This is a genomic window from Streptomyces sp. R44 (assembly GCF_041053105.1).
Taxonomy (GTDB): domain Bacteria; phylum Actinomycetota; class Actinomycetes; order Streptomycetales; family Streptomycetaceae; genus Streptomyces.
In genome coordinates, this window is sequence record NZ_CP163444.1 from 6,514,779 (window position 1) to 6,971,540 (window position 456,762).

The window sequence follows — 456,762 nt, forward strand, 5'->3', positions numbered from 1 at the left end:
GTAGATCGACACTTCGGCGGTGTCTTCAACATACAGAGCGCTGGTCAGGTGCTCCACCAGGACGACGTCAAGGTCAGCAGTCTCCGGGAAACTGAGCATCGTGAAGGGTCCGCTGAGGCCCGGATGCGGAGCTGCGCCACGTGGGAGCACCTGTATCGAGATATGCGGGTAGTCCATGAGATCGAGGAGCCGCTGAAGCTGATCCCGCATGACGGTCGGCTGATCTTTCACCTGCATGTGTAGTGCAGCCTCGTGGATGATCGCCCACACGGGGAGGGGCTTGGGGCGGGACAACACGGCCTGTCGCGCCATGCGCACCTCGACGAGCCGATTGACGTGCTCAGCAGTCGACGTCATGTTGATCGCCGTGATCGTCGACCGGGCGTAGGCGGCAGTCTGGAGGAGGCCGGGGATGAGGACGGTCTGATACGACCGCATCGACGTAGCGTCGTCCTCCAGGCTGATGAGATCCGCGTATGACGGCGAAATGATGTCGCTGTACGTCTGCCACCATCCGCGGCGAGCTCCGTCCTTCGCCAGACCGTGAAGGACCTCCCGCTTGGGCGCGCCGGGTGCAACCTTGTAGACGTCGAGCAACGCGTCCAAGTCGCCAGGCTTGATCCCGATGCGGGCGGTCTCGATCCGGCTGGTCTTTGAGCCCTTCATGCCCGGGACTTTCGCCTCGACGTCGTCCAGGGTCAGCCCCGCCCCCTCCCGTAGCCGACGGAGCTCGGATCCGAGACGTCGCCGGCGCACTGTGGGCTCTCCCACGTGACCTCCCTCTCCATCACGCTGTGTCGCGCGCTGTGCACAGCCTTCCATAGGAGGATCCCTGAGGCGCAAGAGAATGCAATTTTGCATTTCTCTCCGCATGGGTTGCATTCCTGACGGGTCACCAGACACACTATGAGTGCAAGCCCGCACACGTGGGGTGATCTCACGGAAGGGCCAGGCATGTTCCATGCCTCCTTACGCGGGATCGCCCCGAAATTGCGGTGAGGGGATGAGATGGACGACGTCGAGTGGGCGCCGTTACCGACGCGCTACGCCGTCGACTCGCATGGGCGAATCGGCTGCATTCGAGAGCGGTACGCGGGTGTCGTCTACCTGCGCCCGCCGGGTGGCGGACGGGAATGGACGGTGCCGTCGCAATTCCTTCGTCAGCCGACGGAAGAGGAGATGGCGCAGGTGCGCGCTCTCGTGACTCCTGCGCCGGCGGTGGAGGCGTGAGCCCGGTGAAGTCGACGTTCCGATTCGTTGACCACACGATCACGCGTCACCCCGACGGAGAGCCGACATTCACAGCCAGATGCCTGCATCCGGACTGTGGATGGTCAGTCGCCCCTACAGCCGACGGGGCGCGGGCAGATCTGGACGTCATGGATCACACGGGCCGGACCGGGCACGGCATCTTCGCCCGCCGGTGTGAGGACGTCGCGGTCGTCGTCCGCAAGACATAGAGCTCCGCTCCTCCGGTGCCTGGGGAAGCTCTCCGGGGGAGCGGGTTAGGCCCGCACGGTGCGTCTCGCGAACGCCCGTGTCAGGGAACGGACGGGGCGCCGCCCGGTAGAGGTCGGAGTAGCGCCCCGTCCGTGCAACGCCCCTGTCCAGGCGGACAGGTCATGCACCACCCATCGAGAGAAGGGCACGGCACATGAACAAGGCACAGGACGTCGAGCGCTGGGCGGTCGTCGCCGGCAACGAGGAGAACTCGCAGGGGGAGACCGGCGACGGCTCCGACGGCGGGGAGGGCAACCCCCCGACCGGATGCGGCGACAACTAAGCACGTGAGCTAACTCGGCAGCCTCGCTCTGGCAGGATCAGGGCGGGGCTGTCGGGCATCGAGGGCAAGGAGCATGCACGTGGGCAACAAGATCATCTCTGATGTGGGGCGGGTAACTGTCTTCCCGCTACTGCACACCTGGCCCGATCGCTACGGCGTTGCAGCGTATGCCACCACCGGGCATTTCGGTATCACGGCCGTTATGGGTTACATCCCGATCCCGGCTGTCGCAGACATGAGCTTCCTCGACATCGCAGCCCGTCACAGTGGCGTCAGCGCCAGCCGGGAGGCCCACGCTGAATGGGCTCTCTGTACTGCCTGGAGCGCGCGGACGGTGGCCAAGCCTGGGTCTCTGGACCTCTACGAGGTCACGTGGGAGCTGGAAATTGAGGCCACGGCGTCACCGAAGGACGTCATCTACGGCCACCGTCAGTTGCACGTGGGCCGCTTCCGATTCCTGTCTGACGAGACCGTCACTGAGGCGAACGGCGCCGTGCGCATCCTCGACGACGAAGACCTCATGAAGCAGGCTCGCGCGGTGCTACCGGAGTTGCAAGGCGTCTGATCCGCTGACCGCCCCGGTCGTCCTTCTCCCCAGTGGAGGGCGGCCGGGGCTTTTGCGTGCGAGGATGAAGTAGTCGCAGGTCAGAGCCCATATACAAGGTAGGTAGCAACATGTACCCTTCTTCCGCTCCGACCACTACCTCAGCATGGGGTCCGGCGACGGGCTGCCCGGGCCGACGGACGCCTGGATCACCCTGGCGGGCCTGGCGCGGGAGACGAAGAGGATCCGGCTCGGCACGCTGATGACGGCCGGTACCTTCCGGCTCCCCGGGGTCCTGGCCATCCAGGTCGCCCAGGTGGATCGGATGTCCGGCGGCCGTGTCGAACTGGGCCTGGGCGCGGGCTGGTTCGAGGAGGAGCACACGGCGTACGGAATCCCCTTCCCGAGGGAGAGGTTCGGCCGCCTCGAAGAGCAGCTGGCGATCGTCACCGGCCTGTGGGAGACCGAGGTCGGGAAGACCTTCAGCTACGACGGGGAGTACTACCGGCTCACCGACTCGCCCGCGCTGCCCAAGCCGGCCCAGTCCAGGGTCCCGGTGCTGATCGGCGGGCACGGCGCGAGCCGTACGCCCCGCCTCGCCGCGCGGTACGCGGACGAGTTCAACATCCCGTTCGCCTCCGTCGAGGACAGCGAGCGGCAGTTCGGCCGGGTCCGGGCCGCCGCGGAGGCGGCCGGGCGGCCGGCGGGCGACCTGGTGTACTCGAACGCGCTGGTGGTCTGTGTCGGCAAGGACGACGCCGAGGTGGCCCGCCGGGCCGCCGCCATCGGCCGGGACGTGGACGAACTCAAGGCGAACGGGCTCGCGGGCTCGCCCGCGGAGGTCGTCGACAAGCTCGGACGGTACGCGGCGATCGGCTCCTCCCGGGCCTACCTCCAGGTCCTCGACCTGGCGGACCTGGACCATCTGGAGCTGATCTCCGACCAGGTCCAGTCGCAGCTGGGATGAGCGGGGGAGAACCGATGAGACCGGGCCGTATGTTCGCCGAAGCCCTCGGAGCGGGGGTGCTCGTCCTCGACGGCGGGCTGTCCAACCAGCTGGAGGCGCAGGGCTGCGACCTCTCGGACGCGCTCTGGTCCGCGCGGCTCCTCGCCGACGGGCCCGAGCAGATCGAAGCGGCCCACGCGGCCTATGTGCGGGCCGGCGCGCGGGTGCTGATCACCTCCAGCTACCAGGCCACGTTCGAGGGCTTCGCCCGGCGGGGCGCGGGCCGGGAGGAGGCGGCGGGGCTGCTCGCGCGGAGCGTGGAGCTGGCCCGGACGGCTGCGGAGGCGGTGCGGGAGGAGGTGTGGGTCGCCGCGTCCGTCGGGCCGTACGGGGCGATGCTGGCGGACGGCAGCGAGTACCGGGGACGGTACGGGCTGTCCGTCGGGGCCCTGGAGAGGTTCCACCGGCCGCGGATCGAGGTGCTCGCGGGGGCGGCGCCGGACGTCCTGGCCCTGGAGACCGTCCCGGACGCGGAGGAGGCCGAGGCGCTGCTGCGGGCGACCGCCGGATGCGGGGTGCCGGTGTGGCTCTCGTACACCGTCGAGGGCGGGCGGACCCGGGCCGGGCAGGACCTGGCGGAGGCCTTCGCGGTCGCCGCGGGGAACGAGCAGGTCGTGGCGGTCGGAGTGAACTGCTGCGACCCGGCCGAGGCGGGGGAGGCCGTCGAGCTCGCGGTGGCCGTGACCGGGAAGCCGGCCGTGGTCTACCCGAACAGCGGGGAGGAATGGGACGCCCGGGCGCGGGGCTGGCGCGGGGACATGGCCTTCGACCCGACGCGGGCCCTCGCATGGGCCGGAGCGGGGGCCCGGCTCGTCGGCGGCTGCTGCCGCGTCGGCCCGGCCACCATCGGGGCGCTCGCCGAGACCCTGGCGGCGAAGGGCGGTGACGCCACCGGCTGAGGTCCGAGGCCGAGGCCGGGGCCGGGGTCGGGGCTCGGGGGTCGGGGGTCGGGGGTCGGCTGAGCCTGCGTCCTCAAGGGCGGGCCGAGGCCGCGCCCGGGGTTCGGTGACGCTGTGCCCCGGGTCCGGCGACGCCGCGTCCCCGGGGTTCGGCGACGCCGTGCCCTCGGGTTCGGTGACGCCGCGCCCGGGTACGGCGACGCCGCGTTCCCGGGGTGGGGTGGAGTCGTGGCCGGTGGGGGCGGGGGAAAATGCCTGGTGGGGAGGGGAGGGGCGAACCATACTCGAAGGTGTGTTCCTGACGATCAGTACAACCGGCACCCCGGAGCGACCCGCGACCGATCTCGGCTTTCTGCTGCACAAGCATCCCGGGCGGGCGCAGGCGTTCTCTACCTCGCACGGCACGGCGCACGTCCTCTATCCCGAGGCGAGCGACGAGCGGTGCACCGCGGCACTCCTCCTGGAGGTGGACCCCGTGGCGCTGGTGCGCCGCGGCAAGGGCAAGGGCCGGGGCGGCGCCCCGGACTCGGCGCTCGCGCAGTACGTGAACGACCGGCCCTACGCGGCGTCCTCGCTGCTCGCGGTCGCGCTCGCCAAGGTCTTCAAGACCGCGCTGCACGGTGAGTGCAAGACGATGCCCGAGCGGGCCGCCGCGCCGCTGCCGCTGCGGGTCGAGGTCCCCGCGCTCCCCGCCCGGGGCGGCGCGGAGCTGGTGCGGGCGCTGTTCGGGCCGCTGGGCTGGGACACGGTGGAAGCCGAACCGGTGCCGCTCGACGGGGAGTTCCCCGAGTGGGGCGACTCGCGGTACGTGCGGCTGGTCCTGGAGGGCGAGCTGAGGCTCGCGGACGCCCTCAACCACCTGTACGTCCTGCTGCCCGTGCTCGACGACGCCAAGCACTACTGGGTCGCGCCCGACGAGGTCGACAAGCTGCTGCGCGCCGGTGACGGCTGGCTGGCCGGCCACCCCGAGCGGAAGCTGATCACCGCCCGCTACCTCTCGCGGCGCTGGGGTCTGGCCCGGGCGGCGACGGAGCGGCTCGAACTGGTCCGGCTCGCCGAGGCCGAAGGGCTGGACGTCGAGGACGTCGACAACGCCGTCGACGAGACCACCGACACGGAGGAGCGTCCGGTGCCGCTCGCCGAGCAGCGGCGCGAGGCGATCCTCGCCGCGCTGAACGGCGCCGGCGCGGCTCGCGTGCTCGACCTGGGCTGCGGGCAGGGGCAGTTGGTGCAGGCCCTGCTCAAGGACCCGCGCTTCACCGAGATCGTCGGTGTCGACGTGTCCGCGCGGGCCCTGGGCATCGCCGCGCGCAGGCTGCGTCTTGACAGGATGGGGGAGCGGCAGGCCGCCCGCGTGAAGCTGACGCAGGGCTCCCTCGCGTACACCGACAAGCGGCTGGCCGGCTACGACGCGGCCGTGCTCAGCGAGGTGATCGAGCACCTGGACCTGCCGAGGCTGCCGGCCCTGGAGTTCGCGGTGTTCGGCTCGGCACGGCCCCGTACGGTCGTCGTGACCACGCCGAACGTCGAGTACAACGTGCGCTGGGAGTCGCTCCCGGCCGGACACGTCCGGCACGGCGACCACCGCTTCGAATGGACCCGGGAGGAGTTCCGGGACTGGGCGGCCGGCGTGGCCGCGCAGTACGGGTACGGGGTCGGGTTCGCCCCCGTGGGACCGGACGACCCGGAGGTCGGCCCGCCGACCCAGATGGCCGTCTTCAGCCGTACCGACACCGAGAAGGAGGGACCGAGATGACCACCGAGACCCGCACCCTGCCCGTCACCGACCTGTCCCTCGTGGTGCTCGTCGGCGCCACCGGTTCCGGCAAGTCCACCTTCGCCCGGCGCCACTTCAAGCCGACCGAGATCGTCTCCTCCGACTTCTGCCGGGGGCTCGTCGCCGACGACGAGAACGACCAGTCCGCCAGCCGGGACGCCTTCGACGTGCTCCACTACATCGCGGGCAAGCGCCTCGCCGCAGGCCGGCTGACCGTCGTCGACGCCACCAACGTGCAGCAGGAGGCCCGGCGTCAGCTGGTCCAGCTGGCCAGGGCCCACGACGTGCTGCCGATCGCGATCGTCCTCGACCTGCCCGAGGAGGTCTGCCGCAGCCGGAACGCCGCCCGGCCCGACCGGGCGGACATGCCCGCGCACGTCATCCAGCGCCACCGGCGCGAGCTGCGCCGCTCGCTGCGCGGTCTGGAGCGCGAGGGCTTCCGCAAGGTGCACGTGCTGCGGTCCGTGGAGGAGGTCGAGGCGGCCGAGGTCGTCCTGGAGCGCCGCTTCAACGATCTGCGGCACCTCACCGGCCCCTTCGACATCATCGGCGACATCCACGGCTGCCGTTCCGAGCTGGAGTCCCTGCTCGCGAAGCTCGGCTACGTCGACGGCCACCACCCCGAGGGGCGGACGGCCGTCTTCGTCGGCGACCTCGTCGACCGGGGCCCCGACTCGCCGGGCGTCCTGCGCCGGGTCATGGCGATGGTCGCCGCTGGCGACGCCCTCTGCGTCTCCGGCAACCACGAGAACAAGCTGGGCCGGTGGCTCAAGGGACGCAAGGTTCAGGAGACGCACGGTCTGGCCGAGACCATCGAGCAGCTGGGGCGGGAGAGCGAGGAGTTCCGGGCGGAGGCCGGCCGGTTCATCGAGGGGCTCGTCAGCCACTACGTGCTGGACGGCGGGAAGCTCGTCGTCTGCCACGCCGGTCTGCCGGAGAAGTACCACGGCCGGACGTCCGGGCGGGTGCGTTCGCACGCGCTGTACGGGGACACCACGGGCGAGACCGACGAGTTCGGGCTGCCGGTGCGCTACCCGTGGGCGGAGGAGTACCGGGGGCGGGCCACCGTCGTGTACGGGCACACGCCCGTGCCGAACACCTCCTGGATCAACAACACCATCTGCCTCGACACCGGGGCCGTCTTCGGCGGGAAGATGACCGCGCTGCGCTGGCCGGAGCGCGAGCTCGTCGACGTACCGGCCGAGCGCGTCTGGTACGAGCCGGCACGGCCGCTCGCCACCGAGGCGCCCGGCGGGCACCAGGGACGGCCCCTGGACCTGGCCGATGTGCACGGGCGGCGGACCGTCGAGACCCGCCACGGGGGGAACGTCGCCGTGCGCGAGGAGAACGCCGCGGCGGCCCTGGAGGTCATGAGCCGGTTCGCGGTCGACCCGCGGCTGCTCACGTACCTGCCGCCGACGATGGCTCCGACCGCCACCTCGAAGGAGGAGGGCTACCTGGAGCACCCGGCCGAGGCCTTCGCCCAGTACCGGGCGGACGGCGTCGAGCGGGTGGTGTGCGAGGAGAAGCACATGGGCTCGCGCGCGGTGGCGCTGGTCTGCCGGGGCGCCGACGCGGCCCGCGAGCGCTTCGGCGTCAGCGGGGTGACCGGTGCGCTGCACACCCGTACCGGACGGCCCTTCTTCGACGATCCGGCCGTCACCGAGGAGGTCCTCGGCCGGCTGCGGACCGCGATCGGCGCCGCCGGGCTGTGGGACGAGCTCGACACGGACTGGCTGCTGCTCGACGGCGAGCTGATGCCGTGGTCGCTCAAGTCGGCCGGGCTGCTCCGCGCGCAGTACGCGGCGGTCGGCGCCGCCTCCGGTGCCGTCCTCCCCGACGCGGTCGCCGCCCTGGAGCGGGCGGTGGCGCGCGGGATCGAGGGGGTCGACGGGCTGCTCGCGAAGCAGCGGGAGCGGGCGACGGACGCGGCGGCGTTCACCGAGGCGTACCGCCGCTACTGCTGGCCGACCGAGGGTCTGGAAGGCGTGCGGTTCGCGCCCTTCCAGCTGCTCGCGGCGCGCGGGCGCTCGCTCGCGGCCGTGCCGCACGACGAGCAGCTCGCCCGGCTGGACCGGCTCGTCGAGCACGACCCGACCGGGCTGCTCCAGGTCACCCGCCGGCTCGTCGTCGACACCGGCGACGAGGCCTCGGTCCGCGCGGGCACCGACTGGTGGCTGGAGCTGACGGGCGCGGGCGGCGAGGGCATGGTCGTCAAGCCGCTGGCGGCGCTGGTGCGGGACGCGAACGGGCGCCTCGGGCAGCCGGGCGTGAAGGTGCGCGGCCGGGAGTACCTGCGGATCATCTACGGCCCCGAGTACACCCGCCCGGAGAACCTGGACCGCCTGCGGCAGCGCTTCCTCGGCCACAAGCGTTCGCTCGCCCTGCGCGAGTACGCGCTCGGCCTGGAGGCCCTCGACCGCCTCGCCGAAGGCGAACCGCTCTGGCGGGTCCACGAGGCCGTCTTCGCGGTCCTCGCGCTGGAGTCGGAGCCGGTCGACCCGAGACTCTGACCCGCAGGGCCGCCCGAACGCCGGCCGCGGACCCTGGCCGGCACCCGAGTGCCCGCCGCGAACCGTGGCCGGCGCCCGAGCGCCCGCGCGCCGCGGATCCTGGCCGGTGCGCGGTGCGCGGTGCGCGGTGCGCGGTGCGCGGTGCGCGCGTGCGGTGTGCCGTCCCCGGCCCGGGCCGGACCGCCGCGGCGAAGCGGCGATTCCGGTCGGTGTTCGCGAAGGCTTCACGAAGGCTTCGCGAACACCGCCGGGTCGCGCTCGCGGGGGGCGCAGGGGTGGCGTCGACGGCGCTCCCCTGCGCCCCCCGTGCTCGTTGACGCGTTTCTTCCGCACCCTCTAGCGTTCTTCACCCCATGACGTGACACAGCGTCAATAGTGTGGCGCAGTACGCCACATGAGGTGGGAACACACGCGCGAACACGCCGGTCGGCCACCGGCGGACGGTCTTCCCCGGAGGGCCCGCGGACGGTACGGGGGTGAGCGGTGATGAGTCTCTTCGGCCAGGACCGCTCCTTCCTCCACGCCCTCCCCGCGGCCGACCGGCGGTCGCTGCTCGCCGAAGGCGCCCGGCGCGTCTACGAACCCGGGGAGGTGATGATCCGCGAACGCGACACCAGCGCCTACGTCCTCGCACTCCTCTCCGGCTGGTCCGTCGTCTCCGTCGGCACCGAGCGCGGCTCCCGCCTCATCCTCGCCCTGCGCGGCGCGGGCGAGGTCGTCGGCGACCTCGCCGCCGTCGACCGCGGCCCGCGCAGCGCCAGCGTCACCGCCCTCGGCACGGTCGAGGCGGTGGCCGTCTCCGGCGACCGGTTCCGGCGCTTCCTCGCCGCCCGCCCGCACGCCACCGCGCTGATCATGCGCCAGCTCGCCACCCGGCTGCGCAGCGCCGACGTCGAACGCCGCGCGCTCGCCTCCGAGACCGTCCTCCAGCGCCTGGCCGCCCGCCTCGTCGAGCTGGCCGAGCGCGCCGGACGACGGGCCGACGGCGGCACCGTGCTCGACCTCCCGCTGCCCCAGCACGACCTGGCTGCGGCCATCGGAGCCACCCGGGAGGCCGTGGCCAAAGCCCTGCGCCTGCTGAGGGAGCAGGACGTCGTCCGCACCGCGAACCGCACCGTCGTCGTCATCGACATGCGGGTCCTGGTGCTGCTCGCGCAGGGGCGCGCACGCCCCGGCGGAAACCCGGCGGGCGAATCTCCGCCGGGTGTGTAAACGGCTACATCGCCGGCCGCGGAAGGCGGCCAGTCTGAACACGCGCACCACCACGGCACCACACACAGGGAGTCCGAGAGTGAGCAGTGCGGAAGTGAACGGGGTAGCGGGCGGGATCCACCGGTTCGTCGTCTTCGGCGACATCGTGGGCTCCGGGACCCTGGGCATGGCCGAGAAAGAGCTGCACCGGGCCGCGATGTACGCCGCCTTCGACGAGGCGTACGGCTCCGTCGGCGTCGAACCCGGCACCTTCCACCAGGAGGACCGGGGGGACGGCATCCTGGCCGCCCTGCGCCCCGACGTGCCGCCGACCCTCATGGTCGGGCGGTGGATCGACACCCTCTACGAGAGCCTGCGCGCCCACAACACGGGCCGCAGCCGGCGCCTGCGGCTGCGGATTGGCATGAACGCCGGGCTCGTCGCCCAGGACGCGCACGGGCTCGTCGGGCGGGCCGTGGACCTCGCCGCCCGGCTCTGCGACAGCGCCCCCGCCAAACAGATCATGACCGAGAGCGCCGAGGTCGACCTCCTGGTCGTCGTCTCCGACTGGCTGTACGGGAACGTGGTTGCCGAGGGCGGGCCCTACGTCGAACCGGCCCACTACCGGCCGGCCCGCGTCCGGTCCAAGGAGACCGATGAGACCGCGTGGTTCCACGTACCGCGCAGCACGGCCCCGCCGCTGACCGCGTCAGAGGCGGGCTCACGGACCGGCGTTGGGCCGTTGCGGGGGGACGGCCCAACGCCTCTGAATGGTGGCGGGAACCGTACGTACCACGTCGGGGGAGATCTGCTCGACGTCCACGGCAACACCATCCACGGGGACTTCACCGGCATCCGCAAGGGCCCGGCCGCGGGCGCGGGGGCGGGTGAACCGGAGTGAGCGACGAGGACGAGTCGGCGACCGGGAACGACAGCCCCGACTCCGGCCACGACCGGGACGACCGGGGCGACCGGGGCGACGCGCACGAACGGGGCGACCGTGGGGGCCGGGGCGGTGACCGCGGCGACCGGAGTGACCGGAGTGACCGGGGTGACCGCGAGCGCGGTGACCGGGACCGGGACCGGGGCGACCCCGCCGGTGAGCAGGCGCGTGAGCCGAGCGTCTTCGACGCCGCCGACCAGGGTCCCCTCGGCGGCGAGAGCGACACCGGCGGCGCCGCCACCGCGCACCGGGCCGTCCGCACCTGGACGAGCGGCGGAGCCGACCGGCTGACCACCATCCACGGCGACGGCACCGTCTTCGAGGGCAACCAGATCTTCGCCCTCTACGGCTCCGACCGCGCCCTCTTCGTCCAGGGCCCCGTCCCGCCCGAGACGCTCGACCACCTCGGCCGGGTGTACATCGCGACCTCCGGGTACGCCCGGATGCGGGCCCGGCTCGGCGACCACCGGGTCCTCGTCCTCTGCGGCGAACCCGGCAGCGGCCGCAAGGCCACCGCCCTCGCCCTCCTCGCCGAACTCACCGGCGGCAAGGTCTTCCGCCTCGACCCCCGGCACGGCGTCGACGAGATCACCGAGGACGTCCTCCAGGAGGGCGGCGGCCACCTCCTGGAACTGCTCACCGAGGACGTCCGCACCGAGAGCGAGCCGCGCCCCGCCCGCCCCGGCCGGGGCGAGCACGGCGCCGTCGCCCGCCGCCCCGCCACCCGCCTCTCCGAACTGCACCTCGACCGCTTCGGCGAACTGCTGCGCGGCCGGAACGCGTTCGGGGTCGTCCTCGTCGAGAACGGGGAGCTCGCCGACCGGCTCCTGCGCGGCCGGTACGGGATGTACTGCGCGCCCCCGCCCGCCGACGAGGTCCTCCACCGCCACCTCTGGCACCTGCTGCGCGCCGAGCCCGACGGGGCCCTCGGCGCCGCACGCGCGCGTGCCGGGCGGGCGGACGTCGTCCGGGCCCTCGGTCTGGAGGAGCTGCGGCCCCGCGAGGCCGCCCGGCTCGCCGACCACCTCGCCCGGCACTGGCGCGGGGAGATGACGGACGAGCAACTCCTCGCCGAGTGCGCCAGTTTCGTCCGCTCCCAGGCCCGTGAGTGGTTCGCGGGCGCCGACCGCCCCGGCGCGCTGCCGGAGGCGCTGCCCGTCCTGAACGCCGGCGCGTTCCGTATCGCCGTCGCCGTCTTCGACGGCTCCGCCTACAGCCTCGCCGCCGAGGCCGCCGAACTCCTCGCCTGGGAACTCGCCGTCACCCTCGACCCCGACCACGCCCCCGGGCGGCGGCTGTTCGGCACCCATGCCGAGCACCGGCCGGTGCAGGCCCGGGCCGTCCTGGAGGACGGCGAGCTGGACCTCGGCCCCGCCAAGGTGCCCGTGCGGGCCGTCCGCTTCCAGGGCGAGGCGCTCGCCGCCGCCGTCCTCGGCGAGATCTGGCACGGCTACCACAACGTCCGCGGCCCGGTGGCCCGCTGGCTGCGCGCCCTGTGCGACGACCCGCGCCCCGAGGTGTGGGTGCGCGCCTCCGTCGCCGCCGGCGTGCTCTGCTCCTGGGACTGGATCCACGGCTTCCGCGAGCTCGTGGTGCCGCTGGCGGTGACGGACGAGCCGCGGGCCCGGATGGCCGCCGCCACCGCGCTCGCCGAGGCCGCCCGCGATCCGCGCGTCCGGCCGGCGGTCGCCGCCGTCCTCAAGGACTGGGCCGCATCGGGCGAGGACACCCTCGTCCGGACGGCGCTGCTCGCCCACGGCTACGTCCTCGCCGCGGGCAGCGTCCCCGGCTCGCTCGACGCCCTCGCCCGGGTCGTCAGGACCCGCGAGGCGACCGACGTCGACGTGCTCGTGCCCGCCTCCTTCAGCGTGGCCCGGCTGCTCGCCTCCGGAGAGCCGGAGCCCGTGCTGCACCGGCTCCACCAGTGGCTCGGCGACGGCCGGCTCAACCTCGCCAACCTGGTCCACCTCGCCGTCATCCGCGCGCTGAGCACCCGGACCACCCACCTGTGGGGGCTGCGCGAGGTACCCGAACTCGACGAGCACGCGGCCCGCCCCCTGCTCGTCGCGCTGCTCGCGACCCGGCCCGAGCTCGCGCCCGAGCTCGCGCGGCTGCTGCGGCACACGCTCACCACGGCCCGCTCCGGAGAGGCGGCCCTCGAAGCCCTCGGCGGCATGCTCCGGCGCGCCGCGAAGGACCCCGAGGCGCTCGGGCACGTCCGCGCCTTCCTGCCGCGCCTCGCGGTGGACCGCCGCGACCGGGACCGGCTCAGGGGACTGCTGAACGAACTGGTCCGGGACCGTGACCGGCCCCTGGACAGAAGCGCGGCGCGCCGGATGTGGGACGCCGTGACGGAAGGAGCGAACCGATGACCGGGCCCGAGCAGAACAGGAACGCGCGGCCGGACGAGCGGGCGGGCCGGTACGAGCGGGACCGCGACGAGCGCGAGCGGTACGACGAACGGGACGGCCGGGAGCGGCAGCGGTACCAGGGACGCGACGGGCGCGAGCGGTACGAGGAGCGGGACCGGCGGGACCGGCAGCGGTACGAGGAGCGGTACGAGCCCCGGCCGTACGAGCGGCAGAACGGCGGCCAGCACTCCGGCGGCCGCGACGGGGACGAGGACCAGGACCTCGACCTCGACCGCGTACCGGACGAGGAGCCGGAGCAGTCGCGCGGCCCGGGGCGCCGGCACGCGGCGGCCTCGGGACGGCCGCGCGGCCCCCTCATCGGCGAGTACGCGCCCCCGTACCGCCGTCGCAGCGGCAAGGTCGCCGCCGTCCTCCTCTACCGCAACGGCGGCCACCGGGTGGTCTGGCCGGACCGCACCGAGGACGTCAACAAGCCGCTGTTCGGCTACCCGTACACGATCTTCGAGGTGCGGCTCGGCCGCAACGTCACCGAGTTCCGGCTCCAGCTGCCGGCCGCGGGGGACGGGGTCTTCTTCGACGCCGTCGCCAAGGTCCAGTGGGTGGTGACCGACCCGCACCTCGTCGTCCAGGAACAGGTCGAGGACGTCGCCGAACTGCTCCACGACGAACTGCTCGACGGCCTGCGCAGGCTGTCCCGGCGGTTCCGGATCACCGAGGCGCACCGCGCCGACGAGGCCGTGCGCGAGGAACTCGCCGCCGGACGCCTCAGCTTCGGCCGGGACATCGGGCTGCGGACCCGCGTCCTCGTCTTCATCGACCTCGACGACTCCGTCAAGGCGGAGGTCTCCCGCCGGGACATCGTCGGCGTCACCATGGAGGCCGACGAGCGCGAGGCCGAGGCCGAGCGGCGCAGGGAGGCGGCGGACCGCGCCCTGGTCGCCGAGCGCGCCCGCGAACTGGAGACCCTCTTCCGGCGCGGCGACCTGGCCCAGATCGCCCACCACATGGCGATGCACCCCGACAAGCAGTGGGAGATCCGCACCCAGCTCCAGCAGGAACGGCGCGAGGGCCAGGAGGACTACCTGCGGGTCTTCAGCCGGCTCCTGGACACCGGTGTCCTCGAACGGCACGACATCGGCGAGCAGATGTACCAGGTGCTCATGTACCTGCGGTCCCAGACCGGTGGTGTCCTCGGCGGCATCACCGACCGGGTCCTCAACCCCTCGGGCGACACGCCGCGGCGCCGCCGCGCCCTGGAGGAGGGCACCCCGGAGCCGAGCGAGCCGGACTGGGACGAGGAGAACCGGGACGCCCGACGCGGGCCACGGGACGAGGCGCGCCGGGACGGCCGGCGCGGGCCACGGGACGAGGCGCACCGGGACGCCCGGCGCGCGCCACGGGACGAGGAGCACGCGGAGGCCCCGCGCGACTCCCGGATCTACGAACCGACCCGCGTCGAGTCGGGCTCCGAGCGGGAGCGGGGAAGGTCCCGAACCCGTCGCGACGACCGGTTCGACGACGGCCGCGACCGCTACGAGCCGGACTCGTACGAACGGAACGACCGGTACGACCGCGACGACCCCTACGACCGCGAGAGCCGCGAGCTGCCGCGCCGGCCCACCGGGTCCACCCGGCCCAGCGCAGATTTCGACGACTGGGACGACGAATGAGCACCCCGGAACCCACTCCCGACCGGGCCCCCGTCCCCGCCCCCGTACCGCCCGCGGAGCTGCGGTTCATGGCCGAACGGCTCCTCGCCACCGTCCGGGAGGACATCGGCCGGGCCGACACCAAGGCCGCGATCCTGCTCTCCGGCGCCCTCGCGTTCCTCGCCGTCGTGTTCTCCGGGGACCGCGCCCCGCTGCCCACGGCCGGCACCGGACTCGCGTTCCTCCTCGCGGCGGGCGCGCTGTGGACGGCCGGGGTCCTGATGCTCGTCTCGGTCGTCCTGCCGCGCACCCGGATCGGCGCGGACCGCACGCTCCTGCGCGAGCTGACGGCCGGCCCGTCCGCGCCCGCGCTCCGGGAACGGCTCGGCGCGTCCGGCACGGACGCCACCGACTGGCTCCTCGAACAGGCCGGCGTGCACGGGCTCGTGCTCGCGGCGAAGTACCGGTGGCTGCGCCTGGGCGTGCTCGCGCTCGTGCTCGGCGCCCTCCTGGCCCTCTTCAGCGAACTGTGGTGAGAGAGAAGATGCAGTGGAACACCAAGGGGAGCGCCCTGCTCCTCGCCGGGGCGCTCCTCGCGCTCTCCGGCCCGCTCGGGGCGCCCGCCGCCGGGGCCCTCGACGCGCCCCGTACAGCCCTCACCACCGCCCGTACGGTCGCCGACCCCGCCGAGGGGCCCGACCCGATCGACTTCGCCGTCGTCGTCGACCAGTCGGCGAGCCTCGCCGAGAAGGACCTGGCGCGCGAGACCGAGGCCGCCGCGCTGCTCAGCCAGGGCGAGATATCGGAGCGCTCCCGGGCCACCGTCATCGGCTTCGGCAGCTCCGAGAAGCCCGGCCAGTCGCCCGTGAACGACGTCTGCCCGCTCACCGTCGCCGACGCGGCGGGCCGCGAGCAGCTCAGCACCTGCGTCCAGCGGCTGGGCCGCCGCGACGCCGCCCGCATGGGACCCGGCACCGACTTCCCCGCCGCCGTCCGGCAGGCCGTCACGCGCCTCACCGAGGGCGGGACCAGGACACCGGCCGTGCCCAAGGTCGTCTTCCTGCTCACCGACGGAAAACTGGACGTCGCCGACAGCCCGGAGTACGGCACCGACCGGGACACCCGCCAGTCCAACGGCGCGCGGCGGCTCACCGAGGAACTCGCCCGCGCCCGCGCCGCCGGCGTCCAGATCTGGCCGCTCGGCTTCGGCAGCGAGATCGACCGCTCCGCGCTCACCGCGATGGCCGAGGGCGGCTACCGGGGCGCCTGCTCCGACATCTCCGGGTCCGTCCCCCGTATGCGGGTCGTGGGCACCTCCGCCGAGATCGACAAGGCGCTCCAAGAGACCTTCGCCGCCGCCCGCTGCGCCCGGATCGCCGAGGGCACCGTCGGGAAACCGCCCGCCGACCTGACCGTGACCATCCCGCCGATCGCCACCGACGGCTCCCTCACGGTCGCCAAGCACGACCCGAAGGTGCGGGTCACCTACTTCGACCCCGCGGGCCGCAAGGTGCCCGTACGGGGCGAGTTCGACGGCTCGACCTTCGAGGTGAGCGGCCAGGACGGGCCCGTCGAGGCGCTGCGCGTGAAGGACCCGCTGCCCGGCCGCTGGCGCGTGCACATCGAGGCGCCGGAGGGCCACCGCGACCGGGAGGTCGCCGTCCGGGCCATCTGGCAGGGCCGCCTCCGCTCCGACGTCACCCTCGACCCGGCGTCCCCGCGCGCGGGGGAGAAGGTCACCGTGCAGGTGCGGATGCAGACCCGGCGCGGCGTCGTCATCACCGATCCGCAGCAGCTGGCCGGTCTCACGGCCTCGGCCGAGGTCGCCGGCGCGGGCTTCACCCCCTTCACCTTCAAGCTCGCCGACGACGGGCGGGCCCCCGACACGAAGGCCGGGGACGTCCGCTTCACCGGCACCTTCACCCTGCCCGCCGGGGCCACCGGCGACCTGGAGCTCGTCACGCGCATGGCCGCGCCCGGCATCACCTCCGACCGGCGCCCGGTGCACGCCCGGCGCGGCCCCGACGTACCGGTGCTGACCGCGGGGCTCACCGTCGAACGCGTCACCGTGCACCCGGGCGAGACCGTCCGCGGCACCCTCGACGTCACCAACAACGACTCCGCGCCGCACACCCTGAAGCTCGCCCTCCAGGACCAGACGCCGGGCGCCGAGCTCACCCTCGCCCCGACGCGGGTCACCGCCGTCGCGGGGCGCAGCACCCAGGTCCCCTTCACGGTGACCCTCGCGGCCGGCACGGCCCTCGGCGAACTCGGCGGCCGGGTCGCGGTCGTGGACACCGGCGACGGCGACACCGTCCTCGACACCGCCTTCCTCGACGTCCTCGTGGTGGCGCCGCCCACCTGGTGGGACCGCTGGTGGAAGGCCGTCGTCGGCGGCGCCGTCCTCGTCCTCGTCCTCGGTGTCCTCACCGGGATCCGGCTCGTCGCCCGGCGCCGCCGCCGCGACCTCACCGGGATCAAGCTCGAACTGTTCGACGGCGACCGTTCCCTGTTCGTCCTGATCATCCGCAAGGGGCAGAGCGAGAACGGAACCTTCTCCTTCACCGTCGACGAGCCGTACGGCGGGTCGCCGATGCTCCGCCACGTCCGGGGCGCCGCGGCCTCCACCGCCCACGTACTGCGCCGCACCGGCTCCGGCGAACTGCTGCTGCGGCCCCGGGGCGGCGGGCAGGTGCCGGTCAGGCCCGGCGAGCCGATCGGCCTCGGGGAGCACGAACTCGTCGTCCAGGGCGGCCGCGTGCCCACCCCGCGCAGGAGCCGGCCCCCGCGACGGCCCGACCCCGGCACGGGACGCGGCGGCGGCACGGGACCGGGCGCGGACCCCGGCGCCGGCACCGGCCCCGATACGGGATCGGGCGCCGGTCCCGGAACCGGTTCCTCCTCCGGGGCGACCGGAACCGGCGGGGCCGACACCTACGACGTGAACTTCTGAACGGGCACCGAGGAGAGACGACATGAAGATCTACCAGCCCATGCTCTTCGTCGGACTCGGCGGCACCGGCGGAAAGATCGGCACCGAGCTCGAACGTCAGCTCCGCCGGGAGCTGTGCGGACCCGACGGCACCGACCTCGTCGACGGCGGCCGCCGGCTCCCCTTCCAGCTGCCCGACTGCCTCCAGTTCGTCTACGCCGACTTCAGCGAGGGCGAGCTGCTGGGCTACCCCCAGTTCCGGGCCAAGGGCGCCGAGGGCGCCGCCTTCGCCCGTACCTCCCGCATGGTCCGCGACCTGCTGCCCACCGACTTCGACTCCTCGCCCGAGGTGACCCGCATGCTGCGCGTCTCCCTCCACGAGGAGACCCGGCTCTGGCTGCCGCCGCAGGCCCGCCAGCCGCGCGTCGCCCCCCTCAACAACGGGGCGGGACAGCTGCCGACCGTCGGGCGCTCCGCGCTCTTCGCGACCCTCCGCTCCGGACTCGAACCCGTCCTGCGGCAGCTCCGCGAGGCCATCGGCGCCATCGGGCAGGCGGCCGGCGACCTCAAGCGGGTCGGCGGCGGCCGCATCCGGGGCTGCGACGTCTTCGTCGCCTTCTCCGTCGCCGGCGGCACCGGCGCCGGCATCTTCTACGACTTCATCCACCTCATCGGGCACGAGTTCCGCAACGCCAAGGTGCCCGGCGTGAAGATCTACCCGCTCGTCGTCATGCCCTCCGCGTTCCCGCCCGAGGCGGGCGGCGGACGCGAGGCCGAACTCAACGCCGCCCGCGCCCTCGTGGACCTCTCGCGGCTCGTCGACGACCAGAACGTGCCCGACGCCCTCGACACCGTCGGCGACGTCGAGGAACGCGGCCGGCTCAGCGTCACCTACCCCGGCGACGGGGTCGTCGCCCTGCGCCCCGCCACCATGCAGACCGCCTTCCTCTTCTCCAAGCCGGCGGTCATCGGCAGCGAGGACCTGCGCCGCTCCATCACCGCCATGGTGATGTCGCTGATCGGCACCGAACTCGGCGAGGACACCGGGTCGGGGAACCGCTCCGACGACGACTACCAGTCCTTCGCCGCCAGCTTCATCAACAAGGCCGTGGAACGTTCGACCCCGGCCCGCTCCGGCATCGGCTACCGCGGCATGTCCACCAGCCTCGCCGCCTCCCTCACCGTGCCCGTCGACGACCTCGCCGAGATCGTCGCCGCCCGGCTCCTCGCCCAGGCCGTCCGCGGCATGGCCGAACGGGCCCGCCGACCCGCCCGGGACGGACAGGACATGGTCCGGGACCTCTTCACCCGCTCCGGCATCGGCCGGCTGTGGAGCCGCGAGGCGCCGGACGTCCCCCTGCCCGAGCAACTGCCCCGCGGCAGCCGGGACATCAGCCAGGAGCTCCGGCACCGGCTCAACGACATGGAGGACTCCCTCCAGCGCCTCGACGTCCAGCTCTCCCGCGAGATCCCCCGCCTCACCGAGGACTTCAGGCCCGGCTCGGGCGCCCGCGAACTCCTCGGTCTCGTCGGCCCGTTCCAGCTGCTGACCGTCCTCGCCGGCCTGCCCGGCCACCCCGACCGGGTGGCCAGGGAGGGCTTCACCGGCATGCTCGACAACCGGCGCAACGAGCCCGAGCGGCCCCCGAACGTCCAGGCCGCCGCCCCCAACATCCCCCACATCAAGCGCAGCGTCGGCGGAGTCGTACCGGCCCGGTGGACCGACCCCGACGTCCAGGACACCCTCGCCGCCCAGCAGGCCTGGTACCAGTGGCGCGCCCGCGTCCTGTGGCACCGCGGCTGGCAGGCCGGCGAGAACCAGTGGCGGCCCTCCCTCAACCGCGTCACCGCCGAGGTCGCCGAACTCGCCAAGGTGCTCCGCGCGCACGAGCAGGACGAGGCGAAGTCCTTCGCCGACAGCCGCCGCGAGCTCTACCGCGACGACCGCGCCGGCATCGCCTACCTGCTGCCCCCGCAGAACACCCTGCGCGCCTTCTACGACGACGTCATCGACCGCCTCGCCCAGAGCGAGGGCCTCCCGGAGACCACCGACGCCGCGACCCTCCTCGACCGGCTGGTCGCGCCCGACGACTGGCGGCGCGCCCTCGACGCCGTCCGCCGCTCGCCCGGGGCGGCCGTGAAGGAGATCAAGCAGGTCGTCGAGCGGCGGGTCAAGCGCCTCTTCGGCGAGGCAAACGAGGACGTCTTCGCCCGTCCCCTGCTGCCCTCCATGGAGCTGCTGCTCCGGGCCGCCGCGGGCGACGAGACCGCCGAGGCGAAGGTCGACCCGCGCTGGCTCGACCAGTTCCGCTCCCGGCTCGCCGGACTCCTCCCGGTCGGCTTCATCCCGGACGGCAGCGGCCCGCTCAAGATCCTCATCGTGCACCCGGCGAGCGAGTCCGACGGCCGCGCCGCCGGCTTCCTCGCGCAGGAACTCAACCTGCCCGCCCGGGTGTTCCCCGAGTGCCGGGCCGTCGACACCGACTCCATCACCGTCGTCTTCTTCCGCAGCGGCATGAACCTCACCGACATCTCCGAGGTCCGCAGCGTCCTCAGCGTCTGGTCCGAGGCCCGCGACTCCAGCGGCGAGGAGGACTTCCTGCACTGGCGCCAGCGGCTCGGCTACCAGGACGACTGGCTCGTCTCCACCGAACAGGACCGGCAGCGCATCCTCCACCGGCTGCTCTGCGCCATGTGGAACGGCCACATCGCCGCCGAGGGCCGGGCCGACTCCCCGGACCTCGTCCGGATCCGCCTCCAGGAGGGCGAGGGCGCGACCATGTCGCTGCGCCTGGAGGGCTTCGACGGCTCGCTCTCCAGCTGGGCGGGGCTGCTGCGCGCGTACGAGCGCTGGGCGCTGCTCGACGAGGGGCAGATCATCGAGCAGTTCTGCGAACGGCTCATGCGCGCCCTGCCCCAGGGCCTCGCCCAGGTCCCCGCGCCCCCGTCGCCGCTCTTCACCCACTTCGTGGAGAACGTCGCCCCGCGCCAGCTCGCCCTCATCGACGAGATCGCGGCCGAGTACGGCGAGGCGGACAGCGAATGGCTCGCGCCGCTCCGCCACTTCTGGTCGGTCACCTACCCGGGCGCGCTCGACATGCGCTTCCCGACCGCGGTCCGCCCGACCCGTGCGACCCTCCGCGCCCTCTACGAACGCCACGGGCCCCGCCGGGGCCAGGGCCAGGGGCGCGGCCAGGAGCCGAGGCGTCGGCGGGGGCAGGGGCAGGGGCAGGGGCAGGGGTACGTCCCCGAGGCCCGCCACGAGCCCCGCCCGCGTCCCCGGTACGAGTCCCCCTCCCGGTACGAGTCGGGCGCCGGGTACGCGCCCCGGCCCCGGTACTACGAGGACGACGAGTCGGGGCTCGGGCGCGACACCGATGCGGGGGAGTTGCGCGACGACGGGCGCGCGTACGAAGAGGGGCGCGCGTACGAGTCCCGGTCCAGGTACGACGACGGACGCGTGTACGAGTCCCGGTCGGGGTACGACGACGGCCCGGCGCACGACTCGCGGTCCGGGTACGACGACGGTGCCGGGCGTGGGAACCACGGTCGGCGCGATCCGCGTTCCGCGTACGCGAAGGGGCCCACGTCCCCACCGCCGCCGTCCGCCTACGAGGGCGACTGGGAGCTGGATCCCGAGCCGGCCTTCGGGCCCGACGACGAGGGCTACGAGACGGGTTACCAGACGGGTTTCGAGACGGACTACGAGACGGACTACGAGACGGATGACGAGAGGGGTTACGGGACGGGTCACGGCCCGGGGTCCGGGCCCGCCCACGACGAGCCGCACCGCCGCGACAGGGCCGGTGAGGAAGAGTGAGCCCCCACGTCCTTCCCGTCCTGCCCGAACGGCCGCTGCCGGGCCACGCCGTCTGCCTCGACCTGCGGATGCCGACGGACGGCGCGTACGGGCTCGAAGCCGTCGTACGTGCCGCTCTGGACGTCCCGCAGCCCGGCGGCGAGCGGCGCTTCCTCGTCGTCGACGAGGCCGACCGGCTCGTCGCCCACCAGCTGCTCTACGAACGCCTCTCCTCCTACGGCCCCGCGCACATCGTCTGCCTGGCGGTCGGCGGCCGGGGCGGGCGGACCCTGAGCCGTACCCTCACCCTCCGCCCGCCCGCCGCCGGCGTCCTGTGGGTCTTCGACTCCACGGAGGACGGCGTCCCGGGCGAGGCCGTGCTGCGCCCGCTCGTCGAGGTCCTGTCCACGCCCGAGGTCTTCGACGCCGTCCTGCGCGCCCTCGGCGGCGTGGTGCACGGCGTCGCCGTGCCGGCCGTGCGGGTCCTGGAGCACGACCTCACCGACGAGGCCCGGGCGCGCGCCTGGCGCCAGGCCGTGGAGGGTCTCACCGGACCCGAGGTCCCGGCGGTGAACGTCTCCGCCGACCAGGTGCCGGGCGCGCTCGCGCTGCTCCTGGACGAGGGCGTCCCGCGCTCCCTCTCCGGCCACCAGTGGCTGCCGCCTCAGGGCCGGGCGGGGGCGAGGCTCGCCGCCTGCGACGCGGCGGTCGGCGAGGCCGTCGAGGGCTACCAGCGGGTGCGGGGACCGGCCGGTCTGCTCACGCGGGCGGGCCGGTCCGTCGACCTGCCGGCGGACATCGAGCGGGTGACGGAGGAGCTGGACCGGTTCCGTACCGCCGTCGCGGACGCGTTCGGCGCGGCGGGCGGCACCCGGCTCACCGCCGAGCACCGGGGGGTGCTGCGGGACCGCGGGGTCGAACTGCCGGAGCTGCCGCGGGAGATCTCGCGGGCCGGGATCGTCCCGGCGCTGCGCGACCTCACCCACGACCTGATCGGCAAGGGGCTGCCGCTGCGGTCCGTGGCGGCCCGTCTCTCCGCGCTGTCCGCGCGCACCGCGCCCGTCGGAAGCGCGGCCCGGCTCGCCCGGCTGGACGCGATCTGCGGTCCCGAGCGGCTGCGGCGACTCGGCGCCCGGTACCCCTTCACGGCGGGCGGTTCGCGGCCCGCGGCCTTCGCCGTGACCGGGCTCCTGGCGCTGCTCGCCGGCGTCTGGCCGCTGCTCGGCTGGGTCCTCGGCCCCGCCGTCGGCGTCCTGGCCGCCGGACTCGCCCATCTGATGCTGCGCCGCAGACCGAACCGTTCGCCCGACGGCCGGATCGACGGCGGCGGTGCCACGGGCGCGGCGCCCCGGCTCTTCGGCGGCCTGCTCGGGGGCCTCGCCGGGGCGGGCCTCGGCCAGTTCCTGGGCCTCCCCGTGTGGGCCGGGGCGGTGGCGGCGACCGTGTCCGTGGCGGCCGTCGTCCTGCTCGCGCTGCGCGACTGGAGCCGGGCCGTGGACGACTGGTGGATGCGCGCCGACCCGGAGGAGGCCTGGCGGATCCTGCGGGAGATCCAGACCCTGGTGGTCACCACCGCCGTGCACGACTGGCTCTTCGCCGAGGTGCGGCACCACTGCTCGGCCGGGGCGGGAGCCGTGGCCGGGCTGCTCCGGGGCCTCGCGGAGACCGCCGACGCGCACGGGCAGCCGCACGCGGCACGGACGGCCGCCCGCCCGGAGGCGGAGCCGCCGCCGGTCCGGGACTCCGGTACGGCGTCCTGGAGCTGGGAGGACTGGAAGGACGACGCCGACGACTGGGGGGACGGGCCGGAGGCCTGGGGCGACGGAGCCGAGGCCTGGGGGGACGGGGCGGAGGCCTGGGGGGACCGGGCGGAGGCCCTGGGGGACCGGGTGGAGCACGACCGCCGGCCCGGCGGGGACGAGGAGCCGCCGGTGGCCGAGCCGGAGCCGGCTCCGTTCGCCCGCGCCGCGCACGTACCCCCGCCCGCGCACGTACCGCTCCCCGCGCCCGGATGGCTGGAGCGGCGGTACGGGGACGGGGGCCCCGCGCTCGTCGACACCCTCGTCGGCGACCTGATCGCCGGGACCGTCCTGATCCTGGACCGCTGCTGGGCGGGCATCGAGCGCGATCCCGGCGCCCTCGCGCGGGCCGGTCACGAGCAGCGGATCACGGAGCTCCTGGACGAGACCCGGCTCCGGCTGGAGCGGGACGTGGCGGCCTCGCCGCCGCCCCGGTACGAGGGCCTGCGCGACCCCGACGCGCTGACCTCCCTCGCGGCCTTCACCGACCGTTCCGACCGGCCCGACGCGGCCCGTCTCACCGGGGTCGCCGCCGACGCGGTGGCCCGGCTGCTCCTGGCCGAGGACGACCCCGGCCGCACGGTCGCGCTGTGCGGCCCCGAGCACCTGCGGCTGCTCTCCCACGATCCGCTCGCCGCACGGCAGGTCCGGTTCGTGCCCGAGGCGATGCGGCGCGGGGCCGCCGGGGACGACATCTGGCGGGGCGCCGCCGAGGACGTGGTGTGGACCGGCGCGGGACGGCACGCCGGCATCCTCCGTCTCGTACCGCTGCGCGCGGACGTCGTGCACACCGTCCGCGCCGAGGAGGCGGGAGAACCGTGACCGACCCGAACCACCCGAGCGACTCGACTCATCCGAGCGACTCGAACCATCCGAACTATCCGAGCGATCCGCGGTACTTGGACGACCCGAGCGACCCGAGCGGCCCGAGCGGCCCGCATCCTCCGCACCACCCGACGGACCCGGTCCATCCCGGCGATGCGAACCGTCCGATCGGCCCGGACCACCCCGATCACCTGAGGGAGCCGACCACGCCGACCCATCCGTACTACCAGGAGCTGGAGTTCCTCACCCACCGGGAGGACCCGGTCCGCTTCGCCGTGCGCTACGGCGAGGACCACCGGCCGCCCGGCCGTCCCGGCGTCCTGGCGCGCCGGGTGACCCTGGGCAAGGGCTCGCACGTCCTCCAGTACCGGCTGGCGTCCTCGGCACAGGGCGACCCCGAGGCGTACGGCCGACTGGAGCGGGAGGTGGCGGCCGCCGTCGCGCTCGAACGGCGGTACGGCGGGGCCAGGTTCGGCGCGGTCTTCGCGCGGATCGTCGGCTTCGACCTGACCGCCGCCGAGCCCTTCGTGCTGTACCGGCCGCCGACGGGCCGCCCGCTGTCCGAGTGGGCCGGGCGCCTCGGCGCCGAGGACCAGGAACGCATCACGGGCCAACTCGCCATGGCCGTACGGCTCCTGGGCGAGGTCTCGCTCGTGCACCGGGCCATCGCGCCCGACACCGTACGGTGGGACGGCGCCCGGGTACGGCTCGGCGAACCGTACGCGGCGCAGCGCGCGGGGGAGGCCCGCGAGCCCTTCGGCGGCGCCCCCTGGGCCTCGCCCGAACAGCGCGCGGGCCGGGGCGCCGCCGATCCGCGCGACGACCTGTGGTCCGTCGCCGAACTCGCCTACTACCTGCTCTCCGGCCGCCCCGACCGGGGCGAGGGACCCCCGGCGGACCTGGCCGACTACCGCCGTCTCGCGGCCCTCGGACAGAGCGGGCTCTTCGCCGCGCGCGCGGCGGACCGGCCCCACCCGGCCGAGCTCATGCGGCTGCTGCACGTCCCCGACCCGCTCGCCGGCAACGTCGGGGCGGCCGACCCGCTCGACCGGTGGCGTACCGAGTACGACCGCCAGATCGCCCGGAAACGCGAGGCCACCGCACCCCACCGGGACCCGGAGGAGCCGCCCCCGCCGAGCCCACGACCCGGGCGTCCCTCGCTGCGCGACCGGATCTTCGGCGGCGACTCCTACCGTCCCGCCGAGCCCGTCGCCCCGCCGGACCCGGCTCCGCTCCCGGCTTCGCGGAACCGGATGTGTCCGTACTGCCTGCTCCCCGTCGAGTACGACGAACGGCTGCTCGTCACCATCGACGCCAAGGGCAACCGGATCCGGCTGGACCTCAGCGCGGAACGCCGGCCCGGCCATGTCGCCGACGCCCTGCGCAAGGCCTACCACCTGTGCCCGCACACCGTGGACGGCGACGAGGAGCACGAACTCCCCGTCCCCTACCTCACCAACGGCGAGCCGCTGTCGATCGCCCTCGTCGGCAGCTCCTCCGTCGGCAAGACGCACCTCCTGGCCGCCATGCTCGGCGAGGTCGAGCTCGGCGGCCTCGAACCGTACGGACTCAAATGCCGGCCGCTCAACCCCGAGGCCCACAGGACCTTCGTGCACGACCGGGTCCAGCGGCTCAAGGAGGGGCGGCAGCTGGGCCGGACCGGACAGCAGACCTTCGCGCGCTTCGCCGACGGTCTCCTCGTCCAGGCGGGCGGCGCGACGCCCCGGCCCGTCGTCTTCTTCGACCTCGCGGGGGAGGACCTCGCGCAGGACGGGGAGGTCGGGCGCTTCCTCATGGGCGTCGACGCGTTCGTCTTCGTCCTGGACCCGCTGCGGGCCCTGCGGCTGCCCGGGCTCGACCCCGTGCGTGAACAGAGCGGGCTGCGGCGGCGGGACTTCGGCGACGAGGCCTTCACGACCGTGCTCAACCGCATTCCCCGGCAGGAGGGCGGACTCGTCGCCGCGCCCGCCGCGCTCGCCGTCAACAAGAGCGACCTCGTCCGCTTCGAACCGGTCGTCGACCGCTGGCTGGGCCGGGCGCTGCCCGGCCGCCACGACCCGGCGGCGGCCCGGGAGGAGAGCCGGGACGCGTACGCCTTCCTCGCCCATCACGCCGGCGCCGCCTGGCTGAAACCCTTCGACGACTGCGTCGACTGCACGCTGCACTTCGTCGCCGCGACCGGCGGGCAGGCGCGGGGTGACCGATTTCCGCACGGGGCCCGGCCGCGCCGGGTCCTCGCGCCGTTGCTGTCGCTGTTCGCCCTGTGCGGGCTGCTGCCCGGGGCGGAACCGATGGAGGGGATCGTCCGATGACACGGACGGAGCACGAGGCCGACCAGATCGTCTTCCGCTGGGACAGCGAGAACCTCACCGGCAACACGGGCTTCGGACCGGTCGCCTGGTCCGGGCCGCGCGACGACGCCGAGAACCTCTTCCGGGTCTCCGGGCCCGTGCTGCGGGCCAGCGGGGACGAGATCCGGCCGGCCCTGATACGGCTCCGGGAGCGCGGATACGTGATGCTGATCCGGCGCGTGCCGTTCACGGACGCCGACGGCCGGACGTCCGTGCTCTGCCACGCCCTCGTCGGCGCGCCGAGCCTCCTCAAACCCTTCGTGTGCCTCGGGCTCCACGGCTGGGAGTGGGAGGGCGCCGCGCACGCCGCCGGGGCGCGCGGCCGGCTGCCGGTGGTCCCGGCAGAGGCCCTCGCCCCCGGCGGGGGGCTGGCCGAGCTGGACCGGCGCCTGCCCTACGTGGCGGAGGAACTCGTCGGCGCCGTGGCGGAGTTCCTGCGGCACCCCGAGGGGCCGTTCACCATCCTCGACGAGCGGGGCGACACCGCGCCTCCCGTCCTCTGGGGCCTGCAGAGCATCGTCGGCGCGGTCACCCGGCACCCGTGGACCTTCGCCACCCACGACACGGTCGAACTGCCCTCGCTCCAGTTCGCGTTCGTCGGCCGCTGGTCCGGCGCGGCGAGCCGCAACACCGAACGGCGCCGCGTCGACCCGCGCGAGCGGTGCGGCGACCGGGCGGAGGAGATCGCGACCCGGCTGGTCCGCCACCACCTGGCGGAGATCGAGGAGCACGGCCGGGACCACGTGGTCGCGAGAGTCCTCGGCACGACGGCCTCCACCCACCGGGGCCCCCTCCTGGACACGGCGGCCAGAGCGGCGGACACCCTGGACACGCTGGACCACCGCGGAAGCGCCCCGCGCGGAAGAGGCCGCCCGCCCAGGGCCCCCCGCGACCAGCGCACGACGGGCTCCCGGGACCAGGCGGGCGCGGGCTCCGGGCAGCAGGGCACCCATGACGCCCGCGACCAGGCGGGCCGGGCCTCGCGGCACGAGGGGACTCCGGATCCCCGCCATCAGCCCGGCCCGGGCTCCGAGGGCGTACCGGATCCCCGGGACCGGTCCGGCGCAGGCCCCCGGTACGAGGACACGGCAGGCACCCGCGACCAGGGCGCCCCGGGCTCCCGGGACCAGGAGGGATCAGGCCCCCGGTACGGGGACACCCCGGGCTCTCGGGAGTGGGGCGGTTCGGGGCCGCGAGACCAGGGCGCCCCGGGTTCCCTGGACCAGTCCGGCCACGGCCCCCGGCACGGGGACGCCCCGGTTTCTCGGGAGCAGGGTGGTTCGGGGCTGCGGGACCGGTACACCCCCGGCTCCCGGACCCCGGCTTCGGCCGGGCGTCGGGACGAGCGGTCCGGCCCCGACCCCCGCGACGAGGACGCCCTCGGCTCCCGGGACCAGTCCGGGGCGGACCCCCGGGAGCAGCGCACGCCGGGCTCCCGGGACGCGTCCGGCGCCGACCCCCGGCACCGGTCCGGCCCGGACCCCCGGCGCCAGGGCGCCCCCACCCCCGCGTACCCCGACTCGCCGCCCGGCGGGAACCCCGAGCCGCCGGGCTCGTCGTACCCGGCCGCCCCTGATGCCCGGCCCCGCCCGGCCGGCCGTACGGCGCCCGCCCCGGACGGGGAGCCGCAGACCCCCGGCAGGCCCGGTGCCCCGGACGGAGGCGCGGCCGCCGTGCCCGCCTACCCCGCCGAGCCCCCGTCGGCACCCGAGGCACCCCGCCCGGCGCCCGGTGCCGTCGCCTACCCCCGTCCCGTACTGCCGCGCGTCCGGCCGGAGTGGACCGGGCCCGGGAAGGGGGCACGGCGGGGGCCGGGGAGGCGGGAGCGGGAGGCGGAGACCTCGCTCGTGCACAAGCTGCCGAACGTGCGCAGCCCGGAGGAGGCGCGGGAGCTTGTCGTGGCCGCCGGCCACCGCGAGCTGCTCGATGCGCTGCGCAAGCACCAGGCGTACATCGTCGTCACCGTCCTCCTGGAGGAGATCGCCCGGCGCCTGCCGTCCTGGGAGCATCCGCTGCGCCGGGAGCTCTGCGAGGTCGCCATCTCCAGGGCGCTGTGGGCCGTCGCCCCGCCCGCCGCGCGGGACGACCGCTCCGAGCCGGCGGAGGAGCAGCGCGCGGCGAACGCCGCCGAGCTGTACCGCTGGGCGGTCCGCCCGCTGCTCGCCGGCGGCGACGCCCCGGTCGGCACGGTCGCCGAGCTGCTCTCGCGGCTCCGGACGAGCCCGGAGCCGTCCGCCTGCGAGGCGTTCTGGCTGATCGTGGACGGGGAGCGCCCGGGGCTGCCGGACGCGGTCTGGCTCTCGCTCCTGAAGGAGGCGTACGGCCTGCCCCGCACTCCGCACGGCCCCGCGCCCGCGTTCTCCCCCGGCGAGGACCTCGGCAGCGGCTACACCCGGCGCTTCCTGCGCCGCGCCGCGCTGCTGATCGGCGGTCTGGTGGCCGCGATCCTCCTGATCGGCGTCGCCCAGTGGCTCACCTGAGCGTCGAAACGCGGGCCAGGGCCGCCCGGCTCCGTCAGGATGGTTGCATGGGATTCCATGTCGATTCCGAGACCGGGCGGCTGCGCCGCGTCATCCTGCACCGGCCCGATCTGGAGCTGAAGCGGCTCACCCCGACCAACAAGGACGCCCTCCTCTTCGACGACGTGCTGTGGGTGCGGCGGGCCCGGCAGGAGCACGACGGCTTCGCCGACGTGCTGCGCGACCGCGGGGTGGAGGTGCACCTCTTCGGGGACCTGCTGCGCGAGTCCCTGGAGGTCCCGGCGGCCCGCGCGCTGGTCCTCGACCGGGTCTTCGACGAGAAGGAGTACGGGCCGCTCGCCACCGACCACCTGCGCGCGGCCTTCGACTCGCTGGACGCCGCCGCGCTCGTCGAGGCCCTGGTCGGCGGCATGACGAAGCGGGAGTTCCTGGCGGCGCACCGGGAGCCGACCTCGGTCCGCTTCCACGCCCTGGACCTGGACGACTTCGTCCTCGGCCCGCTGCCGAACCACCTCTTCACCCGGGACACCTCGGCCTGGATCTACGACGGCGTCTCCATCAACGCGATGCGCTGGCCTGCCCGGCAGCGCGAGACGGTGCACTTCGAGGCGATCTACAAGCACCATCCGCTGTTCACGGGCCCGGAGGCGGGTTCCTTCCACCACTGGTCGGAGGGGCAGTCGGACTATCCGTCGACGATCGAGGGCGGGGACGTCCTCGTCATCGGCAACGGCGCCGTGCTGATCGGGATGAGCGAGCGGACGACCCCACAGGCGGTGGAGATGCTGGCCCGGGGGATGTTCGCGGCCGGATCGGCGCGCACCATCATCGCGCTGGACATGCCGAAGCGGCGGGCGTTCATGCACCTGGACACGGTGATGACGATGGTCGACCAGGACACGTTCACGCAGTACGCGGGGCTCGGCATGCTCCGCTCGTACACGATCGAACCGGGCGACGCGGGGCAGTCCCTGCGGGTCACCGACCATCCGCCGGAGCAGATGCACAGCGCCATCGCGGCGGCGCTCGGGCTCCAGGACATCCGGGTGCTCACGGCGACCCAGGACGTGCACGCGGCGGAGCGCGAGCAGTGGGACGACGGGTGCAACGTGCTGGCGGTGGAGCCGGGGGTGGTCGTCGCGTACGAGCGGAACGTCACGACGAACACGCATCTGCGCAAGCAGGGCATCGAGGTGATCGAGATCCCCGGCAGCGAACTGGGCCGGGGGAGGGGCGGTCCGCGCTGTATGAGCTGTCCGGTGGAGCGGGACGCGGACTGAGGAGCGAGCCGGGCGAGGGGGAGGGGGCTGTATATAAATGTTGAAGTGCGTATACACTTCCAGAGTCCCCGACCCGCCGTCCTCCCGACCGTACCCACAGGAGCGCGTCCCATGGCCACAGACCTCATCGGCCGCCACTTCCTCAAGGAGCTGGACTTCACCGCCGAGGAGTTCCGCGGCCTGATCGAGCTCGCCGCCGAGCTCAAGGCCGCCAAGAAGGCGGGCACCGAGGTGCAGCGGCTGCGCGGCCGGAACATCGCCCTGATCTTCGAGAAGACCTCGACCCGGACCCGCTGCGCCTTCGAGGTCGCCGCCGCCGACCAGGGCGCCTCCACCACCTACCTCGACCCCTCGGGCTCCCAGATCGGCCACAAGGAGTCGGTCAAGGACACCGCCCGCGTCCTCGGCCGGATGTTCGACGGCATCGAGTACCGCGGGGACAGCCAGGCGAACGTCGAGGAGCTCGCCGCCTTCGCGGGCGTGCCGGTCTTCAACGGCCTCACCGACGACTGGCACCCCACCCAGATGCTGGCCGACGTGCTCACCATGACCGAGCACGTGGACAAGCCGGTCGACGGGATCGCCTTCGCCTACCTCGGCGACGCCCGCTTCAACATGGGCAACTCCTACCTCGTCACCGGCGCCCTCCTCGGCATGGACGTGCGGATCGTCGCCCCGCAGGCCTACTGGCCGGCCGAGGACGTCGTCGCCGCGGCCCGCAAGCTCGCCGAGACCAGCGGCGCCACGATCACCCTCACCGAGGACGTGTCCGAGGGCGTCGCCGGCGCGGACTTCGTCGTCACCGACGTCTGGGTCTCCATGGGTGAGCCCAAGGAGGTCTGGGACGAGCGGATCGCCGCCCTCTCCCCGTACTCCGTGACGATGGACGTGCTGCGCGCCACCGGGAACCCGGATGTGAAGTTCCTGCACTGCCTGCCCGCCTTCCACGACCTGGGCACGGCCGTCGGGCGGGACATCCACGCCCGGCACGGTCTGACCGAGCTGGAGGTCTCGGACGAGGTCTTCGAGTCGGCGCACTCGGTCGTCTTCGACGAGGCCGAGAACCGGATGCACACCATCAAGGCGGTCCTGGTGGCGACGCTGGCCGGTCCGGCCGGGAAGTAGCCCTGCCGGGGACTTTCGTCGGGGAGCTCCGCCGGGGAGCTCCGCCGGGGATCGGTCCTACGGGCGGCGCCGCCGCTGGGCCGGTATCGCCGGGAGCGTGAACCACATCGCCTTGCCGTGCGCGGTGGGGCGGTGTCCGCAGTCGCTGCTGAGCGCGCGGATCAGGAGGAGGCCCCGGCCGTGCTCCTGCCAGGGGTCGACCTCGGTGTCCGGGCCCGGGTGGACGAGCTCGTCGGGGCCGGCGGGCTGGGAGTCGTGGACCTCGATCTGACAGCCGCCGGGCGCGGCGAGCAGTTCGACGACCAGCTCGATGGGGCCCTCGCCGGCGGTGTGCTCGACGGCGTTGGCGACGAGCTCCGCGGTGAGGAGCTCGGCCGTGTCGCTGTCGGGCCGGTCGGCGGCCACGGGGTCGATGTCGGTGAGCGCGGTACGGATCAGGGCGCGGGCGATCGGCACGGCGGCGGTGGTGTGGGGCAGCCGGATGCGCCAGGAGACGGCGGGTCCGGCGGTCTCGATCCCGGGCTCTGCGAGGGCGGGTCCGGCGGTCTCGATCCCGGGGCTCACGGCCGCGGGTCCGGTGGCTTCGGGCATGGGGGGCGGGCTCCCTTCGACCGAGGGGCGGGTGGGGCGAGTGGGGTGGGGCATCCCGAGACGTCCTGGTTTCAACCTTACGAGGCGCAAAATCCTCTTCCCAGGGCACCCCCTCCCTTCCGGTGGGGACTTGGGTCGGCCGCGGCGCGGGACCTTGTGGGCGCTCGCATATCGCGTACTCGTGACGACAGTCACAGTACGGTGATACCCTCCCTGCGGAGGAAGGAGGCCCCTCGGATGAGCCCCTTTACCGGCTCCGCGCCCCGCACGTCACGCTGGCAGCATCTGCGCCTGGACATCGACCAGGGCGTCGCCACCGTCACCCTGGCCCGCCCCGCGAAACTCAACGCCCTCACCTTCGGCGCCTACGCCGATCTGCGCGACCTCCTCGCCGAGCTCTCCCGCGAGCGCGCCGTCCGCGCCCTCGTCCTCGGCGGCGAGGGCCGCGGCTTCTGCTCGGGCGGGGACGTCGACGAGATCATCGGCGCCACCCTCGCCCTCGACACCGCCCGGCTGCTCGACTTCAACCGGATGACCGGCCAGGTCGTCCGCGCACTGCGCGAGTGCCCCTTCCCCGTCGTCGCCGCCCTGCACGGGGTCGCCGCCGGCGCCGGGGCCGTCCTCGCCCTCGCCGCCGACTTCCGGATCGCCGACCCCACCACCCGCTTCTCCTTCCTCTTCACCCGGGTCGGGCTCTCCGGCGGCGACATGGGCGCCGCCTATCTGCTGCCCCGGGTCGTCGGCCTCGGCCACGCCACCCGCCTCCTCATGCTGGGCGAGCCCGTCCACGCCGCCGAGGCCGAGCGGATCGGGCTGTTGAGCGAGCTCACCGAGGAGGGCGCGGCGGGGGAGCGGGCCGCCGCCCTCGCCCGCCGCCTCGCCGACGGCCCCGCCCTGGCCCTCGCCCAGACCAAGGCCCTGCTCACCGCCGAACTCGACATGCCGCTCGCCGCCGCGGTCGAACTGGACGCGGCCACCCAGGCGCTCCTGATGAACGGCGAGGACTACGCCGAGTTCCACGCGGCCTTCACCGAGAAGCGCGCCCCGAAATGGCAGGGCCGCTGATGACCCCGGGACCGGAGCACGGCGCCCGGGAAGGCCGGGAACCCGCAGGCCCGGGCCCTGGCCCCCGGACCGTCGCCGTCGTCGGTGGCGGACCCGGAGGCCTCTACGCCGCCGCGCTGCTGAAGCGGCAGGACCCGGCCCGCGAGATCACCGTCTGGGAGCGGAACGCGCCCTCCGACACCTTCGGCTTCGGCGTCGTCCTCTCCGACGAGACCCTCGGCGGCATCCGGGACGCCGACCCCGTCGTGTACGAGGCGCTCCGCCGCGAGCTGGTCCGCTGGGACGACATCGACGTCGTCCACCGGGGCCACCGCACCACCTCCACCGGCCACGGCTTCGCCGCCCTCGGCCGCCGCCGCCTCCTGGAGATCCTGCACGCCCGCTGCGCCGAGCTCGGCGTACGGCTCCGCTTCCGCACCGAGGCCCCGCCCGCCGCGGTCCTCGCCGCGGACCACGACCTGGTCATAGCGGCCGACGGCGTCCACAGCCGCACCCGCGAGACCCACGCCGCGCACTTCCGCCCCCGGATCACCACCCACCGCTGCCGCTACATCTGGCTCGCCGCCGACTTCCCCTTCGAGGCCTTCCGCTTCGAGATCGCCGAGACCGAGCACGGTGTGATGCAGCTGCACGCCTACCCCTTCTCCCCGGCCGACTCCACCGTCATCGTCGAGATGCGCGAGGAGGTCTGGCGGGCCGCCGGCTTCGACGAGCTCGACGAGGCCGAGTCCGCCGCCCGCTGCGCCAAGGTCTTCGCCGAGGCGCTCGGCGGCCGCGAGCTCCGCTCGAACAACTCCGCCTGGACCGCCTTCCGTACCGTCGCCAACGCGCGCTGGTCCCACGGCAACACCGTCCTCATCGGCGACGCCGCCCACACCGCGCACTTCTCCATCGGCTCCGGCACCAAGCTGGCCGTCGAGGACGCCGTCGCCCTCGCCGCCGCCGTCGGCGCCCACCCCACCCTCGACGAGGCCCTCACCGCGTACGAGACGGAGCGCCGTCCCGTCGTCGAGTCGACCCAGCGCGCGGCCGGCGCCAGCCTGCGCTGGTTCGAGGAGCTCGCCGGCCACGTCGACCGGCCGCCCCGCCGCTTCGCCTTCGACCTGCTCACCCGCAGCCGCCGCGTCACCCACGCCAACCTGAGGCTGCGCGACCCCGCCTTCACCGCCGCCGTCGAGGAGGACTTCGGCTGCCCGCCCGGCACCCCGCCGATGTTCACCCCCTTCCGGCTGCGCGGACTGACCCTCCGCAACAGGGTCGTCGTCTCTCCCATGGACCTGTACGTCGCCGAGGACGGCGTCCCCGGCGACTTCCACCTCGTCCACCTCGGCTCCAGGGCCCTCGGCGGCGCCGGACTCGTCATGACCGAGATGGTCTGCGTGAGCCCCGAGGGCCGCATCACCCCCGGCTGCACGGGCCTCTGGACCGACGCGCAGGCCCAGGCCTGGTCCCGGATCGCCGACTTCGTCCACGCCTCGGCGCCCGGCACCGCACTGGGCGTCCAGCTCGGCCACTCCGGCCGCAAGGGCTCCACCCGCCGCATGTGGGAGGGCATCGACCAGCCGCTCCCCGAGGGCAACTGGCCCCTCGTCGCCGCCTCGCCCCTCCCGTACCGGCCCGGCGTCAACCAGACCCCGGCCGCCCTCGACCGCGCCGGACTCACCGCCGTACGCGAGCAGTTCACCGCCGCCGCCCACCGCGCCGCCCGCAGCGGCTTCGACCTCCTCGAACTCCACTGCGCCCATGGCTACCTCCTCTCCGGCTTCCTCTCCCCGCTCACCAACCACCGCACCGACGCCTACGGCGGCGACCTCACGGCCCGGCTGCGCTACCCCCTCGAAGTCTTCGACGCGGTACGGGAGGCCTGGCCGGCCGACCGGCCCATGACCGTCCGCGTCTCCGCCACCGACTGGGCCGAGGGCGGCACGACCGCCGAGGACGCCGTCGCGATCGCCCGCGCCTTCACCGACCACGGCGCCGACGCGATCGACGTCTCCACCGGCCAGGTCGTCCCCGACGAGGAGCCCGCCTACGGCCGCTCGTACCAGACCCCGTACGCCGACCGCATCCGCAACGAGCTCGGCGTCCCCGTGATCGCGGTCGGCGCGATCTCCTCCTGGGACGACGTCAACTCCCTGCTCCTCGCGGGCCGCGCCGACCTCTGCGCCCTCGCCCGGCCGCACCTCTACGACCCGCACTGGACCCTGCACGCGGCGGCCGAGCAGGAGTACCGGGGCCCGGCCGCGCCCTGGCCGGCCCCGTACCGCGCGGGCAGCCGCCGCCCGCCCACCGGCCGCCGGGACTGAGGAACCTGGACGCTCGCGTATGCGGGTGCGACGCGGAACCATGTCCCCCGCAGGCGCTCCTCCCCTTGAATGAGGGCATGACAGAAAACAGGGGCGGGAAGGGTGCCGGGGTGGTCCTCGGCACGGCGACGGCGATGACGGGCCTCCTCGCGGGGGTGTGGTTCGCCTACGTGTGCTCGGTGATGCCGGCACTGGCGCGCAGCGACGACCGGGTCTACGTCGAGGTGATGCGGAACATCAACGACGTCATCCAGAACCCGGTGTTCTTCACCCCGTTCTTCGGGGTGCCGATCCTCACGGCGGTGGCCGCCTGGCAGCACCGCGCCGGCCGGGCCCGGCTCTGGACACTCGCCGGGTTCGTCCTCGCCCTGGCCGTCCTCGTGGTCACCTCGGCGGCGAACGTGCCCCTCAACGACGCCCTCGCGGCGACCCGGGACCCGGCCGCCGCCCGGGCGGCCTTCGAGAGCCCGTGGGTGACGTGGAACATCGTCCGCGCGGTACTGGGCGCGGCGGGGCTCGCCTGCCTGCTGCGGGCCCTGGCCGTACGGAAGCGCTAATCGCTCAGGAACGGGCCCACGTACTCCGCGCCCCGGTCCCGCAGCAGCTCGTGCAGGGCGGTGAAGACCTCCGCCGAGCGGCGGCCCGGCCAGTCGTCCGGCAGGAGCTCCGCCGGGAGCACCGGGTCCGCGTAGGGGAGCCGGCGCCACGAGTCCAGCGCGAGGAGGTAGTCCCGGTAGGCGTCCCCGGCGCCCGCCGGGGCCGTGCGCCAGGCCCGCAGGACCGGCTCGTGGGCCGCCAGGAACTCCTCGTGGAGCCCGGCGATCGCCGGCAGGTCCCACCAGCGGGCCACCGCCTCGGCCGTGGCCGTGTAGCCCAGGTGGTCGCCGCGGAAGAGGTCCACGTACGGGGAGAGCTCCAGGCGCTCCAGGGCGTTCCGGGTCTCCTCGTACAGCCGGGCGGGCGCGATCCAGACGCCCGGCGCCGCCGTGCCGAAGCCGAGCCGGGCGAGCCGGGACCGCAGCAGGTGCCGCTTGTGCCGTTCGGCCTCGGGCACCGAGAAGACGGCCAGGACCCAGCCCTCGGACAGCTTCGGCTCCGTACGGGCGTAGATCCGGCGGTCGCCGTCGTCCAGGAGCCGCCGGGCGTCCTCGGACAGGGCGTACCCGGCGGCGCCACCGGCCGTGCGGCCCGGCAGCAGCAGCCCGCGCCGCTTGAGCCGGGACACCGAGGAGCGCACCGAGGGCGCGTCCACGCCGAGTGCGCCGAGCAGCCGGATGAGCGCGGCCACGGGCACCGGCGACTCGTCGGGTCCACGGCCGTACGCGCCGTAGAACGAGACGATCAGGGATCGGGGGGTGTGCTGCTCGGCCACGTGATCACTTTAGGGGGTGGTGCACACGTCGTGCCGGTCACGCCGGGGCCCGCAGCAGGAAGCGCTGGAGCTTGCCCGTCGCGGTGCGCGGCAGTGCGTCGAGGAAGACGATCTCCCGGGGGGACTTGTACGGGGCGATGCGGGCGCGGACGAAGGCCCGCAGCGCGGCGGCGGTGCTCGCGTCGCGCGGTACTCCGTCCCGTACCACCGTGTACGCCACGACGACCTGGCCGCGCAGCTCGTCCGGGCGGCCCACGACCGCCGTCTCGACCACGTCGGGGTGGTCCAGGAGCACCTCCTCCACCTGGGGGCCCGCGATGTTGTACCCGGCCGAGATGATCATGTCGTCGGCCCGTGAGACATAGCGGAACCAGCCGTCGGGTTCGCGGACGTACGTGTCGCCCGTGACGTTCCAGCCGTTCCGCACGTACTCCTCCTGGCGGGGGTCGGCCAGATAGCGGCAGCCCACCGGGCCGCGCACCGCGAGCAGCCCCTCCTCGCCGTCCGGGACGGCGTTGCCCTCGCGGTCGACGATCCTGGCCTGCCAGCCGGGCACCGGGCGGCCCGTGGTGCCGGGGCGTATGTCGCCGTCGGCGGCGGAGATGAAGATGTGCAGGAGCTCGGTGGCCCCGATGCCGTTGATCAGACGCAGCCCGGTCCGCGCGTACCAGGCCGTCCAGGTCGCCTCCGGCAGGTTCTCGCCGGCCGAGACGCAGCGGCGCAGCGAGGCCACCTCGGGGGCGGTGCCCTGGGTCAGCTCGTCGAGCATGACGCGGTAGGCCGTCGGGGCGGTGAAGAGCACCGACACCTTGTGCCGCTCGATCGCCGCGAGCAGCTGTTTGGGCCCGGCCTGTTCGAGGAGGACCGCGCTCGCCCCGGCCCGCAGGGGGAAGACGACGAGCCCGCCGAGGCCGAAGGTGAAGGCGAGCGGCGGCGAACCGGCGAAGACGTCGTCGGGCAGCGGACGCAGGACGCGCGCGGAGAAGGTGTCGGCCACGGCCAGGACGTCCCGGTGGAAGTGGACGCAGCCCTTGGGCCGGCCGGTGGTGCCGGAGGTGAAGGCGATGAGGGCCACGTCGTCGGCGGCGGTGTCCACCGCCTCGTACGGGCCGGGCCGGCGCTCGGCGAGGGCGAGGAGGTCGTCCGGGCCGTCCCCGCCGAAGGGGGTGACCCGGAGCCCGGGTATCCGGGCCGCCAGGAGCTCGTCGAGCACCTGGGCGTCGCAGAGCGCGTGGGTGCAGCGGGCCGCCTCGGCCATCACGGCCAGCTCGGGGGCGCGCTGCTGGGCCAGCACGGTGACGGCGACGCCGCCGGCCTTCATCACGGCGAGCCAGCAGGCGGCGAGCCAGGGGGTGGTGGGGCCGCGCAGGAGGACCCGGTTGCCGGGCAGCACCCGCAGGTCGGTGGTGAGGACGTGGGCGATCCGGTCCACCCGGTCGCGGAGCTCCCCGTAGCTCCAGATCCCGCCCTCGCCGTCGTGGAAGGCGGGCCGGCCGGCACCGAACCGCTCCACCGTGCGGTCGAGGAGTTCCGTGCCGCAGTTGAGCCGGTCGGGGTAGTGGAGCTCGGGGAGGTCGAAGACGAGCCGCGGCCACCGGTCGGGCGGGGGCAGCCGGTCACGGGCGAAGGTGTCGAGGTGGCCCGAAGGCGTCAGCTCCATGAGTCCGTCCCCCTGTCGTGGTGGGGTCGTACGTCGCCCGACGAGCGTATCGTGTTGGTGACGACAGTCAACGGTTCGCGACAGAGGTGCCGGGAGGCGCCGGGACGAGCGCGCGGGAGGAGGCTGGGACGCAGGCGCGTGAGGGCGCCGGGACGAAGGCGTCGGAGACCGTCGCCGCACGGGCGCCGCCGGGCACCCCGGCCCGGACGCCGGGGAGCGCCGCCGTACAGGAGCCGGAGGGCGCCGGCGGCAGGGCGCCGGACGGCGTCGCCGCACGGGCGTCGCAGGGCGCCGGAAGCAGGGCGCCCGAGGGCGCCCGGACCAGAGCGCCGGAAGGCGTCGTGACGAAGACGCCCGGGGGCGTCAGAGAGGGCCCACATGCCCGCATTCTCGCTCGATCCGGCACAGACCACCTGGTGTGCGCGGCTCAGCGCGCTCGCCGCCGACCGCCTGAAGCCCCTCGCCGACCAGGGCGAACCCGGCAGGGTCAACCGTCCCCTCGTCGCCGCCCTCGGCGAGCTCGGCCTCCTCGCCCGCCTCTTCGAGGCCGGCGCCCTCGACCTCTGCCTGCTCCGCGAATCCCTCGCCCGGACCTGCACCGAGGCCGAGACCGCGCTCGCCCTCCAGGGCCTCGGCACCCACCCCGTCGCCGCCTTCGGCACCCCCGCCCAGCGCGCCCGCTGGCTCCCCGAGGCCACCGCGGGCCGCGCCGTCGCCGCCTTCGCCCTCTCCGAACCGGACGCCGGCTCCGACGCCGCGGCCCTCGCCCTCGACGCCGTCCCCGACGGACACGGCGGCTGGCGCCTGCACGGCGAGAAACGCTGGATCTCCAACGCCCCCGAGGCCGACTTCGCCACCGTCTTCGCCCGCACCACCCGGGGCGCCGGAGCCCGCGGCGTCACCGCCTTCCTCGTCCCCGCGGACCGCCCCGGCCTCGGCGGCGAACCGCTCGACATGCTCGCCCCGCACGCCCTCGGCACCCTCACCTTCGACGGCGTCCCCGTCGGCCCCGAGGACCTCCTCGGAGAACCCGACCGGGGATTCAGGGTCGCCATGAACACCCTCAACCTCTTCCGGCCCAGCGTCGGCGCCTTCGCCGTCGGCATGGCCCAGGCCGCCCTCGACGCGGCCCTCGCCCACACCGCCGCGCGCCCCGCCTTCGGCGGCGTCCTCGCCGACCTCCAGGCCGTCTCGCACCGCGTCGCCGAGATGGCCACCCGCACCGAGGCCGCCCGGCTCCTCGTGTACGCGGCGGCCGTCGCGTACGACGAGGGCGACCCGGACGTCCCGCGGCGCTCCGCGATGGCGAAGCTGCTCGCCACCGAGACCGCCCAGTACGTCGTCGACGCGGCCGTCCAGCTGCACGGCGCCCTCGCCCTCCAGCGCGGCCACCTCCTGGAACACCTCTACCGAGAGGTCCGGGCGCCCCGGATCTACGAGGGCGCGACGGAGGTGCAGCGCACGATCATCGCGAAGGAGCTGTACGCGAAGCTGCCGCCCGCGACGGAACCGCACGCGGAGGAGCTGCCGCACGCGAAGAAGCTGCCGCCCGCGACGGAACAGCACGCGAAGGACGAGACCACGGAGGAGCCGACCCCATGAGCCTGCACCGCCACAACCCCGCCGAACTCTCCCCGCCCACCGGCTTCTCCCACGCCGTCACCGCCACCGGGAGCCGGCTCGTCTTCCTCGCGGGACAGACGGCCCTCGACACGGAGGGCAAGGTCGTGGGGGAGGAGCTCACCGAGCAGTTCACCACCGCCCTCGGCAATCTGCTCACCGCCCTGCGGCACGCCGGCGGCACCCCCGCCGACCTCGCCCGGGTCACCGTCTACACCACCGACGTCGCCGGCTACCGCGAGCACGCCCACGAACTGGGCCGGATCTGGCGCCGGTTGGCGGGCCGCGACTACCCGGCGATGGCGGTCATCGGAGTCGTACGCCTCTGGGACGAACAGGCCCTGGTCGAGCTCGACGGCTTCGCGGTCCTGGACGAGCCCGCGCCCGCTTGATCAACTGGTCACCCGAGTGGACCAGGCTTAGTGTCGAAAGGTGGACTGACCGGCCCACGGACCCGTCAGGTGAGGGCGCGATGCGCCATGAACTGCCATGAGTAGCAGCACACCGAAGCCGACGACCCCGACGTCGACCGTTCCCCGCAAGGGCGGCGGAGACGGCAAGGGCATCGCCCTGTTCGTGATCGCCTCCTGTCAGCTGATGGTCGTCCTCGACATCACCATCGTGAACATCGCGCTCCCGCACATCCAGAGCGCGTTGGACTTCTCGACCACCAGCCTGTCCTGGGTCGTCAACGCGTACACGCTCACCTTCGGAGGCCTGCTCCTCCTCGGCGGGCGCACGGGCGACATCCTCGGCCGCCGCCGGGTCTTCATCTTCGGCGTGCTGCTCTTCGGACTCGCCTCCCTCTTCTGCGGACTCGCGCAGAGCGAGTGGCAGCTCCTCGCGGCCCGGTCGCTGCAGGGCGTGGGTGGCGCGATCGCCTCGCCGACCTCCCTCTCCCTCATCACCACGACGTTCGACGAAGGCCCGGAACGCAACCGGGCCTTCGGCGTGTTCGCGGGCGTCTCGGCCGGCGGCGGCGCGATCGGCCTGGTGGCCGGCGGCATGCTGGTCGAATGGCTCGACTGGCGCTGGATCTTCTTCGTCAACGTCCCGATCGCCATAGTGATCGCGCTCCTCACGCCGCGGCACGTCAAGGAGTCCGAGCGCCATCCCGGCCATTTCGACCTCGCCGGAGCGCTGACCTCGACGCTCGGCATGGTGGCGCTGGTGTACGGATTCATCCGGGCCGCGCAGGAGGGCTGGCGGGATCCCTACACGATCGGCTCGTTCGCCGCCGCGGTCGTCCTCCTGGCCACGTTCATCCTCATCGAGCGGCGCTCCCAGCAACCCATCACGCCCCTGCACATGTTCGCCGACCGCAACCGCTCGGGCACCTACATCATCATGCTCTGTCTGGCGGCGGCCATCTTCGGGATGTTCTTCTTCCTCACCCTGTTCGTGCAGCAGGTACTGGGCTTCAGCCCCCTGACGACGGGGCTCGCGTTCCTGCCGGTCAGCGCGATCATCGCGGTCGGCGCAGGCCTCACGTCCAACCTGCTGCCCCGGTACGGTCCGAAGCCCTTCATGGTGACGGGATCGGTGCTCGCCGCGGCCGGCCTGTCCTGGCTGACGCTCACCGATGTGAACTCCACCTACGCGGGCAGCATCCTCGGGCCGCTCCTCGTCTTCGGCATGGGCATGGGCCTGATGTTCGTCTCGCTGACCATCATGGCGCTGTCGAACGTCCCGCAGCAGGAGTCGGGCGCCGCGTCCGGGCTGCTCAACGCCATGCAGCAGGTCGGTGGTTCGCTCGGCCTCTCGATCCTGGTGACCGTCTTCGGCACGGCCAGCCGCAACGAGGCGGAGCAGCAGGTCCCGGCCTTCCTCTCGCAGGCCGGCCCGCTGGAGAAGGCCCAGTTCGCGAAGACCGGCCAACTCCCACCGCCCTACAGCGACCAGGTCCTCGCCAGCGGCGTCTCCGCGGGCTTCGTCACCGCGGCGATCTTCGCGGTCGTCGGCGCGCTCGTCGCCCTCTTCGTGATCCAGGTCCGCGCCTCCGACCTCGAACGCCTCAAGGGCGGCATGATGCCGGGCGCCTAGGGACGCAACGGGGCGTACGGCCGCTCGGGACAGGGCGCGTCGGGCGGTGCGAGCTTCAGATAGACAACCCCGAACTGTGGATTCTCGACGGTCCTGCCCGGCTCGGGATCCTGGAAGCAGACCTTCCACGGATCCACGACGCCGGGCAGATCCACATCGGAGTACGCACTCTCGGGCTCGACCTTCCGGAACGCGAGGGGCCCGAGCGCCTCACCGGCCCGCGCGAAGGTCATCCCGGTGACGGCGGGCATGACGGGCCAGGGAATCTCGCCGCCGTCGGCGGTGGGACAGGGCGCGTCACTGCGCACCACCCCGAGATCGAGCACGGGCCGCCCACCACCCCGCTGCCCCGCCGCCCCCTGAAAACACACCTTCCAGCCACCGATGTCCCACTGCCGGGCGTCCTGGTCGGAGGCATCGTGCGACACGACGTCGAACCCGGCGACGGAAGCCTGTTCCTTCGCCTCCTTGAGGCTCTTCCCCACGAGCGAGGGAGGCCCGGAAGGCTTGGAAGGCCCGGGACGCGCGGACATGGTGACCGTGACGCCCGCCCTGGGCGGCACGGCCTTCCGCTCCGGTTCCCCGCCGCCGAAGAACGAGAACACGACCCCGAGGCCGGCGAGCACCACGACCACGACAAGCACGGGATGCCGCCACCACGCCCGCGAAACCGGCCGGGGCGGAAGCGGGGGCGGCGGCGGGACGGCGACGTTCGGATCCACGCCGGGATCGTAGCGAGAACCCCCGTGCCCGGCACGGGGGTTCTCGCGTTCGGGCTCGAGGAGCTAGATGTCCCGGAAGATCTCGATCTGCGCGCCGATCGAGTTCAGGCGCTCCGCGAGGTCCTCGTAGCCGCGGTTGATGACGTACACGTTGCGCAGGACCGACGTGCCCTCCGCCGCCATCATCGCCAGGAGGACGACCACCGCCGGGCGCAGGGCCGGGGGGCACATCATTTCGGCGGCGCGCCAGCGGGTCGGGCCCTCGACCAGGACGCGGTGGGGGTCGAGGAGCTGGAGGCGGCCGCCGAGGCGGTTGAGGTCCGTGAGGTAGATGGCGCGGTTGTCGTAGACCCAGTCGTGGATGAGGGTCTTGCCCTGGGCCGTCGCCGCGATCGCCGCGAAGAAGGGGACGTTGTCGATGTTCAGGCCCGGGAACGGCATCGGGTGGATCTTGTCGATCGGCGCCTCCAGCTTGGAGGGGCGGACCGTGAGGTCGACGAGGCGGGTGCGGCCGTTGTCCGCCGCGTACTCGGCGGAGCGGTCGTGGTCGAGGCCCATCTCCTCCAGGACCGCGAGCTCGATCTCCATGAACTCGATCGGGACCCGGCGGATCGTCAGCTCGGACTCCGTGACCACCGCTGCGGCGACCAGGCTCATCGCCTCGACCGGGTCCTCCGAGGGGGAGTAGTCGACGTCCACGTCGATCTGCGGCACGCCGTGCACGGTCAGGGTGGTGGTGCCGATGCCGTCGACCCGGACGCCGAGGGCCTCCAGGAAGAAGCAGAGGTCCTGGACCATGTAGTTGGAGGAGGCGTTGCGGATGACGGTCACGCCGTCGTGGCGGGCGGCCGCCAGGAGGGCGTTCTCGGTCACCGTGTCGCCGCGCTCGGTCAGGACGATCGGGCGGTCGGGGGAGACGGAGCGCTCGACCTGGGCGTGGTACAGGTTGTCCGTCGCAGTGACCTCCAGGCCGAAGCGGCGCAGCGCGATCATGTGCGGCTCGATCGTGCGCGTACCGAGGTCGCAGCCGCCGGCGTACGGCAGCTTGAAGCGGTCCATGCGGTGCAGCAGCGGGCCGAGGAACATGATGATCGAGCGGGTGCGGATCGCGGCCTCGGCGTCGATGGACTCCATGTCGAGCTCGGCCGGCGGCACGATCTCCAGGTCCACGCCGTCGTTGACCCAGCGGGTGCGGACGCCGATGGAGTTGAGGACCTCCAGGAGCCGGAAGACCTCCTCGATGCGGGCGACGCGGCGCAGGACGGTGCGGCCCTTGTTGAGGAGGGAGGCGCAGAGCAGCGCGACACAGGCGTTCTTGCTCGTCTTGACGTCGATGGCGCCGGAGAGACGGCGGCGGCCGACGACCCGGAGGTGCATGGGGCCTGCGTAGCCGAGTGAGACGATCTCGCTGTCGAGGGCTTCGCCGATGCGGGCGATCATCTCAAGGCTGATGTTCTGGTTGCCGCGCTCGATCCGGTTGACGGCGCTCTGGCTCGTGGCCAGCGCTTCGGCGAGCTGCGTCTGCGTCCAGCCGCGGTGCTGCCGGGCGTCACGGATGAGCTTGCCGATGCGTACGAGGTAGTCATCTGCCATGGCGTCACGTTATCTCAGATATGAGATGGTGATCGACATCGGGTGGGCCGTCAGGGTGAATCGCCGTGCGCGGTCGGGTGACGCGGTTCGTACAGGGGGAGTTCGGTGCCGCTCGGCAGCCGCACGGCCGCGAGCAGGCCCCAGCCCTGGTCGGTGATGGCCCGTGAGATCTCGGCGCCCCGGTCCTCCAGGGTCGTCAGGGTCTGCGTGAGGTCCTCGCACATGAGGTACATCTCGTGCTTCGGCTCGCCGTCCGTCGGGTGCACCGCCACCTCGGCCGGCGGCAGCTTGAAGATGAGCCAGCCGCCTCCGGCGTCCACATGCTCGAAGCCGACGACGTTCTTGAGGAAGGCCCGGTCGGCCTCCGCGTCCCGGGTGTAGAGAATCACGTGCGCGCCGCTGAACATGGCTCGATCGTCGGCCGGGCGGTGTGCCGCGGCAATCGGACCGCGTCCGTTCGGGGCGGGGCGGGGCGGAGCCGGGCGGGGCGGGGTGGGGCGGTTCGGGGCGGTAGGGGGTGCTCGGGCGCGGGCCGGCCGTGGCTAGGATCTGCCGCCGATGCGTACGGATGATGGGGGAGACATGCGGGTGGACACACGGGGTGCGGCGGTCACCTTCGTCTACGAGCCGACCGAGGCCGACTACCGGGCGGCGGTCCGGCGTCTGAGGTTCGGGACCTGGCGGGGGCTCGGCGGACTGGCGGTCCTGCTCGTCGTGGCGGAGCTTCTCGCGTCGTACCGGGCCTGGCGCGGTGGTTTCTCGCCGGCGGGGGTGGCCGTCTGGGCCGCCTGCCTGCTGGTCGTTCTGGTGGCGGTCGTCCACTGGGGCACGGGACGCCTCGCGCGGCGGCAGTTCGACGGCATGGACGCGTACGGCACCTGCCGGACGGTCGTCGGCCCGCAGGGGATGACCACCACGGGCGGGGAGCTGAGCAGCGACCTCGACTGGCAGGCGTTCCCCTGGTACGTCGAGACCTCCGAGCTCTTCGTCCTCAGGACCCGGCGCACGGGCATCGTCTTCGTCCTGCCGAAGAGGGGGGCCCAGGACCCGGCCGATGTGGACCGGGTGCGGGAGGCTCTGGAGGGAAGTCTGCACCGGCTCCGCAGCATGCCAGGCATGACCAGGCGGCGGTGATGTACTAGAGTTATCTCGACATCGAGATATCTGCCGAGGCGCACCGCTGCCGCCACCCCGGTAAGGGATACCTAACTTAGCCTTACCTTAGCGGATCGACGACGTGTACGTGGCGGCAGGATGTGGTGAAACGCGCACATATATGAAGGAGACTGTCGTGTCGGCGAACAGCTTCGACGCCCGCAGCACGCTGCGCGTGGGCGACGAGTCGTACGAGATCTTCAAGCTGGACAAGGTCGAGGGCTCCGCGCGCCTCCCTTACAGCCTGAAGGTCCTCCTGGAGAACCTGCTCCGCACCGAGGACGGCGCGAACATCACCGCCGACCACATCCGGGCCCTCGGCAACTGGGACTCGCAGGCTCAGCCGAGCCAGGAGATCCAGTTCACGCCCGCCCGCGTGATCATGCAGGACTTCACCGGTGTGCCCTGCGTCGTCGACCTCGCCACCATGCGTGAGGCCGTCGCCGCCCTCGGCGGCGACCCGGCGAAGATCAACCCGCTGTCCCCGGCCGAGATGGTCATCGACCACTCCGTCATCGCCGACAAGTTCGGCACCAACGACGCCTTCGCGCAGAACGTCGAGCTGGAGTACGGCCGCAACAAGGAGCGCTACCAGTTCCTGCGCTGGGGCCAGACCGCCTTCGACGACTTCAAGGTCGTCCCGCCGGGCACCGGCATCGTCCACCAGGTGAACATCGAGCACCTGGCCCGCACCGTCATGGTCCGCAACGGCCAGGCGTACCCCGACACCCTCGTCGGCACCGACTCGCACACCACCATGGTCAACGGCCTCGGTGTGCTGGGCTGGGGCGTCGGCGGCATCGAGGCCGAGGCCGCGATGCTCGGCCAGCCGGTCTCCATGCTCATCCCGCGCGTCGTCGGCTTCAAGCTGACCGGCGAGCTGCCCACCGGCACCACCGCCACCGACCTGGTGCTGACCATCACCGAGATGCTGCGCAAGCACGGTGTCGTCGGCAAGTTCGTCGAGTTCTACGGTGAGGGCGTCGCCGCCACCTCCCTCGCGAACCGCGCCACCATCGGCAACATGTCGCCGGAGTTCGGCTCCACCGCCGCGGTCTTCCCGATCGACGACGAGACCCTGAACTACCTCAAGCTCACCGGCCGCTCCGAGCAGCAGGTCGCGCTCGTCGAGGCGTACGCCAAGGAGCAGGGCCTCTGGCTCGACCCGGCCGCCGAGCCCGACTTCTCCGAGAAGCTGGAGCTCGACCTCTCCACGGTCGTCCCGTCCATCGCCGGCCCGAAGCGCCCGCAGGACCGCATCGTCCTCGCGAACGCCGCCGCGCAGTTCGCCCAGGACGTCCGCAACTACGTCTCCACCGCCGACGAGGCGGGCGAGGAGTCCTTCCCGGCCTCCGACGCCCCGGCCGTCAGCAACGGCGTCCCGTCGAACCCGGTCCAGGTGACCGCCCCCGACGGCTCCACCTACACGATCGACCACGGCGCCGTCACCGTCGCCGCGATCACCTCCTGCACCAACACGTCGAACCCGTACGTGATGGTCGCCGCCGCGCTCGTCGCGAAGAAGGCCGTCGAGAAGGGCCTGACCCGCAAGCCGTGGGTCAAGACCACCCTCGCCCCGGGCTCGAAGGTCGTCACCGACTACTTCGACAAGGCGGGCCTCACCCCGTACCTCGACAAGGTCGGCTTCAACCTCGTCGGCTACGGCTGCACCACCTGCATCGGCAACTCCGGCCCGCTGCCGGAGGAGGTCTCCAAGGCCGTCAACGAGCACGACCTGGCCGTGACCTCGGTCCTCTCCGGCAACCGGAACTTCGAGGGCCGCATCAACCCCGACGTCAAGATGAACTACCTGGCCTCCCCGCCGCTGGTCGTCGCGTACGCCCTCGCCGGCTCCATGAAGGTGGACATCACCAAGGACGCCCTCGGCGTCGACCAGGACGGCAAGCCCGTCTACCTGGCCGACATCTGGCCCTCGGAGTCCGAGGTCAACGACGTCGTCGCCAACGCCATCGGCGAGGACATGTTCTCGAAGTCCTACCAGGACGTCTTCGCGGGCGACGCCCAGTGGCAGGCCCTGTCGATCCCGACCGGCTCCACCTTCGAGTGGGACGCCGAGTCCACCTACGTGCGGAAGCCCCCGTACTTCGAGGGCATGACGATGGAGACCACCCCGGTCACCGACATCGTCGGCGCCCGCGTCCTGGCCAAGCTGGGCGACTCGGTCACCACCGACCACATCTCCCCGGCCGGCGCCATCAAGGCCGACACCCCGGCCGGCAAGTACCTCACCGAGCACGGTGTGGAGCGTCGTGACTTCAACTCCTACGGCTCGCGCCGTGGCAACCACGAGGTCATGATCCGCGGCACCTTCGCCAACATCCGCCTGCGCAACCAGATCGCGCCGGGCACCGAGGGCGGCTACACCCGCGACTTCACCGTCGAGGGCGCGCCCGTGTCGTTCATCTACGACGCCTCGCAGAACTACCAGGCCGCCGGCACCCCGCTGGTCATCCTGGGCGGCAAGGAGTACGGCTCCGGCTCGTCCCGCGACTGGGCCGCCAAGGGCACCGCGCTCCTCGGCGTCAAGGCCGTCATCACCGAGTCGTACGAGCGCATCCACCGCTCGAACCTCATCGGCATGGGCGTCCTCCCGCTCCAGTTCCCGGCCGGCCAGTCGGCCGACTCGCTCGGCCTGACCGGTGAGGAGACCTTCTCCATCACGGGCGTCACGGAGCTGAACGAGGGCACCACGCCGAGCACGGTCAAGGTCACCACCGACACCGGTGTCGAGTTCGACGCGGTCGTCCGCATCGACACCCCCGGTGAGGCGGACTACTACCGCAACGGCGGCATCATGCAGTACGTGCTCCGGAACCTGATCCGCGGCTGACGCGTCGGGTGAACGGCAAGGGCCCCGCTCCTCGGAAGAGGAGCGGGGCCCTTTCGGTTTCCCGTGACCGCGCCCCGAGGGCGCGAGGCGTCAGGAGAAGAGCAGGCGGTACGTGTTCCAGCCGGTGCCGATCTTCGTACGCGGCCCCAGCGCCGGGGAGGCGATGCCCGAGCCCGGGTACAGCCACAGCACGCCGGACGAGTCGCGGGCGACGACGTCGGGGATGCCGTCGAAGTTGACGTCACCGGGGGACACGAACGCGGTCATGCCGTTCCACCCGCTGCCGGCCTTGACCCGGTTGCCGAACGGCTTGAGGTAGTTGCCCGTGCCCGGGTACAGCCAGAGGTAACCGGAGGTGTCACGGGCGATGACGTCGTCCTTGCCGTCACCGTTCATGTCACCCTTGCCGGTGATCTGGTTGAAGACGTTCCAGCTGCTGCCGACCTTCACGCGCGAGGCGAGCTTGCCGGTGCCGTACCCGAGGTACAGGTACAGGTTGCCCGCGGTGTCGCGCGCCAGCACGTCCGGAGCGGCGGCGCCGCCCAGGTTGCCGGTCGAGACGACCTTGTTGTAGATGCCCCAGCCGCCGCCGAGGGAGACGCCGTCCTGGCCCCAGGCGGTGTACGACAGGGTGCCGCCGGTGACGTCCCAGGCGCCGTCGGTCTCGCCGTCGCCGTTCTGGTCGGCCATGGTCAGCTGGTTGGTGTACTTCCAGCCGCTGCCGACGTACTGGCGGTCGGTGAAGCCACCGGTGCCGTTCGGCAGGTACGCGTACATGTAGCCGTAGCCGTCCACGCCGCGCAGCTCGCCGTCGGCGACGGTGGAGGCGGTGGAGGCGGAGTCGGCGGCGAGGGTGCTCGCCTTCGGCGCCGCCTTCTGGACGGCCGAGGCCGTCCGGGTGGGCTGCGGCGCGTCGGCCGCGACGGCGGCCGTGGTGGTGCCCACGAGGGCCGCGGTTATCGCCGCGACCGTGACACGGGACAGGACGCCCGTGCGGTTCAGGCCAGAAGAGTTGGCCACGTGTACTCCAGTTCCGTATGGAAGAAGACTGATCCCGACGTCGCGCCCGTGCCGGAGGCAGGGGACGGCGGGACCTCTATGATCCCGGATCCTCCTCACGCAATCTTCACCGGGCAACTGGTTTGTGACACAACTGTTTCGATGGCGTTCATATGTCCCAATTGCCCTCTCCCTCCCCGCAACCTGCCGTCCACTCGCGAGGCGGGGCCGGAAGGAAGGGGTGGCCCTGATGCGCTGTCAAGGGTGTTGCGTCGCGAATGCTTGGACGAAACGCCGCAGATCCAGCGTGCTTATCCCGGAGGTCTCAACTCGGGAAAGATGGTCGTGCAAACCTGGTTTCGATCTTGCTCCCGTGAAGGGAAGTGGACTATACCTGTCGGCGTCCAGCCAGTCGGAGCAATCCGACGACGGCCCGACGCGTGCACGACCCGGCTGCAATTGACCGCGGTGGCGGGGCCCTTCGCCTGTGGCGAGTGAGAAACGGGCGACCGGTACACCGCCTGAGTCCTGAATGAAGGCGAGGACTTGAGCATGGGATCCACCTCCGCACACAACGGTGAGGGCCTCGGCCGTCGCGATCTGATCAAGCGTTCCGCCGCGATCGGTCTGATCTCCGTACCGACGATGGGCTTCCTGTCCGCCTGCGCGAGCAGCGGCGACGGTGGTAACGAGAAGGTCGAAAAGGGCACGAAGTCCGATAAGAACCCGCTCGGGGTGAACGAGTCGGCGCCGCTGGAGTTCGTCCTCTTCGACGGCGGATTCGGGCAGCAGTACGCCAAGGACGCGATCAAGGTCTACGAGACGAATTACCCCAAGTCGCAGGTCAAGTTCACGCCGACCCAGAAGATCACCACCACGCTGCAGCCGCGCTTCAACGGCGGCACCCCGCCGGACCTCATCGACAACTCGGGCGCCGAGCAGATGGACATGGGCGTCCTCGTCGGCCAGAAGCAGCTGGCGGACCTCACCCCGCTCCTGGACGCGCCGTCCATCGACGACCCGAGCAAGAAGGTCCGCGACACCCTGCGGCCCGGCATCGTCGAGATGGGCCAGTTCGAGGGCGACCCGGTCTGGATCATGTACTACGCGTACACGGTCTACGGCGTCTGGTACTCGCAGAAGCTGCTCGACTCCCTCGACGCGAAGTACCCCGAGACCTGGGACGAGATGCTGGCCGTCTGCGAGAAGGCCAAGAAGAAGGGCATCGCGGGCTGGACGTACGCCGGAAAGTACCCGTACTACGTCCCCTTCTCGCTCTACCCGATGATCGGCAAGGTCGGCGGCCGCGAGGTCCTCGACGCCATCGACAACCTGGAGCCGAAGGCCTGGGAGCACCCCGCGGTCAAGGCCTGTTTCGAGGCGTACTACGAGCTGGTCAAGAAGGGGTACATCCTCCAGGGCACCCCCGGCCTCGACCACATCCAGTCGCAGACCGCCTGGACCGAGGGCAAGGCGCTGTTCATCCCGAACGGCTCCTGGGTCGAGAACGAGGCCGCGAAGACCATGCCGGCCGACTTCAACCTGGCCGTCTCCGCCCCGACGGGCATCGACTCCTCCGACAAGCTGCCCTTCGGCACGATCTGGGCCTCCGGCGGCGAGCCCTTCATCGTCCCCGCCAAGGCGAAGAACCAGGAGGGCGGCCTGGAGCAGCTGCGCATCATGCTCAGCGAGGCCTCCTCCAAGAACTTCACCAAGTCCGTGAAGTCCCTGACGGCCTTCAACGGCGGCACCGACGGCATCGAGCTGACCCCGGGCCTCAAGTCCGGTGTCGCCGCCCTGGAGAAGGCGGGCCAGAACGTCGTCAACCCGCGCCTCCAGGACTGGTACGTCGCCCTCCAGAAGGAGAAGATCGGTGTCGCCGGCCTCGGCGAGATGATGGCCGGCCGGGCGACCCCGGCCGAGACGATCAAGAAGATCCAGAAGTACGCCGACGAGGCGGCCAAGGACTCGAGCATCAAGCACTACAAGCACTGACGCACGGTGCCGGGGCCCCTTCCCGCCGACCGGGAGCGGGCCCCGGCTCCTTCGCGCGCGGCACCAGCGGCGCGCCCGGCGCGGGAAAGATCGGGGTCGGTTAGGAATGCAACACGGCAAGTACCGTTTCATCGTGGGGTTCCTGGCGGTCCCCCTCGCGCTCTACGCGCTGTTCGTGATCTGGCCGTTCATCCAGGCCATCTACTACTCGTTCACGGACTGGACCGGACTGAGTCCCGAATTCGGCATGGTCGGATTCGACAACTACAGCAGAATGCTGGACGACGAGGTCTTCTGGAAATCGGTCCAGCACAGTCTGACCTTCGCGGTGGTGCTGCCGCTCGTGACCGTGGGGCTCGCGCTTTTCTTCGCCTTCATGCTCAATGTCGGCGGTCGGCGCCGCAAGGGCGCGGCGATCGCGGGTGTGCGCGGTTCCTCGTTCTACAAGATCGTCTATTTCTTCCCGCAGGTGCTGTCGATCGCGATCGTCGCGCTGCTCTTCCAGTTCGCGTACAACCCGAACAGCGGAGCCATCAATTCCGTATTGAAGGGTGTCGGTCTCGGCAGCATCCAGCCGGACTGGCTCGGTGATCCGGACCTCGCCCTCATCTGCGTGATGGTGGTCCTCGTCTGGTCCACGGTCGGATTCTTCGTCGTCCTCTTCTCGGCCGGCATGGCGTCCATTCCGAGGGACTTCTACGAGGCGGCCCTGCTCGACGGCGCGAACCGCTTCACGACCTTCTTCAAGATCACCCTGCCGCTGCTCTGGGACACCGTGCAGTCGGGCTGGATCTACATGGGCATCCTCGCGCTCGGCGCGGAGTCCTTCGCCGTCGTGCAGATCATGACCGTCGGCCCCAACGGCGGCGGGCCGGACTTCTCCACCATCGTCCTACCGCTGTACGTGTACCAGAAGGCGTTCCGGGACGGTCAGGCCGCCTACGCCACGACCATCGGTGTCGCGCTCCTCCTCGTCACGCTCGCCTTCGCGGCCGTCGTGATGAAGCTGGGCCGGCGCGAGCGGCTGGAGTTCTGATGAAGATCACCGACACTGCCTCCACCGGCGTCGAGACCCCCGGTTCCCCGGCCGGACCGGGATCCACGGTCGTCAAGACGGCGCCGCCCGCCCCGCGCAGGACCGCCAAGGCCGAGGGCGCGGCCCTCAACGTCTTCTCGCACGGCGTCCTGATCATCTGGGCGATCATGGTCGTCATGCCGCTGCTCTGGGCGGTCATGACCTCCTTCAAGAGCGACAAGGCGATCTTCACCTCGCCGTGGGCGCTGCCCGACAAGCTGCACTTCGAGAACTGGTCGCGCGCCTGGACCGAGGCGCACATGAGCGACTACTTCCTGAACACCCTCCTGGTGGTCGGCGGCTCGCTCCTCGGCACGCTCCTCTTCGGCTCGATGGCGGCCTACGTGCTGGCCCGCTTCGACTTCCCGGGCAACCGCTTCATCTACTTCCTCTTCATCGGAGGGATGAGCTTCCCGATCATCCTGGCGCTCGTGCCGCTCTTCTACGTCATGCAGAACATGGCCCTGCTGAACACGCTGCACGGCCTGATCCTGGTCTACATCGCGTACTCGCTGCCGTTCACCGTCTTCTTCCTCACGGCCTTCTTCCGCACCCTGCCGACCTCGGTGGCGGAGGCGGCCTTCGTCGACGGCGCCTCGCACACCCGGACCTTCTTCCAGGTCATGCTGCCGATGGCCAAGCCCGGCCTGATCAGCGTCGGCATCTTCAACTTCCTCGGGCAGTGGAACCAGTACCTGCTGCCGACCGTGCTCAACACCGAGCCGGAGAACAAGGTGCTCTCGCAGGGCCTCGTCCAGCTGGCCGTCAGCCAGGGCTACAAGGGCGACTGGTCCGGCCTCTTCGCCGGCCTGGTGATGGCGATGCTCCCGGTCCTCGCCGCCTACATCATCTTCCAGCGGCAGGTGGTGGCCGGTCTGACCGCCGGCGCCGTGAAGTAGCCCCGCCACCGCCCTCCGCAGGCCCCCGGCGCACCCGCGCCGGGGGCCTCGGCGCGTCGTGTGACCCTCGCCGCCCGACACTCAAGGTCTTGACGGGGACCAAGGCGAAAGAGTCCCCTTAGAGTTCACATGTTGGAGAAAACGGTGGGAGTGAGTGAGTCGATGGAGACTCCGGGGTCGCAGACGTCTCTGCACAGGGCCAATCTCGAACGGGTCGTCCGGGCGGTGCGCATGGCCGGCTCGCTCACCCAGGCGGAGATCGCCCGGGCGACGGGCCTCTCCGCCGCCACGGTCTCCAACATCGTGCGGGAGTTGAAGGACGGCGGCACCGTCGAGGTGACGCCCACCTCCGCGGGCGGCCGCCGCGCCCGCAGCGTCTCGCTCTCCGGTGACGCCGGCATCGTGATCGGCGTGGACTTCGGCCACACCCACCTCCGGGTCGCCGTCGGCAACCTGGCCCACCAGGTGCTCGCCGAGGAGGCCGAGCCGCTCGACGTGGACGCCTCCGCGGCCGAGGGCTTCGACCGGGCGGAACAGCTGGTCAAGCGGCTGATCCGGGCCACCGGCATCGGCTACGACAAGGTGATCGGCGTCGGCCTCGGCGTACCGGGACCGATCGACGTCTCCTCCGGGACGCTCGGCTCGACCTCGATCCTGCCGGGCTGGAGCGGCATCAACCCGGCCGAGGAGCTCTCGGGCCGGCTCGGCGTCCCCGTGCACGTCGACAACGACGCCAACCTGGGCGCGCTCGGCGAGCTCGTCTGGGGCAGCGGCCGGGGCGTCAAGGACCTGGCGTACATCAAGGTGGCCAGCGGCGTCGGCGCCGGGCTCGTCATAGACGGCCGGGTCTACCGGGGGCCGGGCGGCACCGCCGGTGAGATCGGGCACATCACCCTGGACGAGTCGGGACCGGTCTGCCGCTGCGGCAACCGCGGCTGCCTGGAGACCTTCACCGCCGCGCGGTACGTGCTGCCGCTGCTCCAGCCGAGCCACGGCCCCGATCTGACCATGGAGCGGGTCGTCCAGCTGGCCCGGGAGGGCGACCCCGGCTGCCGCCGGGTGATCGCCGACGTCGGACGGCACATCGGCAGCGGCATCGCCAACCTCTGCAACCTCCTGAACCCCAGCCGGGTGGTGCTCGGCGGCGACCTCGCCGAGGCCGGTGAGCTGGTCCTGGCGCCCATCAGGGACTCCGTCTCGCGGTACGCGATCCCCAGCGCCGCCCGGCAGCTCTCGCTGGCCCAGGGGGCCCTCGGCGGGCGCGCCGAGGTGCTGGGCGCCCTCGCCCTCGTGCTGAGCGAAATGGGCGATTCGACCCTGTTGGAGAGTGCGTTGCCCGCGGCCGGTCCGGCCTCGCGTCTTGCCTTCACTTAGATAACGAACACCGTCGTTGTCATCTCGTTAAGAATTTACTTCTTGACGTCAACGTTGCAGCCGAGTTGACTTCGTGCCACCTCGGCCGCAACGTCGCGGCCTCGTCAGGGAGGCAAACCCCACATGAACGCAGTGACGCGTCGCGCCGTCATAGCCACGGCCGCGGTCTCGATGGCCCTCTCGCTCGCCGCCTGCGGCAAGGCCGGCGGCGACGACAGCGGTGACAAGGGCAGCTCGACCAAGATCGGTCTGCTCCTGCCGGAGAACAAGACCTCGCGCTACGAGGCCCTGGACAAGCCCCAGTTCGAGAAGGCCGTCAAGGCCGCCTGTTCCGACTGCGAGATCGTGTACAACAACGCGGTCTCCGACGTCGTGAAGCAGAAGCAGCAGTTCGACCAGCTGATCGCCGACGGCGTCAAGGTCATCGCGCTCGACCCGGTCGACGCCGCCAAGGCCGAGGGTTGGGTCAAGGACGCGAAGGCGAAGGGCGTGAAGGTCGTCGCGTACGACCGTGCCGTCCCCGGTGCCGACGCCTACGTCAGCCACGACAACAACAAGGTCGGCGAGCTCCAGGGCCAGGCCCTGCTGACCGCGCTCGGCGCGAAGGCCGCCACCGCCAACGTCGTGATGATCAACGGCGACGAGAAGGACCCGAACGCCGCGCTGTTCAAGAAGGGCGCCCACACCGCCCTCGACGGCAAGGTCGGCAAGATCGCCTACGAGGCCTCCGGCGAGTGGGACCCGAAGGTCGCGGGCGAGAAGATGTCCGCCGCGATCTCCTCGGTCGGCAAGGACAAGATCGGCGCCGTCTACTCCGCGAACGACGGCATGGCCGGCGGCATCGTCACCTCCCTCGAGAACGCCGGCGTCAAGGGCATCCCGGTGGGTGGCCAGGACGCCGAGGTCGCGGGCATCCAGCGCATCATCGCCGGCACCCAGACCTTCACCATCTACAAGTCGCCGCTCCAGCTGGCCCCCGAGGCCGCCAAGTTCGCGGTGAACCTGCTCAAGGGCAAGGACCTCGGCGCCCAGGGCGCGACCGACGGCGTGCCCTCCACGCTCTTCGCCCCGGTCGTGGTCGACAAGACCAACATCCAGTCCACGGTCGTCAAGGACGGCATCTACAAGGCCGCCGACCTCTGCACCGCGGACCTCGCCGCCAAGTGCACCGAGCTGGGCATCAAGTAACCCCGGCTCCACCCCGCCGGGCCCCGAAGGGTCCGGCGCCACGGATCCCGCACGTCCGCCGCCCCTCCGGGAGAGCGCCGCACCGCCCCGCGTACAGAGGGTGAAGACCCTCGGTAACAAGGCCGCTGTACGACGAACGGATCCGTCCCCCAGCCCGTCCGGCCCCCGGCCGACCCAGACCCCGCTGTCGGTCCGGGGGCCGGACGAGCCCAGCCCCCCTCGAAAACTTCGGCGCCGCACGACGGCGCGACATGCCGTCGCCCCCCTCGGGCGGCGAAGGAGATGGTTCACGTGTCCCAGACGCCCGTGCTGGCGTTGCGCGGGATCTTCAAGCGGTTCGGAGCGGTTCAGGTCCTCTCCGGTGTCGATCTCGAAGTCCACGCAGGAGAGGTCGTCGCGCTCGTCGGCGACAACGGAGCGGGAAAGTCCACGCTGGTCAAGACGATCGCCGGCGTGCACCCCATCGACGAGGGCGTCATCGAGTGGGAGGGCGAGCGCGTCGAGATCCAGCGGCCGCACGACTCCCAGAACCTCGGTGTCGCGACCGTCTACCAGGACCTCGCGCTCTGCGACAACCTCGACGTCGTCGCCAACCTGTTCCTCGGCCGCGAGATCAAGAAGGGCGGCGTCCTCGACGAGGTCGCCATGGAGAAGCGGGCCAAGGACCTGCTCTCCACGCTCTCCATCCGCATCCCCAGCGTCCGCATCCCCGTCGCCGCCCTCTCCGGCGGCCAGCGGCAGGTCGTGGCCATCGCCCGCGCCCTGGTCGGCAACCCCAAGATCGTGATCCTGGACGAGCCCACCGCCGCGCTCGGCGTCGAGCAGACCGCCCAGGTCCTCGACCTGGTCGAGCGGCTGCGCGAGCAGGGCCTCGGCGTCATCCTCATCAGCCACAACATGGCCGATGTGAAGGCCGTCGCCGACACCGTGGCCGTGCTCCGCCTGGGCCGCAACAACGGCACCTTCCCGGTGGCCACCACCACGCACGAAGAGATCATCGCCGCGATCACCGGTGCCACGGACAACGCCGTGACCCGCCGCCAGGCCCGCAACGCGGAGGTAGCCAAGTGAGCACCACCCCCAGCACCTCCGAGGACACCGTGCCCGAGCCCCGCACCGGCGAGGAGCCGGCCGCCGCCGCCGTACCCGCCGTCGACCCCCGCCTCCTCGTCCGCGAGCAGGGCTTCAAGGGGTACGTCGACGAGTTCAAGCGCAAGATCCGCTCGGGCGAGATCGGCTCGCTGCCCGTCGTGGTCGGCCTGATCGTCATCGGCATCGTCTTCCAGGCCCTCACCGGCAACTTCATCACCTCGTACAACCTCGACCAGATCACGCTGTACGCGGTCGGCCCCGGCATCATGGCCGTCGGCATCGTCTTCGTCCTGCTGCTCGGCGAGATCGACCTCGCCGTCGGCTCCGTGGCGGGCCTCGCCGGATCGGTCTGGGGCGTCCTCGGCACCGACATGCCCGACGGGCTCGCCATCCTCCTCGGCATCCTGTCCGGCACCCTGATCGGCGCCTTCCACGGCATGGTCTTCGCCAAGATCGGCGTGCCCGCCTTCGTCGTCACCCTCGCCGGCTTCCTCGGCTGGGCCGGTCTGCAGACCTGGGTGATGGGCGACCGGTCGACCATCCCCACCCCGATCGGCAGCTTCGTCGAGGACCTCACCAAGTACTACTTCTCCGACGTCGCCGCCGCGTACGGTCTCGCCGTGGCCGTCATCGCCGGCTTCTACCTCGCCCAGCTGCGCGACTCCCGCCGCCGCAAGGCCGCCGAGCTGCCGCACCGCCCGCAGAGCGAGATCATCCTGCGCACCGCCGTCCTCGCGGTCCTGGTCCTCGTCGCCGCGTACGGCTTCAACCAGGAGAAGGGCCTGCCGCTCTCCCTGGTCATCTTCCTGGTGATCCTGCTCGCCACCGACTTCGTCCTGCGCCGCACCACCTACGGCCGTCAGGTCTTCGCGGTCGGCGGCGGCATCGAGGCCGCCCGCCGCGCCGGCATCAGCGTGGACTGGATCCGGATCTCGGTCTTCATGATCTCCGGCACGCTGGGCGCCGTCGGCGGTCTCTTCCTCGCCTCCGCGACGGGCGGCGCCGACCGCTCCCTCGGCGGCGGCAACCAGCTGATGATGTGCATCGCCGCCGCGGTCATCGGCGGAACGTCCCTGTTCGGCGGACGCGGCAAGGTCTGGTCGGCGCTCCTCGGCATCCTGGTCATCCAGTCGATCGTCCAGGGCCTCAACCAGATGAACCTGTCCTCGAACGCGATCCAGTACATGATCACCGGAGCGGTCCTGCTCATCGCCGTGATCATCGACTCGGTCTCCCGCCGCACGCAGAAGACGGCGGGTCGCGCGTAACACCCGTCACAGCAGCCCGGCACCGGAAACCGGTGCCGGGCACTGCTGCGTCCGGAGCAGTGCACGCGCGCGTACAGAGCCGTACAGATCAGCGGCTTGTCGGCCGTGCGGGTGACGCCTCACCCCCCGGCCCGATGCCCACGATCCAAGACGGAACATTAGACTCGACAAATCGGCAAGCTCGACCAGCTCAAAGCAAGGAGGAACGGGTGGCTCTGCTGACCCGTATCAGGGGACCGCGAGATCTGGACCGGCTCTCCCCGGAACAGCTGGACCAGCTGGCCGACGAGATCAGGACGTTCCTCGTGGACGCCGTCTCCAAGACCGGCGGGCACCTCGGCCCCAACCTCGGTGTGGTCGAGCTGACCATCGCCCTGCACCGGGTGTTCGACTCCCCGAAGGACAAGGTCCTCTGGGACACCGGCCACCAGAGCTACGTCCACAAGCTCCTCACCGGACGCCAGGACTTCTCGAAGCTCAAGATGAAGGGCGGCCTCTCCGGCTACCCCTCGCAGGCCGAGTCCGAGCACGACGTCATCGAGAACTCGCACGCCTCCACCGTCCTCGGCTGGGCCGACGGCCTGGCCAAGGCGAACGAGGTCCTGAAGAAGGACGACCACGTCGTCGCCGTCATCGGCGACGGCGCGCTCACCGGCGGCATGGCCTGGGAGGCGCTGAACAACATCGCCGCCGCCAAGGACCGCCCGCTCGTCATCGTCGTCAACGACAACGAGCGCTCCTACGCGCCCACCATCGGCGGCCTCGCCAACCACCTGGCCACCCTGCGCACCACCGACGGCTACGAGCGCTTCCTCGCCCGCGGCAAGGACATCCTGGAGCGCACCCCGGTCGTCGGGAAGCCGCTCTACGAGACGCTGCACGGCGCCAAGAAGGGCCTCAAGGACTTCATCGCCCCGCAGGGCATGTTCGAGGACCTCGGCCTCAAGTACGTCGGCCCGATCGACGGCCACGACATCGAGGCCCTGGAGTCCGCCCTGACGCGCGCCAAGCGCTTCGGCGGCCCCGTGATCGTCCACTGCCTCACCGAGAAGGGCCGTGGCTACCAGCCCGCCCTCCAGGACGAGGCCGACCGCTTCCACGCCGTCGGCAAGATCCACCCCGACACCGGCCTCCCCATCGCCTCCTCCGGCGCCGACTGGACCGGCGTCTTCGCCGAGGAGATGGTCGCCCTCGGCAAGGAGCGCGCGGACATCGTCGCCATCACGGCGGCCATGCTCCAGCCCGTCGGCCTCGACAAGTTCGCGAAGGCCTTCCCCGAGCGGGTCTTCGACGTCGGCATCGCCGAGCAGCACGCCGCGGTCTCGGCCGCGGGCCTGGCCACCGGCGGTCTGCACCCGGTCTTCGCGGTCTACGCGACCTTCCTCAACCGGGCCTTCGACCAGGTCCTGATGGACGTGGCCCTGCACAAGTGCGGCGTCACCTTCGTCCTGGACCGGGCCGGTGTCACCGGCACCGACGGCGCCTCGCACAACGGCATGTGGGACATGTCGATCCTCCAGGTCGTGCCCGGCCTGCGGCTCGCCGCCCCGCGCGATGCCGACCAGGTCCGCGCCCAGCTCCGCGAGGCCGTCGAGGTCACCGACGCCCCCACCGTGGTCCGCTTCTCCAAGGGCGCGGTCGGCCCGGCCGTCCCGGCCCTGCGCCGCGTCGGCGGCATGGACGTGCTCCGCGAGGCCGACAGCGAGCGGCCGGACGTCCTCCTGGTCTCCGTGGGCGCCCTCGCGCCGATGTGCCTGGAGATCGCCGACCTGCTCGACAAGCAGGGCATCTCCACCACCGTCGTCGACCCCCGCTGGGTCAAGCCCGTCGACGAGGCCCTCGCCCCGCTGGCCGAGCGCCACCGGGTCGTCGTCACCGTCGAGGACAACAGCCGCGTCGGCGGCGTCGGCTCCGCCGTCGCCCAGGCGCTGCGCGACGCCGGCGTCGACGTCCCGCTGCGTGACTTCGGCATCCCGCCGCGCTTCCTCGACCACGCCTCCCGCGGCGAGGTGCTGGCCGAGATCGGTCTGACCGCCCCGGACATCGCCCGCCAGGTCACCGGCCTCGTGTCGCGGCTCGACGGGCGGTTCGAGAGCAGCAGCCAGGCCGTGGAGCCCGCCCGCGACTGACGGGCCTCCGTCACCCGGCGTCACCTTTGGGCCGGTCGGCTCACTCTTCGGAGTGCCGACCGGCCCTTTCGCGTGCATTCTGACCTGAGGGCGGGCAGCCCCATGGCAGGGAGGTGCGACGTGAGTACGGATCAGCAGCCACGCGCCAATACCGGATTGTTCCGGACGAAGTCGGTCGAACAGTCGATCCGCGACACGGAGGAGCCGGAGCATGCGCTCCGGAAATCCCTGTCGGCCTGGGATCTGACGGTGTTCGGCGTCGGTGTCATCATCGGCACCGGCATCTTCGTCCTCACCGGCAAGGTGGCCAAGGAGAACGCCGGGCCGGCCACCGCCCTCGCCTTCGTCGCCGCGGGCATCGTCTGCGCCCTGGCCGCCCTGTGCTACGCCGAGTTCGCCTCGACGGTGCCGGTGGCGGGATCGGCGTACACCTTCGCGTACGCCTCGATCGGCGAGCTGCCCGCGTGGATCATCGGCTGGGACCTGGTCCTGGAGTTCGCCCTGGGCACGGCGGTGGTGGCCGTCGGCTGGTCCGGATACGTCAGATCCCTGATGGACAACATCGGCTGGCACCTGCCGGCCTCGCTCGAAGGCCCGGACGTCGCGGGCGGCACCTTCGACATCCTGGCCTTCCTGCTCGTCCTCGTGCTGACCGTGGTCCTCGTCCTCGGCATGAAGCTCTCCGCCCGGATCACCGCGGTCGTCGTCGCGATCAAGGTGACCGTCGTGATGATCGTGATCGTCGCGGGCCTGTTCTTCATCGTCGGCGACAACTACAAGCCGTTCATCCCGCCGGCCGTCAGCCCGCCGGGCGGTACCTCCGGCTGGAACTCGCCGATGGTCCAGCTGATCTTCGGCTACGAGCCGACGAACTTCGGCGTCATGGGCATCTTCACCGCCGCCTCGGTCGTGTTCTTCGCCTTCATCGGCTTCGACGTGGTCGCCACGGCGGCCGAGGAGACCAAGCTGCCGCAGCGGGACATGCCCCGGGGCATCCTCGGCTCGCTGCTCATCTGCACCGTGCTGTACGTGGCGGTGGCCCTCGTCGTCACCGGCATGGAGAAGTACACCGAGCTGTCCACCAGCGCCCCGCTCGCCGACGCCTTCAAGGCGGCGGGACACCCCTGGTACGCGGGCGTGATCAGCTTCGGCGCCGCCGTCGGCCTCACCACGGTCTGTCTGATCCTGCTGCTCGGCCAGACCCGTGTCTTCTTCGCGATGAGCCGCGACGGCCTGCTGCCGCGCTTCTTCTCGGTCACGCACCCCCGGTTCAGGACGCCGTACCGGCCGACCATCCTGCTCGGTGTGATCATCGCCATCGTCGCCGGCTTCACCAGCATCAACGAGCTGGCGACCCTGGTGAACATCGGCACGCTCTTCGCCTTCGTCATGGTCGCCATCGGCGTCATCATCCTCCGCCGCACACGCCCCGACCTGCACCGGGCCTTCCGCACCCCCTGGGTGCCGGTCCTCCCGATCCTCTCCGTCGCGGCCTCGGTCTGGCTGATGCTCAACCTGCCCGGCGAGACCTGGTTCCGCTTCGCCGTCTGGATGGTGATCGGCTTCTTCGTGTACTTCCTGTACGGGCGCGGTCACAGCCGGCTCGGGCGGGAGGGCCGGGACGCCATGTACTGAGCGGCTGAGGCCGTAGGCGCGGGGGAGGCCGTCCGGGAGGGCGACTACAGTCGGCTCGTACCCGAACTGCTCCCGACGACCGGAGTGCTGGATCCCCCCATGGCGAATCGATCCCAGGCCACCGACGACCGCTCCCACGGCCCCGCCGCCCCCGTGCTCCAGGGCGGCTGGCTGACCAGAGGGGAGGAGGGCCGGTTCAGCGCCTACCTGCCCCGGGACGGCGAGGTGGTGCGCTGGACCGAGGAGCCCGGAGGCGGCTGGAGCGGCCCGGTGTCCCTCGGCGGCGACGGCCTGACGCAGTTCCTCGCCGTCGGCCAGGGCGCCGACCGGTACGTCCACCTGGTCGGCGTGCGGCCGACGGGCGGGGACGAGGGACACGTCGAGCTGGTGCACGCCGTCCAGTTCCAGACGGGCCGTCCGGCGGCCGCCTGGCGGCCCCTCGGGCACTCGAACGGCAAGTCCCCCTGGACGGGCCACCCGGCGGTCGCCGTGGACGCCCTGGGCCGCGTCTACGTCTTCGTAAGGAACGGGGGCGGCGGCCTCAGCGTGCGGGCGCAGAAGGACGCGGGCGGCTGGCACCCCTGGTGGGACCTGCTCGGCTCCAAGACCGACCCCTCGCCGGTCGCCGTCACCAACGGCTCGGGATTCGTCGAGCTGTACAGCTCGCACGCCAAGGGCCTGGTCCGCTACGTCCAGCGCGAGTCCGGGGCCAAGCCGATCCGCGAGGAGCTGCTGCCCGCCTCGGTGGCCATGGGCACCCTCGCGGCCGTCACCGGCCCCTCCGGGCACGTCACGCTCTTCTACCTCGACCAGGAGGGCCAGGTCATGGCCTGGTCGCCGGAGCGCGAGCTCGCGCCGACGCCGCTGGGCAAGGCGGTCGGCACCGGACGCCTCTCCGTCACCCGCTGTCTCGTCGGCGGCGTCGACCACACGGTCCTCGCCCAGCGGTCCGAGGACGGCCGGCTCGCCCTCGCCGGCTACCCCAGCGAGCAGGAGGCGGAGAGCCTGAGCTGGTCCGAGACCGGGGAGCGGCAGGGGAGCCTGGCAGCGGTCCTCGCCCAGGGCGTCGACGGCGGCCTGGTCGCGATGACGGTGGCCGACGGCCGCACACCGCTCACCGCCCGTCAGAAGGCGGGGGCCGAGGGCCTGCTGCTCGAAGGCTGGCGCTCCATAGGGTGACGCCGCCCGCGCGAACGGGAAACGGCCCCGGCACCTGTGCGAGGTGCCGGGGCCGTCGTCTTGACGCGTCCTGGTGCTAGGCCGGGACGCTCGCCACGCCCTGGGCCAGGAAACGCTTGCCGTTGACGCGCTCGGAGACGCCCTCACGGTCCAGGTACGGCGTGATGCCGCCCAGGTGGAAGGGCCAGCCCGCGCCCGTGATCAGGCAGAGGTCGATGTCCTGCGCCTCGGCGACGACACCCTCCTCCAGCATCAGGCCGATCTCCTGCGCCACCGCGTCCAGGACGCGGTCGCGGACCTGCTCCTCGGTCAGGACGACGTCGCCCTGCTTGAGGAGGGCGGCGACCTCCGGGTCGAGTTCCGGCTTGAAGCCGTTCTCGGCGTTGTAGACGTAGAAGCCGCGCTTGCCGGCCTCGACGACCGCCTTCAGGTTGGGGGAGACCTTGAAGCGCTCGGGGAAGGAGCGGTTCAGGGTCTCGGAGACGTGCAGGCCGATCGCCGGGCCGACGAGCTCCAGGAGCACCAGCGGGGACATCGGCAGGCCGAGCGGCTCGACGCCCTTCTCGGCGACGGCGACCGGGGTGCCCTCGTCGATGACGTTCTGGATCTCGCCCATGAAGCGGGTCAGGATGCGGTTCACGACGAACGCCGGGGCGTCCTTGGTGAGGACCGCGGTCTTCTTCAGCTTCTTGGCGACGCCGAAGGCGGTGGCCAGGGAGGCGTCGTCGGTCTTCTCGCCGCGGACGATCTCCAGGAGCGGGAGGATCGCGACCGGGTTGAAGAAGTGGAAGCCGACCACGCGCTCCGGGTGCTGGAGCTTGGAGGCCATCTCCGAGACGGACAGCGAGGAGGTGTTGGTGGCGAGGATCGCGTGCGCCGGGGCGACCGCCTCCACCTCCGCGAACACCTTCTGCTTGACGGACATCTCCTCGAACACGGCCTCGATGATGAAGTCCGCGTCCGCGAAGCCCTCGGCCTTGTCCAGGACACCGGAGACGAGGCCCTTGAGACGGTTGGCCTTGTCCTGGTTGATCCGGCTCTTGCCGAGCAGCTTCTCGATCTCGGCGTGGACGTAGCCCACACCCTTGTCGACGCGCTCCTGGTCGATGTCGGTCAGGACGACCGGCACCTCCAGGCGGCGCAGGAAGAGCAGGGCCAGCTGGGAGGCCATCAGACCGGCGCCGACGACACCGACCTTGGTGACCGGGCGGGCCAGCGACTTGTCCGGGGCACCGGCGGGGCGCTTGCCGCGCTTCTGCACCAGGTTGAAGGCGTAGATGCCGGAGCGCAGCTCGCCGCCCATGATCAGGTCCGCGAGGGCCTGGTCCTCGGCGTCGAAGCCCTTCTGCAGGTCGCCGTCCTTGGCGGCCTCGATGATGTCGAGGGCGCGGTAGGCGGCCGGGGCGGCGCCGTGCACCTTGGAGTCGGCGATGGCGCGGCCCTTGGCGACGGCCTGGTCCCAGGCCTCGCCGCGGTCGACCTCGGGGCGCTCGACGGTGACGGAGCCGTTGAGGACACCGGCCGTCCAGATGAGCGACTGCTCCAGGAAGTCGGCGCCCTCGAAGATCGCGTCGGCGATGCCGAGCTCGAAGACCTGCTTGCCCTTGAGCTGACGGTTCTGGTTCAGCGAGTTCTCGATGATGACCGTGACGGCCTTCTCGGCGCCGATCAGGTTCGGCAGGATGGCGCAGCCGCCCCAGCCGGGCACCAGGCCGAGGAAGACCTCGGGCAGCGAGAAGGCCGGGAGGGCCTTCGACACGGTGCGGTAGGAGCAGTGCAGGCCGACCTCGACGCCGCCGCCCATGGCCGCGCCGTTGTAGTACGCGAAGGTCGGGACGGCGAGCGCGGAGAGGCGCTTGAAGACGTCGTGGCCGCCCTTGCCGATGGCGAGCGCCTCGTCGTGCTTCTTGAGCAGCTCGACGCCCTTGAGGTCGGCGCCGACGGCGAAGATGAACGGCTTGCCGGTGATGCCGACGCCGACGATGTCACCGTTCGCGGCCTCGGCCTCGACCTGGTCGATCGCCGCGTTCAGGTTGGCGAGGGACTGCGGGCCGAAGGTGGTCGGCTTGGTGTGGTCGAAGCCGTTGTCCAGCGTGATCAGCGCGAACTTGCCGGCGTTCGCCGGGAGTTCGAAGTGCCGTACGTGGGCGCTGGTGACGACCTCGTCCGGGAAGAGCTCGGCGGCGCCCTTCAGAAGCTCGGCGGTGGTGCTCACTTGCCCTCCCAGTGGGGGTTCTCCCAGATGACCGTCGCGCCCATGCCGAAGCCGACGCACATGGTGTTGAGGCCGTAACGGACCTGCGGGTTCTCCTCGAACTGGCGGGCCAGCTGCGTCATGAGGCGGACGCCGGAGGAGGCGAGCGGGTGACCGTAGGCGATCGCGCCGCCGTACTGGTTCACGCGGGCGTCGTCGTCGGCGATGCCGTAGTGCTCCAGGAACGCGAGGACCTGCACGGCGAAGGCCTCGTTGATCTCGAACAGCTGGATGTCGTCGATCGTCAGGCCGGCCTTGGCCAGGGCCTTCTCGGTCGCCGGGATCGGGCCGTAGCCCATGACCTCGGGCTCGACGCCGGCGAAGGCGTACGAGACGAGGCGCATCTTCACGGGGAGGTTGTTCTCCCGGGCGAAGTCCTCGGAGGCGATGATCGAGGCGGTGGCGCCGTCGTTGAGGCCGGCCGCGTTGCCCGCGGTGACGTTGCCGTGGACGCGGAACGGCGTCTTCAGGTTGGCCAGCGACTCCAGGGTGGTGCCCGGGCGCATCGGCTCGTCGGCGGTGACCAGGCCCCAGCCGGTCTCGCCGCCCGCCGGGTCGGTGCGGCGCACCGAGATCGGCACCAGGTCCTGCTGGATCTTGCCGTCGGCGTACGCCTTGGCGGCCTTCTCCTGCGAGCGCACGGCGTACTCGTCGGCGCGCTGCTTGGTGATGCTCGGGTAGCGGTCGTGCAGGTTCTCGGCGGTCATGCCCATGAACAGGGCGGACTCGTCGACCAGCTTCTCGCTGACGAAGCGCGGGTTCGGGTCGACGCCCTCGCCCATGGGGTGGCGGCCCATGTGCTCCACGCCACCGGCGATGACGGCGTCGTACGCGCCGAAGGCGATCGAACCGGCGACGGAGGTGACGGCGGTCAGCGCACCGGCGCACATGCGGTCGATGGAGTAGCCCGGCACCGACTGCGGCAGCCCGGCGAGGATGCCCGCCGTACGGCCGAGGGTCAGGCCCTGGTCACCGATCTGCGTGGTCGCGGCGATGGCGACCTCGTCGATCTTCGCGGGGTCGAGGGCCGGGTTGCGGCGCAGCAGCTCCCGGATGGCCTTCACGACGAGGTCGTCGGCGCGGGTCTCGTGGTAGATGCCCTTCGGGCCCGCCTTGCCGAACGGGGTGCGGACGCCGTCGACGAAGACGACGTCCCTGACGGTACGAGGCACGATGGCTCTCCTCCAGGGTGCGGGATGGCACTGCTGCTGCGGCCCACGCCTAAGCGTGCGCTTGCTCCCCCCATGCTACTTGTGGGTAACCAAGCTGCCCAGTCCCTGAGGGCCAAGCGGTGAAGGTCACATCCGCGCGCCCCCTCCGCGCGCCCCTCCGTTGGGACGGTCCGGCAACCCGATGGGCCCAGGACGGCCGCTGTGCCGTGGCGACCCCTTCCCGGCGGACGGAGCCTGGCCGGGCTGGGGCACGAGGCCCCGGCCCGGCCCGCAGAAGGGATCCCCATGTCGATCGTCACCACCGACCACGAGGTCACCCATAAATCCACCGTCCCGGCGAACAAGGGCGAGACCGTCAAGCTCTTCGTACGGGAGCGCAACGGCACGCCCCCGGGACAGCCGCGCAAGCCGGTCCTGATGCTCCACGGCCGGAGCGTCCCGGTGCTCGCGGGCTTCGACCTCCAGTACAAGTCGTACAGCTGGGCCGAGGAGCTGGCGAAGGCCGGCTACGACGTCTTCCTGATGGACCTCCAGGGCTCGGGACTCTCACCGCGCCCCAAGATGGACGACCCCCACAACGTCAACCCCGCCCAGCAGCACCTGCTGACCCCGAGGCCGCCGGGATTCGTGCCGGGCCCGCCGAGCTACCCGTACCAGCTGACCAACTCGTACAGCGACCGGGACGAGCTGAACACCGTCGTGAACTTCGTCCTGAACCTGTGCGGGACGGCGAAGCTCGCCTTCATCGGCTGGTCCGCCGCCGCCTTCCACATGGGGCCGTACGCGATCAACAACCCCGACAAGGTCGAGAGCCTGTTCCTGCTGGCCCCGGTCTTCCCGGCCAACGGCTCCTCCACCCCGCCGTCCCCGCTGCCCCAGCCGGGCTTCCCGATGTTCATCGGGGGGAAGACGGGGTTCGTCAAGGCCCTGGACAACGAGACGCACTGCGTGGACCAGCGTGAACCCGGCATCACCGACGTGGCCTGGGACGCGGTCATGAAGTGCGACCCGATCGGCAGCGCCTGGGGGCCACCCACCGGGTTCAACAGGATCAGGAACTTCGTCCGGTGGGGATGGAACAAGACCACCGCGGGTCAGGGCGGAGTGCTCGGCGGAAGCGTGCCGGTGCTCATCGTGTACGGGGACAGCGACACCCAGGCGAACACCTCACCGCCCGGCCCCGACCCGGAACTCAACTTCTCGGTCCCCGAGCTCTACGACGCCATCCAGGGCCCCCACAAGCTCATGGTCAAGCTGGCCTGTGCGGGGCACTCGGTGGTGTGGGAGAACCAGCACAAGAACCTGCATCACCTCTCGAAGCACTGGCTGAAGCTGCTCAAGGTCGACGGCAAGAGCAACGGGGTCTTCGACATGGACACCGACGGCAACCTCAGCCCGGCGTAGCGCACGAAGGAGCCCCCGGCGCCTCTCCAGGCACCGGGGGCCCTCCCCGTCCGGTCACGCGCTCGCCGACAGCGCCTTCACGAGCAGCGGGGTCACCAGCTCCACCTGCCACGGACGGGCGCCGTAGCCGGACAGGGCCGCCGACACCGTCTCCGGGGTCGCCGGGGCCGGCGGCTCCCAGCAGACGCGGCGGACGGTGTCCGGGGTGATCAGGTTCTCCTGCGGGAGGTTCAGCTCCTCCGCGAGCGCCGAGACCGCCGTGCGCGCCGCCGCGAGGCGGGCCGCGGCGGCCGGGTCCTTGTCCGCCCAGGCGCGCGGCGGGGGCGGGCCCGCGACCTGCTGACCCGGCTGGGGCAGCTCGCTCTCCGGGAGGGCCCTGGCGCGGTCCACCGCGGCCTGCCACTGCTCCAGCTGGCGGCGGTTCATCCGGTTGCCGAAACCGGGCAGCGCCAGGAGCGCGCCCACGTTCACCGGCACCGCGAGCGCCGCCTCCACGATCGCGGCGTCGCTCAGCACCTTGCCGGGGGAGACGTCGCGCCGCTGGGCGACCTTGTCACGGGCCGTCCACAGCTCCCGTACGACCGCCATCTGACGCCGGCGGCGCACCTTGTGCATGCCGGAGGTCCGGCGCCACGGGTCCTTGCGCGGCGGGGCGGGCGGGGCCGAGGCGATCGCGTCGAACTCCTGGTGGGCCCACTCCAGCTTCCCCTGCCGGTCGAGCTCCTTCTCCAGCGCGTCGCGCAGGTCGACGAGGAGCTCGACGTCCAGGGCCGCGTACCGCAGCCACGGCTCGGGCAGCGGGCGGGTGGACCAGTCGACGGCGGAGTGGCCCTTCTCCAGGGCGTATCCGAGGACGGACTCGACCATCGCGCCGAGGCCGACCCGCGGGAAGCCCGCGAGGCGCCCGGCGAGCTCGGTGTCGAAGAGCGAGGTGGGGAGCATGCCTATGTCGCGCAGGCAGGGGAGGTCCTGGGTCGCGGCGTGCAGGATCCACTCGGTCCCGGCGAGCGCCTCGCCGAGCCCCGAGAGGTCGGGGCAGCCGACGGGGTCGATCAGCGCGGTGCCCGCGCCCTCGCGGCGGAGCTGGACGAGATAGGCGCGCTGGCCGTAGCGGTAGCCGGAGGCGCGCTCGGCGTCCACGGCCACGGGACCGCTTCCGGCGGCGAACGCGGCGATCACCTCGGCGAGGGCGTCCTCGGTCTCGACGACGGGAGGAATCCCCTCGCGTGGCTCCAGCAACGGGATCGGAAGCCCATTCGCAGGGACATCGTCGTCCGGGGGGCCGCCCCCGGTGGTGCGCAGTGCTGTGTCTGCTGCGGTCTCTTGGGCGTCGGTCACGTGTCAAGGGTATCGGTGAACGGCAAGCGCCTGTCGACGGAACGTTCCGTCGACAGGCGCGGGCCCGTGTCCACCGGCCGTCAGTGGATGATCCCCGTCCGCAGGGCGACCGCGACCATGCCGGCGCGGTCCCCGGTGCCCAGCTTGCGGGCGATGCGGGCGAGGTGGCTCTTGACGGTGAGGGCGGAGAGCCCCATGGAGACGCCGATCGCCTTGTTCGACTGGCCCTCCGCGACGAGCCGCAGCACCTCGACCTCACGGCCGGAGAGCTCGCGGTAGCCGCCCGGGTGGCTCGGGGCACCCGGGGGGCGGCGGTGGCCGAGGCGGGCCGCCGCGGCGCCGATGGGGGCGGCGCCGGGGCGGGTCGGGTGGCCGATGTTGGTGCGGGTTCCGGTGACGACATAGCCCTTCACGCCGCCCGCCAGGGCGTTGCGTACGGCGCCGATGTCATCGGCGGCCGAGAGGGCGAGGCCGTTGGGCCAGCCCGCGGCGCGGGTCTCGGACAGCAGGGTCAGGCCGCTGCCGTCGGGCAGGTGGACGTCGGCTACGCAGATGTCGCGCGGGTTGCCGACGCGGGGACGGGCCTCCGCGATGGACGACGCCTCGATCACGTCGCGCACTCCGAGGGCCCACAGGTGGCGGGTGACGGTGGAGCGGACGCGTGGGTCGGCCACGACGACCATGGCCGTCGGCTTGTTCGGGCGGTAGGCGACCAGGCTTGCGGGCTGCTCGAGGAGAACGGACACCAGGCCTCCTGGGGGGAAGGGTGCGGGACGGAGCCGGCTCGGGGAAGAAGCCGGGGGCGAACCCATGCTGTGAAGGGGTCACTGACTCCTTCGGCAGCTGGGCCGCCCGCCTTTAGGGAAAGATCACGATTTGGTGAGTAACAATTAGGGCAATTCGGACGCGTGATCGATCATCCTACGAGCGGGCCCCGCCCCGTCACCCCCACGAGGGACCCCCGGGGGAGGCGTTCTACGCCCCCTGCGGCCCCCGTCGCTGGGGCAGCGAGACGACCCCCGCGCCCGTCACGGTCCCCGCCCCCGGATCCGCCGCCGCGGGCGGCAGTCCCGCGATCTGGCAGAGCAGATCGCACCAGGCCGCCAGGTGCGCCCCCGTGTCCGGCACCCCGCCCCGGCCCTCGCGCGGGGTCCAGGACGCCCGGATCTCGATCTGGGTCGCCGGCCTGCGGTCCGCGAGCCCGCCGAAATAGTGCGAGCCCGCCATCGTGACGGTCCCGCTCGCCTCCCCGTACGCGAGCCCCCGCGCCTCCATGGCCCCGGTCAGCCAGGACCAGCACACCTCGGGCAGCAGCGGGTCCGCCGCCATCTCCGGCTCCAGCTCCGCCCGGATCAGGGTCACCAGACGGAACGTGCCCTTCCAGGCCTCGTGCCCGTCCGGATCGTGCAGCAGGACGAGCCGCCCGTCCGCCAGGTCCTCCTCGCCCTCCACGACGGCCGCCTCCACCGCGTACGCGTACGGGGCGAGCCGCTGCGGCGGCCTGGTCGGGTCGACTTCGATCTCGGGCCGCAGCCTCGCCGACCGCAAGGCCTCCACCGCCCGCCGGAACGCGGGCGGAACCGGGTTCGTCTCCTTGCTCTCCGCCGTTTCGTCCGTCCCTCGATCGCCGTCGGAATGATCGGAAAAATGTCCCTGAGCCGCAGCCATGCGGGGAAGAGTAGGCGGAACGGGGCCTCCGTGCAGGGAGGGACACCCGGCCCGGACGAGCGGCTTCACGCCACATGCGAAGATTTGGGCGTGAGTGCCAAGGACAGCCCGCAGGGCCAGCAGACGAAGCAGCAGTCGCGGACGTACGACTCCGCGTTCCTCAAGGCGTGCCGACGCGAGCCGGTGCCGCACACCCCCGTCTGGTTCATGCGACAGGCCGGGCGCTCCCTCCCCGAGTACCTGAAGGTCCGCGAGGGCATCCCCATGCTCGAGTCGTGCATGCGGCCCGAGCTGGTCACCGAGATCACGCTCCAGCCGGTCCGGCGCCACAAGGTCGACGCCGCGATCTACTTCAGCGACATCGTCGTCCCGCTCAAGGCCATCGGCCTCGACCTCGACATCAAGCCCGGCGTCGGCCCGGTCGTCGCCGACCCGATCCGCACCCGCGCCGACCTGGACCGGCTGCGCGACCTGACCCCCGAGGACGTCCACTACGTCACCGAGGCCATCGGGATGCTCACCGAGGAGCTGGGCGACACCCCGCTCATCGGTTTCGCGGGCGCGCCGTTCACCCTCGCGAGCTACCTCGTCGAGGGCGGCCCCTCGCGCAGCCACGAGCGCACCAAGGCGATGATGTACGGCGACCCGCAGCTCTGGGCCGACCTGCTCGACCGCCTCGCCGAGATCACCTCGGCCTTCCTCAAGGTGCAGATCGAGGCGGGCGCCTCCGCCGTGCAGCTCTTCGACTCCTGGGTCGGCGCGCTCGCCCCGGCCGACTACCGCCGCTCGGTGATGGCGGCCTCGACCAAGGTCTTCGACGCGGTCGCCGGCTACGGCGTCCCCCGCATCCACTTCGGTGTCGGTACGGGCGAGCTCCTCGGCCTGATGGGCGAGGCGGGCGCGGACGTCGTCGGCGTCGACTGGCGCGTCCCGCTCGACGAGGCCGCCCGCCGCGTCGGCCCCGGCAAGGCCCTCCAGGGCAACCTGGACCCCGCCGTGCTCTTCGCCTCGCGCGAGGTCGTGGAGGCCAAGGCCGACGAGGTCCTCGCCGCCGCGAAGGACCTGGAGGGGCACGTCTTCAACCTGGGCCACGGCGTCATGCCGTCGATGGACCCGGACGCCCTGACGCGTCTCGTCGAGTACGTGCACACGCGGACGGCCGTCTGACGGCCGCCCGCGTGGGGGTGGGGACTGCGGGGGCTGGTGAGCTCAGACCTCGCAGTTGACCGGCGGGTTGCCGGAGCTCACTCGGCAGTAGTCGACGCCGAGGCCGCCGTTGACGGCGCCCGCGTTCGGCCCGACGAGGATGTAGTCGCTGTCGTCCCCGCCCAGGACCTGGGCCATCGGTCCGACGGAACCGTCGACCCGGAGGTAGTCGCGGCCGGTGCCGCCCCTGACGACGGCGCCGCCGCCGATGTTGCCGCCGATGCGGATGTAGTCGGCGCCGCCCAGGCCGTCGACCACGTCACCGGGGGCGAGGGGGCCGCAGGTGATGTAGTCGGCACCCGCCGTACCGACGACGTTCGAGCTGTTGACGGCGATGCCGTTGACCCGGCACGAGGCCACCGCGTGGGCGGGGGTCGCCGTCAGGGCGACCGGGGCTATGACGAGAGTGGCGGCGCAGAGCGCACGCATCGTGTGTCTGATCATGTGATCAGTGACACATGGTGAGCGTGCGACCGCAATCCGTCACCACCGGTCACTCCGCCGCTCGGGTCATCCTGCCGCCCGAACGGCCGCCACCGCCTTGCGCGCCGCGACGAGCACCGGATCCCACACCGGCGAGAACGGCGGCGCGTACCCCAGGTCGAGCGCCGTCATCCCCTCCACCGTCATCCCCGCCGTGAGCGCCACCGCCGCGATGTCCACCCGCTTCGCCGCCCCCTCCCGGCCCACGATCTGCACCCCGAGCAGCCGGCCCGTGCGCTTCTCGGCCAGCATCTTCACCGTCATCGGCGCGGCCCCCGGGTAGTAGCCCGCGCGGCTCGTCGACTCGACCGTCACCGTCACGTACCGCAGGCCCACCTCCCGGGCGTCCTTCTCCCGCAGGCCCGTCCGCGCGATCTCCAGGTCGCACACCTTCGACACCGCCGTGCCCACCACGCCGGGGAAGGTCGCGTAGCCGCCGCCCACGTTGGAGCCGATGACCTGACCGTGCTTGTTCGCGTGCGTGCCGAGGGGCACGTGCCGCTCCCGGCCCGAGACCAGGTCCAGGACCTCCACGCAGTCACCGCCCGCCCAGATGTTCCCGTGGCCCCTGACCCGCATCGCCAGATCGGTGAGCAGCCCGCCGTACACCCCGAGGGGAAGCCCCGCCGCCCGCGCGAGCGAGGTCTCCGGCACCACGCCCGTACCGAGCACCACCACGTCCGCCGGGTACTCCTCCGCGTCCGTCGCCACCGCCCGCACCCGGCCGTCCGTGCCCGTCAGGATCTTCGTCACCGGCGCCGAGGCCACCGTCGTGATCCCCAGGCCGTCCATCGCCCGGTGCACGAGCCGCCCCATGTCCGGATCGAGCGTCGCCATCGGCTGCTCGCCCCGGGTCAGCACCGTCACCTCGTAGCCCCGGCTCAGCAGGGCCTCCGCCATCTCCACGCCGATGTACCCGGCACCGACGACGACCGCCCGCCGTCCCGGCGTGCCGGACAGCGAGTCGAGCAGCGCCTGGCCGTCGTCGAGGGTCTGCACCCCGTGCACCCCGGGCGCGTCGATCCCCGGCATCGGCGGGCGCAGCGGCCGGGCCCCGGTCGCGATCACCAGCTTGTCGAAGCCCGTCCACACCTCCGTACCCGCCTCCAGGTCCCGTGTGCGGACCCGCTGCCCCGGGACGTCGATCTCCGTCACCTCGGTCCGCGTGCGCAGGTCGATGTCACGGGCCCGGTGCTCCTCGGGGGAGCGCGCGATCAGCTCGCCGCGCGTCGCCACGTCCCCGCCGACCCAGTACGGGATGCCGCAGGCCGAGTACGAGGAGAAGTGCCCCCGCTCGAAGGCGACGATCTCCAGCTCCCCGGGATCCTTGAGCCTGCGCGCCTGCGACGCGGCGGACATGCCCGCCGCGTCGCCACCGATGACCACCAGTCGTTCGCTCATGGGGAGACGCTACTTCTCGGGGGCCTCCCGGGGCTGCGGGGTCCTCGGGTGCCCGGGTGCCGGCTCGGCGGCCGGCGCCACTCCGGCGGCGTTGCGCGGAGCGTCCGGCAGCACGGGGGCCGCGCCCGCCGGGCGGGGCCCGCGGGCCGCGAGACGCGGGCGGACCAGGCGCCGCCAGAGGACGAAGGCGATCAGGGCCACCGCGAGCCACGGCGCGAGCGCGGTCAGGACGATGCCGATCCAGGCCGCCGCGCCCACCAGCGCGTTCCAGCCGCCGCCCAGGGCGTCCGCGAAGCCGGGACGGTCCTCCTCCCCCTCCTCCGCCGACGCCTTCTCGGGTTCGAGGAGCCGCAGGGTGATCGTCGCCAGCGTCGTCCGGTCCTTCAGCGAGTCCCGCTGGGCGAGCAGCGCCTCCAGGTCCGCCTGACGGCGGCTCAGCTCGCCCTCCAGGGTCACCACGTCGGACAGCTTCTCCGCCCGGTCCATCAGCGTCCGCACCCGCGCCACGCTCGCCCGCTGGGTGGCGATCCGGCTCTCCACGTCCACCACCTGGTCGGTGACGTCCTTGGCGGACGCCTTGCGGTCGAGCAGCTTCCCGGCGCCCGCGAGCTCGGTGAGGACGGAGTCGTACCGCTCCTGCGGCACCCGCAGCACGATCAGCGAGGTGAGACGGGAGTCGTCCACCCGCTCCGTCGTCTCGTTCTCCACGTGCCCGCCCGCGTCCGTCGTCACCCGGCGGGCCGCGGCCAGCGCCTTCGCCGCGTCCTTCACCTCGACGGAGAGCTCGGCGGTACGGATGACGTGCTGCTGCGCGGGCACCGTCGACGCGGGCTTCCCGGCCGCGCCCGAGGCGCTGTCGGCCGCACCCTCCGCCGTACCGTCGGCGGGCTTCGCCGCCGCCATGCCGCCGCCCTTGCCGTCCGAGGCGGCGGTGTCCGTGGCGCCCGCGCCGCAGCCGGTCAGGACCAGTGAAGCCGTCAGCAGGACCGCGGCCGCCGTTCTCGTTCTTGCTGCCCGCACGAGATCCCCCCGGGGATGGTGGTGAGTGATGCCCGTTGGACGTGCGGGCCCCTCGTACGGGTTGCCCCCGGGCGGTAGCGATGTGGTCACGGTCCGGCCTCGGAACGGGACCGGGCGGGCGATTTGAGAGAGTGGTGCCATGAACGCGGACACCACGGGACAGCACGCCGGGCCTCATGTCGTCGTCGCCGGAGGCGGGATCGCCGGACTCGCGGCCGCCCACCGGCTGGCCCTCGCCGGCCACCGGGTGACCCTCCTCGAAGCGGACGCCCGGATCGGCGGCAAGCTCCTCGCCGGGGAGATCGCGGGCGCGCCCGTCGACCTCGGCGCCGAGTCGCTGCTCGCCCGCCGCCCCGAGGCCGTCGCCCTCGCCCGGACCGTCGGCCTCGGCGACCGGCTCCAGGCCCCCGCGACGACCACCGCGTCCGTCTGGTCCCGGGGCGAGCTCGTCCCCATGCCCAAGGGGCACGTCATGGGCGTCCCCGGCGACCCCGCCGCCGTCGGGGGCCTCCTCTCCGCCGAGGGCGTGCGCCGCATCGGCGGAGACCTGGAGCTGCCGCCCACCGAGATCGGCGAGGACATCGCCATCGGCGCGTACGTCGCCGCCCGCATGGGCCACGAGGTCGTCGACCGGCTCGTCGAACCCCTCCTCGGCGGGGTGTACGCCGGTGACGCCCACCGCATCTCGATGAAGGCCGCCGTCCCCGCCCTCTTCGAGGCCGCCCGCGTCCACCCCACGCTCACCGCCGCCGTGCACGCCGTCCAGCGCGCCGGCGCCGCCACCCCCGCCGACGCGGCGGGCGCCGCCACCGGCCTCGGCGGCTCCGCCTTCCTCGGCATCCGGGGCGGCATCGGCACCCTCCCCGGCGCGGTCGCCGAGGCGATCCGCGCCGCGGGCGGCGAGATCCGCACCGGAACGCCCGTGACCGCCCTCCTCCGCACCGGCCACACCGGCTGGCAGGTCGTGACCCCGGACCGGACCTTCGACGCCGACGCCGTCGTCCTCGCCACCCCCGCCGGAATCGCCGCCGGACTCCTCGGCGGCCACGCCCCGGACGCCGCCGCCGAGCTCGCCTCCGTCGACTACGCCTCCATGGCCCTGATCACCCTCGCCTTCCGCCGCTCCGACATGCCCGCCCTGCCGGGCTCGGGGTTCCTCGTTCCCCCCGTCGACGGCCACACCATCAAGGCCTCCACCTTCTCCGCCCAGAAGTGGCAGTGGGTCGCCGACTCCGCCCCCGACCTGTTCGTGCTGCGCACCTCCGTCGGCCGCCACGGCGAGGAGGAGCAGGTCCACCGCGAGGACTCCGACCTCGTCGCCGCCTCCCTCAAGGACCTCGCCGCCGCCACCGGCCTCGCCGCCCGCCCCGTCGCGACCACGGTCACCCGCTGGATCGGCGGCCTGCCCCAGTACCCCGTGGGCCACCTGGCCCGCGTCGCCCGGGTCCGCGCGGCCGTCGCCGGCCTCCCCGGACTGCGCCTCGCGGGCGCCGCGTACGACGGCGTCGGCATCCCCGCCTGCATCGCCTCCGCCCACCGCGCGGCCGACGAGATCATCGCCACGTCGAAAACGGCCGACCCCGGTGCGGGGCACTCCCGGTGACGGGCGAGAATAGGCGTATGAGTGCGCCCGAAAAGATCCCGAACGCCGGTAAGAAGGCGAAGGACCTCAACGAGGTCATCCGCTACACCCTGTGGTCCGTCTTCAAGCTGCGCGACGTTCTCCCCGAGGACCGCGGCGGTTACGCCGACGAGGTCCAGGAGCTGTTCGACCAGCTCGCGGCCAAGGACATCACGATCCGCGGCACGTACGACCTGTCCGGTCTGCGCGCCGACGCCGACGTCATGATCTGGTGGCACGCCGAGACGAGCGACGAGCTCCAGGAGGCGTACAACCTCTTCCGCCGCACCAAGCTGGGCCGCGCCCTGGAGCCGGTCTGGTCGAACATGGCGCTGCACCGCCCCGCCGAGTTCAACAAGTCGCACATCCCGGCCTTCCTGGCCGACGAGAACCCGCGCGACTACGTCTCGGTGTACCCCTTCGTGCGCTCCTACGACTGGTACCTGCTGCCCGACGAGGACCGCCGCCGCATGCTCGCCGACCACGGCAAGATGGCCCGCGGCTACCCCGACGTCCGCGCCAACACGGTCGCCTCCTTCTCGCTCGGCGACTACGAGTGGCTCCTCGCCTTCGAGGCCGACGAGCTGCACCGCATCGTCGACCTCATGCGCCACCTGCGCGCCTCCGAGGCGCGGATGCACGTCCGCGAGGAGGTCCCGTTCTTCACCGGCCGCCGCAAGAGCGTCGCCGACCTGGTGGCGGGCCTGGCCTGACGGCCGTACAGAACCTGGTGGCGCGCCCGGCTCCCGGCCGGGCGCGCCACCCCTTGACCCGGAAGATCAGACGGCGGGCGGCACCATGTGCCCGCCGCTCCAGCGACACCGGGTCCGGCTCCGGGTGCGGCGCGCGTCACGCGCGCCGCACCGGCGTCATTTCCAGGACTTTTCCGCGGGGCCTCAGGCGTGCAGGGCGGCCCGGAGCTCCGGCTCCAGGACGGCGGGACCGCGCGTCGCGAGAGCCGTCAGCGGATCGGTGAGCGGATCGGCCGGCGAGAGCCCGGAGAGCAGCCGCTGCCCGGCCGGGGACGCCCAGCGGGTGTACGGATACACCTCGATCCCCCCGATCAGCAGGCAGAGCCCCGACCCGACCAGCGGCAGCGCGAAACCGGCGACGACCGGAGCCCGTTCCCCGGCCGGCACCAGGAGCGCCGCGACCGTCCCCAGCAGCAGCGTCAGCAGGAACCCCGCCCGTACCGCCCGCACCCCGGCCGCCATCTCCCGGCGCGCCTCCTCGGACACGGCGAGCCCCCGGTCGACGAGCCCCTCCGCGAGGCGGCGTACGGACTCGGCGGCGGCGACCACCGGACGCACGGCGGGCACCGGCGACTGCCCGCCGGGCCCGATGGCACCGAGCACCGCGCGCTCCAGCTCGTCCCCGGCGCCCGAGGCGTCCAAGACCGTCGCCCAGCCGGTGTGCGCGAGCAGCAGCCGCCGCGCCCGGTGCATCGACACCAGGGTCAGATCGGTGACCCGGAACGGGCCCCCGGCGAGGTAGGCCGCCTCGCACACGGTGAGCTCCTCCGTACCGCCCGACGACCCGTGGGGCCGGGCGGCGGCGAGCGCGGCACGGCAGACCCGCACGCAGCCGACACCGGCCACGACGAAGGCCACCAGGAGGAGCGGAACCCAGATCATGTCCCGGTTGTACGGGAGGACGGCCGGGGCCGCCACCCGAATGGCCCCTCAGCTGCTGGAACTGGAGCTGGAGCACGAGCTGGAGCTGGAACTCGAACACGAGCTGGAGCTTGAGCCGCCGCAGCTGGAGCCGGAGCTTGAGCCACCGCAGCTGGACCCTCCGCCGCAGCTCGACCCGCCACCGGAGCAGGAGCCCGAGGAACAGGACCCGGACGAGCAGGACGAGCCGCCGCCCGAGCCGCCCGAGCAGGAGCCGCCCCCGCCACCCCCACAGGAGCTGTTGGTCGCGCACCACTCGGCGGCCACGCCGACGGCGGCCGCGTCCGAGGAGGAGAAGTGCGACGGCGAGGGCCGCCTGCCGCGCCCGTTCCGCCGCGGCGCGGAGATCCGGGCGGCGGCGGCGAGCTGCTCCCGGAGCACCGGGTCCGGCAGGGCCCGCAGCCCGTGCGCGGCCACGAGATGACCGGCGTCCGCGAGATGGCCGTGCTCCCTCCCGTACGCGAGGACCGCATGGCGGCCGGCCGGGGTGACCTGCCGGCCGGAGACCGAGCCGCAGACGATGCCGGTGATCACGGCGGCGAACAGCACCGGCGCCACCTTGAAGACGAACGGGAGCCGGAACTCGTGGTCGACGGAGAAGTCGATCACCGTGAGGACGATCGAGACCGGGAACAGGACGAAGGCCGTCAGGATCAGGGCGGTGCACCAGCGGGCGGTGGTCCGCCGCGTCGCCGGTTCGACGACGAGCCCGCGCGTCGCGAGACCGTCGCCGATCTCCTGGACCGCCGGGTGCCGCATGACGGCGAGCCGCAGGTGGTGCAGGGCCCCGTGCGGCGCGGCGGCGTGCTCCTGGAGCACGGCACGCTCCACCGGGTCGTGCGCGGTGGGGCGGACGACCGCGACGATGCCGGGGCCGCCGATCGCGAGCCTGCCGTCGGCCTGGAGGGCGGCGAGGGCGGTGTCGACGACGCGGGCCGGGCCGCCGTTGAGGAAGGCGACCTCGTACCGGTCGTGGACGGGCCCGCCGGGACCGCCGCGCGTGCGGACGACCCGGGTGATGACGAGGGCGATGCCGACGGCGCCCGCGAGGTAGATGAGGGTGAGCAGCAGGTCCATGGTCATCTCCGTACGAGGGCGTGACGGGCGGCCCGTACGAGCCGGGTGGCACGGCCCGGCGGCCGGCTGCCGGAACGGTCCTGCCACCACTCCGTGAGCCGCCGCCGTGCCGCCGGGTCCTCCGGGCGCTCGGCCAGCAGCAGGTGCTCGGCGAAGTCGAGGGCGTCCCGGCGGTAGCCGCCGGTCATGGGACGGGACCTGGCGTACGCGAGGAACGCGCGCCGGAAGTCCTTGCCGAGGATCTCCGGCAGCTCCGGCGCGACCTTCGCGACGACCCCGGCCCGCTTGGCGGCGAGGGCGCGGCTCTGGACCGCGATCCGCCGGGTGTCGAAGCCTTCGGGGACGGGGGTGCCGGCGACGAGGGCGGAGAGGAGGGCGGCCTGGGTCACGGCCAGGCGTTGGCGTGCCCCTCCGCGGGGTGCGGGCTCCTCGACGACGGCGACCGCGCCGGGCATGGGGCCTCCGGAGACGCGGGCGCCGGCACCGATGAGGAGCGAGGCCTGTCGGGGTGCGGGTACCAGCGAAAGGGCGCCGTGCGCGTGGGCTGTGCCCACCCGTTCCGCCCTTGCGGAACGCATGCCCACAGTGGTCCGGATGGCATCCAGCTCCGCCGCGAGCTCGGCCTCCGGCGGGAAGTCGTCGTCCCGTTCGAGGAGCACGCCCGGCGGGGACACCCGGGAAGCGAGGTCCGCGAGGATGTCGAGGACCGGCTGCGGCACCGGGTGGGCGTGGGTGTCGTGCCAGACCCCGTCCCGCTCGACGCCGCCCGCCACGTGCACGTACGCGATGGCCTCGACCGGCAGTTCGGACAGGGCCAGGGCCGGGTCCTCGCCCCGGTTGACGTGGTTGGTGTGCAGGTTGGCGACGTCGATGAGGAGCCGTACCCCCGTACGCTCCACCAGCTCCGCCAGGAACTGTCCCTCCGTCATCTCCTCGCCCGGCCAGGCGATCAGGGCCGCGATGTTCTCCAGGGCGAGCGGTACGGGCAGCGCGTCCTGTGCGATGCGCACGTTCTCGCAGAGCACGTCGAGCGCGTCCCGGGTCCGGGGTACGGGCAGCAGGTGGCCCGCTTCGAGCAGCGGGGTCGCGGTGAGCGGCCCTCCGGCCCGTACGAACGCGATGTGCTCCGTGACCAGCGGCGCCCCGAGGGCCACCGCCTTCTCCCCGAGCGCCGCGAGCCGCGCCGGGTCCGGGCGGTCCGCGCCGCCGAGCCCGAGCGAGACGCCGTGCGGGACGACCGTCACGCCGCGCTCGCGCAGCCGGGTCAGGGAGTCGGGCAGATGGTCGGCGCAGATGTTCTCCGCGACGACCTCCACCCAGTCGACGCCGTGCAGGGCCTCCACCGCCTCAGCGATCTCGGGACGCCAGCCGATGCCGATGCCGAGTTCCGTCATGTCCCCCTCCTTCGGTCCTCAGTCCCTCACCTGATGGCCCAGGCGGGCAGGTTCGAATCCCAGGAGGGGGACGTTCAGAGCTTCATTTGAGGTTCGGCCGTGCGGGAGCCCGAAAGCGTGCCGTACCGAATGGGCTCTCCTCAGGAGAAGACGTCGCCGGGCGTCCCGGCCGTCCAGACGTGCAGGGCGTCGCCGGACGCGGAGCGGGTCACCCACGTGCCGTCGCCCCGTGCGGTCGGCTGGCCGGAGGGCGGGGAGGGGTAGACGACGGGGTGGAGGCCGTGCGTGCGTGTGGTGTCCAGGAGCCAGTGCCGGGCCTGGCCCCATTCGTTGTCGCTCTCGTCGGTCGAGGCGACCAGGGTCGTCTCGGTCACGAAGCCGCCCGCCCAGTCCCAGTAGACGCATGTCTCGTCGGGATCGTCCGACGGCGCGTCGGGGTGCGGGGGAAGGACCGACTCGGCCTCCCATGCCAGGTCGTCCAGGACGTGCCCGTCGGAGTCGCGGACGGCGAGTTCGTCCTGGTCGTGGGAGACCGTCATGAGCCGGTCGCCCGAGGGGCTCACGCTCAGCAGGCAGAGGTCGCCCTCCACATAGGTGACCGCCAGCTCCTCGCCGTCCCAGCTGCCCAGGCGCAGGGGCGCGCCGTCCTGGCCCTCGCCGATGCTGAGGCCCATCCGGCGGGGGTCGGCCGGGTGGGAGACGTGGATGCTGCCGGCCGCCGCGGCCTGGGCGTCGGCCCGCGCGAGTACCCGACCGTCGAGGGCGTCGATGACCAGCCACTCGTCGACGGTGTCAGGGGTCAACTCGCCCTCGCCCAGCGGGCCGCGGACATGGGCCCAGACGAGGCTTCCGTCCGCCGAGAAGCCGACGGAGCCCTCCTCGGGGTAGCGGTGGTCCCCGTCCTCCGCGTACGCGTCGTACGAGTCGTGCATCTCCCGGCACGCCCCGTACCAGCAGCCGTGCCGGATCTCCCAGCGCGTCGCCCCCGACGGCTCGACGGCACGCACGGCGTGCACCCCGGCGAAGACGGCCAGGCTCGCGTCCGGCGACACCTCCCAGGTCCCGCGGTCGCGTGGCCAGGGCGCGGGGAAACGGACCTCCGCTCCCGGCCGAGCGGCGTAGGCGTCGTCCAGCGGCAGCGCCACGATCTCCTCGTCGCTCCGCTGGACGAGCAGCCGGCGCCCCGGCCCGCCGACGATCTCCGGCGGACCGGCCGCCGGCGAGGGCAGGGGAGCGGGAACGGTGGCGTGGAGCCGGGCGTGCACGGACATGTGGATCTCCCAGGGCGTAGGACGCGGCCGCACACTACGGCACGGGTCCGACACCGGGCCCGGCCGCGGTCAGGTCCGGGGGAGCCGCAGGTCGGGGGCGAACAGGGCGCTGCCCTCCGACACCACCGTGCACGAGCCCGGGGCGATCTCCGTGAAGCCCGCGTCGCGGACGACCGGGAGGCCGCCCGTCGTCAGGGCCGCCCAGTCCTCGGCCGGTGCCGTGCGCACCGCGAGCGGGAAGCCCGCCTCCTGCCACGCCTTGCGGTCGGCCTCCGCCATCGCCCACCACAGCAGCTGCGCCCCGTGGCCGGCCTGCGCCATCGCCTTGCCCGCCGACATGTCGAGCTCCGGGTTCAGCCACAGCACCGCCGCCCCCTCCGGTACGGGGCCGGGCGCCGCCGGGTCGTCGAGGTCGGTGCCCGACACCTGGAGCTTCGCGAGCTCCTTGGGCCAGCCGTCCAGCGGAACCGGCGGGAAGACCCGCACCTCCGCCTCCGCGCCCGTCACCGTGATGCCCGGCAGCGTGTTCGCACGGCGCCACTCCGCGCCGCGCGCCCGGCGCACCACCTTGCGGATCCGGGCGTCCTGCCAGTCGGTGATCGCCTGCGCCCACTCGCCCTCGCCGAGGGAGCGGTCGTCGGTGAGGATCTCCAGGACGGCCCGCGCCGCGGTCTCCAGGGCGTCGGTACGGGCCGGAGGCGCGTCGCGCTCGATCCTGACGACCAGGGGGAGGACGAACTGGGGCTTCTCATCGCGGAGATCGGTCTCGTTGCTGCTCACCCGGCAAGTCTGCCATCGCGGTGAGAAACGATTCTTGTGGGAATCAACCGTTCCGGGCCAGGATGCCCCTCATGAAGAGCGATCTTTTTGCCGGTGAACACCTCGCCGAGGCGGCGACCTTCCCGGGGATGACCCTCCAGAACGCCAAATCGGTCAAGTACACCGTGAACGGCGAGATGCACGCCCGCCAGGGTTCGATGATCGCCTTCCGCGGCGATCTCCAGTTCGAGCGCAAGGGCCAGGGCATCGGCGGCATGCTCAAGCGGGCCGTCACCGGCGAGGGCCTGGCGCTGATGGCCGTACGGGGCCAGGGCGAGGCCTGGTTCGCGCACGAGGCGCAGAACTGCTTCATCGTCGAGATCGAGCAGGGCGAGGCCTTCACCGTCAACGGCCGCAACGTCCTCTGCTTCGACGCCACCCTCCACTACGACATCAGGACGGTGAAGGGCGCGGGCATGACCGGCGGCGGCCTCTTCAACTCCGTCTTCTCCGGCTACGGCAAGATCGCTCTGATGTGCGAGGGCAACCCGATCGTCATCCCCGTCACCCCGCAGGCCCCGGTGTACGTCGACACCGACGCCGTCGTCGGCTGGAGCGAGCAGCTCCACACCTCCCTGCACCGCTCGCAGTCCCTCGGCTCCATGATCCGCGGCGGCTCGGGCGAAGCGGTCCAGCTCAAGCTGGAGGGCCAGGGCTTCGTCGTCGTCCGGCCCAGCGAGCTCACCCCGCAGAAGAACTCCTCGAATTGAGGCTGGAGCACGTCGGGCGGCGGCACGGCCTCCGCGGGCCGTGGGTGCTGCGGCAGGTCTCGCTCGACCTGCCCGCCGCCGCCCTCGTCCGGGTCGTCGGCACCAACGGCACCGGCAAGTCCACGCTGCTCCGGCTGCTCGCCGGCATCGACGCGCCCACCGAGGGCCGTGTCACCGGCCGCCCGTCCCGCACCGCGTACGTCCCCGAACGGTTCCCCGTCGCCCTGCCGTTCACGGCCCTCGACTACCTGGTCCACCTCGGCCGCGTCCAGGGCCTCGGGCGCCGGGCGGCGCGGTCCCGGGCGGGGGAGTGGCTGGAGTGCTTCGGGGCCGGCACGCACGCGCGAACCGCCCTGACGGAGCTCTCCAAGGGCACCAGTCAGAAGGTCGCCGTCGCCCAGGCCCTCCTCGCCGACCCCGCCCTGCTCGTTCTCGACGAGGCCTGGACCGGCCTCGACACCGGCGCCCGCGCCGCACTCGACACCGCCGTCCGCGAACGCCTCGCGGCGGGCGCCACGGTCGTCTTCGTCGACCACGACCCCCGCCGTCTGGAGGGGGAGGCGCTGGTCGTGTACGGGGTGGCGAACGGGCGGGTGCGGGAGGTGGCGGCTCCGCTCCCGGTGGCGGCCGTTGCCGCGCCTCCCGTTCGGATCACCGTCTCCGGCGGCCGGTCGCTTCCCGCCCGGCTGCCCGGCGACCCGCGGACCACCCCCGGCCCCGACGGCACCACCCTCCTCAGCGTGGACGCGGCTCACTCCGACGCCCTCCTGGGGGCGCTTCTCGCCGCGTCCTGGCACATCCACCACCTCGGCACCGAAGGCGTACGGGTATGACGGCGCTCCTGCGCTACCAGTCGGGTCTGCTCCTCCGCTCCCAGCGCTGGCTCGCACCGCTGCTGCTCTACGCGGCCTTCATCGGCGTCGGCGTCCAGGCCGGCGAACCGGTGCTCGGCGCGCTCGGCTTCACCGCCGCCGCCCTGCTCCCGGTGTCCGCCTGGACCGTACGGATCTGCCTCACCCAGGAACCGCCCGCCGCCCGCGGCGTGGTCGCGGCGGCGGCCGGCCGGGGCCGCGCGCACCTCGCGGCGCTGCTCACCGGTGCAGCCTGGCCGGTCCTCGTCGGCACGGTCGCCGTCCTCGCGGTGACGGCGATCGGCGACCGGCGCGGGGTCACCGCCCTCGCCGCCGCCACCGCCGGGCTGCTCGGGGCTCTGGCCTGCGCCCTGACGGGGGCCGCCGTCGGCGCGCTCGCCTCCCGCCCGTTCCTCAGGGCTCCCGGCTGGTCCCTCGCGGCCCTCGTGCTCGGTTCCCTCCTGGCGCTCGTGACGACAGGTTCGCCGGCGAAGCACGCCATGACGGCCCTGGTCACCGGAGCCCGTACCGCGACCGCCGATCCGCCCTGGCTCGCCTGCGGCGGCGCGCTGCTCCTCGCGGCGGCGACGGCGGCGCTCGCGTGCCGTTCCACGGCGCGCCTGGAGTGAGACCGGGTCAGCGGCTCATGAGCTCCGAGACCTTCACGAAGCGGTAGCCGCGGGCGCGGAGCTCCGGGACGATCCGGCGGATCGCCCGCTCGGTGACGGGGGCCGCGCTGCGCGTGCAGTGCATGACGACGAGCGAGCCGGGCTTCACCCCGTCGAGGACCTGGTCGGCGACGGCGTCCGCGTCCTTGGCGAAGGCGTCACCGCTGACCACGTCCCACTGGACGGCGGTGACCCCGACGGGGGCGAGGGCGCGCAGGGCCGCGTCGTCGTAGCAGCCGCCGGGGAAGCGGAAGTACGGGACGACGTTGAGGGCCCCGGCGTCCCGGAAGGAGTCGAAGGCCCGCTGCACGTCGGAGGCCATGTCGGGCCCGGGGACCGTCGGCAGGCCGTAGCAGGGGGTCGCGAAGGCGTAGTGGCTGTAGGAGTGGTTGGCGATCTCGAAGCGCGGGTCGCCGCCGATGGACTTGGCCTGGTCCGGGTACTCCTCGGCCCAGCGGCCGGTCATGAACACGGTCGCGTCCACCTTGAGCCGACGCAGGGTCGCGATGAGCTCCGGGTTGTCGAAGCGCTCGCCGCGCGCGGCGCGGGGCCCCTGGTCGGCCGTCATGTCGGCGTCGAAGGTGAGCGCGACGACCTTCTCGGTGCCTTGCGCGCGGCGCGTGTAGACGGGGGTGAGGCCGCCGGGCCCGGGGGCCATGGTGGGCGGGGCGGCGGGGACCCGCGCGGGCTTCGGGCCGGGGGCGGCGGCGCTGGTCCTGGGCGCCGGGCTCTCGACGACGGCCGCCTTCGGCTTCGGTGCCGGGGTGTCGGCCGCGCCGCTGTCGCAGCCGACGAGGGCGGCGCCCAGAAGACCGAGCGCCGCCATTTTCCGTACAGAAGTGTTCACGATCGGAAGTTATCTGATCAAAGTGCTTAACGCTCGCGACTCGACAGCAGCAGCACCCGAGTCCACGCGCTGAGCTGACGCACCATCGCGTGGGCGTGCGCGGCCCGCTCGCGGCGGAAGGGGAGGACGAGCAGGGCGGGGACGAAGGCGAGGGTCACGAGGAGCAGGGGCAGGGTGGCGACGAGAACGATCAGGGCGCGCTGGGCCCATCGGAGCGTACGCATGGGGTTCCTTCGGGGGAGTGGCCGGGACGGACCCCCACCGTGGGCGGCGTCCGGTACGTTGCGAAAGCCGCAACCGTTGCCGGTGTCGCGGCAACGCTCCGGGGGAGGGGTGCGATGACCGAAGTGGCCCGTACGCAGGGGAGCTCGGCGGAGGTCGAGCGGGGAGAGGTCCCGGAGGTCGCGGAGCTCGGCAACGTGTTGAAGGGCCTGTTCACCCGACTGGGCATCAGCCAGAGCCAGTACGCGTACCGCGTCCACCTCGACAAGTCCGCCGTCTCCCGCTACCTCGCCGGGCGCCGCGTCGCGCCGCAGGACTTCGTCGACCGCCTGGTGCGGGAGGTGGAGGAGCACGTGGCGCGCAGCAGGAACTCCTCCACCAGGTCGCCCAGCTCCGCCAGGACCTCCAGGACGCCGAACACCTCCGGGCGGAGGCGGAACGGTACGGCGAGGAACTGCGGGACACGGTGCTGCGGCTGGAGGAGGAGTTGTCCCGGGCCGCGCCCGGCGACCTCCCGCTGGAGGCGCTCAAGAGCCGGCTGCTGGCGCTGTGGGAGGAAGAGGACTTCCCAGGGGCGGCACGGGAGCTGACCGAGGCGGCGTGGTCGCGGCCGCTGGAGCAGGCCACCGAGCTGCTGTACTGGCTGTGCGAGGCGGGCGTACCCGTGGCGGCCGAGGCCTTCGTCGTGGATGTGGCGCGGCTGAGGCCGTTGGACGACGTCCTGGAGACCCACCCGGCCGTGAAGGAGTTCGGTGGGGCGTCGATGCAGGAGATGTGGATGTCCACCGTCGCGGGTCGGGTCACCCGGGGCAACGCGGCCGCCGTCTACGAGGGGCTGTGGCGCAGCGACGGCGACGACGTGCTGGCAGAGGCCGTGCGCCGGGTGGACAGCGATGACGACGCGGTCGCCCTGGTGCTCGCGGCCCTGTCAGGACAGCCCGACCCGGCGGGGCTGACCGAGCTGTCGAGGGTGCTGGCCTCCGGGCGCCCGAGTGACCGGCTGGGGCTGCGCGTCATCGTCGGCCTCGCGGAGGCCGGAAGGGCCGACGTGGCCACGCATGTGCTGGCCGTGGCCCTGAGGAGGGTTTCCTACACGGATGTCGCCCGGTGGATGACGGCCCTCCGGAGCGAGCAGATCGACATCCTGCTCGACCTCGTGCCACGGCTGGACGACGGGCTTCTGATGACCATGTTCACCTCGCACCTGTGGCGTGAGGAGGCCCTCTTCGACCGCCTGCTCACCGCGATGGCCCGGCAGGGCAGGCTCGACGCCCTCGACCCCACCATGACGAGAACCGTGGCGCAGGCCATCGCCCGCTGGCGCCGCTCACGAGGCCAGTAGCCGCGCCCGGCACTCCGCCACGTCGAAGTCCCCCGGCGGGTACGTCGGGTCCAGCGCCTCCAGGTGTTCGAGCAGCAGCTTGCTGATCGCCCAGTTGCGGTACCACTTGCGGTCCGCCGGGACCAGGTACCAGGGGGCCTCGGCCGTCGTGCAGCGTTCCAGGGCGATCTCGTACGCCCGCCGGTACTCCGGCCACAGCGCCCGCTCCTCGATGTCGCCCGGGTCGAACTTCCAGTGCTTGTCGGGGTTGTCCAGGCGCTGGAGGAGCCGGGCGCGCTGCTCCTCGTACGAGAGGTGGAGGAAGACCTTGACCACGGTCACCCCGTCCTCCGCGAGGGACTTCTCGAAGCGGTTGATCTGGCCGTAGCGGGGGCCGATCCGCCGCCGCGGGACCAGCTCGCGGACCCGGGCGATGAGGACGTCCTCGTAGTGCGAGCGGTCGAAGATGCCGATCTCGCCCGGCTGGGGGAGCGCCCTCATGATCCGCCAGAGGAAGGGGTGGTTCCGCTCCTCGCGCGTCGGCGCCTTGAAGGCCCGGATCCGGCAGCCGGACGGGTTGAGGGGGCCGATGACGTGTTTGACCGTGCCGCCCTTGCCGCTGGTGTCCATGCCCTGGAGCACGAGGAGCAGGCGCCGCCGGTCGCCGGCGGTGCTCGCCGCGTACAGGCGCTCCTGGAGTCCGGCGAGGCGCGGCCCGAGGTCGGCGGTGGCGGCGAGCCCCGCCGCCTTGTCGGTCGGGCCGGCGGGGGTCGCCCTGGCGTCGTACGCGGTGAGGTCGACCGGCTCGCCCGCGGGGATCCGCAGGACGTCACGCAGTGCGGGTTCGGGGGCCTTCCGTTCCTTCTTCCCGCCGTCCTTCTTCGTCACCTCGGGCCCCTTCCGCCGCACCGCTCGTCCTGTTCCGATCCTGCGACGGAACCCGGACTCCCGCTAGCTCAGCACCACGGACCCGTCACCGCGAACGTCGTGCCGGGCGTGTAGCAGTTGACGTACATCGTCGAGCGGTCCGGGGAGAACGTGACGCCCGCGAACTCGCCCCACTCCGGGGCCTCGGGGGTGCCGCCCGCTGCGGCAGCAGCTGATGTCAGAGCCTGGGCGTTCCGGGCCACCGCGTACACCTCGCCCTCCCCGCTCACCCCGAAGACGTGCTGCGCCCCGTCGCCGTCCTCGCAGACCATCAGGCCTCCGGTCGGCGCCAGACAGATGTTGTCCGGGGACTCGCCGGGGAGCTGGACGTCGGTGCTCGGGCCGAAGACCACGACGAGGGTGAGCCGGCGCTTGTGCGGTTCGTACTTCCACACCTGGCCGAAGTGCGTGGCCGCCGAGCCGTCCTTGGCCCGCGCGAAGGACGACACGAAGTAGACGGCACGCCCGCCCCAGTAGCAGCCCTCCAGCTTCTGGGCGTGGGTGATGCCCCTGGGCCCGAAGTCCTGGTGCCGGATGGAGGTCGACGTGGCCAGCGGGTCCGGTACGGGGACCCATTCGATGCCGTCGAAGCGGGCGCCGGTCTCCTGGACGACGGAGAGGTCGGGTACGCCGGGCACCCGCATGGCCTCCAGGGCGCCGCCCGCGCGCAGCGAGCCGGTGCCGCCGAGGGGCTTCTCCGGCAGGAAGCGGTAGAAGAGCCCGAAGGGCCGTTCGAAGGCGTCCTCCGTCTCGTACACGATGCCGCTCGACGGGTCGACGGCGATCGCCTCGTGCTGGAAGCGGCCCATCGCGGTGAGCGGGACGGCTCCCGTGCGGTGGGGGTCGGCTCCGTCGACCTCGAAGATGAAGCCGTGGTCCTTGGTGTAGCCGTTGGTGCCGGCCCGGTCCTCGGTCTCCTCGCAGGTCAGCCAGGTGTTCCAGGGGGTGGGCCCGCCCGCGCAGTTGACGGCGGTCCCGGCGATGCCGACCCGCTCGCCGAGGACGTTGTTGCGGCCGTCGAGTTCGAGGACCGTACAGCCGCCCTTGCCGGCCGGGTCGTAGGTGAGGCCGGGGACGGTGGGGACGGCGATCTTCCCGGTGACCCGGTTCTCGTGGTTGCGGACGAGGTGCACCCGGCCGCGGCGGCCGGCGAAGGCGCCCATGCCGTCGTGGTTGCTGGGGACGAGCCCCTCGCCGGAGCGGAGCGGATCGCCCTGCCGGGAGAGGACCTGGTAGCGGAAGCCCGCCGGGAGGTCGAGGAGGCCGGCCGGGTCGGGGACGAGGGGGCCGTAGCCGCCGTGAGAAGGCGCGGCGGCCGCGGCGGTTCCGGCGAAGAGCTCGGAGAGCGCGCCCGTGAAGGCGATCCCGGCGACGGACGCGCCGGTGCGGGACAGGATCTGACGTCGTGTTGCGGACATGAGGCAACAACCCACTTCCTGTTGGCGGACAGGACAGATGTGACGTGTGACCCGCATGTGTGTATCACGCACAGTGGTGACACGTGAACCATGCGGGCCGCAACGGCCTCATGTGGCGCGGAGACTGACCCTGTGTCAGGCCAGTTCGGCGGTGAGGGTGATCGTCGTGCCCGTGAGCGCCTGGCTGACCGGGCAGTTCTTCTTGGCGTCCTCGGCGAGCGCCTTGAACTCGTCCGCGTCCAGGCCGGAGACCGTGCCGCGAACGGTCAGGTGGATGCCCGTGATGCCCTCGCCCGGCTGGAAGGTGACGTCGGCCTTCGTCTCCAGGCGCTCGGGCGCGTGCCCCGCCTTGGCCAGACCGTTCGAGAAGGCCATGGAGAAGCAGGAGGAGTGCGCGGCGGCGATGAGCTCCTCGGGGCTCGTCTTGCCGTTGGGCTCCTCCGACCGGGCCGGCCAGGAGACGTCGTACGAGCCGAGACCGGAGGAGTCGAGGGTGACGACGCCGGAGCCCTTGAGCAGGTCGCCCTGCCAGACGGTGTGGGCGTGACGCACGGTGGCCATGGTGGATCCCTTTCGATCGGGTACGGCCACCAAGCTACTGCGCGACGAGCCCCTTCGCGTCGCGGGCGAGTGCGGTGAGGCGGGAGATCGCCCGGAAGTACTTCTTGCGGTATCCGCCGTTCAGCATCTCGTCGCTGAAGAGCTTGTCGAAGGGGAGTCCGGAGGCGAGCACGGGTATCTCGCGGTCGTACAGACGGTCGGCGAGGACGACGAGCCGCAGGGCCGTCGACTGGTCCGGGACCGGCTGGACGTCGGTGAGGCAGACCGCGCTGAGGTCGTCCGTGAGGGCGCCGTACCGGCTCGGGTGGACCCTGGCCAGGTGTTCGAGCAGGTGCGGGAAGTCGTCGAGGGAGGCGCCCGGCGTGGCGTACGCGGTCTCGGTGACCACCTGGTCGGAGTACGGGGACGGGGCCTCGGGCAGACCGCGGTGGCGGTAGTCCTCGCCGTCGATCCGCAGCGGCCGGAAGTGCGCCGAGAGGCCCTGGATCTCGCGGAGGAAGTCGGCGGCGGCGAAACGGCCCTCGCCGAGCTTGCCCGGAAGCGTGTTCGAGGTGGCGGCCAGGGCCACGCCCGACTCGACGAGCTTCCCGAGGAGGCTGGAGACGAGGACGGTGTCGCCCGGGTCGTCGAGCTCGAACTCGTCGATGCAGAGGAGACGGTGTCCGCTCAGCGTCTTCACGGTCTGCTGGAAGCCGAGCGCGCCGACCAGATTGGTCAGCTCGACGAAGGTGCCGAATGCTTTCAGCGCGGGCTCCGCGGGGGTCGCGTGCCACAGCGAGGCCAGCAGGTGGGTCTTGCCGACGCCGTACCCGCCGTCCAGGTAGACCCCGCGCGGGCCGCTCGGGGCGGCCGGCTTCTTCGCGAACCAGCGGCGCTTGCCCGCGCCGGTGGCGTGCGCCCCGCCGAGGCCCTCGGCGAAGGTGCTCAGGGCTTTGACGGCGTCCGTCTGGCTCGGCTGGTTCGGGTCGGGGAGGTACGTGTCGAAGCGCACGGAGTCGAAGCGCGGCGGCGGCACCATCTCCGCGACGAGACGGTCGGCGGGGACGTGGGGCTCTCGGGAGCAGAGCGAGAGCGGGGCCGCTTCGGGGGAAGCCGCTTCGGTGAGGGCACGGGTCGACACAGTTCCCCACTGTAAGCGCCGTGTCAGACTTCGATCATGCGCCAGCTCTTCCCTGTGACGGACATGACAGCCTCCGGTGACCAGGAGTGGTCGCTCGACGCCCTCGCGGACGCCTACACGTATCCGGAGGGAGACGATCCGTGGCTGCGGGCCAACATGGTCTCCTCGCTCGACGGGGCCGGCCAGCACGAGGGGCGCTCCCAGCCGCTCTCCTCGGAGACGGACATGCGGATCTTCGGCGTCCTGCGCGGGCTCGCGGACGTGGTCGTGGTGGGTGCGGAAACGGTCCGCCTGGAGGGCTACCGGCCGGCACGCGCGCGTGAGGCCTTCGCGGCCCGCCGGGCAGCCGCCGGACAGGGCCCGGCGCCCGTGATCGCCGTGGTCAGCGCCTCCCTGAACCTCGACTTCCAGCTGCCGCTCTTCACGGAGCCGCTCGTGCCGACCCTGGTCCTCACGGGGGCCGCCGCGCCCCCCGACCGGATCGAGGCCGCCCGGGCGGCGGGCGCCGTGGTGCTGACCGCGGGCGACGGGCCCGGGGTGGAGCCGGCCCGCGCGGTGGCGGCGCTCGCGGAGCGCGGGCTCCGCCGCCAGCTGACCGAGGGCGGGCCCCGGCTGCTGGGCCAGTTCGTGGCGGCGGGGGTCCTCGACGAGCTGTGTCTGACGGTCTCGCCGACGATGACGGCGGGTGGCGCCCAGCGGATCGCCGGGGGGCCTCCGGTGGCCGTCCCGACACGCTTCCAGGTGGCTTCCGTGCTGGAGCAGGACGGCTTCCTCTTCACCCGCTACCGTCGGATCTGACAATCGGCGGAATTTGTCGTTCCGCTTAGCGTCCGCTGGGCACACTTACTGTCGCAGACCCCGTGCCGGCACGGGGAAGGATGGTTTCCGCAGAAGGGCTCCTGAGGTGTTCACAAGCGTTCTGATGATCGAGAAGCCCCTCACGTCCGTCGACGTGGAATTCGTCACCACCCTGCACGGCGACGAGGGCATGTCCTTCATCGTTCTCATGCAGCCGCGTGGTGACCAGGCCGATGTACTGCTGCGTGCCATCGACGACGTCGCCATGGGCGAACTCAAGGAAGCCACCCGGGAGGGGGACGAACCGGAGGGCAAGGAGGCCCGGCCCCTGGCGGAGAAGGCCCTGGAGGTCTCGCTCCAGGCCCTGAGAAACGCGGGCTGCGAGGCGGTCGGCCAGGTCGTCGAGGACCACCCGCTCGACAAGATGAAGGCGGTGGTCGACGAGTCCGAGGCGGACGAGGTGATCGTGCTCACCGCCCCGCACTACGTGGAGGAGTTCTTCCACCGCGACTGGGCCTCCCGGGCCCGCCACAAGGTCGGCGTCCCCGTCCTGAAGCTCTTCGCCCACAGCGAGTAGCGCCAGGGCCGGGTCCGCGCCCCGTGCAGGGGGCGCGGACCCGGCACCCGCTCCGTAGCGCCCCGCCGGGCACCCGCGCGTGAGCCACTAGGCTGGGGGCTTCCAGAACCACACACCCCGGGGAGAGATCCGCATGGCACCCGCCATCCCTGCCGCCATGGAACGGCCGCACTTCATCGGCATCGGCGGTGCCGGAATGTCGGGCATCGCGAAGATCCTCGCCCAGCGGGGCGCCAAGGTCGCGGGAAGCGACGCCAAGGAGTCCGCGACCGCCGAGTCGCTGCGCGCCCTCGGTGCCACCGTGCACATCGGCCACGCCGCCGAGCACCTCGCCGACGACGCCTCCGCCGTCGTCGTCTCCAGCGCCATCCGCGCCGACAACCCCGAGCTGGCCCGCGCCGCCGAGCTCGGCATCCCCGTCGTCCACCGCTCCGACGCGCTCGCCTCCCTCATGGACGGCCTGCGCGCGATCGCCGTCGCCGGTACGCACGGCAAGACGACCACCACCTCCATGCTGGCCGTCGCCCTCACCGAGCTCGGCCTCGACCCCTCGTACGCCATCGGCGGCGACCTCGCGGGCCCCGGCACGAACGCCCGGCACGGCTCCGGCGAGGTCTTCGTCGCCGAGGCCGACGAGAGCGACCGCAGCTTCCAGAAGTACGACCCCGAGGTCGCGATCGTCCTCAACGTCGAGCTGGACCACCACGCGAACTACGCCTCCATGGACGAGATCTACGAGTCCTTCGAGGCCTTCACCGCCAAGATCCGCCCCGGCGGCACCCTGGTCGTCGGCGAGCACGCGGGCGCCCGCGAGCTGGCCCGCCGCGTCGCGGACCGCGACGGCCTGGAGATCGCCACCGTCGGCGAGTCCGAGGACTCCGACGCCCGCATCCTGAAGATCGTCCCCAACGGGATGAAGAGCGAGGTGACGGTCCTCCTCGACGGCGTCGAGCACACCTTCACCGTCTCCGTCCCCGGCCGCCACTACGCCCACAACGCCGCCGCGGCCCTCGCCGCCGGCGCCCGCGTCGGCATCGACCCGGCCGAGCTCGCCCAGGCGCTCACCGCCTACACCGGCGTCGGCCGCCGCCTCCAGCTCAAGGGCGAGGCCAAGGGCGTCCAGGTCATCGACTCGTACGCGCACCACCCCACCGAGATGACCGCCGACCTGGAGGCCATGCGCGGCGCCGCCGGGGCCTCCCGCCTCCTCGTCGTCTTCCAGCCGCACCTCTTCTCCCGCACCCAGGAGCTGGGCAAGGAGATGGGCGACGCGCTGGCCCTCGCGGACGCCTCCGTCGTCCTCGACATCTACCCGGCCCGCGAGGACCCGATCCCCGGGGTCACCAGCGAGCTGATCATCGCCGCGGCCGAGCGGGCCGGCGCCACCGTCACGGCCGTCCACGAGAAGGACGCCGTCCCCGACGTGATCGCGGGAATGGCCGGCCCCGGCGACCTCGTTCTCACCATGGGTGCGGGCGACGTCACGGACCTCGGTCCGCAGATCCTCGCCCGCCTGTCGAACTGAGGGAGTGGACGAACGATGGCCTACGAGGTCGAGAAGCCGGACGAGGAGTGGCAGGCCCAGCTGACCCCGTCGGAGTACCAGGTGCTCCGGCTGGCCGGCACGGAACCCGCCTTCCGCGGTGAGTACACCGACACGAAGACGAAGGGCGTCTACTCCTGCCGCGCCTGCGGGGCGGAGCTCTTCACGTCGAACGAGAAGTTCGAGTCGCACTGCGGCTGGCCGAGCTTCTACGACCCGAAGGACAGCGACGCCGTCGAGCTGGTCGCGGACACCTCCCACGGCATGATCCGCACCGAGGTCCGCTGCGCCCGCTGCGGCTCTCACCTGGGCCATGTCTTCGAGGGCGAGGGCTACCCGACCCCGACGGACCAGCGGTACTGCATCAACTCGATCTCGCTGCGGCTGGAGCCGCAGGAGTAACGGCCGCCACGACGCGTGCGAGGGGCTCAGCCCGGGTTCGGTTCCGGGGTGAGCTCCTCGCGGCCGATCCGGGACCCGGACTTGTAGATGGAGACGGTGCTCCCGCTGATCACGTACCGGTAGGGGCTGTTGTTCGCCTCGTACCCGTCGCCGGTCTTCTTCGCGGGCATCGCGATGCCCGCTTCGCGCTGGTCCCTGAACTCGCCGTAGTAGTACAGCTTTCCCGCCGCCGTGCGGCAGAGCGTGATCCGGTGGTCATCCGTCCGGAACGCCTCGACCAGGGTGGCGCCGTCACCGCTCGGCAGCGCGGAGGCGATACGGGACGGGCACGCGGTGCCGGTACCGCCGGCGCTAGACGTCGGCTTCGGGTCGTCCGCGCCGCCCGAGTCGAGGGAGCCGATGACCACGCTCTGCACGATCCCCAGCAGCACGAGCCCCCCGACGACACCGAGGCAGCTGTAGAGACAGCCCTTCGACTTCCTCGCCGGTGGCCGGTACGGCGGCGGGGTGTAGGGGGGCGGGGTGTACCGAGGGGGCGGGGTGTACGGGGGAGCGGTCGTCGCCCGGGGGGGCGGGGCGGTGTAGCCGGTGGTGGGCGGGGGCGGGTAGAAGACGCCCGTCGGCCGGGCGGTGGACCCTCCGGTGCGCGGCGGCGCCGTCTTCCTGGGGGCCGCCTTCTTCGGGGGTGTCGTCCTGGGCGGCGTCATCCGCGGCGGCGTGGCCTTCGCGGTCGTGGTCTTCTTCGCCGTCGTCTTCGGGGTCGTCGGCGTCGTCTTCTTCGCCGTCGTCTTCGGGGGCGTCTTCTTGGGGGCGGTCTTCTTGGGCGCGGGCTCGCCGCTCGTCTTCCAGCTCTTGCCGCAGCCGACGCAGTCGAGCCGCCGTGCCGGGTTGGTGGCGCGGCACGCCCGGCACTGCCAGTCGCCGGACGGGCGGGCGGGTGACGGGCGTTTCGCCGCCGGGCGCGACGGGGCGGCGGGCGGCGCGATCGGGTCCTTGCGGGTCGATCCGCAGATGCCGCACGGCGTCTCCCCCGGCCCGGTGTTGCTGCCGCAGTCCTTGCATCTCCATTTGGCCGAGCCCGCCACCGCCGTGTCCCTCCTAATGGTCGCTGTTGGCCAGGCGTGCCATCACGTCCTGGAAGAGCTCTTCCGACCTCGCCATGGCCGGGCTGATGATCCACGCGTTGGTGTTCGGGACGCGCCCCAGTTCGGCCGGGACCGAGGTCCCCTCCCGCGCCGGCCCCGTGTCGGCGTCCGTCTCCGGGGCCTCCTCGGCCTCGGCCGCGGCCCCCGGGTCCCCCTCGGACTCGACGTCGGCCTCGGTCTCCGCCTCCGGGCCGGGCCCGTCCTCGTCCACCATGACGGAGTAGTCCCGCCAGAGGAGGTCCTGCAGGCGCTGGGCCTGCTCCACCGCGCCTGGGGGCACGTCCACGTGGATCACGGCCGACTCGGCCCCGGGGGCGGTGCCGGGGAAGCGGAACCGGAAGTCGAGCCGGTGGCACTCGTCCGGCCGGCTCGGACGACGGAGGGAGGTGGAGACGCAGGACGTCACGCCCGCCTCGAAGAACCCGCCGCCGGCCCAGGCGAACTCCAGGCCCTCACGTCCCAGAGCGAGGCGGAAACCGTCCCACTCCAGCGTCACAGGCTGTTCGCGATCGTCTCGATGATCTCGTCCATCTCGAACTCCTCCAGGCCCTCGCCCGCCTTGGAGGCGAAGTGCAGGGTGAGGTCCCACTCCTCCGCGATCGGGTCGGACCAGGGGGCCTCGTCCGGCGCGAAGAGCACGAGCCGCTTGGCGGACTGCTCCATGACCGAGGTCTGGCTGCGGGCGTAGCCCCACTGCTCGAAGAGGTCGTCCATGCTGCGGGGGATGTGCGTCGGGTACGTGGCGGCGTCCGCGCCGACCGTGCCGAGGGCGTGCGCGGGGGCGTCCGTGAACATCACGATGACGTGGCGCCTGCGGTCGAGCCCGGTCTCCCAGGGCGAGTTGATCGCCAGGGCGAGGGCTTCGAGACCGGACTCGGGGATGTCACCGCCGCCGCCCGCGTCGATCCCGCTGACGAACTGCTCGAACTCCTTGGCCTGCGCCGGGAGGTGGAGGAAGCCGGTCTCCTCGATGGCGTCCGAGGGGTCGTCGCCGAAGTCACGGAAGGCGATGACCTTCAGCCGCAGCTGGCTGATGGACTTGCCCTTCTTGGCCATCACGTCGTCCAGGCGCTGATGGAACTGGAGGGCGCTCGACTTCACCGCGTCGAGTACGGGGGACATGCTGCCGGTCGCGTCGATGCACAGGGCGATGTCGACGGCGTACTGCAGATTGCCCTGGTACTGCACGAGGGCGTCGTTCATGGGTGGCTCTCCTTGTCAGGGGGTGCGGCGGTCGCCGCGGCGGCCGCCGAGGTTGATGCGGACGCGGGACGTGCCCGGCGGCGGGGTGGCAGCCGGTGCGGGTGCCGGTCCTCGGCCGGCCGTGGGGGGGAGGGGGAGGCGTGGGCGCTGCCGGGCGGGCGGGGGCCGGCGGGGGGGGGGCGGGGGGCGCGGCCGGGCCGGGCGGGGGGTCTCCGCCGTCTTCTCGCGGCGCCCGAAGGTGGACCGGACGCGACTCGGGCGGCGCTCGCCGGACGCGGGCCCGGACCCCGGGCCGGGTGTGGAGGCGGGTGCGGTCCTCGCCTCCGGGACGTGGGGAGCGGTCGTGCCCGGCCGGCGGTGCTGGAGCGTGCACACGGCGGGGTCGGAGAGCGCCGCGAGGAAGGCCGAGATGTCCGGACGGGTCCGTGGATCGGCTGCCGTCATACGGCGCAGCAGGGCCAGCAGTTCATCGGAGAGGCGCGGGTCGAGCCGGAGCTCCGCCCCGGCGTTCACGGCGTCGGAGGGAGACCCGAACCTCGGGTCGAACCTGGGGAGTTCGCCCACCACGTACTCATGGGTCATGAGACCGAGCGCGAAGATGTCGACGGCGCAGGTGAGGTCCCCGGGGCCGGCCGACCCGTCGTCCTGGAGGTAGCGCCGCCACTCCGGGGCGCCGTAGGCGGAGTCTCCCGAGATGTCCTCCGGCCGCGGGGGATCGCCGGAATCGTAGGAGTCGTCGAAGTCGATGAGCCGCGCGGAGTGGAACGCCGCCCCCTCCCGCTTCTGGACCAGCACGTTGAGCGGCTTCAGGTCACCGTGCACGGTGCCGGTCTCATGGAGCTGCTTGAGGCTCGATCCGAGCGTCTTGAGCAGCACCATCTTCGGCCGCGGTTCCAGGGTCTGGGGCCGTTCCAGGCTGGAGGTGTCGATCCGCTCCGTGACCTTGTAGTACGTGCTGCCCTCGTGGAAGAAGTCGGTGGCGAGCACGAGGTTGCCCCCGCCGAGCGTGTCCGGGCGCAGCCGCTTCATGATCTTGCGGTGCCGCTGCTCGAACTCCCGGGCGACCTCGCGGCGGATCCGTACGCTCTTCGAGTCGGCGGCGTCGTCGCGCGGGCGCTTGGGTTCGAGGAACTGCTTGATGAAGTACTGTCCCCCGTTCTTCTCCGCGAACGCCCAGATGCACTTGCCGCCATTGGCGTTGGTGGGGTCGGTGACGATGCGGTAGCCCGCGATCGTGTCGCCCTTCTTCATCGGTACTCCTCGGATGCGGGCGGCAGATAGGTCTCGTATCCGGCGCGGTAGCTCTGCCAGCTCTGGTCCTGCCAGGCGCGGACGCGGGCGTGCGCCTCGCGCCGGTCCTCCGGGTCTCCTGCCGCCTCGCCCCCGGTCGCGGGCCGCGCGGTGCGGTCGAGGAGACGGGGCCGGTCCCGCAGGTGGCGTCCGGTGAGGTCGGCGAAGCGCCGCTCGTAGAGGGCGCGGAGGTGCTCGAAGCTCTGGTGGCCGATGGCCAGGAGGGCGAGCGAGGCGTCGTCCCCGGTGTACGCCACCACTTCGCGGCGCAGCAGGTCGCCCCACTCGTACTCGTTGTGGGCGCGGCGCAGGGTGCTCAGGAGCAGGTGCTCGAAGTCCGCCGGGGTGTGCACATAGCCGAAGTAGCCGTCCGTGGCCGCGACCAGGACGCAGGGAAGCGCGAACGAGGCGATGTACTGGGTGTCGACGGTGAACTCGCGGTCCGCGCACACCACGTTGGTCATGGGCGGGTCGGTGCGCAGCAGTTCGAGGGCGTCACTTTCGCGGGTGTGGTCGCGGGTGAGGACGTGCAGACCGCTCTCGGGCGAGAGCACGTACGCCCGGGAGTCCCCTGCCCACAGCGGGCGCAGCTCGACGGTCGCGTCCTGCTCGCGGACGCGGTAGTGCACGCCCGCGAGGGTGGTGGGCAGCTGTCGGCGCATGGTGCCGCCGATCTTGCTGGGCCGCTGCGGCGCGTTGGCCAGGAACCAGCTCAGATAGCCGTGCAGGGACTCCGGACCGGCCGCCTCGGTCTCGCCGGCGACCTCGCGGAACCAGCAGTCGGTGGCCAGGCGCGCCACCCGGGACGCGACCCAGGCGCCGGTGTGCCAGGCGCCGTCCGGCCGTTGCCAGGCGGGGGTGGCGCCGGCGCCGCCGGAGCCGTCGAACACGGCGACCACGCCCTGCCTGGTCTCCCAGTGATGGGCGACGAACGGCTCGGCGTCCTCGCCGAGACCGGGCACCTGCTCGGTCCACACCGAGAGCGCGTGAACGCCCTGGAGGTCCCCGGGGGTCGACCAGACCATCCGGGCGGGCCGGGGGCGGTCGACCGGATCCGGTGCCCGGTCCGGCACCGGCGGGACGACCGGCGACCCCTTCGAGGCCGTCGGACCCGGCGCGGGGGCGGGCCCGGCGCCCGGTGCGGGCCCGGGTGCGGGGACCGGCGGCGCCGCGGGGCGGCCCGGGTCCCGGGGTTCGGACGGTACGGATGGCCCGGAGGGCGCCGTCGCGTGCGGCCACCAGTCCGCGCGGTGGCTGCGGTCGGCGTGCCGTGGTCTGTGCTCGTGTTCCGGCATCAACGCTCCCTGTCGGGTCCGGGGCGGCGAGGGGTGTCCCGCTTGGTGGTGCCCTTCACCCTGCTCACCCGGGGCGCCGGCCGGTCCGCGGGAGGTGGGGCGGGCGGACCGTCGGGCGTCGGGGCGGGGCGCGGGGGAGGGACGGACCCCGGCCCCGTGCGGCCCCCGTCCGTGGCCGGACGGGCGCCCGAGGCCGGACGGGCGCGCGTGTCCGAGCCCGTGTCCGGCAGGGGTTCGTCCTCGGGCGGCCCGGAGCGCCCGGCGCCCCGGGGGCCGGAGCCGTACGCCCCCGATCCCCGGCCGCCCCGAGGGCTCTCCTCCCGCAGCACTTCGCCGCGCAGGGGCCGGCGGGGCTCCGCGCGGTCGTCCTCCGGGGCCGGTCCGAGCGCCGGAGCCGGGTCCGTGGCGCGGGCGAGGGAGCCGCGCAGGCGGCCCCGGCGGGCGGCGCCGTCGAAGAGGCCGTCGCTCTCGCGCAGCACCTCCTCCAGGACGGTGCGCTCCAGCTCGGCCTGCTCGAAGGGTTCCCGGTCGGCGTCGCCGCGCTCCAGGACGAGGCGCATGATCTCGCGCTTCACCTCGCGCTTCTCGGCCTCGTTCTTCTCGATCCAGGTGAGCGCGGCCCGGGCCCCCTCCTTCTCCATGATCTCGGCGATGAGACCGTCGAGGCCCTCCTCGCGGATCATGTCGAGGTGGCGTGCGCGCCGCATGCCGGCGAGCCGGGACTCCCGTACGACGTCCCGGTACTCGCGTCCGCTGGTGGCGATCTCGTCCTCGTCGACGAGGAGTTCGACCTGCACGTTCCGGAGCCGGATCGCGTCGTCGCCGGTGAAGCCGGCCAGTCTCGCGTTCAGCGCCCGTTCGGCCTGGTGGAACTCGGCGATGTCGTAGTCGCGGGCCACCTCGCGGAGCGTCCTGCGCAGATAGCCGAGGAGGGCTCCGCTCATGTCCCGGATGCCGCGCGAGACGACCTGTGCCGGGTCGGCGACCCGGCACACCAGATCGACGCGGCTGCGGAACGAGAACACGGGGTCGCGGCTGAGCAGGGGGATGTCGAGGACGAGCCGGTGCTCGGTCATGTCGACGGTGAACATCCCGCTGTACGCGCCGAAGCGCGAGGACGGGATCTCCTCGCCGCTGCGGATCGTCAGGGAGGAGCCGCTGTCCCTGACGAGGACGAGGGCACGGCCCGGCTCGGGCGGCCGCACCGGTTTCGTCAGCCGCCACTTGGGCAGCTCCTCACTGGACAGCACCGGGTCGTAGGTCTGCTGTTCCACGGGCTCCTCCTCCCTTCTCGGAAGCTTCGAGGTCGTCGTACGGGTCAGGCCGGCGCCGTCAGGCGGCGGTGGAGCAGGGCCGCGTTGCGGGAGGGGCGATCGCGTTCGTGCGCCCACTTGTTCAGCCACCACGCGAGCCGTTCGCGGTGCGAGCCGGGCTTGCGGGCGATGTCGCGGAGCAGTCCGCCCAGGGCGTCGAGCGTGCCCGGACCACCCTCCTCGGCGTACACGTCGATCCAGTCGCGCAGCGCGAGGAGGGCCGTGTCCTGCATCGGTCGGCGCGCGAGGGACCGCGCCCACAGCTCTCCGACGGCGCGTCGGTGGGCGGGCAGTCCGCTCAGCAGGAGGGGCACGCCCGGCACGCCGGCCACGGGGCCGTCGGCTCCTCCTTCGTACGGCCGGGTGGTGGCGAAGAGGAACGCGGAGAGCGACTTCACGACCATGGGGGAGAGGTCCTGCGGTTCGGACCACTTCAGATAGGCGTCGAGGAGCGTTCCCGCCTGCCCCTGGTGGAGGAGGTGGACCCCTCCCCAGGCCACGGAGGGGAGGGTGCCCCAGTCGTCGTCGCGGTCCAGGGCGTCGTGCAGCACGGCCACGGCCCGCTCCGGCGCCGCACGGCCGAGGAGCCCGCCCACCGCGTTGGCGGCGGTCCCGGCGAGCCGCCGCTGACGCGCCGAGCTTCCGCCGCGAGCCCAGCCGTGCAGCAGTTCCCAGACGGCCTCGGCCGACTCCTCCCGGCTGCCGGCCACGCCGAGGGCGGTCGCGGCGGCCTGGCGCAGCGGCCAGGACGTCTCGGCGGCCCACCTGGTGAGGAAGCGGTGCACCGCGTAGTGGTGGTCGGCCCAGGCGAGCACCCCGGCGGCGATGGCGGCCCGGGCGCGGACCTCCAGGTCGCTGTGGTCGAGGAGCCGGCGCAGCCAGGCGAGCAGCGGCTCGCGCCAGCCGTCGAGACCGGTCCAGGCGTACACGAGGACGACCTGTCCGAGCATCGCGTTGCGGAAGCGGACCCGGGGCGGTCCGAAGCCGTCGGCGTCGAGGCGGATCCACTGCTGCTCGTCGCCGAGCCGGTCCCTGAACCGGACGTCCGGCGGTGCCGGTTCGGGAGTCGCGAGGGCGGCCCGCAGTTTGACGGCGGCTTCGGCGACGGTGAGGTAGCCGCTGTCCTCCAGGACGGCCGCGGCGAGCGCGAAGGCCACGGCCTCCGGGTTCCGGTGCCGGTCGAACCAGGCCCTGACCTGGTCGCTGGGGTCGCGCAGCGCGGCCGCGGCGGCGGGCACGTCCCGGCCGGCGGCGATGTCGGCGGCCAGGCGGGCGGCGTGCCGGGCGGCGGGCATCTCCCGCAGGGTGTCGACGACCCCGCCGGCGGCGAGCTCGGCACGGAGTCGCGTACGGGCCTCCGGCGTCGCGCCGTGGCCGAGCACCCGCCGTTCGAGGACGGCCAGCGGGTCGACGGGCGTGAGGACGTGCTCCGCGACGGACTCGCCGCCGTCGCCGCGCACGGCGACGGCGAGGTCCTGGCCGCCGGTGAGCACCAGGTGACAGCCGTGCGCGCGCAGGGCGGCCACGACGGCGTGCAGGCGTCGCGGGAGTGCCGTGAAGTCCCGCGCCCCGGCGGGCCCGTCCTCGACGAGGGCCAGGTAGCCGCTGTTCCCGACCGGCGGTTCCCAGCCGGGCGTGAGGACGGCGGCGGGGTCGAGGAGGCGGTGGCAGATCCCGCCGCCCTCGGCGCCGCCCAGGACGAGGGCCTCGGCGAGCAGGTTGACCGCGGTGGCCTCACGGCCGCTGCCGGAGCGGCCGGTGAGGACGAGGAGCCGCCGCTCGCAGAGGGCGGCGAGCGCGGAGTCGTAGCCGTCCGGCTGGACGAACAGCTCGGTGTGGTCGGTCAGTTCGGCGGAGGTGAGCGCCGACACGGAGCCGCTGCCGTGGCGGGTGGCGCCCCGCCCGCCGTCCGTGTGGAAGCCGCCGCCGAAGCTGACCGTGTCGTTGAAGAGCGCCAGGGTGCCGATCCGGGTGCCGGAGGCGTCGGCGCTGAGGCGCTGGGCGATCAGGTCGGCGATGGCACCCGCGCGCTGCGCCTCGGAGCGCTCGGGGTCGTCGGTCCCGCTCCCCTCGGCGAGGGAACGCAGCGCGTCGGACTCGCTGACGGGACCGTCCTGTTCCGGCCCGGCGCCCCGCCGCTCGCTCTCCGGTGAGGCCTTCGCGTCCGGATCGGCCTCGGGAGGCTTCGGGGCGGGTTCGGGGCCGGGCTTCGTCCCGCCGGACGGGGCGGTGACTTCCTCACTCATGGCACACGGACTTCCGGGAGGGGCGACGGCACGACGGGAGACGGCGGTACGGGACGACGACATGACGGGAGACGGCGGTACGGGACGAGGGCGGTACGGGACGAGGGCGGTACGGGACGACGACGTGACGGCACCACGACGCGACGGCACAACGACGCGACGGCACGGCGACGTGACCGGGCCGCGCCGGGCGCCGCCGTCGCCGCGCCGGTCACACCGTCAGGAGACGTTCCAGTCGCCCTTGATCTCGACCTTCTCGTTGAAGACCTGGGCGTTCTTGATCAGGGCGGCGCTGACCTGCGCGCCGCCGCGCCCACCGGCGGCCACGGCCTCGTCGACGAAGCGCCGCAGGTCGTCCTCGAACTGCCGGTCCCGCAGCATGTGGGCCGCGAGCATCCGCTCCAGGACCTGCCGGCCGGATTCGTCGTCCGGTGCGTCCGTGACGCGCTCCAGCGCGGCCTCGGCCTCCGTGTCGCCCCGGAACCGCGCCCTGATCCGCTCCACGAGCCGGGCGCCGCCGTTCCAGCCACTGCGGCCGGCCTCCTGGCCGGTGGCCTCAAGCGCACCCTTGACGACGAGCGCGACGCCCGCGGCCGCGATGGCGGTCAGTGGATCCATGTGCAACCCCCGATTGTTCTCCGCACACGTGTGAGGCCATTCAAGTGGTCCACGAGCGCATCGCCAGGGGGTCGGCCGACAATGACCGAAAACGGTAGGGCCACCAGGGGCGCATGTGGCCGATTCCGCACGCTGAACTGCGCCCCCCTGTGGGGCCGCCGACCATGAAGGGACAGGATGGGTGGCACCGCCCGCGCACCCCAGGAGCCGCACATGCCCCGTCCCGAAACCCCCGCGGACGTCGACGCCTGGTTCGGCGAACACGGCTGGTTCCCCGGCCGCGACGTCGCCGAACAGGCCGCGGCGTTCGTGGCGGAGGTCGTCGAGGAGACCCGTGACGTCGGGTTCCCCGTGGAGCCGTTCGCCGCCGCCACCGAGTTTCTCGCCGAGCACGCGGGCCTCCGCCTGACCATCGACGCACGGCGCGAGGACTACCTGCACATCGAGCCGGTCATCGTCTGGGACAGCACCGCCGAGGAGATCGCGGAGCTGAGCCGCAACCTGGGCGTGCGGCTCTTCCCCGTCGGCTGGGACTCCTCGGAGGGGGAGGTGATCGTCATGGACGAGCGGAGCCGGTTCTTCTGCCTGCACCACACCGGCAACTACTACATGGGGACCGGCAAGTACGGGGGGATGGCCGGGTACGGGTATCCCATGCGGGACGCGGAGGACTTCTACGTCTGACCCGACGTCCGACCGGGCCGGGGCGCCTCAGTGGACCGAGAAACCGCCGTCCACGAAGAGCGACTGGCCCGTGACGTACGCCGAGGAGGCGCTCGCCAGGAACACGGCCGCGCCCGCGAAGTCCTCCGCGAGGCCGTTGCGGCCGACCATCGTGCGGGCGGCCAGCGCGGCGACCTTCTCAGGGTCGGAGGAGAGGCGCTGGTTGAGCGGGGTCATCACGAAGCCGGGGACCAGCGTGTTGGCGGTGACGCCGTACGGGGACCAGGCCTCGGCCTGCGAGCGGGCCAGCGATTCCAGGGCGCCCTTGGACACCCCGTACGCCCCGCTCTGCACGAACGCGCGGTGCGCCTGCTGCGAGGTGATGTGGATGATCCGCCCGAAGCCCCGCTCGGCCATCCCGGGCCCGAAGCGGCGGCCGAGCAGGAACGGCGCCTCCAGGTTCACCGTCATCGTCGTGTCCCACACCTCGTCGCCCAGCTCGCCGAACGGCGGACGGAGGTTGATGCCGGCGGAGTTCACCAGGATGTCCGGCTCCCCGAAGACGGCCGCGGCCGCCTCCGCCCCCGCCTTGATGCCCTCCCGGGTGCTCAGGTCGGCGCTCACCCAGGCCGCCCGGCAGCCGTCGGCCGTCAGCTCGTCCACGGTCGCGACGAGCTCGGCCTCCTTGCGGGCCAGGACCACCACGCTCGCCCCCGCCCGTGCCAGGGCCCCGGCGATGGCCTTGCCGATACCGGAACTGCCACCGGTGACCAGGGCGGTGCGCCCGTCGAGCGAGAACAGCTCGGAGAGGTACGGGCCGGGGGTGGTGCTCATGGAGATCGCTCCTCGTGCCGATGGCGGGCAGGTACACGCATCCTGGCACACGTGTTCGCGCCGCCGGCCTCACCTGGCCTTGAAGACGAACCTCTCGACCTCGCTGCGGTCCAGGTTCCAGAACGTCACCGACGGCTTCCGGCCGACGGTCACGAACTGGACGTCCTTCGAGAACGCGACGTCGATCGGGGCGCTGTCGTTGTTGTTGCTCGGGTCCCGGTACGCGATGCCGAACGACTCGTACGTCTCCGTCTTCTCGCCGCCCAGGAACAGCTTCACGCCCGCGTACGCCTTCTGCTTCGGCCCGATCGTGGCGACGGCCTTCGCCGGGGACTCCATCGGGGGCAGCGGGTTCTCGGTCTCCTGACCGAAGTAGATGAACGGGTAGAAGTACAGCGTGCACGCCCTGTCGGTGTCGTTGGTCGCCGTGATCAGGAGGTGCTGACCCGAGTCGTGAGGCCAGTACGACGTGTCGATCGAGACGTCGGGGTCGGCGCAGGCCGGGGCCTTGTCCTTGCTGTCACCACCGGGCTCGGCGGTGGCAGTGGCGCTGGGCTTCGCCGACCCGGTCGGGCTCGGGGCCTCCGACGGGGTCGAGCCGGTCGCGCTCGCGGTGGCGGACGGAGCGGCGGACGGGGCCTGGCTCGCGGCCCCGTCCTCCGTGCCGCCGCTCGGCCCGCAGGCCGTGGAGGAGAGCAGCGCGGCGACGGCCACGGCCCCCAAGGTGTACGTCTTCCAGGTCTTGCGGGCAGCGCGCATGGTGGTCCCCCGTGTGCTTCGCATGGCTCGACGAGCAGATTCTGCGCCGGAGAAGCCGCCGTATTCCGGTGCGGGCCCGCTCGTTACGAACCACGGACATGGAGGTGACGCTTCCTCAGCCGAGCCGGGCGAGGAACTCCGTCCAGGTGGCGGGGGAGAGGGCGAGCTGGGGGCCGGTGGGGCGCTTGGAATCACGGACGTGGACGGTGGAGGGGCAGGAGGCGATCTCGACGCAGTTGTCGCCGTCGCCGCTGCTGTAGCTGGACTTGTGCCAGGAGAGGGCGACCTCGACGCAGTCGTCGCCATCGCCGCCGCTGTAACTGCTCTTGAACCAGGCCAGGTCTGTGGTGCTCATGGTGCTCCTCGCATCTCCCGCAGCAGGCTCACGGAGTCCTCGGCAGACAGAGCCTGTGCTCGCATCCTGGCATATCGCTTCTGGAGGATGCTGATCTCTTTCGGGTCGGTGAGGAGGTGGGCGGCCCGCTGGCCCTCGCAATAGGCGTACCACTTGTTCTCCACGCTTTCCAGGAGACGCATGGGGCCATCGAGGCCCGCGTGGTGCTCGCGCGACTGCGGCATGATCTGGATGTCGATGTTGCGCCGGGCGCACATGTCGAGGATGTGGCCGATCTGCTCGCGCATGACCTCCGGGCCGCCCGTCTGGCGGCGCAGTACGTGCTCCTCGATGATGAAGCTGTAGATGGTGTGAGGGCGCTCCGTGAGGAGCTGCATCCGCTTCACGCGGGCCGCGAGATTCGCCTCGATTTCGTCGTCTCCCATCGCGGGAATCTGCTTCTCGAAGAGCGTCCTCGCGTACGCCGTCGACTGGAGAAGTCCAGGCACCAGCCGGTTCTCGTACGTGTAGAGCGTCACCGCCTGGGCCTCCAGCTTCGCCCACTGCCGGAACCACCTCGCGAGGCCCGGGTTCCGGGCCAAATGCTTCGCCGCTCCCCGGATCGTCCCGAACGCGTCGAGCAATTCCTCCGCACGCCCGACGAAGTCGGCGGACGGTAAACGGCGGCCCTGCTCGACCGAGGCGATCGTCGGCACCGAGTACCCGACCAGCGGCGCGAACTCCTCCTGAGTGAGGCCGGCCCGTCTGCGGAAGGCCTTGACCACCTCCCCGAAGGCCTTCAGGCTGTCCGATGTCTCCGGCTCGCTCCCGCCCGAAGCCGCTTCCCATTCCTCGTCCGGAACCGCTTCCGTCACCCCGGCCACCTCCCGCACCCGTGCGCTCGCGCTTGAACGCACCCATGCTCACGGGTAGTGACCGGTACCGTCCAGAGTGTGAACCCGTACGCTGCCGCAGCGTACGAGTTGCTGACCTGGTAACTCCCCCAGAGCGCCGCCACATTGGCCCCATGACCTCCCCCGTGACCCGCGAACCCACCGTCACCGTACGTGTGTTCACCCAGCGCTTCAGCTCGACGCCACGCGGCGCCCGTCTCGCCCGGCGGCTCGCTCTCCATCAGCTCGACCGCTGGCGGCTCCCGTACGGCTCCGAGACCTCCGACGTCGCCGCGCTCCTCGTCGCCGAGCTCGCCGCCAACGCCGTCACCCACGGCCGGGTGCCCGGGCGCGACTTCGAGCTGGTGCTCTCGTACACGCCCGGGCGGCTGCTCCGGATCGACGTCTCCGACACCCGGGGCGAGCGGCGGCCCGCCGCAGTCGCTTCGGGGCCGCTCGACGAGGGCGGGCGGGGCCTGCTCCTCGTCGAGGCGCTGGCCACGCGGTGGGCGGTGCTCGACCGCGTACCGGTCGGGAAGACCGTACGGGCCGAACTCGACCTCGCCTTCCGTGGCGATTCCGCGGACATCGCCGCCCGGATGCCGACAGACTGACGGGAGGAGAGGGACGGGGGACAGCGCGATGACGACGGACGCGGAGAAGGCGCGGGCCTTTCTGTGGGAGCTGCAGTCCCAGGTCGCCCGGGCGAGTGGCCTGCGGCACACCCGGGACGGGGCCGGCTGGAAGGAACTCCTCATCGAGACCGGGAGAAGGATGCCCGGTGTGCCGGAAGAGGAGTTGGAACACATCGTCGAGTTGGCGATGGCACCGGGGGAACGCTGGCCGCCGCGCGGGCCCGATGAACCTCCAGGGGGATACTGGTTGATCCACTCGCTGGCCGACCGCTTGGAGAAGTCCTTCCCCGCCTCCTTCGCCCGTCCCGTGATCGGTCTGCTGGCCACCGGCGAGATCAACGCCGTGACGCTGCTCGCCCCCGGCTCGAAGACCCACATCGTGGCCTTCGAGAGCGAACTCCTCACCTTCACCGGCTTGTTCGGCACGGCGGTGGCCCTGGCGATGCCCCACGAGAGGAACGGGGGCGACAAGGCCACGTTCTCCGTGGACATCGACAAGGTGCGTCGTCACGTGCGGAACTCCCCGGAGGCCGTTCGCCGCTTCCGCGACGTCGTGCTCGCCTATCTCCTCCAGGGCCGGCCGAGCCTCGCGCCCGAGTACCTGCCGCCGCAGGTCACCAGAGCCATGGGCTCCGTCCTTCAGAACGGGATGGAACTCTTCGTCCTCGGCCACGAGTACGGACACGTCATGGCCGAGCACGTGTCCGACCGGAAGAGCCCGCGTCGCATGCTGGGGACAGGTGACGTCGACGTCACCGAGGTCGCCTGGAAGTGGGAGCAGGAGGCCGTGGCCGATCTGATCGGCTGGAACTTGTGCCTGGGGGCGATGGGTGAGGATTACGGCCCGTCTCTGCCGCACGCGGGCGTCGAGCTGTTCTTCTCCGCCTGTGAGGTCCTGGAGCGGGCCGTGCCCTTGCTGGTCACCGGCGGGATCGCCCCGCGTTCCGCGATCTCGACCCACCCGCCGACCGACGTCCGGCGCCGCGTCGTACGGGAGCACGCCGAGGAGCGGCTGGGCGAGGGCGCGGCGCCGCTGCTTCAGCTGGGTACGGCGATCCAGGAGATCGTGGACGTCCTCTGGGAGCAGACCGCCCCGGTGATCCTCGACCTCCACCGGCAGGGTGTCGTGCCGGACGCCCGCTGGACGGCCAACCACTAGGGGGTGTCCTCAGGGGCAGCTCGGCACCGACTTCGCCGATCCGATCCGGCCGGAGGGCACCGGCCGCTCCACGTCCTTGACGCGCAACCGCGCCCCCTTCGCGTCGATGCCCACGAGCGTGCCGCACAGCACGGTCCCGTCGGTCTGCACGATCTGCACTCCCGGCTCGCCCGGCCGGGGGCCGTACCAGGTCAGACCGATCCCCGCGGTCACCACGGCCAGGGCCAGAAATCCCGCGGCGATGGCCCGTCGCAGGTCCCGGACGGCCCGGCGCACGGTCAGCCGCTCCCTGGTGAGCAGTTCCTCCAGCGAGGCGTCGGCCACGCGGCGCCTCGGCAGCCCGAACGCGGCGCGCATGGCGAAGAAGGCCCCGGCCGCGGCGAGCAGGAGTCCCCCGAGGAGGAGCAGTCCCACCGCGCCGCGCGCCCCGCCCGACAGCCCCTGAAGGGTGTCGGGCCCCTTGACGATCCCGACCGCGGTCAGCAGGCCGAGCAGGGCCGCGAGGCCGTTGCGCCAGTTCTCCGCCTGGGCGCGGACCCGGGCCAGCTCGCCCACCAGGAGGCTGCGGGACTCCTCGGCCCGTGACCGGCTGGCCGGTGTGCTGGGCGTACCGGCCGTGACACGGACCGCCATCAGACGCCCCACTCGACGTGCAGGACCCAGGAGGCCCCGCACCCCTTGTGCTCACCGGCGTCGGGGTGGATGGCGGGGCAGGCGCAGATGACCTCGACCTCGCGCGAGCCCGTTTCGGCGGCCCGGCGGAGCAGCAGACGGGACAGCAGCCCGGAGGCGCCGAGCGCGTTGGCGTACGAGACGAGCGGCTCGGCGTGCACGGTCTCGTGGCCGCAGCGCGGGCACGGCCCGCTGACCACGATGACCTCGGGGGCCGTCTCGTCGGGATGCAGGCTGACGCGCGCCGTACCGGCCGCGATCGTCCCCCAGCCCGGGTCCGACTCCACGCGGTACACCAGATCCTGTCGGCCCGTCACCTGTGCCCCTCCCGTCCCGTACGGCCAACCTAGCCTTCCCGGAAGGGCGTTGGCGACGGCGGTCCGCGCCGCGTCGTACCGGCCGGGAGCGGCCAGGCCCGGAGCGGCCCGGGCCGTGGGGTCACCACGGCCCGGACCGCGTTCACACCGTCAGCCCCTGCGGCGCCGGGGCGTACCCCGCCGGACGGGTGGTGAAGGTGCCCCGGCCCTGGGTGCGGCCGCGGAGGCGGGACGCGTAGCCGAAGAGTTCGGCCAGCGGGACCGTCGCCGAGACCACCGCCGTACCGGACCGGGTCGTCGAGTCCGTGACCCGGCCGCGGCGGGCCGCGAGGTCGCCGAGGACCGAGCCGACCGACTCGGCGGGGACGGTGACCGTCACCTCGGCCACCGGCTCCAGGAGCGTCATCACGCTCGTGCGGAGCGCCTCGCGCAGGGCGAAGCGGCCCGCCGTGCGGAACGCCATCTCCGAGGAGTCCTTCGGATGCGTGGCGCCGTCCGTGAGCGTGACCCGGACACCCGTCACCGGGTGGCCGCCGAGGGGGCCCTCGACGAGGGCGTCCCGGCAGCCGGCCTCGACCGCGCGGATGTACTCCTGCGGGACGCGGCCGCCCGTGACTGTCGACGCGAAGACGAACTCGTCGTCCGCCGGCTCGATGTCGATGACGACGTGGGCGAACTGGCCCGCGCCGCCGTCCTGTTTGACGTGGCGGTGGAGCAGGCCGGTGACGCCCTTCGTCACCGTCTCCCGGTACGCCACCTGCGGACGGCCGACCGTGACCTCAAGGCCCCGGTCGCGCCGCAGCTTCTCGACCGCGACCTCCAGGTGCAGTTCGCCGAGTCCGGACAGGACGGTCTGACCCGTCTCCGGGTCGGACCGCACGACCAGCGACGGGTCCTCCTCCGTCATCCGGGCGAGGGCCGTCGCGAGCCGGCCCGTGTCCGTGCTGCGGCGGGCCTCGACGGCGACCGAGACGACGGGGTCGGCGGTCGTCGGCGGTTCGAGGACGACCGGCGCGTCCGGGGCGCAGAGCGTCGCCCCGGCGCGGGCGGACTTCGGCCCGACGACGGCGACGATGTCACCGGCGCGCGCCTCGTCGACCTCGGTCGCCCGGTCGGCCTGGACGCGCAGGATGCGGGCGACGCGCTCGGTGCGGGTCGTGGTGGCGTCGAGCACGGTGTCTCCCTTCCTGAGCGTGCCCGCGTAGACGCGGAGGTAGGTCATGCGGCCGGTGGCGGTGGCGTTCACCTTGAAGGCGAGCGCGGTGAACGGGGCCTCCGGGTCCGCAGGGACCTCGCCGCGTACGGGCGGCATGTCCGTCGGGGCCGGGAGGTACGCGACGACGGCGTCGAGCAGGGGCTCGATGCCGCGGTTGCGGTACGCGGAGCCGCACAGCACGACCACGGCCTCGCCGGAGAGGGTGAGGTCGCGGAGAGCGGCGGCCAGGGTCTCCCCGGAGAGGGTGTCCCGCTCGCAGAACTCCTCCAGGGCGCCGGGGTGCAGCTCCGCGACCTTCTCCACGAGGCCTCGCCTGCGGTGCAGTGCCTCCTCCCGGAGCGCGTCGGGGACCTGCTGCGCCGTGTACGTGTCGGCGCCTTCGGCCCACACGTACGCCCGCATCCCGACCAGGTCCACGACGCCGGTGAAACCGTCCTCGCGGCCGATGGGGAGCTGGACGGCGAGCGGGACGGTGCCGAGGCGGTCCCGGATCGACGCCACGGCGGTGTCGAGCTCCGCGCCCGCGCGGTCCAGCTTGTTGACGAACGCGATCCTCGGGACGCCGTGGCGGTCGGCCTGGCGCCACACGGTCTCGCTCTGCGGCTCGACGCCCGCGACGGCGTCGAAGACGGCGACGGCGCCGTCGAGGACGCGCAGCGAACGCTCGACCTCGTCGGAGAAGTCGACGTGACCGGGGGTGTCGATCAGGTTGACGCGATGCCCCGCCCAGTCGCAGCTGACGGCCGCGGCGAAGATCGTGATGCCCCGGTCCCGCTCCTGCGGGTCGAAGTCGGTGACGGTGGTGCCGTCGTGGACCTCGCCACGCTTGTGGGTGGCGCCGGTGAGGTAGAGGAAGCGCTCGGTGACGGTGGTCTTGCCCGCGTCGACGTGGGCGAGGATGCCGAGGTTGCGGACGCTGTGGGTACGCATGAGGGTGGTGCCTTTCGCTGCTGCGTGAAGAACGGGGCAGCGCGATTCCCGGACGGATCCCTACGGGATCGTGGTCACGTCACGGGTCGGCGATGGCGGGCGCGCAGCCGCCACCGGCCGGAGCGAGAGGCGAGGATCACGTCGAAGCGGCGCGTACGCACGATCGGCTCTCCTCGGTAGACACTCACGGCACGGCACACCGGTCGGTGCGCCGTGCCGTGAGTGTAGGGAGCGCCGCCGCGCGGGCGACACCGGTTTTTCAGGCCGCGGACTGTCCGGCGGGCTGGAGGAGGTCCCAGCGGTTGCCGTAGAGGTCCTCGAAGACGGCGACCGAGCCGTACGGCTCGTGGCGCGGCTCCTCCAGGAACTTCACGCCGGCCGCGGCCATGCGCTCGTGGTCGCCGGCGAAGTCCTCCGTGTGGAGGAAGAAGCCGACCCGGCCGCCGGTCTGGTTGCCGACCGCGGCCTCCTGTTCCTCGTTCTTGGCGCGGGCGAGGAGCAGCCCGGTGTTGCCGAGACCGCCGACGCCGGCCGCGCCGCGCGGGCGGACGACGACCCAGCGGCTTCCGTCGCCGCGGTCGGTGTCCTCGACGAGGTCGAAGCCGAGGGCGTCGGTGTAGAAGGCGATGGCCTCGTCGTAGTCACGGACGACGAGGGTGACGAGTGCGATGGACGGCATTTCCTCAACGTAATACGCGAAAGCGTGGGAACCCAGGCGCGTCGACCCGCGTCGTCGTGCGGGGTGCCCCTTGTCGGACGGGGACGCGAACGAGGGTCCGGGGGAGGGGAGCACGAGGGTCGCCCCCTCGTCAGTGCGGGGCGGCCGGCGGGTTCGGGGCGGCTTCGTCGGGCGTGCGCGCCCACGCGGCCCGGCGGCGGGTCTCGTTCTCCTGCGCCATACGACGTAGCAGGGCCAGGACCGGTTCCAGGAGGAGGACGACGATGGCGGCGTGCTCGGCGAGCCTGAGCCGGTCCTCGGCGTCGTCGAGCTCCTCGACCCGGTCGACGTCGAGCTTCGCGGCGGCCGCGGCCAGCTCGGCGTACGGCAGCAGGTCCCCGGTGCCGTACGCGATGCCCAGACGGCTGAGGTCCATGAGGCTCGCGGCGAGGGCGCGGCGGTGCGGGGAGTCCGCGGAGACGTCCCAGCCCATGGCGCGTACGAGCTCGTCGACCCGCGGTGCCTGCTCGTCCACCGCGTCCGTCTCGGCGGCGTCGACGGGTGTCGGCAGCGCGTAGTGCACGACGCCGAGCGTGGCGAGCGGGTCGAGCGGCTCGTCGATCGCCGCGAGGACGTCGCGGGTGGCGGCGATGGACAGGCCGCCGCGGGCGGTCAGGGCGCGGATCAGGCGCAGGCGCTGGACGTGCTCGTCGCCGTACAGGGTCAGCGTGGCCCCGAGCGGCCGGCCGGGCGGCAGCAGCCCCTCCCGCAGGTAGTACTTGATCGTTCCGACCGGCGTTCCGGACAGACGGCTCAGGTCAGAGATCTTCATGGGCGCTCTCGGTCGAAGGCTGGTCCGTGTGTGAGCAGCAGTCTCCCAGGGCTCGAATGGACATCTTCACTAGATAGTGCCACTCTCCAGCTAGATAGTGAAAGTTTCTAATGTGTCGCCGACCAGCGACGACACCCCATCGAAGGGGGAGCCCCTGCCATGTCCGAACCCACCCACCCGCTGCGCGTGAGCGCCCGCGGGCTGCTGCGCCGGCGCGGCGTGTGGCTGCCCTCGGCGGTGATCCTCGGCCTGCTGTCGTTCGTCCTGTCGCTGCTCTACCTGGGCGCCGACAACGACCCGGCCGGCTACACCAAGGACCTGCCCATCGCCCTGGTCGACACGGACGAGGGCACCCGGGTCGCCGGGAAGGAGATCGACCTGGGCGCACAGATCACCGCGAAGATCACCGGGTCGGCCGACCTCAAGGAGAAGGTCGACTGGAAGCAGGTCGACCGCCGCACCGCCGAGGACCTCCTGGCCCGCGGCAAGGTGTTCGGCGCCCTCGTCATCCCCGACGACTTCTCCGCATCCGTGGCCGCCCTCGCCGGGCCCGCGCAGCGCACACCGCACCCGCCGACCATGACGGTCCTCACCAACCCCGCCGCAGGAAGCTTCGGGTCCGCCATGGCCACGGAGATCAACCGCAAGGTCGTCGCGACCACCTCCGCGGAGGTGGGCAGGCAGCTGGGGCAGGCGGCCGCACACCGTGCGGCGGCCCAGGGCGCCTCCGCGCACACCGCCCCGGGCGCGGCAGCCCAGCTGATGATCGCCGACCCGGTGCACATCTCCGTCCAGGAGGGCCACCCCCTCGGACAGCACAGCGGCCTCGGCCTGAGCGCCTTCTTCTACGCGCTCGTCCTCGTCCTCGGCGGCATGCTCGGCGCCAACGTCATCCACATGCAGGTGGACACCGACCTCGGCTACGTCGCCAGCGACAAGGGCCCGTTCCGTGCCCTCAGGCCCGTCCAGCACGCCACCCGGGTGCACCACTTCCTGGTCTGCTCGGTGCTCATGGTCGTGCTGTCGATGCTGACCTCCGCGCTCGCCATGATCGCGGCCGTCGACGTCGTCGGCATCGACGCCTCCCACCGGCCGATGCTGTGGTTCTTCGGCACCTGCGCCACGGCCGCCATGGGCATCACCGCGCTCGCCCTGCTCGCCGTCTTCGGCACCCCGGGCCCGATCGTCTCGATGCTGGTCCTGATCGGCCTCGCCGTCCCGTCGGCCGGCGCCACCATCCCGATCCAGGCGCTCCCGGACTTCTACCGCTTCCTGGCCGAGTTCGAACCGTTCCGGCAGGTCGTCGACGGCGTCCGGTCCATCCTCTACTTCGACGCACAGGTCGACGCCGGACTCGGCCGCGCCTGGACCATGGTCGGCATCGGCTTCGCCGTGTCGCTCGTCCTCGGCCTCGCCTTCACCCGGTTCTACGACCGCCGGGGCCTGCACCGCTCGACGCCCCACCTGGCACAGCCGGTTCCCGTCGGCTGAGAGGGGCCGGGGTCGCTGCGGCGGTGCGAGAATGCCCCGCATGGACGCGCAGGAGTTCGATCGGCTGGTCCGGCGCGCGCGGGCGCTCGCCGGACACGGGTCGCGCCGGGTGCTCGGGATCGCCGGGGCGCCCGGGGCCGGGAAGTCCACGCTCGCCGGGCGGCTCGTCGCCCGGCTCGACGGGCTCGCCGTGCTCGTGCCGATGGACGGCTTCCACCTGGCGCAGACCGAGCTCGCGCGGCTCGGCCGGGCCGGGAGGAAGGGCGCGCCGGACACCTTCGACGCCGCCGGATACACCGCGCTCCTCGCCCGGCTCCGTACCCCCGCCCCCGGCACCACCGTCTACGCGCCCGCCTTCGACCGCTCCCTGGAGGAGCCTGTCGCCGGGGCGATACCCGTCGCGCCCGAAGTCCCGCTCGTCGTCACCGAGGGCAACTACCTCCTGCACGACGAGGGCGCCTGGGCCGGCGTCCTGCCCCTCCTCGACGAGGCCTGGTACCTGGAGCTCGACGCCCGCCGCCGCGTCCCCCGGCTCGTCGAGCGGCACGTCCGCTTCGGCAAGGACCGGGCCCACGCCGAGCGCTGGGTCCACGACTCCGACGAGGCCAACGCCCGCCTGGTGGCCCGCGGCCGGGACCGCGCCGACCTGGTCGTGAGGATGAGCTAGGCAGTTTCGTTTGGATCAGCGGGCGAGTTTCGGATGCCGTTGGTGATCTTGAATGGGGTATCTACCGTGCTGCGCGGCAGGTCTCCGCTTCGCGTGGCCCTGACGGCGTGTTGACCGACTCGGATGGTCCCCAGGATCGGAGGCTGGCATTGCGGCAGGCAGTGTCGGGCTCGGAGCCGGAACCGCGTGACCGCGTGACCGCCCTCAAGATCGTCGAAACCATCCAAGATATGGGCCAGGGCCAGGCGGGGCTCGCGTCCCCTGTACGGGTGTATCTCTCATCATTCCGGGTTGACGCCGTGTATCCGATGGAACCGCTCAAGTGGACCGGCGTGTGAAGTCCCAGACGCTCACCGGTTCTTCTTCCCGTGGGTGCCCGCTCGCGGGACCACCGAGGAAAAGGCCCGCATCGATGGCGACGAACGGTGATCAGACAGAGGCACGGGACATCGCAGGCGGGGTACGCGACCTGCTGCGCGGGACCGGGTCACGCGCGGACGGCAAATGGATGCGGGGGCTGCGGCAGGCCCGGGAGAGCAACGTGCTCTTCGGGGTGGCCCTGCACGCCGCGGAACGCCGCAACCAGGGTCTGGGCCTGAACAGTCTGGAGCGGGACCTGCTGGACGCGCTCGGCACGATCCTCACCGACGCGGAACTCGCCGCCGCCGGCTCGGAGTACCGGGCCGCAGTTTCCGACCTCGGAGAGGTGGCGGTCCTGCCCAAGGTCGTCACCGACAAGCCGGTGTCCCAGGGATTTACCGTCGAAGACCTGAAGGCGCACCTGCCCAGGATCCGCGCGCAGAACGCCGGGCGGGCGAACTGCGCGGTCGTGGACCTGGGCGCGGTGAGCGCGGGGGCGCCGATGGACAGCCCGGGGTTCGAGGCGGCGGTGGGCGACGTCGGTTTCGGCACCACTGTGGTGGTGGGCCCGCCGCAGGTGGAGGCGGACACCGGCCCGGAGTATCCCGCCTACAACGCCAAGTTCCAGTTCGAGAGCTTCACCTGCCGGCGCGCGGTCGGCGACCAGTGGGGTGGCCGGGACGAGATCTACTGGACGGCCGGCTTGCGTTCGGACAAGCACGTCGCCCCGGCGTACAAGTCCTTGGAGTTCGGGGCGGTCAAGGAGGGCCAGACCCGCGCCTTCGCCAGCGTCGACAAGGTGGTGTTCGATGCGGAGGCCGCCAAGTTCGTGGCCGGGACGGTCATGGTGTGGGAGGCCGACGAGAGCCCGTCCGCGTTCTACCGGGCGCTGATGGGGTTCATCGACGCGTGGATGAACAAGCCCGTCTGGGTGGACATCACCCTCGGCATCATCACGGCCACTCCCGGCGGCGGCTACGCGGGCGTGGTCATGGACGTCATGGACTACGCGTTCCGGATCATCGTGGATCTGAACGAGGCGTTCCGCAACGACGACGACCTGTCCTGCCAGCGCACGTTCTTCTTCGACCGCAACGCGCTGGTGACCATGTACAACAAGCGGGACTTCGACTGGGACTTCAACGGCGACGGGCGCCACACCCTGCGGGTGAAGTACGCCGGCGAGCGACCGGTGTTCCCCACCGGAGCCCTGAAGTACCTCACCGTCGACGACGGCGCGACCGCTTGGAGCGCCCCGGTGTCCCTGGGCTGGAGAAGCGCCTCACCCGCGTCCCTGGTCTCCTTCGGCGGCAAACTCCACTGCATGTACGTCCGCCCGGGCGACCGCGCGGTGATGTGGAGCAGCATGACCAACGGCGCGTGGTCTCCACCCCAGCGCGTGAACTCCTGGTCCAGCGACTTCGTGCCGGGCCTGGTCGCCTTCAAGGGCAGGCTGTACGCGACGGTCATCGCGCTGAACGGCGACGTACTTCTGAGCACCTGGGCCGGAAGCGGGACGGCGTGGAGCACGACCACCCACCTCGCCGGGACGGCCAAGTCCGACCGGGCCGCGTCGATGTCCGCGAAGGATGACTACGTCTACGCCACGTACTACACGTACAACTGGCAGAGCTCCTGGAGAGGGGGGCAGATCGCCTACTCCTCCGACGGGCAAACCTGGAACCAGCTCTACCCGTGGCCAGCCGCCCACGAGACCGCCCACAGGGCGTCCATGACCACCCACGGCGACAGGAACTGGTTTGCCTTTCGCGAGCACGACGGAGTCAACTCGGTCGCCGAAATGCTCGGCATCGTCTGTGACTTCGTGCCCCCGCCGTCGGGCTGGAACACACCGGAAGGCCCCACCCTGGCCACCCACAAAGGCAAGGTCTGGCTCGTCGCCCGCGGCAACGCGGGGCACATCCACGCCCTGAACACCCCCGACCCCAACAGCCCTTGGGTCCGCATGCCGAACGCCGACGTCGGCGCGATGGAAGGCGAACCCGGCGTCACCTCCCACAACGGCAGCCTCTACGCGATGTACCGCTAGGCAATCTCGTTTGGATCAGCGGGCGGACCAGAGGAAGATGCCTGCGATGCGCAGTCCGGCGCGGTAGATGGTGGCGGTCTTCTCGTAGCGGGTGGCGATGCCGCGCCACTGCTTGAGGCGGTTGATGCACCGCTCGACGGTGTTGCGCTGCTTGTATGCCTCGCGGTCGAAGGCGGGCGGCCTGCCGCCGAGGCTGCCGCGCCGCAGCCGGTTCGCGCGCTTGGTCCGCCGGAATCGGGATCACTGTGCGGATACCGCGTGCGCGCAGGTGGTCGCGGATCGCACGCGAGGAGTACGCCTTGTCGGCCAGGACCACGTCGGGCCTGGTGCGAGGCCGTCCGCGCGGTCGGGGGACGCGCAGGCGAGCCATCACCGCGGTGAAGGCGAGAGCATCGCCCGCCTGGCCCGCGGCCAGCACGAAGGCCAGCGGCCGGCACCGGCCGTCCGCGGCGAGGTGGATCTTCGTGGTCAGCCCGCCGCGGGAACGTCCGATGGCGTGGTCGGCGGGCTCGCCGGCCGGGGCCCCTTTTTGCGGGCCCCGGCCGCGTGCTGGTGCGCACGAACGATCGTGGAGTCCACCGACAGGGCCCAGTCGAGGTCCTCGTCGGTGTCCGCTTGGGCCATGAGAGCGGTGAACACCCGCTCCCACGTGCCGTCGAGAGCCCACATCCGCAGCCGGTTGTAGACGCCCCGCCAGTTGCCGTACCTCTCCGGCAGGTGCACCCATTGCGAACCGGTCCGGAACTTGAACGCGATCGCGTCGATCACCTCACGGTGATCACGCCACCGGCCACCGCGCTTCGGCGTCCGGTCCGGCAGCAACGGCTCAATCCGCGCCCACTGCGCGTCAGTCAACGACACACCCAGACCAACGAGCAGAAGATCCAAACGAAACTGCCTAGACGGGTACTACGCTGCCGGTCCATGGACACGGACATGGACATGGTCGAGCTGGTCTACCGGCCCACGCGGGCCGACATCCTCGCCGGCGTCCTGGTGCGTGAGCGCCTCCGCCGCCTCCACCTGGTCCGGTGGGGTCTCACGGCGCTCTTCGGGGCCGGCGCCCTGCAGACCCTGACCGCGGGCCGACCCTCCGCGGTGTCCTTCGTCCTGGTCGCCTTCTGCGCCGTCCTCGTCTGGGCGATGCCCCGCCTCCAGGCCCACCACGCGCTGCGCACGGTCGCCTGGCAGGGCGAGTACCGCGCGTCCGTGGGCGGGACGGGGATCACGGTCGACACCGCGCACGTGTCGCTCCTCCAGCGCTGGTCGGTCTTCCGCGGCTACCGCGAGACCCGCGACCACCTGGTGCTCCTCAGCCGCGACCCGAACATCCTGCTCGTGGAGGTGCTGCCGCTGCGCGGACTGCCCTCCCCCGAGGAGGCGGAGCGGCTGCGCGCGCTGGTGGACCGACAACTGCCCCGGCTCTGAGGCCGCACGCGGGGGAACAGCACCAGTACACGGCCCCGGGCAGCCCCTAGAGCGCCCCGGCCCCCGCGTACGTGGGCGCCTTCACCGCCAGCTCCCCGCGCGCGTGTTCCGTCGCCGCCGTCGCCAGCGCCCTGATCAGGGGGTGCGGGCGGGTGCCGTCGCCCGCCAGTTCCGGCTGGAAGAGGGTCGCCAGGAAGAAGGGGTGCGAGGGGAGTTCGGCGATCCGGATGCCGCCCTCCTCGTCCACGCCCGTGAAACGCAGACCGTGGGCCCCCAGGGTGTCCAGGTGGCGGTTGTCGAAGCCGTAGTTGCAGTGGTACCGCTCCGTCGTCCGCTCCGCGCCCAGCGCCTTCTCGGCGCGCGAGCCCGGGGTGACCCGTACGACCCCCTCGTGGCCCACCAGCGAGCAGGCGAGCGGCGCGATCAGCAGGTCGTCCGGGTCGGCCGAGGGGTCGTTCTCGGCGTGCGCCGCCCGCTCCAGGCCGCAGACGTCCCGCGCGTACTCGATCAGGGCGTGCTGGAAGCCGGCGCAGGTGCCGAGGAACGGGATGCCGTCCTCGCGGGCCGTACGGATCGCCGCGAGCGCCCCCGCCTCGCTCACGTACGGGCTGCCCGGCAGCAACCACACCGCGTCGAAGCGCCTCACCGCGCCCAGGGCCTCCGCGTCGGCCGTCGGGATCCAGTACGCGTCGAGGACGAGCCCGTCGCGCTCGGCGAGGGCGTCTAGGAGGAGGGGGATGCGGACGTGCGAGCGGACGTGCGGGGAGCGGTCGCCGACCAGGGCGATCCGGGGGGTGTGCGTCGGTGAGTTCATGCCCATCATGCTGGGCGGCGCTGCCCGTTCACGTCCAACGATGATTCCTGGTCCTTCCATCACGGACGCTTATCCTCGCCCCGCTAGGGTGGGCGCATGACGAACGATCACGACTGGGAGTCCCGCGTCACCGCCCTCTGGGAGCGCCTCGACGACCTCGAACCCGCCGACTTCCGCGCCCGCGTCGCCGCCCTCGCCGCCGAGCGACCCGCCGACGACCCGGCCGCCGTCTTCGAGCAGGGCGCCGCCCACGACTCCACCGGCATGCCCGAGCAGGCCGTCGTCCACTACGAGCGGGCCCTCGGCCTCGGCCTCACCGGGCTGCGCCGCCGCCGCGCCGTCATCCAGCTGGCCAGCAGCCTGCGCAACCTCGGCCGCCCCGACCGCAGCGTCGAACTCCTCACCGCCGAGCGCGCCCTCCCCGCCGACCGCCTCGACGCCGACGAACAGGCCCTCTCCGGCGCCGTCGACGCCTTCCTCGCCCTCGCCCTCGCCGACACCGGCCGCGACCGCGAGGCCGCCTCCCTCGCCCTCGGCGCCCTCGCCCCCCTGCTGCCCCGCTACAACCGCTCCCTGGCCTACTACGCCAAGGACCTCCTCAAGACGCCCTTCGGGTCCTGATCCGGTGGACCCGCACCTGCTCCGCACGTACGTCACGGTCGCGCGGCTCGCCTCCTTCTCCGAGGCCGCGCGCGACCTCGGCTACACCCAGTCCGCCGTCTCCCAGCACATCGCCGCCCTGGAGAGCGACCTCGGACTGCCGCTGCTCACCCGGCGGCCCGTCGCCCCCACCCCGGCCGGGGAGCGGCTCCTCGAACACGCCGGCGCGCTGCTGCTCCGCCTCGAAGCGGCCCGCGCCGACCTCGACCGGTTCGCGGCCGCGCCCCGCGCGACCCTGGACGTCGCCGCCTCCCCGCTCGCCCTCACCCCCCGTACCCTCGCCGCCCTGCCCGCCAGCGGCGTCACCCTGCGCGCCCTGCCCCGCGAGGGGGTGCCCGTCGCCGTCGCCACCGGCGAGGCCGACGCCGGGCTCGTCGAAGGGATCGCCGCCCCCAGCGACCCGCTGCGGCTCGCGGACGTCGCCCCGCTCGCCGCGACCCGTGTCGCCGAAGAACCCCTCGCCGTCGTCCTGCCCGTCCACCACCCGCTCGCCGACCGCCCCGGGCTCCGGCTCGACGACCTCGTCGACGCCCGCTGGCTGGACGCGCCCGACGCAGGCATCTCCCTCGACCGGCTCCGGGCCGTCCACGGCGGGCCCGGCGGGCGCGGCTTCCGCGACGCCCTGCGCTACGAGGGCACCGACACCCGTACCCTCGCCGCCCTCGCCGCCGCCGGGCACGGTCTGGCGCTGCTCCCGCTGCCCGCCGCTCAGGGCGTGCCCGGCGCGGCGGCCGTCCCCCTGGTCGCGCCCCGCCTCGTCCACCGCACCGAACTCCTCCTCCCGGCGGGCACGGGCCGCGAACCGTCCGGTCCGGTGGCCGAGTTCGCCCGACGGCTCAAGGGCTGACATCCGCAGTCGCTACCCTGTGCGCAACGGCGACGGAAGGCGGACGGGTGTGAGGTGGCTGCGACGAGGACCCAGGCGTGACGGCGACGACGCACCGAGGGACCCCGAGTTCGCGTACTTCTCCCAGCGGGAGGCCGCGCTCTTCCGCGGCCGGGTCCGCGAGACCTTCGCCGAACTCGGCCTGGAGGTGACCGTCTACGCCGACCACGTCGTCGACGACAAGGGCAGGCGCTACGGCCTCGGCAACCTCGCCGCCGTCTGCCACCAGGACCCGCGCGGCCCCCGCGTCTGGCCCGGCATGATCCACCGCCACATCGGCCTGGTCGTCCGCGCCATGGAAGGCCCCTCCGCGCTCGACACCCTGCCGCCCGAGCAGATCCGCGCCCAGCTCTACCCCCGGGTCGTCTCCGGCGACGGCATCGACGCCGGCGCCTTCGGCTACGCCAGGACCGTCGCCCCCGGGCTGTACGAGGTCCTCGCCCTCGACCTGCCGGAGAGCGTCATGATGCTCACCGACGAGGCCCTGGAACGGCTCGGGGACCACGCGCAGCTCCGCGACCGGGCCCTGCGCAACCTGCGCGGGCTGCCCGTCGAGGAGCACGAGACGGTCCGCGACGCCGACGGCATGTGCTTCGAGATCATCCTCGGCGACTCCTTCTACACCGCCAGCCGCGTCCTCGACCTCGACCACGTCGTCCAGCGCGTCACCGGCCTCCCGCTCGGCGAGCACGGCGCCCTCGTCGCCCTGCCCTTCCGGCACCAGCTCGCCTTCCACCCCATCCGCGACACCTCGATCATCCCGGCCCTCGGCGCGATGGCCTCCTTCGCCGCCGCCGGGTACGAGGACGTGCCGGGCGCCATCAGCCCGTACGTCTTCTGGTGGCGCGACGGCACCCTCACCCAGCTCAGCGAGCACGACGAGGAGCGGGGCGACCTGCGGATCGTCGTCGGCGACGACTTCCACGAACTCCTGGAACGGCTCATCGCCCAGGGCCCGGACCGCCGCTGATTCCGGTCGCCGCTCTCCGGTATCCGGTCGCGGCCCGCGCCCCCGCCCGGCAGGATGCTGTACGTCGTACCGGACGCAGCCGAAGACGTCGAGGAGAAGCCACCATGTCGGAACAGGTCGTGCCCTTCACCGCGGACGACTACCGGGCCCGGATGGCCCGCGCCGCCGAGTCCGCCGCCGACGCCGGACTCGCGGGCGTCCTCGTCGCCCCCGGCCCCGACCTGGTCTACCTCACCGGCTACCAGCCGACCGCGATCACCGAGCGGCTCACCGTCCTCGTCCTCGCCGCCGGCCAGGAGCCGGTCCTCGTCGTCCCGACCCTGGAGGCCCCCGACGCGGAGAAGGCCGCCGGAGCCGCCGCGTTCACCCTGCGGGACTGGACCGACGGCAAGGACCCCTACGCCGTCACCGCCCCGCTGCTCGACGTCGACGGCCGGTTCGGCGTCAGCGACAACGCCTGGGCCATGCACCTCCTCGGCCTCCAGCAGGCCCTGCCCGGCACCTCGTACGTCTCCCTCACCGAGGCCCTGCCGATGCTCCGGGGCGTCAAGGACGCCCACGAACTCGCCAGGATCGCGGCCGCCGGGGCCGCCGCCGACCAGGCGTACGGCGAGATCCTCAAGGTCCGCTTCGCCGGCCGCAAGGAGACCGACGTCGCCGCCGACCTCGCCCGGCTCCTCATGGAGTTCGGCCACTCCCAGGTCGACTTCACCGTCGTCGGCTCAGGACCCAACGGCGCCAACCCCCACCACGAGGCCGGCGACCGGGTCATCGAGCGCGGCGACATGGTCGTCCTCGACTTCGGCGGCCTCAAGCACGGCTACGGCTCCGACACCACCCGCACCGTCCACGTCGGCGAGCCCACCGACGAGGAGCGCCGCGTCCACGACCTCGTCCGCGAGGCCCAGCAGGCCGGCTTCGAGGCGGTACGCCCCGGGGTCGCCTGCCAGGAGGTCGACCGGGCGGCCCGCAAGGTCATCACGGACGCCGGCTACGGCGAGTACTTCATCCACCGCACCGGCCACGGCATCGGCGTCACCACCCACGAACCGCCCTACATGATCGAGGGCGAGGAACTCCCCGTCGTCCCCGGCATGTGCTTCTCCATCGAGCCCGGCGTCTACCTCCCGGGCCGCTTCGGCGTCCGCATCGAGGACATCGTCACGGCGACGGAGGACGGCGGGGGCCGCCGCTTCAACAACACCCCGCACGAGATGGCCATCGTCGAATAGGACCTACCGGGCGGGGGACACCAGGGCGGCGATCCGCTCCGGGAACTCCTCCACCACCAGATGCCCCGCGTCCGGTACGACTCCGAGCTCCGCGCCGCCCAGGCGGGTGCGGACCGCCGGCCGCAGCCGCTCCGGCGGCAGGAACACGTCGTGCTCCCCGGTCACGGCCGCCACCGGCACCTTCCGGGCGCGCGGCTCCGCGAGCCCGGGCGCCCCGCTGGACCGGGCGTGCCGGGCGACGAGCGTCATCCACTCCACCAGCTCCGCCCGGGGCTCGTGGCCGGGCGCGAGCATCGCGCGCAGCAGCCGGGTGCTGCGCGCGGGCGTGGGCCGCAGGAACCAGGCGGCCGAGGCGGCGAGCAGCGCGGGCGGAAGACGCAGCGAGGACAGGCCGCCGGGGGAGACCAGGACCAGGCGCTCGATCGGCGCGGAGGTCGCGGACAGGGCGATCGCCGCGCCGAAGGAGTGCCCGAGGACGGTGACGGGCCGGCCCTCGCGGGTCTCCGCCACGGCCTCGTCCAGCCAGCTGCCGTACCAGCTCAACTCTCCCTTGGCGAGGCCGCGTTCGCCGGAGCTCAGGCCCGGCTGGCCGGGCACGTCGAGCAGGACGACCCGGTGCCCGGCCGCGAGCAGGGCCTCGGCCAGGGGCAGCGAGGCGGCGGCGTTGAAGTTCGTGCCGGGGACGAGGACGACCGTCGTCCCCGCCGGGCCGGGGGAGCCCGCCGTCACCGCGTGCGTCACCGCGCCCGCCGCGGTGAACACGTCCCGCTCGTGCGCCACGGTCCACGCGTCGAGCCGGTCGAAGCACCAGCCCCGTATCTGCTCCCGGCCCGCCTCGGAGCGGTAGATGGAGTTCATCGGGCGAGTATCCACCCCCGCCGGCGTCCGGCGGTCTCAGCCGTCCGTCAGGACGATCGCCGACTCGCCGGGAAGGCTGAGCAGGCCGTCCGAGGCCGGGCCCTCGACCGGGTCCCAGGACGCCAGGACCCGGTCGCGACCGTTGGAGCCGAGCGGGATCACCGTCGGCTCCTTGCCCAGGTTCACGGCCACCCGCAGGTCCCCGCGCCGGAAGACCAGCCAGCGGGCCTCCTCGTCGAAGGCCACCTTCACGCCCGCCAGGTCCGGGTCCGTCAGATCGGGCAGGGTGCGGCGCAGCGCGATCAGCTGGCGGTGCCAGGCGAGGAGCCGCTTGTGCGGGTCCCGCTCGCGTTCGGACCGGTCCAGGACCGAGCGGTCACGGGTGGCCGGCTCCTGGGGGTCGGGGACCTCGTCCTCGGACCAGCCGTGCGCCGCGAACTCCCGCTTCCGGCCCCGCCGTACGGCCTCCGCGAGCTCCGGGTCCGTGTGGTCGGTGAAGTACATCCACGGCGTGCTCGCCCCCCACTCCTCGCCCATGAACAGCATCGGCACCGAGGGCCCGGTGAGGACGAGCGTCGCCGCGCAGGCGAGCAGACCGGGCGAGAGGGAGGCCGAGAGGCGGTCGCCGAGGGCCCGGTTGCCGATCTGGTCGTGCGTCTGCGCGTACCCCAGGAAGCGGTGGGCGGGGGTGCGCTCCCGGTCGACCGGACGCCCGTGGTGGCGGCCGCGGAACGTGGAGTACGTGCCGTCGTGGAAGAAGACGCGGGTGAGCGTCTTGGCGAGCGCCGCCATCGGGGCGCGCGCGAAGTCCCCGTAGTAGCCCTGGGACTCGCCGGTCAGGGCCGTGTGCAGGGCGTGGTGGAAGTCGTCGTTCCACTGGGCGTGCACGCCGAGTCCGCCGAGCGTGCGCGGTGTGGTCGTGCGCGGGTCGGCCAGGTCGGACTCGGCGATCAGGAAGTGCGGGCGGCCCTGCTCCTTCGCCAACTCGTCCGCGGCGGAGGACAGTTCTTCCAGGAAGGTCAGCGCCCGCGTGTCGGCGAGGGCGTGCACCGCGTCGAGCCGCAGCCCGTCGATCCGGTAGTCCCGCAGCCAGGCGAGCGCGCTCCCCAGGAAGTACGCCCGCACCTCGTCCGAACCGGGCGCGTCCAGGTTCACCGCCGCGCCCCACGGCGTGTGGTGGGTGTCCGTGAAGTACGGCCCGAAGGACGGGAGATGGTTGCCCGACGGGCCCAGGTGGTTGTGCACCACGTCGAGGACCACGCCCATGCCGAGCCCGTGCGCCGCGTCCGTGAACCGCTTCAGCGCCTCGGGCCCGCCGTACGGCTCGTGCACCGCCCACGGCGCCACCCCGTCGTACCCCCAGCCCCGCACCCCGGGGAACGGGCAGAGCGGCATCAGCTCCACGTGGGTGATGCCGAGGCCCGCGAGCTCCCCGAGCCGCGCGGCCGCCGCGTCGAGCGTGCCCTCCGGCGTGAAGGTGCCGATGTGCAGCTCGTACAGGACGGCGCCGCGCAGCCGCAGGCGCGGGGAGTCGTGGCGCCAGGCGTACGCCGAGTGGTCGACGACCGCGCTCAGCCCGTCGGGCCCGTCGGGCAGCCGGCGCGAGCGCGGGTCGGGCAGCACGGGACCGCCGTCGAGCGAGAAGCCGTACCGGTCGCCGTCCCCGGCGGGCACCACCCCCGACCACCAGCCGTCCCGCTCGGCGTCCCGGTCCAGGGGATGGGCGGAGCCGTTCAGCTCCAGCGTCACCCGGTCACGGGCGCTCGGCGCCCACACCTCGAAGAGCACGGGAATCCCCTCGTCGACGGTCCAGTCACTCCACCACGGCTACCGCGACCATCCTGGCAGTCAGGACCCCGACGCGCCCGGCGCGTCCCACACGTAGTTGACCGCGTGCTCGAACGCCACGTAGCCCGCACGGGCGAAGGACGCCGCCATCGGCACGTTCCCCAGGTCCGTCGCCGCCCGGATCCGGGGCACGTCGGTGGCGGCCAGGATCCGCGTCCCCTCCGCCAGGATGTCGTCGATGTACCCGTGCCCGCGGTGGGCGGGCAGCACACCGATGTACGCGATGGTGTGGTGGTAGTTGTTCCGCGCGGGAACGACGAAGCCCACCGGCTCGCCGGTCTCCGGCAGCTGGGCGATCCGCCACCACTCGCGCGGCGAGGAGTACTTCCCGAGCTCCTCGTCGTAGTGCAGCTCGGCCGCCTCCCGCGCCGACAGGCCGGAGGCCAGATCGGCCTGGCCGTGCGCGTCGAGCGTGCCCTCCATGACCGGCGTCATCAGTGCGAGGAGGTCCTCGCGGTCCCGCACCGGACGGAACTCCAGACGGCCCTTCGGCTCCGGCACGGGGGTGCCGGGCCGCCACTCCAGGCGCAGCCGCTCGACCAGCGGGCGGGCGCCCGTGCGCTCCAGGACGGAGAAGAGGGACTCCAGGACGGACCGGGTCTCCGGGACCTCCCGCCAGTCCGCCGGGATGAACCGCCCGAACTCGGGGCGCTGCGTGCCCGTGGGGACCACCGCGGCCGTCGCGGTCGTCAGGAGCCGCAGGCCGACCTCGTCGCGCTCCTCGGCGGACAGCTCCGGGTCCAGGTCGAAGAAGTCGAGCGCCTGGGGCGCGGCGCCGGCCGTGCCGGTCCACCAGGCGAGCCGGCCGACGAGCCGGTCGCCGTCGAGGGCCACCCACATCCACTGCGGGAGGCGACGGCCGGTCGCGAGGTCGTCGGCGAGCTCGTGGTCGAGCGAGTAGGTGAGCCGGAGGAAGAGGTCGAGCTCCTCGGGGCCGGTGAGCGGGCGGACATGGAGGCCGGGGACGGCCGAGGAAGACGTGGTCACGTCTGGTTTCCCCCTGGTGATCTCTGGTGTGAGGACGGCAGACCGTAACAGGCGTCCCGCCGTGACCGGTACGGAGTTTCCCCAGGCCCGGGGCCCTTCTGGACACGTCGGGGCCGACGGACCGACAATCTCGGATGTGACGACCCCTTTCGAGCTTCCGGCGAACTCCCCTCGGCTGACCGACGCCGAGCGGGACCGCGCGCTGGTGCTGCTCCGTGAGGGCGCCGCCCAGGGCCGCCTCTCGCACGACACGTTCCTCTTCCGCATGGAGCGGGCGCTCCAGGCCCGCCGGCCCGACGAACTCGCCCTGCTCACCGCCGACCTGCGGACCGAGGGCACGTGGACCCGTCGGGTGGTCGGCGCGGTCGAGCGGATGTCCGCGTTCACCGCGCGGATCGGGCGCGCCTGGAGCGCGGAGCGGCTGCCGAAGCTGCTCCTGCCGCACCCGGGCCCGCACCCGCTGCGGATCGGGCGCGACCCGGTCAACGGGCTGCGGCTCAGTCATGAGACGGCCTCCCGGCTGCACGCCGAACTCTCGCTCCAGGGCGGGCTCTGGGTGCTCCGCGACCTCGGCTCGACCAACGGCACCACCGTCAACGGGCGGCGGGTCACCGGCGCCGTGGTGGTGCGGGCCGGGGACGTGGTCGGCTTCGGCCAGATGTCGTTCCGGCTGTCGGTCGACTGATCGGGGGACCCCGGGACTTCACCCGTTCGGCGGTACGCGGCGGGCGTCGCGGCCCGCAGGGTGATGGGCTGGGCAGACGCGGGCCACGATCTCCGGCCGCGGCACCCACCGCCGATCGACAGGGGGCGAGATGAGCGACGCGCCGAACCGCGAGCCGGACCGGGGCATAGCGAGCGAGCGGCCGGAGGATCCGGACGACCCGTGGAGCCGCCTGCCGTCGATGGTTCCCGCGGCACCGACGACCGAGGCGCCGACGGCGACCGGGACCGAGGCCCCCACCCGTACGCCTCTCCCCGGCCATGTGCGCACCCTCGCCGACGCGGCCGCCGCCGGGCCCGTTCCGCCCGGTGGGCGGACCGTCGCGCCCAGTCCCCTCGACCCCGGCGCCTCGTGGGACCCGCACGGGATCCACCGGACCCTGCGCGAGGAGTTCCCGCTCACGTACGACCCGCTGCTGCGGGCCTGGGTCCTCAGCCGGTACGCGGACGTGGCCGCCGCCCTCACCGACACCCGCTTCACGCACGGCCACCGGCCCGGCGACCCGCCCTGCGCGCGGGCCCATGTCGACGTCGACGTGGAGGCCCTGCGCGCGGTCACCGAACGCACCGCCTACGTCCTGGCCCGCCGGATCGCCGAACGGTCCCGGGCCGACCTGGTCGCCGACTTCTGCCACTGGCTGCCGGCCGGCACCGTCGCCGCGGCCGTCGGCGTGCCCTACCGCGACATGATGCGGCTCGTCCGCGGCCGCGCGGCCGGCGCGCTGGCGGGGGAGTGCGGCGGCCAGATCGCCGTACGGGAGAAGGCGCTGGCCTCCTTCCTCGGCAACGTCCTGGCGGACCCCGACCAGGTCGCCGCCCTCCGCGACGCGCCCGCCGGTCTCGTCGCCCGCGCCTGGGCCGAGTCGCTGCGCCGGGACCCGCCCGTGCAGATCGCCGTGCGCCGCACGAGCGCCGAGGTGCCGGTGAGCGGCGGCATCGTCCCGGCGGGCGCGTCCGTGGCGCTGCTCGTCGGCTCGGCGGGCCGCGACCCGGAGCGTTTCCGCGAGCCGGACCGCTTCGATCCGTTCCGGGACGACCCGGGCCAGCTCACGTACGGTTCGGGGTTCTGCCCGGCGGTGCTGCTCGCCGGATTCGAGGCGGAGTACGCCCTGCGGGCCCTGTTCACGGCCATGCCCCGGCTGCGTCTCGCCGACGGCTTCCGCCCCGCGCCCACGGGGCTCATCACGCGGGCCCCCCGGAGTCTCATCGTCCGGCCGGGCGGCTGAGGGGTCTCCGACCGCTGTTAGGGTGACGTGCGCTCGTCAAAAGGGCGTTCGTTTTACCACTTTCAACGGGGATTCAAACATGAAGATGCGTCATGTCCGTGCGATCGCTGTCTTCGGCATCGCGGTCGTCGCCCTCACCGGCGCCCGCGGCTCGCACGGCGGCAGCTGCGGCGGTGGCAGCAGCCACGGCAGCTCCAGCAGCAGCAACCACAGCGACAACGACAGCAGCTCCAGCAGCAGCACCAGCGGTTCCGTGGCCGGCGGCTCCGGCAGCTCGAACAAGGCCATTCGCGATGTGACCATCGACGAGTGCAAGTACGACCCGGCGACCAAGAACCTGGCGGCCCGGGTCACCGTGAAGAACGACAACGCGCTCGACTACGACTACAGCTTCACGATGAAGTTCAACGGCGCGACGGGCGCCGGTGTCCTGCCGGTCACCGCCACGACGAACGCCGTCGCGGTCGCGGCCGGCGCCTCCAAGAGCGTCGACGTGTCCGCCCCGTACTCCGGAACCGGTGACGGCTCCGAGTACACCGAGTGCGTGGTCACGCGGGCGTCCCGCTCCTGACCTCGGACGGCGTCGCGGCCGGGTCCGTACGGCCCGGCCGCAGCACCGAGGCGAGCAGCAGAAGGCCGGGGAGGATCCCGGCGACGGCCCGGATCGCGGTGACCGGGGCGTCGAGGGCCGCCAGGGCCAGGCCCGCCGCACCGCAGACCGCGATCGACGCTCCCAGCACATGGAGCGCGGGCCTGCGCCAGGCGACCGCCAGGCCGGAGAAGTGCACGCCGACGACGAAGGCGATCCAGCCCACGGATGCCTGCGGGGTGTGCAGCACACGGGCGATCACGACGAGTCCGGCCGCGAGCCCGGCGACCTCGGCCGCCACCACGTACCAGTAGCGCCGGCCGAACCGGGTGCCGGAGGGCGCCCCGGACTGCGGGGCCGCCGCCCGGCCGCGCCGCCCGAGGACGGCCACCCAGAGGAACGCGGCGAGGGACAGCAGGCGCAGCGGCACGGCCACCGCCGTCGGCAGGGTGGCTGCGTTGGCCTGGATGAACACGAGCCCGAACGCCGCGCCGATGATCCGTCCGGTCTGATCTTTCGTCATGATCATCAGCTTGTCATGGCCGTGGCATCAATCCCTCCCCAGGTTCACTCCACCCGGGTCAGCAGCGCAACCGGCCGCTCCGCGAACAGCTCCGCCAGCTTGACCTCCGTCGCCGCTCCACCCGTGAACTCCCGTACACCGTCCAGCGCGTCGGCCCAGCGCCCCTCGGGCAGCACCAGCTCCGTGTCCTGCCAGCCGCCCGCCTGCGCGAGCCGCAGGGAGAGCCGCGTCACGGCCGTGATCGCCCGGCCGGAGCGCGCGAAAGCCAGGCAGTGCGCCGCGGCAGGGCCCTCCGCCGTCAGCGGGACGTATGTGCCGCCCGGCCCGAAGGCCTCCGGGTGCGCCCGCCGCAGCCCCAGCGCCGCCCGCACCAGAGCCGTCCGCTCGTCCTCCGGACCGACCGCGAACGGCGCCCGGTTGTCCGGGTCGACGAGCGCCCGGTACTCCCGCTCCGTGTTCTGGTAGAGCTCCGGCACCCCCGGCATCGTCAGCTGGGCGAGCGCGGCGCCCAGCGCGTGCGCCCGGATGTGCGGCTCCAGGGCGAAGGCCGCCTCCGAGGCCGCCCGGAGCGGGATCCGGCCGGGCCCGGCCGCCGCGAACTCGGCCACCGCCCGCTCGTACTCCGCGTCCGGCTCGGTCCAGCTGGTCCGCAGCCCCGCCTCCCGCACGGATTTGAGGATCGCCGGACCGAGACGGTCCGGGTCCGGGGTGCCGAAGCCGAAGGCCGTCTGCCAGGCCGTCCACGCCACATGGGCATCGGGCGCGGGCACCCCGGCGACCTCCGCGAGGAGCTCCGCCCACACCTCCGGGCACTGCGAGAGCACCGCGATCCCGGCCCGGACGTCCGCGCTGCGCTTGGTGTCGTGCGTGGAGAGCACGGTGCCGGTGCCGGGCCAGTCCCGGGCGATCCGCAGGCAGTACGCGTGGAACTCCTCCACCGGCACCGCCGGTCGGCCCGCGTCGCCGCCGACCTCGTTCGCCGACAGCAGCGGCGTGTACCGGTAGAAGGCGGTGTCCTCCACGGACTTGGCCCGCAGGGCGGAGGAGGTCTGCGCGAACCGCGCCCGGAACGCCCGGTGTCCGGGGCCGTCGCCGAGTTCGCCGAGCGCCAGCGCCCGCACGGTGTCCACGGCCGAAGCCTCCTCCGGCACCGCGAACGCGGCCTTCGCTCCGCGCGCCGCCTCCGGGGTCAGCACCTCCTCGCCGCCGGTCCGGTAGGTCCGGTAGACGGGGACCCGGACGAGGAGCTCGCGGATCGCGGTGCGCAGCGCCCAGGGGGCGTGGTCCCGGAGCGCGGGATCGGCGGCGCAGATCCGCCCGGCGATCCGGGTCAGCGCAGCCGTCTCGGACGCCAGGTCATGGGTGACCACCTCGTACGCGGCGCGGCGCTCGGTCGCCTCCCAGCGGCCGCCCCGGTCCCCGGCCTTGCCGACGAACTCCCGGTAGACATCCGCGAGTTCGTCGGCGCCCAGCGGGTCGGTGAAGACGCCGTCGAGCCGCCGCAGCGCGTCGTACCCGGTGGTGCCCGCGACCGGCCAGTCGGCGGGCAGCGTCTCCGCGCCCGTGAGGATCTTCTCGACGACCGTCCAGCAACGCCCGCCGGTCGCCGCCGCCAGATCCTCCAAGTAGCCCTGCGGGTCGGCGAGTCCGTCCGGGTGGTCGATGCGCAGCCCCTCGATCACTCCGTCCGCGACCAGCTCCACGATCTTCGCGTGGCTCGCCGCGAACACCTCGGGGTCCTCCGCCCGCACCCCGATGAGCTCCGAGACGGTGAAGAAGCGGCGGTAGCCCAGCTCGGTGCGGGCCAGCCGCCACCAGCCGAGCCGGTACCACTGGGCGTCGAGGAGCTCGTCGAGCGGCAGTCCCTCGGTGCCCGGACGGAGCGGGAACTCCTGCCCGTCCAGGTGCAGGGACCCGCCCGAGACCCGGAACCGGTCCCGTACGTCCGGGAGCCGCGCCGGCAGCACCGGGAGCAGCATCCGGCCGTCCCCGGCCCGCCAGTCGATGTCGAACCAGCGGGCGTACGGCGAGTCCGGGCCGTCGCGGAGCACGGCGCGCAGCGCGTGGTTGTGGCGCGGGGAGGCCGCCATGTGGTTGGGCACCAGGTCCACGACGAGCCCGAGGCCGTGCGCCCGCGCGGTCGCCGCCAGGGCCCGCAGCCCCTCCTCGCCGCCCAGTTCGGACCGTACGGACCGGTGGTCGGTGACGTCGTAGCCGTGGGTCGAGCCGGGCACCGCCTCCAGGACCGGGGAGAGGTGCAGGTGCGAGACCCCGAGGCCGGCCAGGTAGGGCACGGCGCGCTCGGCGGCCGCGAACGGGAACTCCGGCTGGAGCTGCAGCCGGTAGGTCGAGGTGGGTGGATTGGGCGTCATGCGAACGTACGTACCCCGCCGGAGGGCTTCTGTGTCATCGCCCCATGCACCCGTTCGAGTGCATCGCGTTACGTTCGCGTGATGCTCCGGATGTATCGCGACACGCTGTCCCTGCTCGGACCGGCCCTGCCGGTCGTCTCGTTCCTCGGCCGGCTGCCCACCGCCATGTGCCAGCTCGGCAGCCTGCTCCTGGTCGCGGAGACGAGCGGCTCGCTCGCCACCGCCGGGCTCACCGGCGGCGCGCTCGCCGCAGGACAGACCGTCGCGGGGCCCGTGATCGGCCGCCTCGCCGACCGGCACGGCCAGCGGGGGGTCGTCCTCGCGGCCTCCCTGGCCAACGCGGTCGCCGTCGCCGCCCTGGTCCTCGCCGCCCTCGCCGACGCCGCGACCGGCCCGCTCATGGTGCTCGGGGCGCTCGCCGGGGCCACCGTCCCGCAGGTCGGGCCGCTCGCCAGGACCCGCTCCGTGGCCCTCGCCCGCCGCTCCGGCGCGGACGACCGGCTCGTCGGCGCGGTCCTCTCCTTCGAGGGCACCCTCGACGAGGTCTCCTTCGTCCTCGGCCCGGCCCTCGTCGGCCTGGCCGCCGCCGTCGCCCACCCGGCGGCCGCGCTCCTCCTGGCGGCCCTGCTGCTCGCCGTCTGCGGGACGGCCTTCGCGCTCCACCCGACGGCCGCCGCCCCGGCGCCCGTCACGACCACCCGTAAGGGTGCCGCCGAACGGACGCGGCTGCCGGGATCCGCGTACGCCCTGCGCGGCACGATGGTCCTCCAGGGCGCCATGTTCGGCGCCTCGCAGGCCGGGATCACCGCCCTCACCGAGGAGCTCGGCGCCCCCGCCCAGGCCGGGCTCGTCTACGCCGCCATGGGCGTCATGAGCGCCGCCGTCGGCCTCTCCATGGCCGCCGTGCCCGCCCGGATCGGGCTCACGACCCGCTGGCGCGCCGCGACCGCCGGGCTGGTCGTCCTCTCCGTACCGCTGTTGTTCGTCGGCTCCCTCGGCGCGCTGTACGCGGTCGTCGTCGTCCTCGGCGCCGCCTACGCCCCGCACCTGATCACCGTCTTCGGGCTCACCGAGCGGATCGTGCCGGCCGCCCGGCTCGCCGAGTCGATGGCCTTCCTCACCAGCGGGATCGTGGGCGGCCAGGCCCTCGCCCTGGCCGTGTCCGGCCGGCTCGCCGAAGGCCACGGCGCCCCCGCCGCCTTCGCGGTGGCGGTGGGGGCGGCCGTGGCCTGCGCGGTGCTCTCCTGGTCGGTACGGGTCAAGAGCCCCGTGCGCGAGTTCAGGCCGGCCGGCGCAGAACGGTCAGGCTGAGCGGCGCGAGCGTCACCCGCTCGCCGCCCGCGAGCTCCGGGCCCTCCTGCGGCGGCATGCCCTCCGGATCCGAGGTGTCCACGACCATCCGCCAGCAGCGCCCGTGGCTGTCCGGGACCGCGAACTCCAGCTCCTTCGACGAGGCGTTGAACATCAGCAGGAAGGAGTCGTCGGCGATCCGCTCGCCCTGTGTGCCCGGCTCCGAGATGGCGTTGCCGTTCAGGAAGACCGTCAGCGCCTTCGCGTGCGCGGCCTGCCAGTCGCGGGCGGTCATCTCCTCGCCCTCGGGCGTGAACCAGGCGATGTCCGTCAGCTCGTCGTGGGTCCCCTCCACCGGCCGGCCGTGGAAGAAGCGGCGGCGCCGGAAGACCGGATGCTCCCGGCGCAGCCGGACCATCGCGCGCGTGAAGCGCAGCAGCGTCGCCTCCGCTTCGCTGTTCTCCTTCGGCCACCGCACCCAGGACACCTCGTTGTCCTGGCAGTACGCGTTGTTGTTGCCGCCCTGCGTCCGCCCGAACTCGTCGCCGTGGCTGAGCATCGGCACGCCCTGCGAGAGCATCAGCGTGGCGAGGAAGTTGCGCATCTGGCGGGCGCGCAGCTCCGCGATGCCGACGTCCTCGGTCTCGCCCTCGACCCCGCAGTTCCAGGAGCGGTTGTAGCTCTCGCCGTCCCGGTTGCCCTCGCCGTTCGCCTCGTTGTGCTTGTCGTTGTACGAGACGAGGTCCCGCAGGGTGAATCCGTCGTGGCAGGTCACGAAGTTGACCGAGGCGAGCGGCCGCCGGCCGTCGTCCTGGTACAGATCGGAGGAGCCGGTCAGGCGGGAGGCGAACTCGGCGAGCGTGCGCGGCTCGCCCCGCCACAGGTCCCGCACGCAGTCCCGGTACTTGCCGTTCCACTCGGTCCACAGCGGCGGGAAGTTGCCCACCTGGTAGCCGCCCTCGCCGACGTCCCACGGCTCGGCGATCAGCTTCACCTGGCTCACCACCGGGTCCTGCTGCACCAGGTCGAAGAACGAGGACAGCCGGTCCACCTCGTGGAACTGGCGGGCCAGGGTGGCCGCCAGGTCGAAGCGGAAACCGTCCACGTGCATCTCGGTCACCCAGTACCGCAGGCTGTCCATGATGAGCTGGAGCACGTGCGGGGAGCGCATGAGCAGCGAGTTCCCCGTGCCGGTGGTGTCCGTGTAGTACCGGGGATCGTTCGAGAGCCGGTAGTACGAGGGGTTGTCCAGGCCCCGGAAGGAGAGCGTAGGGCCCAGGTGGTTGCCCTCGGCGGTGTGGTTGTAGACCACGTCGAGGATGACCTCGATGCCCGCCTGGTGCAGCGCCCGGACCGCCGACTTGAACTCCAGGACCTGCTGGCCCCGGTCGCCCCAGGACGCGTAGGCGTTGTGCGGGGCGAAGAAGCCGATCGTGTTGTAGCCCCAGTAGTTGGCGAGCCCCGCGTCCACCAGGCGGTGGTCGTTCACGAACTGGTGAACGGGCATCAGTTCGAGGGCGGTGACGCCCAGTTCCTTCAGATGCCCGATGACCGACGGATGCGCGAGACCCGCGTACGTCCCGCGCAGCTCCTCCGGAAGGTCCGGGTGCAGCATCGTCAGGCCCTTCACATGGGCCTCGTAGATCACCGTGTGGTGGTACTCGGTGCGCGGACGCCGGTCGTCGCCCCAGTCGAAGTAGGGGTTCACGACCACCGAGGTCATCGTGTGCGGGCCCGAGTCGAGGTCGTTGCGCGCGTCCGGCCGCCCGAACGGGTAGCCGTACACCGCCTCGCCCCACTTCACCTGCCCCGACACCGCGCGCGCGTACGGGTCGAGCAGCAGCTTCGCCGCATTGCAGCGCAGCCCGCGCTCCGGCGCGTACGGGCCGTGCACCCGGAACCCGTACCGCTGACCGGGCATCACGCCCGGCAGATAGGCGTGCCGTACGAACGCGTCGGTCTCGCGCAGCTCCACCGCCGTCTCCGAGCCGTCGTCGTGCAGCAGACACAGCTCGATCCTGTGGGCGGCCTCCGAGAAGACCGCGAAGTTGGTTCCCGCTCCGTCATAGGTGGCGCCCAGGGGGTACGCCTGTCCCGGCCAGACCTGCATGGATATAGATTCTTCCTCTTCTGTCCGGGTTTTGTGGGTGTTCTTCGGCCAGATCCTGCCCGAAAGAAGGGCAACCACCTAGGACTTCGCCCCGTCCTACCGGGTGACCGCAGACCAAGAGGGGGAAAGAGGGGGAAGTGTGTACGAAATAGTGCGCCGCCACCTGGGGAAGGTGGTGGCCGGAGCGGCCATGGCGGTGACGGGCACCGCCGTCGCCGTCGCGATCAGCCTGCCGGGCCAGGCGGGAGCGAGCGGGGCCGCCGGAACCGGAGGCGCCACCGGCGTCGCCGGAGCGGCCGGTGCGCGGACGGGGGGCGGCACGGGCGGCGCCTCGCAGCAGGGGGAGACGGGCGCACAGACCACCGGCAGCGCCCCGCCGCCCGCCACCGTCGTCCCGGCCGCGGCCGAGGGGAAGAAGGGCGTCGGGAGCGACCCGCTCACCGAGGACGAGCTCGCACGGGCCGAGGCGCTGGCGCTGACCCCGCCCGCCGCCACCGCCCAGCAGGACGTCGAAGGCGGCCGCGGCCCGCAGCGCCTCGGCACCCGGCTCGCCGAGCCCGTCCCGGGCGACCCGTCCCGGCGCGCCGAGGTCCGCCTCTACGACTACGCGCGCGACGAGCTCCTCACGAAGACCGTCAACCTCGACACCGGCAAGGTCGAGAAGTCCGGCGCGCAGCGCGGGGTCCAGCCCTCCGCCCACCCCGACGAGCTGCGCGAGGCCCTGGAGCTGATCCTCGCGAGCCCGCTCGGCAAGGGCGTCAAGGAGGACTACAAGGACGCCACCGGCAAGGAGCTCACGTCCACCGGGCAGCTGTGGTTCAACGGCGACGTCTACCGCACCTACCGCGAGGCCGACGTGCCCGCGCAGCTCACCCGTTGCGGGGAGCACCGGTGCGTCCGGCTCGTCACCAAGGTCCTCAACGGGGCCTGGATCGACACCCGGAACCTGATCGTCGACCTCTCCGCGAGGACCGTCACCCGGGTCGGCTGACCACCGCCCCGGCCACTCCGCAGCCTCCTCACGACACGTACGAGGGAGTACGTCCCCATGTCCCACCGGAGCAACCCGCGCGCCCGCAAGCGGGGCGCCGTCCTGACCGCCGCCGTGCTGCTCGGCACCGCCACGGCCGCCGCCGGCCCGGTGGCCGGCGCCACCGCGGCCACCGCCCCGCCCGCCCGCCCGAACCAGGCGCCCGCCGCCTCACCCGACTGCTCGGCCGCGTACCGCATCACGCAGAAGCTCGACGGCGGCACCACCTGGCGGATGTGCTGGCGCTACGACACCGACGCCGGGCTCACGCTCGACCGGATCACCTACCAGCCGCCCGGCGCCGCCGCGCCCATCAAGGTCCTCAACAGCGCCCGGCTCGCCCAGATCCACGTGCCGTACGACGACGGCGGCGCCGAGTACGACGACCTCACCGGCGCCGGCTTCGGCTGGGGCCTGCAGAACCTCAAGCCGGCCGAGTGCCCCGGCGGCACCCTCACCACCGTCAAGGTGCCCGAGATCGGCGACGTCAAGGGCCTGTGCACCACCACGCGGGCGCGTGGGCACGCGTACCGCATGGCCAGCGACAACGGCTCCAAGGTCTGGGCGGCCCAGGCCAAGGACCTGCTCGTCTACACCGTCAACAAGGTCGGCTGGTACGAGTACATCACCGAGTGGCGCTTCACCGCCGACGGCACCATCGGCGCCAACGTCGGCGCCACCGGCAGCCTCTCGCCCGTCGACTACAACGCCACCGACGGCCGCGGCTGGCCCCTCGGCAAGGGCGCCCGCGGCTACGCCACCAGCCATGCCCACAACGTCTTCTGGAAGCTCGACTTCGGTCTCGACGGCTCCACCAAGGACCGGATCGAGCAGTTCGACTCCACCGTCACCGCGCCCGCCGCCGGCGGCGGCGGACCCACCGTGAAGACGAAGAGGACCGTCGTCACCAAGGAACTCGCCGGCGACGCGAAGAACATGCGCTGGTGGCGGGTCGTCAGCGGCACCGGCAAGAACGCCGACGGCCACGCGCGCTCGTACGAGATCGTGCCCGGCCACACCGACACGCACGCGGGCCGCGGATTCACCAAGCACGACGTGTACTTCACCCAGTCCCGCGCCTGCGAGAAGTTCGCGAGCAACAACATCGGCAACTGCGCCGCGGGCGCCGGTGACAGCGTGGACAGGTGGGTCAACGGCGAGACGCTGACTCAGCCGTCCGTGTGGGTCAACATCGGGTTCCACCACATCGCCCGGGACGAGGACCAGCAGCCGATGCCGGTCCACTGGCAGGGCTTCCAGCTCGCGCCCAGGGACGTAACCGCTATGAATCCGCTCACTCCGGCCGATCTCGCCTCCCAGAACGGGCAGCCGGATCTGGGGAGTTGAGGAAGCAGCCTGACGATCCTGCTGCACCGCCTCCCGCTCGGGGAGTACCCTTCCTTGATCGTTGTCACATGGTCATCCTGTCCGCCGGAACGGGTGTCCGGGAGCAGAAGGCGGTGCGCGGGTGAGCTCGGGAGGTCTGGAGCTGCCCCCAGGTGACGCGGGTCACGAGGGGGGCCCGGCCGACCCCGCAGAGGCGCCGCCCGGAGCGGTCGCGCCACCGGGCGCGGCCGTACCCCCGGGCGTGGTCCTGCCGCCGGGCACGGTCGTGCCGCCCGGCACGGTCACCGTCGGCAGGCCCGTGGAGATCGGGGCGGAGCTCGACTGGGGCGCCGAGGCCTGGAGCGAGGTCCGCACCAGGGCCCAGCGCGCCGGCCGGGCGTACATCTGGCTGAACCTCGTCGAGCAGCGGCTGCGGGCCGTCGTCGCCGCCGTCCTGCGGCCCGTGTACGAACCCGTGCACGGCGAGGAGTGGGTGGTGGCCGCGGCCGGGCCCGCCGGCCAGGAATGGGTCCAGCGGGCCGTCGCCGTCCGCGAGGTCTCCCGGCGCAAGGGCTACCTCCTGGACCCGGCCGACGACAACGTCCTGAGCTTCCTCACGCTGCCCCAGCTGCGCGAGCTGATGGTGCAGCACTGGCCCTGCTTCGAGCCCTACTTCGACGACCGGCGCGAGGTCGAACTCGCCCTGGACGAGCTGGAGGTCACGCGCAACGTGGTCTCCCGCAACCGGGCGCTCTCGCTGACCGTCCTCGCCCAGTCCGAGCGGGCCTCCGCCCGCATCCTGGAGATCCTCGGCGGCGGGGCCGGGGTCCCGTCCGCCGACCGGCTGCCCGTCGACGCCGTCGAGGACCTCGTCGGCGACCGGTACGCGGACGTCGTCTCCGTCCACCCCGACCGGGTCCGGCTGCAGCGGCAGCTGCCCGCCGAGGACCTCTTCGGCGGGGCCCGCCGCCTCGACGCCACCGGCATAGGCCTCAATCTGCTCGTGCAGAACTTCTCCGGCCGCCGCATGGTCCGGCTCGCCGAGTCCGGCTGCCGGACCCGGCTCCTCTTCCTCAACCCGGCGAGCAGCGCCGTCAAGCGCCGCGAGCGGGAACTCGGCCTGAAGAAGGGCGAGCTGAGCCGCTCGGTCGAGATGAACATCCTGCACATGCGCCGGGTCCGCTCGAAGCTGCGCGACCCGGGCGCCTTCCAGATCCACGTCTTCGACGAGACCCCGCGCTTCACCGCCTACCTCGTCGACGGCGACGGACCGGACGGGGTCGGTGTCGTCCAGTCGTACCTGCGCCGGGCCCGCGGCATGGAGGCCCCGGTCCTCGTCCTGCGCGGCGGCGGACGGAACGTCGTCCGGCACGGGCAGCCGGCCCGTGACGGAGATCACGGACTTTTCGAGACATACCGGGAGGAGTTCGAGTCGGTCTGGCTCGACTCCCGGCCCGTCTCCTGACCTTCGGCCGGGGGAGCCGGAGGCGTTGTCAGTGGTGCGTGCGAGGGTGGTCAGCACCACGGGGGAGATCACGTAAGGAGGACCCGATGGCTTGGCACGGCGACACGCTGGTCGGCTTCGACCTGGAGACGACCGGCACGGAACCGCTGGAGGCCCGTATCGTCACGGCCTCGATCGTCGAGGTCGACGGCGGCGGACAGGTCAGGCAGCGGCGGGACTGGCTCGCCGACCCGGGCATCCGCATCCCGGAGCAGGCCTCCGCGATCCACGGCATCAGCACCGAACGCGCGGCGGCCGAGGGCCGGCCCGCCCGCGAGGTCGCCGACGAGATCGCGCGGACCCTCGCCGCGTACTGGGAGGACGGCGTCCCCGTCGTCGCGTACAACGCCTCCTTCGACCTCACGCTCCTCGCCGCCGAGCTGCGCCGCCACGGCCTCCCCTCCCTGGAGGAGCGGCTCGGGGGGACGGCCATCGGGCCGGTCGTCGACCCGTACACCATCGACCGGGCCGTCGACCGCTACCGGCGCGGCAAGCGGACCCTGGAAGCGGTCTGCGGGGAGTACGGCGTGGTGCTCGAAGCCGCCCACCAGGCCGCCGCCGACGCGCTCGCCGCCGTCCGGGTCGCCGTCGCGATAGCCGAGCGGCACCCCCAGGTCGCCGCCCTGGACCCGGCCGAGCTGCACGAGCGGCAGATCGGCTGGTACCGGACCTGGGCCGAGAACTTCCAGGACTTCCTGCGCCGCAAGGGCGACGCGGAGGCGGTCGTCGACTCCACGTGGCCCCTGCGCGAGACGGTCGCGGCGGCGGTCTGACCCCCGCCAGGGCGAATCAGCCGAGCGGCAGCCTCAGGCGGGCGGCCGTGCCGTCGACGGAGGTGACGGTGGTCGTGCCGCTGTCGATGTCGGCGTCGGTGAGGGCGTCGGAGTAGAGCGCGTCCTTGCTGTTGACCACCAGCATGAGGCGGTGGCCCGCGGCCACGTCGTAGCCCGCGGCCTGGAGCTTCCAGGTGACGTTGCGGTTCTCACCGGGGGTCAGGTCGTCCAGGGTGAGGGGCTCGTGGGTGATGATGCGCGCCGTGTTGTCGGGGCTGACGTCGAAGAGATAGGCCACGATCGTCGCCGAGGCGGCGCTGCTGCGGACGCTGAGCGTGAGCTCGGGGACGCCCCGGATGCGGCGGGCGGCACCGTTCGCCGTGGCGTCGAGGGGGGCCGTGGTCCAGACCGCGAGGTGCTGCCGGTCGAACTTGTCGGTGGCGTACGTCTTCGGGTTGCCCTTCCATTCGGCCTGGCCGGTGGCGATGATCGCGTCGACCGCGGTGGCATCCGTGAGCTCGCCCGCGGTGAACTCCCGCTTCCAGCCGGTCTCCGCCTCCCCGGCGAGGCCGCCGTCACGGCTGTCGGAGCCGACGGAGGTCAGGTACCAGTCCTCGGTGGAGGTGGTCACCTCGGACCAGGAGGCCCTGCGCTCGCGGACGGCCGGCTCGGTGATGACGTTCTGGCCGGTCTCCGGGTCGGTCTCGGTCTTGTACGTGAACATGATCTGGTTGTTGACCGCGGGCCACTCGGGCACGCCGTTCGAGGCGCCGAGCACATGGTGGTCGAGCCAGGCGAAGGCCTCCTCCACGGGCAGGTTCGGCCCGCTCCACGGGATGGAGAGACCGGCGCCCTCGGGGGCGGCGTGGTCGCCGATCCACAGGTTCAGGTGCTTGGGCACGGTCAGCCGCTCGAAGTGCTCGACGACCTGGTTGACGGGGAACAGCGTCTCGTGCCAGGTGTTGGAGAAGAACGTCGGGATGTTCCGGGCGTTGGTGTCGCGGACGTATTCGGCGGGTGCGCGCTCCGTGCCCCAGGCGACCACGTCGTCGAGGTTCCGTCCGGCCTTGAAGTCCGCGAGGAGCTCGCGGGTGGCGGCGTCGAACTTCCGCTCCTCGGGGCCGCCGGTGAAGTTCACCAGGGCTTCCACGGCCGCCAGGTGGCGGGTGCCGTTGTCGTAGAGGCTCGTGGCGAGGTTGCCCCAGGTGCTGAAGGCGACGACGGCGTCGACGCGGGCGGCCGGGTCGTGCGCCGCGACGAGCTGGCTGATGCCGGAGCCGTACGACTCGCCGAGGAAGGCGATCCTGCTCGGGGCGAGGTGGAGCTGCGCGTAGTCGATGACCGTGGAGCCGTCGGCCCAGTCGAGCTGCCCGGCGACGTCGATCGTGCCGCCGGACGTGAAGAACGCGTCGCGGTAGCCGCCGCCGAGCAGCGGGTACGTCAGGCCGATGCCGCGCGGGGTGTACGCGAGGACGTGGTAGCCGCGCTGCGCCAGCTGCAGGTACAGGTACGCGAAGATGGTCCAGCCGAGCGGCGTCCAGCCCGCCGGCACGATCACCACCGGACGGGGTTCGTCGCCGTTGAGCTTGATCGTGAAAGCCGACAGCTCCACACCGTCCGAGTCGATCCTCGGAAAACCGAAGGTCGCCTTGGCCCGCACCTGCTCCGTCAGTTGCCGGAGCTCCGGGGTCAGCAGAGCACTGGTGGCCTCGCCCTTCAGCGTGGCGACCAGCGCCAGGGCCAGGTTGACGGCGTCCGGGTCGAGCTCGGTGGCGGAGGCGTAGATGCCGTGGTCGGCGAGCCGGGCCACCTGGGCGGGGGTTACCGCGCTGATCTCGTTGTCGTCCTGAGGGTTGCTCACGAAGCCGTCCTCTTCACTGTGGCCGACCAGTCGGCCGGCGCCGGGTACCGGGACGTCTTCGCCCCGCCTGCCTGAAGGCACGCGGGGCGAAGACGACGGCATCGTTCCAGCTCAGAAGGCACGTCGGCGTGGAAACCGGACACGGCTCCCGCTCCCCGTCTCGGGAACGGACTCACTCTCCAGGCGGGTTTGAACTCGCCCCCCGCCGACCCCGCCCACGGAAACGGTCACCTTTCGCCCACCGTCCGACGGAAGCGGTCACCCGGGATCAGCGACGATCGACCGGAACCGGCCCTTCAGCCGTTCTCCTTGAGGAAGGAGAGCAGCAGCTCGTTGACCTTCTCCGGCTGGTCGAGCTGCAGCCAGTGGCCCGCGTCCTCGACCCGCTCGTAGCGCCAGGAGCCGGCGACGTACTCGCCCGTCCCCGACATCGAGCGCTCGGTGAGGAAACGGTCGCCCGTCGACCACAGGCCCATCACCGGGACCGACTCCGGCAGCGGCACCGCCGGCACGTCCGCGCCGAACTGGACCTCCGGCGGCAGACCCGCGCGGTAGATGTCCAGCGCCGCCGTCAGCGCGCCGGGCGCGCGCAGCGTCTCGATCGCGGCCTCGGCGTCCGGGTGCTCGCCCAGCATCTCCCGCAGGTTGGCGTAGTCGTCCCGCGCGAGCCAGTCCTCGGCGACCCCGGCCAGCTGGAACAGCAGCATGTACCAGGAGCGCTGCTTCTGCTCCCAGCCGGCGGCCCGGATGGACCCCAGGTGACCCACGGACAGGATGCTCAGGCTCCGCACCCGGTCAGGGAAGAACTGGGTCACGGCCTGCGCGATGCCCGAACCCCAGTCGTGACCCACCAGATGGACCTGGTCGAGGTCGAGGTGCGCCAGGAGCTCGACCATGTCGCCGACGTGCTTGCCCGGGTGGTGCGCCGCCGGACCGCCCTCGGGCCGGTCGGAGGCACCGAAGCCGCGCAGGGTCGGCGCGACGGTCCGGAAACCGGCCGCGTTCAGCGCCGGGACCTGGTGCCGCCACAGGTGGTGGCTGTCGGGGAAGCCGTGCACGAGCAGCACGGCCGGTCCCTCCCCGCTCACCTCGACGTCGAGGGTCACCTCGGACAGTTCGACACGCATCTCAACACCCCGTTCGTCACCGGCCGGTTCGAAGGCAACATGATGTCAGAAGGGGTACCAGCGCACCTCGGGGTCACCGTCCCGCAGTGAGGCCACCCGCCGCTCGAACTCGGCCAGGGCCTTCGGGTTCGTCGGCGCGTGCTGCGCCACCCACGCGCAGCTCGCGGTCTCCCGCGCCCCGCGCAGCACCGCGCACCCCTCCCACTCGCGGACGTCCCAGCCGTACGCCTCGGTGAACGCCTCGTACGCCGCCGGGTCCAGGCCGTAGCGGTCCCGGGAGAGCGTGAGGACCACGAGATCGTGCTCGCGCAGATCCGAGGAGAAGGTCTCCAGGTCCACCAGGACCGGCCCGTCCGGGCCGACGTGGACGTTCCGGGGGAGGGCGTCCCCGTGGATCGGGCCCGGCGTCAGACGCGGGGTGAGCGCGGCCGCCGCCGGCGCGAAGGAATCGCGCCGCTCCCGCAGGAACGCCGCGTCCGCCGGGTCGATCGTGGCCCCCGCGAGCCGCAGCCACCGCTCCACCCCGCCGAGCAGCTCACGGCGCGGGAGCGTGAACCCGGTCGGTTCGGGCAGCGCGTGCACCGCCCGCAGCAAGGGCGCGAGATCACGGGGCTCCGTGGGACGCACCGCCTCCGGCAGCCGGTGCCAGACGGTCACCGGATGCCCGTCCACCAGGCGCGGCTTCTCCTCGGCGGCCCGGACCGCGGGGACCCCGGCGGCTTCCAGCCACGAGGCCAGCGCCAGCTCCCGCTCGGCCCGCTCGAACAGCTCCGCGTCCCGGCCGACCTTCACCACCAGATCGCCCAGGGCGAAGACCGCGTTCTCGCCCAGGGCGAGCAGCCGCGCACCCGCGACCGGCAGCCCCGCTCCGCCCAGGATCTCCCGTGCCCGCGCCTCGTCCATCGACCTCTCCCTCACGCGTGTGTTTGCGCCAAAGTCTCCCATCCGCGCAGCTCACCGCGCCCGTCGCCTTGACGGGCCGACACACCGTCAGCACCATGGCGGGATTCCGGACAGCGGCAGCAGCAGGTGGACGGGGGGTCGGATCGTGAGCTCAGTGACCGCGACGAAGCGGCCGGGGGTCCCTCGATGAGCTCGGTGACCACGGCCTCGCGGCCCGGCCGAGCGGGCACACCCCGCGCCGCCCCCGGGACACGCCCGCGCGGCCCCGACCTCGGCGCCTGGTTCCTGGTGCTCCCGGCGCTCCTGCCGATCCTCGTCCTCAGCGTCGGCCCCCTCCTCTACGGCATCGCGCTCGCCTTCACCGACGCCCAGTCCGGCCGCACCCAGGCCACCCGCTGGGTCGGCACCCTCAACTTCCAGGACCTGCTGCACGACACCCTCTTCTGGGAGTCCTTCCGCATCGGCGTGGTCTGGGCCGTCGGCGTCACCGTCCCGCAGTTCCTGCTCGCCCTCGGCCTGGCCCTGCTGCTCGACCAGAAGCTCCGCTTCCGCCGGCTGGCACGCGCCCTCGCCATCGTGCCCTGGGCGATGCCGGAGGTCGTCGTCGGCATCATGTGGCGGCTCGTCTACAACCCCGACGCCGGCATCCTCAACGAGACCCTGCGGAACCTGGGCCTCGGCGAGGGACACGACTGGCTCTCCGGGCTCGCCACCGCCCTGCCCGCCGTCATCGTCGTCGGCGTCTGGGCCGGCATGCCGCAGACCACCGTCGCCCTGCTCGCCGGACTCCAGAACACCCCGCGCGAACTCCACGAGGCGGCCGCCCTCGACGGCGCCGGCGCCTGGCGCCGCTTCCGCGCCGTCACCTGGCCCGCGCTCCGGCCGGTGGCCCTCGCCATCACCGCCCTCAACCTCATCTGGAACTTCAACTCCTTCGCCCTGGTCTACGTCCTGACCAACGGCGGACCGGGCGGCCGGACCCGGCTCCCCATGCTCTTCGCCTACGAAGAGGCCTTCCGCTACGGGCAGTTCGGCTACGCCGCCGCGATGGGCTGCGTGATGGTCGCCGCCGTCTCGGTGCTCATCGCCCTCTCCCTCGTACGCCGTCTGAAAGGGGACCAGGACCGGTGAGCGCCCTCCGGACGAGCGGGCCCGCGCGGGCAGGCCAGTACCTGGCTCTCCTCGCCTATCTCGTCTTCCTCGCCTTCCCCTTCCTCTGGCTGCTCTCCACCGCCTTCAAGCCCGCCCCCGAGCTGGCCTCGCTGCATCCCACCTGGATCCCGGAGAACCCCACCCTCGACAACTTCCGGCAGGCCTTCGACGAGCAGCCACTGCTCAGGGCCGCCGCGAACAGCCTGCTCGCCGCCGTGTCCGCCGCCGTCATCGCGGTGGCCGTCGCGACCCCGCTCGCCTATGTGACGGTCCGCCACCGCGGCCGGCTCGCCGGGGCCGCCACCGGCTGGGTGGTGATCAGCCAGGCGTTCCCCTTCGTCCTCGTGATCATCCCGCTCTTCCTCGTCCTCAAGAACCTGCACCTGATCAACAGCGTCGCCGGGCTCGTCCTGGTGTACGTGGTGTGGTCGCTGCCCTTCGCCCTCTGGATGCTCATGGGGTACGCCAGGGCCGTCCCGGCCGAACTGGAAGAGGCCGCGGCCGTCGACGGCGCCGGCCGGATCCGTACCCTCGTCTCGGTCACCGCCCCGCTGCTCGCCCCGGGCATCGTCGCCACCGCGCTCTTCGCCTTCGTCACCGCCTGGAACGAGTTCTTCTTCGCGCTCGTCCTCCTCAAGACCCCCGAGAAGCAGACCCTCCCGGTCGTCCTCACCCACTTCCTCGGTGCCGAGGGCGTCGCCGACCTCGGCCCGCTCGCCGCCGCGGCCTTCCTCGCCACCCTGCCGTCCCTCCTCGTCTTCGGCCTCCTCCAGAGACGGATCACGGGCGGGACGCTCACCGGGGCGGTGAAGTCATGAGACGGATCCTCGCCCTCGCCGCCGCGCTCGCCCTGCTCCTCAGCGGCTGCACCGCCGGGGGAGACGGACCCGACGACGGCGTCGTACGGCTCCGCTTCCAGTCCCTCGCCTGGCAGAAGGAGTCCGTCGACGCCAACCGGCAGCTGGTGAAGGAGTGGAACGCCGCCCACCCCGACATCCAGGTGGAGTACGTCCAGGGCAGCTGGGACTCCGTCCACGACCAGCTCCTCACCTCCTTCGAGGGCGGCGAGGCGCCCGACATCATCCACGACGCCTCCGACGACCTGTCCGACTTCGCCTACGGCGGCCGGCTCGCCGACCTCCGCCCGCTGCTCTCCGAGCGGCTGCGCGCCGACATCCCCGCCCGCAGCTGGGAGACCACCACCTTCGGCGAGGGCGTCTACGGCGTGCCGTTCCTCCAGGAACCCCGCGTCCTCATCGCCAACCGGAAGATCCTGGAGTCCTCCGGCGTCCGCGTCCCCACCCCGGAGAAGCCCTGGAGCTGGAGCGAGTTCCGGCAGATCACCCAGGACCTCACCCGGACCATGGGAAGCGGCCGGTACGCGGTCGCCTGGCCCCTCAAGGAGCCCGTCTCCGTCAGTCTCAACCTCGGGGTCTCGGCCGGGGGCCGGCTCTTCCACCGGGATCCGGACGGCCGGGTGACCGTCGACTTCACCGCGTCCGACGGCATCGTCCCCGGCACCGTCCACGACCAGGTCGTCAGTGACCGGACCGCCCCGCGCACCACGCTCGGCAGCGGCGGCTCCGACACCCTGCCCGGCTTCTTCGCCGGCAAGTACGCCATGGTCCCGCTGGGTTTCGCCTACCGGCAGCAGATCGCGCAGCAGGCGCCCGAGGGCTTCGCATGGACGGTGCTGCCCGCGCCCGCCGGCGGCGAAGGGCTCGCCCAGGGCGTCTCCCCGCAGACCCTGTCGATCGCCGAGGACAGCCCCCACAAGAAGGAGGCGGCCCGCTTCCTCGACTTCTTCCTGCGTCCGGCGAACATGGTGCGGCTCGCGCGGGGCGACTGGATGCTGCCCACCGGCACCGCCGCGCTCGCCGACCCCTCCCTGCACACCGCGCGGGACGGCTGGGCGACCGGGGCGGCGGTGGCCGAATATCTACGGCCCGCGCCCGCGCAGTCGGTGCGCGGCTACCCGGAGTGGAAGGACAAAGTGGCCACCCCGGCCTTCCAGGAGTACTACAGCGGCGCCATCGACGGCGCCGAACTGCGCAGGCGCCTGGTCGAGGACGGCAACCGGGTCCTCGCCCGCTATCAGCGCAGATGACGGATTCGTGATTACGAAACCTTGTTGAATAAGTCACAGATGGGTGAAGGGTCTTCTCCGGAACTCCTCCATCCGACAGGGTTCGAACCGGCCACCGTGCCGCCCCCCACGCGGCACGGTGGCCGTCTAGATTGAGCCCATGACGAAGACCTACGCGGCCCTGCTCCGCGGCATCAACGTGAGCGGGCGCCGCAAGGTCCCCATGGCGGAACTCCGGAAGCTCCTCGAAGAGCTCGGACACACCGGCGTCCGCACCTACCTCCAGAGCGGGAACGCCGTCTTCACCACCGACTCCGGCGCCGGCGAGGACGAGCTCAGGGCCTCCCTCGAAGACGCGATCGAGGAGCGCTTCGGCTTCCGCGTCGACTGCCTCGTCCGCGACGGCGACTACCTCGCCGCCGTCGCCGACGCCTGCCCCTTCCCGGCCGCCGAACTGGAGGGCAAGCAGCTCCACGCCATCTACTACTCGGAGGCCGCCGACCCCGGGCGCTTCGCCGCGATCGACCGCGAGGCCTTCCTCCCCGAGGACTTCGCCCTCGGCGACCGCGTGCTCTACCTCTACGCCCCCGAAGGCCTCGGGAAGTCCAAGCTCGGCGAGGCGGTCTCCCGCCCGTCCGTGGTGAAGGGCCTCGTCGCCACCGGCCGGAACTGGAACACGGTGGTCAAGCTCGTCGAGATGACGCGCGGGGACTGACCCTGAAGTGGCCCAGTCGGAAGGGTGAGGAATGGCCCGTGATCACGGGCCAACTCCCCGCTAGATTCGATGTCATGACGAGCACCGAGCACACCGCTTCCCGCCCCACCGTCGACTTCTGGTTCGACCCCGCCTGCCCCTTCGCCTGGATCACCTCCCGCTGGATCCTGGAGGTCGAGCGCCACCGGGACATCGACCTCCGCTTCAAGGTCATGAGCCTGTACTTCCACAACGAGGGCAACGAACTCCCCGACTGGTACCGCGAGCTCGTCGACGCCTCCATCGGCCCGGTCCGGGTGGCGGCGGCCGCCGCCGAACAGCACGGCGAGGAGATCCTGCGCCCGCTCTACACCGCGTACGGCACCCGCATCCACGAGAAGAAGCAGAAGGACTTCGACGCGGTCATCGCCGAATCGCTCACCGAGCTCGGCCTCCCGCCGGAGCTGGCCGCCGCCGCGCACGACCCGGCCCACGACGAGGCGGTCCGCCGCAGCCACGACGCGGGCAAGGACCCCGAGGCGGAGGGGTACGTCGGCACCCCGACGATCCACGTGGACGGCACCGTCTGGTTCGGCCCGGTCCTGCGGGCGATCCCGCGCGGCGAGAAGGCGGCCGAACTCTTCGACAGCTTCCGGGTCCTCGCCTCCCACCCCGACCTCTTCGAGCTGAAGCGCACCCGCACGGGCGGGCTCGACTTCAGCTAGCGTCAGGCGGTCCTGGCGACCGGGCGCCGCGCCGCGTGGGCGCCGTCGTAGCGCTCCAGGAGCAGGCGGGCCAGTTCGGGGGAGGGGCCCAGGACGTCCGCCAGGACGTCGGCCTCGGCCGCGCCCGCCGCGATGCGGTCGGGGAGGCGGCCCGGGGCGATGACGTACGGCGCCACCGCCACCCGCCGGACGCCCGGCTCGGCGCGGAGCGCACGTACGGCGTCCTCCGTGCGCGGGAAGCCCCCGGCATTTACAGCGGAGGCGAACGCGGGCCGCACGGAGCACCAACCGGTGCGCCGCAGCTCCCGCGCCGTTTCTGCGATCACCGCGATCGCCTCCGGGTCTGTGGAGCCCGCCGAGGCCAGGACGACCCCGGTCGTGCTCTTGTCGCCGGGCCCGAGCCCGGCCTCGTACAACCGCCGCTCCACCGCCGCGATCAGCAGCGGCGAGGGACCGAGGACCTCCGCCTGGCGGATGTTCAGGGAGGGCGGCGCCTGGCGCAGTACGGCGGGGATGTCGGTCTTCGCGTGGAAGGCCCGGGTGAGGAGGAGCGGCAGGGCCACCACGTCCCGTACCCCGTCCGCGGCGAGCCGGTCGAGCACTCCCGGCACCGAGGGCAGGTTGAAGTCCAGGAACGCCGTCTCCACGCGCAGCCCCGGCCGCAGCGCACCGGCCCGGCGCACCAGCGCCTGGACGGTCGCCGCGTGCCGCGGATCGCGGCTGCCGTGGGCGACGACGAGGAGCACGGAGCGGTTCATGGTCAGGCCTTCGTGAGCAGACCGCGGCGGCGGAGGACCGCGCGCTCCAGCGGGCTGAAGATGAGCAGGTCGATGGCGATGCCGACGATCAGGATCAGGATGATCGCCAGGAAGATCCCGGCCATGTCGATGTTGTTGCGGCCGTTCTCCAGGAGCTGGCCGAGGCCGAGGCCCAGGTCCGGCGAGGAGGCGATGATCTCCGCGGCCATCAGCGAGCGCCAGGAGAACGCCCAGCCCTGCTTGAGGCCCGCGAGGTAGCCGGGGAGCGCGGCCGGCATCACGATGTGCCAGGCGCCCTTGAGCCCCGTCGCGCCGAGCGTCTGGCCGGCCCGCAGGAAGAGCGGCGGGACCTGGTCGACGCCGGCCACCAGGCCGTTGGCGATCGAGGGGACGGCGCCGAGCAGGATCACCGCGTACATCATGCTGTCGTTGAGGCCGAGCCACAGGACGGCCGGCGCGACCCAGGCCACCGAGGGCAGCGACTGGAGTCCCGCGAGGATCGGGCCGATCGCCGCACGCACGAACTTCACGCGGGAGACGAGCAGGCCCAGCGGGGTGCCGATGGCGAGCGCCAGGAGGAAGCCGAACAGGGCGCGGGAGACGCTGGTCCACAGGACCTGGAGGAGCGTGCCCTCCAGCCACATGGTGGTCAGGCTGTCCCAGACGGCGGACGGCGCGGGCAGCTTGTACTCGTCGGTGACCTTCAGGGACACCAGGAGCTGCCACGCGACCAGGACGAGGACGATGGCGACGACCGGCGGAAGCACCTTCTTGACCAGCACCTCGCGGACCGGGGTCCGCGAGACGTTCACGGTGTCGAGGGCGTCGAGACCGGCTTCGAGGCCGGCGAGGTCGTCGGTGTTCGGGCTGATGTCAGTGCTGGCCATGACGGCGGATCTCCCCACGCAGGTGCTCGGTGATCTCGAGGGACAGCTCCGCGACGGCGGCGTCCTCGATGCGGCGCGGCTGAGGGATGTCGATGGTCCACTCGTGCGCGATCCGGCCGGGCCGGGACGAGAGGAGGACGACACGCTCGGCGAGGCGTACGGCCTCGCGCACGTTGTGGGTGACGAAGAGCACCGACAGCTTCGTCTCCCGCCAGATCCGGGTCAGCTCGTCGTGCAGCACGTCCCGGGTGATGGCGTCGAGCGCGGCGAACGGCTCGTCCATCAGGAGCAGGTCGCTGTCCTGGGCGAGCGCGCGGGCCAGCGCGACGCGCTGGCGCATGCCGCCGGACAGCTCGTGGACCCGCTTGTCGTACGAGCCGCCGAGCCGGACGAGGGTCAGGAGGCGCTCGGCCTCCTCGCGCCGCTCGGCCTTGGGCACCCCGCGCAGCCGCAGGGCCAGTTCGATGTTCTTGCCCGCGGTGAGCCACGGGAAGAGGGCGTGCTCCTGGAACATCAGGGCCGGCCGGCCGCCGGGGGTCTCGATGGACCCCGCGGACGGCCGGTCGAGCCCGGCGACCAGGTTGAGCAGCGTGGACTTGCCGCAGCCCGAGGCGCCCAGGAGGGTGACGAACTCGCCGGGGGCGACATCGAGCGAGATGTCGTCGAGGACGAGCTGCCCGCCGGCGGGTCCGCCGAAGGACTTGGAGACATGCTCGATGCGGGCGGCATGGGTCACCGCCGCACGGTCCTCGGCCTTGGCGAGCGTCGTGGTCGTGGCCATGGTCGTCACCTCCTGGGGATCAGCTGCGGGCTGTTACTTCGCGCCGAGACCGGCGTCGGAGACCTCGGGCTGACCCGCGGCCTTCAGGACCTTGTTGAGCGGCTTCAGGTCGTAGATGCCGGACAGCTCGGGCTGCTTCAGGAGACCGGCCTTCACCGCGTGGTCGGCCTGGGCCTGGAGGGTGGCCGCCAGCGGGTCGTTGGTGAAGGCGATGGACGGCCACGCGGCGTCGATGACCTTGGCACCGAGCGCCTTGCCCGAGAGGGCCTTCAGCTTGGCGTTGGCCGAGGCCTTCGCCTTGTCCTGGTTGGCGTTGATCCACTCGTTGGTCTTCACCGAACCGCGCAGGAACGCCTCGACGACGTCCGGGTGCTCCTTCAGGAACTTCTGCGACACGATGATGTTCGTGATGACGAACTTCTTGTCCGGCCACAGGTCGGACTCGTCGAGCAGCACCTTCGCGCCGTCGCTGACCAGCTTCGACGCGGTCGGCTCGGGCACCCAGGCGCCGTCGATGGCGCCGGAGGCGTAGGCGTTCGGGGTGACCTTGTTGTCCGTGCGGACCACGGAGACGTCGCCCTTGCCGCTCTGGGCGTCGACCTTCCAGCCCTTCTCGGAGATCCAGTTGAGGAAGGCCACGTCCTGCGTGTTGCCGAGCTGCGGGGTGGCGATCTTCTTGCCCTTGAGGTCGTCCAGGGTCTTGATCTTCGCCGGGTTCACCACGAGCTTCACGCCACCGGAGGCGGCGCCGCCGACGATGCGGAGGTTGGTGCCCTTGGTCTTGACGTAGCCGTTGATGGACGGCGAGGGGCCGATGAAGCCGATGTCGATGGAGCCGGCGTTCAGCGCCTCGATCTCGGACGGGCCCGCGTTGAAGGTGGTGGGAACCAGCTTGGTGCCGCCCAGCTCCTTCTGGAGGATGCCCTCCTGGTCACCGACGAGGGCGGTGGCGTGCGTGAGGTTGGGGAAGTACCCGAGCCGTACGGTGTCGGCGGAGAGCTTCTCGCCCTCGGCGGCCACCTTCTTCGTGGAGTCGTCGTCGTTCTTGGACTCGGAGCCGTAGCCGCAGGAGGCGAGAGCGCCGATCAGCAGCGGCAGGGCGGCGGCGGCGGCCAGGCCGCGGCGCAGGGTGGTACGGGTGGTGGCAGGCACGGGTGGTGTTCCCCTCGGTTCAACTTCTCAGCGAAGTCTGCGTCTATGTCGTTCGGGGTGGAGCGGGTGGAGCCGTGTCGCACCGCTGGCGCGGCGCATCGAGGTCAGCACGCACATCGCGCGACACCTCCCATGCCCGCACCGAGGGCGCCGGAGCCGACCCGGCCGCCCTCCTTCGCGAAGGTGGCGTAGACGTTCTGGCTCATCTCAGAAATCCCACCCTTCTTCCTCGTCGACCGCGGCGACGGCCTTGGTCGTGGCGAAGGACTCGCCCGCCATGCCGGCCGCGAGCGTGGTGCCGTCCGCGGGGTCGATCAGCAGGAACGATCCCGTACGGCGGGAGTCCGCGTACGCGTCGAGCGCGAGCGGCTCGGCGGTGCGGACCACGACCCGGCCGATGTCGTTGGCGACCAGCTGACCCGGGTTCGGGTGCTGGGACAGGTCGTCGAGGGTCAGCCGCGAGGGGATGTCCTTGACGATCGCCTTGACCGTGCGCGTGGTGTGCTTGAGCAGGACCCGCTGGCCGACGGCGAGCGGCTGGTCCGCCACGTGGCAGACGGTCGCCTCGACGTCCTGGCTGGTGGCCGGGGCGTCGCCGCTCGGGGCGAGCAGGTCGCCGCGCGAGATGTCGATGTCGTCGGCGAGCCGGATCGTCACCGACTGCGGGGCCCAGGCGATGTCCACGGACTCGCCCAGCGCGTCGATGCCGGTGATCGTCGACTTCCTGCCCGACGGCAGGACGGTGATCTCCTCGCCGACGCGGAAGGCACCGGCGGCGATCTGACCGGCGTAGCCCCGGTAGTCGGGGTGCTCGGCGGTCTGCGGGCGGATCACGTACTGCACGGGGAACCGGGCGTGGCAGGCCGTCAGGTCGTGGCTGACCGGGACGGTCTCCAGGTGCTCCAGGACCGTCGGGCCGCCGTACCAGTCCATGTTCGCGGACGGCTCCACGACGTTGTCGCCGGCGAGCGCCGAGATCGGGATCGCGGTGATCTCCGGGACGCCGAGCTCGGAGGCGTACGTCGTGAACTCCTCGGCGATCGCGGCGAAGACGGGCTCCTGGTAGTCGACCAGGTCCATCTTGTTCACGGCGAGGACCACGTGCGGGACGCGGAGCAGGGCGGCGACGGCCGCGTGCCGGCGGGTCTGCTCGACGACGCCGTTGCGGGCGTCGACGAGGACCACGGCCAGCTCGGCGGTGGAGGCGCCGGTGACCATGTTCCGGGTGTACTGCACGTGCCCGGGGGTGTCGGCGAGGATGAAGCGCCGGCGCGGGGTCGCGAAGTAGCGGTAGGCCACGTCGATCGTGATGCCCTGCTCGCGCTCGGCCCGCAGACCGTCGGTGAGCAGCGCCAGGTCGGGCGCCTCCTGGCCGCGGGAGCGCGAGGCGTGCTCCACGGCCTCCAGCTGGTCCGTGAGGACCGACTTGGAGTCGTGCAGGAGACGGCCCACCAGGGTGGACTTGCCGTCGTCGACGGAGCCGGCGGTGGCGAAACGCAGCAGGGTGGTGGCCGAGACGTCGGCGAACTGCTCGGTGGACGTGCTCATTAGAAGTACCCTTCGCGCTTGCGGTCTTCCATCGCGGCCTCGGACATCTTGTCGTCGGCGCGGGTCGCGCCCCGCTCGGTGAGGCGGGAGGCGGCGATCTCGGCGATGACGGCGTCCAGCGTGGTGGCGTCGGAGTCGACGGCACCCGTGCAGGACATGTCGCCGACGGTGCGGTAGCGGATGAGCCGCTTCTCGACCGTCTCGGTGTCCTTGGGGCCGCCCCACTCGCCGGCGGTCAGCCACATGCCGTTGCGGGCGAAGACCTCACGCTCGTGGGCGAAGTAGATCTCCGGCAGCTCGATGCCCTCACGGGCGATGTACTGCCAGACGTCCAGCTCGGTCCAGTTGGAGAGCGGGAAGACCCGGACGTGCTCGCCGGGGGCGTGCCGGCCGTTGTAGAGCTGCCACAGCTCGGGGCGCTGCCGGCGCGGGTCCCACTGCGAGAACTCGTCGCGCAGCGAGAACACCCGCTCCTTGGCGCGGGCCTTCTCCTCGTCGCGGCGGCCGCCGCCGAAGACGGCGTCGAAGCGGTGCTGCTGGATCGCCTCGGTCAGCGGGACGGTCTGCAGCGGGTTGCGGGTGCCGTCGGGGCGCTCGCGGAGCTTGCCGGCGTCGATGTACTCCTGCACCGAGGCCACGTGCAGCCGCAGCCCGTGCTGGGCGACGACGCGGTCGCGGTACTCGATGACCTCGGGGAAGTTGTGCCCCGTGTCGACGTGGAGGAGCGTGAAGGGGACCGGCGCCGGGGCGAAGGCCTTCAGCGCCAGGTGCAGCATGACGATGGAGTCCTTGCCGCCGGAGAAGAGGATCACCGGCCGCTCGAACTCGCCCGCCACCTCACGGAAGATGTGGACGGCCTCGGACTCCAGGGAGTCGAGGTGCGACAGCGCGAACGGACTGTCCGTGGTGTCGTGAGCATGGGCGACGGTGGTCACAGTGCCTCCTCGTTCGCTTCTCCGCCCGTGCGGCGCAGAGGTGCGGCTTTCGTTGTTGTCTGCGACCCGGCGGCCGCGCGTGCGTCGCTCACAACAGCCCCCTCTCGGTGAGCAGCGCGTGCAGCTGCGCCGCGGACTCCTGCACGGTCTGGTTCTGGGACTCGATCCGCAGATCGGGGTTCTCGGGCGCCTCGTACGGGTCGTCGACGCCGGTGAGGCCGGAGATCTCGCCGGCGGCCTGCTTGGCGTAGAGGCCCTTCACGTCGCGGACGGAGCAGACCTCCACGGGGGTGGCCACGTGCACCTCGACGAAGGCGGTGCCCTCGGCCTGGTGGCGCTTGCGGACCGCCTCGCGGCTGTCGTTGTACGGGGCGATGACCGGGACCAGGACCTTCACGCCGTGCGAGGCGAGCAGCTCGGCGACGAAGCCGATCCGCTGCACGTTGGTGTGCCGGTCCTCGCGGGTGAAGCCGAGGCCCGCCGAGAGGAACTCGCGGATCTCGTCGCCGTCGAGGATCTCCACGGCGTGGCCCTCCTCGCGGAGGCGGCCGGCCAGCTCGTACGCGATGGTGGTCTTTCCGGCGCTCGGCAGGCCGGTGAGCCAGATGGTGGCACCGGTCACGTGGTTCTCCTGGGGTGTCTGAGTGTCCGTCATCCGTGCAGCCCGCATTCGGTCTTGGCGCGTCCGGCCCAGCGGCCGGCCCGGGCGTCCTCGCCCTCCAGGACGCGGCGGGTGCAGGGCGCGCAGCCGACGGAGGCGTATCCGTCCATGAGGAGCGGGTTGGTGAGGACACCGTGCTCCGTGACGTACGCGTCGACGTCGTCCTGCGTCCAGCGGGCGATGGGGGAGACCTTGACCTTCTGCCGCTTCTCGTCCCAGCCGACGACCGGGGTGTTCGCCCGGGTGGGGGACTCGTCGCGGCGCAGGCCGGTGGCCCACGCGCCGTAGGCGGTGAGGCCCTCCTCCAGCGGCTTGACCTTGCGCAGCGCGCAGCACAGGTCGGGGTCGCGGTCGTGGAGCTTCGGACCGTACTCGGCGTCCTGCTCGGCCACCGTCTGACGCGGGGTCAGGGTGATGACGTTGACGTCCATGACGGCGTCCACGGCGTCGCGGGTGCCGATGGTCTCCTCGAAGTGGTAGCCCGTGTCGAGGAAGACGACGTCCACGCCGGGCTTGACCCGGGAGGCCAGGTGGGCGACGACCGCGTCCTCCATGGAGGAGGTGACGCAGAAGCCGTCGCCGAAGGTGTCCACGGCCCAGCGGAGGATCTCCAGGGCGGAGGCGTCCTCCAGATCACGGCCGGCCTGCTCGGCGAGTGCCTTGAGGTCGGCCGCGGTCGTGTCCTGAGTGACCGTCATATGTCTTTCCTCCCAGTGGTGTTGTCCGAAGTCGCCGGGGCGAGGAGCCCCAGGAACTTCAGCTGGAAGGCTCGACTGCACGCGGCGCATTCCCATGCGCCATGGCCCTGCTCGTTGGGACGCAGGTCCTCGTCCCCGCAGTAGGGGCAGTGGAACGGTGCGGCGCGCTCGCTCACAGTGCCTCCTTGTTCGCTTCTCCGCCCACGCGGCGCAGAGGTGCGGCCTTCGTCGTCGGCTGCGGCCCGGCGACCGCGCGTGCGTCGCTCACGACAGCGCCTCCTCGGAGGCCCGGGCCGCCCAGGTCGCGAAGCGCTCGCCGGTCTCGCGCTCCGCCTGGAAGCGCTTGAGGACCCGCTCCACGTAGTCCGGGAGCTCGGCCGCCGTGACCTTGAGGCCGCGGACCTTGCGGCCGAAGCCGGCCTCAAGACCGAGCGCGCCGCCCAGGTGCACCTGGTAGCCCTCGACGCGGTTGCCCTCGTCGTCCAGGACCAGCTGGCCCTTGAGGCCGATGTCCGCGACCTGGATGCGGGCGCAGGCGTTCGGGCAGCCGTTGATGTTGATCGTCAGCGGCTCGTCGAACTCCGGGATGCGGCGCTCCAGTTCGTCGATGAGCGAGGAGCCGCGGCCCTTCGTCTCGACGATCGCGAGCTTGCAGAACTCGATGCCGGTGCAGGCCATCGTGCCGCGCCGGAACGGCGAGGGGGTGACGCGCAGGTCCAGCGCCTCCAGGGCGGAGACGATCGAGTCGACCTGCGCCTCCTCGACGTCGAGGACGAGCATCTTCTGCTCGGCGGTGGTGCGGACCCGGCCGGAGCCGTGCGCCTCGGCGACCGCGGCGATCTTCGTCAGGGTGGCGCCGTCGACCCGGCCGACGCGCGGCGCGAAACCGACGTAGAACTTGCCGTCCTTCTGCCGGTGGACGCCGACGTGGTCGCGCCAGCGGCCCGCGGGCTGCTCGGGGGCGGGACCGTCCGTCAGCTTGCGCTTCAGGTACTCGTCCTCCAGGACCTGGCGGAACTTCTCCGGGCCCCAGTCGGCGACGAGGAACTTCAGGCGGGCGCGGTTGCGCAGCCGGCGGTAGCCGTAGTCGCGGAAGATCGAGATGACGCCCTCGTAGACGTCGGGGACCTCGGCGAGGGAGACCCAGGTGCCGAGGCGGACCCCGAGCTTGGGGTTGGTCGACAGACCGCCACCGACCCACACGTCGAAGCCGGGGCCGTGCTCCGGGTGCTCCACGCCGACGAAGGCGATGTCGTTGATCTCGTGCGCCACGTCGAGCAGCGGCGAGCCGGAGACCGCGGACTTGAACTTCCGGGGCAGGTTGGAGAAGTCCTTGTTGCCGACGATGCGGCGGTAGATCTCCTCGATGGCGGGGGTGCCGTCGATGATCTCGTCCGCGGCGATGCCGGCGACCGGCGAGCCGAGGATGACACGCGGGGTGTCGCCGCAGGCCTCGGTGGTGGACAGGCCGACCGCCTCCAGGCGGTTCCAGATCTCGGGGACGTCCTCGATGCGGATCCAGTGGTACTGGACGTTCTGCCGGTCCGTGATGTCGGCGGTGCCGCGGGCGAACTCCTCGGAGATCTCGCCGATGACACGCAGCTGCTCGGTGGTCAGACGGCCGCCGTCGATGCGGACGCGGAGCATGAAGTACTCGTCGTCCAGCTCCTCCGGCTCCAGAACGCCCGTCTTGGTGCCGTCCAGACCCTGCTTGCGCTGGGTGTAGAGGCCCCACCAGCGCATGCGTCCGCGCAGGTCGTTGGGGTCGATGGAGTCGAAGCCGCGCTTCGAGTAGACCGTCTCAATACGTGTCCGCACATTGAGACCGTCGTCGTCCTTCTTGAACTGCTCATTGCCGTTCAGGGGGGTGAAGTGCCCCACGGCCCACTGACCCTCGCCACGGTGGCGCCCGACCTTGCGGCGGGCGGCGGCGGGAGTGGGGTTTTCCGGAGTGGCGGCCATGGCGTTTCGTCCTTCGGGACTGCGAGAGGGCGGCTCTGACCTGCACACTCGCGCTCAGGTCAGAGGGTGGCGCGTCAGTGCGCAGCAGGGTGGGGCAGAGTCGGGAATGAAAGAATGCGCGGCGGTGCTGGTTCTCTCAGCGCGCCGAACAGATGGCGCTGGACATGCGGCCGAGGTCGACGTGCCGCCGACTCACCAAGGCAATTCCAGTTCCAGACATGACGGAAGCGTGTCACGGGACTTTGGACCCAGTCCAGCATCGTCCAGGATTTGGACATAGTCGTCTCGCAGATCAAGACGGTGTGGTGTGGGTCACGCAAAAGGGGCCCTGAGCAGGGCCCCTTCACATGGATCGGTCTTCCGTACGGCTCAGGCGTACGCGCCCGGCCACGGGCCGGGGGTCTCCGCCTCCTCGGCCTCCTCGACCTTGGTGTCGAAGAGCCGGAAGCCGCGGCGCTCGTAGTTGGCCATGGCGTGCGGCCCGTCGAGCGAGCAGGTGTGCAGCCAGACCCGCTTCGTGGCCTCCCGCTCGGGCCAGCGCTCCGCCAGGTCCCAGGCGCGCGCCGCCCCGTAGGAGAGCAGGTGGCCGCCGATCCGACGGCCCCGGAAGGCCGGGATCAGGCCGAAGTAGACGATCTCCACCACGCCGTCGTCCTGCGGGTCCAGCTCCACGTACCCGGCCGGCGTCCCCTTGTCGTACGCCACCCAGATCTCGGCGCCCGGCTTCTCCACGATCTCCTGCCACTGCTTGTACGTCAGCGACAGCCGGTCCGACCAGCGGATGTCGCCGCCGACCGCCGTGTAGAGGAAGCGGCTGAACTCCGCCGAGGGCACCTCGGCGCGCCGGATCACCACGTCGTCGCCCTCCGGCGGGGTGGCGGGACGGAGGTCGGACGGTGAGGTCTGTTCGAGGGACCAGGTGGTGAGAGTGATGCTCATAGGGTCATCGCATCATGCGGAGCGCAGGATTCCCACCCTGTTCGGTACCGGCGGACAGACTGTCCGCCATGCGGACAAGGGTGCCCCCGCGCTCCGGCGAGGAGGTGTCCCCCCGGGCCCCGGCACCTGTCCGCCGAGGCGCATGACCTCAGAGGTAATCGACCCCCGCACCGCCCTCCCGGCAGGGTGAGCGCACCGGGGCGGCACACGGCCGCACCCGGTGATCGACGACATGAGGGGTACGACATGGGTACGGGTCGGCGTGGTCTGGCGGGCATCGCGATGGCGACGGCGATCGTCGCGGGAGCGGCGGTCACCGTGACGACGGCGGAGGCGGTGCCGGGCGGGGCGGCCACCATCGCGCGGGGCGACTGCCCGGCGGCGCGGGAGAAGGTCGAGCGGCTGGAGGGCCGCATCACCCCCAATGCCTGCGCCTTCATGGAGAGGCAGATCACGTTCGGCGAGATGCCGACCGGCACGCCGCCCGCGTACGGCGACCTCGCCCACCCCCGGGTCCGTGCCTACCTCGACATCTTCGACCCCGAGGCCACGCTCTGGGAGGCGGGGAGCGCCGCGCAGCGCGGTCGCACCGCGATCGGCACCTCCATCACCGGCTCCCTGGGCCTCGCGCCCAGCCTCAGCTACCGGGGCACGGACGTGGTCGCCGACGGCAGCACCGTGATGTTCGGGCAGTGGAACGAGGTCACCCTCAAGGGCCGCACCGTCGCCTATCCGCAGATCGCGCGGAACGTCCTCGGCGACGAGGGACGCACCCTCCAGGCCCGCCGCTACTACGACCGGGCGGTCCTCTTCCGCGACACCCTGCCGGAGGCGGCGCCCACCCCGCTCTTCGCGGGCATCACGGACAGGGGAGCGCCGGGGGACGGCGAGCGGTCCCGGGCCGGTCTCCCTGCCGAGGCCGGTCTCCCTGCCGAGGCCGGTCTCGCGGCCCAGGCCGGTGTCCCCGCCGAGGCCGGTCTCCCCGCCCAGGTCGGCTTCCGGGCCCGGGCCGAAGAGGTTCCGGAGCGGCTCGCCGCCTGGAACGCCGGGGACACCGACGCCCTCCTCGCCCGCACCCGCGGTGCGCGGCTCGGCGGACCCGGACTGGCCGCCCCGCTCGTCTCCGAGGCCGGCAAGCGCGCCTACCTGGAGCGCCTCTTCGCCACCGCCGACCTCGACCTCAGGGCGGGCCAGGTCGCCGTCGGCGAGACCACCACCTACGTGGAGTGGCACGGGACCGCCTCCGTGCGCGACGGCGACAAGCTCCGTACCGGCATCCCCTTCGGGATCGTGGAGCGCTTCGGCCCCGGCGGGGAGTGGGAGCTGTACTTCGACACCCTGCCGCTGGTCGCGACCCAGGCCGAGATCGGCACCCTCTTCCAGAAGCTCGCCTCCTAGGCGGATCAGGCGGATCAGGCGGATCAGGCGGGGCTCGCCGTGCGGACGGCGGGGGCGGTGGAGTGCGGCAGCAGGTCGCCCGGCCGCTGCGGGCGCAGGACCTCCACCGCGACCTCCTCGCGGAAGCGGTACGGGCGGTGTGCCAGGACCCCCGCCAGGTTCCGCCGGACCCGGGACATCTCGGCCCGCACGGTCACCGTCCTCGTACGGTCCCCGAACACGTCCTCGGCGAGCTCCGCCGCCGTCCGTCCGTCGCGGTGCAGCGCCAGTACATAGAGGAGCTCCGCGTGCCGGGGGCTGAGCTCCTGCTGCCAGCTGCCCGCCACCCCCGAGACGGCCACCGTCCAGCGGCGCGGCCGGCTCAGGTCGAGCACCACCCGGCTCGCCGCCTCCTCCGAGCCCGGCTCCTCGGGCCGCGTCTCCTCCTCGACCCGCAGCAGCCAGCCGCCCGGCAGCGGCTCCACCGCGCACACGCCGAGCGAGGGCAGCCAGACCCGGCCGGCCCGGAACGACTTGGGCAGCGGGATCCGGTCCGCCGGCGCGAGCCCGGTCACCGCCGCCGTCCAGCCGTGGGCGTCCACCGCGACGGCCCGGCCGCCCACCCGGCACAGGATCGGGGCCGCCACCGCCCGCAGCCGCTCGATCGACCGGCGGTGCCGCTCCCGCATCTCCGCCTCGGCCAGCTGCGCCACCGAGCCCACCAGGGCCAGCATCGCCGGATGGAAGCTGGACGCGGGACCGCTCACGTCCAGGATCCCCAGGAGCCGCTGGTCGCGCGGATCGTGCACGGGCGCGGCCGCGCAGGTCCAGTTGTGCAGCGACTGCACGTAGTGCTCGGCGGAGTGCACCTGCACCGCCCGGCCCATGGCGAGCGCCGTGCCGACCGCGTTCGTCCCGGTGGCGTCCTCGGCCCAGGCCGCGCCCTCCTCCAGGCAGATGCTGTGCGCCTGGCGCAGCACCGAGAGGTTTCCCTGGCGCCACAGCACCCGGCCGTGCTCGTCGGTGACCACCATGATCTGGAGGGAGGCGTCGGCGATGCCGGCGAGCCCGCCGCTCAGCGTCCGCATCACCTCGGAGAGGAGCGTGGTCCTGCGCCGCTGCTCCAGCTCGTCGCGCTGGAGCAGCACGCTGCTCGTGCTCTGGTCCGGGTCGAGGCCGAGCCGGGCCATCCGCTGCCAGGACGCGTCGATCACCGGGCGGGGCGCGATCGGGGGCCTGCGGCCCGCCAGGGTCTCCTCGCGCACCCGGTGCAGCAGCCGGGTGGCCTGGGCGGCGTCCATGGAGGCGAGCCGCTTCATGTCGAGCTGCGTGTTGTTCATCGGTCTCTCCCAGCCACCCGGGGTGCTGTATCGGTTCTGCACAGGGCAGATGTCCGGAGTGTCGGTGCCCATCGTGCCGTCCGGGACCCCCCGGTGAGGCCCGGTTCGGGTAATCCTGCAACCCTTTGCAACTCTGGCGACCGACCGGCCTCCTGGGCGAGGGTGGTGACAGCGGCGGGTGGTGCCGTGTCGGCGCAGCACCACCCCCGCTTTTCCGCGCGTGCCGGCCTGATGAGACACCCCCTCAGGTCCACCCCTGGTACGCGCGGCACAGCACTTCCCGGCTCAGCACACCACCCGCGCCCGCTCCACCAGCGCCCGCAGGTCGAGCGTGTGCGGCAGCGTCCCGAAGGCGGCGCCACCGTCCCCGCCGAGCCGCGCCGCGCAGAACGCGTCCGCCACCTCCGGCGGGGCCCACCGCACGAGCAGCGCACCCTGGAGCACCAGCGCGAGGCGCTCCGTGAGCCGCCGCGCCCGTGCCTCGATCCCCTCCAGGTCCGCAAGTTCGACGAGCAGACCCCGGATCGCCCGGTCGAGCCGGTGGTCGGCGCCACGCACCGCCCCCACCTCCCGGAGCAGCGCGTCGAGCGCGGCGGGCTCGGTCCGCAGCGCCCGCACCACGTCGAGCGCCTGCACGTTCCCCGAGCCCTCCCAGACCGAGTTGAGCGGCGACTCCCGCAGCAGCCGGGGCATCCCCGACTCCTCCACGTACCCGTTGCCGCCCAGACATTCGAGCGCCTCCGCCACCATCGGCGTACACCGCTTCGTCACCCAGTACTTCGCCGCCGGAACGGCGATACGGAGCAAGGCCCGCTCCTGCTCGGAGTCGCCGCCGCCGTCGGAGTCGCCGGCGTCGTAGGCCGCCGCCAGCCGCATGCCCAGGGTCGTGGCGGCCTCCGACTCCAGGGCCAGATCGGCCAGGACGTTGCGCATCAGGGGCTTGTCGACGAGCAGCCCGCCGAAGGCCGAGCGGTACGAGGCGTGGTGCACCGCCTGCGCCACCGCCTGCCGCATCAGCGCCGCCGAGCCGAGCACACAGTCGAGCCGGGTCGCCGCGACCATGCCCATGATGGTCCGGATCCCGCGCCCCTCCTCGCCGACGCGGTGCGCCCAGGTCGTCCCGTCGAACTCCACCTCGGCCGAGGCGTTCGACCGGTTGCCCAGCTTGTCCTTGAGCCGCTGGATCGCGAAGGCGTTGCGCGAGCCGTCCGCGAGCACCCGGGGGACCAGGAAGCAGGTCAGCCCCGCCGGGGCCTGCGCGAGGACCAGGAAGGCGTCCGACATCGGCGCCGAACAGAACCACTTGTGCCCCGTCAGGACGTACTCCCCGTCGGCCGCGAGCGGCCGTGCCTCCGTCGTGTTCGCCCGGACGTCGCTGCCGCCCTGCTTCTCCGTCATCGCCATGCCGAGCAGCGCCCCCGGCTTCTCCGCGACCGGACGCAGCCCCCGCTCGTACACGTGCGAGAGCGCCGCCGGCTCCCACACCGCCGCGAGCTCCGGCTCGGCGCGCAGCGCGGGCACCGCGGCGTGCGTCATCGACACCGGGCAGCCGTGCCCCGCCTCCGCCTGCGAGGCCACCAGGAACCCGGCGGCCCGCCGCACATGACCACCCGGACGGCCCCACGCGTGCGTGAGCCCGGCCGACACGGACCGGCCGAGGAGCCGGTGCCAGGACGGATGGAACTCGACCTCGTCGATCCGGTGGCCGTACCGGTCGTGGGTCAGCAGCCGGGGCGGATGCGCGTTCGCCTGCTCGCCCCACTCCCGTACCTGCGCCGAACCGGTCGCCCGGCCGAGCAGGCCCAGCTCCTCGCGCGCCTGGGCCAGGAGCTCCGGCGCGAGGTGCCGCTCGACCGCCTCCGAGAGCGCCCGATCGCTCGTGAAGACGTCATATCCGACCAGGGGAGGGGCCTGATTGGTCACAGTGTGGGTGCTCGCTGCCGTGCCGATACGGTAAGCAGGTGCAGGCAGCAAGCGAAACACCCGAACGGCCCGAGCGGCGGCCCTGGAGCAGACTCCACCGCGCGCGCGTCCTCTACCGCAACGTCTCGAAGCGGAAGATGGTCTGGCTGCTCCTCAAGGACACCGTCAACTCGTGCATCGAGTACCGGATCCTCGGCCTCGCCGCCGAGGCCGCGTTCTTCACCCTGCTGTCCCTGCCACCGCTGCTGCTCGGCCTGATCGCCGTCCTCGGCTACGCCGACGACTGGACCAACACCGACACCGTCGCCAGCATCCGGGAGAACATCCTCCACGCGGCCGGCACGGTCCTCTCCGACCGGGGCGTCCACGAGATCGCCGAGCCCCTCCTCGACGACATCACCCAGGGCAAACGGCCCGAGCTGATCTCCCTCGGCTTCGCCATCGCCCTCTGGTCGGGATCGCGCGCGGTGAACGTCTTCATCGACACCATCACCGTCATGTACGGACTCGACGGGCGCCGCGGCATCGTCAAGACCCGGCTCCTCGCCCTGCTCCTCTACATCATCGCGCTGCTCATCGGAGCCGTCGTGCTGCCCCTCGCGGTCGTCGGCCCCGACCGGGTCGTCGAACTCGTCCCCTGGGGCACCGAGGTCGTCGCCGTCCTCTACTGGCCGGTCGTCATCCTCCTCTCCATCGCCTTCCTCACCACGCTCTACCACGTGTCCGTGCCCGTCAGATCGCCGTGGATCGAGGACATCCCCGGCGCCCTCGTCGCGCTCGGGATGTGGGTCCTCGGCAGCTTCCTGCTGCGCATCTACCTGACCAGCCAGGTCGAGGGACCGACCATCTACGGCTCCCTCGCCGCCCCCATCGCCGTCCTCCTCTGGATCGGCATCTCGGCCTTCGCGGTCCTCGTCGGCGCCGCCGTGAACGCCGCCATCGACCGCGTCTGGCCCTCGGTCGCCACCGCCGCCGCCCGCGAGGCCAACGAACGGGCCCGCGCCGTCCAGGCCGCCGAGCTCGTCGCCCGTGTGCGGGCCGAGGCCGAGGACGTCGACGAGGACGACCCGGACATGCCGTCCGAGTTCCCCGAGCGCTGGTCCAAGTTCCTGCCCCCGGACGACGTGAAGTCCCGCCTCCACTCGGGCTGGGAGAAGGACTGACACCCCGGGGGCGCCTAGGCTCGAAGGATGTACGAGGAGCGTCCCGCCCTGCTCGACGGGGCCGTGCTGTGGACCCGGAGCGCCGCCGCGGGCCCCACGGCGGAACGGGCCGTCCTGCCCGACGGCTGCATGGACCTGATCTGGGCCGACGGCAGCCTCCTGGTCGCCGGACCCGACACACGCGCGTACGTGCCCGGGGAGTTCGCCGCACGGTACGCGGGCATCCGCTTCGCCCCCGGGGACGCCCCCGGCTTCCTCGGCGTCCCCGCCCATGAACTCCGCGACCGGCGGGTCGCCCTCGGCGCGCTGTGGGGCGAGGCGGAGGCGCGGCGGCTCGGCGAGCGGATCACGGACGCCCCCGACCCGGCCGCCGCCCTGGAGGAGCTGGTCCTGCGCCGGGCCGCCGACGTCCTCGCGCCCGATCCGCTGCTGCGGGCCGTCGTGGCGCGCCTCGCCGCGGGCCGGGCGGTCGCCGAGACGGCCGAGGCGGTCGGGCTCGGCGCCCGGCAGCTGCACCGGCGTTCCCTGGACGCCTTCGGCTACGGCCCCAAGACCCTCGCGCGCGTGCTGCGCCTCCAGCGCGCGCTCGCCCTGGTCCGGGCCGGGGTCCCGTACGCGGAGGCCGCCCTGCGCGCGGGCTGCGCCGACCAGGCCCACCTCGCCCGGGAGACCAGGGCCCTCGCGGGCACGACGCTGAGCGCCTACACGGCTTCCGTGTCCGCGAAGAGCGAGACCCCGCTGCCGTCCGGGTCGAGGACCACCGCGTAGCGCTGCCCCCACACGGCGTCCCAGGGCTTCAGATGCCCCCGGTACCCGGCGGCGACCAGCTCCTCGTACACGGCGTCCACCTCCTCCGGCGCACCGCAGCGGAAGGCGAGCTCGACCCGGTTGCCGCCCTCGGGGCGCGTCCAGCCGGGATCGAAGGAGCGGACGACGTCCTCCGTGTCCCAGGCGATCCGCAGCCCGCCGGGCAGCACCGCCTCCACGTGCGGGGCGGACCCGGCCCCGGCCGGGACGTCCAGGCCGAGCCGCCGGTAGAAGGCGAGCGAGGCGGCCATGTCGGAGACGACGAGACCGACGAGGTCGAAACGGGGCGTGACGCGGGGGGTGCCGCGGGGTGTGGTGTCCATGCGGTCACGCTAGGCAGGGTGCTCGCGGCCGGTCTTGTACGAATCGGACGCGGGCCCCGGGGGGCCTCCCGCACCGTCCGGCCGGGCGGCTACGGTCGGGCCATGACCACGCGCGCGTACGGACGGACGTCCTGGCCCTGGGCCGCGGCGGCCGTCCTGCTGTTCTGGCAGACCTGGTTCCTCTTCCACGTGTACGCCACCGAGAACTCGGGCGTGCGCTGGGACTGCGACTCGGAGGGCTGCGGCACGAACGACCTCGCGGGCCCGGCGATCCCCTTCGGGGCGATCTCGGCGGTCGCCGCCGCCGTGCTCGCGGCCCCGTACCTGGGCCTCGGCGGCGCGGGTGTCGGGGCGCTCCTCGCCGCCTTCGGGCTCCTCGTGCGCCGCGAGGACGACCACGCGCTCCTGGCCGCGTACGGCCTCGCCGCGCTCGGCGTCGTCCTCGTCATGGCCGGAGCGGTACGGGCCGTACGCCGCGGGCCGGCGGCCGAGGAGGACGACCGGCCCCCGCGTCCGCGTGGCCGCCCGCAGGTCCTCGCCCTGCTGCGCCTGCTGGTCGCACCGGCCACCCTGCTCGCGGCCGTCCCCGGCACCCTCGCCGCCACCGGACTCGTGCACGGCGCCCTCGACGGGCCGCGCTGGATCATGATGCTCGGCCTCAACGGCACCGTCGCCCTGCTCGTGGCGCTCGGCTCGGCCCGGCTGAAGCACCGCCCCGGCGTCGCCCAGGGCCCCGTCCCGGCCGAGCGGGCCGCCCACGCGCCCGCCCGCCTGAACGGCCTCGGCACCCGGGGGACCGCCTTCGTCTTCGACCTGACCGTGCGGCCCGAGCGGGGCGCCCCGTACCGCATCGAGGTCGAGCACCCGCTCGACCTCCAGGACGTCCGCGTCCACCGCGCGGCCCTCGTCCGCCACGACCCCCGCCGCCCCTGGCTGGTCGACCTGCCGCAGGACCCGCCCGCCGCCGACCTGGCCCGAGCCCGCGCCGCCGCCCGCACGGAGCCCCCGGCCCCCGCCCCGTACCTCTGGTCCCCGCCCCCGGGATCCCCGGCCCTGCTGCTCACCGGGGTGTTCACGGCGGCCCTGGTGACCCTGCTCGCCGTGGCCTGACGAAATCCCCCGGGAATGTCGTCAGGCCGCTGCGCTCATCCCCACATTCCGAGACCGATCTCTTCGAAGAGGCTGGGCCACTCGCCTTCGTCGTCGGCGAAGGGGGTCTCGTCGACGGCCGTGATCTCGTCGCGCATCTGCTGCACGACCCTGTCGCGCGCTTCGTCGTCGTCCCGGTCGATGCCCTTGTACCGGGACTTGCCCTTCTCCAGGACCGTCAGGGAATGCACGAGGGAGGAGACGTCGGCGTGCAGGGGCAGGTAGTCGACCTCGCCCTCCGAGAAGGCGTAGATCCTGCCGTCCGCGGGGTCGATCGCGACCGTCGCGTACTGGAACCCGCCGAGCTCCTCCCACGCCGTCGCCTCGGGCGGGCACTTCGCCCCGTCCCGCTCGAAGGAGGCCTTGAGGCTCGCGCCGAAGTCCAGGCGGTGGAGGCTCTCGTCCTCCAGGTCGAGCCGGGGGGAGAAGAACCTGTTCTCGGGCAGTCCTACGCCGGCCAGGAAGTCCGCGGTCGGGCCGTGCAGGTGGGCGCCCCGCACATGGGGAAAGTACGTGATGGCCGTCAGCCCGAACGTGTCCACGACGTCGGACGAGTTGATGTCGGTCAGCATGGGTCTTCCCTGCTATGGATGCTGCTGGAGCTTGTGACGCTTTTCCAAGTCTGTCATGTAGTCACGGTGTTCCTTGTCCCGGCTGCTCCCCGTGATCGACTGGTCGTAGCTGTTGGCGTACTCGACCTCCAGCTTCGGGTTCTTCGGTTTGAAGTAGATCTCTAACCACTGGTCGCATTTCGGGGTCTTCTGGCAGGGTTCTCGTTCGGTGTAGATCTTGGTGATGTTCGCCTCCTCGCCGTGCTTCAGGACCGGATAGCCGATGAGCCGTTCGGAGTGGGGCCCTTCGCTGTCGCCGACGAGGATGATGGGTTTGCCGGTCTTGGGGTTCACGTACTCCGCCGCGGCGAAGTTGGTGCCGCCGTAGTCCTTCTTCGCGAACCGCGCGATCTCCGTCGCGCGCGACAGGTCGGTCGTTCCGGGCTGGATCTTGGTCGAGGTGACCGCGGAGCTCGTGCTTCCCTTCGGGACGGGGTACGGGTTGTTGCGCCCCGGCGGCCGCCAGACGGTCCCGTCCGTCTCCAGGATGTTCCAGATCCCCGACTTGTCCGTCTTGGAGACCGGATCCCTGCTCCCGTCCGAGTTGAGGACCTGTACGGAGCCGTCGGCGTTCAGGAGGTACATCGGGACGGCGTCGTCGTCGTCCTCGTCGCACTTCTCGAACTTGTCCTTGACGTCGTCGTCGTGGTCCTTGTGGCTGTCCTTGCTCTTGTCGATCTTGCCGCCGTGGTCCTCAAGGGTCTTGACCATCTCGTCGGCCTTCTTCTCGACCGCGTCCTCGGCCTTGTCCATGACGGCGGCGAGCTTGTGGAACCTGCTGTCCTTCTTCACCGAGGACTTGCGTCCCGCTCCGCCGACCGTGAACTCACCCTTCTTCTTGTCGAAGTTGGTGGCCGTCTTCCGGTAGCCGCCCGCCGCGCGGTCGAACTCGTCGAACTCGATGACGAGGTCCTGCGCCATGTCCGCGGAGCCCGCCGGCATCCCCTCGGAGGAGCTGTCGCCGCCGAGATGGCCGGAGAACAGCTCCTCGATCTCGGCGAGGATCATCCCCTCGATCTTCTCGCCGGCGATCGAGGTGATCTGCTCGATGGCGTAGTCGATCGCTTCCTGGATGACCAGTCGCGCGGCCGCGATGGCGGCGGCGGACAGCAGACCGCTGAGCCCGGCGGTGAAGAACATGCCGATGATGCCCGCGGTGGCGGTGGCCGCCGTCGCGGTCAGTTTGGCGATGACCGCGACTTTGCAGGTGACGATCAGTCCGGCGCAGTCGTCCAGCGCGCCGGCCAGGTCGTCGCAGCCCTTCGCGAAGGTGGCGAGGTCCTTCGTGGTGAGCTTGCCCCAGTGACGGTCGATGGCCTTGACCGTCTCGCCCTTGCTCTTGCCGGCGACGATGTGGGAGCAGGCGTTGTTGCCCTCCTTGACCGCGTCGCGGATGCCGTCGGCCAGCTTGCGGAAGTCCTTGGCCGAGGCCTTGACCTCGTCCTCGTCTATCTGCGGCCAGTCGACGCCGACCAGATCCAGGACCTCCACCAGGTCATCAGGCAGTGTCATCCCCATGATTACCCCCGTTGCGAGCCAACTGCCCCACCCTCCATAGCATCTGAGGGAGCGTCAACTTCGCGGACGCGAGGACGGCGGAAAACTGGCCCGTTCCCGGCGCACCGTGGCCCGGAATCGACGTCGGCGCGTCTACGGCCGCGGGGCGAAGCACATCAGGGCATGGTCCGTGCCGACGAAGACGCGACCCCGCGCGTCGAGAGCCACCGCGCGCACGGGCGGGCCCGGCCGCACGGTCCGCCGCGCCCCCGATGCCCAGTCGATCCACTCCACGAGCCCGTCGGCCCACGCCACCACGGCGGTCGGCCCGCTCGCGGTCATGGCGGCGTCCAGGGAGACCACGGGGCAGGACCGTCGCATCAGTACGCCCGCCATGGGCGCGCTTCCCGGAGACCAGGCCCGCACAGTGCCGTCCGCCCCGCCGCTGTAGACGAGCGGCAGAGTGGCCGCGCCGTCCCCGACCGGGAGGCCGAGAGCGGCCAGACCGGTCACCACCCCCTCGTGCAAGGAGGCGGAATCGGTGATGTCGCCGAAGGCCCGTACCGCACCAGTGGCGTCCCCCAGTACAACGGTCCCCAGGGCGCCGCCCTCGGCGTACGCGAGGTCCGTCCCCCTCCGGCCCCGCAGGAGCTCCGCCAGACGCTGCGCGCCGGTGGGGGTGTCGTCGAGGAGCCCCGCGATCCCCGAACGCTCCGGCTCCGCCGGCCGCGCCGACTCCCGGTGGACATGACCGTGCTCGTCGACGAACAGCACCGTGCCGTCGGGGAGGCCCACCAGCGACACGGGCCGGTCCCCTGACAGCGGCACACGGCCACGCGCCGCCGCGTCCGAGGCCCCGACCGCCCGCACGGTCGCGTCCACTCCGGCGACCAGCAGACAGCCGGCCAGCGGCCCCCGTCCCCTCGCCACGGCGGTGACAGGACCCGGCCAGGGCGGCGTCACATCTCCGCGGACCCGACTCCACTCCAGGTCCCAGGCGGCACCGCCGGCCAGCGCCCTCAAGGCGGGGGCGTACCGCGGATCCGCACGGTCGCCCAGGGCGCCGAGCAGGATCAAGGCCCTTGTCGCGGGCGACGGTTCCGCGCACAGGGCCTGCCCGGCGCTCAGCCACGCGTCGCGCAAGCCCCCGTGCTCCCCGGCCCCGTCCTTCTCGTAGCCGGCGGTGACCGACCACGGATCCGCCGCGCAGACGGCCGTGGCGTCGGACAGGTCCACCTCCCCCGCGGGCGGCGAGGAGGCGGCGACAGCCACCCCCTCGGGTGCGGACGCCCGCCACTGCTCGAAGCTCTCCGGGTCCCGCCACCGCTCCAGGTCCAGATCCAGCTCCGCGCAACCGCTCCCGGCCAGAAGCCGATGCGCCCCGCTCCCGGTGCGGGACTCCACGACCAGGCGGACATGCGCCACCCGGGCCAGATCCAGGACCAGTCCGGCCGCCTCCTCCTCGTGAAGGTCGGGCAGCACGATCACCGTCCGCCGCGGGTCACTGCTCACGGCCCGTACCAGCTCACCCCGCGACCGGGCCGCCACGCCGAGCTGGTCGGCGAGCGCCCACACCGTGCCCGCCGCACTGCGGCCGGCCGAGGGCACCACGGCGTGAACGGCGCGCTCGGCCGCCGTACCGGACCGAGTGCCGTGGTGCACGAGCCAGGCCAGCAGCCCCGACTTCCCGCACCCCGCCGATCCGGACACCAGACACAGACGGGGAGCGTGCGGGTCGGCCAGCCAGCCCAACAGCGCCGCCGCCGCCGGCTCCCGCCCCGCGGCGGGCCGTTCCCAGCGCATCAGCCCTGCCTCGCCCGCGTGGCGGAGTGGATGATCAACTCCTTCAGGCCCTCCTCGCGGGACTCGGCGGAACCGCCGTAGTCGAAGCTGTGGGTGAACTCGGCCCGAGGGAACGTCTCCTGCATCCACACGGCGCAGTAGTGACCGGGCATCAGACACGGCTCCAGCTCGCAGTGGACACGCAGCACCTGCTCCGGCTTCACGCCCTGTGCGGACAGGCCCCGCCAGACGATCTCCTCCGGGTGCGCCCGGCCGGGCCCCGTGGCGTCGGTGACGACCTGCTTCGCCCCCGCCGCGTCCACGTACTCGAACGCCGCGGAGAACGGGAAGTTCAGGGTGTGCCGCACATCGTCCAGGACCCGGGGCCACCACGACTCCCGCGCGTCGAAGGCCGCCGGATCGATCCGGCGCAGCTCCGCGGTCAGATCACGCAGGACCGCCGCGGCCTCCGCGAGACCCGAAGCCGCCGCGATCAGCGGCAGCGCCCGATCCAGGGAGAGCAGAGCCGCGTTCAGCGTCGACACATCCGTGTCGACGAACATGTCCTGTGCGACAGCCCGCAGGAACACGGCCTGGACGGCTCCGTCGGGACGCACACACAGATGGGCCAGACCGTCCCCGCCGACGCGGGGCCAGTTCGCCATCGCCTCATGCGGCCTCGGCAACGAGGAACGCGCCGCCGTGACGCCGAGAGCCACCGGATCCAGGTCGCCCGGAGCCCGGAAGTAGGAGGCCACCCCGCGAGGCACACCGGTCTCCTCCAGAAGAGTGCGCGCCGTGTCGGGCAGGCGCGCTCCGAGCAGGCTCGCCCGCTCGAACCGACGAAGACCCTCACGGCCGAAGTGCTCGGCCAACTCGTTGTGGCGGTCCGGAACGGACGGCGGCATGAGAACCTCGCAGTATCAGACAGACAACCGGTCGTCGCACACGACCATAGCCTTGACCCCACTGCGCCAAGGCAGTTGATCCGACCGGTGCTCGGCGCGTGCCCGCCGGATTTAATCGGTGGTGCCGCGCCTTCGGGTGGGGCTATCGTTCTGCTCGTCCGCTCCCGAGGGGCGGTGTCGGTTCGTTGAGAAGCAGGAGGTGAGGACAGTGATGACTGTCACGGTGACGGGCTCTGCCCGCATTCACGAGTTCATCGTTCCCACCTCTGTGGCCTCCGGCTGACACCCACTCGATCCGCGCGCTCGGAGCGCGCCGCCGGGGCCGCCCTTCGAAGGGTTCCCCTTGTTCAACGCTTCGCTCCACCCGTCTTCCCTCCACGCTGCCCAGCACCCGCTCGCCGACCACGGCTGGGACGAGCGCTGGGAGGCCGAGTTCGCCCCGTACGCCGCCCAGGGACTGCTCCCGGGACGGGTCATCCGTGTCGACCGCGGTCAGTGCGACGTCGCCACCGCCGAAGGGGTCGTCCGCGCCGACACGGCGTTCGTGACCCCGCACGACCCGCTGCGGGTCGTCTGCACCGGCGACTGGGCCGCCATCGACCCCGAGGGGGCCAGTGACCCGCGATACGTACGGGCGTGCCTGCCGCGGCGTACGGCCTTCGCGCGGTCCACTTCCTCCAAGCGGTCCGAGGGGCAGATCCTCGCTGCCAACGTCGACCACGCCGTCATCACGGTCTCGCTCGCCGTCGAGCTCGACCTCGGCCGGATCGAACGCTTCCTCGCCCTGGCCTGGGAGTCCGGCGCCCAGCCGACCGTCGTCCTCAGCAAGGCCGACCTCGTGCCCGACCCGGTCGGGCTCTCCTACCTCGTCGAGGACGTGGAGACGGTCGCGCCCGGCGTCCAGGTGCTGCCCGTCAGCTCCTCCACCGGAGAAGGGATCGACGTGCTCGCCGCGACCGTCGCGGGCGGCACCACCGTGCTGCTCGGCGCCTCCGGCGCCGGCAAGTCGACCCTCGCCAACGCGCTGGTCGGCGAGGACGTCATGGACGTCCAGGCCGCCCGTGACGTCGACGGCAAGGGCCGGCACACGACGACCACCCGCAACCTCTTCGTGCTGCCCGGCGGGGGAGTCCTCATCGACACCCCCGGACTGCGCGGCGTCGGACTCTGGGACGCCGAGGCCGGCGTCGGCCAGGTCTTCTCGGAGATCGAGGAGCTGGCCGCGGAGTGCCGCTTCCACGACTGCGCCCACGAGGCCGAGCCCGGCTGCGCCGTGGCCGCGGCCATCGAGGAGGGCTCGCTGCCCGTGCGCCGTCTGGAGAGCTACCACAAGCTGATCCGCGAGAACCGGCGGATCGTGGCCAAGACCGACGCCCGGGTCCGCTCCGAGATGCTCAAGGAGTGGAAGCGCATGGGTCGGGAAGGGCGTACGGCCATGGAGATCAAGCGGGGTGGCCGCGGCCGTTAGGGCCGGCCTCGGGCCCCGCCGACCCGGCCCCGATCGTGGTGTCCGAAAACCGCGAGCCGGGGTCGGGCGGCTCCCGCACACTGGGAGCCATGAGGGACGACGACACCCGCTACGAGGCGGTCAGCAGCAGGGACGCGCGGTTCGACGGAGAGTTCTTCTTCGCCGTCCGGACCACCGGGATCTACTGCCGCCCCAGCTGCCCCGCCGTCACCCCCAAACGGCAGAACGTCTCCTTCTACCCGACGGCCGCCGCCGCCCAGGGCCACGGCTTCCGCGCCTGCCGCCGCTGCCGCCCCGACGCCGTGCCCGGCTCCGCCGAGTGGAACGTCCGGGCCGATGTCGTCGGGCGCGCCATGCGGATGATCGGCGACGGCGTCGTCGACCGCGAGGGCGTGCCCGGGCTCGCCGGGCGCCTCGGCTACAGCGCCCGGCAGGTGCAGCGCCAGCTCACCGCCGAACTGGGCGCCGGACCCGTCGCCCTCGCCCGCGCCCAGCGGGCCCACACCGCGCGGCTGCTGCTCCAGACCACCGGGCTGCCCGTCACCGAGATCGCCTTCGCGGCCGGATTCGCCAGCGTCCGCCAGTTCAACGAGACCATCCGCGCGGTGTACGCCCGCACCCCCACCGCCCTGCGCGCCGAGGCGGGCAGCGGCGCGGGAGCCCGTACCGCGCTCGCCGCCGGGGTGCCGCTGCGGCTGGCCCACCGGGGCCCGTACGCGGCCGGCGAGGTCTTCGACCTGCTCGCCGCCGAGGCCGTGCCCAGGGTCGAGGAGGTCGTCGGTGCCCCCGGCTCCCGCACCTACCGGCGCACGCTCCGCCTCCCGTACGGCACCGGCGTCGTCTCCGTCGACGAACGCTCCGGCGGCCGCTGGCTCGAAGCCCGCATCCACCTCACCGAGCTGCGCGACCTGACCACCGCCGTGCACCGGCTGCGTCGCCTCTTCGACCTCGACGCCGACCCGTACGCGGTCGCCGAGCGGCTCGGGGCGGCCCCCGGGCTCGCCGCCGAGGTGGCCGCCCGGCCGGGCGTGCGCTCCCCGGGGACGGCCGAGCCCGAGGAGTTCGCGCTGCGGACGGTCCTCGGGGCCGAGGAGTCGGCCCGGGCCGTCGAGCTCCACGGCACCCCGCTGGCCACCGCCTGCGGCACCCTCACCCATGTCTTCCCCGAGCCGGCCGCCCTGACCGGCCACCCCGTCGCGGGGCCGCTGGCCCGGGCCCTCGCCGACGGAGCCGTACGCCTCGACCCCGGCGCCGACCGCGACGAGGCCGAGCGCGCCCTGCTCGCCGTCCCCGGCGTGACCCCCGAGGCCGCCGCGCTGATCCGGATGCGGGCCCTCGGCGACCCGGACGTCGCCCTCGCGGACGGGCGGGAGGCGGAGGAGTGGCGTCCCTGGCGCTCGTACGCCGCCCGCTACCTTGCCCCGGCGCTCCCCGGGACGTAGTCCTCCAGGCCCCAGCTGTGCACCCGGCGCGGGTGGATCCGGATGACCTCCTCGCTGAAGTGCGGCCCCAGGGTGTGCGGGCCCACGAGGAGTTCCGCCTCGCCGCGGATCTCGACGCCCCGCACGTGCCAGGGGCGGACGCTCGCGAGGTCGTCGACGACCAGCGCCAGCTTCGGGTTCTGCCACAGGTTGCGCCACTTCTTCGTCCGGCCCATGGCGATCCCGCCCACCAGGACCGTGTCGTCGTCCTGCGGGAAGAAGACCACCGGGTTGGCCTGCGGCTGGCCGGACGGGTCGACGGTCGCCAGCCGGCCGAGCCGCCGGCTCTCCGTGAGATAGGCGCGCTCGACCTCGCTGAAGCCATCGAAATCCCTCATGCCTCCAGCTTCGCGCGGTCCCGGCCCCTGCGGATCGGCACCGCGACGGGTCCGGGCTCCGCCGTCCGACCTAGGACCCCTCCGGAAAGTCCCGCCCGGGCCGCGACGCCCGGCGACGTCCCGTCCTCAGCCCCAGATCACCGCCCCCGCCCACGCGCCCACGATCAGCAGGCAGGCGAAGAGCTCGACGAGCACGCTCGTGCCGGCCGCCCGCATCACGGTCCGGGTCGCCGCCCTCGCCTGGCCGTGGCCGCCGAGGCGGAGCCGCTCCGAGAGGTAGATCCCGCCGACGAAGCCGGGGATCGCGCCGACCACCGGGAGCAGGACGAAGCCCAGGACGGCGCCCACCCCCGCGTACGTCACCATGCGCCGGGTGATGCCGACGCCCCGGAAGCGGCGCGGCGGCAGCTGCCAGACGATCACCTGGGTGAGGAGCAGCAGGCCGGTCGAGGAGGCGAGGAGGATCCAGGCGAGGTCCGTCCGCTCGTGCAGCGACCACCAGAGCATCGCCGCCCACACCAGCCACGTTCCCGGCACGCCGGGCGCGAGCACCCCGAACAGACCGAGCAGCATCACCGTCGCGATCATCAGGAGCTGCCACACACCCACGCTGCCCAGGGTGCACGACCGCGCGGATTCCCGCAGGTCGCGCGGGGCGTACGGGGTACGGGGTACGGGTACGCGAGCGGTCAGGGCGCCAGGGGCAGGGCGGCGGCCACGAGGTTCCGCTCCCTGCGGCTGATCAGCGGGAAGATCAGCTTGAGGGCGTGCTCGCTGTTCGGCGAGGAGAGGACGAAGGAGGAGTTCAGGATCCGTTCCTTGATGGCCGAGCGGAACAGGCCGTCGCGCGCGATCGTCATGGTGTGCTCGACCGGCTTCGCGAACACCGGATCGGCCCGGAAGACGAAGAGCCGGCGGTCGGTCATCGCCAGGTACATCGGGACCGGCGTCGGTATCACGGCCATCGCGCCACCGCTGAGGACGGCGGACGCCACGCCGAAGGCGGCGGTCCGGCGCACGGAGACCGTGTTCAGGCCGACGACGCACGTCACCTCGACCCGCTCACCGGGCTCCAGCATGGGGGTCACGGTGGCCAGCAGGGCGCGACGGCGTCGTCCGTTCATGGGGGCGGGAGCTCCTGAGGATGAGGGTGCAAGCGGAACCAGCCGCTCACCTTCCCATACCGTCCGAGATCAGCCGCGGGCGACCCAGCCCTTCTCGTACGCGTGCCAGCCGAGCTGCAGCCGGGTCGTCACCCCGGTCAGCTCCATCAGCCCCTTCACCCGCCGCTGCACGGTCCGCAGCCCCAGGTCCAGCTGCTTCGCCACGCTCGCGTCGGTCATCCCGGCGAGCAGCAGCGACAGGATCTCCAGGTCCATCACGTCCGGGCCCGGCGCCTCGTCCTCGGTGATCTGCGCGCCCGCCCCGAGCCGCAGCGGCAGGGCCTCCCGCCACACCGACTCGAAGAGGCCCATCAGCGATTCCAGGAGCCCGCTCGCGTGCACGACGATCGCCGCGGGCTCGGCGCCCCGCCCGGTCAGCGGCACCATGGCCAGGGACCGGTCGGCGACGACGAGCTTCGTGGGGACCCGGTCGGCGACGCGGACCTTCTCCTCCCGGCCGAGCGCCGCCGACAGTTCGAGCAGCCCGGTCGGGAGGCTGAGCACCTCGCGCTCCAGGACCACCCGGTAGCGGACGCCCCGGCCCGCCGCCTGTTCCTCCGCGTCGTTCTCCATCCCGGAGACCGCGATCGGCTTGCCCGTGACCAGGGCGCAGACCTCCTCCTGGGCGCCCAGCTGGAGCTGGAGGAAGCGGTGCGTCACGGCGCTCGCGCCGGTCACCACCTCCACCAGGTCGTGCACGGCCGCCTCCTCGGCCTCGGCCCGGTACTCCTCGGCGAGCAGCTTGGCCGCCAGCTCGGCCTGCTCCAGCTCGTGGCGCTGCTGGGTGAGGAGCGCGCCCAGCGCGACCCCGGGCGGCGCCGCGACCCAGCGGCCGGTGCGCGCCGAGGACTGGGCCGCGAGGCCCTGCGACTCCAGGCGGCGCAGCGCCCGCTCGGTGTCCTGCTCGGGCAGGGCGAGCCGGTGCGCGAGATCGGTGACCTCGGCCGCGCCCAGCGCGACCAGGGCGCGGTACGCGGACTCCTGGCGCTCGTCGAGACCTATCGCTCCCAGCATGGATGCCCCACCCCTCGCCGCACCTCCGGCCGGCGTCCCGGATCTTCCGGGGACGTTCACCGGAGGCATTCGTTCCGTTGGTGACCTGGCGGGAAACGGCCACGGCGTATTCCCGCCTCACCCATCATCCCTGCACCGCCCTCACCTCTGCCAATGTGGCGCCACCGCAGCACCAACAGCCTCCGGCGAAGGGTGATTTGTGCCCATTTTCCGGATTCAGATGGGGAGAGCGATGCGCCCGATTTCGCGTACGGCCCTGGGGGTGGCGACCGCCGTCGTCCTGGCCGTCACCGCGGTCGCGCCGTCCATGGCCGATGAGCCGAAGGACGACACGACCGGCAAGCGACCGCTGGTCGGCAGCGAGGCCGCGGCCCGCTCCGGCGACGGAGCCAGGACCGCCACGGTCACCCTGGTCACCGGCGACCGCGTCCTGGTCACCCGCGACGCCGAAGGCAACCCGGCGGCCACGGCCCTGCCCCGCGAGGACGGGACCGTCCCCCTGGTGCAGACCCGCCGCTCCGGCCAGGACCTGTACGTCTACCCCGAGGACGCCACCGCCGCGCTCGCCGCCGGACGCGTCGACGAGCAGCTCTTCAACGTCACGGGCCTGATCCGCCAGGGCTACGACGACTCCGCCACCACCACGCTGCCCCTCATCGCGGTCTACGGCTCCGACCTCGCCCGCTCCGTCCCCGCCGCCCCCCGCGGCGCCAGGCGCGGCAAGGTCCTCAAGGCCGTCGACGGCGTCGCGCTCACGGCCGAGAAGAAGCAGGCCGCCACCTTCTGGGCGGAGATCAGCGCCCCGAACGCCCGCTCCGCCTCCGGCCTGAAGAAGCTCTGGCTCGACCGCAAGGTCCAGGCCACCCTGGAGCAGTCGACGAAGCAGATCCACGCCCCCGAGGCCTGGGCCGCCGGCTACGACGGCAAGGGCACCAAGGTCGCCGTCCTCGACACCGGCGCCGACGCCGAGCACCCCGACCTCAAGGGCCGCATCGTCGCCTCGGAGAACTTCACCGACTCCGACACCACCGGCGACCACCAGGGCCACGGCACCCACACCATCTCCACCGTCGGCGGCTCCGGCGCCGCGAGCGACGGCAGGAAGAAGGGCGTCGCCCCCGGCGCCGACCTCCTCAACGGCAAGGTCCTCAACGACTCCGGCTCCGGCGCCGCCTCCTGGATCATCGCCGGCATGGAATGGGCCGTCGCCCAGGGCGCCGACGTCGTCTCCATGAGCCTCGGCAGCCCCGAACCCACCGACTGCACCGACCCGATGAGCGTCGCCGCCGAGGAACTCGCCCAGAACAAGGGCACGCTCTTCGTCATCGCCGCGGGCAACTCGGGCCCCACGCACAACACCGTCTCCTCGCCCGGCTGCGCGCCCGGCGTGCTCACCGTCGGCGCCACCGACCGCGACGACTCCACCGCCTGGTTCTCCAGCCGCGGCCCGACGATCGTGAACCACACCCTCAAGCCCGAGATCGCCGCGCCCGGCGTCGGCATCTCCGCCGCGGCGGCCGGCGGCCGGGGCGTGTACGCGTACCAGTCCATGTCCGGTACGTCGATGGCGACCCCGCACGTCGCGGGCGCCGCCGCCATCGTCAAGCAGCGCCACCCCGACTGGACCGCGCAGCAGATCAAGTCCGCGCTCGTCGCCTCCGCCGACAGCTCGGTCCCCGGCGACGTCCGCGAGGTCGGCGGCGGCCGCCTCGACGTCAAGGCCGCCGTCGACCAGACGGTCCTGAGCGCCCCCGCCGTCCAGGGCGGCACCTTCGACTGGCCGCAGGACAAGAGCGACCGCACCACGGTCTCCGTGCCGTACACCAACACCTCCGGCGCCCCGGTCACCCTCGACCTGGCCGTCGAGAAGGTCACCGGCAACGACGGCTCCGCCGTCCGGTCCTCGGTCGCCCGCCTCGGCAGGCGCACCGTCACCGTCCCCGCCGGCGCCACCGTCGAGGTCCCGCTCGACCTCGCCCCCGACGCCCGCCTGGAGCGCGCCCAGTACGGCGACGTCACCGGCCGCGTCGTCGCCACCGGCCCCGGCGGCATCCACGTCTCCACCCCGTTCTCGCTGTACGTGGAGCCCGAGACGGTCACCCTGCGCGTCAAGCTGATCGACCGTCACGGCAACCCGGCCTCCGGCGCCTCCTCCCTCGACGTCATCGGCACCGACACCGCCACCGGCGAGCGCCGCTTCAACGAAGGAGCCGCCGACCAGGTCTACCGCCTGCGCCCCGGCAGCTACTTCCTCTCCTCCTTCGTCACCACGCCCGACGCGGGCGAGGGCGCCACGCTGAACGACTCGCTCAGCTACCTCGGCCGCCCGCAGGTCGAGCTGAAGAAGGACACCACCGTCGTCCTCGACGCCCGCACGGCCCACCGGCTGTCGGTGAAGACCGACAAGCCCTCCGAACTCCGCGGCGCCACCCTCGCGTTCGCCCGGTCCTGGGACGACTTCTGGCTGCACGCCGGAACCGCCACCGGCCCGCGCACCCTCCGCGGCTACTACGCCTCGGTCGAAGGCCGTGCCGACGAGGGCGACTTCGAGTTCGGCAGCTACTGGCGGGCCGCCGCCCCGCAGATCACCTCGCTGACCACCGGCGACGGACTGGCCCTGCACCCGCTCACCGCCTCCCTCGGCTCCGACAACCTCGACGGCACCGGCTCCGCCCGCCTCGTCGACGCCGGAACCGGCACGCCGGACGAGCTCAAGGCCGCCGGAGTCCAGGGCCGCGTCGCCCTCGTCCGGCTCCCGGACGGCTCCACCGCCGCGGGCACCCTCGCCCGCAACGCCAAGGCCGCCGGCGCCGTCGCCGTCGTCACGTACCACTCGGCCCCCGGCCGCTGGTACCCCACCGGCGGCTTCACCGGCCTCGGTCTCCCCGTCCTCGCCGTCCCCTCCACGGAGGCGACCGCGCTCCTCGGCAGGCTCGCGGCGGGCGAGGTCACCCTCGCCTGGAACGCCACCGCGAAGAGCCCCTACCTCTACAACCTCGCCTTCCCCGAGACCGGCGCGATCCGTGACGACGAGGAGTACCGGGTCCACGACGCCCGCCTCGGCCGGACGGAATCGACCTACGGCTCGGCCGGCATCACCACCGACTTCACGGACTTCCCGGCCGCCTACCGCCCCAACGGCCTCGGCATCTCCTTCGGCTCCCTGGAGACCGTCCCCGCGCCCGGCACCCGCACCGAGTACTACTCCGCCGGTGACACCGCCTGGCAGCAGATGGTCAACAGCAGCTTCCCGTTCGGGGAGATCATGATGGGCGTCCGCCACGCGTACGCGCCCGGCGAGCGGCGCACCGAGAAGTGGTACGACGGCGTCATCGCCCCCACCGCGCCGCGCGACACCACCGGGAAGCCGGTCCTCGTCGCCGAGCGGCAGGGCAACCTCATCGGCTTCGCCGACGCCATGTGGGGCGACTCCACCCACCACGCCGAGCCCGGCTCCTTCGGCGACATCGGCAACGTGCGCCTGAGCCGTGACGGCGAGGTCCTCGGCGAGTCCGGCTGGCCGTTCGGCGTCTTCGAGGTACCGGCCGAAGCCGGGACGTACACGCTGGAACAGAACACCATGAAGATAGGCAGCAAGGTGTGGGCCCGCTCCACATCCGTCAACTCGGTGTGGAAATTCACCTCCAAGCTTGACGAGAGCGTCTATTCTCAGGGCATCCCGATTCTCTTCCCCCGGTACAACCTTCCGGTGGACGGACTGAAGACCCTCGCCGCGACCGACGGCCAGCACATCGGCCTCACCGCGACGGGTCACGCGGGCTACACCCCCGCAGCGCTCACCTCGGCGAAGCTCTCGTACTCCTACGACGGGGGCACGACCTGGACCGAAGCGCAGGTCTCCCAGCAGGGCGACGGCTGGACCGCGACCGTGAACCACGCGGGCGCGACCGGCAGGCAGGTCACCCTGAAGACCGAACTGACGGACGCCAACGGCAACTCCGTCACCCAGACCGTGGTCCGCGCTTACGACGTGCGCTGACCACGCCGGTCCGCCGGGCGTCCTTCCCGTGGGGGGTGGGGTCGCCCGGCGGACCACCCATTTGCAGCAACGGTTTTCCTGATGTCCCGTTTTCGGACGCCGTGCGCGGTGGACAATAAGGGCATGACTCAGCAGGGGGACAACTGGTGGGACAAGCTCTACGACGACGCGGAGCCGGACGCGGCACCGACGGCCTCGGGTGACACACTCGACGACCACTTCGACACGACACCGCGCGCGGTGCCGAGCCCGGTGACGGCGCAGGACCCCGTGCCGCAGGACCCCATGCCGCGGGACCCGCTGCCCCAGGTCCCGGTCCCGTACCACCCGGTCGCGTACGACCCGGTCGCGTACGACCCGGTGCCGCAGGTCCCGGCGACGCCCCCGCTCGCGCCGCCACCGGCCCCCGTGTCCGGACCCGCGCCCTGGGAGGCGCCCCGGGATCTCGGGCCGCGGACCTTCCCGGGCCCGCCCCCGCCCCCGGCCGCCCCTCCCGTCGAGACGCCCACCGTCCGGGTGCCCGTGCTCCGGGAACCGGACGCCCCCGAGGAGCCGCAGGCCGACACCGGGCCCGCCCACGACCCCGACCTCACCGTCGCGGTGTCCGTGCCCCGGCCCAGGACCGGCTTCGTCGGGAGCCGGCCGCCCACCTACGAGGCCGAGCCCACCGCGCTGCCCGTCGCCCGGCCCGGTGAGCTCGCCGAACTCGTCGCCGACACCGTCCTCGACGGCGCGCGCTACGGCACCTGCACCCTGCGCGCCGCCTCCGTACGCGGCGACTCCGCCCGCTACCGGGGCGAACCCCGGCGCGACGCCCTGCTCACCGCCCGCTTCGGCCACGACGAGACCGCGCTCGTCCTCGTCGCCGTCGCCGCCGGCTCCCGCGCCGCCGAGGGCGCCCACCTCGCCGCCGCCGACGCCTGCCAGTGGATCGCCGAGGCCGTCTGCCGCAGCCACGCCCGGCTCTCCGAGGACATCAGGTCCGGCCGCCGCGGCGACCTCAAGTCCGGACTGCACCGGCTCACCGACAGGACCTACGGCAAGCTGCGGGCCCGCGCCGCCGAGCGGGACCTCGCCCCCGACGAGTACACCGCGACGCTCCGCTGCCTCCTCGTCCCCGCCGACCCCGAATGCCGCACGCGCGTCTTCTTCGGCATCGGCGGCGGCGGGCTCTTCCGGCTCCGCGACGGCTCCTGGCAGGACCTCGAACCGCTCCTGCCCGAACCGGCCGCCGTCACCGGCGCCCCCGTCGTCGGCTTCGGCTCGCCGCCCCCGGTGCCGGAAGCCACCGAGGAGGGGGACAGGTTCACCATGGACCTCGGCATCACCACCGCCCCGCCGCTCATCGAGGAGCCCGTACCCCCGCCCGCCGAGCCCTTCCGCTTCCGCGCCTCCGTGGCCCGCGCCGGCGACACCCTCCTCCTCGCCTCGCCCGGCCTCGCCGAGCCGATGCGCGGCGAACCGGCCCTCGCCCACGAGCTCGCCGCCCGCTGGGCCGACGCCGAGCCGCCGGGCCTCGCCGCCTTCCTCGCCGACACCCAGCTGAGGGTGACGGGTTACGCCGACGACCGTACGGGGGTGGCCGTCTGGGAGGCGTAACCCGCCGGGCCGTGTGTTGATGGAGCCATGGCCAAACAGAACGTGGCGGAACAGTTCGTCGACATCCTCGTCCGCGCGGGCGTCCGGCGCCTCTACGGAGTGGTCGGCGACAGCCTCAACCCGGTCGTCGACGCGATCCGCCGCACCCGGGCGATCGACTGGATCCAGGTGCGGCACGAGGAGACCGCCGCCTTCGCCGCGGGCGCCGAGGCCCAGATCACCGGCAGCCTCGCCGCCTGCGCCGGCTCCTGCGGGCCCGGCAACCTCCACCTCATCAACGGCCTGTACGACGCCCACCGCTCGATGGCCCCGGTCCTCGCGCTCGCCTCGCACATCCCGTCCAGCGAGATCGGCCTCTCCTACTTCCAGGAGACCCACCCGGACCAGCTGTTCCGCGAGTGCAGCCACTACAGCGAACTCATCTCGAACCCGAAGCAGATGCCCCGGCTGCTCCACACGGCGATCCAGCACGCCGTCGGCGGCCGCGGCGTCAGCGTCGTCTCGCTGCCCGGCGACATCGCCTCCCAGCCGGCCCCCGAGAAGTCGGCGGAGACCGCGCTCGTCACCACCCGGCCCACCGTCCGTCCCGGGGACGCCGAGATCGACGCCCTCGTCCGGATGATCGACGAGGCCGACCGCGTGACGCTCTTCTGCGGCAGCGGCACGGCGGGGGCGCACCCCGAGGTGATGCAGTTCGCCGAGCGGATCAAATCACCGGTCGGCCACGCCCTGCGGGGCAAGGAGTGGATCCAGTACGACAATCCGTACGACGTCGGCATGAGCGGTCTGCTCGGGTACGGCGCCGCCTACGAGGCCACCCACGAGTGCGATCTGCTGATCCTGCTCGGCACCGACTTCCCGTACAACGCCTTCCTGCCCGACGACGTGACGATCGTGCAGGTGGACGTCCGGCCCGAGCATCTCGGCCGCCGCTCCCGGCTCGACCTGGCCGTCTGGGGCGACGTCCGCGAGACCCTGCGCTGTGTGATCCCGCGGGTCCGCGCCAAGACCGACCGCCGCTTCCTCGACAAGATGCTGAAGAAGCACGCCGACGCGCTGGAGGGCGTCGTCAAGGCGTACACCCGCAAGGTCGAGAAGCACGTCCCGGTGCACCCCGAGTACGTGGCCTCCGTCATCGACGAACTGGCCGACGACGACGCGGTCTTCACGGTCGACACCGGCATGTGCAACGTCTGGGCGGCCCGCTACCTCTCGCCCAACGGGCGGCGCAGGATCATCGGCTCGTTCAGCCACGGCTCCATGGCGAACGCCCTGCCGCAGGCGATCGGCGCCCAGTTCAGCGACCCGGGCCGCCAGGTCGTCTCGCTCTCCGGCGACGGCGGCTTCTCGATGCTGATGGGCGACTTCCTGACCCTCGTCCAGTACGACCTGCCCGTGAAGGTGATCGTCTTCAACAACTCCTCGCTCAGCATGGTCGAGCTGGAGATGCTGGTCGCCGGGCTCCCCTCGTACGGGACGACGAACAAGAACCCGGACTTCGCCGCGATCGCCCGCGCCGCCGGGGCCTACGGCGTGCGGGTCGAGAAGCCCAAGCAGCTCGCGGGCGCGCTCAAGGACGCCTTCAAGCACAAGGGACCCGCCCTGGTCGACGTCGTCACCGACCCCAACGCGCTCTCCATCCCGCCGAAGATCAGCGCCGACATGGTGACCGGCTTCGCGCTCTCCGCCAGCAAGATCGTCCTGGACGGGGGAGTGGGCCGGATGCTCCAGATGGCCCGATCCAACCTGCGCAACGTGCCCAGACCCTGACCGTCTGCCACCACCTCATGAATGCGGACGGTGACACGGGGCATGCATCCCCGTGAGCCTGTTCGACGCGACCTGTGGGTGGGGGATATGGCCGGGGAGGCACGACAGCCGACTCAACTGCTCAGAAAGGTGGGATGCGCGGATCTCACCGCGGTGCCGGAGGTGCGACATGCCCTGCGTGAACTGCTGCGGAAGTGGGGCGGACCGGGCGCCTCCGACGTGGCCGAACTGCTCACCAGCGAACTGGTGACGAACGCCCTGGTCCACACCGAGCACGGGGCCGTCGTGACCGCGACGGTCGTCCCCGAGCAGTTGAGGGTCGAGGTCCGGGACTTCGTGTCCGGACTGGAGCGGCCGCCCGTACCGCCCGCCGACGACGGTACGCACGGCCGGGGCCTCGTCCTCGTCCAGGCCCTCGCCGACTCCTGGGGGGTCGAGGACCACGGGGTGGGCAAGGTGGTCTGGTTCGAACTGAACGGCGGGGCCGCCTAGGGCTTGCCCTGTGCGGCCCCGCCGGATTTCCGTGATGCCTCAGCCGAACTGCTGCTCCAGATCCTTGAGCTTGCGCTCCAGGGAGTCGAGACGCGGCAGCGCCTGGGTGTCGTCCTCGGCGGTGAGGTCCACCGTCCGGGACTCGCCGGGGCGGGGCTCATCGCCCCTGACGGCTTGCAGGGAGGGCCGGGGTCGAAGCGGCAGCTGTCCGGGGTCCGCTATGGCGGGCTCCGCGACGGCCGCCTGCACGGCGGCCGTCACGGAGCCCGAACCACTGCCCGCACCCGGGCCCTGGCCGGTGCCGGAAGCGGCGCCCAGCGCCGCCATCTCGACCTGGCGTCCGCCGCCGCGGCCGAGCCCGAAGGCCCGGTGCTGACGGTTGATCGCCTTGAGTCTCGCCCGGTCCAGCTTGACCTGGTCGCGCCGGCGGAGCCTGTTCTGCTCCTTCTCCCGCCGGTCCTCGCGCACCTCGTCGACCGCCTCGTCCAGGGTCCGTACGCCCTCCAGGAGCATCAGCGACCAGGCCGCGAAGGTCTCCCGGGGCGCCCTCAGCCACCGCACGATCCGGATCTGCGGCAGCGGACGGGGCACCAGGCCCTGCTCGCGCAGCGCGGCCCTGCGGGTCTGCTTCAGCGCCCGGTCGAAGAGGACCGCCGCCGAGAGGGACATGCCCGCGAAGAAGTGCGGAGCCCCGTCGTGGCCCATGCCGCGCGGTGCGTGCACCCAGTTGAACCAGGCCGCCGCGCCCGCGAACAGCCAGACGAGCAGGCGCGAGCCGAGGGCCGCGTCGCCGTGGCTGGCCTCGCGGACCGCGAGCACCGAGCAGAACATGGCGGCGCCGTCGAGGCCGAAGGGGACGAGGTACTCCCAGCCCCCGGCGAGGTTCAGGTTCTGCCGGCCGAAGCCGACGAGGCCGTGGAAGGAGAGCGCCGCCGCGACGGCCGCGCAGAGGAAGAGCAGCCCGTACGAGGCGAATCCGTAGACGGCCTCCTTGCGTCTGCGACGCTCCTCGCTGCGTTCCCAGGAGTCGTCGGCCGCGGCCTGGTCACCGGCGCGCTTCCCGCGCGCGAGCACCGCCACCGCCGTCAGGACTCCGGCCACCATCACGCCACCCGGAAGCAGCCAGTCCAGCGATATGTCGGTCAGTCTCATGCGGTGTCCCTTGCATCGCAGTAGGGCGTTTGGCGGCCCATACTGGCCGACCTCGTGGGGCGCTCAAGGGGTTTCCGGGCAAGAGCACGCCATCGGGGTCACGGGGCATACGAATAGGTGCGATCTGGTCGAACGCACATACAGGGAAGGGGATTTGCGTTCGATTTACGCCACCCGGACGGGTGGCGTAATCCCTCCGGACCCTCAGGCGGTCGCGGTCAGCCGGCGGACCCGCTCGGCGTCACAGGTGCGGGGGCAGGTGAGGCAGGTGTCCTCGGGGCGCAGGGTGTAGAAGAAGCAGCAGGTGGCCCGGTCGCGGGTGGCGCGCGGCGCGCCGTCCGGCCCCTCGGACCCCGCGAGCTCGCGGAAGCCCGCCCCGCCCGCGTACGGCTTGTACGGCTTGGGGGTCCGCGGCAGGAGCAGTTCCAGCTCGGTCATCGCCCGCGGCTCCTCGCCGAGCAGGGCCGCGACGTACCAGAGGCCCTCGACGATCTCGTCCGTGGCCATTCCCCACAGGGCCCGGCGGCCGCGCCGCAGCCGGGGCCCGAAGCCGCCGAGGACGGCCTCGAAGTGCTCGGCGAGCGAGGCGCGCACCTCGGCCCGGAGCGCCTCCTCGTCGGCGACGACCCGGGCGCCGGGCAGGGCGGCCGCGGGGTCGTCCGGCAGGCAGGCGAACTCCTCCACGCGGACCGACAGACGGCCCAGCGCCCGCTGGAAGGCCACGTGGCGGACGGGCAGTCGGGGCACCCGGCGGTCCAGGAACCAGGGGACGGTGACGAGGAGACAGGCGGGCCAGGCGTACCGGTGCAGTCCGAATCCGGCGACGACGTCGGGGCGGGCCCGGGCGCCGTAGTCCCGCAGCACCTGTGCGTCGTCCCAGGCGAGGAAGGCGTCGAGGGCGGGGCCGCCGGCCGCGAGCTCCTCCGCGCCGACCCAGCCGGCTCCCCGCGGCAGCCGCTCGCCCCGGGAGGGCTCCTCTATCCGAAGGCCGGGGAAGACCTCGGCGAGCCGGGCGTAGGAGGCCGCGACGGGCGAGGTGAGGGGCGTGGGCAACAGGGCGGGGACGGTCATGCGGACCACCGAATCGCGAGCGTTGGCAGGTAAGCCTTACCTTACCCGATTCGGGGTGGCCTCTCACCACCGCAGACCCCCTCCCACCTGCGGGGCAGCCCGTATGCCCCGGATGTCGGTCCGTTCGCCTATGGTGCACAGGGGACCCGGGCGACGCGAGCCGGGCCCGGCACGAGGCCGCAGGAGGACCCGGGTGGAGCAGGGCGCAGCGCGCGAGCGGGCGACGGAGAGACCGTCCCCGCCCTTCGGTGACGCCGCGGGTCGTCCCGGCGCGTCCGTACGGGTGCCCGAGCAGGCACGCGGCACGGAAGGGGCGCGGGGTGAGCACACCCACGACGAGCCGGTGCCCCGCGGCCCCCGGACCGTGCAGCGGCACTCCGTCCGCGGCCAGGTCCTCGAAGCCCTCCGCACCGCCCTCGTCGGCGGCGAGCTCCGCCCCGGCGAGGTCTACTCGGCCCCCGCCCTCGCCGAGCGCTTCGGCGTCTCCGCCACCCCCGTCCGCGAGGCCATGCAGCGCCTCGCCGTCGAGGGCGCCGTCGAGGTCGTGCCGAACCGCGGCTTCCGCGTCACCGAGCGCACCCCCCGGGAGCTCGCCGAACTCGCCGAGGTCCGCGCGCTCATCGAGGTCCCCGTCATGCTGCGGCTCGCCCGCACGATCCCGGCCGCCCGCTGGGCCGAGCTCCGGCCGCTCGCCGAGGCGACCGCGGCCGCCGCGGCCCGGGGCGACCGCGCCCACTACGCCGAGGCCGACCGGGCCTTCCACCGGGCCGTCCTCTCCCTCGCGGGGAACGAGCAGCTGCTCGCCGTCGCCGACGACCTGCACCGCCGCTCCCAGTGGCCCCTGATCAGCGCCCCCGCCCTCCGGCACGGCGTCCTCGTCGCCGACGCGGCCGAGCACACGGCCCTGCTCGACGCCCTGATCGCCCAGGACCTGCCGGTCGTCCAGGCCCTGGTGCGCGAGCACTTCACCGGATCCGAGGCCTGAGCGGGTCCCGGAGCGGGGTGCGGAGAACGTCGCAGCGCGCGGGTCCCGGGACCCGCTCGGGCCTCCGGGCCGGTGCGGTGCTCTCCGAGCCGGTTCGGAGAGCAGTTCCCAGGACCGGGGTCGTGGCCGCCCCGGACGACTAAGGTCGAAGGCGTCAGCCGTCCGTACCGCGTCGCCCGTGAGGTGCCCCATGACGTACGCGACCTCGTCCCCGGCCTGGGACGGCACGGAAGCCGAGGCCGCCGAGCTGCTCGGCTGGCTCACCGATCCCGAGGCACCCCGCCTCTGTCTCGTCACCGGCGCCCCCGGCAGCGGCAAGACGGCCCTCCTCGGCTGGCTCGCCGCGTACGGCCCGCGCTCCGGCCGGGCCCGCCGCCGCACGGCCCGGCTGCTCGTCCCGCTCGCCGGGCAGAGCGCGCTCGGCGCGGCCTGGACGATCGCCGACCGCCTCGGCGTGGTGGCCCGCTCGCCCGGCGACCTCGTCCACGCCCTCGCGACCAGCGAGGCGCGCCCCGCCGGCCGGGCCGTCCTCCTCCTCACGGACCTCCACGCCTCCGCCGAACCCGCCGCGCTCACCCGGCTCATCGCGGAGCTCGCCGGCGTCGGCCGGATCCGGCTCGTGGTCGAGGCCCGGAGCGGCACCCCGGCCCCCGCCGTGCTGCGCGCCGAACGCCGGGTCACCGTCGTCGACCTCGACGGCGCGCCCGAGACCGCCGACGGCGCCGCCGTGGAGCCGGCGCCGCCGCTGCCGGACCTCTCCGACCCCGCGGCCGTCTGCGCGGCCGACCCGCTGCTCGTCACCACGGCGTACGTGACGGGCGCCGCGCTCGCCGGGGTGCCCGGCACCCTCGACGGGCCCGAGCCGTCCGGCCGGCCCGGCGAGGGCACCGCCGACGAGCACGGCGGCCTGAGGGCCGCCTGGATGCGCGCCGGACAGTCGCTCTGCCGTGAACAGACCCCGGCGGAACGTGCGTTGGTCCTCCTGGCCGCGCTCGGCGACGGCGCCGACCCCCGGCTCCGGCCCGCCCTCGCCGCACTCGCGGAGGGCGCGCCCTGGCGGGTCCGGTGGGCCCGTCACCGCGGCGACCTCAACCCGCCCTGGCCGGGCCCGGTCGCCGTGCTCGGCGCGGCGGGCGGCCCCCTGGAGGGCACCCTCTTCGTCGGCGACCCCACCGGCACCGTACGGCTGCTCCACGAGGCCGACGCGAGCCCCGGCGGGCGCCTCGCGCACAGCGTCCCCGGCCGGATCACCGCGCTCGCGCCCGCACCCGACGGCACGGTGCTGCTCCTGGACGACCGGGGGCGGCTGCACGCCGTACGGGGAACGGCGCCCCGGCCCCCGTATCTGGAGCGGCTCACCGAGGCGGTCTCGGCGACCCTGGCCCGCCACCCGGGCACGGCGCTCGCGGCGATCGCCGGCTCGGTGGTGGTGGGGGACCGGCTGGGCTCCGTCCACGCCTTCGGCCTGACGGGCCTTCACCAGTCGGCCTCGCACAGCGGCCGGGTCACCGCCGTCGCGGCGGTCGAGTCCGAGACCCCGTTCGTCTGCTCCGGCGGTGCCGACGGGAGCGTCCGGCTCTGGACCCCCGGCCGCGCCACGCGCCCCGAGCCCCTCGCCGAACGCCCCTCGCCGGTCGTCTCCCTGCACGCGACCGAGACCCCGTACGGACCGCTGGTCGCCGCGGCCTGGGCCGACGGCCTCGTCGAACTCCACCGGCCGGAGGGCGGCCCGACGCTCTCCTTCCGCCCGGGCCCCCCGGTCCGCGCGGTCGCGGTCACCGGCGCCGGCTCCCTGCTCGTCGGCACCGACGACAGCCTGGTCTGCCTCGCACCCACCTCGCGGTGACGAGGCGTCACCAATGATTCAGCGCAGGAGACTTCAGGTCGCCGCCCGAGGTGTCAGCTGGGCCGACAGCCAGGTCGGGACGCCGCCCAGGAGCTGGAAGAGGCGTCTCGCCTCGGCCCGCAGGCGGCCCGCCTCCGGCTCGGTCTCCGTGGTCGCCAGGGCCGTGAGCGCCGGGGCCGTGCCGACCAGATAGCCCAGCTCCTCACGGATCCGCAGGGACTCCGCGAAACCGTGCCGTGCCTCCGCCAACTCCCCCTCGCGCAGGGCGAGTCCGGCGAGGTGCCGCCAGGTGAAGGAGAGCAGGAGCGAGTCCCCCTGCGCGGTCGCCCCGGCGTGCGCCCTGCGGTACGCGGCGCGGGCCGCCTGCGGGGAGTCGCCGAGGTTCTGGGCGATGAGCCCGCGCCGGAAGTCCAGGAGCGGCCGCCCGCCGGCGGAGGGGCCGATCAGCGCCGCCGCCCGGCCGAGCGCCATCCGGGCCTCGTCGGCCCGGTCACGTACGCCCAACAGCGTGGAGGCGTAGGCGAGATAGCCGCGTTCGCAGGCCGCGGCCCCGCGTTCCTCGTCGGTGCCGGCCACCGCCTCGGCCGCCCGGAGCGCGTCCTCGGCGTCGGCCCAGCCCTTCTCGGTGTAGAGGCAGCGCTCGATGAGCAGCGCGGCCCGTTCGAGTGCGGCTGCCGGTTCGGCCGCGTGCGGCGCGAGCAGCGCCGCCGCGTCCGTCCAGCAACCTCGGGAGCGGAGCCGCCATATGGCGGTCTCCACGGGTGTCTCCTTGCCGTAGGCGAGGGACGGATCTTCGCCACCCCTTGATTCGGAACCAGACATGGCGGTATCCGCCACATTGCCCTCCCCGAGCGCGCCATCGAGCTGTTGAGTAGGACGGCATCTCAGCACGAACGGGAGCACCCGGCCAAGGGGTCGGGTGAAAAATTTCACAAACTCGCGCCGGGGTGGAGAGCCCCGCCCCGACCCGGCGCGACGGGCCGCCGGACGGCCGACCGGCCCGTGATCAAGCCGGTGATCAGCCCCGGACCCGGTCCGCGGGACGCGGCGCGCGGGGGATGCCGAAGGCCCCGGCGCCACTCCTCCGGACTCGCCCGAAGGAGTGAATCGCCGGGGCCCCGAACCGTTCGAACCGGCTCGCGCGGCTCAGCTCATCCGCAGCGCGAGGAAGAAGTCGAGCTTGTCCTCCAGACGGGAGAGATCACGGCCGGTGAGCTGCTCGATCCGGCCCACCCGGTAGCGCAGCGTGTTCACGTGCAGGTGGAGGCGGGTCGCGCAGCGGGTCCAGGAGCCGTCGCAGTCCAGGAACGCCTCCAGGGTCGGGATGAGCTCCGCCCGGTGGCGCCGGTCGTAGTCGCGCAGCGGGTCGAGCAGCCGGGCCGTGAAGGCCCGCCGCACGTCGTCCGGGACGAAGGGCAGCAGCAGCACGTGCGAGGCCAGCTCGTGGTGCCCGGCGGCGCAGACCCGGCCCGGACGGGCGGCGGCCACCCGGCGGGCGTGCCGGGCCTCCTCCAGGGCCCCGCGCAGGCCCTCCGCCGACGCCACGGCCGCGCTGACGCCCAGCGTGACGCGCCCGTCGCCGTCGAGGCCCGAGGAGAGCGGAGCCCGTACGGAGGCGAGCAGCGCGTCCGCGTGCAGCCCCAGGGCGGGCGCCGGGCCGTCGTCCTCGCTCTCCGGCAGCGGGCCCGCGGCCAGTGGGACCAGGGCGATCGCCTCGTCACCGCTGTGCGCGACCGCGATCCGGTCCGCCGACTCGGCGCCGATGGCCGCCGGGTCGACGAGGATCTCCTCCAGGAGCGCCTGCGCGACCGGCCCGCTGTCCACGGGGGCCTGACCGGCCTCCTGCTCCCACTCCACGCGGGCGACGACCACCTGCCAGTGCGGGGCCGTGCCGAGCCCGGGCAGCAGCACCGGGGCGGCGACCCGCAGCCTGGCGGCGATCTCGGCGGGCGCGGCGCCCGTCTGCACCAGCTCCAGGACCTCCTGGGCGAGCCGGCGCCGTACCGTGCGGGCCGCGTCGCGCCGGTCCCGCTCGACGGCGATCAGCTGGGTGACGCCCTGGAGCAGGTCGAGCCGGGCGGCGGGCCAGTCCCCGGCGTCCGCCTCCACGGCCAGCAGCCAGTCCGACAGGACCGTCTCGCGCACGTCCCGGGAGGCGGGCGCGGCGCCCCGGCCGGTGTTGCGGATCGGGAAGAGCGAGTACGTGGCCCCGGCGACGCTCAGCCGGTGCGGGCCGCGCCGGCCGGTGCGGGTGGCGGCCAGGTGCTCACCGGCCAGGGTGGCGGCGAGCGCGGCCTCCAGCGGCTCGCCCGCGCCCGCGATCTGGCGGCCGGTGGGGGAGAGGACCCAGGCCCGCAGGTCCAGGTCGGAGCCGAGGAGGTCGAGGACGACCTCGGGGCCGCCGCCCGCGGGACCGGAGGTCATGAGCCGCCGGTGGCGGTCGACGACGGCCGCCAGGTCGCCGGCCCGCTCGCCGGAGACCTGTCGAACAACATGCTCGGTGATCGTCGCGAACGCAACGGACTCGTTCACAGCGAACAGCGGAAGCCGGTGGCGCAAACACGCCGCCACGAGATCGTCGGGGATGTCGCCGAGCTCGGCCTCGCCGGCGGCGAGGGCGGCCACTCCGGCCGAGGCCAGGATCCGGACGAAGGGCTCGGCGTCGGCCGGGTCCGTCCGCCAGGCGAGCCCGGTCAGCACCAGCTCGCCGCCGGACAGGTACCGGCTGGGGTCCTTGAGGTCCGTCGTCATGACGCCTCGGACGGTTCGGTCCAGCTCGTCGTCGCCGCCGAGCAGGCGCAGCCCGAGCGCGTCGTTCTCCAGCAGTGCGCGCAGCCGCATCGTGTCGCCGCCGTTCCTTCGTTCGGTGATGGTGAGTGTCGCGTTGTCGACGGTGGGGTGGTGCCACCGTTTCCAGGGGAAAACGGCGAGGTTTCTGTTCCCCGCCTTTCGTTCGAATCTACAAGACGACGACGGGCACCAGCCAACTCCTTCATGTTTTCGGTGACTGCACCCGGGCGATCGTGGCTTGTGTACTAGGCCACACACCGCGTGAACAGCACATGAACACGATGTCGAGGGCCGGCCGTCCCCCCGGACCCACTAGCTCGACCCCCGATCCAGAATCACTAGAAGAGAGCCACCATGGACTTCCTTCGCCCCGCCAGCTGGGAGGAGGCGCTCGCCGCCAAGGCCGAGCACCCCACGGCCGTGCCCATCGCCGGTGGTACCGACGTCATGGTCGAGATCAACTTCGACCACCGGCGCCCCGAGTACCTCCTGGACCTGAACCGTATCGAGCTGCTGCGCGAGTGGGAGGTCGGCGAGGAGAACGTCCGCCTCGGCGCCTCCGTCCCGTACACGCAGATCATGGAGAACCTGCGCGCAGAGCTCCCGGGTCTGGCACTGGCCTCGCACACGGTCGCCTCCCCGCAGATCCGCAACCGCGGCGGCGTGGGCGGCAACCTCGGCACCGCGTCGCCCGCCGGCGACGCCCACCCGGCCCTGCTCGCCGCGGGCGCCGAGGTCGAGGTCGAGTCGGTGCGCGGCAACCGCTTCATCCCGATCGACGAGTTCTACACCGGCGTGAAGCGCAACGCGCTCCAGCCCGACGAGCTCATCAAGACCGTCCACATCAAGAAGGCGGACGGCCCCCAGCAGTACTCCAAGGTCGGCACCCGCAACGCGATGGTCATCGCCGTCTGCGCCTTCGGCCTGGCCCTGCACCCGGAGACCCGGACCGTGCGCACCGGCATCGGATCCGCCGCGCCCACCCCGATCCGCGCCAAGGAGGCCGAGGCCTTCCTGAACGCGGCTCTGGAAGAGGGCGGCTTCTGGGACAACGGCAAGATCATCACTCCTTCGATCGCGAAGCAGTTCGCCGACCTCTGCTCGGCCGCCGCCAACCCGATCGACGACGTCCGCGGCACCGCCAAGTACCGGCGCCACGCCGTCGGCATCATGGCCCGCCGTCAGCTCGGCTGGACCTGGGAGCAGTACCGCGGCGCCGGCCGCACGCTTGAGGGAGCTGCATAACCATGCGCGTCAATTTCACGGTCAACGGTCGTCCGCAGGAAGCCGACGACGTCTGGGAGGGCGAGTCCCTCCTCTACGTTCTGCGTGAGCGCCTGGGTCTGCCCGGCTCCAAGAACGCGTGCGAGCAGGGCGAGTGCGGTTCCTGCACCGTCCGTCTCGACGGCGTGCCGGTCTGCTCGTGTCTGGTCGCCGCCGGCCAGGTCGAGGGCCGCGAGGTCGTCACCGTCGAGGGCCTGGCGGAGTACGCCAAGGAGCGCGAGGCGCACGGCGGTTGCGCCACCGGCGCCTGCGGCGGGACCTCGGTCGACGCCGCCAAGAAGTGGGAGGCCAAGCCCCAGGACTCGCAGACCGGTGAGGGCATCGAACTCTCCCCGATCCAGCAGGCGTTCATCGACGCCGGCGCGGTCCAGTGCGGCTTCTGCACCCCCGGTCTGCTCGTCGCGGCCGACGAGATGCTGGAGCGCAACCCGTCCCCGACGGACGCGGACATCCGCGAGGCGCTCTCCGGCAACCTCTGCCGCTGCACCGGTTACGAGAAGATCCTCGACGCGGTCCGCCTCGCGGCCGCTCGCCAGGAGCGTCAGGGAGAGGCGGTCTGACGATGGCTCAGAACACACTGCCGGTGGGTACGCCCACCGACGTCACCCAGAACCACGTCAAGGGCGGCATCGGCGAGTCCACGCTCCGCCCGGACGGCACCCTCAAGGTCACCGGCGAGTTCGCCTACTCCTCGGACATGTGGCACGAGGACATGCTCTGGGGCCAGATCCTGCGCTCCACCGTCGCGCACGCCGAGATCGTGTCCATCGACACCTCCGAGGCCCTCACGATGGACGGCGTCTACGCCGTACTGACCCACGAGGACCTGCCGGCCGCGAAGAACTACGGCATGGAGTTCCAGGACACCCCGGTCCTCGCCTACGGCAAGGTCCGTCACCACGGTGAGCCGGTCGCCCTCGTGGCCGCCGACCACCCGGAGACCGCCCGCCGCGCCGCCGCCAAGATCAAGATCGAGTACCGGGAGCTCCCGCTCATCACGGACGAGGCCTCCGCCCTCGCCCCCGACGCGATCCTGGTCCACGAGAACCGCGACGACCACCACTCCGGCCACGTCCCGCACCCGAACATCGTGCACCGCCAGCCGATCATCCGCGGCAACGCCGACGAGGCCGCCAAGCGCGCCGACGTCATCGTCAAGGGCGAGTACACCTTCGGCATGCAGGACCAGGCCTTCCTCGGCCCCGAGTCCGGCCTCGCCGTACCGGCCGAGGACGGCGGCGTCGACCTGTACGTCGCCACCCAGTGGCTGCACTCGGACCTCAAGCAGATCGCCCCCTGCCTCGGCCTGCCCGAGGAGAAGGTCCGGATGACCATGGCCGGTGTCGGCGGCGCCTTCGGCGGCCGCGAGGACATCTCCATGCAGATCCTCGCCTCCATCCTCGCGCTGCGCACCGGCAAGCCGGTGAAGATGGTCTACAACCGGTACGAGTCCTTCTTCGGGCACGTCCACCGTCACCCGGCGAAGCTCTACTACGAGCACGGCGCCACCAAGGACGGCAAGCTCACGCACATGAAGTGCAAGATCGTGCTCGACGGCGGCGCGTACGCGTCGTCCACGGCCTCGGTCGTCGGCAACGCCTCCTCCCTCTCGGTCGGCCCGTACGTCATCGAGGACGTCGAGATCGAGGCGATCGGCCTCTACACCAACAACCCGCCCTGCGGCGCCATGCGCGGCTTCGGCGCGGTCCAGGCCTGCTTCGCCTACGAGGCGCAGATGGACAAGCTCGCGGCCAAGCTGGGCATGGACCCGGTGGAGCTGCGCCAGCTCAACGCCATGGAGCAGGGCACGATCATGCCGACCGGCCAGGTCGTGGACTCGCCGGCCCCGGTCGCCGAGCTCCTCCGCCGGGTCAAGGCCCGCCCGCTCCCGCCGGAGCGCCAGTGGGAGACCGCCGGCGAGGGCGCGGACGTCCGCGCGCTGCCGGGCGGCCTGTCCAACACCTCGCACGGCGAGGGCGTCGTCCGGGGCATCGGCTACGCCGTCGGCATCAAGAACGTCGGCTTCTCCGAGGGCTTCGACGACTACTCGACCGCCAAGATCCGCATCGAGGTCATCAACGGCGAGGCCGTCGCCACGGTCCACACCGCCATGGCGGAGGTCGGCCAGGGCGGCGTCACCATCCACGCCCAGATCGCCCGTACCGAGCTCGGCGTCCAGCAGGTCACCATCCACCCCGCCGACACCCAGGTGGGCTCGGCCGGTTCGACCTCCGCGGGCCGCCAGACGTACATGACCGGCGGCGCCATCAAGAACTCCTGCGAGATCGTCCGCGAGAAGGTCCTGGAGATCGGCCGGCGCAAGTTCGGCTCGTACCACCCGGCCTGGGCCAACGCCGAACTCCTGCTGGAGGGCGGCAAGGTCGTCACCGACGGCGGCGAGGCCCTCGCCTCCATCGCGGACGTCCTGGAGGACCAGGCCGTGGAGGTCGAGGAGGAGTGGCGGCACCGTCCGACCCAGGCCTTCGACCTCGTCACCGGCCAGGGCGACGGCCACGTCCAGTACGCCTTCGCCGCGCACCGCGCGGTCGTCGAGGTGGACACCGAGCTCGGTCTCGTCAAGGTCATCGAGCTGGCCTGCGCCCAGGACGTCGGCAAGGCGGTCAACCCGCTCTCCGTGGTCGGCCAGATCCAGGGTGGTACCACCCAGGGCCTGGGCGTCGCGGTGATGGAGGAGATCATCGTCGACCCGAAGACCGCGAAGGTGCGCAACCCCTCCTTCACGGACTACCTGATCCCGACGATCCTCGACACGCCGACCATCCCGGTCGACTACCTCGAACTGGCCGACCCCAACGCGCCGTACGGCGTCCGGGGCATCGGCGAGGCCCCCACCCTGTCGTCCACCCCGGCCGTCCTCGCGGCGATCCGGGCGGCGACGGGCCTGGAGCTCAACAAGACACCGGTCCGCCCCGAGGCGCTCACCGGCACCCTGTAGGACTCTCCGGGCGGTGCGTGCCTCCCCGGAACGTCACACTTCCACCGCCCGCACCGCCCGGAGCACTCCCTCCCGGAGTACCCGCATCACCGCAGTACCCGCATCACGGCAGTAACCCGTTCGTCTCGGGCCGTCCCCCGGGTCGTGCAGCCAACGAAATATCCCAAATCCCGCAGCTTCACGTCAGAGCTTGAGAAGTCTGATGCGGGTGCCCCTTTGAACCTTGGGAGTAGGCCCCATGACCCAGTCGTCTGTGGAGCCCAAGACCACCGCTGAGGACGCGGGCTCCGGCTCGCGCACCCCCGCCGGGCGCTCTTGGCTCGACCGGTACTTTCACATCTCGGAGAGAGGATCCACCGTCGCGACGGAGATCCGCGGCGGCGTCACCACCTTCATGGCGATGGCGTACATTCTCCTGCTCAACCCGATCCTCCTCGGTGGCCCGGACGTCGACAAGCACGTCCTCGCCACCTCCGCCGTCATCACGGCGACCGCCTTCGCGGCGGCGGTGACCACCCTGCTGATGGGCTTCGTCGGCAAGGTCCCGCTCGTCCTCGCGGCGGGACTCAGCGTCTCCGGTGTGCTCGCGACCCAGGTCGTGCCGCAGATGACCTGGCCGCAGGCCATGGGCATGTGCGTCGTCTACGGTGTCGTGATCTGTCTCCTGGTGGTCACCGGCCTCCGCGAGATGATCATGAACGCGATCCCGCTGCCGCTCAAGCACGGCATCACCATCGGCATCGGCCTCTTCATCGCGCTGATCGGCTTCAACAAGGCCGGCTTCGTCGGCGCCGGCCCCCAGTTCGGCCCGCCCATCACCCTCGGGTCCGGCGGCGAGCTCGTCGGCTGGCCGGTACTGATCTTCGCGGTCACCCTCCTCGCGATCTTCGCCCTCCAGGCCCGCAAGATCCCGGGCGCGATCCTCATCGGCATCGTCGCCGGCACCGTCATCTCGCTGATCGTCAACGCGGTCGCCGACATCCCGGCCAAGGGCCCGGGCGCCTGGGCCAACGGCGCTCCCGAGCTCAAGGGCAGCGCGGTCTCCAAGCCGGACTTCTCGCTCTTCGGCGACGTCTCCTTCGGCGGCTGGGGCGACGTCGGCTACATCACCGTCGGCGTCATCGTCTTCACCCTCGTCCTCGCCGGCTTCTTCGACGCCATGGCCACCATCATCGGCGTCGGCACCGAGGCCAACCTCGCCGACGACAAGGGCCGCATGCCCGGCCTCTCCAAGGCGCTGTTCATCGACGGCGCGGGCGGCGCGATCGGCGGCGTCTCCGGCGCCTCCGGCCAGACCGTGTTCGTCGAGTCCGCCACCGGCGTCGGCGAGGGAGCTCGCACAGGCCTCTCCTCGACCGTCACCGGCCTGTTCTTCGCGGCCTGCCTCTTCTTCACGCCGATCACCCAGATCGTGCCCCGTGAGGTCGGCTCCGCCGCCCTGGTCGTCATCGGCGCGATGATGATGATGAACGCCAAGCACGTGAACTGGGGCGACAGCTCCGTCGCGATCCCGGTCTTCCTGACCGTCGTCCTGATGCCCTTCACCTACAGCATCACCCCGGGTGTCGCGGCCGGCGTCATCGCCTACACCGTCATCAAGGTGGCGCAGGGCAAGGCGCGCGAGGTCGGAGCCTTCATGTGGGCCCTGACCGCGATCTTCATCGTGTTCTTCGCCCTTCACCCGATCGAGGGTTGGCTGGGCGTCAGCTGACGCCCGACAATCACCCTCCGTACACACCCAAGGAGACCGACATGCTGGACATCGCCGAAGAGCTGCACCGGTGGGTCGAGCAGGGACGCACCTTCGCCGTCGCCACCGTGGTGGCCGTCGGCGGCAGCGCGCCCCGGCAGCCGGGAGCCGCACTCGCCGTCGACAGCGACGGCACGGCGATCGGGTCGGTCTCCGGCGGGTGTGTGGAGGGCGCGGTCTACGACCTGTGCGTCCAGGCCCTCGAAGACGGCAGGACCGTCGTCGAGCGCTTCGGCTACAGCGACGAGGACGCCTTCGCGGTCGGCCTGACCTGCGGCGGCATCATCGACATCCTCGTCACCCCGGTCCGCGGCGGGGTCTTCCCCGCCGCGCTGGCCGCCGCCGTCTCCGGGGAGGCGGCGGCCCTGGCGAGGATCGTGGACGGACCGGCGGACCTGTTGGGGCAGGCGCTGTTGGTCCGTCCCGACGGCTCGTACGAGGGAAAGCTCGGCGGCCACCCCGAGCTGGACCGCACCGCGGCCGCCGAGGCCGGGGCCATGCTCGACGCCGGCCGCACCGGCACCGCGGAGATCGGCGAGGACGGCAGCCGCTGCGGACAGCCGCTGACCCTCCTGGTCGAGTCCTCCGTCCCCGCCCCCCGCATGATCGTCTTCGGCGCCATCGACTTCGCCTCCGCCCTCGTCCGGGTCGGCAAGTTCCTCGGCTACCACGTCACCGTCTGCGACGCCCGGCCGGTCTTCGCGACGCCCGCCCGTTTCCCCGAGGCCGACGAGATCGTCGTCGACTGGCCCCACCGCTACCTGGAGTCGACCGAGGTCGACGGCCGGACCGTGCTCTGCGTCCTCACGCACGACGCCAAGTTCGACGTGCCCCTCCTCCAGACCGCCCTGAAGCTTCCCGTCGCCTACATCGGCGCGATGGGCTCCCGCCGCACCCACGAGGACCGCAACGAGCGCCTCCGCGAGGTCGGCGTCACCGAACTCGAACTCGCCCGCCTCCGCTCCCCGATCGGCCTGGACCTCGGCGCGCGCACGCCCGAGGAGACCGCCCTCTCGATCGGCGCCGAGATCGTCGCCAACCGCCGCGGCGGCAGCGGCGTCTCCCTCACGGGCGCCCACACCCCCATCCACCACGACGGACCCCGCGAACCGGACGGACGCATAGGTTCGGTCGCATAGCTCCGTTCACCGGACCGCGCCCCTGCCGGCGGATAGATTCCCGATGTGGACCAGCTCACCGCCGAAGACCCGACACACGTGGGCCCGTACCGTCTCATCGCCCGACTCGGGGCGGGCGGTATGGGCCTCGTCTACCTCGGTCGCGACGACGTCGGCCGTACGGTCGCCGTCAAGGTCGTCCAGTCCGAGTACGCCTCCCAGCCGGAATTCCGCAGACGCTTCGCCCGCGAGGTCGCGGCCGCCCGAAGAGTGGGCGGCAGCTGGACCGCGGACGTCCTCGACGCGGACACCGACACCGGCGTCGCGGTGCCCTGGGTCGCCACCCAGTACATCGCCGGGCCCGACCTGACCACCGTCGTCGCCCGGGACTTCGGCCCGCTGCCCGAGCACTCCGTCCGCGTCCTCGCCAACCGCCTCGCCCTCGCGCTGCGGGTCGTGCACGACGCCGGCCTGATCCACCGCGACCTCAAACCGTCCAACGTCCTGGTCACGGTGGACGGGCCCCGCGTCATCGACTTCGGCATCGCCCGCGCCATGGACAGCCTGGCCGGGGACAGCCTGCACACCCGCACCGGCATGCTGATCGGCTCGCCCGGCTTCATGTCCCCGGAGCAGGTCCGCGGCCTCGAACTCACCCCCGCCAGCGATGTGTTCTGCCTGGGTGCCGTCCTCGTGTACGCCGCCACCGGCCGCCTCCTCTTCGGCGCCACCGACACCGGTCTGAACGCCCACCTCTTCCGGGTCGCCGAGGAGGAACCCGACCTCACGGGCGTACCCGCATCACTGCTCGGCCTCGTCCGCGCCTGCCTGGAGAAGGACCCGGCCGCGCGGCCCGCGCCCGAGCGGATCGCCGCCCTCACCGAGGGGGACGCCGGCGGGGTCTGGCTGCCGGGCGAGGTCCTGGTCCAACTGGGGCGACACGCGGCGCAGTTGCTGGACTACGTACCGGCGGCGCGCGCGGAGGCGCCGGCTGATCGGCCCGTGGTGCGGCCCTCCGCTCAGCCCGTGACCGAGACGGCTCCCCGCGACTCGGCACCCAGGCCCGCACCGGCATCCGCCTACACCCCGACGGCTCCGGCCCACGAGGTCCCCGCACCCTCGCCCGGCCGCGGACGGGGCCTGGCGGTGATCGTGCTCGCTCAACTGGCGGTGCTGCTCGGGGCGGCGCAGGACCCCTTCGGCTTCGACCGGGAGAGCCCGGAGCTGTACTCCTTCGCCGTCCCCTTCGCGGCCTTCCTGCTGCTCGGCGGGCACCTCGCCGACCGGCTGGGCGGCAGACGGACGCTGTTCGTCGGTCTGACGGGACTCGTGGCTGCCTGTGTGCTGGGAGGCTCGGCCACCGCGATCGCCCCCACCCCCGCCGCGCTGATCACGGCCCGCGTCCTCCAGGGCGGGTTCGGCGCCCTGGTGACGGCGGCGGCGCTGACCCTGGTGGCCACCGCCTTCCCCGAACCGGGTGCACGGGCCAGGGCCTTCGGCGTCTACGCCACGGCCGGCATCGGCGCGCCCGTCGTCGCGCTCCAGCTCGCGGGGCTGGCCTGGGGCCCGGTCCTGGGCATCGCCGCCCTCCTCGCCCTGATCGCCCTGGCCGGGACGCGCGCCCTGCCGCACGACCGCCCGGACCGCACCGGCACCCGCTTCGACCTGCCCGGAGTCCTGCTCGGCACCTTCGCGATCGCCCTGCTCCTGTACGGCTCCACCAAGGCGACGCACGGCTGGGGCACCCCCCTGGCCATGAGCCTGCTCACCGGAGGCATGGCCCTGCTCGGGGCCTTCCTGGCGCAGCTGGGCAGCGGGACGAACCCACTGCTGCCCCCGTACGTGTTCAAGGACCGCAACAGGCTCGGCGGCCTCCTCGCCATGCTCCTCGCCGGCGCCGGCATCCTCGCCCTGCTGCCGCCCCTGGCGTCGATCCTGACGTGGGACCTCGGGTACTCCCCGTCCCAGGCCGGTCTCGCCCTGCTGCCCATGGTCGCCGCGCTCGCCGTCGCCGCCGTCCAGGTCGCCCCGCGCCTGCTGCGCCGGGGCGTCGCGCCCCGCGTCCTCGTCGTGGCGGGCCTGGTGCTCACCCCGCTCGGCGTGACCCTGACCATCGTCGGGATCGAGAACGGCGCCGGATACGCGGTTCTGCTCCCGGCCACGGTCCTCGCGGGTCTCGGGGTCGGTCTGGCCTTCATGCCGCTCTTCGCCACGGTGGTCGCCGCCGGCCTCGGCCGGCACACGGGAGCGGCGGCCGCCGCGGTCGTCACGGCCCAGACGCTGGGCAAGGACTTCGGCGCGGCAGCCGTCGTCGGCTACGGCGGGCCGCCCTGGTGGGCGATCGTCGTCCTGCTGCTCGCGGGGCTCGTCGCGGGCCTGATGGTGACCACCAGGGCGGCGGCCTAGACGCCCAGCAGGCCCCGGAGATGGGCGCAGGCGGCCGCCTCCGTGTCGTGCGTGGCGACCGGCTCGTACGCGCCCCGCTCGTACACCCCGGTCTCCCAGCCGGGCCCGTCCGGCCTCGTCCGCAGATAGACGAAGTCGGGCGGGGTGGGCGCCGGTTCGTGGACGCCCTCGATCCAGTAGTACGCGGCGGGCACCCCGGCCTCCCGGAGTGCCCGTTCCAGCGCGCGGCGGTCGGTCACGCGGGGACGCGCACCAGGTAGCCGTTGTCGAGCAGCCACTTCACGTTGAGGCGCTGGCCCTCGCCCGGGTTCAGGAACGCCGGGTCCAGCTTGATCTGGCGGCCACCGCCCGGCTGTTCGAACCAGGGCGCGATGGAGCCCTCCCAGACGACGAAGCTCTTCGTCACCTCGTACAGGTGGTAGTCGCAGGGGAAGGCCGTGTCACGGGTGTTGAGGTTCTGCGGGGGCAGCGCCCGCTTGGCGTAGGCGTCGCCGGCGGGGGCCAGGTAGCCGCCGTACTCCGAGCCGAAGCGGTCCAGGCGCTCGCCCTGCTCCAGGAGCTCCGGCGCCTTGTCGACGGTGCCGTTGACCTCGGCGAAGCCGTCGTTCGGCGGGTACTTCCAGCTGCCGGTGTCGGCCGGGCCCTCCCAGTACTTCTTGAGGAAGTCGGCGGAGGAGAGCTGCCCGGTCCGGTGGTAGCGGTTGAGGAGCGGGCCGACCGGGTCCTGCCACTTCTTCGGCAGGAACTTCGGGCCGAGCCGCTTGTCGCCCTCGAACTCCCCGGTGCAGGGGGCCGGGGGAGCGGCGGCGGGCTTCTCGGCCGGGGCGGCCTGCGCCGCGGGGGCCGCGGCGAGGGCGGCGGTGACGCCCATGGCGGCGAGGACGGCACGGATCCTGAGGACGGTACGGCTGCGCTCCACGCGGAGGCTCCCTGGGGTGGGGGTGGTCAGTGGCGCGGCACACAGTAGTGGATCATCTGCGCAGAGTGATCGAACGCGGGATGGATTCCGGCCAGACGTCTCGCCGTGGGGTTCGGGGCCGTTCAGGCCTTGCGGAGGCCGCTGAGCAGTAGTTCGGCCAGCTGCTCGTACGCCTCGGCGTCGGCGAGACCCGTCGCCGCGGCCACCTGGCGGCGCTGGATCCGGACCATCACCGAGGAGATGACGTCGGCCGCGAAGGTCACGTGCACCTCGCGGAACACCCCGGCCCGCACGCCCTCCTCGATGAGCTGCTGCACCCGGCCCGCCGCCGCGCGGGTGTTCCGCTCGTACACCTCGGCCGCCGGCTCGAAGGCCGCCACGTCGTCGAAGAACGCAGGGGAGACCGGCGCCAGCTCGGCCGAAACCGCCCGCAGATAGGCGGCGAGCCGCTCGGCCGGGTCCGTCGCGGCGGCGAGCACCGCCTCGACCCGGGCGGTCGCGCGCCGGAAGAAGTGCACGACCGCCGCCCGGACCAGCTGCTCCTTGCTGCCGGCCAGGCCGTACAGGGTCCGCTTCGAGCAGCGCAGCCGCGCGGCGAGATCGTCGAGCGTCAGCCGGGCGAAGCCCTCCCCGACGAGGAGGGCGACGAGCTCCTCGAAGAGGGCGGAGCGGCGCGCCGCTCCGCGGCCCGTCAGCTTGGGGGCGTCGGCGGCGGAGGTCTCGATCACCCCGCCAGTATTCCAGGCCGCCCCTGCGGGGGGTTACGGCGGCACCCTTCTGCGCTACTCTCAGCGGTACTGCAGTACCTTCCCCAGTACCACTTTGCGCGCCGCTGGAGTCGCCATGGATGTCGACCGCCTGCTTCCCACCCCCGAGGCAGCGGACCTCATCGCCCTCACCCGGGAGATCGCCGACAAGGAGCTCTCTCCGCGGGTGGACGAGCACGAGGCCGCCGAGACCTATCCCGAAGGGCTCTTCGCGACCCTCGGCGAGGCCGGGCTCCTCGGCCTTCCGTACCCGGAGGAGTTCGGCGGCGGAGGCCAGCCCTACGAGGTCTACCTCCAGGTCCTGGAGGAGCTCGCCGCGCGCTGGGCCGCCGTCGCCGTCGCCACCAGCGTCCACACGCTCGCCTGCCACCCCCTCCACACCTTCGGCACCCCGGAGCAGAAGGAGCGCCGGCTGCCCGCGATGCTGGAGGGCCGGACCATCGGCGGCTACAGCCTCTCCGAGCCGCAGGCCGGTTCCGACGCCGCCGCCCTCAGCTGCAAGGCCGAGCGCCAGGACGACGGCAGCGGTTACCGCGTCACCGGCACGAAGGCCTGGATCACGCACGGCGGCAAGGCCGGCTTCTACGCCCTCTTCGCGCGCACCGCCCCCGGCAGCCACGGCATCTCCTGCTTCCTCGCCCCCGGCGCCACCGAAGGCCTGAGCTTCGGCGCGCCGGAGCGCAAGATGGGCCTCCAGGCCGTGCCGACGACGGCCGCGTACTGGGACGGCGCCCTCATCGAGGAGGACCGGCGCATCGGGGACGAGGGCCAGGGCCTCCAGATCGCCTTCAGCGCGCTCGACAGCGGCCGCCTCGGCATCGCCGCCTGCGCCACCGGGCTCGCCCAGGCCGCGCTCGACGCCGCCGTGGCGTACGCCAACGAGCGCACCACCTTCGGCCGCCGGATCGTGGACCACCAGGGCCTCGGCTTCCTGCTCGCCGACATGGCCGCCGCCGTCGACGCGGCCCGTGCCACGTACCTGGACGCGGCGCGGCGCCGCGACCTCGGCCGCCCGTTCAGCCGCCAGGCCAGCGCGGCCAAGCTCATCGCCACGGACACGGCGATGAAGGTGACCACGGACGCCGTGCAGGTCTTCGGCGGCTACGGCTACACCCGGGACTTCCCGGTCGAGCGGTACATGCGCGAGGCGAAGATCATGCAGATCTTCGAGGGCACGAACCAGATCCAGCGGCTCGTCATCAGCCGTGGCCTGGCGACGGCCGAGAAGGGCGCGCGGTAGCCGTCCGCAGCGTCGTGTACGCGGCCCAGGCGTCCAGGAGCGGCGGCATCGCCGACCGCCGGCGTCCGGGCCCGTGCGTCACCGCGTACCGTACGGCCGCCGGGGTGGCGTCCGGGAACGCCGAGCGGAGCAGGGCGACCGCCCCGGTGACGAAGGGCGCGGCGGCGCTCGTACCGCTCAGGAGGACGGGGCGGCCGTCGAGGCCCACACCGGGGACGCGGTCGCCGGGCGCGCCGACTCCGTTGCGGCCGATCGAGATGCCCCGATTGGAGTGGGGCAGGGGGCGTCCGGCGTGGTCGTACGCGACGACCGGGATGACCCAGGGGTGGTCGGTGAGCGGGGAGGAGCCCGTCCGGCCCTGGTTCCCGGCGGCCACCACGACGATCACGCCCCGGTCGGCGGCGTGACCGAGCGCCGCGTCCAGCGCGCGGTCGCGGACGCCGGAGGGCGCGGGCTGGGCCAGACTCAGGTTCAGCACGTGGGCGCCCGCGTCGACGGCCTCCGTGATCGCCTCCGCCAACTCCGCGACGCGTACGCCGGCCAGACAGGTCGCGGGGCCGCCGTCGGCCGGATGATCCGCGAAGAGGGGCCTGGACAGCAGCGTGCAGTGCGGGCACACGCCCCGGTCCCCGGCGAGGAGCGCGGCGACGGCGGTGCCGTGGGCGCAGCACACGTCCGGGTGGGCGCAGGTTCCCGTGCCGGCGGCCGCCCCCGCGGCCGGACGCAGTTCGCGGACCGGACGGCCCGCGAAGGCGGGGTGGTTCGGGGCCACACGGCCGTCGACGACGCAGACCACGACCGAGGACCGGCCGGAGGTACGCGCCATCAGCGGCGTGAGCCCGACCAGGTCCAGGGGGTCCATGCGTACCTCTCTCCGCCCCTGCCGGGGGGCAGGCAGGCTCATCGCGACTCCGGCGGGGGGAAGGAGCCGGTCGCCCGGCGTTGCCAGGGCCGGGCGAGCGTTCTCGTGGTCACTCTCGTGCGCGGGTCCGAAGCCGGGGACGGCCGTCGGACGTCACCACCACGGATCCTCCGAGCAGAATGCCTTCAGGCACTTCCTCACGCACGTGCGGTAGTCATGGCTTCCCTTGCAGTTGTTGCGGCAGACCGGGCCCAACTCCAGCTCGCAGAGCGCGTCCTGAGGGCGGATCAGATCGCCGGTCCGTGTGTCGCGCGTCTGTGGTTCGACGGCGAATCCGGGGATGCTCATGTCCGTTCGCCTCCTTCTCTCCTCTTTCTCTTCCTTCTCACTGCCGCCCGGGCCGGCGTTGCCCGGGTCAGCGGGCGAAGTACTCCTGGAACGGTGTCACCGGGAAGGGGAAGTACCCGGCGAGACCCACGCGGACGAAGTACTTCTCGACCACGTTGGTCTGGAGGTCGGTGTACGAGAACACGACCGTGACGACGGCCTGCGACCGGGTGCTGAGCCGGGAGGGACCGGCTTCCACCGAGGTGAGGACGGAGCCCTCCGCGCGCTTCTCGTTGGTCTTCTGGTACATCTCCTGGCACCGCACCGTCAGGTAGTTGAGGACCCGGCCGACCGGGTCGGTGCCGGCGTTGTCGCTGAGCTGGAGCAGCCGGTCGAGCAGCGATCCGACGACCTTCTCGAACTCCTTGCGGGAGGTGCCCTGGGGGCGGTCGATCGCGCGGATGAGTTCCTTGCGGTCGAAGCCCCAGGTCTTCACCACGCTGACGACGGGAACGGAGAGTCCCTGGCAGGCACTCGGGGGCGCGACCGGGCCGAGCGCGCCGACCACCACGGCGAGGTCGCGCCCGTAGTTCACCGGACGGAGCGCGTCCACCAGCTCGTCGAGACCGGTGGGGTCCGTGGCCTCCAGGATGTAGGTGTCGACGCCCTGGACGGACAGGACGAAGCACATCTGCCGGGCGAGATAGCGGTTCTCCGGGGCGGAGAGCACGCGGTACATCGCGTCGGCGTCGGTGCTGTCGGTATGCCCGCCGGCCCCCGCCACCTGGAAGAACTCGTGCTGGATCGAGACGTTGGGGAAGACGGCGCGGACGCGGCCGAGCACGTAGACGTAGCCGCCCTCGTCGGCCTCCCCTCCGTCGCCGGGGGCGGCCGCCGCGGTGCAGCCGCAGGACGACGGGACGACGGTCGCATCGTCGGCCTGCGCGGGGCCGGGATCGCGCACGGGCCCGGGATCGTCCGCCGCGAGCACGGGGTCGGGCGGAGTGGGCGGGGCGCCGGTCTCCGTCGAGAGGCCCGCGGCGGGGGCGGTGTCGATGATCTCGGGGTTCATCAGTCACTCCTCACACGCACTCTGGCGGACCGTCAGGAGCGGGGGCGCTCAGGGGGACCGTGCATCGGGCAGGCGCTGCACACGGTGCCCGGAGGCACCGGCACGGAGGCTCAGCGGTCCGGCCCGCCACCGATCGTCATCCACCGGTTCAGCGCCTCGGCCCGACGGCCGCAGCCGCCGCAGGGGCGGATGCCCACCGCCGAGGTCACCCGGGCGACGGCGTCGCCCAGCCCGATCTCCGTACCCTCACCGCCGGGACGCGCGAAGCCGGGGATGCGGACCCGGTGCCGGGGGCCGTCGTGGCGACGGCTGTCACGGGAGTCGTGTGCCGTCCCCTTCCGGGCCTTCCCCCGACTGCTCGTTGCGCGGTCAACCATCCTGCTCACATCCCGGACTTGGGCCGTTCGCGCCACCGGCGCACTCCCACCCCCTCCCATGCTCCTCCGGGACGGCGCCGCCCGCACGCGGGCCGGGGTCCCGCTTTCGCGGACTACTTCGCGAGGGTGGCGACGCCGGCCTGTGCGAACTTCTCGTCCAGGTCGCCCGAGGGGGCACCCGCGACACCGATGCCCGCGATCGGGGCGCCCTTGGCGGTGACGGGGGCGCCGCCGGCGAGGAAGAGGGTGCCGGGGATGTCGCGCAGGGTCGGGGCGTTGGTGAGGCGCTTGGCGAGCTCGGAGGTCGGGGCGTTCCAGGAGACGGCGGTGTACGCCTTCTTCTGGGCCGACTCGTAGGACTGCGGGCCGGCGCCGTCGCCGCGCAGGGTCACGAGGGTGTTGCCGTTGCGGTCGACGACCGCCACGGAGACCCGCTGGTTCTCCTTCTCGGCGGCGTCCAGGGTCGCCTGCGCGGCCTTCGTGGCGGCCTCGATCGTCAGGTGCGTGGAGCGGGTCGTGTTCTTGTTCTTGGCGTCCGCCTCGGCGGTGGCGGCGGCCGGCGCGGCCGCCGTGTCCTCGCCGGTGGCGCTCGCGGAGTAGGCCCCGAAGCCGCCGAGGGCGAGGGCGGCGACGATCGCGCCACCGGTCACGACACGGGTGCGGGAGGAGGCCTTCTTCACGTGCTTCATGGGATCTGCTCCAGTGAACTCGGGGAACCGCGGGGGCCGTCGGGATGCCGCGGCCCGGTCTGCTCCCCATCCTGGTGCCGTACCCTGCGGCCGTCCGTCGTCGTCCCGGCTGCACCCGGATCCCGCAACGGTGGACCCCGGGGTCATCCGATCGGTTGACCCCACGACTCCCGGCCCCACGAAGTTCCCCAGGAGACGGCCAGTTCGGTGAAGGCCCCGGCCGCCGCGCTCCGGTAGCCGGCCGCGCGCCGCAGCAGGGCGACACCCCGGGACGGCAGCGCGGGGGAGAGCGGGACCGGGCGCAGCCAGGGGTGGTCCCGGGTGACGGCGTCGGGCAGGACGGTCGCCAGCGCGGTGCGCCGGACGATCTCGGTGAGCGCGGTCACCGAGTTGGCCTCCACCGCGATCGCCGGACGGACACGGTGCTCGGAGACGTACGCGTCGATGTGCAGCCGGGTGGCGAAGTCCGCGCTGAGGAGCGCCAGGTGATGCTCGTTCAACTCGTCGGCCCGTACCGGCTCCGTCCGGCCCGCGAAGCGATGGCCCGGGCCCACGACGAGGCCGAGGGTCTCCGTGAACAGCTCCGTGGCCTCGACGCCCGGAAGGTGCTCCCCGTGGAAGGCGATGCCGAGATCGAGCCGGTCGGCGAGGAGTTCGGCCTCGATGCGGTCCTGCGGCAGCTCCCGCACCTCCACGCCGATGCCCGGATGACGGGTGTGGAAGCCCGCGACCAGGGGGCCGGTGAGGTACGCGGTGAACGTGGGGGTGACCGCCAGCCGCAGATGGCCGCGCGACAGGTCGTGCACGTCGAGGACCGCCCGCTCGCCCGCCGCCAGGTCCCGCAGGGCGCGCCGGGCGTAGCGGGCGTAGGTCTCCCCGGCGTCGGTGAGGCGCACGGTGCGGCCGGTGCGGTCCAGGAGCTGCGCCCCCAGGGCCTTCTCCAGCTGCTTGATCTGCTGGGACAGCGTGGGCTGGGCGATACGCAGCTCCTCGGCGGCGCGGGTGAAGTTCGCGTGCTCGGCGACGGCGAGCAGATAGCGGAGATGACGGAGTTCCGGCTGCATACGGCCGACTATAGAGCGAGGTATAGCTTCCATCTATGGCAGATATCGACAGCAGGTCTTGGACGCTATAGGCACTGGTCGTGCACGGTGGGGACATGCCTCACTTCGCCGAGGGAATCGCCCGCTTCCAGCGGGAGGTCTTCCCTGCCAAGGCCGGCCTCTTCGCCCGCCTGGCCACCGCCCACCGGCCCGGCACGCTGTTCATCGGCTGCTCGGACGCCCGCGTCGTACCCGAACTGATCACCCAGACCGATCCCGGCGAACTCTTCGTCATCCGCACCGCCGGCAACCTCGTCCCCGCCCACACCCCGGGCACCGACGGCGTCACCGCCGGTGTCGAGTACGCCGTCGGCGTCCTGGGCGTGCGGGACATCGTCGTCTGCGGGCACTCCGCCTGCGGCGCGATGACCGCGCTCGCCGAGGGCCACGACCTGAGCGCCGCGCCCGCCGTCGCCGCCTGGCTGCGGCACGCCGACGCCTCCCTCGCCCGCGCCGCCGTCGGCGGGACGGTCGACGTGGCCGCCCTGGTCCGCGAGAACGTCGCCGCACAGCTCGCGAACCTGGCCACCCACCCGTCGGTGGCCCGCGCCCTCGCCACCGGCGAAGTACGGCTGCACGGCTGGGTCTTCGACATCGCCGACGGCACCGTCGAGGAGCTCCCCGCCACGGCGCGCCCGCCGCTCGCCGCCTGACCCCCCTCCGCAAGAACCCTTCAGGAAAGGACGTACCTCTCATGGTGCACGCCCAGTTCGACCCCACCGCCCGCCGCGCCCTCGCGATCGCCGCCGTCGACGCCAAGATCCGCGAGGACCTGAGCTGGCAGCGGATCGCGGACGCCGCCGGCCTCTCCGTCGCCTTCACCACCGCCGCCGTCCTCGGCCAGCACGCCCTGCCGGAGGAGTCCGCGAAGGCCGTCGCCGAGCTCCTCGGCCTGGACGAGGACGCGGTGCGCCTGCTGCAGACGATCCCCACCCGCGGCTCGCTCGACGGCGCCGTCCCCACCGACCCGACCATCTACCGCTTCTACGAGATGCTCCAGGTCTACGGCACCACGCTGAAGGAGCTCGTCCACGAGCAGTTCGGCGACGGCATCATCTCCGCGATCAACTTCAAGCTGGACGTGAAGAAGGTCGCCGACCCGGAGGGCGGCGAGCGTGCCGTGATCACCCTGGACGGCAAGTACCTGCCGACGAAGCCGTTCTGACGGGCGATCAGTCAGTGATTCCCGCCCGGCTCTCCTCGGCGCCGAGGAGAGCCAGGGAATCCGCCCACAGGGCGTCGAGGCGGCCCGGGTCGTCGTACAGCTTGGCGAAGAGGACCCGGCCCTCCAGGAGGGCGACCAGGGCCCGCGCCGCCGCGCCGGTGTCGGTCACCCCGACCTCGCCGCGCGCGCGGGCCTCGGCGACGGTCTCCGCGACCAGGGCGACCTGCTCGTCGAAGATCTCCCGCAGCCGCCCGCGGACGCTCTCCGTCCGGGTGCTCAGCTCCAGGGCCAGGTTCCCGAGGAGACAGCCCGTGACCGTGCCGCAGCTCTCCCGGCCGGCCCGCAGCTCGGCCTCCGTCGACTCGTACAGCCGCCGCAGCCGCCGCAGCGGAGGGACGTCCCCGGCGAGCGCGCGCGTCCACTCGGCGCGCTGCCCCGCCCAGTGCTCCTCGACGACGGCGAGGGCCAGCTCCTCCTTCGACGCGAAGAAGTAGTAGAAGCTGCCCTTCGGCACACCGGCCGCCGCACAGATCTCGGCCACGCCCAGGGCGGAGTAGCCGCGCGCCAGCATCAGCGTCCGCGCGGCGGTCAGGATGCGCTCGCGCGCGTCACTCGTTCGCCCCATGGCGAGAGTGTACGACCGGTCGACTACTGCCTTCCGGACGGTGTCGGGGCCGGTCCGGCGGATCAGGGCCGTACAGGCCCCGGCCTCCGCTTCCGGGGGCGCCGCACACGGTTCTATGGTGGGCGGCGCAGATCGCGCGGACCGCGCGGTCCACCGCGGACACGCGCCCGATCCGGCGGCCAACCCGGCGGCAGGGTCGCACCCGCACGACACGAACGAGGAGTTCCATGGACATCGCCGGCTCCGCCGCTCTCGTCACCGGCGCCGCCTCCGGCCTCGGCGCCGCCACGGCCGCCGCGCTCGCCGCCCGCGGCGCCACCGTCTACGGCCTGGACCTGGACAAGGCGGTGGCCGCCGCAGGCCCGCTGCCCGAGGGCGTCCGGTTGCTCGCCGCGGACGTCACCGACGAGGACCAGGTCCGTGAGGCGCTCGCCGCGATCGACGCCGACGGCGCCGAGCTGCGGCTCGCCGTGAACTGCGCCGGCGTCGCCCCCTCCGCCCGCATCCTGGGCCGCAAGGGACCGCACGACCTCGACCTGTTCCGTACGGTGCTCAACGTCAACCTGCTCGGCACCTTCAACGTGATGCGGCTCGCCGCCGAGGCCATCGCCCGCCACGAGCCCGACGAGCACGGGCAGCGCGGCCTCGTCGTCAACACCGCCTCGATCGCGGCCTTCGAGGGCCAGGTCGGGCAGATCGCGTACGCCGCCTCCAAGGCGGGCGTCGCCGGGATGACCGTCACCGCCGCGCGCGACCTCGCGCAGTTCGGCATCCGGGTCGTCACCATCGCCCCCGGCATCGTCGACACCCCGATGATGGCCGGGTTCGGCGAGGACGTCCGGGCCGGTCTCGCCGCGAGCGTCACCTTCCCCCAGCGCCTCGCGCGCCCCGAGGAGTACGCCCGGCTCGTGACGATGATCGCCGAGCACGACTACCTCAACGGCGAGACCATCCGCATGGACGGCGCCCTCCGCATGACCGCCCGCTGAACCTCCGTACCCCTGTGAGAGCACTCGGTGCCGGAATTCTCCGGCACCGAGTTCCACGCCGACCGCGTCCGGATGTTAGGTTCGGGCCATGGGAACAGCGTCGACGAACTCCACGAAGCCCGCGATGCGGGACTCCCTCATCGCCGCGGCCTTCCAGCTCTTCCTGGAGCGGGGCTACGAGCAGACCACCGTCGACGACATCGTCACGCTCGCGGGCGTCGGCCGGCGGTCCTTCTTCCGCTACTTCCCGTCGAAGGAGGACGTGGTCTTCCCCGACCACGAGCAGTGCCTCGCCGACATGACCCGCTTCCTCGCCGCGAGCGCCGACTCCGACGACCCGGTCGTCCGCGTCTGCGACGCCGCCCGGCTCGTCATGCGGATGTACGCCGAGAACCCCACCTTCTCCGTGCAGCGCTACCGGCTCACCCGCGAGGTGACCGGGCTGCGCACCTACGAGCTGTCGGTGGTCTGGCGGTACGAGAAGACCCTCGGCGACTACCTGCGCACCCGCTGGGCCGACCGCAAGGACGGCACCCTGCGCGCCAACGTCGTCGCGGCGGCCGTGGTCGCCGCCCACAACCACGCCCTGCGGCACTGGCTGCGCTCGGGCGGCGAGGGCGACCCGCTGGCCGAGGTCGACGGAGCCCTGGAGTACGTGCGCGGCACCTGGGGCGGCGGGCAGGTCGCGGAGGCGCCGGCCGAGGAGAACGAGGACGTCGTCGTGGTGATCACCAAGCGGTCCACCCCCATGTGGCGCGTGGTGCGCGAGGTGGAGTCGAGCCTCGGTGAGGGCTGAGGGGTCACAGAAGGGCCACAGGGTTCTCAGTATCTCGAATTGAGGGAACTCAGGTCTTTATTTGATGGCACTCAGTGCCATATCTTTGCTCCATGCACGGTCGAGCCGCCGAGTGCAAGGAGAAGGCATCGTGTTCCACACGGGACTGAGGAGCGGGACCGCCGTCCAGGCCGAGGATTCGGCCCCCGACTCCGAGCTGTACTTCCAGCGCTGCCGCTGGTGCCACACCACCACCTTCCAGCGCCTGCTCTGTCCGACCTGCGGGTCGACCGACCTGGCGCCCGAACTCAGCGACGGCGAGGGCGTGATCTCCGTACGCCGCGGGGTCGCCGCCGCCGATGCCGACCTCTGGCCGGTCCACATGACCGAGGGCTTCGTGGTCCGCTGCCGCGTCGACGGACCGCCGCACGCGGTGCGCCCCGGGGTCAGGGTCAAGGTCTCCGGCACCGCGGTCAACGGGCGCAGGCCGGTCGTCCGGCTCTGCGAGGAGGTCCCCCTCGACGGCTGGTACTGAGCGCGACGGCCGGTACCGGGCGCGAACACGACGAAGGGGCGGGTGGCACAGAGTGCCACCCGCCCCTTTCCCGTCATGCGGGAGCTCAGCGCGCGCCGATCTCGTCCGTCAGCTGCGGCAGCACCTCGAAGAGGTCGCCGACCACGCCGTAGTCGACCAGGTCGAAGATCGGGGCCTCGGGGTCCTTGTTGACCGCGACGATCGTCTTCGAGGTCTGCATGCCGGCCCGGTGCTGGATCGCGCCGGAGATGCCCGCCGCCACGTACAGCTGCGGCGAGACCTGCTTGCCGGTCTGGCCGACCTGGTTGGAGTGCGGGTACCAGCCGGCGTCGACGGCGGCGCGGGAGGCGCCGACGGCCGCGCCGAGCGAGTCGGCCAGCTTCTCGACGACCGCGAAGCCCTCGGCCGCGCCGACACCGCGGCCGCCGGAGACCACGATCGCGGACTCGGTCAGCTCGGGGCGGCCGGTGGAGACGCGCGGAGTGCGGGAGACGACCTTGGCGGCGTTGCCGGTGAAGGCGACGGTGACGCTCTCGACCGTGCCGGCGGCCGGGGCGGCCTCCGGGGCGGCGGAGTTCGGCTTGACCGTGATGACCGGGACGCCGTGCGAGACCGTCGACTTCACCTGGTACGAGGCGGCGAAGACGGACTGGGTGGCGACCGGGCCGTTCTCGCCGGCCTCCAGCTCCACCGCGTCGGTGATCAGACCCGAGCCGAGGCGGAGCGCGACGCGGGCCGCGATCTCCTTGCCCTCGCCGGAGGAGGTCACCAGGACGGCGGCCGCCCCCTTGTCCTTCGCGATCTGGGTGAGCGCGTCGACCTTCGGGACGACGAGCTGCTCGGCGAACTCGGCGCCGTCCGCGACGTACACGGTGGCCGCGCCGTACTCACCGGCCGTGGCGGCGATCGAGGCGGCGGACTCGCCGGCGCCGAGGACGACGGCCGTGGGCTCGCCGATACGGCGGGCCAGCGTCAGCAGTTCGAGGGCCGGCTTGCGGACCGCACCGTCGGCGTGGTCCACGAGAACCAGGATCTCAGCCATGATTCCTTGCTCCTGAGGTGGTGTGACGGTGGGTCAGATGAACTTCTGGGTGGCGAGGAACGCGGCGAGCTGCTTGCCGCCGTCGCCCTCGTCCGTGACGATCGTGCCCTGCGTACGGGCCGGGCGGGCGGCCGCCGAGTCGACCAGGGTCCACGAGCCGGCGAGGCCGACCTCGTCGGCGTCGATGTCCAGGTCGTCCAGGTCGAGCTCCTCGACCGGCTTCTTCTTGGCGGCCATGATCCCCTTGAAGGAGGGGTAACGGGCCTCGCCGGACTGGTCGGTGACCGAGACGACGGCCGGCAGCGGGGCCTCCAGGTGCTCGGTGGCGGCGTCGCCGTCACGGCGGCCCTTCACGAGACCGTCCTCGACGGAGAGCTCCGAGAGCAGGGTGACCTGCGGCAGGCTCAGGCGCTCGGCGAGCAGCGCGGGCAGCACGCCCATCGTGCCGTCGGTCGAGGCCATGCCGCAGACGACCAGGTCGAAGCCGGTCTTCTCCAGGGCCTTGGCCAGGATCGCGGAGGTGGCGATGACGTCGGAACCGTGGATGTCCTCGTCGTTGACGTGGACGGCCTTGTCGGCGCCCATCGACAGCGCCTTGCGCAGGGCGTCCTTGGCGTCGTCCGGGCCGACCGTCACGACGGTGACCTCGGCGTCGTCGGACTCCTCGGAGATGCGGAGCGCCTGCTCGACGGCGTACTCGTCGAGCTCCGACAGCAGCCCGTCGACGGCCTCGCGGTCGGTCGTCAGGTCGTCGGCGAAACCGCGGTCGCCGGTCGCGTCGGGAACGTACTTCACACAGACAGCGATCTTCAGGGTCACGGCCTGTCTCCTTTCGAGAGGCTGGTGGTTACGGGAGGTTGCGGGCCATGACGATGCGCTGGACCTGGTTGGTGCCTTCGTAGATCTGGGTGATCTTGGCGTCGCGCATCATGCGCTCGACCGGGTAGTCGCGGGTGTAGCCGTAGCCGCCGAGGAGCTGGACGGCGTCGGTGGTGACCTCCATGGCGACGTCGGAGGCGAAGCACTTGGCGGCGGCGCCGAAGAAGGTGAGGTCGCCGTCGACTCGCTCGGACTTGGCGGCGGCGGCGTAGGTGAGCTGGCGGGCGGCCTCCAGCTTCATGGCCATGTCGGCGAGCATGAACTGCACGCCCTGGAAGTCGGCGATCGGCTTGCCGAACTGCTTGCGCTCCTTGACGTAGCCCTTGGCGTAGTCGAGGGCGCCCTGGGCGATGCCGATGGCCTGGGCGGCGATGGTGATGCGGGTGTGGTCGAGGGTCTTCATGGCGGTGGCGAAGCCGGTGCCCTCGGCGCCGATCATGCGGTCGGCGGGGATGCGGACGTTGTCGAGGTAGACCTCGCGGGTCGGGGAGCCCTTGATGCCGAGCTTCTTCTCCGGGGCGCCGAAGGACACGCCCTCGTCGGACTTCTCCACCACGAACGCGGAGATGCCCTTGGAGCGCTTCTCCGGGTCGGTGACGGCCATCACCGTGTAGTACTCCGAGACGCCGGCGTTGGTGATCCACCGCTTGACGCCGTTGAGGACCCAGAAGTCGCCGTCGCGCACCGCGCGGGTCTTCATGCCGGCCGCGTCCGAGCCCGCGTCGGGCTCGGAGAGGGCGTAGGAGAACATCGCGTCGCCCTTGGCCAGCGGGCCGAGGTACTTGTGCTTGAGCTCCTCCGAGCCGGACAGGATCACCGGCAGCGAGCCCAGCTTGTTGACCGCCGGGATCAGCGAGGAGGAGCCGCACGCGCGCGCGACCTCCTCGATCACGATCACCGTCGCGAGGGCGTCCGCGCCCGCGCCGCCGTAGGTCTCCGGGACGTGCACGGCGTGCAGGTCGTTGGCGACCAGCGCGTCCAGGGCCTCCTGCGGGAAGCGGCCCTCCTCGTCCACCGCCGCCGCGAACGGCACGATCTTCGCCTCCGCGAGGGCACGCACCGACTCCCGGAGCATGTCGTGCTCCTCGGAAGGCCGGTACAGGTCGAAGTCCTTACCCATGATGTGGAGCTCCCCTAGACGCTTGTGGCACTGAGTACCCTCAGCAAAACACACTCAGTGCCATGACGCCAGAGCGCCCCGACGCTGTTCTGCGTCGGGGCGCTCAGGAACCGCTCGGTCGGTTTTGTTGACGGCGGATGTACGGGAGGTGATCAGTCCTCGCGGCGGAGCTTGCTCGCGTCGTACTCCGCCGCCAGCTTCAGGGCGCGACCCTCGGTGAGGTCGAGCCCGGTCAGCAGGGCCGGCGTGCAGATGCTGGGCAGCAGGTACTGCAGCAGGACCGCGACCCGGTGGAGAAGATCGTTGCGATCGCACATGATCTGGGACATCGTCTGGATCCCCGCGTAGGCGCCCGCGAAGAGCTCCGCCGTGTCCGTCACGTCCACGTGGACGAGGACTTCCCCCCGTGACTTCGCGACGGTCAGGATCTCCGAGGCCTGATCCGTCCACGCCCGGAAGGGTGCCGCACGGTCCACGCTGACGGCGCCGCTGTCCAGGGTCAGTGCCACGCTCGCGCGCACGAGTGCGTCGTGCTGCAGTCGATGGGTGAGCAGGAAGGCCTGGTCCGCGAGTTCCTGGAGCTTGATGGCCTGAGGCGCCATCGGCTCGTCCAGCATCTGGGCGTCGAGCACGCCGAGGGCGAGGTCCTCCTTGGAAGCAAAGTGGAAATAGAGGGCTCCCTTGGTCACCCCCGCGCGCACCAGGATCTCGCCGATGGTCGTCCGCTCGTAGCCGCGCTCCGCGAAGACGGCCGCGGCCGACTCCAGGATCGCCCGCCGGGTCTTGATTGCACGCGCTTGCTGAGCCAAGGCGCCTCCCGCTGTATCGCTGTCTGTGCTCGTCGTGTGACGTGAAGCATTGAAAAGAAAACCGGGCTGTACGTATTCTAGGCCGGGCGAACACGCCGCCCAGGGGCGCGGGGATGTGTAGGGGGATCCATGGAGCAGAACCATCGAGGAACGACGTCGACCCGCGTCCCTGGGGAGTTCGTTCACCGAGAGGATCCCGCGGACATCATCCCCACGGGGTGGACCCAGTTGGCAGAGAACCGGTTCTCCGTCTCCGCTCGCTGGCCTGCCGCTCATCCCTTCTTCTCTCCGGTGGCAGGGGACCGACACGACCCCGTACTGGTGGCCGAGACGATACGCCAGACCGCCATGCTCGTCGCTCACGCCGAATTCGGGGTACCCGTCGAGGATCAGTTCGTCATGTGGGGCCTCCAGTACACGGCCGACGCCGCGGCGCTCGCCGTCGGCGACCTCTCCTCGGACGTCACCGTCGACGTCATCTGCTCCGATCTCGACAGCCGCCGCGGCCGCCTCCGGAACCTGCGCACGACCATGGTGCTCACCCGCGACGGCCGGCATCTCGCCACCGGTGGAGGCCTGGCGCGCTGCACCTCCGCCCTCGCCTACCGCAGGATCAGGGGCGAGCGGATGGCCGCGCTCGAACGACCCGTCCCGCTGATACCCGGGCTGGCGCCGCACCTGGTCGGCCGCGAGCACTCCAGGGACGTCGTCCTGGCCCAGGGGGCCCGCCCCGGTCAGTGGCAGCTGCGCCTCAACACGGCCCACCCCACTCTCTTCCGGCGTCCCAACGACCACGTGCCCGGCATGCTGCTCCTCGAAGCGGCACGGCAGGCGGCCACCCTGACGCTGGGAAGCGTGGCGTACGTGCCCACCGCCATGGACCTCTCCTTCCTGCGCTACGTCGAACTCGACAGCCCCTGCTGGATCGAGGCGGAGATCCTGTCCGGCCGCGCGGACGACGCGGCCACCGTCCGGGTCACCGGCCACCAGGACGGACAGCCGGTCTTCCTCTGCACGCTCACCTCCCCCTCCCGGGACCTGGCCGTGGCCGGGGCCGGCCTCGACAGCCGCCTGGCGGGCTGATCCTCGGTGAGCGTGGCCCGGACCGGCTCCGCGACGGCGGCCTGATCCTCACCATCCCCTCGGTCGTGACGCGGCACGCCCACCCCGAGTCCGTCCCCCACGGCGACCGCCGGCTCTGACGCCCCGCGCCCCGCGCCCCGCCGTGGCCTCAGCCGACGGGCGCGGGCGTCGTGACGATCACGGCGGTGCCCGACGGGTCGAGTCCGGCGAGCACCTCGGGGCCCGCCAGCATCGGCAGCAACGTGCGCCACAGACCGGTGACGGTCTTGGGCGCGAGCCATTCGCCGTTGTCCCGCCACAGGGCCTCCAGACCGATCGTGGCCGCCACGATCGTGCGGGCGAGGTCCTGCCGACGCCCGAGGCCGGGGGCGAGCAGGCCCTCGTCCGCCGCCTCCGCGAGCCGCTGCTGGACGCAGCTCTGCCACTCCTGGCGCAGGTTGAGCTCCGTACGGGCGTCGTCGGCGCAGCTGAGCCGGAAGCCGGCGCGGACGACGATGTCATCGCGGAGAAGCCGGGCCAGGGCGTGCGAGGTGTCGGCGAGGTTCTGCAGGGCGTTCGACCGTTGTCCGTACACGATCCGGGCGGTTCTGCGCAGGGCGGTGCAGGCCGCGCCCTCGACGGCACCGGCGACGGCCGCCTTGTTCTCGAAGTGGAAGTGGAGCGCGCCGGGGCTCACACCCGCCCCCGAGCTGATCGCGGACAATTTGGCCAGGGCGTAGCCGTGCCGGTCGAATTCCCTGGCCGCCGACTTGATCAGCGCGTCGCGGGTCCGTGTGGCCCGCTCTTGTTTGGTCACCAATGGCTCCAGTAGCACCATGCGTCTCAGCGGCAGCGGCCTGCGCCCCCTCGCGCCGCACCACCCGACGACTTTAAACCGACTGCTTGGTATTGTACGAGGTTTCGGTATGCCGTCCGGGCGCTTCGACGCCGTAAACCGGAAGTGACGCGGCCATTAACAAACCGGCTCTGCGGTTTGTCAAGCCTGCCTCACCTCGTACGGCATCCGTTTCTGTATGCAGTCATGACGCCGGCGGCTGCTTCAATAAGTGGACATACATCCTCGATCCGCTCGATTTCGTTCATCACAATGTCAAGCGGGTGTCAATTTTCTGATCCGAAACGCTCGGAAGATTTCGCGTGCCGTGGTAGTGGGCGACCTTTGACAAACCGGCTCAGCGGTTTGTAGCGTTCCGTTGCCGGTTCCCTACGGATCCGGCGACCCCGGGGCTCCCCACAGCCGCCGGGGCCGAGCGACCTAGGTGCTAGGGGGAACCGTGAGCCGGACCTCATTGGAACTGAAGGAGCCTCATATACCTGCCCCGCGAATCGCGGGTAGAGCGAGCGCGGCGGGCGTGATCGTCGACACATCGGGGAGAGGCCGCCCGGCCGACACACCGGGAAGGGGCCGCCCGGCCGTCACGCCGGGGTGGCGCGTCCTGGTCGTGGAGAGCTGCGGGACGGAAGCGGAAGGCCTCGTCCAGGCGCTCCGGCGGCACGGTCACGAGGTCAGCAGGGTGGCCACCGGCGGTGCCGCCCTCCAGGTCTACGACGAGGTCGACCTCGTCCTCATCGACCTGGATCTGCCGGACCTCGACGGCCTGGAGGTCTGCCGGGGAATCCGCGCCGCCTGCGACGTCCCGGTGATCGCCGTGACGGGCCGGGGGAGCGAGCTCGACCGCGTCCTCGGACTCCAGGCCGGCGCGGACCACTACCTCGTGAAGCCCTACGGCTTCCGCGAACTGATGGCCCGTATGGAAGCCGTCATGCGCAGGACCCGGCCGAGCACCTCCGCCGCCCGTGCGGTCACCAGGGGTCCACTGCACATCGACGTCGCGGCGCGGCGGGTGACCCTCGACGGCAGGGATGTCGACCTCACGCGCAAGGAGTTCGACCTCCTCAACGTGCTCGCCTCCCATCCCGACACGGTCATCCCCCGCAAGCAGCTGATGCAGCAGGTGTGGGGCGACTCCTGGTCGCGGCGGACCGTCGACACCCATGTCAGCAGCCTGCGCCACAAGCTCGGCGCGAGCGACTGGGTGATCACGATCCGGGGAGTGGGCTTCCGCTTCGGGCGCGGCTGAGCCCGGCGCCTCCCCCAGCGGCCTGCCCCGGCCGGCACCTCCCCAGGTGCCGGCCGGGGCAGGCCGCTTTCGTGTCACCGGGGGGCGGGCCTCTGACCGGGGGCCTGTGACGCGGTTCTGACATTCGCCTGGCGCTTTTCCCACACAACCGCCCAGGGCTTGTGAATTCTGACGGATCCCTGAACCGGCGCGTCTTGAAAGGCCGGTGAAATACCAACAAGCTTGTGGGCAAGGTCCGGTGCAGCGTCCCCGGGTCCCTTTTCCGGGAAATCGGCGAAGGGCATGGAGATGGCGAGTCGATCAGGAGTTGAAACCGTCGTGCGCAAGGTGCTCATCGCCAACCGTGGCGAAATCGCTGTCCGTGTGGCCCGGGCGTGCCGGGACGCGGGTATCGGCAGCGTGGCCGTGTACGCCGATCCGGACCGGGATGCTCTGCATGTCCGGGCGGCTGACGAGGCGTTCGCTCTGGGCGGTGACACTCCGGCCACCAGCTACCTGGACATGGCCAAGGTGCTCCAGGCCGCCGAGGATTCCGGTGCGGACGCGGTCCACCCGGGTTACGGCTTCCTTTCCGAGAACGCGGAGTTCGCCCAGGCGGTCCTGGACGCGGGTCTGACGTGGATCGGTCCGCCGCCGCAGGCGATCCGGGACCTGGGTGACAAGGTCGCCGCCCGGCACATCGCGCAGCGCGCCGGCGCGCCGCTGGTCGCCGGCACCCCGGACCCGGTCTCGGGTGCGGACGAGGTCGTGGCGTTCGCCGAGGAGCACGGCCTGCCGATCGCGATCAAGGCCGCCTTCGGTGGTGGCGGTCGCGGTCTGAAGGTCGCCCGCACACTCGAAGAGGTTCCGGAGCTGTACGACTCCGCCGTCCGTGAGGCCGTCGCGGCCTTCGGCCGGGGCGAGTGCTTCGTCGAGCGGTACCTCGACAAGCCGCGCCACGTGGAGACCCAGTGCCTCGCCGACCAGCACGGCAACGTGGTCGTGGTCTCGACGCGTGACTGCTCGCTGCAGCGCCGCCACCAGAAGCTGGTCGAGGAGGCCCCGGCGCCGTTCCTGACCGAGGCGCAGAACGCGGAGCTGTACGCGGCGTCGAAGGCGATCCTGAAGGAGGCCGGCTACGTCGGCGCCGGCACGGTCGAGTTCCTGGTCGGCACGGACGGCACGATCTCCTTCCTGGAGGTCAACACGCGTCTGCAGGTCGAGCACCCGGTGACCGAGGAGGTCGCGGGCATCGACCTGGTCCGGGAGATGTTCCGGATCGCGGACGGCGAGGAGCTCGGCTACGACGACCCGGCCATAAGGGGTCACTCCTTCGAGTTCCGTATCAACGGCGAGGACCCGGGCCGCAACTTCCTGCCCGCGCCCGGCACGGTCACCCTCTTCCAGCCGCCGACCGGCCCTGGTGTCCGTCTGGACGCGGGCGTGGAGTCCGGCTCGGTGATCGGCCCGGCCTGGGACTCGCTCCTGGCCAAGCTGATCGTCACCGGCGCCACCCGCGAGCAGGCCCTGCAGCGCGCGGCCCGCGCGCTCGCGGAGTTCAAGGTCGAGGGCATGGCCACCGCCATTCCGTTCCACCAGGCGGTCGTGGTCGACCCGGCGTTCACCGCGGACCCGTTCCGGGTCCACACGCGGTGGATCGAGACGGAGTTCGTCAACGAGATCAAGCCGTTCGCCCCGGCCGGCGCGGAGGCGGAGGAGGACGAGGCGGGCCGCGAGACGATCGTCGTCGAGGTCGGCGGCAAGCGTCTTGAGGTCTCCCTGCCGTCCTCGCTGGGCATGACCCTGGCCCGTACCGGCCTGGCGGCCGGTGCGAAGCCGAAGCGGCGCGCGGCGAAGAAGTCCGGCCCGACCGCCTCGGGCGACACCCTCGCCTCGCCGATGCAGGGCACGATCGTGAAGGTCGCGGTCGAGGAGGGCCAGGAGGTCAAGGAGGGCGACCTGATCGTCGTCCTGGAGGCCATGAAGATGGAACAGCCCCTCAACGCCCACCGCTCCGGCACCGTCAAGGGCCTGAGCGCCGAGGTCGGCGCCTCCGTCACCTCCGGCGCCGCCCTCTGCGACATCAAGGACTGAATTCAGGCGGCCGCACCCGGGCACACGAATTCGTTCCCCCCTTTCATCTCATTTCTCGGCCTTCTTCAGCACGTCCTTTCGCAGGACTTCTTCCGGTGAGGAGAGAAACACATGCACAGCACTCTGATCGTGGCCCGCATGGAGCCCGGATCGAGCACCGACGTCGCCAAGCTGTTCGCCGAATTCGACGCCTCCGAGATGCCGCATCTCATGGGGACGCGCCGGCGCCAGCTGTTTTCCTACCGCGGCCTCTACTTCCACCTCCAGGACTTCGACGCCGACAACGGCGGCGAGCTCATCGAGCGCGCCAAGTCCGACCCGCGCTTCGTCCGCATCAGCGAGGACCTGAAGCCCTTCATCGAGGCCTACGACCCGGCCACCTGGCGCTCGCCGGCCGACGCCATGGCCACCCGCTTCTACAACTGGGAGGCGAACGCGTGACCGCGCGACGCGTCGTCATCACCGGCATCGAGGTGCTCGCCCCCGGCGGCACCGGTGCCAAGGCCTTCTGGGAACTGCTCAGCGAGGGCCGTACGGCGACCCGGGGCATCACCTTCTTCGACCCGGCACCGTTCCGCTCCCGGGTCGCCGCCGAGATCGACTTCGACCCGGCGGCCCACGGCCTGACCCCGCAGGAGGTCCGCCGCATGGACCGGGCCGCCCAGTTCGCGGTGGTCGCCGCACGCGGCGCCGTCGCCGACAGCGGCATCGACCTCGCCGCCCACGACCCGTACCGCGTCGGCGTCACCGTCGGCAGCGCGGTCGGCGCGACCATGGGCCTCGACGAGGAGTACCGGATCGTCAGCGACGGCGGCCGGCTCGACCTCGTCGACCACGAGTACGCGGTGCCGCACCTCTACAACTACCTGGTGCCGAGCTCCTTCTCGGCCGAGGTCGCCTGGGCCGTCGGCGCCGAGGGCCCCAACACCGTGGTCTCCACCGGCTGCACCTCCGGCCTCGACTCCGTCGGCTACGCCGTCGAGCTGATCCGCGAGGGCTCCGCCGACGTCATGATCGCGGGCTCCTCCGACGCCCCGATCTCCCCGATCACGATGGCCTGCTTCGACGCCATCAAGGCGACCACCCCCCGGTACGACGACCCGGCGCACGCCTCCCGGCCCTTCGACGGCACCCGGAACGGCTTCGTGCTCGGCGAGGGCGCGGCCGTCTTCGTCCTGGAGGAGCTGGAGAGCGCCCGCCGGCGCGGCGCGCACATCTACGCGGAGATCGCCGGCTACGCCACCCGCAGCAACGCGTACCACATGACCGGTCTGCGGCCGGACGGCGCCGAGATGGCGGAGGCGATCCGGGTCGCGCTCGGCGAGGCGCGGATGAACCCCACCGAGATCGACTACATCAACGCGCACGGCTCCGGCACCAAACAGAACGACCGGCACGAGACCGCCGCCTTCAAGAAGAGCCTCGGGGACCACGCGTACCGGACCCCCGTCAGCTCCATCAAGTCGATGGTCGGCCACTCCCTCGGCGCCATCGGCTCCATCGAGATCGCCGCCTCGGCCCTCGCCATGGAGCACCACGTGGTGCCGCCCACCGCGAACCTGCACACCCCGGACCCCGAGTGCGACCTCGACTACGTGCCGCTCGTCGCCCGCGAGCAGCTCACGGACGCGGTCCTGACCGTCGGCAGCGGATTCGGCGGCTTCCAGAGCGCCATGGTCCTCGCCCGTCCCGAGAGGAAGACCGCATGAGCGCCTCCGTGGTGGTGACCGGTCTGGGCGTCGCCGCGCCCAACGGCCTGGGCCGTGAGGACTTCTGGGCCTCGACCCTCGGCGGCAAGAGCGGCATCGGCCGGCTCACCCGCTTCGACCCCTCCGGCTATCCGGCGCGGCTCGCCGGTGAGGTGCCCGGCTTCGCCGCAGAGGAGCACCTGCCGAGCCGGCTGCTGCCGCAGACCGACCGGATGACCCGGCTCGCGCTCGTCGCCGCGGACTGGGCGCTCGCCGACGCGGGCGTCAGCCCCGAGGAGCAGGCCGAGTTCGACATGGGCGTGGTGACGGCCAGCTCCTCCGGCGGCTTCGAGTTCGGCCAGGGCGAGCTGCAGAAGCTGTGGAGCCAGGGCAGCCAGTACGTCAGCGCGTACCAGTCCTTCGCCTGGTTCTACGCGGTCAACAGCGGCCAGATATCCATCCGCAACGGCATGAAGGGCCCCAGCGGCGTCGTCGTCAGCGACCAGGCCGGCGGTCTCGACGCCGTGGCGCAGGCCCGCCGCCAGATCCGCAAGGGCACCCGGCTGATCGTCTCCGGCGGTGTGGACGCCTCCCTCTGCCCCTGGGGCTGGGTGGCGCAGCTGTCGTCGGAGCGGCTCAGCACGAGCGAGGAGCCGGCCCGGGCGTACGTGCCCTTCGACCGTGAGGCCCGCGGCCACGTGCCCGGCGAGGGCGGTGCGATCCTCGTCATGGAGGCCGCCGAGGCGGCCCGGGAGCGCGGGGCCCGGATCTACGGCGAGATCGCGGGATACGGCTCCACCTTCGACCCCCGGCCCGGCAGCGGCCGCGAGCCCGGCCTGCGCAAGGCGATCGAACTCGCCCTCGCCGACGCGGAACTGACCCCGGCCGACGTCGACGTCGTCTTCGCGGACGCCGCCGCCGTCCCCGAGCTCGACCGCGCCGAGGCCGAGGCGATCAACGGCGTCTTCGGCGCCGGGGCCGTCCCGGTCACCGCGCCCAAGACGATGACCGGCCGCCTCTACTCGGGCGCCGCCGCGCTCGACCTCGCCGCCGCGTTCCTCGCGATCGACGATGGCGTGATCCCGCCCACCGTGAACGTCGACCCGGTGGCCGAGTACGGCCTCGACCTGGTCCTCGACCGTCCCCGTACCGCCGAGGTGCGCACCGCCCTGGTGCTCGCCCGCGGCCACGGCGGCTTCAACTCCGCGATGGTCGTCCGCGCCGCGGCCTGACCACCGCGTTCCCCCACCCCACGCATCAAGAGGAGAACAACCATGAGCACCCAGCCCTTCACCCTCGACGACCTCAAGCGGATCCTGCGCGAGGGCGCCGGCGCCGACGAGGGCGTGGACCTCGACGGCGACATCCTCGACAGCCACTTCGAGACCCTCGGCTACGAGTCGCTCGCCCTCCTGGAGACGGGCAGCCGCATCGAGCGCGAGTACGCCATCACCCTCGACGACGACGTGCTGTCCGACGCCGACACCCCGCGCGCCCTGATCGAGGCCGTCAACGCCCATCTGTCGGCCGTCGCCGCCTCCTGAACACGCCCCCTCCGCGTAGAGAAGAGACCAGCATGTCCCAGCAGGAGAAGAGGGTCGCCCTCGTCACCGGAGCCACCAGCGGCATCGGCCTCGCCGTCGCCCGGCTCCTCGCGGCCCAGAACCACCGGGTCTTCCTCGGCGCCCGCAGCGCGCAGAACGTCGCCGCCACCGTCAAGCAGCTCCAGGACGAGGGGTACGAGGTCGACGGCACGACCCTCGACGTGCGCTCCGGCGAGGACGTCCAGGCCTTCGTCCAGGCCGCCGTCGACCGCTTCGGCACCGTCGACGTCCTGGTGAACAACGCCGGCCGCAGCGGCGGCGGAGTCACCGCCGACATCGCCGACGAGCTGTGGCACGACGTCATCGACACCAACCTCAACAGCGTCTTCCGGCTCACCCGCGAGGCGCTGACCACCGGCGGGATGCGCGAGAAGTCCCGCGGCCGGATCATCAACATCGCCTCCACCGCCGGCAAGCAGGGCGTCGTCCTCGGCGCCCCCTACTCGGCCTCCAAGCACGGCGTCGTCGGCTTCACCAAGGCCCTCGGCAACGAGCTCGCCCCGACCGGCATCACCGTCAACGCGGTCTGCCCCGGCTATGTCGAGACGCCGATGGCCCAGCGCGTCCGCCAGGGCTACGCCGCCGCGTACGACACCTCCGAGGACGCCATCCTCGAGAAGTTCCAGTCGAAGATCCCCCTCGGCCGCTACTCCACGCCCGAGGAGGTCGCCGGCCTCGTCGGCTACCTGGCCTCGGACACCGCCGCCTCCATCACCTCGCAGGCGCTCAACGTCTGCGGCGGCCTCGGCAACTTCTGATCCGCACCCTCTGAACGCGAGGAGAGTTCACGATGACGACCCGTGAGGTCGAGCACGAGATCACCGTCACGGCCCCGGCCCGGGCCGTGTACCGGCTGATCGCCGAGGTGGAGAACTGGCCGCGGATCTTCCCGCCCACCCTCTACGTCGACCACGTCGAGCGCGGCGAGCGGGAGGAGCGCATCCGGATCTGGGCGACCGCCAACGGCGCCCCGAAGAACTGGACGTCCCGGCGGACCCTGGACCCGGAGACCCTGACGATCACCTTCCGCCAGGAGGTCTCCACCCCGCCCGTCGCCGCCATGGGCGGCACCTGGATCATCGAGCCGCTCTCCGCGACCGAGTCCCGGATCCGGCTGCTCCACGACTACCGGGCGATCGACGACGACCCCGAGGGCCTGAAGTGGATCGACGAGGCCGTCGACCGCAACTCGCGCTCCGAACTCGCCGCCCTCAAGACCAACGTCGAACTGGCCCACGCCTCCGAGGAGATCACCTTCTCCTTCGAGGACACCGTGCGGGTCGACGGCTCCGCCAAGGACGTCTACGACTTCGTGAACGAGGCGAACCTCTGGCCGGAGCGGCTGCCGCACGTGGCCACGGTCCGCTTCGAGGAGGAGACCCCCGGGCTGCAGAGCCTGGAGATGGACACCCGGGCCAAGGACGGCTCCACCCACACCACGAAGTCGTACCGGGTGACCTTCCCGCACCACAGGATCGCCTACAAGCAGATCACCCTGCCGGCCCTGATGACCCTGCACACGGGCTACTGGACGTTCACGGAGGAGGCCGACGGCGGCGTCTCCGCCTCCTCCCAGCACACGGTCGTCCTCAACACGGCGAACATCGAGCGGATCCTCGGTGCCGACGCCACCGTCGCCGACGCCCGCGACTACGTGCGCACCGCGCTCAGCACCAACAGCCGGGCCACCCTCGGGTACGCCAAGGAGTACGCCGAGGCCAAGGCCCGTACCGAGGGCAAGGCCTGACCATGGAGACGACGGTGGAGACCGACGTCGTCGTCATCGGTGCCGGTCCCACCGGCCTGATGCTCGCCGGCGAACTGCGGCTCGGTGGCGCGGACGTGATCGTCCTGGAGCGCCGTGCCACCCCCACGACCGAGTCCAGGGCCTCCACGCTGCACGCCCGCACCATGGAACTCCTCGACGACCGGGGCCTGTTGACCGCCTTCGGCAGCCCGCCGTCGGAGCCCCGCGGCCACTTCGGCGGCATCCCGCTCGACCTGACCCTGCCGAGCCCCCACCCCGGGCAGTGGAAGGTCGAGCAGACCCGCACCGAGCTGCTGCTCGCGGAGTGGGCCGGCGGCCTCGGCGCCGGACTGCGGCGCGGGCACACGCTCCGCTCCCTCACCGAGACGGACACGCACGTCGAGGCCGGGGCGGTCGGGCCGGACGGCCGTGAGGTACGGGTCAGGGGGCGGTACCTCGTCGGCTGCGACGGCGAGCAGAGCACCGTACGGGCCCTGACCGGGGCCGAGTTCCCCGGCCAGGAGGCCCGGCGCGAGCTGCTGCGCGCCGACGTCGCCGGGATCGACGTCCCGAACCGGCGCTTCCAGCGGCTGCCCGGCGGCCTCGCCGTCGCGGCCCGGCGGCCCGACGGCGTCACCCGGGTCATGGTCCACGCCTTCGGCAGGCCCGCCGCACCCCGCACCGAGGAGCCCGGCTTCGACGAGGTCGTGGACGTGTGGAAGCGGGTCACGGGCGAGGACATCAGCGGCGGCACCCCGCTCTGGGTGAACTCCTTCCACGACGCCAACCGGCAGCTCACCCGCTACCGCGAAGGCCGCGTGCTCTGGGCCGGGGACGCCGCCCACCAGCAGATGCCGATCGGCGGCCAGGCCCTCAACCTCGGCCTCCAGGACGCCGTCAACCTCGGCTGGAAGCTCGCCGCCACCGTCCGCGGCACCGCCCCCGCCGGGCTGCTCGACACGTACCACGAGGAGCGGCACGCCGTCGGCCGGCAGGTCCTCGCCAACATCAGGGCCCAGGCCCTGCTGCTCCTCGGCGGCCCCGAGGCGGAGCCCGTCCGCTCCCTCCTCGGCCCGCTCATCGGCCTGGACGCGGTGCGCGCGCACCTCGCCGGGAAGATCTCCGGACTCGACATCCGGTACGGCACGGAGCACGGCGGAGTCCACCCGCTGACCGGCACCCGGCTGCCGCACACCGCCCTCGCCGGAGGCCACGCGCCCGTCACCGGGCCGCTGCGGGCGGGACGCGGCCTGTTCCTCCTCCTGGCCGAGGAGAGCGGCGGTCCCGCCGCTCCCTGGGCGGACCGGGTCACCACGCTCGCCGCCCGGCCGGTCCCCGGCGGCCCCCTCGACGGCCTCGACGCCGTCCTCGTACGGCCCGACGGCCACGTCGGGTGGACCTCGGCGGACGACGCGGGACCGGAGACGGCCCTGCGCCGCTGGTTCGGTGCCCCCACCCACGAACTCGGACGAAGGACGCCATGACCCCCTCGCATGCCCGCACCCCCGACACCCCCGCCGGCACCGACACCGACGTCATCGTGGTCGGCGGCGGCCCCACCGGTCTCATGCTCGCCGGTGAACTCCGCCTCGGCGGCGCCCGGGTCCTCGTCGCGGAGCGCCTGGAGCGGCCCACCGGCCAGTCCCGCGGACTCGGCTTCACCGCCCGCGCGATGGAGGTCTTCGACCAGCGCGGACTGCTGCCCCGCTTCGGACAGGGCGAGACCCTGGAGACCAGCCCGCTCGGCCACTTCGGCGGGGTGCAGTTCGACTACACCGTCCTGGAGGGCGCCCACTTCGGCGCCCGGGGCATCCCCCAGTACACGACCGAGAAGGTCCTGGAGGAGTGGGCGACCGAGCTCGGCGCGGACCTCCGGCGCGGCTGGGAGTTCACCGGCCTCACCCAGGACGCCGACGCGGTGGAGGTCACCGTCCGCACGCCCGAGGGCGAGCGGCGGCTCCGCGCCGCGTACGTGGTGGGCTGCGACGGCGGGCACAGCCCCGTCCGCAGGGCCGCCGGCTTCGACTTCCCCGGCACCCCCGCCACCCGCGAGATGTACCTCGCGGACGTCGTCGGCTGCGGGCTGCGGCCCCGGTTCCTCGGCGAGCGGCTGCCGGAGGGCATGGTCATGGCCGCGCCGCTCGCCGAGGGCGTCGACCGGATCATCGTCTGCCCGCACGGCACACCGCCCCGCGACCGCCGCGAGGCCGAGACGGTGAGCTTCGCCGAGGTGGCCGCCGCCTGGCGGCGCATCACGGGCGAGGACATCAGCGGCGGTTCCGCCGAGTGGGTCTCCTCCTTCACCGACGCCACCCGGCAGGCCACCGAGTACCGGCGCGGCCGGGTCCTCCTCGCGGGCGACGCCGCCCACATCCATCTCCCGGCCGGCGGCCAGGGACTCAGCACCGGCGTCCAGGACGCCGCCAACCTGGGCTGGAAGCTCGCCGCCGCGGTCCGCGGCCGGGCGCCCGACGGGCTGCTCGACACGTACCACGCGGAGCGCCACCCGGTGGGCGAGCGGCTCCTCATGAACACCCGGGCGCAGGGCACGGTCTTCCTCGGCGGCGAGGAGTCGGACCCGCTGCGCGAACTGTTCACCGAACTCCTCGGCCACGACGAGGTGAAGCGGCACCTCGCCGGCGTCGTCAGCGGCCTCGACATCCGCTACGAGGTGGGCCAGGGCGACCCGGACGACCCCCTGATCGGGGCGCGGCTCGCGCACCGGGCGCTGACCACGGCGGCGGGGGAGACCAGCACCACCCGGCTGCTCCACTCCGCGCAGGGCGTGCTCCTCGACCTCGCCGACGACCCGGCGGTACGGGAGAAGGCCGCGGCCTGGAAGGACCGGGTGCTCACCGTCACGGCCACACCGCTGCCCGCCGACGGTACGGACGTCCTCGCGGGCCTGACCGCCGTGCTCGTACGGCCCGACGGCCACGTCGTGTGGACCTCGGAGGCCGGCGGAAACCCGGAGGCGGCCCTGCGCCGCTGGTTCGGCGCCCCCGCCCTCCCGGTCTCCGACGACGGCGCGTCCCGGTGACCACCACGACGAGCGCCCCGGCGGCGCCGCGCACCGGAGGCGTGCGCCGGATCGTCCTGGACGGCGCCGGGGTCCCGATCTCCGCCCTGCTCGCCGAACCGGAGCCGGGGCCCGACTCCTTCGGGGCGCCGCGCGCGACCGTCGTCGCCCTCCACGGCGGAGGCATGAGCGCCGGCTACTTCCACGGGCAGGCCCAGCCGGGTCTCTCGCTGCTCACCCTCGGCGCCCGGCTCGGCTTCACCGTCCTCTCCCTCGACCGCCCGGGATACGGCGACTCCACCGCCCGGCTGCCGCACGGCCAGACGCTCACCGAGCAGTCGGACACCCTGCGGGCCGCCCTGGCGGACTTCTCCGCCCGGCACGCCACGGGAGCCGGCCTCTTCCTGCTCGCCCACTCCTACGGCGGGAAGCTCGCCCTGACCGCCGCCGCGCGCGACACCGGCGCGGCCGGCGCCCCGCTCCTGGGACTCGACGTCTCCGGCTGCGGCCAGGAGTACGCGGTGGGGCCCGAGGACCTGCCGGGCAGCCGGGGCCACGGCCACTGGACCCGGAACTGGGGCGCCCTGCGCCTCTACCCGCCGGGCACCTTCCGGGCCAGCGGCGCGCTCGTCGCCCCGATGCCGGAGCGGGAGCGGGCCGAGGCCCTGCGCTGGCCCGGCCTCTTCCCGGAGGTGGCGGCCCGCGTGCGGGTGCCCGTCCGGCTGACGTTCGCGGAGTACGAGTCGTGGTGGCGGCACGACGAGGCGGCGCTCGCCCGGCTGACCGGACGATTCACCGCCGCACCCCGTGTCCTCGTCGAGCGGCTCCCGGACGCCGGACACAACATAAGCCTGGGCCTCGCGGCCCGTACGTACCATCTGCGGGCCCTCGCGTTCCTGGAGGAGTGCCTCGCGACCCTGCGACCCGAGGTGTGACCCGCGCTCATGGTGAAGGCCCGACCGACCACGTTCCGCTCCCTGTCCGTCCGCAACTTCCGGCTCTTCGCGGCCGGACAGGTGGTGTCCGTGGCCGGGACCTGGACGATGGTCGTCGCCCAGGACTGGCTCGTCCTCGGCATGACCGGCGACTCCGGCACGGCCCTGGGGACCGTGACCGCCCTGCAGTTCGCCCCCATGCTGCTCCTCACCCTCTACGGGGGACGGCTCGCCGACCGGTACGACAAGCGGACGCTGCTCACCCTCGCCAACCTGGCGGCGGGGGCGCTCGCCCTGACCCTGGCCTTTCTCGACCTGACCGGCACGGTACGGCTCTGGCACATCTGGCTGCTCGCCCTCGGCCTCGGGATCGTCAACGCGGTCGAGGTCCCCACCCGGATGTCCTTCGTCGGCGAGCTGGTCGGCAACGAGCTGCTGCCCAACGCCTCCGCCCTGAGCGCCGCCTACTTCAGCGTCGCCCGGGTGGCGGGCCCGGCCCTCGCCGGACTCCTCATCACCGGCTTCGGCACCGGCTGGGCCATCGCCCTCAACGCGGTGAGCTACCTCGCGACGGTGGCGGGGCTGCGCCTGATGCGGCCGGAGGAGAACCGAGGGGCCGGCCGCGGAGCGGCGCCGAGCGAGGCGCGGGTCGTCGACGGCCTGCGCTACACCGCCTCCCGCGCCGACCTCACCCTCCCGATGGCGCTCGTCGCCGTCATCGGCCTGTTCGGCATGAACTTCCAGCTCACCCTGCCGCTGCTCGCCAAGACGGTCTTCCACGCCGACGCGGCCTCCTTCGGCCTCCTCACCACCGCCTTCGCCGCCGGCTCCCTCCTCGGCGCCATCGCCGGCACCCGGCGCAGCGGGCGCCCCGCCGCCCGCACCGTCATCGGCTCGGCCCTCGCCTTCGGGGCCCTGGAGACGGCGGCGGGACAGGCGCCCGGCTTCCTCGGCGCGCTCCTCCTCCTCACGCTCACCGGCTTCGCCTCGATCTACTTCGTCCAGGCCGCGAACCACCGCATCCAGCTCGGCAGCGACCCCCGCTACCGGGGCCGGATCCTCGCCCTCTACACCCTGATCCTCCAGGGCACCACCCCGCTCGGCGCGCTGCTCGTCGGCCTGCTCGCCGAGCACCTCGGCGCCCGCGCGGGCCTCTGGCTCGGCGGCCTCGTCTCGCTGGCCGCGGCCCTCGCCGCCCTCGCCTTCGAGCACCGCGGGAAGCGGGCGGCGGGGGACGGCACCGATCCGTCCGAGAACGACGAAAGGCCGATACGCGATGCCGCTCCTGAGGGCCGGGGACGATGACCTCCACCTCTGGACGCTCCGCCCGCCCCCGCCGGACTCCGTCCTGCCGACCGGGGAGCTCGACCGCCACGAGCGGCGCCGGGCCGCCGCGTTCGTACGGCCGGCGGACCGCGTCCAGTACCTCGCGGCGCACCTGGCGCTGCGCCGGATCCTCGCCCGGTACACCGGCGTCGCGGCCGGGCGACTGCGCTTCGCCAGGGCGGCCTCGGGGCGGCCCGTGCTGCTCGGCCTGCCGGAGCCGCCGTCCTTCTCGCTCTCGCACAGCCACGGCCTGGTGCTGCTCGGCGTGGCGGCGTGCCCGGTGGGCGTCGACGTACAGCGCGTCCCCTCGTACGCCACGGCCGAGCTGTGCCGTACGGCGCTCCACCCGGCCGAGGCCGAGGATCTCGCCGCGCTGCCCGGGGACCGGCTCGCCGAGGGCTTCGCCCGCCTGTGGACCCGCAAGGAGGCCTATCTGAAGGGCCTCGGCACCGGACTCGCCCGGGGCCTCGCCGCCGACTACCTGGGCGCGGCCGAGCGCGCGGGCGCCCGGCGGCCCGCCGGATGGGCCGTCCTCGACCTGCCGGGCGGGCCGGACCACGCGGCGGCGGCCGCGCTGCGTACGGACGGCACCCCGCGCGTCACGACGCGGACGGTGCGGCCGGAGGACCTGACCACCACGCACGAGTTGTTCACCGAAAGGGGAGTGGGGAGCGCATGACCACGACATCCACGACGTCCACGACGTCCACGACGTCCACGGCCTTCACGGCGGGAGGCGCCCTCGCGGACCGCCTCACCGAACTGGGCAGGCTGAAGGAACTGGCGCAGGAGGGACCCGATCCGAAGGCCACCGAACGCCAGCACGCGAAGGGCAAACTGACGGCGCGTGAGCGCATCGAGCTGCTCCTCGACAAGGGGAGCTTCACGGAGGTCGAGCAGCTGCGCCGGCACCGCGCGCAGGGTTTCGGCCTGGAGGCCAGGAAGCCGTACACCGACGGTGTCATCACCGGCTGGGGCACGGTCGAGGGCCGTACGGTCTTCGTCTACGCGCACGACTTCCGGATCTTCGGCGGCGCCCTGGGCGAGGCCCACGCCACGAAGATCCACAAGATCATGGACATGGCCATCGCGGCCGGCGCGCCGCTGGTGTCCCTGAACGACGGCGCCGGCGCCCGTATCCAGGAGGGCGTCTCGGCGCTCGCCGGCTACGGCGGCATCTTCCAGCGCAACACCAAGGCCTCGGGTGTCATCCCGCAGATCTCGGTGATGCTCGGCCCGTGCGCCGGCGGCGCCGCCTACAGCCCGGCGCTCACGGACTTCGTGTTCATGGTCCGTGAGACCTCGCAGATGTTCATCACCGGCCCGGACGTCGTCAAGGCGGTCACCGGCGAGGAGATCACCCAGAACGGCCTCGGCGGCGCCGACGTCCACGCCGAGACCTCCGGCGTCGCGCACTTCGCGTACGACGACGAGGAGACCTGCCTGGCCGAGGTCCGCTATCTGCTCTCGCTCCTTCCGCAGAACAACCGCGACCTGCCGCCCGTCGTGCCGAGCTCCGACCCGGCCGACCGGCTCGGCGAGCGGCTGCTCGACCTCGTACCGGCCGACGGCAACCGCTCGTACGACGTCCGCGGCGTCATCGAGGAACTCGTCGACGACGGCGAGCACATGGAGGTCCACGCGGCCTGGGCGCCCAACCTGGTGTGCGCCTTCGCCCGGCTCGACGGCCATGTCGTCGGCATCGTGGCCAACCAGCCGGCCGCCCTGGCCGGAGTCCTCGACATCAAGGCCAGCGAGAAGGGCGCGCGGTTCGTCCAGTTCTGCGACGCCTTCAACATCCCGCTCGTCACCCTCGTCGACGTCCCCGGCTTCCTGCCCGGCGTCGACCAGGAGCACGAAGGCATCATCCGGCGCGGAGCCAAGCTGCTGTACGCCTACTGCAACGCGACCGTGCCCCGGATCTCCGTCGTCCTGCGCAAGGCCTACGGCGGCGCCTACATCGTCATGGACTCGCGCTCCATCGGCGCCGACATCTCCCTCGCCTGGCCCACCAACGAGATCGCCGTCATGGGCGCCGAGGGCGCCGCCAACGTGGTCTTCCGGCGCGAGATCGCCGCCGCCGACGACCCCGAGGCGATGCGCCGCCGGAAGATCGAGGAGTACCGCGAGGAGCTCGTCCACCCGTACTACGCGGCCGAGCGCGGTCTCGTCGACGACGTCGTCGACCCGCGGGAGACCCGCCGGGTGCTCTGCCGGTCCGTCGCCATGCTCGCCGCCAAACACGCCGAACTGCCGCGCCGCAAGCACGGCAACCCGCCCCAGTAGGAGTCCCGATGACCGCTCCCGCGCACCTCGTCCGCGTCGAGAAGGGTGCCCCGAGCCCCGAGGAACTCGCCGCCGTGACCGCCGTCCTGCTCGCCCGCGCCCAGGAGCCGGCCACCGCCGCCGCCGCACCCCGGGCCGTCGCCGGCTGGCGCCGCCTGGAACGCACGGGCGGCTTCGACGGGCCCCGCACCTGGCACTCCGTACTCCCCGCCCGCCACCGCTGACCCGCCCTCCCGCACCGGGAAAGGAACCCGCCATGACCACGACCGCGCCCGGCGAACTCGCCGAACTCCGCGCCACCGTCCGTACCCTCTCCGACCGTGCCGAGATAGCCGCCGTGTGCGAGCGGTACGCCATGCACCTCGACAGGGACCGGGGCAACGACGACTGGTTCGGCCAGGTCTTCACCGACGACGTCCACCTCGTCTTCCCGATGGGCGAGTACAAGGGCATGGAGGGCCTCGCCGCCTTCCAGCAGATGGCCCGCACGACCTTCGCCCGCACCCACCACCTCACCGGCGCCTACGCCATCGACCTCGACGGCGACGAGGCCCGGGTCCGCGCCCACCTCACCGCCTTCCACGTCCGCGAGCCCGCCGAGCCCTCGGCCCACTTCGCCATCGGCGGCCACTACGACGCCCACGTCGTCCGCACCCCGGCGGGCTGGCGCATCCGCTCCTTCGTCTTCGACCTCGTCTGGAACGCGGGCGAGGCCCCCGGCGCGAAGGGCCACTCCCGATGAGCGCCCCCACCCTGACCCCGCGCCGGCCCGCCGGGCTCGCCGAGCGGATCGCGCTCTCGGCCGCCACCACCCGCGGCGCCCACCTGTCCACCGAGGACTTCCACACCTGGCTCGACGGACGCCGCCGCGCCCACACCTTCCGCGTCGACCGGGTCCCCTTCGGCGCCCTCGACGGCTGGTCCTTCGAGGAGCACAGCGGCAACCTCGTCCACCGCAGCGGCCGCTTCTTCACCGTCGAGGGCCTGCACGTCGTCGAGGAGGCCGGACCGTACGGCGACGGCCCGTACCAGTCCTGGCACCAGCCCGTCATCAAGCAGCCCGAGGTCGGCATCCTCGGCATCCTCGCCAAGGAGTTCGACGGCGTCCTGCACTTCCTCATGCAGGCCAAGATGGAGCCCGGCAACCGCAACCTGCTCCAGCTGTCGCCGACCGTCCAGGCCACCCGCAGCAACTACACCAAGGCCCACCGCGGCGGCGACGTGAAGTACATCGAGTACTTCACCGACCCCGGGCACGGCACCGTCGTCGCCGACGCCCTCCAGTCCGAGCACGGCGCCTGGTTCTTCCGGAAGTCCAACCGCAACATGATCGTCGAGACCACCGGCGAGGTCCCCCTCCTGGACGACTTCTGCTGGCTCACCCTCGGGCAGATCGGCGAACTCCTCCACCAGGACAACGTCGTGAACATGGACGCGCGGACCGTGCTGTCCTGCGTGCCCCACCAGGACACCGCCCCCGGCGCCCTGCTCTCCGACGTACGCCTGCTCTCCTGGTTCACCGGCGAGCGCTCCCGCCACGACGTCCGGGCCCGCCGGGTCCCGCTGCGCGAGCTGCCCGGATGGAAGCGGGGCGAGGAGACCATCGAGCACGAGGAGGGCCGCCACTTCAAGGTCGTCGCCGTCTCCGTCCAGGCCGGGAACCGCGAGGTGGCCCGCTGGACGCAGCCACTGATCGAACCCGTCGGCCTCGGCGTCACCGCCTTCCTCACCCGCGCCTTCGACGGGGTCCCGCACTACCTCGTGCACGCCCGCGTCGAGGGCGGCTTCCTCGACACCGTCGAACTCGCGCCCACCGTCCAGTACACCCCCGGGAACTACGCCCACCTGCCCGCCGGCGAGCGTCCCCTCTTCCTCGACCAGGTCCTCGGCGCCGACCCCTCCCGCATCCGCTACGAGGCCGTCCACTCCGAGGAGGGCGGCCGCTTCCTCAACGCCGAGAGCCGCTACCTCCTCGTCGAGGCAGACGAGGAGCAGGCTCCGGCCGACCCGCCGCCCGGCTACGCCTGGGCGACCGCCGCCCAGCTCACCTCCCTGACCCGGCACGGCCACTACCTCAACGTGCAGGCCCGCACCCTGCTCGCCTGCCTCAACGCCCAGGCGGTGCACGCCCGATGACCACCGCAGCCCCCCTGCGGATCGGGGTCCTCGGCTGCGCCGACATCGCCGTCCGCCGGATGATGCCCGCCATGGCCGCGCTCCCGGAGACCGAGGTCACCGCGGTCGCCAGCCGCGACCCGGAGAAGGCCGCCGCGGCCGCCGCCCCCCACGGAGCCGCGGCCGTCCACGGCTACGAGGCCCTGCTGCGGCGCGAGGACGTCGACGCCGTGTACGTACCGCTGCCCGCCGCCCTGCACGCCGAGTGGACCGAGGCCGCCCTGCGCGCGGGCAAGCACGTCCTCGCCGAGAAGCCGCTCACCACCGACCCGGAGCGGACCGCCGCCCTGCTCGACCTGGCGGCCCGCTCCGGGCTCGCCCTGATGGAGAACGTGATGTTCGTCCATCACCGGCTCCACACCGACGTCCGCAAGCTCGTCGCCGACGGCGCCATCGGCGAACTCCGCGCCCTGCACGCCTCGTTCGGCATCCCGCGGCTGCCGGCCACCGACATCCGGCACGACCCCGAGCTCGGCGGCGGCGCCCTCGGCGACGTCGGCGTCTACCCGCTGCGGGCCGCCCTGCACCTGCTCGGCGACGAGCTCGACGTGCTCGGCGCGCACCTCGTCCGGGGCGCCGGCAGCCGCGTCGAGACCGCCGGCGGGGCGCTGCTCGCCACCCCTTCCGGAGTGACCGCGCATCTCGCCTTCGGCATGGACCACGGCTACCGCTCGGCGTACGAACTGTGGGGGAGCGAGGGCCGGCTCATCGTCGAGCGGGCCTACACCCCGCCCGCCGACCACCGTCCGGTCGTCCGCCTGGAGACCCGTACCGGCACCGAGGAACGCCTCCTGGACGCCGACGACCAGGTCCGCAACACGGTCGCCGCCTTCGCCGCCTCCGTACGCGCCGGGGCGGGCGTCGCCCACGACCGGGAGACCCCGCTCCGCCAGGCCCGCCTGCTCGACGCCGTCCGCCGCCGGGCGGCTCCTTCCTGACCGACCCCCCACCGGGCCCCGTGACCAGGGGCCCCGACAGAGGAGAGAACCGTGAAAGGCATCGTCCTGGCCGGAGGCCACGGCACCCGGCTGCACCCGATCACCCTCGGCACGTCCAAGCAGATGCTGCCGGTCTACGACAAGCCGATGATCTACTACCCGCTCTCGGTGCTGATGCTCGCCGGCATCCGCGACATCCAGATCATTTCCTCGCCCGACGACATCGACAACTTCCGCCGTCTGCTCGGCGACGGCGCGCCGCTCGGCATCTCGCTCAGCTACGCGGTCCAGGAGGAACCGCGCGGCCTCGCCGAGGCGTTCCGCATCTCCGCCGACCACATCGGCGACGACTCCGTCGCGCTCGTCCTCGGCGACAACATCTTCCACGGCCCCGGCTTCTCCGCGATCCTCCAGGAGAAGGCCCGGAGCGTCGACGGCTGCGTCCTCTTCGGCTACCCGGTGCGCGACCCCGAGCGCTACGGCGTCGGCGAGGTCGACGCCGACGGACGGCTCCTCTCCCTGGAGGAGAAGCCCGAGCACCCCCGCTCCGACCTCGCGATCACCGGCCTCTACCTCTACGACAACAGCGTCGTCGACATCGCCAAGAACCTCACGCCCTCCGCGCGCGGCGAACTGGAGATCACCGACGTCAACCGCGAGTACCTCGCGCGGGGCAAGGCCGAACTGGTGTCCCTCGGACGGGGATTCGTCTGGCTCGACGCCGGCACGCACGACGCGCTCACCGAGGCCGGCCAGTACGTGCAGATCCTGGAGCACCGCCAGGGCGTACGGCTCGCCTGCCTGGAGGAGGTCGCCTGGCGCATGGGCTTCATCGACCGCGAGGCCTGCCTGCGGCTCGGCGCGCGCCTCGCGAAGTCCCCGTACGGCCAGTACGTCATGGAGATAGCCCGAGCGGGCTGAACCGCCCATGGCGAAACCTGAACCGCCCCTGGCGCAACGGACACGCTCAGCCGGCCGTGGCGCCGTACCGCGCGAGCAGGCGGGCCCGGCGGGACGGCTGGAGGTTCGCGCGGGTCACGTCCCCGTCGTAGTGGGCGAGGACCCGGGGGTCCATGACGCGGCGCCAGAGCGGCGGCACGTACGCGAGGACGATCATCCCCGCGTACCCCGTCGGCATCTCGGGGGCCTCGTCGAAGTGGCGCAGCGACTGGTAGCGCCGGGTGGGGTTGGCGTGATGGTCGCTGTGCCGCTGGAGGTGGTAGAGGAAGACGTTCGAGGCGATGTTGTCGCTGTTCCAGCTGTGGCGCGGGGCGCAGCGCTCGTACCGGCCGCTCGCGGTGACCTCCCGCTTGAGGCCGTAGTGCTCGGTGTAGTTGATGACTTCGAGCAGGCAGAAGCCGAAGACCGCCTGGACCGCGAGGTACGGCAGGACCCCGGGCCCGAAGGCGAGCGCGAGCCCCGCGAAGAGGGCGAACGACAGCGCCCAGGAGCCGAGGACCGTGTTCCGCGGGCTCCACACGGACCGGCCCCTGCGGCCGAGCCGCCGCTTCTCCAGGCGCCAGGCCGAGGTGAGGCTGCCGAGGACCGTCCGGGGCAGGAAGCGCCAGAAGCTCTCGCCGAGCCGGGCGCTCGCCGGGTCCTCGGGGGTGGCGACGCGGATGTGGTGGCCGTGGTTGTGCTCGACGTAGAAGTGGCCGTACCAGGTCTGGGCGAGCGCGATCCGGGAGAGCCGGCGCTCCAGGGCCTCCGTCTTGTGCCCGAGTTCATGGGCGGTGTTGATGGCGATGCCGGCGACCCCGCCGAGGGTGAACGTGAGCCCGATCCGGTCGACGAGGGCGAGGTCGCCCCGGGTGATCAGCCAGCAGCCGAGGACGAGGCCCGCGTACTGGAGCGGGAGGTAGAGGTAGGTGCACCACCGGTAGTAGCGGTCCTGCTCCAGGCGGGCGATCGCGCTGTCCGGCGGGTTGGCGGAGTCCTTGCCGATGAGGTGGTCGACGACCGGGAAGAGCACGTACAGGACGAGGACCCCGGTCCACCAGAACAGACGGAGCCCGGTGGCGTTCACCAGTCCCCAGGAAAGGAAGGGGAAGGCCGGGATGAGCAGGCCGAGCAGCCAGAGCCAGCGCTTGGGGTCGCGCCAGGCGGCGGGGGCTTCGGGGGAGTCGCTGTGCAGGGCCAAGACCGGCTCCTCGGAGAGGTGGACACTTCACATGCGTTCTGTCCATTTGATAGACGGATCCCTTGTGAGGTGTCAATGCTCTGGACGGAGACCGGTGTGCGAGGACGGAGGGGGGTCGGTGGATAAAGTGGGGGCACGATGACACGTTTCCGCGAGAGTGTTCGGTCCCTCCTCCGCGAGCAGGTGCTCGACGCCGCCTACCGGCTCGTCGCCGCCGACGGCTGGGGCGTGCTCCGCATGGCCGCCGTCGCACGGGCCGCCGGCATCAGCCGCCAGACGCTCTACAACGAGTTCGGCTCGAAGGAGGCCATCGGCAACGCCCTGGTCCAGCGCGAGCTGGAGGGCTTCCTCCTCGGCATCCAGCGCGAACTCGACGCCCACCGGGGCGAGCTGGAGGCGGCAGCGGCGGCGGGCGTCGGCTACACGCTCCAGCAGGCCGTGGACAACCCCCTCATCAAGAGCGTCCTGCTCGCCGCGCGCGGCGGCGAGGACGACCTCCTCGCCTACCTCACCACACGCCCGGAGCCGGTCTTCGGCACGGCGATGGCGATGCTCGACGCGTACGCGATCGAGGCCTGGCCCGACGTCGACGAGGAGTCCCGGGGCCTGGCCGTCGAGACGATCGTGCGGCTCACCGTCAGCCACATCGTCCAGCCGGTGGCCGCGCCGGAGGAGTCGGCCCGGCGCATCGCCAGGATCACGGCACGGATCGCCTACCCGGGCGGCACCTGACCGACCGCCGGGAACCCGTGGGCGGTGGCAGCCGACTTCCTCGACGCGACACAGAACGTCGGGCCCTGCCATCCCCTGGGGAGAACCATGAACCGCCGCAACCTGCTCCGCACCACCACCGCCCTCGGTGCCGCGGGCGCGCTGGGAACCAGTACCGCCGCCCACGCCGCTCCCGTCGAGGCGCCGGCCGCGCGCCGCCCGCTCCGCGTCCACCTCGTGCTCTTCGACGGCGTCGAGGAGATCGACTTCGCCGCCCCCTACGAGGTGCTCTCCGCCGCCGGCTTCTTCTCCCGGCGTCCGGTGGACGTCCGGTACGTCTCCGTCGACGGGCCCGGCACCGTCACCGCCGCCTACGGGACGGAGGTCCGCGTCGACCACCCCTGGGCCCCGCGCGAGGCCGACCTGCTCGTCGTGCCGGGCGGCGGCTACGCGCGCCGGGACAGCCCGGGCGTCCGGGCCGAGATCGACCGGGGCACCCTGCCCCGCGCCCTCGCGGCGGCGGTCCGGCCGGGGCTCACCGTCGCCGCGCTGTGCACCGGCGTCATGCTGCTCGCCGCCGCCGGACTGACCCGGGGCCGCCCCTGCACCACCCACCACAAGGCCCGGCCGGACCTGGAGCGGCAGGGCGGCGTCCTGAAGGGGGCCAGGGTGGTGGACGACGGCGACCTGGTGACCGCCGGGGGCGTCACCTCGGGTCTGGAGCTCGCGCTCTGGCTCGTGCGCCGGGAACTCGGCCCCGACGCGGCGAACGGCCTGGAGGCCATGCTCGAGTACGAGGCGCGGGGCACGGTCCGGGTCCGGCCGGACCGGCTCTGACGGACGGCTCCGGCGGACCGGCTTCGGTGGACCGGCTCCGGCGGACCGGCTTCGCGGACGCGGCGAGGCCCGCTGACGGACACGGGGGATCTCCGGCAGCGGGCCTCTGTTGAATATTGTACGAGATCGTTCGGCGTGGTTCACCACGGCCGGCGGCGGTGGCGAAGGGCGGGCGCCCGGGGTACATCTCCCCTGAGGCGCGGACACGGCCCGCCCGGGGCCGGACACCCTCGACCGCGCCCCCCCCGTGCCGACGAGGAGGCCGCCGTGGAAGGCAGAAGCAAAGGGTTCGTGCAGTCCTTCAACCGTCTCGGCGGGTACGGCTTCGTCGTCCCCGTGGGCTCCGAGGAGCAGGTGTACTTCAGCGCCGAGGACATCGAGAGCGAGGAGCGGACGGTCTCCGAGGGGCAGCAGGTCTCCTTCGTCCTGGTCCTCGGCGACGGCCGCTTCGAAGCGAAGGAACTGCGCGTCTGACAGCGGCGGGCGCCCCCGGGTGCGGCGGCCTGCCGGTGGTACTGTGCCGAGGCCAGTCGCACCTTTGTACGCACCTGAACGGGTACGTCCACGGGTCAGGGAATCCGGTGCGAGACCGGAACTGACGCGCAGCGGTGAGGGCGACGGGCGGAGCATCGGCCACTGGGCGGCACGCGAGCCCGGGAAGGCGCTCCGTCCGGCTGACCCCGAGTCCGAAGACCTGCTGGCGGCCCCGGCGGCACGCTGCCGTCCGGGGAGCACCGTACGACAGGCTCCGCGTATGAGCCGTGGACGCAGAGGAAGTCCCCCGTGCCGCTCGCACACCCCGTCCGCTCCGCCGTGCCCGCCCTGGCCGGCGTCCTGCTGCTCCTCGCGACGGCGACCGGCTGCGGGCCCTCCGCATCCTCGTCGAAGGGCGCACCGGAGCGCGGCTACCCCGTGACCCTCGACGACAACTGCGGACGGCAGGTCCGCGTCGACCACGCCCCGCGCCGCGCCGTCGCCCTCGACCAGGGAGCGGCGGAGATCATGCTCTCCCTCGGCCTCGCCGACCGCATGGTGGGCACCGCGACCTGGACGGACCCGGTGCTCAAGGGCCTGGAGAAGGAGAACGCCAAGGTCCCGCGCCTCGCCGACCGCTACCCCTCCTTCGAGAAGGTCCTCGACACCGAACCCGACTTCGCGGCCGCCTCGTTCGCGTACACCCTCGGCAAGGGCGGGGTCGCGCCCCGCGAACGCTTCGAGCAGCTCGGGGTCCCCACGTACCTCTCGCCCACCGACTGCGTCGGCAAGGACGACAGCGGCGACGGCGACGGCGTCCGCACCCGCCCCCTGGCCATGGACACGGTCTACGGCGAGATCCGCGACCTGGCCCGGGTGTTCGGGGTCCCCGAGCGCGGCGAGAAGCTCGTCGCCGGGCTCAAGGGCCGGGTCGCGAAGGCCACGGCGGCGGCCGACTTCACCGACGCCACCGTCCTCTACTGGTACTCCGACGCCAAGGCGCCCTACATGGCGGGCTGTTGCGGGGCGCCGGGGATCGTCACGCACGCGCTCGGCGCGAAGAACGTCTTCGACGACACCCGCGAGGAGTGGCCCCAGGTCAACTGGGAGACCGTCGCGGACCGCGACCCCGACGTCCTCGTCATCGGCGACCTGACGCGCCGGGCGCAGTCCGCCGAGAGCGCGGCGAAGAAGGTCGAGTTCCTGGAGTCCGACCCCGTCACCCGGAACATGACGGCCGTGAAGCACAAGCGGTACGTCCTGCTCAGCGGGCAGGCGATGAACCCCACCCTCCGCACCGTCGAGGGCGTCGAGAAGGTGGCGGCCGCGCTCCGCTCGTACGGTCTCGCCAAGTGACGGCCGCCCGGCGGGAGATCACGTCCGCCAAGGTGCTCCTGCGGGCGGCGGCCGGGATCGCGCTGCTCGGCCTCTCCGTGGCCGTGGCCGTCACCATCGGCCCCGCGGACATCGGCGTCGGCGAGGCCGGTTCCGTGATCGCCGCCCACCTCGGCGGCGACGCCTCCGGCCTCTCGCCGATCCGCGACGGGATCGTCTGGGACCTGCGGCTGCCCCGTACCCTCCTCGCCGCCGTCTGCGGCGCCGGACTCGCCGTCTGCGGGGCGGTGATGCAGTCCCTCCTGCGCAACCCGCTCGCCGACCCCTTCGTCCTCGGCGTCTCCTCCGGCGCGTCCACCGGCGCGGTCGCGGTCGTCGTCCTGGGCATCGGCGGCGGCGTCCTCTCCGTCACCGGCGGGGCGTTTCTGGGGGCGGTGGTCTCCTTCGCGCTCGTCCTGCTGCTCAGCCACACCCTCGGCGGCTCCACGGACCGCGTGGTCCTCGCGGGCGTCGCCGCGATGCAGCTCTTCTCCGCCCTCACCTCCTTCGTCGTGATGACCGCCGCCGACGCCGAGACCACCCGGGGCGTCCTCTTCTGGCTGCTCGGCTCGCTCGCCGGGGCGGGCTGGGGCGACGTGTGGCTGTGCCTCGCCGTCCTCGCGGCGGCCCTGCTCGTCTGCGGCGGGTACGCGCGGACCCTGGACGCCTTCGCCTTCGGCGAGGAGGCCGCCGCCTCCCTCGGCGTCGCCGTCGCCCGGACCCGGCTCGTCCTGCTGTGCGTCACCGCGCTCCTGACGGCCGCCCTGGTCTCCGCCGCCGGCGCGATCGGCTTCGTCGGCCTCGTCCTGCCGCACGCCGCCCGCGCGCTCGCGGGTCCCGGGCACGCCCGCCTCCTGCCGGTCACCGCCCTGGCCGGAGCGGTGTTCCTCGTCTGGGCCGACACGCTCGCGCGCACGGTCCTCGACCCGCAGGAGGTGCCGGTGGGCGTGGTGACCTCGCTGATCGGCGTCCCGGCCTTCGTCCTCGTCCTGTACCGCACCAGGAGCGCACGATGACCGCGACCGCCGGTTCCCCGGGCGCCGGGCTCCACGCCGACCGGGTCTCGCGCACCGCCGGAGACACCGTCGTCCTCGACGGGGTCAGCGTCTCCCTCGCCCCGGGCACCGTCACCGGGCTGCTCGGGCCCAACGGTTCGGGCAAGTCCACGCTGCTGCGCCTGCTCGCCGGCGTCCTCGCCCCCGACTCCGGAGTCGTCACCCTCGACGGCGAACCGCTGGGCGGGCTCGGCCGCCGCGCCGTCGCCCGGCGCCTCGCCACGGTCGAGCAGCAGGCCGACACCCAGACCGACCTGACCGTCGCCGACGTCGTACGCCTCGGCCGCGTCCCGCACCGCAGGGCCTGGACCCCGCCCTCGGCGGCGGACGAGACCGCCGTCCGCACCGCCCTCGAACGGACCGGGCTCACCGACCGCGCCCGGCAGCCCTGGCGCACCCTCTCCGGCGGCGAACGCCAGCGCGTCCAGATCGCCCGGGCCCTCGCCCAGGAACCGCGCGAACTCCTCCTCGACGAACCCACCAACCACCTCGACATCCAGCACCAGCTCGACCTCCTCGCCCTCGTCTCCGGCCTCCGCCTCACCGCCGTCGTCGCCCTGCACGACCTCAACCTCGCGGCGATGCACTGCGACCGGCTCGTGGTCCTCGCCCGGGGCCGGGTGGTGGCGAGCGGCCCACCGGAGGAGGTCCTCACCGAGGAGCTCATCGCCGAGGTGTACGGGGTCCGCAGCGCCGTGACCCGGCCGGGACCCGACGGGCGCCCCCACATCCGCTTCCTGGGTACGGTGGGCCCATGTCCGAGCCCGTAGACCCCGCAGCCGCTCCCTCCCGCCCGCACGAGCGGACCCCGGGACCGCGTGAACTCGCGGCGGCGGCCGAGGTGTTCGGTCTGCTCTCCGATCCCACCCGGCTCCATCTGGTCTGGCTGCTCACCCGGGGCGAGGCCGACGTCACCGCCCTGACCGAGGCGTGCGGGGCCGCGCGCCCCGCGGTCAGCCAGCACCTCGCCAAGCTGCGCCTCGGCGGTCTCGTCACGAGCCGCAAGGACGGCCGCCGGGTCGTGTACGCGATGCCGGACGGACATCTGAAGCGCCTGGTCGTCGAGGCGATCAGCCGGGCGGACCACCAGGTGACCGGGGAGCCCTGGCACGACTGACGTCAACATGTGCGCACGCGTGCACACGTCGGCTACGGTGGAGGTGTCGGAGACAACCAGCCGTCCGCCGTGGCCCACCGGGGGCGCCCCCATGCTGTCCGTCCTGCGCAACCGCACCTACCGGCGCCTGTTCGGCGCGCAGGTCGTCGCCCTCGCGGGTACCGGCCTCGCGACCGTGGCGCTCAGCCTCCTCGCGTACGACCTGGCCGGGGCGGACGCCGCCGCCGTGCTCGGCACCGCCCTCGCCCTCAAGATGGCCGCGTACGTGACGATCGCCCCGCTCGCGGGCGCCCTCGCAGGCCGCGTGCCCCGGCGCACGCTGCTCGTCTCGATGGACCTGGCGCGGGCGACGGTCGTGCTCGCCCTGCCGTTCGTCACGCAGGTGTGGCAGGTCTACGTCCTGATCCTCCTGCTCCAGGCCGCATCGGCCGCCTTCACCCCGGCGTTCCAGGCCACGATCCCGCAGGTGCTCCCCGAGGAACGCGCCTACACGGACGCCCTCTCCCTCTCCCGGCTCGCCTACGACCTGGAGAGCCTGGTCAGCCCCGTCCTGGCCGCCGCACTGCTCACGGTCGTCCCGTACGCCTGGCTCTTCACCGGCACGGCCCTCGGCTTCCTGGCCTCGGCCCTCCTCGTCAGGACGACCACCCTGCCCGCGCCTCCGGAACCCGGAGCGGGCGGTCCGCGCCGGCTCCACGCCAAGGTCGCCTTCGGCGTCCGGCTGCTGCTCGCCACCCCACGGCTGCGCGCCCTCCTCGCCCTCGACCTCGCCGTCGCGGCGGCCGGGGCCGTGGTGCTCGTCGACACCGTGCTCCTGGTCCGTGACACCCTCGGCCGCCCCGCCGGTGACGTCCCCCTCGCGCTCGGCGCCTACGGGGCCGGGTCCATGGCCGTGGCGCTGCTGCTGCCCCGCGTCCTGCGCCGGGCGGACGACCGTGCCGTCATGGTGCGGGCGGCCTTCGTCCTGCCCGGAGCCCTCGTGCTCCTCGCCCTCGGGCTCACCGCCGCGCCCGGCGCCTGGTCCTGGCCCGCGCTGCTCGCGGTCTGGCTGCTCGTCGGCTCCGCCGGCTCGGCCGTCCTCACCCCCGGCGGCCGGGTGGTGCGCCGCTCGGCCGCCGGCGACGACCTGCCGGCCGCCTTCGCGGCCCGGTTCTCCCTCTCGCACGCCTGCTGGCTGCTCGCCTACCCGCTCGCCGGCGCGCTCGCCGCCTGGGCCGGGCCCGCCGTCTCGGCGGCCGTGCTCGCCGCGCTCGCCCTCCTCGGGGCCGTGGGCGCGGCGTGCCTCTGGCCCCGCGAGGACCCGGCCGAGCTGGAGCACGTCCACCCCGAACTCCCGGCCGGCCACCCGCATCTGGCCGGGGTCGGGGCCGGAGCCGGAGCGGGGTCCGGGGCCGGCGGTCGGCACGCGCACGCGTACCACATCGACGCGCTGCACCAGCGGTGGCCGTCGGCACCGGGCCGGGCGTCCGGCCGGGCGTCCGGACGTGCTTCCCGGCCGTGCGTCCGTTCGCGCCTCCGATCAGCGCGGGAGCCGCATCTCCAGACCGTCCAGGACCACGTCGAGGCCGTAGGCGAACTTGGCGTCCCGTGTGGCGGCCGGGTCGACCGCCGCGTGGGCGGCGGCCTCGGCGTACGACTCGGCGAGGTGGTCGTGGTCGGCTGCCGCCTGCTGGGCGGCGGGCATGAGACGGGCGATGAACGCGGCCTCGGTCTCCCCGGAGCGGGCGACCGTGGTGAGCCAGGCGGCCTCGGTGGTGCTCATGCCGATGACGTACGACAGGAGGGTGTCGATCGCCCGGCTCGGCTCGGGGAACCCGGCGGCCGTGAACAGGGCGGCGAGCCGCTCCGAGTACGACATCAGGTTGGGGCCCAGATAGGCGAGCCCCGCCTGTCCGAGGGTCGACGAGAGCCAGGGGTGGCGCAGGGCCGTCGCGCGGAAGGACGCGGCGGCCTCGGTGGCGGCGGCCCGCCAGGGGCTGCCCGCGGGCGGGACGGTGATCTCGCCGGCGACCTCGTCCACGGCGAGCTCCATCAGCTCGTCCTTGGTGGCGACATGGCGGTAGAGCGAGGTGGCCCCGGCGTTCAGACGGGCGCCGAGCTTGCGCATGCTGAGCGCCTCGATGCCGTCGGCGTCCAGCATGACGACGGCCTCGCGGACGATCGCGGCCCGGCTCAGCGCGGGCTGGTCGGGGGCGGCCTGCTCGCGGGCCCATACGGACGGGACGGGGTTCGCCTTGGCGGCCATGGTCCTCCTTCACTGCGACAAGCACTGCGTACGGCGTGCGCATCCAGCGTACAGGTCTCCGGGGTTGCGAACAGTGTGCGCAGATGCGTACAGTGTTCGCATCGAAGGGCGCTCCGAGGGGAGCGAACGAGACCCGAGGGGGAACTCCCGATGGAAAGCCGCAACCCACGCCGCTGGTGGATCCTGGTCGTGCTCTGCCTCAGCACCCTGGTCCTGGTCGTCGACAGCATGGCGCTCACGGTCGCCGTACCGTCCATGACCGAGGACATCGGCGCGAGCGCCCAGGACATCCAGTGGATCCTGGACTCCTACATCCTGGTCTTCGCGGGACTCCTGCTCACCTCGGGCAGCCTCGGCGACCGCTTCGGCCGCCGCAAGGTCATGGTCGTCGGCCTGCTGCTGTTCGGCGCGGCCTCACTCGCCGCCACGGTCTGCACCAGCCCCGGCGAGGTCATCGCCGCCCGCATCACCATGGGCGTCGGCGGCGCCCTGATCATGCCCTCGACGCTCTCCATCCTCATCACCGTCTTCGACGAGGACGAGCGGCCCCGCGCCATGGCCGCCTGGGGCTCCGTGTCCATGCTCGGCCTCGTCGGCAGCCCCGTCCTCGGCGGCGTCCTGATCGACCACTTCTCCTGGCACTCGATCTTCTTCATCAACGTCCCGGTCGTCGCCCTCGCCGTCCTCGCCGCCCTCACCCTCATGCCCGAGTCGAAGGGCCCCTGGCAGAAGCCCGACCCGCTCGGCGCGATCCTCTCCGCCGTCGGCATGACCGCGCTGATCTGGTGGATCATCGAGATCCCGCAGCACGGCGCCTTCGAGGGCCGCTCGCTCCTCACCCTGGCCGTCGCGGTCGTCACCCTCGGCGGGTTCGTGATCTGGGAGAACGTCACCCCCGAGCCGATGGTGCCGCTGGTCCTCTTCAAGCACCGCAACTTCAGCGGCGGTTCGCTCTCGCTGACGCTCGTGCAGATCGCCAACGGCGGACTGCTCCTCGTCCTCACCCAGTACCTGCAGTTCGTCCTCGGCTACTCGCCCGTCAAGGCCGGCCTCGCCTTCGTCCCGCTCGCCGTCGCCGCCCTCATCGGCAACGGCGCCGGCGCCGGCCTCGCCGCCAGGATCGGCAACCGGCTCCTGATCCTCGCCGGCATGCTCGTCATGGCCGCCTCCTTCGCCCTGCTCACCACCGTCGACGCCCACTCCGGCTTCACCGTCCCGGCCATCGCCCTCGGCCTGCTCGGCCTCGGCGCCGGCCTCGCGATGCCCGCCGCCGTCGGCGCGCTGATGAGCACCATCCCCCAGGAGAAGGCCGGCGTCGGCTCCGCCCTCAACGACACCATCCAGCAGGCCGGCACCGCCCTCGGCATCGCCATCCTCGGCTCGCTCCTCACCAGCACCTACTCCTCCGAGATGCCGGCCGACGCCCCCGAGCAGGCCAAGCAGTCCATCGGCGGCGCCCTGGCCGCCGCCCAGGGCGACGCCGGACTGATCACCGCCGCCCGGGACGCCTTCACCTCCTCGATGTCCACCACCTTCACCATCAGCGCCATCGGCGTCCTCGCGGCGGCCGTCCTCGCCACCCTGGTCATGCGGAACACCAAGCCCGCCGCCGGAGCCGACGAGGCCGAGGAGACCGAGGGGAAGGAACTCGTCGCCTGACACCCGGCCCCACGGAAGAGCCGGCACCCCCAGGGGTGCCGGCTCTTCCACCTGCCCCAGATGGATGCCTCTCGCCCCGACTGTGGAGTGTTCGACCGGGTCACGGGGGCTCTTCCGGCCATAGTGCGGCCCATGACCCCCACCACCCCCAGCAGGAACCGGGCCCGCGCGGCCCTCCTCTGCGCCGCTCTCCTCGCCCTCACCGTCCAGACCGCTGCCGCCGCCCCCGCGGTCACATCGGACCCCGGCGGCCCCGGACATGGCGGCCGGGACTGCGTGCGGACCGAGCGGCCCCTCGACGGCAAGGCCCGCCGGATCCTGGACATCACCCGCAAGGCCAAGGCCGACCTCAAGCTCAAGTCCGTCGAGCTGCGCGTCACCATCGACGGCCGCGAGGTCGTCACCGACGCCCTCGGCGAGTCCATGACCGGCGTCCCCGCCGAGCCGGACATGCACTTCCGGGCAGGCTCCGTCGCCTTCGCCCACATCGGCACCGCCCTCCTCCAACTGGTCGAGGAGGGCAGGGTCGACCTCGACGACACCGTGGAGCAGTGGCTGCCCACCGTGCCGAAGGCGGACCGGATCACCCTGCGGATGCTGGCCACCAACACCACCGGACTCCACGACTACGTCACCGACCCGGCCTTCGACGCCGAGCTGACGGCGCACCCGTTCCGCCAGTGGACCCCGGCCCAGCTCCTCGCGTACCCCTACAGCCACTCCTTCTGGTACGAGCCGGGCAAGAGCTGGAGCTACTCCCACGCCAACTACCTCCTCCTCGTCGCCGCGCTCGAGAAGATCACCGGCACCCGCATCGACGAGCTCGTGAGGGAACGCGTCACCGGCCCCCTCGGCATGCGCGACACCCGGAACAACTTCACCCCCGACATCCCGCGCCCCGTCCTGCACGCCTTCACCTCGGACCGCGGCTTCTACGAGGAATCCACCTTCTGGAACCCCTCGTGGACCACCGCTCCCGGCGCGGTCATCACCACCCACATCTGCGACCTGGCCACGTCGGCGCGGGCCATCGGCAGCGGCGAACTCCTCTCGTACCGCTCGTACCGCACACTGCTCGACCCGGGCACGGTCGGCCTCGGCGGCGCGTCCGCCACCTGCCCCGCCTCGATCTGCCTCAAGCAGACCGAGGCGAAGCACTTCGGCCTCGGTGTCATCGTCGTCAACGGGTGGGTGCTGCAGAACCCGTCGTTCTCCGGGTACGCGGCGATCCAGGCGTACCTTCCGTCGAAGGGGCTCGCCCTCGCGGTCTCCGCGACGAAGAACCCCGGCACCCCCGACGGCAACATGGCCGAGGTGGTCGCCCAGCGCATCGCGGCCGCGCTGGCCCCGAACGACCCGCTGGCGATCACCTGATCCATCGTCAGGAGCGTGACGAGGCACGCCCGGTCCCGGGCGAACCGGGACCGTACCGTGCCCCTGGGACTCCCCGCGACGCGGCCACGCCGGCCTCGGGGGGATGCGGGCCCGGCAGCCGGTGCCGTCCGCACCTTGCCGGGATCCGGCATGACGTACGCCAGTGGATCCCGGCTAGCGTGCCCGCGGCGCATGGGGTGCCGGTGAAAGGGGGGCGTGATGTTTCTGCTGGTGTGGGGGGTGTTCGCGACGGCCTTCGGCTGGGTCGTCGCGACGGATTTCCGGGGTGCGGCCCGCCGCCTGCACGCGATGTCCCGCGCGGCCACGCCCTTCGGGGGCGCCGGGACATCGACCCCGGGAGTCGGCTTCCTCCGTCTCCTGGCGGGAGTGTTCGCCCTGGTCGGTCCCGTAGTCCTGGGCTCCGGGCTCGTCGGCCTGTGGCGCGGCGAGGAGGGGCCGGGGAAGATGCCCGCGCCCCCCGTCGAGTTCGTCGTGGTGGAGGCGCTCGTCGCCGGTGTCTTCCTGTGGAGGGCATGGCGCCGCTCCGGCCTGCTGCGCCGCGCGTGGGACGCCGGCACCGGTCCGCGGCGGGCCGCCGTGGCCGGCCTCACGACGGCGTTCCTCGCCTTCGTCGTGACGCTCGGCCTCGGCTGGGGGACCTGGATGATGACGAGCTGGCTGGTCGGCGGCCTGTGCGGGGTCTCTCTGCTGGTGGGCGGTCGCGGGCAGCGGTGAGGTCTCGCCCGGGTGGGCGAGGTGCGCCCGGACCCCGCTGTCCAGCGGCACGACGGCCCCTCGTCGCCGGGCGGGCGCCAGGACGCGCCGGTGAGGGGGTGACGGGGGGACGACCAGGACGGCGGGGCGTGGCCGGGCTCGCGCCGACGAGCAGCGCGAGCCCGGCCCGCTGCGCGGGGAGCAGTCGGAGCGGGGTGCCGGGAGGAGTCGTACGCGGGGCGTGTCGGCTCCCGCGCGCCGGCGGGCAGGTGGTTACGTGGCCGCGAACCCGTCGAGCCCAGCGAGGAGAACACCATGCGGATCCACGTGACCAGCGTCTTCGTCGACGACCAGGACAAGGCCCTGAGCTTCTACACGGAGAAGCTGGGCTTCGTGAAGAAGACCGAGGTCCCCCTCGGCGACTACCGCTGGCTGACCGTCGTCTCGCCGGAGAACCCGGACGGCACCGAGCTGCTCCTGGAGCCCGACGCGCACCCCGCCGCCAAGGCGTACACGAGGGCGCTCGTCGCGGACGGCATCCCGGCCACCTCCTTCGCCGTGGACGACGTCCGCGCCGAGTACGAGCGGCTGCGTGCCCTCGGTGTCCGCTTCACTCAGGAGCCGACGGAGGCGGGCCCGGTCACCATCGCGGTGCTGGACGACACCTGCGGCAACTTCATCCAGATCGTCCAGCTGTCCTAGCCGTCCCGCGATCAGGCGGCCGGCTTGCCGGGCTGGTCGTGGGTCGAGCAGTGGATGCCACCGCCGCCGGACGCGATCGTGTCGATCGGGATCTGCACGACCTCGCGCTTGGGGAAGTGGTCCTGGAGGATGCCGCGGGCGCGGTCGTCGGCCTTCTCGTCACCGAACTTCGGCATGAAGACGGAGTCGTTCGCGACGTAGAAGTTGGCGTACGTCGACACGAAGTCGTCGCCCTGGCCGGTGATCCGGTCGAGGTCGGGCTGCGGCAGGTCGATGATCTCGAAGCGCCGGCCGCGGGCGTCGGTGGCCTTCTCCAGGACCGCGCGGGCCTGGTCCGCCGAGCGGGACCAGGAGTCCGGGGGAGTGCCGGGGAAGGCCTGGTCGAGCAGGACCACACCGGGCGCGGTGAACCGCACGAGGCTGTCGACGTGCGCGTCGGTGATGTCCTGGCCGCGGACGCCCGCGAGCCAGACCACCTTCTCCACGCCGAGCGTCTCGATCAGCTCGTCCTCGATCTGGTCCCGGGTCTTCCCGCGGTTGCGGTTGTTGTTGACGATCGAGCTCTCGGTGACGAGGAGGGTGCCCTCGCCGTCGGTCTCGAAGGAGCCGCCCTCGGCGGTGAGCGGCGCCACCTCGCGGGGGATGCCGTACTTGGCGAGGAGCCTGCGCCCGACCAGGGCGTCGTTGTCGTGCGTCTGCTTGTTGCCCCAGCCGTTGAAGTTGAAGTCGATGCCGACGAGCTCGCCGTCGTCCTCCACGAAGACGGGGACGATGTCGCGGGCCCACAGGTCGTCGACGGGCATCGGGATGACCTCGACCTGCGAGCCGCAGGCCTTCTGGGCCGCGGCCTGCTGGGCCGGGCGGGCCATCATCACGACCGCCTCGTACTCGGACACGGCCCGGGCGATGCGGGCGATGTCCTCCCGTACGGAGGGGAGCTCCTCCCCCCAGACGGAGTCGAGCGCCGGCCAGGACATGAAGGTCCGGGTGTGGCTCTCCCATTCGGCGCCGAAGCGGCGCACGCCGTCCGCGGTGGGGGAGGCCGGAGTGCGGCTCGTGCCGGGGGCGGTACCGCCCTGCGCGGCCTCCTCGGGGCCGCAGGCGGCCGCGCCGAGGGCGAGGGCTCCGCCGATTCCGGCGAAGGCCCGCAGGGCGGTGCGGCGGGAGGGGGAACGGTGGGACACGGTGTACTCCGATCATGGGCTGGCGAGACTGTCCGGCGGCGGGCGGATCGCGTGACGCGCGCGGCGGCGGGAATCGCGGGCCTGGCCTCACACGGTGGCGGGCGCCCGGGGACGGGCGTCGCGGGAGGCGTGAGTGGGGGTGGCCGTCGACGCCACTCTGACACTGACCGGATTTTCAGTCAAATGGCCGCACCGTACGGCGAGCATGGTGTCGCCCGGTCGGCGCAGGGGTCCTCGGACGCGTCCGCATGCACTTTGATCAGCCCTTCCGTACCGATCCGTCCCTCTCGTATTGACTGAAACTTTGGTCAACGGCACGATCGAGCCATGTCCTCCACGTATCCACCCGGGCCGCGGCCGGCCCACGCGCCGCCGACGCCCGACGACCCCCGAGAGATCGGCGGCTACCGGATCCAGGCCCGGCTCGGCGCCGGTGGCATGGGTGTCGTCTACCTCGCCCACACCCCGGGCGGGCGGCCCATCGCCCTCAAGGCGGTGCGCGAGGACTTCGCCGCCGACCCCGAGTTCCGGCGGCGCTTCGCCCAGGAGGTCGCCAGCGCGAGCCGCATCCACGGCCTCTTCACCGCGCAGGTGGTGGACCACGGAGCCGACGACCGCGTCCCCTGGCTCGCCACCGCCTACGTCCCCGGCCCCTCCCTCCAGCAGGTCGTCGAGCGCCACGGCCCGCTCCCCGTCCGTACGGTGCTGCTCCTCGTCGCCGGGATCGCGGAGGCCCTCCAGGCCATCCACAGCGCGGGCGTCGTCCACCGCGACCTCAAGCCGGCCAACGTCCTGATCGCCGAGGACGGCCCCCGCGTCATCGACTTCGGCATCGCACGGGCCGCCGACGCCACCGGGCTCACCGGCACCGGCCTGCGGATCGGCACCGCCGCGTACATGGCGCCCGAGCAGGCCCTCGGCCTCGCCGTGACGCCCGCGACCGACGTCTTCGCGCTCGGCGCGCTCGCCGCGTACGTGGCCGGGGGCGCGCTGCCGTTCGGCACCGGCCCCGAGTCGGCCGCGCTGTACCGCGTGGTCCACGAGCCGGCCGACCTCTCCCACGTGCCCGCCGAGCTGCACGCCCTCCTGGAACGCTGCCTCGCCAAGCACCCCGAGGAGCGCCCCGCCCCCGCCGAACTGATCGCCGCCGCGCACGCGCACCCGGCCGTCGGCCCCGCCCCGGAGTTCACCGAGGGCTGGCTGCCGGGCGCGGTACGACGGGAGCTGCCGGGCGGGTCCGGCTGGGGGGCGCCCGACTCCACCCGTACGCCGGCGCCCACGCTCCACGACCGGCCCACCCACGTCGCCGCGGCCGTCCCCGTACCCACGCAGCGGGTCCCGGAGCCCCGCCCCGGGGACGACCGCACCCCGGCCGAACCCCCCTCGCGCCGGTCGCGTCGCCGTCGCGGGCGTACGGCCCTGATCGCGGGCGCCGCCGTCGGCCTGCTCGCGGTCGCGGCCGGGGCCGTGTACTACCTCGACGGGACCGGGGAACCGTCCTTCACACCGGGATACGCCGACGTCGAACTGACCGCCGCCGACGACGGGTACGAGTTCGACCTCGGCGCCGGGAAGGTGGTCCCCGCCGAGTCCTCCGACTGGTACCTGACGCGCGAGAAGGGGGCCTTCGTGCTGCCCGAGGAGGCGGACGCCTTCGTCGCCTCCGGATACGTGCTGAGCGCCGAGGACTGCGAGCGGGGCATCGAGACGGAACCCGTCACGAGCCTCCCCCTCGACGACCTCGGCGACGACCGGCCCTTCTGCGTCCGCAGTCCCGACGCCCGGCGGCTCGTCATCGCCCGGCTCGTCGAAGGAGCGCCGGGCCAGGGCCCGGTCACCGTGGTCCTGAGCCAGTACCGGAAGGACGGCTGAGCGGACGGCGGGCGGACGGGCGCCATGGTCGATCACTCCGTGCGCCGCTCCGGATAGGGTTCACGGCATGGCGTCTCGTAGTACTCAGATCCTTGAAGCGGCCGCCCGGGTGATCGCCCGGCGCGGGGTCCGAGGGCTCCGCGTGGAGGAACTGGCCGCCGAGGCCGGGGTCTCCACCGGCCTGATCTACTACCACTTCAAGGACCGCACCGGAATCCTGCGCCACACGCTCGAGTTCATCAACGACCGCGCCGAGCGCTACACCACCGAGCGGGGCGCCGACGCCGAGCCCCTCGGCCCGCGCGAGGAGCTCGACCAGGTCCTCCTCCTGGAGCTCCAGGACATCCCGGTGGTGCGGGAGAACAGCTCGGCCTGGGGCGAGCTGCGGGCGAGCGCCGTCTTCGACCCCGTCCTGCGCGAGGACCTCACCCGCGCGACCCTGGTGTGGGTCCAGGAGGTGGCCGGGCTCCTGGGGCAGGTGCGGCCCATGGCGTCCGCTGCCGCGCTCGCCGCCGCGGCGGAGCGGCTGACCGCCCTCCTCGAAGGCCTGAGCATGCGCTGGCTGAGCGGCGGCCTGATGATCGACCACGCGCGCACCCTCATGCGGGAGGCCGTCGAGGTGGAACTGGCCCGGCTGGGCGGGCCCTCCGAGGAGCCCGGCCCGCGCCCGTAGGACGTCCCGGCTCAGCCGACGTGGACCCGCGGGCGCAGGTCCCGGTCCGACTCCGCCTCCCGCAGGACCTCGCGGGTGACCGGGGCGACCTCGCCCTGGCCCAGGAGGAAGAAGCGGAGGAAGTTCGCGAAGGGGTTGCCCTCGGTCCACTCGAAGTAGATGTGCGGGCGGACGCCGGTGACGTCGCGCGCGTGCAGGAGGAGGGCGGCCAGCGCGTTCGGGATCGAGGACGACTCGACGGTGAGGACGCGGTAGCGGTCGTGCATGACCTCGCCGCGTACGGTCAGGCCCGCCTCGAACTCCGAGGGGTCGGTGACCGTCACCTCGATGAAGACGAAGTCCTCGGTGGTCGGCAGATCGTTGTCGGCGCGGATCTGCTCGATCTTGTCGCGGTACTCGGCGATGTCCCGGTTGTCCGGCTCGTTCGCGATGAACCGGGGCGTGCGGCGCGAGATGTCCTGGATGAACCGCTCGGCCATCTCGTCGAGATCGATGTGGGTGACCCGCAGCTCGAAGGCGCGGCCGAGCCGGGAGAGGAGGGAGATGAGGATGATGCCGGCGATGAAGCAGGCACCGATCTTCACGCCGTCCGGGCGCTCGATGACGTTGACGACGGTGGTGTAGAGGAAGACGGCGGAGATGACGCCGAAGCCGATCGTCCAGCCGCGCTGGCCGGCCTTGCGGGCGGCGATCGTCACCGCGATGGCGGCCGAGCAGATCAGGACGAGGACACCGGTGGCGTACGCGCCGCCCTGGGCGTCGACGTCGGCGTCGAAGATCCACGTCACGAGGAAGGCGACCAGGGTGAAGACGATGACCATCGGACGCACCGCGCGGGCCCAGTGCGGGGCCATGCCGTACTTGGGCAGATAGCGCGGCATCAGGTTCAGCAGGCCGGCCATGGCGGAGGCGCCCGCGAACCAGAGGATCGCGATGGTGGAGATGTCGTAGATCGTGCCGAAGGTGTTGCCGAGGTACTCGTGGGCCAGATAGGCGAGGGCACGGCCGTTGGCCTGGCCGCCGGACTCGAACTCCTTCTCCGGGATGAGGACCGTGGTGATGAAGCTCGTGCAGATCAGGAAGACGCTCATGATCAGCGCGGCCGTGGTCAGCAGCTTCTTCGTGTCCCGGATGCGGCCCGTGGGCTTCTCCTCGGTGTCGCCCGGGTCGCCCTGGACGTGCGGCATGACGGCGACGCCGGTCTCGAAGCCGGACAGGCCGAGCGCGAGCTTCGGGAAGACCAGCAGGGCGACGCCGACCATGGCGAAGACGTTTCCGTGCTCGGCGGTCAGGGCGGCGGTCCAGTCGGTGACCACATGGCCCTCGGTGAGGACGTGCCACAGGCCGCTGATCACGACGACCACGTTCAGGGCGAGGTAGATGCCGACCAGGAAGACGGCGACGCCGACGGCCTCCAGGAAGCCCTTGAGGAACACCGCACCGAGCAGGGCGATCAGCACGAGCGTGATGATCATCTGCTTGTTGTGCAGCGCCTCCTCCAGATGCGGGTTCTCGACGAGGTGGGTGGAGGCGTCGGCCGCCGACAGGGTGATGGTGATCAGGAAGTCGGTCGCGGCGAAGCCGAGGAGGGTCAGGACGAAGAGCTTGCCCTTCCAGAAGGACAGCAGGCGCGACAGCATCGCGATCGAACCCTCGCCGCGCGGGCTCTCCTCCGCCACCCGCCGGTAGACGGGCAGGGCGCCCGCCAGGGTGACGATCACCAGGACGATCGTCGCGACGGGCGAGAGCAGCCCGGCGGCCAGGGCCGCGATGCCGGGCTGGTAGCCGAGGGTGGAGAAGTAGTCGACACCGGTCAGGCACATCACCCGCCACCAGCGCTGCCCCTGGTGCCCGGCGTCCGCGGCCGGTTCCTTGGGGCGCGAGGGCTTGCCCTTCCCCATGTCGGAGAGGCCCTCCAGCATCCACGCGCGCAATCGTCCGGAGCGGGCGTCCTGTTTGGTGGCCATCGGGTGTCCCTGGGGTGTTGGTGGGGGCGACTCGGCGGTCGAGCTGACTGTCGACTTTCGGCCATCAGATCGACGGCCGGGCAAGCCTAAACAGACGGCGAGCCGCCGACCGGGGGTCACGCGTCAGGGAAGCGTCAAGATCCCCCTGTCGGACGTCGTACTTGTCACACCGGAGACGCTTGTGGGGCTCGGCGCAGGCGCCTGTGGCCCTCAGCGGCTGCCGAAGGCCTGGGTCCAGTAGGGGCCGCCGGAGGTGTGGAGCCCGATGCCGATCTCCTTGAAGTCGCAGTTGAGGATGTTCGCCCGGTGACCGGGGCTGTTCATCCAGGAATCCATCACCTGCGCCGCGGTGGTCTGGCCCTTCGCGATGTTCTCGCCGTAGGACGACCATGCGTATCCGGCGGCCGTGATGCGCTCGCCCGGGCCGTCGCCGTCGGGGTTGGTGTGGTCGAAGAAGTCCCGCGCGGCCATGTCGTCGGAGTGCCCCTGGGCGGCCTTGGTGAGCAGGGGGTGCTCGGTCAGCGGCCCGCAGCCGGCCTTGGCCCGTTCCGAGTTCACGAGGCTGATCACCTGCTGCTCGGTGGAACCGGAACCGGAACCGGAACCGGAACCAGATCCGGATCCGGGCGCTGTCGGTGTGGTGCGCGTGGGCTCGGGCGCGGACGTGGCCGTACGCGTCGGGCGGGGCGATGCGGGCGGCGAGGTGCGGGAAGCGGTCGGGGTGGGACGCGAGGGCGCGGGGGTCTTGAGGGGGGTCTTCGACGCCCCGGCCGACGGGGAGGGGGTGGCCGAGGCCGTGGCGGTCGCGCTCGACTCCTGCGCGGCGGGCAGTCCGGCGTCGGCGGTCGTGGCGAGGGTGGTGTCCCTGGCCTCCGTACCCTCGTCGGGGCCGCTGGTCAGGGTGAAGGCGCCGCCGGCGACCGCCACCACGGCTATGCCCGCCGCGACGACGAGACGCCTGCGGCCGCGCTGCCGCTGCTGCCGGCGCCGACGGCGGGTGGCGCGGGAACTGCGGGGGCCGCGGCCGGCGGGGGCCGCGCCGGGCCCGGACGGGGCTCCGGCGCTCTGCGGTGGCGCCGCCTGCCGGGAGCTCGCGGCGACGGTCTCGAAACCGGAATCGGGATCGGAACCGAGACCGGCGCGCTCGCGGACGCCCGCGAGGAGCAGCGCGGCCGGAGGTACCAGGAGCAGTCCGGCGAGCAGCCCCTCGGCCGGTACGAGCCCGCTCCACAGACCGGCGCAGTGCGCGCACGCGCGCGCGTGACGGGCGATGCGCTTGCGCCAGAGGGCGGACGGCCGGCCGTCCCAGGCGTCGGTCTCGTACCGCAGCGTGGCGCAGGGCGGGTTCTGCGACAGGGCCCGCACGACGACCCGCGCACCGTCGAGACGGTCCTTCATCCGCTGGACCCGCACCGCGGTGTGCTGCGGGGACAGCTGCAGGGCGGCGGCCACCTCGTGGCGGCTGAGCTCGCCGGCGCACTCCAGCCACCACAGGGAGAGCAGCTCCCGGTCGTCGGGTTCCAGCCAGCGGGTGGCCTCGGCGGTCTCGCGTCGCTGGCCGGAAAGGTTCAGCCGGACCACGGCCAGCTCCACGAAATCGGACCCGGGCTGCGCGATCTCGCGGGCGTCGTCGAGGCCGCCCGCGGGGAGCCCGGTCCGCTGCTGCCGGTGCCAGTGGCTGCGGACGCCGTTCATGGTGATGGCGACCAGCCAGGACCTGAAGCTGTCCGGGGAGCGCAGGTCGCCGAGTCCGGCGAGCGCCCGCAGCATCGTCTCCTGGACGACGTCGTCGACGTCGTGGTGACCGTTCATCGCCCGGCCCACGATGTTGTAGACCAGCGGCAGGTGGAGGGCGAGGAGCCGGTCCTGCGCCCGAGGGTCTCCGCTCTGTGCCGCCCTGACCAGTTCCGTACCGTGCTGTGCGCCCATGCTCCGAATCACCCTGCCTGTTCCCGCTGTCGTCGACGGCCAACACGTGGGAGATCACGCGGGGGCGGCCCGATAACAGAAACCTGCGGAGCGGTTCCGGAAGAACCTCCTTCCGTACGGCAGGCCAGGAGGATCTCCGGGTCTTCGTGGCTTCTGCCAATACGAGCTCGCGTCATGATCCGGCAAGACTGCCAGGGCATGACGGATCACCAGGCACATGACCGAGCACTGGGGAGGACCGCGCGATGAGCGTGCAGCAGTACGACGAGATCGGTGAGGCGTTCGAGGGCTTCAAGTCCCTGCCGCTGACGCAGTACGGGGAGGTGCCCAGCTTCCTGGGCCTGGTGGGTGACGTCCGGGGCAGGTCGGTCCTCGACCTCGCCTCCGGCACGGGTTTCTACAGCAGGGAGTTCAGGCGGCGGGGCGCCTCCGAGGTGCTCGGCATCGACATCTCGGGCGAGATGGTCGCGGCGGCGCGGGCCTTCGAGGAGAGCGATCCGCTGGGCGTGCGCTACGAGGTGGGGGACGTGTCCGAGCTGCGCGCCCTCGAAGAGCGCTTCGACATCGCGCTGGGGGTCCAGCTGCTCAACTACGCGCCGGACATCGCCACCATGGAGCGGATGTGCCGCCATGTGCACCGGAGCCTGAAGCCCGGTGCCGAGTTCTTCGTGCTCGCGCAGAAGCCGGACTATCGCTTCGACGGGCCGTCCCTCGCCAAGTACGGCTTCCTCTGCGAGGCGACCGGCGAGGAGATCGAGACGGGACCGCGCGTCCGGATCACCGCGCTGCTCGACCCGCCGATCTCGTTCGTCGGCGCCTGCCCGCGCCGCGAGGTGTACGAGGACTCCCTGCGTGCGGCGGGCTTCGGGGACCTGACCTGGGTGCCGCTGGAGATCTCCGAGGCGGGCGTCCGCGAGTTCGGCGAGGAGTTCTGGGCGGACTGTCTCGCCAACCCGCCGTTCGAACTCCTGCGCTGCCGCGCCTGACGGCCGCAGCCGCTCGAACGGCCCGCGCCCGGATGCCCTCGCGGCGGAACACGGGCAGGCTGGTGCTCCGGACCGGGCGCGCGCCCCACAGGCGCCGCCCGGCCGGGAGGCACGGTCGCGGGAACAGGGCAGGGGAGGACGGCATGACAGGGTCGGGCCCCGGAACACGTCCCGCCGCGCGGCTCCTCGCGCGGCTCGCCCTGCTCGCGGCCCTCGGCTCGCTGGTCGTTCTCCTGCTCGCGCTGGGCGACGGCGGCCTCCTGGTGGTGGGGGCGGGGTTCCTCGGCCTGGTGCTCTGCGCCGCCGGCATCTGGTGGTTCGTCGCGCACCGAGGCGCGGTACGCCTCATCGGGCTGCTCCTGGCGATCGCCGCGCCCATCGGCGTCGTGGTCCTCTTCGCCTACGGCGGGCTGTGGCTGACGGCCCTGATCCTGTGCCTGTGCTGGGGCGTGGCGCTGGCCTGCGCGAGGCAGGCGCTGCGCAGATCGCGGCCGAAGCGGTCCATGCGGGCGGTGGCGGCGGAGCCGCCGAAGAACCCGGTCCTGATCATGAACCCGAAGTCCGGGGGCGGGAAGGTCGGCCGCTTCCACCTGGTCGAGCGGGCGGAGGAGCTCGGGGCGCGGGTGATCCTGCTCGACCCGTCCGCCCCGGCGGACGTCGCCGAACTGGCCCGCGGGGCGGTGACCGAGGGCGCGGACCTCCTGGGCGTCGCGGGCGGCGACGGCACCCAGGCCCTGGTCGCGGCGGTCGCAGCCGAGCACGACCTGCCGTTCCTGGTCATCTCGGCCGGCACCCGCAACCACTTCGCCATGGACCTGGGCCTCGACCGCTCCGACCCGTCCCGCTGCCTCGACGCGCTGACCGACGGCGAGGAACTCCGGATCGACCTGGGCGACGTCGACGGCCGGGCCTTCGTCAACACGGTGTCCTTCGGCGTCTACGCCGACGTCGTCCAACACCCCGAGTACCGGGACGCCAAGGCGGGCACGGCACTCACCCTCATGCCGGACCTCCTCCTGGGCGACGGCGTACGCCGCCTGGACGCACGCATCGACGACACGATGCTCTCCGCCCAACAGGCCCTGCTGATCAGCAACAACCCCTACGTCTCGCCCGACGAACTGACCGGCGGCGGCCGCCGTCCCACCCTCGACGACGGCGAACTGGGAGTCCTCGGCATCCGGGTGGAAGACGCGGCCCAGGCCGCCGACCTGGCCGTACGGGGCTCGCAGTCCACGGCCCTGACCGTCCGCACGGCCCACCGCGTCGAAGTGACCGCCCACACGGCCGAGATCCCGGTGGCAGTGGACGGCGAGGCCCTCCGCATGCCCACCCCGGTCACCTGCACCCTCCGCCCCGGCGCCCTCCGCGTCCGAGTCCCCCGCAACCGCCCGGGCGTCCCCGCACCCGTACCGCCCGTGAGATGGCGCCGCATCTTCGACCTGGCGTTCGGCCGCCGTATCTGAGGGAGGGCGACAGCGGTATTCGGTCAAATACCGTTCCAAGTTCACCAGTGGGGTGATTGTCGCTCTTGTGGTCTGGCGACTCCCGGGGTTCACCGTGAGGATGCCCGCCGTAACGGTGAACGGGGGAGCGGCGTGAAGCAAGGTCGGGGTTCGGGCGTGCGGGAGCGTTCCGAAGAGGGGGAGCCCGACGGGCCGGCGGTGCCGGCGCAGGCAGGTTCAGGGGCACCGGCCGAGGAGCACCTCAGGGGGGTCGATCCGTCCGAGTCCGAGGTGACCCGGCTGCTCTGCCAAGCGCTCCACGCGCGTCCCGACCGGGTGCGGGCCGTCAAGGCATGGTGGGTGAAGGTTCGAGGCCGGGGTGAGAAGCAGGCCAAGCCCCGTCGCAGTAGTCGACGGCGCATCTACCTGGAGGGCGGGGACGACTGCCCGCCCCTGGGCGAGCCCATGGCGCAATGGGTACTGGACCATGTGCTGCACGGGCCACGGCTGCCGGTACCGTCCTACGGCTTCGACGCCATGCCGGTTCTCGCGCACAGTCTGCGAGCGAGACGGCGACGACGGGTGCGACGTATCGCGGTGCTTGTACTGGTGGTTTCCGTGGCGTGCGCGGTGCCCCGACCTGCCGCCGTCTGGGGGCTGGCTCTCCTCGTCGCGCTCGTCATGTGGTGGGCCGCTCTGCGAGCGGCCCGGAACGGGAAAAGGTCGAGGCTCGCGCGGTCGCCTCGCGTGGCGTATTTCGTGTTGTCCGTTCCGCTGCTCTGCGCTCTGGTCCCTTGGAAAGCATCGGGCTCGGTGATCTCCATGCGCGCCGGGATTCTCCTCTTGCCGGTGGCCTGGTTGGCGGCGGCCGCGCTCGCTTGCACGGTGGACCGGATGGCGGCCCGGGCCGCGATGGCCCGGACCGTTCGGAACGGCGCGGCGACCGACTGCCTTCCCTGGTCTGCTGTCAGGGCGAGGCGACGGGCCGCGTCGCTCGAAGAGGGTCAGGCCAGGAAGGAATTGCCCTACGACCAACCTGAGCGCTTCGTGGGGGCCGGGCGGGACGTGTGGGGCGTGGCTGACATCAGTATTCCGCTGAAACACAAGGACCCGCTCGGACGGATCGAGCTCTCCGGCGAGACCGAGCTGCTCGACCGAGTGGGTGCCGCACTCGACGAACTGGGCGGATCCGGGGACATCACCGATCCGCTGCCCGGCTTCTCTGTCGCGCAGGTACTGGGCCTTCCGTCGGCTCTGTGGCTGCAGCGCATCGGTGCCCCGAAGGTCACGCTCCCGGACCTTCGGGGCCGGGGCCGTCGCTCGCCTTCCAGCGTGCCGGACCGGCTGTACCTGCGGGCGCAGTGCGTCAGCTGGGCCGGTCAGATCGTGGTCAATGTGTTCGTCCACGCGGCCCTGGAGGCCGGAGAACTGCGGCTCACCGTGCGGCCGCACGTGATGACACCTCTCTACAACGAACTGCGGGTGGCCGACGCACCCTTGTCCAAGAGGGGAGTGCGACTCCTCGGCTGGGTGGCTCTGCAGGGGTTGCTGGACGCGGCCGGAGGGCCGTTCGCGCTCTTCCGGTTCGTGAGGCGCCTCGCGCTGCGCGAGCCGGGCGTGGCGCGCACCGAGGAGAAGGATCCGGTGAGCCTCCGCGACCGCTACTCCATGGAGGAGATCACGGACATGCACCAGAGCGACGACGCGAAGAGGCACGTCGTGCTGATGCAGACGTGCATCTTCCGCTCGGTCGCCGCCTACCTCGAAGAACTGGGAATCGATACCGCCCGATATCACGAGCAGGTGGCGATGGTCATCACCAACATCCAGGTCTACGGCGACAACAACGCGCCGATCCAGAACGTTGCAGGTAGCGGCATCAGCCAGGTAGGTCAGGAAAACTAGTGGTCAGGAGTGTACGGATGATCGTGGGACGTCGTCGCCAGGAGCCCGAAGCGGGGCACGGCTCGGGGATCTCCATCGGGGGCAGCAACATCGCTCCGGTGCAGAACGTCGTAGGGCAGAACATCTCGAACGTCCACCAGTCCGCCGCGATCGAGGGCAGCGCTGTCGTCGACCGCGCAACCGTGCGCGAGCTCCTGGAAGGCTTGCGCGCCGATGTGGAGCGCCATGAGGCGGAACTGCCGAACGTGTCGCTGATCCGCGGCGTGGTGGACTCGATCGACACCGCGCTCGTAGCCCCTGACGTGCGAGAGACAGGGGCGCTGACCGGTGTCGCGCACGCGCTGCCGGCCCTGGTGGCGGGAACCGCGGTACAGCAGGCGGGAGAGGCGCTTGCCCAGGCCATCGCGGGATGGGCGGGGTGAGATATCGCCCCTCACCTACTACGGCGCGTGCGGGAGGAGTGACGGGTGGGGGAGGCGGCGCCCGAGGAGTCGCGAGAGCGTCCCGTCAAGGAGCGGGTCAGGCCGTAGGCGGTGGTGAGCCAGGCGGCCACCGCGATCCACAGGAGGGCTCGGCCCAGGGTGTCCAGCCAGGTCGTCCCGGTGGCCGTCGCGGTCGACAGGGACGCCACCGCCGTCATGCCGAGGGGGAAGACCGTCGCCCACCGGAGGACGTCGTAGCCGGGGCGCCGGTGGGCGAGTTCGCCGTGGAGCAGCAGGGCGTACCAGGCCAGGGCGAGCGCGAGCAGGGCGAACGTGGTCGTCCGCAGCGCCGTCTCCGCGCCGCCCGACCACACGCCCGAGGCGAGCAGCTTGGAGGCGGCGAGCGCCGAGATCGCCAGGGCGCCGGCCGCGATCCAGTGGTCGCCCGCGCCCCTCACGACCTCGCGGACGTCGAAGCGGGTCAGCGCCTCCGCGTACAGCAGGAGCCCCAGGAGGAAGAGGGCGAGGGCCGCGTCGGCGAGCCAGTCGCCGGCCTTCGGCGCGAGGAGGGCGGACAGGACCGCGAGGCCCTCGGTGGCCACGCAGATCAGGAACGCGGCTCCCGGCGCCCGCCGCGGCAGATGCCGGAGCACGGCCGCCAGCAGCACCGGCCAGGCCGCGGCGGCCAGGACCAGGAGCGATACGGCCACCGGAGTGAGGCCGAGGAGTGCGAAGCGGGCGCCGAGCACCGTCGAGGCGGCCACGGCGGTGAGCGCCGCAGGGGTGTCGGCGGTCGTCGCCCAGGCCCGGCGGTCCCCCAGGAGCAGCGTCGAGAAGTCGAACGCGAGCAGCAGCCACAGCGCCACGGCCAGGCACAGCGCCACCACCGAGACCGTCTCGAAGCCCGTCAGGTGGAGGCCGACCGACAGGATGCCGGTGGCCAGGACCCCGGCTCCGGCCGCCGGTGGCAGCGCCGCCCACCGTGGCCCGAGGTGCGTCACGCGCCGGGGAGGGGCCGCTGGTTCCAGCCCGCGACCACCGGAAGACCGTGCTCCGTCGACAGCCGGCCGACCGTCGCCGTCGTCAGGAGGAACAGCCTCCCCTCGGACGCCGGCAGGCCCAGATACCGGGCCGTGAGGACCCGCAGCAGATGCGCGTGCGCCACCAGCACACCGTCCTCCCGTGAGCCCGCCAGGAGCGGCGCGACGCGTGCCAGGACCCGGTCGGCCCGCCGCCCCACGTCCTCGGCGGACTCGCCCGGCCGCCCGTCCGGGTGCGGAGGCACCCCGTCCCGCCACAGCGACCAGTCCGGCCGGCCCTCGTGGATCCGGGCCGTGGTCAGCCCCTCGTACCCGCCGTAGTCCCACTCGCACAGGTCCTCGTCCGTCTCCGCGCCCCGCAGCCCGGCCAGCTCGGCCGTGTCCCGGGCCCGCCGCAGCGGACTCGTGCGGACGAAGGCGAACGACCGGCCCGCGAAGAACGGCGCGAGCGTCCGCGCGCCCGCCTCGCCCTCCCGCGTGAGCGGCAGATCCGTACGGCCGGTGTGCCGTCCGGCGGCGCTCCACTCCGTCTCACCGTGGCGGATCAGGAGGAGGTCACCCATGGCCCGCTGCTCCTTCCGCTCCCGCCGGTCCTTCGTCCCGAAGACGGCACACCGCCATGATCGGCGCGAGCCGCCGCCGTCGCCACCGCCGACGGACCCCCGCCCGCCCGGTGCCGACCCGGATTCGACCCGGATTCGACCCGGAAGCGGCCGGGGACCGACCAGGGCGTTCGATGTAATGGAGAAGGAAGAGGCCAGGCTTGTGGGCGTGCTGTCGTGGTGCGATCCTTCCGCCGTGCGAGCGCACTCGGTCCTCGCGGAGGTGAGGCAGGTGAGGCGAGCAGGCCTCGTCCGGCTGCGCGAGCTGCACCTGCCCGAACTCGCCCGTCTGTCCCTGGACGCGTCCGAGAACCCGGTGGGGGACGGCGACCGGGGCACCGTCGCCGCCATCGAGCGCCTGTTACGGACCGCGGTCTCCCGGATCGGTGGCGGAAGTCTGCAGACGGCCGCCGAGTACAGCCTCGGCCTGGCCCAGGGCACCCGCGACTGGCCGGCCTCCGAGCGCCGCCGCCTGGCGGCCCAGGTCTACGGCGTCAGCGTGGAGCGCTTCCGCAAGCACCACGAGCTGATGGTGCTCGGACAGATCACCGAACAGGTCCTCGGCCTCGCCAGCCGCCCCCTCCCCGGCGGACCGAACGGCTTGAACCACCCGAGCGGCCCGGGTGGCCCCAATCGCCCGAACCACCCGAGCGTCCCCGGCGGCCCGACCAGCCGGACCGAACCCCCGCCCGACGCCACCGCCCCCTGGCGCCCGTCCACCGCTCGCTCCGTCTGCGCCTCCCCGGCCGGGCCGCGCCGGTGACCGTGCGGATCCACGTGATTCACGCCTTTCTCGCCCTGCACATCTTCGGCGTCATCCCGCCCTCCCGGCCGACCGGACACGACCTCCTGCTCGTCCTGATCAAACTCGCCGAGAGCCAGGCCCCGCACACGGCGCTCGACACCTTCGTCACCACCACGCAGGCACCTCACCCCCACCTCGGTGAACAGAGCAGCAGTGTCCCTGCGCCGAGATCGGCCGAGCGCTCGCCACCGCCGGGGAGCGACCGTCGCGATCAACCATCTCGGCCAGGACCCCGACGCCCACGCCCTCCTCGCCGCCTTCGAACGCGCGGGCAGCCCCGGGATCGCGCTCAACGCCGACCTGACCGACCCGGGCTCCGTCCGGACCATGGCCGACCTCGTCCGCACCGAGATGGGGCCCGCCGACATCCTGGTCAACAACGCCGGCTCCTACCCCCGCGTCGCCTGGCAGGACACCGACGAGGTCGCCTGGACCTCCTTCCTCGACGTGAACCTCACCGCCCACTACCGTCACGGGGCAATCCGTCCACGTCGACGGCGGCTGGCTGCTCCACTGAGACCGTCAACAAGCAAGGAGACGAACCGAAATGATCGAACGAGTCCGAGCCGTCCTCGTCACTGCGGACGACACGATGCTGGTCATCCGCCGCACCAGGCCCGGCATCCCCGAGTACTGGGTCTTGCCCGGCGGCGGCGTCGAACCCGACGACGAGTCCCGGGAGGCCGCTCTCCATCGGGAGATCCACGAGGAGATCGCGGGGAAGGCCGACATCATCCGCCTCCTCCACACGGTGGAGTCCGACGACGAGCGCCAGCTCTTCTACCTCGCCCGCATCGCGACCTGGTCCTTCGAGGACCGCACCGGCCCCGAGTTCAGTGCCGAAGGCCGCGGTGAGTACGCGCTGGAGGAGGTCCCACTGACCCTGGAGGGACTCGACGGCATCGACCTCAAGCCCGAGGAGATCGCCCACGTGCTGAGGGGAGCCGTCGGCGCCGGAAGCCTCGGAGTCGAGGCGTCGCTCTGAGCCGGCGTGTACGTCGTCCTGCCGCAGGGACCGGCTCTGAGATGAGCCGGTCCCTGCAGCCTTCCGAGGTCAGCGCGGGGAGCCCGGAGGCGGCTCCTCGTCCTGCCCCGGCAGCAGCCGCGGGGCGAGGACCGATCCGTCGGCATGGACGGAGAGGGGCCGCCCCAATCCTTGTCGAAGGTGAGGCGGGGGCGGACGTGGCGGCTCGCGTGGACGAGGGCGTGGTACTCCTCGACGTCGCCCCGGGCGAGCAGACGGAAGACCTCCGCGTCCACGCCGGAGAACGCCTCGACGCGAGGGCCGTTCAGACGGAGGACGTGATCGGTGCCGACGTACTCGTCTGCCGACGAGAGTGTGGGCTGTCACAGCACACGCTGTGCCCCGTTGCCGTTGGGCTGTCTCCCGGATTCAGCCGGTGAGGCTTTTGCGGCGGACCCGCATTCCGTACTTCGTTCCCTCAGGTCCACCGCTGCTGCCCCAGCCGACGCTCGTGGCGACGTCCCATCCTCTCTGTGCCTCCATCTGGGCCGCGAAGGTTCGGAGGTCGTGGATTGTGCAGCCGCAGTCCAGTGAAACGTCGATGCTCAGGTACGGGCTGCGGGGATTGTCGTTTCCGTACGAGGTCTCCTCCCACCGCACGTCGTGGACGTGCTCCTTGAGGCCGGTCCGCACCTCGTCGTGCTTGATGCCGTGGGCCTTGGCGTACTCGTCCAGGTCGTCGATCACGAACAGGTGGCTGGACCACTCACCGGGCCAGACCGCGAAGAGCCGCGAACTGCCGGTCAGAGCCCGTTCGTAGGCGGCCCGGTCTGCCCCGTGTGTCACCCTGCCGTTTTCGTGGACCTCGATGTAGCACGTCGTACGTGAGGTGTACGGGAAGTCCTTCCCCGCAGCCGCTGCACTCCTCGGTTCCAACGGGCCCTCCCTGTGTGCGATGCCCTGCGCGGAAGTCAACAGCATCCAGGGAGCGGCCCGCAGGGCTTCGCCCGACACCCTCGGTGACCGCCGACCCTCACCCTTGCCCTGGGATCGTTCCCGTGGTGGCCGCAGTACTGCAAGCGGGGGGCAGGCGTTCACTCCCCAGCGCCGCGCATTCTCCCCAGATTCCCCCCAGGGGTACGGAACACTCTCTTCCATGCGTTCGCGTCTGTGAAGTTGATCAGATGGTGCCCGGGTTCTGCTACAGCCAGTCCTTCTTCTTGAAGACCACGTACAGACTCGTGCACACCACCGCCATCAGCACCACCGCGAACGGATACCCGCCCGCCCAGTGCAGCTCCGGCATGTGGTCGAAGTTCATTCCGTAGATCGTTCCCACCAGCGTGGGTGCAAACAGAATGGCCGCCCACGAGGAGATCTTCTTGATCTCCTCGTTCTGCTGGAAGCCGGCCTCCGCCAGTGCTCTCATCTCGGCGTTCTGCTGCTGGGTGACCAGGGTCGCGTTGACCGTGAGGATGTCCGTGAGGGCCTGGCGGAAGCCGTCGACGCGTTCGCTGGTGTGGGTGACGTGGTCGGCGACGTCGCGGAGGTAGCGCTGGAGTTCCTCGTCCGTGCCGTACTTCGCGAAGCCCGCCATCAGGGCGTGGAGCATGCCGACCAGGGGGCGGGTCGCGCGCTGGAACTCGACCATTTCGCGGGAGAGTTCGTAGATGCGGCGGGAGACCGCCGGGTCGCCGCCGAAGACCTCCGTCTCGATCTCGTCGATGTCGTTCTGGACGCCCGCCACCACCGGCGCGTAGCCGTCGACCACCGCGTCGAGGATCGCGTACAGGACCGCCTCCGGTCCCAGGGCCAGCAGGTCCGGGTTCTCCTCCATGCGGCGGCGGACCGCCGAGAGGTCCGGGGCGGCGCCGTGCCGGACCGTGATCAGGAAGTCCGGGCCCACGAAGACATGGAGCTCGCCGAAGTCGACCTCCTCCGGGGCGTCCAGGTAGCGCGCGGCGCGCAGGACGACGAACAGCGTGTCGCCGTACCGCTCCAGCTTGGGGCGCTGATGGGCCTCCATCGCGTCCTCGACGGCCAGCTCGTGCAGGTCGAACTCGGCGGCCAGGGAGTGGAGTTCCTCCTCGGTCGGGCGCTGGAGGCCGATCCAGGCCATGCCGTCGGGGTGTTCGCGCAGCTGGCGGAACGTCTCCGCGAGGGTGCTGGGGGAGGCGACCCGGCGGCCGTCGCGGTAGAGCGTCGACTGCACGACGCTCGGCTCCACCGAGGGCGGCCGCGCGTCCGAGGTCTCGGGCGGCGGCTCGGGCCGGCGGCGCCAGGCCGCGCGGGGGCGGCGGTCGGACATCGTCGGGCACCTCCACCTCGGGCTGCGGGTCGGTCGGGAGCAGGATATATGGGGTGAATCCCTCGCGTACGGATCTCGGTCCCGTACGCAGTTCAGGACCGATGTCGTCCGCAAGCCTCGGTAGCGTGCCTGCCATGGCCCTCAAGACGACCCACCCCGTGCTCGGCCCCCGCGCCCTGAACCGCGCCACCCTCGACCGGCAGCTGCTCCTGCGCCCCGCCCCGCTCGGCGTCGAGGAGGCCGTCGGTCATCTCCTCGGGCTCCAGGCCCAGAACACCAAGCCCCCGTACTACGCGCTCGCCGCCCGGCTCGACGGGTTCCGGCCCGAGCGGCTGTCCGCCCTCATGGAGTCCCGGCGGGTCGCCCGGATCGTCTCGCTGCGGTCCACCGTGCACACCCACACCGCCCGCGACGCGGTCGGCCTCCGCCGGCTCGTGCAGGCCGGGGCGATCGAACGGGAGCTGAAGATGTTCCGCAAGGGGCTCGACGGCGTCGACCTCGACCGGCTCACCGCCCTGGCCACCGCGTACGTCGAGGAGCGGCCCCGCACCCCCAAGGAGCTGCGGGAGCACCTCCTCCGGGAGTGGCCCGACGCGGACCCGCAGGCGCTCACCATCGCCGCCCGCTGCCTGCTCCTGATGGTGCAGGTCACCCCGCGCGGTCTGTGGGGGCGCAGCGGGCAGGTCGCGCTCACCACCGTCCGTACGTGGTTCGACGGGATCGAGGACGAGGCCGCCGACCTCGACGAGACCGTGCTGCGCTACCTCGGCGCCTTCGGCCCCGCCTCCGTCAAGGACATGCAGACCTGGTGCGGCCTGACCCGGCTGCGCCCCGCCTTCGAGCGGCTGCGGCCCGGGCTCCTCGTCTTCCGGGACGAGCAGGGCACCGAGCTCTTCGACCTCCCCGACGCGCCCCGCCCCGACGAGGACACCCCGGCCCCGCCCCGCTTCCTCCCCGAGTTCGACAACCTGCTCCTCTCGCACGCCGACCGCACCCGCGTCGTCCCCGCCGAACACCACGGCCGCACCTGGACCGGCAACCAGGCGCACCGCACGTTCCTCGTCGACGGCTTCCTCGCCGGGATCTGGCACCTCGACGAGGCGAAGGACCGCACGACCCTCACCGTCGATCCCTTCGCGCCCGTGACGCGAGCGACGCGCACCGCGCTGACCGCCGAGGCCGAGCGGATCCTCCGGCTCATGACACCGCCCGGCACCCCGTACGACATCGTGTACGAGGGAGAGTGACGCCGTCGGAAACCCCGCCTACGGCAGCGCCCCCGCCCTCCGGGCCGCCACCACCGCCTCCAGGCGGGTGTGGGCGCCCAGTTTGCGCATCGCCGAGCGGAGGTAGCCCTTCACCGTCTCCGGGCGCAGGCCAAGACGCTCCGCCGCCGTCGCGTTCGTCACGCCGGAGGCGATCGCCGCCAGGACGTCCGTCTCGCGGGGGGTGAGGGAGACGCCGGGGGGCGCGGGGGCGGCGCCGGAGGCCGATTCGAGACGGCCGCAGACGGCGAGGAGGCGCTCCCGGAGCGCGGGGTCGACGACCTTCGGCGCCAGTTCGCGCAGCTCCCCGTACGCCTGCCGCACCTCCTCCCAGGACGGGCCCGGCGGCGGGGGCGCGAGCAGCTGCCGTACCTCGTCCCGTACCGCCAGGGCCTGCTCCACGTCACGGGCCGCCGCCATCGCCGCGTCGAAGACCCGCTCGCCGATCGGCAGGGACTCCCGCAGCGCCCCGTACAGCACCCCGCGCACCTTGCGCCGCACGACCACCGGGACGGCGATCACCGCGCGCAGGCCCTCCGCCGAGACCGGTACGTCGTACTCGTGGGTGATGTGCCGCGACGCCGGGTAGTCCGTGACCGCGCACGGCCGCGACAGCGCCAGGCACTTCCCGCCCAGGCCCGAGCCCGCCGAGATCGTCAGACCGCCCAGCGCGGGCGTCATCGCCCCGCTCAGCTCGGCGATCCGCACCGTGCGGCCCGTGGCCCCCTCCTGGAGCAGTCCGCCGAAGGCGACGGGCAGCCCGCTGGCGCGCCTCAGCCGCAGCAGCGCCGTACGCAACTCCACCGCTTCCACCATCTCGGGCACGGGAGCACTCCTTCACCCCCGAACGGGGGTAGTGAGACCTGGGTCACCGATTACACGATGTCCGGGACAGGTCCCGCAATGAGGAGGACACATGACGCCCACGAGCGCGACCGGCGCGACGGAGAGGTTCCGGGCCGCCCGGGACTTCCTGCTGCAGCATCGCGAGGACTACGAGACGGCCTACGAGGGCTTCGCCTGGCCCCGCCCCGACCGTTTCAACTGGGCGCTCGAATGGTTCGACGTCATCGCACGGGACAACGACCGGACCGCCCTGCACATCGTCGAGGAGGACGGCTCCGAGACGCGGGTGAGCTTCGCCGAGATGTCCGCCCGCTCCAACCGGGTCGCGAACTGGCTCCGCGCCCAGGGCGTCCGCGCCGGCGACCGGATCATCCTGATGCTCGGCAACCAGGTCGAGCTGTGGGAGACCGTGCTCGCCGCGATGAAGCTGCGCGCCGTCCTCATCCCCGCCACCCCGCTCCTCGGCCCCGCCGACCTGCGCGACCGCGTCGACCGGGGCCGCGCCCGGCACGTGATCGTGCGCGCCGGGGACACCGCCAAGTTCGACGACGTCCCCGGGGAGTACACCCGGATCGCGGTCGGCGGCGACGGGGTGAACTGGCTGGGGTACGAGCTCGCCGACCAGGGGTCGGACGTGTTCGAGCCCGACGGCGCCACCCTCGCCGACGACACCCTGATGCTGTACTTCACCTCCGGCACGACCGCCCGCCCCAAGCTGGTCGAGCACACCCACATCTCGTACCCCGTCGGCCACCTCTCGACGATGTACTGGATCGGCCTCAAGCCCGGCGACGTCCACCTCAACATCTCCTCGCCGGGCTGGGCCAAGCACGCCTGGTCCAACCTCTTCGCCCCGTGGAACGCCGAGGCGACCGTCTTCATCCACAACTACACCCGCTTCGACCCGGCCCGCCTCATGGACGAGATGCAGCGCAACGGCGTCACCAGCTTCTGCGCCCCGCCGACCGTCTGGCGGATGCTGATCCAGGCCGACCTCGGCCAGCTGAAGACCCCGCCGCGCGAGGTCGTCGCCGCCGGCGAACCGCTCAACCCCGAGGTCATCGAGTCGGTGCGGCGCGCCTGGGGCGTCACCATCCGGGACGGCTTCGGACAGACCGAGACCGCCGTCCAGGTGTCCAACAGCCCGGGCCAGCGGCTCAAGGAGGGCTCCATGGGCCGCCCGAGTCCCGGCTTCCGGGTCACCCTCGTCGACCCGGTGAGCGGCACGCCGGACGTCGAGGAGGGCGAGATCTGTCTCGACCTCTCCGTCAACCCGGTGGGCCTCATGACCGGCTACCACGGCGACCCGGAGCGTACGGCGGAGGCGATGGAGGGCGGCTACTACCGCACCGGCGACATCGGCTCCCGGGACGCGGACGGCTACATCACGTACATCGGGCGCGCCGACGACGTCTTCAAGGCGAGCGACTACAAGATCTCGCCCTTCGAGCTGGAGAGCGCCCTCCTGGAGCACGAGGCCGTCGCCGAGGCGGCCGTCGTCCCCGCCCCCGACCCGCTGCGGCTCGCCGTCCCCAAGGCGTACATCGTCCTCGCGGCGGGCTGGGAGCCGGGCGAGGAGACCGCGAAGGCCCTGTTCGCCCACTCGCGGGCGGTCCTCGCGCCGTACAAGCGCGTCCGCCGCATCGAGTTCGCCGACCTGCCCAAGACCGTCTCCGGCAAGATCCGGCGCGTCGAGCTGCGCCGGCTGACGGCGGAGGGCGGCGGCAAGGAGTACGTGGAAGGGGACCTCGCGTGACCGCCGTGACTCTCTCCTCCGCGGAAGGGGGCCTCGCGTGAACCTGTCCTACTCCCACGGGACCTCCACCACCGGACTCCTCGGCGACACCATCGCCGACAACCTCGACCGCGCTGTCGCCGCCTGGCCCGATCGCGAGGCCCTCGTCGACGTCCCCACCGGACGCCGCTGGACCTATGCCGCATTCGGCGCGGACGTGGACCGGCTCGCCGGCTCCCTGCTCGGCAGCGGGGTCCGCAAGGGCGACCGCGTCGGGATCTGGGCGGTGAACTGCGCCGAGTGGGTCCTCGTCCAGTACGCCACCGCCCGCATCGGCGCCATCATGGTCAACATCAACCCCGCCTACCGGGCCCACGAGTTGGCGTACGTCCTCCAGCAGGCCGGGGTCTCGCTGCTCTTCGCCTCCCTCGCCCACAAGACGAGCGACTACCGGGCGATGGTCGAGCAAGTCCGGGCCGACTGCCCGGAGTTGCGCGAGGCGGTCTACTTCGGCGACCCGACCTGGGACGCGCTGCTCGCCCGGACGCCCGGGGAGCTCCGCCCGGAGCCGCTCTCCTGCGACGAGCCCGTCAACATCCAGTACACCTCGGGGACGACGGGCTTCCCGAAGGGAGCCACGCTCTCCCACCACAACATCCTCAACAACGGTTATTTCGTGGGCGAGATGATCGCCTACAGCGAGCAGGACAGAATCTGCATTCCTGTCCCGTTCTATCACTGTTTCGGCATGGTGATGGGAAACCTCGCGGCCACCTCGCACGGCGCCTGCATGGTGATCCCGGCCGCCTCCTTCGACCCCGCCGCCACCCTGCGGGCGGTCCAGGAGGAGGGCTGCACCTCCCTGTACGGGGTGCCGACGATGTTCATCGCCGAGCTGAACCTCCCCGACTTCGCCGGGTACGACCTCTCCACGCTCCGCACCGGGATCATGGCGGGCTCGCCGTGTCCGGTCGAGGTGATGAAGCGGGTCGTCGCCGAGATGAACATGGCGGAGGTGTCGATCTGCTACGGCATGACCGAGACCTCGCCCGTCTCCACCCAGACCCGCCGCGACGACGACCTGGAGCGCCGCACCGGCACGGTCGGCCGGGTCATGCCGCACGTCGAGGTGAAGGTCGTCGACCCGGCGACCGGACTGACCGTGGAGCGCGGCACGGCGGGGGAGCTGTGCACCCGCGGCTACAGCGTGATGCTCGGCTACTGGGACCAGCCGGACAAGACCGCCGAGGCGATCGACCCCGGCCGCTGGATGCACACCGGCGACCTGGCGGTCATGCGCGACGACGGCTACGTGCAGATCGTCGGCCGCATCAAGGACATGATCATCCGGGGCGGTGAGAACGTGTACCCGCGCGAGATCGAGGAGTTCCTCTACGGACACCCCAAGATCGCGGACGTCCAGGTCGTCGGCGTCCCCGACGAGCGGTACGGCGAGGAGATCCTGGCCTGTGTGATCCCGCGCGACCCCGCCGACCCGCCCACCCTGGACGAGCTCACCGCCTTCTGCCGGGACCGGCTCGCCCACTACAAGATCCCGCGCAGGGTGGAGATCCTCACGGAGTTCCCGATGACGGTGAGCGGCAAGGTGCGGAAGGTGGAGCTCCGGCAGACGTACGCCGCCTAGGGCCTGGTCCGACGCGAGTGTCGGACAGGTCCTAGATCACCTCCCGGCGCATGCAGACGCGGGGCCAGACCGACAGGCCGTGGGCCGCCTCGGCCCGGCTGATGGCGCGCAGCCCCTCCGTGAGCGCCGGGTCGGAGTCGGTGAGCGGGCGGAAGCCGAGCCGCGTGTAGTACGGGGCGTTCCACGGCACCTCCATGAAGGTCGTCAGGGTCAGGGCCGCGAGGCCCTGCTCCCTGGCGGCCGCCGCGAGATGCTCGATCAGCGCCCGGCCGACGCCCCGGCGGGCGGCGTCCGGGTGCACCGACACCTGCTCGATGTGGGCGGCGCCGTCGACGGTGTCGGCGAGCAGGTACGCGACCGGGCGGTCCGCGGCGTCCACCGCCACCCACGCCCGGCCCGCACGGCGGTACGTCTCCAGGACGTCCAGCGGCAGGGGGTCGTCATCGGCGATCGCCGCCATGCCGAGAGTACGGAACGGCTCGCCCGCCGCCCGTTCGATGTCCTGGAGCAGCGGGAGTTCGGCCGGAGCGGCCGCTCTGATGCGCATACGACAGTATGGCGCGGGCTCAGCACGGCGAGCCGTCCGGCGTCGGGCCGCCGGGCGTCGGAGGCCGGTTGTGGTCGTCCTCCGGGGGGCGGTCGAGCAGGCCGCCCTCGCGGGAGAACCGGGGCAGGAACAGGGCCAGGGCCGGGTCGCCGTACAGCGCCACGTACAGCTGGACGAGCCCGCCGTCCGTCACCTCGCGGCGGTGGGCCGGCAGCGGATACCGCTCCCGCAGGCCCGCCAGGAGCCGCCGCGCCGCCCGCGTCGTGTCCGGCAGGCGCAGCAGCGCCACCGCCGCCAGGACCGGCGGGATTCCGGCCGCGAGCGCCCCGGCGAGGGCCGCCCCCGAGGCCCCCGTCACGAACGGCCCTGCCAGCGCCGTCGGCGGTACGCACCCCAGCAGCACCCGGGCCGTCCACAGCCGCGCGAGCGGCCGGAGCAGCCCCGCCCCGCGCAGCTCGCGGCGCAGTGCGTCCACCGCCCGCCGCGCCTCGGGGCGCAGCGCGAGCGTCCGCAGTGCGAGGGCCCGGTGCAGTGCCCCGTGCACACCCAGCTGTACGGGGTCTCGCGTGCGGCCCGGTCCGCCATTGGCCCGAATCGTATGTTTGCGGCCCGCCGCGACCGCCCCGCGCTGGTGCAGTGCCACCAGGGCGACGGTGACGGCCGCCCGCCGCCCGCCCCGCAGCAGCGCGAGGGCCTGCGGCGTGGGCACTGCATCCGCCCCGGCCCCCTCGCTGCGGGTTCCGCCGCTTCTCAACAGCAGGACGGCGAGCAGGAGTTCAGCCCAGACCGCCCCGATGAACCACCACGTCCCCGTCGGCATGACACCCACCCCCGAGGGTGTTGTGCCCGGGGGAGCGTGATCGTCACGCGTGAATGGCCGATTTCGGATGCCGAGGAGTTGTGTGGGCGCTCCGGGGGGCCTCCGCGGTCAGGCGCCGCCCGCCGCCAGGTCGTCCGCCGCGTCGTTGACCGGCTGCGGGGTGCCGGTCAGGTCGAGCACGAAGAGCGGGAGCCCGACCTCGGCGGCGCGCGAGCGGGCCTCCGGGGTGTAGCCCGCGAGCGAGAAGAACACGCTCACCGTCGCGGTGCTCAGCCCGTTGAGCCAGAGGCACTCGACGGCCCGCAGCCCGGTGGGCCGGGTGCTCGGGTCGACCTGGGCGACCAGGCCGGGCGCCCGCAGGTCCACGCCGGACGAGGGGCGCTCCTCGGGCTGGACGACGTCCCTGAAGCCGAGCCACCGCAGATACCCGGCGGCCGCCGCGACCGCGTCCCGCGAGGTCCGGATCGTCACGGGCCGGAAGGCCCCGCGCAGCGGAGCCGGGCGCGGGGCGGTGGCCGGCAGCGGGATGTGCGCGGGGTACCGCTCGGCGAAGGTGCGCGGTCCCGCGGAGCCGGCCTCGTCCGCGCGCGGCGCGGCCGGGCCGGGCTCGTCCGTCCCGCGCCCCGCCGCCGTGCCGGCCCCGCCCCGCGCCTTGGGCCCCGGCCCGAACCACGGGGACCCGGACTCCACGGGCCGGGGCAGCGCCCCACCGGCGGACGCCTCGGCCCCGGGCCGCGCCCCAGGACCACGCGCCGCCCCGGGCGGCTCCGGGGGCGGGGGGGCGGACGGAGAAGGGGAGGGAGAGGGGGACGGTGCGGGTGAGGAGGGCGGAAGCGCCGGGGAAGGGGGCGGGGGCGGGGGCGGTGCCGCGACGCCCGCCCCCTGCGCCGATACGGCACCCCCACCGGCCCCGGCCGGGGCGCCCCCGTCGCTTCCGGCCACGCCCCCGGCCGTGCCGGCCGCCGGGCCGTCGGCCCCCGCGTCGCCGCCGTCCGCTGGCCTCGCCTCCGTACCCGCCGTGCCCGCCGCCCGTACCGGCACCCGCAGCACCGTCCCGCACGGGCAGCACAGCTCCGGGTGGGGCCAGTCGGTCTCGCGGTCGCAGGCCTCGCAGCGGACGGTGACCCATTCGTCCGCCCAGTTCCGGTGCGTGATCGGCTCCGCGACCGCGCCCGCCGTCACCGGTGGGGCGACCGGGCTTCCGCAGACGCAGGGGAAGGCGGGTGGCGCGTACGCCTGCGTGCGCAGGCACTCCGGACAGCGCACCGGTACCGACTCGCCCACAGCCCTACCCCCTGTCGTTCCGCCCCATCGTCCACCCTTCCGAGACCCCGGGGGAGGGTGTTCGGCCACTTCCGCGATCCCGGCGGGCGGACTTCTCTTGACGGCTCTCCGCAGCCCGACCTACATTGCTTCCGTATAGCAGAACAGTATTTCCGCATTACGGAAACAGGTGGTCGGGCCTCCCGAGACGAGGCCCCGCCTGGATCCGCCCGGCCGAAGCAGGAGCACTCCCATGCCTCGTATGACCGCCGCCGCAGCGGCCGTTGAGATCCTCAAGCGCGAAGGCGTCACCCAGGCGTTCGGCGTCCCCGGCGCGGCGATCAACCCCTTCTACCGCGAGCTCAAGAACGTGGGCGGCGTCAGCCACACCCTCGCCCGCCACGTCGAGGGCGCGTCCCACATGGCCGAGGGCTACACCCGTGCCCAGGCCGGCAACATCGGCGTCTGCATCGGTACGTCCGGCCCCGCCGGCACCGACATGATCACCGGCCTGTACTCGGCCATCGCGGACTCCATCCCGATCCTCTGCATCACCGGCCAGGCTCCGGTCTCGAAGCTCCACAAGGAGGACTTCCAGGCCGTCGACATCGCCACGATCGCCAAGCCGGTCACCAAGGCCGCGACGACCGTCCTGGAGGCCGCGCAGGTCCCCGGCGTCTTCCAGCAGGCCTTCCACCTGATGCGCTCCGGCCGCCCCGGCCCGGTCCTGATCGACCTGCCGATCGACGTCCAGCTGACCGAGATCGAGTTCGACCCGGAGACCTACGAGCCGCTGCCGGTCTACAAGCCGTCCGCGACCCGCGCCCAGGCCGAGAAGGCCCTGAGCTTCCTCCTGGAGGCCGAGCGCCCGCTGATCGTCGCCGGCGGCGGCATCATCAACGCCGACGCCTCCGACCTGCTGGTCGAGTTCGCCGAGCTGACCGACATCCCGGTCATCTCCACCCTCATGGGCTGGGGCACCATCCCGGACGACCACGAGCTGGCGGCCGGCATGGTCGGCGTCCAGACCGCGCACCGCTACGGCAACGCGACCTTCCTGGAGTCCGACACCGTCATCGGCATCGGCAACCGCTGGGCCAACCGCCACACGGGCTACAACCTGGACGCCTACACCAAGGGCCGCAAGTTCGTCCACGTCGACATCGAGCCCACCCAGCTCGGCAAGATCTTCGCCCCCGACTACGGCATCGCCTCCGACGCCAAGGTCGCCCTGGAGCTCTTCGTCGAGATCGCCAAGGAGTGGAAGGCCGCGGGCAAGCTCCCGGACTTCTCCGCCTGGGCCGCCTCCGCGCAGGAGCGCAAGGCCACCCTCCAGCGCCGCACGCACTTCGACAACATCCCGATGAAGCCGCAGCGCGTCTACGAGGAGATGAACAAGGCCTTCGGCCCGGAGACCCGTTACGTCACCACCATCGGTCTGTCCCAGATCGCGGCCGCGCAGTTCCTGCACGTCTACAAGCCGCGCCACTGGATCAACTGCGGCCAGGCCGGCCCGCTCGGCTGGACGATCCCGGCCGCCATCGGTGCCGCCACCGCGCAGCCGGACGTCCCGGTCGTCGCGCTCTCCGGCGACTACGACTTCCAGTTCATGATCGAGGAGCTGGCGGTCGCCGCCCAGCACAAGGTCCCCTACGTCCACGTCCTCGTGAACAACGCCTACCTCGGTCTGATCCGTCAGGCGCAGGGTGGCCTCGGCATCAACTTCGAGGTCAACCTCGAGTTCGAGAACATCAACACCCCGGAGATCGGCGTCTACGGCGTCGACCACGTCAAGGTCGCCGAGGGCCTGGGCGTCAAGGCCATCCGCGTCACCGACCCGGACAAGCTCGGCGAGGCCCTGGAGGAGGCCAAGAAGCTGGCCGTCGAGCACCAGGTCCCGGTCGTCGTCGAGGCGATCCTGGAGCGCATCACCAACATCGCCATGAGCAAGACGGTCGACATGAGCGACGTCACCGAGTTCGAGGACCTGGCCACCGAGCCCGGCCACGCGCCGACCGCGATCAAGGCCCTCCAGGTCTGATCGACACCCTCAGCAGAGGGACCGACCCCCGCCCCGAGGAGCACCGGGGCGGGGGTCTCCCTGTGCCGCCGCCACGAGCACCGCGCCCGCCTCCGTCCACGCGTAGAGCACCGAGCGGCCCGCCCGCCCACGCCGTACGAGCCCGGCGTCGAGCAGCACCTTCAGATGCCGGCCGACGGAGCCGAGCCCCTGCCCCGTGAGCGCCACCAACTGGCTGGTGGACAGCGGCGATTCGAGCCGTACGAGCACCCCGGCGCGGGCCGTTCCGAGCAGGGCCCCCAGGGCCTCCGGCACCGCGGGACCGGACGCGTCCGCCAGGACTCCCGCGCAGGCGTAGACGATCGCGTACCGCTCCGCCCCCTCCCACGACACCCAGCCGGTCGCCGGCGTCACCGGCACGAGCAGCAGGCGCCCCCGGTCGACCGAACGCGGCGGATAGTCACGGGTGTTGACCTGCAGCCGGCCGTCGCCGAGCCAGCGCATCTTCCCCGGGCACAGCTCGTCGAGCGCCGCCGCCCAGCCGCCCCGGCTCAGCATCGCCGTCCGCGCCACCACATCGGCCTCCAGGATCCGCCGCCGACGCGCCCACTCCGGCCGTACCGTCTCCCGCCACACCCAGCCGAGCACGCCCGCGAGCCGCTCCGGGAGATCCCGCGCCGAGCGCAGCGGCTCCGGCACCGGGCCGCCGATCGCCACCGCCAACTGGTCCACGGCGTCGGCCGGTTCGGTGGAACGGACGGCCTCGACCTCCTCCTCGAAGCTCCGCTCGCGGTCGCCCAGCGGGGTGGGGGTGAGGAAGTCCGCGTTCCAGGTCGGCCCGATCGCCGCCCGTACGAGCAGTCCGTCGAGCGGCTCCGCCGCGAGCCGCTCCCGGTACGCGGGCAGACAGCGGTCGAGCCAGGCCCGCTCGCCCGGGTGCGCCGCCGCCCCCGCGTGCAGGACCTTCAGCGAGGCGATCGTCTCGGCGAGCGGCGACACGACGAACGAGCTCCCCGCCAGGGTGTCCGTACCGATCTGCCACCAGCCCATACGACCGCACCTTCACCACGAGCCCGTTCGTTTCGCCACCGGGCGAAACAATATCGTCGTGCCCGGGTGCCCCCCGAAGCTCCCAGCATGCCCCGCTACCGCACGCTCTTCCGCACCCCCGAGTTCACCCCGCTCTTCCTCACCGGTTCCGCCCACACCGCCGCCCAGACCGTCGCCGGACTCGGCCTCGCCACGCTCGTCTTCCGCGCGACCGGGTCCCCGCTCCTCTCCGCCCTGGCCCTCTTCGGCCCCTCGCTCGCCCAGCTCCTCGGCGCGACCACCCTGCTCTCCGCCGCCGACCGGCTGCCGCCGCGCGCCGCGCTCTGTGGCATCGCCCTCTTCTTCGCCCTCGGCACCGCCGCCCTCGCGATCCCCGCGCTGCCGACCTGGGCGGTCTTCGTGATCCTGCTCGCCGAGGGGCTCGCGGCCTCGCTGGGCGGCGGGGTGCGGTACGGGCTCCTGAACGAGATCCTCCCGCGCGAGGAGTACCTCATCGGCCGCTCCGTGATGAACATGGCCAGCGGCGCCTGCCAGATCGGCGGCTTCGCCACCGGCGGGCTCCTCGTCGCCCTGCTCTCGCCTCGCGGCACGGTCCTCGTCGGCGCGGGCCTCTACCTCGCCGCCGCCCTGGCCGCCCGCCTCGGCCTCGGGGCGCGCCCGCCCCGCGCGGCCGGGCGGCCCTCGGTCGCCGAGACCTGGCGCACCAACGGCCGGCTCTGGGCCGTCCCCGCCCGCCGCCGCGCCTACCTGGCACTCTGGGTGCCGAACGGCCTGATCGTCGGCTGCGAGTCCCTCTTCGTGCCGTACGCCCCCGAGCACGCCGGGCTCCTCTTCGCCTGCGGCGCGCTCGGGATGCTGGCCGGGGACACCGCCGTCGGCCGCTTCGTACCGGCGCGGCTGCGCGGTCGGATCCGCTTCCCGCTCCAGGCGCTGCTCGCGGCCCCGTTCCTGCTGTTCGCCCTCGATCCGTGGCTGCCGCTCGCGCTCGTCCTCGTGACGGTGTCGGCGGTGGGGTACGGGGCGAGCCTGCTGCACCAGGAGCGGCTGATGACCCTGGTGCCGGAGGAGCTGAGCGGCCACGCCCTCGGGCTGCACACCTCGGGGATGCTCGCCCTCCAGGGGGTGAGCGCGGCCCTGGCCGGCACCCTCGCCCAGTACACGTCACCCCGCACCGGCATGGTGCTGCTCGCCCTGGTCTCGCTCGCGGTGACGTTCCTGCTCGCCCGTGCGGACGCAAAAGAAGAAGAGCGCGGAACCAGGGACCGTAAACCTGGTTCCGCGCTCTCCCGCTTGTGACCGCCCGACGGCACGAGGCTGGCGCGACAGGACGTTCGCGCCGCCGGGCGGAGTCTCGGGGACCCCTCGGAAGGGGGGCGTTGGGACCGCGGTGGTTCCGACGGGCGCCGTGGCGGTTCCCCTTCCTTCAGGTCAAGAAGGGGGCCCGGCGTCCTTACCACCGCACTGGCTCGGAGCCACCGCGGTCCTCACGCTTGTCCGGTTCACCGACCACCCCTCATCCGGGCCGGCGATCCGGACCACGTACGACACTGACCTCCCGTCAGGTGTCGTACGCAGTCTGGGTGTCGCTGTGCGGTCAGTCCTCGCGCAGGGCCTCGACGGCCTCGCGGACGCGCTTGCCGTAGTCGGCGTCGGCGGCGGCGAAGTGCGCGAGGTTCTTCTCGATGACGTCCTCGCGGGACACCTGGGACAGACCGCCGGCGATGTTGGCGATCAGGCGCTTCTTCTCGTCCTCGGACATCAGGCGGTAGAGCTCGCCGGCCTGGAAGAAGTCGTCGTCCTTGGTGTGCGCGGGCGCCTCGTGGGTGCCGGTCCAGCCGTGGATGGCGAGCGGCGCGGAGAGCGCGGCGTCCGTCTGGGCCGGGCCCTGGTACGAGTTGGGCTCGTAGTTCTTGTCGTGGCGCGAGCCGTTGCGCAGCGCCATGGCGCCGTCGCGGCCGTAGTTCTGCGCGGTCGTGGCCTTGGGGGCGTTGACCGGCAGCAGGGTGTGGTTCACGCCGAGGCGGTACCGGTGGGCGTCCGCGTAGGCGAAGAGACGGCCCTGGAGCATCTTGTCCGGCGAGGGACCGATGCCCGGCACGAAGTTGTTCGGGGAGAACGCGGCCTGCTCGACCTCGGCGAAGACGTTCTCCGGGTTGCGGTCGAGGACCAGGCGGCCCACGCGCTGCAGCGGGTAGTCGCTGTGCGGCCACACCTTGGTGAGGTCGAACGGGTTGAAGCGGTACTCCGCGGCCTCGGCGGCCGGCATGATCTGCACGTACAGGGTCCACGAGGGGTTCACACCGCGCTCGATGGCCTGGAGCAGGTCGGTCTGGTGCGAGTTGGCGTCCTTGCCGACGAGCTCGGCGGCCTGCTCGGCGGAGAGGGAGCGGATGCCCTGGTTCGTCTTGAAGTGGTACTTGACGAAGAAGGCCTCGCCCGCCTCGTTGGTCCACTGGTAGGTGTGCGAGCCGTAGCCGTTCATGTGACGGTACGAGGCCGGGATGCCGCGGTCGCCCATGAGCCAGGTGATCTGGTGGGTGGCCTCGGGGGCGTGCGCCCAGAAGTCCCAGACGTTGTCCGGCTCCTGCTTGCCCGTGAAGGGGTCGCGCTTCTGGGAGTGGATGAAGTCGGGGAACTTGATCGGGTCCTTGATGAAGAACACCGGGGTGTTGTTGCCGACGAGGTCGTAGTTGCCCTCTTCGGTGTAGAACTTCAGGGCGAAACCGCGGGGGTCGCGCACCGCGTCCGCGCCGCCGAGCGAGTCGGCCACGGTGGAGAAGCGGAGGAAGGTCTCGGTCTTCTTGCCGACCTCACCGAGGAAGTCCGCCTTGGTGTACGCGGTGACGTCGTCGGTCACCTCGAAGTAGCCGTACGCGCCGGAACCGCGGGCGTGCACCACGCGCTCCGGGATCCGCTCACGGTTGAAGCGCGCGAGCTTCTCCAGCAGGTGCTGGTCCTGGAGGAGGAGAGGGCCACCGACGCCGGCGGTGGCGGAGTTCTGGTTGTCGGCGACGGGGGCGCCGGACTCGGTCGTAAGCACGCGCTTCGACATCGTGACCTTCCGTACGGGAGCTCTGCTGACGGTCCGAGGAGCGTAAATTCGGCTCGAACAGCACGTCAACAGTTTGTTGAAAATGAAGTGTGGTGTTCCGGTCGGCGGCGACGCCTGGGCGCGACAGGACAGGTTGTCAGCGCCGCCGCCGACCGGAAATCAGGGGCCCCGGTGAAGGGGCGGAGGGTCAGACCTGCTGGCCGGAGAGGCGCTCGACGGCGCGCAGCAGGGCCGAGTGGTCCAGGCCGCCGTCACCCTGCGCGCGCAGCGAGGCGACGAGCTGGGCGACGACCGCGCCGACCGGGAGGGCCGCACCGACGTTGCGGGCGGCGTCGGTGACGATGCCCATGTCCTTGTGGTGCAGGTCGATCCGGAAGCCGGGCTTGAAGTCCCGGTTCAGGAAGTTGTCCTTCTTGCGGGTCAGCACGGTCGAGCCGGCCAGACCGCCGTTGAGGACGTCGAGGGCGGCCTGGAGGTTCACGCCGGACTTCTCGAGGAAGACGACGGCCTCGGCGCAGGCCTGGATGTTGACCGCGACGATCAGCTGGTTGGCGGCCTTCACCGTCTGGCCGGAGCCGTGCGGGCCACAGAGCACGATGGTCTTGCCGAGGGCCTCCAGGATCGGGAGGGCCTCGTCGAAGTCGGCCTGCTCGCCGCCGACCATGATCGAGAGGACGGCCTCGATGGCGCCGGCCTCGCCGCCGGAGACGGGGGCGTCGATGACGCGGATGCCCTTCTCCTTGGCGTTCTTGGCCAGGTCGACGGAGGTCTGCGGGGTGATCGAGGACATGTCCACGATCAGCGCGCCCTGCTTGGCGTTCTCCAGGATGCCCTCGGGGCCGTAGGAGATGGCCTCGACGTGCGGGGAGGCGGGCACCATCGTGATGATGACGTCGGCGTCCTTGACGGCCTCGGCGATCGAGCCCGCGGCGGTGCCGCCGGCCTTGGCCAGGCGGTCCAGCTTGTCCTGCTCCAGCGTGAAGCCGGTGACCGAGTAGCCGGCCTTCAGGAGGTTCTCGGACATGGGGGAGCCCATGATGCCGAGGCCGATCCAAGCGATCTTGGGGAGGTTGCTCATGAGGGTGCCTCTCAAAACAAGGTGGTACGGGGAGGGGGCCTGCGTCAGCGGGCGGGGCGAGCCTCGGCCGGCAGCCATTCGAAGGACGCGGCGGCGTCGGCGGCCTTGTACTCCAGGCCGACCCAGCCGTCGTAACCGGCCTTCTTCAGCTCGTCGAGGAGCTGCTCCAGGGGGAGCTCGCCGGTGCCCGGCGCGCCGCGGCCCGGCTTGTCGGCGATCTGCACGTGGCCGGTCTTGTCGGCGTACTGTGCGATGACCGCGCTGACGTCCTCGCCGTTCATGGCCAGGTGGTAGATGTCGAGCAGGAACTTCGCGTTCCCGAGGCCCGTGGCGGCGTTGACCTTGTCGACGATCTCGATCGCGGAGGGGGCGCTCACCAGCGGGTAGAGCGGCGACTCCGGCTTGTTGAGGGTCTCGACGAGGAGGATCGCGCCGATGCGGTCGGCCGCGCGGGCGGCCAGGACCAGGTTCTCCAGGGCGAGGGTGTCCTGGATCTGCGGGTCCACGCCGTCGACGCGGTTGCCGTAGAGCGCGTTGAGCGCCTTGCAGCCCACCGAGGCGGCGAAGTCGGCGGCGACCTCGATGTTGGCGCGGAAGCGGTCCGACTCCTCCCCGGGCACGGAGAGGGCTCCGCGGTCCGGGCCGGGGAGCTGGCCGGCGTAGAAGTTCAGGCCCACCAGCTGGGTGCCGGCGTCCTCAAGAGCCTTCTTGAGGGCGTCGAGCTCACTCTGCTCGGGGGTGGCGGTGTCGATCCAGGGCCACCACAGCTCGACCGCGGTGAAGCCCGCCGCGGCGGCGGCCGCGGGGCGCTCCAGGAGCGGGAGTTCCGTGAAGAGGATCGACAGGTTCACATCGAAGCGCTGGTCCGTGTATCCCATGAGGGGCGGCGCTCCTTCCGTATTGCGGAAGTAAGTTTCTGTCTGACGGAATGTTGCAAGGCGGGTGACGCACTTGTCAAGAGGTCCCCGCAGGTCCGGGGCTCCCGTAGGGCCGGGTGGGGCCGTAGCGTGGGGCCATGGAGCGTTTGAGAGTGGAGTTCACCACCGAGCCGTTCGACCTCGACGAGGCGCCGGCGCACGCGGTCGTGGCTCGCGAGGTCATCCAGTCGGCCGAGCTGGACGCGGTCGACGTCGGCCCCTTCGGCAACACGGCGGAAGGCGGCGCCGACGCGGTGCTCACCGCCGTCGACGCCCTGCTGCGCAAGTCGCTCGCGGCCGGCGCCACGCGCGTCTCGCTCCAGGTCAACGTGATCGGGGAGGGCGAGAAGTGAGCGAGCACCCCTTGGTCGCGGCGGTGAAGCCCCTGGTGGACGCCATGGGCGCCGAGCTCCTGGTCCCCGCGCAGGCGGAGGGCGACGACGTCGTCCTGTCCTGGGACGGCGAGGACGTGCTCGCCGTGCGTCTGCCGCAGCTCTCGGACTCCCTGGACCACATCCTCGCGGCGATGGAGCGGCGGCACGGGATGCCGCTGGCCGAACTGGACCGGAAGGCGAAGCAGGAGGTCGTCCGGATACTGGAGGCACGGGGTGCCTTCTCCGTGCGCCATGGAGTGGAGACGGTGGCGGGCGCGCTCGGTGTCAGCCGCTTCACCGTGTACAACTACCTGAACAGGGAGACCGCCCTGAACAGGGAAAAGGCCGCCAAGAGCGAGTAGTTGATCATGTTCGGGCCGTAAGCCGTCGTCCAGATGTCGGGACGACGGCTTTTGTATGGCCGAGTTTTCAACAAAGTGTTGACGTTGTGTTGCGGAGGGCGTTAGCTATCCGCAGCCCGTCCGACGCACAGCGAAAAACAGCCACGGAGGCTTCCCGTGACTTCAGGTACGACACCGGGCCTCACCCGGTTCAACACCTCCTCGGACAGCGAGGCCGTCGCCGCGCTCCACGAGGTGTGTTCCAGTTCGGCGTGGGGGAGCAAGGTCCTCGCCCAGCGCCCGTACTCCACCGCCGAAGCCCTCTTCCTCGCCAGCGACGCCGCCATGGCCGAGCTGACCACCGAGGACCTGGCCGAGGCGATGGCGGGGCACCCGCCGATCGGTCGTCCGAAGGCAGGGGACCCGACCTCCTCCCGCGAACAGAGCGGGATGGCCGGCGCCTCCGCGGAGCTCAAGGCCGAGATGCTCGAACTCAACCTGGCCTACCAGGACAAGTTCGGTCATGTCTTCCTCATCTGCGCCACCGGCAGGACCGGCGAGCAGATGCGCGACGCGGTCCGGGACCGGATCGGCAACTCGCCCGAACAGGAGCGGGAGATCGTCCGCACCGAACTGGGCAAGATCAACCGCATCCGGCTGACCCGTCTCGTAGAGACCCCCGAGACCCCCGAGGAAGAGAGCTCCCGATGAGCACCGACACCACCGCCTCGGTGTCCACACACATCCTGGACACCAGCATCGGCCGTCCGGCCGAGGGCGTGGCCATCACGCTCGCGGCCCGCAGCGGCTCCGACGCGGAGTGGGTCACGCTCGGCGGCTCCGCCACCGACGCGGACGGGCGCTGCAAGGACCTGCCGGCGCTGCCGGAAGAAACCACCCACGTACGTCTCGACTTCGAGACCGAGACGTACTTCGCCAAGAAGCAAGCCGAGGCGCAGCAGGACGCCCCCCGCGTAAGGGACAGCGGTGCGTTCTTCCCGGAGGTGGCGATCACGTTCGCCGTCAAGCCGGGCGAGCACTACCACGTACCGCTGCTGCTCAACCCGTTCGGCTACTCCGTTTACCGAGGGAGCTAGCAGACATGCCCACGATTCTCGGCCAGAACCAGTACGGCAAAGCAGAGAACCGCGTCGTCAAGATCACGCGGGACGGCGCCACCCACCACATCAAGGACCTGAACGTCTCCGTCGCCCTCTCCGGCGACCTCGACGACGTCCACCTCACCGGCTCGAACGCCCACTGCCTCCCCACCGACACGACGAAGAACACCGTCTTCGCGTTCGCCAAGGAGTACGGCATCGAGTCCGCCGAGCAGTTCGGCATCCACCTCGCCCGCCACTTCGTGACGAGCCAGGAGCCGATCAAGAAGGCGCGCATCCGGATCGAGGAGTACGCGTGGGAGCGCATCGCCTCCTCCGACGCCAACTCCAAGTTCATCGGGTCCGACGAGGTCAACCACTCCTTCGCCCGCAAGGGCCAGGAGACCCGCGTCTCGCAGATCACCTACGACGGCGAGAAGTGGGAGGTCATCTCCGGCCTCAAGGACCTCGTCGTCATGAACTCCACCAACTCGGAGTTCTGGGGCTACATCAAGGACCAGTACACGACGCTCCAGGAGGCGTACGACCGCATCCTGGCCACCCAGGTGTCCGGTCGCTGGCGGTTCAACTGGACCGACGACGACCAGCGCATGCCCAACTGGGAGCGGTCCTACGAGCAGACCAGGAAGCACATGCTCGAGGCCTTCTCGGAGACGTACTCGTACTCCCTCCAGCAGACGCTGTACCAGATGGCCACGCGCATCATCAACCACCGCTCGGAGATCGACGAAGTCCGCTTCTCGCTCCCGAACAAGCACCACTTCCTGGTGGACCTCGAGCCCTTCGGCCTGAAGAACGACAACGAGGTCTACTACGCCGCCGACCGCATGTACGGCCTCATCGAGGCCACCGTCCTCCGCGACGGAGCCACGGCGCAGATCCCGGTCGACATGACCAACCTCTAAGCGGCATCCGCGTCACCGGACCGGAGGGAACAACAATGGCTCAGCCTGCAAAGGGGCCGGCAAACGCCGAAGGCCCGTGTTCCACCCCTCCGTCCACCACCGCCTCGGCAGCGGCCGAGTGCCACCCGGTGGACGAAAAGCTCCCCGCCTCGCGGCTCGTCCCCGCGGCACTCCAGCACATCGCCGCCATGTACGCCGGCGTCGTCACCCCTCCGCTGATCATCGGCCAGGCCGTCGGCCTGGACGCCGCAGGAATGACCCGGCTCATCGCGGCCAGCCTGCTCATCGCCGGCTGCGCGACCATCCTGCAGACCCTCGGCCTCGGACGCTTCGCCGGCAACCGGCTCCCGTTCGTCAACGCCGCCTCGTCCGCCGGCATCGCCCCGATGCTCGCCATCGCCGAGACCAGCGCCCCCGGGCACCAGCTCCCCGCCATCTACGGCGCGGTGATGGTCGCCGGAGTCTTCTGCCTCGCCGTCGGACCCTTCTTCGGCAGGCTCCTGCGCTTCTTCCCGCCGCTCGTCACCGGCGTCGTGATCACCCTCATCGGGGTCACCCTGATGCCCGTCCCCGTCGGCTGGGCCCAGGGCGGCGACAAGACCGCCGCCGACTTCGGCGCCATGAAGTACCTGGCACTCGCCGGCTTCACCCTCGTCGTCATCCTGCTCTTCCAGCGCTTCGGCAAGGGCTTCGTCAAGCAGATCGCCCTGCTGCTCGGTCTGCTCATCGGCACCCTCGCCGCGATCCCGTTCGGGATGGCCGACTTCAGCGCCCTGCGCGAAGCGCCCGTCGCGGCCCTGCCCGCCCCCTTCGCCTTCGGCGCCCCCGAGTTCCAGCCCGCCGCGATCCTCTCCCTGTGCATCGTGATGCTGGTCCTGATGACCGAGTCCAGCGCCGGCATGCTCGCCCTCGGCGAGATCTGCGAGCGCCGCAGCGACGGGAAGACCATCACCCGGGGCCTGCGCACCGACGGCATCGCCACCCTGCTCGGCCCCGTCTTCGGCGGCTTCCCGACCTCCGCCTTCGCGCAGAACGTCGGCGTCGTCTCGCTGACCCGGGTCCGCTCCCGGTACGTGGTCGCCGTCGCCGGCGGCGCCCTGCTCGTCCTCGGCGCCTTCCCGGTCCTCGGCGCGGTCGTCTCCATGGTCCCGATGCCCGTCCTCGGCGGCGCCGGCATCGTCCTCTTCGGTTCGATCGCGGTCAGCGGCATCCGTACCCTCTCCGAGGCCGGACTCGACGACAGCTCCAACATCATCCTGGTGGCCGTCGCGCTCGGAGCGGGCATCATCCCGCTCGCCGCGCCCACCTTCTACGCGGACTTCCCGGCCTGGGCGCAGACCGTGCTCGGCTCCGGCATCAGCGCCGGTGCGCTCGTCGCGGTCCTGCTCAACCTGTTCTTCCACCATCTCGGCACCCGGAGCCGTCACGCGGCTCCGGCACTCAAATCCTCCTAGGGTCCTGCCGTGCCCACACCACCCCCGAGGAATGAAGGAAGCACCGCCATGGCAGCACCTTCGGCAGCCCAGCGCATCGTCATCGAGAACGCGGCGATCGCGACCGTCGACGCGAACGACACCGAGTACGCCTCCGGCTACATCGTCGTCGCCGACAACAAGATCGAGTCCCTCGGTGCCGGCAAGGCGCCCGAGGGCCTGGAGAACGTGGTCCGCCGGATCGACGCCACCGGTCATCTGGTGACGCCCGGTCTGGTCAACACCCACCACCACTTCTACCAGTGGATCACCCGAGGTCTGGCCACCGACCACAACCTCTTCAACTGGCTGGTCGCGCTCTACCCGACGTGGTCGCGGATCGACGAGTCGATGGTCCGCGTCGCCGCGCAGGGCTCCCTGGCGATGATGGCCCGCGGCGGTGTCACCACGGCCATGGACCACCACTACGTCTACCCGCAGGGGTCCGGCGACCTCTCCGGCGCCATCATCGGCGCGGCCGCCGACATGGGCGTCCGCTTCACCCTGGCCCGCGGCTCCATGGACCGCAGCGAGAAGGACGGCGGCCTGCCGCCGGACTTCGCCGTCGAGACCACCGAGGGCGCGCTCGCCGCGACCGAGGAGACGGTGCGGAAGTACCACGACGCCTCCTTCGACGCGATGACCCAGGTCGCCGTCGCCCCCTGTTCGCCCTTCTCCATCTCCACCGAGCTGCTCCGCGAGGGCGCCGCGCTCGGCCGCCGGCTCGGCGTGCGCATGCACACCCACGGCTCGGAGACCGTGGAGGAGGAGAAGTTCTGCCACGAGCTCTTCGGCATGGGCCCCACGGACTACTTCGAGTCCACCGGCTTCCTCGGCGAGGACGTGTGGATGGCGCACTGCGTCCACATGAACGACTCCGACATCGAGGCCTTCGCCCGCACCAAGACCGGTGTCGCGCACTGCCCGTCCTCCAACGCGCGCCTCGCCGCCGGCATCGCCCGCGTACCGGACATGCTCAAGGCGGGCGTCCCCGTCGGCCTCGGCGTCGACGGCACCGCCTCCAACGAGTCCGGCGAGCTCCACACCGAGCTGCGCAACGCGCTCCTCATCAACCGCCTCGGCGCCCACCGCGAGGCCGCGCTCAACGCCCGCCAGGCCCTCCGCCTCGGCACCTACGGCGGCGCCCAGGTCCTCGGCCGCGCCGACAACATCGGCTCGCTGGAGGCCGGCAAGCTCGCCGACTTCGTCCTCTGGAAGATCGACGGCCTCGGCCACTCCTCGATCGCCGACCCGGTCACCGCCATCGTCTTCGGCGCGGCGGCCCCGGTCACCGCCTCCTTCGTCAACGGCAAGCAGATCGTCGAGAACAACCGACTCCTGTTCGCCGACGAGGAGCAGATCGCGCGTGACGCGCGCGCGGAGGCGCAGCGCCTGGCCCGTATCACGGCCCAGGGCTGACCCTCCCCATGGAGTCCGACCGAGGGGGACGGCCCTCGGTCGCTCGCCGCGGACCCGAGCGGGGTCCGCGGCAGCCCGACCGGGTGGTGCCGTACGCAGAAGACGTACGGCACCACCCGGGACGGTGAACCCCGCCCGCACCCCCACACCGGGCACCCGTCCCCGCGCCGCACCCCCTCCGCGCGCCCCGCTCCACCCTCTTCACCCCGCATCGAGCCGCACCTCCTGCACTTCGCACCGCATCGCACCACCTCCCTGAACCCCTCGTCGCCGCCGACGTGTAACCGACCGGAGGAACCGCCGTGGCCGCCAAGCCCCAGGTTCGCAATGCACCAGACGCAGGCCCCGCCCCCGAAGACCGCGAGAAGCATCCGGTCGACGAGACGCTGCCCCCACTCAAAATGCTCACCAGCGGCCTCCAGCACGTCGCCGCCATGTACGCGGGCGTCGTCGCCCCGCCCCTGATCGTCGGAGCGGCCGTCGGCCTCTCCGGTACCGAACTGACGTTCCTCACCGGTGCGAGCCTCTTCACCGCGGGACTCGCCACCTTCCTGCAGACGCTCGGCATCTGGAAGATCGGCGCCAAGCTGCCGTTCGTCAACGGCGTCACCTTCGCCGGTGTCGCGCCGATGCTGGCGATCGTCGACACCACCGAGAACAAGGCCGACGCGCTCCCCGTGATCTTCGGCGCGATCATCGTCGCCGGACTCCTCGGCTTCGCCGCCGCCCCCTTCTTCTCCCGGCTCGTGCGGTTCTTCCCGCCGGTCGTCACCGGCACCGTGATCACCCTCATCGGTGTCTCCCTCCTCCCGGTCGCCTTCGGCTGGGCCCAGGGGCCCAATCCCAAGGCCGCGGACTACGGTTCGACCACATACCTCTCGCTCGCCGGCATCACGCTCGTCGTGGTCCTGCTGCTCCGCCGCTTCACCCGCGGCTTCCTCAAGCAGGTCGCCGTCCTGGTCGGTCTCGTCCTCGGTACGCTCATCGCCATACCCTTCGGCGTCACCGACTTCAGCCCGGTGCAGGAGGCCGACATCGTCGGCTTCCCGACCCCGTTCCACTTCGGCGCCCCGCAGTTCGCCCTCGCCGCGATCATCTCCATGTGCGTGGTCATGCTGGTCTCCATGACCGAGTCGACCGCCGACATGCTGGCGCTCGGCGAGATCGTCGAGCGGCCGGCCGACGAGAAGACCATCGCGGCCGGACTGCGCGCCGACACCCTCGGCTCCGCCCTCAGCCCGCTCTTCAACGGCTTCATGTGCAGCGCCTTCGCGCAGAACATCGGCCTGGTCGCCATGACCCGGATCCGCAGCCGCTTCGTCGTCGCCTGCGGCGGTGGCTTCCTGGTCCTGATGGGCCTCTCGCCGGTCGCCGCCTCGCTCATCTCGGTCGTGCCCCGGCCGGTCCTCGGCGGCGCCGGTGTGGTCCTCTTCGGCTCGGTCGCCGCCAGCGGCATCCAGACCCTGGTCAAGGCCGGCCTGGAGAAGGACAACAACGTGCTGATCGTGGCCGTCTCGCTGGCCGTCGGCATCATCCCGATCACCAAGCCGGACTTCTACCACGCCTTCCCGGAGACCGCCCAGATCATCCTGGACTCCGGCATCTCCACCGGCTGCGTCGCCGCCGTCCTGCTCAACGTGGTCTTCAACCACCTGGGCCGGGGCCGCGACGACGACGAGGTCACCGCGCCCATGGAGCCGGGCGAGGAGATCTCCGGCAGCGCCACCGCGAAGGCGGCGCACGCCCACTGAACCCGCTCCTCGTCCCACCGCCCGCCCCGGTCCCCGCGCACGCCGCGGGGCCCGGGGCCGTCGTGCTGATCAACCCCAACACCTCCGCCGCCACGACCGCGATGATGACCGCCATCGCCCGCCGCACCCTGGGGCCCGCCCTCCCCGTCCGGGGCGTGACCGTCGCCCGGGGCCCGCACATGCTCACCGACCCGGAGGCCCTGCGGGCCGCCGCCCCCGAAGTCCTCGCCGCCGGCCTCCGCGCCACCGCCGAGGGCGACTGCGCCGCCCTCCTCGTCGCCGCCTTCGGCGACCCGGGCCTGGCCGAGCTGCGCGCGGCGACGGCAGGGACCGGCATCCCGGTGGTCGGCCTCGGCGAGGCGGCGCTCCAGTCGGCGGCCGCCGACGGAACCCCCTTCGGCATCGCCACCACCACCCCGCTCCTCGGCGACGCCATCCACACCCGCGTGACCGCCCTCGGCCTCGCCGACCGGTACACCGGGCTCCGGCTCACCGCCGGGACCCCCGAACGGCTCTCCGCCGACCCGGAACTCCTCCTCGACCGCCTGGAGCGAGCCGTCCGCGCCTGCGCCGAACGCGACGGCGCCCGCGCGGTCGTCATCGGCGGCGGCCCGCTCGGCGAGGCGGCCGAAGAGCTCCGCGCCCGCTGCGCGGTCCGGGTCGTCGCCCCGATCCCGGCGGCCTGCCGGGCGATCGCCCGGCTGCTGGCGGGCTGACAGCGGCCGACGGCGCTCACCCCTCCACCGCGATCCGCCGGCGGCACTCCTGGGCCAGCGGGGGATAGGCGGCGGCGATCGCCTCGTACAACCGCCGCCTCAGCAGCCGCTCGGCCTCGCCCCGGCCGGTCTCCCCGTACAGCCCGTCGAGCAGCGACTCGTACCGCGCGAGGGCGTGCCGCAGATAGCTCACCTGCCAGCGCACCAACGCCCCGGCGGGCGCGGGCGTGTTCTCGGGCGGTGCCGCCTCCCGCCGCGGCCCGGGACTTCGGGCCCCCAGCAGGTGCCGGTGCCGGACCGCCCGCCGCTCCAGCTCCGGCCGGGGCAGCCGGGGCACCTCGATCGGCTCCGCGCGGATCGCGGTCAGGACGGCGGCCCGCCGCCGCTCGGCATGGACCCCGGCGGCCGAGCCCCGGGACCGGCAGAGCGCGGCCGTCTCGGTGAACTCGGGCGTCCGCTCCACCGTCTCCACCCGGGCCAGGAGATAGAGCCGCACGGGCGCGAGGGACCAGCGGCGCGGGTCACGCCCCTGCACGTCGGGCGTGCCCAGCAGATCCCGCACCATCGCGTCGGTCCAGCCGCGCCGGCGCACCCCGGCGAGCGTCACATAGGTCGTACGGTCCGTCATGATTCCCCCTCGTTCGACTACGGAGCGTGACGATTCCAGTGAAGCGCACCCCACTGACAACGACCCCTTGCCGAGTCGGCGCCGGCTGTGCGATATAGGTCTGGACCTTTTCGACGGACGGAGGCCGGCCCGTGCAACGCCCGCTCGCCGCAAGCCTGTTGACCGCGCTCACGCTCGCCCTCACCGCCTGCTCCGGCGCCGCCGCCGCGCCGGAGGACACCCGGGCGCCCACCGCCCCCACCGGAGTCACCGCCACCGCGGGCAGCGCGAGCACCGTCCACGTCATGTGGAGCGCGGCCACCGACGACCGCGCCGTCACCGGATACTCCGTCTACCGCGAGGACCACAAGGTCAAGGACCTCCCCGCCACCACCCTGATGACCGACGTCATCGGCCTCACCCCCGCCACCCGCCACCGCTTCACCGTCCGCGCCCGCGACGCCGCCGGCAACGTCTCACCCGCCAGCGCCACCGTCACCGCCACGACCCTGCCCACCACCACCGAGGACCGCACACCCCCCACCGCCCCGGCCGCCCTCCGCGTCACCGCCGACGGCGGCCGCGCCGCCACCCTCCGCTGGACCCCCGCCCGCGACGACGCCCGCGTCACCGCGTACGACGTCTACCAGGCCGACACCCGCGTCCACACCGTCCCCGGCACCGCCACCACCGCCCACCTCACCGGCCTGCGCCCCGGCACCGCCTACGCGTTCACCGTCCGCGCCCGCGACGCCGCCGAGAACTCCTCCCCGGACAGCAACCCGGCCGACCTCACCACCGCGCCCGCCCCGGGCGCCCCGCCGAACACCGCCCCGAGCGACCTCACGGCCACGGCCGGCCAGGGCGAGATCACCGTCACCTGGACCCCGCCGAAGACGGGCGCCCCCGTCACCCACCACGAACTCCACCTCAACGGCCGCTTCGCCACCACCATCGTCTGGGGCACCACCCCGCCCCCGGGCCGAGCCACCTACACCTTCCCGGTCCAGGACCCCCCGGGCACCCGCTACACCCTCACCCTCCGCGCCAGGCTCCCGGACGGCACCTGGGGCGACTTCTCGGCACCGAGGACGGTGGTCGTGCGCTGAACTCCCCTCTTCCTGGCCGAAATCGCACCCTTTCGCCGGACGTGACGGCCCCTCACCCTGCGACCAGGGGATGCGACGGGCCGCTGGGGGGCGCCGATGTCCGAGCCGATCTACGTACCCGCCCTGCCGGCACGGCCCAGCGCGCTCGCCGCGTACGACCGCCTGACGCCGGACGTACGCACGCGCGTGGCGCCGCTCTGGACGGTCCCGCCCCGCGTCGGCGGCGAGCGGAACCCCGCCCGTCCGTCGACCCGCCCCCGTGACCCCGACCCCGCCGCACTGGGCCGCCACACGCGGCACCTCCTGGCTCTCATCGCGCGGGTCCAGCGCGACCGGCCCGCCTGGGTCGACGCCCGCCACGTGGAGCGCGAGCCGGGATTCCCCGGCTTCGGTACGGCCGGGCCCCCGCTGAGGCCCGTCACCGGCATCGAGCGCGACACCACCCAGCAGGTGGCCTGCGCGGAAGCGGCCCGCCCGCACCGGCCGTACCGGCCTCGGCATCCGGGTGCGCCCGAACAGGCCCGAGCGGACGGCGGAAGCGCTCTGCGTTCTCCTCGGACGGATCGCCTTCGCCCACTGCCCGGTCGACCTCCTCCTCGACCTGGGAGCCGTCGACGAGGACCGGGGCGCGGACCACACCGCGCTCCACGCCCTGAACCTCCTCGGCTCCCTGCACCCCTGGCGCACCGTCGTGCTCCTGGCCGGCGCGTTCCCCCGAACCCGCCCCGACGCGCGGGGAGCGCCCCTGGCCGAGACGTACCAGGCGGACCGCTTCCTCCCCGGCCCGCTCCGCCTCGGCCGCGGTCCCGCTCCGCGTCCCGTTCCCGGCGACTACGGAGCGCACGACACCGCCAGCGCCGACCGGGTCTCCGACACCGGGGACGACCCCTTCCGCGGGGCCCTGCGCTACACGGCCGAACACAGCTTCCTCATCGGCGAGGTCCCCGCCGAGCCGGCCCACCACCTCACGGTCCGCGCCCTCGCCCGCGAGATCGTCGCCTCCCCGCACTTCAGGGGCGCCGAGTACAGCGAGGGAGACCGCTGGCTCAAGGCCTGCGCGGACGGCAGGGGCCTGCCCGGCACCGGCCATCCCGACCTCTGGATCTGGGCCGGCCATGTGCAGCACCTGACCCACATGGCCCGCGAACTGCGGCGACACTCCTGACCGGTCGTCGCATCCCGCCGGAACCGCCTCCCCCGAACTACCCTGGAAAGCGTGGCCGGGACCGTTCTCACCAACACCGGGCTCGACAGCTTCCTCGACGGAGCGCCCGAGCGTCGTGACCCCGCGTTCGCGCGGGCCGCCGAAGCGGTCCTGGGGCTGCTCGCGCTGCGCGGCGCCGACCGCGCGACCGGTGTGCCCGAGCCGACGCCGGGTCTCGTGCGGCAGCTCCTGGTCGAGGACCTGCCCACCTTCGTGTACGCGCCGCCCGGCGAGCTCGCCGCCTACCCGGCCGTCCTCGGCGCCCTCGCCGCACGGTTCGACGGCGGGCGGCGCGAGCGCATCGCCGTGGTCGTCGCCGAATCCGCGCCCGACTTCGAGCGCGCCATGAACGACCCCGGCAACCTCACCTGGCACCGCTGGTACGCCTCCCTCCTGCGGACCGTCGGCGCCGACCTCAAAGACCCCGAGGACGTCCGCCGCCGGCTCGCCGCCCTCGACGGCGCACCGCTCCCCGACGGCGTGCGCCGCGCCCACCTCATGGGGCGGACGGCTCTCGCCGACGTCCTGCTCTCCGAGGCGCTCACCCGCGCGTACGTGCGGGACGCCGAGGCGCCCCCCGCCGCCGGGCCGCTGCTCACCGACCACGCCGTCGCGACCGGCATCGGGCAGCTCGCCGCCGCGCTCCAGGACCGCTGGACCGCCGCCGGTCTCGCCGAACAGCTCGCCGGCCCGTACGCCCGCTTCGCACCCGGACCCGAGGCCTTCCCGCACCTCGTCCTCGCCGACGCCCTCCTCGACGAGCACCTCGACTACTACGGGGACCCGGCCGCCCCCGTACCCCCGCCGCCCGCGATCGAGGCCGGGCCCGTCGAGGAGGACGCCGACGCCCTGATCGCCGCGGTCGAGGAGCTCGCGGAGGAGGAGTTCGAGCCGTACGGCGGCGAGGCTCCGCACCTGCTGTACGCGGTGTACCAGCGCGGCTGCTCCGCCGATTCCGTCGCCCGCAAGGCCGCCGAGTACGAGGACTGGTCCGTCGACCCGGCCCTGGAGGACCTGCCGGTGGCGGTCCCGGACGCGGCACCCGACGCGTACACGACCCCGCCCGTGCCGGAGCTCGTACGGCTCCTCGGCACGGCCGAGCTGAACGAGGCCGACCGCGCCCGGCTCGAAGGACCGGCCCGCGACCTTGCCGCCGTCCTGGACCGCCTGGCCGCGACCGGCCTGGTCTTCCGCGCCGGCGACGCCTTCGGGCTCACCCCGCGCGGCGCCGGCGTCGTGCGCTATCTGCTCGGAGTGCGCGGGGTCGCCGCGCCCGACGCCGCCGAGGCCGCGGCCTGGTCCGCGCAGGACGTGGTCGCCGCCGCCGGCGGTTGGTCCGCGTCCGTCGCCGCGCGCGTGCTCGCGGACTGGCTCCACGCGCGCGCGGACACCGCCGACGCCTGGTCGCAGCTGCTCGCCGCCCTCGGCACCGTCCACGCCGGGACCGCCGAGGCGGCCGCCACCCGACGTCTCTTCGCCGCCCTGGACGCGACCGGCGCACCGCCCGATGCCCTGCGCGGCGCCCTCCGCGACCCGGTCATCGGCGCCTACGCCCTCGACGTCCTGCGGGACAGGGGCGAGGAGGCGGACCCGATCCAGGTGCGGACCTCGGCCCGGGCGCTGCACGTCCTCGACGCGCTGCCCGCCAAGAAGGGACCCCTGGAGTCCCGCCGTGCCGCCTTCGACGCGGCGGCGGCCGCCTGGCCCGGCGGTTCCGCCGCCCTGGTCCGCGCGATGGCTGCGGCGGACCGTCACGAGACCGAGCGGGTCCTCAACCCGCTCGGCATCGCCCTGCCGTGAGCTCCTACCCGGCCGTGAGGTACATCCCCGACGGCCCGGCCCCGGCCGTGTTCCTGCAGCTCTGGTTCCCGGTCGGGCGGGCGTAGATCAGCGCCAGGCAGCGTCCGAAGCCCTGCTGACCGTAGGCGTTGGGGTGCATCGACTCCTGGACGAGGCCCTGGGTGCTCTGGCTGTCGATCCAGCGCGCCCACTCGCTCGTCGTCGCCGACGGCGGCACGGTCGCCGTCACCTGCTTGCTGGCCTTCGCGCAGACCTCGCGGCCCTGGAGCGCGTCCCGCAGGTCCAGGAACTGCACGCCCTTGGCGGTGGCGACGCCCTTGAGACGGTCGGCGATCTGGGGGACGAGGGAGTCACGGGCCCAGTCGGAGTCGGCGTTCCAGAAGGGGCAGCCGCCGGTGTTCGTACGGGTCCAGCCGCTCTCGGCGTACCGGTTCTCGGCGGCGCGCGGGATGGGGGAGGGGTAGGACTGGAGCACGATCCGGTAGTCGGAGGCGGCGTATCCGGCGGCGGTCATGACCGCGCGGATCTCGTCGACGGACCGGCCGACGTCGGCCATCACGCCGTCGATCTTCGCGTCGACCTCGGCCTGCTGGTCGTCGTGGCAGTACGAGTACCAGACGATGTAGTCGGTCGCGCAGGTGGAGATGATGTCGGCGAAGCCGAGGTCGTTGCCGCCGATGGACAGGGCGATCAGCTTGACGTCGTTGGCGGCGGCGACGGCCGCCAGCTGGTCGGCCTGGGGCGCCTCGCCCTTGTAGACCTGGCCGCCCTGGGAAGCGCGGAAGACATTCTTCGTGGTCGCCCCGGAGCAGGCGAGGTTGATGAGGGAGCTCGCGATCGGACCGGCGCTCTTCACCTCGGACGTGTCCGAGCGGTGGCAGCCGCCGGCGGTGGTGCCGTACACCCGGGACGGGTCGTAGGTGCTGCCGGTCCAGGCGCGGTCGGTGCCGTTGCGGCTGCCGGAGTTGGTGAGGCTGTTGCCCTGCCAGCGGCCGGCCTCTCCGGAGATGTAGCTGTCGCCCATGGCGACGACGGCGGTGGGGCCCGTGCCGGGGGCGGCCTGGGCGGAGGGGACGGCGACGGAGGCGAGCCCGGCGGCGGTACACAGTGCCAGGAGTGCGCGCAGCGCACGGTGGGGGGTTGAAGGCATGGCTGTGCTCCTGCGGTATGCGGTGACGCAGTGACGTGGGGGACAGCCGCCGGCCGGTGGCATGGCGGAATCTCGCACGGCGTGACTTGTTACCGCTAGGTAGCTGCATATCTCGGTTCCGTCACGTCACCTGTGCGATCACAGGAACGGTGACAGAGCCCCGCCCCCGGTGCTGTGCGACACCGGGGGCGGGGCCCTGTTCAGGTTGCTGTCGGCGGCTGTGCGGGCAGCCGAGTCAGCCGTACGGACCGAGTCAGCCGACCAGCTGCTCGTACGCGGGAAGCGTCAGGAAGTCGGCGTAGTCCGCGTCGAGGGAGACGTGCAGGAGCAGGTCGTGGGCCTGCTGCCACTTGCCGGCCGTGAAGGCCTCGTCGCCGATCTCGGCGCGGATCGCGGCGAGCTCCTCGGCGGCGACCTTGCGGGCGAGCTCGGGAGTGGCCTTCTCGCCGTTCTCGAAGACGACGCCCGCGTTGATCCACTGCCAGATCTGGGAGCGGGAGATCTCGGCGGTGGCCGCGTCCTCCATCAGGTTGAAGATGGCGACGGCGCCGAGGCCGCGCAGCCAGGCCTCGATGTAGCGGGTGCCGACCTGGACGGCGTTGCGCAGGCCGTCGTACGTGGGCTTGGCGTCGAGCGAGTCGATGGCGATGAGGTCGCCGGGCGCGACGGAGACGTCCTCGCGGAGGCGGTCCTTCTGGTTCGGCTTCTCGCCGAGGACGGCGTCGAAGGAGGCCATCGCGATCGGGACCAGGTCGGGGTGGGCGACCCAGGAGCCGTCGAAGCCGTCGCCGGCCTCGCGGTCCTTGTCGGCCTTGACCTTCTCGAAGGCGACCTTGTTGACGTCGGCGTCCTTGCGGGACGGGATGAAGGCCGCCATGCCGCCGATGGCGTGCGCGCCGCGCTTGTGGCAGGTGCGGACGAGGAGTTCGGTGTACGCGCGCATGAACGGGGCGGTCATCGTGACCGCGTTGCGGTCCGGGAGGACGAACTTGGCCCCGCCGTCACGGAAGTTCTTGACGATGGAGAACAGGTAGTCCCAGCGGCCGGCGTTCAGGCCGGCGGCGTGGTCGCGGAGCTCGTAGAGGATCTCCTCCATCTCGTACGCGGCCGTGATGGTCTCGATGAGGACCGTGGCGCGGACGGTGCCCTGCGGGATGCCGACGTAGTCCTGGGCGAAGACGAAGATGTCGTTCCAGAGGCGGGCCTCCAGGTGCGACTCCGTCTTCGGGAGGTAGAAGTACGGGCCCTTGCCGAGGTCGATCAGACGCTGGGCGTTGTGGAAGAAGTAGAGACCGAAGTCGACGAGCGCGCCGGGCACGGGGCGTCCGTCGAAGGTGAGGTGACGCTCCTCCAGGTGCCAGCCGCGCGGCCGCATGACGACGCTGGCGAGCTGGTCGGCCGGCTTCAGGGCGTACGACTTGCCCGACCTCGGGTCCGTGAAGTCGATCTTCCGGGTGTACGCGTCGATCAGGTTGACCTGGCCGAGGACGACGTTCTCCCAGGTCGGCGCCGAGGCGTCCTCGAAGTCGGCGAGCCAGACCTTCGCGCCGGAGTTGAGCGCGTTGATCGTCATCTTGCGGTCGGTCGGGCCGGTGATCTCGACGCGGCGGTCGTTCAGGGCCGCCGGGGCCGGCGCGACCTTCCAGGAGTCGTCGGCGCGGATCGCGGCGGTCTCCGGAAGGAAGTCCAGGGTGGACGTACGGGCGATCTCGGCGCGGCGCTCCGCCCGGCGGGCGAGGAGCTCGTCCCGGCGCGGGGTGAACCGCCGGTGCAGTTCGGCGACGAAGGCCAGGGCGGCCTCGGTGAGCACCTCCTCCTGACGCGGGAGGGGCTCGGCATCGACGACGGCCAGGGGGGACGGCGCTGGTGCGGACATGAACTGTCACTTCCTTCAGCGGACTTCACGGGCGTGCCAGGCGGCCGCCGGGCGTCAGGGGACGGCACGGAGTGCCGCAGGCGCCGAGATACGGCCGCGAGCGCCCTCTGAACTAGCAGGGGCTTCTGAACAGTGGATACTAGTTTCCTCATGGTGGAAGTTCAATGGTTTGTTGATGTCGAGATTCTCCGGATCGACAGAACATGGCGCTCGGTGCCAGCCCGTTCACTCCAGGTGGGTCAGGTCCGCCTCCGTGTCGATGTCATAGGGCTCGGCCACATCCGAACAGTCCACCGGGGTGATCGCATCCCGGTGCGCCGCCAGATAGTCCCGCGCGCCCCGGTCGCCCACCGCCGTCTCCGCGATGCCCGCCCAGTGCCCGGCGCCGAACAGCACGGGATGACCGCGCTCCCCGTCGTACGAGGCCGCCGCCAGCGAATCCCGTGAGCCGTACGCCGCCCGGACCCGGGCCACGGCCTCCGCCCCGATCCCCGGCTGATCGACCAGGAGCACGAGCGCCGCGTCCACACCCCGCGGATCGGCGGCCAGCGACACGAGCCCGGCCCGCAGCGAGGACCCCATCCCCTCCGCCCACTCCGGGTTGTCCACCAGCACGCACCCGGACAGCTCGGCCCGCTCCCGCACGGTCCCGGCCGCCGCCCCCAGCACCACGTGCACCACCTCGCAACCGGCCGCGCGCAGCACCCCCACGGCATGCTCGACCAGCGGCCGCCCCCGGTGCGGGAGCAAGGCCTTGGGCCGCCCCCCGAGCCGCCGCCCGCCCCCGGCGGCGAGCAGCAGTCCGGCGACGACAGGGGTTCGATCTTCTGCGGTTGTCATGAGGACTGCATACCTCATCGGGCGGAATCACACGGTCGCCTGAATTCCGTCCACCAAGGGTGGCGCGGTGGGGTGGCGAAGGAGTTAACTGGCCCGCGGCTCACGGCGCCCGGCCGTTGTCCGGGGGAGCGGCTCGGGGTGCCCGGAGTGTTCGTCGTACGGAGTTCTGCGCACAGTGTCGTGTGGGGGAGAACCATGTTGCGAAGCGTGGGGCAGAGGCGAGTGACCGGCGAGGGCGTGGACCCCAGGGTGGTCGAACTGCGGTCCGCCGTGTCCCGGCTCCGGCGGGAACTGGCCGCGCACCGCGTCGAGTTCGCCGACCGCGGGATCGCCGAGGACGAGCTCGCCGCGCTTGACGCCATGGCGCTCAGCGGCGACCCCGAGGTGCGGCGGCTGCGCCGCTCGCTGCTGCTCGTCGCGGGCTCCGTGGGCTCCGTCAGCGCCCTCGCCGAGGGCCTCGCCGGGGTCCGGCGCGCGGTCGAGCTCTTCGGGCCCCCGCAGCCCGGGCAGTAGACCGGCGATCTCGCTCCGGGTCTTCCCCGGAGGCCCCTCCGAGGCGGGCCCTTCGGGTACCCGGGAGGGGTTTGCTCGGCTCTGTGCGATGGCCGAACCATGGAGAAGGCTTCCATCCTGAAGGGAGGTCCCGCCCCGGCGGGCCCGACCGGAAGGTGGTGGTGGACGTGGAGGCCACGGGTGACGCGTTGCCGCGGGGAGCCCCGGTTCCCGACGGTGCCGACCCGCTGGGAGACCCGTACCTGCGGACACGCTTCGCCCTGCCGAACCGCCCCGGCACGTTCCTGCGCCGTGACCGGCTGGTCGAGCACCTCGGGCAGGCCCTGCTGACCCCGCTGACCGTGGTCAACGGCAGTGCCGGGGCCGGAAAGACCCTCCTGGTCGCCGACTGGGCCGCGAACCTGGGACGGCCGGTCGCCTGGCTCGCGCTCGACGCGGCGGTCGAGGGGCCGGGGGTGTTCTGGGCCCATCTGCTCCAGTCCCTGAACGCCGGCGGGGTACCGGCACCCACCGCCGTCGGCTTCCCCACCGACGCGAAGCGGGTGCCTCACACGCTCCTGAGCCGACTCGCCTGGGGACTCGCCGGGCGCGACCGGCCCGTCACCGTGGTGATCGACGAGTTCGAGCGGATGACCGACCCCGAGGTCGGACGGCAGCTGGAGTTCGTCCTGCGGCACGCGAGACCGGGGCTGCGCCTCGTCCTCGTCAGCCGTACCGAGCCCCTCCTCCCGCTCCACCGCTACCGTCTCGCCGGTGAGATGACCGAGATCCGGGACGCCGAGCTGGCCTTCACCACCGAGGAGGCGGTCGATCTCCTGGAGCTGCACGGGCTGTCCCTGGCCGTTCCGGTGGCCCGGGCGCTGGTGGAGCGCACCCGGGGATGGGCGGCCGGCCTCCGGCTGAGCGCCCTGGCCGCACGGTCGACCCCGGATCCCGAGCTCTACCTGAAGGAGTTCCAGGCCGGGCGGGGCACCATCGCCGACTTCCTGCTGGCCGAGGTACTGGAACGGCAGACACCGGAGACACAGGACCTGCTGCTGCGGGTCAGCGTGCTCGACCGCTTCTGCCCCGACCTCGCGGACGAGCTGACCCGGCGGCGTGACGCCGCGACGATCCTGGCCGCGCTGCACCGCGCCAACGCCTTCGTCGAGGACTTCGGGCAGGGCTGGTACCGGCTCCACCCGTTGTTCCGCGAGATCCTCCGGGCCCATCTGCGGGAACGCGCCCCCGGCCTCGAGCCGGAGCTGCACCGGCGCGCCGCGCACTGGCTGCGGCGCTCCGGCGAGCTCCCCGAGATGCTGGCGCACGGCGCCGCCGCCCAGGACTGGACGTACATGGCCCGGGCCCTGGTCGAGGACCTGGCGATCGGACAGCTCTTCACCGGCCTCGGCTCCGGGGAGCCGGCGGACTGGTTCGCCGGGATGGAGGGAGAGGCGCCCGACCCGTCCCTGAACCTCGTCCGCGCCGCGTGTGAGCTGTCCCGCCGGGATCTCGACGGCGGCCTGGCGCACCTGCGCCACGCGGCGGAACAGCTGGCGGCCGAAGGCGGCGGGTCCCCGGCGGCCCGGCTGAGCCTCGCCCTGCTCGAGGCGCTGGCCGGGCGGCTGGTCGGCTCGGCGGACCGGGCCGAGCGCGCCGCCCGGTCGGCGCGGCGGCTGATGCCGCAGATGCCCTCCCGGCTGCTGGACGCGCACCCGGAACTCGCCGCCCTCCTGCTGACCCACGTGGGCTCCGCGCGGCTGTGGGCCGGACACCTCGACGAGGCCAGGGCCGCCCTCACGGCGGTGACCCGGGGTCCCCGTACGGCCTCCACGGTCCTCCCGCGGATGGAGGCGCTGGAACACCTGGCGCTCCTCGACCACCTCGACGGCCGGCCGAGCGCGGCGGAACGCAAGGTCTTCGCCATGACGGCCGAGGCCGAGCGGTACGGCCTGGCCCAGCCGTCGGGTTCCGGGCTCGGACAGCTGGTGCTCGCCGAGGTCGCCCTCGACCGGGACGAGGTGGACCGCGCCGAGGCCCTCCTCGCCCGGATGCCCGATCAGCGGCCGAAGGACCCGGTGACGGCGGCCGTCAGGCGGGCCGTGACGGCCGGCGTGCTCCTGGCCCGGGGCCGTACGCGGGAGGCGCCGGCCGTCGCGGCCCGGCCCGTCCCCGCCGCCGAGGCATCGCCCTGGGCGCAGGGGCGTGCCGCCCTGGTCGCCTCGGACGCCCATCTGGCCCAGGGCCGCCCGGACGCGGCCGTCGAAGTCCTCCGGCAGGTCGCCGGCGACCTGCCGCTGTGCACCGTCGGCGCGGCGCGGGCCCACCTCGCCGCAGGCGATCCCGGCACGGCCCTCCGTCTGCTCGACGGCCTCGCGGCCCACGGGAGCGCCGGCCCGGGGGTGACCGTACCGGCCGCGCTGGTACGGGCACAGGCGGCGGCACTGGAGGGGGACACCGCCACCGCCCGCAGGATGCTCGCCCAGGCTCTCGCCGAGGGCCGCCGCGAGGAGCTCAGACGCGCCTTCCGGACCGCCGGACCCTGGATCGCTCCCTTCCTCGCCGAGCCCACGCTGCGGGCGCCCGCAGCGGGATGGCTCGTACCCGAATCCGAGCCGTACGACGGGACGGAGCGGGGCGGACCCGGATCCGGGCCGGGCGCGCCGGTGGAGCAGCTCAGCGGACGGGAGCGCGAGGTCCTGGAGCGGCTCGCCCGGGCGATGTCGACCGAGGACATCGCCGCCGACCTGTACGTGTCCGTGAACACGGTGAAGACCCACCTCAAGAGCGCCTACCGGAAGCTGTCCGTGCACCGGCGCAACGACGCCGTGCGCCGCGCCCGGGAGCTGGGGCTGCTGTGACCGGACGCCGGGCGGCGGAGGGCGCACCGGTCCCGCCGCCCTCCCTCACCCGTGCCGGGTGAGGCGGCCGGCGACCGTTTCGGATGTGATGGCGGCGAGGGTGGGCTGAACACTTCCGCTGCCGCTGACACCGGCGGCCAGGCCCGAGGCGGCGACCGTGAAGAAGTGGCGCGCTCTGATCGTGCTGGGGACGGCCCAGTTCCTGATGGTGCTGGACACCTCCGTCATGAACGTCTCCATCAGCCAGCTGGTCGAGGACTTCGACACCGAGGTGACCGCCATCCAGGCCGTCATCACCCTGTACTCCCTGGTCATGGCGGCGTTCATGATCATCGGCGGCCGGATCGGGGACATCCTCGGCCGCCGCCGTGTGTTCCTGATCGGCATGGCGGTCTACGGCGTCGGCTCGGCCCTGACCGCCGTCTCGCCCACGCTGTGGGTGCTGGCCCTGGGCTGGTCCGTCATCGAGGGGCTCGGCGCCGCCCTGGTGCTGCCGTCCATGGCGGCCCTCGTCGCCGAGTCCTACCGGGGCCGCGACCGCTCCGTCGCGTACGGCGTCATCGGAGGCCTGGCCGGTGCCGGCATCGCGGTCGGCCCGCTGCTCGGCGGCTGGGTGACGACGTACCTCACCTGGCGCCTGGTCTTCGCGGGCGAGGTCGTGGTGGTGCTGGCCGTGCTGCTCCTGCGGCGGGCGGTCCCGGAGACGCCCCGGCCGAGCCGGCGTCCCGGTCTGGACGTCGTCGGTGCCGCGCTGTCGGCCCTCGGTCTGGGCCTCGGCGTGCTCGGCGTGCTGCAGAGCAGCACCTGGGGATGGCTGCAGCCGCGCAACCCGCCCTTCACCGTCTTCGGCTTCGCCCCCACGCTGTTCGTGATCGGGGCCGGGGTGGTGGTCCTGTTCCTCTTCCGGGTCTGGGAGGAGAGGCGGGAGGCCGGCGGTGCCGATCCCCTGGTCCACCTCGCGTTGTTCCACCGGCCCACCCTGCGCTCGGGCCTGATGACCCTGTTGAGCCAGAACCTCATCCTGCTGGGGCTGTTCTTCACCATCCCGCTCTATCTGCAGGTGGTGCAGGGGCTCGACGCCTTCGAGACGGGACTGCGGCTGCTGCCGGTCTCCGTCACCATGCTCGCGGCCTCCCTGGGCGCGGCGAAGCTCGGACGCAGGCTGGGACCGAAGCGGATCGTACGGATGGCCCTGGTGCTGCTCCTCGCCGCCATCGCCTGGCTCCTCGCCACCATCGACCCGGTCATCGACGACGGCCAGTTCTTCGCGGCCATGGCGCTCCTCGGCCTGGGCATGGGGCTGCTGGCCTCGCAGCTCGGCAACGTCGTCCAGTCCAGCGTCGGGGAGCGGGAGCGCAGCGAGGTCGGCGGCCTGCAGTTCACCGCCCAGAACCTGGGGTCCGCGCTGGGCACGGCCCTCATCGGCTCCCTGCTGATCGGGGCCCTGGCCCAGGCCTTCACCACCCAGGTGGAGGACGACCCGAGGCTTTCGGACGAGGCGCGCCTGCAGACGAGCGTCGCCCTGGAGGCCGGGATCAGCTTCGTCCCCACCGACCAGGTCCGCGCGGCGGCGGAGGACGCGGGACTTCCGCCCCAGGAGGTGGACGCCGTCACCGACTCGTACGCCTCGGCCCAGCTGGCCGGCCTCAAGGCGGCCATCCTCGCCACCGGGGGCATCACCCTGGCCAGCTTCCTGGTGACGCGCGGCCTCCCCGGCGCGGGCGGGGTCACAGGCGCGGACGGGGCCACGGGCGCCGGTGGGGACACCGGAGCGGTGGACGGGGCCACGGGTGCGAGCCGCCGCCGGGACACCGAGGGTCCCACGCCGGCGGAGCCCGGCTCCGAGGGCTCCTGAGTCACCCGCGCAGGGTGAGGCGGCCGGGGGCACGAAGACGGACCATCGCATCAGGACCGGCCTGTGACAGCCACCCCCACCACGGGAGGGGCAGACCATGCAGTACGAGATCCGGATCGACGGACTCATGTCGGAGACGCTGATCGGATCCTTCCCCGAGCTGGAGCACGTGATGATCTCCGGCCAGACGGTGCTGTACGGCCCTCTCGTGGACGAGGCCCACCTCTACGGGCTGCTGGCCCGCTTCCAGTCCCTCGGACTGCACGTGGTGGAACTGCGGCGGCTGCCGGAATGACCGAGACGGACCCCGGCGGGAGCCCGGCGGGAGAAGGAACCGGAAACGGAGCGGAGACATGGACACACCGATGTACCTCGCCTACGACTATCCACTGCTGAGCATGTTCTGGACCATGCTCTGGTTCTTCCTGTGGATCCTGTGGTTCATCCTGCTCTTCCGGATCATCGGGGACATCTTCCGCGACGACGCCCTGGGCGGCTGGGGCAAGGCCGGCTGGATGGCGTTCGTCATCCTGCTGCCCTTCCTCGGCGTGCTCGTCTACGTGATCGCCCGCGGCAAGAGCATGGGCCGCCGGGAGATCGACCACGCCCGCGAGAAGCAGCAGGCCTTCGACGCCTACGTCCGCGAGACCGCCGGCGGCGGCGGTACGCCCAGCCGGGCCGAGGAACTCCACCGGCTCGCCGACCTCCGCACCCGCGGCGACATCAGCGAGGAGGAGTTCCAGCGCGCCAAGGCCCTCGTCCTGAACGACGACCGTCCGTCCACCCCCGCCGGCACCACCACGGCTCCTCAGTGAGACGGGCCGGGGAGAAGGAGAGACCGAGATGAACGCCACGCACACCGCTCACGCCTCGTCGGCGAAACACGCCTGGGCCGGGGGCCTGCGGTTCTTCGCCGCCGTCATGCTCTTCCTCGCGGGACTGTTCGGCATCTTCCGCGGGATCATGGCCATCGCCGAGGACGAGGTCTTCGTCACCACGCGCAACTACGTCTTCCAGTTCGACCTCACCGGTTGGGGCTGGGTCCATCTGGGCCTGGGCATCGTCGCCGTGCTGGTCAGCTTCGGACTCTTCGCGGCGGCAGCCTGGGCGCGGTACACCGGTGTCGGCATCGCCGCGCTCGTGATCATCGCCAACTTCCTGTCGCTGCCGTACTACCCGTGGTGGTCCGTCATCGTGATCGTGATGTCCGGGTTCATCATCTGGGCCCTGTGCGTCGACCGGGGTGAGGACGAGGCCGTCATCGGCCGTCCCACCGACGGGAGGCTGCCGTGAAGGACCTCAAGTTCGAGCAGAAGAGCTCCCTGACCCGTACCGAGGCCGCCGACCAGCTGGAGGCGCTCGCCGAGGCGCTCAGGGCGGGTGAGGAGGCCGAGGTCCCGCTGGGGGGCGGCGTACTCAGCCTGCGGGTCCCCGAGGAACTCCGCAGCGAGGTGGAGTTCGAGGTCGACGACGGCGAGATCGAGCTGGAGATCGAGCTGAAATGGCGGACCGGCCGCGGCTCACGCGACACGGCCGCCCCCGAGGGGAAGGCCGACGAGGCGGAGGCGCCGGAGCCGGCGCCCGAGCCCGAGCCCGAGCCGAAAACCAGGCCCGGACCGAAGAGGGCCGCGGCGAAGAAGGCCGGGGCCGGGAACGAGCCGCCCGCACCCCCCGCCCGGAGACGGAAGGCCACGTCACCCGCCAAGTCCAGGCGCACCGCCGCGAAGTCCGCGTGAGCCGGTTCCCGCTCGGGGGCGGGTTCTCGTTTCACCCACTTGACCTGGCTGCCGTGCCGGTGCGGCCGGCCACGAGTTGGGTGGGAACCCCGACCCCCGAGAACGGTATCTGCCATGTACGAGATGCACATCGCTCCCGACGACTCCAGCGGACTCCTGGTCTGGCACGTGATCGCCAAGCAGGCGGGCAACAGCCTCTGCGGTCAGGCCGTCGACCGTGACGCGGACGGGATGCGGACGGACCGGCACTGCCTGTCGTGCATGCGGTCCTTCCAGGAGCTGATGGCCGCGCGGGCCGACTCGGCGACCGAGGGCCGGCCCGACGGCCTCACCGTCTGATCAGCCGGCGGGCCGTCGCCGCCGCCACCGCCGCCGTGCGGGAGTCCACGCCCAGCTTCGCGAAGATGTGCACCAGGTGGGACTTCACCGTCGCCTGGCTCAGGAACAGCGCCTTGCTGATCTGCTGGTTCGACAGGCCCTCGCCCACCAGCTGCAGGACCTCCAGTTCCCGCTTGGTCAGCGCCTCCGCCGGCGTCCGCATCCGGTCCATCAGCCGGTGCGCCACCGCCGGCGCCAGGGCCGACTGACCGGCCGCCGCCGTCCGGACCGCCGCCGCCAGCTCCTCCGGCGGCGCGTCCTTCAGGAGGTAGCCGGACGCGCCCGCCTCCACCGCCGCCAGGATGTCGGCGTCCGTGTCGTACGTCGTCAGGACCAGCACCTTCGGTCCGCCCGGCGCCGCCGTGATCGCCGCCGTCGCCTCCGAGCCGTGCATCCCGGCGCCGAACTGCAGGTCCATCAGGACCACGTCCACGTCCCCGGCGGCGGCCAGCTCCACCGCCCGCTCGGCCGTGGCCGCCTCCGCGACCACGGCGAAGTCCGGCTCGGTGTCGAGGACCGCGCGCAGGCCCGCCCGTACCACCGGGTGGTCGTCGGCGAGGAGAAGTCGGATGGTCATGGTTCAGGCTCCAGCGGGAAGTGGGAGGGAGACGGCGACGGCGGTGCCCTGGTCCGGCGCCGACTCGACGGTGAACGTGCCGCCCAGCGACTCCGCCCGCGAGCGCATCGCCGGAAGCCCGAAGCCGCCGTCGGAGGACGGGCGCACGGAGGCGGGGTCGAAGCCCCGGCCGTCGTCGACCACGTCCAGGGTCACCGACGCGTCCATGAAGGAGAGCGTGATCTCGGCCCGCGAGGCCGCCGCGTGCCGCACCGTGTTCGCGAGCGCCGACTGCGCGATCCGCAGCAGCGCCACCTCGTACGGCGTCGGCAGCTCGGCCGGGGTCCCGCTCACCGAGAACCGGACCCGCGGCCCGGCCCCCGGCCCGTACGGACCGGCCTCGACCGGTTCGCACAGCCGCTCCAGCGCCGCCGCCAGCGAGCCGTGCTCCAGATCCGGCGGCGAGAGCGCCCGGACGAAGCGCCGCGCCTCGGCCAGATTGTCCTGCGCCGCCTCGCGCGCCCGCCCGATGTGGCCCGCCGCGGGGGAGTCCGGCGGGAGCACCCGCTCGGCCGCCCGCAGCAGCAGCTGGATCGAGGACAGGCCCTGCGCGAGCGTGTCGTGGATCTCCCGCGCGAGCCGCTCCCGCTCGGCGAGCGTCCCGGCGTGCCGCTCCGCCGCCGCCAGCTCCGCCCGCGTCTCGATCAGCTCCTCGATGAGCCGCCGCCGCCGCTCGCTCTCCCGGTACAGGGCCTGGTAGCCCAGGACCGTCGCCACCGCGACCGCCGCGCCGAGCAGCGGACCGATGAAGACCCCCGGATTCAGCGCGGCGCCGTGCCCCACGTACGAGAGGATCGCCGCGCCCGCCGTCAGCGCCACGGCCGCCAGCGACCAGCGGGTGGGCAGCAGGTGCAGCTGGAGGAAGTACAGGGGGAAGGCCAGCCAGAGCGCCTCCGGGGTGAGCCAGAGCAGCCCGAGCCAGGTCGCGCCGAGGACCGCCAGCCACACGGCGGCGGCCCGCCGCGAGCTCCGCACGGACGGCAGGTACGAGCCGGCCGCGTAGACCGCGCCCATGACCACCGCCGCCACCGTCCCGGCGGCCGAGTGCGCGCGCACCGCCGCCAGCACGAGCAGGCCCGCCATGAGGAGATGCAGGCAGAGGCGCAGGGCGCGGAGTGCGGGGGTGAGTGAGCGGGGATCCATGATCCCTCCAGCCTAGACACCGGGCGACAATCCGGACTCAACCGAAAGTTTGATTGCGGAGCCATCCGTGGCGCGATGCCCGCGGAGCCCCTCGCGGACCAGTCTGGTCAGCATGTTCGTGGCATGGAGAGACCTGAGATTCGCCAAGGGGCGTTTCACCCTCATGGGCACGGTGATCGTGCTGATCACCCTGCTCGTGGGGTTGCTGTCCGGGCTGACCGCCGGACTCGCGCGAGAGAACATCTCCGCGATCACCGGCCTGCCCGCCGACCGGCTGGCCTTCGCGGCGCCGCCGTCCGGGCAGTCCGTCTCCTTCACCAATTCGACGGTGACGGAGGAGCAGTGGCGCGGGTGGGCGGAGCGGCCCGGGGTGACGGAGGCCGATCCGCTCGGCATCCGGACCCTCAACGCCGCCGCCGGTGACCGCACCGCCGCCGTCTCCGCCTTCGGTACGGAGCCGGGCGCGGGGCTCGCCCCCGGGACCGTGGGCGCGGGGAAGGCGGTCCTGTCCGAGTCGGCGGCGGAGGAGCTGGCCGTGCGCGCCGGCGACACCGTCCGCCTCGGCCCGCTGGAGGTCACCGTCTCCGCGGTCTCCGGCGACGCCTCGTACAGCCACACGCCCGTGGTGTGGACCTCCCTCGACGACTGGCAGAAGCTCGGCCACAGCGGCACCACCGCGCAGGAACAGGCCACCGTCATCGCGCTGAGCGGCGACGGCGTCGACTGGGCGGCCGGCGACAAGGCCGCCGGCACCGAGGCGCGCACCCTCGACGGCGCCCTCACCGCCATAGGGTCCTACCAGGCCGAGAACGGCTCGCTGCAGCTGATGCGCGGGTTCCTCTTCGCCATCTCCGCGCTCGTCATAGGAGCCTTCTTCACCGTCTGGACCATCCAGCGCAGCGGTGACGTCGCCGTCCTCAAGGCGCTCGGCGCCTCCACCCCGTACCTCCTCAAGGACGCCCTCGGGCAGGCCGTCCTCATGCTCACCGCCGGCACCTTGCTCGGCACCGCGCTCGCGGTCGGCATCGGCGCCCTCGTCAGCGGCGGGAACGTGCCCTTCGTCCTGGAACCGCTGACCGTCCTCGGACCGGCGGCCGTGATCGTCGTCCTCGGTGTCCTCGGCGCCGCCCTGTCCATCCGGCGGATCACCGCCGTCGACCCCCTCACCGCCCTCGGGAGCGCCCGATGAGCCTCGTCCTCGACGCCGTCACCCTCACCTACCCCGACGGCGACGGCCGGCTCACCGCCCTCGACGCCGTCTCCCTCACCGTCCCCGCCGGTACGCTCACGGCCGTCGTCGGCCCGTCCGGCTCCGGAAAGTCCAGCCTCCTCGCGGTCGCCGCGACCCTGGTGACCCCGGACGAGGGGCGGGTCGTCGTCGCCGGCACGGACACCGGGCCGCTGACGGCCGCCGCCAAGGCGGAGCTGCGCCGCGAGCACATCGGGATCGTCTTCCAGCAGCCGAACCTGCTGCCCTCGCTGAGCGCGGTGGAGCAGCTCCAGGTGATGGCCCACCTGTCGAAGCGCGCGCCCAAGGCGGTACGCGGCCGGGCCCTGGACCTGCTCGACGCGGTGGGCCTCGCGGACCAGGCGCACCGGCGGCCGCACCAGCTGTCGGGCGGTCAGCGGCAGCGGGTGAACATCGCGCGGGCGCTGATGAACGAGCCGTCCGTGCTCCTGGTCGACGAGCCGACGAGCGCCCTGGACCACGAGCGGGGGGCGGCGGTGATGGACCTCCTGGCCACGCTGACGGCGGAGCGGGGGACGGCGACGGTCCTGGTCACCCACGACCGCACGCACCTGGCACGTACGGACCACACGGTGACGGTCCAGGACGGGCGTCTGACGGAGTCGCCGGTACGGGCCTGAGCCACCGGGTCGGCGGGACCGGCGGGTTCGGGCCCGCAGGCCCGCGGGGGAGGCGGAGGGCCTCCTGCGCGCCGCACGGGCGGCGGACTTCCTGCGTGCCGCACGGGCGGCGCGCAGGATCACACCGTCGACGCCGGTCTCAGCCCTGGTTGTTGCCGGAGGTGTTCGCCAGGGCCGCCGACAGTTCGCGGGCCACTTCCTGGAGGATCGGGACGATCTTCTCGGTGGCCGCCTCGGTGACCCGGCCCGCCGGGCCCGAGATGGAGATGGCCGCCGCGGTGGGGGAGTCCGGCACGGAGACCGCGAGGCAGCGGACTCCTATCTCCTGCTCGTTGTCGTCGACCGCGTATCCCGTCTCGCGGACCGCGACGAGCGCGTCGAGGAAGCCGTCCGGGGTGGTGATGGTCTTCTCGGTCGCGGCCGGCATGCCGGTGCGGGCGAGCAGCGCCCGTACCTCCTCCGCCGGGGTGTGCGCGAGGAGCGCCTTGCCGACGCCGGTCGAGTGCGGCAGGACCCGGCGGCCGACCTCGGTGAACATGCGCATCGAGTGCTTCGAGGGCACCTGTGCGACGTACACGATCTCGTCGCCGTCGAGCAGCGCCATGTTCGCGGTCTCGCCGGTCTCCTCGACGAGCCGCGCCAGGTAGGGGCGGGCCCAGGTGCCGAGGAGGCGGGAGGCGGACTCGCCGAGCCGGATGAGCCGGGGGCCGAGCGCGTACCGGCGGTTGGGCTGCTGGCGGACGTAGCCGCAGGCCACGAGGGTGCGCATGAGCCGGTGGATGGTGGGGAGCGGGAGTCCGCTGCTGGCGGAGAGCTCGCTCAGCCCGACCTCGCCCCCGGCATCGGCCATCCGCTCCAGGAGGTCGAAGGCGCGCTCAAGGGACTGGACGCCCCCGCTCGCGGCGGCGGGCTTGGCGGCGTCGGTGGTGCTGGCGCTGGACGTCGGCACGTCAACGGTCCTTTCGGGGCAGGCGGGCAAGGCAGCAGCCTACCGGGCCGCCGACCGGGGCACACGGTCCCGGTCCCGGCGTCAGCGCCGGTCAGGGGGTGTTTGTCCGGTGTCGGCGAGGGCCCGGAGCCGTCGGGGTCCGGCCCGCATGTGCGGAGCTACGTTCTACTGTACGGAATTCTCATTCCACTTTGTGGAAACCTCTGAGTCGGGTTCGCCGACGGCCGATGCTGGAAGTGTGCCCTTGACGACCCGTCGCCCGGAAGTGAAGACTCCTTTTCAACAGTTCGTTGAAGTTTCCGTTGAAGTGCTGGAAGAAGGGGTACGGGTGGACGTCAACCTGGTCCTGCGTTCGACACGCGTCATCACCCCGGAGGGGACGCGGCCGGCGTCGATCGCCGTCTCCGGAGGGACGATCGCGGCCGTTCTGCCGTACGACGCCGAGGTGCCCGCGGGCGCCCGCCTGGAGGACGTCGGCGACGACGTGATCCTGCCCGGACTGGTCGACACCCACGTGCACGTGAACGACCCGGGCCGCACCGAGTGGGAGGGCTTCTGGACCGCCACCCGCGCGGCCGCGGCCGGTGGCATCACGACCCTGCTCGACATGCCGCTCAACTCGCTGCCGCCGACCACGACGGTGGAGAACCTGCGGGTCAAGCAGGAGGTCGCCCGCGCCAAGGCGCACATCGACGTCGGTTTCTGGGGCGGCGCGCTGCCGGACAACGTCAAGGACCTGCGTCCGCTGCACGACGCCGGCGTCTACGGCTTCAAGTGCTTCCTGTCGCCGTCCGGGGTGGAGGAGTTCCCGGAGCTGGACCAGGAGCAGCTGGCGAACTCGCTGGCGGAGATCGCCGGTTTCGACGGGCTGATGATCGTGCACGCCGAGGACCCGCACCACCTGGCGGCCGCGCCGCAGCGGTCGGGCGGCGCGTACGCCGACTTCCTGGCCTCGCGTCCGAGGGACGCGGAGAACACGGCGATCGAGAACCTGATCAACCAGGCCCGCCGGCTGGGTGCCCGGGTCCATGTGCTGCACCTGTCGTCCTCGGACGCGCTGCCGGCCCTGGCCGCCGCGAAGGCCGAGGGTGTGAAGATCACGGTGGAGTCGTGTCCGCACTTCCTGACGCTGACCGCGGAGGAGATCCCGGACGGGGCGACGGAGTTCAAGTGCTGCCCGCCGATCCGGGAGGCGTCGAACCAGGACGCGCTGTGGCAGGGGCTCGCGGACGGCACGATCGACTGCATCGTCTCCGACCACTCGCCGTCCACCGCCGACCTGAAGACGCCGGACTTCGCCTCCGCCTGGGGCGGCATCTCCTCCCTCCAGCTCGGCCTGCCGGCGATCTGGACCGAGGCCCGGCGCCGCGGTCACTCGCTGGAGGACGTGGTGCGCTGGATGTCGGCGGGCCCGGCCCGGCTCGCGGGCCTGTCGCGCAAGGGCGCGATCGAGGCCGGCCGTGACGCCGACTTCGCGGTCCTGGCCCCCGACGCGACGTTCACGGTCGACCCGGCCGACCTGGAGCACCGCAACCGGATCACCGCCTACGCGGGCAAGACCCTCCACGGCGTCGTCACCTCCACCTGGCTGCGTGGTGAGCGGATCGCCGACCACGGCACCCTCACCGAACCCTCCGGCCGCCTCCTCGAAAGGAACAACTGACGTGTCGTCCATACCCAGCTTCACCGGTGACGCCAGCCCCTACGGCGGCGGCGACCCGTACGCTGACTACCGGACGGCCGACTTCCCCTTCACCCAGTACGCGGACCTCGCGGACCGCCGTCTGGGCGCGGGCGTCATCGCGGCCAACGACGAGTTCTTCGCCGAGCGCGAGAACCTGCTGAAGCCCGAGGCCGCCGAGTTCGACCCCGAGCACTTCGGCCACAAGGGCAAGATCATGGACGGCTGGGAGACCCGCCGCCGCCGTGGCATCTCCGCCCAGCAGCCGCACCCCACCGAGGACGACCACGACTGGGCCCTCGTACGCCTCGGCGCCCCCGGCGTCGTCCGCGGCATCGTCGTCGACACCGCCCACTTCCGCGGCAACTACCCGCAGGCCGTCTCCGTCGAGGCCGCCTCCGTGGCCGGCTCGCCCTCGCCCGAGGAGCTCCTCGCCGACGACGTGAAGTGGACGACGCTCGTCCCGCGCACCGCGGTCGGCGGCCACGCCGCCAACGGCTTCGCCGTCGACGTCGAGCAGCGCTTCACGCACCTGCGCGTCAACCAGCACCCGGACGGCGGCATCGCCCGCCTCCGCGTCTACGGCGAGGTCGCCCCCGACCCGGCGTGGCTCGGCGTCCTCGGCACCTTCGACCTCGCCGCCCTGGAGAACGGCGGTCAGGTCGAGGACGCCTCGGACCGCTTCTACTCCCCGGCCACCAACACCATCCAGCCGGGCCGCTCCCGCAAGATGGACGACGGCTGGGAGACCCGCCGCCGCCGTGACAAGGGCAACGACTGGATCCGCTACGGCCTCGTCGCCGAGTCCGAGATCCGCGCCGTCGAGATCGACACCGCCTACCTCAAGGGCAACAGCGCCGGCTGGGCCGCCCTCTCCGTCGCGGCCGAGGGCTCGGAGGAGTGGACCGAGATCCTGCCGCGGACCCGCCTCCAGCCCGACACCAACCACCGGTTCGTGCTCGACACCCCGGCGGTCGGCTCCCGCGTCCGGATCGACATCTACCCGGACGGCGGCATCTCCCGCCTCCGCCTCTTCGGCTCCCTCACGGAGGCCGGTACGGCGCGGCTGACCGCCCGCCACCAGGAGCTCGGCGGCTAGCCGACTCCTCCACCGACTGGGCGGGCACGACACCCCGCCCGGCCCGCGAGGGCGCACCGACCCGACAGCACCGGTGCGCCCTCGCGTAACCCCTTCCCCGGCGTCTACGCTGCGTGGCCGCCGTCCACCGAGAACTCCGCGCCCGTCACGTACCGCCCGCCCGGTCCCGCGAGGAAGGCGACCATCGCCGCCACCTCGTCCGGGGTGCCGAAGCGGCCGAGCGCCGTCATCGACGCCTGCCCCTCCGCGTACGGCCCGTCCGCCGGGTTCATGTCGGTGTCGACGGGACCCGGATGGACGATGTTCGCCGTGATGCCGCGCCCGCCCAGCTCCCGCGCGAGCGCCTTCGTCAGGCCGATCAGCGCCGCCTTGCTCATCGTGTAGAGGGTCCCGCCGGGGCCCGGCACCCGCTGCGTCATGCAGGTGCCGATCGTCACGATCCGCCCGCCCTCTGAGAACCGTGCCGCGGCCGCCTGCGAGGCGAGGAACGCCGCCCGCACATTCACGTCCAGGACCCGGTCCACGTCCGCGAGGGACAGCGACTCCAGCGGGCCGAGGACGCCGGCGCCGACGTTGTTCACCAGGACGTCGAGGCGTCCGAGGGCGTCCGCCGCCCACTCCACCGCACCCGCCGCGTCCCCGGCGTCGGCCGCGTCGGCCCGCAGGGGCAGCGCCTTGCGGCCGGCCGCCTCGATCCGCGCCGCGACCTCCTTCGCCCGCGCCTCGTCCTGGACGTAGGTGAAGGCCACATCGGCGCCCTCCTGGGCCAGCCGCACCGCGGTCGCCGCGCCGATCCCCCGGCTGCCACCCGTCACCAGGACCGCCGTGCCGTTCATCGTGGACATCCCGAAACCTCCGTGAGTAACGCCAACTGGTTGCGGGTTCAATGAAACTCGGCGGGGCGCCCGGGCGCTGGCGGGAATCGGACCCCGACGCACCGATGAGTTCCGCCCGGCGGCGCGGTCAGGGCTTCCGAGACACGATGGTCCGGAGAACAGAAAGGGCATCCACCATGGCCACCCTCAGCCTCACCCAGTTCCTCACCCTCGACGGCGTCATCCAGGCCCCCGGAGGGCCCGAGGAGGACCCCGGCGGCGGCTTCGAGCACGGCGGCTGGTCCGTGCCGTTCGGCGACGAGGACTTCGGTCGGCGCATCACCGAGATCTTCGCCCGGCCGACCGCCTTCCTCCTCGGCCGTCGCACCTACGACATCTTCTCGGGCTACTGGCCCAAGCACGACGACCCCGCCGACCCCGTCGCCTCCAAGCTCAACCACCTCCCCAAGTACGTCGCCACGACCACCCTCACCTCCGCCGACTGGGAGAACACCACCCTTCTCCGCGGTGACGTCGTCGAGGAGGTCGCCGCCCTCAAGGACCGCCTCGACGGCGAGATCCAGATGCACGGCAGCGCCGGCCTCGCCCGCACCCTCCTCGACCACGACCTCATCGACACCCTCCATCTGCACGTCTTCCCCGTGGTCCTGGGCATCGGCCGTCGCCTCTTCACCGACGGGGTCCGCCCCACCGCCTTCCGCCTCACCGACGCGCGCACCACGGGCACGGGCGTCGCCCTCCACACGTACGACCGGGTCGGGCGCCCCACCTACGGCAGCTACTGAGCCGGCCGCAGAAGGAAAGGTGTAGCCGCCACGGGCCTCGCCGGGTACGGTGATCGCTCCGAGTGCGAGCCGTCGAAGTCTCCACCCCGCCTCAAGAGTTGGAGAACCGGCCCGCGATGTCAGCCTCGCCGTCGATCGCCGCACCCCTGTCCCTCGGCGCCCCCCGCCGCGCCTGGCTCACCGACCTGCCCGTCCTGCTCGTCGCCGTCGTCTGGGGCGCCAGCTACCTCGCGGCCAAGGGCATCACCACCGGCCACACCGTCATCGCGGTCCTCGTGCTGCGGTTCGCCGTCGTGCTGCCCGTCCTCGTCACCGCGGGGTGGCGCAGGCTCCGGGCCCTGAACGCGGCCCAGTGGCGGGGCGCCGCGACCCTCGGGCTGATCCTCAGCGGGATCTTCCTCCTGGAGACGTACGGAGTCGTCCACACCTCCGCCACCAACGCGGGCCTGATCATCAGCCTCACCATGATCTTCACCCCGCTCGCCGAGGCCGCCGTCACCCGGGTCGTCCCCTCCCGCGCCTTCCTGGCCGCCGCCGCGCTCTCCGTCGCCGGTGTCGTCCTGCTGACCCAGGGCGGCGGGTTCACCGCCCCCTCCCTCGGCGATCTGCTCATGCTGCTCGCCGCCCTCGCCCGTACCGTCCACGTCCTGGCCATGTCCCGGATCAAGGCGGTCCGCTCGGCCGACTCGCTCTCCCTCACCACCGTCCAGCTCGGCTCCGCCGTCGCCGTGTTCGCCGTCATCGCCGCCCTCCCCGGCACCGGCGCCTCTCCCTGGGCCGTGGCCCTCGACTTCGGCCCGCGCGAGTGGGCCGGGCTCCTCTTCCTCTCCGTCTTCTGCACGCTCTTCGCCTTCTTCGTCCAGATGTGGGCCGTCCGCCGCACCTCGCCGTCCAGGGTGAGCCTCCTCCTCGGCACGGAACCGCTCTGGGCCGCCGCCGCGGGCATCGCCCTCGCCGGCGACCGCCCCGGCGTGCTCGGCCTCGCGGGCGCGATCCTCGTTCTGGCGGGGACCAGTTGGGGCCGCCGCGCCGCGGACCAGGACGCCCGGTAGGTTCTTGGCCCATGCGTTCACTGCCGTACGACATAGACTTCCGCGCCCGGGCCCGCCGCACCCAGGCCTGGGGACTCGGACTCCTCGCCGTGGCCGTGCTCCTGTGGATCTGGCTCGCGGTCCTCCTCTTCACGCCCTACCAGAGCGGTGAGTACAGCAGGGAGTGCACCTCCCGGTTCACCAGCGAGTACCTCCACGACAACGACAGCCGCTGCGTCGAGGAGCGCGACTGGCCCGAACTCCTCGCCGTCCTCGGCGCGTCCGTGCCCGTCGCCGTCATCGGCGGCGTCCTCTACACCAGCGGCTCCGTGTCCCACCGCATGGCCGAGCACCTGGCCGAGGTCACCCGGCTCAACGAGGCGGGCGCCTGACGTCGCCGGTCTCAGTCCTTCGCTATGCGGCTCGCCCCCATCGCGAGAGCCAGACCGAGGACCGCGACCACGATGTTCGCGAACAGCTCCCGGCCCTCCAGGAACCACACGTTCTCCGTGAGGAACCGGGTCAGACCCATGAAGTGGAACCAGCCGTCGGTCATCTCGCGGATCACCCCTGCCACGCCGGCCACGAGCAGGAGCATCCCGAGGCCCTCAAGAAACTTCTTCATGACCCGATCATGGAGGGGAGGGCCGGCCTGCCGCGTCCGCCGCTCGTCTACGACGGCCGATACCAAAGTATCGACCTGAGCGACTCCGGTATCCCGATGGCCCGCACACCCGGTGCACCGCCCCCGGCCTGCGTACATTTGCGGACATGACTCGCACGGACCGGCAGCGCTGGCTGCTCCCCTCCCACCTGGTCGAACCGGGCGGGCGCGGGGCCGCCCGGCCCCGCCGTACCGTCCGCGACTGGATCGTGGACACCTCGCTGTTCCTGCTCGCGGCCCTCGTCGGCCTCCTCGCCGCCGACACCAGCGCGCAGTACACCAGCGAGACCGTCACCCTCCTCGACCAGCTGGCCGGCGCCGCCGCCTGCTGCGCCCTGTGGACGCGCCGCCGCTGGCCGGTCGGACTCGCGGTCGCCCTGTCCGTGACGAACATCGTCGCCCCCGTCGCCGCGGGCGCCCTCCTCGCGAGCCTGTTCAGCGTCGCCGTGCGCCGGCCGTTCCGCGAGGTCGGCTGGATCGTGGCGCTCGCCGTCGCCACCTCCACCGCCCAGGTCTTCGTCCGCCCCGACCCCACCACCCACGTCGGTCTTTCCATCGCCCTCGGCTTCGTCCTCATCCTGCTCGTCACCGCCTGGGGCATGCTCGTCCGCTCCCGGCGCCAGCTCGTCGAAGCCCTCAGGGAACGGGCCCGCCGCGCCGAGGCCGAGGCCGAGCTGCGCGCCGCCCAGGCCCAGCGGCTCGCCCGCGAGGCCATCGCCCGCGAGATGCACGACGTCCTCGCCCACCGCCTCACCCTGCTCAGCGTGCACGCCGGAGCCCTGGAGTTCCGGCCGGACGCCCCGCCCGAGCAGATCGCCCGCGCCGCCGGAGTCATCCGCGACAGCGCCCACGAAGCCCTCCAGGACCTCCGCGAGATCATCGGCGTCCTGCGCGCGCCCGGCGAGAACGGCGACGGCGACCGGCCGCAGCCCACCCTCGCCACCCTCGACTCGCTGGTCGAGGAGTCCCGCGAGGCCGGTACGGAGGTCGTCCTCGACAGCACCGTCGACGATCCGGCCGCCGTGCCCGCCGCCACCGGCCGTACCGTCTACCGCATCGCGCAGGAGGGCCTCACCAACGCCCGCAAGCACGCCCCCGGCACGAAGGTCACGGTCACCGTCCGGGGCCGCCCCGGCGAAGGCCTCACCGTCGACGTCCACAACCCGGCCCCCGCGGGCCCGGTCCCGCACGTCCCCGGCTCCGGCCAGGGCCTCATCGGCCTCACCGAACGCGCCGCCCTCGCCGGCGGCCGGATGGAACACGGCCCGTCCCCCGACGGCGGCTTCGCCCTGCACGCCTGGCTGCCGTGGCCGGCCTGACCTTCCCGCCCGATCCCGGCGCACACGGGCCCCTTGCGGCGAGCATCAACCCCCGCCCGATCCCGCCGTACGCGTGCCCACCCCGGCCGGGGGCGACCTTCCGGCCCGTCCCGCTGTACGCGTGCCCACCCCGGCCGGGCGCGACCTTCCGGCCCGTCCCGCTGTACGCGTGCCCACCCCGGCCGGGCGCGACCTTCCGCCCGATCCCGCCGTACCCGCGGCTACCGTGGCCCCCATGACCATCCGGCTGATCATCGTCGACGACGACCCCCTGGTCCGCGCGGGCCTCACCCTCATGCTCGGCGGTGCCGACGACCTCGAGATCGTCGGCGAGGGCGCCGACGGCCGCGAAGTCCCCGAACTCGTCGCCCGGCACGCCCCGGACGTCGTCCTCATGGACATCCGCATGCCCCACGTCGACGGCCTCACCGCCACCGAACGCCTCCGCGCCCTCCCCGGCGCCCCCGAGGTCGTCGTCCTCACCACCTTCCACGCCGACGAACAGGTGCTGCGCGCCCTGCGGGCCGGCGCCGCCGGGTTCGTCCTCAAGGACACCCCGCCCGCCGAGATCGTCGCCGCCGTCCGCCGGGTCGCCGCCGGCGACCCCGTCCTCTCGCCGGCCGTCACCCGCCAGCTCATGACCCACGTCGTGGAGCGGCCGGAACAGCCGCCCAGGCGCGCCACGGCCGCCGCCCGGCTCACCGAACTCGCCGACCGCGAGCGGGAGGTGGCCGTCGCCGTCGGACACGGCCGGTCCAACGCCGAGATCGCCACCGAGCTCTACATGAGCGTCCCCACGGTCAAGGCCCACGTCTCCCGGATCCTCGCCAAACTCGACCTCAACAACCGTGTCCAGATCGCGCTGCTCGTCCATGACGCGGGCCTCATCGACGCGGACGAGAACGACTAGTCGGATAGTCTGCTTCGATGTCCGTCATCGAACTGGGGGAGTACGGCGCGGACTTCACCGCGGATCCGTACCCCTACTACGCGAAGTTCCGTGAAGCAGGCCCCGTCCACGAGGTACGGATGCCCGACGGCTTCCAGTTCTGGCTGGTCGTCGGCCATGAGGAAGGGCGCGCGGCGCTCACCGATCCCCGGCTCGCCAAGTCCCCGTCGGTCATCGGCGTCCGACCGCCGGAGGAGGACATCATCGGCGTCCACCTCCTCTCCGCTGACGCCCCCGACCACACCCGGCTGCGCCGCCTCGTCACGGCGGAGTTCACCGGCCGCCGCGTCGAGAACCTGCGCCCCCGCATCGAGCGGCTCACCCACGAACTCGCCGACGCCATGGAACCGGCCGGACGCGCCGACCTCGTCGACGCCTACGCGTTCCCGCTGCCGATCACCGTCATCTGCGAGCTCCTCGGCGTCCCCGCCGAGGACCGCGACACCTTCCGCGGCTGGTCGAACGAGCTCGTCACCCCGACCGGCGAGCGCGGCATCCTCGACGCCCTGGAGGGCTTCGGCGGCTACCTCGACGGCCTCATCGAGGACAAGCGGGCCGCAGGACCCGCCGACGACCTGCTCTCCGGACTGATCTCCGCCCGCGCCGAGGACGGCGACCGGCTCTCCGGGCCCGAACTCCGCGCCATGGCCTACCTGCTGCTCATCGCCGGCCACGAGACCACCGTCAACCTGATCGCCAACACCGTCCGCAACCTGCTCACCCACCCCGAGCAGCTCGCCGCCCTGCGCGCGGACCCGGACCTCCTCGACGGGGCGATCGAGGAGTCCCTGCGGTACGACGGTCCGGTGGAGACCGGCACCTTCCGCTTCACCCGGGAGCCCGTCGCCATCGGCGACACCGTCATCCCGGCCGGACAGAGCGTCCTCGTGGGCATCGGGGCGCTCGACCGGGACCCGGCCCGCTTCCCCGAGCCCGACCGCTTCGACATCCGCCGCGACACCAGGGGCCACCTCGCCTTCGGTCACGGCATCCACTACTGCCTGGGCGCCCCGCTCGCCCGGCTGGAGGGCAGGATCGCGCTCCGGACGCTCCTGGACCGCTTCCCCCGGCTGGAACTCGACGCGGAGGCCGGTTCGTTGGAATGGCTGCCCGGCATGCTCCTGCGCGGGACCCGTCGTCTTCCCGTCCGGTGGTGACCCCTTGAGCGACCAGCCCTCCGCCCTCGACCTCGACCTCGCCCGGAAGGTCCTGGACGCACAGCCGTTCAGCCGGCTCGTCGGTGCCCGCCTCACCGAGTTCGGCGCGGGCCGTGCGGTCCTGGAGGTGGACCACCGCGACGAGCTGAGACAGCAGAACGGCTTCCTGCACGGAGGCGTGCTCTCGTACGCGGCCGACAACGCGATCACGTTCGCGGCGGGCGCCGAGCTCGGCGCGGCCGTGCTGACGGCCGGGTTCTCCATCCAGTACGTCCGGCCCGCGACGGGCGGCGTGCTGCGCGCCCGGGCGGAGGTGGTCCACGCCGGGCGACGGCAGGCCGTGGTGCGCTGCGACCTGTCGACCGTCGACGAGCAGGGCGCCGAGACGCTGTGCGCGGTCGCCCAGGGCACGGTGCTGTCCGCCGGCTGAACCGTCCCCGTCGCCCACCGCTCCCGGAGCGAGCCCTGGACCGGAGCCGGAGTGAGCCCTGGACCGGCTCCGGCCCGAGCCCCGGACCGGAACCGGCCGCCCGGCCCGAGCCCTAGACCGGAACCGGCCGCCGCTCCCGCCGCGACCGTTCGCACGCCTCCGCGATCCGGAGCGCCGCCAGGGCCTCCCGGCCGTCGCACGGGTTGGGTGCCTCGCCGCGCACCAGGCGGACGAAGGCGTCCAGCTCCGCCTCGTACGCGGGGGCGAACCGCTCCAGGAAGCCGGGCCAGGGCTTGCCCGGCGGGGGAGGGCCCTGCGCCTCCACCGAGGCGAGCGGGGACCGGTCGTCCAGGCCCACCACGATCTGGTCCCGCTCGCCCGCCAGCTCCATGCGGACGTCGTACCCGGCGCCGTTGCACCGGGTCGCGGTCGCCGTCACCAGCGTGCCGTCGTCCAGGGTGAGGAGCGCGGCGGCCGAGGACACGTCCCCCGCCTCCCGGAACATCGCCGGGCCCCCGTCCGAGCCCGTCGCGTACACCTCGACGACCTCCCGCCCGGTCACCCAGCGGATGATGTCGAAGTCGTGCACGAGACAGTCGCGGAAGAGGCCGCCGGAGAGCGGCAGGTACGCGGCGGGCGGCGGCTCCGGGTCCGAGGTGACCGCCCGCACGGTGTGCAGCCGGCCGAGCCGCCCCGAGCGCACCGCCTCGCGCGCCGCCCGGTAGCCCGCGTCGAAGCGGCGCATGAACCCCAGCTGGAGCACCGTGCCCGCCGCCGTCACCGCGTCGAGCGCGGCCGTCGTCCCCGGCACGTCCAGGGCGATCGGCTTCTCGCAGAAGGCCGGCAGGCCCGCCCCGGCGGCGCGGGCGATCAGCTCCGCGTGCGCGGCCGTCGCCGAGGCGATCACGACGGCGTCCAGGGCGTGCCCGAGCAGCGCGTCCACGTCCGGCGCCGCCTCCGCCCCGAGCGCCCCCGCGACCCCGGCCGCCCGGACGGCGTCCGCGTCCGCCACGACCAGCGACTCGACCTCCGGATGCCGGGCCAGCACACCCGCGTGGAAGCTCCCGATCCGTCCCGTACCGATCAGTCCGATGCGCATGGCCCCACCGTGGAGCCGGGCGTGCCCGGTGTCAAGGATTTGTCAGGACAACCGGACGTCACGACTTCCCGTCATGAGCTTCCTGTCATGAGTGACCCCGGGCTACGCTCCCCCCGTGCCCAAGCAGTCCGGCTCCCGCCTGCCCCCGCTCTCCGTGGACCGCAGCAGCCCGGTCCCGCTCTACTTCCAGCTCGCCCAGCAGCTGGAGAGCGCCGTGGAGAACGGGACGCTCGCCCCGGGCACCCTCCTCGGCAACGAGATCGACCTCGCCACCCGTCTGGGCCTCTCCCGGCCCACCGTCCGCCAGGCCATCCAGACCCTCGTCGACAAGGGCCTCCTGGTCCGCCGCCGGGGCGTCGGCACCCAGGTCGTGCACAGCAGGGTCCGGCGCCCGATGGAGCTCAGCAGCCTGTACGACGACCTCGCCGCCGCCGGTCAGCGCCCCGCCACCCGGGTCCTGGTCAACCGCCTCGAACCCGCCGCGGGACCGGTCGCGGCCGCCCTCGGCGTACCGGAGGGCACGCAGGTCCACTACCTGGAGCGGCTCCGTACCGCGCACGGCGAGCCCATGGCGTACCTGTGCAACCACCTGCCCGCCGGCCTCGTCGAGCCCGACACCGAGCAGCTGGAGACCACCGGCCTCTACCGCATGCTCCGCTCCGCCGCGCTCACCCTGCACAGCGCCCGGCAGGCCGTCGGCGCCCGCGCCGCGACCGCCGAGGAGGCCGCGCTGCTCGACGAGCCGGAGGGCGCGCCGCTGCTCACCATGGAGCGCGTCACCTTCGACGACACCGGACGCGCCGTCGAGTACGGCTCCCACCTCTACCGGGCCACCCGCTACTCCTTCGAGTTCCAGCTGATGGTCCGTCCGTAGCCGCTCGAGGGGGCCCCTGACCAGTGCCTAGACCCGCATGACCGATACTGCAATGCACGCAGAAGGACACAAAGGAGGGCACGGCCTCGTGACCAGGCTTCGGACAGGAGGGGTACGCGCCGCAGTCGGCGCCGTGCTCGCCCTCGCACTCACCGCGGCGCTCGCCGGGTGCAGCAGCACCGGCGGAAAGCGGGCGGAGGACGCCCGCAAGGCGGCCGAGGCCCAGGGCAGGGCGGCCGTCGACACCCCCCGGTGGACCTTCGCCATGGTGACCCACTCGGGCGACGGCGACACCTTCTGGGACATCGTCCAGAAGGGCGCCAAGCAGGCCGCCGCGAAGGACAACATCAACTTCCTGTACGCGCACAACGACGAGGCCCAGCAGCAGGCGCAGCTGATCGACTCGTACGTCGCCAAGGGCGTCGACGGACTGATCGTCACCCTCGCCAAGCCCGACGCGATGAAGGCCGCCGTGGAGAAGGCCGTCAAGGCCGGCATCCCGGTGATCACCGTGAACTCGGGCGCCGAGCAGTCCCAGGCCTACGGGGCGCTCACCCACATCGGCCAGGACGAGACCGTCGCCGGCGAGGCCGTCGGCGAGGAGCTCGACAAGCGCGGGAGGAAGAAGGCCCTCTGCGTCCTGCACGAGCAGGGCAACGTCGGCCACGAGCAGCGCTGCGCCGGTGTGAAGAAGACCTTCGGCGGCGAGATGGTCAACCTGTACGTCGACGGCACCAACATGCCCGACGTCAAGGCCTCCATCGAGGCCAAGCTCCAGTCCGACAAGGACGTCGACGCCGTCGTCACCCTCGGCGCCCCCTTCGCCGACACCGCCGTCCAGGCCGTGAAGGGCGCCGGCAGCAAGGCGGAGGTCGACACCTTCGACCTCAACGCCAAGGTCGCCACCGCCCTGGAGGCCGGCACCCTCGGCTTCGCCGTCGACCAGCAGCCCTACCTCCAGGGCTACGAGGCCGTCGACCTGCTCTGGCTCTACCGCTACAACGCCGACGTCCTCGGCGGCGGCAAGCCGGTCCTGACCGGCCCCCAGATCATCACCAAGGACCAGGCCGCCGCGCTGAAGCAGTACGCGGATCGGGGCACCCGATGAGCTCCTCCGCCCCGCCGTCGGACGGAGTCGACCACGTCGACGAACGACTGCTTCGCACGACCCCGCTGAAGAAGCTGCTCGCCCGGCCCGAGCTCGGCTCGGTCGTCGGCGCGTTCGCCGTCTTCGTCTTCTTCGCGGTGGTCGCCGACAGCTTCCTGAACCCCTCCAGCCTCGGCACCGTCCTCTACGCGGCCTCCACCATCGGCATCATGGCCGTCCCGGTCGCCCTGCTGATGATCGGCGGCGAGTTCGACCTCTCCGCCGGTGTCCTGGTCACCAGCTCCGCGCTGGTCTCCTCGATGTTCAGCTACCAGATGACCGCGAACGTCTGGGTCGGCGTCGGCGTCTCGCTGCTCGTCACCCTGGCGATCGGCGTCTTCAACGGCTTCATGCTGACCCGCACCAAGCTGCCCAGCTTCATCATCACGCTCGGCACCTTCCTCATGCTGACCGGCCTGAACCTCGGCCTCACCAAGCTGATCAGCGGCACCGTCTCCACCAAGAGCATCGCCGACATGGAGGGCTTCCCCTCCGCCCGCAAGCTCTTCGCCTCGGAGGCGACGATCGGCGGCGTCGAGTTCAAGGTCACCATCCTGTGGTGGTTCGGCCTCGTCGCCCTCGCCACCTGGATCCTGCTCCGCACCCGCTTCGGCAACTGGATCTTCGCCGTCGGCGGCGGCGCCGACGCGGCCCGCGCCGTCGGCGTCCCCGTCCACCGCACGAAGATCGGCCTCTACATGGCCGTCGCCTTCTGCGCCTGGATCTCCGGCCAGCACCTGCTCTTCTCCTTCGACGTCGTCCAGTCCGGCGAAGGAGTCGGAAACGAGCTGATCTACATCATCGCGGCCGTCATCGGCGGCTGTCTGATCACCGGCGGGTACGGCTCGGCCATCGGCTCGGCCGTCGGCGCCCTCATCTTCGGCATGACCAGCAAGGGCATCGTGTACGCCGAGTGGAACCCCGACTGGTTCAAGTTCTTCCTGGGAGCGATGCTCCTCCTGGCGACCCTGCTGAACGCCTGGATCCGCAAGCGCGTGGAGGCGACCAAGTGACGACCGACACCGCCCCTCTCGTCCAGCTCGACGACGTCAGCAAGTACTACGGCAACATCCGCGCCCTCGAAGGGGTCTCCCTGGAGGTCCGCGCGGGCGAGATCTCCTGCGTCCTCGGCGACAACGGCGCCGGCAAGTCCACCCTCATCAAGATCGTCGCCGGCCTCCACCGGCACGACGCCGGAACCTTCCGCATCGAGGGCGAGGAGGTCGCCCTCAGCAACCCGCGCGACGCCCTCGACCGGGGCATCGCCACCGTCTACCAGGACCTCGCCGTCGTCCCCCTCATGCCGGTCTGGCGGAACTTCTTCCTCGGCTCCGAGCCCACCAGGGGATCGGGACCCTTCAAGCGGCTCGACGTCGGCCTGATGCGGTCCACCACCCGCGAGGCGCTGCTCCGCATGGGCATCGACCTCCGGGACGTCGACCAGCCGATCGGCACCCTCTCCGGCGGCGAGCGCCAGTGCGTGGCCATCGCCCGCGCCGTCCACTTCGGCGCCAAGGTCCTCGTCCTCGACGAGCCGACCGCCGCGCTCGGCGTCAAGCAGTCCGGGGTCGTCCTGAAGTACGTCGCCGCCGCCCGCGACCAGGGCCTCGGCGTGGTTCTCATCACGCACAACCCGCACCACGCGTATCTCGTCGGCGACCGTTTCGTCCTCCTCAAGCGGGGCGTCATGGCCGCGAGCCACACCAAGGACTCCGTCACCCTCGACGAGTTGACCCGGCAGATGGCCGGCGGCAGCGAGCTGGAGGACCTGCGGCACGAGCTGGAGCGGCCGACCGGCACGTGACCGGCCGCCGCGCCACGTAACGGCCCCTTGACACCCCACCTGGCAGAATCGGAGCCGATGAGTACCTACCGTGACCTCGCCCACCGGGGAGCCGCCCGCGGGACCGTGCTGCGCACCGTCGGGAGCCGGGAGCGGCGCTCCCACCTGACGGCGCCCCGGGTGCCGACCGTCGGCATCGACATCGGCGGTACGAAGGTGATGGCCGGCGTCGTCGACGCCGACGGCAACATCCTGGAGAAGCTCCGCACGGAGACCCCGGACAAGTCCAAGAGCCCCAAGGTCGTCGAGGACACCATCGTCGAGCTGGTCCTGGACCTCTCCGACCGGCACGATGTGCACGCGGTCGGCATCGGCGCGGCCGGCTGGGTCGACGCCGACCGGGCCCGGGTGCTGTTCGCCCCGCACCTCGCCTGGCGCAACGAGCCCCTCCGCGACGCCCTCCAGGGCCGCCTCGCCGTCCCCGTCATGGTCGACAACGACGCGAACACCGCCGCCTGGGCCGAGTGGCGCTTCGGCGCCGGACGCGGCGAGGACCACCTCGTCATGATCACCCTGGGTACCGGCATCGGCGGCGCCATCCTGGAGGACGGCCAGGTCAAGCGGGGCAAGTTCGGCGTCGCCGGAGAGTTCGGCCATATGCAGGTCGTCCCCGGCGGCCACCGCTGCGCCTGCGGCAACCGCGGCTGCTGGGAGCAGTACAGCTCGGGGAACGCGCTGGTCCGCGAGGCCCGCGAGCTGGCCGCCGCCGACTCCCCGGTCGCGTACGAGATCATCGAGCGGGTCAAGGGGAACGTCCCCGACATCACCGGCCCCCTGATCACCGAGCTCGCCCGCGAGGGCGACGCCATGTGCGTGGAGCTCTTCCAGGACATCGGCCAGTGGCTCGGCGTCGGCATCGCCAACCTGGCCGCCGCCCTCGACCCCTCCTGCTTCGTCATCGGCGGAGGCGTCTCCGCCGCCGACGACCTGCTCATCGGCCCCGCGAGGGACGCCTTCCGCCGCCACCTGACCGGCCGCGGCTACCGTCCCGAGGCCCGTATCACCCGCGCCCAGCTCGGCCCCGAGGCCGGCATGGTCGGCGCCGCCGACCTCGCCCGGCTCGTCGCCCGCCGCTTCCGCCGCGCCAACCGGCGCCGCGTCGAGCGGTACGAACGGTACGAGCGCTACGCCCAGGCCCTGCGCAACGGGACCTCGGGCCGGGCCGCACGCACCCCCGAGGACCCCTCTTCATGACCGTGCCCCACCAGTCCGCCCCGCCCCGCCCCCCGCAGGACAAGTTGCCCGAGGACCGCCGGCACATGATCCGCCGCCGCTGGCTGACGGCGGTCATCATCGTGCTCCTCGTCGGCATCCCCGCCGGCTACCTGGTCATCTCCGCGGGCCAGAGCCGTGACAGCGGCCGCGACAAGGAGCGCGAGTCCTCGGCGGCCGGTCTCCAGTCCAACTGGCCCTCGCTGATGAAGCGCCGGGTCTTCGAGGTCCCGATCCCCGCCGGGGCCTGGGACGTCGCCTATTACGAGACCAGCAACTGGAAGACCAGCCGGCTGTACGTCCAGTTCGCGACGACCGCCGGCGGCCTCGACGCCTTCCTCGCGGAGTCCGGGACCTCGCGCTCCGCGCTCACCTCGGGCCGGATCACGGTCGGCGAGCGCGACGCCGACATCGCGGGCTGGACCTTCGCCGACGGCGGGACCTGGGCGGGCACCACGGTGACCCGCGAGAAGCCCCGCCCCCACACCGCGATCACCGTGGACCTCACCGACCCGGCCTTCCCCCGCGTGTACGCGGTCTCCACCACCAGCCCCTGACGCCACCAGCCCCTGACGTCCCCGCCTCTGACGTCCCCCTGAGGAAGCGTCCGGCTCGCGCGGACGCGCGGGTAGGCGTCCAATGGCGGGACGGGCCGGTCGCGGTCGGGAGGGAGGCGGGATGTCGTGGGCGACCCGGGTGCGGAGCATCCGGACCGGAGCCGAGAGGCGCTTTCCCGTGCTCACGGAACTGACCAGCCGGCTGGTGAGCGGGAACCTCCTGGACGCGGGCACGCGGCTCGCGGCCCAGGCCTTCCTCGCCGCCGTGCCGCTCCTCTTCGCCCTCGCCGCCTTCGCCCCGCTCGCGGTCCGCGACCAGCTGGGCGAGTCCCTCCGCGTCATGTTCGGCTTGTCCGGGGCGTCCGACCAGCAGGTCCAGAAGGTCCTGGACCAGACCACGTCCGAAGAGGTGCGGGAGACCACCGGCATCGTCGGCGCGGTGGTCGCCCTGGTGTCGGCCACCAGCTTCAGCCGCGCCATGGCCCGGGTGTGCGAGCGGGCCTGGGGGCTGCCCAAGGCGGGGACCCGGATCGCGGCCTGGCGGTGGGCGGTGTGGCTGCTCGCCCTCGTCGTGGTGGTGTTCCTCCAGGCCCCCATCCGCGACGGCTTCGGGGCCGGCGGCTGGCTGGGCCTGCCGCTGTACTTCCTGGTCAGCACGGGAGTGTGGCTGTGGACCCAGCACCTCCTGCTCGCCAAGCGGGTGGCCTGGCTGCCGCTGCTGCCCGGCGCCGTCCTGGCGGGCACCGCCTCGACGGTCCTCGGCATCACCGCCCGCCTCTACATGCCGGGCGCCCTCAACCGGGCCCTGGGCGAGTACGGCTCGCTGGGCCTGGTCCTGACGATGCTGTCCTGGCTGATCGTGGTCTGTGCCGCGATCACCTTCGCCTTCACGATCGGCGCCGTCCTGGCCCAGGAACCCCCGCTCGACCGGTACCTGGGCACGGACCGGGAGTGACCCGGGCGGGTCAGCACACGAAGTGCTGCTCGCGTACGGAGCGTCCCGAGGGGATCTCCGGTCCCCGCGACAGGTTCTCGCCCTCGACGTCGATGTCCGGCAGGATCCGGTCGAGCCACTTGGGCAGCCACCAGGCGGACCTGCCGAGCAGGGCGAACAGGGCGGGCACGATGGTCATGCGGACGAGGAACGCGTCGAAGAGGACGGCCGCGGCGAGACCGAAACCGATCATCTTGACGAAGTCGTTGTCCTCGACGATGAAGCCGGAGAAGACGCTGGTCATGATGATCGCGGCCGCGCTGACGACCCGGCCGCCGTACCGGAAGCCGGTGACGACCGCCTCGCCGGGGCGGGCGCCGTGGACGTACGCCTCGCGCATCCGGGAGACCAGGAAGACCTCGTAGTCCATCGCGAGGCCGAACACGACACCGATCATGAAGATCGGCAGGGTGCTCATGACCGGGCCGGGCTGGTCGACGCCGACGAGGTCCGCGAGCCATCCCCACTGGAAGACGGCGACGACGGCGCCGAGGGCCGCGCTGACGGACAGGAGGAAGCCGAGGGCCGCCTTGAGGGGGACGAGGACGGAGCGGAAGACCAGCATCAGCAGGAGGAAGGCGAGGCCGACGACCAGGGCGAGATAGGGGAGGAGCGCGTCGTCCAGGGTCTGCGAGAAGTCGATGAACATCGCGGTCTGCCCGGCGACCAGGATCTCCGTCGCGCCCGTCCGCCGCTCAGCGCCCTCCGCCGTCGCACGCAGGGAGCGCACGAGATCCTCGGTCCTGGTGTCCGTGGGGCCGGTGGCGGGGACGACGGTGACGAGGGCGGTGTCGCCCGAGGCGTTCGTGGTGGCGGGGGAGACGCCCGCGACCCCGGGGACCCCCTCCAGGGTCGTACGGACCTGCGCGGCGGCCTTCTTCGCGTCCTTCGCCGAGACGATGACCGTCAGCGGTCCGTTGAAGCCGGGGCCGAAGGAGTCGGACAGCAGGTCGTACGCCTTGCGCTGGGTGGTGTGCGGGGCCATTGAGCCCTCGCCCGGCAGGCCCAGTTCGAGACTCGCGGCGGGTACGGCGGCGGCGCCCAGGCTCACGACACCGAGGAGGAGCACGGCGACGGGGTGGCGCAGGACGAATCCGGCCCAGCGGGCGCCGAGGTGGGGCTTGGTGCGGGCCGCGCGCTTGTCGGCCCCGCGCTGCTGACGCCGGGACAGCGGCTTGCCGGTGTACTGCTTCCGCTCCCGGCGGGCGAGCACCCGGACGGGGGCGAAGCCGAGCAGCGCCGGTACGAAGGTGAGGGCGACGAGTACGGCCACGGCGACCGTACCGGCGGCGGTGAGGCCCATCTTGGTGAGCATGGGGACGTCGACCACCGCGAGTCCCGACAGGGCGATGATCACGGTGAGGCCGGCGAAGACGACGGCCGAGCCGGCGGTGCCCACGGCCCGCGAGGCGGCCTCCGAGCGCTCGCGGCCCTCGGCGATCTCGGAGCGGTAGCGGGAGACGATGAACAGGGCGTAGTCGATGCCGACGGCGAGGCCGATCATCATCGCGAGCGTCGAGGTGGTGGACGACAGACCGAGGGTGGCGCCGAGCGCGGTGATGGCGCTGATGCCGATGCCGACGCCGATCATGGCCGTGAGCAGGGGCATTCCGGCGGCGATCAGGGACCCGAAGGTGAGGAGCAGGACGATGGCGGAGACGAGGATGCCCAGCTTCTCGCCCGTACCGCTCATGGCCTGTTCGATCTCGACGGCGTCGCCGCCCGCCTCGACGGCGAGTCCCGCGGCCCTGGCCCGCTCCATCGCGTGGGTGAGGCCCTCGTGCGCCGCGTCGGTGAGCTCGGTGGCCTTCACCTTGTACGTGACGTACGCGTACGCGGTCGTACGGTCGCCGCTCACCGCGTTCGCCGCGAACGGGTCGGCCACGACGGCGACTTGAGGCGCCTTGGCCAGCTCGGCGACGAGCCGCTCGACCTGTGCCCTGCGGGCGGGGGAGGTGAGCTTCTCGGCGCCGGGGGCGCGGACGACGACGCGGGCGGCGGCACCGTCCGCGCGGGCGTCGGGGAACTTCTCCTGGAGGAGGTCGAAGGCCCTCTGCGACTCGGTGCCCGGCATCGAGAAGGTGTCTGCGGGCGGGGCGGCGGCGGTGGAGGCCGCGAAGCCCGCCCCGAAGAGGGCCAGGAGCCAGAGGAGGACGACCAGGCCGCGCCTGCGGAAGGCGAAGCGGCCCACTCGGGAGAGGAAGGTGGCCATCGTGGAGAAGTCCTGTCGGTAGGGAGATCGTGCCGCCGATGGCACCACTGGTGCCATGCGTGGCGTCACGCGGAAAGACGGGAGATGTGCGGGGCCTAGGCCCCTCGAAGAAGGAGAGTGGCATCAAAATGGCGCCACGGCAAGTCACTGTGGCGCCAGGTGGCGTCATGGGGTGCCACGGGATGCCGGGGGAGGGTGCGTGGAGGACGACGAAGCCCCACCGGAGAGCCGGGGCTCCGGTGGGGCTTCGTGGGGTGGACGGCAACTGCCGCTGGCTGATTGTCTCCAGGCCGGTTTGAGCCGTCCCCCGTTCGCTGTAACGTACCGCTGACCCAGTCCGACGGACTGTCCGAGGGTTGAAGCGGGGGAGCTGCCGGAGATGTCGACGATCGGTCTGGCCGCGGCCATCGAGGAGTTGCGGCAGGAGCTGTACGAGGCGCAGAGGACCGGCGCCGGCCAGCAGTTCGCCTTCGGCGTCGAGGAGGCGGAGCTGGAGCTCCTGCTCGAACTGCGCCAGTCCGCGAAGGGGGAAGGAAAGCTCTCCTTCGGTGTCGTCACGGCCGGCGCGGGCGGCGAGCGGACCACCGTACGCACCCACAAGCTCAAGCTCCGGCTCTCCGTCGCAGACAAGGCCGCCGGCGGCACCCGACCCGAGGTCAACGACGAGGAGACCGGGTCCTGGGACGACGAGGGCTGACGTGGATCCGGCCAGGCTGGCACTGATCCGCAGCGGTACCAAGGACGAGACCCGAAGCACCGGATCCGGCTATCTGATCGGCCCCCGCCTCGTGCTGACCGCCCGTCACGTCCTGGTGAACCGGGAGACCGGTGAGCTGTGGCCGAGGATCTCGGCGCGTATCGGCCACTTCGAGAACGGCCCGTCGCACACCGTCAGGGCCGAGCTGCTGTGGACCCCCGCGGACGACCTCGACGTCGCACTGCTCCGTGTCGACCACGCCACGGACACGCCCGGCGTCGTCTGGGGCCGGCCCGCCGGCCGGGTGCCACTGCCGTACCAGGGCCTCGGCTACCCGAAGGCCGCCGCCGCCGACCGGCGCGAGGCCGAATACCTGCGGGGCACGCTCGCGCCGCTCTCCGGCTCCGGCCGGCACTACGTGCTCGACCAGGGGCCCGCTCCCGTTCCCGGCACGGACGGCGGGAACGCCTGGGGCGGGGCGTCCGGCGCCGCGGTCTTCTGCGGCGACGTGCTCGTCGGCGTCGTCGTCCAGGAACCCGCGGCCTACGGCGCCAGGAGGCTGCTCGCCGTCCCCGCGCACTCCTTCGTCCAGGACCGCGACTTCCTCGACCACCTCGCCCGGCACGCGTGCGCCTCCCCCGAACTGGTCACGATCGGGGTGCCCGCGCCGCGCGCCGCACCCGGTACCGAGCGCACGCCCACCGAACGCACCCTGGAGAAGCTGCTCCTCCCGCTCTTCACCGACCCGGCCGCCCGCACCGCCTACGCGCGCGAACTGGCCGGCGAACTCGGCTACGACACGGACGACTACGCCCCCACCACCGCCGACCTCGTGGCGCTCCTCCAGGCCCACCCCCGCGCCCATGCCGCACTCGGTCAGGCCCTCGCCCCGCGCGTCGCCGACCCGGCGTTCCGCTCCCGCCTCACCGCCTTCCTCACCCAGGCACGGGCCCTCGGCTGCGGGCCCCTGCTCTCGCCCGCCGAGTTCGACGAACTCCTCCAGCTCCTCGCCGAGATCCGCCGCGAACAGCCCGCCCTGCTGCACCTGGCCGCCCACGACGCACTGCCGTACGCCGTGCTGCCCGACGGCCTCGCCCGCCCCCGGATCGAGGAGGACGAGCTCGGCCCCACGATCGAGGCACTGGAGGAACTGCCCGACGGGGAGCGCGTCCCCGACGGCAGCCCGCCCGTCCCCGCCCTGCTCCGCCTCGTGGAGTACGTGGGAGCCTCCGTCGACGGCGAACGACAGCACCGGCTGCGCGCCTGGTCGCAGCAGACGGCCGACCGCATCGGCATCCACGTCGACGCCCTCAGGGAGCGGCGCGGGGACGCCGCCCAGTGGGCGAAGCGACGCCGGAACTCGCTCGTCTCACGCGTGGTCATGGAACTGGAGCACAGCGGCACCGCGGACGGCGACCGGTACCGGTGCCGCATCCGGCTCGACCGCGCCGACGGCACCCGACGGATCCTCAAGGACCCCTCGTCGGAGCCCAAGACACCGCAGCAGGCCGCCCGCGCCCTCGCCGAGGCGGTCAGCGCCGCACGGCAGGAGCCCGGCCAGGGCGACCACGTGCCCTGGGTGACCGTCGTCGTCGACCGGCACGGCCTCCACCTGGCCGTCGACGAATGGGAGCCCGGCGCACCCGAGGACCTCCTCCCCTCCTGGCCCATCGGAGCGGACTACCAGGTCTCCTTCAGCTGCCCGGAGTTCGACCGGATCGCCGCCGACCGGGCCCAGGACCAGGAACGACGCTGGAAGAAGGGCCGGACCGCGGTCCTCGTCACCGGCCCGGCCTGCGGCGACTCCAGGAAGCTGATGCACCTGCTCCGCACCGAGCACCGCGACACCGCCCGGGCCGTCCTCCACGGCCCCGCCGACCAGCGCCAGTCGTGGCTCCAGGTCTGCCTCGCCCTCGGCGTCCCGGTCGTGCTGTGGGACCGCGACGCCACCGGCTACGAGGACGCCGAGCGGCTCGGCGAGCTGGCGCCGGCCGGCGAGCTCGACGGACTCGCCGAGCGGGTACGCGTCTTCCGCAGCCACACCGCCGCCCACCCCGAGGAACGCCGGGCGCGCCCCTCACTCGTCTGGGAACCCGACAGCTCCCACCCGAGGACCGAGCAGCTCCACCTGAGGGACCCCTGGAGAGGAACCCACGCGTCATGACCACCTCACAGCAGCCGGCCGCCACGAGCACCGAAGGAGACGGCTGGCACCTCTTCCACGGAGACGGCGAGCGCCGCGACGTCGTCTTCCCCGAAGCACCCCCGTGGCGCCGCTTCGGCCGACCGGAGTCCAGCACCGGCGACAAGGTCCCCCACCCCCGCCCGTACCTCATCGGCCCCGACGAGGTCGAAGTGGTCAACGCCGCCCTGCACCTGCGCCGGCCCCTCCTCGTCACCGGGCAGCCCGGCACCGGCAAGTCCTCCCTCGCCCACGCCATCGCCCACGAACTCAGGCTCGGCCGCGTCCTGCAATGGCCGGTGAACAGCCGCTCCACCCTGCAGGACGCCCTCTACCAGTACGACGCCGTCGGCAGGCTCCGCGAGGCGACCCTGCCGCGCGATGCCGACGGCACGGAACCCGACATCGGCCAGTACATCCAGCTCGGCCCCCTCGGCAACGCCCTCGCACACCGGGAAGGCCCGCGGGTCCTCCTCGTCGACGAACTCGACAAGGGCGACGTCGACCTCCCCAACGACCTGCTGACCGTCTTCGAGGAGGGCGAGTTCGTCATCCCCGAGCTCGCCCGGCTGCCCAGGAACCACGCCCCCGTCCACGTACAGACCGACGACCCCGACAGGCCCACCCCCGTCGAGCGCGGCCACATCCGCTGTGCCGAGTTCCCCGTCGTCGTCATCACCAGCAACGGCGAACGCGAGTTCCCGGCCGCCTTCCTGCGCCGCTGCATCCGCCTCGACCTCCCCGAACCCGACGAGCAGCGGCTGCGGGACATCGTCGCCGCCCACCTCGGGGACACGGCCCTCGCGGAGGTGGACGACCTCCTGGAGACCTTCCTCGAACGCCGTGCCGCCGGCGAGCTCGCCACCGACCAGCTCCTCAACGCAGTCTTCCTCCGCAAGGGCGGCGTGAACCTCGAAGCGGGCGCCCTGCTCCAGGCCGTCCTGCACCGGCTCGGCGGAGCCCTGTGACGCCGTGATCACCCGCGTGACGAAACTCCTGGCCGAGAGCGGGGCCGACCTGTCCCGGGAAGAGCTCCTCGACGCCCTGTGGCTGGCCGAGAAGCTGCCACGGGGCGCCGGGCCCCTGGCACGAGCCGTGGCGCGGAGCGAGGCGTCCCGCCGCGACGGGGCCTCGGCGCCGCGGCCGCCCGGGACGCCGGACAACCCGGACCCGGAGCCCCCGTCCGCCGATCCGCACCGGCCGCCCGCCGCACACCCGCTGCTGGCAGCCGCGGCGGGGGACCGGTCCGCAGGGGACGGAACCGTGGTCCTGACCCCGGCCCACCCCGTCGGCGTCCCCGACCGCCACTCCCTCGGCCCCGGCCGGCTCCAGCTGGAGAAATCCCTGCGGCCGCTCCGACAGCGCTTCCCCGACCGCCGCCGCCATGTCCTCGACGTCCCGCGCACCGTCACCGCCATGGCCGAGACGGGGGTGCCCGAGACCGTCACCCGCCCGCTGCGCACCCGCTGGCTCACCCTCGCCATCGTCGTCGACGACGACGTCTCCATGGTCCTGTGGCAGCGCCTCGCGGCGGACGTCCGCGCCCTGATGGAACGCGCCGGATCGTTCCGTGACGTCCGGGTCCACGGCCTCGACACCCGCGGCGGCACCCCGACCCTGCGGAGCAGCCCGTACCGCCACCGCACCCGCCCCGAGTCGGTGAAGTCCCTGTGCGACCCGACGGGGAACACCCTCGTCCTGGTCGTCAGCGACGGCGTGGGCGAGGCCTGGCGGGACGGCGGGATGCGGCGGGTCATGGAGCGGTGGGCCCGGTCCGGACCCACCGCGATCATGCACGCCCTGCCGACCCGGCTGTGGGCGAGCACGGGGATCACGGCGCGGCCCTGGCAGGTCACCACGACCGGCCGCGGCGGCCCCACGCGGGCCTGGCACGTCACCGACCCCGACCTGCCGCCGGAACTCGTCCGCTTCGACTCCGTCCCCGTCCCGGTCCTCGAACCGACGCCGGCGGCCGTCGGCGACTGGGCCCGGCTCGTCGCCGCGCCGGGCGGCACGGCGCTCCTGCCGCTGTGGGACGCGGACCGGACCGACCCCCGACCGGCCGCCGCCGCCCCGGGGCGACCCGACAGCGTGGGCGTCGAGGCGGTCCTCCGCTTCAAGGAGGCCGCGTCCCCCGAGGCATACCGGCTCGCGGCCCACGTGGCGGCGGTGGCCCCCGTCACGCCCCCGGTCATGCGCCTGGTCCAGGCCGCCGTCGGCGCCCCTACGGACCCGGGACACCTGACGGAGGTGTTCCTGGGCGGCCTGATGCACGAGGTCGACGCCACGGCCGTGCCGGACCGCCTGCCCCACCTCCGCCGCTACGACTTCGACCCGGAGGCGCGCCGAGCCCTCCTGAGCGCGGTCCCGCCGAAGGAACTCCTGCACACCGCCGAGTCCGTCACCCGCCGCATCGAATCCGCCATCGGCCGGGCCTCGGTCTTCCCCGCCTGGGTCGGCCACCCGGACGGCGTGGCGGTCGTCGAGGACACGGGACGGTCGTTCGGCTGGATCCGCACGCAGGTGCTGACGCGGCTGGGGATCCCGCCCGCGGCGGAGGACGATCCGGAGGTGCCCGGGGCACGGAACCTCGACGCCCCGCCCACCGACACCCCGGTCGCCTCCCAGGAGCTGCCCGAGCCTTTCTCCCCGGAGGAGGTCCTCGCGGCACGTGAGCGGCTTCTGGGCCCGGAGCACCCGGAGACCCTGGCCGCCCGTGCCGACCTCGGCTCCTTCCTCAGACAGGCGGGCCGGATCGTCGAGGCGATCGCGCTGCAGGAGCGGGTGGTCGACGAATGTGAGCGCGTCCTGGGCCCGGACCATCCCGACACCCTCACCGCGCGCGCGGCGCTCGGCTACTCGTTCTACGAGATGGGGCGGACCGACGAGGCCATCGCCCTGGAGGAGCAGGTCGTCGTCGATCGTGAGCGGGTGCTGGGCCCGGATGATCCCGGCACCCTCACCGCCCGCTCCGACCTCGCCTTCTCCTACGGCCGGGCCGGGCGGACCGGCGAGGCCACGGCGCTGCAGGAGCGGGTGGTCGCCGATCGTGAGCGGGTCCTGGGCCCGGAGCATCCCGACACCCTGGATGCCCGTTCCAACCTGGCGTTCTCCTTGAGGCAGGCGGGGCGGCTCGGTGAGGCCATCGCCCTGGAGGAGCAGGTCATCTCCGACTCCGAGCGGCTCCTGGGTCCCGAGCATCCCGACACCCTGGATGCCCGTTCCAACCTGGCGTTCTCCTTCAAGCAGGCGGGGCGGACCGACGAGGCCATCGCCCTGCAGGAGCACGTCCTCGCCGTCTCCGAGCGGGTGCTGGGAACCGAGCACATCGACACCCTCGCCGCCCGCGCCGACCTCGCCTTCTCCTTCAGACAAGCCGGGCGGATCGAGGAGGCCATCGCTCTGGACGAGCAGGTCGTCGCCGTCTCCGAGCGGATTCTGGGCCCGGAGCATCCCGACACCTTGGACGCCCGTTCCAACCTCGCGTTCTCCTACAGCCAGGCAGGGCGGACCGGTCACGCCATCCTGCTGCAGGAGCGGGTGGTCGCCGACAGCGTGCGGGCCCTGGGCGCGGACCATCCCGACACCCTCACCGCGCGTGCCGCCCTCGCCGTCTCCTTCAGGGAGGCGGGGCGGATCGACGAGGCCATCGCTCTGCAGGAGCGGGTGGTCGACGACTGTGAGCGGGTTCTGGGCCCCGACCATCCCGACACCCTCACCGTGCGTGCCGCCCTCGCCTACTCCCTCTACGAGATGGGGCGGATCGACGAGGCCATCGTCCTGGAGGAGCAGGTCCTCGCCGCCCGTGAGCGGGTCCTGGGCCCGGGCCATCCCGTCACCCTCGTCGCCCGCTCGAACCTCGCCGTCACCTACCGGCAGGCGGGCCGGATCGACGAGGCCATCGTGCTGCAGGAACAGGTCCTCGCGGATCGAGAGCGGGTCCTGGGAGCGGAGCACCCTGACACGATGACCTCCCGCTCGAACCTCGCGTTCTGCTTCCGGCAGGCGGGCCGGAAGATCGAGGCCATCGCCCTGCAGGAGCGGGTTCTCGCGGATCGAGAGCGGGTTCTGGGTCCGAAGCACCCCAGCACCCTGAGCGCCCGCGTCACCCTCGCGTCCTTCCACGGCCCCACGGCGCCGACCGGCGAGACGCCGTCCTGACGAGTGACCCGGCGGCGGGAGCTGCCCGAAGAGATGAGAGGGTCTTGCGGGTGAGTGAGACAGCGACGAACACCCTGCAATACCGTGTCGACGGGCGCGAGGACGCCCCGGTCCTGGTCCTGGGGCCGTCCCTCGGTACCACCTTCCACATGTGGGACCGGCAGATACCGGAGCTCACCCGTGACTGGCGGGTCGTCCGGTTCGATCTTCCGGGGCACGGGGGCGCGCCCGCGGAGCCCTTCACCTCCGTCGCCGAGCTCGGCGACCGGCTCCTCGCCACGCTCGACGAGCTCGGCGTCCAGCGGTTCGGCTACGCCGGCTGTTCCCTCGGCGGTGCCGTCGGACTCGACCTCGCCCTCCGCGCGCCCCACCGGGTCGCCTCGCTCGCCCTGGTCGCCACCTCGCCCCGGTTCGGCACCGCCGACGAGTTCCGGCAGCGGGGGGTGATCGTGCGGGCGAACGGTCTCGAGCCGATGGCCAGGACGGCGCCCGAGCAGTGGTTCACCCCGCTCTTCGCCGGCGCGCAGCCCGCCATCGTCGACTGGGCCGTCCAGATGGTCCGGACGACCGACCCGGCCTGCTACATCGCCGCCTGCGAGGCCCTCGCCGTCTTCGACGTCCGTGAGGCCCTGGGCAGCATCGGCATCCCCGCCCTCGTCCTCGTCGGCTCCGAGGACCAGGTCACCGGCCCCGCCGAGGCCCGCACCCTGGTCGCCGGGATCGCCGACGCCCGGCTCGCCGTCGTGCCCGGCGCCTCGCACCTCGCCCCGGTCGAGCAGCCCGCCGCCGTGACCGACCTGCTGACCGAGCACTTCTCGGGGATCGTCCCGGAGACCAGCGGCACCTTGACCGTGCCTCCGCCGCCCGTCCCCGTCGCCGAGCCCGCACCGGCCGCCCCCGAAGCCGAGCCCGCCGAGGCCGGCCGGCCCGACCCGTACGAGCGGGGGCTCGGGCTGCGCCGCGAGGTCCTCGGCGACGCCCATGTCGACCAGGCCCTCGCCGAGGACCCCGACGGCGCCTTCCAGGAGCTCGTCACCCGCTACGCCTGGGGCGAGGTCTGGAGCCGCGAGGGGCTCGACCGGCGCACCCGCAGCGTCGTCACCCTCACCGCCCTCATCGCCGGCGGCCACCGCGAGGCCCTCGCCGACCACACCCGCGCCGCCCTGCGCAACGGCCTCTCGCCGGAGGAGCTGCGCGAGATCGTCCTCCACGCGGGCGCGTACTGCGGGTTCCCGGCCGCCGAGACGGCGCTGCGGGTGGTCACCCGCGTCATCGCGGAGGAGACCACGCCCCCGGCGTAGCCTGGGCCCGTGAAGCTGACGAAGAAGTCCCACGCCTGCGTGCGGCTGGAGAAGGACGGCCGCACGCTCGTCCTCGACCCCGGCATGTTCACCGAGGAGGACGCCGGCCTCGGAGCCGACGCGCTGCTCGTCACCCACGAGCACCCCGACCACTTCGACGAGGGCCGGCTGCGGGCCGCCCTGGAGGCCAACGAGGCCGCCGAGATCTGGACGCTGCGCAGCGTCGCCGAGCGGATCTCGGCCGCCTTCCCGGGGCGGGTGCACACCGTCGGGCACGGCGACACCTTCACGGCGGCCGGCTTCGACGTCCAGGTCCACGGCGAGCTGCACGCGGTGATCCACCCGGACATCCCGCGCATCACCAACGTGGGCTACCTCGTCGACGGCGCCGTCTTCCACCCCGGCGACGCGCTCACCGTGCCCGACCACCCCGTGGACACGCTGCTGCTGCCCGTCATGGCCCCCTGGAACAAGATCTCCGAGGTCATCGACTACGTGCGCGAGGTCAAGCCGCGCCGCGCGTACGACATCCACGACGCCCTGCTCACCGATCTCGCCCGACCCATCTACGACCGGCAGATCGGCGAGCTGGGCGGCACGGCCCACGCGCGCCTGGCCTCCGGCGCCTCCGCCGAGCTCTGAAACCGCGCACTGTCACACCCCGCCAGTAGGCTTGCGCCCATGCGCATCGCCACCTGGAACGTCAATTCGATCACCGCCCGGCTGCCCCGGCTCCTGGCCTGGCTGGAGAGCAGCGGCACCGACGTGCTGTGCATCCAGGAGACCAAGTGCACCGCCGAGCAGTTCCCCACCGAGGAGCTGCGCGCCCTGGGCTACGAGTCGGTGGTCAACGCCACCGGGCGGTGGAACGGCGTGGCCCTGGTCTCCCGGGTCGGCCTCGCGGACGTGGTCACCGGCCTGCCCGGCGGCCCGGAGTACGACGGGATGGAGGAGCCCCGGGCGATCTCCGCGACCTGCGGCCCGGTCCGCGTCTGGTCGGTGTACGTGCCGAACGGCCGCGAGGTGGCCCACGAGCACTACGCGTACAAGCTGCGCTGGCTGGAGGCGCTGAAGGCGGCCGTCGCGGAGGACGCGTCGGGCGAGCGCCCCTTCGCGGTCCTCGGCGACTACAACATCGCCCCGACCGACGAGGACGTCTGGGACATCGCCGTCTTCGAGGGCGCCACGCATGTGACGGAGCCGGAGCGGGCCGCGCTCGCCGGGCTCCGCGAGACCGGTCTCGCCGACGTGGTCCCGCGGCCCCTCAAGTACGACCACCCCTTCACGTACTGGGACTACCGCCAGCTCTGCTTCCCGAAGAACAAGGGCATGCGGATCGACCTGGTCTACGGCAACAAGCCGTTCGCCGAGGCGGTCTCCGACAGCTATGTCGACCGCGAGGAGCGGAAGGGCAAGGGCGCCTCGGACCACGCGCCCGTCGTCGTCGACCTCGACGTCTGAGCGGATCCTCCGGTGCGGCCGCGGAGATCATCTCCGCGCGCCGGGTGGTCGACCGGGAGGTGGCGGTGCGAGGCTGTTCGGATGAACATCCCGTTTCTGGACAACTGGCGCAAGCGACATGAGCCCGAGCCGGCCGACTCCCCCCTGGCCGCGGCCTTCGACCGCGACCCGGAGGGAGTGGCCGAGCTCCTCTCCGAGTGCGAGCTGCTGCGTTCCCGTGTCGAGGAGGCCGGGGTGGCACTGGACGACACCCCGCGCTCCCTCCAGGAGCTCGACCAGCTGCCGCCCCGCTGGCGAAACGATCCGGAAGAGCTCCCCTGGTTCGGGAACGACGCCGGTCTCTACCTCGGCACCGTGATCGTCCGGAACGTGCCGGGCGCCCGGTGGCAGGTGTGGCCCGGCGGCGGCCCCGTCGTGCGGCTCGCCTCCGGCCGGGAGATCCAGGTCGTCGAGGCCGGTCTCGACTGGGCGATCACGGGCGCGCCGCAGCTCTCCCAGGTGTACGCGGAGGCCTCCGAGTACTGAGTCCGCGATCACTCCGCCCGCAGCGGGACCGACACGTACGACGGGTCGGTCGTGGGGGAGGAGAAGGTCAGCTGCGCGCCGGTCGGGTTGTGCTCGATGTAGAGCGGGTCGACGGTGTCGACGACCAGGGCGAGCCGGTGCCCGGCCGGGACGTCGTAGGCCGTGGAGAACAGCTCCAGATCGACGCCGAACGGCTGCCCCGGGGTGCGGTCGTGGAAGGTGTACGGGGCGTTGCTGACGAGCTTGCCGACCCCGAGCGGGCCCACGTCGTAGAGGTACGCGACGAAAGTGCCGCTCTCCTTGGTGGAGCTGACCGTGGTGTGCAGCTTCACCGTGCCGCGCACCCGCTGCGGACTGTCGTACCGCTCCGACTGCCAGACGCCCGCGAAGGCGCGGGGGAGGAGGGGTATCGAGGCGATCGGCGGAGCCTGGAAGAACTGGTCCAGGAGGTTGGAGAGCATCACGACCCCGCCGTTGGCGCCCGAGTCGACATCGGCCCAGATCCGCTGCGTACCGCCGAGGTCGAACTTCCGCCGGTTCGCGTCGAGGGACTTCCAGTCGGGGTAGCCCTCGTAGCCGGCGTCGGACCGCGGCTTGAGCTGGACGGGCTGCTCGCGGTCGATGCCGTTGTCGGCGCCCTTGAGGTAGTGGTCGAACCAGCGGTGGGCGCTGGTCCAGGTGTCGTTGGGCAGCCCGAGGAGGCCGGTGGCCTCGGCGGTGGCGTGGTCGCCCGGACGGAACTCCAGGCGCTTGGGGCCGGTGAGCTTCTCGTAGAAGCCCGCGTACTGGTTGGGCGGGAAGATGGTGTCGCCCCAGGCGTTGCCCAGCATGATCGCGGCGCCGTTGGCGTTGATCCGGTCGAGCTGCTCGACGGCGGACCGCTTGCGGCCCCAGGCGATCATGTCCTCCTCCTTGGCCAGGTTGGAGGAGAGGAAGTCGCCCAGGATCTCCTTGAGTTCGGGCCCCGGGCGGCCGGTGAGATAGCCCGCGCCGCCGAGCAGGGCGGCGGCCTGGATGTGCTGGGTGCGGCCGCTGTAGATGGACTCGATGAGGTCGGCCCAGCCGCTGAGCGCCGCGACGGCCTTGATGCGCGGGTCGTTCGCGGCGGCGAGCAGGCTGATCCCCGCGCCGTACGAGACTCCCGCCATGCCCACGTGGGCGGGGTCGGACGGGGTGTTCGCGAGGGCCCAGTCGATCACCTTGGAGGCGTCGGCGACGTCCTTGGGGCCCGCCGTCTCGATCTCCCCGCCGGACTGCCAGAAGCCGCGCGAGTTGTAACTCACCACGACGTAGCCGGAGTCGGCGAGCTTCTGGGCCTGGGCGAGGTACTCGACCTGGGGCATGGCCCAGCTGGTGGGAAGCACGATCAGGGGGTGACGGGCGCCCGCGTCGGCTCCCGCCGGGGTGACGACGTTCGCCTTGAGGACGGTGCCGCCGTCTCCGGCGATGTCGACGAAGCGGATGGGGGTGTCGGCGGCCTGGGCTGTCGGGGCGAGCCCGAGGGCCGTCCCGGCCACGAGGGCGGCCGAGACGGCGAGGACCAGGGATGTGCGCACGGGGCACTCCTCACTGGGGGCACTGTTGGGGGCAGTGAAGTGAAAGTGACCCGACGGTAACCGGGGTGCTTTACCCGTGGTAACTGGTCGGCAAGTTACGTGCGGGTAACGATTGGTGTGCCAGCCTGGAGGGTGGTGGGCAGTCCTCCCGCCTGTCGGGGAGGTGGCGCACCGCCGCAGGAGCCTGTGAAGTTGGGTGGGGCGGTCTTCAGTGTGGCGACTTGTCGCCAGGAGGGTCGTTGCTGTCGGTGGCCCGCATTATGGTGGCGCGTGAGGGGGTGGGTCGGGGTGATTCGTGCGTACAAGTTCCTGATGCGGCCCACCGTGGGCCAGGCGGCAGCGCTCGGCGAGATGCTGCGTGATCACTGCTCCCTCTATAACGGCGCTTTGCAGGAGCGCCGGGACGCCTACCGGCACGCCTCCAAATCCTCGATCACGTATGGGAAGCAGTCCGCGCAGCTCAGAGACATCCGGTCCTTCGACCCGGAGCGGCAGGGCCGGTGGTCGTTCTCCAGTCAGCAGGCCACCTTGCGCCGCCTGGACAAGGCATTTCAGGCGTTCTTCCGGCGCGCCAAGGCCGGTGAGGCGCCGGGGTACCCCAGGTTCCGGGGCGTGATGTGGTTTGACACCGTGGACTTCCCCAGGGACGGGGATGGCTGCCGCTGGGACTCCACCCCGCATGACCCCGTCACCCGCGTCCGTCTCCAGGGCGTCGGGCACGTCAAGGTGCACCAGCACCGGCCGGTGGTCGGCAGGGTCAAGACTGTGTCGGTCAAGCGCGAAGGCCGACGCTGGTACGTCATCCTGACCGCCGAGCAGGCACAGTCCGAGCCGCTTCCGGCGACGGGCGGTGTGGTCGGCATCGACCTGGGTATAGCCACCTTCCTCGCCGACTCCGACGGTGGGTTCGTGCCCAACCCGCGCCACGGGCGGAGGGCTGCCGCGAAGCTCGGGGTCGCGCAGCAGGCTCTCGCCCGCTTCCCTCGCGTCCGCCGGGACAAGCGCACCAGGAACCACCGGCGGGCCGTGCAGAAGGTTGCCGGCCTGCACCGCAAGGTCCGCCGCCAGCGCCTCGACCATGCGCACAAGACTGCGCTTGACCTCGTGCGCCGGCACGACGTCATCGCGCACGAGGACCTCAAGATCCGCAACATGGTCAAGGCCCCGGCGCCCAAGCCGGATCCCGGACGGCCGGGCAGCTTCCTGTCCAACGGGGCCGCGGCGAAGGCCGGACTCAATCACTCGATCTCGGATGCCGGATGGGGGGTGTTCTTGACGATCCTGCACGCCAAGGCTGAAAGCGCCGGACGGGAAGTGATCGCCGTGGACCCCCGCAATACCTCCCGGACCTGCCCGGAATGCGGGCACGTCGCCAAGGAGAACCGGCCCACCCAGGAGAAGTTCCACTGCGTCTCGTGCGGTCACACTGCGCACGCGGACACGGTGGGCGCTCTGAACGTTCTACGGGCCGGGCTGGTCCGTCGCAACACCCCACAGGGTTAGCGAGAAGCTCCCGGCTTCAGCCGGGGGAGGAGTCACGTGCCCCCTGTTCTCCGTGTGATGCACGACGGAGATTCTGGGAGTCGGGGAACAGCCCGGACAAGGCTCTCGAACTGTGCGTTCCGTCCTACGAAAACCGGCTCTGACCTGTCATGATGGTGACGTCTTCACTCCGAAGGGAGGGCCGGTGCGGAGCAGGATCGTCCCACCCGACGTCTTCGACCCCCGGATCTACGCCGCGGGCATCCCGCACGACCGCTTCCGCGCCCTGCGCGACCTCGCCCCCGTCGCCCGGCAGGACGAACCGGAGATCCTCGGCTGGCCCGCCGGGGCAGGCTTCTGGGCCGTCACCCGGCACGCCGACGTCGTCCGGGTGCTCAAGGACCCGGGGACGTACTCCTCACACCTCGGCGCCACCCAGATCCGCGATCCCGACCCCGCCGACCTGCCCTTCATCCGCCGCATGATGCTCAATCAGGATCCGCCGGGGCACGGCAGGTTGAGGCGTCTGGTGAGTCGCGCCTTCACCCCCGGACGCATCGAGCGCTTCACCGCCACCGCGCGCGAGCGCGCCCGCCGGCTGCTCGGTGACGCGTTCGCGGACGGCGGCGAGGTGGACCTCGTCCGGGCCGTCACCGACGACTACGCCCTGCTCAACCTCACGGACCTGCTCGGGGTGCCCGCGAGCGACCGGGGACTCCTCCACGCCTGGACCGAGCGGGTCATCGCCTACCAGGACCCCGACGAGCCCCCGGTCCTCGACGCCGAGGGCAGACCGGTCAACCCCCGTTCGCCCGCCATGCTCGCCGAGATGTTCGGCTACGCCCAGGAGCTCGCCGCGTACAAACGCGCGCACCCCGCCGACGACGTCATGAGCGTCCTCGCCGCCTCAGAACTCGCCGACGCCGAACTGGAGATGTTCTTCTTCCTGCTCACCGTCGCCGGCAACGACACCGTCCGCAGCGCCGCCCCCGGCGGAATCCTCGCCCTTGCCCAACACCCGGCGGAACAGGGCAGGTTGTGGCGCGGTGAGGTCTCCATGGACACGGCCGTCGACGAACTCCTCCGCGTGCACCCGCCCGTGCTCTCCTTCCGCCGCACCGCCGCCCACGACACCGAGCTCGCCGGGCAGAAGATCCTCGCGGGCGACAAGGTCGTCGTCTTCCACGCCTCCGCCAACCACGACGAGCGGGTCTTCGCCGACCCGCACCGCCTGGACCTCGGCCGGACCCCGAACCCGCACGTCTCCTTCGGCGACGGCCCGCACGTCTGCCTCGGCGCCCACTTCGCCCGGCTCCAGCTCCGTGTGTTCTACGAGGAGGTGCGCGCGGCCTGCGGCGGCCTGGCCCTCGCGGGACCGCCCCGGCGCCTCGTCTCCAACTTCATCAACGGAATCAAGTCGCTGCCGGTGCGGCCACGGGAGCCGTACGCGCCGCGGCCGTGACATCGGCCACCAGCTCGACCACATCGGGGCCGTACGCCTGCGAGTTGACCACCCTCAGGAGCAGTGCGAAGGAGCCGTTCGGCCCGTACTTGCCGGTCAGCGCCCTGTGGTGGCGGGCCAGGTGCCGCGCCGCGGCCTGATTGGCGACCGCGGCCTGGCCGCAGAGCAGGAACACCGGCCGGCTGTCCTCGCCGCGGGTGAGGCGCGCGAGGACGACGTACTCGTCGACGCCCCACTCCGGGCGGTAGGTCTTGCCCGCCACGGTGAACATCGCACGGTCCTCGCGCGGCTCCTGCTCGACGTTCATCGTGAGTCCCGGCAGCAGGTTCGGCAGATGGGCTGCCATGCGCCGGTTGGAGTAGGGGCCGCCGATGCAGAACTCGGCTATCTCCCCGAGGCCCTGACGGGCCGTGTCGTGCTGCACGACACGGGGCCGTGCCCCGCAGTCCTTGATCAGCGCCGACAGTTCGAGAAGCGCCGACACGTCGTGGGTGTGCACCCCGCGCTCGCTGCCGGCCAGACGGTTCACCACGAGCAGACACTCCGAACCGGAGGGCAGCCCGAAGAAGGCCTGCTTGCGGCGCAGACGCCGCCGCCAGACATAGGTGCGGGTCAGCCACCCGAGGGAGCCGCTGACGCCGGTGGCCAGGACCCCGAGCACCACGTTGCGCAGGTCTTCATTCATAGCCGCGCATGCTAGCGGCGATCCGGCCTTCAGTTCGAGGCGGTCCTGACGGGAGGCGGCGCGGGAAGTTACGCTGCGCGGACGGTCGTTGACTGGAGGTAGGAATGCGTCGCTCCGCCGCTGGCAAGGTCTCCCTTCTCGCCGTCGCGGCGACGGTGCTCTCGATGGGCGCCGCCGCGCCACCGAGCACCGCCCCGCCCTCGGTGAAGGAACCCGTCGCCGTCGGCTACGGCGGCGCCGTCGCCAGCGTCGACGCCGACGCCTCGGCCGCCGGCATCGAGGTCCTCCGCAAGGGCGGCAACGCGGTCGACGCCGCCGTCGCCGTCGCGGCCGCCCTCGGCGTCACCGAGCCGTACTCGGCGGGCATCGGAGGCGGCGGCTACTTCGTCTACTACGACGCGAAGAGCCGTACCGTACGGACCGTCGACGGCCGCGAGACCGCGCCGAGCACCGCCGACGCGGGCCTCTTCACGGAGAACGGCAAGCCCATCCCCTTCGAGGAGGGCCAGACCAGCGGCCTCGGCGTCGGCACCCCCGGCACCCCCGCCACCTGGAGGACCGCCCTCGACGCGTGGGGCAGCAAGCGCCTCGACACCCTGCTGGAACCCGCCGAGCGGCTCGCCCGGGACGGCTTCACCGTCGACCCCACCTTCCGCGCCCAGACGGCCGCCAACGAGGCCCGCTTCCGCGACTTCCCGGCCACCTCCGCACTGTTCCTGCCCGGCGGGCAGCTGCCCGTGGTCGGCTCCGTCTTCAAGAACCCCGACCTGGCCCGTACGTACGAGACGCTCGGCCGCGAAGGCGTCGGCGCCCTCTACCGCGGGCCGCTCGCCCGGGACATCGTGAACACCGTCCGCACGCCCCCGCTCCGCGCGGGCGCCACCCGGACCGTCCGCCCCGGCGACCTGACGGAGGCCGACCTCGCCGCGTACCGCACCGAGTCCCGCAGGCCCACGAAGGTCTCGTACCGCGGGCTCGACGTCTACGGCATGGCCCCGTCCTCCTCCGGCGGCACGAGCGTCGGCGAGGCGCTCAACATCCTGGAGGGCACCGACCTCTCGTCGGCCTCCCGGGCCCAGTACCTGCACCGCTTCATCGAGGCCAGCCGCATCGCCTTCGCCGACCGGGGCCGCTGGGTCGGCGACCCGGCCTTCGAGTCCGTGCCGACGCGCGGACTGCTCTCCCAGCGGTTCGCCGACTCCCGGGCCTGCCTGATCCGCGACGACGCCGCCCTCACCAGCCCGCTCGCCCCCGGCGACCCGAGCAGCCCGGTGCCGTGCGCGAGCGGCGGGACCGCCGCCCCGACCACGTACGAAGGCGAGAACACCACCCATCTGACCGTGGCCGACAAGTGGGGCAACATCGTCGCCTACACCCTCACCATCGAGTCCACCGGTGGCAGCGGCATCACCGTGCCCGGCCGGGGCTTCCTGCTCAACAACGAGCTGACCGACTTCTCCTTCGCCCCGGCCAACCCGGCCGTCCACGACCCGAACCTGCCCGGCCCCGGCAAGCGGCCGCGCTCCTCGATCTCGCCGACGATCGTCCTCGACCGGCACGACCGGCCCGTCCTCGCCCTCGGCTCGCCGGGCGGCGCGACCATCATCACCACGGTCCTCCAGACCCTGACGGGCGTCCTGGACCGGGGTCTGCCGCTGGTCGACGCGATCGCCGCGCCGCGCGCCAGCCAGCGCAACCAGGCCACCACCGAACTCGAACCCGCCCTGTGGAACAGCCCGTTGAGGACGGAACTGGAGGGCATCGGGCACGGCTTCCGGCAGAACCCGGAGATCGGCGCGGCGACCGGCGTCCAGCGCCTCCCCGACGGCCGCTGGGTGGCGGCCGCGGAGACGGTCCGCCGGGGCGGCGGCTCGGCGATGGTCGTGCGTCCGGCGCCCTGAACGCCTGCGGAGCGTCCGGCGCCCTGAACGTCGGGGGAGCGGCCGGCGTCCCGAACGCCTACAGGGCGGTCAGGACGCGCGGGCCGTCGTCCGTGATCGCCACCGTGTGCTCGGCGTGGGACGCGCGCGAGCCGTCGGACGTACGGATCGTCCAGCCGTCCCGCGCCGTGTAGTGCTCGTCGGTGCCGCCGCCGATGAGCATCGGCTCGATCGCGAGCACCATCCCGTGGCGCAGCTTCATGCCCCGGCCCGGGCGTCCCTCGTTGGGGACGCCCGGGTCCTCGTGCATGGCGCGGCCGATGCCGTGGCCGCCGAAGCCGTCGGGGATGCCGTACCCGGCGGCGCGGCAGACCCGGCCGATCGCGTGGGCGATGTCGCCGATGCGGTTGCCGACGACGGCCGCGGCGATGCCGGCCTCCAGGGCCTCCTCCGCGGCGGAGATGAGGCGCGTGTCCTCCGGCCGGGCCGGGCCGACCGTGAAGCTGACGGCCGAGTCACCGGCCCAGCCGCCCAGCGTCGCCCCGCAGTCCACGGACACCAGGTCGCCCGGGGCCAGCCGGGTCCCGTCCGGGATGCCGTGCACGATCGCGTCGTTCACGGAGACGCACACGACCGCGGGGAACGGCACCGGGGCCCACTCCGGGTGGTAGTCGAGGAAGGGCGAGCCGGCGCCCGCCTCCGCGAGCACCTCGCGCGCGACCCGGTCGAGCTCGGTGAGCGCGACGCCGGGCGCCGCCTTCTCTCGTACCGCAGCCAGGGCACGGGCCACCACCCGGCCCGACTCACGCATGGCCGCCAGGGATTCGTTCGTCTTGATCTCCACCATGGCCAATTACTATACCGGTATTTCTATGGGGGGTCGGTATTACCATGGGGGGCATGGTGCGCACACCCCTGACCCCCGAAGAGCGCGAGCGCGGCGAGCGCCTGGGCCTGCTCCTGCGCGAGGCGCGCGGCGAGCGGTCCATGGTCGAGATCGCCGCGGCCGCCGGTCTCTCCGCCGAGACCCTCCGCAAGATCGAGACCGGTCGGGCCCCGACCCCGGCCTTCTTCACCGTCGCGGCCCTGGCCGGGGTCCTGAGCCTCTCCATGGACGAGCTCGTGGTGCACTGCACCCCGGCGCCCGTCTAGGGCTTTTCAGACGGAGACCGCCAGCTGGACCCGGCTGTGGCGCGGGCGCTCGATCTCGTCCAGGAGCGCGAGCGCCAGATCGGCGTGGGCGATGCGGCCCGGGCCGTCGATCACCGTGCCCACCGCCGTCCGGTAGCCGCCCGTCCGCTCCGCCTCCGCGTCGAGGTCCATCGGCGGCACCACCATCAGCCAGTCGAGCCCCGGCCCCGCCTCCGCCGTCAGCAGCTCGAACTCGGCCACGTGCCCCTGGGAGAACGCCCGCCACTGCTCCGGGAAGTCGGGTGCGTCCATCACGCGCACCCCGGGCGCGGTCTCCAGGGTCGTGGCGATGCCCAGGGTGAGCAGCCGCCCGACCCCCGCCTCGGCGAGCCCGGTGGCCATCGCCTTCGCCGCGGCCGTGAAGAAGTCGGCCGAGGGCACGTCGAGACGGACGGCCGCGTTCACCGCCGCGTCGTGGCCGGCCGCGCGCGCCGCCACCGAGGCCGCGTCCGTCGCGTCGCCCCGTACGAGCGTGACGCCCGCCCCTTCCAGATCGCGGTACGCGTCCGGATCGCGCACCACGGCGGTCACCCGGTGGCCACGGGCCACCGCCTCCGCCACGGCCGCCCGGCCGACCCGTCCGCCGGCGCCGAAGATGACCACACGCTTGCTGTCGTTGTCCATGACGGGACCGTAGAACGGGCACCCCTGGTTACTTCAACGGTACTGGGCTAGCGTCGACCGCATGGTCGAGAAGTCCTCCCCGGAGCCGCTGAGCCCCTCCCTCTTCCACGACCCCGACTGCGGCGGCAGTCCTGCCCAGCCCATCCGGGTCGGCGGCAAGTGGACGGCGATGGTGCTGCGTTGCCTGGAGGACGGGACGCCCCGCCGTTTCTCCGAACTCCGCGTCCCGCTGCACTGGGTCACCCCCAAGGTCCTCACCGAGACCCTCCGCGCCATGGAGCGCGACGGCTTCCTCACCCGTACCGTCCACGACGAGAACCCGCCCCGCGTCGAGTACGCCCTCACCGCCCTCGGCCGGTCCCTCATCGCCCCGCTCGACACCGCCTGCGACTGGGCGCGCGCCCACGCCCCCGAGATCACCGAGGCCCGCACCGCGTACGAACGGGCCGCGCTCTAAGCTCCCGGGCATGATGCCCGAAGAGCTGCGGCACGGCCGCTACGTCAGCCTGACCACCTTCCGGAAGAACGGCACGGGGGTCGCCACACCCGTCTGGTACGCGGTGGAGGGCTCCGAGCTGTACGTGTGGACCCGCTCCGACTCCTGGAAGGTCAAGCGCCTGCGCAACGACCCCCGGGTCGAGGTCGCCGCCTGCGACCTGCGCGGCAACGTCGCCGAGGGTGCCGAGCGGCTCGCGGGCACGGGCCGGCTGGTGGAGGGGGAGGAGCTGCGCCGGATCCGGCGGCTGCTCGCGCGCAAGTACACCTGGCAGTACTGGCTGACCGACGTGCCCGCCATGATCGTCCGGCTCGGGAAGCGCCCGCACACCGGGATCGTCGTCACGTTCTGAAAACGGTCCGTAGTCGTCCCGTAACACGACTGCGGTCCAATACCCGCGGACCGGAAGGTTCCAGTCGACGGCGGGCAGGTGCGGAACGCATGACGATGTATCGACTCCCGGTGGAAGTCGCCACGTTCAGGGGCTGGCTGACGGAGCTCGTCGCCCGCTGCCGGCCGGACGGCGGCTGGTACGGGATCTTCGCCGCCCGCGACCCCGAGGGCCTGCGCGCCTGCCTCGACGGGGCCGAGATCCTGCCCTGGGACGTCGTCGAGTCCCTCCTCCAGGACGCCGGGGAGCCCGTCGGCGGACCGTTCGGCGCCCGCGGCCGGATCCTGTACGCGGCGGCCGCGGGCGCCCACGACGAGCGGCCCGGCGGAGCGGAGGCCCTGGCGGAACGCCGGGACCTGATGGAGGGCGAACGCCGCTACGCCGAGACCCGCGGCCGCGAACTCGCCGAACGCCTCCGCGCGACCCCGGACCCGACGGAGGCGGCCCGCCTGGAACACGACCTCGCCTGGACACGGGACGACCATGCCAGGGCGACGGCCCGGGTGAGGGAGCTGACGGGGAGGCTGGTCAGGCTGGGGGCGGGGGTGTCGGGGGCTTCGGGGGCGGCCGCCTCGTCGCCCCGCCCCGCCGCTCCGGGCGCCGGCACCGTCCCGGCCCACGGCCCGCTCGCCGATGCCCCGCAGCCCGCCAGGGCCAAGCGGCGGCCGCGCGGTGCCCGGTACGCCTGGCTGGAGGAGAGCGCCGAGGAGGTGCCCGTGCCGGTGCCCGTCCTCCCGGCCGGGGGAGCGGCGCCCCGTGGCGCCCGGTTCGGGGGTGCCGCGGAGGCCGTCGCCGCGCCCGAGGCCCCCGCCACCGACCACGCCGAAGCCCTCCGCGCCGCGGCCAACGCGGTCTACGCCCTCCGGCGCCTCCGCGCCCAGGGCCGCAGCGGCGAGGCGCACGCCCTGCTCTGCGAGGCGCTCGGCGGGCCGCCCGGCCGGCTGCCCGCCCTCGCGGCGGAGCTGCACCGGGCCGGGCTCGGCGCCGACTGGTCCACCCTCCTCTGGGAGGCGGCCTCGCTGTCGCCCGGCCGGCTCGCCGCCGTCGCGGGCGTGCTCGCCGACGCGGGCCGGGCGGCCGACTGCGAGCAGCTGCTCCGGCAGGGCGTGGCCCGCCCGGTCGAGGAGCTCGCCGGGGCGTGCGCCGCGCTGCACGCCGAGGAGCACCACCGCGAGGCGCACGCCCTGCTCACCGCGTTCGTCCGGGTCCGTGCCCCCGAGGACGCCGCCCGGCTCGCGGGCGCCGACCCGCACGGGCTCGTGCCCCAGCTCCTGGCCGCGGCCCGCGCGGTGTCCGCGTCCCGTGAGCGCGATCTGCTCCACGCCCTGAGGGTGGCGGGCCTGGCCGTGGCGTGACGGAGAACGGGGCCCTATCCGTACGGGTGCGTACGGGTCCGTACGTGTCGGTACGTGTCCGACGTGGACCACTCGGGTATGAAACATGATCGACCCGGCCGCTTCACGGCGGTGGTCTTGCTCCGGGGTGTGACGGGGCTTACGTTCTCCTCCTACGCATCGCGTCTACGTGCGTAGAGGCTCTCTGACGCCGTGCCGAAGGAGCAGCTCATGACCGACGTCGTACGCGCCGCGCTCGTCCAGGCGACCTGGACCGGCGACACCGAATCCATGATCGCGAAACACGAGGAGCACGCCCGCGAGGCCGCGCGGCAGGGCGCCCAGGTGATCGGCTTCCAGGAGGTGTTCAACGCCCCCTACTTCTGCCAGGTCCAGGAGCCCGAGCACTACCGCTGGGCCGAGCCGGTCCCCAACGGGCCGACCGTCCGCCGGATGCAGGACCTCGCCCGCGAGACCGGCATGGTGATCGTCGTCCCCGTCTTCGAGATCGAGGACTCCGGCTTCTACTACAACACCGCGGCCGTCATCGACGCCGACGGCTCCTACCTCGGCAAGTACCGCAAGCACCACATCCCGCAGGTCAGGGGCTTCTGGGAGAAGTACTACTTCCGCCCGGGGAACGCCGGCTGGCCGGTCTTCCAGACCGCCGTGGGCAAGGTCGGCGTCTACATCTGCTACGACCGCCACTTCCCGGAGGGCTGGCGCCAACTCGGCCTCAACGGCGCCCAGTTGGTCTACAACCCGTCCGCCACCTCGCGCGGCCTCTCCTCGTACCTCTGGCAGCTGGAACAGCCCGCCGCCGCCGTCGCCAACGAGTACTTCGTCGCCGCGATCAACCGCGTCGGCCAGGAGGAGTACGGCGACAACGACTTCTACGGCACCAGCTACTTCGTCGACCCGCGCGGCCAGTTCGTCGGCGAGGTCGCCTCCGACAAGACCGAGGAACTCGTCGTCCGTGACCTGGACTTCGGCCTCATCGACGAGGTCCGGCAGCAGTGGGCCTTCTACCGGGACCGCCGCCCCGACGCGTACGACGGGCTGGTGCAGCCGTGACCAGCCTGTACGCCCGGCACAAAGCCGTCATCCCCGACTGGGTCGCCCTCTACTACCGCGACCCCCTGGAGATCACCCACGGCGAGGGCCGCCACGTCTGGGACGCCGAGGGACGCCGGTACCTCGACTTCTTCGGCGGCATCCTCACCACCATGACCGCCCACGCCCTGCCCGAGGTCACCAAGGCCGTCTCCGAGCAGGCCGGGCGGATCATCCACTCCTCGACGCTCTACCTCAACCGCCCCATGGTGGAGCTCGCCGAGCGCGTCGCCGGCCTCTCCGGCATCCCCGACGCCCGGGTCTTCTTCACCACCTCCGGCACCGAGGCCAACGACGCCGCCCTGCTGCTCGCCACCGCCTACACCGGCTCCAACCAGATCCTGGCGATGCGCAACAGCTACCACGGCCGCTCGTTCTCCACCGTCGGCATCACCGGCAACCGCACCTGGTCCACGACCAGCCTCTCCCCGCTCCAGGCCCTGTACGTGTACGGCGGCGTCCGCACCCGCGGCCCGTACGCCGGACTCACCGACGAGCGGTTCACCGAGGCGTGCGTCGCCGACCTGGAGGACATGCTCGGCCAGACCCGCTCGGGCGTCGCCGCCCTCATCGCCGAGCCCATCCAGGGCGTCGGCGGCTTCACCTCCCCGCCCGACGGCCTCTACGCCGCCTTCCGCCGCGTCCTCGACCGGCACGGCATCCTGTGGATCTCCGACGAGGTGCAGACCGGCTGGGGCCGCACCGGCGACCACTTCTGGGGCTGGCAGGCCCACGGCCAGGCCGGACCGCCCGACATCCTCACCTTCGCCAAGGGCATCGGCAACGGCATGTCCATCGGCGGGGTCGTCGCCCGCGCCGAGATCATGAACTGCCTCGACGCCAACTCCATCTCCACCTTCGGCGGTTCACCGATCACCATGGCCGCCGGTCTCGCCAACCTCGCGTACCTCCTGGAACACGACCTCCAGGGCAACGCCCGCCGCGTCGGAGGCCTCCTCATCGAACGCGTCCGGGCGGCGGCCGTCGGAGTCGCGGCGGTACGGGAGGTCCGCGGCCGCGGCCTCATGATCGGCATCGAGCTGACCGAACCCGGCACCGACCGGGCGAACCCGGACGCGGCGGGCGCCGTCCTGGAGGCCGCCCGCGAGAACGGCCTGCTCATCGGCAAGGGCGGCGGCCACAACACCAGCACCCTGCGCATCGCCCCACCGCTCTCGCTCACCGTCTCCGAGGCCGAGGAAGGCGCCGCGATCCTCGAACAGGCCCTCCGATCGCTCTAGCTGGCAGGGGAGAAGTCCCGTGAGCACCCGTACCCTCATCCGCGGCGGTCTCGTCGTCACCGCCGCCGACGAAGTCCACGCCGACGTGCTGATCGAGGACGGCCGCGTCGTCGCCCTCGCCGCCCACGGCTCCGACGCGGCGGCCGGCTGGACCGCCGACCGGACCCTCGACGCCACCGACCGCTACGTGCTGCCCGGCGGCGTCGACGCCCACACCCACATGGAGTTGCCCTTCGGCGGCACCTTCGCCTCCGACACCTTCGAGACCGGCACCCGCGCCGCCGCCTGGGGCGGCACCACCACCATCGTCGACTTCGCCGTCCAGAGCGTCGGCCACAGCCTCCGCGAGGGCCTCGACGCCTGGTACGCCAAGGCCGACGGCAACTGCGCGATCGACTACGCCTTCCACATGATCCTCTCCGACGTCAACGAGCACACGCTCAAGGAGATGGACAAGCTCGTCCAGGAGGGCATCACCTCCTTCAAGCTCTTCATGGCCTACCCCGGCGTCTTCTACAGCGACGACGGCCGGATCCTGCGCGCCATGCAGCGCTCCGCCGACAACGGCGGGCTGATCATGATGCACGCCGAGAACGGCATCGCCATCGACGTCCTCGTCGAACAGGCCCTCGCGCGCGGCGAGACCGACCCCCGCTACCACGGCGAGGTCCGCAAGGCCCTCCTGGAGGCCGAGGCCACCCACCGCGCGATCCAGCTCGCCCGGGTCGCGGGCGCCCCGCTCTACGTCGTCCACGTCTCCGCCGAGGAGGCCGTCGCCGAGATCGCCACCGCCCGCGACAAGGGGCTGCCCGTCTTCGGCGAGACCTGCCCCCAGTACCTCTTCCTGTCCACCGACAACCTCGCGGAGCCGGGCTTCGAGGGCGCCAAGTACGTGTGCTCGACGCCGCTGCGGCCCAAGGAGCACCAGGCGGCCCTGTGGCGGGGGCTGCGGACGAACGACCTCCAGGTCGTCTCCACCGACCACTGCCCGTTCTGCTTCGTGGGCCAGAAGGACCTCGGCCGCGGCGACTTCTCCAAGATCCCCAACGGCCTGCCGGGCGTGGAGAACCGTATGGACCTCCTCCACCAGGCCGTCGTCGACGGGCACATCAGCCGCCGCCGCTGGATCGAGATCGCCTGCGCCACCCCGGCCCGGATGTTCGGCCTCTACCCGCAGAAGGGCACGATCGCGCCCGGCTCCGACGCGGACATCGTCATCTACGACCCGCACGCCACCCAGACGATCTCCGCGGCGACCCACCACATGAACGTCGACTACTCCGCCTACGAGGGGAAGACGATCACCGGCCAGGTCGAGACGGTCCTCTCGCGCGGCGAACCCGTCATCGACCAGCGGAAGTTCACCGGCCGCGCCGGCCACGGCGCCTTCACCCCCCGCTCCACCTGTCAGTACCTGAGCTAGGAGAACCACGTTGGACTTCGGACTCGTCCTGCAGACCGACCCGCCCGCCTCGCAGGTCGTCGGGCTGATGCGCCGGGCGGAGCGCAACGGCTTCCGCTACGGCTGGACCTTCGACTCCGCCGTGCTCTGGCAGGAACCCTTCGTCATCTACAGCCAGATCCTCGAACACACGACGAAGCTGCACGTCGGTCCGATGGTGACCAACCCCGGCACCCGCACCTGGGAGGTGACCGCCTCCACCTTCGCCACCCTCAACGACATGTACGGCAACCGGACCGTCTGCGGCATCGGCCGGGGCGACTCCGCCATGCGCGTCGCCGGCCGCAGGCCGAACACCCTGGCCCGCCTCGGCGAGGCCATCGACGTCATCCGCGACCTGGCGGAGGGCCGCGAGGCGACCGTCGACGGCAACGCCATCCGGATCCCCTGGATCAAGAACGGCCGGCTTCCCGTCTGGATGGCCGCGTACGGCCCCAAGGCCCTCGCCCTCGCCGGCCAGAAGGCAGACGGCTTCATCCTCCAGCTCGCCGACCCCTTCCTCACCGAATGGATGGTCAAGGCCGTCCGCCAGGCCGCCGCCGACGCCGGCCGCGACCCCGACGCCCTCACCATCTGCGTCGCCGCCCCGGCGTACGTCGGCGACGACCTGGCCCACGCCCGCGACCAGTGCCGCTGGTTCGGCGGCATGGTCGGTAACCACGTCGCCGACCTGGTGGAGAAGTACGGCGAGCACTCGTCCATGGTCCCGGAGGAGCTCACCGCATACATCAAGGACCGGCACGGCTACGACTACAGCCATCACGGCCGGGCCGGGAACCCCGACACGGCGTTCGTCCCCGACGAGATCGTCGACCGCTTCTGCCTCCTGGGCCCCGCCGAGGCCCACATCGCCAAACTGCGCCACCTCAAGGACCTGGGCGTCGACCAGTTCGCCGTCTACAACATGCACGACAACCGGGAGGGGACCATCGACGCGTACGGCTCCGAGATCATCCCGGCCCTCGGCGCCTGACGAACGGAGCCCCGCCACGAGGTGGCGGGGCTCCGTCGGTATCACCCGGAACTAGGGCAGGAACTCGTAGGACGGTCCGTCGGGCGCGCGGTCACGCGCGCACAGCGTCACGTCCCTCCCCTTGAGATAGGCGAGCAGCCACTCGCCGAACGTCATCTCGTAGAGAGTCCACGAAGGGCTGTCCATCTCCTGGACCAGGACCCGCCACGGCGACGAGGGTTCTTCGGGAACACGGAGGAAGATCATCTCCCCCGTCGTGGCCGTCGCCACCGGCAGCAGTTCACCGGGACTCGTCCCCGCCGGATCCGGCAGGAACTCGGCCATGTCCTCCTCGCGCCAGAACTCGAGGTCCTGCCGCATCATCGTGCCCAGATCGTGCAGAAGATGACTGGCGGGGTGCTTCAGATACAACTGCCCGTTGATCGTGATCGAACCGTAGGCATCCACGATCTCGTGGAAGTCCGCGGGGAATTCCACGCCGAGTTCCCGCTCCAGCGCGGTCCACGGAGCCGGGTCCGACCAGTTGAACCGGGGTTCGCCCAACAGGGCCTGTATTTCCGAGAGCGTTGCCACCACTGGGCCCCTTCTAGCAGGTCGAGCCGATGCCGGAACTGGAGTTGATCGCCGTGCACGAATACTGCTCCACGATGTCCCCGGAGGGGCCGTACGCGGTCATTCCCACCTGGACGAGCGTGGGGACGGCCGAATGCGGGTCACCGTAGATGGGCACGACCGACATGAACAGCTTGTTGTCGCCGGTCAGATGCTTCCAGCCGAAGGATTCCACCTTGCTGGCCATCCGGGCATTCGCCCTGCCGTGCAGTGCGACCAGATTGCGGACATCCTGGCCGGTGCCCTTGCCCCAGTAACCTATCAGGTGGCCTGCCTGCGGATTTCCGCCGCCGGCCGCGATTTCACCCATGCCGTCCGGCTGGACGGAAGGCTCGCATTCCGGGCACTTCGGCAGGCCGCCCGCACCGGTGCGCGACCTGCGGTCGGCCTTGGTGAGGAACGCCCAGGCACCGGTCGCCCGGCAGCCCTTGTTGCCCTGGTGGTCGGTGTACTCCTCCAGACCGCCGTACACCCGTCCGCCGTCGATCAGCGGCATCGGGTCGCACGTCGGGTTGTTGGTGTCCGTGGTCCGCGGCGCGGGCCGGGGCTGGGGGCCCGGCGACGGCTGCGGGGTGGGACCCGGTCGCGGCTCGTTGTCCGACGACGAGTCGTCGTCGGAGTCGACGTCCGGCGACGGCATCAGCATGCTGCCGAGGGCCGTCCCCGCGTCCGCCAGGTTCTGCTGCCCCTGCGGCGTCGCCGCGTACAGGGCGGTGACGAGTGCCGCCCCCGCCCAGTAGATGGCCGGGATCGCGAAGAGGAAGTGGCCGTCCAGCTCGACGAGGCTGGTGGGGTTGCCGCCGCCGAAGGCGTACCGGTTGTTGGTGTACGGGTCCGCGCCGAGCTTCATGTCGGCGAGGGCGCCGTTGTACATGTCCCGGGTGGTGAAGCGGTTGAGGCCCGGGTTGTAGTCGCGGAAGCCCATGTCGTACGTGCCGGACTGGGCGTCCCAGCGCTTGGCGTTGTACCGGTAGGGGTTGTACTCCTCCTTGTCCGGCTGACCGGCCTCGGGCTTGTCGATGCCGGTGAACTCGGCGGCGTCGTTGTTGCCGTAGGCGGTGTAGCCGTAGGTGGCCTTGGTGTCGCCGTTCTTGTCGGTCAGCGTCTCGACGTCGGTGTGGCTGTTGTAGCCGTAGTAGCCGTCCTCGGTCGTGCCGTCCGTGTTGTGCTTCGTCTGCGAGAGACGCTCGCCCCACGGGCTGTACTGGAACGACTTCGTCAGCGCGCCGGCGACCTTCTCGTCGAGGACCTCACCGGACAGGCCGAGGTACTCGAAGTCGGTCGTCTTGCCGTCCGCCGTCTTCGTCGCGGTGCGGTCCAGCGGGTCGAAGGTGTACGTCGTCGACTTCATCGCGCCGCCGGCGTCCAGCTTCTGGGACTCCACGACGTGGTCGAAGCCGTCGTACACGCTCCGCTCGATGACCTTGCCGCCGGAGCTGACCGACTGCTGGCGGCCGAAGGGGTCGTAGGTGTAGCTCGCCCCCACGCCCGCGGTCGACGTGCTCAGCAGCCTGTTCCGGTCGTACTGGAACGTGGTGGTCGCGCCCTTGACGGTCTGGCTGATGACGTTGGCGTTGTCGTCGTGGACGTACGTCTCCGTCGCGGCGCCGTTGCCCGTCTTCACCGACTTGGCGAGCCGGTCGGCCGGGTCGTAGGTGAGGTCCGTCGTGGAGTCGAGGTACGCCGAGCGGTTGTCGGCGTTCATCTTCTTCGCGACGTCCTGCGACTTGTTGCCGTTGGCGTCGTACGTGTACGTGTGGGAGGCGACGAGCGTGGTGCCGTCCGCCTTCTTCTCCGTCGTCGACTTCAGCGCCGCGTCGAGGTAGTAGGTGTAGTCGACCGTGTTGCCGTTGTCCTTGGTCTCCTTCAGCTTCTGGCCGCGGTCGGTGTACGTGTACGAGGTGACCTTCGGGTCGCTGTCGGTCGCGGACTTGCCGACGGACACCGACTTGACCTTCTCGCGCAGGTCGTAGGTGTACTTGGAGAACTGGCTCGGGTGGCTGACCGTCTCCGACTGGCCGTTGGCGTCGTACGTGTACGACGTCGCCTTCTTCTCCACGCCCGCCAGCGACTCCGCCACCTTCTGGACCTGGTTGAGGCCCGTGTAGGTGATGGCGTAGGCGTCGACCTTCGTCCCCGGCGAGGTGTCGCCGATCGTCGTCAGGTTGCCGTTGACGTCGTAGGAGTAGGTGAAGGTCCGCTTCTCGTTGTCGGTCTCCGTGGCGTTGTCACGGACCAGCTTGACGCCGTCCGCGACCACGATGCCGCCGCTGTTCTGGTCCAGCTTCAGCGTGGTGGCGTCGGCCTGCTTGAGGGCGTAGGTGCCGAGGCTGACCCAGGTGCCGGTGCCCGCGTTCTGGTCCTTGGTGACCGCCGGTTCGGTGGTCGTGCCGTGGGTGAGCGTGTACTTGGCGGTCGTGGCGGCCCCGGTCACCTTCGGGTACTTCACGTACGCCGTGTACGTGCCGTCCTTCGGGATGTCGAGGGACCACGTGAAGGCGTCCGTGCCCGCGCCGGCCGCGTGGGTGCGGTGGTCGTAGCCCTGCTGCCCGGTGATGTTCCCGGTGGCCCAGGTGCCCGTGGCGGTGGTCGACTGGGTGTCGGAGTTGTCCAGCAGGACGACCGACTTGCCCACCGGAACACCGTCGTCGGAACGGGACTTGACCTTGCCGTCCGGGTAGAACGACCACGTCATCGTGCGGTTGGACGAGCCGCCCGCCGACGTCAGCGTCCTGGCCGTCTGCTGGCCCAGGGCGTTGTAGTCGTAGGTGGTGGAGATGTCCCACGGGTCCGTGGAGCTCTTCGTCCAGCCGTTGTCGAAGTAGTCGACCTTCGCGACGTTGCGGACCGTCTGCCCCTCCGAGGGCGGCATCGAGGTCTTCGACACCCGGCCGACGGCGTCGTACTCGGTCTCGGTGTAGACGTTCGGGTTGTTGTAGCGGGCGTCCGCCGGATCGTACGGCTGGTAGCGGCGCTTCGGCCGGTTCAGCGCGTCGTACTCGGTACGGGAGGTGAACGCCGTGGTCGTGCCCGCCTCGACGGCGCGCGGGGTGATCACCTTGGTGGTGTTGCCGACCTGGTCGTACTCGTACCGGGTCGTGCGGTAGACGATCGGCGAGGTGCCGCTGCGCGGGACCTTGACCTCGGTCTGCCTGCCGCGCTCGTCGTAGCTGACGAGCGTCGTGTTGTTCTCGGCGTCCGTCGTCGAGACGACCAGGTTGTCCTTGTCGTAGGCCTTCCTGGTGATCTTGCCGGCGGCGTCCGTGACCGAGGTGGCCCGGTGGTTCAGGTCGTACGCGGACAGGCTGGTGTAGTCGGCCGTGTCGGCGGTGTTGTTCTTCTTCGGGTCGACGACCTTGACCGTGTTGCCGACGTTGTCGTACTCGTAGCTGACCTTCTCGCCGTTCGCGTTGACGACGGAGGTGAGCTGGTAGATCTCGTTGTAGTAGTTGGTCGTGACGAAGTCCGTCGCGTCCGCGGTGGTCAGCGTGCCCTTCGGCTCGGTCGTCGTCCTGAGGTTGCCGACCTTGTCGTAGGTGTACGTCGTCTTCCGCTCGTCCGACGTCGGCGTGTACTTCGGCGCGGTCGCCGAGGTGATCTGGTCCGCCGCGTCGTACACCGCGGTGGAGACCGCGCCGTTCGGCGCCGTCGACGTGGTGACGTTGTCGTTGGCGTCGTACACGGGGGCCGGAGCGGTGATCAGGTCACCGGCGGCCTGGTCCTTGGGCTCGGTCTTGACCAGCGGACGGCCGTACACGTCGTACGTCTGCGTGGTCTTCTTGCCCAGCGCGTCGGTGACCTGGGTGACCTGACCGCGCTCGTCGTAGACGAACGTCGACGCGTTGTTCAGCGCGTCCGTCATCGTCGTCGGGAAGCCCGTGGGCCCGAAGCCGCTGTTCGTGTCCGCGTTGCCGTTGGCGTCGACGGCCCGGATCAGCTGGCCGTACGCGTCGTACTCGTACGACGTGGTGTAGTCACCCGCCGTGGCGGTGGCGACGCCCTTGGGGTCGGTGACCGTCTTCAGGTTGCCGAAGGTGTCGTAGCCGAACTGCCACTTCCGGCCCTCCGGGGAGGTCTTCGTGAAGATGTCGGCCGAGTAGCCGTCGGCACGCGTCTGGTACGCGTACCGGGTGGAGTTCGCCGGGTACGTGCCCGGAGCGCACTCGCTCTGGGTCGGGACGCCCGCCTTGTTGTTCTCCGCGTCGCGCTTCCAGAGCGGGTAGCCCGTCTTCTGGTCGTAGCAGAACGCGGTCTTGGCGCCGTTGCTCTCCTCGGTGTACGTGACGTTGTTGTCCGCGTCCCACGACAGCTTCATCGACTGCGACTTGGCGTTCGTCGACTGGACGGCGCGGCCGAAGTCGTCGGTCACGTAGTCGGAGGAACGGGACTCGGCGTCGGTGACCTTGGTGGCCGTGAACTTGGGATTGCCCGAGTCCACCGCGTACGTGAAGCCCGTGGTGCCCTGGAGACGGTCGGTGATCGTCTTGGTCCACCAGTGGTACTTCGGGTCGTCTCCGGTCTGCGGGTAGTTGTACGCCAGCTGCGTGGTGTTGCCGCGCGGGTCGGTGGAGGCGACGAGCTTGACGTTCTTGTTGCCCTGGGTGGCGTCGTACGCGAAGCCGAAGACCTTCGGCTGGGTCGAGCCCGCACCGTCGGTGATCTTGGTGAGCAGGCCCTTGTCGGAGTACTCGAAGGTGACCTTGCGGCCCGAGATGTCGGTCATCGACTTGATGTGGTCGATGATCTTCGGGTTGTTGCTGTCGGCCTTGGAGTAGTACTCGATGGTCAGCGACTGCCGGCCGACGGGGTCGGTGACGTACTTGAGGAACTTGGTCGGCTTGTTGTTGGACTTCCGTTCCTCGTAGGTGTACGTCTGGGTGTTGCCGTTCTTCTCGATGGCCGACGTCATGTAGCCGTCGCAGCCGAACACGAACCGCGTGCCGTCGGGACGGGTCATCGTCCAGGCGTCGGGGACCGGGTCCTTCAGCGGGGTGCAGTCAAGACCGGGCTTGGCGGCCAGCTTGTAGTGCACACCGGCCGGGGCCTTCCAGGAGCTCGTGGCCGAGTCCCAGCGGAAGACGTGCGTGGTGCCGTCACCGTCGGGAAGACGGATCTCGGTCGGGTTCGGCTTGGGGTGGAACTCCAGCGGCGCACCCAGCCGGATCGGGCCCGAGGCCTGGAAGGACCAGCCGTAGCCGGAGACCGTGTCCGAGGTGTCCTGGCTGTTGTACGCGAACCGGGCGAAGGTGGTGACACCGCGGCCGGGGTTGGTGAACGCGTTGTACTGCCAGACGGTGTTGCCCGACGCCAGGTTGTTCATCAGCGTCGAACCGGCACCGGTGTTCTTGCCCGTGTAGACGTAGAACTTCTCCATACCGAGCTGGTTGGAGGTGGGGTCCTCGACCGCGACGTTCTGGGTGAGGCCGGGGATGCCGGAGGTGCCGGAGGTCCAGGTGCCGGTCGTCTTGTTGTAGACGTCCCAGGTCAGGACGTAGTCCGTGCGCTTGTTGCCGTTGTCCGAGTTGATCGGGGTCTTGATCTGCGCCTGCAGGCTGACCGAGCCGCCCGGGGCGACGTTCGACGGCAGCGCCGTCTGGACCTGGTTGCCGCCGGTGGTGACGTCGCTGCCGTCGGGCAGGGCCCACTTGTAGGTCAGGACGTTGTCCGCCGAGGTCCAGGTGGACGCGGTCGTGTTGGTGAGGTTGAAGTCGACCGTGTAGTCGCTGTTCGGCGTCATACGCGCCGGGGTCTGCGGCGCGTAGTACGTCGAGTCCGTGGTGGAGTCGATGTACGTGACCACGATCCGGGGCGCGAGCCGCGGCTCGGTGCCCTCGGACGACAGGAACAGGGTGCGCTCCTGGGAGGCGGCCTCGTCGGCCATCTTCAGGACGACGCCCTTCTGGGAGGCCGGGGTGGTCACCCAGGACTGGGCGAGGGAGGTGACGTTCCAGTCGTGACGGGCGGGGTCGTTGGTCATGGCCCCGGTGTCGGCGGTGACGGCGCCGAAGTCGCCGCCCGCGGTCGTCCAGTTCGTCGCCGCGTCGGCCTTGGCCCAGGTGGCGGTGGCCTCGTCGAAGTCACGCGTCAGCGGGCGCAGCTCGTAGAGGGCGCCGGTGGTGTCCTGGGCGGTCTGGGTGGACCACAGGCGCACGTTGGCGTCCAGGACCCGGGCGGTGGTGGGGATGCCCAGGGCCGGGAACTTCAGCAGTGCGCGGGTGTCGCCGTAGGTGGCGGAGTTGTTGCCGACGGACAGCCAGTTCTTCGGGCCGGAGTCGTCGATGGTGTCGTGCGCGAGGGTGGACTGCGTCGAGGACAGGGTGGTGTCCTGCGAAGCGGCGTACACCTTCGTCGTGCGGCCGGCCTTCGGCAGACGCACCAGCTGGGTGGGCGCGGCGACGACCTGTCCGTCCTTCGTCTTGACCGCGACCATGTAGTAGTAGGCGCGGCCGTAGGGGTCGGGGTCGTCGGCCTTCGTCGGCGTCGCGGAGGTGTCGGTGTACGACGTGGTTCCGGGCGTGACGGGTGCCACGAGGGTGGCGGCCGAGGGGGTGAAGGTCTGGCTGACCGAGCGGTGGACCTGGTACTCGACGATGTCGTCGCCGGTTGCGACGGGGTCCTTGTCCTGGTACGCGGACCAGTTCAGCTCGGCACCGGTGTCGTGGATGGTGGTCGGGGCGGCAAGGTCGACGCCCTGACGGCCGAAGGTGAGGACGAGACGGGGGTAGTTGGCGGTCTCGCCGCCGTACCCGAACTCCGAGCCCTCGTAGCGCGGACCGCCCTTGGGGCCGTTCGCGGACTCGTCACCGGCCTTGATCACGAAACCGTTGTTGACGTTCGTACCGTCGATCCACGACTGGACAGTCTTGGTGACGGGGAAGGTGTGCCAGGTGTTCAGCTCACCAGGCTGCTTGGTGACCACACCACCCTTCGTGAACCGCACCGCATCCGCGATCACCGAGGTCGTCGTCGACGCAGGACCGTCACCCAGGACGATCTTGCCCAACGTGCCCGCCTTGAACGGGTGCGAGCCCAGGGTCTTCCACACGCCCGCGGTGCCGGCCTGCTGGTTGACGGTGTAGGCCTTCGTGCCGCCGTCGTAGGTGACGGTGAACGGCGCATTGGTGGCACGGTCCGAAGCCGGGACGTTGTGCGTCTCGACCTGATAGGTGCCGTCCTCGGGAAGACTCGGCTGCCAGGTGTACGTGTCACCCGCGACCGAATCCTTGTTGTACATGTACGTCTGATTCACCGCGTACTGCGTGTACGCCGTGTTCCCCGACGCCGGCCACGAACCCACCGCCGCCGTACGACCAGCCTCACCGTTGTCCACGACCACGGCCGTACCGGACAGCTCACCGGTGATGGTGTTGGCGTTGCTCCACGTCGCACCGGACTCGGTCCACGCCTGCGTCGCCCGGTGCGCCTCCAGCTGTACCTCGGTGTCACCCGTGGTGTGCGTCTGGTCGAACCACAGCTTCAGATCGGCCGAGTCGAGCTTGGTGCCGGCCGGGATGCTGCTGACCGGGAAACGGATCAGCGCACGCGAGGAACCCGTGGAGGTGTTACCGACCGACAGACGCCAGTTGTCGTCATAGTTCGTCGTCGCACCGTCCGACGAGATCATCACATCCTGCGCCGTCGTCGGCGTCGGAGCGATCGAGATCGTCGGATCGATGGTCACCGGGTACTGCCGCTCGGGCGCGGCCAGCCACGATGCGTCGGGCGTGACCGTGAGGTCCCAGCCCTTGCCGGCCCGCGTCAGCTTCTGCGTCACGTTCCCGCTGTACGCGGAGCCGTACGGCGCCTTGGCGTCCTTCTTCGCGTCCGTCATGAACGCGGCCGGGATGACCAGGACCGGGTCCGCGCCCTCACCGAAGAAGGAGACCGAGCCGTCCTTGTTCTGCTTCGGCGTCAGACCACCGGTGTTCAGGGTGAAGGTGAAGGACACCGGACCGGACGGCTTCGCGTCCAGGACGATGTTCTCCTTCACCCGGCCCGGACCGACCACGTACGACAGATCCGCACCGGACACCGCGTCCTTGTACGTGACCGTGTCGCCCTTGGCCACCGGCGCGAGCTTCCCCGCACCCTCCAGACCCAGCGTCACCGCGTGACCGGCACCCGACTCGAAACGCAGCAGCCTGCCCGCGTCCGAACCGAACCAACTGGAGGCGGCATTCGTCGTATTGGAGAACGCGAAGCCCTTGTCCGCGGACTGGACGACCGTCGGGTCGATGTCCTGCCAGGACTTCCCCGCCCGGTAACCGGTCGGGACGGCCGACACCTCGGCCTGCACCCGGCCGTCGGACAGCTGCCAGTACCGCGCGTTCGCCGTCCGCTTCCCGGTCAGCTCCGCGACCCGCTTCGGCTTCGCGGCGGCTTTACCCTTCGGCAATTTCTCCCGACTGGGGAGAACCGGAGTCCCGCCGGTCGACGGCTCGTTCGGCTTGGCCGGCTCGACGTCGTCGTCCGAGAACCAACCCGAGAGGACGTCGGTGATACCCTCGCCGTCTTCTTGCGAAACCGGTGCCGCATAAGCGACTTGTGGGAGCATGGTCCCGGCTATCGCCGAGACCACGAGGCAGGCTATCGCCCGCCCGTATTTCATTTTCACTCAAATCCCTACCTAGACGTGGTGGGCCTGACCTCGGCTCACACGCCTCAGGGCATGCCAAAACAGGCCACCTCCCGCGCGCGGGAAGCGACCTCGCGAGACGCGGTCAGGTCACGGCGTGGGGATTGTTCATCACGGAGCTGATGCTTAGTCAAGTGCCCACGCAATTCGGGCATTTCAAGGGTCGGGTTGCCGACATTGAATGCGCCTTGCCTGACTTGTCGGTCGCCTGGCTTTCACGCTTTCCGATGGTGTATAGCCCCGGCCGGATTCGCGTCGACCGAAAGTGCGACCGTGCCCACGCCGAGGAACTGGCCGCCGAGGGGGGGCGCTGAACAGCGAACGGGTCTCACCGGGCGTTTCCGCCTCCCTTGACGCCCCTGCCCCGTAGGACGAGACTCCGCACGGTCAAGAACCCCACGCCCCGCACGGCCTCGTTCCGTCCCTCGAACGAAGGGTTCCGTCCATGACCGCAACCGCGTCCTCCGGCAGACCCGGCCCCTCGGACGTCCGAGACGGCCGTGTCGAGCTCGCGCCCGGCACGGCCCTCGCCGATCCCCGCTTCGTCAACGACGACCTGTTGCCCGTCCCCGTGGCCGGGCGTCGCTGGACCACGTACAACTTCGCCGCCCTCTGGGTCGGCATGGCCCACAACATCCCCTCCTGGATGCTCGCCTCCGGTCTCGTCGCCCTCGGCATGGACTGGAAGCAGGCCGTCCTCACCATCGCCCTGGCCAACGTCGTCGTCCTCGTGCCGATGCTGCTCACCGGGCACGCGGGACCGAAGTACGGCATTCCGTTCCCCGTCCTCGCGCGTGCCTCCTTCGGGCTGCGCGGCGCGAATCTGCCCGCGCTCGTGCGGGCCGGTGTCGCCTGCGCCTGGTTCGGCATCCAGACCTGGATCGGCGGTCAGGGCGTCTTCGTCCTGCTCGACAAGGTCTTCGGCGGCGGCTGGGCGGGGGCGTCGAAGGTCGGCGGCCAGCCGTGGACCCTGTGGCTCTGCTTCGTGCTCTTCTGGGCGCTCGAACTCGCCGTCATCTACCGGGGGATGGAGGCCCTGCGCCGCTTCGAGAACTGGGCCGCGCCCTTCGTGATCGTCGGTGCGCTCGCCCTCCTCGTCTGGATCACGGTCAAGGCGGGCGGACTCGGTCCGCTCCTCGACCAGCCGTCGAAGCTGGGCTGGGGCGCGGGGTTCTGGCCCGTGTTCTTCCCCGCCCTGATGGGGATGATCGCCTTCTGGGCGACGTTGAGCCTGAACATCCCGGACTTCACCCGCTTCGGTGCGGGCCAGCGCTCCCAAGTCCTGGGCCAGACACTCGGGTTGCCCACCACGATGACCCTGTTCGCCCTGCTCTCGGTGCTCGTCACCTCCGGCTCACAGGCCGTGTACGGGGCGCCGGTCTGGGACCCGGTGGCGCTCGCGGCCAAGACCGACAACGTCTTCGGCCTGCTCTTCGCCCTGGTGACGGTCCTGGTCGCCACCCTGTCGGTGAACATCGCGGCGAACGTGGTCTCCCCGGCGTACGACCTCGCCAACCTCGCGCCGAGACTGGTGAACTTCCGTACGGGCGCGCTGATCACGGGCGTCGTCGGCGTGCTCATCATGCCGTGGAAGCTCACCGCCACTCCGGAGCTGTACATCTTCACGTGGCTCGGCCTGGTCGGCGGCCTCCTCGGGACGGTCGCGGGCATCCTCATCGCCGACTACTGGCTCGTCCGCCGGACCGTCCTCGACCTCGAAGGGCTCTACCGGGCCGGCGGCCCCTACTGGTACCGGGCAGGCTGGAACCCGGCGGCCGTCCTCGCCTTCGTGGTGGGCGGCGTCCTCGCCGTGGGCGGCTCGCACTCGGCGCCGGGCACGGGGCCGTTCCCCGAGGACGGCCTGATCCCCTTCCTCAAACCGCTCGCCGACTACGGCTGGGCCGTGGGTCTGGCCGCCGCCCTGCTCCTCTACACCGCCCTCATGAAGCGCGGGGGAGGTGCCCGGCCGTCCTCCCGATCCAGCTGAGGTAGGACCAGACCCGGGTGTTCACGGCGGGGGTGTCGGTCGCGCACCCCTTGCCGTACGAGACCAGGCCGACCAGGTACGGCGTCCCCGCGATCGTGTGGACCAGGGGGCCGCCGGAGTCGTACTGACAGGTGTCCCGGCCGGGCGCGTACGTGCAGAGCTGGGCGGCGGTGACCTGGGACATGCCCCGGGTGCCGCAGGTGGGGTTGCTCATGGTGCCGAGGACCACGGTCCGCAGGACGTCGGAGGTGCGGCCGCCGAAGGAGGTGGCGCCCCAGCCGGGGGCCTCGACCTGGGTGTGGTCGAAGGCGCCGTGGGCGTACCGGGCGGGCAGGGCGACCGGTCGCACGTCACGGTTGAACACCACCGGCTCGGCCAGTCGGATCAGCGCGATGTCGTCGCGCTGGGTGGCCGGGTCGTAGTCCGGGTGCGGGAGGAACGAGGCCGGGGTCGCGAGCACGGCGTTCGGGCTGTCGTCCGCGCGTGTCAGGTCGTGGTCGCCGAGGAGGACGCCCACGCGCGCGGTGCTGCTGTACGAGCCGGTGAGACAGTGCGCGGCGGTGAGCACGTACCGCTCGCCGACCAGCGCGCCGCCGCACATCACCCGGTGCTCTTCCCGGTCCACGAGTCCCACCATGTACGGGTACTGATGGGGCCGCGCCTCCTGCCCGCCGACGACCGCGTACGCCTGCGGCGCGACGCCGAGAGGGCACACGCCCAGGACCGCGCCCGCGACCGCCGCGATGAGCTTCCTCGCCCGTCCCACCTGATCTCCGCCCTGTCGTCGCCGTGACGTTTCCGCACGGGCATCAACGACGAGAACGGACCGGGGTCACCCCCCCCGTTGTGGGCAGGCGTTCCGCAAAGGGCGGAACGGGTGGGCACAACGGAACGGCGCCTTGCCGGCGCCAGAGGCTTACGCGCCTGAACCCGCACCCCGTGCGCGGTGCACTGGTGGAGCGGGTCGGGGCGCGGAACGCGGAGGCGCCGCTGAAGCGCGCCGTCCCGTGTGCCCACCCTCCCCCAAGCTCTCGGCTTCGCTCGAGCAGGGGGGGACCCCCACGCCCCAGCGGGACGATTGCCCACACGGGGGTGGGCCGGGGCACCCCCCCCCGTGCGGCGCGGGCCTACACGGGGGAGGGCTACGGCACCCGGGACGTCCACTCGCGCGTGGCGAACTTCGACTCCGCCAGGTCCTTCGCGCGGGTCAGTTCGTCCTCCGTGACCCGCCCCTCCGTGAGGCCGTAGCGGTCGCGGAAGGAGGCGATCATCCGGGCGATCACCGTCTCGCGCGGAAGGCCCGTCTGCCGCCGCAGCGGGTCCACCCGCTTCTTCGCGCTCTTGGTGCCCTTGTCGGAGAGCTTCTCGCGGCCGATCCGCAGCACCTCCGTCATCTTGTCCGCGTCGATGTCGTACGCCATCGTCACGTGGTGCAGGACCGCGCCCTCGCCCGCCACGAGCCGCTTCTGCGCCGCGCCCGCGATCTTGCCGGCGTCCGTCGCGATGTCGTTGAGCGGCTGGTACCAGGCCCGGATCCCCATGTCGCCGAGCGCGCCGAGGACCCAGTCGTCGAGGTAGGCGTAGCTGTCGGTGAAGGACAGGCCCTGCACGAGGGCGTCGGGGACGGACAGCGAGTACGTGATGGTGTTGCCCGGCTCGATGAACATCGCCCCGCCGCCGCTGATCCGGCGCACGACCTGGATGCCGTGCCGCTCCGCGGCCTCCCGGTCGACCTCGTTGCGCAGGGACTGGAAGCTGCCGATGACCACCGCGGGGGCGCCCCACTCCCACACCCGGAGGGTCGGCGGGCGGCGGCCGGCGGCGACCTCGGCCGTCAGGACCTCGTCGAGTGCCATGTGCAGCGCGGGGGACTGCGGCGGCTCGTGGATCAGCTGCCAGTCGTAGTCGGTCCAGTCCGTGGCGTGGGCGAGGGCGCGGCGGACCGCGACCCCGACGCCCTCCGTGGTCAGCCCGAACATCTGCGTGCCCGGCGGGAGCGCCGCGTCGATCCGCGCCGCGAGCCCCGAGGCGTCGGTGTCGACCGGCGCGCCTTCGAGTGCCCCGTCGATCGCGAGGATCGCCTCGTCGGGTTCCAGGAAGAAGTCGCCCGCGACCCGGACGTTCCGCAGGACGCCCTCCTCGGTGTCGAGGTCGACGACCACCAGCTTTCCGCCGGGGACCTTGTACTCACCGTGGTACGCGCCGTGCACGGAGGCCTCCCTGCCTGTAAGGGGTGAACTCGGCCAAAGGGTACTCCCCGGGGAAACGGAGGGTGACAAGCGCGGCATTCCGGTTGTCAGCGCCCCGTGCTTAGCTGGAGGCATGATCGAAGACTTCCTTGAGCACGTCCTCGGCGGCCGTACGACCGAGGTCGAGGAGGCGGTCCGCAAGGCGGCCGCCGCCGAGATCATGCCGCGCTTCCGGCAGCTCGCCGCCGACGACATCGTCGAGAAGAACGGCCCGCACGACCTGGTCACCGTCGCCGACCGGGCGGCCGAGGCCCACCTCACGGCCTCCCTCACCGCGCTGCTGCCCGGCTCCGTGGTCGTGGGCGAGGAGGGAGTCCACGCCGACCCCACCGTGTACGAGGCGCTGGGCGGCGACGCCCCCGTCTGGATCGTCGACCCCGTCGACGGCACCCGGCAGTTCGTCCACGGCGACCCCGCCTTCTGCACCCTCGTCGCCCTCGCCCGGCACGGTGAGGTCCTCGCCTCCTGGACCTTCGCCCCCGCCCTGGAGGAGATGGCGGTCGCGGTCCGCGGGCGCGGCGCCACGCTCAACGGGCGGGAGCTGAGGTCCGGTTCGCCGGCGCCCGGCGCGGTCCTGGAGGTCGCCACCTCGCACCCCGACTACACGACCCCGGACCAGAAGCGGGCCCTGCTCGGCCTGACGGTCGACGGCGTCCGGCCGCGCCCCTGCGGCTCGGCCGGGCTCGAGTACCTCGCCGTGGCGCGCGGGGCGCTCGACGGCACCGCCTTCAGTTGGGAGTACGCCTGGGACCACGCCGCCGGACTCCTCCTGGTCGCGGAGGCGGGCGGCGCGACGACGACGATCGCGGGGGATCCGTTCCGTATCGCCGGGGGGAACGCGCTGCCGTTCACGACCGCCCGGGACGCGGACACCGCGGAGCGGATCCGGACGCTCCTCGGGGGCGTGTGAGACGCGGTCCGCCACCCGCCTATCCTGGGAGCCTTGGCCATCGGCTGACGAAGGAGTCCGAAGGTGACGAACGAGACGTCGATGCTCGATGCCGTCGTCGTGGGGGCGGGGCCCAACGGACTGACGGCCGCCGTCGAACTGGCCCGGCGCGGCCTCTCCGTGGCCGTCTTCGAGGCCAAGTCCACGGTCGGCGGCGGCGCCAGGACCGAGGAGCTCACCCTTCCCGGCTTCCTCCACGACCCCTGCTCCGCCGTGCACCCGCTCGGCGCCGGTTCGCCCGTCTTCAAGACGATGCCGCTCGACCGGTACGGCCTGGAGTGGCTCCACCCCGAACTGCCCATGGCCCACCCCTGGGACGACGGCACCGCGGCCGTCCTCGCCCGCTCCGTCGCCGAGACCGCCGCCTCCTTCGGACCGCGCGACGCCGGGACGTACCGCAGGCTCGTCGCCCCCTTCCTCGGCAAGTGGGACACCCTGGCGAGCGACTTCATGCAGCTGCCGCTCACCGCGCTGCCCCGCGACCCGGTCACCCTCGCCCGCTTCGGCCTCGCCGGACTCCCGCCGTCCACCTGGCTGATGCGGAGGTTCCAGGACGAGAAGGCCCGCGCGCTCCTCGCCGGGCTCGTCGGCCATGTCATCGCCCCGCTCGACGGCTTCGCCACCGGCGCCGTCGGTCTGGTCTTCGCGCTCGCCGCGCACGCGGGCGGCTGGCCGATGCCCCGGGGCGGCTCCCAGTCGATCTCCGACGCCCTCGCCGCGTACCTCAAGGACCTCGGCGGCGCCGTCCACACCGACTTCGAGGTCAAGCGGCTCGACGACCTGCCGCCCGCCCGCGCCTACGTCTTCGACACCTCGCCCACGGCCCTCGCCCGGATCGCCGGCTTCGGCGGGCACTACGACCACTACACGTACGGCGCGAGCGTCTTCAAGATCGACTACGCGCTCGACGGGCCCGTGCCGTGGACCGCCGAGGAGGCCCGCAGGGCCGGCACCGTGCAGATCGGCCCCACCGCCGGCGAGATCGGCACCGCCCTGCGCGAGGCCTCCTCCGGCACCGCCCCCGACGCCCCCTTCCTCATCACCGCCCAGCCCAGCCTCGTCGACCCCTCCCGCGCCCCCGAGGGCAAGCACGTCTTCTGGGCGTACGGCCATGTGCCGAACGGCTGGCGCGGCGACCTCACCGAGGCGATCGAGCGTCAGATCGAGCGCTTCGCACCCGGTTTCCGCGACCGCGTCCTGGCCCGCGCCACCGCGGGCCCGCCCGAACTCGCCGAGCGCAACGCCAACTACATCGGCGGCGACATCGCCTGCGGCGCCGCCCGCGGCCTCCAGCTCCTGCTGCGCCCCACGCTGTCCCTCCGCCCCTACGCCACCCCGCACCCGGCGGTCTTCCTCTGCTCCTCCGCGACCCCGCCCGGCCCCGGCGTGCACGGCATGTCCGGGCACAACGCGGCGAAGGCCGTATGGCGGAGCCTGCGAAAATAGACTGCTCCCCATGGCCAAGTACTTCGACGTGCACCCCGACAACCCCCAGCCCCGCACCATCGGCGCGGTGGCCGACTCCATCCGGAACGGGGCGCTCGTCGCGTACCCGACCGACTCCTGCTACGCGCTCGGCACCCGGCTGGGCAGCCGCGACGGCATCAGCCGCATCCGCGCCATCCGCGACCTCGACGACCGGCACCACTTCACGCTGATGTGCGCGAACTTCGCCCAGCTGGGCCAGCTCGTGCACATCGACAACGACGTCTTCCGCGCGGTGAAGGCGTCCACGCCCGGCCCGTACACCTTCATCCTCCCGGCGACGAAGGAGGTGCCGCGCCAGCTCCTCCACCCCAAGAAGAAGACCGTCGGCGTCCGCATCCCCGACCACGTCGTCACCCAGGCCCTGCTCGCCGAGCTCGGCGAGCCGCTGCTCTCCAGCACCCTCCTCCTGCCCGACGAGGCCGAACCGCTCACCCAGGGCTGGGAGATCAAGGAGCGGCTCGACCACCAGGTCGACGCCGTGCTCGACTCCGGCGACTGCGGCACCGAACCCACCACCGTCGTCGACTTCTCCAGCGGCGAGCCCGAGGTCGTCCGCCGCGGCGCTGGGGACACCACCCGCTTCGAGTAGCCGGACCGGGCAGGCCACCGGTCCCGGATCGGCCCTTCCGGGCCCGTCCGTGATCACCGTACGGTCGTGTGAACGCCCGTTCGCGCGCACCCACGGAGGCACGGCCGCATGATCGTCATCGCCCACGTCAGCGACGTCCACATCGACGGCGAGCAGCGCAGTCAGGACCGCACCCGTGCCGTCCTGCGGTACCTGGAGGAGCTGCCGTACGACCTGGCGGCGGTCCTCGTCACCGGTGACATCGCCGACCACGGGACCCCGGACGAGTACGCGGTGGCGCGGGAGCTGCTGACCTCCCGCCATCCGCTGCTCGTCTGCCCCGGCAACCACGACGACCGCGCCGCCTTCCGCAAGGGCCTCCTCACCGAGGAGACCACGGCGCGCCCCGACGCCCCCGTCAACCAGGTGCTCCGCGGCGAGGGTTTCGTCATCGCCCTCTGCGACTCCTCGGTGCCCGGCGAGCACCAGGGCCTCCTGGAGGACGAGACCCTGGAGTGGCTCGACGGCGTGCTGGCGGCCACCCTGCAGGAGGTGCCCGTCCTGGTCGCCTTCCACCACCCGCCGGTCCCGCTGCACACCCCGTACGTGGACGGGATCCGGCAGTTCGGCGAGGAGCGGCTCGCCGAACTCGCCGACCGCCACCCGCACCTCACGGCCTTCCTCGCGGGCCACGCCCACACGGCCGCCGCCACCACCTTCGCCGGGCGTCCGCTGCTCGTCGCGCCCGGGGTGGTCTCGGCCCTGCGCCTCCCCTGGGAGAACCCGACCGATCACCCGCACGTCCACCTCGGCCTGCCGCCCGCCCTCGCCTTCCACGTCCTCGGCGAGGACGGCCGGCTGACCACCCACTACCGGACCGTCACCGTCTGAGACCGGGCGGGGACGGACGGAGACCGGACGGTGACCGACGCGGGCGGGGAGGGGGCGGACGTCCATGTCGTTTTCTCGCCAGCCCAGGAGTCGTCCGTGCCCGATCCTGGAACCATGCACACCGACACCGAGCGCTGCGTACGGGCCGTCCAGTCGAAGGAGGCCCGTTTCGACGGCGTGTTCTTCACCGCCGTCCGCACCACCCGGATCTACTGCCGGCCCAGCTGCCCGGCCGTCCCGCCCAAGCCGGAGAACATGGAGTTCCACCCCAGCGCCGCCTCCTGCCAGCGCGCCGGCTACCGGGCCTGCAAGCGGTGCCGGCCCGACACCAGCCCCGGCTCACCCCAGTGGAACGTCCGGGCCGACGCCGTCGCCCGCGCCGTACGGCTCATCCAGGACGGTGTCGTCGACCGCGAGGGCGTCCCCGGTCTGGCCCGGCGGCTCGGCTGGTCCACCCGCCAGATCGAACGCCAGCTCCTCGCCGAACTCGGCGCCGGACCCCTCGCCCTCGCCCGCGCCCAGCGCGCCCAGACCGCCCGGCTGCTGATCGAGACCACCCCCATGCCCTTCGGCGAGATCGCCTTCGCCGCCGGCTTCTCCTCCATCCGCACCTTCAACGACACCGTCCGCGAGGTCTTCGCCCTCACCCCCGGCGAGCTCCGCGCCCGCGCCGCCCGCCGGTCACCGCTCCAGGCGACCGCGACCCCCGGTGTCATCAGCCTCCGGCTGCCGTTCCGGGCCCCGCTCGAACCCTCCAACCTCTTCGGGCACCTGGCCGCGACCGCCGTCCCCGGCGTGGAGGAGTGGCGCGACGGCGCCTACCGGCGGACGCTGAGCCTCCCGTACGGACACGGCATCGTCTCCCTCGCCCCGCGCCCCGACCACATCGCCTGTCGCCTCTTCCTCACCGATCCGCGCGACCTCACCCACGCGATCAGCCGCTGCCGCCGGCTCCTCGACCTCGACGCCGACCCCGTCGCCGTCGACGAGCAGCTCCGCACCGACCCGCTGCTCGCCCCGATCGTCGACAAGGCGCCCGGCCGCCGGGTGCCCGGCACCGTCGACGCCGCCGAGTTCGCCGTACGGGCCGTCCTCGGCCAGCAGGTGTCCACGGCCGCAGCCCGCACCCACGCCGCCCGCCTGGTCACCGCGCACGGCGTCCCGATCGAGGACCCCGAGGGCGGCCTCACCCACCTCTTCCCGGGCCCCGAGGCGCTCGCCGCCCTCGACCCCGAGAGCCTCGCCCTGCCGCGCAGCCGCCGCACCACCCTCCTCACCCTCGTCCGGGCCCTCGCCGACGGCTCGCTCCCGCTCGGCCCCGCCGACGACCGCGAGGAGGCCCGCGCCCGGCTGCTCGCCCTGCCCGGCTTCGGCCCCTGGACCACCGAGATCATCGCCATGCGGGCCCTCGGCGACCCCGACGCCTTCCTCCCCGGCGACCTCGGCGTCCGCCGCGCCGCCGAGGGCCTCGGACTGCCCGGCACCCCCGCCGCGCTGACCGCCGGTGCCGCCCGCTGGCGCCCCTGGCGCGCCTACGCCGTCCAGTACCTCTGGGCGACCGACGACCACCCGATCAACCTTCTGCCCGTGTAAGGACCGTAAGGACCCCGTCCCATGCCACCCGTCATCCAGCACACCGTCGTCGACAGCCCCTACGAGCCGCTGACCCTCGTCGCCGTCGACGGCGTCCTCAGCCGCCTCCACATGACCGGCCAGCGCCACCGCCCGGCCGAGGAGACCTTCGGCGAGCCCGACCCGCGTCCCTTCGGCGAGACCATCCGCCAGCTCGACGCCTACTTCGCGGGCGAACTCACCGAGTTCGAACTGCCGTTGAACCTGGTCGGCACCCCGTTCCAGCTGCGCGTCTGGGAGCAGCTCCTGCGCATCCCGTACGGGGAGACCCGCACGTACGGAGAACTCGCCGAGGAGCTCGGCAACCCCGGCGCCTCGCGCGCCGTGGGCCTCGCCAACGGCAAGAACCCCGTCGGCATCATCGTCCCCTGCCACCGGGTGATCGGCGCGGGCGGAAGCCTCACCGGCTACGGCGGCGGCCTGGACCGCAAGCAGCGGCTGCTCGCCTTCGAATCGGGTACGGCGGAACCGGACGCCCTGTTCTAGCGGAGCCGGTCGAGCAGCGCGGGCAGCGCCGTGCCGATCGGCTCGCGCACGACCTCGTCGGCGACGGGATCGTACGGGGTGGCTTCGGCGTTCACGATAATCAGCCGGGCGCCGTGCTCGGCCGCGATCCCCGCGAGGGAGGCCGCCGGCTGGACCTGGAGGCTGCTGCCCGCCACGACGAACACCTCGGTGGCCTTGGCGATCGACATGGCCGTGCCGAGCACCACCGGATCGAGCCGCTGTCCGAACATCACCGTCGCGGACTTCAGGATCCCGCCGCACGCCCGGCACGCCGGGTCGTCCTCACCGGCCCGCACCCGGTCGAGCGCGTCCGCCATCGTCGACCGCGCGTGGCAGGCCGTGCACACCACCGACCGCGCCGAGCCGTGGAGTTCGAGGACCTTCCGCTCGGACACCCCGGCGGCCTGGTGCAGACCGTCCACGTTCTGCGTGATCACCCGCAGCGGGTTGCCGCTCGTCCGTTCGTAGGCGGCGATCGCACGGTGCGCCACGTTCGGCTCGGCGCCCAGGACCGGGCCGTCGAGCCGCATCCGCCACGAGCGCCGGCGGATGTCCGGGTCGGCCATGTACGGCCCGTACGTGACGAGCCGCTCGGCCCCGGGGTCCTGCCGCCACACGCCGTTCGGACCCCGGTAGTCGGGGATGCCCGAGTCGGTGGAGATGCCGGCACCGGTGAAGATCGCGACCATCGTCATGCGACGACCCTAGGCACCGCCGAACCGCTCCCGCGAGCGGGTTTCCCGGTGTTAGGTTCCCGCCATGGCCAAGGTGAACATCGGTCTCGACGCCGAACTCGTCGTGGAAGTCATGGTTCTGGCCGGCATCGGCAACCCCCAGGACGCCGTCGAGGCGGTCGTCCGCGACTACATCGCCCGCGGCCACCGCACCGAGGCACGGGCCGTCAGCCGCGACGAACCGCAGCGCACCGGCGAGATCGTCCCACCGGAGCCCCCGCAGGGCTGACGTGCCGGAGGGAACGCGGAGCCCAAGCCGTCCCTCACTTCTCCCGCTCCGCCAACCGCAGCGTCCGCTCCGCCAGTTCGCTGATGCGGACGCCGTCGAAGCCGAAGACGGCGCTGCGCACCCGGTCCCGCAGCGGCTCGGACCACTGCGGCGGGATCGCGGCCGCGCCGCAGCGGACCCCGGCCACCGAGCCCGCCGTCGCCCCGTTGGAGTCGGTGTCCAGGCCGCCGCGGACGGTCAGCGCGATCGTGCGGGTGAAGTCCCCCTCCCCGTAAAGGAGTCCGGCGGTCAGCACCGCCGCGTTCGGGACGGTGTGGATCCAGCCGAGGCCCGCCGTCCGCTCCGCGAGCTCGGTGAGCGCATCCGACCACCCGAGCCCCGACTCGTACAGCGCGATCGCTCCCCGCACGGTCCGGGCGAGCCGGCTGCTCGCCGGCACCCGCTCCAGGCTGGTCTCCAGCGCCGACCGGATGTCCGGGGCGGTGAAGGCCGCCGCGATCAGCGCCGCCGCCCACATCGCCCCGTACACGCCGTTCCCGGTGTGCGAGAGGACCGCGTCCCGGCGGGCCAGCGAGGCGGCCCGGCGCGGATCGCCCGGGCAGGTCCAGCCGTACACGTCGGCCCGGATCAGCGCCCCGATCCAGTCCTGGTACGGATTGTCGTACGTGGCGGTCAGCGGCGGCCGCAGCCCGTCGGCGAGGTTCCGGTAGGCGACCCGCTCCGCCGTGAACGTCTGCAGGTACGGCACCCGCAGCAGCCACTCCTCACCGACCTGCTCCGTGGTGAACGCGAAGCCGTACGTCTCCAGGAGGTGCAGCCCCAGGACCGACCAGTCCACGTCGTCGTCCCGGCAGCTCCCGTCGATCCCGCCCCGCACGCACCGCTCCCACTCCGGCCGCAGCTCGAAGCCCTCCGCCCCCGGCGGCGGGGGAGGGAGGTAGTCCGTCAGCGGGAGCGCCCCGGTCAGCCGCAGATACGCGTCGATGTGCTCCCGGGTCCAGTGGTCGCCGCGCTCCACGGGCTTGCCGAGCATGTTCCCGGCGATCCGGCCCGTCCAGCCGCCCAGGATCCGGTCACCGAGCTCCCCGTCCGTGAACCCCATACCTCCGGTGTACCGAACCCGGCGGCCGGACGCGCGCCGAACGTCAGCCCTCGCCGTCGGGCGGCTCCACGCCGGTGCCGGCCTTCGCCGTCTCCCGGGGCCGGTCGTGGCGGGGCTCGCCGCCCCGCTCCGTCATCGCCTCGCCGACCAGGGTCCGCACCGCGTCCCGCAGCCCGTGCAGCGCGTGGTGCCGGGCCGGGCCCGCCCCCGGGTCCTCCCGCAGCTCCTTCAGAAGCGCGAAGCACAGCACCAGCATCACCACCACGAACGGCAGCGCCACCAGGATCGTCGCCGTCTGCAGCGAGGTCAGACCGCCCGCCACGAGCAGCACCGCCGCCACGGCCGCCATCAGGACGCCCCAGGTCACCACGAGCCAGGTCGGCGGGTTGAGCGAGCCGCGGCTCGTCAGCGAACCCATCACCAGGGAGGCCGAGTCCGCGCTCGTGACGAAGTACGTCATCACCAGGAGCATCGCGACGACCGAGGTCACCGTCCCGGCCGGCAGCGCCTCCAGCATCGCGAACAGCGAGGCCTCGGCGCCGTCCTTCACCGCCGTCGCCAGGTCCGCCGCACCCGTCGACTCCAGCCGGATCGCGGTCCCGCCCATCACGCAGAACCACACCACCGTCGCCCCCGACGGCACCAGCAGCACCCCCACCAGGAACTCGCGGATCGTCCGGCCGCGCGAGATCCGGGCGATGAAGGTGCCGACAAACGGCGCCCATGACAGCCACCACGCCCAGTAGAAGATCGTCCACGCGCCCAGCCAGTCGCGGTCGGTGAACGCGCCCGTACGGCTCGCCATCGGCAGCAGCTCGTGCAGATAGCCCCCGACGGAGGCCGGAACGGTGTCCAGGATGTAGACGGTCGGGCCGAGCAGGAACACGAAGAGCATCAGGCAGGCGGCGAGGACGATGTTCAGCGTGGACAGCCACTTCACGCCCTTGTTCAGCCCGGAGAACGCCGACAGCACGAAAGCGCCCGACAGCGCCACGATGATGATCAGCTGCGTCGCCGTGGAGTTCTTCACGTCCATCGTCAGATTCAGCCCCTCGGCGACCTGCAGCGCGCCGAGCCCCAGGCTCGTCGCCGTGCCGAACACCGTCGCGAACACCGCGAGCAGGTCGATCGCCTTCCCCGGCCAGGACGCCGCCCGGCGCGCCCCCATCAGCGGCACGAAGGCGGAGCTCAGCCGGTTCCCCCGGCCCTTGCGGAAGCCCGCGTACGCCAGCGCGAGACCCGCGATGCCGTAGATCGCCCACGGGGTCAGCGTCCAGTGGAAGAACGAGTACTCCAGGGCCGTCCGGGCCGCCGCTCCCGTCCCCGCCGGGACCCCGGTCGCCGGCGGAGGGCTCAGGAAGTGCGTCAGCGGCTCCCCGACCCCGTAGAACATCAAACCGATGCCCATCCCGGCGCTGAACATCATCGCGATCCAGGCCAGGTTCGTGAACTCCGGCTCCGAGTCGTCCGCGCCCAGCCTGATCCGACCGAAACGGCTCACCGCGATCACCACGCACAGCACCAGGAAGGTGTCCGCGGCGACCACGAACAGCCAGGCGAAGTTCGACAACACCCAGGCCAGGGCGGAGGAGGACGCCCTGTCGAAGGAGTCCTCGCCCAGCGCCGCCCAGCCGACGACCGCGACGACGGCAGCGACCCCGATCCCGATGACCGCGCCGTCGGGCCTGCCGTCCGTCGTGCCGTCCCTCGTGCCGTCCGGAACGATCTTTTCCGTACTCATGTGACCCCACTATGGTGCGGAATATCGCCTTATCAGGGGGTGGCACGCCGTCTGGCGGTACGGATAGGCTCCCCCTCGGCGCGACTGCACGTTCGAAAGCAAGGGATGCAAGGTGACGGACGGGGCAGCAACTCAGGCCGCACACGTTCTCGTGGCAGCCGACAAGTTCAAGGGCTCGCTCACGGCCGTACAGGTCGCGGAGCGGGTCACAGCAGGACTGCGACGGGTCGTCCCCGAGCTCACGGTGGAGACACTGCCCGTGGCCGACGGCGGCGACGGCACCGTCGCGGCGGCCGTCGCGGCCGGCTTCGAGCGGCGCGAGGTCCGCGTGACGGGCCCGCTCGGCGAGCCGGTCACCGCGGCGTTCGCGCTGCGCGGCACCACCGCGGTCGTCGAGATGGCCGAGGCCTCGGGCCTCCAGCTGCTCCCGCCCGGCGTGTTCGCCCCCCTGACGGCGACCACGTACGGCTCCGGAGAGCTGCTCCGCGCCGCCCTCGACGCCGGTGCGACCACCCTCGTCTTCGGCGTCGGCGGCAGCGCCACCACCGACGGCGGCTCCGGCATGCTCGCCGCGCTCGGCGCCCGCTTCCTCGACGCGTCCGGCGAGCCCGTCGGCCCCGGCGGCGCGCCGCTCGCCGACCTCGCCACGGCCGACCTCAGCGGCCTCGACCCCCGCTTCGCCTCCGTCGACCTGATCCTCGCGAGCGACGTCGACAACCCGCTGACCGGCCCGAAGGGCGCCCCCGCCGTCTACGGACCGCAGAAGGGCGCCACCCCGGACGACGTCCGCACCCTCGACGCGGCCCTCGCCCACTTCGCCACCGTCCTGGAGAAGGCCATCGGCCCCAAGGCCGCCGAGGCCGCCGTCGCGCCCGGCGCGGGCGGGGCGGGCGGCATCGGATACGGCGCGCTGATCCTCGGCGCGAGCTTCCGGCCCGGCATCGAGCTGATGCTGGAGGTCCTCGGCTTCGCCCCCGCGCTGGAGCGGGCCACCCTCGTCATCACCGGTGAGGGCTCCCTCGACGAGCAGACCCTCCACGGCAAGGCCCCGGCCGGCGTCGCCGCCGCCGCCCGTGCCGCCGGCAAGGAGGTCGTCGCGGTCTGCGGCCGCCTCGCCCTGCCGCCGGAGGCCCTGGGCGCGGCCGGCATCCGCCGGGCGTACCCGCTGACGGCGCTGGAGCCGGACACGGCGAAGTGCATCGCGAACGCGGGCCCGCTGCTCGAAGAAGTGGCGTCGAACATCGCGAGCGACTTCCTGTCGTAGGTGTTGTGGGCGCGCTTCCGCCGTTGTGGGCAATCGTTCCGCTGAGGCGGAACGGGTGGGCACAACGGACGGCGCCGATGCCGGCGCCAGAGGCTTCCGCGCCTGAACCCGCCCACGTGTGCGCCGTCGCTCGGGGTGCGGGTCAGGGCGCGGAACGCGGAGGCGCCGCTGATGCGCGCCGTCCCGTGTGCCCACCCTCCCCCAAGCTCTCGGCTTCGCTCGAGCAGGGGGGACCCCCATCGCCCCAGCGGGACGATTGCCCACACGGGGGTGGGCCGGGGCACCGCCCAGCGTGGGCGCGGGCGCCACACGGGGGTGCCCAGGCACCGCCCCGCCCGGCGCGGGCGCCACACGGCGGTGGGCACAGGTTTCGTCATCTTGGCGAAACACGGTGATGTGAAGCTCGGCCCATGACTGCTGCACGTATCGAGGAGAACCGCTCCCACCCCCGCCTCCCCGACCTGCTCGGCGCCTACCACCTTGTGAACCAAGCCGAGAAGGGGACGGCCGTGGAGTCGGTCGCCGAGCTCCCGGCCGTATACCGCGTCGAGGCCGAGGACCCGGCCGCCGCGTTCGCCGCCGACACGGTCCTGCTCGCGACCCCGCCCGGCGCGGACGAGCCGGCCGGATGCGTCGTCCTCAAGGCGCCCCGCGAGGGCCGCGCGCCCGAGATCAAGCGGCTCTGGGTCGCGCCGGAGGCCCGCAGGAAGGGCGTCGCGAAGGCCCTCATGGCGGAGGCGCTGCGCCGGGCCGCGGACTCCGGCGTGTCCGCGGTACGCCTCACCGTCTGGAACTGGCGGGAGGAGCCGCTCGCCCTCTACCGGAGCCTCGGCTTCGAGACGGTCGCTCCCTGGGACGACCGCCCGGACCTGCTCTGCCTGGAGCGGCGGCTCGACGGCATCGAGCACCTCACCCCCGACGCCGTACGGACCCACGCCCCCGCCGGACTCGCCGCGCTCCTCGTGGACGCCGTGGACGGCGGGGCCTCCGTCGGCTTCCTGGCGCCCCTGGACACGGCCGAGGCGGCCGCCTGGTGGTCCCGCGTTGCCGAGGAGGCCGCTGAGGGCGTGCGGGACGTCTGGGCCGCCCACGGGCCCGACGGGCGGCTCACCGGCGTCGTCACCCTCGTCCGCGCCGGGACGGCCAACGGCCGGCACCGCGGCGAGATCGCCCGGCTCCTCGTCCACCGCTCCGCCCGCGGCCGGGGCCTCGGGCGCCGGCTGCTCGCCACGGCCGAGGCCCACGCCGCCGCCACGGGCCTCCGTCTGCTGGTCCTGGACACCCAGACCGACAGCCCGGCCGAGCGCCTCTACCGGGGCGCGGGCTGGACCGCCGCCGGGACGATCCCGGACTTCGCCGCCGACCCGTCCGGCACCCTCCGCCCCACCACGCTGTACTACAAGCGCCTCGGCTAGGGCCTGTCCTTCGGATCAGGCCCAGGGCATGCGAAAGGGCCCGGGAGGCGAATCGCCTCCCGGGCCCTTTCGTACGACTTCCGTCCGCTACGGCAGCTGCGCCGCCCGCGCCTCCCGGCTCTCGCGCCGGTTGCCGCGGAAGGTGTTCACCCGACGGGCCGTCGCGAAGAGGGGGATCACGGCGCCCATCACGACCTGCAGCGCGCAGCCGGTCTGGAGCAGGAACGCCCCGCCCGGGGCGTCGAACGCCCAGGCCGCCAGCATCGCCATCGCGCCGACGATCCAGCTGAGCATCGCCACCGCGAGGACACCCCGCGGCTTCGGGTACTCGACCCGGCTGACCATCAGCCACGCCACTCCGATGATCGCGAGCAGCGTCGGGATGAAGGGCAGCTCCAGGAGCACGATCGAGACGACCGTCAGCGCGCCGAAGGGGCTCGGCATGCCCTGGAACATGCCGTCCTTCATCGTCACGCAGGAGAAGCGGGCCAGCCGCAGGACCACCGCGAGCAGCACCACGATCGCGGCGACCGCCGAGACCTTCTGCTGCGCGTCGTCCGCGACCATGCCGTACACGAGCACGAAGTAGGCCGGGGCCAGACCGAAGCTGATCAGGTCCGACAGGTTGTCGAGCTCGGCGCCCATCGGCGAGCTGCGGAGCTTGCGCGCCACGATGCCGTCGAAGAGGTCGAAGATCGCCGCGGCCAGCATCAGGATCACGGCGGTGGCGGCGCTGTTGCGCGCCATGCCGGTCTCGCTGCTGCCGGTGAGGTGCGGGATGAGGATGCCGGTGGTGGTGAAGTACACCGCCATGAAGCCGCACGTGGCGTTACCGAGCGTGAGGGCGTCCGCTATGGACAGCCTCAGCGACAGCGGCATCTCCTCGGCCTCTTCGGCCGCCTCCGCCTCGGCGTCGGCGACCCAGTCGGCGGCCCGTGTGTCGGGATCAATCACGGTCAATGCGAGTCACCCCCGCTGTGGTGGCCTGGCCGACCTCGACCGCGACCTCGACACCCTCGGGGAGGTAGATGTCGACGCGCGAGCCGAAGCGGATCAGACCGATACGGTCACCCTGCTCGACCTTCGTCCCCTGCGGGATGTACGGCACGATCCGCCGGGCGACGGCACCCGCGATCTGGACCATCTCGATGTCGCCGAGCTCGGTGTCGAAGTGCCAGACAACGCGCTCGTTGTTCTCGCTCTCCTTGTTGAACGCCGGGACGAACCCACCGGGCACGTGCTCCACGGACGTCACCGTGCCGGCCAGCGGCGCGCGGTTGACGTGGACGTTCAGCGGGCTCATGAAGATGGCGACCCGGGTGCGTCCGTCCTTCCACGGCATGATGCTCTGCACCACACCGTCGGCGGGGGAGATGACCCGGCCCTGAGCGATCTCACGCTCGGGGTCGCGGAAGAACCACAGCATGCCGGCCGCGAGAGCGGTGGTCGGCACGGCGATGGCCGCGGCTCGCCTCGACTTGCGGGAGCGCGCGAGGCTGAGTGCCGCGGTGGCGACGGTCGGCAGAAGCCACGGCGATGCTCCGCGTGCGATGCGCGTGCCCTTGAGGCTGTCGCGATGTGCAGAGGTTCGACTGTCGGGCATGGATGACCTTCGTAGCGGATGATGCCGCACTGGCAACGGGGGACGGCGGCTTTCCGGCGATGCTATCGGTTGCGGGGCGCAACTGGGCAAGCCAGGAACCGAGTCGACGGCCGGAAGACGAACACAGGGTGTGATCTTCTTCGCGGCCGAACCGACTCAAAAGCGACAATCAGCCCTGGAATCGGTACTCCTCCAGGAGCCGACGACCAATGATCATTTTCTGGATCTCGGCGGTACCTTCACCGATGAGCAGCATCGGCGCCTCACGGTAGAGACGCTCGATCTCGTACTCCTTGGAGAAGCCGTACCCGCCATGGATGCGGAAGGCGTCCTCGACGACCTCCTTGCAGTATTCGGAGGCGAGGTACTTCGCCATCCCTGCTTCGAGGTCGTTTCGTTCCCCAGAGTCCTTTTTGCGTGCTGCGTTCACCATCATGGCATGGGCGGCCTCGACCTTGGTAGCCATCTCGGCCAGCTTGAACTGAATCGCCTGGTGCTGGGCGATCGCCTTGCCGAAAGTGTGACGTTGCTGGGCATAAGAGACACCCAGTTCGAAAGCACGCTGCGCGACACCGCAACCACGGGCCGCCACGTTCACGCGGCCGACCTCGACGCCGTCCATCATTTGGTAAAACCCTCGGCCGGTGACCCCGCCGAGCACGCGATTGGCCGGAATGCGCAGTCCGTCCATGATGAGTTCGGTCGTGTCGACGCCCTTGTAACCCATCTTGTCGATCTTCCCGGGGATCGTGAGGCCGGGGCGGACCTCTCCGAAGCCGGGCTCCTTCTCGACGAGGAAGGTCGTCATCGACTTGTGGGGGGCCGTGCCCTCCGGGTGTCCTTCGTCACTTCGGACGAGAACGGCCACCAGCGTTGACGTGCCGCCGTTCGTCAGCCACATCTTCTGGCCGTTCAGGACGTACTCGTCGCCGTCCTTGACCGCCTTCGACGTGATCGCCGACACGTCCGAGCCGAGGCCCGGCTCCGACATCGAGAAGGCGCCGCGCGTCTCGCCGGCCGCCATCCGCGGAAGGAAGTACTCCTTCTGCTCCTGGGTGCCGTGCTGCTTGAGCATGTACGCCACGATGAAGTGCGTGTTGATGATGCCGGAGACCGACATCCAGCCGCGGGCGATCTCCTCCACGCACAGCGCGTAGGTGAGCAGCGACTCGCCCAGGCCCCCGTACTCCTCGGGGATCATCAGGCCGAAGACGCCGAGCTCCTTGAGCCCGTCGACGATCTGCTGCGGGTACTCGTCGCGGTGCTCCAGCTCCGTCGCGACCGGGATGATCTCCTTGTCGACGAAGTCCCGGACCGTGGCGAGGATCTCCTGCTGGACATCGGTCAGACCGTGGGTCTGGGCGAGTCGCGCCATGACTACTTCCCCTGTTCCTTGAGCTCGGGGCGGCCGGGCTGCTCGCCGCCGCGCTCCTTGATGTACGTCTCGGTGGGGACCATCACCTTGCGGCGGAAGACGCACACGAGGGTGCCGTCCTGCTTGTAGCCCTTGGTCTCGACGTAGACGATGCCGCGGTCGTTCTTCGACTTCGACGGGGTCTTGTCGAGGACCGTCGTCTCGCCGTAGATCGTGTCGCCGTGGAAGGTCGGCGCCACGTGCCGCAGCGACTCGATCTCCAGGTTGGCGATGGCCTTGCCGGAGACGTCCGGCACGGACATGCCGAGCAGCAGCGAGTAGATGTAATTGCCGACGACGACGTTCTTGCCGAAGTCCGTCGTGTTCTCGGCGTAATTCACATCCATGTGCAGCGGATGGTGGTTCATGGTGAGCAGACAGAAGAGGTGGTCGTCGTACTCGGTGACCGTCTTTCCGGGCCAGTGCTTGTAGACGGCACCGACTTCGAACTCTTCGTAGGTACGGCCGAACTGCATCGGACTCAGGCCTCCGGGATCTCGAACTTGCTGGTGCGCTGCATGCCGGCGGCGCGGCCCTTGCCGGAGATGACCAGGGCCATCTTGCGGGAGGCCTCGTCGATCATCTCGTCGCCGAGCATCGCGGAGCCCTTCTTCCCGCCGGCCTCGGAGGTGTAGTAGTCGTACGCGTCGAGGATCAGCTCGGCGTGGTCGTAGTCCTCCTGCGAGGGCGAGAAGATCTCGTTCGCGGCGGCGACCTGGTCCGGGTGCAGCACCCACTTGCCGTCGAAGCCCAGGGCCGCGGCGCGCTGCGCGACCGCCTTGTAGCCCTCCTGGTTGCGGATCTGCAGGTAGGGGCCGTCGATCGCCTGGAGGTTGTGGGCGCGGGCCGCCATCAGGATGCTCATCAGGATGTGGTGGTACGCGTCGGCCGGGTAGCCGGGCGGCTGCTCGCCGACGACGAGGGACTTCATGTTGATGGAGGCCATGAAGTCGGCCGGGCCGAAGATGATCGTCTCGACGCGCTGGGAGGCCTGCGCGATGGCGTTGACGTTGGTCAGGCCCTGGGCGTTCTCGATCTGCGCCTCGATGCCGATCTTGCCGACCTCGAAGCCCATGGTCTTCTCGATCTGGGTGAGCAGCAGGTCGAGGGCGACGATCTGCTGGGCGTCCTGGACCTTCGGCAGCATGATGCAGTCGAGGTTCTGGCCGGCGCCCTCGACGACCGTGACGACGTCGCGGTAGGTCCAGTGGGTCGTCCAGTCGTTGACGCGGACCACACGGGTCTTGCCGGTCCAGTCGCCCTCGTTCAGGAACTTCACGATGGTGTGCCGGGCCTCGGGCTTGGCCAGCGGGGCGCACGCGTCCTCCAGGTCCAGGAAGACCTGGTCGGCCGCGAGGCCCTGGGCCTTCTCCAGGAAGCGCGGGTTGGAGCCGGGGACCGCGAGGCACGAGCGGCGGGGGCGGAGCCGGTTCACAGGGCTGGTCATGCGAGGACCTCCGTACTTTCCAGGGGGCTGAGCTTGTTCGCTTGGCGGATCTCGTCGACGATACGGCCGATGATCTCCGTGATACCGAAGTCCTTCGGTGTGAAGACGGCGGCGACACCCGCGCGCTTCAGTTCTGCGGCGTCGGCGTTCGGGATGATCCCGCCGACGATGACCGGGATGTCCGTCGCGCCCGCCTCGCGGAGGCGGTCGAGGACGTCGGGGACCAGCGCGGAGTGCGAGCCGGAGAGGATGGACAGCCCCACGCAGTGCACGTCCTCCGCCAGGGCGGCGTCGACGATCTGCTCGGGGGTCAGCCGGATGCCCTGGTAGACCACCTCGAAACCGGCGTCACGCGCGCGTACGGCGATCTGCTCGGCCCCGTTGGAGTGCCCGTCCAGGCCCGGCTTGCCGACGAGCAGCCGCAGCCGCCCGACGTTCAGGTCCTCGGCCGTCCGGGCCACCTTGTCGCGGACCAGGGCGAGCGGCGTGCCCGCCTCGGCCGTCACGGCCACCGGTGCGGAGGAGACGCCCGTCGGGGCGCGGAACTCGCCGAACACCTCGCGCAGGGCCCCGGCCCACTCGCCGGTGGTGACCCCGGCGCGGGCGCACTCCAGGGTGGCCTCCATGAGGTTCTCCGTGCCCTTGGCGGCCTCCTTGAGGCGCTCCAGGGCCTTGCAGGGCCGCGGGTGGTTGAACGGCGGCTGGTAGCGGTTGTCGCGCCAGGTCTTCATCGAGCCGACGACCCGGGCCTCGACCGCGGGGTCCACCGTCATGATCGCGGTGTCCAGGTCGGCCGTGAGGGGGTTCTCCTCGGTCGACTGGAAGATGTTGACGCCGACGATCTTGTCCTCGCCGGCCTCGATCCGGGCGCGCCGCTCGGCGTGCGAGGAGACCAGCTGCGACTTGAGGTAGCCGGACTCGACGGCCGCCATCGCGCCGCCCATCTCCTGGATCCGGTCGATCTCGGCCAGGCACTCCTCGACCAGGGCGTCCACCTTGGCCTCGATGACGTGCGAGCCGGCGAAGATGTCGTCGTACTCCAGCAGGTCGGACTCGTGGGCGAGGACCTGCTGGATGCGGAGCGACCACTGCTGGTCCCAGGGCCGGGGGAGGCCGAGGGCCTCGTTCCAGGCCGGGAGCTGCACGGCACGCGCGCGGGCGTCCTTGGAGAGGGTGACGGCCAGCATCTCCAGGACGATCCGCTGGACGTTGTTCTCCGGCTGGGCCTCGGTCAGGCCGAGCGAGTTGACCTGGACGCCGTAGCGGAACCGGCGCTGCTTGGCGTTCTCGATGCCGTACCGCTCAAGGGTGATCTTGTCCCAGATGCGGCCGAAGGCGCGCATCTTGCACATCTCCTCGATGAAGCGGACGCCCGCGTTCACGAAGAAGGAGATGCGGGCGACGACCTCGCCGAACCGCTCCTCGGGCACCTGGCCCGAGTCGCGGACGGAGTCGAGGACGGCGATCGCGGTGGCCATCGCGTACGAGATCTCCTGGACCGGCGTGGCCCCGGCCTCCTGCAGGTGGTAGCTGCAGATGTTGATCGGGTTCCACTTCGGGATGTGGTTGACCGTGTACGCGATCATGTCCGTCGTGAGGCGGAGCGAGGGGCCGGGCGGGAAGACGTGCGTCCCGCGCGACAGGTACTCCTTCACGATGTCGTTCTGGGTGGTGCCCTGGAGCTGGGTGATGTCAGCACCCTGCTCCTCGGCGGCCACCTGGTAGAGCGCCAGCAGCCACATGGCGGTGGCGTTGATGGTCATCGAGGTGTTCATCTGCTCCAGGGGGATGTCCTGGAACAGCCGGCGCATGTCACCGAGGTGCGAGACGGGGACGCCGACCCGGCCTACCTCGCCGCGGGCGAGGATGTGGTCGGGGTCGTACCCGGTCTGCGTCGGCAGGTCGAACGCGACCGAGAGGCCGGTCTGACCCTTGGCGAGGTTGCGCCGGTACAGCTCGTTGGACGCCTCGGCGGTCGAGTGACCGGCGTACGTCCGCATGAGCCACGGCCGGTCCTTCTGGCGCTCTGTCATCTTCGGGACCTCAGATGTTCCGGAAGCGGTTGATGGCGTCGATGTGCTGGGCCCGGAGCTCCGGGTTGCTGACGCCCAGGCCCTCCTGCGGGGCGAGGGCGAGGACGCCGACCTTGCCCTGGTGCAGGTTGCGGTGGACGTCGTAGGCGGCCTGGCCGGTCTCCTCCAGGGAGTAGACCTTCGACAGGGTGGGGTGGATCTTGCCCTTGGCGATCAGGCGGTTGGCCTCCCACGCCTCGCGGTAGTTGGCGAAGTGCGAGCCGATGATCCGCTTCAGCGACATCCACAGGTAGCGGTTGTCGTACTGGTGCATGTAGCCCGAGGTCGAGGCGCAGGTGGTGATGGTGCCGCCCTTGCGGGTGACGTACACGGAGGCGCCGAAGGTCTCGCGGCCCGGGTGCTCGAAGACGATGTCGATGTCCTCGCCGCCGGTCAGCTCACGGATCTTGGAGCCGAAGCGCTTCCACTCGCGCGGGTCCTGGGTGTTCTCGTCCTTCCAGAACTTGTAGCCCTCGGCGTTGCGGTCGATGACCGCCTCGGCGCCCATCGACCGGCAGATGTCGGCCTTCTCGGGGGAGGAGACGACACAGATCGGGTTGGCGCCGCCGGCCAGGGCGAACTGCGTGGCGTACGAGCCGAGTCCGCCGCTCGCGCCCCAGATGAGGACGTTGTCGCCCTGCTTCATGCCGGCGCCGTTGTTGGAGACCAGCTGGCGGTAGGCGGTGGAGTTGACGAGGCCGGGGGCCGCCGCCTCCTCCCAGCTCAGGTGGCCGGGCTTCGGCATCAGCTGGTTGGACTTGACGAGGGCGACCTCGGCGAGGCCGCCGAAGTTGGTCTCGAAGCCCCAGATGCGCTGCTCGGGGTCGAGCATCGTGTCGTTGTGGCCGTCCGAGGACTCCAGCTCGACCGAGAGGCAGTGCGCGACGACCTCGTCGCCGGGCTTCCAGGAGTTGACGCCCGGGCCGGTGCGCAGGACGACGCCCGCGAGGTCGGAGCCGATGACGTGGTACGGCAGGTCGTGGCGCTTGGTGAGCTCGGAGAGGCGCCCGTAGCGCTCCAGGAAGCCGAAGGTCGAGACGGGCTCGAAGATCGAGGTCCAGACCGAGTTGTAGTTGACGGAGCTCGCCATGACGGCAACGAGGGCCTCGCCCGGGCCGAGCTCGGGGAGCGCGACGTCGTCGAGGTGGAGCGACTTGCGGGGGTCCTTGTCGCGACTGGCGACCCCGGCGAACATCTCCGCCTCGTCCTTGTGGACGGTGACGGCCCGGTACGACTCGGGGAGCTTGATGTTCGCGAAGTCGGCGGACGTGGAGTCCGGCGACTGGATCGCGTCCAGGATTTCCTTCACGGGTTGCCTCCGGCGGTGAGCGTCCTGAGGGAGGGACGCCTGGGGGTTACGGCGGGGAAGTGCTGCTGTGGAGGTGTGCCGTCGGTTCGGCTGGGTGGTGCGGTGGCGGCGCTGTGTGGTGGAGCGCGAGGGTGCCTGTGACGCAGGCGTCCGGGCGCACGAGCCGTCGGCTTGTGGGGACAGCCGGCGAACGAGGTGATCTCTGCTCGCCGGCCGCCCGGACAACATCAACGTATGGCACGCCGTGTCACCTGACAAGGCACTGCGTGCCAACAATTTCACTCAGATGCAATCTGCCCGTCACGGATGAGCGATGATCGATCGAAATGGCCGGTGAGCTGCGGGAACGCGAAGAGGGCCGCCCCCGGAATCCGGGGGCGGCCCTCTCGCTGGAAGGTCGGGAAGGTGTCGGGGGCGGGGCTCAGGACTTGGTGAGCGCCTGCTGGATGGTCCGCATGACCTCGTCCAGCGGAGCGTCCGTACGGGCCACGGCGACCACGACGTCGCCCGTCGTGGACGCGGTCGCGGCGACCGGCTGCTCCGGCGCCGGCTCGGCCGGTACGGGGGCGGTGGTGCTCCCGGCGGGCGCCGGGCGGGCACCTATGCCGGTGCCGAAGGTCTCCCGGACGATCGCGAAGGCGTGGTCGAGCTGGGCCTCCACATCGCCCTCGCCGCCCGCCCGCAGCCAGCGGCGCAGCACATGGTTGTGGGCGGTGACGACCGCCGACGCGGCCACCTCGGCGAGCAGCGGGTCGTCGTTGCCGTCGTGGTGGTCCCGCTCGTCGAAGTGCCCGAGCAGATAGCGGGTGAAGAGACGCTCGTAGCGGGCCACCGAGGCGATCTCCCGCTCCCGCAGCGTCGGCACCTCACGGGTGAGCCGGTAGCGCTCCACGGAGACCGCGGGGGACCCCGCGTACATCTTCATGACTTCCTTGATGCCCCGGCACACCGTGTCGAGCGGGTGCTCGTGCGGCGGGGCGGCGTTCAGCACCGCCTCCGCCCGTACGAGGGTGTCGTCGTGGTCCGGGAAGATCGCCTCTTCCTTGGACCGGAAGTGCCGGAAGAACGTCCGCCGCGCGACCCCGGCCGTGGCCGCGATCTCGTCGACGGTCGTCGCCTCGTACCCCTTGGTCGCGAAGAGCTCCATCGCCGCGGCGGCGAGCTCCCGGCGCATCTTGAGCCGCTGCGCGGCGGCACGAGTGCCCGCCGTGCTCTCCGGAGCATCGGACGGGGACGTGGCACGGGGTGTCTTCGCGGCCTTGGGCATGGTCCGAACGTACTGCATCGGAGTGGGAGTGTGCCCAGGTGGGGGCGGGGAGACCCCCGGGTCACCGACGGTGCCCGGGGGACTCAGCAGACCGCCCCAGCCGGCGGTGCGGGGCTCAGCGTCGGGCATATTCGCGGAAGCCGCGACCCGTCTTGCGGCCGAGGCAGCCCGCCGCCACCAGGTGCTCCAGGAGCGGCGCGGGGGCCAGGCCCGGGTCGCGGAACTCGCGGTGCAGCACCTGCTCGATCGCGAGCGAGACGTCCAGGCCGACCACGTCGAGCAGCTCGAACGGGCCCATCGGGTAGCCGCCGCCCAGCTTCATCGCGGCGTCGATGTCGTCCAGGGTGGCGTAGTGCTCCTGGACCATCTTGATCGCGTTGTTCAGGTACGGGAAGAGCAGCGCGTTCACGATGAAGCCGGCGCGGTCGCCGCAGTCCACCGGGTGCTTCCTGATCTTCGAGGTGACCTCGCGGACGGTGGCGTGGACGTCGTCGCCGGTCAGGACCGTACGGACGATCTCGACCAGCTTCATCGCCGGGGCCGGGTTGAAGAAGTGCATCCCGATGACGTCCTGCGGGCGCGTGGTGGCCCGGGCGCAGGCGATGACCGGCAGCGAGGAGGTCGTGGTGGCGAGCACGGCGCCCGGCTTGCAGATCTTGTCGAGCCGCGCGAACAGCTCCTGCTTGATCTCCAGGTCCTCGGCGACCGCCTCGACGGCCAGGTCGACCTCGGCGAAGGCGTCGAGCGAGCCGGCCGCGGTGATCAGGGCCAGCGTCTCGTCGCGGGCCTCGCCCGTCATCCGGCCCTTGTCGACGGAGCGGGCCAGGGACTTGGCGATCCGCGCCTTGGCCGTGTCCGCCTTCTCCTGGGAGCGGGCGGCGAGCACGACCGCGTACCCGGCCTTGGCGAAGACCTCGGCGATGCCGGAGGCCATCGTGCCCGAGCCGGCGACGCCGACCGAACGGACCTCGCGGCCGGCGCCGGCGCCGGCGGAGGTGAGCGGGGTCAGCGCGTCGCGCACGACCTCGCCGGAGCCCGGCGCCTCGTACGTGTAGAAGCCGCGGCCCGCCTTGCGGCCGGTCAGCCCGGCCTCGCTGAGCTGCTTGAGGATCGGGGCGGGGGCGTGCAGCCGGTCGTGCGAGGCCGCGTACATGGCCTCCAGGACCGTACGGGCCGTGTCGACGCCGATCAGGTCGAGCAGCGCCAGCGGGCCCATCGGCAGGCCGCAGCCCAGCTTCATCGCCGCGTCGATGTCCTCGCGGGAGGCGTACTTGGCCTCGTACATGGCGGCGGCCTGGTTCAGGTAGCCGAAGAGCAGCCCGTCCGCGATGAAACCGGCCCGGTCGCCGACCGCGACCGGCTCCTTGCCGAGGTCCTGCGCGAGGCGCGTCACGGCGTCCACGGCGCGCGGGTCGGTCAGCACGGAGGAGACGACCTCGACCAGCTTCATGGCCTGGACCGGCGCGAAGAAGTGCAGGCCCAGGACCCGCTCGGGGTGCGCCGAGTCGGCGGCGAGCCGGGTCACGGAGAGGGCGTTCGTGCCGGTGGCCAGGATCGCGTCGGGCCGGACGATCCCGTCCAGGGCCCGGAAGACCTCCTGCTTCGCCTCGTACGACTCGGGCACGACCTCGATCACGAGGTCCGCCTCGGCGGCCGCCTGGAGGTCGGAGAAGGTACGGAAGCGGGCCAGGACGTCCTGCCGCTCCTCCTCGGTGATCCGCTCGCGGGCCACCGCACGGGCGGTGGAGGCCTCCAGGGCCGCGACGGCCTGGGCTGCGGCGGTGTCGCTGATGTCGATGCCGATGACCTCGCGGCCGGCCCGGGCGAGGACGTCGGCGATGCCCGCGCCCATGGTGCCGAGACCGACGACGGCGATGGTGGAGAGAGGGGTGTCCATCAGGGGACTCCAGAGGAAGAGTGACGACTGAGGGCAGTGCGCGCACGAAAGGGGCGCGGGAAAGAGCGAGGGCGATGCCCGGAAAAAGAGGGCCGTGCCCTGGGAAAAGGAGCGACGGACTCTGTCCCGGAGTCACGTCGAAACTGCCGAACCGACAAGCGAACACAACGGCTGCGTCACCAGGCCGTCGTGCGAAGTGCGGGTGGTGCCCGCTCACCTGAGACTAACCGGCCGGTAACGAGCGCGCCAGTCCCGGGAAGTTGGGAAAGTGTGATCTGGATCGCGGATAGGGTCGGATTCATGGAAATCTCCGAGGACCCGGAATTCTGCTCGATGATCGATCGATTGCGGGACGAGATCGAGAATGAGACCGGAGAAGTCCCGGCGGCATTCACGGAACTCGCCGCGACGGAGGATCGCGAGGAACTGCACCGCGTCCTCACCGCGCCCGGACAGCCGCTCTGGGCCCGGGAGATCGCCGCCTACGTCCTCGGCGTCGCGGGCGACCCGCGCGCCTTCGAGGCCCTCGTCCTCCTCCTCAACCACCGCGACCCGGAGCGCTGTGTCACCGCCGCCCACGCCCTGGTCCGGCTGGGCGACCCGCGCACCGCGCGCGCGGCGGCCGCCCTCGCCACCAACGAACTCCGGATCGCCTACGCCCTGCTGCCGGTCCGGCTGCTCGCCGAGCTCAGCGCGCCCGAGTCCGTCCCGGCCCTGATCACCGTCCTCGGACGGCGGCTTCGGGCCGACGACCCCCACTGGCGCGTCGGCCTCGCCTGCGTCGAGGGCCTCGGCGCCCTCGGCGACCCCCGCGCCCGCCCGGCGTTGGAGGCGGCGCTCCCGCACCCCCGGCTGGGCGCCGAGGCCCAGCGGTCACTGACCCGGCTCGACCCGGCCGGCTGACGTCGAGCCGGGGCGCGTCCCGGCCGGGCGCAGGGTGCCGACCGCCGCGAGGACCGGCGGGACCGCGGCGAGCGCGAAGCACACGGGCAGCGGCAGACTGCCCACCAGGAATCCCGCACCGGCCGTCGCCCCCGTGGTGCCGGCGTTGAAAGAGGTGTTGACCCAGGCCCCGGCGCGGGTGCGCCGCCCCGCGTCCACGGACTCGTCGGCGAGGAGATAGGCGCTCGTGATCGCCGGCGCCAGGAACAGACCGCCGAGCGCCATCCAGCCGACCAGCGCGTACGGATGCGGGGAGAGCCCCGCCACCCCGAGGACCGCACCGAGTCCGAGGGCCAGGGCCGACAGCCGTACGGCGGTGGACACCCGCCACGGCACGGCGCCGTACACCAGCCCGCCGACGGCGCTGCCCGCCGACAGGGCCGCCATCGCCCACGCCACCGCCCCGGGGCGGTGGTGTGCGTCGGCGAACGCGATCACGAGGAGTTCGACGGCGCCCAGACACGCGCCGACCGCGGCCGACACGCCCGCCGCCCTGAGCACCCCGGCACTCGGCATGCCAGCCCGGCCCGCCGCCTTCTCCGGCGTCCCGGGCTCCCGCTCCCCGGTCCCGCCCCGCACCGCCGGCGAGGTGACGAGCGCGAGCGTGCCGGTCAGGATCAGCCCGGCGCTCACCACGAGCCCGGCCGGCGCCGACGCGTACCCCACGAGCAGTCCCACCAGCAACGGGCCCGTGACGAAGAGGAGTTCCTCCGCCACCGTGTCCAGGCTGTACGCGCGCCGCAGCAGGTCCCGGTCGGTCAGCATCCCGCTCAGCAGCGCCCGCGTCACCGGGCCGAGCGGCGGGGTCAGGGCTCCCGCGCCGCAGGCCAGGACCATCAGGGCGAGGGCCGGCGTCGCCGGCCGGGCCGTCGCCACCGCGAGCGCGACGAGCAGCAGGGCGTACGCGGTGGCCAGCGGTATCAGAGCCCGGCGCGGCCCGAAGCGGTCGATCAGGGCCGCCCGCGCGGGCGACAGCACGACACCGGTCAGCCCGAACGCGGCCATGACCGTGCCGGCCGCGGCGTACGAACCGGTACTGCCCGTGACGGAGAGGATCAGGGAGAGCGGGGCGGTGCCGTACGACAGCCGCCCCAGGAGAGCCGCCCCGAAGGTGCGGCGGGCGTGCGGGGTCCTCAGCACCGCCGCGTACGTGGGCGCGGGGGAGTGGACAGGGGAGGTCGCGGACATGACGGAGTTCCTCGAAGAGGGCACCGGGCGTGGGCCTGCGGCGCCTGGGCGTGCGGGGACGGCGGGACACCGGGCCCGGCTGGGCACGGTCGTCGGATCGCCGACTCCTACGCACGGAAGAGGAACATGCGCGTCAACGTAGCAGACGGAGCTCCGCCCCGGTCTCGCCCGCTGCCGCGGCCTGCTCCGGTATCAGCGCGAAGGCCTCGATCTCCACGAGGAGTTCCGGGCGGACGAGGGCGGAGACCTGGACCGCCGAGCTCGCCGGCAGGGGCGCGCCCGCGAAGTGGGCGTCCCGGGCGTCCCGTACCGCCGGGAGGTGGGCCACGTCCGTGACGAAGTACGTCAGCTTCACGACGTCCCCGAAGCCCGCGCCGGCCGCCGCGAGGCAGCGCTCCAGGTTGGCGAAGACCTGGTGGGCCTGGGCCACCGCGTCGCCCTCCCCGACGACCGCCCCGGAGGCGTCGAGGGCGCACTGTCCGGAGATCGCCACGAACCGCCCCGTGCCCCACACGACGTGGCTGTACTGGGGGCTGGGTGCGAGGCCGTCGGGGGCGGGCACGTGGGTGAGGTGGCTCGTCATGCCCCACATCCTCGCGCACACCACTGACAGTGCCCGCCACCCCTTGCGGGGCGCGGGCACCGTGGGGGCCCGGAAGGCCGTCAGCGGACGTGGCCCAGGAGGCCGTGGAGGGCGACGCCCGCCGGTTCCGCGCGTACGGCGCCGGCCCGCTTGCCGGACTTCTCCGGGGTCGCCGGCGCGGCCGCGGTCACGGGCTCCGGCTCGGGCTCGGGGAGCGCGGCGCAGACCGCGTCCACCTCGGCATCGCCCTCGCCGCGCGGGACCTTGCCCGTGGCGAGGTAGGCGGCCAGGTGCTCGTCGAGGCAGTCGTTCCCGCCGAGGGTCACCCCGTGGTTCCCGCCGCCCTCCTCGACGACGAGGCTGGAGCCGCGGATCAGCCGGTGCAGGGCCGCCCCGCCCTCGTACGGCGTGGCCGCGTCGTCCGTGGCCTGGAGGATGAGGACCGGCGGCACCTGGTCGTTGGTGACGTCCGGCGGGGTCAGGGACTCCACCGGCCAGAAGGCGCAGGGCGCGTTGTACCAGGCGTTGTTCCAGGTGGAGAACGGCGCCTTCGCGTGCACGTCCCAGCTGTCCTTGCGCCACACGTTCCAGTCGCGGGGCCAGCCCGCGTCCCGGCACTGCACGCTCGTGTAGACCGAGTAGCCGTTGTCGGCGGCCGCGTCGGCCTCCCCGTACCGCTCGTACGCCTCCTTCAGCGGCGCCGGGTCCGCGTCGTTGACGTACGCCGCGAAGGCGCTCGCGAGGCGGGGCCAGTAGCCGTTGTAGTACCCGCCCGGCAGGAAGGTGTCCTCCAGCTCGCCGGGCCCGACCTTGCCGCCGGCCGGCGTCTCGCGCAGCGCGTCCCGCATCCGGTACCAGGCGGCCTCGACCGCCGCCGGGTCGGTGCCCAGCTTGTACACGGCGTTCTGCCGGGCCACCCAGGCCATGAAGTCCTTGTGTCGGCTGTCGAAGGCGTAGTCCTGCGCGATGTTGTCCTCGTACCAGACGCCGTGCGGGTTCACGACGGAGTCGAGCGCCATCCGCCGCACCCGGTCCGGGTACAGGCGCGCGTACACCGAGCCCAGGTAGGTGCCGTACGAGTAGCCGAGGTAGTTGATCTTCGGTGCGCCGAGCGCGTTGCGGATCGCGTCCAGGTCGCGGGCGGTGCTCACGGTGTCGATGTACGGCAGCACGTCCGCGTACTTCTTGCCGCAGGCCTCGGCGAAGGACTGCGCCCGCTCGATCGCCGCCCGCTCGGCCGCGGCCCCGTTCGGCACCGAGTCCGCCCGCACGGGCGCGAAGTGGCCGGGCTTGCAGTCGAGCGCGGGCTCGCTCTTGCCGACCCCGCGCGGGTCGAAGCCGATCACGTCGTACTCGGCGGCCACCTTCGGGGGCAGCGAGGCCGCCACGTACCCGGCCATGCCGCGCCCGCTGCCGCCGGGCCCGCCCGGGTTCACGAGCAGCGGGCCCTGGAAGGTCTTCGCGGTGTGCGGGACCCGGGTGAGGGCGAGGGTGACCTTCCGTCCGGCCGGGTCGTCGTGGTTGAGCGGCACCTTCAGGGTGGCGCACTGGAGCCTGGGGTACGCCTTCGTGGCGCAGTCCGTCCAGGCGAGCGGGGGGAGCGGTCGGGGGGTCGGTTCACCGGCGCCCGCGGGGGCGGCGGGCAGGACGGTGACCGTCCCGGCGACCAGCGCTCCAGCGGCGATCAGCATTCCTGCGCGTGGGGTCATAGGGCGTTTGTGTCCCGAACCGGCGCGGAGGGGACCTGTTTCGCCGAGAGTTGACCCGAACGGAGGCGGATCCGACGGCGTGTCAGGTGACCGGTCCGACGATCGGAAGAACCCTCAGAGCAGGGTGAGCTGCTCGGGGGCCGCCGCCAGGGACGGTTCCTCCGGTACGGGGATGCGGCGCGCCGCTCCCCGGTGGGCGGGTCCGATGCCGAACTCGGCGGCCAGCTCGTGCACCTGACGGGTGATCCGGCGCTGGTACCAGGTCGGCGCGTAGGCCCCGTCCGCGTACATCCGCTCGTACCGCCGCACCAGGCCCGGGTGGTGGCGGCGAAGCCAGGCCATGAACCACTCCCGGGCGCCCGGCCGCAGGTGCAGGACGAGCGGGGTGACCGAGCTCGCGCCGGCCTCGGCGATCGCGCGGACCGTCGCGCGCAGCTGCTCGGGCCGGTCGCCGAGGAAGGGCACCACGGGAGCCATCAGGACCCCGCAGTCGATGCCGTGCTCACCGAGGGTGCGGACGACGTCGAGGCGCCGCTGCGGCGAGGGGGTGCCGGGCTCGATCGTCCGCCAGAGCTCCTGGTCGGTGAAGCCGACGGAGACGGAGATGCCGACCTCGGTGACCCGGGCGGCCTCGGTGAGGAGCTCCAGGTCGCGGAGGATCAGGGTGCCCTTCGTGAGGATCGAGAAGGGGTTCGCCCGGTCCCGCAGCGCCGTGAGGATGCCCGGCATCAGCCGGTAGCGGCCCTCGGCGCGCTGGTAGCAGTCGACATTGGTGCCCATGGCGATGTGCGCGCCCTGCCAGCGCGCGGAGGCCAGCTGCCGGGCGAGCAGCTCCGGGGCGTTGATCTTGACGACGATCTGGGAGTCGAAGCCGAGTCCGGTGTCGAGGTCGAGATAGCTGTGGGTCTTGCGGGCGAAGCAGTACACACACGCGTGCGTGCAGCCCCGGTACGGGTTGACCGTCCACTCGAACGGCATCCGGGAGGCGCCGGGCACCCGGTTCAGGATCGAGCGGGCCCGGACCTCGTGGAAGGTGATGCCCCGGAACTCGGGGGTGTCGAAGGTGCGGGTGGTGACCGCGTCCGTGCCGAACAGGGCGATGTCGGCGGGGGCGGCGGGGGTGTCGCCCAGATTGTCCCAGCGCATGGACGCCTCCTCGGTGGCTCTGACTCGGCCGTTCGCTCAGAATAGAACACATGTTCCCTTGATCGTTGCAACCCGGATTTCGCCCGCCGGAGCCCACGTGGTTCGCTTGGCCCACACCCCTGAGGAACCACAAGCTGGAGGAAGTCCATGGCGCAGGTCGAGGCCACCACCGAACGGATCATCGCCGCCGACGCGGAGACGGTGTTCGACGCGCTGGCCGACTACAGCGGTACGCGCGCGAAGGTGCTCCCCGAGCACTTCAGCGAGTACGAGGTGCGCGAGGGCGGCGACGGCGAGGGCACCCTCGTCCACTGGAAGCTCCAGGCCACCAGCAAGCGCGTCCGCGACTGCCTCCTGGAGGTCACCGAGCCCACCGACGGGCAGCTCGTCGAGAAGGACCGCAACTCCTCCATGGTCACCACCTGGACCGTGACCCCCGCCGGCGAGGGCAAGTCCCGCGCCGTCGTGACCACCGTCTGGAACGGCGCCGGCGGCATCGGCGGCTTCTTCGAGAAGACGTTCGCGCCCAAGGGTCTCGGCCGCATCTACGACGCCCTGCTCGCCAAGCTGGCGGACGAGGTCGAGAAGTAACGCCCGGAGCGTTCACCGATTCGAGTGGATCGCCCGCACCCCCCGTACCCGCGCGACCGCGTACCGGGGGCGCGGGCCTTCTCGTAAACGCGCTGATGAGCGACCCAAGTGCGCCGTAGTGCAGGGACGTTCACCCGCCCGCGCGCCACCGTCCTCCCGTACCGCCCGACTTGCTCCCCCTTCGCGCGCAATGCGAAGAATGGCGCGGCGCAGACGCCGTGACGAGGGGAGCAGACACGTGGGTGCGATCACGATCGTGAAAGGCGTCGAGGACGCCACGGGGGAAGCGGAACCCCTGGACCCCCCGCCCGCCGACCCCGCCCCACCGGCCGGCCCGGGACCCGCCGGCCTCGACCCCCGCCGCGTCCGGCTCGTCTTCTGCGGCCTCATGCTCGCGCTGCTCCTGGCCGCGCTGGAGCAGATGATCGTCGCCACCGCCCTGCCGAAGATCGTCGGCGAACTCCAGGGCCTGGACCGGATGTCCTGGGCGATCACCGCCTACCTGCTGACCTCCACCATCGGCCTGCCGGTCTACGGGAAGCTCGGCGACCTCCTCGGCCGCAAGGGCGTCTTCCTCTTCGCGATCGTCGTCTTCGTCATCGGCTCCGGCCTCGCCGGCTGGTCCCGCACGATGGACCAGCTCATCGCCTTCCGCGCCATCCAGGGCATCGGTGCCGGCGGCCTCATGATCGGCGTCCAGGCGATCATCGCCGACATCGTCCCCGCCCGGGAACGCGGCCGCTACATGGGCCTGATCGGCGCCGCCTTCGGCCTCGCCTCCGTCGCGGGTCCGCTGCTCGGCGGCTTCTTCACCGACCACGTCTCCTGGCGCTGGTGCTTCTACTTCAACGTGCCCTTCGGGCTCCTCACCCTCGCCGTCGTCGCCGCCGTCCTCAAGCTCCCGAAGCCCACCGCACGCGCGCGCCTCGACGTCCTCGGCGCCCTGCTCCTCGCCGCCGCCTCCACCTGCCTCGTCCTGCTGACCAGCTGGGGCGGCACCGAGTACGCCTGGGACTCCCGGGTCATCCTCGGCCTGGCCTGCGGAGCCGCCGCAACGACCCTGCTCTTCCTGGTCGTCGAGCACTTCGCACCCGAACCCCTCATCCCGCTGCGGCTGTTCCGCGACTCCGTCTTCACCGTCACCGCCCTCGTCGGCGCCGTCGTCGGCATCGCGCTCTTCGGCGCCGCCAGCTACCTCCCCAGCTTCCTGCAGATGGTCGAGGGCGCCTCCGCCACCGAGTCCGGCCTCCTGATGCTGCCGCTCATGGGCGGCATCGTCATCGCCTCCGTCGTCTCCGGCCAGCTCATCAGCCGCACCGGCCACTACAAGATCTACCCGGTGATCGGTGGCGCCGTCTCCGTCCTCGGCATGTGGCTGCTCTCCCGCATGGACACCGACACCCCGCGCCTCCAGCACAGCCTCTGGCAGGCCGTCCTCGGCACCGGCATCGGCCTGGTCATGCCGGTGCTCGTGCTCGCCGTGCAGAACTCCGTCCGCCCCGCCGACCTCGGCACCGCCACCAGCGCCCACACCTACTTCCGCCAGATCGGCGGCAGCGTCGGCGCCGCCGTCTTCGGCACCCTCTTCGCCTCCCGGCTCGACGACGCCCTCGGCGACCGGCTCGCCGGCGTCCTCGCGCAGGGCGGCACCGTGTCACCGCCGCCCGCGGAATCGATCACTCCGGGGACCGTCCACAGCCTGCCGCCCGCCCTGCGCGACGCGTACATCCAGGCGTACGCGGACGCGATGCCGCGGATCTTCCTCTACCTCGTGCCGGTCCTCGTACTCGGCCTCGTCCTCGCCTTCTTCCTCAAGGAGAAACCGCTGGTGTCCCACCACAGCCCCCTCACCGAGGCCACCGACATCGCCTTCGAGACCGCCGCCCAGGCCGTGCCGCACGCCCGCCACGCCGCCCCCGCCCCGGCCGCCGTCACCCCCGCGCACTCCGGCGTGCCCGTCTGCGGCACCGTCCAGCACCACGACGGCAGCCGCGTCCCCCGCGCCGCGCTCACCCTCATCGACGTCCAGGGCCGGCAGATCGGCCGCGGCGCCAGCGGCGAGGACGGCCGGTACGCCCTCAGCGTCCCCGGCGGCGGCGCGTACGTGCTGATCGCGGCGGCCGGCGGCCACCAGCCGCAGGCCGTCTCCGTCACGGTCGGCGACCGGCCGGTGGAGCTCGACGTCGTCCTCGGCGGCGCCGGACGGCTCGCGGGCAGCGTCGTCACCGCCGACGGCACGCCCGTGCGTGACGCGGCCGTCACCCTCACCGACGTACGCGGCGAGGTCGTCGCCTCCACCCGCAGCGGACGCGAGGGCGGGTACGTCATCGGCGAGCTCGTCGCGGGCGAGTACACGCTCGCCGCCAGCGCCCCCGCCTTCCGGCCCGCCGCGCTCCCCGTGAGCGTCCAGTCCTCCCGCGAGACCCGCCAGGACATCGAACTGGCCGGCGGCGCGGTGCTGCGCGGCACCGTGCGGGCCGGGGGAGGGCGCCCCGTGGAGGACGCCCGGGTCACCCTCCTCGACGCCGCGGGCAACGTCGTCGACACCCTCACCACCGGCGCCGACGGCACCTTCCGCTTCATCGACCTGTCCTCCGGCGAGTACACGGTCATCGCCGCCGGGTACCCGCCCGTCGCCACCGTCCTCCAGGTGGCCGGCGGCGGCCGCACCGAGCGCGACCTCCAGCTCGGCCACGAGGACTGACCGGGGGCCTCAGGAGGTGGTCGTCGCCTTGCGCAGCGCGCTGATGCAGGTGCCGATCGCCTCCTGGAGGGCTTCGAGGCGCTGGAGCATGTCCGCCTCGTAGATGTCCTCCTCCATCACCTCGTCGAGCGTCAGCTCCTCGAAGACCTTCGTCGCCTTCTGCAGGCTGTTGTAGAACTTCGTCCGCCGCTCCTGGACGCGCAGCGCCGGATCCTCCTCGACCGCCTTGGCGACCAGGCCCTTCACCGTGTCGTAGGCCTCGCCGGCCCACTCGCCCGCCTCCTCCGAGTCGTCCAGCTCGTCGAGGAGCGACAGGTGCCGCTCGGCCTCGGCCCGCAGCTCGGCCGGCGCCTCCACGGTCTGCCCGGCGGGGGTCTTGATCTGGCCGTTCTCGACGATCTGGCGCACGTACCCGATGCGGTCGGCGGCCTTCGCCTCGTTCGCCACCGCCTTCTTCAGGTCGTCGGTACGGGCGAAGGCCCGGGCCATCTCCGTCTGGAGCGCCGGGTCCTCCTTCATCCGGTCGAGCAGCGCCCCGCGCGCGGCCTCCGCCGTCCCGGGGTCGGCGAGGATCGCCGCCCGCAGCGCCGTCGGGTTCTCCGCGACCTCCAGTGCCTTCGTCGGCCGGATGCCCTCGGCCTCGGCCGCCGCGGTGATCGCCTGACCGCGCACGGAGGACGCGCTGTTGCGGGAGGTGTAGTACGACAGCCAGACGTCCGCGTCCGGCAGCTCGATGTCCTCGCCCGGCACCAGGACCTCGAACTGCGGGACCAGACCATCGTCGGCCGCCATGTCCCAGGCCCTGTAGTACCGCATGACCCGCTCGGGCGAGCAACCCGCGAGCTCCGCGAAGGCCTTCGCGGAGACCTTCGTCCGGGCGGTCCCCTCGGCGGGCTGGCCGCCGGGACGGACGCTCCGGGCCACCTTCAGGGCGAAGGTCCAGCCACCGGTCCGCGCGTAGACCCCGAAGTCCTGGGCGTCACGGACGACGACGGGGTCGTGGTCCCGGGAGTCCCGCACGTCGTCCTCGTCCTGGGCGGCTTCGGCCCCCAGGGGCTCCTGGGGCTCGGGAGCCGACGGCTCCCAGAACTCCGGCTCCTCCGCCATCACGGGCCCGGCGGGCTCAGGAACGACGACGGGCTCGGTCTCGACGGGCGCGGATTCGGACGGGGTGAAGGCGATGGTCACCGAGAGCTCTCCGGAAGGTCGACAACGACAACTGCGGCCGACAGCCTATACGCACCCGTTGGCGATGTTTCGTCCGATTCGACGTCCGCCAAACGGGTGGCGCACCAGGCCGTCACCAGGACACCATGCCCCCATGACTCACGGAATCGAGCTCCACCCCGCGCGGTGAGCGCCTCGTACGAGCGCTCGACGCTCGCCCCCGCCCTGTCCGACCACGCCCGCCGCCTGCGCGGCGCGCCCGTCCCCCGGGGCGGCCACCCCCTCCCCGACTCCGCACGCACTCCGCGCCCCCGCGGCCCCGGCCCCCGCCACAGCGAGGCATGCGCCCGCGTGAAGGACGTCCTCCGCAGCCTGCTCGACACCCCCCGCGCCGACCCGGAAGCCGCCCTCGTGGCCACCGGGGTCCGCGACCGGACCGTCCTGCGGGCCGCCGCGACCCTCGACCACCCCGACGAACCGGCCGCCCGCGCTCTGGGCCGCCTCCTCGTCCGGACCGGGACCACCCTCGTCGGCGTGGCCGCCGGAATCGGGCTCCTGAGCGTCCTCGGCGAACCCGAGGACGTGCCGTACCTGCGCGACCTCGGGATGCTCGACGGACTGGACTCCGCCGCCGTCGAGGCCCTCGCACCGCTCGACCCGCAGGCGGCCGCGACGGTCGGCCTGGCCCACGGTGCGCGGGAGACCGGACTGCGCGCCCTCGCCGACGCCCTCGTCTCCGGCCGTACGAGCGACCTCCGAGCACTCGTCGTCGGAGTGCGGGCCGAGAGCCCCCGGGACGTCGGGCCCGGCCGGGCGCGGTGGATCGCGGAGGCCACCCGGCTCCCCGCACTCCTCCGGGCCCACCCCCGGGACCCCGAACTGCTCGCCCAGGCGGTGCTCCTGCTGACGCGGATGACGAGCCGCCGCGACTACGCGATCGCGCTGCTGCGGTACGGCGACGCCAGGGACCTGTACGAGGCGATCACCGCGCGCGTGGCCGGCGAGGCCCCGGCGACCGGCCTCGACCGCCGAGCCCGGCTGCTGTCCCTCGCCCTCGACCTCCACAGCGGCGCCTCGCACCTCCTCGACTGGCCGCCCGGCCGCCGCGAGCAGGTCCTCGGCGCCCTGCTCGCGGCCGTCGGGGAGCCGACGGAGCCGGACACGGAGCCGGACACGGAGGCCGACGCCGACCCGAGGACGCGGCGGCGGGCCGCGTGGATCCGCGCTACGGCACCCCGCCTCCGCGCCATCACCGCCCCGGCGGAGCCGTGCCCCGTGTCGCGGCTGCGGATCGAGGTCGCCGTCGCCGACCCCGGCGACCCGGACGCCGTCGAGACGCGCTTCCTGGTCGACGGCCGGCCCTTCGTGCCCTGGGCGTTCGGCCCCGGGCCCGGCGACGTGCCCGAACGGACCCTCGACACCGGCGCCCTGCGCGCCGGGGACGAGCCCCGTGAGGTCCGGCTCGCCGAGGCGTACTGCAGTGAGGGCTGCTGCGGCGCCCTCTACGTCACGGTGCGGCGCGAAGGGCGGTACGTCGTGTGGGGCGACTGGAGCCGGCCCGGGGCCCCGCGCGGCCTGCCCGACCTCCCCGTCCTCCGTTTCGACGCCGACGCGTACGACACGGAGGTCGCCCGCGCCGAGCAGGACCGGGGCTGGAGCTGGCCGGCCCGGGACACCGCCCGGCTGATCGCCCGAGGGCTGCGCGAGCGGCCGGAACTCCTCGCCCGCTGGGACCTGCGGCAGGGGTGGACGGGCACGGACTTCGGCGATCCGGACACCACCGTGATCACGTACGACGACCTGCCCCCGACCGCCGGCGGCGCGCCGGACGTGCAGCCGCGGCAGTACGTGTGGCTGCTCCCCGACGACGGCACCCCGCCCGAACAGCGGGCCGCCGCCGCGCTGCGCCGGTTCGCGGAGGAGGACCCGCGGCGGTATCCGGAACCGGCCCGGTGATCCGTACGGCCGTCCGGTGGGTGCCAGTGGTCCACTCCAACGGCGGTTATCCACAGGGGTGGTAGGGCGGCCGGGCGGCGCGTACGGTGCCAGGCATGAAGATCCTCATCAGCGCCGACATGGAGGGCGCGACCGGTGTGACCTGGCCCGCCGACGTGATGCCCGGCACGCCCCAGTGGGAGCGGTGCCGCGCGATGTTCACCTCCGACGTGAACGCCGCCGTGCTCGGCTTCTTCGACGGCGGCGCGGACGAGGTCCTCATCAACGAGGCGCACTCGACCATGCGGAACCTGCTCCTGGAGCAGCTCGACGAGCGGGCCGAGATGATCACCGGGCGACACAAGTCCCTGTCGATGGTCGAGGGCGTGCAGCACGGGGACGTCGACGGCATCGCCTTCGTCGGCTACCACACCGGCGCCGGTGCCGAGGGCGTCCTCGCGCACACCTACCTCGCCAACTCCATCACCGGGGTCTGGCTCAACGGCGAGCCGGCGAGCGAGGGCGTGCTCAACGCCCATGTGGTCGCGGAGTACGGCGTGCCCGTCGTCCTCGTCACCGGGGACGACCTGACCTGCGAGGACGCCCTCGGGTACGCGCCGGAGGCGCCCAAGGTCGCCGTCAAGGACCACGTCTCGCGGTACGCGGCGGTGTGCCGGACACCGGCCAGGACCGCCGCCGACATCCGGGCCGCCGCCAAGACGGCCACCGCGCTCGCCGTCCGGCACGAGCCGGTCCGGGGCGGCCCGTTCACCGTGGAGCTGGAGTTCGACGCCGAGCACCTGGGCGCCGCCGCCACGGTGGTTCCCGGCGTGGCGCGGAGCGGCGAGCGGCGCGTCGCGTACACCAGCGAGACGATGTACGAGGCAATTCGCACGTTCAAGGCGGTCACGACCATCGTCTCGGCCGCGGTGGAGGAGCAGTATGGCTGAGGAGGTCCGGGGCCCGGACACGACGGCGCTCGACGAGGTGGTCACCTTCACCTCCGAGCTCATCCGCATCGACACCACCAACCGGGGCGGCGGCGACTGCCGCGAGCGGCCGGCCGCCGAGTACGTCGCCGAGCGGCTCGCGGACGCGGGGATCGAGCCGACCCTCCTGGAGCGGACCCCCGGCCGCACCAACGTGGTGGCGCGGATCCCCGGCACCGATCCCTCGGCCGAGGCGCTCCTCGTCCACGGCCATCTGGACGTGGTGCCCGCCGACCCCGCGGAGTGGACCGTGCACCCCTTCTCCGGCGAGGTCCGCGACGGCCTCGTGTGGGGGCGCGGCGCCGTCGACATGAAGAACATGGACGCGATGGTCCTGGCCGTCGTCCGGAACTGGGCCCGCCACGGCATCCGCCCGCGCCGGGACATCGTCCTCGCCTACACCGCCGACGAGGAGGCCAGCGCCGAGGACGGCTCCGGCTTCCTCGCCGACCGGCACGCCGCCCTCTTCGAGGGCTGTACGGAGGGCATCAGCGAGTCCGGGGCGTTCAGCTTCCACCCGCAGCCCGGCACCACCCTCTACCCGATCGCGGCGGGGGAGCGGGGCACCGCCTGGCTCAAGCTCACCGCCCACGGCCGGGCCGGCCACGGCTCCAAGGTGAACACGGCCAACGCCGTCACCCGCCTCGCCACGGCCGTCGCCCGGATCGGCAACCACGCCTGGCCGGTCCGTCTCACCACGACCGTCCGCGCGGCCCTCACCGAACTGGCCGCGCTGTACGGCATCGACGTCGACACGAGCGCCCCCGACCTGGACGTGGACCTCCTGCTCGACAAGCTCGGCCCCGCCGCCGCCCTCGTCGAGGCGACCGTCCGCAACAGCGCCAACCCGACGATGCTCGAAGCCGGTTACAAGGTCAACGTCATCCCGGGCCAGGCCGTCGCCTACATCGACGGGCGGATGCTGCCGGGCTCCGAGGAGGAGTTCGCCGCGACCATGGACCAGCTCACCGGACCCGACGTGGAGTGGGAGTTCCACCACCGCGAGGTGCCCCTGGAGGCCCCGGTCGACTCGCCGACCTTCGCCAAGCTCCGGGCCGCCGTCGAGCGCTTCGACCCGGCCGGGCACGTAGTGCCGTTCACCATGTCCGGCGGCACCGACGCCAAGCAGTTCTCGCGGCTCGGGATCACCGGCTACGGCTTCTCGCCGCTCCGGCTGCCCCCGGACCTCGACTACGGGGCGCTCTTCCACGGCGTCGACGAGCGGGTCCCGGTGGACGCCCTGCACTTCGGCGTCCGGGTGCTCGACCACTATCTGAAGTCCGCGTAGGCCCGTGACAGGGGGAGACAGGCCCATGACAGGGGGAGACTCCATGGCCACGACCACGGCCGGGTACGGCAGCTGGCCTTCACCCGTGAGCGCCGCGCTCGCCGCCGCGCGCGACGGACGTCCCGAGTACCTCGGCACCGTCGGCGACGAGCTGTGGTGGACCGCGCCCCGTCCCGAGGAGGGCGGCCGGCGGGCCCTCGTCCGGCGGCGCGCCGACGGGACCGAGGAGAGCCTGCTGCCCGCCCCGTGGAACGTGCGCAGCCGGGTGATCGAGTACGGCGGGCAGCCGTGGGCCGCGGTCGCGCGCCCGGCGGACGGACCGCTCGCCGTGTTCTGCCACTTCCCCGACCAGCGGCTCTACGCGTACGAACCCGATGCCCCCGGCGCGGAGCCGCGGCCGCTCACCCCGGTCTCCGCCGTCGGCGGCGGACTGCGCTGGGTGGACCCGGTGATCCACCCGGAGCGGGGCGAGGTCTGGTGCGTCCTGGAGGAGTTCACCGGTCCCGCGCCGACCGACGTGCGCCGCGTCCTCGCCGCCGTGCCCCTCGACGGCTCGGCCGCCGAGGACCGCACCGCCGTCCGTGAACTCTCCGACGGCCGCCACCGGTTCGTGACCGGACCCCGGCTCTCCCCGGACGGCCGCCGGGCCGCCTGGCTCGCCTGGGACCACCCCCGGATGCCCTGGGACGGCACCGAGGTCCTGCTCGCCGAGGTCACCACCGACGGCACCTTCGGCGAGGCCAGGACCGTCGCCGGGGGGATCGCCGAGTCGATCCCGCAGGTCGACTGGGACGCGGCCGGCCGGCTGCTGTTCGTCAGCGACCGCACCGGCTGGTGGAACCTCTACCGCGCGGAGGTGGACACCGATGGCGGCCTCGCGGAACCCGAGGCGCTCTGCCCGCGCGCCGATGAGTTCGGCGGCCCGCTCTGGAAGATCGGACTCCGCTGGTTCACGCCCCTGGAGAACGGGCTGATCGCCGTCGTCCACGGCAGGGGCACCACCACCCTCGGGATCCTCGACCCCGAGCGCCGCGCCCTCGTCGACGCGGGCGGCACCCGCACGGAGTGGGCCTCCACCCTCGCCGCGCACGGCACCCGCGTGGTCGGCGTCGCCGCGGGACCGCACCGCTCCTACGAGCTCGTCGAGCTCGACACCTGCACCGGCCGCAGCCGGGTCGTCGGCGCCGCGCACAGCGACGCCGTCGACCCCGCCCACCTTCCCGAGCCCCGGATCCGCACCTTCACCGGCCCCGGCGGGCGGGAGATCCACGCACAGGTCTACGCACCCCACCACCCCGGTTTCACCGGGCCCGAGGGCGAGCTGCCGCCCTATGTGATCTGGGCGCACGGCGGGCCCACCGGGCACGCCCCGCTCGTCCTCGACCTGGAGATCGCCTACTTCACCTCGCGGGGCATCGGCGTCGCCGAGGTCAACTACGGCGGCTCCACCGGCTACGGCCGGGAGTACCGGGAGCGGCTGCGCGAGCAGTGGGGCGTCGTCGACGTCGAGGACTGCGCGGCCGTCGCGGCGGCGCTCGCCGCCGAGGGCACCGCCGACCCGGCCCGGCTCGCGGTGCGCGGCGGCAGCGCGGGCGGCTGGACGACCGCCGCGTCCCTCGTCTCCACCGACGTGTACGCCTGCGGCACGATCATCTACCCCATCCTCGACCTGCGGGGCTGGGCCACCGACGAGACCCACGACTTCGAGTCCCAGTACCTCCACGGACTGATCGGACCGCTCGACGAGGTGCCCGCCCGCTACAAGGAGCGCTCGCCCATCGAGCACGTCGACCGGGTCACGGTCCCGTTCCTGCTGCTCCAGGGCCTCGACGACGTCATCTGCCCGCCCGCGCAGGCCGAGCGCTTCCTCGCCCGCACGGCCGGCCGGGGCGTCCCGCACGCCTACCTCGCCTTCGAGGGGGAGGGGCACGGCTTCCGCAGGGCCGACACCATGATCCGGGCGCTGGAGGCCGAACTCGCGCTGTACGTAGGGACCTTCGGGATCGAGCGCCCGGACACGGCGGATCTGGAGTACCGCAGGTGACCCCGGTGGACGCCCTGGCCCGGGCCGAGCGGCTCGCGCCCGGGGCACGGGTCGCCGTCGTCGCCCCCAGCGGGCCCATACCCGAGGAGCGGCTCACCGCCGGGCTCGACGTCCTGCGCGGCTGGGGTCTCGAACCGGTCGTCGCCCCGCACGTCCTGGACGCCCACCCCACCCTCGGGTACCTCGCCGGGACGGACCGGGCGAGGGCCCGCGATCTGACCGAGGCCTGGTGCGACCCCACCGTCTCCGCCGTGCTCTGCGCGCGCGGCGGATTCGGGGCCCAGCGCATGGTGGACCTGATGGACTGGACGGCGATCCGGGCGGCCGGGCCCAAGGCGTTCGTCGGCTACAGCGACGTCACCGCCCTGCACGAGGCCTTCGCCGTCCGCGCGGGTTTCGCCACCCTGCACGGACCGATGGTCGCCGCCGGCACGTTCCTCGCGGACGCCACCACCCAGGAGTCGCTGCGGGCCACCCTCTTCGCGCCCGAGACCGTCCTGACGCTCGCCCCGGCGACCGCACGGGCCCTGGTGCCGGGCCGCGCCCGGGGCGTGACGCTCGGCGGCTGCGTCAGCCTCCTCGCCGCCGACCTCGGCACCCCGCACGGACGGGCCTCGGCGCGCGGTGGGCTGCTGCTCCTGGAGGACGTGGGCGAGGAGCCGTACCGCCTCGACCGCATCCTGACCCAACTCCTGCGCTCCGGCTGGCTCGACGGGGTCGCGGCCGTCGGCCTCGGCTCCTGGGAGGAGTGCGGCCCGTACGAGGAGGTGCGCGCGGTCCTCGCCGACCGGCTCGGCGGCCTCGGCGTGCCGGTCCTGGAGGAGATGGGCTTCGGACACAGCCCGACCGCCCTGACGCTGCCGCTCGGCCTGCCCGCCGTACTCGACGCGGACACGGGCACGCTCACCCTGGACGCACCGGCCCTGCGCTGAACGGACCCACGTCCGTACGACGCCGACGCGACCCCGCCCGGCGAGTTCGATCATGAGGTCGGATCGATCGTGACCCGCTGCCGACGGCGCCGGGAGGGTTACTCCGCCGCCGTCCTGCGCTGGTGTGCGGCGGCCTCGTCCCGGCTCGTCTCCAGGTGGCGCAGGGCCAGCTTCTCGACACGCTCCACGTCCCGCGCCTCGATCCCCCGGTACAGCTCCGCGTGCTCCTCGGCGACGACGGTGAAGTCGTCGTGCTGTCCGAGCATCCAGCGCATCCGGCTGCGCAGCGTCGCGTTGAGCTCGCTGAGCAGCGCGTTGTCCGCGAGCTCCGTGACGGTCTCGTGGAAGTCGGCGGCCGCCCGCCGCGCGGCCGGGCCGTCGCCCTTGGCCGCCGCCGCCAGTTCGGCGTCGAGGTCGGCGCGGAGCTTGGCGAGCCCCGCCCGGGTGCGGCGCTGCGCGGCGAGCCGGAAGCCGAGGATCTCCAGGGCGGACCGGACCTCGCCGAGGTCCGAGATGTCGGACGCGCTGAACTCACGGACCACGGCCCAGGTGCGCGGCCGCGGCGTCACCAGGCCCTCCGCGACCAGGTCCCGCAGGGCGTCACGGACGGGCAGCCGGCTGACGTCCAGCTCGGCCGCGATCTCCCGCTCCACCAGCCTGCTGCCGGGTGCCCGGGTCCCGTCGATGATCTGGTCGCGCAGCGCGCGCGTCACCCGCTCCGATTCGGGTCTGAATTCCTCAGCGCCTGTCATGCCGCCATTCTCCCATCGAGGGGCGGGCGGGGGATCGCGGGACCCGGCCGCCGGAGCGGGGCGCGCCACCTTCACTGAATCTGCGTCAACAACCTTCGTCCGGTGCGTTGACGGGGCTATGACACGTGTCACAGCATGGGCGCTGCCCCGGGTACCTACCAGTCGGTAGGTACCCGGGTCTCCCGGCGCCGCCCTCAGCGTGGAGGTCTCCGTGTCCCGTGCCGTGCCCCGATCCCGCAAGGTCCTCGCGCTCGTGGCCGGTGCGGCCGCGCTCGCCGCACCGCTCGCCCTCGCCGCGCCCGCCGCCGGCGCGGAGCCCGAGGACGCCCCGTACACCGTCACCCCGCTCCGGTTCACCGTCGAGGCGGGCGGCCGGAGTTGCACCGTCGACGCCGACCTCTACCGCCCGGCCGGAGTGGACGCCGCGCACCCCGCGCCCGCCGTCCTCGCCACCAACGGCTTCGGCGGCAGCAAGAGCGACGGATCCACCGCCGCCATCGGCAGGGCCTTCGCCGAGCGCGGCTACGTCGGCCTCGTCTACTCGGGCCTCGGCTTCGGGAAGTCAGGCTGCCTGATATCCCTCGACGCCCCGGAGGCCGACGGCAGGGCAGCAGCCCGCCTCGTCGACTTCCTCGCCGGCAGCCGCGCCGCCGACGACGGCACCCGCGCCGACTTCGTCACCCGGGACGCCGCGGACGACCCGCGCGTCGGCATGATCGGCGGCTCCTACGGCGGCGCCGTCCAGCTCGCGGCCGCCTCCGTCGACCCCCGTATCGACGCTCTCGTCCCCCTCATCACCTGGAACGACCTCGCGTACGCGCTCGCCCCCAACGCCGCCGACCGGAACACCCCCGGCGTCTTCAAATGGCAGTGGGCCAACGGCTTCTACCTCATCGGCGAGGGCCAGCCCCTGCTCTCCCCGTCGCTCGACCCCAGCCGGATCAACTCCCTCGGCTGCCTGCACTTCGTCACCGACGCCTGCGACACCATCAAGCTGCTCGACTCCGGCCGCTACCCGGCCGCCGCGAGCGAGCGGATGCTCGCCTACGCCCGCAGCGTCTCCCCGGTCTCCTACCTCGACCGGATCACCGCCCCCACCCTGATCGTCCAGGGCCAGTCCGACAGCCTGTTCAACCTCAACGAGGCCCGCGCCACCTACGACAAGCTGCGCGAGCGGGGCGTCGACACCCGGATGATCTGGCAGTCCTGGGGCCACAGCGGGGGACAACGGCCGGGCGAACTCGACCTCGGGAACCCGGAGGGAAGCTACGTCGGGCAGCGCGTCCTCGCCTGGTTCGACCGGTACCTCCGGAAGAACGCCGCCGCGGACCCCGGCCCCGCCTTCGCCTGGTACCGCGACGGACAGAGCGGCTACGGCACCTCCGACCGGGTCCCGGCGCTCAGCCAGAAGCTGTACCTCTCCGGCGACGGCAAGCTCGTCGACAACCGTACGAAGGTCGCCCGCGGCTCCCGCCGGTACAGCAACTGGCTCGTCCCGACCAGCCATTCGGAGTCCTCGCTCGCCGGCATGATCGGGCTCCCCGACCCCCGGCCGTACGACATCGCCGGCACCTACCTCGGCTGGAGCAGCGCCCCGCTCACCGAGCCCGTCGACCTCGTCGGCGCGCCCAGGGCGACCCTCCGGGTGGTGTCCCCGGCGGCCGAGCGCGTCCAGGACTCGGGCGACGCCGCCGACAAGCTCGTCCTCTTCGCGAAGCTGTACGACGTCGCGCCCGACGGCACGAAGACCCTGGTGAACCGGCTGGTCGCGCCCGTACGCGTCCCCGACGTCACCCGGCCGTTCACCGTCGAGCTGCCGGGCATCGTCCACCGCTACGAGTCCGGCCACCGGCTGGAGTTCGTCGTCGCCGCGAGCGACACCGCGTACTCCGGCAACCGCGGCATCAAGCCGGTGACCGTCGTCAGCGCCCCCGAGTCCACGGGGACGCTGTCCCTGCCCCTGGTGCGGGGCAGGGTCGGATAGCGCGTCCTACAGCGCCGCGTACCCCGGGCGGACCACCTCGTCGACGAGCCGCTGCCGCTCCGGCAGCGGCAGGAACGCGGCCTCCAGGGCGGCGACCGTGAACTCCTCGAAGACCTCCGGGCCGTACCCGAAGGCGTCCACCATGTGCTGGAACTCCTCGCTCATGGTGGTGCCGGAGACCAGCCGGTTGTCCGTGTTCAGCGTGATCCGGAAGCCGAGGCGGCGCAGCTCGTCGATCGGGTGCGAGGCGTAGTCCTTCGCGGCGCCCGTCTGCAGGTTGGACGTCGGGCAGACCTCCAGGGCGATGCGGTTGTCCCGGACGTACGAGGCGAGCCGGCCCAGCGTGCCGTCCTCGGCGATGTCGTCCGTGATCCGCACGCCGTGGCCGATCCGCTCGGTGCCGCAGACCTGCACCGCCTCGTGGATCGACTCCGCGCCGACGGCCTCGCCGGCGTGGATCGTGTAGTGGCAGTTCTCCCGCTTCAGGTGCTGGAACGCGGCGAGGTGGCGGGCCGGCGGGTTGCCGATCTCGCCGCCCGCTATGTCGAAGCCGGCCACGCCGTTGTCGCGGTGCGCGACCGTGAGCTGCGCGATCTCCAGGGAGCGGTCGGTGTGCCGCATGCCGGTGAGCAGGGTGCGGACGGTGATCCGGCCGCCGGTGCGGCGCTCGCCCTCGCGGAAGCCGTCGTTGACCGCCTCGACGACCTCGTCGAGGGTGAGACCGCCCTCCAGGTGCTGCTCGGGGGCGTAACGGATCTCGGCGTAGACGACACCGTCGGCCGCCAGGTCCTCGGCGCACTCGGCCGCGATGCGCGCGAGCGCCTCGCGGGTCTGCATGACCGCGCAGGTGTGCGCGAAGGTCTCCAGGTAGCGCTCCAGCGAACCGGAGTCGGCGGCGTCCCGGAACCAGACCGCGAGCTCGGCCGGGTCCTCGGTCGGCAGCGCGGTGTAGCCGCACTCCCGCGCCAGCTCGACGATGGTCGCGGGGCGCAGCCCGCCGTCGAGGTGGTCGTGGAGGACGGCCTTGGGGGCCCGGCGGATCCACTCGGAGACGGTGGCGGCGGCAGGCGTGGCAGGGTTGTCAGACAAGTGCATGGCGGGGAAGTGTACGCCAAGGCCGGGCCGGGTGCTGTGACGGACCCGGCAGGCCCCCCACGGGCCCCTTCTCGCGGCCTCAGTGCGACTGCAGCACCGGCAGCGCGGGCGTGCCCGTCGGGAGCATGTGCTTGGCCGCGAGGACCGGGGTCTCACCGACCCGCACCACCTGGGTGACCAGGACCGCAGGGGTGTCCGCAGGGCGGCCCAGCTGCTCCCCGCGCCGCCGCCCGAGCAGCGTCGCCGTGATCCCGCTGTGCGCGCTCAGGGCCGTCTCCCGAGAGGCCGCGACCAGGACCGCGAGCATCGAGACCGCGCCCCCGGTGTCCGCCGCCGCCTCCCGCAGGGCCCGTGCGAACTCCGGGTGCACCCGGCCGAGCAGCTCCTCCGGCGCCGCCCACTCGTGGCTCAGCGCCGCCGCCGCGCCCTCCCCGGTCAGGACGGACTCCCAGAACCGCAGCTCGGCGCGGGCGGGCGCGAGCAGGTGCTGGGTGGTGAAGTCGGTCGGTTCCTCGACGGTCCGCACCAGCGCCCGCACCCGCAGCGGAGTGCCCACGCCGATCAGCTGCTCCAGGGGCTGGACGTGCTCGAAGCCCCGCCGGGGCGGACGGTCGTTGACGGTGCGGCCCACCCCGCGCCGCACGGTGAGGACGCCGTCCTCCTGGAGCAGCAGCAGGGCCTCGCGCAGGGCCGGCCGGCTGACGCCCAGCTCGGCGGCGAGCTTCGGCTCGGAGGGGAGCGTGGAGCCCGGCGGATAGGTGCCGTCGTGGACGGCGTCCGCGATCCGCTCGTAGAGCGCCACGACCGGTCGCCGCCGCTGTCCGCTGACCGCCACGGCCCCTCCTCGTCTCGTCCCCGGCCTGTTCTCCGCCGGTCTTCGCACCACGGTAGTCGGCCCACGTTGTCTGACAAGTCACCCGTACGGCTCTCCTCGCCGTCACGGGCGGGCGCCGCGCGTCCCATTCTGGTGCCACGGCTGTGGCCGGGTACGACCGACGGCACGACGGAGGAGAGGGGCCGGGCAATGAGTCCGAAGCAGACGCCACGGACAGCGGGCGGGGACACCTCGTCCCGGTTCGCCGGCGCCTTCACCCCGGGCCGGATCGCGATGATCGCGGTCGCGGTCCTCACCCTGGTCTTCATCTTCGAGAACACCCGCGAGGTGAAGATCCGCCTGCTGATCCCGGAAGTCATCATGCCGCTCTACGTGGCCCTGCTCGTGACCGCACTCCTCGGCGCCGCCTGCGGCTACTACGTCGCGGCCCGGAGGCGGAAGTGAGGCGGGCGGCCGTCGTCGTCGGCGGCGCGGTCCTCGCGCTCGCGGCCCTCGCCGCCTCCTCGGCGGAGGAGGCCGCCGCACCCGACGACGAGGCCGGGACACGGCCGATGCCCGACTTCCTCGGCCGGGGCCTGTGGCGGGTCTTCACCCGTCTGCCCCGCCGGACCCGGCTCGACGTCCACGACGTGAGCGGCCGCGACCGGCGGGTGCTGTGGCCGCCGCGCTGGCAGGTCTGCACCCAGTACCCGGCGGCGGGCACGGCCCTCGACCGGCGCACCACCGTCATGATCGGAGTCGTACGGAAGGGCGAGACCTGCCCGCCCCGCGTCCGCGACGCCCGGCGCTGACGCCGCCCCACAACGGGGTGGGCGCCGGCGGAACGCATGCCCACCACGGGGCGTGTCCCGCCCCCGCCGCATAGCCTGGCCCGTATGTTCGACGACCCCGGTTCCTACCTCGCCGCCGGGCCCCGCGTGGGCCTGCGCCCGTTCTCCGCGGCCGACGCCGAGGAGTTCACCGCCCGTGCCCGTGAGAGCCGGGAGCTCCACCACCCCTGGCTCTTCCCGCCGTGCACACCCGAGGCGTACGCCACCTACGCGGGCGCCCTGGCCGGCGACCCCGCCCGCGCCGGCTTCCTCGTCTGCGAGCGCGCCGAAGCCGGCGGGATCGCCGGCTTCGTCAACATCAACAACATCGTCCGCGGCGCCTTCCGCAGCGGCGCCCTCGGCTACGGCGCCTTCGCGCACGCCGCCGGACGCGGACTGCTCACCGAGGCCCTCGGCCTGGTCATGGCCCACGCCTTCGGCCCCCTGGAGCTGCACCGCCTGGAGGCGAACATCCAGCCGCGCAACACCGCCTCCCGCGCCCTCGTCCGCCGCGCCGGCTTCCGCCTGGAGGGCTTCTCGCCCGCGATGCTGCACATCGACGGCGCCTGGCGCGACCACGAACGCTGGGCCATCACGGCGGCCTAGCGCTTGCGGTTGATCTTCATCGTGTCCAGGTCCGTCACCGTCGACCGCAGCGCCTTGTACCCGTGGCCCAGCTCCCCGAGCGCCCGCTCCACCCGGTCCTCGGCGATCGCGCCCGCCATCTCGTCGCCGTCCTCGGAGTCCGAGACGACGACCAGACGGTACGAGAAGTGCTTCAGGGTCCGGTCGTAGGCCAGCGAGCCCTCCTCCGTGAACTGCATCGCCGTCAGCCCGTGCGCGTCCACCTCGGCGAGCAGCCGGGACCGGCTCTCCTCCGACAGACCGTCGAACGTGCCGCGCACGATGACCCGGTAGGTGTGCTGCGTGCCCATTCCTCGTACTCCCTGTGCCCCTGTGCCATGGTTCCGACCCGTCACCCTACGGCCGCGGGCACCGTCGCCGCCCGGAATATCCGGGCGCCCGGGCCCGGCTCCCGTGCCGCAGCCGGACGCGGAGAACCGTGGAGAACCCCTGGTCAGGACCGGCTCCGCCGTGTTCCATGGATCAATGACGACCGTACGACGTGCCGTACTGACGCTGCCCGCGGCCCCGTTGGGCCCGGACAACCCTCTCCCCGCACTACGGGCCCCCGCCGGCGCCGGGGCCCACGCGGTCGACGCGCGGACCCTCGCGGAGCTCCCGCGCGACATGGCCCGGGGCATCGGACGGGCGCCCCTGCGCAGCCTGCTCCCCGCCCCCGTGCGCGACGGCTACGGCCGCGCGCGCACCCCCGCGGACCTCGACACGATCGTGATCGAGAACGACCGGCTCCGGGTGACCGTGCTGCCCGGTCTCGGCGGCCGCGTCCACTCCCTGCACCACAAGCCCACCGGACGCGAACTCCTCTACCGCAACCCCGTCCTCCAGCCCGCCGCATTCGCCCTCAACGGCGCCTGGTTCTCCGGCGGCATCGAGTGGAACATCGGGGCGACCGGCCACACCACCCTCTCCTGCTCGCCCCTCCACGCGGCGACCGTCCGCGCCCCCGACGGCGGTCCGATGCTCCGCCTGTGGGAGTGGGAGCGGCTGCGCGACCTGCCGTTCCAGGTCGATCTGTGGCTCCCGGAGGGCTCGGACTTCCTCTACGTCGGCGTCCGCATCCGCAACCCCCACGAGCGGACCGCCCCCGCCTACTGGTGGTCCAACATCGCCGTCCCCGAGGAGCGCAGGGTCCTCGCCCCCGCCGACGCGGCCTGGCACCACGGCTACGACCGCGGCCTGAACCGCCTGCCCGTGCCCGTCACCGAGGACGGCACCGACCGCTCGTACCCGCTGAACGGCGCCCACGCAGCCGACTTCTTCTACGACCTGCCCGAGGAGCAGCGCCGCTGGATCGCCGCCCTCGACGCGGACGGCCACGGACTCGTCCAGACCTCCACCGACGTGCTGCGCGGCCGCAAGCTCTTCCTGTGGGGCACCGAGCGCGGCGGCAGGCGCTGGCAGGAGTGGCTGACCGAACCCGGCACCCCCGGCTACGCCGAGATACAGGCGGGACTCGCCCGCACCCAGCTGGAACACCTGGAGCTCGCGGGCGAGGCGGAGTTCAGCTGGCTGGAGGCGTACGGACCGCTCGCCGCCGACCCCGCCGCGGCGCTCGGCGCCGACTGGGCCGCCGCACGCGCCGACGTCGAGCACCGGCTGGAGACGGCACTGCCCCGCGCCGCCGTCGACGCCGCGTACACCGCCTGGCGGGAGGGCGCGGCGGACACCGAGCCGGAGACCGTCCTCGCGGCCGGCTCGGGCTGGGGAGCGCTCGAAGTCCTGCGCGGGGGACACGTGTTGCCCGGTACGCCCTTCCCCGAGTCGACGCTCGGCCCGGACCAGGAACCCTGGCGGGAACTCCTGCGCACCGGCGTCCTGCCGCCCCCGGCGAAGGGCGCGGGGCCGGGCGCGCCGCTGGTCGCCGCGCCCTGGCGGGACATGCTGGAGACCGCGCCGGCCGACCCGTCCACCGAGTACCACCTCGGCATCGCCCAGTGGCACGCCGGGGACCGCGCCCAGGCGGTACGGAGCTGGGAGCGCGGACTGCGCCGGGCCGAGGTGCGCTGGCCGCTGCTGTACTGCCTGGCCGTCGCCGACCGGGAGGACGGTCACCCGGAGCGGGCCGCCGAGCGGTTCGCGGAGGCCTTCGCCGACCACGAGGGCCGGGACGGCGGCGTGGCGGTGGCCGCGGCGCTCGGCCGCGAGGGCGTGGCGGCGCTGCTCGCCACGGGCCGTGCCGCCAGGGCCCGGGAGCTGTGGGCGCGGCTGCCGGACGAGGTGCGGGGGAGGGGCGCGTTCCGTCTGCTGGAGGTCCGGATCCTGCTCGCCGAGGGCCGGCCGGCCGAGGCCCGCGCGGTCTTCGACGAGGGCTTCGAGGTCGCGGACCTGCGCGAGGGCGCGGAGATCCTCGGCGAGGTCTGGGCGGAACTCACCGACGAACCCCTGCCGGACGCCTACGAGTTCCGCATGCGCCCGAGCTGATGTGCGGCGTGGGCCCGCCGGGAACGCCGGCCGGGCCCGCGCCGGTCCGGTCAGGACACCCGGCACACGATCTCGCCGTGCGGGACCATGAACCAGGCGTCCTCCTGCTTGCCCCACTCCCGCCAGGCCTCCGCGATCGACGCCAGTTCGCCGGCGGTCGCGTGCCCGCCTGTGACGGCCAGGTCGGCGTAGCCGGAGGCGGTCGTACGGTCCGCCCACAGACCGCTCCACCAGTCCCGCTCCTCCGGGGTGGCGAAGCACCAGGTGCCGGCCGTCGTCGTGACGTCGGTGAAGCCGGCCTGCCGGGCCCAGGAGAACAGCCGCCGTCCCGCGTCCGGTTCGCCGCCGTTGGCGCGCGCGACCCGGTGGTACAGGTCCAGCCAGCCGTCCAGGGCGGGCCGCTCGGGGAACCAGGCGAAGGCCCCGTAGTCGCTGTCGCGGGCCGCGACGACCCCGCCGGGCCGGCACACGCGCCGCATCTCGCGCAGCGCCTGGACCGGGTCGCCGACGTGCTGCAGCACCTGATGGGCGTGGACGACGTCGAAGGAGTCGTCGGGGAAGTCCAGGGCGTGGACGTCGGCGACCGCGAACTCGACGTTCTCCAGGCCGCGTTCGGCCGCGACGGCGCGGGCCTTGGCCAGCACGTCCTCGGCCGCGTCGACCGCGGTCACCCGGCCCGGCGCGACCAGCGCGGCCAGGTCGGCGGTGATGGTGCCGGGCCCGCAGCCCACGTCCAGGACGTCCAGGCCCGCGCGCAGTTCGGGCAGCAGGTAGGCGGCGGAGTTGGCGGCGGTCCGCCAGCTGTGCGAGCGCAGGACCGACTCGTGGTGGCCGTGCGTGTAGACGGCGGTCTCATGGGCCGCGGGCTGCGCGGAGGCGTGCGTCATCGAAGCGACTCCCTCGGTGTGGGTGCGTGTCTCCACCGTACGCACCGCGGCCGAATAATGAGACCCGCGTCTTGGGATATGGACACTCGCTCATGTCAACAGCTCCCGCCGGTAGCGGAGTTCCTCCAGGACCCGGCCACCCGTCTCCTCCCGCACCGCCGTTCCGTCCGGCCGCCAGCCCCCGGCCTCGTAGAACCCGCGGCCCCGCGCGTTGCCCGCGAACACCCACAGCGCCGCCGCCCGGAACCCGGCCGCGACGAGCGCCTCGGTGGACGCGGAGAGGAGCGCCCGCCCGACGCCCGTACCCCACACCTCCGGCAGGGCGTACAGCGCCGCGAGCTCGGCCGTGCTCCCCGGCGCGAACTCCCCGTCCGGCCACGGCCGGAAGCAGGAGAACGCGACGAGCCGCCCGTCGTCCGCCGTCGCCACGAGCACCGTGGGCCGGTCGGGGGCCGTGAGACGGGCGCGCCAGACGGCGGCGCGCTCCCCGACGTCCAGGGCGTCGAGGTACGGGCCGGGCAGCAGGTCGCGGTAGGCGGCCCGCCAGGACAGGACGTGCACGGCGGCGAGGGCCGCCGCGTCCCCGGGAAGCGCTTCACGTATCGGCATGCGGCATTCTGGCCCCGCGCGCACCTCGGCCGCCTCCGCATTCCGGCGGCGCCCGGCGCATTCCCCTGGACCCGGCGCCCCGACCGCCGACCTGGCGAACGAGCCCCGGCGCCCCGACCGCCGACCTGGCGAACGAGCCCCGGCGCCCCGACCGCCGACCTGGCGAACGCGCCCCGGCAGCCCGGCCTCCGGACTGGTCAACCCTTGTGTGACAGCCCCGTGAACGGACCGTCCCGGCCGCCCCCGCGCCCCTAGGGTGGGCCCGCCGCCGCCCGGCGGTCCGTCTCTCCCACGTGCCGAGGAGTCCCGTGCCGCACTCGCCCGCGCCCGCCCGCCGCTCCCTCCTGAAGCTGCTCGCAGCGGGTCCGGCGGTCTCCGCCCTCGGCGGGCTCGCCGCCGCCCCCGCGTACGCCGATCCCGCGAACCTCGTGCCGGGCTCCGCGCCCGGCATCGTCAAAGCCCTTCCCCCGGAGTACTTCACGGTCCGCGGGACCAATGCCGAGGCCCGCTACGAGACCTTCGCCGACACCGGCCTCCTCACCCCCGCCGACCGCTTCTTCGTCCGCAACCACACCTCCACCCCCGTCCTCGACGCCTCCGACTGGCGGCTGACCCTCTGGGGCGACGGACTCCACGGCCGCACCCCCGTCACCTTCACCTACGGGCAGCTCCGCGACCTGCCCTCCGTCACCCGGACGGCCCTGATCGAATGCGCCGGAAACGGCCGCACCCTCTACACCACCCAGCAGGGCGAGCCGGTCACCGGCACCGCCTGGACCCTCGGCGCCGTCGGGGCCGCCCGCTGGCGCGGCGTCCGCCTCGCCGACGTGCTCCGGCGCGCCGGGATCGCCCACGACGCCGTCGACGTCCAGCCGCGCGGCCTGGACGACCCGTACGTCTCCGGCGGCACCGACTACGGCCGGGTCCGTCGCCCGCTGCCGGTCGCCAAGGCCCTCGACGACGTGATCCTGGCGTACGAGATGAACGGCGAGCCCCTCCCGTACGACCACGGACACCCCGTCCGGCTCGTCGTGCCCTCCTGGATCGGCATCGCCTCCATCAAGTGGCTCGGCGACATCGAGGTCTCCACCAAGCCGCTCACCTCGCCCTGGTCCACCACCTGGTACCGCCTCTTCGGCGACGCCCACCCCGCCGGCGGCAGCGCGCCGATCACCCGCCAGACCCTCAAGTCCTCCTACCAGCTGCCCTTCGGCGCCACCCTGGAGGCCGGCCGCCTCCACCGGCTCACCGGCCGCGCCTGGTCCGCCCTCGCGCCCGTGCGGACCGTGGAGGTCTCCACCGACGGCGGCACCCACTGGCGGCACGCCCACCTCCACGACACCCCGCGCCGCGACGGCTGGGTCCGCTGGAGCGTGCCGTGGCGCCCGCACACCACCGGACCGGCCACGCTGCTCTCCCGCACCACCGACGCCGCCGGCAACACCCAGCCCGAGCGGGCCGTCCACAACACCCAGGGGTACCTCTTCAACGCGGTCGTGCGTCACCCGGTCACCGTCGTCTGAAGGGGCGGAAACGCCCGAACCTCCGTATAAAGGGTCCGGGGGTGCCTGCCCGGCGCCCCCGCGCGCTCAGGAGGTACGGGACATGCGGCAGACGGCTCCGGAAGGCCGCGGCCCGGTGCGCTACGGACCACCCGCACCCGACAGCGGCCTCCCCGTCCTGCCCGGACTCGCCGGGCTCCTCGCCGCGGCCGCCGGACGCGCCACCCCCGAGCCGCCCGGCGGCGGGCCCGTCCTGCGCGAGGCCGCCGCCGGCTACTGGTGGCGCCGCGGCCTGCGCACCCACCCCGAGGACGTCGCCGCCGCCCCCGGCGCCCCCGCCCTCCTGCTCGCCCTGATCGCCGCCCACGGCGGCGACCTCCTGCTGCCCCGCCCCTGCCCCGCCTGGTGGACCCCGCAGGCCCGCCTCCTCGGCCGGCCCGCCTACCACGTGCCCACGCCCGCCGAGGCCGGCGGCGTCCCCGACCCGTACGCCCTCCTGGAGACCGTCCGGCGGATCCGCGCCGAGGGCGGCGACCCCCGCGTCCTGCTGCTCTCCGTCGCCGACGACCCCACCGCCACCGTCGCCCCGCCCGAACTCGTCCGCGAGGCCTGCGAGGCCGCCGTCGCCGAGGGCCTCCACGTCATCAGCGACGAGACCTGGCGCGACACCCTCCACCACCCGCACGACACCATGCTGCTCAGCCCCGCCGAGATGTGCCCCGACGACGTCACCGTCCTCACCGACCTCGGCGGCGCCCTCACCCCCGCCGCCTGGCCCTGTGCCGTCGCCCGCTTCCCGCCCACCGACCCGTCCCGCGCCGACCGCTGGACCGACCCCAGGGCCCGCGTCCTCGACGTGCTCACCGCCGTCGGCGCCCTCGTCCCCGGGCCCGTCGCCCCCGCCATGGCCCACGCCCTCGACGAACCCGAGGACGTCGCCGTGAGGGCCCGGCGCGCCGCCACCGTCCACGGACTGCTCGCCACGGCCGCGTACCGCGCCGTCCTCGACGCCGGAGCCCTCGCCCGGCCCCCGCAGGCCGGCCGCCACCTCTACGCCGACCTCGGCCCGCTGCGCGCCGGGCTCGCCGCCCGGGGCGTCACCGACTCCCTGGAACTGGAGAGCCACCTCACCGAGCGGCTCGGCGCCCCGGCGACCGGCGGCCACCGCTTCGGCGACGAACTCGGCGCCCTGCGCGTCCGGTTCGGCACCGGCATGTTCCTCGGCGGCACCGAGGAGGAACGCGCCGAGACCCTCGGAGCGCCCGAACCCGTGGAACTACCCCATGTGGCCCGGGCGTTGGAGGAGTTCGGGAGAGCCCTGGAGGAACTCCGATGACGGCGAAGAGGCACGCTTTCCCTCGCCGCCGTCCCACGACCCCTCCCCGCAGCGTCGCGCACGAGCGGAACGGAGCCCGCAGATGACCGAACGGACGGCACCCCCCGCCCGGGCCGGACAGGCCCCGTACCCCGGCCGGGTCGCGCCCCCCGCCCCCGCGCCCACGCCCGTCCTCCAGCCCCTCGGACGGCTGCGCCAGGACTGGCCGCGCACCTTCGCCGACCGGCTCACCGCACCCCTCCCCGGCGTCCGGGCCCTGGCCCGCCTCGCCCGCGAAGGAGCCGTACGCCCGCGCGCCGAGGGCCTCCGCGACATCCCCCTGCTGCCCTTCGAGCCCGGCCCGCTGCCGCCCGCCGGACCCGAGACCCTCGCCGTCACCTGGGCCGGGCACGCCAGCTGGATCCTGCGCGTCGGCGGACTCACCGTCCTCACCGACCCCGTCTGGTCCCGCCGCATCTTCGGCACACCGGCCCGGCTCACCCCCGTCGGGGTCCGCTGGGAGGACCTGCCGCCCGTCGACGCCGTGGTCATCAGCCACAACCACTTCGACCACCTCGACGGCCCCACCCTCAAACGGCTGCCCCGGCACACCCCGCTCTTCGTCCCGGCCGGACTCGGCCGCTGGTTCACCCGCCGCCGGTTCAGCCGCGTCACCGAGCTCGACTGGTGGGAGGCCGCCGAACTCGACGGCGTCCGCTTCGACTTCGTCCCCGCGCACCACTGGTCCAAGCGCACCCTCCTGGACACCTGCCGCTCCCTGTGGGGCGGCTGGGTGCTCACCGACCGGGCAGGGCGCCGCGTCCACTTCGCCGGGGACAGCGGATACGGCCACTGGTTCGCCGAGATCGGCCGCCGCTACCCCGGCATCGACCTGGCGCTGCTCCCGATCGGCGCGTACGACCCCCGCTGGTGGCTCAGCGACGTCCACACCGACCCCGAGGAGGCGGTCCGCGCCCACCAGGACCTCGGCGCGCGGCGGATGGCGCCCATGCACTGGGCCACGTTCGTGCTCTCCTCCGAGCCGGTCCTCGAACCCCTCACCCGGGTCAGGGCCGCCTGGGAGAAGGCCGGCCTGTCCCGCGAGGACCTGTGGGACCTGCCGGTCGGCGCCTCACGGGTGCTCGTTCCCTGACGGCGCCTCCCGAGGTGTCCCGCGGAGCCGCCGCCACAGCGCCGGGACCGCGCTGAGCAGCACCGTCAGACCCACCGCCGCGACCACTCCCTGCCAGGGCTCGGGGAAGAGCGAGCCGCCCAGGATCCCGATCAGCTGGTACGTCGCCGCCCACGCCAGGCACGCCGCCGCGTCCCCCCGGACGAAGCGGCGCAGCGGCATCCCGGCGAGCAGACACGCCAGCATCACCGGGATCCGGCCGGCCGGCACGAGCCGGGACAGCACGAGCACCGACACCTGGTGCGTGTCGAGCCGTTCCTGCGCGTGCGCGAGACGGTCCGGCGTCACCCGGGACCGCAGGGCGGCGAGCCACCGCGAGCCGTTGCGGGAACGGACCCCGCGCTGCCCGAGCCAGTAGAGCGCGGTGTCGCCGAGCAGCGCGGCGAGCGCCGACACCAGGAAGACGAAGAGCAGCGAGAACGGCGAGGACTGGTGGAAGGCGACCACCGCCGCCGAACTGACGATCGCGCCCGTCGGCACGACCGGCACCAGCGCGCCGAGCGCCACGAGCAGGAACAGCGAGGGATAGCCGACCGCCTGCTGCGTCGACTCCGGCGGCAGCTCGCGCACCGCCGTGACCATGCCGGTGAGACCACCGATCACCGGGCGACCTCCAACGGTTCTTCCGTCACCGGGCGACCTCCAGCGGTTCCTCCGTCACCGCGCGACCTCCGGCCGCACCCGGTCGCCGTGGCCGAGGAGGTGGACCGCCACCTTCGGCGCGAGCCGGGCCGCGTGCCGGACGAACTCGTCGCCCGGCGCGTGGAACTCGTGCGGCCGCACCCCGTCGAGCCCGATCGGCCAGTACGTGCCGAAGTGCACCGGCACCGCCGCCGCCGGCGAGAGCGCGGCGAGCGCCTCGGCCGCCCGCCCCGCGTCCAGATGACCGTGCCCGAGGAACGGCCCCCAGCCGCCGACCGGCAGCAGGGCCACGTCCACCGGGCCCACCGCGTCCGCCATGCCGTCGAAGAGACCGGTGTCCCCGGCGAAGTACGTCCGCGCCTCGCCCTCCACGACGTACCCGAGCGCGGGGGAGCGGTGCGGCCCGACCGGGAGCCGCCGCCCGTCGTGGAGCGCCGGCACGGCCCGTACGGTCACGCCCTCCACCGTCACCGCGTCGCCCGGCTCCACCTCGGTCAGCCGCAGCCCGTGCCGGTCGAGCCGGCGAAGACCCGGTACGGCGGCGGGCGCGCCGCGCGGCACGAGGATCCGCGTCCCCGGCGGGAGCTGCGCGAGGGAGGAGAGATGGAGGTGGTCGGCGTGCAGGTGCGAGACGAGGACGGCCTCGGCCCGGGCGGCCTCGGGCGGCGGCAGGGCGCCGCGCCGCCGGCGCAGATGGGCGAGCCGCCGCGCGAACAGCGGATCGGTGAGGAACCGGACCCCGGAGTCCTCGACCGTGCAGGTCGCGTGACCCCACCAGGTGACCTCCACCGGCATGCCGCCCTTCTGCTCCGCGTCGTCCGTGCTCGTTCCGTAACGAGAGTAAATGTCCGGAGCATGCTCCGGAGGATGTTCGGGCATCACCTTCCGGCAGTAGGGTCGGCCCATGGACGACGTTCGGGTGGCGGCGATCGCCAGCCTCACCCCGCTCGAAGAGCTGGACAGCGACCCCTTCCTTGTCGACACGCGCGGCCAGCACGCGGTGTGCGCCCGCTGGGCGGACGACAAGGGGTACGTGCTCGCCCGCCAGCTGTTCTGTTACGGAATCCGCCCGGACCACGCGGAGCTCTGGGCCGACGTGGAGGCCGGGACGGTGGACCTCTTCGTGGCCCCCAGCGAGCGGGTCCTCGCCCGCGCGCTGACCTCGGTGCCCGGCTTCCGCGCCGAGTGCGAGCGGCGCGGTGTGCGGGTGGAGACCGTCGGACTTGACGAACCCCCGTACGACACGGCGGCGAAGGCCGGGGTGCACCGGCGGCTGTCGATGCCCACCGCCGGGTACGACGGCTCCTGAGGCTCCGTCGCCACCGACGGCTCCCGGGGCCCCGCCCGTACGCCCCACGCCCTTCCCGCCCGCCCGATCGCGGCCGTTGTGCCACGCTTGAGGCAGGAAACGGGCGAAAGGTGAAGCGGGCGTGGGTGACGGGCGATGGGGTGGCGCCGACCGCTGGCGGTCCGCGGGCAGAGCGGTGTGGCGGATGGTCGCGGTGTGGGCGGTGTCCACGCTCACGATGCTCGTCCTCGCCGGGCTGCTCCCCGACTTCCAGCTCCAGTCCGCCGACGGCGACAGCTTCACGCGAACCGCCCTCACCGCCGCCACGGCCGCGGGCGCCTTCGGTCTGCTCGGCGCGCTCGTCTGGCCGGTGATCGTGCGGGCCCTGCTGCTCGTCCCGGCACTCGTCCTCGGCCTGCTCGTCTTCTTCCTCAACGGCTCGCTGCTGCTCGTCGCGCTGTGGCTGATCCCCGACGGGCGCGGCGCCGCCGACCCCGAGACCGCCGTCGTGGTCGCCGCCGTCATGTCCGCCGTCGCCTCCGGCACCTCCACGGCCCTCGCCGTCCGCGACGACGACGCCTACCGGCGCCGGCTCTACCGGCTCACCGGCCGCACCCGCCCCCGTGACCCGGTCGACCTGGCGGGGGCGGTGCCCGGCACGGTCTTCCTCCAGCTCGACGGCGTCGGCCACCACGTGCTGCGCGGCGCCGTCGCCGACGGCCTCATGCCGACCGTCGCGGGCTGGCTGGACGCCGGCCACCGGCTCACCCCCTGGCGCACCGACTGGTCCAGCCAGACCGGCGCCAGCCAGCTCGGCATCCTGCACGGCTCCAACGAGGACGTGCCCGCCTTCCGCTGGTACGAGAAGGACACCGGCCGGCTCATGGTGTCGAACCGCCCGGCGAGCGCGGTCGAGCTCCAGCGGCGGGCCGTGCGCCGCACCGGGGACGCCGGTCTGCTCACCGTCGACGGGGCCTCCCGGGGCAACCTCTTCAGCGGCGGCGCCGACCAGCTCGCCCTCGTCCTGTCGATGGCGGCCCGCCGGGGCCGCCGCAACCGCTCCCGGGCCGGCTACTTCGCGTACTTCTCCGACCCGGCCAACGCCGTCCGCACCGCCGGATCGCTCGTCACCGAGTGCGTCCGGGAGATGTACCAGTCGACGCGGGCACGGCTGCGCCGGGAGACCCCGAGGGTCTCGCGCGGCGGCACGTACCCCTTCGTCCGGGCCTTCGCGACGGTCGTCGAGCGGGACGTCGTGGTCTCCGCCGTGATGGGGGACATGCTGGCCGGCCGGACCGCGGTCTACGCCGATCTCGTCGCGTACGACGAGGTGGCGCACCACTCGGGACCGCACGGCCGCGACACGGACCAGGTCCTGAAGCGCCTCGACCGGGCGATCGCGCTCATCGAGACCGTCGCCGAGCACGCCCCGCGCCCGTACCGGATCGTCCTCCTCTCCGACCACGGGCAGTCCCCGGGCGAGACCTTCGCGTCGGCGTACGGTCTGACGCTCAAGGAACTCGTACGGGCCGGGTGCGGGCTCCCGGTGCCGCGCCGGGTGCGGCGGACCCGGTGGGGGCACCCCCGGACGGAGTCCGGGGGAGCTTCGGAGGCGCGGGACGCGGCCAGGGACGCGCTGCGCAGCGCCCTGCACCGGCCGGTGGACGAGAACGGCGAGACGGCGCGGGAGCTGCCCGCCCGGCTCTCCGAGCCGGTGGTCCTCGCCTCGGGGAACCTCGGTCTGGTCTCCTTCCCCGATGTGCCGCACCGGATGACCCGGGAGGAGATCGACCGCCGCCATCCGGCGCTGCTGCGGACCCTGGCGCACCATCCGGGAGTCGGTTTCGTGCTCGTGGCGAGCGCCGAGCACGGTTCGGTGGTGCTCGCCCGCGACGGGGTGGAGGTGCCGGTCGCCGAGCTCGCGGACGACGGGCCGCTCGCCGTCTTCGGGCGGGGCGCGGCGCGGGCGGTGCGGCGCACGGACGGCTTCCCGCACGTCGCGGACATCATGGTCAACTCCATGTACGACCCGGCGACGGGCAGCGTGCACGCCTTCGAGGAGCAGATCGGCTCGCACGGCGGTCTCGGCGGCGAGCAGTCGCACGCCTTCCTGCTCTCGCCGCCGGACCTCTCGCCGCCGGTGGGGGAGGGGGAGGAGCTGGTGGGGGCGGAGCAGGTGCACCGGGTGCTGCGGCGCTGGCTGCGCGAGTCCTCGGGTCCCCAGGTGCCGCTGGGGCCCCGGGAGATTTCCTCGTCCACGGGCGCATCGGAATCACTTCTTCCGGTTGATGACCCGGTCACGCAGGACAAAAACCGCTGATTTGGACGCCTGTTCGCCGTTACCGGACGATGGTCCGGATTTGCACGACGGAAGGCGCACCACCCCATGAGCACGGCCACCACAACTCCACAGCGGGACACGGCACAGCACGAGAGCACCCGGCCGGAGGAGGGCGCCCGGCACGAGGAGGGCCCCCGGCCGGAGGAGGGCACCCGGCACGCCCGCCGCTTCGGACTCCCCATCGCGACCGCCCTGGTCATGGGCAACATCATCGGCGGCGGCATCTTCCTGCTGCCGGCCTCCGTCGCCCCGTACGGCACCCTCAGCCTCGTCGCCTTCGGCGTCCTCACCCTCGGCGCGATCGCCCTCGCCCTCGTCTTCGGCCGGCTCGCCCACCGCCTGCCGCAGACCGGCGGACCCTACGTGTACGCCCGCGCCGCCTTCGGCGACTTCGCCGGCTTCCTCGCCGCCTGGTCGTACTGGATCACCGCCTGGGTCTCCAACGCCGCCCTCGCCGTCGCCGCCGTCGGCTACCTCGACGTCCTCGTGCCCGTCCACGCGTCCAAGCCCGCCACCATCGCCGCCGCCCTGGCCTTCCAGTGGCTGCCCGCGCTCGCCAACCTGGCCGGCACCCGGTACGTCGGCGCCGTGCAGCTCGTCGCGACCGTCCTCAAGTTCGTCCCGCTGATCCTGGTCGCCGTCGGCGGCCTGTTCTTCTTCGACAGCGCCAACCTCGGGCCCTTCCACCCGAGCGAGGGCAGCGCGCTCGGCGCGGTCTCCGCCTCCGCCGCGATCCTGCTCTTCAGCTACCTCGGCGTCGAGTCCGCCGCCGTCAGTGCCGGCGAGGTCCGCGACCCCCGCCGCAACGTCGGCCGCGCCACCGTCCTCGGCACCCTCGGCGCCGCCGCGGTCTACCTGCTCGGCACCCTCTCCGTCTTCGGCACCGTCGCCCACGACAAGCTCGTCGCCTCCACCGCGCCCTTCTCCGACGCCGTGAACGCCATGTTCGGCGGCTCCTGGGGCGGCGCCGCCGTCGCCTGCATGGCCATGGTCTCCATGCTCGGCGCCCTCAACGGCTGGACCCTGCTCAGCGCCCAGGCCCCCTACGCGGCCGCCCGCGACGGACTCTTCCCCAAGGTCTTCACCGTCAAGCGGCGCGGCGTGCCGACCGTCGGCGTCCTCGTCACCGTCGTCCTCGCCTCGTTCCTGACGGTCTACAACTACACCGCCGGCACGAAGGGCGTCTTCGAGATCCTCGTCCTCGTCACCACCTTCACCGCCACCGTGCCCTACCTGCTGTCCACCGCCGCCCAGATCTACTTCCTGCTCTCCGGGCAGTCCGAGAAGGTGTCCCGGGCCCGGCTCGCCCGCGACGGCGTCCTCGCCCTCGCCGCCTTCGGCTTCTCCCTCTGGCTCGTCGCCGGCTCCGGCTACGCCGCCGTCTACCAGGGCGTCCTCTTCCTCTTCGTGGGCGTCCTCGTGTACGCGTGGATGGCGGCCCGCAAGCAGCGCGCCACGGCCTGACGGCCAGGGCGGTGAATCCGGGGGTCCGCGCGTAGGCCGCCCGGGCGGATCTCGGACCGGGGACGCCGTACTCCTCGTACGGCGGGGCAGTACGGATCTCCGTGAGCCCCGCGCGCCAGACGCCCGCCGCGCCCGCCACCCCGGCGGGGCACCGGGCGCGCCCGGACCGGGACCGACACCGGTGGATCGCGCTCCTCCTCGTCCTCGCCGCGCTGCTCGGCACCGGGGCCGCCGCCGCGCTCCCCGTCGCCGAGACGCGCGCCGCGGCCGCCGCCCCGGCCTCGGACCCGGGCGGCGAGACCCACGACCAGGCCGCCACCGAGGCCGGACTGCCCGGCCGGACCCGGCGGGCCGGCACGGGCCCGCGCCCCGCCGTGCCCGTGCCCCGGCCCGCCGGCCCCCGCCGGGCCCGCGTGCCCGCCCCCGTACCCGCCCCGCGCGACGACGACGCGCTCCGGTGCGTGGTGATGCGCTGCTGAGAGGCCCCGCCTCCCCCCCGCAGTCCCCCATCACCCCCGTACCACGAGGAGCTCCGTCATGCCCGTCGACCCGTACGCCGTCCTCCAGGCCCTGCTGCGCGCCGAGGCCTCCCGCGCCCGGCGCACCGAACGCGCCACCGCCCCCGAGCCCGGCACCCCCGCACCCGCGCCGGTGCCCGAGCCGCCCGCCCGCCGGGAGGACGGCCTCCGCCGGGAACGCCCCCTGGGCTGACCCCCGCCACCGGCCTCCCGGGGCCCACCTCCGGGAGGCCGACGGACGTCAGGTCAGCACCGTGAAGGCATGGGCCGTCAACGCCCGTTCGAGCCGGGCGCGCAGCCGCAGCGCCGTCTCCTCAAGACGGTCCTCCTCGTCCACCGGCAGCGAGAACCCCACCGCCGAGTGGACCCCGCCGACCGTGATCGGCACGGCCCCGCACACCGTGCCGAGCATGTACTCCTCCCGCTCGACCACCGGCACGCCCGGGCGGAACCCGGCCAGCCTGCGCATGAGCGCCTCCTCGTCCAGGACCGTCCTCGGCGTCAGCCGGCTCACCGGCCGCCGCGCCAGATACGCCCGGCGGGCCTCCGGGTCCAGCTGGGCGAGGAGACACTGCCCGAGCGCGTGGGCGTGCGCGGTGGCGCGGAACTCCGCCCACTCCTCGGGGACCGGGCGCCCCGGGACGTCCACACCCATGACGACCTCCACCTCGCCGTCGTCCAAGACCGCGTAGTAGACGGGCGCGTCGAGCTCCTCGCCCAGCGTCCGCAGCCAGTCCGGCAGCCGGGCGCCGTGTCCGGGCTCCTGCCCGGCGAGCCGCGGCGCGGCGGGCCCGAGCCGGAACGCCCCGCGCTCATGGCGCAGATGGCCGTCGTGGACGAGGGTGCGCAGCAGGTGGTACGTGGTGGCCAGGGGCAGCCCGGCCATCCGTGAGAGGCGCTTGGCGGTGAGTTCGCCGTGCTCGGCGACGAGTTCGAGCAGAGCCAGCGCGCGACGGACGGAACCTATGAGAGTGGGGCTGGTGGGGGCCATGGGGCCAGTTTGACGAGCTGGCTGCGCCCGCGCGCCCATCTTCTGGATCTTGTACGTTCACCCGGCTCCGTGCCCGGCGAACCGTCACGATCCTCCAGCCCGAGCCCTGTGACCTGCGCTTGAGGCCCGGGCCGGGCGGTCCGGCCCTCCCCGCTCCGGCCTCCGGCCCTCCCCGCCCGGCCGCGCCCGCCTCAGGCCGCCTGCGCCTCGGGCGACCGGCCCGTGCCCCGCCTCGTGTGCAGGCTCACCAGGACCGTCGCCGTCAAGGCCAGGACCACGAGGGCCACCAGGGCCGGGACCAGGCTCACCAGCGGGCCCGCCGCCAGGCAGCACACCCCGCCCACGGCCAGGGCGGTCGGCCGCCGGCCCGAGGTGCGCAGCACGATCGCGGCGGCGCCCAGCAGATAGACACCGACACCCCCGGTCAGCGACCAGGCCACGGCGCCGTGCAGCGGCTCGGCCAGGTCGTAGTGCGCGCTGTCGGCGACCTGCTGGAGGACCTTCTTCATCCCGAGCGCGCAGAGCACGACGCCCGCGACCAGCGGCAGGTGCAGGAAGGTGTAGACGTCCCGCGCGAAGCGGGTGCGCTCGTCGCCGTCGAGCCCGGTGAGACGGTGCTCGGCGGCCTCGCCGAGCTGCCGGAAGTACAGCCGCCACAGCCCCGCCGAGAGCAGCAGCCCCGCGGCCGAGGCGCCGAGCACCGCGGAGGAGAGCGGGCGCTCGGCCACACCGACGCCCATCGCCACGATGGACTCGCCCAGGGCGATGATCACGATCAGACCGTGGCGCTCGGCGAAGTGCCCGGGGGAGTTGACCCGCCAGCCGGAGGAACCGGTGACGTAGATCCCGCCGTAGTCGACGGCCACCGCACCCAGCCACCACAGGAGCTGGACCCGCCCGTCGTACGCGCAGCCGATGAGCAGCAGCACCAGCGGCGGCAGCACGGACGCCATGGCCGTGCGCCGCAGGGTGGCCCGCAGCGCGGCGTCCCCAGGGCTGGAGAGCCAGTACGAGGCCAGGTGCAGGGTGCGCACCGCGCCGTAGCAGAGCACGAACACCAACGGCTCCGAGAGCCCGCCCGGCGTGTCCGTGAAGACCCTGGGCACGGCGAGGGACACGATCAGGACGACGGCCATCACGGTGACGAGGACGCCGAACAGGGCGCCGGAATCGGCCCGTACGACATTGCCCAGCCAGGCGAAGGCGCACCAGCACCACCACAGCAGCGCGAGCACGACCATCGCGCCCACCATCCGCACCGGCGAGGGCGCGGCCGCCATGAGGGCGGTGACCTGCGTGATCGCATACACGAACACCAGGTCGAAGAAGAGCTCCGCGGGCGTCACCTTGTGATCGTCCCCGGTGGCCACCATGGCCCGTTCCCTGTTCCACGCCATCCGTGATCTCCCCCTCCGGGGCACCGGTTCCGGCCACCCCGGCGCGAAGACTACTCACCCGGGGGCAGCGACGGCACGGCCGCCCGCGGACCGGCACGACCACGACACGGCGTCCGGCTCGACCTCCCGCATTACCTCCGGCGTAATCGACCCCCTCCGCGCCGCCCGGCATGCTCAGGGACACCGGAACCCGGGCGGCGCACTCCGCTCGGGCTCCGGGCCCACCACCAGCACGAACGTCTCCCTCTGGAGGGTGATCCGCCATGTCCCAGGCCCTGCTCGCCGGCCTCGCCCGTACCACCCGGCCCCAGTCCGCGGTGCGCCGCTTCCTCGCCCTCGACGCCGTCGTCACCGGGGCCAACGGGATCGCCTACCTCGCCGCCTCCGGCCCGCTCGGCGAACTCCTCGGCGTCGACGCGGGACTCCTCCTCGAACTCGGCGTCTTCCTCACCGCGTTCGCCGCCGGCGTCGCCTGGCTCGCGAGCCGCCCGCAGCCCCCGGCGCTCGCCGTGAAGCTCGTCGTCGACGCCAACGTCCTCTGGGCCGTCCTCAGCGTCGTCGCCCTCGTCGCCTGGCTGGAGCCGACCACCGCCGGCCTGCTGTGGACCCCGATGCAGGCCGCCACCGTCGCCGGCTTCGCCGCGCTCCAGTGGGCCGCCCTCAGGGCCGCCGCGCCCGCGGCCCGCTGAAGGTCAGGCGCCCGCCGCGGCCGCGGCGAGCGACCGCAGGTACGCGACCGTCTCCGGGTCGGCCGGGAGGAACGTCTCGATGGCCAGCTCGGCGACGGTCACGTCCATCGGCGTGTTGAACGTCGAGATCGACGACACGAACGACAGCACCCGCCCGTCGTGCTCGATCCGCAGCGGCAGCGCGAAGTACGGGTACGGCTCCGCGTCCGGCCGGTCCTCCGGATCGATCCGCTCGGGCAGCGGATACGCCGCCACCTCCTCGTACAGCTCGCGCAGCGGCTCCGAACGGGCCAGCGCGATCTGACGCTCCATCTGGGCCAGGAGGTGGCCCCGCCACTCCCGCAGGTTCCGGATCCGCGGCGCCAGGCCCTCCGGGTGCAGGGTGAGCCGCATCGCGTTCATCGGCGGGGCGAGGAGGTGCTCCGGAATCCCGCCGAGGAGCAGCTCGATCCCCCGGTTCGCCGCCACCACGGTGTACGTACCGTCGACCACGAGCGCCGGATACGGCTCGTACCCGTCGAGCAGCTGCTGGATCCCCCAGCGCAGGGTCTCCAGACGCGGCGCGTCCAGCGGCGACTCCGCGTACCGGGGCGCGTATCCCGCCGCGAGCAGCAGCCCGTTCCGCTCGCGCACCGGCACCTCCAGGTGCTCGGCGAGCTTCAGGACCATCTCCTCGCTCGGCCGGGAACGGCCCGTCTCCACGAAGGAGATGTGCCGCGCCGACGAGTCCGCGCGCAGCGCCAGCTCCAGCTGGCTCAGCCGCCGCTGCTCACGCCATCCGCGCAGCAGCGGCCCCACCCCCGTGTCGCTCACGACAGTTGTCATGGCCAGACGGTATCCCAGAGGGGGACGCCGGGTAGCTTTCCCCCGGGGCCCCTGTCCGTCACCCCGTCACCCCGCAGCACCCGACCGGAGGGAGCACCGCCGTGCCCACACAGCCGCTGTCGCAGAAGGAGATCGAGGACCGCCTGAGGGAGCTCCCCGGCTGGTCCGTCGACGCGGACCGGCTCACCCGGACCTACCGGCTCGGCGACCACTTCGCGGCGACCGCGCTCGTCGTCCACGTGGCCCAGATCCAGCAGGAGCTCGACCACCACTCCGACCTCACCCTCGGCTACAACACGGTCGCCCTCGCCGTGAACACCCACTCCGCGGGCCCCGCCGTCACCGAGAAGGACTTCGAACTCGCCGACCGCGTCGAACGGATCGCCCCCGGCCACGGCGCGAGCTGACGCCTCGTTAGGATCACGGGCATGGCGGAGACCGTGCTCGACTACGAGGCCGAGGCAGCGCACTACGACCGGACCCGCGGCGGGGTGCCCCGCGCCGAGGCGGCCGCCGAGGCCGTCCTGCGGCTCGTCCCGCCCGGCGCCCGCACCCTGCTCGACCTCGCCTGCGGCACCGGCCTCGTCACCGAACGCCTCGCCCGGCCGGGCCTGCGCGTGTACGGGGCCGACGCCGCCCACGCCATGGCGCGGGTCGCCGCCGGCCGGACCCCCGGCCGCGCCGTACGCGCCGACGCCCGGCGGCTGCCGCTGCCCGACGCCTCCCTGGACGCCGTCGCCGCCGTCTGGCTGCTGCACCTCGTGCCCTTCGCGGCGGACATCGTCGCCGAGGCGGCCCGGGTGCTGCGCCCCGGCGGCGTCCTCGTCGTCACCGTCGACAAGGACGCCGCCCACGACGTCGGCAGCGACATCGACGAGGTCCTCCGCCCGTACCGCTCCGCCGACGCCGCCTCCGACCGCGCCGACCTCGTCACCGCGACCGCGGCCGCCCACGGCCTCGACCCCGCCGCCGGCACCCGCTTCACCGGCCACGGACAGGGCAACACCCCGCGCGACACCGTCCGGAAGCTGCGCGCCGGATACTTCGCCTCCTGGTTCGACGGCGACCCCGCGACCGTCGACACGCTCGCGGCCGCGCTGTCCGCGCTCCCGGACCAGGACCGCCCCCGAGCCGACCCCCGTTACCGGCTCGCGAGCTTCGTCAGGCGCGGCTGAACTCCATCACCCAGTTCGTCACCCACGCGTCGGTGCCCGCCATCGCGAACGCCTGCTCCCAGCGGGCCGCGTCCGCCGTGATCCCCGACCACCGGAACCGCACGCGGACGGGCCGCCCCTCGTAGGAGTCGGTGCCGTGGAACTCGCCCGTCCCGTCCGCGGCGAACCGGCCCCGTACCGGCGGATCCAGCCTTCCCGTACGGCTGTTGGACCAGTTCAGCGTCCACTCGCCGGTCTCCGGCTCGTACAGCCGCAGCGTCAGCCCGCTGAACCCCTCCGAGGGGAAGACGATCTCGTCCACGTGCGCCCGGCCGTCCCAGAACAGCGAGCCGGTCGTGTGCCCCTCGAACTCCTTCCACCCGCTCTCCGGGTCGAGGAAGTCGGCGAGGCGGCGGTTGCGGACCCGCCACCGGCCGTCGAGGAAGGCGAACCCGTCGGCGGTCACGCGCGGCCTCCCGTCGTGCCGGAGGGCAGCGCGTCCGCCAGATAGCCGGCCAGATCCGGGCTCCCGGGCGACAGCACGTGCCGTATCCAGGCCCGCCGTTCGTGTTCGAGCGGCGCCAGCTCCCAGACACAGCCGATCCACGAGCGGTCGACCCGGACGAAGTGCGCCGGATCGGTGTCGGGGCAGTCCAGGGCGGGCTGACCGGCCGCCCCGCCGCCGAAGTGCAGCACGTTGTCCCACACCCAGCTGTACGCGTTGAGGTACGCGCCGCTGTCACCGCCCCGGTGCAGCACCACGAAACCCGCCCCCGGGGTGCCGTCCGTCGCCGGGAGCAGCTCCGGAAGCAGCGCGTACGCCGCCTTCTCCACCTCCGGTTCGATGCCCTCGGGGTCGGCCGTGACGTGGTAGCGCTTCAGGTGCCGACCGGCGATCTCGACCGGCGGCAGCGCGAGGAGGTTCTTCTCTGCGAAAGCCATGGCTGGACTGTAGGAACCCTTCACTGACATCTTGTGTCAGTGAAGTCCAGCCGTCTTCTCTCGATCCTCCTGCTGCTCCAGACCGGCGGCCGGATGACCGCCGGCCGGCTCGCCGAGGAGCTCGGGGTCTCCGTCCGCACCGTCTACCGCGACGTCGAGGCCCTGCACGCCGCCGGCGTGCCCCTCTACGGCGACGCCGGGCACCGCGGCGGCTACCGGCTCCTGCCCGGCAGCCGCACCCGCCTCGGCGACCTGTTCGCCCGAGAGGCCGAGGCGCTGGTCCTCGCCGGCATGCCCGGGGCCGCCGAAGGACTCGGACTCGGCCCGCACTTCGCCGACGCCCAGCTGAAACTGCGCGCGGCCCTCCCGGCCGCCCTGCGCGAGCACGTCGACCGGCTGCGGGGCCGCTTCCACATCGACGCCCCCGGCTGGTACGACGAGGGCGACGAGGCCCCGTTCCTGCCCGAGGTCGCCGACGCGGTCCGCACCGGACGGGTCCTGGAGGTCCGCTACCGGCGCTGGAAGGAACCGACGGACGTCGACCGGCGCCTGGAGCCGTACGGTCTCGTCCTCAAGGCCGGCCGCTGGTACCTGATCGCCGGACCCGGACCGCGCACCTACCGCGTCGACCAGATCCTCGCCCTCACCGTCACCGACGAGGAGGCCGCCGTCCCCGAGGACTTCGACCTCGCCGCGCACTGGCGGGCCGGCCAGGAGGACTTCCACCGGCGGCTCCACCAGGGCGATGCCGTCGTACGGATCTCCCCGGGCGGCGCCGCTCGCCTCACCGGCGCCGCCGCCCGGGCACTCGCCGCCACCGGCACCCCCGAACCCGACGGCTGGATCCGCGCCACCCTCCCCGTCGAGACGCCCGAACACGCCCACGACACCTTCCTCGGACTCGGCGCGGAAGTGGAGGTCCTCGCCCCCGAGGACCTCCGCGACCGCATCGCCGCGACCGTACGGACCCTGGCCGCGCGGTACGCCTGAACGCGTACCGCCGGACGGGCCTCTCAGGGCCAGGGCCAGCCCCACACCTCCGCCGCGAACTCGGCGAAGGAACGCGGCTCCCGCCCCAGGACCCGCTTCACCCCGTCCGTCGCCGAGGCGTTGTGCCCGTCGAGGAGCGTCGCGAACAGCGCCGCCAGCCACTCCGCCTCCGGGGCCGGCAGCCCGAACCCGGCGAGCTGACCGGCGTATTCGGCCGCGGACACCGCCTCGTACACCACCGGGCGGCCCGAGGCGCGGGAGATCTCCGCCGCCACCTCCGCGAAGCCCACCGGCCGGGGACCCGTCACCTCGTGCACCCGCCCCGCGTGCCCGTCCGCCGTCAGGGTCTCGACGACGACGTCCGCCAGGTCGTCCGCGTGGATGAACGGCTCGGCCGTGTCCCCGGCCGGGAACACCACCGCCCCCTCCGCGACGCCCTCCGCGAGCAGCCCCTCGGAGAAGTTCTGCGCGAAGAACGAGGCCCGTACGACGGTCAGTTCGGCCCCGGACGCCGCCGCCCGCAGCGCCTCCTCCGCGAGCACCGCCTCCGGCTCCCCGCGCCCGGAGAGCAGGGTGAGCCGCCGGACCCCGTTCTCCACGGCGAGCCGGCCGAAGGCCTCCATCGCCCCGACCGCCCCGGGGGCGGCCAGGTCCGGGTAGTAGGCCACGTACGCGGCGTCCGCGCCCCGCAGCGCGGGCCCCCAGGTCTCCGGGGCCTCCCAGTCGAAGACGGTCGCCCCGCTCCGGGACCCGGCCCTGACGGTCAGGCCGCGGGCGGCAAGACGCTCGGCCACCCGCCGCCCCGTCTTGCCGGTGGCGCTCGTCACCAGGACCGTCGTGTTCTGCGTGTTGTTCGTCTGCGTCGTCATGGCTCAAGACTCCCGCCCCGGGAGCCGCCCGCCCATGCTGCACCGTCTCACCCGCCTACGCCTGCGTCTCAGGCCCGGAACGCCCTACGCTTGCGCCCCATGGACGCACTCGCCGGACTCCTCGACGGGCCACGCGCCAAGGGCGCCTTCCTGCTCCGCATGATCATGGAACCGCCGTGGTCCGTACGCATCGAGGACGAGGCCCCGGTCTGCCTCATGTGCGTCACCGAGGGCGAGGCCTGGATCGTCCCCGGCACCGGCGCACCCGTCCTGCTGCGCCCCGGGGACATCGCCATCGCCCGCGGCCCCGAGCCGTACACCGTCGCCCACACCCCCGACGCCCCGCCCCGCGCCAGGATCGGCCCCGACGGCCGCTGCACCACCCTCACCGGGGAACCGCTCGCCCAGTCCATGCGCCTCGGCGTCCGCACCTGGGGCAACGCCCCGGACGGCGGCACCACCGTCCTCGTCGGCACCTACCTGATGGACGGCGAGGTCGGCCGCAGACTCCTCGACGCCCTGCCCGGCCTGGCGCACCTGCCCGCCGACGTGTGGAACTGCCCCCTCATGCCCTTCCTCGACGAGGAGATCTCCCGCGACGAACCCGGCCAGAGCGTCGTCCTCGACCGGGTCCTCGACCTGCTGCTCATCGCCGCCGTCCGCGCCTGGTTCTCCCGGCCCGGCGCCGAGGCGCCCGCCTGGTACCGCGCGATGGGCGACCCCGTGGTCGGCCGGGCGCTCCGACTGCTCCAGAACGACCCCGCCCACCCGTGGACCGTCGCCTCGCTCGCCACGAAGGCGGGCGTGTCCCGGGCCGCGCTCGCCCGCCGGTTCACCGAACTCGTCGGGGAGCCCCCCATGGCGTACCTCACCGGCTGGCGGCTCGCGCTCGCCGCCGATCTGCTGCGCGAGTCGGACGCCACCGTCGAGTCCGTCGCCCGGCAGGTCGGCTACAGCGGCGCGTTCGCCCTGAGCGCCGCCTTCAAGCGGGTACGGGGCATCAGCCCGCAGGAGCACCGGAGCCGCGACTGACCGATCCACGGGAAGACGCCGGACCGGTCGATGTTGCCGGGCCGGGCGAGGTCGCCGGATCGGTCGCGGCCGCTGGACCCGTCGATGGTGCCGGACCGGTCGATGTTGCCGGACCGGCAACATTTCTCGCGTGCGCGGCCGGCCCGTCGCACCCTGGAGCCATGAGCCAGCATCACGCGTCCCACCACGGCCATCAGCACGGCACCGGTCACGACCGGCGACCCCACGACCACACCCACCTCGACTGGAGCGAGATGGCTCCGCTCCTGGAGCGGCAGGCCGAGATCGCGAGCCCCGCCTACGCGGAGGCCGCCGCCTGGCTGGGCACCCTCGCGCCGGTGCAGGGCGTCCGCCGGATCCTCGACGTCGGCAGCGGTCCCGGCGTGGTGACCAGCCTGCTCGCCGAGGCGTTCCCGGCCGCCGAGGCCGTCGCCGTCGACGGCGCCCCCGAACTCCTCGCCCTGGCCCGGGCCCGCGCCGAGGCCCGTCACCTCGGCGCGAGGGTCTCCACCCTCCACGCCGAACTCCCGGAAGCCATCGGCACCCTGGGGCAGGCCGACCTCATCTGGGCGGGCAACTCCCTGCACCACATGGGCGACCAGAGCGCCGCGCTCGCGGAGTTCGCCGGCATCCTGAACCCCGGCGGGCTGATCGTCCTCGTCGAGGGCGGGCTGCCCCGGCGGCACCTGCCCCAGAACATCGGGATCGGCCGGCCCGGTCTCGAGGCCCGCCTCGACGCCGTCCACGCCGACTGGTTCGGCGAGATGCGCGCCGAACTGCCCGGGGCCAAGGACGAGCCGGACGACTGGCGGGCCCTGCTCACCGGCGCCGGTCTCACCCCGTCCGGCACCCGCACGTTCCTCGTGGACGTCCCCGCGCCCGTGTCACCGGCCGTCCGGGAGCTGGCCCTCGCCCACTACGAGCGCCTGCGGGACGGCCTGGCCGCGCGGATCGACGCCGACGACAAGGAGACCCTCGACCGGCTGCTCGACCCGGCCGACGCACTGTCCCTGCACCACCGCACGGACCTGTTCCACCTCACCGCCCACACCGTGCACACCGCCCGCAAGGGCTGAGCCCGCACAGGGCCCGGGTCAGGACACCGGCTCAAGCCGCCACCACTGGAACGGCGAGTCGGTGTCCTCCCACTGCCGGATGCTCCCCCCGTCCTCCTTCGACGCGTCGGCGACCTCCAGGAAGAGGCCGCTGACGAAGCTCACCAGGGCCACCGTCCCCGGCGACTGGAGGTCCTGCTCGATGATCCACTCCTGCGCGCCGAAGTTGTTGGGCCTCCACTGCTGGATGCCGGCGCCGTTCTCCGTGGAGGCGTTCGCCACGTCGAGCCGTTTGCCGCTGGCCGCGTTGACCAGGTGGTAGAGCCCGCCGCCGTTCGGCACGGACGCGATGTGCCAGTGCTGTCCGGGAGTTCCGTTCCCGGTGCCCTGCTGCACCTTCGCGCCGCTGCGGCTCGACCCCTCGTACACCTCCAGGAGCAGCCCGCTGGCCACGTTCCGCACCCGGTAGAGGCCCTCCTCGACGGGCTCCGGGGCACCGCTCACCGTACCGACTCCTTCTCCTCGCCGGGCAGTCGCACCGCGCGACCGTCACCACCGCACGCACCCCTCAGGGGCGTCTCCGACCCTACGTCCCGGGTACGACAAGGAGGCCGGCTGCCGCCCCGCCGGGCGCGACCGGCTGGCACGATGGGCCGGTGACCGATCCCGATCTCCCTACCCTGCTCGACGACCCCGCCCAGGTCCTGCGCCACGACCGCGCCGAGCTCCGCGCCCGCCTCGACACCCTGCCGGACGAGCAAGGAGGCGTCGGCCGCGAGGTGTTCACCCAGGCCGAGGCCGTGTTCGGGAGCGCACCGGTGACCTCCGCCGAGTTCGCCTCCTGGCTGCACTTCGCGGCGACCGTCCTCGGCCACCGCGAGTACGCCGAGCGTGTGGCGGCCGCCGAACCGGGGCTGCCGTGGCGGACGGTGTGGGCCTGGTGGCGGCCGGTCGGCGCCCACGAGGCCGCGCCGAACCTCAGCGGCGACCGCTCCGCCGAGGTGTACGAGGCCGGGGGCACCCCGCTCCTGAAGGTCTGGGCCCTGTGGTGCGAGGACACCTGGTTCGACCTCGCCACCGGCCGGCCCCGGCCCGCTCCCGTCGAGGGCACGGCCGAACCGTACGAGGGTGACGAGCCGGACGGGCCCTGGCTGTTCGACGGCGACGACGCGTCCTGGGCGCTGCGCGGCCCCGACGCCTGGGAGGAGCCGATCCCGCTGGACGGCGGCCGCTACGTCTTCCTCGACGCGCGCGGAGTGGCCGTGGTGGAGCAGAACGACACGGCCCTCGCCGACTGGCCGACGGGCGGGGCCGATTCCTCCGGCCCGGTACCGGCGGACGGCGGCCCGTGGTTCCGGCCCGGCACGAGGAACGCGGACGGGCCGCTCACCGCGGCCCGGCTCGACGGGGTCTTCGGACCCTCCGGGGTCCTCCGCGTCCCGGCGGCCGAGCTGCCCGCCGCGCTCACGCACGAACCGACCAGGACACTGCTCACCGAGGCCGGACTGCCCCGCCACTGGGGGGCCGGCGTCACGTCCTTCGCGCTCGCCGCCGAGCCGCTGGGCCCGGGCCCCGAGGGCCTGCTGCGCGTGGGGGAGTTCGACCTCGGGTACTGCGACCCCGGGGAGGTCTTCGTCCACCCCGGGACCGGCGCCGTCGGCCTGCGGCAGCCGGACGGAAGCCACGGCCCCGGCGGCGACGCCGTCTTCCCGCTGGTCCGCGATCTGGAGTCCTTCGTCCGGTTCCTGGAGGGCGTCCGCCGTCACATGGGCGCCTGCTGGGACCCGTATCCGGGTGAGGACGGCGTGAAGACGTTCCTCCGGGAGATGTCGGAGGTGGACGCCGGGGCGCTGGCCGACGGCGCGCCCGGCGCCGAGGTGTGGGAGCACCTCTTCTCCTCGATCACCGAGCTCGGCGTGGACGGTTACTGAGGCGGGGCGCCGCCGGGACGGCGTGCCGCACGGCGGCCGAGACGGCGCGCCGCCGACGCGGCGCGCCGAGCCCACCCCCTCCGTGTCCTTCAGGCGCCGACGTTGAACTCCGCCGGGTTCGGGCCCAGTCGGCGGCTCTCGTCGAGGGCGGCGATCGCCGCCAGGTCCTCGTCGTCCAGCTCGAAGCCGAACACGTCGATGTTCTCCCGGATCCGCGAGGGGGTGACCGACTTGGGGATCACCACGTTCCCCAGCTGGAGGTGCCAGCGCAGCACCACCTGGGCCGGCGTCCGCCCGTGCTTGCGGCCGATCGCGACGATCGCCGGGACGTCCAGGAGCCCCCTGCCCTGGCCGAGCGGCGACCACGCCTCGGTCGCGATGCCGTACTTGGCGTGCACCTCGCGCGACTCCGCCTGGGCGAGCTGCGGGTGCAGCTCGATCTGGTTGACGGCGGGCACGACCGAGGTCTCGCCGATCAGCCGCTCCAGGTGCTCCGGGAGGAAGTTCGAGACGCCGATCGCCCGGGCGCGCCCGTCCGCGAGGATCTTCTCGAACGCGCGGTACGTGTCGACGTACGCGTCCTTGGCCGGCACGGGCCAGTGGATCAGGTACAGGTCGACGTGGTCGAGGCCCAGCTTGTCGAGGGAGGCGTCGAAGGCGCGCAGCGTCGCGTCGTACCCCTGCTCGCTGTTCCACAGCTTCGTGGTGACGAACAGCTCCTCGCGGGCGATCCCCGACTCGGCGACGGCACGGCCCGTGCCCCGCTCGTTCTCGTAGATCGCGGCGGTGTCGATCGAGCGGTACCCGGCCTCCAGGGCCGTCGCCACGGCCGCCGTCGCCTCGTCGTCCGGCACCTGCCAGACGCCGAAGCCCAGCTGCGGCATGCTCACGCCGTTGTTCAGGGTGACCGAGGGAACGTTGCTGTCCGTGCTCACGTGGGATGGATCCTTACGTCGTCGCGGGGCGAACGGGCGCCCGGGAAATTCGGGTACTCCCAGCGTCAACGATCACAGACCGCCCCGCATTCCGTCAGCCGTACGGCTCCCGTCAGCCGTACAGCGCCGCGACCTCCGCCGCATACGCCCGTTCGATCGCCTTGCGCTTCAGCTTCAGCGAGGGGGTGAGCAGTCCGTGCTCCTCGCTGAACGGATGCGCCAGGATCCGGAACGTCCGGATCGACTCCGCCTGCGAGACCAGGGTGTTCGCCGCCACCACCCCGCGCCGGATCTCGGTCTCCAGGGCCGGGTCGCGGACCAGCTCCGCCGGGGACAGCGGGGCCCGCCCCTGCATCGCCAGCCAGTGCTCCACGGCCTCGTGGTCGACCGTCACGAGCGCGGCGATGTACGGGCGGTCGTTGCCGACCACGATGCACTGGGCGATCAGCGGATGCGCCCGCACCCGCTCCTCCAGGGCGGTGGGGGAGACGCTCTTGCCGCCCGAGGTCACCAGGATCTCCTTCTTCCGCCCGGTGATCGTCAGATAGCCGTCCGCGTCGAGCGCGCCGATGTCGCCGGTGGCCAGCCAGCCGTCGTTGAGGACGGCGGCCGTCGCCTCCGGGGCGTTCAGATAGCCGGAGAAGACCTGGCCGCCGTGGAGCCACACCTCGCCGTCCTCCGCGATGTGGACCGTCGTCCCCGGGACCGGCTGGCCCACCGTGCCGTACTTGGTCCGCCCGGGCGGATTCGCCGTCGCGGCGGCCGAGGACTCGGTGAGGCCGTAGCCCTCGAAGACCGTGACGCCCGCGCCCGCGAAGAACAGTCCCTGCCGGCGGTCCATCGCCGAACCGCCCGACATCGCGTGCCGCACCCGCCCGCCCAGGGCCGCCCGCACCTTGACGTACACCGTCTTCTCGAAGAACTGGTGCTGTACCCGCAGCGCCGCCGACGGCCCGGGACCGGTCCCGAAGGCCTTCTGCTCCAGCGCCTCCGCGTACGCGATCGCCACCTCCACGGCCTTGTCGAAGGGGCCCGCCTTCCCCTCGCTCTCCGCCTTGCGGCGGGCCGCGCGGAAGACCTTCTCGAAGACGTACGGCACGGCGAGCACGAAGCTCGGGCGGAACGCCACCAGGTCCGGGAGCAGCTCGGCCGCCGCCATCACCGGCTGGTGCCCCAGCTTCACCCCGCCGCGGACCGCCGCGACCTCCACCATCCGCCCGAAGACGTGCGCGAGCGGCAGGAACAGCAGCGTCGAGGCCTGCTCGTCGGGGCGCGAGCGGAACACCGGCTCCCAGCGGCCCATCACCATGTCCGTCTCGAACATCAGGTTCGCGTGGGTGATCACACAGCCCTTGGGGCGGCCGGTCGTCCCCGAGGTGTAGATGATCGTCGCGACCGTCTCCGGGGTCACCGCCCGCCGGTGCCGGTGCACGACGTCCTCGTCGATGTCCGTGCCCGCCGCCGTCAGCTCGCCCACCGCGTCCGCGTCCAGCTGCCACAGCCGCTGGAGCCGCGGGAGCCGGTCGATCACCGAACCGATCGTCATCGCGTGGTCCTCGTGCTCCACCACGCAGGCCGTGACCTCGGCGTCGTGCAGCATCCAGAAGACCTGCTCGGCGGAGGAGGTCGGATAGACCGGCACCGGCTGCGCGCCCAGCGTCCACAGGGCGAAGTCGAAGAGCGTCCACTCGTACCGGGTCCGGGCCATGAGCGCGACCCGGTCGCCGAACCGCACGCCCTCCGCGATCAGCCCCTTCGCCAGCGCCAGGACCTCGTCCCGGAACCGCGCGGCGGTCACGTCGTGCCACTGCCCGTCGGGGGCCTTGCGGCCGAGAACGATCCGGTCCGGCTCGGCGAGGCCGCGGTCGAACACGGCGTCCGCCAGACCGCCGACCTGAGGCGCCGCCTCGACGGGCGGCACGGTGAACTCGCGCACTGACCTGCTCCTCGACGGCTCGTGGCTGGAAAAGCCCGTTGTCGCACTCCGTACGGCGCCGGTGACGGTACCCCACCCGACCGGCCGGGGGGAGGGCCTTCACCAAGCCGGGACATTCCGCGTTCACACAGGTCAGGGCCGGTGAGGCGGCCAAGTCGGGGGTGTCTCGGGGTCGTTGCCGACCGGACGGTACGTCCTCCGGGGGCGAATCTCCACGGAATCTGTACCGCCCGCTCACGCCCCCGCCCCCGAAGCGCCGCGACGGCGGCTTCTCGCCGCACCCTCACCCCAGGCGCCGCAAGCGGTTACCGACGGTTCGACGGGGTGGGCGGAGCCGGCCGTCATGGGGTTCGGCGCGGCCGGTGCAGTCGGCCGTCACGGGTTCGGCGCGGCCGGTGCGGTCGGCCCGTCACGGGTTCGGCGCGGCCGGTTGTCACGGGGTCAGCGCGGCCGGTGCAGCCGGTCGCCGCCCGCCAGGATCGCCTCCGCGAGCGCGTCCGCCGCCTCCTGGGTCTCCCCGCCCCTGCGCCCCTTGCGCAGCACGAACCCCACGTCCCCGAGCTCCGGGAGCCCCGCACGCGCCGGCACCGGGACCAGCCCCGGCGGCACCAGGCCCCGCGTGTGCGCCATCACCCCGAGCCCCGCGCGGGCCGCCGCCACGTTCGCACTCAGGCTGGAACTCGTGCACGCGATCCGCCACGCCCTGCCCTGCGCCTCCAGCGCCTCCAGGGCCCGCGCCCGGGTGATCCCCGGCGGCGGATACAGGATCAGCGGCACCGGCCGGTCCGGATCGAGCCGCAGCCCCGGCGCCCCGATCCAGATGAGCGTGTCCTCCCACACGAGCCGCCCCTCGCTCTCCGCCCCGCGCCGCTTGGCCAGGATCAGATCGAGACGCCCGGCGGCGAGCCGCGCCTGCAGCGTCCCGGACAGTTCGACCGTCAGCTCCAGATCGACCTCGGGATGCTCACGCCGGAAGGACTCCAGGATCTCCGGCAGCCGGGTCGTCACGAAGTCCTCCGAGGCGCCGAACCGCAGCCGCCCCCGCAACCGCGTCCCGCCGAAGAAGGCCGCCGCCCGCTCGTGCGCCTGGAGGATCGTGCGCGCGAACCCGAGCATCGCCTCGCCGTCCTCCGTCAGCTCCACGCGATGCGTGTCCCGCGCGAACAGCGGCCGGCCCGTCGCCTCCTCCAGGCGCCGCACATGCTGGCTGACCGTCGACTGGCGCAGCCCGAGACGGTCCGCGGCCCGCGTGAAGCTCAGGGTCTGGGCCACGGCGAGGAAGGTCCGCAGCTGGGTGGGCTCGTACACGACACGACGTTATCGCGAACCGTGATGACAGTCAGAGCGCTGTACGGGATTCCCGATCACCGGTCCGTGGAGCAGGATGGACGGGCGCGATCCTCCGTTGGAGCACTGGAGCCCATGACCCCCCGCACGCCCGGCCGTCCCGCCCGCCGCCCCCTCCGCCTGCCGTCCCGGCTGCCCGTCGACGGCTACGTCCTCGCGCTGCTCGGCACGGTCGCCCTCGCCGCGCTCCTCCCCGCCTCCGGGGCCGCCGCGACGGTCACGGAAGGCGCGTCGACCGGGGCCGTCGCCCTGCTCTTCTTCCTCTACGGCGCCCGGCTCTCCACCCGCGAGGCCCTCGACGGCCTCAAGCACTGGCGGCTCCACCTCACCGTCCTCGGCTGCACCTTCCTGCTCTTCCCGCTCCTCGGCCTCGCCGCCCGCGGCCTCGTGCCCGGCATCCTCACCCCACAGCTCTACAGCGGCTTCCTCTTCCTCTGCCTGGTGCCGTCCACCATCCAGTCCTCCATCGCGTTCACCTCGATCGCCCGGGGCAACGTGCCCGCCGCGATCTGCGCCGGCTCGTTCTCCTCGCTCACCGGCATCGTCCTCACCCCGCTGCTCGCGGCCCTGCTCCTCGGCAACAGCGCGGGCGGCCTCTCCGCCGACGCGCTCCTGAAGATCGTCCTCCAGCTCCTCGTGCCCTTCCTGACCGGGCAGTTCCTGCGCCGCTGGGTCGGAGGCCTCCTCGTCCGGCACAAGAAGGTCCTCGGCTACGTCGACCGGGGCTCGATCCTCCTCGTCGTCTACACCGCCTTCAGCCAGGGCATGGTCGCCGGCATCTGGCACCTGGTGACCCCCGCGCGGCTCGGCGCGCTCCTCGCCGTCGAGGCCGTACTCCTCGCGGTGATGCTGGCCCTGACCTGGTACGGAGCCAGGCGCCTCGGCTTCGACCGGGCCGACCGGATCGCGATCCAGTTCGCCGGCTCCAAGAAGAGCCTCGCGGCCGGGCTGCCGATGGCCAGCGTCCTCTTCGGCCCGCAGGCCTCCCTCGCCGTGCTCCCGCTGATGCTCTTCCACCAGATGCAGCTGATGGTCTGCGCGGTCATCGCGAAGCGCCGTTCGAGGGACCCCGAACCCGCCGGCCCGCACGCCGCCCAGAAGCCGGCGACCGGCCCCGGGGCCGCGGCCCCCGGAGCCGTACACGGCCCCGAGGTGCCGACGCCGGGCACCTGATGATCATCCGGGCCGCTACGGTGCTCCCATGCCCGCACTCGATCCCGGCCGCACCGCGCTCGTCCTCGTCGACCTGATGGAACGCATCGTCGCGCTGCCCCTCGCCCCCCGCCCCGGCACCGACGTCCTCACCGCCGCCGCCCGGCTCGCCGACACCTTCCGGACCGCCGGCGCGCCCGTCGTCCACATCCGCGTCGAGCGGCCGAACGTCGACACCCAGCCGCCCGGCAGCGAACTCGTCCCCGACCTCGTCCGGGACGGCGACCCCGTCGTCGTCAAGCGCACCATCGGCGGCTTCCAGGACACCGGACTCCACGAGCTCCTCGCCGGACTCGGCGCCACCACCCTCGTCCTCGGCGGCATCGCCACCAACCTCGGCGTCGAGTCCACCGCCCGCGCCGCCTGCGACCTGGGCTACGACCTCGTCTTCGCCGAGGACGCCATGTCCGCCCTCACCGCCGACGAGCACCGCGCCTCCGTCGACCTGGACTTCCCTCGCCTCGGCACGGTCGCCCCCGTCTCCGCCATCACCCTGGACGGACCCGAGTGACCCCGGTCCCGATACGGTACGGGGCCCGCCCCTGCTCCCTCGTCGTCTGCCGGGGCTGCTGCTGCGGAGACCCCCGCAAGAACCCCGGCATGGACCACGCCGGGCAGCTCGCCCGCCTCCGCGAGGCCGCCGCGGCCTCCGGGGGCCGGCTGCTCGTCCGCACCAGCGACTGCCTCGGCCCCTGCGCGCAGGCGAACGTTCTCGTGGTCCAGCCGTCGACCGAGGGGCGGCGCAGGGGCGGCCGGGCCGCCTGGATCGGCTGGAGCGCCGACGAGGACTGCCTCGACGAGGTCCTCGCCTGGACGGCCGCCGGCGGCCCCGGCGTCGTCCCGCCGCCCGACACCCTCGCCCTCCAGATGATCGACCCGCCGAAGAACTAGCTAGGGCGCCTTCACATCGATCCGGTGCTCGCCCGCGTACACGTTCATGTCCGGCCCGCGCAGGAAGCCGACCAGCGTCAGGCCCGTCTCGGCGGCCAGGTCCACGGCCAGCGAGGACGGCGCGGACACCGCGGCGAGCACCGGGATCCCCGCCATCACCGCCTTCTGCGCCAGCTCGAACGAAGCCCGCCCCGACACCAGCAGCACCGCACGCTCCAGCGGAAGCAGCCCCTCCCGCAGCGCCCGCCCCACCAGCTTGTCCACCGCGTTGTGCCGGCCCACGTCCTCCCGAACGTCCAGCAGCTCGCCGTCCTCCGAGAACAGCGCCGCCGCGTGCAGACCGCCCGTC

General features: G+C 72.7%; 407 protein-coding genes, 9 pseudogenes and 1 riboswitch (2 of these 417 running past the window's edge). Of the genes and pseudogenes, 245 read left to right on the forward strand and 171 right to left on the reverse strand.

Features of this window, described 5'->3' with window-relative positions; genetic code table 11:
- A protein-coding gene (locus tag AB5J54_RS30500) for a helix-turn-helix domain-containing protein (RefSeq protein WP_369147111.1) crosses the window boundary here: on the reverse strand, positions 1–771 show its 5' portion. It extends 87 nt beyond the left edge of the window; the window shows 771 of its 858 coding nt (coding positions 1–771); its start codon is at positions 769–771; its stop codon lies off the left edge, out of view.
- Between the two features lie 237 nt (positions 772–1,008).
- On the opposite strand from AB5J54_RS30500, the gene AB5J54_RS30505 reads away from it, so the two are divergent.
- From AB5J54_RS30505 to argF, 19 genes and pseudogenes are all read left to right on the forward strand, one after another.
- A complete protein-coding gene (locus AB5J54_RS30505; RefSeq protein ID WP_369147112.1) occupies positions 1,009–1,230 on the forward strand; it encodes a hypothetical protein in 222 nt (73 codons plus the stop codon).
- Between the two features lie 424 nt (positions 1,231–1,654).
- Positions 1,655–1,783: a hypothetical protein gene (locus AB5J54_RS30510; protein ID WP_369147113.1), complete on the forward strand. Its 129-nt coding sequence runs from the start codon at positions 1,655–1,657 to the stop codon at positions 1,781–1,783.
- A 79-nt stretch (positions 1,784–1,862) separates the two neighbouring features.
- On the forward strand, positions 1,863–2,348 hold the full coding sequence (locus tag AB5J54_RS30515; RefSeq protein ID WP_369147114.1) for a hypothetical protein: 486 nt from the start codon (positions 1,863–1,865) through the stop codon (positions 2,346–2,348).
- Between the two features lie 118 nt (positions 2,349–2,466).
- A pseudogene (locus AB5J54_RS30520) lies at positions 2,467–3,294 on the forward strand (TIGR03560 family F420-dependent LLM class oxidoreductase); the annotation flags it as partial.
- 14 nt (positions 3,295–3,308) lie between these two features.
- Positions 3,309–4,232, forward strand: a complete 924-nt coding sequence (mmuM, locus tag AB5J54_RS30525; protein ID WP_369147115.1) for a homocysteine S-methyltransferase — start codon at positions 3,309–3,311, stop codon at positions 4,230–4,232.
- 292 nt (positions 4,233–4,524) lie between these two features.
- Positions 4,525–5,988, forward strand: a complete 1,464-nt coding sequence (locus AB5J54_RS30530) for a 3' terminal RNA ribose 2'-O-methyltransferase Hen1 (RefSeq protein WP_369147116.1) — start codon at positions 4,525–4,527, stop codon at positions 5,986–5,988.
- Entirely contained in the window at positions 5,985–8,522 is a 2,538-nt protein-coding gene (locus tag AB5J54_RS30535; protein WP_369147117.1) for a polynucleotide kinase-phosphatase, read from the forward strand. Before AB5J54_RS30530 ends, AB5J54_RS30535 begins: the two co-directional genes overlap by 4 nt.
- A gap of 486 nt (positions 8,523–9,008) precedes the next feature.
- Positions 9,009–9,734 (forward strand): Crp/Fnr family transcriptional regulator, encoded by a 726-nt coding sequence (locus AB5J54_RS30540; protein ID WP_369147118.1) that lies wholly within the window; start codon positions 9,009–9,011, stop codon positions 9,732–9,734.
- Between the two features lie 79 nt (positions 9,735–9,813).
- Positions 9,814–10,614: a hypothetical protein gene (locus AB5J54_RS30545; RefSeq protein ID WP_369147119.1), complete on the forward strand. Its 801-nt coding sequence runs from the start codon at positions 9,814–9,816 to the stop codon at positions 10,612–10,614.
- Positions 10,611–13,028, forward strand: coding sequence for a hypothetical protein (locus AB5J54_RS30550; protein WP_369147120.1), 2,418 nt, complete (start codon positions 10,611–10,613; stop codon positions 13,026–13,028). The genes AB5J54_RS30545 and AB5J54_RS30550 overlap by 4 nt, the downstream gene beginning before the upstream one ends.
- Complete coding sequence (locus AB5J54_RS30555) at positions 13,025–14,698, forward strand: hypothetical protein (protein ID WP_369147121.1); 1,674 nt, start codon at positions 13,025–13,027, stop codon at positions 14,696–14,698. Before AB5J54_RS30550 ends, AB5J54_RS30555 begins: the two co-directional genes overlap by 4 nt.
- The gene (locus AB5J54_RS30560; RefSeq protein ID WP_369147122.1) at positions 14,695–15,213 is read left to right on the forward strand and encodes a Pycsar system effector family protein; all 519 of its coding nucleotides are present in this window, start codon (positions 14,695–14,697) and stop codon (positions 15,211–15,213) included. The genes AB5J54_RS30555 and AB5J54_RS30560 overlap by 4 nt, the downstream gene beginning before the upstream one ends.
- Positions 15,210–17,630, forward strand: coding sequence for a VWA domain-containing protein (locus AB5J54_RS30565; protein WP_369147123.1), 2,421 nt, complete (start codon positions 15,210–15,212; stop codon positions 17,628–17,630). Before AB5J54_RS30560 ends, AB5J54_RS30565 begins: the two co-directional genes overlap by 4 nt.
- Before the next feature lie 22 nt (positions 17,631–17,652).
- On the forward strand, positions 17,653–21,429 hold the full coding sequence (locus tag AB5J54_RS30570) for a tubulin-like doman-containing protein (protein WP_369147124.1): 3,777 nt from the start codon (positions 17,653–17,655) through the stop codon (positions 21,427–21,429).
- On the forward strand, positions 21,426–24,029 hold the full coding sequence (locus tag AB5J54_RS30575; RefSeq protein ID WP_369147125.1) for a hypothetical protein: 2,604 nt from the start codon (positions 21,426–21,428) through the stop codon (positions 24,027–24,029). The genes AB5J54_RS30570 and AB5J54_RS30575 overlap by 4 nt, the downstream gene beginning before the upstream one ends.
- A complete protein-coding gene (locus AB5J54_RS30580; RefSeq protein ID WP_369147126.1) occupies positions 24,026–26,344 on the forward strand; it encodes a hypothetical protein in 2,319 nt (772 codons plus the stop codon). Before AB5J54_RS30575 ends, AB5J54_RS30580 begins: the two co-directional genes overlap by 4 nt.
- On the forward strand, positions 26,341–28,863 hold the full coding sequence (locus tag AB5J54_RS30585) for a hypothetical protein (protein WP_369147127.1): 2,523 nt from the start codon (positions 26,341–26,343) through the stop codon (positions 28,861–28,863). Before AB5J54_RS30580 ends, AB5J54_RS30585 begins: the two co-directional genes overlap by 4 nt.
- 47 nt (positions 28,864–28,910) lie before the next feature.
- Positions 28,911–30,143: an arginine deiminase gene (locus AB5J54_RS30590; RefSeq protein ID WP_369147128.1), complete on the forward strand. Its 1,233-nt coding sequence runs from the start codon at positions 28,911–28,913 to the stop codon at positions 30,141–30,143.
- Between the two features lie 111 nt (positions 30,144–30,254).
- Positions 30,255–31,268: an ornithine carbamoyltransferase gene (argF, locus tag AB5J54_RS30595; protein ID WP_369147129.1), complete on the forward strand. Its 1,014-nt coding sequence runs from the start codon at positions 30,255–30,257 to the stop codon at positions 31,266–31,268.
- 57 nt (positions 31,269–31,325) lie between these two features.
- Here the strand turns inward: argF and AB5J54_RS30600 are convergent, their stop codons facing one another.
- Positions 31,326–31,859, reverse strand: coding sequence for an ATP-binding protein (locus AB5J54_RS30600; RefSeq protein WP_369147130.1), 534 nt, complete (start codon positions 31,857–31,859; stop codon positions 31,326–31,328).
- A 237-nt stretch (positions 31,860–32,096) separates the two neighbouring features.
- Here AB5J54_RS30600 and AB5J54_RS30605 point away from each other — a divergent pair, with 237 nt between their 5' ends.
- The 3 genes from AB5J54_RS30605 (at position 32,097) to AB5J54_RS30615 (ending at position 35,787) form a co-directional block, all read left to right on the forward strand.
- Entirely contained in the window at positions 32,097–32,924 is an 828-nt protein-coding gene (locus AB5J54_RS30605; protein WP_369147131.1) for an enoyl-CoA hydratase family protein, read from the forward strand.
- Entirely contained in the window at positions 32,909–35,230 is a 2,322-nt protein-coding gene (locus tag AB5J54_RS30610) for a bifunctional salicylyl-CoA 5-hydroxylase/oxidoreductase (protein WP_369147132.1), read from the forward strand. The genes AB5J54_RS30605 and AB5J54_RS30610 overlap by 16 nt, the downstream gene beginning before the upstream one ends.
- Positions 35,231–35,307: 77 nt before the next feature.
- On the forward strand, positions 35,308–35,787 hold the full coding sequence (locus AB5J54_RS30615; RefSeq protein ID WP_369147133.1) for a DUF1772 domain-containing protein: 480 nt from the start codon (positions 35,308–35,310) through the stop codon (positions 35,785–35,787).
- On the opposite strand, the gene AB5J54_RS30620 is transcribed toward AB5J54_RS30615, so the two are convergent.
- Positions 35,784–36,602, reverse strand: coding sequence for a PaaX family transcriptional regulator C-terminal domain-containing protein (locus AB5J54_RS30620; RefSeq protein WP_369147134.1), 819 nt, complete (start codon positions 36,600–36,602; stop codon positions 35,784–35,786). The genes AB5J54_RS30615 and AB5J54_RS30620 overlap by 4 nt on opposite strands.
- Before the next feature lie 37 nt (positions 36,603–36,639).
- Positions 36,640–38,262, reverse strand: coding sequence for an AMP-binding protein (locus tag AB5J54_RS30625; protein WP_369147135.1), 1,623 nt, complete (start codon positions 38,260–38,262; stop codon positions 36,640–36,642).
- Positions 38,263–38,640: 378 nt separating this feature from the next.
- On the opposite strand from AB5J54_RS30625, the gene AB5J54_RS30630 reads away from it, so the two are divergent.
- The 3 genes from AB5J54_RS30630 (at position 38,641) to AB5J54_RS30640 (ending at position 41,925) form a co-directional block, all read left to right on the forward strand.
- Positions 38,641–39,864, forward strand: a complete 1,224-nt coding sequence (locus AB5J54_RS30630; RefSeq protein ID WP_369147136.1) for an acyl-CoA dehydrogenase family protein — start codon at positions 38,641–38,643, stop codon at positions 39,862–39,864.
- On the forward strand, positions 39,861–40,274 hold the full coding sequence (locus AB5J54_RS30635) for a RidA family protein (protein WP_369147137.1): 414 nt from the start codon (positions 39,861–39,863) through the stop codon (positions 40,272–40,274). The genes AB5J54_RS30630 and AB5J54_RS30635 overlap by 4 nt, the downstream gene beginning before the upstream one ends.
- A gap of 97 nt (positions 40,275–40,371) precedes the next feature.
- The gene (locus tag AB5J54_RS30640; RefSeq protein WP_369147138.1) at positions 40,372–41,925 is read left to right on the forward strand and encodes an MFS transporter; all 1,554 of its coding nucleotides are present in this window, start codon (positions 40,372–40,374) and stop codon (positions 41,923–41,925) included.
- On the opposite strand, the gene AB5J54_RS30645 is transcribed toward AB5J54_RS30640, so the two are convergent.
- The 3 genes from AB5J54_RS30645 to AB5J54_RS30655 all read right to left on the reverse strand — a co-directional run bounded on the left by AB5J54_RS30645 (position 41,922) and on the right by AB5J54_RS30655 (position 44,647).
- The gene (locus AB5J54_RS30645; protein ID WP_369147139.1) at positions 41,922–42,647 is read right to left on the reverse strand and encodes a PASTA domain-containing protein; all 726 of its coding nucleotides are present in this window, start codon (positions 42,645–42,647) and stop codon (positions 41,922–41,924) included. The genes AB5J54_RS30640 and AB5J54_RS30645 overlap by 4 nt on opposite strands.
- A 63-nt stretch (positions 42,648–42,710) precedes the next feature.
- Positions 42,711–44,240, reverse strand: coding sequence for a UDP-N-acetylglucosamine 1-carboxyvinyltransferase (locus AB5J54_RS30650; protein ID WP_086824978.1), 1,530 nt, complete (start codon positions 44,238–44,240; stop codon positions 42,711–42,713).
- A 50-nt stretch (positions 44,241–44,290) separates the two neighbouring features.
- Positions 44,291–44,647, reverse strand: a complete 357-nt coding sequence (locus AB5J54_RS30655) for a VOC family protein (protein WP_369147140.1) — start codon at positions 44,645–44,647, stop codon at positions 44,291–44,293.
- Between the two features lie 175 nt (positions 44,648–44,822).
- Here AB5J54_RS30655 and AB5J54_RS30660 point away from each other — a divergent pair, with 175 nt between their 5' ends.
- Together AB5J54_RS30660 and acnA are read left to right on the forward strand one after the other, a co-directional pair.
- Positions 44,823–45,374, forward strand: coding sequence for a YcxB family protein (locus AB5J54_RS30660; protein WP_369147141.1), 552 nt, complete (start codon positions 44,823–44,825; stop codon positions 45,372–45,374).
- A 157-nt stretch (positions 45,375–45,531) separates the two neighbouring features.
- Positions 45,532–48,246 carry an aconitate hydratase AcnA gene (gene acnA, locus AB5J54_RS30665; protein ID WP_369147142.1) on the forward strand — a complete coding sequence of 905 codons (2,715 nt, stop codon included), beginning with the start codon at positions 45,532–45,534 and terminating at the stop codon, positions 48,244–48,246.
- Positions 48,247–48,336: 90 nt separating this feature from the next.
- On the opposite strand, the gene AB5J54_RS30670 is transcribed toward acnA, so the two are convergent.
- A complete protein-coding gene (locus tag AB5J54_RS30670; protein WP_369147143.1) occupies positions 48,337–49,266 on the reverse strand; it encodes an FG-GAP repeat domain-containing protein in 930 nt (309 codons plus the stop codon).
- A gap of 531 nt (positions 49,267–49,797) precedes the next feature.
- On the opposite strand from AB5J54_RS30670, the gene ngcE reads away from it, so the two are divergent.
- From ngcE to AB5J54_RS30720, 10 genes are all read left to right on the forward strand, one after another.
- Positions 49,798–51,240, forward strand: a complete 1,443-nt coding sequence (gene ngcE / locus AB5J54_RS30675) for an N-acetylglucosamine/diacetylchitobiose ABC transporter substrate-binding protein (protein ID WP_369147144.1) — start codon at positions 49,798–49,800, stop codon at positions 51,238–51,240.
- Positions 51,241–51,346: 106 nt separating this feature from the next.
- Positions 51,347–52,276, forward strand: coding sequence for a carbohydrate ABC transporter permease (locus AB5J54_RS30680; RefSeq protein WP_369147146.1), 930 nt, complete (start codon positions 51,347–51,349; stop codon positions 52,274–52,276).
- On the forward strand, positions 52,276–53,214 hold the full coding sequence (locus AB5J54_RS30685; protein WP_369147147.1) for a carbohydrate ABC transporter permease: 939 nt from the start codon (positions 52,276–52,278) through the stop codon (positions 53,212–53,214). Before AB5J54_RS30680 ends, AB5J54_RS30685 begins: the two co-directional genes overlap by 1 nt.
- A gap of 162 nt (positions 53,215–53,376) precedes the next feature.
- Positions 53,377–54,588: an ROK family protein gene (locus tag AB5J54_RS30690; protein ID WP_369147148.1), complete on the forward strand. Its 1,212-nt coding sequence runs from the start codon at positions 53,377–53,379 to the stop codon at positions 54,586–54,588.
- A gap of 123 nt (positions 54,589–54,711) precedes the next feature.
- Positions 54,712–55,776: a sugar ABC transporter substrate-binding protein gene (locus AB5J54_RS30695; RefSeq protein WP_369147149.1), complete on the forward strand. Its 1,065-nt coding sequence runs from the start codon at positions 54,712–54,714 to the stop codon at positions 55,774–55,776.
- A 282-nt stretch (positions 55,777–56,058) separates the two neighbouring features.
- On the forward strand, positions 56,059–56,847 hold the full coding sequence (locus AB5J54_RS30700; protein ID WP_167352215.1) for an ATP-binding cassette domain-containing protein: 789 nt from the start codon (positions 56,059–56,061) through the stop codon (positions 56,845–56,847).
- Positions 56,844–58,136 carry a sugar ABC transporter permease gene (locus AB5J54_RS30705; protein ID WP_369147150.1) on the forward strand — a complete coding sequence of 431 codons (1,293 nt, stop codon included), beginning with the start codon at positions 56,844–56,846 and terminating at the stop codon, positions 58,134–58,136. The genes AB5J54_RS30700 and AB5J54_RS30705 overlap by 4 nt, the downstream gene beginning before the upstream one ends.
- A gap of 209 nt (positions 58,137–58,345) precedes the next feature.
- Positions 58,346–60,265, forward strand: coding sequence for a 1-deoxy-D-xylulose-5-phosphate synthase (gene dxs / locus AB5J54_RS30710; RefSeq protein WP_369147151.1), 1,920 nt, complete (start codon positions 58,346–58,348; stop codon positions 60,263–60,265).
- 120 nt (positions 60,266–60,385) lie between these two features.
- Positions 60,386–61,900 carry an amino acid permease gene (locus AB5J54_RS30715; protein ID WP_369147152.1) on the forward strand — a complete coding sequence of 505 codons (1,515 nt, stop codon included), beginning with the start codon at positions 60,386–60,388 and terminating at the stop codon, positions 61,898–61,900.
- A 99-nt stretch (positions 61,901–61,999) separates the two neighbouring features.
- Complete coding sequence (locus AB5J54_RS30720; protein WP_369147153.1) at positions 62,000–63,079, forward strand: hypothetical protein; 1,080 nt, start codon at positions 62,000–62,002, stop codon at positions 63,077–63,079.
- A 76-nt stretch (positions 63,080–63,155) separates the two neighbouring features.
- On the opposite strand, the gene AB5J54_RS30725 is transcribed toward AB5J54_RS30720, so the two are convergent.
- Both AB5J54_RS30725 and AB5J54_RS30730 read right to left on the reverse strand, forming a co-directional pair.
- On the reverse strand, positions 63,156–65,294 hold the full coding sequence (locus AB5J54_RS30725) for a 3-hydroxyacyl-CoA dehydrogenase NAD-binding domain-containing protein (RefSeq protein ID WP_369147154.1): 2,139 nt from the start codon (positions 65,292–65,294) through the stop codon (positions 63,156–63,158).
- Positions 65,291–66,505, reverse strand: coding sequence for an acetyl-CoA C-acyltransferase (locus AB5J54_RS30730; protein WP_369147155.1), 1,215 nt, complete (start codon positions 66,503–66,505; stop codon positions 65,291–65,293). Before AB5J54_RS30730 ends, AB5J54_RS30725 begins: the two co-directional genes overlap by 4 nt.
- A 285-nt stretch (positions 66,506–66,790) precedes the next feature.
- Here AB5J54_RS30730 and AB5J54_RS30735 point away from each other — a divergent pair, with 285 nt between their 5' ends.
- Positions 66,791–67,909, forward strand: a complete 1,119-nt coding sequence (locus AB5J54_RS30735) for an alpha/beta fold hydrolase (RefSeq protein ID WP_369147157.1) — start codon at positions 66,791–66,793, stop codon at positions 67,907–67,909.
- Positions 67,910–67,963: 54 nt separating this feature from the next.
- Here AB5J54_RS30735 and AB5J54_RS30740 read toward each other — a convergent pair whose 3' ends face one another.
- The 3 genes from AB5J54_RS30740 to AB5J54_RS30750 form a co-directional block, all read right to left on the reverse strand.
- The gene (locus AB5J54_RS30740) at positions 67,964–69,247 is read right to left on the reverse strand and encodes a ribonuclease D (protein ID WP_369147158.1); all 1,284 of its coding nucleotides are present in this window, start codon (positions 69,245–69,247) and stop codon (positions 67,964–67,966) included.
- 80 nt (positions 69,248–69,327) lie between these two features.
- Positions 69,328–69,993 carry a response regulator transcription factor gene (locus tag AB5J54_RS30745; RefSeq protein WP_015037008.1) on the reverse strand — a complete coding sequence of 222 codons (666 nt, stop codon included), beginning with the start codon at positions 69,991–69,993 and terminating at the stop codon, positions 69,328–69,330.
- Between the two features lie 229 nt (positions 69,994–70,222).
- Positions 70,223–70,915 carry a DUF3000 domain-containing protein gene (locus AB5J54_RS30750; protein ID WP_369147159.1) on the reverse strand — a complete coding sequence of 231 codons (693 nt, stop codon included), beginning with the start codon at positions 70,913–70,915 and terminating at the stop codon, positions 70,223–70,225.
- Positions 70,916–71,005: 90 nt separating this feature from the next.
- Here AB5J54_RS30750 and hemE point away from each other — a divergent pair, with 90 nt between their 5' ends.
- Positions 71,006–72,082, forward strand: coding sequence for a uroporphyrinogen decarboxylase (hemE, locus tag AB5J54_RS30755; protein WP_369147160.1), 1,077 nt, complete (start codon positions 71,006–71,008; stop codon positions 72,080–72,082).
- A 42-nt stretch (positions 72,083–72,124) separates the two neighbouring features.
- Here the strand turns inward: hemE and AB5J54_RS30760 are convergent, their stop codons facing one another.
- The 3 genes from AB5J54_RS30760 to AB5J54_RS30770 form a co-directional block, all read right to left on the reverse strand.
- Positions 72,125–72,565: a hypothetical protein gene (locus AB5J54_RS30760; protein WP_369147161.1), complete on the reverse strand. Its 441-nt coding sequence runs from the start codon at positions 72,563–72,565 to the stop codon at positions 72,125–72,127.
- Between the two features lie 66 nt (positions 72,566–72,631).
- Positions 72,632–74,005, reverse strand: coding sequence for an FAD-dependent oxidoreductase (locus AB5J54_RS30765; RefSeq protein ID WP_369147162.1), 1,374 nt, complete (start codon positions 74,003–74,005; stop codon positions 72,632–72,634).
- Positions 74,006–74,014: 9 nt separating this feature from the next.
- Positions 74,015–75,025, reverse strand: coding sequence for a DUF4349 domain-containing protein (locus AB5J54_RS30770; protein ID WP_369147163.1), 1,011 nt, complete (start codon positions 75,023–75,025; stop codon positions 74,015–74,017).
- 139 nt (positions 75,026–75,164) lie between these two features.
- On the opposite strand from AB5J54_RS30770, the gene hemG reads away from it, so the two are divergent.
- On the forward strand, positions 75,165–76,628 hold the full coding sequence (hemG, locus tag AB5J54_RS30775; protein WP_369147164.1) for a protoporphyrinogen oxidase: 1,464 nt from the start codon (positions 75,165–75,167) through the stop codon (positions 76,626–76,628).
- 17 nt (positions 76,629–76,645) lie between these two features.
- Positions 76,646–77,359: a hydrogen peroxide-dependent heme synthase gene (gene hemQ, locus AB5J54_RS30780; RefSeq protein WP_030690075.1), complete on the forward strand. Its 714-nt coding sequence runs from the start codon at positions 76,646–76,648 to the stop codon at positions 77,357–77,359.
- Between the two features lie 183 nt (positions 77,360–77,542).
- Here hemQ and AB5J54_RS30785 read toward each other — a convergent pair whose 3' ends face one another.
- The 5 genes from AB5J54_RS30785 to AB5J54_RS30805 form a co-directional block, all read right to left on the reverse strand.
- Positions 77,543–78,280, reverse strand: a complete 738-nt coding sequence (locus AB5J54_RS30785; protein ID WP_369147165.1) for a TIGR04222 domain-containing membrane protein — start codon at positions 78,278–78,280, stop codon at positions 77,543–77,545.
- A 48-nt stretch (positions 78,281–78,328) separates the two neighbouring features.
- On the reverse strand, positions 78,329–79,396 hold the full coding sequence (locus tag AB5J54_RS30790) for a TIGR04222 domain-containing membrane protein (protein WP_369147166.1): 1,068 nt from the start codon (positions 79,394–79,396) through the stop codon (positions 78,329–78,331).
- A gap of 2 nt (positions 79,397–79,398) precedes the next feature.
- Positions 79,399–80,790: a DUF692 family multinuclear iron-containing protein gene (locus AB5J54_RS30795; protein WP_369147167.1), complete on the reverse strand. Its 1,392-nt coding sequence runs from the start codon at positions 80,788–80,790 to the stop codon at positions 79,399–79,401.
- 140 nt (positions 80,791–80,930) lie between these two features.
- Positions 80,931–82,061 carry a hypothetical protein gene (locus tag AB5J54_RS30800; protein WP_369147168.1) on the reverse strand — a complete coding sequence of 377 codons (1,131 nt, stop codon included), beginning with the start codon at positions 82,059–82,061 and terminating at the stop codon, positions 80,931–80,933.
- A gap of 69 nt (positions 82,062–82,130) precedes the next feature.
- On the reverse strand, positions 82,131–82,841 hold the full coding sequence (locus tag AB5J54_RS30805) for an aminoacyl-tRNA hydrolase (protein ID WP_369147169.1): 711 nt from the start codon (positions 82,839–82,841) through the stop codon (positions 82,131–82,133).
- Positions 82,842–82,912: 71 nt separating this feature from the next.
- Here AB5J54_RS30805 and AB5J54_RS30810 point away from each other — a divergent pair, with 71 nt between their 5' ends.
- Genes AB5J54_RS30810 through AB5J54_RS30820 form a run of 3 tightly spaced genes read left to right on the forward strand, consistent with a single transcriptional unit; the run spans position 82,913 to position 85,070 of the window.
- On the forward strand, positions 82,913–83,590 hold the full coding sequence (locus AB5J54_RS30810) for an AIM24 family protein (RefSeq protein WP_369147170.1): 678 nt from the start codon (positions 82,913–82,915) through the stop codon (positions 83,588–83,590).
- Complete coding sequence (locus tag AB5J54_RS30815) at positions 83,587–84,423, forward strand: ATP-binding cassette domain-containing protein (protein ID WP_369147171.1); 837 nt, start codon at positions 83,587–83,589, stop codon at positions 84,421–84,423. Before AB5J54_RS30810 ends, AB5J54_RS30815 begins: the two co-directional genes overlap by 4 nt.
- Complete coding sequence (locus tag AB5J54_RS30820; RefSeq protein ID WP_369147172.1) at positions 84,420–85,070, forward strand: ABC transporter; 651 nt, start codon at positions 84,420–84,422, stop codon at positions 85,068–85,070. The genes AB5J54_RS30815 and AB5J54_RS30820 overlap by 4 nt, the downstream gene beginning before the upstream one ends.
- A gap of 7 nt (positions 85,071–85,077) precedes the next feature.
- Here the strand turns inward: AB5J54_RS30820 and AB5J54_RS30825 are convergent, their stop codons facing one another.
- Both AB5J54_RS30825 and AB5J54_RS30830 read right to left on the reverse strand, forming a co-directional pair.
- A complete protein-coding gene (locus tag AB5J54_RS30825) occupies positions 85,078–85,935 on the reverse strand; it encodes a polysaccharide deacetylase family protein (RefSeq protein WP_369149504.1) in 858 nt (285 codons plus the stop codon).
- 47 nt (positions 85,936–85,982) lie between these two features.
- Positions 85,983–86,180 carry a hypothetical protein gene (locus AB5J54_RS30830; RefSeq protein ID WP_369147173.1) on the reverse strand — a complete coding sequence of 66 codons (198 nt, stop codon included), beginning with the start codon at positions 86,178–86,180 and terminating at the stop codon, positions 85,983–85,985.
- Between the two features lie 114 nt (positions 86,181–86,294).
- Here AB5J54_RS30830 and AB5J54_RS30835 point away from each other — a divergent pair.
- Positions 86,295–86,456: pseudogene (locus AB5J54_RS30835) on the forward strand (hypothetical protein); the annotation flags it as partial.
- Positions 86,457–86,461: 5 nt separating this feature from the next.
- Here AB5J54_RS30835 and AB5J54_RS30840 read toward each other — a convergent pair.
- Positions 86,462–86,599, reverse strand: coding sequence for a hypothetical protein (locus tag AB5J54_RS30840; protein WP_369149631.1), 138 nt, complete (start codon positions 86,597–86,599; stop codon positions 86,462–86,464).
- A 45-nt stretch (positions 86,600–86,644) separates the two neighbouring features.
- Between AB5J54_RS30840 and AB5J54_RS30845 the strand changes: the two genes are divergently transcribed.
- Complete coding sequence (locus AB5J54_RS30845; RefSeq protein WP_369147174.1) at positions 86,645–87,520, forward strand: hypothetical protein; 876 nt, start codon at positions 86,645–86,647, stop codon at positions 87,518–87,520.
- Here the strand turns inward: AB5J54_RS30845 and AB5J54_RS30850 are convergent.
- The 4 genes from AB5J54_RS30850 to zapE all read right to left on the reverse strand — a co-directional run bounded on the left by AB5J54_RS30850 (position 87,506) and on the right by zapE (position 91,525).
- Positions 87,506–88,387, reverse strand: a complete 882-nt coding sequence (locus AB5J54_RS30850; RefSeq protein WP_369147175.1) for a PPK2 family polyphosphate kinase — start codon at positions 88,385–88,387, stop codon at positions 87,506–87,508. The genes AB5J54_RS30845 and AB5J54_RS30850 overlap by 15 nt on opposite strands.
- 68 nt (positions 88,388–88,455) lie before the next feature.
- On the reverse strand, positions 88,456–89,844 hold the full coding sequence (locus AB5J54_RS30855) for an alkaline phosphatase PhoX (protein ID WP_369147176.1): 1,389 nt from the start codon (positions 89,842–89,844) through the stop codon (positions 88,456–88,458).
- A gap of 135 nt (positions 89,845–89,979) precedes the next feature.
- Positions 89,980–90,405, reverse strand: a complete 426-nt coding sequence (locus AB5J54_RS30860) for an OsmC family protein (RefSeq protein ID WP_369147177.1) — start codon at positions 90,403–90,405, stop codon at positions 89,980–89,982.
- Between the two features lie 34 nt (positions 90,406–90,439).
- Entirely contained in the window at positions 90,440–91,525 is a 1,086-nt protein-coding gene (zapE, locus tag AB5J54_RS30865; RefSeq protein WP_369147178.1) for a cell division protein ZapE, read from the reverse strand.
- A gap of 36 nt (positions 91,526–91,561) precedes the next feature.
- Here zapE and AB5J54_RS30870 point away from each other — a divergent pair, with 36 nt between their 5' ends.
- From AB5J54_RS30870 to msrB, 4 genes are all read left to right on the forward strand, one after another.
- A complete protein-coding gene (locus tag AB5J54_RS30870; protein WP_369147179.1) occupies positions 91,562–92,323 on the forward strand; it encodes a pyrimidine reductase family protein in 762 nt (253 codons plus the stop codon).
- A 124-nt stretch (positions 92,324–92,447) separates the two neighbouring features.
- Complete coding sequence (locus AB5J54_RS30875; protein ID WP_369147180.1) at positions 92,448–92,900, forward strand: indole-3-glycerol phosphate synthase; 453 nt, start codon at positions 92,448–92,450, stop codon at positions 92,898–92,900.
- Between the two features lie 133 nt (positions 92,901–93,033).
- The gene (gene murC / locus AB5J54_RS30880) at positions 93,034–94,425 is read left to right on the forward strand and encodes a UDP-N-acetylmuramate--L-alanine ligase (RefSeq protein WP_369147181.1); all 1,392 of its coding nucleotides are present in this window, start codon (positions 93,034–93,036) and stop codon (positions 94,423–94,425) included.
- Between the two features lie 15 nt (positions 94,426–94,440).
- Positions 94,441–94,845 carry a peptide-methionine (R)-S-oxide reductase MsrB gene (gene msrB, locus AB5J54_RS30885; RefSeq protein WP_369147182.1) on the forward strand — a complete coding sequence of 135 codons (405 nt, stop codon included), beginning with the start codon at positions 94,441–94,443 and terminating at the stop codon, positions 94,843–94,845.
- Between the two features lie 26 nt (positions 94,846–94,871).
- Here the strand turns inward: msrB and AB5J54_RS30890 are convergent, their stop codons facing one another.
- The 8 genes from AB5J54_RS30890 to AB5J54_RS30925 form a co-directional block, all read right to left on the reverse strand.
- Positions 94,872–95,930, reverse strand: coding sequence for a hypothetical protein (locus tag AB5J54_RS30890; RefSeq protein WP_369147183.1), 1,059 nt, complete (start codon positions 95,928–95,930; stop codon positions 94,872–94,874).
- A gap of 13 nt (positions 95,931–95,943) precedes the next feature.
- Positions 95,944–96,486, reverse strand: coding sequence for a hypothetical protein (locus AB5J54_RS30895; protein WP_369147184.1), 543 nt, complete (start codon positions 96,484–96,486; stop codon positions 95,944–95,946).
- Complete coding sequence (locus AB5J54_RS30900) at positions 96,483–97,193, reverse strand: vWA domain-containing protein (protein WP_369147185.1); 711 nt, start codon at positions 97,191–97,193, stop codon at positions 96,483–96,485. The genes AB5J54_RS30895 and AB5J54_RS30900 overlap by 4 nt, the downstream gene beginning before the upstream one ends.
- Positions 97,194–97,208: 15 nt before the next feature.
- A complete protein-coding gene (locus AB5J54_RS30905) occupies positions 97,209–98,444 on the reverse strand; it encodes a lipopolysaccharide kinase InaA family protein (protein ID WP_369147186.1) in 1,236 nt (411 codons plus the stop codon).
- Positions 98,441–99,778 carry a serine/threonine protein phosphatase gene (locus AB5J54_RS30910; RefSeq protein ID WP_369147187.1) on the reverse strand — a complete coding sequence of 446 codons (1,338 nt, stop codon included), beginning with the start codon at positions 99,776–99,778 and terminating at the stop codon, positions 98,441–98,443. The genes AB5J54_RS30905 and AB5J54_RS30910 overlap by 4 nt, the downstream gene beginning before the upstream one ends.
- Positions 99,778–101,052 carry a hypothetical protein gene (locus AB5J54_RS30915; protein WP_369147188.1) on the reverse strand — a complete coding sequence of 425 codons (1,275 nt, stop codon included), beginning with the start codon at positions 101,050–101,052 and terminating at the stop codon, positions 99,778–99,780. The genes AB5J54_RS30910 and AB5J54_RS30915 overlap by 1 nt, the downstream gene beginning before the upstream one ends.
- Positions 101,053–101,096: 44 nt before the next feature.
- Positions 101,097–103,337, reverse strand: coding sequence for a hypothetical protein (locus AB5J54_RS30920; protein WP_369147189.1), 2,241 nt, complete (start codon positions 103,335–103,337; stop codon positions 101,097–101,099).
- 219 nt (positions 103,338–103,556) lie between these two features.
- Positions 103,557–103,955: a hypothetical protein gene (locus AB5J54_RS30925; protein ID WP_369147190.1), complete on the reverse strand. Its 399-nt coding sequence runs from the start codon at positions 103,953–103,955 to the stop codon at positions 103,557–103,559.
- A gap of 213 nt (positions 103,956–104,168) precedes the next feature.
- Here AB5J54_RS30925 and AB5J54_RS30930 point away from each other — a divergent pair, with 213 nt between their 5' ends.
- Positions 104,169–104,639, forward strand: a complete 471-nt coding sequence (locus AB5J54_RS30930) for an SUKH-3 domain-containing protein (protein ID WP_369147191.1) — start codon at positions 104,169–104,171, stop codon at positions 104,637–104,639.
- 27 nt (positions 104,640–104,666) lie between these two features.
- Here the strand turns inward: AB5J54_RS30930 and AB5J54_RS30935 are convergent, their stop codons facing one another.
- The 4 genes from AB5J54_RS30935 to AB5J54_RS30950 form a co-directional block, all read right to left on the reverse strand.
- The gene (locus AB5J54_RS30935) at positions 104,667–105,452 is read right to left on the reverse strand and encodes an SDR family NAD(P)-dependent oxidoreductase (RefSeq protein ID WP_369147192.1); all 786 of its coding nucleotides are present in this window, start codon (positions 105,450–105,452) and stop codon (positions 104,667–104,669) included.
- A gap of 69 nt (positions 105,453–105,521) precedes the next feature.
- Complete coding sequence (locus AB5J54_RS30940; protein ID WP_369147193.1) at positions 105,522–106,211, reverse strand: DUF4232 domain-containing protein; 690 nt, start codon at positions 106,209–106,211, stop codon at positions 105,522–105,524.
- 115 nt (positions 106,212–106,326) lie between these two features.
- Complete coding sequence (locus AB5J54_RS30945; RefSeq protein ID WP_369147194.1) at positions 106,327–106,566, reverse strand: DUF397 domain-containing protein; 240 nt, start codon at positions 106,564–106,566, stop codon at positions 106,327–106,329.
- Positions 106,563–107,429 (reverse strand): Scr1 family TA system antitoxin-like transcriptional regulator, encoded by an 867-nt coding sequence (locus AB5J54_RS30950; RefSeq protein WP_369147195.1) that lies wholly within the window; start codon positions 107,427–107,429, stop codon positions 106,563–106,565. Before AB5J54_RS30950 ends, AB5J54_RS30945 begins: the two co-directional genes overlap by 4 nt.
- A gap of 143 nt (positions 107,430–107,572) precedes the next feature.
- On the opposite strand from AB5J54_RS30950, the gene AB5J54_RS30955 reads away from it, so the two are divergent.
- Both AB5J54_RS30955 and AB5J54_RS30960 read left to right on the forward strand, forming a co-directional pair.
- Complete coding sequence (locus tag AB5J54_RS30955) at positions 107,573–108,052, forward strand: ATP-binding protein (protein ID WP_369147197.1); 480 nt, start codon at positions 107,573–107,575, stop codon at positions 108,050–108,052.
- 28 nt (positions 108,053–108,080) lie between these two features.
- The gene (locus AB5J54_RS30960; protein ID WP_369147198.1) at positions 108,081–109,232 is read left to right on the forward strand and encodes a hypothetical protein; all 1,152 of its coding nucleotides are present in this window, start codon (positions 108,081–108,083) and stop codon (positions 109,230–109,232) included.
- 9 nt (positions 109,233–109,241) lie between these two features.
- Here the strand turns inward: AB5J54_RS30960 and AB5J54_RS30965 are convergent, their stop codons facing one another.
- From AB5J54_RS30965 to AB5J54_RS30985, 5 genes are all read right to left on the reverse strand, one after another.
- A complete protein-coding gene (locus tag AB5J54_RS30965; RefSeq protein ID WP_369147199.1) occupies positions 109,242–109,865 on the reverse strand; it encodes a hypothetical protein in 624 nt (207 codons plus the stop codon).
- The gene (locus AB5J54_RS30970; RefSeq protein ID WP_369147200.1) at positions 109,865–110,221 is read right to left on the reverse strand and encodes a hypothetical protein; all 357 of its coding nucleotides are present in this window, start codon (positions 110,219–110,221) and stop codon (positions 109,865–109,867) included. The genes AB5J54_RS30965 and AB5J54_RS30970 overlap by 1 nt, the downstream gene beginning before the upstream one ends.
- 142 nt (positions 110,222–110,363) lie before the next feature.
- Positions 110,364–112,367, reverse strand: a complete 2,004-nt coding sequence (gene fusA, locus AB5J54_RS30975; RefSeq protein ID WP_369147201.1) for an elongation factor G — start codon at positions 112,365–112,367, stop codon at positions 110,364–110,366.
- Positions 112,368–112,626: 259 nt separating this feature from the next.
- Positions 112,627–113,046, reverse strand: coding sequence for a VOC family protein (locus tag AB5J54_RS30980; RefSeq protein ID WP_369147202.1), 420 nt, complete (start codon positions 113,044–113,046; stop codon positions 112,627–112,629).
- A 130-nt stretch (positions 113,047–113,176) separates the two neighbouring features.
- Positions 113,177–113,857, reverse strand: a complete 681-nt coding sequence (locus tag AB5J54_RS30985) for a MerR family transcriptional regulator (RefSeq protein ID WP_369147203.1) — start codon at positions 113,855–113,857, stop codon at positions 113,177–113,179.
- Positions 113,858–114,016: 159 nt separating this feature from the next.
- On the opposite strand from AB5J54_RS30985, the gene AB5J54_RS30990 reads away from it, so the two are divergent.
- From AB5J54_RS30990 to AB5J54_RS31005, 4 genes are all read left to right on the forward strand, one after another.
- Entirely contained in the window at positions 114,017–115,348 is a 1,332-nt protein-coding gene (locus tag AB5J54_RS30990) for a DUF3533 domain-containing protein (RefSeq protein WP_369147204.1), read from the forward strand.
- A 40-nt stretch (positions 115,349–115,388) separates the two neighbouring features.
- Entirely contained in the window at positions 115,389–116,015 is a 627-nt protein-coding gene (locus AB5J54_RS30995) for a nucleoside/nucleotide kinase family protein (protein ID WP_369147205.1), read from the forward strand.
- Positions 116,016–116,209: 194 nt separating this feature from the next.
- A complete protein-coding gene (locus AB5J54_RS31000; RefSeq protein WP_369147206.1) occupies positions 116,210–116,353 on the forward strand; it encodes a hypothetical protein in 144 nt (47 codons plus the stop codon).
- A 74-nt stretch (positions 116,354–116,427) separates the two neighbouring features.
- Positions 116,428–118,425 (forward strand): hypothetical protein, encoded by a 1,998-nt coding sequence (locus AB5J54_RS31005; RefSeq protein ID WP_369147207.1) that lies wholly within the window; start codon positions 116,428–116,430, stop codon positions 118,423–118,425.
- Here the strand turns inward: AB5J54_RS31005 and AB5J54_RS31010 are convergent.
- Together AB5J54_RS31010 and AB5J54_RS31015 are read right to left on the reverse strand one after the other, a co-directional pair.
- On the reverse strand, positions 118,385–119,017 hold the full coding sequence (locus AB5J54_RS31010; RefSeq protein WP_369149506.1) for a transposase: 633 nt from the start codon (positions 119,015–119,017) through the stop codon (positions 118,385–118,387). The two genes, AB5J54_RS31005 and AB5J54_RS31010, sit on opposite strands and share 41 nt — an antisense overlap.
- A pseudogene (locus tag AB5J54_RS31015) lies at positions 118,951–119,286 on the reverse strand (IS5 family transposase); the annotation flags it as partial. The pseudogene AB5J54_RS31015 and the gene AB5J54_RS31010, both read right to left, overlap by 67 nt.
- Before the next feature lie 63 nt (positions 119,287–119,349).
- Between AB5J54_RS31015 and AB5J54_RS31020 the strand changes: the two are divergent.
- The gene (locus AB5J54_RS31020; protein ID WP_369147208.1) at positions 119,350–119,853 is read left to right on the forward strand and encodes a YcxB family protein; all 504 of its coding nucleotides are present in this window, start codon (positions 119,350–119,352) and stop codon (positions 119,851–119,853) included.
- 46 nt (positions 119,854–119,899) lie between these two features.
- Here the strand turns inward: AB5J54_RS31020 and AB5J54_RS31025 are convergent, their stop codons facing one another.
- Positions 119,900–120,676: a hypothetical protein gene (locus AB5J54_RS31025; RefSeq protein WP_369147209.1), complete on the reverse strand. Its 777-nt coding sequence runs from the start codon at positions 120,674–120,676 to the stop codon at positions 119,900–119,902.
- Between the two features lie 87 nt (positions 120,677–120,763).
- Between AB5J54_RS31025 and AB5J54_RS31030 the strand changes: the two genes are divergently transcribed.
- The 4 genes from AB5J54_RS31030 to AB5J54_RS31045 all read left to right on the forward strand — a co-directional run bounded on the left by AB5J54_RS31030 (position 120,764) and on the right by AB5J54_RS31045 (position 124,415).
- Complete coding sequence (locus AB5J54_RS31030) at positions 120,764–121,288, forward strand: tetratricopeptide repeat protein (RefSeq protein ID WP_369147210.1); 525 nt, start codon at positions 120,764–120,766, stop codon at positions 121,286–121,288.
- A 4-nt stretch (positions 121,289–121,292) separates the two neighbouring features.
- Complete coding sequence (locus tag AB5J54_RS31035) at positions 121,293–122,174, forward strand: LysR family transcriptional regulator (RefSeq protein ID WP_369147211.1); 882 nt, start codon at positions 121,293–121,295, stop codon at positions 122,172–122,174.
- Positions 122,175–122,223: 49 nt separating this feature from the next.
- A complete protein-coding gene (locus AB5J54_RS31040; RefSeq protein ID WP_369147212.1) occupies positions 122,224–123,183 on the forward strand; it encodes a hypothetical protein in 960 nt (319 codons plus the stop codon).
- Between the two features lie 104 nt (positions 123,184–123,287).
- Positions 123,288–124,415 carry an aminopeptidase P family protein gene (locus AB5J54_RS31045; protein WP_369147213.1) on the forward strand — a complete coding sequence of 376 codons (1,128 nt, stop codon included), beginning with the start codon at positions 123,288–123,290 and terminating at the stop codon, positions 124,413–124,415.
- Between the two features lie 3 nt (positions 124,416–124,418).
- On the opposite strand, the gene AB5J54_RS31050 is transcribed toward AB5J54_RS31045, so the two are convergent.
- Genes AB5J54_RS31050 through AB5J54_RS31060 form a run of 3 tightly spaced genes read right to left on the reverse strand, consistent with a single transcriptional unit; the run spans position 124,419 to position 128,108 of the window.
- Positions 124,419–125,273, reverse strand: coding sequence for an alpha/beta fold hydrolase (locus tag AB5J54_RS31050; protein WP_369147214.1), 855 nt, complete (start codon positions 125,271–125,273; stop codon positions 124,419–124,421).
- A gap of 36 nt (positions 125,274–125,309) precedes the next feature.
- Positions 125,310–127,061, reverse strand: a complete 1,752-nt coding sequence (treZ, locus tag AB5J54_RS31055) for a malto-oligosyltrehalose trehalohydrolase (RefSeq protein ID WP_369147215.1) — start codon at positions 127,059–127,061, stop codon at positions 125,310–125,312.
- A gap of 60 nt (positions 127,062–127,121) precedes the next feature.
- Positions 127,122–128,108: a GNAT family N-acetyltransferase gene (locus AB5J54_RS31060; RefSeq protein ID WP_369147216.1), complete on the reverse strand. Its 987-nt coding sequence runs from the start codon at positions 128,106–128,108 to the stop codon at positions 127,122–127,124.
- Between the two features lie 136 nt (positions 128,109–128,244).
- On the opposite strand from AB5J54_RS31060, the gene AB5J54_RS31065 reads away from it, so the two are divergent.
- The 3 genes from AB5J54_RS31065 to AB5J54_RS31075 all read left to right on the forward strand — a co-directional run bounded on the left by AB5J54_RS31065 (position 128,245) and on the right by AB5J54_RS31075 (position 130,628).
- Positions 128,245–128,793 (forward strand): FHA domain-containing protein, encoded by a 549-nt coding sequence (locus AB5J54_RS31065; RefSeq protein WP_369147217.1) that lies wholly within the window; start codon positions 128,245–128,247, stop codon positions 128,791–128,793.
- Positions 128,794–128,923: 130 nt separating this feature from the next.
- Positions 128,924–130,057 carry a cytochrome P450 gene (locus AB5J54_RS31070; RefSeq protein ID WP_369147218.1) on the forward strand — a complete coding sequence of 378 codons (1,134 nt, stop codon included), beginning with the start codon at positions 128,924–128,926 and terminating at the stop codon, positions 130,055–130,057.
- A 79-nt stretch (positions 130,058–130,136) separates the two neighbouring features.
- Positions 130,137–130,628, forward strand: coding sequence for a hypothetical protein (locus AB5J54_RS31075; protein WP_369147219.1), 492 nt, complete (start codon positions 130,137–130,139; stop codon positions 130,626–130,628).
- Here AB5J54_RS31075 and AB5J54_RS31080 read toward each other — a convergent pair.
- Together AB5J54_RS31080 and treY are read right to left on the reverse strand one after the other, a co-directional pair.
- A complete protein-coding gene (locus tag AB5J54_RS31080; protein WP_369147220.1) occupies positions 130,606–131,169 on the reverse strand; it encodes a hypothetical protein in 564 nt (187 codons plus the stop codon). The genes AB5J54_RS31075 and AB5J54_RS31080 overlap by 23 nt on opposite strands.
- A gap of 44 nt (positions 131,170–131,213) precedes the next feature.
- Complete coding sequence (gene treY, locus AB5J54_RS31085) at positions 131,214–133,541, reverse strand: malto-oligosyltrehalose synthase (RefSeq protein WP_369147221.1); 2,328 nt, start codon at positions 133,539–133,541, stop codon at positions 131,214–131,216.
- Positions 133,542–133,631: 90 nt separating this feature from the next.
- Here treY and AB5J54_RS31090 point away from each other — a divergent pair, with 90 nt between their 5' ends.
- Positions 133,632–134,852 carry an MFS transporter gene (locus tag AB5J54_RS31090; protein WP_369149507.1) on the forward strand — a complete coding sequence of 407 codons (1,221 nt, stop codon included), beginning with the start codon at positions 133,632–133,634 and terminating at the stop codon, positions 134,850–134,852.
- On the opposite strand, the gene glgX is transcribed toward AB5J54_RS31090, so the two are convergent.
- A complete protein-coding gene (gene glgX / locus AB5J54_RS31095; protein WP_369147222.1) occupies positions 134,821–136,941 on the reverse strand; it encodes a glycogen debranching protein GlgX in 2,121 nt (706 codons plus the stop codon). The genes AB5J54_RS31090 and glgX overlap by 32 nt on opposite strands.
- A gap of 139 nt (positions 136,942–137,080) precedes the next feature.
- On the opposite strand from glgX, the gene AB5J54_RS31100 reads away from it, so the two are divergent.
- The 4 genes from AB5J54_RS31100 (at position 137,081) to AB5J54_RS31115 (ending at position 141,574) form a co-directional block, all read left to right on the forward strand.
- Positions 137,081–137,932: a Tat pathway signal sequence domain protein gene (locus AB5J54_RS31100; protein ID WP_369147223.1), complete on the forward strand. Its 852-nt coding sequence runs from the start codon at positions 137,081–137,083 to the stop codon at positions 137,930–137,932.
- A 57-nt stretch (positions 137,933–137,989) separates the two neighbouring features.
- Complete coding sequence (locus AB5J54_RS31105; RefSeq protein ID WP_369147224.1) at positions 137,990–139,318, forward strand: copper amine oxidase; 1,329 nt, start codon at positions 137,990–137,992, stop codon at positions 139,316–139,318.
- 121 nt (positions 139,319–139,439) lie between these two features.
- Positions 139,440–140,762 (forward strand): SAV2148 family HEPN domain-containing protein, encoded by a 1,323-nt coding sequence (locus AB5J54_RS31110; protein ID WP_369147225.1) that lies wholly within the window; start codon positions 139,440–139,442, stop codon positions 140,760–140,762.
- 86 nt (positions 140,763–140,848) lie between these two features.
- A complete protein-coding gene (locus tag AB5J54_RS31115; protein WP_351187927.1) occupies positions 140,849–141,574 on the forward strand; it encodes a 3'-5' exonuclease in 726 nt (241 codons plus the stop codon).
- 16 nt (positions 141,575–141,590) lie between these two features.
- On the opposite strand, the gene AB5J54_RS31120 is transcribed toward AB5J54_RS31115, so the two are convergent.
- From AB5J54_RS31120 to AB5J54_RS31130, 3 genes are all read right to left on the reverse strand, one after another.
- The gene (locus AB5J54_RS31120) at positions 141,591–143,435 is read right to left on the reverse strand and encodes a CocE/NonD family hydrolase C-terminal non-catalytic domain-containing protein (RefSeq protein WP_369147226.1); all 1,845 of its coding nucleotides are present in this window, start codon (positions 143,433–143,435) and stop codon (positions 141,591–141,593) included.
- A 296-nt stretch (positions 143,436–143,731) separates the two neighbouring features.
- Positions 143,732–144,562, reverse strand: coding sequence for an alpha/beta fold hydrolase (locus AB5J54_RS31125; RefSeq protein ID WP_369147227.1), 831 nt, complete (start codon positions 144,560–144,562; stop codon positions 143,732–143,734).
- A gap of 45 nt (positions 144,563–144,607) precedes the next feature.
- Positions 144,608–145,465, reverse strand: coding sequence for a phosphotransferase enzyme family protein (locus AB5J54_RS31130; RefSeq protein ID WP_369147228.1), 858 nt, complete (start codon positions 145,463–145,465; stop codon positions 144,608–144,610).
- A gap of 186 nt (positions 145,466–145,651) precedes the next feature.
- Here AB5J54_RS31130 and AB5J54_RS31135 point away from each other — a divergent pair, with 186 nt between their 5' ends.
- From AB5J54_RS31135 to AB5J54_RS31155, 5 genes are all read left to right on the forward strand, one after another.
- Positions 145,652–146,596 (forward strand): carbohydrate ABC transporter permease, encoded by a 945-nt coding sequence (locus AB5J54_RS31135; protein WP_369147229.1) that lies wholly within the window; start codon positions 145,652–145,654, stop codon positions 146,594–146,596.
- Positions 146,593–147,435, forward strand: coding sequence for a carbohydrate ABC transporter permease (locus tag AB5J54_RS31140; protein WP_369147230.1), 843 nt, complete (start codon positions 146,593–146,595; stop codon positions 147,433–147,435). Before AB5J54_RS31135 ends, AB5J54_RS31140 begins: the two co-directional genes overlap by 4 nt.
- Complete coding sequence (locus tag AB5J54_RS31145) at positions 147,432–148,724, forward strand: ABC transporter substrate-binding protein (protein WP_369147231.1); 1,293 nt, start codon at positions 147,432–147,434, stop codon at positions 148,722–148,724. Before AB5J54_RS31140 ends, AB5J54_RS31145 begins: the two co-directional genes overlap by 4 nt.
- 139 nt (positions 148,725–148,863) lie before the next feature.
- Positions 148,864–149,418 carry a DUF1697 domain-containing protein gene (locus AB5J54_RS31150; protein WP_369147232.1) on the forward strand — a complete coding sequence of 185 codons (555 nt, stop codon included), beginning with the start codon at positions 148,864–148,866 and terminating at the stop codon, positions 149,416–149,418.
- Positions 149,419–149,492: 74 nt separating this feature from the next.
- Positions 149,493–150,122 (forward strand): DsbA family protein, encoded by a 630-nt coding sequence (locus AB5J54_RS31155; RefSeq protein WP_369147233.1) that lies wholly within the window; start codon positions 149,493–149,495, stop codon positions 150,120–150,122.
- A gap of 2 nt (positions 150,123–150,124) precedes the next feature.
- On the opposite strand, the gene AB5J54_RS31160 is transcribed toward AB5J54_RS31155, so the two are convergent.
- The 12 genes from AB5J54_RS31160 to AB5J54_RS31215 form a co-directional block, all read right to left on the reverse strand.
- Complete coding sequence (locus AB5J54_RS31160; protein WP_369147234.1) at positions 150,125–150,880, reverse strand: sirohydrochlorin chelatase; 756 nt, start codon at positions 150,878–150,880, stop codon at positions 150,125–150,127.
- 2 nt (positions 150,881–150,882) lie between these two features.
- Complete coding sequence (locus AB5J54_RS31165) at positions 150,883–151,767, reverse strand: ABC transporter permease (protein ID WP_369147236.1); 885 nt, start codon at positions 151,765–151,767, stop codon at positions 150,883–150,885.
- A complete protein-coding gene (locus tag AB5J54_RS31170; protein WP_369147237.1) occupies positions 151,754–152,548 on the reverse strand; it encodes an ABC transporter ATP-binding protein in 795 nt (264 codons plus the stop codon). The genes AB5J54_RS31165 and AB5J54_RS31170 overlap by 14 nt, the downstream gene beginning before the upstream one ends.
- Before the next feature lie 33 nt (positions 152,549–152,581).
- Positions 152,582–153,700 carry an aliphatic sulfonate ABC transporter substrate-binding protein gene (locus tag AB5J54_RS31175; protein WP_369147238.1) on the reverse strand — a complete coding sequence of 373 codons (1,119 nt, stop codon included), beginning with the start codon at positions 153,698–153,700 and terminating at the stop codon, positions 152,582–152,584.
- Positions 153,701–153,907: 207 nt separating this feature from the next.
- On the reverse strand, positions 153,908–155,248 hold the full coding sequence (locus tag AB5J54_RS31180) for a sulfate adenylyltransferase subunit 1 (RefSeq protein ID WP_369147239.1): 1,341 nt from the start codon (positions 155,246–155,248) through the stop codon (positions 153,908–153,910).
- Positions 155,248–156,183: a sulfate adenylyltransferase subunit CysD gene (gene cysD / locus AB5J54_RS31185; RefSeq protein WP_369147240.1), complete on the reverse strand. Its 936-nt coding sequence runs from the start codon at positions 156,181–156,183 to the stop codon at positions 155,248–155,250. The genes AB5J54_RS31180 and cysD overlap by 1 nt, the downstream gene beginning before the upstream one ends.
- A gap of 88 nt (positions 156,184–156,271) precedes the next feature.
- Positions 156,272–156,838 (reverse strand): adenylyl-sulfate kinase, encoded by a 567-nt coding sequence (gene cysC, locus AB5J54_RS31190; protein ID WP_369147241.1) that lies wholly within the window; start codon positions 156,836–156,838, stop codon positions 156,272–156,274.
- Positions 156,835–157,542 (reverse strand): phosphoadenylyl-sulfate reductase, encoded by a 708-nt coding sequence (locus AB5J54_RS31195; RefSeq protein WP_369147242.1) that lies wholly within the window; start codon positions 157,540–157,542, stop codon positions 156,835–156,837. The genes cysC and AB5J54_RS31195 overlap by 4 nt, the downstream gene beginning before the upstream one ends.
- Positions 157,539–157,718: a hypothetical protein gene (locus tag AB5J54_RS31200; protein WP_369147243.1), complete on the reverse strand. Its 180-nt coding sequence runs from the start codon at positions 157,716–157,718 to the stop codon at positions 157,539–157,541. Before AB5J54_RS31200 ends, AB5J54_RS31195 begins: the two co-directional genes overlap by 4 nt.
- An 88-nt stretch (positions 157,719–157,806) precedes the next feature.
- On the reverse strand, positions 157,807–159,504 hold the full coding sequence (locus AB5J54_RS31205; RefSeq protein ID WP_369147244.1) for a nitrite/sulfite reductase: 1,698 nt from the start codon (positions 159,502–159,504) through the stop codon (positions 157,807–157,809).
- Positions 159,505–159,640: 136 nt separating this feature from the next.
- A complete protein-coding gene (locus AB5J54_RS31210) occupies positions 159,641–159,724 on the reverse strand; it encodes a putative leader peptide (protein ID WP_351188065.1) in 84 nt (27 codons plus the stop codon).
- A gap of 149 nt (positions 159,725–159,873) precedes the next feature.
- Positions 159,874–160,443 (reverse strand): GNAT family N-acetyltransferase, encoded by a 570-nt coding sequence (locus AB5J54_RS31215; protein WP_369147245.1) that lies wholly within the window; start codon positions 160,441–160,443, stop codon positions 159,874–159,876.
- A 246-nt stretch (positions 160,444–160,689) separates the two neighbouring features.
- On the opposite strand from AB5J54_RS31215, the gene AB5J54_RS31220 reads away from it, so the two are divergent.
- Entirely contained in the window at positions 160,690–161,841 is a 1,152-nt protein-coding gene (locus AB5J54_RS31220) for a hypothetical protein (protein WP_369147246.1), read from the forward strand.
- A gap of 23 nt (positions 161,842–161,864) precedes the next feature.
- Here the strand turns inward: AB5J54_RS31220 and AB5J54_RS31225 are convergent, their stop codons facing one another.
- Positions 161,865–163,160, reverse strand: coding sequence for a GAF domain-containing protein (locus AB5J54_RS31225; protein ID WP_369147247.1), 1,296 nt, complete (start codon positions 163,158–163,160; stop codon positions 161,865–161,867).
- A gap of 285 nt (positions 163,161–163,445) precedes the next feature.
- On the reverse strand, positions 163,446–165,083 hold the full coding sequence (locus AB5J54_RS31230; protein ID WP_369147248.1) for an acyl-CoA dehydrogenase family protein: 1,638 nt from the start codon (positions 165,081–165,083) through the stop codon (positions 163,446–163,448).
- A gap of 38 nt (positions 165,084–165,121) precedes the next feature.
- Here AB5J54_RS31230 and AB5J54_RS31235 point away from each other — a divergent pair, with 38 nt between their 5' ends.
- On the forward strand, positions 165,122–166,246 hold the full coding sequence (locus AB5J54_RS31235) for a YihY/virulence factor BrkB family protein (protein ID WP_369147249.1): 1,125 nt from the start codon (positions 165,122–165,124) through the stop codon (positions 166,244–166,246).
- A 27-nt stretch (positions 166,247–166,273) separates the two neighbouring features.
- Entirely contained in the window at positions 166,274–167,014 is a 741-nt protein-coding gene (locus AB5J54_RS31240) for a helix-turn-helix domain-containing protein (protein ID WP_369147250.1), read from the forward strand.
- Here the strand turns inward: AB5J54_RS31240 and AB5J54_RS31245 are convergent.
- Entirely contained in the window at positions 166,948–167,376 is a 429-nt protein-coding gene (locus tag AB5J54_RS31245; RefSeq protein ID WP_369147251.1) for a VOC family protein, read from the reverse strand. The two genes, AB5J54_RS31240 and AB5J54_RS31245, sit on opposite strands and share 67 nt — an antisense overlap.
- A 102-nt stretch (positions 167,377–167,478) precedes the next feature.
- Here AB5J54_RS31245 and AB5J54_RS31250 point away from each other — a divergent pair, with 102 nt between their 5' ends.
- Positions 167,479–168,486, forward strand: a complete 1,008-nt coding sequence (locus AB5J54_RS31250) for a hypothetical protein (RefSeq protein WP_369147252.1) — start codon at positions 167,479–167,481, stop codon at positions 168,484–168,486.
- Between the two features lie 35 nt (positions 168,487–168,521).
- Here AB5J54_RS31250 and AB5J54_RS31255 read toward each other — a convergent pair whose 3' ends face one another.
- The 4 genes from AB5J54_RS31255 to AB5J54_RS31270 form a co-directional block, all read right to left on the reverse strand.
- Positions 168,522–169,097 carry an SUKH-4 family immunity protein gene (locus tag AB5J54_RS31255; protein ID WP_369147253.1) on the reverse strand — a complete coding sequence of 192 codons (576 nt, stop codon included), beginning with the start codon at positions 169,095–169,097 and terminating at the stop codon, positions 168,522–168,524.
- Positions 169,098–169,109: 12 nt separating this feature from the next.
- Positions 169,110–170,648: a nucleic acid/nucleotide deaminase domain-containing protein gene (locus tag AB5J54_RS31260; protein WP_369147254.1), complete on the reverse strand. Its 1,539-nt coding sequence runs from the start codon at positions 170,646–170,648 to the stop codon at positions 169,110–169,112.
- A gap of 138 nt (positions 170,649–170,786) precedes the next feature.
- Entirely contained in the window at positions 170,787–172,436 is a 1,650-nt protein-coding gene (locus tag AB5J54_RS31265; RefSeq protein WP_369147255.1) for a hypothetical protein, read from the reverse strand.
- Positions 172,436–173,323: an SUKH-4 family immunity protein gene (locus tag AB5J54_RS31270; protein ID WP_369147257.1), complete on the reverse strand. Its 888-nt coding sequence runs from the start codon at positions 173,321–173,323 to the stop codon at positions 172,436–172,438. The genes AB5J54_RS31265 and AB5J54_RS31270 overlap by 1 nt, the downstream gene beginning before the upstream one ends.
- 343 nt (positions 173,324–173,666) lie before the next feature.
- Here AB5J54_RS31270 and rsgA point away from each other — a divergent pair, with 343 nt between their 5' ends.
- Together rsgA and AB5J54_RS31280 are read left to right on the forward strand one after the other, a co-directional pair.
- On the forward strand, positions 173,667–174,791 hold the full coding sequence (gene rsgA / locus AB5J54_RS31275; protein WP_369147258.1) for a ribosome small subunit-dependent GTPase A: 1,125 nt from the start codon (positions 173,667–173,669) through the stop codon (positions 174,789–174,791).
- A gap of 89 nt (positions 174,792–174,880) precedes the next feature.
- Complete coding sequence (locus AB5J54_RS31280) at positions 174,881–176,233, forward strand: DNA-3-methyladenine glycosylase 2 family protein (RefSeq protein ID WP_369147259.1); 1,353 nt, start codon at positions 174,881–174,883, stop codon at positions 176,231–176,233.
- Here the strand turns inward: AB5J54_RS31280 and AB5J54_RS31285 are convergent.
- From AB5J54_RS31285 to AB5J54_RS31300, 4 genes are all read right to left on the reverse strand, one after another.
- Positions 176,203–176,610 (reverse strand): PPOX class F420-dependent oxidoreductase, encoded by a 408-nt coding sequence (locus AB5J54_RS31285; RefSeq protein ID WP_369147260.1) that lies wholly within the window; start codon positions 176,608–176,610, stop codon positions 176,203–176,205. The two genes, AB5J54_RS31280 and AB5J54_RS31285, sit on opposite strands and share 31 nt — an antisense overlap.
- A 126-nt stretch (positions 176,611–176,736) precedes the next feature.
- Positions 176,737–177,219, reverse strand: coding sequence for a DUF456 domain-containing protein (locus AB5J54_RS31290; protein ID WP_369147261.1), 483 nt, complete (start codon positions 177,217–177,219; stop codon positions 176,737–176,739).
- Positions 177,220–177,299: 80 nt separating this feature from the next.
- Positions 177,300–177,734: a hypothetical protein gene (locus tag AB5J54_RS31295; protein ID WP_369147262.1), complete on the reverse strand. Its 435-nt coding sequence runs from the start codon at positions 177,732–177,734 to the stop codon at positions 177,300–177,302.
- A gap of 69 nt (positions 177,735–177,803) precedes the next feature.
- A complete protein-coding gene (locus tag AB5J54_RS31300; RefSeq protein ID WP_369147263.1) occupies positions 177,804–178,787 on the reverse strand; it encodes a helix-turn-helix domain-containing protein in 984 nt (327 codons plus the stop codon).
- Positions 178,788–179,019: 232 nt separating this feature from the next.
- On the opposite strand from AB5J54_RS31300, the gene AB5J54_RS31305 reads away from it, so the two are divergent.
- From AB5J54_RS31305 to AB5J54_RS31320, 4 genes are all read left to right on the forward strand, one after another.
- On the forward strand, positions 179,020–182,787 hold the full coding sequence (locus AB5J54_RS31305) for a S8 family serine peptidase (protein WP_369147264.1): 3,768 nt from the start codon (positions 179,020–179,022) through the stop codon (positions 182,785–182,787).
- Positions 182,788–182,910: 123 nt separating this feature from the next.
- On the forward strand, positions 182,911–184,386 hold the full coding sequence (locus AB5J54_RS31310) for a protein phosphatase 2C domain-containing protein (RefSeq protein WP_369147265.1): 1,476 nt from the start codon (positions 182,911–182,913) through the stop codon (positions 184,384–184,386).
- 27 nt (positions 184,387–184,413) lie between these two features.
- Positions 184,414–186,156, forward strand: coding sequence for a pyruvate dehydrogenase (locus AB5J54_RS31315; RefSeq protein ID WP_369147266.1), 1,743 nt, complete (start codon positions 184,414–184,416; stop codon positions 186,154–186,156).
- 87 nt (positions 186,157–186,243) lie between these two features.
- Complete coding sequence (locus AB5J54_RS31320) at positions 186,244–186,648, forward strand: ATP-binding protein (protein ID WP_369147267.1); 405 nt, start codon at positions 186,244–186,246, stop codon at positions 186,646–186,648.
- Between the two features lie 39 nt (positions 186,649–186,687).
- On the opposite strand, the gene AB5J54_RS31325 is transcribed toward AB5J54_RS31320, so the two are convergent.
- On the reverse strand, positions 186,688–187,800 hold the full coding sequence (locus AB5J54_RS31325) for a DUF2637 domain-containing protein (RefSeq protein WP_369147268.1): 1,113 nt from the start codon (positions 187,798–187,800) through the stop codon (positions 186,688–186,690).
- A gap of 204 nt (positions 187,801–188,004) precedes the next feature.
- A complete protein-coding gene (locus AB5J54_RS31330) occupies positions 188,005–188,871 on the reverse strand; it encodes a (2Fe-2S)-binding protein (protein ID WP_369147269.1) in 867 nt (288 codons plus the stop codon).
- 193 nt (positions 188,872–189,064) lie between these two features.
- Here AB5J54_RS31330 and AB5J54_RS31335 point away from each other — a divergent pair, with 193 nt between their 5' ends.
- Both AB5J54_RS31335 and AB5J54_RS31340 read left to right on the forward strand, forming a co-directional pair.
- Complete coding sequence (locus tag AB5J54_RS31335) at positions 189,065–189,856, forward strand: GntR family transcriptional regulator (RefSeq protein ID WP_369147270.1); 792 nt, start codon at positions 189,065–189,067, stop codon at positions 189,854–189,856.
- A gap of 190 nt (positions 189,857–190,046) precedes the next feature.
- Complete coding sequence (locus AB5J54_RS31340) at positions 190,047–191,702, forward strand: WD40 repeat domain-containing protein (RefSeq protein ID WP_369147271.1); 1,656 nt, start codon at positions 190,047–190,049, stop codon at positions 191,700–191,702.
- A 33-nt stretch (positions 191,703–191,735) separates the two neighbouring features.
- Here AB5J54_RS31340 and AB5J54_RS31345 read toward each other — a convergent pair whose 3' ends face one another.
- Positions 191,736–192,524 (reverse strand): hypothetical protein, encoded by a 789-nt coding sequence (locus AB5J54_RS31345; protein WP_369147272.1) that lies wholly within the window; start codon positions 192,522–192,524, stop codon positions 191,736–191,738.
- A 324-nt stretch (positions 192,525–192,848) separates the two neighbouring features.
- Positions 192,849–194,543, reverse strand: a complete 1,695-nt coding sequence (locus AB5J54_RS31350) for a PucR family transcriptional regulator (protein ID WP_369147273.1) — start codon at positions 194,541–194,543, stop codon at positions 192,849–192,851.
- 303 nt (positions 194,544–194,846) lie between these two features.
- On the opposite strand from AB5J54_RS31350, the gene AB5J54_RS31355 reads away from it, so the two are divergent.
- The 6 genes from AB5J54_RS31355 (at position 194,847) to AB5J54_RS31380 (ending at position 204,006) form a co-directional block, all read left to right on the forward strand.
- Positions 194,847–195,737, forward strand: a complete 891-nt coding sequence (locus AB5J54_RS31355) for a xanthine dehydrogenase family protein subunit M (protein WP_041131867.1) — start codon at positions 194,847–194,849, stop codon at positions 195,735–195,737.
- 2 nt (positions 195,738–195,739) lie between these two features.
- Entirely contained in the window at positions 195,740–196,336 is a 597-nt protein-coding gene (locus AB5J54_RS31360) for a (2Fe-2S)-binding protein (protein WP_369147274.1), read from the forward strand.
- A 2-nt stretch (positions 196,337–196,338) separates the two neighbouring features.
- Complete coding sequence (gene pucD / locus AB5J54_RS31365) at positions 196,339–198,732, forward strand: xanthine dehydrogenase subunit D (RefSeq protein WP_369147275.1); 2,394 nt, start codon at positions 196,339–196,341, stop codon at positions 198,730–198,732.
- Between the two features lie 238 nt (positions 198,733–198,970).
- Entirely contained in the window at positions 198,971–200,443 is a 1,473-nt protein-coding gene (locus tag AB5J54_RS31370; protein ID WP_369147277.1) for an NCS2 family permease, read from the forward strand.
- 41 nt (positions 200,444–200,484) lie between these two features.
- Positions 200,485–201,621 carry an XdhC family protein gene (locus AB5J54_RS31375; protein WP_369147278.1) on the forward strand — a complete coding sequence of 379 codons (1,137 nt, stop codon included), beginning with the start codon at positions 200,485–200,487 and terminating at the stop codon, positions 201,619–201,621.
- Between the two features lie 45 nt (positions 201,622–201,666).
- Positions 201,667–204,006, forward strand: coding sequence for an MFS transporter (locus AB5J54_RS31380; protein WP_369147279.1), 2,340 nt, complete (start codon positions 201,667–201,669; stop codon positions 204,004–204,006).
- Here AB5J54_RS31380 and AB5J54_RS31385 read toward each other — a convergent pair.
- From AB5J54_RS31385 to AB5J54_RS31395, 3 genes are all read right to left on the reverse strand, one after another.
- On the reverse strand, positions 204,003–204,245 hold the full coding sequence (locus AB5J54_RS31385) for a hypothetical protein (protein ID WP_369147280.1): 243 nt from the start codon (positions 204,243–204,245) through the stop codon (positions 204,003–204,005). The two genes, AB5J54_RS31380 and AB5J54_RS31385, sit on opposite strands and share 4 nt — an antisense overlap.
- The gene (locus AB5J54_RS31390; protein WP_369149509.1) at positions 204,242–204,877 is read right to left on the reverse strand and encodes a TNT domain-containing protein; all 636 of its coding nucleotides are present in this window, start codon (positions 204,875–204,877) and stop codon (positions 204,242–204,244) included. Before AB5J54_RS31390 ends, AB5J54_RS31385 begins: the two co-directional genes overlap by 4 nt.
- Positions 204,878–205,047: 170 nt before the next feature.
- Complete coding sequence (locus tag AB5J54_RS31395) at positions 205,048–205,653, reverse strand: TetR/AcrR family transcriptional regulator (protein WP_369147281.1); 606 nt, start codon at positions 205,651–205,653, stop codon at positions 205,048–205,050.
- Positions 205,654–205,768: 115 nt separating this feature from the next.
- On the opposite strand from AB5J54_RS31395, the gene AB5J54_RS31400 reads away from it, so the two are divergent.
- Positions 205,769–206,932 (forward strand): acyl-CoA dehydrogenase family protein, encoded by a 1,164-nt coding sequence (locus tag AB5J54_RS31400; protein WP_369147282.1) that lies wholly within the window; start codon positions 205,769–205,771, stop codon positions 206,930–206,932.
- On the opposite strand, the gene AB5J54_RS31405 is transcribed toward AB5J54_RS31400, so the two are convergent.
- From AB5J54_RS31405 to cynR, 6 genes are all read right to left on the reverse strand, one after another.
- Positions 206,892–207,794: a S8 family serine peptidase gene (locus tag AB5J54_RS31405; protein WP_369147283.1), complete on the reverse strand. Its 903-nt coding sequence runs from the start codon at positions 207,792–207,794 to the stop codon at positions 206,892–206,894. The two genes, AB5J54_RS31400 and AB5J54_RS31405, sit on opposite strands and share 41 nt — an antisense overlap.
- Before the next feature lie 153 nt (positions 207,795–207,947).
- Positions 207,948–208,142, reverse strand: a complete 195-nt coding sequence (locus AB5J54_RS31410; RefSeq protein ID WP_369147284.1) for a hypothetical protein — start codon at positions 208,140–208,142, stop codon at positions 207,948–207,950.
- A gap of 67 nt (positions 208,143–208,209) precedes the next feature.
- Positions 208,210–209,193, reverse strand: a complete 984-nt coding sequence (locus tag AB5J54_RS31415) for a hypothetical protein (protein WP_369147285.1) — start codon at positions 209,191–209,193, stop codon at positions 208,210–208,212.
- Positions 209,194–209,303: 110 nt separating this feature from the next.
- Positions 209,304–209,570: a hypothetical protein gene (locus AB5J54_RS31420; RefSeq protein ID WP_369147286.1), complete on the reverse strand. Its 267-nt coding sequence runs from the start codon at positions 209,568–209,570 to the stop codon at positions 209,304–209,306.
- A 113-nt stretch (positions 209,571–209,683) separates the two neighbouring features.
- Positions 209,684–210,250, reverse strand: a complete 567-nt coding sequence (locus AB5J54_RS31425; protein WP_369149511.1) for a heme-binding protein — start codon at positions 210,248–210,250, stop codon at positions 209,684–209,686.
- Positions 210,251–210,402: 152 nt separating this feature from the next.
- Positions 210,403–211,323, reverse strand: coding sequence for a transcriptional regulator CynR (gene cynR, locus AB5J54_RS31430; protein WP_369147287.1), 921 nt, complete (start codon positions 211,321–211,323; stop codon positions 210,403–210,405).
- A 95-nt stretch (positions 211,324–211,418) separates the two neighbouring features.
- Between cynR and AB5J54_RS31435 the strand changes: the two genes are divergently transcribed.
- Positions 211,419–212,015: a carbonic anhydrase gene (locus AB5J54_RS31435; protein ID WP_369147288.1), complete on the forward strand. Its 597-nt coding sequence runs from the start codon at positions 211,419–211,421 to the stop codon at positions 212,013–212,015.
- 41 nt (positions 212,016–212,056) lie between these two features.
- A complete protein-coding gene (cynS, locus tag AB5J54_RS31440) occupies positions 212,057–212,527 on the forward strand; it encodes a cyanase (protein ID WP_369147289.1) in 471 nt (156 codons plus the stop codon).
- Between the two features lie 7 nt (positions 212,528–212,534).
- Here the strand turns inward: cynS and AB5J54_RS31445 are convergent, their stop codons facing one another.
- Positions 212,535–213,152, reverse strand: coding sequence for a TetR/AcrR family transcriptional regulator (locus AB5J54_RS31445; protein ID WP_369147290.1), 618 nt, complete (start codon positions 213,150–213,152; stop codon positions 212,535–212,537).
- 227 nt (positions 213,153–213,379) lie between these two features.
- Between AB5J54_RS31445 and AB5J54_RS31450 the strand changes: the two genes are divergently transcribed.
- From AB5J54_RS31450 to AB5J54_RS31460, 3 genes are all read left to right on the forward strand, one after another.
- Complete coding sequence (locus AB5J54_RS31450; RefSeq protein WP_369147291.1) at positions 213,380–214,141, forward strand: SDR family NAD(P)-dependent oxidoreductase; 762 nt, start codon at positions 213,380–213,382, stop codon at positions 214,139–214,141.
- An 88-nt stretch (positions 214,142–214,229) separates the two neighbouring features.
- Complete coding sequence (locus AB5J54_RS31455) at positions 214,230–214,937, forward strand: TetR/AcrR family transcriptional regulator (RefSeq protein WP_369147292.1); 708 nt, start codon at positions 214,230–214,232, stop codon at positions 214,935–214,937.
- Positions 214,938–215,067: 130 nt separating this feature from the next.
- Positions 215,068–215,451, forward strand: coding sequence for a zinc ribbon domain-containing protein (locus AB5J54_RS31460; RefSeq protein ID WP_369147293.1), 384 nt, complete (start codon positions 215,068–215,070; stop codon positions 215,449–215,451).
- A gap of 85 nt (positions 215,452–215,536) precedes the next feature.
- Here the strand turns inward: AB5J54_RS31460 and AB5J54_RS31465 are convergent, their stop codons facing one another.
- The 4 genes from AB5J54_RS31465 to AB5J54_RS31480 all read right to left on the reverse strand — a co-directional run bounded on the left by AB5J54_RS31465 (position 215,537) and on the right by AB5J54_RS31480 (position 219,301).
- Positions 215,537–216,493, reverse strand: a complete 957-nt coding sequence (locus tag AB5J54_RS31465) for an electron transfer flavoprotein subunit alpha/FixB family protein (protein ID WP_369147294.1) — start codon at positions 216,491–216,493, stop codon at positions 215,537–215,539.
- A 33-nt stretch (positions 216,494–216,526) separates the two neighbouring features.
- A complete protein-coding gene (locus AB5J54_RS31470) occupies positions 216,527–217,312 on the reverse strand; it encodes an electron transfer flavoprotein subunit beta (protein WP_369147295.1) in 786 nt (261 codons plus the stop codon).
- A gap of 28 nt (positions 217,313–217,340) precedes the next feature.
- Positions 217,341–218,492 (reverse strand): acyl-CoA dehydrogenase family protein, encoded by a 1,152-nt coding sequence (locus AB5J54_RS31475; RefSeq protein WP_369147296.1) that lies wholly within the window; start codon positions 218,490–218,492, stop codon positions 217,341–217,343.
- Between the two features lie 152 nt (positions 218,493–218,644).
- On the reverse strand, positions 218,645–219,301 hold the full coding sequence (locus AB5J54_RS31480) for a ScbR family autoregulator-binding transcription factor (RefSeq protein WP_369147297.1): 657 nt from the start codon (positions 219,299–219,301) through the stop codon (positions 218,645–218,647).
- 129 nt (positions 219,302–219,430) lie between these two features.
- On the opposite strand from AB5J54_RS31480, the gene AB5J54_RS31485 reads away from it, so the two are divergent.
- A complete protein-coding gene (locus AB5J54_RS31485; RefSeq protein ID WP_369147298.1) occupies positions 219,431–220,384 on the forward strand; it encodes a ScbA/BarX family gamma-butyrolactone biosynthesis protein in 954 nt (317 codons plus the stop codon).
- A 148-nt stretch (positions 220,385–220,532) separates the two neighbouring features.
- Here the strand turns inward: AB5J54_RS31485 and AB5J54_RS31490 are convergent, their stop codons facing one another.
- The gene (locus AB5J54_RS31490) at positions 220,533–221,180 is read right to left on the reverse strand and encodes a ScbR family autoregulator-binding transcription factor (RefSeq protein WP_369147299.1); all 648 of its coding nucleotides are present in this window, start codon (positions 221,178–221,180) and stop codon (positions 220,533–220,535) included.
- A 478-nt stretch (positions 221,181–221,658) separates the two neighbouring features.
- On the opposite strand from AB5J54_RS31490, the gene AB5J54_RS31495 reads away from it, so the two are divergent.
- The 19 genes from AB5J54_RS31495 to rfbA all read left to right on the forward strand — a co-directional run bounded on the left by AB5J54_RS31495 (position 221,659) and on the right by rfbA (position 241,177).
- The gene (locus AB5J54_RS31495) at positions 221,659–222,465 is read left to right on the forward strand and encodes a response regulator transcription factor (protein ID WP_369147300.1); all 807 of its coding nucleotides are present in this window, start codon (positions 221,659–221,661) and stop codon (positions 222,463–222,465) included.
- A 318-nt stretch (positions 222,466–222,783) separates the two neighbouring features.
- Positions 222,784–224,538, forward strand: coding sequence for a biotin carboxylase N-terminal domain-containing protein (locus tag AB5J54_RS31500; RefSeq protein WP_369147301.1), 1,755 nt, complete (start codon positions 222,784–222,786; stop codon positions 224,536–224,538).
- 111 nt (positions 224,539–224,649) lie between these two features.
- A complete protein-coding gene (locus AB5J54_RS31505; protein ID WP_369147302.1) occupies positions 224,650–224,979 on the forward strand; it encodes a TcmI family type II polyketide cyclase in 330 nt (109 codons plus the stop codon).
- On the forward strand, positions 224,976–226,247 hold the full coding sequence (locus AB5J54_RS31510; protein ID WP_369147303.1) for a beta-ketoacyl synthase: 1,272 nt from the start codon (positions 224,976–224,978) through the stop codon (positions 226,245–226,247). Before AB5J54_RS31505 ends, AB5J54_RS31510 begins: the two co-directional genes overlap by 4 nt.
- Complete coding sequence (locus AB5J54_RS31515; protein ID WP_369147304.1) at positions 226,244–227,458, forward strand: ketosynthase chain-length factor; 1,215 nt, start codon at positions 226,244–226,246, stop codon at positions 227,456–227,458. Before AB5J54_RS31510 ends, AB5J54_RS31515 begins: the two co-directional genes overlap by 4 nt.
- A 42-nt stretch (positions 227,459–227,500) precedes the next feature.
- The gene (locus tag AB5J54_RS31520; RefSeq protein WP_369147305.1) at positions 227,501–227,770 is read left to right on the forward strand and encodes an acyl carrier protein; all 270 of its coding nucleotides are present in this window, start codon (positions 227,501–227,503) and stop codon (positions 227,768–227,770) included.
- A 32-nt stretch (positions 227,771–227,802) separates the two neighbouring features.
- Positions 227,803–228,588: a 3-oxoacyl-ACP reductase FabG gene (fabG, locus tag AB5J54_RS31525; RefSeq protein ID WP_369147306.1), complete on the forward strand. Its 786-nt coding sequence runs from the start codon at positions 227,803–227,805 to the stop codon at positions 228,586–228,588.
- A 32-nt stretch (positions 228,589–228,620) separates the two neighbouring features.
- Positions 228,621–229,577: an aromatase/cyclase gene (locus AB5J54_RS31530; protein ID WP_369147307.1), complete on the forward strand. Its 957-nt coding sequence runs from the start codon at positions 228,621–228,623 to the stop codon at positions 229,575–229,577.
- 2 nt (positions 229,578–229,579) lie between these two features.
- A complete protein-coding gene (locus tag AB5J54_RS31535; protein ID WP_369147308.1) occupies positions 229,580–231,061 on the forward strand; it encodes an FAD-dependent monooxygenase in 1,482 nt (493 codons plus the stop codon).
- On the forward strand, positions 231,058–232,617 hold the full coding sequence (locus tag AB5J54_RS31540; RefSeq protein WP_369147309.1) for an FAD-dependent monooxygenase: 1,560 nt from the start codon (positions 231,058–231,060) through the stop codon (positions 232,615–232,617). Before AB5J54_RS31535 ends, AB5J54_RS31540 begins: the two co-directional genes overlap by 4 nt.
- The gene (locus tag AB5J54_RS31545; RefSeq protein WP_369147310.1) at positions 232,614–233,531 is read left to right on the forward strand and encodes an alpha/beta hydrolase; all 918 of its coding nucleotides are present in this window, start codon (positions 232,614–232,616) and stop codon (positions 233,529–233,531) included. Before AB5J54_RS31540 ends, AB5J54_RS31545 begins: the two co-directional genes overlap by 4 nt.
- 9 nt (positions 233,532–233,540) lie before the next feature.
- A complete protein-coding gene (locus AB5J54_RS31550) occupies positions 233,541–234,836 on the forward strand; it encodes an MFS transporter (RefSeq protein WP_369147311.1) in 1,296 nt (431 codons plus the stop codon).
- Complete coding sequence (locus tag AB5J54_RS31555; RefSeq protein WP_369147312.1) at positions 234,808–235,536, forward strand: 4'-phosphopantetheinyl transferase superfamily protein; 729 nt, start codon at positions 234,808–234,810, stop codon at positions 235,534–235,536. Before AB5J54_RS31550 ends, AB5J54_RS31555 begins: the two co-directional genes overlap by 29 nt.
- Positions 235,533–237,143 carry an acyl-CoA carboxylase subunit beta gene (locus tag AB5J54_RS31560; protein ID WP_369147313.1) on the forward strand — a complete coding sequence of 537 codons (1,611 nt, stop codon included), beginning with the start codon at positions 235,533–235,535 and terminating at the stop codon, positions 237,141–237,143. Before AB5J54_RS31555 ends, AB5J54_RS31560 begins: the two co-directional genes overlap by 4 nt.
- An 8-nt stretch (positions 237,144–237,151) precedes the next feature.
- Complete coding sequence (locus AB5J54_RS31565) at positions 237,152–237,367, forward strand: acyl-CoA carboxylase subunit epsilon (RefSeq protein WP_369147314.1); 216 nt, start codon at positions 237,152–237,154, stop codon at positions 237,365–237,367.
- Positions 237,368–237,399: 32 nt separating this feature from the next.
- Positions 237,400–237,885: a nuclear transport factor 2 family protein gene (locus AB5J54_RS31570; RefSeq protein WP_369147315.1), complete on the forward strand. Its 486-nt coding sequence runs from the start codon at positions 237,400–237,402 to the stop codon at positions 237,883–237,885.
- On the forward strand, positions 237,882–239,279 hold the full coding sequence (locus tag AB5J54_RS31575; protein WP_369147316.1) for an NDP-hexose 2,3-dehydratase family protein: 1,398 nt from the start codon (positions 237,882–237,884) through the stop codon (positions 239,277–239,279). The genes AB5J54_RS31570 and AB5J54_RS31575 overlap by 4 nt, the downstream gene beginning before the upstream one ends.
- Positions 239,276–240,256 (forward strand): Gfo/Idh/MocA family protein, encoded by a 981-nt coding sequence (locus AB5J54_RS31580; RefSeq protein WP_369147317.1) that lies wholly within the window; start codon positions 239,276–239,278, stop codon positions 240,254–240,256. Before AB5J54_RS31575 ends, AB5J54_RS31580 begins: the two co-directional genes overlap by 4 nt.
- Positions 240,257–240,307: 51 nt before the next feature.
- Complete coding sequence (gene rfbA / locus AB5J54_RS31585) at positions 240,308–241,177, forward strand: glucose-1-phosphate thymidylyltransferase RfbA (protein WP_369147318.1); 870 nt, start codon at positions 240,308–240,310, stop codon at positions 241,175–241,177.
- 46 nt (positions 241,178–241,223) lie between these two features.
- Here rfbA and AB5J54_RS31590 read toward each other — a convergent pair whose 3' ends face one another.
- Positions 241,224–242,396, reverse strand: coding sequence for an alkane 1-monooxygenase (locus AB5J54_RS31590; RefSeq protein WP_369147319.1), 1,173 nt, complete (start codon positions 242,394–242,396; stop codon positions 241,224–241,226).
- Positions 242,397–242,534: 138 nt separating this feature from the next.
- On the opposite strand from AB5J54_RS31590, the gene AB5J54_RS31595 reads away from it, so the two are divergent.
- From AB5J54_RS31595 to AB5J54_RS31630, 8 genes and pseudogenes are all read left to right on the forward strand, one after another.
- Entirely contained in the window at positions 242,535–243,128 is a 594-nt protein-coding gene (locus tag AB5J54_RS31595; RefSeq protein WP_369147320.1) for a TetR family transcriptional regulator, read from the forward strand.
- Between the two features lie 87 nt (positions 243,129–243,215).
- Entirely contained in the window at positions 243,216–243,944 is a 729-nt protein-coding gene (locus AB5J54_RS31600) for a DJ-1/PfpI family protein (RefSeq protein ID WP_369147321.1), read from the forward strand.
- Between the two features lie 267 nt (positions 243,945–244,211).
- Positions 244,212–244,418, forward strand: a complete 207-nt coding sequence (locus AB5J54_RS31605; protein WP_369147322.1) for a cold-shock protein — start codon at positions 244,212–244,214, stop codon at positions 244,416–244,418.
- Between the two features lie 97 nt (positions 244,419–244,515).
- A riboswitch (cobalamin riboswitch) is annotated at positions 244,516–244,640 on the forward strand.
- A gap of 87 nt (positions 244,641–244,727) precedes the next feature.
- Positions 244,728–245,774, forward strand: coding sequence for an ABC transporter substrate-binding protein (locus AB5J54_RS31610; RefSeq protein ID WP_369147323.1), 1,047 nt, complete (start codon positions 244,728–244,730; stop codon positions 245,772–245,774).
- Between the two features lie 17 nt (positions 245,775–245,791).
- Positions 245,792–246,808 carry a FecCD family ABC transporter permease gene (locus AB5J54_RS31615; RefSeq protein ID WP_369149513.1) on the forward strand — a complete coding sequence of 339 codons (1,017 nt, stop codon included), beginning with the start codon at positions 245,792–245,794 and terminating at the stop codon, positions 246,806–246,808.
- Positions 246,805–247,617, forward strand: a complete 813-nt coding sequence (locus AB5J54_RS31620) for an ABC transporter ATP-binding protein (RefSeq protein WP_369147324.1) — start codon at positions 246,805–246,807, stop codon at positions 247,615–247,617. Before AB5J54_RS31615 ends, AB5J54_RS31620 begins: the two co-directional genes overlap by 4 nt.
- A complete protein-coding gene (locus tag AB5J54_RS31625) occupies positions 247,602–247,964 on the forward strand; it encodes an ArsR/SmtB family transcription factor (RefSeq protein ID WP_369147325.1) in 363 nt (120 codons plus the stop codon). Before AB5J54_RS31620 ends, AB5J54_RS31625 begins: the two co-directional genes overlap by 16 nt.
- A 91-nt stretch (positions 247,965–248,055) precedes the next feature.
- Positions 248,056–249,405 (forward strand): annotated as a pseudogene (locus AB5J54_RS31630) (MFS transporter); the annotation flags it as partial.
- 78 nt (positions 249,406–249,483) lie between these two features.
- Here the strand turns inward: AB5J54_RS31630 and AB5J54_RS31635 are convergent.
- Positions 249,484–250,209, reverse strand: coding sequence for a TetR/AcrR family transcriptional regulator C-terminal domain-containing protein (locus tag AB5J54_RS31635; RefSeq protein WP_369149515.1), 726 nt, complete (start codon positions 250,207–250,209; stop codon positions 249,484–249,486).
- 150 nt (positions 250,210–250,359) lie between these two features.
- Between AB5J54_RS31635 and AB5J54_RS31640 the strand changes: the two genes are divergently transcribed.
- The 4 genes from AB5J54_RS31640 (at position 250,360) to AB5J54_RS31655 (ending at position 254,658) form a co-directional block, all read left to right on the forward strand.
- Positions 250,360–251,868 carry an MFS transporter gene (locus AB5J54_RS31640; protein WP_369149517.1) on the forward strand — a complete coding sequence of 503 codons (1,509 nt, stop codon included), beginning with the start codon at positions 250,360–250,362 and terminating at the stop codon, positions 251,866–251,868.
- Between the two features lie 132 nt (positions 251,869–252,000).
- Positions 252,001–253,242: a serine hydrolase domain-containing protein gene (locus AB5J54_RS31645; RefSeq protein ID WP_369147326.1), complete on the forward strand. Its 1,242-nt coding sequence runs from the start codon at positions 252,001–252,003 to the stop codon at positions 253,240–253,242.
- Positions 253,243–253,461: 219 nt separating this feature from the next.
- Positions 253,462–253,977: a hypothetical protein gene (locus tag AB5J54_RS31650; protein WP_369147327.1), complete on the forward strand. Its 516-nt coding sequence runs from the start codon at positions 253,462–253,464 to the stop codon at positions 253,975–253,977.
- 294 nt (positions 253,978–254,271) lie between these two features.
- Positions 254,272–254,658: a VOC family protein gene (locus AB5J54_RS31655; protein ID WP_369147328.1), complete on the forward strand. Its 387-nt coding sequence runs from the start codon at positions 254,272–254,274 to the stop codon at positions 254,656–254,658.
- 11 nt (positions 254,659–254,669) lie between these two features.
- On the opposite strand, the gene AB5J54_RS31660 is transcribed toward AB5J54_RS31655, so the two are convergent.
- Positions 254,670–255,842 carry an agmatine/peptidylarginine deiminase gene (locus AB5J54_RS31660; protein WP_369147329.1) on the reverse strand — a complete coding sequence of 391 codons (1,173 nt, stop codon included), beginning with the start codon at positions 255,840–255,842 and terminating at the stop codon, positions 254,670–254,672.
- Positions 255,843–256,169: 327 nt separating this feature from the next.
- On the opposite strand from AB5J54_RS31660, the gene AB5J54_RS31665 reads away from it, so the two are divergent.
- Positions 256,170–257,714 carry a serine/threonine-protein kinase gene (locus AB5J54_RS31665; protein WP_369147330.1) on the forward strand — a complete coding sequence of 515 codons (1,545 nt, stop codon included), beginning with the start codon at positions 256,170–256,172 and terminating at the stop codon, positions 257,712–257,714.
- Between the two features lie 67 nt (positions 257,715–257,781).
- Positions 257,782–258,387: a TetR/AcrR family transcriptional regulator gene (locus AB5J54_RS31670; RefSeq protein ID WP_369147332.1), complete on the forward strand. Its 606-nt coding sequence runs from the start codon at positions 257,782–257,784 to the stop codon at positions 258,385–258,387.
- Positions 258,388–258,398: 11 nt separating this feature from the next.
- Here the strand turns inward: AB5J54_RS31670 and AB5J54_RS31675 are convergent, their stop codons facing one another.
- Positions 258,399–260,354: an APC family permease gene (locus AB5J54_RS31675; RefSeq protein ID WP_369147333.1), complete on the reverse strand. Its 1,956-nt coding sequence runs from the start codon at positions 260,352–260,354 to the stop codon at positions 258,399–258,401.
- Between the two features lie 210 nt (positions 260,355–260,564).
- A complete protein-coding gene (locus AB5J54_RS31680) occupies positions 260,565–262,283 on the reverse strand; it encodes a sigma-70 family RNA polymerase sigma factor (RefSeq protein WP_369147334.1) in 1,719 nt (572 codons plus the stop codon).
- Between the two features lie 245 nt (positions 262,284–262,528).
- On the opposite strand from AB5J54_RS31680, the gene AB5J54_RS31685 reads away from it, so the two are divergent.
- The 4 genes from AB5J54_RS31685 to AB5J54_RS31700 all read left to right on the forward strand — a co-directional run bounded on the left by AB5J54_RS31685 (position 262,529) and on the right by AB5J54_RS31700 (position 267,041).
- Positions 262,529–263,269: a class I SAM-dependent methyltransferase gene (locus AB5J54_RS31685; RefSeq protein WP_369147335.1), complete on the forward strand. Its 741-nt coding sequence runs from the start codon at positions 262,529–262,531 to the stop codon at positions 263,267–263,269.
- 143 nt (positions 263,270–263,412) lie between these two features.
- Positions 263,413–264,735: a diacylglycerol kinase family protein gene (locus AB5J54_RS31690; protein ID WP_369147336.1), complete on the forward strand. Its 1,323-nt coding sequence runs from the start codon at positions 263,413–263,415 to the stop codon at positions 264,733–264,735.
- Positions 264,736–264,891: 156 nt separating this feature from the next.
- Positions 264,892–266,619 carry a hypothetical protein gene (locus AB5J54_RS31695; protein ID WP_369147337.1) on the forward strand — a complete coding sequence of 576 codons (1,728 nt, stop codon included), beginning with the start codon at positions 264,892–264,894 and terminating at the stop codon, positions 266,617–266,619.
- A 17-nt stretch (positions 266,620–266,636) separates the two neighbouring features.
- Complete coding sequence (locus AB5J54_RS31700; RefSeq protein ID WP_369147338.1) at positions 266,637–267,041, forward strand: hypothetical protein; 405 nt, start codon at positions 266,637–266,639, stop codon at positions 267,039–267,041.
- An 11-nt stretch (positions 267,042–267,052) separates the two neighbouring features.
- Here the strand turns inward: AB5J54_RS31700 and AB5J54_RS31705 are convergent, their stop codons facing one another.
- Together AB5J54_RS31705 and AB5J54_RS31710 are read right to left on the reverse strand one after the other, a co-directional pair.
- On the reverse strand, positions 267,053–268,042 hold the full coding sequence (locus AB5J54_RS31705; RefSeq protein WP_369147339.1) for a hypothetical protein: 990 nt from the start codon (positions 268,040–268,042) through the stop codon (positions 267,053–267,055).
- A complete protein-coding gene (locus AB5J54_RS31710; protein ID WP_369147340.1) occupies positions 268,039–268,644 on the reverse strand; it encodes a histidine phosphatase family protein in 606 nt (201 codons plus the stop codon). Before AB5J54_RS31710 ends, AB5J54_RS31705 begins: the two co-directional genes overlap by 4 nt.
- A gap of 271 nt (positions 268,645–268,915) precedes the next feature.
- On the opposite strand from AB5J54_RS31710, the gene AB5J54_RS31715 reads away from it, so the two are divergent.
- From AB5J54_RS31715 to AB5J54_RS31725, 3 genes and pseudogenes are all read left to right on the forward strand, one after another.
- The gene (locus AB5J54_RS31715; RefSeq protein ID WP_369147341.1) at positions 268,916–269,446 is read left to right on the forward strand and encodes a hypothetical protein; all 531 of its coding nucleotides are present in this window, start codon (positions 268,916–268,918) and stop codon (positions 269,444–269,446) included.
- 195 nt (positions 269,447–269,641) lie between these two features.
- A pseudogene (locus AB5J54_RS31720) lies at positions 269,642–269,896 on the forward strand (SDR family oxidoreductase); the annotation flags it as partial.
- 139 nt (positions 269,897–270,035) lie between these two features.
- On the forward strand, positions 270,036–270,473 hold the full coding sequence (locus tag AB5J54_RS31725; RefSeq protein WP_369147342.1) for an NUDIX domain-containing protein: 438 nt from the start codon (positions 270,036–270,038) through the stop codon (positions 270,471–270,473).
- 408 nt (positions 270,474–270,881) lie between these two features.
- On the opposite strand, the gene AB5J54_RS31730 is transcribed toward AB5J54_RS31725, so the two are convergent.
- Both AB5J54_RS31730 and AB5J54_RS31735 read right to left on the reverse strand, forming a co-directional pair.
- Entirely contained in the window at positions 270,882–271,298 is a 417-nt protein-coding gene (locus AB5J54_RS31730) for a hypothetical protein (RefSeq protein ID WP_369147343.1), read from the reverse strand.
- Positions 271,299–271,653: 355 nt separating this feature from the next.
- The gene (locus AB5J54_RS31735) at positions 271,654–272,760 is read right to left on the reverse strand and encodes a magnesium and cobalt transport protein CorA (RefSeq protein WP_369147344.1); all 1,107 of its coding nucleotides are present in this window, start codon (positions 272,758–272,760) and stop codon (positions 271,654–271,656) included.
- Between the two features lie 134 nt (positions 272,761–272,894).
- Between AB5J54_RS31735 and AB5J54_RS31740 the strand changes: the two genes are divergently transcribed.
- Complete coding sequence (locus AB5J54_RS31740; protein WP_369147345.1) at positions 272,895–274,007, forward strand: winged helix DNA-binding domain-containing protein; 1,113 nt, start codon at positions 272,895–272,897, stop codon at positions 274,005–274,007.
- Positions 274,008–274,025: 18 nt separating this feature from the next.
- On the opposite strand, the gene AB5J54_RS31745 is transcribed toward AB5J54_RS31740, so the two are convergent.
- Positions 274,026–274,850: a LuxR C-terminal-related transcriptional regulator gene (locus tag AB5J54_RS31745; RefSeq protein WP_369147346.1), complete on the reverse strand. Its 825-nt coding sequence runs from the start codon at positions 274,848–274,850 to the stop codon at positions 274,026–274,028.
- A gap of 91 nt (positions 274,851–274,941) precedes the next feature.
- Here AB5J54_RS31745 and AB5J54_RS31750 point away from each other — a divergent pair, with 91 nt between their 5' ends.
- Together AB5J54_RS31750 and AB5J54_RS31755 are read left to right on the forward strand one after the other, a co-directional pair.
- The gene (locus AB5J54_RS31750) at positions 274,942–276,627 is read left to right on the forward strand and encodes an AMP-binding protein (protein ID WP_369147347.1); all 1,686 of its coding nucleotides are present in this window, start codon (positions 274,942–274,944) and stop codon (positions 276,625–276,627) included.
- Positions 276,628–276,664: 37 nt separating this feature from the next.
- Positions 276,665–278,251, forward strand: coding sequence for an AMP-binding protein (locus AB5J54_RS31755; RefSeq protein ID WP_369147349.1), 1,587 nt, complete (start codon positions 276,665–276,667; stop codon positions 278,249–278,251).
- A gap of 31 nt (positions 278,252–278,282) precedes the next feature.
- On the opposite strand, the gene AB5J54_RS31760 is transcribed toward AB5J54_RS31755, so the two are convergent.
- From AB5J54_RS31760 to AB5J54_RS31770, 3 genes and pseudogenes are all read right to left on the reverse strand, one after another.
- Positions 278,283–278,798 (reverse strand): GNAT family N-acetyltransferase, encoded by a 516-nt coding sequence (locus AB5J54_RS31760; protein ID WP_369147350.1) that lies wholly within the window; start codon positions 278,796–278,798, stop codon positions 278,283–278,285.
- Positions 278,799–278,817: 19 nt separating this feature from the next.
- Positions 278,818–279,618, reverse strand: a complete 801-nt coding sequence (locus tag AB5J54_RS31765) for a TIGR04222 domain-containing membrane protein (RefSeq protein WP_369147351.1) — start codon at positions 279,616–279,618, stop codon at positions 278,818–278,820.
- Positions 279,619–279,726: 108 nt separating this feature from the next.
- Positions 279,727–280,143, reverse strand: a pseudogene (locus tag AB5J54_RS31770) (hypothetical protein); the annotation flags it as partial.
- A gap of 991 nt (positions 280,144–281,134) precedes the next feature.
- On the opposite strand from AB5J54_RS31770, the gene gcl reads away from it, so the two are divergent.
- Positions 281,135–282,922 (forward strand): glyoxylate carboligase, encoded by a 1,788-nt coding sequence (gcl, locus tag AB5J54_RS31775; protein WP_369147352.1) that lies wholly within the window; start codon positions 281,135–281,137, stop codon positions 282,920–282,922.
- A gap of 9 nt (positions 282,923–282,931) precedes the next feature.
- Here gcl and AB5J54_RS31780 read toward each other — a convergent pair whose 3' ends face one another.
- On the reverse strand, positions 282,932–283,951 hold the full coding sequence (locus tag AB5J54_RS31780) for an ArsR family transcriptional regulator (protein ID WP_369147353.1): 1,020 nt from the start codon (positions 283,949–283,951) through the stop codon (positions 282,932–282,934).
- A gap of 87 nt (positions 283,952–284,038) precedes the next feature.
- Here AB5J54_RS31780 and AB5J54_RS31785 point away from each other — a divergent pair, with 87 nt between their 5' ends.
- On the forward strand, positions 284,039–285,247 hold the full coding sequence (locus AB5J54_RS31785; protein WP_369147354.1) for an MFS transporter: 1,209 nt from the start codon (positions 284,039–284,041) through the stop codon (positions 285,245–285,247).
- 298 nt (positions 285,248–285,545) lie between these two features.
- Here the strand turns inward: AB5J54_RS31785 and AB5J54_RS31790 are convergent, their stop codons facing one another.
- From AB5J54_RS31790 to AB5J54_RS31800, 3 genes are all read right to left on the reverse strand, one after another.
- A complete protein-coding gene (locus AB5J54_RS31790) occupies positions 285,546–287,003 on the reverse strand; it encodes a catalase (protein ID WP_369147355.1) in 1,458 nt (485 codons plus the stop codon).
- Between the two features lie 187 nt (positions 287,004–287,190).
- On the reverse strand, positions 287,191–288,081 hold the full coding sequence (locus AB5J54_RS31795; RefSeq protein ID WP_369147356.1) for a 2-hydroxy-3-oxopropionate reductase: 891 nt from the start codon (positions 288,079–288,081) through the stop codon (positions 287,191–287,193).
- A 44-nt stretch (positions 288,082–288,125) separates the two neighbouring features.
- Positions 288,126–288,959, reverse strand: coding sequence for a TIM barrel protein (locus tag AB5J54_RS31800; protein ID WP_369147357.1), 834 nt, complete (start codon positions 288,957–288,959; stop codon positions 288,126–288,128).
- A 137-nt stretch (positions 288,960–289,096) separates the two neighbouring features.
- Between AB5J54_RS31800 and AB5J54_RS31805 the strand changes: the two genes are divergently transcribed.
- The 9 genes from AB5J54_RS31805 to AB5J54_RS31845 all read left to right on the forward strand — a co-directional run bounded on the left by AB5J54_RS31805 (position 289,097) and on the right by AB5J54_RS31845 (position 297,097).
- A complete protein-coding gene (locus tag AB5J54_RS31805; RefSeq protein ID WP_078908558.1) occupies positions 289,097–289,351 on the forward strand; it encodes a hypothetical protein in 255 nt (84 codons plus the stop codon).
- A 44-nt stretch (positions 289,352–289,395) separates the two neighbouring features.
- A complete protein-coding gene (locus tag AB5J54_RS31810) occupies positions 289,396–289,734 on the forward strand; it encodes a helix-turn-helix domain-containing protein (protein ID WP_369149519.1) in 339 nt (112 codons plus the stop codon).
- Positions 289,735–289,890: 156 nt separating this feature from the next.
- Positions 289,891–290,424 (forward strand): 2-oxo-4-hydroxy-4-carboxy-5-ureidoimidazoline decarboxylase, encoded by a 534-nt coding sequence (gene uraD, locus AB5J54_RS31815; protein ID WP_369147358.1) that lies wholly within the window; start codon positions 289,891–289,893, stop codon positions 290,422–290,424.
- Positions 290,421–290,810, forward strand: coding sequence for a hydroxyisourate hydrolase (gene uraH, locus AB5J54_RS31820; protein ID WP_116158141.1), 390 nt, complete (start codon positions 290,421–290,423; stop codon positions 290,808–290,810). The genes uraD and uraH overlap by 4 nt, the downstream gene beginning before the upstream one ends.
- 5 nt (positions 290,811–290,815) lie before the next feature.
- Positions 290,816–291,739, forward strand: coding sequence for a factor-independent urate hydroxylase (pucL, locus tag AB5J54_RS31825; RefSeq protein ID WP_369147359.1), 924 nt, complete (start codon positions 290,816–290,818; stop codon positions 291,737–291,739).
- Between the two features lie 35 nt (positions 291,740–291,774).
- Positions 291,775–293,193 (forward strand): nucleobase:cation symporter-2 family protein, encoded by a 1,419-nt coding sequence (locus AB5J54_RS31830; RefSeq protein ID WP_369147360.1) that lies wholly within the window; start codon positions 291,775–291,777, stop codon positions 293,191–293,193.
- Positions 293,194–293,241: 48 nt separating this feature from the next.
- The gene (locus AB5J54_RS31835; protein WP_369147361.1) at positions 293,242–294,630 is read left to right on the forward strand and encodes an 8-oxoguanine deaminase; all 1,389 of its coding nucleotides are present in this window, start codon (positions 293,242–293,244) and stop codon (positions 294,628–294,630) included.
- A gap of 401 nt (positions 294,631–295,031) precedes the next feature.
- Complete coding sequence (locus tag AB5J54_RS31840) at positions 295,032–296,381, forward strand: nucleobase:cation symporter-2 family protein (protein ID WP_369149521.1); 1,350 nt, start codon at positions 295,032–295,034, stop codon at positions 296,379–296,381.
- 62 nt (positions 296,382–296,443) lie between these two features.
- Entirely contained in the window at positions 296,444–297,097 is a 654-nt protein-coding gene (locus tag AB5J54_RS31845; RefSeq protein WP_369147362.1) for an aspartate/glutamate racemase family protein, read from the forward strand.
- Positions 297,098–297,113: 16 nt separating this feature from the next.
- Here AB5J54_RS31845 and AB5J54_RS31850 read toward each other — a convergent pair whose 3' ends face one another.
- Complete coding sequence (locus tag AB5J54_RS31850) at positions 297,114–297,725, reverse strand: hypothetical protein (RefSeq protein WP_369147363.1); 612 nt, start codon at positions 297,723–297,725, stop codon at positions 297,114–297,116.
- A gap of 131 nt (positions 297,726–297,856) precedes the next feature.
- Here AB5J54_RS31850 and AB5J54_RS31855 point away from each other — a divergent pair, with 131 nt between their 5' ends.
- The 4 genes and pseudogenes from AB5J54_RS31855 (at position 297,857) to AB5J54_RS31870 (ending at position 301,817) form a co-directional block, all read left to right on the forward strand.
- Positions 297,857–298,813 carry a fibronectin type III domain-containing protein gene (locus AB5J54_RS31855; RefSeq protein ID WP_369147364.1) on the forward strand — a complete coding sequence of 319 codons (957 nt, stop codon included), beginning with the start codon at positions 297,857–297,859 and terminating at the stop codon, positions 298,811–298,813.
- Positions 298,814–298,909: 96 nt separating this feature from the next.
- A pseudogene (locus AB5J54_RS31860) lies at positions 298,910–299,155 on the forward strand (hypothetical protein); the annotation flags it as partial.
- A gap of 148 nt (positions 299,156–299,303) precedes the next feature.
- Positions 299,304–299,978 (forward strand): annotated as a pseudogene (locus AB5J54_RS31865) (hypothetical protein); the annotation flags it as partial.
- Positions 299,979–300,029: 51 nt separating this feature from the next.
- Positions 300,030–301,817 carry a hypothetical protein gene (locus AB5J54_RS31870; RefSeq protein WP_369147365.1) on the forward strand — a complete coding sequence of 596 codons (1,788 nt, stop codon included), beginning with the start codon at positions 300,030–300,032 and terminating at the stop codon, positions 301,815–301,817.
- Positions 301,818–301,821: 4 nt separating this feature from the next.
- On the opposite strand, the gene AB5J54_RS31875 is transcribed toward AB5J54_RS31870, so the two are convergent.
- From AB5J54_RS31875 to AB5J54_RS31885, 3 genes are all read right to left on the reverse strand, one after another.
- On the reverse strand, positions 301,822–302,967 hold the full coding sequence (locus AB5J54_RS31875; protein WP_369147366.1) for a GDSL-type esterase/lipase family protein: 1,146 nt from the start codon (positions 302,965–302,967) through the stop codon (positions 301,822–301,824).
- A gap of 253 nt (positions 302,968–303,220) precedes the next feature.
- On the reverse strand, positions 303,221–304,843 hold the full coding sequence (aceB, locus tag AB5J54_RS31880) for a malate synthase A (protein WP_369147367.1): 1,623 nt from the start codon (positions 304,841–304,843) through the stop codon (positions 303,221–303,223).
- 225 nt (positions 304,844–305,068) lie between these two features.
- On the reverse strand, positions 305,069–305,683 hold the full coding sequence (locus tag AB5J54_RS31885) for an NTP transferase domain-containing protein (protein WP_369147368.1): 615 nt from the start codon (positions 305,681–305,683) through the stop codon (positions 305,069–305,071).
- 195 nt (positions 305,684–305,878) lie between these two features.
- On the opposite strand from AB5J54_RS31885, the gene AB5J54_RS31890 reads away from it, so the two are divergent.
- The 8 genes from AB5J54_RS31890 to AB5J54_RS31925 all read left to right on the forward strand — a co-directional run bounded on the left by AB5J54_RS31890 (position 305,879) and on the right by AB5J54_RS31925 (position 312,966).
- Positions 305,879–306,196 (forward strand): DUF5955 family protein, encoded by a 318-nt coding sequence (locus AB5J54_RS31890; RefSeq protein ID WP_369147370.1) that lies wholly within the window; start codon positions 305,879–305,881, stop codon positions 306,194–306,196.
- A 161-nt stretch (positions 306,197–306,357) separates the two neighbouring features.
- Positions 306,358–309,036 carry a LuxR C-terminal-related transcriptional regulator gene (locus tag AB5J54_RS31895; protein ID WP_369147371.1) on the forward strand — a complete coding sequence of 893 codons (2,679 nt, stop codon included), beginning with the start codon at positions 306,358–306,360 and terminating at the stop codon, positions 309,034–309,036.
- Positions 309,037–309,193: 157 nt separating this feature from the next.
- Positions 309,194–310,891 (forward strand): MFS transporter, encoded by a 1,698-nt coding sequence (locus AB5J54_RS31900; protein ID WP_369147372.1) that lies wholly within the window; start codon positions 309,194–309,196, stop codon positions 310,889–310,891.
- 97 nt (positions 310,892–310,988) lie between these two features.
- The gene (locus AB5J54_RS31905; RefSeq protein ID WP_030693005.1) at positions 310,989–311,186 is read left to right on the forward strand and encodes a hypothetical protein; all 198 of its coding nucleotides are present in this window, start codon (positions 310,989–310,991) and stop codon (positions 311,184–311,186) included.
- Between the two features lie 58 nt (positions 311,187–311,244).
- The gene (locus tag AB5J54_RS31910; RefSeq protein WP_369147373.1) at positions 311,245–311,706 is read left to right on the forward strand and encodes an SHOCT domain-containing protein; all 462 of its coding nucleotides are present in this window, start codon (positions 311,245–311,247) and stop codon (positions 311,704–311,706) included.
- Between the two features lie 28 nt (positions 311,707–311,734).
- On the forward strand, positions 311,735–312,184 hold the full coding sequence (locus tag AB5J54_RS31915) for a hypothetical protein (protein ID WP_369147374.1): 450 nt from the start codon (positions 311,735–311,737) through the stop codon (positions 312,182–312,184).
- A complete protein-coding gene (locus tag AB5J54_RS31920; protein WP_369147375.1) occupies positions 312,181–312,627 on the forward strand; it encodes an amphi-Trp domain-containing protein in 447 nt (148 codons plus the stop codon). Before AB5J54_RS31915 ends, AB5J54_RS31920 begins: the two co-directional genes overlap by 4 nt.
- Positions 312,628–312,741: 114 nt before the next feature.
- On the forward strand, positions 312,742–312,966 hold the full coding sequence (locus tag AB5J54_RS31925) for a hypothetical protein (RefSeq protein ID WP_369147377.1): 225 nt from the start codon (positions 312,742–312,744) through the stop codon (positions 312,964–312,966).
- Here AB5J54_RS31925 and AB5J54_RS31930 read toward each other — a convergent pair.
- Together AB5J54_RS31930 and AB5J54_RS31935 are read right to left on the reverse strand one after the other, a co-directional pair.
- Complete coding sequence (locus AB5J54_RS31930; RefSeq protein ID WP_351188462.1) at positions 312,956–313,582, reverse strand: response regulator transcription factor; 627 nt, start codon at positions 313,580–313,582, stop codon at positions 312,956–312,958. The genes AB5J54_RS31925 and AB5J54_RS31930 overlap by 11 nt on opposite strands.
- 3 nt (positions 313,583–313,585) lie before the next feature.
- A complete protein-coding gene (locus AB5J54_RS31935; RefSeq protein ID WP_369147378.1) occupies positions 313,586–314,764 on the reverse strand; it encodes a sensor histidine kinase in 1,179 nt (392 codons plus the stop codon).
- Between the two features lie 112 nt (positions 314,765–314,876).
- On the opposite strand from AB5J54_RS31935, the gene AB5J54_RS31940 reads away from it, so the two are divergent.
- Entirely contained in the window at positions 314,877–315,953 is a 1,077-nt protein-coding gene (locus AB5J54_RS31940) for an ABC transporter permease (RefSeq protein WP_369147379.1), read from the forward strand.
- Entirely contained in the window at positions 315,950–316,633 is a 684-nt protein-coding gene (locus tag AB5J54_RS31945) for an ABC transporter ATP-binding protein (RefSeq protein ID WP_369147380.1), read from the forward strand. Before AB5J54_RS31940 ends, AB5J54_RS31945 begins: the two co-directional genes overlap by 4 nt.
- Positions 316,634–316,772: 139 nt before the next feature.
- Here the strand turns inward: AB5J54_RS31945 and AB5J54_RS31950 are convergent, their stop codons facing one another.
- Positions 316,773–317,582: an IclR family transcriptional regulator gene (locus tag AB5J54_RS31950; protein WP_369147381.1), complete on the reverse strand. Its 810-nt coding sequence runs from the start codon at positions 317,580–317,582 to the stop codon at positions 316,773–316,775.
- 328 nt (positions 317,583–317,910) lie between these two features.
- On the opposite strand from AB5J54_RS31950, the gene allB reads away from it, so the two are divergent.
- Both allB and alc read left to right on the forward strand, forming a co-directional pair.
- Positions 317,911–319,245: an allantoinase AllB gene (gene allB, locus AB5J54_RS31955; RefSeq protein ID WP_369147382.1), complete on the forward strand. Its 1,335-nt coding sequence runs from the start codon at positions 317,911–317,913 to the stop codon at positions 319,243–319,245.
- Position 319,246: 1 nt separating this feature from the next.
- The gene (alc, locus tag AB5J54_RS31960) at positions 319,247–320,362 is read left to right on the forward strand and encodes an allantoicase (protein ID WP_369147383.1); all 1,116 of its coding nucleotides are present in this window, start codon (positions 319,247–319,249) and stop codon (positions 320,360–320,362) included.
- A gap of 104 nt (positions 320,363–320,466) precedes the next feature.
- Here alc and AB5J54_RS31965 read toward each other — a convergent pair whose 3' ends face one another.
- The gene (locus AB5J54_RS31965) at positions 320,467–321,207 is read right to left on the reverse strand and encodes an SDR family NAD(P)-dependent oxidoreductase (RefSeq protein WP_369147384.1); all 741 of its coding nucleotides are present in this window, start codon (positions 321,205–321,207) and stop codon (positions 320,467–320,469) included.
- A 167-nt stretch (positions 321,208–321,374) separates the two neighbouring features.
- Here AB5J54_RS31965 and AB5J54_RS31970 point away from each other — a divergent pair, with 167 nt between their 5' ends.
- The 3 genes from AB5J54_RS31970 (at position 321,375) to AB5J54_RS31980 (ending at position 323,406) form a co-directional block, all read left to right on the forward strand.
- Complete coding sequence (locus tag AB5J54_RS31970; protein WP_369147385.1) at positions 321,375–321,983, forward strand: dihydrofolate reductase family protein; 609 nt, start codon at positions 321,375–321,377, stop codon at positions 321,981–321,983.
- A 116-nt stretch (positions 321,984–322,099) separates the two neighbouring features.
- The gene (locus AB5J54_RS31975) at positions 322,100–323,035 is read left to right on the forward strand and encodes a DMT family transporter (protein ID WP_369147386.1); all 936 of its coding nucleotides are present in this window, start codon (positions 322,100–322,102) and stop codon (positions 323,033–323,035) included.
- A gap of 11 nt (positions 323,036–323,046) precedes the next feature.
- On the forward strand, positions 323,047–323,406 hold the full coding sequence (locus AB5J54_RS31980) for a hypothetical protein (RefSeq protein WP_369147387.1): 360 nt from the start codon (positions 323,047–323,049) through the stop codon (positions 323,404–323,406).
- Positions 323,407–323,417: 11 nt separating this feature from the next.
- On the opposite strand, the gene AB5J54_RS31985 is transcribed toward AB5J54_RS31980, so the two are convergent.
- Complete coding sequence (locus AB5J54_RS31985; protein WP_369147388.1) at positions 323,418–323,639, reverse strand: hypothetical protein; 222 nt, start codon at positions 323,637–323,639, stop codon at positions 323,418–323,420.
- A 146-nt stretch (positions 323,640–323,785) separates the two neighbouring features.
- On the opposite strand from AB5J54_RS31985, the gene AB5J54_RS31990 reads away from it, so the two are divergent.
- The 4 genes from AB5J54_RS31990 to AB5J54_RS32005 all read left to right on the forward strand — a co-directional run bounded on the left by AB5J54_RS31990 (position 323,786) and on the right by AB5J54_RS32005 (position 327,533).
- Positions 323,786–324,997 carry a sensor histidine kinase gene (locus AB5J54_RS31990; RefSeq protein ID WP_369147389.1) on the forward strand — a complete coding sequence of 404 codons (1,212 nt, stop codon included), beginning with the start codon at positions 323,786–323,788 and terminating at the stop codon, positions 324,995–324,997.
- A 235-nt stretch (positions 324,998–325,232) separates the two neighbouring features.
- A complete protein-coding gene (locus AB5J54_RS31995) occupies positions 325,233–325,907 on the forward strand; it encodes a response regulator (RefSeq protein ID WP_369147390.1) in 675 nt (224 codons plus the stop codon).
- Positions 325,908–325,924: 17 nt separating this feature from the next.
- Positions 325,925–327,103 (forward strand): cytochrome P450, encoded by a 1,179-nt coding sequence (locus AB5J54_RS32000; RefSeq protein ID WP_369147391.1) that lies wholly within the window; start codon positions 325,925–325,927, stop codon positions 327,101–327,103.
- Positions 327,104–327,107: 4 nt separating this feature from the next.
- Positions 327,108–327,533 carry a PaaI family thioesterase gene (locus tag AB5J54_RS32005; RefSeq protein ID WP_369147392.1) on the forward strand — a complete coding sequence of 142 codons (426 nt, stop codon included), beginning with the start codon at positions 327,108–327,110 and terminating at the stop codon, positions 327,531–327,533.
- 112 nt (positions 327,534–327,645) lie between these two features.
- Here AB5J54_RS32005 and AB5J54_RS32010 read toward each other — a convergent pair whose 3' ends face one another.
- The gene (locus AB5J54_RS32010) at positions 327,646–328,632 is read right to left on the reverse strand and encodes a Gfo/Idh/MocA family oxidoreductase (protein ID WP_369147393.1); all 987 of its coding nucleotides are present in this window, start codon (positions 328,630–328,632) and stop codon (positions 327,646–327,648) included.
- A 154-nt stretch (positions 328,633–328,786) separates the two neighbouring features.
- Here AB5J54_RS32010 and AB5J54_RS32015 point away from each other — a divergent pair, with 154 nt between their 5' ends.
- From AB5J54_RS32015 to AB5J54_RS32045, 7 genes are all read left to right on the forward strand, one after another.
- Complete coding sequence (locus tag AB5J54_RS32015; RefSeq protein WP_369149522.1) at positions 328,787–329,506, forward strand: GntR family transcriptional regulator; 720 nt, start codon at positions 328,787–328,789, stop codon at positions 329,504–329,506.
- 88 nt (positions 329,507–329,594) lie between these two features.
- Positions 329,595–330,614: a sugar ABC transporter substrate-binding protein gene (locus AB5J54_RS32020; RefSeq protein ID WP_369147394.1), complete on the forward strand. Its 1,020-nt coding sequence runs from the start codon at positions 329,595–329,597 to the stop codon at positions 330,612–330,614.
- Entirely contained in the window at positions 330,611–331,666 is a 1,056-nt protein-coding gene (locus tag AB5J54_RS32025) for an ABC transporter permease (protein WP_369147395.1), read from the forward strand. Before AB5J54_RS32020 ends, AB5J54_RS32025 begins: the two co-directional genes overlap by 4 nt.
- The gene (locus AB5J54_RS32030; RefSeq protein ID WP_369147396.1) at positions 331,663–332,457 is read left to right on the forward strand and encodes an ATP-binding cassette domain-containing protein; all 795 of its coding nucleotides are present in this window, start codon (positions 331,663–331,665) and stop codon (positions 332,455–332,457) included. Before AB5J54_RS32025 ends, AB5J54_RS32030 begins: the two co-directional genes overlap by 4 nt.
- A 57-nt stretch (positions 332,458–332,514) precedes the next feature.
- Complete coding sequence (locus AB5J54_RS32035; protein ID WP_369147397.1) at positions 332,515–333,690, forward strand: ROK family glucokinase; 1,176 nt, start codon at positions 332,515–332,517, stop codon at positions 333,688–333,690.
- Positions 333,687–334,265 carry a hypothetical protein gene (locus tag AB5J54_RS32040; protein ID WP_369147398.1) on the forward strand — a complete coding sequence of 193 codons (579 nt, stop codon included), beginning with the start codon at positions 333,687–333,689 and terminating at the stop codon, positions 334,263–334,265. Before AB5J54_RS32035 ends, AB5J54_RS32040 begins: the two co-directional genes overlap by 4 nt.
- Positions 334,266–334,443: 178 nt before the next feature.
- Positions 334,444–335,220: a YhjD/YihY/BrkB family envelope integrity protein gene (locus AB5J54_RS32045; RefSeq protein ID WP_369147399.1), complete on the forward strand. Its 777-nt coding sequence runs from the start codon at positions 334,444–334,446 to the stop codon at positions 335,218–335,220.
- A gap of 10 nt (positions 335,221–335,230) precedes the next feature.
- On the opposite strand, the gene AB5J54_RS32050 is transcribed toward AB5J54_RS32045, so the two are convergent.
- Positions 335,231–337,471, reverse strand: coding sequence for an MMPL family transporter (locus tag AB5J54_RS32050; RefSeq protein ID WP_369147400.1), 2,241 nt, complete (start codon positions 337,469–337,471; stop codon positions 335,231–335,233).
- Positions 337,472–337,850: 379 nt separating this feature from the next.
- Between AB5J54_RS32050 and AB5J54_RS32055 the strand changes: the two genes are divergently transcribed.
- The 8 genes from AB5J54_RS32055 to AB5J54_RS32090 all read left to right on the forward strand — a co-directional run bounded on the left by AB5J54_RS32055 (position 337,851) and on the right by AB5J54_RS32090 (position 347,798).
- Entirely contained in the window at positions 337,851–338,168 is a 318-nt protein-coding gene (locus tag AB5J54_RS32055) for a trypco2 family protein (protein ID WP_369147401.1), read from the forward strand.
- A gap of 1 nt (position 338,169) precedes the next feature.
- Positions 338,170–340,332 (forward strand): trypsin-like peptidase domain-containing protein, encoded by a 2,163-nt coding sequence (locus AB5J54_RS32060; RefSeq protein ID WP_369147402.1) that lies wholly within the window; start codon positions 338,170–338,172, stop codon positions 340,330–340,332.
- Positions 340,329–341,318 (forward strand): AAA family ATPase, encoded by a 990-nt coding sequence (locus AB5J54_RS32065; RefSeq protein WP_369147403.1) that lies wholly within the window; start codon positions 340,329–340,331, stop codon positions 341,316–341,318. Before AB5J54_RS32060 ends, AB5J54_RS32065 begins: the two co-directional genes overlap by 4 nt.
- A 16-nt stretch (positions 341,319–341,334) precedes the next feature.
- The gene (locus AB5J54_RS32070) at positions 341,335–344,511 is read left to right on the forward strand and encodes a tetratricopeptide repeat protein (protein ID WP_369147404.1); all 3,177 of its coding nucleotides are present in this window, start codon (positions 341,335–341,337) and stop codon (positions 344,509–344,511) included.
- A 50-nt stretch (positions 344,512–344,561) separates the two neighbouring features.
- Complete coding sequence (locus AB5J54_RS32075; protein ID WP_369147405.1) at positions 344,562–345,812, forward strand: alpha/beta fold hydrolase; 1,251 nt, start codon at positions 344,562–344,564, stop codon at positions 345,810–345,812.
- Positions 345,813–345,821: 9 nt separating this feature from the next.
- Complete coding sequence (locus tag AB5J54_RS32080; protein ID WP_369147406.1) at positions 345,822–346,454, forward strand: MBL fold metallo-hydrolase; 633 nt, start codon at positions 345,822–345,824, stop codon at positions 346,452–346,454.
- A 39-nt stretch (positions 346,455–346,493) separates the two neighbouring features.
- Complete coding sequence (locus tag AB5J54_RS32085; protein ID WP_369147407.1) at positions 346,494–347,273, forward strand: exodeoxyribonuclease III; 780 nt, start codon at positions 346,494–346,496, stop codon at positions 347,271–347,273.
- Positions 347,274–347,354: 81 nt separating this feature from the next.
- Complete coding sequence (locus tag AB5J54_RS32090) at positions 347,355–347,798, forward strand: DUF6278 family protein (RefSeq protein ID WP_369147408.1); 444 nt, start codon at positions 347,355–347,357, stop codon at positions 347,796–347,798.
- A gap of 8 nt (positions 347,799–347,806) precedes the next feature.
- On the opposite strand, the gene AB5J54_RS32095 is transcribed toward AB5J54_RS32090, so the two are convergent.
- Complete coding sequence (locus AB5J54_RS32095; protein WP_369147409.1) at positions 347,807–349,354, reverse strand: CocE/NonD family hydrolase; 1,548 nt, start codon at positions 349,352–349,354, stop codon at positions 347,807–347,809.
- A gap of 288 nt (positions 349,355–349,642) precedes the next feature.
- Here AB5J54_RS32095 and AB5J54_RS32100 point away from each other — a divergent pair, with 288 nt between their 5' ends.
- Positions 349,643–350,857, forward strand: a complete 1,215-nt coding sequence (locus AB5J54_RS32100; RefSeq protein WP_369147410.1) for an RNA-guided endonuclease InsQ/TnpB family protein — start codon at positions 349,643–349,645, stop codon at positions 350,855–350,857.
- Between the two features lie 184 nt (positions 350,858–351,041).
- Positions 351,042–352,298 (forward strand): cytochrome P450, encoded by a 1,257-nt coding sequence (locus tag AB5J54_RS32105; RefSeq protein ID WP_369147411.1) that lies wholly within the window; start codon positions 351,042–351,044, stop codon positions 352,296–352,298.
- Here AB5J54_RS32105 and AB5J54_RS32110 read toward each other — a convergent pair.
- A complete protein-coding gene (locus AB5J54_RS32110; RefSeq protein WP_369147412.1) occupies positions 352,249–352,983 on the reverse strand; it encodes a hypothetical protein in 735 nt (244 codons plus the stop codon). The genes AB5J54_RS32105 and AB5J54_RS32110 overlap by 50 nt on opposite strands.
- 104 nt (positions 352,984–353,087) lie before the next feature.
- Between AB5J54_RS32110 and ggt the strand changes: the two genes are divergently transcribed.
- Positions 353,088–354,884, forward strand: coding sequence for a gamma-glutamyltransferase (gene ggt / locus AB5J54_RS32115; protein ID WP_369147413.1), 1,797 nt, complete (start codon positions 353,088–353,090; stop codon positions 354,882–354,884).
- A 58-nt stretch (positions 354,885–354,942) separates the two neighbouring features.
- Here the strand turns inward: ggt and map are convergent, their stop codons facing one another.
- Entirely contained in the window at positions 354,943–355,710 is a 768-nt protein-coding gene (gene map, locus AB5J54_RS32120; RefSeq protein WP_369147414.1) for a type I methionyl aminopeptidase, read from the reverse strand.
- A 53-nt stretch (positions 355,711–355,763) separates the two neighbouring features.
- On the opposite strand from map, the gene AB5J54_RS32125 reads away from it, so the two are divergent.
- On the forward strand, positions 355,764–356,015 hold the full coding sequence (locus AB5J54_RS32125; RefSeq protein ID WP_369147415.1) for a helix-turn-helix domain-containing protein: 252 nt from the start codon (positions 355,764–355,766) through the stop codon (positions 356,013–356,015).
- 6 nt (positions 356,016–356,021) lie between these two features.
- Here the strand turns inward: AB5J54_RS32125 and AB5J54_RS32130 are convergent, their stop codons facing one another.
- A complete protein-coding gene (locus AB5J54_RS32130; RefSeq protein WP_369147416.1) occupies positions 356,022–356,678 on the reverse strand; it encodes an NAD(P)-dependent oxidoreductase in 657 nt (218 codons plus the stop codon).
- A gap of 61 nt (positions 356,679–356,739) precedes the next feature.
- Between AB5J54_RS32130 and AB5J54_RS32135 the strand changes: the two genes are divergently transcribed.
- The 7 genes from AB5J54_RS32135 (at position 356,740) to AB5J54_RS32165 (ending at position 363,688) form a co-directional block, all read left to right on the forward strand.
- Complete coding sequence (locus AB5J54_RS32135) at positions 356,740–357,135, forward strand: winged helix-turn-helix transcriptional regulator (RefSeq protein WP_369147417.1); 396 nt, start codon at positions 356,740–356,742, stop codon at positions 357,133–357,135.
- Between the two features lie 10 nt (positions 357,136–357,145).
- Positions 357,146–357,526 carry a PPOX class F420-dependent oxidoreductase gene (locus tag AB5J54_RS32140; RefSeq protein WP_369147418.1) on the forward strand — a complete coding sequence of 127 codons (381 nt, stop codon included), beginning with the start codon at positions 357,146–357,148 and terminating at the stop codon, positions 357,524–357,526.
- Between the two features lie 89 nt (positions 357,527–357,615).
- Positions 357,616–358,920 carry a UL36 very large tegument protein gene (locus AB5J54_RS32145; protein WP_369147419.1) on the forward strand — a complete coding sequence of 435 codons (1,305 nt, stop codon included), beginning with the start codon at positions 357,616–357,618 and terminating at the stop codon, positions 358,918–358,920.
- A 210-nt stretch (positions 358,921–359,130) separates the two neighbouring features.
- On the forward strand, positions 359,131–359,973 hold the full coding sequence (locus AB5J54_RS32150; protein ID WP_369147420.1) for a nitrilase-related carbon-nitrogen hydrolase: 843 nt from the start codon (positions 359,131–359,133) through the stop codon (positions 359,971–359,973).
- Positions 359,970–361,253 (forward strand): aspartate aminotransferase family protein, encoded by a 1,284-nt coding sequence (locus tag AB5J54_RS32155; RefSeq protein ID WP_369147421.1) that lies wholly within the window; start codon positions 359,970–359,972, stop codon positions 361,251–361,253. Before AB5J54_RS32150 ends, AB5J54_RS32155 begins: the two co-directional genes overlap by 4 nt.
- A gap of 19 nt (positions 361,254–361,272) precedes the next feature.
- The gene (gene hydA / locus AB5J54_RS32160) at positions 361,273–362,676 is read left to right on the forward strand and encodes a dihydropyrimidinase (protein ID WP_369147422.1); all 1,404 of its coding nucleotides are present in this window, start codon (positions 361,273–361,275) and stop codon (positions 362,674–362,676) included.
- A 10-nt stretch (positions 362,677–362,686) separates the two neighbouring features.
- On the forward strand, positions 362,687–363,688 hold the full coding sequence (locus tag AB5J54_RS32165; protein WP_369147423.1) for a TIGR03842 family LLM class F420-dependent oxidoreductase: 1,002 nt from the start codon (positions 362,687–362,689) through the stop codon (positions 363,686–363,688).
- A 51-nt stretch (positions 363,689–363,739) separates the two neighbouring features.
- On the opposite strand, the gene AB5J54_RS32170 is transcribed toward AB5J54_RS32165, so the two are convergent.
- Together AB5J54_RS32170 and AB5J54_RS32175 are read right to left on the reverse strand one after the other, a co-directional pair.
- Positions 363,740–364,261 carry an SMI1/KNR4 family protein gene (locus AB5J54_RS32170; protein WP_369147425.1) on the reverse strand — a complete coding sequence of 174 codons (522 nt, stop codon included), beginning with the start codon at positions 364,259–364,261 and terminating at the stop codon, positions 363,740–363,742.
- Between the two features lie 13 nt (positions 364,262–364,274).
- On the reverse strand, positions 364,275–372,695 hold the full coding sequence (locus AB5J54_RS32175) for a DNRLRE domain-containing protein (protein ID WP_369147426.1): 8,421 nt from the start codon (positions 372,693–372,695) through the stop codon (positions 364,275–364,277).
- A gap of 685 nt (positions 372,696–373,380) precedes the next feature.
- Between AB5J54_RS32175 and AB5J54_RS32180 the strand changes: the two genes are divergently transcribed.
- Entirely contained in the window at positions 373,381–374,922 is a 1,542-nt protein-coding gene (locus AB5J54_RS32180) for an NCS1 family nucleobase:cation symporter-1 (protein WP_369147427.1), read from the forward strand.
- Here the strand turns inward: AB5J54_RS32180 and AB5J54_RS32185 are convergent.
- On the reverse strand, positions 374,876–375,688 hold the full coding sequence (locus tag AB5J54_RS32185) for a serine protease (protein ID WP_369147428.1): 813 nt from the start codon (positions 375,686–375,688) through the stop codon (positions 374,876–374,878). The genes AB5J54_RS32180 and AB5J54_RS32185 overlap by 47 nt on opposite strands.
- Before the next feature lie 376 nt (positions 375,689–376,064).
- Positions 376,065–377,132, reverse strand: coding sequence for a biotin/lipoate A/B protein ligase family protein (locus AB5J54_RS32190; RefSeq protein ID WP_369147429.1), 1,068 nt, complete (start codon positions 377,130–377,132; stop codon positions 376,065–376,067).
- A gap of 112 nt (positions 377,133–377,244) precedes the next feature.
- On the opposite strand from AB5J54_RS32190, the gene AB5J54_RS32195 reads away from it, so the two are divergent.
- The 6 genes from AB5J54_RS32195 to AB5J54_RS32220 all read left to right on the forward strand — a co-directional run bounded on the left by AB5J54_RS32195 (position 377,245) and on the right by AB5J54_RS32220 (position 383,185).
- On the forward strand, positions 377,245–378,081 hold the full coding sequence (locus AB5J54_RS32195) for an inositol monophosphatase (RefSeq protein WP_369147430.1): 837 nt from the start codon (positions 377,245–377,247) through the stop codon (positions 378,079–378,081).
- Positions 378,082–378,162: 81 nt separating this feature from the next.
- Positions 378,163–379,566, forward strand: a complete 1,404-nt coding sequence (locus tag AB5J54_RS32200; protein WP_369149524.1) for a phytoene desaturase family protein — start codon at positions 378,163–378,165, stop codon at positions 379,564–379,566.
- A 10-nt stretch (positions 379,567–379,576) separates the two neighbouring features.
- Positions 379,577–380,197 (forward strand): L-threonylcarbamoyladenylate synthase, encoded by a 621-nt coding sequence (locus AB5J54_RS32205; RefSeq protein ID WP_369147431.1) that lies wholly within the window; start codon positions 379,577–379,579, stop codon positions 380,195–380,197.
- Positions 380,198–380,305: 108 nt separating this feature from the next.
- Positions 380,306–381,067, forward strand: coding sequence for a metallophosphoesterase (locus AB5J54_RS32210; RefSeq protein ID WP_369147433.1), 762 nt, complete (start codon positions 380,306–380,308; stop codon positions 381,065–381,067).
- A gap of 114 nt (positions 381,068–381,181) precedes the next feature.
- Positions 381,182–382,660: an AlkA N-terminal domain-containing protein gene (locus AB5J54_RS32215; protein ID WP_369147434.1), complete on the forward strand. Its 1,479-nt coding sequence runs from the start codon at positions 381,182–381,184 to the stop codon at positions 382,658–382,660.
- Between the two features lie 21 nt (positions 382,661–382,681).
- Complete coding sequence (locus AB5J54_RS32220; RefSeq protein WP_369147435.1) at positions 382,682–383,185, forward strand: methylated-DNA--[protein]-cysteine S-methyltransferase; 504 nt, start codon at positions 382,682–382,684, stop codon at positions 383,183–383,185.
- Here AB5J54_RS32220 and AB5J54_RS32225 read toward each other — a convergent pair.
- On the reverse strand, positions 383,182–383,901 hold the full coding sequence (locus tag AB5J54_RS32225; protein ID WP_369147436.1) for an NAD-dependent deacetylase: 720 nt from the start codon (positions 383,899–383,901) through the stop codon (positions 383,182–383,184). The genes AB5J54_RS32220 and AB5J54_RS32225 overlap by 4 nt on opposite strands.
- A 64-nt stretch (positions 383,902–383,965) precedes the next feature.
- Between AB5J54_RS32225 and AB5J54_RS32230 the strand changes: the two genes are divergently transcribed.
- The gene (locus AB5J54_RS32230) at positions 383,966–384,169 is read left to right on the forward strand and encodes a type II toxin-antitoxin system VapB family antitoxin (RefSeq protein WP_093873280.1); all 204 of its coding nucleotides are present in this window, start codon (positions 383,966–383,968) and stop codon (positions 384,167–384,169) included.
- A 34-nt stretch (positions 384,170–384,203) separates the two neighbouring features.
- On the opposite strand, the gene AB5J54_RS32235 is transcribed toward AB5J54_RS32230, so the two are convergent.
- Together AB5J54_RS32235 and AB5J54_RS32240 are read right to left on the reverse strand one after the other, a co-directional pair.
- The gene (locus tag AB5J54_RS32235; RefSeq protein ID WP_369147437.1) at positions 384,204–385,271 is read right to left on the reverse strand and encodes an ADP-ribosylglycohydrolase family protein; all 1,068 of its coding nucleotides are present in this window, start codon (positions 385,269–385,271) and stop codon (positions 384,204–384,206) included.
- A gap of 43 nt (positions 385,272–385,314) precedes the next feature.
- The gene (locus tag AB5J54_RS32240; RefSeq protein WP_369147438.1) at positions 385,315–387,012 is read right to left on the reverse strand and encodes a BCCT family transporter; all 1,698 of its coding nucleotides are present in this window, start codon (positions 387,010–387,012) and stop codon (positions 385,315–385,317) included.
- 112 nt (positions 387,013–387,124) lie between these two features.
- On the opposite strand from AB5J54_RS32240, the gene AB5J54_RS32245 reads away from it, so the two are divergent.
- The 3 genes and pseudogenes from AB5J54_RS32245 (at position 387,125) to AB5J54_RS32255 (ending at position 389,691) form a co-directional block, all read left to right on the forward strand.
- Positions 387,125–388,276: a glycerate kinase gene (locus tag AB5J54_RS32245; protein WP_369147439.1), complete on the forward strand. Its 1,152-nt coding sequence runs from the start codon at positions 387,125–387,127 to the stop codon at positions 388,274–388,276.
- A gap of 410 nt (positions 388,277–388,686) precedes the next feature.
- Positions 388,687–389,112: pseudogene (locus tag AB5J54_RS32250) on the forward strand (GNAT family N-acetyltransferase); the annotation flags it as partial.
- Between the two features lie 63 nt (positions 389,113–389,175).
- Positions 389,176–389,691 carry a GNAT family N-acetyltransferase gene (locus AB5J54_RS32255; RefSeq protein ID WP_369149526.1) on the forward strand — a complete coding sequence of 172 codons (516 nt, stop codon included), beginning with the start codon at positions 389,176–389,178 and terminating at the stop codon, positions 389,689–389,691.
- A gap of 87 nt (positions 389,692–389,778) precedes the next feature.
- Here AB5J54_RS32255 and pssA read toward each other — a convergent pair whose 3' ends face one another.
- From pssA to AB5J54_RS32300, 9 genes are all read right to left on the reverse strand, one after another.
- The gene (gene pssA, locus AB5J54_RS32260) at positions 389,779–390,645 is read right to left on the reverse strand and encodes a CDP-diacylglycerol--serine O-phosphatidyltransferase (protein WP_351190376.1); all 867 of its coding nucleotides are present in this window, start codon (positions 390,643–390,645) and stop codon (positions 389,779–389,781) included.
- Positions 390,638–391,294, reverse strand: a complete 657-nt coding sequence (locus tag AB5J54_RS32265; protein ID WP_369147440.1) for a phosphatidylserine decarboxylase — start codon at positions 391,292–391,294, stop codon at positions 390,638–390,640. The genes pssA and AB5J54_RS32265 overlap by 8 nt, the downstream gene beginning before the upstream one ends.
- 169 nt (positions 391,295–391,463) lie before the next feature.
- Positions 391,464–392,669, reverse strand: a complete 1,206-nt coding sequence (locus tag AB5J54_RS32270; RefSeq protein ID WP_017236794.1) for an acyl-CoA dehydrogenase family protein — start codon at positions 392,667–392,669, stop codon at positions 391,464–391,466.
- Positions 392,670–392,671: 2 nt separating this feature from the next.
- Positions 392,672–393,184 (reverse strand): MaoC family dehydratase, encoded by a 513-nt coding sequence (locus tag AB5J54_RS32275; RefSeq protein ID WP_015656728.1) that lies wholly within the window; start codon positions 393,182–393,184, stop codon positions 392,672–392,674.
- Between the two features lie 5 nt (positions 393,185–393,189).
- Positions 393,190–394,155 carry a CoA ester lyase gene (locus AB5J54_RS32280; RefSeq protein WP_369147441.1) on the reverse strand — a complete coding sequence of 322 codons (966 nt, stop codon included), beginning with the start codon at positions 394,153–394,155 and terminating at the stop codon, positions 393,190–393,192.
- Positions 394,152–396,188 (reverse strand): protein meaA, encoded by a 2,037-nt coding sequence (locus AB5J54_RS32285; protein ID WP_351190236.1) that lies wholly within the window; start codon positions 396,186–396,188, stop codon positions 394,152–394,154. The genes AB5J54_RS32280 and AB5J54_RS32285 overlap by 4 nt, the downstream gene beginning before the upstream one ends.
- 10 nt (positions 396,189–396,198) lie before the next feature.
- On the reverse strand, positions 396,199–397,536 hold the full coding sequence (ccrA, locus tag AB5J54_RS32290) for a crotonyl-CoA carboxylase/reductase (RefSeq protein WP_352021999.1): 1,338 nt from the start codon (positions 397,534–397,536) through the stop codon (positions 396,199–396,201).
- A 421-nt stretch (positions 397,537–397,957) separates the two neighbouring features.
- Entirely contained in the window at positions 397,958–398,803 is an 846-nt protein-coding gene (locus tag AB5J54_RS32295; RefSeq protein ID WP_369147442.1) for a TetR family transcriptional regulator, read from the reverse strand.
- A 115-nt stretch (positions 398,804–398,918) separates the two neighbouring features.
- The gene (locus AB5J54_RS32300; protein WP_369147443.1) at positions 398,919–400,700 is read right to left on the reverse strand and encodes a 3-hydroxyacyl-CoA dehydrogenase family protein; all 1,782 of its coding nucleotides are present in this window, start codon (positions 400,698–400,700) and stop codon (positions 398,919–398,921) included.
- Positions 400,701–401,000: 300 nt separating this feature from the next.
- Between AB5J54_RS32300 and AB5J54_RS32305 the strand changes: the two genes are divergently transcribed.
- Positions 401,001–401,603 carry a HEAT repeat domain-containing protein gene (locus tag AB5J54_RS32305; RefSeq protein ID WP_369147444.1) on the forward strand — a complete coding sequence of 201 codons (603 nt, stop codon included), beginning with the start codon at positions 401,001–401,003 and terminating at the stop codon, positions 401,601–401,603.
- Here AB5J54_RS32305 and AB5J54_RS32310 read toward each other — a convergent pair.
- From AB5J54_RS32310 to AB5J54_RS32325, 4 genes are all read right to left on the reverse strand, one after another.
- On the reverse strand, positions 401,574–402,830 hold the full coding sequence (locus tag AB5J54_RS32310; protein ID WP_369147445.1) for an MFS transporter: 1,257 nt from the start codon (positions 402,828–402,830) through the stop codon (positions 401,574–401,576). The genes AB5J54_RS32305 and AB5J54_RS32310 overlap by 30 nt on opposite strands.
- A gap of 133 nt (positions 402,831–402,963) precedes the next feature.
- The gene (locus AB5J54_RS32315) at positions 402,964–403,413 is read right to left on the reverse strand and encodes a RidA family protein (protein WP_369147446.1); all 450 of its coding nucleotides are present in this window, start codon (positions 403,411–403,413) and stop codon (positions 402,964–402,966) included.
- Positions 403,414–403,493: 80 nt separating this feature from the next.
- Positions 403,494–405,122: an alpha/beta hydrolase gene (locus tag AB5J54_RS32320; RefSeq protein WP_369147447.1), complete on the reverse strand. Its 1,629-nt coding sequence runs from the start codon at positions 405,120–405,122 to the stop codon at positions 403,494–403,496.
- Between the two features lie 114 nt (positions 405,123–405,236).
- Positions 405,237–406,268, reverse strand: coding sequence for an Rv2578c family radical SAM protein (locus AB5J54_RS32325; RefSeq protein WP_369147448.1), 1,032 nt, complete (start codon positions 406,266–406,268; stop codon positions 405,237–405,239).
- A 147-nt stretch (positions 406,269–406,415) separates the two neighbouring features.
- Between AB5J54_RS32325 and AB5J54_RS32330 the strand changes: the two genes are divergently transcribed.
- Positions 406,416–406,859 (forward strand): SRPBCC family protein, encoded by a 444-nt coding sequence (locus AB5J54_RS32330; protein WP_351190252.1) that lies wholly within the window; start codon positions 406,416–406,418, stop codon positions 406,857–406,859.
- Positions 406,860–407,097: 238 nt separating this feature from the next.
- The gene (locus AB5J54_RS32335) at positions 407,098–409,563 is read left to right on the forward strand and encodes an MFS transporter (RefSeq protein WP_369147449.1); all 2,466 of its coding nucleotides are present in this window, start codon (positions 407,098–407,100) and stop codon (positions 409,561–409,563) included.
- A 9-nt stretch (positions 409,564–409,572) separates the two neighbouring features.
- Here the strand turns inward: AB5J54_RS32335 and AB5J54_RS32340 are convergent, their stop codons facing one another.
- Positions 409,573–410,751 carry a hypothetical protein gene (locus AB5J54_RS32340; protein WP_369147450.1) on the reverse strand — a complete coding sequence of 393 codons (1,179 nt, stop codon included), beginning with the start codon at positions 410,749–410,751 and terminating at the stop codon, positions 409,573–409,575.
- Positions 410,752–410,916: 165 nt separating this feature from the next.
- Between AB5J54_RS32340 and AB5J54_RS32345 the strand changes: the two genes are divergently transcribed.
- The 5 genes from AB5J54_RS32345 to AB5J54_RS32365 all read left to right on the forward strand — a co-directional run bounded on the left by AB5J54_RS32345 (position 410,917) and on the right by AB5J54_RS32365 (position 417,918).
- Positions 410,917–412,686, forward strand: a complete 1,770-nt coding sequence (locus AB5J54_RS32345) for a hypothetical protein (RefSeq protein ID WP_369147452.1) — start codon at positions 410,917–410,919, stop codon at positions 412,684–412,686.
- 95 nt (positions 412,687–412,781) lie between these two features.
- Positions 412,782–413,615, forward strand: coding sequence for a M55 family metallopeptidase (locus tag AB5J54_RS32350; RefSeq protein ID WP_369147453.1), 834 nt, complete (start codon positions 412,782–412,784; stop codon positions 413,613–413,615).
- Positions 413,608–414,942 carry a M20/M25/M40 family metallo-hydrolase gene (locus AB5J54_RS32355; protein ID WP_369147454.1) on the forward strand — a complete coding sequence of 445 codons (1,335 nt, stop codon included), beginning with the start codon at positions 413,608–413,610 and terminating at the stop codon, positions 414,940–414,942. The genes AB5J54_RS32350 and AB5J54_RS32355 overlap by 8 nt, the downstream gene beginning before the upstream one ends.
- Before the next feature lie 43 nt (positions 414,943–414,985).
- A complete protein-coding gene (locus AB5J54_RS32360) occupies positions 414,986–416,986 on the forward strand; it encodes a prolyl oligopeptidase family serine peptidase (RefSeq protein ID WP_369147455.1) in 2,001 nt (666 codons plus the stop codon).
- Positions 416,983–417,918 (forward strand): LD-carboxypeptidase, encoded by a 936-nt coding sequence (locus AB5J54_RS32365; protein ID WP_369147456.1) that lies wholly within the window; start codon positions 416,983–416,985, stop codon positions 417,916–417,918. Before AB5J54_RS32360 ends, AB5J54_RS32365 begins: the two co-directional genes overlap by 4 nt.
- A 98-nt stretch (positions 417,919–418,016) precedes the next feature.
- On the opposite strand, the gene AB5J54_RS32370 is transcribed toward AB5J54_RS32365, so the two are convergent.
- The gene (locus tag AB5J54_RS32370) at positions 418,017–418,670 is read right to left on the reverse strand and encodes a GntR family transcriptional regulator (protein ID WP_369147457.1); all 654 of its coding nucleotides are present in this window, start codon (positions 418,668–418,670) and stop codon (positions 418,017–418,019) included.
- A 199-nt stretch (positions 418,671–418,869) separates the two neighbouring features.
- Here AB5J54_RS32370 and AB5J54_RS32375 point away from each other — a divergent pair, with 199 nt between their 5' ends.
- Positions 418,870–420,654 carry a CocE/NonD family hydrolase gene (locus AB5J54_RS32375; RefSeq protein WP_369147458.1) on the forward strand — a complete coding sequence of 595 codons (1,785 nt, stop codon included), beginning with the start codon at positions 418,870–418,872 and terminating at the stop codon, positions 420,652–420,654.
- 6 nt (positions 420,655–420,660) lie between these two features.
- Here the strand turns inward: AB5J54_RS32375 and AB5J54_RS32380 are convergent, their stop codons facing one another.
- Positions 420,661–421,749 (reverse strand): adenosine deaminase, encoded by a 1,089-nt coding sequence (locus tag AB5J54_RS32380; protein WP_369147459.1) that lies wholly within the window; start codon positions 421,747–421,749, stop codon positions 420,661–420,663.
- A gap of 79 nt (positions 421,750–421,828) precedes the next feature.
- Positions 421,829–422,584: a GntR family transcriptional regulator gene (locus AB5J54_RS32385; protein ID WP_369147460.1), complete on the reverse strand. Its 756-nt coding sequence runs from the start codon at positions 422,582–422,584 to the stop codon at positions 421,829–421,831.
- A 189-nt stretch (positions 422,585–422,773) separates the two neighbouring features.
- Here AB5J54_RS32385 and AB5J54_RS32390 point away from each other — a divergent pair, with 189 nt between their 5' ends.
- The 3 genes from AB5J54_RS32390 (at position 422,774) to AB5J54_RS32400 (ending at position 423,999) form a co-directional block, all read left to right on the forward strand.
- Complete coding sequence (locus AB5J54_RS32390; RefSeq protein ID WP_369147461.1) at positions 422,774–423,028, forward strand: DUF1049 domain-containing protein; 255 nt, start codon at positions 422,774–422,776, stop codon at positions 423,026–423,028.
- The gene (locus AB5J54_RS32395) at positions 423,025–423,375 is read left to right on the forward strand and encodes a hypothetical protein (protein WP_369147462.1); all 351 of its coding nucleotides are present in this window, start codon (positions 423,025–423,027) and stop codon (positions 423,373–423,375) included. The genes AB5J54_RS32390 and AB5J54_RS32395 overlap by 4 nt, the downstream gene beginning before the upstream one ends.
- 84 nt (positions 423,376–423,459) lie before the next feature.
- Complete coding sequence (locus tag AB5J54_RS32400; protein ID WP_369147463.1) at positions 423,460–423,999, forward strand: GNAT family N-acetyltransferase; 540 nt, start codon at positions 423,460–423,462, stop codon at positions 423,997–423,999.
- Here AB5J54_RS32400 and AB5J54_RS32405 read toward each other — a convergent pair.
- Positions 423,996–424,328, reverse strand: a complete 333-nt coding sequence (locus tag AB5J54_RS32405; protein WP_369147464.1) for a DUF6204 family protein — start codon at positions 424,326–424,328, stop codon at positions 423,996–423,998. The two genes, AB5J54_RS32400 and AB5J54_RS32405, sit on opposite strands and share 4 nt — an antisense overlap.
- Positions 424,329–424,503: 175 nt before the next feature.
- Here AB5J54_RS32405 and AB5J54_RS32410 point away from each other — a divergent pair, with 175 nt between their 5' ends.
- The gene (locus AB5J54_RS32410; RefSeq protein WP_369147465.1) at positions 424,504–426,459 is read left to right on the forward strand and encodes a DUF5107 domain-containing protein; all 1,956 of its coding nucleotides are present in this window, start codon (positions 424,504–424,506) and stop codon (positions 426,457–426,459) included.
- A 50-nt stretch (positions 426,460–426,509) separates the two neighbouring features.
- On the opposite strand, the gene AB5J54_RS32415 is transcribed toward AB5J54_RS32410, so the two are convergent.
- Both AB5J54_RS32415 and AB5J54_RS32420 read right to left on the reverse strand, forming a co-directional pair.
- A complete protein-coding gene (locus AB5J54_RS32415) occupies positions 426,510–427,346 on the reverse strand; it encodes a methyltransferase domain-containing protein (protein WP_369147466.1) in 837 nt (278 codons plus the stop codon).
- 90 nt (positions 427,347–427,436) lie between these two features.
- On the reverse strand, positions 427,437–427,955 hold the full coding sequence (locus AB5J54_RS32420) for an N-acetyltransferase family protein (protein ID WP_369147467.1): 519 nt from the start codon (positions 427,953–427,955) through the stop codon (positions 427,437–427,439).
- A 308-nt stretch (positions 427,956–428,263) separates the two neighbouring features.
- Between AB5J54_RS32420 and AB5J54_RS32425 the strand changes: the two genes are divergently transcribed.
- The 3 genes from AB5J54_RS32425 (at position 428,264) to AB5J54_RS32435 (ending at position 431,925) form a co-directional block, all read left to right on the forward strand.
- A complete protein-coding gene (locus AB5J54_RS32425; protein WP_369147468.1) occupies positions 428,264–429,478 on the forward strand; it encodes a sulfite oxidase in 1,215 nt (404 codons plus the stop codon).
- An 82-nt stretch (positions 429,479–429,560) separates the two neighbouring features.
- Positions 429,561–430,793, forward strand: coding sequence for an aminotransferase class I/II-fold pyridoxal phosphate-dependent enzyme (locus tag AB5J54_RS32430; protein ID WP_369147469.1), 1,233 nt, complete (start codon positions 429,561–429,563; stop codon positions 430,791–430,793).
- Positions 430,794–430,875: 82 nt separating this feature from the next.
- Positions 430,876–431,925: an MBL fold metallo-hydrolase gene (locus AB5J54_RS32435; RefSeq protein WP_369147470.1), complete on the forward strand. Its 1,050-nt coding sequence runs from the start codon at positions 430,876–430,878 to the stop codon at positions 431,923–431,925.
- Here the strand turns inward: AB5J54_RS32435 and AB5J54_RS32440 are convergent.
- On the reverse strand, positions 431,905–432,546 hold the full coding sequence (locus AB5J54_RS32440) for a DedA family protein (protein ID WP_369149528.1): 642 nt from the start codon (positions 432,544–432,546) through the stop codon (positions 431,905–431,907). The two genes, AB5J54_RS32435 and AB5J54_RS32440, sit on opposite strands and share 21 nt — an antisense overlap.
- A 75-nt stretch (positions 432,547–432,621) precedes the next feature.
- A complete protein-coding gene (locus tag AB5J54_RS32445) occupies positions 432,622–433,401 on the reverse strand; it encodes an MBL fold metallo-hydrolase (RefSeq protein WP_369147471.1) in 780 nt (259 codons plus the stop codon).
- Between the two features lie 109 nt (positions 433,402–433,510).
- Here AB5J54_RS32445 and AB5J54_RS32450 point away from each other — a divergent pair, with 109 nt between their 5' ends.
- The 5 genes from AB5J54_RS32450 to AB5J54_RS32470 all read left to right on the forward strand — a co-directional run bounded on the left by AB5J54_RS32450 (position 433,511) and on the right by AB5J54_RS32470 (position 438,410).
- On the forward strand, positions 433,511–433,915 hold the full coding sequence (locus AB5J54_RS32450; protein ID WP_365221420.1) for a hypothetical protein: 405 nt from the start codon (positions 433,511–433,513) through the stop codon (positions 433,913–433,915).
- 184 nt (positions 433,916–434,099) lie between these two features.
- Positions 434,100–436,214 carry a phage holin family protein gene (locus AB5J54_RS32455; protein ID WP_369149530.1) on the forward strand — a complete coding sequence of 705 codons (2,115 nt, stop codon included), beginning with the start codon at positions 434,100–434,102 and terminating at the stop codon, positions 436,212–436,214.
- A 66-nt stretch (positions 436,215–436,280) separates the two neighbouring features.
- Positions 436,281–437,699, forward strand: a complete 1,419-nt coding sequence (locus AB5J54_RS32460; RefSeq protein WP_369147472.1) for an amino acid permease — start codon at positions 436,281–436,283, stop codon at positions 437,697–437,699.
- Between the two features lie 101 nt (positions 437,700–437,800).
- Entirely contained in the window at positions 437,801–438,178 is a 378-nt protein-coding gene (locus tag AB5J54_RS32465) for a hypothetical protein (RefSeq protein ID WP_369147473.1), read from the forward strand.
- 58 nt (positions 438,179–438,236) lie between these two features.
- Positions 438,237–438,410, forward strand: coding sequence for a hypothetical protein (locus AB5J54_RS32470; protein ID WP_369147474.1), 174 nt, complete (start codon positions 438,237–438,239; stop codon positions 438,408–438,410).
- A 48-nt stretch (positions 438,411–438,458) separates the two neighbouring features.
- Here the strand turns inward: AB5J54_RS32470 and AB5J54_RS32475 are convergent, their stop codons facing one another.
- Both AB5J54_RS32475 and AB5J54_RS32480 read right to left on the reverse strand, forming a co-directional pair.
- On the reverse strand, positions 438,459–439,208 hold the full coding sequence (locus tag AB5J54_RS32475) for an IclR family transcriptional regulator (RefSeq protein ID WP_369147475.1): 750 nt from the start codon (positions 439,206–439,208) through the stop codon (positions 438,459–438,461).
- 191 nt (positions 439,209–439,399) lie between these two features.
- A complete protein-coding gene (locus AB5J54_RS32480; RefSeq protein WP_369147476.1) occupies positions 439,400–440,605 on the reverse strand; it encodes a low temperature requirement protein A in 1,206 nt (401 codons plus the stop codon).
- A 263-nt stretch (positions 440,606–440,868) separates the two neighbouring features.
- Between AB5J54_RS32480 and AB5J54_RS32485 the strand changes: the two genes are divergently transcribed.
- Entirely contained in the window at positions 440,869–441,294 is a 426-nt protein-coding gene (locus tag AB5J54_RS32485) for a hypothetical protein (protein WP_369147477.1), read from the forward strand.
- Between the two features lie 3 nt (positions 441,295–441,297).
- On the opposite strand, the gene AB5J54_RS32490 is transcribed toward AB5J54_RS32485, so the two are convergent.
- Positions 441,298–442,119, reverse strand: a complete 822-nt coding sequence (locus AB5J54_RS32490) for a helix-turn-helix domain-containing protein (protein ID WP_369147478.1) — start codon at positions 442,117–442,119, stop codon at positions 441,298–441,300.
- Positions 442,120–442,220: 101 nt separating this feature from the next.
- Between AB5J54_RS32490 and AB5J54_RS32495 the strand changes: the two genes are divergently transcribed.
- Both AB5J54_RS32495 and AB5J54_RS32500 read left to right on the forward strand, forming a co-directional pair.
- Positions 442,221–442,526, forward strand: coding sequence for a 4a-hydroxytetrahydrobiopterin dehydratase (locus AB5J54_RS32495; protein WP_369147479.1), 306 nt, complete (start codon positions 442,221–442,223; stop codon positions 442,524–442,526).
- A gap of 21 nt (positions 442,527–442,547) precedes the next feature.
- Positions 442,548–443,294 (forward strand): class I SAM-dependent methyltransferase, encoded by a 747-nt coding sequence (locus AB5J54_RS32500; RefSeq protein WP_369147480.1) that lies wholly within the window; start codon positions 442,548–442,550, stop codon positions 443,292–443,294.
- On the opposite strand, the gene AB5J54_RS32505 is transcribed toward AB5J54_RS32500, so the two are convergent.
- Together AB5J54_RS32505 and AB5J54_RS32510 are read right to left on the reverse strand one after the other, a co-directional pair.
- Positions 443,281–443,739, reverse strand: a complete 459-nt coding sequence (locus AB5J54_RS32505) for a hypothetical protein (protein ID WP_369147481.1) — start codon at positions 443,737–443,739, stop codon at positions 443,281–443,283. The genes AB5J54_RS32500 and AB5J54_RS32505 overlap by 14 nt on opposite strands.
- Positions 443,736–444,215, reverse strand: a complete 480-nt coding sequence (locus AB5J54_RS32510; protein ID WP_369147482.1) for a hypothetical protein — start codon at positions 444,213–444,215, stop codon at positions 443,736–443,738. The genes AB5J54_RS32505 and AB5J54_RS32510 overlap by 4 nt, the downstream gene beginning before the upstream one ends.
- Positions 444,216–444,254: 39 nt before the next feature.
- Here AB5J54_RS32510 and AB5J54_RS32515 point away from each other — a divergent pair, with 39 nt between their 5' ends.
- A complete protein-coding gene (locus tag AB5J54_RS32515) occupies positions 444,255–445,205 on the forward strand; it encodes a helix-turn-helix transcriptional regulator (RefSeq protein WP_369147483.1) in 951 nt (316 codons plus the stop codon).
- Positions 445,206–445,228: 23 nt separating this feature from the next.
- Here AB5J54_RS32515 and AB5J54_RS32520 read toward each other — a convergent pair whose 3' ends face one another.
- Positions 445,229–446,074, reverse strand: a complete 846-nt coding sequence (locus AB5J54_RS32520; RefSeq protein ID WP_369147484.1) for an NmrA family transcriptional regulator — start codon at positions 446,072–446,074, stop codon at positions 445,229–445,231.
- Between the two features lie 99 nt (positions 446,075–446,173).
- Here AB5J54_RS32520 and AB5J54_RS32525 point away from each other — a divergent pair, with 99 nt between their 5' ends.
- Together AB5J54_RS32525 and AB5J54_RS32530 are read left to right on the forward strand one after the other, a co-directional pair.
- On the forward strand, positions 446,174–447,106 hold the full coding sequence (locus tag AB5J54_RS32525) for a cupin domain-containing protein (protein WP_369147485.1): 933 nt from the start codon (positions 446,174–446,176) through the stop codon (positions 447,104–447,106).
- Positions 447,107–447,267: 161 nt separating this feature from the next.
- Positions 447,268–448,182, forward strand: a complete 915-nt coding sequence (locus AB5J54_RS32530; RefSeq protein ID WP_369147486.1) for a trans-aconitate 2-methyltransferase — start codon at positions 447,268–447,270, stop codon at positions 448,180–448,182.
- A gap of 18 nt (positions 448,183–448,200) precedes the next feature.
- On the opposite strand, the gene AB5J54_RS32535 is transcribed toward AB5J54_RS32530, so the two are convergent.
- The gene (locus AB5J54_RS32535) at positions 448,201–448,665 is read right to left on the reverse strand and encodes an RICIN domain-containing protein (protein WP_369147487.1); all 465 of its coding nucleotides are present in this window, start codon (positions 448,663–448,665) and stop codon (positions 448,201–448,203) included.
- Positions 448,666–448,817: 152 nt separating this feature from the next.
- On the opposite strand from AB5J54_RS32535, the gene AB5J54_RS32540 reads away from it, so the two are divergent.
- The gene (locus AB5J54_RS32540; protein ID WP_369147488.1) at positions 448,818–450,092 is read left to right on the forward strand and encodes an SUKH-4 family immunity protein; all 1,275 of its coding nucleotides are present in this window, start codon (positions 448,818–448,820) and stop codon (positions 450,090–450,092) included.
- 89 nt (positions 450,093–450,181) lie between these two features.
- Here AB5J54_RS32540 and AB5J54_RS32545 read toward each other — a convergent pair whose 3' ends face one another.
- The 3 genes from AB5J54_RS32545 to AB5J54_RS32555 form a co-directional block, all read right to left on the reverse strand.
- Positions 450,182–450,976, reverse strand: coding sequence for an aldo/keto reductase (locus AB5J54_RS32545; RefSeq protein WP_369149532.1), 795 nt, complete (start codon positions 450,974–450,976; stop codon positions 450,182–450,184).
- A gap of 163 nt (positions 450,977–451,139) precedes the next feature.
- Positions 451,140–452,963, reverse strand: a complete 1,824-nt coding sequence (locus tag AB5J54_RS32550) for a long-chain fatty acid--CoA ligase (protein ID WP_369147489.1) — start codon at positions 452,961–452,963, stop codon at positions 451,140–451,142.
- A gap of 441 nt (positions 452,964–453,404) precedes the next feature.
- The gene (locus AB5J54_RS32555) at positions 453,405–454,271 is read right to left on the reverse strand and encodes a LysR substrate-binding domain-containing protein (RefSeq protein ID WP_369147490.1); all 867 of its coding nucleotides are present in this window, start codon (positions 454,269–454,271) and stop codon (positions 453,405–453,407) included.
- Between the two features lie 114 nt (positions 454,272–454,385).
- Here AB5J54_RS32555 and AB5J54_RS32560 point away from each other — a divergent pair, with 114 nt between their 5' ends.
- Genes AB5J54_RS32560 through AB5J54_RS32570 form a run of 3 tightly spaced genes read left to right on the forward strand, consistent with a single transcriptional unit; the run spans position 454,386 to position 456,413 of the window.
- Positions 454,386–455,483 carry a bile acid:sodium symporter family protein gene (locus AB5J54_RS32560; RefSeq protein WP_369147491.1) on the forward strand — a complete coding sequence of 366 codons (1,098 nt, stop codon included), beginning with the start codon at positions 454,386–454,388 and terminating at the stop codon, positions 455,481–455,483.
- Positions 455,484–455,511: 28 nt separating this feature from the next.
- Entirely contained in the window at positions 455,512–456,033 is a 522-nt protein-coding gene (locus AB5J54_RS32565; RefSeq protein ID WP_369147492.1) for an isochorismatase family protein, read from the forward strand.
- A complete protein-coding gene (locus AB5J54_RS32570; protein WP_369147493.1) occupies positions 456,030–456,413 on the forward strand; it encodes a (2Fe-2S) ferredoxin domain-containing protein in 384 nt (127 codons plus the stop codon). The genes AB5J54_RS32565 and AB5J54_RS32570 overlap by 4 nt, the downstream gene beginning before the upstream one ends.
- Here the strand turns inward: AB5J54_RS32570 and fdhD are convergent, their stop codons facing one another.
- Positions 456,414–456,762, reverse strand: partial view of a formate dehydrogenase accessory sulfurtransferase FdhD gene (gene fdhD, locus AB5J54_RS32575; protein WP_369147494.1) — the 3' portion only. Its footprint extends 488 nt past the window's final position; only the last 349 of its 837 coding nucleotides appear in the window; its start codon lies beyond the right edge, outside the window; it ends in the stop codon at positions 456,414–456,416.

Coding starts and splice junctions, on each gene's coding strand:
- AB5J54_RS30900 (WP_369147185.1), bottom strand. CDS start 97,193: ATGAACGACGCCCTCGTGCAGTACCAGGGCAATCTGCAGTACGCCGTC.
- AB5J54_RS31790 (WP_369147355.1), bottom strand. CDS start 287,003: ATGTCGAAGCGCGTGCTTACGACCGAGTCCGGCGCCCCCGTCGCCGAC.
- uraH (WP_116158141.1), top strand. CDS start 290,421: ATGAGCACCGACACCACCGCCTCGGTGTCCACACACATCCTGGACACC.
- AB5J54_RS31350 (WP_369147273.1), bottom strand. CDS start 194,543: ATGCGGCTGCGCGCACTGCTGGAGAACGACGCGCTCGGGCTGCGCCTG.
- AB5J54_RS31850 (WP_369147363.1), bottom strand. CDS start 297,725: ATGACGGACCGTACGACCTATGTGACGCTCGCCGGGGTGCGCCGGCGC.
- AB5J54_RS32565 (WP_369147492.1), top strand. CDS start 455,512: ATGCCCGCACTCGATCCCGGCCGCACCGCGCTCGTCCTCGTCGACCTG.
- AB5J54_RS32150 (WP_369147420.1), top strand. CDS start 359,131: ATGACCGACGTCGTACGCGCCGCGCTCGTCCAGGCGACCTGGACCGGC.
- AB5J54_RS32325 (WP_369147448.1), bottom strand. CDS start 406,268: ATGCGCTGGGACAATCTGGGCGACACCCCCGCCGCCCCCGCCGACATC.
- AB5J54_RS31780 (WP_369147353.1), bottom strand. CDS start 283,951: ATGGGCTGGTGGCAGATCGGTACGGACACCCTGGCGGGGAGCTCGTTC.
- AB5J54_RS32180 (WP_369147427.1), top strand. CDS start 373,381: ATGACCGCAACCGCGTCCTCCGGCAGACCCGGCCCCTCGGACGTCCGA.
- AB5J54_RS30570 (WP_369147124.1), top strand. CDS start 17,653: ATGAAGATCTACCAGCCCATGCTCTTCGTCGGACTCGGCGGCACCGGC.
- AB5J54_RS30690 (WP_369147148.1), top strand. CDS start 53,377: ATGGAGACTCCGGGGTCGCAGACGTCTCTGCACAGGGCCAATCTCGAA.
- AB5J54_RS31300 (WP_369147263.1), bottom strand. CDS start 178,787: ATGCTGGGAGCGATAGGTCTCGACGAGCGCCAGGAGTCCGCGTACCGC.
- AB5J54_RS32240 (WP_369147438.1), bottom strand. CDS start 387,012: ATGAGTACGGAAAAGATCGTTCCGGACGGCACGAGGGACGGCACGACG.
- AB5J54_RS31625 (WP_369147325.1), top strand. CDS start 247,602: ATGTCCGAGCCCGTAGACCCCGCAGCCGCTCCCTCCCGCCCGCACGAG.
- AB5J54_RS30735 (WP_369147157.1), top strand. CDS start 66,791: ATGTCGATCGTCACCACCGACCACGAGGTCACCCATAAATCCACCGTC.
- AB5J54_RS32275 (WP_015656728.1), bottom strand. CDS start 393,184: ATGCAGTTCGGCCGTACCTACGAAGAGTTCGAAGTCGGTGCCGTCTAC.
- AB5J54_RS31180 (WP_369147239.1), bottom strand. CDS start 155,248: ATGAGCACGTCCACCGAGCAGTTCGCCGACGTCTCGGCCACCACCCTG.
- AB5J54_RS30505 (WP_369147112.1), top strand. CDS start 1,009: ATGGACGACGTCGAGTGGGCGCCGTTACCGACGCGCTACGCCGTCGAC.
- AB5J54_RS30960 (WP_369147198.1), top strand. CDS start 108,081: ATGACGACGGACGCGGAGAAGGCGCGGGCCTTTCTGTGGGAGCTGCAG.
- AB5J54_RS30935 (WP_369147192.1), bottom strand. CDS start 105,452: ATGAGCACCACCCCCGGCCCGTACCTCTCCGAGCTGTTCTCGCTCGAC.
- AB5J54_RS31330 (WP_369147269.1), bottom strand. CDS start 188,871: ATGACCGTCCCCGCCCTGTTGCCCACGCCCCTCACCTCGCCCGTCGCG.
- hemQ (WP_030690075.1), top strand. CDS start 76,646: ATGAGTGCGCCCGAAAAGATCCCGAACGCCGGTAAGAAGGCGAAGGAC.
- AB5J54_RS31800 (WP_369147357.1), bottom strand. CDS start 288,959: ATGGGATACACGGACCAGCGCTTCGATGTGAACCTGTCGATCCTCTTC.
- AB5J54_RS32310 (WP_369147445.1), bottom strand. CDS start 402,830: ATGTCCGCGACCTCCCCTGTCCACTCCCCCGCGCCCACGTACGCGGCG.
- AB5J54_RS31735 (WP_369147344.1), bottom strand. CDS start 272,760: ATGTCCGACCGCCGCCCCCGCGCGGCCTGGCGCCGCCGGCCCGAGCCG.
- AB5J54_RS31455 (WP_369147292.1), top strand. CDS start 214,230: ATGGGAACAGCGTCGACGAACTCCACGAAGCCCGCGATGCGGGACTCC.
- AB5J54_RS31690 (WP_369147336.1), top strand. CDS start 263,413: ATGACAGGGTCGGGCCCCGGAACACGTCCCGCCGCGCGGCTCCTCGCG.
- AB5J54_RS31700 (WP_369147338.1), top strand. CDS start 266,637: ATGATCGTGGGACGTCGTCGCCAGGAGCCCGAAGCGGGGCACGGCTCG.
- aceB (WP_369147367.1), bottom strand. CDS start 304,843: ATGTCCGCACCAGCGCCGTCCCCCCTGGCCGTCGTCGATGCCGAGCCC.
- AB5J54_RS31045 (WP_369147213.1), top strand. CDS start 123,288: ATGTCGGAACAGGTCGTGCCCTTCACCGCGGACGACTACCGGGCCCGG.
- AB5J54_RS30510 (WP_369147113.1), top strand. CDS start 1,655: ATGAACAAGGCACAGGACGTCGAGCGCTGGGCGGTCGTCGCCGGCAAC.
- AB5J54_RS30650 (WP_086824978.1), bottom strand. CDS start 44,240: ATGGCAGATGACTACCTCGTACGCATCGGCAAGCTCATCCGTGACGCC.
- AB5J54_RS31990 (WP_369147389.1), top strand. CDS start 323,786: ATGACTCGCACGGACCGGCAGCGCTGGCTGCTCCCCTCCCACCTGGTC.
- AB5J54_RS31905 (WP_030693005.1), top strand. CDS start 310,989: ATGCAGTACGAGATCCGGATCGACGGACTCATGTCGGAGACGCTGATC.
- AB5J54_RS30820 (WP_369147172.1), top strand. CDS start 84,420: ATGACGGCGCTCCTGCGCTACCAGTCGGGTCTGCTCCTCCGCTCCCAG.
- AB5J54_RS32295 (WP_369147442.1), bottom strand. CDS start 398,803: ATGCCCAAGGCCGCGAAGACACCCCGTGCCACGTCCCCGTCCGATGCT.
- AB5J54_RS30680 (WP_369147146.1), top strand. CDS start 51,347: ATGCAACACGGCAAGTACCGTTTCATCGTGGGGTTCCTGGCGGTCCCC.
- AB5J54_RS31090 (WP_369149507.1), top strand. CDS start 133,632: ATGTATCGCGACACGCTGTCCCTGCTCGGACCGGCCCTGCCGGTCGTC.
- AB5J54_RS32230 (WP_093873280.1), top strand. CDS start 383,966: ATGGCCAAGGTGAACATCGGTCTCGACGCCGAACTCGTCGTGGAAGTC.
- AB5J54_RS31375 (WP_369147278.1), top strand. CDS start 200,485: ATGCTGGACATCGCCGAAGAGCTGCACCGGTGGGTCGAGCAGGGACGC.
- AB5J54_RS31555 (WP_369147312.1), top strand. CDS start 234,808: ATGCCGCTCCTGAGGGCCGGGGACGATGACCTCCACCTCTGGACGCTC.
- AB5J54_RS31680 (WP_369147334.1), bottom strand. CDS start 262,283: ATGGGCGCACAGCACGGTACGGAACTGGTCAGGGCGGCACAGAGCGGA.
- AB5J54_RS32400 (WP_369147463.1), top strand. CDS start 423,460: ATGTTCGACGACCCCGGTTCCTACCTCGCCGCCGGGCCCCGCGTGGGC.
- AB5J54_RS30795 (WP_369147167.1), bottom strand. CDS start 80,790: ATGACGGAACTCGGCATCGGCATCGGCTGGCGTCCCGAGATCGCTGAG.
- AB5J54_RS32195 (WP_369147430.1), top strand. CDS start 377,245: ATGATCGAAGACTTCCTTGAGCACGTCCTCGGCGGCCGTACGACCGAG.
- AB5J54_RS31325 (WP_369147268.1), bottom strand. CDS start 187,800: ATGAGACTGACCGACATATCGCTGGACTGGCTGCTTCCGGGTGGCGTG.
- AB5J54_RS31255 (WP_369147253.1), bottom strand. CDS start 169,097: ATGCTGACCGACATCAACTCGTCCGACGTCGTGGACACGTTCGGGCTG.
- AB5J54_RS31415 (WP_369147285.1), bottom strand. CDS start 209,193: ATGAACCCCGAGATCATCGACACCGCCCCCGCCGCGGGCCTCTCGACG.
- glgX (WP_369147222.1), bottom strand. CDS start 136,941: ATGCAGGTCTGGCCGGGACAGGCGTACCCCCTGGGCGCCACCTATGAC.
- pucL (WP_369147359.1), top strand. CDS start 290,816: ATGCCCACGATTCTCGGCCAGAACCAGTACGGCAAAGCAGAGAACCGC.
- AB5J54_RS31405 (WP_369147283.1), bottom strand. CDS start 207,794: ATGGACCCCCTGGACCTGGTCGGGCTCACGCCGCTGATGGCGCGTACC.
- AB5J54_RS32270 (WP_017236794.1), bottom strand. CDS start 392,669: ATGGCGCGACTCGCCCAGACCCACGGTCTGACCGATGTCCAGCAGGAG.
- AB5J54_RS31795 (WP_369147356.1), bottom strand. CDS start 288,081: ATGAGCAACCTCCCCAAGATCGCTTGGATCGGCCTCGGCATCATGGGC.
- AB5J54_RS30750 (WP_369147159.1), bottom strand. CDS start 70,915: ATGGCTGCGGCTCAGGGACATTTTTCCGATCATTCCGACGGCGATCGA.
- AB5J54_RS32300 (WP_369147443.1), bottom strand. CDS start 400,700: ATGGACACCCCTCTCTCCACCATCGCCGTCGTCGGTCTCGGCACCATG.
- AB5J54_RS32305 (WP_369147444.1), top strand. CDS start 401,001: ATGGAAATCTCCGAGGACCCGGAATTCTGCTCGATGATCGATCGATTG.
- AB5J54_RS32280 (WP_369147441.1), bottom strand. CDS start 394,155: ATGACCAGCCCTGTGAACCGGCTCCGCCCCCGCCGCTCGTGCCTCGCG.
- AB5J54_RS31965 (WP_369147384.1), bottom strand. CDS start 321,207: ATGTCCACGATGAACGGCACGGCGGTCCTGGTGACGGGTGGCAGCCGG.
- AB5J54_RS31360 (WP_369147274.1), top strand. CDS start 195,740: ATGCGCGTCAATTTCACGGTCAACGGTCGTCCGCAGGAAGCCGACGAC.
- AB5J54_RS31165 (WP_369147236.1), bottom strand. CDS start 151,767: ATGGCCAGCACTGACATCAGCCCGAACACCGACGACCTCGCCGGCCTC.
- AB5J54_RS30640 (WP_369147138.1), top strand. CDS start 40,372: ATGAGTAGCAGCACACCGAAGCCGACGACCCCGACGTCGACCGTTCCC.
- AB5J54_RS30910 (WP_369147187.1), bottom strand. CDS start 99,778: ATGCCGGAACACGAGCACAGACCACGGCACGCCGACCGCAGCCACCGC.
- AB5J54_RS31930 (WP_351188462.1), bottom strand. CDS start 313,582: ATGACCATCCGACTTCTCCTCGCCGACGACCACCCGGTGGTACGGGCG.
- AB5J54_RS32450 (WP_365221420.1), top strand. CDS start 433,511: ATGGACGACGTTCGGGTGGCGGCGATCGCCAGCCTCACCCCGCTCGAA.
- AB5J54_RS32025 (WP_369147395.1), top strand. CDS start 330,611: ATGAGCTCCTCCGCCCCGCCGTCGGACGGAGTCGACCACGTCGACGAA.
- AB5J54_RS31710 (WP_369147340.1), bottom strand. CDS start 268,644: ATGGGTGACCTCCTCCTGATCCGCCACGGTGAGACGGAGTGGAGCGCC.
- AB5J54_RS31975 (WP_369147386.1), top strand. CDS start 322,100: ATGTCAGCCTCGCCGTCGATCGCCGCACCCCTGTCCCTCGGCGCCCCC.
- AB5J54_RS31635 (WP_369149515.1), bottom strand. CDS start 250,209: ATGGCCGCCAAGGCGAACCCCGTCCCGTCCGTATGGGCCCGCGAGCAG.
- AB5J54_RS31115 (WP_351187927.1), top strand. CDS start 140,849: ATGGCTTGGCACGGCGACACGCTGGTCGGCTTCGACCTGGAGACGACC.
- AB5J54_RS30985 (WP_369147203.1), bottom strand. CDS start 113,857: ATGAAGATCTCTGACCTGAGCCGTCTGTCCGGAACGCCGGTCGGAACG.
- AB5J54_RS32000 (WP_369147391.1), top strand. CDS start 325,925: ATGTCCGTCATCGAACTGGGGGAGTACGGCGCGGACTTCACCGCGGAT.
- AB5J54_RS30955 (WP_369147197.1), top strand. CDS start 107,573: ATGACCTCCCCCGTGACCCGCGAACCCACCGTCACCGTACGTGTGTTC.
- treY (WP_369147221.1), bottom strand. CDS start 133,541: ATGACGCCCAATCCACCCACCTCGACCTACCGGCTGCAGCTCCAGCCG.
- AB5J54_RS31205 (WP_369147244.1), bottom strand. CDS start 159,504: ATGGCCGCCACTCCGGAAAACCCCACTCCCGCCGCCGCCCGCCGCAAG.
- AB5J54_RS32420 (WP_369147467.1), bottom strand. CDS start 427,955: ATGCCGATACGTGAAGCGCTTCCCGGGGACGCGGCGGCCCTCGCCGCC.
- AB5J54_RS31270 (WP_369147257.1), bottom strand. CDS start 173,323: ATGCCGCCGTCCGTTCCGGACCGCCACAACGAGTTGGCCGAGCACTTC.
- AB5J54_RS32050 (WP_369147400.1), bottom strand. CDS start 337,471: ATGGCCACCTTCCTCTCCCGAGTGGGCCGCTTCGCCTTCCGCAGGCGC.
- AB5J54_RS31645 (WP_369147326.1), top strand. CDS start 252,001: ATGACCCCCACCACCCCCAGCAGGAACCGGGCCCGCGCGGCCCTCCTC.
- AB5J54_RS30945 (WP_369147194.1), bottom strand. CDS start 106,566: ATGAGCACCACAGACCTGGCCTGGTTCAAGAGCAGTTACAGCGGCGGC.
- AB5J54_RS30875 (WP_369147180.1), top strand. CDS start 92,448: ATGATCGAGAAGCCCCTCACGTCCGTCGACGTGGAATTCGTCACCACC.
- AB5J54_RS31655 (WP_369147328.1), top strand. CDS start 254,272: ATGCGGATCCACGTGACCAGCGTCTTCGTCGACGACCAGGACAAGGCC.
- AB5J54_RS31070 (WP_369147218.1), top strand. CDS start 128,924: ATGAGCGACGCGCCGAACCGCGAGCCGGACCGGGGCATAGCGAGCGAG.
- AB5J54_RS31390 (WP_369149509.1), bottom strand. CDS start 204,877: ATGGGCGTCACCGCCGCCCTCGCCGCGGCCCCCGCGGCGCAGGCCGCC.
- AB5J54_RS32285 (WP_351190236.1), bottom strand. CDS start 396,188: ATGACAGAGCGCCAGAAGGACCGGCCGTGGCTCATGCGGACGTACGCC.
- AB5J54_RS31025 (WP_369147209.1), bottom strand. CDS start 120,676: ATGATGGGCATGAACTCACCGACGCACACCCCCCGGATCGCCCTGGTC.
- AB5J54_RS32220 (WP_369147435.1), top strand. CDS start 382,682: ATGCCACCCGTCATCCAGCACACCGTCGTCGACAGCCCCTACGAGCCG.
- argF (WP_369147129.1), top strand. CDS start 30,255: ATGGCCACAGACCTCATCGGCCGCCACTTCCTCAAGGAGCTGGACTTC.
- AB5J54_RS32470 (WP_369147474.1), top strand. CDS start 438,237: ATGCCCGTCGACCCGTACGCCGTCCTCCAGGCCCTGCTGCGCGCCGAG.
- AB5J54_RS32480 (WP_369147476.1), bottom strand. CDS start 440,605: ATGGCGTGGAACAGGGAACGGGCCATGGTGGCCACCGGGGACGATCAC.
- AB5J54_RS31570 (WP_369147315.1), top strand. CDS start 237,400: ATGACCACGACCGCGCCCGGCGAACTCGCCGAACTCCGCGCCACCGTC.
- AB5J54_RS32445 (WP_369147471.1), bottom strand. CDS start 433,401: ATGCCGGTGGAGGTCACCTGGTGGGGTCACGCGACCTGCACGGTCGAG.
- AB5J54_RS32475 (WP_369147475.1), bottom strand. CDS start 439,208: ATGGCCCCCACCAGCCCCACTCTCATAGGTTCCGTCCGTCGCGCGCTG.
- AB5J54_RS31075 (WP_369147219.1), top strand. CDS start 130,137: ATGAAGATGCGTCATGTCCGTGCGATCGCTGTCTTCGGCATCGCGGTC.
- AB5J54_RS30790 (WP_369147166.1), bottom strand. CDS start 79,396: ATGGACCTGCTGCTCACCCTCATCTACCTCGCGGGCGCCGTCGGCATC.
- AB5J54_RS31295 (WP_369147262.1), bottom strand. CDS start 177,734: ATGAACGGACGACGCCGTCGCGCCCTGCTGGCCACCGTGACCCCCATG.
- AB5J54_RS30555 (WP_369147121.1), top strand. CDS start 13,025: ATGACCGGGCCCGAGCAGAACAGGAACGCGCGGCCGGACGAGCGGGCG.
- AB5J54_RS30605 (WP_369147131.1), top strand. CDS start 32,097: ATGAGCCCCTTTACCGGCTCCGCGCCCCGCACGTCACGCTGGCAGCAT.
- AB5J54_RS31830 (WP_369147360.1), top strand. CDS start 291,775: ATGGCTCAGCCTGCAAAGGGGCCGGCAAACGCCGAAGGCCCGTGTTCC.
- AB5J54_RS32530 (WP_369147486.1), top strand. CDS start 447,268: ATGAGCCAGCATCACGCGTCCCACCACGGCCATCAGCACGGCACCGGT.
- AB5J54_RS31910 (WP_369147373.1), top strand. CDS start 311,245: ATGGACACACCGATGTACCTCGCCTACGACTATCCACTGCTGAGCATG.
- AB5J54_RS31465 (WP_369147294.1), bottom strand. CDS start 216,493: ATGGCTGAGATCCTGGTTCTCGTGGACCACGCCGACGGTGCGGTCCGC.
- AB5J54_RS31940 (WP_369147379.1), top strand. CDS start 314,877: ATGTTCGTGGCATGGAGAGACCTGAGATTCGCCAAGGGGCGTTTCACC.
- AB5J54_RS30600 (WP_369147130.1), bottom strand. CDS start 31,859: ATGCCCGAAGCCACCGGACCCGCGGCCGTGAGCCCCGGGATCGAGACC.
- mmuM (WP_369147115.1), top strand. CDS start 3,309: ATGAGACCGGGCCGTATGTTCGCCGAAGCCCTCGGAGCGGGGGTGCTC.
- AB5J54_RS31885 (WP_369147368.1), bottom strand. CDS start 305,683: ATGACAACCGCAGAAGATCGAACCCCTGTCGTCGCCGGACTGCTGCTC.
- AB5J54_RS31195 (WP_369147242.1), bottom strand. CDS start 157,542: ATGACGGTCACTCAGGACACGACCGCGGCCGACCTCAAGGCACTCGCC.
- AB5J54_RS30630 (WP_369147136.1), top strand. CDS start 38,641: ATGCCCGCATTCTCGCTCGATCCGGCACAGACCACCTGGTGTGCGCGG.
- AB5J54_RS32485 (WP_369147477.1), top strand. CDS start 440,869: ATGTCCCAGGCCCTGCTCGCCGGCCTCGCCCGTACCACCCGGCCCCAG.
- AB5J54_RS31310 (WP_369147265.1), top strand. CDS start 182,911: ATGACTCAGCAGGGGGACAACTGGTGGGACAAGCTCTACGACGACGCG.
- AB5J54_RS31145 (WP_369147231.1), top strand. CDS start 147,432: ATGAGACGGATCCTCGCCCTCGCCGCCGCGCTCGCCCTGCTCCTCAGC.
- AB5J54_RS32200 (WP_369149524.1), top strand. CDS start 378,163: ATGCTCGATGCCGTCGTCGTGGGGGCGGGGCCCAACGGACTGACGGCC.
- AB5J54_RS31890 (WP_369147370.1), top strand. CDS start 305,879: ATGTTGCGAAGCGTGGGGCAGAGGCGAGTGACCGGCGAGGGCGTGGAC.
- AB5J54_RS30855 (WP_369147176.1), bottom strand. CDS start 89,844: ATGTCCGCAACACGACGTCAGATCCTGTCCCGCACCGGCGCGTCCGTC.
- AB5J54_RS31485 (WP_369147298.1), top strand. CDS start 219,431: ATGGAGCAGAACCATCGAGGAACGACGTCGACCCGCGTCCCTGGGGAG.
- AB5J54_RS30695 (WP_369147149.1), top strand. CDS start 54,712: ATGAACGCAGTGACGCGTCGCGCCGTCATAGCCACGGCCGCGGTCTCG.
- AB5J54_RS31670 (WP_369147332.1), top strand. CDS start 257,782: ATGGCGTCTCGTAGTACTCAGATCCTTGAAGCGGCCGCCCGGGTGATC.
- AB5J54_RS31805 (WP_078908558.1), top strand. CDS start 289,097: ATGGAGCGTTTGAGAGTGGAGTTCACCACCGAGCCGTTCGACCTCGAC.
- AB5J54_RS32435 (WP_369147470.1), top strand. CDS start 430,876: ATGACCGAACGGACGGCACCCCCCGCCCGGGCCGGACAGGCCCCGTAC.
- AB5J54_RS30940 (WP_369147193.1), bottom strand. CDS start 106,211: ATGCGCGCTGCCCGCAAGACCTGGAAGACGTACACCTTGGGGGCCGTG.
- AB5J54_RS31640 (WP_369149517.1), top strand. CDS start 250,360: ATGGAAAGCCGCAACCCACGCCGCTGGTGGATCCTGGTCGTGCTCTGC.
- AB5J54_RS30585 (WP_369147127.1), top strand. CDS start 26,341: ATGACACGGACGGAGCACGAGGCCGACCAGATCGTCTTCCGCTGGGAC.
- AB5J54_RS31935 (WP_369147378.1), bottom strand. CDS start 314,764: ATGGATCCCCGCTCACTCACCCCCGCACTCCGCGCCCTGCGCCTCTGC.
- AB5J54_RS32350 (WP_369147453.1), top strand. CDS start 412,782: ATGAAGATCCTCATCAGCGCCGACATGGAGGGCGCGACCGGTGTGACC.
- AB5J54_RS32265 (WP_369147440.1), bottom strand. CDS start 391,294: ATGCCCGACAGTCGAACCTCTGCACATCGCGACAGCCTCAAGGGCACG.
- AB5J54_RS30560 (WP_369147122.1), top strand. CDS start 14,695: ATGAGCACCCCGGAACCCACTCCCGACCGGGCCCCCGTCCCCGCCCCC.
- AB5J54_RS31150 (WP_369147232.1), top strand. CDS start 148,864: ATGACGAAGACCTACGCGGCCCTGCTCCGCGGCATCAACGTGAGCGGG.
- AB5J54_RS31370 (WP_369147277.1), top strand. CDS start 198,971: ATGACCCAGTCGTCTGTGGAGCCCAAGACCACCGCTGAGGACGCGGGC.
- AB5J54_RS31400 (WP_369147282.1), top strand. CDS start 205,769: ATGGATGTCGACCGCCTGCTTCCCACCCCCGAGGCAGCGGACCTCATC.
- AB5J54_RS32215 (WP_369147434.1), top strand. CDS start 381,182: ATGCACACCGACACCGAGCGCTGCGTACGGGCCGTCCAGTCGAAGGAG.
- AB5J54_RS31580 (WP_369147317.1), top strand. CDS start 239,276: ATGACCACCGCAGCCCCCCTGCGGATCGGGGTCCTCGGCTGCGCCGAC.
- AB5J54_RS31135 (WP_369147229.1), top strand. CDS start 145,652: ATGAGCTCGGTGACCACGGCCTCGCGGCCCGGCCGAGCGGGCACACCC.
- msrB (WP_369147182.1), top strand. CDS start 94,441: ATGGCCTACGAGGTCGAGAAGCCGGACGAGGAGTGGCAGGCCCAGCTG.
- AB5J54_RS30785 (WP_369147165.1), bottom strand. CDS start 78,280: ATGATCTGGGTTCCGCTCCTCCTGGTGGCCTTCGTCGTGGCCGGTGTC.
- AB5J54_RS30535 (WP_369147117.1), top strand. CDS start 5,985: ATGACCACCGAGACCCGCACCCTGCCCGTCACCGACCTGTCCCTCGTG.
- AB5J54_RS31305 (WP_369147264.1), top strand. CDS start 179,020: ATGCGCCCGATTTCGCGTACGGCCCTGGGGGTGGCGACCGCCGTCGTC.
- AB5J54_RS30660 (WP_369147141.1), top strand. CDS start 44,823: ATGCGGGTGGACACACGGGGTGCGGCGGTCACCTTCGTCTACGAGCCG.
- AB5J54_RS32440 (WP_369149528.1), bottom strand. CDS start 432,546: ATGGTCACGGCGGTGCGCGAGCTGCCGCCGGAGTCGACGCAGCAGGCG.
- AB5J54_RS31620 (WP_369147324.1), top strand. CDS start 246,805: ATGACCGCGACCGCCGGTTCCCCGGGCGCCGGGCTCCACGCCGACCGG.
- AB5J54_RS31785 (WP_369147354.1), top strand. CDS start 284,039: ATGCCCCGCTACCGCACGCTCTTCCGCACCCCCGAGTTCACCCCGCTC.
- AB5J54_RS31665 (WP_369147330.1), top strand. CDS start 256,170: ATGTCCTCCACGTATCCACCCGGGCCGCGGCCGGCCCACGCGCCGCCG.
- AB5J54_RS31945 (WP_369147380.1), top strand. CDS start 315,950: ATGAGCCTCGTCCTCGACGCCGTCACCCTCACCTACCCCGACGGCGAC.
- AB5J54_RS32430 (WP_369147469.1), top strand. CDS start 429,561: ATGCGGCAGACGGCTCCGGAAGGCCGCGGCCCGGTGCGCTACGGACCA.
- AB5J54_RS32010 (WP_369147393.1), bottom strand. CDS start 328,632: ATGCGCATCGGACTGATCGGTACGGGACGGATCGGGAGCTTCCACGCG.
- AB5J54_RS32035 (WP_369147397.1), top strand. CDS start 332,515: ATGAGTACCTACCGTGACCTCGCCCACCGGGGAGCCGCCCGCGGGACC.
- AB5J54_RS30610 (WP_369147132.1), top strand. CDS start 32,909: ATGGCAGGGCCGCTGATGACCCCGGGACCGGAGCACGGCGCCCGGGAA.
- fusA (WP_369147201.1), bottom strand. CDS start 112,367: ATGCGTACCCACAGCGTCCGCAACCTCGGCATCCTCGCCCACGTCGAC.
- ngcE (WP_369147144.1), top strand. CDS start 49,798: ATGGGATCCACCTCCGCACACAACGGTGAGGGCCTCGGCCGTCGCGAT.
- AB5J54_RS30540 (WP_369147118.1), top strand. CDS start 9,009: ATGAGTCTCTTCGGCCAGGACCGCTCCTTCCTCCACGCCCTCCCCGCG.
- AB5J54_RS32330 (WP_351190252.1), top strand. CDS start 406,416: ATGGCGCAGGTCGAGGCCACCACCGAACGGATCATCGCCGCCGACGCG.
- AB5J54_RS31915 (WP_369147374.1), top strand. CDS start 311,735: ATGAACGCCACGCACACCGCTCACGCCTCGTCGGCGAAACACGCCTGG.
- AB5J54_RS31575 (WP_369147316.1), top strand. CDS start 237,882: ATGAGCGCCCCCACCCTGACCCCGCGCCGGCCCGCCGGGCTCGCCGAG.
- AB5J54_RS30930 (WP_369147191.1), top strand. CDS start 104,169: ATGCCCCGTCCCGAAACCCCCGCGGACGTCGACGCCTGGTTCGGCGAA.
- AB5J54_RS30685 (WP_369147147.1), top strand. CDS start 52,276: ATGAAGATCACCGACACTGCCTCCACCGGCGTCGAGACCCCCGGTTCC.
- AB5J54_RS31980 (WP_369147387.1), top strand. CDS start 323,047: ATGCGTTCACTGCCGTACGACATAGACTTCCGCGCCCGGGCCCGCCGC.
- AB5J54_RS32055 (WP_369147401.1), top strand. CDS start 337,851: ATGTCGACGATCGGTCTGGCCGCGGCCATCGAGGAGTTGCGGCAGGAG.
- AB5J54_RS30860 (WP_369147177.1), bottom strand. CDS start 90,405: ATGGCCACCGTGCGTCACGCCCACACCGTCTGGCAGGGCGACCTGCTC.
- AB5J54_RS31925 (WP_369147377.1), top strand. CDS start 312,742: ATGTACGAGATGCACATCGCTCCCGACGACTCCAGCGGACTCCTGGTC.
- AB5J54_RS30980 (WP_369147202.1), bottom strand. CDS start 113,046: ATGCCGTCCATCGCACTCGTCACCCTCGTCGTCCGTGACTACGACGAG.
- AB5J54_RS30825 (WP_369149504.1), bottom strand. CDS start 85,935: ATGGCGGCGCTCGGTCTTCTGGGCGCCGCCCTCGTCGGCTGCGACAGC.
- cysC (WP_369147241.1), bottom strand. CDS start 156,838: ATGACGGACACTCAGACACCCCAGGAGAACCACGTGACCGGTGCCACC.
- fabG (WP_369147306.1), top strand. CDS start 227,803: ATGTCCCAGCAGGAGAAGAGGGTCGCCCTCGTCACCGGAGCCACCAGC.
- AB5J54_RS31550 (WP_369147311.1), top strand. CDS start 233,541: ATGGTGAAGGCCCGACCGACCACGTTCCGCTCCCTGTCCGTCCGCAAC.
- AB5J54_RS31215 (WP_369147245.1), bottom strand. CDS start 160,443: ATGAGCATCACTCTCACCACCTGGTCCCTCGAACAGACCTCACCGTCC.
- AB5J54_RS32500 (WP_369147480.1), top strand. CDS start 442,548: ATGGCGGAGACCGTGCTCGACTACGAGGCCGAGGCAGCGCACTACGAC.
- AB5J54_RS31600 (WP_369147321.1), top strand. CDS start 243,216: ATGAACCGCCGCAACCTGCTCCGCACCACCACCGCCCTCGGTGCCGCG.
- AB5J54_RS31535 (WP_369147308.1), top strand. CDS start 229,580: ATGGAGACGACGGTGGAGACCGACGTCGTCGTCATCGGTGCCGGTCCC.
- AB5J54_RS32405 (WP_369147464.1), bottom strand. CDS start 424,328: ATGGGCACGCAGCACACCTACCGGGTCATCGTGCGCGGCACGTTCGAC.
- AB5J54_RS31565 (WP_369147314.1), top strand. CDS start 237,152: ATGACCGCTCCCGCGCACCTCGTCCGCGTCGAGAAGGGTGCCCCGAGC.
- AB5J54_RS30655 (WP_369147140.1), bottom strand. CDS start 44,647: ATGTTCAGCGGCGCGCACGTGATTCTCTACACCCGGGACGCGGAGGCC.
- AB5J54_RS30870 (WP_369147179.1), top strand. CDS start 91,562: ATGCGCCAGCTCTTCCCTGTGACGGACATGACAGCCTCCGGTGACCAG.
- AB5J54_RS31245 (WP_369147251.1), bottom strand. CDS start 167,376: ATGGACACCACACCCCGCGGCACCCCCCGCGTCACGCCCCGTTTCGAC.
- gcl (WP_369147352.1), top strand. CDS start 281,135: ATGCCTCGTATGACCGCCGCCGCAGCGGCCGTTGAGATCCTCAAGCGC.
- AB5J54_RS31030 (WP_369147210.1), top strand. CDS start 120,764: ATGACGAACGATCACGACTGGGAGTCCCGCGTCACCGCCCTCTGGGAG.
- AB5J54_RS31240 (WP_369147250.1), top strand. CDS start 166,274: ATGTACGAGGAGCGTCCCGCCCTGCTCGACGGGGCCGTGCTGTGGACC.
- AB5J54_RS31220 (WP_369147246.1), top strand. CDS start 160,690: ATGGGTACGGGTCGGCGTGGTCTGGCGGGCATCGCGATGGCGACGGCG.
- AB5J54_RS31505 (WP_369147302.1), top strand. CDS start 224,650: ATGCACAGCACTCTGATCGTGGCCCGCATGGAGCCCGGATCGAGCACC.
- AB5J54_RS32110 (WP_369147412.1), bottom strand. CDS start 352,983: ATGAATGAAGACCTGCGCAACGTGGTGCTCGGGGTCCTGGCCACCGGC.
- AB5J54_RS31650 (WP_369147327.1), top strand. CDS start 253,462: ATGTTTCTGCTGGTGTGGGGGGTGTTCGCGACGGCCTTCGGCTGGGTC.
- AB5J54_RS32210 (WP_369147433.1), top strand. CDS start 380,306: ATGATCGTCATCGCCCACGTCAGCGACGTCCACATCGACGGCGAGCAG.
- hemG (WP_369147164.1), top strand. CDS start 75,165: ATGAACGCGGACACCACGGGACAGCACGCCGGGCCTCATGTCGTCGTC.
- AB5J54_RS30615 (WP_369147133.1), top strand. CDS start 35,308: ATGACAGAAAACAGGGGCGGGAAGGGTGCCGGGGTGGTCCTCGGCACG.
- AB5J54_RS32490 (WP_369147478.1), bottom strand. CDS start 442,119: ATGACAACTGTCGTGAGCGACACGGGGGTGGGGCCGCTGCTGCGCGGA.
- AB5J54_RS31155 (WP_369147233.1), top strand. CDS start 149,493: ATGACGAGCACCGAGCACACCGCTTCCCGCCCCACCGTCGACTTCTGG.
- AB5J54_RS32370 (WP_369147457.1), bottom strand. CDS start 418,670: ATGACAGGCGCTGAGGAATTCAGACCCGAATCGGAGCGGGTGACGCGC.
- AB5J54_RS30995 (WP_369147205.1), top strand. CDS start 115,389: ATGGACGCGCAGGAGTTCGATCGGCTGGTCCGGCGCGCGCGGGCGCTC.
- AB5J54_RS31445 (WP_369147290.1), bottom strand. CDS start 213,152: ATGGGGCGAACGAGTGACGCGCGCGAGCGCATCCTGACCGCCGCGCGG.
- cynS (WP_369147289.1), top strand. CDS start 212,057: ATGGTGCACGCCCAGTTCGACCCCACCGCCCGCCGCGCCCTCGCGATC.
- AB5J54_RS30700 (WP_167352215.1), top strand. CDS start 56,059: ATGGTTCACGTGTCCCAGACGCCCGTGCTGGCGTTGCGCGGGATCTTC.
- ggt (WP_369147413.1), top strand. CDS start 353,088: ATGCGTCGCTCCGCCGCTGGCAAGGTCTCCCTTCTCGCCGTCGCGGCG.
- AB5J54_RS30760 (WP_369147161.1), bottom strand. CDS start 72,565: ATGATCAGACACACGATGCGTGCGCTCTGCGCCGCCACTCTCGTCATA.
- AB5J54_RS32145 (WP_369147419.1), top strand. CDS start 357,616: ATGACGATGTATCGACTCCCGGTGGAAGTCGCCACGTTCAGGGGCTGG.
- AB5J54_RS31995 (WP_369147390.1), top strand. CDS start 325,233: ATGACCATCCGGCTGATCATCGTCGACGACGACCCCCTGGTCCGCGCG.
- AB5J54_RS32525 (WP_369147485.1), top strand. CDS start 446,174: ATGGACGCACTCGCCGGACTCCTCGACGGGCCACGCGCCAAGGGCGCC.
- AB5J54_RS32460 (WP_369147472.1), top strand. CDS start 436,281: ATGAGCACGGCCACCACAACTCCACAGCGGGACACGGCACAGCACGAG.
- AB5J54_RS31970 (WP_369147385.1), top strand. CDS start 321,375: ATGGCCACCCTCAGCCTCACCCAGTTCCTCACCCTCGACGGCGTCATC.
- murC (WP_369147181.1), top strand. CDS start 93,034: ATGGCACCCGCCATCCCTGCCGCCATGGAACGGCCGCACTTCATCGGC.
- AB5J54_RS31210 (WP_351188065.1), bottom strand. CDS start 159,724: ATGTCTGGAACTGGAATTGCCTTGGTGAGTCGGCGGCACGTCGACCTC.
- AB5J54_RS30965 (WP_369147199.1), bottom strand. CDS start 109,865: ATGGCGGTCCGTGTCACGGCCGGTACGCCCAGCACACCGGCCAGCCGG.
- AB5J54_RS32410 (WP_369147465.1), top strand. CDS start 424,504: ATGACGACCGTACGACGTGCCGTACTGACGCTGCCCGCGGCCCCGTTG.
- AB5J54_RS31595 (WP_369147320.1), top strand. CDS start 242,535: ATGACACGTTTCCGCGAGAGTGTTCGGTCCCTCCTCCGCGAGCAGGTG.
- AB5J54_RS32130 (WP_369147416.1), bottom strand. CDS start 356,678: ATGGACAACGACAGCAAGCGTGTGGTCATCTTCGGCGCCGGCGGACGG.
- AB5J54_RS32140 (WP_369147418.1), top strand. CDS start 357,146: ATGATGCCCGAAGAGCTGCGGCACGGCCGCTACGTCAGCCTGACCACC.
- AB5J54_RS30625 (WP_369147135.1), bottom strand. CDS start 38,262: ATGGAGCTGACGCCTTCGGGCCACCTCGACACCTTCGCCCGTGACCGG.
- AB5J54_RS31125 (WP_369147227.1), bottom strand. CDS start 144,562: ATGCGTGTCGAACTGTCCGAGGTGACCCTCGACGTCGAGGTGAGCGGG.
- map (WP_369147414.1), bottom strand. CDS start 355,710: ATGGTGGAGATCAAGACGAACGAATCCCTGGCGGCCATGCGTGAGTCG.
- AB5J54_RS32380 (WP_369147459.1), bottom strand. CDS start 421,749: ATGCACTTGTCTGACAACCCTGCCACGCCTGCCGCCGCCACCGTCTCC.
- AB5J54_RS32360 (WP_369147455.1), top strand. CDS start 414,986: ATGGCCACGACCACGGCCGGGTACGGCAGCTGGCCTTCACCCGTGAGC.
- AB5J54_RS30590 (WP_369147128.1), top strand. CDS start 28,911: ATGGGATTCCATGTCGATTCCGAGACCGGGCGGCTGCGCCGCGTCATC.
- AB5J54_RS31280 (WP_369147259.1), top strand. CDS start 174,881: ATGAGGGACGACGACACCCGCTACGAGGCGGTCAGCAGCAGGGACGCG.
- AB5J54_RS32205 (WP_369147431.1), top strand. CDS start 379,577: ATGGCCAAGTACTTCGACGTGCACCCCGACAACCCCCAGCCCCGCACC.
- AB5J54_RS31250 (WP_369147252.1), top strand. CDS start 167,479: ATGACCACGCGCGCGTACGGACGGACGTCCTGGCCCTGGGCCGCGGCG.
- AB5J54_RS31170 (WP_369147237.1), bottom strand. CDS start 152,548: ATGGCCACGACCACGACGCTCGCCAAGGCCGAGGACCGTGCGGCGGTG.
- AB5J54_RS31105 (WP_369147224.1), top strand. CDS start 137,990: ATGTCCCACCGGAGCAACCCGCGCGCCCGCAAGCGGGGCGCCGTCCTG.
- AB5J54_RS31875 (WP_369147366.1), bottom strand. CDS start 302,967: ATGCCTTCAACCCCCCACCGTGCGCTGCGCGCACTCCTGGCACTGTGT.
- AB5J54_RS31835 (WP_369147361.1), top strand. CDS start 293,242: ATGGCAGCACCTTCGGCAGCCCAGCGCATCGTCATCGAGAACGCGGCG.
- AB5J54_RS32510 (WP_369147482.1), bottom strand. CDS start 444,215: ATGGCTTTCGCAGAGAAGAACCTCCTCGCGCTGCCGCCGGTCGAGATC.
- AB5J54_RS31410 (WP_369147284.1), bottom strand. CDS start 208,142: ATGAGCATCCCCGGATTCGCCGTCGAACCACAGACGCGCGACACACGG.
- cynR (WP_369147287.1), bottom strand. CDS start 211,323: ATGCAGCCGGAACTCCGTCATCTCCGCTATCTGCTCGCCGTCGCCGAG.
- AB5J54_RS32390 (WP_369147461.1), top strand. CDS start 422,774: ATGAGTCCGAAGCAGACGCCACGGACAGCGGGCGGGGACACCTCGTCC.
- AB5J54_RS31315 (WP_369147266.1), top strand. CDS start 184,414: ATGGCCAAACAGAACGTGGCGGAACAGTTCGTCGACATCCTCGTCCGC.
- AB5J54_RS32040 (WP_369147398.1), top strand. CDS start 333,687: ATGACCGTGCCCCACCAGTCCGCCCCGCCCCGCCCCCCGCAGGACAAG.
- AB5J54_RS31685 (WP_369147335.1), top strand. CDS start 262,529: ATGAGCGTGCAGCAGTACGACGAGATCGGTGAGGCGTTCGAGGGCTTC.
- AB5J54_RS32090 (WP_369147408.1), top strand. CDS start 347,355: ATGAACATCCCGTTTCTGGACAACTGGCGCAAGCGACATGAGCCCGAG.
- AB5J54_RS31130 (WP_369147228.1), bottom strand. CDS start 145,465: ATGGACGAGGCGCGGGCACGGGAGATCCTGGGCGGAGCGGGGCTGCCG.
- AB5J54_RS32520 (WP_369147484.1), bottom strand. CDS start 446,074: ATGACGACGCAGACGAACAACACGCAGAACACGACGGTCCTGGTGACG.
- AB5J54_RS31760 (WP_369147350.1), bottom strand. CDS start 278,798: ATGCGCATCAGAGCGGCCGCTCCGGCCGAACTCCCGCTGCTCCAGGAC.
- AB5J54_RS31080 (WP_369147220.1), bottom strand. CDS start 131,169: ATGACGAAAGATCAGACCGGACGGATCATCGGCGCGGCGTTCGGGCTC.
- AB5J54_RS31765 (WP_369147351.1), bottom strand. CDS start 279,618: ATGCCGACGGGGACGTGGTGGTTCATCGGGGCGGTCTGGGCTGAACTC.
- AB5J54_RS30990 (WP_369147204.1), top strand. CDS start 114,017: ATGTCCGAACCCACCCACCCGCTGCGCGTGAGCGCCCGCGGGCTGCTG.
- AB5J54_RS32415 (WP_369147466.1), bottom strand. CDS start 427,346: ATGACGCACGCCTCCGCGCAGCCCGCGGCCCATGAGACCGCCGTCTAC.
- AB5J54_RS30925 (WP_369147190.1), bottom strand. CDS start 103,955: ATGGATCCACTGACCGCCATCGCGGCCGCGGGCGTCGCGCTCGTCGTC.
- AB5J54_RS31265 (WP_369147255.1), bottom strand. CDS start 172,436: ATGCGCTGGGAACGGCCCGCCGCGGGGCGGGAGCCGGCGGCGGCGGCG.
- AB5J54_RS32560 (WP_369147491.1), top strand. CDS start 454,386: ATGACCCCCCGCACGCCCGGCCGTCCCGCCCGCCGCCCCCTCCGCCTG.
- AB5J54_RS31560 (WP_369147313.1), top strand. CDS start 235,533: ATGACCACGACATCCACGACGTCCACGACGTCCACGACGTCCACGGCC.
- AB5J54_RS30810 (WP_369147170.1), top strand. CDS start 82,913: ATGAAGAGCGATCTTTTTGCCGGTGAACACCTCGCCGAGGCGGCGACC.
- AB5J54_RS32225 (WP_369147436.1), bottom strand. CDS start 383,901: ATGACGATGGTCGCGATCTTCACCGGTGCCGGCATCTCCACCGACTCG.
- AB5J54_RS31725 (WP_369147342.1), top strand. CDS start 270,036: ATGATCGAACGAGTCCGAGCCGTCCTCGTCACTGCGGACGACACGATG.
- AB5J54_RS32315 (WP_369147446.1), bottom strand. CDS start 403,413: ATGACGAGCCACCTCACCCACGTGCCCGCCCCCGACGGCCTCGCACCC.
- AB5J54_RS31985 (WP_369147388.1), bottom strand. CDS start 323,639: ATGAAGAAGTTTCTTGAGGGCCTCGGGATGCTCCTGCTCGTGGCCGGC.
- pucD (WP_369147275.1), top strand. CDS start 196,339: ATGGCTCAGAACACACTGCCGGTGGGTACGCCCACCGACGTCACCCAG.
- AB5J54_RS31740 (WP_369147345.1), top strand. CDS start 272,895: ATGGCCCTCAAGACGACCCACCCCGTGCTCGGCCCCCGCGCCCTGAAC.
- AB5J54_RS32545 (WP_369149532.1), bottom strand. CDS start 450,976: ATGCCGCAGCTGGGCTTCGGCGTCTGGCAGGTGCCGGACGACGAGGCG.
- AB5J54_RS32085 (WP_369147407.1), top strand. CDS start 346,494: ATGCGCATCGCCACCTGGAACGTCAATTCGATCACCGCCCGGCTGCCC.
- AB5J54_RS31750 (WP_369147347.1), top strand. CDS start 274,942: ATGACGCCCACGAGCGCGACCGGCGCGACGGAGAGGTTCCGGGCCGCC.
- AB5J54_RS31260 (WP_369147254.1), bottom strand. CDS start 170,648: ATGACACTGCCTGATGACCTGGTGGAGGTCCTGGATCTGGTCGGCGTC.
- AB5J54_RS31050 (WP_369147214.1), bottom strand. CDS start 125,273: ATGAACTCCATCTACCGCTCCGAGGCGGGCCGGGAGCAGATACGGGGC.
- AB5J54_RS31520 (WP_369147305.1), top strand. CDS start 227,501: ATGAGCACCCAGCCCTTCACCCTCGACGACCTCAAGCGGATCCTGCGC.
- AB5J54_RS31540 (WP_369147309.1), top strand. CDS start 231,058: ATGACCCCCTCGCATGCCCGCACCCCCGACACCCCCGCCGGCACCGAC.
- AB5J54_RS31020 (WP_369147208.1), top strand. CDS start 119,350: ATGGACACGGACATGGACATGGTCGAGCTGGTCTACCGGCCCACGCGG.
- AB5J54_RS31475 (WP_369147296.1), bottom strand. CDS start 218,492: ATGGGTAAGGACTTCGACCTGTACCGGCCTTCCGAGGAGCACGACATG.
- AB5J54_RS31420 (WP_369147286.1), bottom strand. CDS start 209,570: ATGGTTGACCGCGCAACGAGCAGTCGGGGGAAGGCCCGGAAGGGGACG.
- AB5J54_RS32355 (WP_369147454.1), top strand. CDS start 413,608: ATGGCTGAGGAGGTCCGGGGCCCGGACACGACGGCGCTCGACGAGGTG.
- AB5J54_RS31225 (WP_369147247.1), bottom strand. CDS start 163,160: ATGAACAACACGCAGCTCGACATGAAGCGGCTCGCCTCCATGGACGCC.
- AB5J54_RS31435 (WP_369147288.1), top strand. CDS start 211,419: ATGCCTCACTTCGCCGAGGGAATCGCCCGCTTCCAGCGGGAGGTCTTC.
- AB5J54_RS31345 (WP_369147272.1), bottom strand. CDS start 192,524: ATGTCTGGTTCCGAATCAAGGGGTGGCGAAGATCCGTCCCTCGCCTAC.
- AB5J54_RS31285 (WP_369147260.1), bottom strand. CDS start 176,610: ATGAGGGATTTCGATGGCTTCAGCGAGGTCGAGCGCGCCTATCTCACG.
- AB5J54_RS32455 (WP_369149530.1), top strand. CDS start 434,100: ATGGTCGCGGTGTGGGCGGTGTCCACGCTCACGATGCTCGTCCTCGCC.
- AB5J54_RS30905 (WP_369147186.1), bottom strand. CDS start 98,444: ATGAAGAAGGGCGACACGATCGCGGGCTACCGCATCGTCACCGACCCC.
- AB5J54_RS31355 (WP_041131867.1), top strand. CDS start 194,847: ATGGACTTCCTTCGCCCCGCCAGCTGGGAGGAGGCGCTCGCCGCCAAG.
- AB5J54_RS30800 (WP_369147168.1), bottom strand. CDS start 82,061: ATGTCCGTGCACGCCCGGCTCCACGCCACCGTTCCCGCTCCCCTGCCC.
- AB5J54_RS32320 (WP_369147447.1), bottom strand. CDS start 405,122: ATGACCCCACGCGCAGGAATGCTGATCGCCGCTGGAGCGCTGGTCGCC.
- AB5J54_RS31160 (WP_369147234.1), bottom strand. CDS start 150,880: ATGAACCGCTCCGTGCTCCTCGTCGTCGCCCACGGCAGCCGCGATCCG.
- AB5J54_RS31340 (WP_369147271.1), top strand. CDS start 190,047: ATGACGTACGCGACCTCGTCCCCGGCCTGGGACGGCACGGAAGCCGAG.
- AB5J54_RS30920 (WP_369147189.1), bottom strand. CDS start 103,337: ATGAGTGAGGAAGTCACCGCCCCGTCCGGCGGGACGAAGCCCGGCCCC.
- AB5J54_RS32065 (WP_369147403.1), top strand. CDS start 340,329: ATGACCACCTCACAGCAGCCGGCCGCCACGAGCACCGAAGGAGACGGC.
- AB5J54_RS31450 (WP_369147291.1), top strand. CDS start 213,380: ATGGACATCGCCGGCTCCGCCGCTCTCGTCACCGGCGCCGCCTCCGGC.
- AB5J54_RS31675 (WP_369147333.1), bottom strand. CDS start 260,354: ATGGCCACCAAACAGGACGCCCGCTCCGGACGATTGCGCGCGTGGATG.
- AB5J54_RS32125 (WP_369147415.1), top strand. CDS start 355,764: ATGGTGCGCACACCCCTGACCCCCGAAGAGCGCGAGCGCGGCGAGCGC.
- AB5J54_RS32235 (WP_369147437.1), bottom strand. CDS start 385,271: ATGGGGTTCACGGACGGGGAGCTCGGTGACCGGATCCTGGGCGGCTGG.
- AB5J54_RS31515 (WP_369147304.1), top strand. CDS start 226,244: ATGAGCGCCTCCGTGGTGGTGACCGGTCTGGGCGTCGCCGCGCCCAAC.
- AB5J54_RS31840 (WP_369149521.1), top strand. CDS start 295,032: ATGCTCACCAGCGGCCTCCAGCACGTCGCCGCCATGTACGCGGGCGTC.
- AB5J54_RS31320 (WP_369147267.1), top strand. CDS start 186,244: ATGGCCGGGGAGGCACGACAGCCGACTCAACTGCTCAGAAAGGTGGGA.
- AB5J54_RS30830 (WP_369147173.1), bottom strand. CDS start 86,180: ATGCGTACGCTCCGATGGGCCCAGCGCGCCCTGATCGTTCTCGTCGCC.
- AB5J54_RS31005 (WP_369147207.1), top strand. CDS start 116,428: ATGGCGACGAACGGTGATCAGACAGAGGCACGGGACATCGCAGGCGGG.
- AB5J54_RS32135 (WP_369147417.1), top strand. CDS start 356,740: ATGGTCGAGAAGTCCTCCCCGGAGCCGCTGAGCCCCTCCCTCTTCCAC.
- AB5J54_RS30720 (WP_369147153.1), top strand. CDS start 62,000: ATGGCGAATCGATCCCAGGCCACCGACGACCGCTCCCACGGCCCCGCC.
- AB5J54_RS30765 (WP_369147162.1), bottom strand. CDS start 74,005: ATGAGCGAACGACTGGTGGTCATCGGTGGCGACGCGGCGGGCATGTCC.
- AB5J54_RS31530 (WP_369147307.1), top strand. CDS start 228,621: ATGACGACCCGTGAGGTCGAGCACGAGATCACCGTCACGGCCCCGGCC.
- AB5J54_RS31810 (WP_369149519.1), top strand. CDS start 289,396: ATGGGCGCCGAGCTCCTGGTCCCCGCGCAGGCGGAGGGCGACGACGTC.
- AB5J54_RS30635 (WP_369147137.1), top strand. CDS start 39,861: ATGAGCCTGCACCGCCACAACCCCGCCGAACTCTCCCCGCCCACCGGC.